381 protein-coding genes, 3 tRNA genes, 4 pseudogenes and 1 riboswitch (2 of these 389 only partly in view) are annotated in these 457,875 nt (G+C 67.5%); of the genes and pseudogenes, 182 read left to right on the plus strand and 206 right to left on the minus strand.

Translation table 11 applies throughout. The features are described from left to right. The 3 genes in view from AM586_RS01295 to pyk are tightly spaced (at most 8 nt apart) and all read left to right on the plus strand, a layout consistent with a single transcriptional unit that may run on beyond the window. On the plus strand, window positions 1-56 hold the end of the coding sequence (locus AM586_RS01295) for a 2-hydroxy-3-oxopropionate reductase (RefSeq protein ID WP_047825024.1). Its footprint begins 835 nt before the window's first position; 56 of the gene's 891 nt are visible here — the last part of the coding sequence; the start codon falls outside the window, past its left edge; its stop codon occupies window positions 54-56. Next, on the plus strand, window positions 56-1,321 hold the full coding sequence (locus AM586_RS01300; RefSeq protein WP_047825025.1) for a glycerate kinase: 1,266 nt from the start codon (window positions 56-58) through the stop codon (window positions 1,319-1,321). Before AM586_RS01295 ends, AM586_RS01300 begins: the two co-directional genes overlap by 1 nt. Before the next feature lie 8 nt (window positions 1,322-1,329). Continuing rightward, window positions 1,330-2,769, plus strand: a complete 1,440-nt coding sequence (gene pyk, locus AM586_RS01305; protein ID WP_047825026.1) for a pyruvate kinase — start codon at window positions 1,330-1,332, stop codon at window positions 2,767-2,769. On the opposite strand, the gene AM586_RS01310 is transcribed toward pyk, so the two are convergent. The 5 genes from AM586_RS01310 to AM586_RS01330 all read right to left on the minus strand — a co-directional run bounded on the left by AM586_RS01310 (window position 2,738) and on the right by AM586_RS01330 (window position 9,335). Further along, complete coding sequence (locus AM586_RS01310; RefSeq protein ID WP_052233942.1) at window positions 2,738-4,354, minus strand: methyl-accepting chemotaxis protein; 1,617 nt, start codon at window positions 4,352-4,354, stop codon at window positions 2,738-2,740. The two genes, pyk and AM586_RS01310, sit on opposite strands and share 32 nt — an antisense overlap. A 260-nt stretch (window positions 4,355-4,614) precedes the next feature. Beyond that, window positions 4,615-5,865 carry an ArgE/DapE family deacylase gene (locus tag AM586_RS01315; protein WP_047825027.1) on the minus strand — a complete coding sequence of 417 codons (1,251 nt, stop codon included), beginning with the start codon at window positions 5,863-5,865 and terminating at the stop codon, window positions 4,615-4,617. Next, window positions 5,862-7,637 carry an allantoate amidohydrolase gene (locus AM586_RS01320; protein ID WP_047825028.1) on the minus strand — a complete coding sequence of 592 codons (1,776 nt, stop codon included), beginning with the start codon at window positions 7,635-7,637 and terminating at the stop codon, window positions 5,862-5,864. Before AM586_RS01320 ends, AM586_RS01315 begins: the two co-directional genes overlap by 4 nt. Window positions 7,638-7,639: 2 nt before the next feature. Next, the gene (gene puuE, locus AM586_RS01325) at window positions 7,640-8,584 is read right to left on the minus strand and encodes an allantoinase PuuE (protein WP_047825029.1); all 945 of its coding nucleotides are present in this window, start codon (window positions 8,582-8,584) and stop codon (window positions 7,640-7,642) included. Between the two features lie 31 nt (window positions 8,585-8,615). Beyond that, a complete protein-coding gene (locus AM586_RS01330) occupies window positions 8,616-9,335 on the minus strand; it encodes a GntR family transcriptional regulator (RefSeq protein WP_082439585.1) in 720 nt (239 codons plus the stop codon). A 138-nt stretch (window positions 9,336-9,473) separates the two neighbouring features. Between AM586_RS01330 and uraH the strand changes: the two genes are divergently transcribed. The 4 genes from uraH to AM586_RS01350 all read left to right on the plus strand — a co-directional run bounded on the left by uraH (window position 9,474) and on the right by AM586_RS01350 (window position 13,715). After that, window positions 9,474-9,830, plus strand: coding sequence for a hydroxyisourate hydrolase (gene uraH, locus AM586_RS01335; RefSeq protein ID WP_047825030.1), 357 nt, complete (start codon window positions 9,474-9,476; stop codon window positions 9,828-9,830). Between the two features lie 196 nt (window positions 9,831-10,026). Then, a complete protein-coding gene (locus AM586_RS01340) occupies window positions 10,027-11,262 on the plus strand; it encodes a urate hydroxylase PuuD (protein WP_047825031.1) in 1,236 nt (411 codons plus the stop codon). Window positions 11,263-11,361: 99 nt separating this feature from the next. Next, window positions 11,362-12,864 (plus strand): nucleobase:cation symporter-2 family protein, encoded by a 1,503-nt coding sequence (locus AM586_RS01345; RefSeq protein WP_047825032.1) that lies wholly within the window; start codon window positions 11,362-11,364, stop codon window positions 12,862-12,864. After that, window positions 12,861-13,715, plus strand: a complete 855-nt coding sequence (locus AM586_RS01350) for an outer envelope protein (RefSeq protein WP_047825033.1) — start codon at window positions 12,861-12,863, stop codon at window positions 13,713-13,715. Before AM586_RS01345 ends, AM586_RS01350 begins: the two co-directional genes overlap by 4 nt. A gap of 6 nt (window positions 13,716-13,721) precedes the next feature. Here AM586_RS01350 and AM586_RS01355 read toward each other — a convergent pair whose 3' ends face one another. Next, window positions 13,722-15,332: an MFS transporter gene (locus tag AM586_RS01355; protein WP_047825034.1), complete on the minus strand. Its 1,611-nt coding sequence runs from the start codon at window positions 15,330-15,332 to the stop codon at window positions 13,722-13,724. Window positions 15,333-15,469: 137 nt separating this feature from the next. Here AM586_RS01355 and AM586_RS01360 point away from each other — a divergent pair, with 137 nt between their 5' ends. Then, window positions 15,470-16,984, plus strand: a complete 1,515-nt coding sequence (locus tag AM586_RS01360) for a DUF3943 domain-containing protein (protein ID WP_052233943.1) — start codon at window positions 15,470-15,472, stop codon at window positions 16,982-16,984. Between the two features lie 19 nt (window positions 16,985-17,003). On the opposite strand, the gene AM586_RS01365 is transcribed toward AM586_RS01360, so the two are convergent. From AM586_RS01365 to AM586_RS01400, 8 genes are all read right to left on the minus strand, one after another. Next, the gene (locus tag AM586_RS01365; RefSeq protein WP_052233944.1) at window positions 17,004-18,197 is read right to left on the minus strand and encodes a YbdK family carboxylate-amine ligase; all 1,194 of its coding nucleotides are present in this window, start codon (window positions 18,195-18,197) and stop codon (window positions 17,004-17,006) included. Then, a complete protein-coding gene (locus AM586_RS01370; RefSeq protein WP_047825035.1) occupies window positions 18,194-19,402 on the minus strand; it encodes a cation:proton antiporter in 1,209 nt (402 codons plus the stop codon). The genes AM586_RS01365 and AM586_RS01370 overlap by 4 nt, the downstream gene beginning before the upstream one ends. Further along, entirely contained in the window at window positions 19,395-20,429 is a 1,035-nt protein-coding gene (locus tag AM586_RS01375) for a hypothetical protein (RefSeq protein ID WP_047825036.1), read from the minus strand. Before AM586_RS01375 ends, AM586_RS01370 begins: the two co-directional genes overlap by 8 nt. A gap of 199 nt (window positions 20,430-20,628) precedes the next feature. Continuing rightward, window positions 20,629-22,824: a hypothetical protein gene (locus tag AM586_RS01380; protein WP_156328204.1), complete on the minus strand. Its 2,196-nt coding sequence runs from the start codon at window positions 22,822-22,824 to the stop codon at window positions 20,629-20,631. A gap of 105 nt (window positions 22,825-22,929) precedes the next feature. Next, the gene (locus AM586_RS01385; RefSeq protein ID WP_047825038.1) at window positions 22,930-24,801 is read right to left on the minus strand and encodes an AI-2E family transporter; all 1,872 of its coding nucleotides are present in this window, start codon (window positions 24,799-24,801) and stop codon (window positions 22,930-22,932) included. Between the two features lie 116 nt (window positions 24,802-24,917). After that, window positions 24,918-26,429: an FAD-dependent oxidoreductase gene (locus AM586_RS01390; protein ID WP_047825039.1), complete on the minus strand. Its 1,512-nt coding sequence runs from the start codon at window positions 26,427-26,429 to the stop codon at window positions 24,918-24,920. Between the two features lie 146 nt (window positions 26,430-26,575). Continuing rightward, window positions 26,576-27,250 (minus strand): haloacid dehalogenase type II, encoded by a 675-nt coding sequence (locus AM586_RS01395; protein ID WP_047825040.1) that lies wholly within the window; start codon window positions 27,248-27,250, stop codon window positions 26,576-26,578. Between the two features lie 74 nt (window positions 27,251-27,324). Then, window positions 27,325-27,951, minus strand: a complete 627-nt coding sequence (locus tag AM586_RS01400) for a LysE family translocator (RefSeq protein WP_047825363.1) — start codon at window positions 27,949-27,951, stop codon at window positions 27,325-27,327. A gap of 130 nt (window positions 27,952-28,081) precedes the next feature. On the opposite strand from AM586_RS01400, the gene AM586_RS01405 reads away from it, so the two are divergent. From AM586_RS01405 to cphA (AM586_RS01420), 4 genes are all read left to right on the plus strand, one after another. After that, a complete protein-coding gene (locus AM586_RS01405; RefSeq protein ID WP_082439587.1) occupies window positions 28,082-28,927 on the plus strand; it encodes a metallophosphoesterase in 846 nt (281 codons plus the stop codon). Between the two features lie 168 nt (window positions 28,928-29,095). Continuing rightward, window positions 29,096-30,499 (plus strand): amino acid permease, encoded by a 1,404-nt coding sequence (locus AM586_RS01410; protein WP_082439588.1) that lies wholly within the window; start codon window positions 29,096-29,098, stop codon window positions 30,497-30,499. Between the two features lie 202 nt (window positions 30,500-30,701). Next, on the plus strand, window positions 30,702-32,165 hold the full coding sequence (locus AM586_RS01415; protein WP_082439589.1) for an iron-containing redox enzyme family protein: 1,464 nt from the start codon (window positions 30,702-30,704) through the stop codon (window positions 32,163-32,165). A gap of 99 nt (window positions 32,166-32,264) precedes the next feature. Continuing rightward, a complete protein-coding gene (gene cphA, locus AM586_RS01420; RefSeq protein WP_047825042.1) occupies window positions 32,265-34,901 on the plus strand; it encodes a cyanophycin synthetase in 2,637 nt (878 codons plus the stop codon). A 93-nt stretch (window positions 34,902-34,994) separates the two neighbouring features. On the opposite strand, the gene cphA (AM586_RS01425) is transcribed toward cphA (AM586_RS01420), so the two are convergent. From cphA (AM586_RS01425) to AM586_RS01435, 3 genes are read right to left on the minus strand one after another with little or no spacing between them, the layout of a single operon-like run. Then, a complete protein-coding gene (cphA, locus tag AM586_RS01425) occupies window positions 34,995-37,592 on the minus strand; it encodes a cyanophycin synthetase (RefSeq protein WP_047825043.1) in 2,598 nt (865 codons plus the stop codon). Next, the gene (locus tag AM586_RS01430; RefSeq protein WP_082439590.1) at window positions 37,589-38,518 is read right to left on the minus strand and encodes a cyanophycinase; all 930 of its coding nucleotides are present in this window, start codon (window positions 38,516-38,518) and stop codon (window positions 37,589-37,591) included. Before AM586_RS01430 ends, cphA (AM586_RS01425) begins: the two co-directional genes overlap by 4 nt. After that, a complete protein-coding gene (locus AM586_RS01435) occupies window positions 38,515-39,435 on the minus strand; it encodes an isoaspartyl peptidase/L-asparaginase (protein ID WP_047825366.1) in 921 nt (306 codons plus the stop codon). The genes AM586_RS01430 and AM586_RS01435 overlap by 4 nt, the downstream gene beginning before the upstream one ends. A gap of 277 nt (window positions 39,436-39,712) precedes the next feature. Between AM586_RS01435 and AM586_RS01440 the strand changes: the two genes are divergently transcribed. Both AM586_RS01440 and AM586_RS27940 read left to right on the plus strand, forming a co-directional pair. Beyond that, window positions 39,713-40,132: an OmpA family protein gene (locus tag AM586_RS01440; protein WP_052233945.1), complete on the plus strand. Its 420-nt coding sequence runs from the start codon at window positions 39,713-39,715 to the stop codon at window positions 40,130-40,132. 3 nt (window positions 40,133-40,135) lie between these two features. After that, the gene (locus tag AM586_RS27940; protein ID WP_156328205.1) at window positions 40,136-40,303 is read left to right on the plus strand and encodes an OmpA family protein; all 168 of its coding nucleotides are present in this window, start codon (window positions 40,136-40,138) and stop codon (window positions 40,301-40,303) included. Here AM586_RS27940 and AM586_RS01445 read toward each other — a convergent pair. Together AM586_RS01445 and ctaD are read right to left on the minus strand one after the other, a co-directional pair. Next, window positions 40,300-40,773 carry a DUF2244 domain-containing protein gene (locus tag AM586_RS01445; protein ID WP_047825045.1) on the minus strand — a complete coding sequence of 158 codons (474 nt, stop codon included), beginning with the start codon at window positions 40,771-40,773 and terminating at the stop codon, window positions 40,300-40,302. The genes AM586_RS27940 and AM586_RS01445 overlap by 4 nt on opposite strands. After that, window positions 40,770-42,365, minus strand: coding sequence for a cytochrome c oxidase subunit I (ctaD, locus tag AM586_RS01450; RefSeq protein ID WP_047825367.1), 1,596 nt, complete (start codon window positions 42,363-42,365; stop codon window positions 40,770-40,772). The genes AM586_RS01445 and ctaD overlap by 4 nt, the downstream gene beginning before the upstream one ends. A 221-nt stretch (window positions 42,366-42,586) precedes the next feature. On the opposite strand from ctaD, the gene AM586_RS01455 reads away from it, so the two are divergent. The 4 genes from AM586_RS01455 (at window position 42,587) to AM586_RS01470 (ending at window position 48,476) form a co-directional block, all read left to right on the plus strand. Next, window positions 42,587-43,837 (plus strand): Hsp70 family protein, encoded by a 1,251-nt coding sequence (locus AM586_RS01455; RefSeq protein ID WP_047825046.1) that lies wholly within the window; start codon window positions 42,587-42,589, stop codon window positions 43,835-43,837. 28 nt (window positions 43,838-43,865) lie between these two features. After that, on the plus strand, window positions 43,866-44,501 hold the full coding sequence (locus tag AM586_RS01460; protein WP_047825047.1) for a PolC-type DNA polymerase III: 636 nt from the start codon (window positions 43,866-43,868) through the stop codon (window positions 44,499-44,501). Window positions 44,502-44,785: 284 nt separating this feature from the next. Next, window positions 44,786-46,174, plus strand: coding sequence for a tetratricopeptide repeat protein (locus AM586_RS29155; protein WP_047825048.1), 1,389 nt, complete (start codon window positions 44,786-44,788; stop codon window positions 46,172-46,174). Window positions 46,175-46,277: 103 nt separating this feature from the next. Further along, the gene (locus AM586_RS01470) at window positions 46,278-48,476 is read left to right on the plus strand and encodes a prolyl oligopeptidase family protein (protein WP_082439591.1); all 2,199 of its coding nucleotides are present in this window, start codon (window positions 46,278-46,280) and stop codon (window positions 48,474-48,476) included. Window positions 48,477-48,492: 16 nt separating this feature from the next. Here AM586_RS01470 and AM586_RS01475 read toward each other — a convergent pair whose 3' ends face one another. Together AM586_RS01475 and AM586_RS01480 are read right to left on the minus strand one after the other, a co-directional pair. Then, a complete protein-coding gene (locus AM586_RS01475; RefSeq protein WP_047825049.1) occupies window positions 48,493-50,793 on the minus strand; it encodes a bifunctional diguanylate cyclase/phosphodiesterase in 2,301 nt (766 codons plus the stop codon). 128 nt (window positions 50,794-50,921) lie between these two features. After that, window positions 50,922-51,518 (minus strand): helix-turn-helix domain-containing protein, encoded by a 597-nt coding sequence (locus tag AM586_RS01480; protein ID WP_047825050.1) that lies wholly within the window; start codon window positions 51,516-51,518, stop codon window positions 50,922-50,924. 136 nt (window positions 51,519-51,654) lie between these two features. Between AM586_RS01480 and kbl the strand changes: the two genes are divergently transcribed. The 6 genes from kbl to moaD all read left to right on the plus strand — a co-directional run bounded on the left by kbl (window position 51,655) and on the right by moaD (window position 58,493). Then, window positions 51,655-52,857 (plus strand): glycine C-acetyltransferase, encoded by a 1,203-nt coding sequence (gene kbl / locus AM586_RS01485; protein ID WP_109370406.1) that lies wholly within the window; start codon window positions 51,655-51,657, stop codon window positions 52,855-52,857. Window positions 52,858-52,885: 28 nt separating this feature from the next. Further along, window positions 52,886-53,842, plus strand: coding sequence for an NAD-dependent epimerase/dehydratase family protein (locus AM586_RS01490; RefSeq protein ID WP_197416442.1), 957 nt, complete (start codon window positions 52,886-52,888; stop codon window positions 53,840-53,842). 108 nt (window positions 53,843-53,950) lie between these two features. Next, window positions 53,951-55,357 (plus strand): L-serine ammonia-lyase, encoded by a 1,407-nt coding sequence (locus AM586_RS01495; RefSeq protein ID WP_047825053.1) that lies wholly within the window; start codon window positions 53,951-53,953, stop codon window positions 55,355-55,357. A gap of 101 nt (window positions 55,358-55,458) precedes the next feature. Beyond that, a complete protein-coding gene (gene thrC, locus AM586_RS01500; RefSeq protein ID WP_047825054.1) occupies window positions 55,459-56,940 on the plus strand; it encodes a threonine synthase in 1,482 nt (493 codons plus the stop codon). Next, a complete protein-coding gene (gene glp, locus AM586_RS01505; RefSeq protein WP_047825055.1) occupies window positions 56,937-58,220 on the plus strand; it encodes a gephyrin-like molybdotransferase Glp in 1,284 nt (427 codons plus the stop codon). Before thrC ends, glp begins: the two co-directional genes overlap by 4 nt. A gap of 15 nt (window positions 58,221-58,235) precedes the next feature. Further along, window positions 58,236-58,493, plus strand: coding sequence for a molybdopterin converting factor subunit 1 (gene moaD, locus AM586_RS01510; RefSeq protein ID WP_047825056.1), 258 nt, complete (start codon window positions 58,236-58,238; stop codon window positions 58,491-58,493). Window positions 58,494-58,525: 32 nt separating this feature from the next. On the opposite strand, the gene dctP is transcribed toward moaD, so the two are convergent. From dctP to AM586_RS01525, 3 genes are all read right to left on the minus strand, one after another. Then, window positions 58,526-59,545: a TRAP transporter substrate-binding protein DctP gene (gene dctP, locus AM586_RS01515; RefSeq protein WP_047825057.1), complete on the minus strand. Its 1,020-nt coding sequence runs from the start codon at window positions 59,543-59,545 to the stop codon at window positions 58,526-58,528. A 286-nt stretch (window positions 59,546-59,831) separates the two neighbouring features. Further along, entirely contained in the window at window positions 59,832-61,214 is a 1,383-nt protein-coding gene (locus tag AM586_RS01520) for a M28 family peptidase (RefSeq protein WP_047825058.1), read from the minus strand. Window positions 61,215-61,275: 61 nt separating this feature from the next. Further along, window positions 61,276-64,074: a TonB-dependent receptor gene (locus AM586_RS01525; protein ID WP_047825059.1), complete on the minus strand. Its 2,799-nt coding sequence runs from the start codon at window positions 64,072-64,074 to the stop codon at window positions 61,276-61,278. 153 nt (window positions 64,075-64,227) lie between these two features. Between AM586_RS01525 and AM586_RS01530 the strand changes: the two genes are divergently transcribed. Continuing rightward, entirely contained in the window at window positions 64,228-64,701 is a 474-nt protein-coding gene (locus AM586_RS01530; protein WP_197416443.1) for an Lrp/AsnC family transcriptional regulator, read from the plus strand. A 14-nt stretch (window positions 64,702-64,715) separates the two neighbouring features. On the opposite strand, the gene AM586_RS01535 is transcribed toward AM586_RS01530, so the two are convergent. Genes AM586_RS01535 through AM586_RS01545 form a run of 3 tightly spaced genes read right to left on the minus strand, consistent with a single transcriptional unit; the run spans window position 64,716 to window position 66,273 of the window. Continuing rightward, window positions 64,716-65,690, minus strand: a complete 975-nt coding sequence (locus tag AM586_RS01535; RefSeq protein ID WP_052233946.1) for an alpha/beta fold hydrolase — start codon at window positions 65,688-65,690, stop codon at window positions 64,716-64,718. After that, window positions 65,687-65,890: a helix-turn-helix transcriptional regulator gene (locus AM586_RS01540; RefSeq protein ID WP_047825060.1), complete on the minus strand. Its 204-nt coding sequence runs from the start codon at window positions 65,888-65,890 to the stop codon at window positions 65,687-65,689. The genes AM586_RS01535 and AM586_RS01540 overlap by 4 nt, the downstream gene beginning before the upstream one ends. Continuing rightward, window positions 65,887-66,273, minus strand: a complete 387-nt coding sequence (locus tag AM586_RS01545; RefSeq protein WP_047825061.1) for a hypothetical protein — start codon at window positions 66,271-66,273, stop codon at window positions 65,887-65,889. The genes AM586_RS01540 and AM586_RS01545 overlap by 4 nt, the downstream gene beginning before the upstream one ends. A 132-nt stretch (window positions 66,274-66,405) precedes the next feature. On the opposite strand from AM586_RS01545, the gene AM586_RS01550 reads away from it, so the two are divergent. Beyond that, window positions 66,406-67,653, plus strand: coding sequence for a TIGR03862 family flavoprotein (locus AM586_RS01550; RefSeq protein ID WP_047825062.1), 1,248 nt, complete (start codon window positions 66,406-66,408; stop codon window positions 67,651-67,653). Between the two features lie 12 nt (window positions 67,654-67,665). On the opposite strand, the gene AM586_RS01555 is transcribed toward AM586_RS01550, so the two are convergent. The 6 genes from AM586_RS01555 to hpnC all read right to left on the minus strand — a co-directional run bounded on the left by AM586_RS01555 (window position 67,666) and on the right by hpnC (window position 72,697). Next, window positions 67,666-68,475, minus strand: coding sequence for a head GIN domain-containing protein (locus tag AM586_RS01555; RefSeq protein ID WP_047825063.1), 810 nt, complete (start codon window positions 68,473-68,475; stop codon window positions 67,666-67,668). A 7-nt stretch (window positions 68,476-68,482) separates the two neighbouring features. Beyond that, a complete protein-coding gene (locus tag AM586_RS01560) occupies window positions 68,483-69,325 on the minus strand; it encodes a DUF1700 domain-containing protein (protein WP_047825064.1) in 843 nt (280 codons plus the stop codon). A gap of 13 nt (window positions 69,326-69,338) precedes the next feature. Beyond that, a complete protein-coding gene (locus AM586_RS27945) occupies window positions 69,339-69,476 on the minus strand; it encodes a hypothetical protein (RefSeq protein ID WP_156328206.1) in 138 nt (45 codons plus the stop codon). A gap of 124 nt (window positions 69,477-69,600) precedes the next feature. Continuing rightward, complete coding sequence (gene hpnE, locus AM586_RS01565) at window positions 69,601-70,980, minus strand: hydroxysqualene dehydroxylase HpnE (protein WP_047825065.1); 1,380 nt, start codon at window positions 70,978-70,980, stop codon at window positions 69,601-69,603. Continuing rightward, window positions 70,967-71,800, minus strand: coding sequence for a presqualene diphosphate synthase HpnD (hpnD, locus tag AM586_RS01570; protein ID WP_047825066.1), 834 nt, complete (start codon window positions 71,798-71,800; stop codon window positions 70,967-70,969). The genes hpnE and hpnD overlap by 14 nt, the downstream gene beginning before the upstream one ends. A gap of 87 nt (window positions 71,801-71,887) precedes the next feature. After that, the gene (gene hpnC, locus AM586_RS01575; RefSeq protein WP_047825067.1) at window positions 71,888-72,697 is read right to left on the minus strand and encodes a squalene synthase HpnC; all 810 of its coding nucleotides are present in this window, start codon (window positions 72,695-72,697) and stop codon (window positions 71,888-71,890) included. A 114-nt stretch (window positions 72,698-72,811) separates the two neighbouring features. Here hpnC and AM586_RS01580 point away from each other — a divergent pair, with 114 nt between their 5' ends. The 11 genes from AM586_RS01580 (at window position 72,812) to AM586_RS01630 (ending at window position 86,189) form a co-directional block, all read left to right on the plus strand. Beyond that, complete coding sequence (locus AM586_RS01580; protein WP_229411167.1) at window positions 72,812-73,981, plus strand: efflux RND transporter periplasmic adaptor subunit; 1,170 nt, start codon at window positions 72,812-72,814, stop codon at window positions 73,979-73,981. Continuing rightward, a complete protein-coding gene (locus AM586_RS01585) occupies window positions 73,978-77,124 on the plus strand; it encodes an efflux RND transporter permease subunit (RefSeq protein WP_082439594.1) in 3,147 nt (1,048 codons plus the stop codon). Before AM586_RS01580 ends, AM586_RS01585 begins: the two co-directional genes overlap by 4 nt. A 94-nt stretch (window positions 77,125-77,218) precedes the next feature. Continuing rightward, a tRNA-Leu gene (locus tag AM586_RS01590) sits at window positions 77,219-77,305 on the plus strand. Window positions 77,306-77,336: 31 nt separating this feature from the next. Next, the gene (gene tig, locus AM586_RS01595) at window positions 77,337-78,677 is read left to right on the plus strand and encodes a trigger factor (RefSeq protein WP_047825068.1); all 1,341 of its coding nucleotides are present in this window, start codon (window positions 77,337-77,339) and stop codon (window positions 78,675-78,677) included. A 95-nt stretch (window positions 78,678-78,772) separates the two neighbouring features. Further along, window positions 78,773-79,390: an ATP-dependent Clp endopeptidase proteolytic subunit ClpP gene (gene clpP / locus AM586_RS01600; protein WP_197416444.1), complete on the plus strand. Its 618-nt coding sequence runs from the start codon at window positions 78,773-78,775 to the stop codon at window positions 79,388-79,390. A gap of 161 nt (window positions 79,391-79,551) precedes the next feature. Further along, the gene (gene clpX, locus AM586_RS01605; RefSeq protein WP_060566881.1) at window positions 79,552-80,820 is read left to right on the plus strand and encodes an ATP-dependent Clp protease ATP-binding subunit ClpX; all 1,269 of its coding nucleotides are present in this window, start codon (window positions 79,552-79,554) and stop codon (window positions 80,818-80,820) included. A gap of 259 nt (window positions 80,821-81,079) precedes the next feature. Further along, a complete protein-coding gene (gene lon / locus AM586_RS01610) occupies window positions 81,080-83,491 on the plus strand; it encodes an endopeptidase La (RefSeq protein WP_060566883.1) in 2,412 nt (803 codons plus the stop codon). 184 nt (window positions 83,492-83,675) lie between these two features. Further along, window positions 83,676-83,948, plus strand: a complete 273-nt coding sequence (locus AM586_RS01615; protein ID WP_047825070.1) for an HU family DNA-binding protein — start codon at window positions 83,676-83,678, stop codon at window positions 83,946-83,948. A 45-nt stretch (window positions 83,949-83,993) separates the two neighbouring features. After that, window positions 83,994-84,070 (plus strand) — tRNA-Asp (locus AM586_RS01620). Between the two features lie 35 nt (window positions 84,071-84,105). Continuing rightward, window positions 84,106-84,182 (plus strand) — tRNA-Asp (locus tag AM586_RS01625). Between the two features lie 87 nt (window positions 84,183-84,269). After that, a complete protein-coding gene (locus AM586_RS01630) occupies window positions 84,270-86,189 on the plus strand; it encodes a SurA N-terminal domain-containing protein (protein WP_047825071.1) in 1,920 nt (639 codons plus the stop codon). Window positions 86,190-86,285: 96 nt separating this feature from the next. On the opposite strand, the gene mnmH is transcribed toward AM586_RS01630, so the two are convergent. Together mnmH and AM586_RS01640 are read right to left on the minus strand one after the other, a co-directional pair. Further along, entirely contained in the window at window positions 86,286-87,341 is a 1,056-nt protein-coding gene (gene mnmH, locus AM586_RS01635) for a tRNA 2-selenouridine(34) synthase MnmH (RefSeq protein WP_047825072.1), read from the minus strand. A gap of 4 nt (window positions 87,342-87,345) precedes the next feature. Then, complete coding sequence (locus AM586_RS01640) at window positions 87,346-87,984, minus strand: arylesterase (RefSeq protein ID WP_047825073.1); 639 nt, start codon at window positions 87,982-87,984, stop codon at window positions 87,346-87,348. On the opposite strand from AM586_RS01640, the gene AM586_RS01645 reads away from it, so the two are divergent. After that, a complete protein-coding gene (locus AM586_RS01645) occupies window positions 87,983-88,693 on the plus strand; it encodes an ABC transporter ATP-binding protein (RefSeq protein ID WP_047825074.1) in 711 nt (236 codons plus the stop codon). The two genes, AM586_RS01640 and AM586_RS01645, sit on opposite strands and share 2 nt — an antisense overlap. A gap of 36 nt (window positions 88,694-88,729) precedes the next feature. Here the strand turns inward: AM586_RS01645 and AM586_RS01650 are convergent, their stop codons facing one another. Beyond that, window positions 88,730-90,220 carry a bifunctional ADP-dependent NAD(P)H-hydrate dehydratase/NAD(P)H-hydrate epimerase gene (locus tag AM586_RS01650; protein WP_047825075.1) on the minus strand — a complete coding sequence of 497 codons (1,491 nt, stop codon included), beginning with the start codon at window positions 90,218-90,220 and terminating at the stop codon, window positions 88,730-88,732. A 108-nt stretch (window positions 90,221-90,328) separates the two neighbouring features. Here AM586_RS01650 and AM586_RS01655 point away from each other — a divergent pair, with 108 nt between their 5' ends. Then, a complete protein-coding gene (locus AM586_RS01655) occupies window positions 90,329-93,940 on the plus strand; it encodes a hydantoinase B/oxoprolinase family protein (protein ID WP_047825076.1) in 3,612 nt (1,203 codons plus the stop codon). A 21-nt stretch (window positions 93,941-93,961) separates the two neighbouring features. Here the strand turns inward: AM586_RS01655 and AM586_RS01660 are convergent, their stop codons facing one another. Next, window positions 93,962-95,590 (minus strand): response regulator, encoded by a 1,629-nt coding sequence (locus AM586_RS01660; protein ID WP_047825077.1) that lies wholly within the window; start codon window positions 95,588-95,590, stop codon window positions 93,962-93,964. 165 nt (window positions 95,591-95,755) lie between these two features. Here AM586_RS01660 and purL point away from each other — a divergent pair, with 165 nt between their 5' ends. Then, entirely contained in the window at window positions 95,756-99,763 is a 4,008-nt protein-coding gene (purL, locus tag AM586_RS01665; protein WP_047825078.1) for a phosphoribosylformylglycinamidine synthase, read from the plus strand. A 112-nt stretch (window positions 99,764-99,875) separates the two neighbouring features. Here purL and AM586_RS27950 read toward each other — a convergent pair whose 3' ends face one another. After that, window positions 99,876-100,040, minus strand: a complete 165-nt coding sequence (locus AM586_RS27950) for a hypothetical protein (protein ID WP_156328207.1) — start codon at window positions 100,038-100,040, stop codon at window positions 99,876-99,878. A gap of 248 nt (window positions 100,041-100,288) precedes the next feature. Between AM586_RS27950 and lpxD the strand changes: the two genes are divergently transcribed. After that, window positions 100,289-101,341 (plus strand): UDP-3-O-(3-hydroxymyristoyl)glucosamine N-acyltransferase, encoded by a 1,053-nt coding sequence (lpxD, locus tag AM586_RS01670; protein ID WP_047825079.1) that lies wholly within the window; start codon window positions 100,289-100,291, stop codon window positions 101,339-101,341. On the opposite strand, the gene AM586_RS01675 is transcribed toward lpxD, so the two are convergent. The 7 genes from AM586_RS01675 to AM586_RS01705 all read right to left on the minus strand — a co-directional run bounded on the left by AM586_RS01675 (window position 101,319) and on the right by AM586_RS01705 (window position 108,242). Beyond that, entirely contained in the window at window positions 101,319-103,529 is a 2,211-nt protein-coding gene (locus tag AM586_RS01675; RefSeq protein ID WP_047825080.1) for an ATP-binding protein, read from the minus strand. The two genes, lpxD and AM586_RS01675, sit on opposite strands and share 23 nt — an antisense overlap. A 76-nt stretch (window positions 103,530-103,605) precedes the next feature. Next, window positions 103,606-104,385: a peptidylprolyl isomerase gene (locus AM586_RS01680; protein ID WP_047825081.1), complete on the minus strand. Its 780-nt coding sequence runs from the start codon at window positions 104,383-104,385 to the stop codon at window positions 103,606-103,608. Window positions 104,386-104,461: 76 nt separating this feature from the next. Beyond that, complete coding sequence (locus AM586_RS01685; protein WP_047825082.1) at window positions 104,462-105,253, minus strand: peptidyl-prolyl cis-trans isomerase; 792 nt, start codon at window positions 105,251-105,253, stop codon at window positions 104,462-104,464. Window positions 105,254-105,353: 100 nt separating this feature from the next. Then, complete coding sequence (locus AM586_RS01690) at window positions 105,354-105,644, minus strand: BolA family transcriptional regulator (protein WP_047825083.1); 291 nt, start codon at window positions 105,642-105,644, stop codon at window positions 105,354-105,356. After that, complete coding sequence (locus tag AM586_RS01695) at window positions 105,641-106,276, minus strand: septation protein A (protein ID WP_047825084.1); 636 nt, start codon at window positions 106,274-106,276, stop codon at window positions 105,641-105,643. The genes AM586_RS01690 and AM586_RS01695 overlap by 4 nt, the downstream gene beginning before the upstream one ends. A gap of 40 nt (window positions 106,277-106,316) precedes the next feature. Then, complete coding sequence (gene msrB / locus AM586_RS01700; RefSeq protein WP_047825085.1) at window positions 106,317-106,712, minus strand: peptide-methionine (R)-S-oxide reductase MsrB; 396 nt, start codon at window positions 106,710-106,712, stop codon at window positions 106,317-106,319. 21 nt (window positions 106,713-106,733) lie between these two features. After that, window positions 106,734-108,242 carry a YdiU family protein gene (locus tag AM586_RS01705; protein ID WP_047825086.1) on the minus strand — a complete coding sequence of 503 codons (1,509 nt, stop codon included), beginning with the start codon at window positions 108,240-108,242 and terminating at the stop codon, window positions 106,734-106,736. Between the two features lie 145 nt (window positions 108,243-108,387). Between AM586_RS01705 and AM586_RS01710 the strand changes: the two genes are divergently transcribed. Continuing rightward, complete coding sequence (locus AM586_RS01710; RefSeq protein WP_047825087.1) at window positions 108,388-110,061, plus strand: 3-(methylthio)propionyl-CoA ligase; 1,674 nt, start codon at window positions 108,388-108,390, stop codon at window positions 110,059-110,061. A gap of 47 nt (window positions 110,062-110,108) precedes the next feature. Here the strand turns inward: AM586_RS01710 and AM586_RS01715 are convergent, their stop codons facing one another. Further along, window positions 110,109-111,185, minus strand: a complete 1,077-nt coding sequence (locus AM586_RS01715) for a DUF4272 domain-containing protein (RefSeq protein WP_047825088.1) — start codon at window positions 111,183-111,185, stop codon at window positions 110,109-110,111. Window positions 111,186-111,283: 98 nt separating this feature from the next. Next, window positions 111,284-111,922 carry a glutathione S-transferase family protein gene (locus AM586_RS01720; protein ID WP_047825089.1) on the minus strand — a complete coding sequence of 213 codons (639 nt, stop codon included), beginning with the start codon at window positions 111,920-111,922 and terminating at the stop codon, window positions 111,284-111,286. Window positions 111,923-112,046: 124 nt separating this feature from the next. Here AM586_RS01720 and AM586_RS01725 point away from each other — a divergent pair, with 124 nt between their 5' ends. From AM586_RS01725 to AM586_RS01745, 5 genes are all read left to right on the plus strand, one after another. Further along, entirely contained in the window at window positions 112,047-112,868 is an 822-nt protein-coding gene (locus tag AM586_RS01725; protein ID WP_047825090.1) for a helix-turn-helix domain-containing protein, read from the plus strand. Between the two features lie 23 nt (window positions 112,869-112,891). After that, on the plus strand, window positions 112,892-113,734 hold the full coding sequence (locus AM586_RS01730; RefSeq protein WP_047825091.1) for a DUF817 domain-containing protein: 843 nt from the start codon (window positions 112,892-112,894) through the stop codon (window positions 113,732-113,734). A gap of 9 nt (window positions 113,735-113,743) precedes the next feature. Further along, window positions 113,744-114,250 carry a GNAT family N-acetyltransferase gene (locus AM586_RS01735; RefSeq protein WP_047825092.1) on the plus strand — a complete coding sequence of 169 codons (507 nt, stop codon included), beginning with the start codon at window positions 113,744-113,746 and terminating at the stop codon, window positions 114,248-114,250. Window positions 114,251-114,323: 73 nt separating this feature from the next. Further along, window positions 114,324-116,408 (plus strand): 3-hydroxyacyl-CoA dehydrogenase NAD-binding domain-containing protein, encoded by a 2,085-nt coding sequence (locus tag AM586_RS01740; RefSeq protein ID WP_047825093.1) that lies wholly within the window; start codon window positions 114,324-114,326, stop codon window positions 116,406-116,408. 45 nt (window positions 116,409-116,453) lie between these two features. Further along, the gene (locus AM586_RS01745; protein WP_047825094.1) at window positions 116,454-117,662 is read left to right on the plus strand and encodes an MFS transporter; all 1,209 of its coding nucleotides are present in this window, start codon (window positions 116,454-116,456) and stop codon (window positions 117,660-117,662) included. 48 nt (window positions 117,663-117,710) lie between these two features. On the opposite strand, the gene AM586_RS01750 is transcribed toward AM586_RS01745, so the two are convergent. Together AM586_RS01750 and AM586_RS01755 are read right to left on the minus strand one after the other, a co-directional pair. Continuing rightward, the gene (locus AM586_RS01750) at window positions 117,711-119,411 is read right to left on the minus strand and encodes an MFS transporter (RefSeq protein ID WP_047825095.1); all 1,701 of its coding nucleotides are present in this window, start codon (window positions 119,409-119,411) and stop codon (window positions 117,711-117,713) included. A gap of 160 nt (window positions 119,412-119,571) precedes the next feature. Further along, entirely contained in the window at window positions 119,572-120,606 is a 1,035-nt protein-coding gene (locus AM586_RS01755) for a site-specific integrase (RefSeq protein ID WP_047825096.1), read from the minus strand. Window positions 120,607-120,838: 232 nt separating this feature from the next. Here AM586_RS01755 and AM586_RS01760 point away from each other — a divergent pair, with 232 nt between their 5' ends. The 7 genes from AM586_RS01760 (at window position 120,839) to AM586_RS01790 (ending at window position 125,014) form a co-directional block, all read left to right on the plus strand. After that, on the plus strand, window positions 120,839-121,141 hold the full coding sequence (locus tag AM586_RS01760; RefSeq protein WP_047825097.1) for a Dabb family protein: 303 nt from the start codon (window positions 120,839-120,841) through the stop codon (window positions 121,139-121,141). Window positions 121,142-121,155: 14 nt separating this feature from the next. Further along, on the plus strand, window positions 121,156-121,938 hold the full coding sequence (locus tag AM586_RS01765) for an SDR family oxidoreductase (protein WP_047825098.1): 783 nt from the start codon (window positions 121,156-121,158) through the stop codon (window positions 121,936-121,938). Between the two features lie 35 nt (window positions 121,939-121,973). Further along, window positions 121,974-122,879, plus strand: coding sequence for an SDR family oxidoreductase (locus tag AM586_RS01770; RefSeq protein WP_047825099.1), 906 nt, complete (start codon window positions 121,974-121,976; stop codon window positions 122,877-122,879). Between the two features lie 92 nt (window positions 122,880-122,971). After that, complete coding sequence (locus AM586_RS01775; protein WP_156328208.1) at window positions 122,972-123,295, plus strand: hypothetical protein; 324 nt, start codon at window positions 122,972-122,974, stop codon at window positions 123,293-123,295. 109 nt (window positions 123,296-123,404) lie between these two features. After that, window positions 123,405-123,998 (plus strand): TetR/AcrR family transcriptional regulator, encoded by a 594-nt coding sequence (locus tag AM586_RS01780; RefSeq protein ID WP_047825373.1) that lies wholly within the window; start codon window positions 123,405-123,407, stop codon window positions 123,996-123,998. 78 nt (window positions 123,999-124,076) lie between these two features. Continuing rightward, entirely contained in the window at window positions 124,077-124,790 is a 714-nt protein-coding gene (locus tag AM586_RS01785; RefSeq protein WP_047825374.1) for an SDR family oxidoreductase, read from the plus strand. 23 nt (window positions 124,791-124,813) lie between these two features. Further along, window positions 124,814-125,014 (plus strand): hypothetical protein, encoded by a 201-nt coding sequence (locus AM586_RS01790; RefSeq protein WP_047825101.1) that lies wholly within the window; start codon window positions 124,814-124,816, stop codon window positions 125,012-125,014. Between the two features lies 1 nt (window position 125,015). Here AM586_RS01790 and AM586_RS01795 read toward each other — a convergent pair whose 3' ends face one another. From AM586_RS01795 to AM586_RS01805, 3 genes are read right to left on the minus strand one after another with little or no spacing between them, the layout of a single operon-like run. Further along, complete coding sequence (locus AM586_RS01795; protein ID WP_047825102.1) at window positions 125,016-125,768, minus strand: NRDE family protein; 753 nt, start codon at window positions 125,766-125,768, stop codon at window positions 125,016-125,018. Beyond that, window positions 125,759-126,061, minus strand: coding sequence for a DUF4936 family protein (locus tag AM586_RS01800; protein WP_052233947.1), 303 nt, complete (start codon window positions 126,059-126,061; stop codon window positions 125,759-125,761). Before AM586_RS01800 ends, AM586_RS01795 begins: the two co-directional genes overlap by 10 nt. A gap of 13 nt (window positions 126,062-126,074) precedes the next feature. Next, entirely contained in the window at window positions 126,075-127,142 is a 1,068-nt protein-coding gene (locus tag AM586_RS01805; protein ID WP_047825103.1) for a folate-binding protein YgfZ, read from the minus strand. 112 nt (window positions 127,143-127,254) lie between these two features. On the opposite strand from AM586_RS01805, the gene mltG reads away from it, so the two are divergent. Genes mltG through AM586_RS01830 form a run of 5 tightly spaced genes read left to right on the plus strand, consistent with a single transcriptional unit; the run spans window position 127,255 to window position 130,864 of the window. Next, window positions 127,255-128,262 (plus strand): endolytic transglycosylase MltG, encoded by a 1,008-nt coding sequence (mltG, locus tag AM586_RS01810; protein ID WP_197416445.1) that lies wholly within the window; start codon window positions 127,255-127,257, stop codon window positions 128,260-128,262. Then, window positions 128,259-128,867, plus strand: a complete 609-nt coding sequence (tmk, locus tag AM586_RS01815) for a dTMP kinase (protein WP_047825104.1) — start codon at window positions 128,259-128,261, stop codon at window positions 128,865-128,867. Before mltG ends, tmk begins: the two co-directional genes overlap by 4 nt. Further along, the gene (locus AM586_RS01820; RefSeq protein WP_082439595.1) at window positions 128,864-129,907 is read left to right on the plus strand and encodes a DNA polymerase III subunit delta'; all 1,044 of its coding nucleotides are present in this window, start codon (window positions 128,864-128,866) and stop codon (window positions 129,905-129,907) included. Before tmk ends, AM586_RS01820 begins: the two co-directional genes overlap by 4 nt. A gap of 21 nt (window positions 129,908-129,928) precedes the next feature. Beyond that, window positions 129,929-130,327 (plus strand): PilZ domain-containing protein, encoded by a 399-nt coding sequence (locus tag AM586_RS01825; protein WP_047825105.1) that lies wholly within the window; start codon window positions 129,929-129,931, stop codon window positions 130,325-130,327. 15 nt (window positions 130,328-130,342) lie between these two features. Further along, the gene (locus AM586_RS01830) at window positions 130,343-130,864 is read left to right on the plus strand and encodes a GNAT family N-acetyltransferase (protein ID WP_047825106.1); all 522 of its coding nucleotides are present in this window, start codon (window positions 130,343-130,345) and stop codon (window positions 130,862-130,864) included. Window positions 130,865-130,867: 3 nt separating this feature from the next. On the opposite strand, the gene AM586_RS01835 is transcribed toward AM586_RS01830, so the two are convergent. Then, window positions 130,868-131,110 carry a hypothetical protein gene (locus AM586_RS01835; RefSeq protein ID WP_047825107.1) on the minus strand — a complete coding sequence of 81 codons (243 nt, stop codon included), beginning with the start codon at window positions 131,108-131,110 and terminating at the stop codon, window positions 130,868-130,870. An 84-nt stretch (window positions 131,111-131,194) separates the two neighbouring features. Here AM586_RS01835 and AM586_RS01840 point away from each other — a divergent pair, with 84 nt between their 5' ends. From AM586_RS01840 to lpxO, 7 genes are all read left to right on the plus strand, one after another. Continuing rightward, entirely contained in the window at window positions 131,195-131,896 is a 702-nt protein-coding gene (locus AM586_RS01840; RefSeq protein ID WP_047825108.1) for a YceI family protein, read from the plus strand. 4 nt (window positions 131,897-131,900) lie between these two features. Beyond that, a complete protein-coding gene (locus AM586_RS01845) occupies window positions 131,901-132,683 on the plus strand; it encodes a TatD family hydrolase (RefSeq protein WP_047825109.1) in 783 nt (260 codons plus the stop codon). Between the two features lie 14 nt (window positions 132,684-132,697). Then, entirely contained in the window at window positions 132,698-133,351 is a 654-nt protein-coding gene (locus tag AM586_RS01850) for an ankyrin repeat domain-containing protein (RefSeq protein ID WP_229412946.1), read from the plus strand. Window positions 133,352-133,495: 144 nt separating this feature from the next. Then, window positions 133,496-134,431, plus strand: a complete 936-nt coding sequence (locus AM586_RS01855; RefSeq protein ID WP_047825110.1) for a methyltransferase domain-containing protein — start codon at window positions 133,496-133,498, stop codon at window positions 134,429-134,431. A 176-nt stretch (window positions 134,432-134,607) separates the two neighbouring features. Further along, the gene (locus tag AM586_RS01860; protein WP_047825111.1) at window positions 134,608-134,808 is read left to right on the plus strand and encodes a hypothetical protein; all 201 of its coding nucleotides are present in this window, start codon (window positions 134,608-134,610) and stop codon (window positions 134,806-134,808) included. 119 nt (window positions 134,809-134,927) lie between these two features. Beyond that, on the plus strand, window positions 134,928-135,155 hold the full coding sequence (locus AM586_RS01865; RefSeq protein ID WP_047825112.1) for a DUF6139 family protein: 228 nt from the start codon (window positions 134,928-134,930) through the stop codon (window positions 135,153-135,155). Between the two features lie 133 nt (window positions 135,156-135,288). After that, window positions 135,289-136,185, plus strand: coding sequence for a lipid A hydroxylase LpxO (gene lpxO, locus AM586_RS01870; RefSeq protein ID WP_047825113.1), 897 nt, complete (start codon window positions 135,289-135,291; stop codon window positions 136,183-136,185). A 66-nt stretch (window positions 136,186-136,251) separates the two neighbouring features. Here lpxO and AM586_RS01875 read toward each other — a convergent pair whose 3' ends face one another. The 6 genes from AM586_RS01875 to AM586_RS01900 form a co-directional block, all read right to left on the minus strand. Continuing rightward, entirely contained in the window at window positions 136,252-137,568 is a 1,317-nt protein-coding gene (locus AM586_RS01875; RefSeq protein WP_373887938.1) for an acetate kinase, read from the minus strand. Between the two features lie 132 nt (window positions 137,569-137,700). Beyond that, a complete protein-coding gene (locus tag AM586_RS01880; protein ID WP_047825114.1) occupies window positions 137,701-138,204 on the minus strand; it encodes a hypothetical protein in 504 nt (167 codons plus the stop codon). Between the two features lie 11 nt (window positions 138,205-138,215). Beyond that, window positions 138,216-138,857 (minus strand): C39 family peptidase, encoded by a 642-nt coding sequence (locus tag AM586_RS01885; RefSeq protein WP_229411183.1) that lies wholly within the window; start codon window positions 138,855-138,857, stop codon window positions 138,216-138,218. Window positions 138,858-138,901: 44 nt separating this feature from the next. After that, the gene (locus tag AM586_RS01890; RefSeq protein ID WP_047825115.1) at window positions 138,902-139,333 is read right to left on the minus strand and encodes a hypothetical protein; all 432 of its coding nucleotides are present in this window, start codon (window positions 139,331-139,333) and stop codon (window positions 138,902-138,904) included. An 82-nt stretch (window positions 139,334-139,415) separates the two neighbouring features. Further along, on the minus strand, window positions 139,416-141,134 hold the full coding sequence (locus tag AM586_RS01895) for a hypothetical protein (protein WP_060566886.1): 1,719 nt from the start codon (window positions 141,132-141,134) through the stop codon (window positions 139,416-139,418). A 296-nt stretch (window positions 141,135-141,430) separates the two neighbouring features. Beyond that, the gene (locus AM586_RS01900; RefSeq protein ID WP_229411169.1) at window positions 141,431-142,765 is read right to left on the minus strand and encodes a sigma-54 dependent transcriptional regulator; all 1,335 of its coding nucleotides are present in this window, start codon (window positions 142,763-142,765) and stop codon (window positions 141,431-141,433) included. A gap of 329 nt (window positions 142,766-143,094) precedes the next feature. Here AM586_RS01900 and AM586_RS01905 point away from each other — a divergent pair, with 329 nt between their 5' ends. Then, window positions 143,095-143,544 carry a pyridoxamine 5'-phosphate oxidase family protein gene (locus AM586_RS01905; protein ID WP_047825118.1) on the plus strand — a complete coding sequence of 150 codons (450 nt, stop codon included), beginning with the start codon at window positions 143,095-143,097 and terminating at the stop codon, window positions 143,542-143,544. Between the two features lie 11 nt (window positions 143,545-143,555). On the opposite strand, the gene AM586_RS01910 is transcribed toward AM586_RS01905, so the two are convergent. From AM586_RS01910 to AM586_RS01945, 8 genes are all read right to left on the minus strand, one after another. Continuing rightward, window positions 143,556-144,020 carry a hypothetical protein gene (locus AM586_RS01910; RefSeq protein ID WP_047825119.1) on the minus strand — a complete coding sequence of 155 codons (465 nt, stop codon included), beginning with the start codon at window positions 144,018-144,020 and terminating at the stop codon, window positions 143,556-143,558. Between the two features lie 59 nt (window positions 144,021-144,079). Continuing rightward, window positions 144,080-146,050: a U32 family peptidase gene (locus AM586_RS01915; protein WP_047825120.1), complete on the minus strand. Its 1,971-nt coding sequence runs from the start codon at window positions 146,048-146,050 to the stop codon at window positions 144,080-144,082. 49 nt (window positions 146,051-146,099) lie between these two features. Then, window positions 146,100-146,723 carry a hypothetical protein gene (locus tag AM586_RS01920; protein WP_047825121.1) on the minus strand — a complete coding sequence of 208 codons (624 nt, stop codon included), beginning with the start codon at window positions 146,721-146,723 and terminating at the stop codon, window positions 146,100-146,102. A 72-nt stretch (window positions 146,724-146,795) separates the two neighbouring features. Next, window positions 146,796-147,053, minus strand: a complete 258-nt coding sequence (locus AM586_RS01925) for a DUF6582 domain-containing protein (protein WP_047825122.1) — start codon at window positions 147,051-147,053, stop codon at window positions 146,796-146,798. After that, window positions 147,050-149,344 carry an FdhF/YdeP family oxidoreductase gene (locus tag AM586_RS01930; RefSeq protein WP_047825123.1) on the minus strand — a complete coding sequence of 765 codons (2,295 nt, stop codon included), beginning with the start codon at window positions 149,342-149,344 and terminating at the stop codon, window positions 147,050-147,052. The genes AM586_RS01925 and AM586_RS01930 overlap by 4 nt, the downstream gene beginning before the upstream one ends. Window positions 149,345-149,417: 73 nt before the next feature. Then, a complete protein-coding gene (locus AM586_RS01935) occupies window positions 149,418-149,768 on the minus strand; it encodes a hypothetical protein (protein ID WP_047825124.1) in 351 nt (116 codons plus the stop codon). Between the two features lie 94 nt (window positions 149,769-149,862). Continuing rightward, window positions 149,863-150,777 carry a DUF2145 domain-containing protein gene (locus tag AM586_RS01940; protein ID WP_047825125.1) on the minus strand — a complete coding sequence of 305 codons (915 nt, stop codon included), beginning with the start codon at window positions 150,775-150,777 and terminating at the stop codon, window positions 149,863-149,865. Further along, window positions 150,777-151,238: a hypothetical protein gene (locus tag AM586_RS01945; RefSeq protein ID WP_047825126.1), complete on the minus strand. Its 462-nt coding sequence runs from the start codon at window positions 151,236-151,238 to the stop codon at window positions 150,777-150,779. The genes AM586_RS01940 and AM586_RS01945 overlap by 1 nt, the downstream gene beginning before the upstream one ends. Window positions 151,239-151,512: 274 nt before the next feature. Between AM586_RS01945 and AM586_RS01950 the strand changes: the two genes are divergently transcribed. Both AM586_RS01950 and AM586_RS01955 read left to right on the plus strand, forming a co-directional pair. Further along, complete coding sequence (locus AM586_RS01950) at window positions 151,513-153,021, plus strand: vanadium-dependent haloperoxidase (RefSeq protein ID WP_052233951.1); 1,509 nt, start codon at window positions 151,513-151,515, stop codon at window positions 153,019-153,021. Window positions 153,022-153,046: 25 nt separating this feature from the next. Continuing rightward, window positions 153,047-153,910: an aspartyl/asparaginyl beta-hydroxylase domain-containing protein gene (locus AM586_RS01955; protein WP_047825127.1), complete on the plus strand. Its 864-nt coding sequence runs from the start codon at window positions 153,047-153,049 to the stop codon at window positions 153,908-153,910. Between the two features lie 26 nt (window positions 153,911-153,936). Here the strand turns inward: AM586_RS01955 and AM586_RS01960 are convergent, their stop codons facing one another. The 8 genes from AM586_RS01960 to AM586_RS01995 all read right to left on the minus strand — a co-directional run bounded on the left by AM586_RS01960 (window position 153,937) and on the right by AM586_RS01995 (window position 160,756). Then, window positions 153,937-155,043, minus strand: coding sequence for a TIGR03118 family protein (locus AM586_RS01960; protein ID WP_047825128.1), 1,107 nt, complete (start codon window positions 155,041-155,043; stop codon window positions 153,937-153,939). 182 nt (window positions 155,044-155,225) lie between these two features. Continuing rightward, complete coding sequence (locus AM586_RS01965) at window positions 155,226-156,029, minus strand: transporter substrate-binding domain-containing protein (protein WP_047825129.1); 804 nt, start codon at window positions 156,027-156,029, stop codon at window positions 155,226-155,228. Window positions 156,030-156,040: 11 nt separating this feature from the next. Continuing rightward, window positions 156,041-156,967, minus strand: a complete 927-nt coding sequence (locus AM586_RS01970) for an isoaspartyl peptidase/L-asparaginase (RefSeq protein WP_082439597.1) — start codon at window positions 156,965-156,967, stop codon at window positions 156,041-156,043. After that, on the minus strand, window positions 156,964-157,698 hold the full coding sequence (locus AM586_RS01975) for an amino acid ABC transporter ATP-binding protein (RefSeq protein ID WP_047825131.1): 735 nt from the start codon (window positions 157,696-157,698) through the stop codon (window positions 156,964-156,966). Before AM586_RS01975 ends, AM586_RS01970 begins: the two co-directional genes overlap by 4 nt. After that, window positions 157,699-158,370, minus strand: a complete 672-nt coding sequence (locus AM586_RS01980; RefSeq protein ID WP_047825132.1) for an ABC transporter permease subunit — start codon at window positions 158,368-158,370, stop codon at window positions 157,699-157,701. After that, window positions 158,370-159,056 (minus strand): amino acid ABC transporter permease, encoded by a 687-nt coding sequence (locus AM586_RS01985; RefSeq protein WP_197416446.1) that lies wholly within the window; start codon window positions 159,054-159,056, stop codon window positions 158,370-158,372. The genes AM586_RS01980 and AM586_RS01985 overlap by 1 nt, the downstream gene beginning before the upstream one ends. Window positions 159,057-159,107: 51 nt before the next feature. Beyond that, the gene (locus AM586_RS01990) at window positions 159,108-159,839 is read right to left on the minus strand and encodes a copper homeostasis protein CutC (RefSeq protein WP_109370408.1); all 732 of its coding nucleotides are present in this window, start codon (window positions 159,837-159,839) and stop codon (window positions 159,108-159,110) included. After that, a complete protein-coding gene (locus AM586_RS01995) occupies window positions 159,836-160,756 on the minus strand; it encodes an ROK family protein (protein ID WP_197416447.1) in 921 nt (306 codons plus the stop codon). The genes AM586_RS01990 and AM586_RS01995 overlap by 4 nt, the downstream gene beginning before the upstream one ends. 1,321 nt (window positions 160,757-162,077) lie before the next feature. Between AM586_RS01995 and AM586_RS02000 the strand changes: the two genes are divergently transcribed. The 4 genes from AM586_RS02000 to AM586_RS02015 all read left to right on the plus strand — a co-directional run bounded on the left by AM586_RS02000 (window position 162,078) and on the right by AM586_RS02015 (window position 166,356). Next, complete coding sequence (locus AM586_RS02000) at window positions 162,078-163,226, plus strand: glutathione-independent formaldehyde dehydrogenase (protein WP_047825385.1); 1,149 nt, start codon at window positions 162,078-162,080, stop codon at window positions 163,224-163,226. A gap of 104 nt (window positions 163,227-163,330) precedes the next feature. After that, a complete protein-coding gene (locus AM586_RS02005) occupies window positions 163,331-164,515 on the plus strand; it encodes a zinc-dependent alcohol dehydrogenase (protein ID WP_047825134.1) in 1,185 nt (394 codons plus the stop codon). 10 nt (window positions 164,516-164,525) lie between these two features. After that, complete coding sequence (locus AM586_RS02010) at window positions 164,526-165,116, plus strand: hypothetical protein (protein ID WP_082439598.1); 591 nt, start codon at window positions 164,526-164,528, stop codon at window positions 165,114-165,116. 58 nt (window positions 165,117-165,174) lie between these two features. Beyond that, a complete protein-coding gene (locus tag AM586_RS02015; protein WP_047825135.1) occupies window positions 165,175-166,356 on the plus strand; it encodes an NADH:flavin oxidoreductase/NADH oxidase in 1,182 nt (393 codons plus the stop codon). A gap of 122 nt (window positions 166,357-166,478) precedes the next feature. On the opposite strand, the gene AM586_RS02020 is transcribed toward AM586_RS02015, so the two are convergent. Beyond that, on the minus strand, window positions 166,479-167,576 hold the full coding sequence (locus AM586_RS02020; RefSeq protein WP_047825136.1) for a hypothetical protein: 1,098 nt from the start codon (window positions 167,574-167,576) through the stop codon (window positions 166,479-166,481). 120 nt (window positions 167,577-167,696) lie between these two features. Between AM586_RS02020 and AM586_RS02025 the strand changes: the two genes are divergently transcribed. Further along, window positions 167,697-168,137, plus strand: coding sequence for a DUF2501 domain-containing protein (locus AM586_RS02025; protein WP_047825137.1), 441 nt, complete (start codon window positions 167,697-167,699; stop codon window positions 168,135-168,137). Window positions 168,138-168,145: 8 nt separating this feature from the next. On the opposite strand, the gene AM586_RS02030 is transcribed toward AM586_RS02025, so the two are convergent. Further along, window positions 168,146-169,225: a site-specific integrase gene (locus AM586_RS02030; protein WP_229411184.1), complete on the minus strand. Its 1,080-nt coding sequence runs from the start codon at window positions 169,223-169,225 to the stop codon at window positions 168,146-168,148. Between the two features lie 344 nt (window positions 169,226-169,569). Between AM586_RS02030 and AM586_RS02035 the strand changes: the two genes are divergently transcribed. Genes AM586_RS02035 through AM586_RS02045 form a run of 3 tightly spaced genes read left to right on the plus strand, consistent with a single transcriptional unit; the run spans window position 169,570 to window position 173,292 of the window. Continuing rightward, window positions 169,570-169,854: a hypothetical protein gene (locus AM586_RS02035; RefSeq protein WP_156328210.1), complete on the plus strand. Its 285-nt coding sequence runs from the start codon at window positions 169,570-169,572 to the stop codon at window positions 169,852-169,854. Between the two features lie 5 nt (window positions 169,855-169,859). After that, entirely contained in the window at window positions 169,860-171,845 is a 1,986-nt protein-coding gene (locus tag AM586_RS02040; protein ID WP_047825140.1) for an SDR family oxidoreductase, read from the plus strand. A gap of 1 nt (window position 171,846) precedes the next feature. Next, a complete protein-coding gene (locus AM586_RS02045) occupies window positions 171,847-173,292 on the plus strand; it encodes a wax ester/triacylglycerol synthase family O-acyltransferase (RefSeq protein ID WP_047825141.1) in 1,446 nt (481 codons plus the stop codon). A 10-nt stretch (window positions 173,293-173,302) separates the two neighbouring features. On the opposite strand, the gene AM586_RS02050 is transcribed toward AM586_RS02045, so the two are convergent. Continuing rightward, complete coding sequence (locus tag AM586_RS02050; protein ID WP_052233952.1) at window positions 173,303-173,977, minus strand: hypothetical protein; 675 nt, start codon at window positions 173,975-173,977, stop codon at window positions 173,303-173,305. A gap of 200 nt (window positions 173,978-174,177) precedes the next feature. Here AM586_RS02050 and AM586_RS02055 point away from each other — a divergent pair, with 200 nt between their 5' ends. Genes AM586_RS02055 through AM586_RS02075 form a run of 5 tightly spaced genes read left to right on the plus strand, consistent with a single transcriptional unit; the run spans window position 174,178 to window position 178,817 of the window. Next, window positions 174,178-175,878 (plus strand): AMP-binding protein, encoded by a 1,701-nt coding sequence (locus AM586_RS02055; protein ID WP_047825142.1) that lies wholly within the window; start codon window positions 174,178-174,180, stop codon window positions 175,876-175,878. 43 nt (window positions 175,879-175,921) lie between these two features. After that, window positions 175,922-176,404, plus strand: a complete 483-nt coding sequence (locus AM586_RS02060; protein WP_047825143.1) for a phasin family protein — start codon at window positions 175,922-175,924, stop codon at window positions 176,402-176,404. A gap of 6 nt (window positions 176,405-176,410) precedes the next feature. After that, on the plus strand, window positions 176,411-177,190 hold the full coding sequence (locus AM586_RS02065; RefSeq protein ID WP_047825144.1) for a hypothetical protein: 780 nt from the start codon (window positions 176,411-176,413) through the stop codon (window positions 177,188-177,190). Window positions 177,191-177,217: 27 nt separating this feature from the next. Continuing rightward, on the plus strand, window positions 177,218-178,234 hold the full coding sequence (locus AM586_RS02070; protein WP_052233954.1) for a triacylglycerol lipase: 1,017 nt from the start codon (window positions 177,218-177,220) through the stop codon (window positions 178,232-178,234). A 28-nt stretch (window positions 178,235-178,262) separates the two neighbouring features. Further along, entirely contained in the window at window positions 178,263-178,817 is a 555-nt protein-coding gene (locus AM586_RS02075) for a rhomboid family intramembrane serine protease (RefSeq protein ID WP_047825389.1), read from the plus strand. Between the two features lie 7 nt (window positions 178,818-178,824). Here the strand turns inward: AM586_RS02075 and AM586_RS02080 are convergent, their stop codons facing one another. The 5 genes from AM586_RS02080 to AM586_RS02100 form a co-directional block, all read right to left on the minus strand. Beyond that, the gene (locus AM586_RS02080; protein ID WP_047825390.1) at window positions 178,825-179,265 is read right to left on the minus strand and encodes an Hsp20/alpha crystallin family protein; all 441 of its coding nucleotides are present in this window, start codon (window positions 179,263-179,265) and stop codon (window positions 178,825-178,827) included. Between the two features lie 81 nt (window positions 179,266-179,346). After that, window positions 179,347-180,114, minus strand: a complete 768-nt coding sequence (locus AM586_RS02085; protein ID WP_197416448.1) for a helix-turn-helix domain-containing protein — start codon at window positions 180,112-180,114, stop codon at window positions 179,347-179,349. Between the two features lie 126 nt (window positions 180,115-180,240). Then, a complete protein-coding gene (locus tag AM586_RS02090; protein WP_229411170.1) occupies window positions 180,241-180,885 on the minus strand; it encodes a response regulator transcription factor in 645 nt (214 codons plus the stop codon). Beyond that, window positions 180,872-182,356, minus strand: a complete 1,485-nt coding sequence (locus AM586_RS02095) for a response regulator (protein ID WP_047825146.1) — start codon at window positions 182,354-182,356, stop codon at window positions 180,872-180,874. The genes AM586_RS02090 and AM586_RS02095 overlap by 14 nt, the downstream gene beginning before the upstream one ends. A 15-nt stretch (window positions 182,357-182,371) precedes the next feature. Then, window positions 182,372-183,856: a PAS domain S-box protein gene (locus tag AM586_RS02100; protein ID WP_047825147.1), complete on the minus strand. Its 1,485-nt coding sequence runs from the start codon at window positions 183,854-183,856 to the stop codon at window positions 182,372-182,374. A 272-nt stretch (window positions 183,857-184,128) separates the two neighbouring features. On the opposite strand from AM586_RS02100, the gene AM586_RS02105 reads away from it, so the two are divergent. After that, complete coding sequence (locus AM586_RS02105) at window positions 184,129-184,854, plus strand: lipid-binding SYLF domain-containing protein (RefSeq protein ID WP_047825148.1); 726 nt, start codon at window positions 184,129-184,131, stop codon at window positions 184,852-184,854. Window positions 184,855-184,856: 2 nt separating this feature from the next. Here AM586_RS02105 and AM586_RS02110 read toward each other — a convergent pair whose 3' ends face one another. Beyond that, the gene (locus tag AM586_RS02110) at window positions 184,857-186,191 is read right to left on the minus strand and encodes a nicotinate phosphoribosyltransferase (RefSeq protein ID WP_047825149.1); all 1,335 of its coding nucleotides are present in this window, start codon (window positions 186,189-186,191) and stop codon (window positions 184,857-184,859) included. A gap of 238 nt (window positions 186,192-186,429) precedes the next feature. On the opposite strand from AM586_RS02110, the gene AM586_RS02115 reads away from it, so the two are divergent. Then, complete coding sequence (locus AM586_RS02115; protein WP_047825150.1) at window positions 186,430-186,708, plus strand: hypothetical protein; 279 nt, start codon at window positions 186,430-186,432, stop codon at window positions 186,706-186,708. A gap of 183 nt (window positions 186,709-186,891) precedes the next feature. Continuing rightward, entirely contained in the window at window positions 186,892-187,260 is a 369-nt protein-coding gene (locus AM586_RS02120) for a hypothetical protein (RefSeq protein ID WP_156328211.1), read from the plus strand. Window positions 187,261-187,270: 10 nt separating this feature from the next. Here the strand turns inward: AM586_RS02120 and AM586_RS02125 are convergent, their stop codons facing one another. The 4 genes from AM586_RS02125 to AM586_RS02140 all read right to left on the minus strand — a co-directional run bounded on the left by AM586_RS02125 (window position 187,271) and on the right by AM586_RS02140 (window position 190,239). Further along, window positions 187,271-187,615 (minus strand): four-helix bundle copper-binding protein, encoded by a 345-nt coding sequence (locus tag AM586_RS02125; protein ID WP_047825392.1) that lies wholly within the window; start codon window positions 187,613-187,615, stop codon window positions 187,271-187,273. Window positions 187,616-187,692: 77 nt separating this feature from the next. Beyond that, window positions 187,693-189,003, minus strand: coding sequence for an amidohydrolase family protein (locus tag AM586_RS02130; protein WP_047825152.1), 1,311 nt, complete (start codon window positions 189,001-189,003; stop codon window positions 187,693-187,695). Further along, window positions 189,000-189,629: a nicotinamide riboside transporter PnuC gene (gene pnuC, locus AM586_RS02135; RefSeq protein WP_047825153.1), complete on the minus strand. Its 630-nt coding sequence runs from the start codon at window positions 189,627-189,629 to the stop codon at window positions 189,000-189,002. Before pnuC ends, AM586_RS02130 begins: the two co-directional genes overlap by 4 nt. 109 nt (window positions 189,630-189,738) lie before the next feature. Further along, on the minus strand, window positions 189,739-190,239 hold the full coding sequence (locus AM586_RS02140) for a pyridoxamine 5'-phosphate oxidase family protein (RefSeq protein ID WP_047825154.1): 501 nt from the start codon (window positions 190,237-190,239) through the stop codon (window positions 189,739-189,741). A 211-nt stretch (window positions 190,240-190,450) separates the two neighbouring features. On the opposite strand from AM586_RS02140, the gene AM586_RS02145 reads away from it, so the two are divergent. The 6 genes from AM586_RS02145 to AM586_RS02170 all read left to right on the plus strand — a co-directional run bounded on the left by AM586_RS02145 (window position 190,451) and on the right by AM586_RS02170 (window position 197,667). Beyond that, window positions 190,451-191,755 carry a glycosyltransferase gene (locus AM586_RS02145; RefSeq protein ID WP_082439600.1) on the plus strand — a complete coding sequence of 435 codons (1,305 nt, stop codon included), beginning with the start codon at window positions 190,451-190,453 and terminating at the stop codon, window positions 191,753-191,755. Further along, window positions 191,755-192,933: a glycosyltransferase family 4 protein gene (locus tag AM586_RS02150; protein WP_052233956.1), complete on the plus strand. Its 1,179-nt coding sequence runs from the start codon at window positions 191,755-191,757 to the stop codon at window positions 192,931-192,933. Before AM586_RS02145 ends, AM586_RS02150 begins: the two co-directional genes overlap by 1 nt. A 105-nt stretch (window positions 192,934-193,038) precedes the next feature. After that, complete coding sequence (gene nadB / locus AM586_RS02155) at window positions 193,039-194,667, plus strand: L-aspartate oxidase (protein ID WP_047825155.1); 1,629 nt, start codon at window positions 193,039-193,041, stop codon at window positions 194,665-194,667. Window positions 194,668-194,709: 42 nt separating this feature from the next. Continuing rightward, window positions 194,710-195,609 carry a DMT family transporter gene (locus AM586_RS02160; protein WP_047825156.1) on the plus strand — a complete coding sequence of 300 codons (900 nt, stop codon included), beginning with the start codon at window positions 194,710-194,712 and terminating at the stop codon, window positions 195,607-195,609. A 133-nt stretch (window positions 195,610-195,742) separates the two neighbouring features. Continuing rightward, on the plus strand, window positions 195,743-196,657 hold the full coding sequence (locus AM586_RS02165) for an NAD-dependent protein deacetylase (protein ID WP_047825157.1): 915 nt from the start codon (window positions 195,743-195,745) through the stop codon (window positions 196,655-196,657). Beyond that, window positions 196,654-197,667, plus strand: a complete 1,014-nt coding sequence (locus AM586_RS02170) for an alpha/beta fold hydrolase (protein ID WP_047825158.1) — start codon at window positions 196,654-196,656, stop codon at window positions 197,665-197,667. Before AM586_RS02165 ends, AM586_RS02170 begins: the two co-directional genes overlap by 4 nt. Before the next feature lie 12 nt (window positions 197,668-197,679). Here AM586_RS02170 and AM586_RS02175 read toward each other — a convergent pair whose 3' ends face one another. The 10 genes from AM586_RS02175 to queE form a co-directional block, all read right to left on the minus strand. Next, a complete protein-coding gene (locus AM586_RS02175; RefSeq protein ID WP_047825159.1) occupies window positions 197,680-198,309 on the minus strand; it encodes an NUDIX hydrolase in 630 nt (209 codons plus the stop codon). An 8-nt stretch (window positions 198,310-198,317) separates the two neighbouring features. Beyond that, a complete protein-coding gene (gene nadC / locus AM586_RS02180; protein WP_047825160.1) occupies window positions 198,318-199,193 on the minus strand; it encodes a carboxylating nicotinate-nucleotide diphosphorylase in 876 nt (291 codons plus the stop codon). Further along, window positions 199,190-200,332: a quinolinate synthase NadA gene (gene nadA / locus AM586_RS02185; protein WP_047825161.1), complete on the minus strand. Its 1,143-nt coding sequence runs from the start codon at window positions 200,330-200,332 to the stop codon at window positions 199,190-199,192. Before nadA ends, nadC begins: the two co-directional genes overlap by 4 nt. A gap of 104 nt (window positions 200,333-200,436) precedes the next feature. After that, on the minus strand, window positions 200,437-202,038 hold the full coding sequence (locus AM586_RS02190) for an ABC-F family ATPase (RefSeq protein ID WP_082439601.1): 1,602 nt from the start codon (window positions 202,036-202,038) through the stop codon (window positions 200,437-200,439). Window positions 202,039-202,170: 132 nt separating this feature from the next. Further along, window positions 202,171-202,746 carry a hypothetical protein gene (locus AM586_RS02195; protein ID WP_156328212.1) on the minus strand — a complete coding sequence of 192 codons (576 nt, stop codon included), beginning with the start codon at window positions 202,744-202,746 and terminating at the stop codon, window positions 202,171-202,173. Window positions 202,747-202,810: 64 nt separating this feature from the next. Then, entirely contained in the window at window positions 202,811-203,737 is a 927-nt protein-coding gene (gene ldcA / locus AM586_RS02200) for a muramoyltetrapeptide carboxypeptidase (protein WP_373887939.1), read from the minus strand. After that, window positions 203,737-204,657, minus strand: coding sequence for an alpha/beta fold hydrolase (locus AM586_RS02205; protein ID WP_047825165.1), 921 nt, complete (start codon window positions 204,655-204,657; stop codon window positions 203,737-203,739). Before AM586_RS02205 ends, ldcA begins: the two co-directional genes overlap by 1 nt. A gap of 142 nt (window positions 204,658-204,799) precedes the next feature. Beyond that, on the minus strand, window positions 204,800-205,309 hold the full coding sequence (gene tadA, locus AM586_RS02210) for a tRNA adenosine(34) deaminase TadA (protein ID WP_047825166.1): 510 nt from the start codon (window positions 205,307-205,309) through the stop codon (window positions 204,800-204,802). Beyond that, window positions 205,302-205,748 (minus strand): 6-carboxytetrahydropterin synthase QueD, encoded by a 447-nt coding sequence (gene queD / locus AM586_RS02215; RefSeq protein WP_047825167.1) that lies wholly within the window; start codon window positions 205,746-205,748, stop codon window positions 205,302-205,304. The genes tadA and queD overlap by 8 nt, the downstream gene beginning before the upstream one ends. 17 nt (window positions 205,749-205,765) lie before the next feature. Continuing rightward, window positions 205,766-206,401, minus strand: a complete 636-nt coding sequence (gene queE / locus AM586_RS02220) for a 7-carboxy-7-deazaguanine synthase (protein ID WP_047825168.1) — start codon at window positions 206,399-206,401, stop codon at window positions 205,766-205,768. 159 nt (window positions 206,402-206,560) lie between these two features. On the opposite strand from queE, the gene AM586_RS02225 reads away from it, so the two are divergent. Together AM586_RS02225 and AM586_RS02230 are read left to right on the plus strand one after the other, a co-directional pair. Then, window positions 206,561-207,040 carry a hypothetical protein gene (locus AM586_RS02225; RefSeq protein ID WP_047825169.1) on the plus strand — a complete coding sequence of 160 codons (480 nt, stop codon included), beginning with the start codon at window positions 206,561-206,563 and terminating at the stop codon, window positions 207,038-207,040. A 160-nt stretch (window positions 207,041-207,200) separates the two neighbouring features. Continuing rightward, the gene (locus AM586_RS02230; protein WP_229411171.1) at window positions 207,201-208,181 is read left to right on the plus strand and encodes a GGDEF domain-containing protein; all 981 of its coding nucleotides are present in this window, start codon (window positions 207,201-207,203) and stop codon (window positions 208,179-208,181) included. Window position 208,182: 1 nt separating this feature from the next. Here AM586_RS02230 and prpR read toward each other — a convergent pair whose 3' ends face one another. Beyond that, the gene (gene prpR / locus AM586_RS02235; RefSeq protein WP_047825171.1) at window positions 208,183-210,105 is read right to left on the minus strand and encodes a propionate catabolism operon regulatory protein PrpR; all 1,923 of its coding nucleotides are present in this window, start codon (window positions 210,103-210,105) and stop codon (window positions 208,183-208,185) included. 182 nt (window positions 210,106-210,287) lie between these two features. Between prpR and AM586_RS02240 the strand changes: the two genes are divergently transcribed. The 8 genes from AM586_RS02240 (at window position 210,288) to leuD (ending at window position 217,998) form a co-directional block, all read left to right on the plus strand. After that, window positions 210,288-211,484, plus strand: coding sequence for a CaiB/BaiF CoA-transferase family protein (locus tag AM586_RS02240; RefSeq protein ID WP_047825172.1), 1,197 nt, complete (start codon window positions 210,288-210,290; stop codon window positions 211,482-211,484). 13 nt (window positions 211,485-211,497) lie between these two features. After that, entirely contained in the window at window positions 211,498-212,430 is a 933-nt protein-coding gene (locus AM586_RS02245) for a hydroxymethylglutaryl-CoA lyase (RefSeq protein WP_047825173.1), read from the plus strand. A gap of 97 nt (window positions 212,431-212,527) precedes the next feature. Then, window positions 212,528-213,508, plus strand: a complete 981-nt coding sequence (locus AM586_RS02250) for an ABC transporter substrate-binding protein (protein WP_047825174.1) — start codon at window positions 212,528-212,530, stop codon at window positions 213,506-213,508. Window positions 213,509-213,519: 11 nt separating this feature from the next. Then, entirely contained in the window at window positions 213,520-214,356 is an 837-nt protein-coding gene (locus tag AM586_RS02255; RefSeq protein ID WP_047825175.1) for an ABC transporter ATP-binding protein, read from the plus strand. Then, on the plus strand, window positions 214,353-215,180 hold the full coding sequence (locus AM586_RS02260) for an ABC transporter permease (RefSeq protein ID WP_082439602.1): 828 nt from the start codon (window positions 214,353-214,355) through the stop codon (window positions 215,178-215,180). Before AM586_RS02255 ends, AM586_RS02260 begins: the two co-directional genes overlap by 4 nt. Beyond that, window positions 215,177-215,959 carry an ABC transporter permease gene (locus AM586_RS02265; protein ID WP_229411172.1) on the plus strand — a complete coding sequence of 261 codons (783 nt, stop codon included), beginning with the start codon at window positions 215,177-215,179 and terminating at the stop codon, window positions 215,957-215,959. Before AM586_RS02260 ends, AM586_RS02265 begins: the two co-directional genes overlap by 4 nt. A 15-nt stretch (window positions 215,960-215,974) precedes the next feature. Further along, a complete protein-coding gene (gene leuC / locus AM586_RS02270; protein ID WP_082439603.1) occupies window positions 215,975-217,384 on the plus strand; it encodes a 3-isopropylmalate dehydratase large subunit in 1,410 nt (469 codons plus the stop codon). Further along, window positions 217,381-217,998, plus strand: coding sequence for a 3-isopropylmalate dehydratase small subunit (leuD, locus tag AM586_RS02275; protein WP_047825177.1), 618 nt, complete (start codon window positions 217,381-217,383; stop codon window positions 217,996-217,998). The genes leuC and leuD overlap by 4 nt, the downstream gene beginning before the upstream one ends. Window positions 217,999-218,225: 227 nt before the next feature. On the opposite strand, the gene AM586_RS28710 is transcribed toward leuD, so the two are convergent. The 4 genes from AM586_RS28710 to AM586_RS02295 form a co-directional block, all read right to left on the minus strand. Then, window positions 218,226-220,169, minus strand: coding sequence for a YsnF/AvaK domain-containing protein (locus tag AM586_RS28710; protein WP_229412947.1), 1,944 nt, complete (start codon window positions 220,167-220,169; stop codon window positions 218,226-218,228). A gap of 22 nt (window positions 220,170-220,191) precedes the next feature. Continuing rightward, a complete protein-coding gene (locus AM586_RS02285; protein WP_047825178.1) occupies window positions 220,192-220,617 on the minus strand; it encodes a DUF2382 domain-containing protein in 426 nt (141 codons plus the stop codon). 97 nt (window positions 220,618-220,714) lie between these two features. Continuing rightward, window positions 220,715-220,981, minus strand: coding sequence for a hypothetical protein (locus AM586_RS02290; protein ID WP_047825179.1), 267 nt, complete (start codon window positions 220,979-220,981; stop codon window positions 220,715-220,717). Continuing rightward, window positions 220,978-221,829 carry a DNA/RNA non-specific endonuclease gene (locus AM586_RS02295; protein WP_082439604.1) on the minus strand — a complete coding sequence of 284 codons (852 nt, stop codon included), beginning with the start codon at window positions 221,827-221,829 and terminating at the stop codon, window positions 220,978-220,980. The genes AM586_RS02290 and AM586_RS02295 overlap by 4 nt, the downstream gene beginning before the upstream one ends. Window positions 221,830-221,998: 169 nt before the next feature. Between AM586_RS02295 and AM586_RS02300 the strand changes: the two genes are divergently transcribed. The 4 genes from AM586_RS02300 to AM586_RS02315 all read left to right on the plus strand — a co-directional run bounded on the left by AM586_RS02300 (window position 221,999) and on the right by AM586_RS02315 (window position 223,274). After that, entirely contained in the window at window positions 221,999-222,391 is a 393-nt protein-coding gene (locus AM586_RS02300) for a hypothetical protein (RefSeq protein WP_047825180.1), read from the plus strand. Then, on the plus strand, window positions 222,392-222,652 hold the full coding sequence (locus AM586_RS02305) for a DUF5985 family protein (protein WP_047825181.1): 261 nt from the start codon (window positions 222,392-222,394) through the stop codon (window positions 222,650-222,652). A gap of 11 nt (window positions 222,653-222,663) precedes the next feature. Further along, the gene (locus AM586_RS02310) at window positions 222,664-222,927 is read left to right on the plus strand and encodes a DUF5985 family protein (protein ID WP_229411186.1); all 264 of its coding nucleotides are present in this window, start codon (window positions 222,664-222,666) and stop codon (window positions 222,925-222,927) included. Window positions 222,928-223,007: 80 nt separating this feature from the next. Beyond that, window positions 223,008-223,274 carry a hypothetical protein gene (locus AM586_RS02315; RefSeq protein ID WP_047825183.1) on the plus strand — a complete coding sequence of 89 codons (267 nt, stop codon included), beginning with the start codon at window positions 223,008-223,010 and terminating at the stop codon, window positions 223,272-223,274. Window positions 223,275-223,293: 19 nt separating this feature from the next. On the opposite strand, the gene AM586_RS02320 is transcribed toward AM586_RS02315, so the two are convergent. Next, entirely contained in the window at window positions 223,294-224,124 is an 831-nt protein-coding gene (locus tag AM586_RS02320) for a phytanoyl-CoA dioxygenase family protein (protein WP_047825184.1), read from the minus strand. A 121-nt stretch (window positions 224,125-224,245) separates the two neighbouring features. Between AM586_RS02320 and AM586_RS02325 the strand changes: the two genes are divergently transcribed. Next, a complete protein-coding gene (locus AM586_RS02325; protein ID WP_229411174.1) occupies window positions 224,246-226,579 on the plus strand; it encodes an ATP-binding protein in 2,334 nt (777 codons plus the stop codon). 1 nt (window position 226,580) lies between these two features. On the opposite strand, the gene AM586_RS02330 is transcribed toward AM586_RS02325, so the two are convergent. Both AM586_RS02330 and AM586_RS02335 read right to left on the minus strand, forming a co-directional pair. After that, window positions 226,581-227,006, minus strand: a complete 426-nt coding sequence (locus AM586_RS02330; RefSeq protein WP_047825185.1) for an NUDIX hydrolase — start codon at window positions 227,004-227,006, stop codon at window positions 226,581-226,583. Then, the gene (locus AM586_RS02335; protein WP_052233960.1) at window positions 227,003-230,323 is read right to left on the minus strand and encodes a response regulator; all 3,321 of its coding nucleotides are present in this window, start codon (window positions 230,321-230,323) and stop codon (window positions 227,003-227,005) included. The genes AM586_RS02330 and AM586_RS02335 overlap by 4 nt, the downstream gene beginning before the upstream one ends. Window positions 230,324-230,449: 126 nt before the next feature. Between AM586_RS02335 and AM586_RS02340 the strand changes: the two genes are divergently transcribed. The 4 genes from AM586_RS02340 (at window position 230,450) to AM586_RS02355 (ending at window position 234,591) form a co-directional block, all read left to right on the plus strand. Next, window positions 230,450-231,562, plus strand: a complete 1,113-nt coding sequence (locus tag AM586_RS02340; protein WP_047825186.1) for a mechanosensitive ion channel family protein — start codon at window positions 230,450-230,452, stop codon at window positions 231,560-231,562. 141 nt (window positions 231,563-231,703) lie between these two features. Next, window positions 231,704-232,105 (plus strand): KGG domain-containing protein, encoded by a 402-nt coding sequence (locus tag AM586_RS02345; RefSeq protein ID WP_047825402.1) that lies wholly within the window; start codon window positions 231,704-231,706, stop codon window positions 232,103-232,105. A 387-nt stretch (window positions 232,106-232,492) separates the two neighbouring features. Continuing rightward, complete coding sequence (glf, locus tag AM586_RS02350; protein WP_047825187.1) at window positions 232,493-233,647, plus strand: UDP-galactopyranose mutase; 1,155 nt, start codon at window positions 232,493-232,495, stop codon at window positions 233,645-233,647. Window positions 233,648-233,751: 104 nt separating this feature from the next. Then, window positions 233,752-234,591, plus strand: a complete 840-nt coding sequence (locus tag AM586_RS02355; protein ID WP_047825188.1) for a metallophosphoesterase — start codon at window positions 233,752-233,754, stop codon at window positions 234,589-234,591. A 12-nt stretch (window positions 234,592-234,603) separates the two neighbouring features. Here the strand turns inward: AM586_RS02355 and AM586_RS02360 are convergent, their stop codons facing one another. Beyond that, on the minus strand, window positions 234,604-234,822 hold the full coding sequence (locus AM586_RS02360; protein ID WP_047825189.1) for a hypothetical protein: 219 nt from the start codon (window positions 234,820-234,822) through the stop codon (window positions 234,604-234,606). A gap of 121 nt (window positions 234,823-234,943) precedes the next feature. Here AM586_RS02360 and AM586_RS02365 point away from each other — a divergent pair, with 121 nt between their 5' ends. Further along, window positions 234,944-236,341 carry a PLP-dependent aminotransferase family protein gene (locus tag AM586_RS02365; protein WP_197416450.1) on the plus strand — a complete coding sequence of 466 codons (1,398 nt, stop codon included), beginning with the start codon at window positions 234,944-234,946 and terminating at the stop codon, window positions 236,339-236,341. Here AM586_RS02365 and AM586_RS02370 read toward each other — a convergent pair. The 3 genes from AM586_RS02370 to AM586_RS02380 all read right to left on the minus strand — a co-directional run bounded on the left by AM586_RS02370 (window position 236,332) and on the right by AM586_RS02380 (window position 240,600). Further along, on the minus strand, window positions 236,332-237,603 hold the full coding sequence (locus tag AM586_RS02370) for a lipoprotein-releasing ABC transporter permease subunit (protein ID WP_047825190.1): 1,272 nt from the start codon (window positions 237,601-237,603) through the stop codon (window positions 236,332-236,334). The two genes, AM586_RS02365 and AM586_RS02370, sit on opposite strands and share 10 nt — an antisense overlap. A gap of 75 nt (window positions 237,604-237,678) precedes the next feature. Beyond that, window positions 237,679-238,935: a glycosyltransferase family 1 protein gene (locus AM586_RS02375; RefSeq protein WP_047825191.1), complete on the minus strand. Its 1,257-nt coding sequence runs from the start codon at window positions 238,933-238,935 to the stop codon at window positions 237,679-237,681. 441 nt (window positions 238,936-239,376) lie between these two features. Continuing rightward, window positions 239,377-240,600: a DUF2863 family protein gene (locus tag AM586_RS02380; RefSeq protein ID WP_047825192.1), complete on the minus strand. Its 1,224-nt coding sequence runs from the start codon at window positions 240,598-240,600 to the stop codon at window positions 239,377-239,379. 124 nt (window positions 240,601-240,724) lie between these two features. Here AM586_RS02380 and AM586_RS02385 point away from each other — a divergent pair, with 124 nt between their 5' ends. Next, window positions 240,725-242,017: an NCS2 family permease gene (locus AM586_RS02385; RefSeq protein ID WP_047825193.1), complete on the plus strand. Its 1,293-nt coding sequence runs from the start codon at window positions 240,725-240,727 to the stop codon at window positions 242,015-242,017. Here AM586_RS02385 and AM586_RS02390 read toward each other — a convergent pair. Beyond that, window positions 242,002-244,674 carry an EAL domain-containing protein gene (locus tag AM586_RS02390; protein ID WP_052233961.1) on the minus strand — a complete coding sequence of 891 codons (2,673 nt, stop codon included), beginning with the start codon at window positions 244,672-244,674 and terminating at the stop codon, window positions 242,002-242,004. The two genes, AM586_RS02385 and AM586_RS02390, sit on opposite strands and share 16 nt — an antisense overlap. 306 nt (window positions 244,675-244,980) lie before the next feature. Further along, window positions 244,981-245,619 carry a response regulator transcription factor gene (locus AM586_RS02395; RefSeq protein WP_047825194.1) on the minus strand — a complete coding sequence of 213 codons (639 nt, stop codon included), beginning with the start codon at window positions 245,617-245,619 and terminating at the stop codon, window positions 244,981-244,983. A gap of 206 nt (window positions 245,620-245,825) precedes the next feature. Between AM586_RS02395 and AM586_RS02400 the strand changes: the two genes are divergently transcribed. Further along, window positions 245,826-246,632: a YdiY family protein gene (locus tag AM586_RS02400; protein ID WP_307164402.1), complete on the plus strand. Its 807-nt coding sequence runs from the start codon at window positions 245,826-245,828 to the stop codon at window positions 246,630-246,632. A 9-nt stretch (window positions 246,633-246,641) separates the two neighbouring features. Here AM586_RS02400 and AM586_RS02405 read toward each other — a convergent pair whose 3' ends face one another. From AM586_RS02405 to AM586_RS02415, 3 genes are all read right to left on the minus strand, one after another. Continuing rightward, window positions 246,642-247,931 carry an MFS transporter gene (locus AM586_RS02405; RefSeq protein WP_047825196.1) on the minus strand — a complete coding sequence of 430 codons (1,290 nt, stop codon included), beginning with the start codon at window positions 247,929-247,931 and terminating at the stop codon, window positions 246,642-246,644. Further along, entirely contained in the window at window positions 247,928-248,263 is a 336-nt protein-coding gene (locus tag AM586_RS02410; protein WP_047825197.1) for a thioredoxin family protein, read from the minus strand. Before AM586_RS02410 ends, AM586_RS02405 begins: the two co-directional genes overlap by 4 nt. Window positions 248,264-248,480: 217 nt before the next feature. After that, window positions 248,481-251,447 (minus strand): amidohydrolase family protein, encoded by a 2,967-nt coding sequence (locus AM586_RS02415; protein WP_082439605.1) that lies wholly within the window; start codon window positions 251,445-251,447, stop codon window positions 248,481-248,483. 242 nt (window positions 251,448-251,689) lie between these two features. On the opposite strand from AM586_RS02415, the gene AM586_RS02420 reads away from it, so the two are divergent. The 3 genes from AM586_RS02420 to AM586_RS02430 all read left to right on the plus strand — a co-directional run bounded on the left by AM586_RS02420 (window position 251,690) and on the right by AM586_RS02430 (window position 254,164). After that, window positions 251,690-251,872, plus strand: a complete 183-nt coding sequence (locus AM586_RS02420; RefSeq protein ID WP_047825198.1) for a DUF3606 domain-containing protein — start codon at window positions 251,690-251,692, stop codon at window positions 251,870-251,872. 163 nt (window positions 251,873-252,035) lie between these two features. Further along, window positions 252,036-253,181 carry a mechanosensitive ion channel family protein gene (locus tag AM586_RS02425; protein ID WP_052233964.1) on the plus strand — a complete coding sequence of 382 codons (1,146 nt, stop codon included), beginning with the start codon at window positions 252,036-252,038 and terminating at the stop codon, window positions 253,179-253,181. A gap of 92 nt (window positions 253,182-253,273) precedes the next feature. After that, window positions 253,274-254,164, plus strand: a complete 891-nt coding sequence (locus AM586_RS02430; RefSeq protein ID WP_109370411.1) for an SDR family oxidoreductase — start codon at window positions 253,274-253,276, stop codon at window positions 254,162-254,164. A 45-nt stretch (window positions 254,165-254,209) separates the two neighbouring features. Here the strand turns inward: AM586_RS02430 and AM586_RS02435 are convergent, their stop codons facing one another. The 3 genes from AM586_RS02435 to AM586_RS02445 form a co-directional block, all read right to left on the minus strand. Continuing rightward, window positions 254,210-256,630, minus strand: coding sequence for a penicillin-binding protein 1A (locus AM586_RS02435; RefSeq protein ID WP_052233965.1), 2,421 nt, complete (start codon window positions 256,628-256,630; stop codon window positions 254,210-254,212). Between the two features lie 91 nt (window positions 256,631-256,721). Next, window positions 256,722-259,541, minus strand: coding sequence for an EAL domain-containing protein (locus AM586_RS02440; protein ID WP_060566892.1), 2,820 nt, complete (start codon window positions 259,539-259,541; stop codon window positions 256,722-256,724). 34 nt (window positions 259,542-259,575) lie between these two features. Next, window positions 259,576-260,901 (minus strand): chloride channel protein, encoded by a 1,326-nt coding sequence (locus AM586_RS02445; protein WP_047825200.1) that lies wholly within the window; start codon window positions 260,899-260,901, stop codon window positions 259,576-259,578. A gap of 62 nt (window positions 260,902-260,963) precedes the next feature. On the opposite strand from AM586_RS02445, the gene AM586_RS02450 reads away from it, so the two are divergent. After that, window positions 260,964-261,470: a MarR family winged helix-turn-helix transcriptional regulator gene (locus AM586_RS02450; protein ID WP_082439606.1), complete on the plus strand. Its 507-nt coding sequence runs from the start codon at window positions 260,964-260,966 to the stop codon at window positions 261,468-261,470. A 202-nt stretch (window positions 261,471-261,672) separates the two neighbouring features. Here AM586_RS02450 and AM586_RS02455 read toward each other — a convergent pair whose 3' ends face one another. Next, a complete protein-coding gene (locus AM586_RS02455; protein WP_047825202.1) occupies window positions 261,673-263,097 on the minus strand; it encodes a metallophosphoesterase in 1,425 nt (474 codons plus the stop codon). A gap of 188 nt (window positions 263,098-263,285) precedes the next feature. Here AM586_RS02455 and AM586_RS02460 point away from each other — a divergent pair, with 188 nt between their 5' ends. Next, window positions 263,286-265,718: a TonB-dependent siderophore receptor gene (locus AM586_RS02460; RefSeq protein ID WP_047825203.1), complete on the plus strand. Its 2,433-nt coding sequence runs from the start codon at window positions 263,286-263,288 to the stop codon at window positions 265,716-265,718. Window positions 265,719-265,765: 47 nt separating this feature from the next. Here the strand turns inward: AM586_RS02460 and AM586_RS02465 are convergent, their stop codons facing one another. The 7 genes from AM586_RS02465 to cyoA are packed head-to-tail and all read right to left on the minus strand — an operon-like array spanning window position 265,766 to window position 272,555. Beyond that, window positions 265,766-266,329, minus strand: coding sequence for a response regulator transcription factor (locus tag AM586_RS02465; RefSeq protein WP_047825204.1), 564 nt, complete (start codon window positions 266,327-266,329; stop codon window positions 265,766-265,768). A gap of 13 nt (window positions 266,330-266,342) precedes the next feature. Continuing rightward, window positions 266,343-267,650, minus strand: a complete 1,308-nt coding sequence (locus tag AM586_RS02470) for an ATP-binding protein (protein WP_047825205.1) — start codon at window positions 267,648-267,650, stop codon at window positions 266,343-266,345. Then, window positions 267,634-268,470: an SURF1 family protein gene (locus AM586_RS02475; protein ID WP_047825206.1), complete on the minus strand. Its 837-nt coding sequence runs from the start codon at window positions 268,468-268,470 to the stop codon at window positions 267,634-267,636. Before AM586_RS02475 ends, AM586_RS02470 begins: the two co-directional genes overlap by 17 nt. Further along, window positions 268,471-268,902, minus strand: coding sequence for a cytochrome o ubiquinol oxidase subunit IV (gene cyoD, locus AM586_RS02480; protein ID WP_047825207.1), 432 nt, complete (start codon window positions 268,900-268,902; stop codon window positions 268,471-268,473). After that, window positions 268,899-269,534 carry a cytochrome o ubiquinol oxidase subunit III gene (cyoC, locus tag AM586_RS02485; protein ID WP_047825208.1) on the minus strand — a complete coding sequence of 212 codons (636 nt, stop codon included), beginning with the start codon at window positions 269,532-269,534 and terminating at the stop codon, window positions 268,899-268,901. Before cyoC ends, cyoD begins: the two co-directional genes overlap by 4 nt. Next, the gene (gene cyoB, locus AM586_RS02490; RefSeq protein WP_047825209.1) at window positions 269,527-271,530 is read right to left on the minus strand and encodes a cytochrome o ubiquinol oxidase subunit I; all 2,004 of its coding nucleotides are present in this window, start codon (window positions 271,528-271,530) and stop codon (window positions 269,527-269,529) included. The genes cyoC and cyoB overlap by 8 nt, the downstream gene beginning before the upstream one ends. Before the next feature lie 2 nt (window positions 271,531-271,532). After that, window positions 271,533-272,555, minus strand: a complete 1,023-nt coding sequence (cyoA, locus tag AM586_RS02495; RefSeq protein ID WP_047825210.1) for a ubiquinol oxidase subunit II — start codon at window positions 272,553-272,555, stop codon at window positions 271,533-271,535. Window positions 272,556-272,715: 160 nt separating this feature from the next. Between cyoA and AM586_RS02500 the strand changes: the two genes are divergently transcribed. Then, on the plus strand, window positions 272,716-274,062 hold the full coding sequence (locus AM586_RS02500) for an MFS transporter (protein WP_082439607.1): 1,347 nt from the start codon (window positions 272,716-272,718) through the stop codon (window positions 274,060-274,062). 120 nt (window positions 274,063-274,182) lie between these two features. After that, window positions 274,183-275,778 carry an EAL domain-containing protein gene (locus AM586_RS02505; protein ID WP_162600513.1) on the plus strand — a complete coding sequence of 532 codons (1,596 nt, stop codon included), beginning with the start codon at window positions 274,183-274,185 and terminating at the stop codon, window positions 275,776-275,778. Here the strand turns inward: AM586_RS02505 and AM586_RS02510 are convergent. Together AM586_RS02510 and AM586_RS02515 are read right to left on the minus strand one after the other, a co-directional pair. Beyond that, window positions 275,775-276,677 carry a ZIP family metal transporter gene (locus tag AM586_RS02510; protein WP_047825212.1) on the minus strand — a complete coding sequence of 301 codons (903 nt, stop codon included), beginning with the start codon at window positions 276,675-276,677 and terminating at the stop codon, window positions 275,775-275,777. The genes AM586_RS02505 and AM586_RS02510 overlap by 4 nt on opposite strands. Window positions 276,678-276,764: 87 nt before the next feature. Next, entirely contained in the window at window positions 276,765-277,679 is a 915-nt protein-coding gene (locus tag AM586_RS02515; RefSeq protein ID WP_047825213.1) for a manganese catalase family protein, read from the minus strand. A 308-nt stretch (window positions 277,680-277,987) separates the two neighbouring features. On the opposite strand from AM586_RS02515, the gene AM586_RS02520 reads away from it, so the two are divergent. Together AM586_RS02520 and AM586_RS02525 are read left to right on the plus strand one after the other, a co-directional pair. Next, entirely contained in the window at window positions 277,988-278,497 is a 510-nt protein-coding gene (locus tag AM586_RS02520) for an arsinothricin resistance N-acetyltransferase ArsN1 family B (RefSeq protein ID WP_047825214.1), read from the plus strand. Between the two features lie 169 nt (window positions 278,498-278,666). Beyond that, window positions 278,667-279,245, plus strand: a complete 579-nt coding sequence (locus tag AM586_RS02525) for a hemerythrin domain-containing protein (RefSeq protein ID WP_109370412.1) — start codon at window positions 278,667-278,669, stop codon at window positions 279,243-279,245. Window positions 279,246-279,368: 123 nt separating this feature from the next. Here the strand turns inward: AM586_RS02525 and AM586_RS02530 are convergent, their stop codons facing one another. From AM586_RS02530 to AM586_RS02560, 7 genes are all read right to left on the minus strand, one after another. Next, window positions 279,369-281,750: a bifunctional diguanylate cyclase/phosphodiesterase gene (locus tag AM586_RS02530; RefSeq protein WP_052233966.1), complete on the minus strand. Its 2,382-nt coding sequence runs from the start codon at window positions 281,748-281,750 to the stop codon at window positions 279,369-279,371. A gap of 75 nt (window positions 281,751-281,825) precedes the next feature. Further along, entirely contained in the window at window positions 281,826-282,566 is a 741-nt protein-coding gene (locus AM586_RS02535) for an LrgB family protein (protein WP_047825216.1), read from the minus strand. Further along, entirely contained in the window at window positions 282,559-282,927 is a 369-nt protein-coding gene (locus tag AM586_RS02540) for a CidA/LrgA family protein (protein WP_047825217.1), read from the minus strand. The genes AM586_RS02535 and AM586_RS02540 overlap by 8 nt, the downstream gene beginning before the upstream one ends. Before the next feature lie 65 nt (window positions 282,928-282,992). After that, window positions 282,993-284,954, minus strand: a complete 1,962-nt coding sequence (locus AM586_RS02545) for a methyl-accepting chemotaxis protein (protein ID WP_060566894.1) — start codon at window positions 284,952-284,954, stop codon at window positions 282,993-282,995. A gap of 10 nt (window positions 284,955-284,964) precedes the next feature. After that, window positions 284,965-285,771 (minus strand): TorF family putative porin, encoded by an 807-nt coding sequence (locus AM586_RS02550; protein WP_052233967.1) that lies wholly within the window; start codon window positions 285,769-285,771, stop codon window positions 284,965-284,967. 255 nt (window positions 285,772-286,026) lie between these two features. Then, window positions 286,027-287,118, minus strand: coding sequence for a 4-hydroxyphenylpyruvate dioxygenase (gene hppD, locus AM586_RS02555; RefSeq protein ID WP_047825219.1), 1,092 nt, complete (start codon window positions 287,116-287,118; stop codon window positions 286,027-286,029). 30 nt (window positions 287,119-287,148) lie between these two features. Next, window positions 287,149-288,054 carry a LysR family transcriptional regulator gene (locus AM586_RS02560; protein WP_047825220.1) on the minus strand — a complete coding sequence of 302 codons (906 nt, stop codon included), beginning with the start codon at window positions 288,052-288,054 and terminating at the stop codon, window positions 287,149-287,151. A gap of 144 nt (window positions 288,055-288,198) precedes the next feature. Here AM586_RS02560 and hmgA point away from each other — a divergent pair, with 144 nt between their 5' ends. The 9 genes from hmgA to AM586_RS02605 all read left to right on the plus strand — a co-directional run bounded on the left by hmgA (window position 288,199) and on the right by AM586_RS02605 (window position 295,996). Continuing rightward, window positions 288,199-289,485 (plus strand): homogentisate 1,2-dioxygenase, encoded by a 1,287-nt coding sequence (gene hmgA / locus AM586_RS02565; RefSeq protein WP_047825221.1) that lies wholly within the window; start codon window positions 288,199-288,201, stop codon window positions 289,483-289,485. A 57-nt stretch (window positions 289,486-289,542) separates the two neighbouring features. Beyond that, window positions 289,543-290,178 carry an SAM-dependent methyltransferase gene (locus tag AM586_RS02570; RefSeq protein WP_047825222.1) on the plus strand — a complete coding sequence of 212 codons (636 nt, stop codon included), beginning with the start codon at window positions 289,543-289,545 and terminating at the stop codon, window positions 290,176-290,178. A 74-nt stretch (window positions 290,179-290,252) separates the two neighbouring features. Continuing rightward, a complete protein-coding gene (locus AM586_RS02575) occupies window positions 290,253-291,569 on the plus strand; it encodes a hemolysin family protein (protein WP_047825223.1) in 1,317 nt (438 codons plus the stop codon). A 53-nt stretch (window positions 291,570-291,622) separates the two neighbouring features. Continuing rightward, complete coding sequence (locus AM586_RS02580; RefSeq protein WP_047825224.1) at window positions 291,623-292,405, plus strand: OBAP family protein; 783 nt, start codon at window positions 291,623-291,625, stop codon at window positions 292,403-292,405. Window positions 292,406-292,458: 53 nt separating this feature from the next. Beyond that, window positions 292,459-292,797, plus strand: coding sequence for a helix-turn-helix transcriptional regulator (locus AM586_RS02585; protein ID WP_047825225.1), 339 nt, complete (start codon window positions 292,459-292,461; stop codon window positions 292,795-292,797). Further along, window positions 292,794-293,225 carry a YeeE/YedE family protein gene (locus AM586_RS02590; RefSeq protein WP_047825226.1) on the plus strand — a complete coding sequence of 144 codons (432 nt, stop codon included), beginning with the start codon at window positions 292,794-292,796 and terminating at the stop codon, window positions 293,223-293,225. Before AM586_RS02585 ends, AM586_RS02590 begins: the two co-directional genes overlap by 4 nt. 14 nt (window positions 293,226-293,239) lie before the next feature. Continuing rightward, a complete protein-coding gene (locus AM586_RS02595; protein ID WP_047825227.1) occupies window positions 293,240-293,695 on the plus strand; it encodes a YeeE/YedE family protein in 456 nt (151 codons plus the stop codon). Continuing rightward, the gene (locus AM586_RS02600; protein WP_047825228.1) at window positions 293,692-295,245 is read left to right on the plus strand and encodes an FAD-dependent monooxygenase; all 1,554 of its coding nucleotides are present in this window, start codon (window positions 293,692-293,694) and stop codon (window positions 295,243-295,245) included. The genes AM586_RS02595 and AM586_RS02600 overlap by 4 nt, the downstream gene beginning before the upstream one ends. Window positions 295,246-295,300: 55 nt before the next feature. After that, a complete protein-coding gene (locus tag AM586_RS02605) occupies window positions 295,301-295,996 on the plus strand; it encodes an MBL fold metallo-hydrolase (RefSeq protein WP_047825229.1) in 696 nt (231 codons plus the stop codon). 1 nt (window position 295,997) lies between these two features. Here the strand turns inward: AM586_RS02605 and AM586_RS02610 are convergent, their stop codons facing one another. Further along, on the minus strand, window positions 295,998-298,334 hold the full coding sequence (locus tag AM586_RS02610; RefSeq protein WP_052233968.1) for an outer membrane beta-barrel family protein: 2,337 nt from the start codon (window positions 298,332-298,334) through the stop codon (window positions 295,998-296,000). A 193-nt stretch (window positions 298,335-298,527) separates the two neighbouring features. Between AM586_RS02610 and AM586_RS02615 the strand changes: the two genes are divergently transcribed. Beyond that, the gene (locus tag AM586_RS02615) at window positions 298,528-299,895 is read left to right on the plus strand and encodes an amino acid permease (protein WP_047825230.1); all 1,368 of its coding nucleotides are present in this window, start codon (window positions 298,528-298,530) and stop codon (window positions 299,893-299,895) included. A gap of 371 nt (window positions 299,896-300,266) precedes the next feature. After that, complete coding sequence (locus AM586_RS02620) at window positions 300,267-300,542, plus strand: hypothetical protein (RefSeq protein ID WP_060566896.1); 276 nt, start codon at window positions 300,267-300,269, stop codon at window positions 300,540-300,542. A gap of 5 nt (window positions 300,543-300,547) precedes the next feature. Here AM586_RS02620 and AM586_RS02625 read toward each other — a convergent pair whose 3' ends face one another. The 5 genes from AM586_RS02625 to AM586_RS02645 form a co-directional block, all read right to left on the minus strand. Then, window positions 300,548-305,545, minus strand: coding sequence for a diguanylate cyclase domain-containing protein (locus tag AM586_RS02625; protein ID WP_047825232.1), 4,998 nt, complete (start codon window positions 305,543-305,545; stop codon window positions 300,548-300,550). Between the two features lie 91 nt (window positions 305,546-305,636). Further along, window positions 305,637-306,947, minus strand: a complete 1,311-nt coding sequence (locus AM586_RS02630; RefSeq protein ID WP_047825233.1) for an MFS transporter — start codon at window positions 306,945-306,947, stop codon at window positions 305,637-305,639. 145 nt (window positions 306,948-307,092) lie between these two features. After that, entirely contained in the window at window positions 307,093-307,956 is an 864-nt protein-coding gene (locus AM586_RS02635) for a class II aldolase/adducin family protein (RefSeq protein ID WP_082439609.1), read from the minus strand. 81 nt (window positions 307,957-308,037) lie between these two features. Beyond that, entirely contained in the window at window positions 308,038-309,033 is a 996-nt protein-coding gene (locus tag AM586_RS02640) for a PDR/VanB family oxidoreductase (RefSeq protein ID WP_229411175.1), read from the minus strand. 18 nt (window positions 309,034-309,051) lie between these two features. Further along, window positions 309,052-310,587 carry a Rieske 2Fe-2S domain-containing protein gene (locus tag AM586_RS02645; RefSeq protein ID WP_047825234.1) on the minus strand — a complete coding sequence of 512 codons (1,536 nt, stop codon included), beginning with the start codon at window positions 310,585-310,587 and terminating at the stop codon, window positions 309,052-309,054. A 278-nt stretch (window positions 310,588-310,865) separates the two neighbouring features. Between AM586_RS02645 and AM586_RS02650 the strand changes: the two genes are divergently transcribed. Both AM586_RS02650 and AM586_RS02655 read left to right on the plus strand, forming a co-directional pair. After that, entirely contained in the window at window positions 310,866-311,540 is a 675-nt protein-coding gene (locus tag AM586_RS02650) for a GntR family transcriptional regulator (RefSeq protein WP_047825235.1), read from the plus strand. Between the two features lie 30 nt (window positions 311,541-311,570). Further along, window positions 311,571-312,617: a lysozyme inhibitor LprI family protein gene (locus AM586_RS02655; RefSeq protein WP_047825236.1), complete on the plus strand. Its 1,047-nt coding sequence runs from the start codon at window positions 311,571-311,573 to the stop codon at window positions 312,615-312,617. A gap of 2 nt (window positions 312,618-312,619) precedes the next feature. Here the strand turns inward: AM586_RS02655 and AM586_RS02660 are convergent. The 3 genes and pseudogenes from AM586_RS02660 to AM586_RS02670 all read right to left on the minus strand — a co-directional run bounded on the left by AM586_RS02660 (window position 312,620) and on the right by AM586_RS02670 (window position 316,196). Next, window positions 312,620-313,201: pseudogene (locus AM586_RS02660) on the minus strand (flavin reductase family protein). A gap of 36 nt (window positions 313,202-313,237) precedes the next feature. Continuing rightward, entirely contained in the window at window positions 313,238-315,217 is a 1,980-nt protein-coding gene (locus tag AM586_RS02665) for a CocE/NonD family hydrolase (protein ID WP_047825237.1), read from the minus strand. Between the two features lie 82 nt (window positions 315,218-315,299). Continuing rightward, window positions 315,300-316,196, minus strand: a complete 897-nt coding sequence (locus tag AM586_RS02670; RefSeq protein ID WP_229411176.1) for a PLP-dependent cysteine synthase family protein — start codon at window positions 316,194-316,196, stop codon at window positions 315,300-315,302. A 211-nt stretch (window positions 316,197-316,407) separates the two neighbouring features. Between AM586_RS02670 and AM586_RS02675 the strand changes: the two genes are divergently transcribed. After that, on the plus strand, window positions 316,408-316,797 hold the full coding sequence (locus AM586_RS02675) for a cupin domain-containing protein (RefSeq protein ID WP_047825239.1): 390 nt from the start codon (window positions 316,408-316,410) through the stop codon (window positions 316,795-316,797). A 9-nt stretch (window positions 316,798-316,806) separates the two neighbouring features. Here the strand turns inward: AM586_RS02675 and AM586_RS02680 are convergent, their stop codons facing one another. Together AM586_RS02680 and AM586_RS02685 are read right to left on the minus strand one after the other, a co-directional pair. Then, entirely contained in the window at window positions 316,807-317,847 is a 1,041-nt protein-coding gene (locus tag AM586_RS02680) for a hypothetical protein (protein ID WP_047825240.1), read from the minus strand. Between the two features lie 90 nt (window positions 317,848-317,937). Next, the gene (locus tag AM586_RS02685; protein WP_047825241.1) at window positions 317,938-320,349 is read right to left on the minus strand and encodes a TIM-barrel domain-containing protein; all 2,412 of its coding nucleotides are present in this window, start codon (window positions 320,347-320,349) and stop codon (window positions 317,938-317,940) included. A 251-nt stretch (window positions 320,350-320,600) separates the two neighbouring features. On the opposite strand from AM586_RS02685, the gene xth reads away from it, so the two are divergent. The 3 genes from xth to AM586_RS27955 are packed head-to-tail and all read left to right on the plus strand — an operon-like array spanning window position 320,601 to window position 321,994. Further along, window positions 320,601-321,377, plus strand: coding sequence for an exodeoxyribonuclease III (xth, locus tag AM586_RS02690; RefSeq protein WP_047825242.1), 777 nt, complete (start codon window positions 320,601-320,603; stop codon window positions 321,375-321,377). After that, on the plus strand, window positions 321,374-321,841 hold the full coding sequence (locus AM586_RS02695) for an Imm26 family immunity protein (protein ID WP_052233969.1): 468 nt from the start codon (window positions 321,374-321,376) through the stop codon (window positions 321,839-321,841). Before xth ends, AM586_RS02695 begins: the two co-directional genes overlap by 4 nt. A 15-nt stretch (window positions 321,842-321,856) precedes the next feature. Continuing rightward, a complete protein-coding gene (locus AM586_RS27955; RefSeq protein ID WP_156328214.1) occupies window positions 321,857-321,994 on the plus strand; it encodes a hypothetical protein in 138 nt (45 codons plus the stop codon). 64 nt (window positions 321,995-322,058) lie between these two features. On the opposite strand, the gene AM586_RS02700 is transcribed toward AM586_RS27955, so the two are convergent. Further along, window positions 322,059-322,688 (minus strand): TetR/AcrR family transcriptional regulator, encoded by a 630-nt coding sequence (locus tag AM586_RS02700; RefSeq protein ID WP_047825243.1) that lies wholly within the window; start codon window positions 322,686-322,688, stop codon window positions 322,059-322,061. An 83-nt stretch (window positions 322,689-322,771) separates the two neighbouring features. Here AM586_RS02700 and AM586_RS02705 point away from each other — a divergent pair, with 83 nt between their 5' ends. From AM586_RS02705 to AM586_RS02715, 3 genes are read left to right on the plus strand one after another with little or no spacing between them, the layout of a single operon-like run. Further along, window positions 322,772-324,256 (plus strand): NAD(P)/FAD-dependent oxidoreductase, encoded by a 1,485-nt coding sequence (locus AM586_RS02705; protein ID WP_047825244.1) that lies wholly within the window; start codon window positions 322,772-322,774, stop codon window positions 324,254-324,256. Further along, complete coding sequence (locus tag AM586_RS02710; RefSeq protein ID WP_047825245.1) at window positions 324,253-325,062, plus strand: SDR family oxidoreductase; 810 nt, start codon at window positions 324,253-324,255, stop codon at window positions 325,060-325,062. Before AM586_RS02705 ends, AM586_RS02710 begins: the two co-directional genes overlap by 4 nt. Beyond that, the gene (locus AM586_RS02715; RefSeq protein ID WP_047825246.1) at window positions 325,059-326,054 is read left to right on the plus strand and encodes an alpha/beta fold hydrolase; all 996 of its coding nucleotides are present in this window, start codon (window positions 325,059-325,061) and stop codon (window positions 326,052-326,054) included. Before AM586_RS02710 ends, AM586_RS02715 begins: the two co-directional genes overlap by 4 nt. Before the next feature lie 30 nt (window positions 326,055-326,084). Here the strand turns inward: AM586_RS02715 and AM586_RS02720 are convergent, their stop codons facing one another. After that, complete coding sequence (locus AM586_RS02720) at window positions 326,085-329,228, minus strand: PAS domain S-box protein (protein WP_229411177.1); 3,144 nt, start codon at window positions 329,226-329,228, stop codon at window positions 326,085-326,087. 211 nt (window positions 329,229-329,439) lie between these two features. Here AM586_RS02720 and AM586_RS02725 point away from each other — a divergent pair, with 211 nt between their 5' ends. The 5 genes from AM586_RS02725 (at window position 329,440) to lpdA (ending at window position 335,927) form a co-directional block, all read left to right on the plus strand. Then, entirely contained in the window at window positions 329,440-330,576 is a 1,137-nt protein-coding gene (locus AM586_RS02725) for an SMP-30/gluconolactonase/LRE family protein (protein ID WP_047825248.1), read from the plus strand. A gap of 212 nt (window positions 330,577-330,788) precedes the next feature. Continuing rightward, window positions 330,789-332,021, plus strand: coding sequence for a 3-methyl-2-oxobutanoate dehydrogenase (2-methylpropanoyl-transferring) subunit alpha (locus AM586_RS02730; RefSeq protein WP_047825249.1), 1,233 nt, complete (start codon window positions 330,789-330,791; stop codon window positions 332,019-332,021). Window positions 332,022-332,088: 67 nt separating this feature from the next. Beyond that, a complete protein-coding gene (locus AM586_RS02735) occupies window positions 332,089-333,093 on the plus strand; it encodes an alpha-ketoacid dehydrogenase subunit beta (RefSeq protein WP_047825416.1) in 1,005 nt (334 codons plus the stop codon). A 2-nt stretch (window positions 333,094-333,095) separates the two neighbouring features. Further along, complete coding sequence (locus AM586_RS02740; protein WP_047825250.1) at window positions 333,096-334,472, plus strand: dihydrolipoamide acetyltransferase family protein; 1,377 nt, start codon at window positions 333,096-333,098, stop codon at window positions 334,470-334,472. Window positions 334,473-334,481: 9 nt separating this feature from the next. Then, on the plus strand, window positions 334,482-335,927 hold the full coding sequence (lpdA, locus tag AM586_RS02745; RefSeq protein WP_109370413.1) for a dihydrolipoyl dehydrogenase: 1,446 nt from the start codon (window positions 334,482-334,484) through the stop codon (window positions 335,925-335,927). Here lpdA and AM586_RS02750 read toward each other — a convergent pair whose 3' ends face one another. Continuing rightward, window positions 335,928-336,221, minus strand: a complete 294-nt coding sequence (locus AM586_RS02750) for a hypothetical protein (protein WP_047825252.1) — start codon at window positions 336,219-336,221, stop codon at window positions 335,928-335,930. It abuts the gene before it with no gap. A 13-nt stretch (window positions 336,222-336,234) separates the two neighbouring features. Next, complete coding sequence (locus AM586_RS02755) at window positions 336,235-336,552, minus strand: hypothetical protein (protein WP_047825253.1); 318 nt, start codon at window positions 336,550-336,552, stop codon at window positions 336,235-336,237. Window positions 336,553-336,681: 129 nt separating this feature from the next. On the opposite strand from AM586_RS02755, the gene AM586_RS02760 reads away from it, so the two are divergent. Together AM586_RS02760 and kefC are read left to right on the plus strand one after the other, a co-directional pair. Further along, window positions 336,682-337,239, plus strand: a complete 558-nt coding sequence (locus tag AM586_RS02760; protein ID WP_047825254.1) for an NAD(P)H-dependent oxidoreductase — start codon at window positions 336,682-336,684, stop codon at window positions 337,237-337,239. Window positions 337,240-337,242: 3 nt separating this feature from the next. Further along, on the plus strand, window positions 337,243-339,051 hold the full coding sequence (kefC, locus tag AM586_RS02765; protein ID WP_047825255.1) for a glutathione-regulated potassium-efflux system protein KefC: 1,809 nt from the start codon (window positions 337,243-337,245) through the stop codon (window positions 339,049-339,051). A 37-nt stretch (window positions 339,052-339,088) separates the two neighbouring features. On the opposite strand, the gene AM586_RS02770 is transcribed toward kefC, so the two are convergent. After that, window positions 339,089-341,125 carry a bifunctional diguanylate cyclase/phosphodiesterase gene (locus AM586_RS02770; protein WP_047825256.1) on the minus strand — a complete coding sequence of 679 codons (2,037 nt, stop codon included), beginning with the start codon at window positions 341,123-341,125 and terminating at the stop codon, window positions 339,089-339,091. Next, window positions 341,122-341,664, minus strand: a complete 543-nt coding sequence (locus tag AM586_RS02775; protein WP_060566897.1) for a heme NO-binding domain-containing protein — start codon at window positions 341,662-341,664, stop codon at window positions 341,122-341,124. The genes AM586_RS02770 and AM586_RS02775 overlap by 4 nt, the downstream gene beginning before the upstream one ends. A 290-nt stretch (window positions 341,665-341,954) precedes the next feature. Between AM586_RS02775 and AM586_RS02780 the strand changes: the two genes are divergently transcribed. Continuing rightward, window positions 341,955-351,515: an Ig-like domain-containing protein gene (locus AM586_RS02780; protein WP_060566899.1), complete on the plus strand. Its 9,561-nt coding sequence runs from the start codon at window positions 341,955-341,957 to the stop codon at window positions 351,513-351,515. A 25-nt stretch (window positions 351,516-351,540) separates the two neighbouring features. Here AM586_RS02780 and AM586_RS02785 read toward each other — a convergent pair whose 3' ends face one another. From AM586_RS02785 to AM586_RS02825, 9 genes are all read right to left on the minus strand, one after another. After that, a complete protein-coding gene (locus tag AM586_RS02785; protein ID WP_047825261.1) occupies window positions 351,541-352,533 on the minus strand; it encodes a glycoside hydrolase family 43 protein in 993 nt (330 codons plus the stop codon). Then, the gene (locus AM586_RS02790) at window positions 352,530-355,355 is read right to left on the minus strand and encodes a TonB-dependent receptor (protein WP_082439610.1); all 2,826 of its coding nucleotides are present in this window, start codon (window positions 355,353-355,355) and stop codon (window positions 352,530-352,532) included. The genes AM586_RS02785 and AM586_RS02790 overlap by 4 nt, the downstream gene beginning before the upstream one ends. A gap of 85 nt (window positions 355,356-355,440) precedes the next feature. Then, window positions 355,441-356,499 (minus strand): LacI family DNA-binding transcriptional regulator, encoded by a 1,059-nt coding sequence (locus AM586_RS02795; protein WP_229412948.1) that lies wholly within the window; start codon window positions 356,497-356,499, stop codon window positions 355,441-355,443. Window positions 356,500-356,515: 16 nt separating this feature from the next. Further along, the gene (locus tag AM586_RS02800; RefSeq protein WP_047825264.1) at window positions 356,516-357,664 is read right to left on the minus strand and encodes an ABC transporter ATP-binding protein; all 1,149 of its coding nucleotides are present in this window, start codon (window positions 357,662-357,664) and stop codon (window positions 356,516-356,518) included. Between the two features lie 6 nt (window positions 357,665-357,670). After that, the gene (locus AM586_RS02805) at window positions 357,671-358,504 is read right to left on the minus strand and encodes a carbohydrate ABC transporter permease (protein WP_047825265.1); all 834 of its coding nucleotides are present in this window, start codon (window positions 358,502-358,504) and stop codon (window positions 357,671-357,673) included. Further along, window positions 358,501-359,391 carry a carbohydrate ABC transporter permease gene (locus AM586_RS02810; RefSeq protein ID WP_052233970.1) on the minus strand — a complete coding sequence of 297 codons (891 nt, stop codon included), beginning with the start codon at window positions 359,389-359,391 and terminating at the stop codon, window positions 358,501-358,503. Before AM586_RS02810 ends, AM586_RS02805 begins: the two co-directional genes overlap by 4 nt. Before the next feature lie 27 nt (window positions 359,392-359,418). Then, window positions 359,419-360,720, minus strand: coding sequence for an extracellular solute-binding protein (locus tag AM586_RS02815; protein WP_052233971.1), 1,302 nt, complete (start codon window positions 360,718-360,720; stop codon window positions 359,419-359,421). Window positions 360,721-360,848: 128 nt separating this feature from the next. Beyond that, on the minus strand, window positions 360,849-362,867 hold the full coding sequence (locus AM586_RS02820; RefSeq protein ID WP_229411178.1) for a glycoside hydrolase family 2 TIM barrel-domain containing protein: 2,019 nt from the start codon (window positions 362,865-362,867) through the stop codon (window positions 360,849-360,851). 101 nt (window positions 362,868-362,968) lie between these two features. Continuing rightward, window positions 362,969-364,795 (minus strand): family 43 glycosylhydrolase, encoded by a 1,827-nt coding sequence (locus tag AM586_RS02825; RefSeq protein WP_082439612.1) that lies wholly within the window; start codon window positions 364,793-364,795, stop codon window positions 362,969-362,971. Window positions 364,796-365,076: 281 nt separating this feature from the next. Between AM586_RS02825 and AM586_RS02830 the strand changes: the two genes are divergently transcribed. Beyond that, complete coding sequence (locus AM586_RS02830; RefSeq protein WP_047825267.1) at window positions 365,077-365,607, plus strand: GNAT family N-acetyltransferase; 531 nt, start codon at window positions 365,077-365,079, stop codon at window positions 365,605-365,607. A 130-nt stretch (window positions 365,608-365,737) separates the two neighbouring features. On the opposite strand, the gene AM586_RS02835 is transcribed toward AM586_RS02830, so the two are convergent. Beyond that, entirely contained in the window at window positions 365,738-366,364 is a 627-nt protein-coding gene (locus tag AM586_RS02835; protein ID WP_047825268.1) for a PEP-CTERM sorting domain-containing protein, read from the minus strand. Window positions 366,365-366,666: 302 nt separating this feature from the next. Here AM586_RS02835 and AM586_RS02840 point away from each other — a divergent pair, with 302 nt between their 5' ends. From AM586_RS02840 to AM586_RS02865, 6 genes are all read left to right on the plus strand, one after another. Further along, window positions 366,667-367,245 (plus strand): TlpA disulfide reductase family protein, encoded by a 579-nt coding sequence (locus AM586_RS02840; protein WP_162600514.1) that lies wholly within the window; start codon window positions 366,667-366,669, stop codon window positions 367,243-367,245. 44 nt (window positions 367,246-367,289) lie between these two features. Next, complete coding sequence (locus tag AM586_RS02845) at window positions 367,290-368,414, plus strand: transglutaminase-like domain-containing protein (RefSeq protein ID WP_047825269.1); 1,125 nt, start codon at window positions 367,290-367,292, stop codon at window positions 368,412-368,414. A 5-nt stretch (window positions 368,415-368,419) separates the two neighbouring features. Next, window positions 368,420-368,782, plus strand: a complete 363-nt coding sequence (locus AM586_RS02850; protein WP_047825270.1) for a mercuric transporter MerT family protein — start codon at window positions 368,420-368,422, stop codon at window positions 368,780-368,782. A gap of 12 nt (window positions 368,783-368,794) precedes the next feature. Then, a complete protein-coding gene (gene merP, locus AM586_RS02855; RefSeq protein WP_047825421.1) occupies window positions 368,795-369,082 on the plus strand; it encodes a mercury resistance system periplasmic binding protein MerP in 288 nt (95 codons plus the stop codon). A gap of 96 nt (window positions 369,083-369,178) precedes the next feature. Continuing rightward, a complete protein-coding gene (locus tag AM586_RS02860) occupies window positions 369,179-369,580 on the plus strand; it encodes a hypothetical protein (RefSeq protein WP_156328216.1) in 402 nt (133 codons plus the stop codon). A 49-nt stretch (window positions 369,581-369,629) separates the two neighbouring features. Beyond that, on the plus strand, window positions 369,630-369,962 hold the full coding sequence (locus tag AM586_RS02865) for a hypothetical protein (protein WP_047825272.1): 333 nt from the start codon (window positions 369,630-369,632) through the stop codon (window positions 369,960-369,962). On the opposite strand, the gene AM586_RS02870 is transcribed toward AM586_RS02865, so the two are convergent. Next, entirely contained in the window at window positions 369,908-370,744 is an 837-nt protein-coding gene (locus tag AM586_RS02870; protein WP_052233973.1) for a family 16 glycosylhydrolase, read from the minus strand. The genes AM586_RS02865 and AM586_RS02870 overlap by 55 nt on opposite strands. 318 nt (window positions 370,745-371,062) lie before the next feature. Between AM586_RS02870 and AM586_RS02875 the strand changes: the two genes are divergently transcribed. The 5 genes from AM586_RS02875 to AM586_RS02895 all read left to right on the plus strand — a co-directional run bounded on the left by AM586_RS02875 (window position 371,063) and on the right by AM586_RS02895 (window position 378,935). Further along, window positions 371,063-374,023 carry a TonB-dependent receptor gene (locus tag AM586_RS02875; protein WP_060566901.1) on the plus strand — a complete coding sequence of 987 codons (2,961 nt, stop codon included), beginning with the start codon at window positions 371,063-371,065 and terminating at the stop codon, window positions 374,021-374,023. A gap of 100 nt (window positions 374,024-374,123) precedes the next feature. After that, on the plus strand, window positions 374,124-375,665 hold the full coding sequence (locus AM586_RS02880) for a tryptophan halogenase family protein (protein ID WP_047825273.1): 1,542 nt from the start codon (window positions 374,124-374,126) through the stop codon (window positions 375,663-375,665). A 21-nt stretch (window positions 375,666-375,686) separates the two neighbouring features. Then, window positions 375,687-376,427, plus strand: a complete 741-nt coding sequence (locus tag AM586_RS02885; RefSeq protein WP_047825274.1) for a SapC family protein — start codon at window positions 375,687-375,689, stop codon at window positions 376,425-376,427. Next, on the plus strand, window positions 376,411-377,421 hold the full coding sequence (locus AM586_RS02890; protein WP_052233974.1) for a cupin-like domain-containing protein: 1,011 nt from the start codon (window positions 376,411-376,413) through the stop codon (window positions 377,419-377,421). Before AM586_RS02885 ends, AM586_RS02890 begins: the two co-directional genes overlap by 17 nt. A gap of 20 nt (window positions 377,422-377,441) precedes the next feature. Continuing rightward, window positions 377,442-378,935, plus strand: a complete 1,494-nt coding sequence (locus AM586_RS02895) for a tryptophan halogenase family protein (protein WP_047825275.1) — start codon at window positions 377,442-377,444, stop codon at window positions 378,933-378,935. A 39-nt stretch (window positions 378,936-378,974) separates the two neighbouring features. Here AM586_RS02895 and mntP read toward each other — a convergent pair whose 3' ends face one another. From mntP to wrbA, 11 genes and pseudogenes are all read right to left on the minus strand, one after another. Further along, window positions 378,975-379,541, minus strand: coding sequence for a manganese efflux pump MntP (gene mntP / locus AM586_RS02900; RefSeq protein WP_047825276.1), 567 nt, complete (start codon window positions 379,539-379,541; stop codon window positions 378,975-378,977). 10 nt (window positions 379,542-379,551) lie between these two features. Next, a riboswitch (yybP-ykoY riboswitch) is annotated at window positions 379,552-379,725 on the minus strand. 80 nt (window positions 379,726-379,805) lie between these two features. Then, complete coding sequence (gene fucP, locus AM586_RS02905; RefSeq protein ID WP_047825277.1) at window positions 379,806-381,122, minus strand: L-fucose:H+ symporter permease; 1,317 nt, start codon at window positions 381,120-381,122, stop codon at window positions 379,806-379,808. Window positions 381,123-381,157: 35 nt separating this feature from the next. Continuing rightward, window positions 381,158-382,129, minus strand: coding sequence for a glucokinase (locus AM586_RS02910; protein WP_047825278.1), 972 nt, complete (start codon window positions 382,127-382,129; stop codon window positions 381,158-381,160). Beyond that, a complete protein-coding gene (locus AM586_RS02915; RefSeq protein ID WP_047825279.1) occupies window positions 382,126-384,639 on the minus strand; it encodes a glycoside hydrolase family 3 protein in 2,514 nt (837 codons plus the stop codon). The genes AM586_RS02910 and AM586_RS02915 overlap by 4 nt, the downstream gene beginning before the upstream one ends. A 114-nt stretch (window positions 384,640-384,753) precedes the next feature. Further along, window positions 384,754-386,112, minus strand: coding sequence for a GH1 family beta-glucosidase (locus tag AM586_RS02920; protein ID WP_047825280.1), 1,359 nt, complete (start codon window positions 386,110-386,112; stop codon window positions 384,754-384,756). A gap of 85 nt (window positions 386,113-386,197) precedes the next feature. After that, on the minus strand, window positions 386,198-387,226 hold the full coding sequence (locus AM586_RS02925; RefSeq protein ID WP_047825281.1) for a LacI family DNA-binding transcriptional regulator: 1,029 nt from the start codon (window positions 387,224-387,226) through the stop codon (window positions 386,198-386,200). A 69-nt stretch (window positions 387,227-387,295) separates the two neighbouring features. Then, a complete protein-coding gene (locus AM586_RS02930; protein WP_047825282.1) occupies window positions 387,296-388,357 on the minus strand; it encodes an ABC transporter ATP-binding protein in 1,062 nt (353 codons plus the stop codon). A 22-nt stretch (window positions 388,358-388,379) separates the two neighbouring features. After that, window positions 388,380-389,306 (minus strand): carbohydrate ABC transporter permease, encoded by a 927-nt coding sequence (locus tag AM586_RS02935; protein ID WP_082439614.1) that lies wholly within the window; start codon window positions 389,304-389,306, stop codon window positions 388,380-388,382. Next, a pseudogene (locus tag AM586_RS02940) lies at window positions 389,303-390,171 on the minus strand (carbohydrate ABC transporter permease). Before AM586_RS02940 ends, AM586_RS02935 begins: the two are co-directional and overlap by 4 nt. Before the next feature lie 14 nt (window positions 390,172-390,185). Further along, window positions 390,186-391,415, minus strand: a complete 1,230-nt coding sequence (locus AM586_RS02945) for an ABC transporter substrate-binding protein (RefSeq protein ID WP_047825283.1) — start codon at window positions 391,413-391,415, stop codon at window positions 390,186-390,188. Window positions 391,416-391,581: 166 nt separating this feature from the next. Next, window positions 391,582-392,181: an NAD(P)H:quinone oxidoreductase gene (gene wrbA / locus AM586_RS02950; RefSeq protein ID WP_047825284.1), complete on the minus strand. Its 600-nt coding sequence runs from the start codon at window positions 392,179-392,181 to the stop codon at window positions 391,582-391,584. A 266-nt stretch (window positions 392,182-392,447) separates the two neighbouring features. On the opposite strand from wrbA, the gene AM586_RS02955 reads away from it, so the two are divergent. Together AM586_RS02955 and AM586_RS02960 are read left to right on the plus strand one after the other, a co-directional pair. Then, window positions 392,448-392,918: a hypothetical protein gene (locus AM586_RS02955; protein WP_047825285.1), complete on the plus strand. Its 471-nt coding sequence runs from the start codon at window positions 392,448-392,450 to the stop codon at window positions 392,916-392,918. A 217-nt stretch (window positions 392,919-393,135) separates the two neighbouring features. Further along, window positions 393,136-395,910, plus strand: coding sequence for an EAL domain-containing protein (locus AM586_RS02960; RefSeq protein ID WP_052233975.1), 2,775 nt, complete (start codon window positions 393,136-393,138; stop codon window positions 395,908-395,910). A gap of 86 nt (window positions 395,911-395,996) precedes the next feature. Here the strand turns inward: AM586_RS02960 and AM586_RS02965 are convergent, their stop codons facing one another. After that, window positions 395,997-396,935 carry a diacylglycerol kinase family protein gene (locus AM586_RS02965; protein ID WP_047825286.1) on the minus strand — a complete coding sequence of 313 codons (939 nt, stop codon included), beginning with the start codon at window positions 396,933-396,935 and terminating at the stop codon, window positions 395,997-395,999. Between the two features lie 83 nt (window positions 396,936-397,018). Continuing rightward, a complete protein-coding gene (locus AM586_RS02970; protein ID WP_047825287.1) occupies window positions 397,019-398,146 on the minus strand; it encodes a branched-chain amino acid ABC transporter substrate-binding protein in 1,128 nt (375 codons plus the stop codon). 114 nt (window positions 398,147-398,260) lie between these two features. Between AM586_RS02970 and AM586_RS02975 the strand changes: the two genes are divergently transcribed. The 5 genes from AM586_RS02975 (at window position 398,261) to AM586_RS02995 (ending at window position 401,475) form a co-directional block, all read left to right on the plus strand. Continuing rightward, window positions 398,261-399,148: a MaoC/PaaZ C-terminal domain-containing protein gene (locus tag AM586_RS02975; protein ID WP_109370415.1), complete on the plus strand. Its 888-nt coding sequence runs from the start codon at window positions 398,261-398,263 to the stop codon at window positions 399,146-399,148. 38 nt (window positions 399,149-399,186) lie between these two features. Continuing rightward, window positions 399,187-399,624 (plus strand): universal stress protein, encoded by a 438-nt coding sequence (locus AM586_RS02980; protein ID WP_047825288.1) that lies wholly within the window; start codon window positions 399,187-399,189, stop codon window positions 399,622-399,624. Window positions 399,625-399,638: 14 nt separating this feature from the next. Then, on the plus strand, window positions 399,639-400,082 hold the full coding sequence (locus AM586_RS02985) for a universal stress protein (protein ID WP_047825289.1): 444 nt from the start codon (window positions 399,639-399,641) through the stop codon (window positions 400,080-400,082). 110 nt (window positions 400,083-400,192) lie between these two features. Further along, window positions 400,193-400,774: a sigma-70 family RNA polymerase sigma factor gene (locus AM586_RS02990; protein ID WP_373887940.1), complete on the plus strand. Its 582-nt coding sequence runs from the start codon at window positions 400,193-400,195 to the stop codon at window positions 400,772-400,774. Beyond that, on the plus strand, window positions 400,771-401,475 hold the full coding sequence (locus tag AM586_RS02995) for an anti-sigma factor domain-containing protein (protein WP_047825290.1): 705 nt from the start codon (window positions 400,771-400,773) through the stop codon (window positions 401,473-401,475). The genes AM586_RS02990 and AM586_RS02995 overlap by 4 nt, the downstream gene beginning before the upstream one ends. A gap of 15 nt (window positions 401,476-401,490) precedes the next feature. On the opposite strand, the gene AM586_RS03000 is transcribed toward AM586_RS02995, so the two are convergent. From AM586_RS03000 to AM586_RS03015, 4 genes are read right to left on the minus strand one after another with little or no spacing between them, the layout of a single operon-like run. Beyond that, window positions 401,491-402,615, minus strand: a complete 1,125-nt coding sequence (locus AM586_RS03000; protein ID WP_047825291.1) for a HupE/UreJ family protein — start codon at window positions 402,613-402,615, stop codon at window positions 401,491-401,493. After that, window positions 402,612-403,811: a lipopolysaccharide assembly protein LapB gene (locus AM586_RS03005; protein WP_052233977.1), complete on the minus strand. Its 1,200-nt coding sequence runs from the start codon at window positions 403,809-403,811 to the stop codon at window positions 402,612-402,614. The genes AM586_RS03000 and AM586_RS03005 overlap by 4 nt, the downstream gene beginning before the upstream one ends. Then, entirely contained in the window at window positions 403,808-404,059 is a 252-nt protein-coding gene (locus AM586_RS03010) for a hypothetical protein (protein ID WP_047825292.1), read from the minus strand. Before AM586_RS03010 ends, AM586_RS03005 begins: the two co-directional genes overlap by 4 nt. 10 nt (window positions 404,060-404,069) lie before the next feature. After that, the gene (locus AM586_RS03015; RefSeq protein ID WP_047825293.1) at window positions 404,070-405,563 is read right to left on the minus strand and encodes a DUF4331 domain-containing protein; all 1,494 of its coding nucleotides are present in this window, start codon (window positions 405,561-405,563) and stop codon (window positions 404,070-404,072) included. 319 nt (window positions 405,564-405,882) lie between these two features. On the opposite strand from AM586_RS03015, the gene AM586_RS03020 reads away from it, so the two are divergent. Then, window positions 405,883-407,031 (plus strand): hypothetical protein, encoded by a 1,149-nt coding sequence (locus tag AM586_RS03020; protein ID WP_047825294.1) that lies wholly within the window; start codon window positions 405,883-405,885, stop codon window positions 407,029-407,031. 87 nt (window positions 407,032-407,118) lie between these two features. Then, a pseudogene (locus AM586_RS28715) lies at window positions 407,119-407,292 on the plus strand (SDR family oxidoreductase); the annotation flags it as partial. 298 nt (window positions 407,293-407,590) lie between these two features. Here the strand turns inward: AM586_RS28715 and AM586_RS03030 are convergent. From AM586_RS03030 to AM586_RS03040, 3 genes are read right to left on the minus strand one after another with little or no spacing between them, the layout of a single operon-like run. After that, on the minus strand, window positions 407,591-408,523 hold the full coding sequence (locus AM586_RS03030; RefSeq protein WP_047825295.1) for a hypothetical protein: 933 nt from the start codon (window positions 408,521-408,523) through the stop codon (window positions 407,591-407,593). Then, complete coding sequence (locus AM586_RS03035) at window positions 408,520-410,919, minus strand: LTA synthase family protein (protein ID WP_052233978.1); 2,400 nt, start codon at window positions 410,917-410,919, stop codon at window positions 408,520-408,522. The genes AM586_RS03030 and AM586_RS03035 overlap by 4 nt, the downstream gene beginning before the upstream one ends. Continuing rightward, a complete protein-coding gene (locus AM586_RS03040) occupies window positions 410,913-412,160 on the minus strand; it encodes a YaiO family outer membrane beta-barrel protein (protein ID WP_052233979.1) in 1,248 nt (415 codons plus the stop codon). Before AM586_RS03040 ends, AM586_RS03035 begins: the two co-directional genes overlap by 7 nt. Window positions 412,161-412,506: 346 nt before the next feature. Here AM586_RS03040 and AM586_RS03045 point away from each other — a divergent pair, with 346 nt between their 5' ends. Continuing rightward, entirely contained in the window at window positions 412,507-413,532 is a 1,026-nt protein-coding gene (locus tag AM586_RS03045) for a DUF3108 domain-containing protein (RefSeq protein WP_060566903.1), read from the plus strand. 30 nt (window positions 413,533-413,562) lie between these two features. Here the strand turns inward: AM586_RS03045 and AM586_RS03050 are convergent, their stop codons facing one another. From AM586_RS03050 to AM586_RS03080, 7 genes are all read right to left on the minus strand, one after another. Further along, window positions 413,563-418,200 (minus strand): pilus assembly protein, encoded by a 4,638-nt coding sequence (locus tag AM586_RS03050; protein WP_047825297.1) that lies wholly within the window; start codon window positions 418,198-418,200, stop codon window positions 413,563-413,565. A gap of 12 nt (window positions 418,201-418,212) precedes the next feature. Then, window positions 418,213-418,818 carry a hypothetical protein gene (locus tag AM586_RS03055; protein WP_047825298.1) on the minus strand — a complete coding sequence of 202 codons (606 nt, stop codon included), beginning with the start codon at window positions 418,816-418,818 and terminating at the stop codon, window positions 418,213-418,215. After that, window positions 418,815-419,987 carry a PilW family protein gene (locus AM586_RS03060; RefSeq protein ID WP_047825299.1) on the minus strand — a complete coding sequence of 391 codons (1,173 nt, stop codon included), beginning with the start codon at window positions 419,985-419,987 and terminating at the stop codon, window positions 418,815-418,817. The genes AM586_RS03055 and AM586_RS03060 overlap by 4 nt, the downstream gene beginning before the upstream one ends. Further along, window positions 419,984-420,415 (minus strand): prepilin-type N-terminal cleavage/methylation domain-containing protein, encoded by a 432-nt coding sequence (locus tag AM586_RS03065; RefSeq protein WP_052233992.1) that lies wholly within the window; start codon window positions 420,413-420,415, stop codon window positions 419,984-419,986. Before AM586_RS03065 ends, AM586_RS03060 begins: the two co-directional genes overlap by 4 nt. Continuing rightward, the gene (locus AM586_RS03070; protein ID WP_052233980.1) at window positions 420,412-421,008 is read right to left on the minus strand and encodes a GspH/FimT family pseudopilin; all 597 of its coding nucleotides are present in this window, start codon (window positions 421,006-421,008) and stop codon (window positions 420,412-420,414) included. Before AM586_RS03070 ends, AM586_RS03065 begins: the two co-directional genes overlap by 4 nt. A 32-nt stretch (window positions 421,009-421,040) precedes the next feature. Then, window positions 421,041-421,457: a type IV pilin protein gene (locus AM586_RS03075; protein WP_047825301.1), complete on the minus strand. Its 417-nt coding sequence runs from the start codon at window positions 421,455-421,457 to the stop codon at window positions 421,041-421,043. Between the two features lie 179 nt (window positions 421,458-421,636). Continuing rightward, the gene (locus tag AM586_RS03080) at window positions 421,637-422,128 is read right to left on the minus strand and encodes a GNAT family N-acetyltransferase (protein ID WP_052233981.1); all 492 of its coding nucleotides are present in this window, start codon (window positions 422,126-422,128) and stop codon (window positions 421,637-421,639) included. A 173-nt stretch (window positions 422,129-422,301) separates the two neighbouring features. Between AM586_RS03080 and AM586_RS03085 the strand changes: the two genes are divergently transcribed. Then, window positions 422,302-424,647 (plus strand): GH92 family glycosyl hydrolase, encoded by a 2,346-nt coding sequence (locus AM586_RS03085; RefSeq protein ID WP_047825302.1) that lies wholly within the window; start codon window positions 422,302-422,304, stop codon window positions 424,645-424,647. Between the two features lie 26 nt (window positions 424,648-424,673). Beyond that, a complete protein-coding gene (locus AM586_RS03090) occupies window positions 424,674-426,953 on the plus strand; it encodes a GH92 family glycosyl hydrolase (protein WP_047825303.1) in 2,280 nt (759 codons plus the stop codon). Here AM586_RS03090 and sigJ read toward each other — a convergent pair. Then, entirely contained in the window at window positions 426,914-427,849 is a 936-nt protein-coding gene (sigJ, locus tag AM586_RS03095; protein ID WP_082439618.1) for an RNA polymerase sigma factor SigJ, read from the minus strand. The two genes, AM586_RS03090 and sigJ, sit on opposite strands and share 40 nt — an antisense overlap. A 107-nt stretch (window positions 427,850-427,956) precedes the next feature. On the opposite strand from sigJ, the pseudogene AM586_RS03100 reads away from it, so the two are divergent. Then, window positions 427,957-428,399 (plus strand): annotated as a pseudogene (locus AM586_RS03100) (carboxymuconolactone decarboxylase family protein). 12 nt (window positions 428,400-428,411) lie between these two features. Here the strand turns inward: AM586_RS03100 and AM586_RS03105 are convergent. Together AM586_RS03105 and AM586_RS27960 are read right to left on the minus strand one after the other, a co-directional pair. Beyond that, entirely contained in the window at window positions 428,412-428,729 is a 318-nt protein-coding gene (locus AM586_RS03105) for a hypothetical protein (RefSeq protein WP_197416451.1), read from the minus strand. A gap of 4 nt (window positions 428,730-428,733) precedes the next feature. Further along, window positions 428,734-428,892 carry a hypothetical protein gene (locus AM586_RS27960; protein ID WP_156328217.1) on the minus strand — a complete coding sequence of 53 codons (159 nt, stop codon included), beginning with the start codon at window positions 428,890-428,892 and terminating at the stop codon, window positions 428,734-428,736. Window positions 428,893-429,126: 234 nt separating this feature from the next. Here AM586_RS27960 and AM586_RS03110 point away from each other — a divergent pair, with 234 nt between their 5' ends. After that, window positions 429,127-431,577, plus strand: coding sequence for a PAS domain S-box protein (locus tag AM586_RS03110; RefSeq protein ID WP_162600515.1), 2,451 nt, complete (start codon window positions 429,127-429,129; stop codon window positions 431,575-431,577). Between the two features lie 23 nt (window positions 431,578-431,600). Here the strand turns inward: AM586_RS03110 and AM586_RS03115 are convergent, their stop codons facing one another. The 7 genes from AM586_RS03115 to paoA all read right to left on the minus strand — a co-directional run bounded on the left by AM586_RS03115 (window position 431,601) and on the right by paoA (window position 437,768). Beyond that, window positions 431,601-431,984, minus strand: a complete 384-nt coding sequence (locus tag AM586_RS03115) for a nuclear transport factor 2 family protein (protein WP_047825305.1) — start codon at window positions 431,982-431,984, stop codon at window positions 431,601-431,603. A 27-nt stretch (window positions 431,985-432,011) separates the two neighbouring features. Next, on the minus strand, window positions 432,012-432,878 hold the full coding sequence (locus AM586_RS03120; RefSeq protein ID WP_047825306.1) for a protein phosphatase 2C domain-containing protein: 867 nt from the start codon (window positions 432,876-432,878) through the stop codon (window positions 432,012-432,014). A gap of 74 nt (window positions 432,879-432,952) precedes the next feature. Continuing rightward, window positions 432,953-433,369 carry a secondary thiamine-phosphate synthase enzyme YjbQ gene (locus AM586_RS03125; RefSeq protein WP_047825307.1) on the minus strand — a complete coding sequence of 139 codons (417 nt, stop codon included), beginning with the start codon at window positions 433,367-433,369 and terminating at the stop codon, window positions 432,953-432,955. A 20-nt stretch (window positions 433,370-433,389) separates the two neighbouring features. After that, complete coding sequence (locus AM586_RS03130; RefSeq protein WP_047825308.1) at window positions 433,390-433,836, minus strand: hypothetical protein; 447 nt, start codon at window positions 433,834-433,836, stop codon at window positions 433,390-433,392. A 104-nt stretch (window positions 433,837-433,940) separates the two neighbouring features. Then, window positions 433,941-436,142 carry an aldehyde oxidoreductase molybdenum-binding subunit PaoC gene (gene paoC, locus AM586_RS03135; protein ID WP_047825309.1) on the minus strand — a complete coding sequence of 734 codons (2,202 nt, stop codon included), beginning with the start codon at window positions 436,140-436,142 and terminating at the stop codon, window positions 433,941-433,943. Window position 436,143: 1 nt separating this feature from the next. Further along, entirely contained in the window at window positions 436,144-437,097 is a 954-nt protein-coding gene (locus AM586_RS03140; RefSeq protein WP_047825310.1) for a xanthine dehydrogenase family protein subunit M, read from the minus strand. Further along, window positions 437,094-437,768: an aldehyde dehydrogenase iron-sulfur subunit PaoA gene (gene paoA, locus AM586_RS03145; RefSeq protein WP_047825311.1), complete on the minus strand. Its 675-nt coding sequence runs from the start codon at window positions 437,766-437,768 to the stop codon at window positions 437,094-437,096. The genes AM586_RS03140 and paoA overlap by 4 nt, the downstream gene beginning before the upstream one ends. A gap of 141 nt (window positions 437,769-437,909) precedes the next feature. Here paoA and AM586_RS03150 point away from each other — a divergent pair, with 141 nt between their 5' ends. The 6 genes from AM586_RS03150 (at window position 437,910) to AM586_RS03175 (ending at window position 451,499) form a co-directional block, all read left to right on the plus strand. After that, complete coding sequence (locus AM586_RS03150) at window positions 437,910-441,704, plus strand: DUF4132 domain-containing protein (RefSeq protein ID WP_229411180.1); 3,795 nt, start codon at window positions 437,910-437,912, stop codon at window positions 441,702-441,704. Window positions 441,705-441,728: 24 nt separating this feature from the next. Next, window positions 441,729-442,841: an AAA family ATPase gene (locus tag AM586_RS03155; RefSeq protein WP_047825312.1), complete on the plus strand. Its 1,113-nt coding sequence runs from the start codon at window positions 441,729-441,731 to the stop codon at window positions 442,839-442,841. Continuing rightward, window positions 442,838-445,357, plus strand: a complete 2,520-nt coding sequence (locus AM586_RS03160; protein ID WP_047825313.1) for a DUF5682 family protein — start codon at window positions 442,838-442,840, stop codon at window positions 445,355-445,357. The genes AM586_RS03155 and AM586_RS03160 overlap by 4 nt, the downstream gene beginning before the upstream one ends. Further along, window positions 445,354-446,493 carry a VWA domain-containing protein gene (locus AM586_RS03165; protein WP_047825314.1) on the plus strand — a complete coding sequence of 380 codons (1,140 nt, stop codon included), beginning with the start codon at window positions 445,354-445,356 and terminating at the stop codon, window positions 446,491-446,493. The genes AM586_RS03160 and AM586_RS03165 overlap by 4 nt, the downstream gene beginning before the upstream one ends. 18 nt (window positions 446,494-446,511) lie before the next feature. Continuing rightward, window positions 446,512-448,557 (plus strand): SWIM zinc finger family protein, encoded by a 2,046-nt coding sequence (locus AM586_RS03170; protein ID WP_060566905.1) that lies wholly within the window; start codon window positions 446,512-446,514, stop codon window positions 448,555-448,557. 89 nt (window positions 448,558-448,646) lie between these two features. Continuing rightward, window positions 448,647-451,499, plus strand: coding sequence for a PAS domain S-box protein (locus AM586_RS03175; protein WP_052233984.1), 2,853 nt, complete (start codon window positions 448,647-448,649; stop codon window positions 451,497-451,499). On the opposite strand, the gene AM586_RS03180 is transcribed toward AM586_RS03175, so the two are convergent. The 6 genes in view from AM586_RS03180 to AM586_RS03205 are tightly spaced (at most 58 nt apart) and all read right to left on the minus strand, a layout consistent with a single transcriptional unit that may run on beyond the window. Then, the gene (locus AM586_RS03180) at window positions 451,496-451,819 is read right to left on the minus strand and encodes a DUF5710 domain-containing protein (RefSeq protein WP_047825317.1); all 324 of its coding nucleotides are present in this window, start codon (window positions 451,817-451,819) and stop codon (window positions 451,496-451,498) included. The two genes, AM586_RS03175 and AM586_RS03180, sit on opposite strands and share 4 nt — an antisense overlap. Beyond that, the gene (locus tag AM586_RS03185; protein WP_052233985.1) at window positions 451,816-454,347 is read right to left on the minus strand and encodes a response regulator; all 2,532 of its coding nucleotides are present in this window, start codon (window positions 454,345-454,347) and stop codon (window positions 451,816-451,818) included. The genes AM586_RS03180 and AM586_RS03185 overlap by 4 nt, the downstream gene beginning before the upstream one ends. A 58-nt stretch (window positions 454,348-454,405) precedes the next feature. Next, a complete protein-coding gene (locus tag AM586_RS03190; protein WP_047825318.1) occupies window positions 454,406-455,287 on the minus strand; it encodes an ABC transporter permease in 882 nt (293 codons plus the stop codon). Further along, the gene (locus tag AM586_RS03195; RefSeq protein WP_047825319.1) at window positions 455,284-456,150 is read right to left on the minus strand and encodes an ABC transporter ATP-binding protein; all 867 of its coding nucleotides are present in this window, start codon (window positions 456,148-456,150) and stop codon (window positions 455,284-455,286) included. Before AM586_RS03195 ends, AM586_RS03190 begins: the two co-directional genes overlap by 4 nt. 11 nt (window positions 456,151-456,161) lie before the next feature. Beyond that, entirely contained in the window at window positions 456,162-457,181 is a 1,020-nt protein-coding gene (locus tag AM586_RS03200; protein WP_047825320.1) for an ABC transporter substrate-binding protein, read from the minus strand. 20 nt (window positions 457,182-457,201) lie between these two features. Next, window positions 457,202-457,875 carry the 3' portion of a TauD/TfdA family dioxygenase gene (locus AM586_RS03205; RefSeq protein ID WP_047825321.1) on the minus strand. 214 nt of this gene lie beyond the right edge of the window, so 674 of the gene's 888 nt are visible here — the last part of the coding sequence; its start codon lies off the right edge, out of view; it ends in the stop codon at window positions 457,202-457,204.

Here is a 457,875-nt window from a genome sequence, read left to right on the forward strand (position 1 = left end):
CCATGGTGCGCGCGCTCGAGGTGATGGCCAACTTCGCGATCGGCCAGGAAGCGTAATGGACATGCGCCCGCGCGACCTGCTCGCAAGCATGTTCGCCGCCGCGGTCGAGGCGGCCCAGCCGGCGCAGCGCATCCAGGCCTCCCTGCCGGCGCCGCCGAAGGGACGCACGGTGGTGATCGGCGCCGGCAAGGCCTCGGCCGCGATGGCCCAGGCGCTCGAGCGTCACTGGGCCGGGCCGCTCACCGGCCTGGTCGTCACGCGCTACGGCTACGCCGTGCCCTGTGAACGCATCCGCATCGTCGAGGCGGCGCATCCGGTGCCGGATGCCGCCGGCCTGGAAGCGGCGCGCCAGGTGCTGCTGGCGGTGCAGGGCCTCGGGCCGGACGACCTGGTGATCTGCCTGATCTCGGGCGGCGGCTCGGCGCTGCTGCCCTTGCCGGCGGATGGCGTGAGCCTCGAAGACAAGCAGGCCGTCAACCGCGCCCTGCTGGCGTCCGGCGCCAGTATCACGGAAATGAACTGCGTGCGCCGGCACCTGTCCGCCATCAAGGGCGGACGGCTGGCGGCGGCCTGCCATCCGGCGCGGGTCGTCAACCTCCTGATTTCCGACGTGCCGGGCGACGATCCGGCCGATATCGCCTCCGGGCCGACCGTGGCGGACGCCACGACCTGTGCCGAGGCCCTGGACATCGTGCGCCGCTACGGCATCGAACTCCCGCCCGGCGCGCGGCGCCTGCTGGAGAGCGGGGCCGGCGAGACCGTCAAGCCGGGCGACGCGCGCCTGGCCAGGGTCGGCACCCACATCATCGCCTCGCCGCAGATGGCGTTGGAAGCGGCGGCCGAGGTCGCGCGCGCGGCCGGGGTCACCCCGCTGATCCTCGGCGACAGCATCGAGGGCGAGGCGCGCGAGGTAGCCAAGGTCATGGCCGGCATCGCGCTGCAGGCGCGCCGCCATGCCCAACCCCTGGGTCCGCCCTGCGTGCTGCTGTCGGGCGGCGAGACCACGGTGACGGTGCGCGGACAGGGCCGCGGCGGACGCAATGTCGAGTTCCTGCTGGCGCTCGGCCTGGCCCTGGACGGCGCACCCGGCATCCATGCGCTGGCGGCCGACACCGACGGCGTCGACGGCGCCGAAGAGGTGGCCGGCGCTTTCCTCGCGCCCGACACGCTCGCGCGCGCCTGGGCGCGGGGCATGCGCCCGCGCGACAGCCTGACTGAGAACGACGGCCACGGCTTCTTCGGCGCGCTGGGCGATGCGCTCGTCACCGGACCGACGCTCACCAACGTCAACGATTTCCGCGCCATCCTCATCCTTCCATAGGAGTTCCGATGCTACGCCAACGCCGTTCCCGTATCCTCGCCACGCTGGGTCCGTCCAGCGCCACCATCGAACGCATCCGCGCGCTGGCCGATGCCGGCGCCGACGTGTTCCGCCTGAACTTCAGCCATGGCAGCCATGCCGACCATGCCGCGCGCTTCGAGGCGATCCGCGCGGTGGAGCGCGAGCTGGGCCGGCCGATCGGCATCCTGATGGACCTGCAGGGTCCGAAGCTCCGGATCGGCCGGATGCTCGGGGGCCGCACGCTGCTGGAGGCGGGGGCCTCGTTCCGGCTGGACCTCGATCCGGCCGAGGGCGACGTGCGCCGCGCCCAGCTGCCGCATCCCGAGATCTTCGCGGCGCTGCGCCCCGGCGCCGAGCTGCTGCTGGACGACGGCAAGCTGCGCCTGCGCGTGGAATCCTGCGGTCCGGAGCACGCCGGGACCCGCGTGCTGGTCGGCGGCCCGCTGTCGGACCGCAAGGGCGTGAATGTGCCGGGCGTGCTGTTGCCGATCTCGCCGCTGACCGCGAAGGACCGTGCCGACCTGGCCTTCGGCCTGGAACTCGGCGTCGACTGGGTCGCGCTGTCCTTCGTGCAGCGTCCGGAAGACATCCGCGAGGCGCGCGCCCTCATCGGCGACAAGGCCTGGATCATGGCCAAGCTGGAAAAGCCGGCCGCGATCGATGCGCTGGACGAGATCGTGGCCCTGTCGGACGGCGTGATGGTGGCGCGCGGCGACCTCGGCGTCGAGCTGCCGCCGCAGCAGGTGCCGGTCCTGCAGCGCCGCATCGTGCACGCGGCGCGCGCCGCCGGCCGCCCGGTGGTGGTGGCGACCCAGATGCTGGAGTCGATGACCGCGGCGCCGGTGCCGACCCGCGCCGAGGTGTCCGACGTCGCCGGCGCGATCTATGACGGCGCGGACGCGGTGATGCTGTCGGCGGAATCGGCCTCGGGCCAGTACCCGGTCGAGGCGGTGGCGGTGATGGACGAGGTGATCCGTGAAGTCGAACGCGACCCGCGCTGGCGGGTGGACCTGGATGCCTCGCATACCCCGGCCGAAGCGACTACCGCGGATGCGATCTGCTGCGCGCTGCGGCGGGTGGCCAGCCTGCTCGCGCCGGCGGCCATCGTGGCCTACACGGCCAGCGGCGCCAGCTGCCTGCGCGCCAGCCGCGAACGCCCGGCGACGCCGATCCTGGCGCTCACCCCGCACGCCGCCATCGCCCGCAGGCTTGCGCTGGCCTGGGGCGTGCATCCGCTGCCCTTCGAGGAAGCGACCACGCTGGGCGGGATGGTCGAGGATGGGGCCGCGGCGGCGCTGCGGCTCGGGCTGGCCGGGGAGGGCGACGACGTGGTGGTGGTGGCGGGTTTCCCGTCGGGGCAGGCGGGGAGCACCAATCTGCTGCACGTGGTGCGCGTCAGCCAGCACCCTCCAAGGCATCGTAGCTGAGCTGCGCGGCGCGGGTGCGAGGCGGTTCTTTCGCTTCATTTTTTAGCTTGAAGACGCCGACCACCTGCGACAGGTGAAGCGTCTGCTCTTCCAGGCGGCTTGCGGCCGCCGCCGCTTCTTCCACCATCGCCGCGTTTTGCTGGGTGGTGTTGTCCATCTCCAGGATGGCGAGGTTGATCTGTTCGATACCGACGCTCTGCTCGCCGCTGGCGCCGGCCAGTTCGTTCATCAATTCGGACACTTTACGGACGGATTCCACCAGCCCGATCATGGCGCTGCCGGCCTTGTCCACCAGGATGCTGCCGGTCGTGACCTTGGTCACCGAGTCGTCGATCAGGGCCTTGATTTCCTTGGCGGCGCCGGCGGAGCGATGGGCCAGGTTGCGCACCTCGGAGGCGACCACCGCAAAGCCGCGCCCCTGCTCGCCCGCGCGCGCCGCCTCGACCGCGGCATTCAACGCCAGGATATTGGTCTGGAAAGCGATGCTTTCGATGACACCGATGATGGCGACAACCTTGCGGGAGCTTTCGTTGATCGCTCTCATCGTGGCGACCACTTCCGCAACCATTTCCCCACCCTGGCCGGCCTGGCCGGCAGCCGATAGGGCAAATTCCCTGGCCTGGTGCGCGCTGTCGGCGTTGCTCTGGACGAGCGAGGTCAGCTCCTCCATCGAAGACGCGGTTTCTTCCAGGTTTGCGGCCTGGTTTTCGGTGCGCGACGACAGATCGAGGTTGCCTGCTGCAATTTCTGCGGACGCAATTGCAATGGTATCGGCACCGGAGCGCACTGCGCTTACCGTATCGATCAGGCTGTCGACCATGGCTTTCAGCGCGGACAGCAAACGCCCGGTTTCGTCATGGCGCGTGACCTCGATCTGTGCGGTCAGGTCGCCGCGCGAAACGGTTTCGGCCAGCCTGACCGCTTCCTTGATCGGGATCGTGACGGACCTGGTGATCAGGTAGGCAGCGAGGGCCGAGGCCAGTGTTGCGAGAACCAGTAATCCGCTCAGCAGCACGGTCGTTGAACGCGAGCTTGCGGCGGCTTCCGCGCCGGCCTGGTTCACGCGCTCGGCTTCGTATTTGAGCAGGGCGTCGAGCCGTCCAAAATACGCGTTCTGGACCGGCACCACGGTCGCGAACAGATAGGCCGTCGCCGCCGCCTTGTCGCCGCCCCTGAATTGCGCGATGGCCTCCGCGCGCTTCGATGCAAACAGCGAGAAAGCATCTTTTTCGCCGGCGAGCAGCTGCTTCTCGATATCGGATGTCAGCAAACCATTCAGCCGCGCTTCGGCTTCCCCGCTGACGCGGTCGGCATCGCCGACCATGTCGAAAAATTTTGCGGCCTGTGCGGGATCGGGTGCCAGCATGGCGTTACGCAAGGCCTGGGCGCCGCGGTTCGCATAACTGCGCATGACATTGATTTGTTCGACTGCCACATAGCGTTGAGTCACGATCTGATCGGTCAAGGCGCTGGTGCTGCGAATACGGTCGATGCCGATAATCGACATCAAAAGCATGATGACGATGACGATGCCAAATCCGATCGCCAGCCGGATCCCGATACGAAAATTAGAAAAGTTCACCATTGTTCCATCTACTCAATCGAATTGCCCGGTCGCGGCTTGCGGAATTGATATGACGTCGGCACATGCAATGTCCGCACCGGAGCGGAGTGCCGTCGCAATTTTTCTTGGGGGGTAAAACAGGGTATCAGTGCGATTCAGGAGAGGCTATTGCTTTCCGCTTCCAGCTTGGTTGGCGTTGCTCTCGTCCAACGGCTATTGTGTGTTCATTACGTCGTCCCCGCCTTCGCGGGGACGACGGCTTTTCAGTCTGCGTCTATTACTCAGTCCAGCAAATCGAACAGCGTCCGCGCAATCACCTTGGTCGCGCGGCGCAGGTCTTTCAGGTCGATATGCTCGTCCGCGCGCTTGGCATTGCTCTCGCCGACCGTGCGCGGGCCGGCGCCGTACAGGACCGCCGGAATCCCGTGCTCGCCGAACAGGCGCGCATCGGTGTACAGCGGGGTGCCGGCGGCGCCGATCGGCTCGTCGAACACGGCGCTGGCGTGGCGCGACAGGGCGTCGACCATCGGACGGTTGCCGTCCAGCGGTTTCAGGGCATTGGCCAGCAGCAGGCGCTTGATCTCGATGCTGATGCCCGGGCAGTCGGCCACCGCCTCCTGGATCAGGCGGCGCAGGCCGGCTTCGACCTCGGCCGGGTTCTCTTCCGGGATCATGCGGCGGTCCAGCTTCAGCACGACCTTGCCCGGCACCACATTGGTGTTGGTGCCGCCCTCGATCAGGCCGACATTCAGGTAAGGGTGGTTGATGCCCTTGACCTGGCTGCGGGTCTGCTTGTACAGGGTATTCTGCCCGTACAGCGCGACCAGGATGCGGGTCGCGGCCTGCAGGGCGTCGACGCCGGTTTCCGGTACGGCCGCGTGGCCCATCTTGCCGTTGACCGTCACTTCCATCTGCAGGCAGCCGTTGTGCGCGGTGATGACCTGGTAGCTGAAGCCGGCCGCGATCAGCAGGTCGGGCTTGACCAGGCCTTTTTCCAGCAGCCAGCCCGGACCGAGCTCGCCGCCGAATTCCTCGTCGTAGGTGAAGTAGAGTTCGACGCCGCCCTTCAGCGGTGCGCCCAGCGCCTCGAGGGCGCGGGTGGCGAAGGTGAAGGTCGCGAAGTCGCACTTGCTGACCGCCGCGGCGCGGCCGTACAGCTTGCCGTCGGCGATCTCGGCGCCGTAGGGCGGATGGGTCCAGCCTTCGCCCGGCGGCACCACGTCGCCGTGGGCGTTCAGGGCCACGATGCGCCCTTGACCGTCGCCGTTGCCATAGCGGCGGCGCACGACGAGGTTGGTGATCGTCTCGAGTCCGGCGGCGCGGACGGTATCAAGCGGCACCGCATGCTGCTCGGCCTCGAAGCCGAAGTCCTTCAGCAGCTGGGCGGTGCGCTCGGCGTGCGGCGCGTTATTGCCCGGCGGGGTGTCGGTGGGAACGCGCACCAGCTCCTGCAGGAAGCGCACCTCCTCGTCGAAGTGGGCGTCGATCCAGGCGTCGAGGGTCTCGTAGGGGGCGTTAGTGATCGTAGTCATGTCGGGTCCGTGGCAAGTTGGTCGAGGAGGGTTTGGAAAGCACGCACGCACAGTTCGGCGTCGTCATTGGTGATGGATTCGAGCGGGTTGTGACTGATGCCGGCGTTCTGACCGCGCAGGAACAGCATCGCCTGCGGCATCACCTGGTGCAGCATCATGGCGTCGTGGCCGGCGCCGCTGGGCAGGTGGAACACCGGCAGGCCGAGGGCGGCGACCGCGCGTTCCCACTGGCGGCGCAAGCCTTCGTCGCAGGGCGCGGCGGCGGCGCGCATGGTTTCCTCGAGCGTGAACGCGAGGCCGCGGCGCTCGCAGATCGCGCGCAGCTCGGCCTGGATATCCTGCGCGCAGGCGTCGCGCACGGCGTTGGTGGTGGCGCGCACGTCGAGGCTGAAGCGACAGCGGCCCGGCACCACGTTGATCGAGCCGCTAGGCACCTCCAGCATGCCGACCGTGGCGACCAGGTCGGGTACGGCGGCGGCGCGCTTCTCGGCAAACAGGACCAGTTCGGCCGCGCCGGCGGCGGCATCGCGCCGCATCGTCATCGGCGTGGTGCCGGCGTGGCTCGCCATGCCGGCGATCTCGCCCAGGAAACGCACGCTGCCGTTGATCGAGGTGACCACGCCCAGCGGCAGGTCGGCGTCGTCCAGCACCGGGCCCTGTTCGATATGGGCCTCGACGAAGCCGAGGTAGCGGGCGGGATCGCGCTGCAGGGCGGCGATTCCCTCGGCGTCCAGGCCGGCGTTCTGCATCGCGTCGCGCATGGTGATGCCCTCGAGGTCCCGCTGGTCCAGCCAGGCCCGGTCGAACTGGCCGGTGAGGGCGCCCGAACCGAGGAACACGGCCTTGTAGCGCTGGCCTTCTTCTTCCGCGAAGGCGACCACCTCGATCCCGAAGGGCAGGCGGCGGTCCTGGCGGCGCAGCTCGCGTACGCAGGCCATCGGCACCAGGATGCCCAGGCGGCCGTCGTACTTGCCGCCGTTGCGCACGGTGTCGTAGTGCGAGCCGGTCAGCAGGCGTTTGGCCTGCGGGTCGGCGCCGTGGTAAATGCCCACGACATTGCCGACCGCGTCGACCCGGGCTTCGTCGAAGCCGCAGTCGTCGATCATCCAGCGCGCCAGCTGGCTGGCGCAGGCGCGGTGCGCGTCGGTCAGGTAGGTGACGCACAGCTCGCCGCGTTCAAGGTAGCCGGGGTCGCTGTGGACGGCCAGCTGCTCGGCCCAGTCCCACACGTGGTTGCCGAGCACGGGTTCGTGGCCGAACTTGTCGTTCAGGCGGATCTCGGCGATGCGGTGGATGTTGCGCAGGGCTTCGGCGAATTCGAAGCCGGGCTGGTTGCCCAGGCGGCGCGCGAAGCTCGCGATGATCTCGTGCTTGCCCAGGCCCAGGCCGCGCGGACCGCGCACCGCCAGGATGAAGGGGAAGCCGAATTTCGCGTTGTAGTCGGCGTTCAGGCGCTGGATGGCGGCAAATTCCTCCGGCGTGCAGTTGGTCAGGCCGGCCTTGTTCTGTTCGTTCGTCGATTCCGCCGTCAGGGTCTTCGACACCATCGCCTTGCCGGCCAGTTCCGGGTGGGCGCGGATCAGGCCCAGCTGGGCCTCGTGCGGCGCGCCGCGCACCGCCTCGGCCAGTGCGCGCTTGAGATGGGCCAGGCTGGCGAAGGGGCGCTGCCGCCAGGCCCGCGCCGCGATCCAGGGCGAGTGTTCGTAGACGCCGTCCAGCAGCGCGGTGAAGCCCGCCTCGTCGGCGGCGTTGAGACTTTCCAGGGTGAGCATGCTTACTCCCATGCGAAGGCAGTGTCGGGGTTGAAGGGATGCACGCGCTTCCAGTGGCGCGCGATGTCGATGCGGCGCGCGACCCAGACCCGGTCGTGCTGCTCGATGTAGTCGAGGAAGCGCTGCAGCGCGCGGAAGCGTCCCGGGCGTCCGAGCAGGCGGCAGTGCAGGCCGATGCTCATCATCGACGGACGGTCCGCGCCTTCGGCGTAGTGCACGTCGAAGGCGTCGCGCAGGTAGGACAGGAAGGGATCGCCGTGCGAGAAGCCCTGGGGCAGGGCGAAGCGCATGTCGTTGCAGTCCATCGTATAGGGCACGACCAGTTGCGGCGCCTGGCTGCCGTGGGTCTTGCGGACCTTCAGCCAGAAGGGCAGGTCGTCGCCATAATAGTCGCTGTCGTATTCGAAGCCGCCGTAGTCGGCCACCAGGCGGCGCGTGTTCGGGCTGTCGCGGCCGGTATACCAGCCGAGCGGACGTTCGCCGGTCAGGCGCTCGATGGCTTCCATGCCGCGCGCCATGTGTTCGCGCTCGGTGGCTTCGTCGACGTTCTGGTAGCTGATCCAGCGCCAGCCGTGGCAGGCGATCTCGTGGCCCAGTTCCTTGAAGGCGGCGCCGATGTCCGGGGAGCGTTCGAGCGCCATGCCGACCCCGAACACCGTCAGCGGCAGGCCGCGCTTCTCGAATTCGCGCAGGATGCGCCAGACCCCGACCCGCGAGCCGTATTCGTAGATGCTTTCCATGCTCAGGTGGCGGTCGGGGAAGGCGGCCGGGTTGAACATCTCGGACAGGAACTGTTCGCTGCCGGGGTCGCCGTGCAGCACGCTGTTCTCGCCGCCTTCCTCGAAATTCAGGACGAACTGCACGGCGACGCGGGCCTGGTCCGGCCATTCGGCATGCGGCGGCCGCCGGCCGTAGCCGTGCAGGTCGCGTGGATAGCTTTGGGTCATGGAGCGCCTCTTGTTCAGGTTGAAGATGGATTCAGTGATTCAGGATGTCGGCCAGGTCGATGCGCTGCTGGTCCATGTGCAGGTTGCGCTGCACGTTGCCGAGGTGCTTGTCGACCAGGCGCACGGCGGCCTTCACGTCGCGCTTCTCGAAGGCGTCGACGATGGCGACGTGCTCCTCGTGCGATTCCTCCGCGGACTGGGTGGACTGGCGCATCAGCGCGATCAGGGACGAGCGGGTCAGCAGTTCGCTCAGCATCTGGACCAGCACCTGGTTGCCCAGCATGCGCGCCAGCACCAGGTGGAAGTCGCCCAGCAGGCGGGTGCGGCCCGGGATCTCGTCGTTCTGCAAGGCTGCCTCTTCCTGCGCCAGGTGTTCGCGCAGCTGGCGGATCTGGGCGTCGGTGATGGACGCGCACAGCTGTTTGGTAACGGCGGTCTCGAGGATGCTGCGCACTTCGAACACGTCCTGCGCTTCCTCGGCCGTCGGCTTGGCGACGAAGGCGCCGCGCGCCGGTTCCAGCACTACCAGCCGGTCGCGGCTGAGCTGGTTGAAGGCCTGGCGCACGACGGTGCGCGAGACGTCGAAGATGTCGCCGATCTTCTGCTCGGACAGCTTGGTGCCCGGCATCAGGCGGCGGTCCGCGATGGCGTTGGTGATGGAGTCGACGATGCGCTGGGTCGCGCTGCCGGCCGGCGCCGGGGCGTCGATTTGCGACGGGACGACTTTGAGCGACGGGCGGGAGCGGGTCATGGTGTGCTTTTCAAGTAATCGGTTGACATCGTGTAGTTGACTTCCTGAATAAAGTGTATACACTTTTTTTGGAAATGAAAACATAAAGTGTATGCAATCCGATCAAATTTCCTACCACGCTCACCACCAAGGAGAATCATGGGACACCTCAGCACCCACGTGCTCGACACGATGAACGGCTGCCCGGCCGCCGGCATGAAAGTCACCCTGCAGTCGCTCGACGGCGCCGAACCCCGGACCGTCAAGAGCCTGATCCTGAACGCCGACGGCCGCAACGACGGCGGTCCGCTGCTCGACGCCGGCGCCATGGCGGCCGGACGCTACCGGCTGGTGTTCTCGGTCGCGGCCTACTTCCGCGGCCGCGGCGTCGAGCTGCCGGAGCCGCCCTTCATCGACGAGGTGCCGATCGATTTCGGCATCGCCGATGCGGCCGGCCACTACCATGTGCCGCTGCTGGTCAGCCCTTGGGCTTACTCGACCTACCGGGGTTCCTAGGCCGGCAACACATGCGATAAAATTTTTATATCCAACGATAAAAAAATCGTATACAGTTATTTTCGTCGCCGCGGAGCACATCGGAGAGCCGGCCCGGCCGGTCCACCATGGTTGCGATGTTTTGCCCCTCACAGAGCCCGCTGTGGTGAAGGGAACGCAGGTCATGACGGCCTGCCTTCTTTTCGCTTGAGGCTCTATGGAAACCTATCTGCTCGACTGGGCCAACCTGTTGCTGCGTTGGACCCACGTGATCACCGCGGTCGCCTGGATCGGCGCATCCTTCTACTTCGTCTTCCTCGATAACTCGCTGCACAAGCCGACCGCGCCCGACCTGGTCGACAAGGGCGTGGACGGCGAACTCTGGGCCGTGCACGGCGGCGGCTTCTACCACCCGCAAAAATACCTGGTCGCCCCCAAGGCCATGCCCGAGAACCTGCACTGGTTCTATTGGGAGAGTTACGCCACCTGGCTGTCCGGATTCGGCCTGTTCACGGTGCTCTACCTGTTCAATGCCGGCACCTTCATGGTCGACAAGAGCGTCCACGACTGGTCGTCCGGCGCCGCCGTCGGCACCGCGCTCGGCTTCCTGGCCGCCTTCTGGTTCGTCTACGACATCATCTGCCGCACCTTCGGCCGCAGGAAGAACGGCGACCTGATCGTCGGCGCCTGCGTGTTCGTGTTCGTGATCTTCGCGGCCTGGCTGGCCTGCCAGCTGTACGCCGGCCGCGCCGCCTTCCTGCTGGTCGGCGCGATGCTCGCAACCTCGATGAGCGCCAACGTGTTCTTCTGGATTATCCCGGGCCAGCGCACGGTCGTGGCCCAGTTGAAGGCCGGCCAGCCGGTCGACCCGATCTACGGCTGGCGGGCCAAGCAGCGCAGCGTGCACAACACCTACTTCACGCTGCCGGTGCTGGTCGCGATGCTGTCGAACCACTACGGTTGGCTGTATTCCGGCGCGAACAACTGGGCCGTGCTGGTGCTGCTGATGCTGGCCGGCGCCCTGATCCGCCACAGCTTCGTCGCCCGCCACAAGGCCCTCGTGCTCGGCAAGCGCGTGCCCTGGGAGCATGCCGTGGCGGGCGTCGCCGCCCTGATGGCGCTGGCGGTCTGGCTGGTGCCGCAACCGGAAGCCGAGTCGGCCGCGCCGGTGATGGCAGCCGCTCCGGCCGCGGGCGGCGCCACCGCCCACAACGTCAGTTTCCAGGAAGTGAAAGGCGTGATCGACCAGCGCTGCGTGATGTGCCACTCGGCGCAGATCCAGAGCAAGGGCCTGGCCTTCGACAACCCGGCCTCGATCAAGCGCCATGCGCAACAGATGTACCAGCAGGCGGTCGTCCTCAAGCTGATGCCGCTGAATAACGCCACCCAGATCACCGCCGCAGAGCGGGACTTGCTGAAGCGTTGGTACGAAGAGGGCGCGCCGGTCGAATAAAGCTCCCCGAGCGGCCGGGTCCAAGCGCGGCCGTCGCCCGACAAGCAGCATGCATTCTTTGGTTTCACGACAGTAGTCAACAATAATCAGGAGACAAGCATGAACCAACACAGCCGCCATCCGGTGGATGAAAGACTGCCCCTCGGGCGCCTGACCGCACTGGGCCTGCAACACGTCCTCGTGATGTACGCGGGCGCCATCGCCGTGCCCCTGATCGTGGGCAGGGCCCTTCACCTGTCGCCGGAGCAGGTCACGCTGCTGATCTCGGCCGACCTGTTCTGCTGCGGACTGGTGACCCTCATCCAGTCCTTCGGCCTGTCCTCGTGGTTCGGCATCAAGCTGCCGGTCATGATGGGCGTGACCTTCGCCGCGGTCGGGCCGATGGTGGCGATCGCGAACGCCGTGCCCGGCGCCGACGGCGCCCGCGCCATCTTCGGGGCCGGCATCGGCGCCGGCGCGCTCGCCATCCTGATCGCGCCGCTGATGAGCCGCATGCTGCGCTTCTTCCCGCCGGTCGTCACCGGCACCATCATCCTGATCATCGGCGTCAGCCTGATGCGGGTCGGCGTGAGCTGGGCCATGGGCGGCCCGGATTCGGCGGCCCAGAGCGTCGACGTGGCGCGCCTGGCCACCATGGTCGACAGCGCGCGCGCCAGCCTGCCCGCGGGCGCGGACCCGGCGACGATGAAGCTGACCGGCCCGGTCCCGATGACGCCGAACGCGTCCTACGGCGCGCTCGACAACATGGCGATCGCCGGCTTCGTGCTGCTGGTCGTGCTGGCGCTGGTGAAGTATGCCCGCGGCTTCATCTGCAATATCTCGGTCCTGCTCGGCATCGTCGCGGGCTGCACCGTGGCCTACGCGGCCGGCAAGATGCACTTCGATAAAGTCGGCAAGGCGCCCTGGTTCGAGCTCGTGACCCCGTTCGCCTTCGGCATGCCGACCTTCGACATCGTGATGATCCTGACCCTCACGGTGGTGATGGTGGTGGTGATGATCGAGTCGGCCGGCATGTTCCTGGCCCTGTCGGACATGACCGGCAAGGAGATCGGCCGCAAGGACCTGGCCGCCGGCCTGCGCACCGACGCCCTGGGCACCCTGCTGGGCGGCGTCCTGAATACCTTCCCGCACACCAGCTTCTCGCAGAACGTCGGCCTGGTGGCCGTCACCGGCGTGAAAAGCCGCTGGGTCTGCGTGGCCGGCGGCATCATCATGATCGTGCTGGGCATGCTGCCGAAGATGGCCGCGCTGGTCGAATCGATCCCGCAGTTCGTGCTGGGCGGCGCCGGCCTGGTGATGTTCGGCATGGTGGCCGCGGCCGGCATCCGCATCCTGACCCGCGTCGATTTCCGGACCAACCGCTTCAATCTCTACATCGTCGCGCTGTCGATCGGCTTCGGCATGATCCCGCTGGTCGCCCCGCGCTGGGCCCAGCAGATGGCGCACAGCCTGCACCCGCTGCTGGAATCCGGCATCCTGCTGACCGCCCTGGCGGCGGTCACCCTCAACATTTTCTTCAACGGTACGCGCGACATTCCGGCCGAGAGCCATGCGGACGCGGACCATATCGACCATCCGATCGCACAGGGGAGCAAGGCATGAAGCGTAGCCGCAGTTGGAATATCGTTCTGTCCACCATGATCGCCACGCTGGCCCTGCCGGCCATGGCAGCCGACTGGAGCGATACGTCGATCGCCTGGCGCGCCGGCGGCCGTTTCGCCGAGCCTTTCAACGCGAACGACATCCACAAGGATATCGTGCAGGTCAGCCATGCGAGCGGCTACAAGTACGGCAGCAACTTCTTCAACCTGGACATGCTGCTGTCGAACAAGACCGACCCCTCGGCCAAGGGCGCGAGCTCGGGCGCGCAAGAGTTCTACGTGGTCTACCGCCACACGCTGGAGTGGGGCAAGGTGACGGGAACGCCGATGCGCTTCGGCCCGATCAAGGACGCCGGCCTCACCTTCGGCTTCGACGCCAACACCAAGAACGATGCGGGCTACAACTCCAAGAAGCGCATGCTGGTGGCCGGCCCGACCTTCATGGTGGACGCCAAGGGCCTGCTGAACGTCGGCATCTACGAGCTATGGGAAAGCAACGCGCCCTACAGCAGCTTCACCGGGGTGAGCACGCCGCGCTACCACTACGACGCCCACCCGATGCTGGGCGCCGTCTGGGCCTTCCCGCTGGGCGGCACCGGCCTGTCCTTCGAGGGCTACGCCAACTTCATCGCCGCCAAGGGCAAGAACGAGTTCGGCCGCGACACCAGGCCCGAGACCAACATCGACATGCAGCTGATGCTGGACGTGGGCGGCCTGTTCGATGTCAAGCCGAAGCGCTTCCGCGCGGGCCTCGCCTATCAGTACTGGCGCAACAAGTTCGGCAACGACGCCCGCACCATCCCTGGCGCCACCGCCAGCACGCCGATGGTGAAGGCGCAGTACCACTTCTAGCCCTCACTAAGCGAGCAGCGCCTGGATCTCCTCGAGCCGGCGCCCGCGCGTGTCGATGCCTTTCCTCGCCAGCAGCAGGGCGGCGGCAAGCATCGGCACCGCGATCACCAGTGCGGACAGCGACAGGTCCGCGAACAGTCCCGCGACGCCGAGGCCGGCGCCGAGGATGCCGCCCAGCTTCGAACTCGCGGCGATCAGGCCGGAACCGGTGGCGCGCAGGTGCACCGGATAGATCTCGGCGGCGTAGGGAATCAGGGTCGCGATCACGCCGCTGGCCGAGACCAGCAGCGCGCAGGTGGCGACCGCCAGCGCGGTGGTCGAGGCCATCCCCGTCCAGCCGAGCAGGAAGAAGCCCAGCAGGCTGGCGGCGCTGAGGGCGATGAAGCTCACCAGCGTCATCACCGAACTCCAGCGGTGATAGAGCCAGATCACCAGCAGCGTACCGGGCAGGGCCAGGAAGGCCGCGCGCGCCAGCAGGGAGGTCGCGGTGGCCGCATCCATGCCCATCGCACGCAGGTTCATCGGCAGCCACAGCAGGAAGCCGAAATTCGCCAGGCCCCAGGCCACGCCGGCCACGCCCATGCCGATCGTCAGCGGCGCATAGCCGCCGCGCAGCAGTTCGCGCAGGCCCGCGGATGGCGCCGCCGGCGCGGCGAGGGAAGCCGGCGGCAGGGCCGCCTCGCGCACGCCGCCGCGCATGTTGCCGCCAAAGCGCGCCAGCACCGCGCGCGCCTCCTCGTGCAGGCCGCTGCTGGCCAGGAAGCGCGGCGACTCGGGTAGCAGTCGGCTGAGCAGGATGATCACCGCGCCGGTGGGTAGGCCCAGCAGCCACAGGACGCGCCAGCTGAAGGACGGTTCCAGCAGGCTGGCGGCGCCGGCAGCGACCAGGTAGCCGGCCGAGTTGCCGATGCCGCCCAGCGCCACCAGCAGCCAGCCGCGGTGCGCCGCCGGAATCATCTCGGCCATCATGGTGAAGGTGATCGGCAGCAGGCCGCCGGCCGAGGCGCCCATCAGGAAGCACATCGCCAGGTTCCAGGCGAACGAGGGCATCGCGCCGCAGATCGCGGTGCCGATGAACATCAGGGCCGACAGCAGGATCGTGGCGCGCCGGCCGAAGCGGTCGGCCACCAGGCCCCACAGCACCGAGCCGACCGTGGTCCCGGTCAGGGCGACCAGGGCCAGGAAGCCCGCGTTCTGCTTCGAGAGGCCGTATTCGCTGGTCATGCCCGGCATCACGAAGCCGAGGGTGGCCGGCTTCATCACGTCGATGGTCAGCGCGACCACCAGCACCAGCACCAGGCTCCAGTGGCGGGCATTCAGGGGGATGCCGTCGGCAGCCTCGAACAGCAGCGCGCCATCGCCGGCCTCAGTGTCCTTGCCGGTCGCGCGCATGCGCTTGAAGCGCGGCATCAGGCCATAGGCGGCCAGCAGCAGGCCGAGAGGAATCAGCGCCATCCCGGCCATCATCGGCGCATCCATCGGCATGCCGACCATGCGGTAACCCATGTGGGAAGCGCACACGAACATCGGGATGTGGGCAAGGACCCCGGCGACCAGGGCCAGGGTGCCGGTCCAGAATGCGATGGGGTGGTGGAAGTGCAGGCCGTTCGATTTCATGGGAGATCCGGAAAGCGGGTATTGACAGGCGAAACGGCCGATTATACCGATGGGTTACTTCCTTTCGGCAATCCGTGCGACAGGATTTTCATGCATTAGTTATATTTATGCCAACAATGTCCCACTGCAGGAAGCCCATGAAATCCCCGAACAAGTACTTCGCGCCCCGCAAGCGCGCCCATCTCCTCATGCTGGCGCTGGCCGCCGGCGCCGTCCATGCCGCGCCGGACGAGGCAATCACCACGGTGCAGGAAGGCTGGGAAGCCCCGCAACATCCGCTGGCCGTGCCGCGCGCCGCATCCGCGCCGGCGGATCAAGCTACCGCGCTCTCGAAGCCTGCGCTCGAGGCCTTCGACGCCGCCGCGCGCCCCTACAAGAGCTATGGCGCCACCGCCCTCGAAATCGCGGGCTTCCAGTTCGCGCTGAACCGCGTCGACCATGCTTTCGTGAAGCCGGACGACTACGCCGTCAGCGTCGGTTCGTGGCGCCGCAACCTGCGCAGCAGCTGGGTGGAGGACCGCGATCCCTTCGAGATCAACCAGCTCGGCCACCCTTACCAGGGCTCGGTGTATTACAACATCGCGCGCAGCAATGGCCTGGATTTCTGGGAATCGATGGGCGCCGCGTTTGCCGGCAGCGCCGTGTGGGAAGTCGCCGGCGAAACCACGACGCCCTCGCGCAACGACCAGATCACGACCAGCTTCGGCGGCACCTTCCTGGGCGAGTCGCTGTACCGGATGGCGAACCTGGTGCTGGAGCGCGGCTACGGCCTGTCGCCGGGATGGAAGGAAGCCGCGGCGGCCGGCATCTCGCCGGCGCTCGGCTTCAACCGTTATGTGCGCCCGGGCCGCCACGCGCCGGTCTGGGACAGCCACGACCCGGCCGTGTTCGCGCGCCTGCAACTGGGCGCCACGGTCAGGTCGCGCGGCAATGCGGGGCCGTCCCTGGCCGACCGGCGCAGCGAGTTGGCGGCCGACTTCGCGCTGGAGTACGGCTTGCCGGGCAAGGGCGGCTACACCTACCGCCGGCCCTTCGATTACTTCCTGTTCCGCCTGCGCGGCTCGACCGCCCAGGGCGTCGAGAGCCTGAGCTCGCGCGGCCTGCTGTTCGGCGCGCCCTACGAGGGCGGCGAGAAGCTGCGCGGCATCGCCGGCCTGTACGGCAGCTACGACTACCTGTCGCCGCAGCTGTTCCGCGTCGCCAGCACGGGGCTGTCGCTGGGCAGCAACCTGCAGTGGAATATCGCGCCGGCGCTGACGCTGCAGGGGCATGCATCGGGCGGTGTCGGCTACACCTCGACCGGCACCGTGCGGGCCAGCGCCGCCGGCCAGTACACTTACGGCTTCGCGCCCCAGGCCGGACTGACGCTGCGCCTGATCGGCGGCGACCGGCTGGCGGTCGACCTGGGCCAGCGCGCCTTCTTCAACGGCAAGCTGACCACGCCCCAGGGCGACGGCAACGACCGGGTGCTACGCGCCGAAGCGGCGCTGACCTACCGGATCCGCGGCCACCACGGCCTCACGCTCAAGTACCTGAGCTCGCGCCGCCGCTTCAACTTCCCCAACACCGCCGAACGCGAGCAGCGCCACGACACGGTCGGCCTGTACTACACCTGGCTGCCGGCCCACGGCCTCGGCGCCGTGAGCTGGTAAGCCGGGCGTGCCGCCGGCCTCAGGCGGCGCCGTTCTCGAACAGTTCGCTGGCCATGCGCGCCAGGTCGTTCATCCCGCCGCCGGCCTCGAGGTGGGCGCGCAGCCAGCGCGCCTGGCCGCCATCCTTCATCAGCTGCTCGATGACGGCGCAGGCCTTGCCGAAGCCAGGATCCTGCGAGCGGCGCTTGAGCCGTTCCAGGTCGCTGCGGACCGCCTCGGCGATCGGGATGGCGACCCCGGTTTCCGGATCGATCCAGTTGCCCTCGACGCCGTCGCGCGCGGCATTGAAGCGGTTCCAGGTGTACAGCTCGCGGCTGGCGCTGGACGGCCAACGGCCGGCCTGCTCGGCGAATTCCAGGCACAGTTCGCGCGCATAGCAGGCCAGCGCCGCCGCGTAGACGGGCTTGAGCGGCGTGTCCAGCACCCGCAGCTCGATCGTGCCGTACTCGGGCTTGGGCCGCACGTCCCAGTAGAAATCCTTGATGCTGTTGACGATGCCGTATTGCGCCAGCTGGTCGAAGTGGACGCGGAAGTCGTTCCAGGTGCGGATCTCGTAGGGCAGGATGCCGCTCATCGGGAAGGCCCCGACCACATTGCTGCGCGAGCTGCAGAAGCCCGACACCTCGCCCTGCCAGCACGGCGAGTTGGCGGACAGCGCGATGAACAGCGGCGCGCGCTGGGTCAGCCAGGCGGTCAGGCGCATCGCTTCGTCGGGCGAACCGGCGCCGATGTGCACATGCATGCCGAACACGGTGAACAGCTTGGCCAGGTAGCCGAACTTGCGCTCCGAGGCGAAGTAGCGCTCCTTCGGATAGATGCGCTGCTCGGCCCACTTCTGGAAGGGATGCGCGCCGCCGCCGGAGATCGAGGCGCCGACCTCGAAGGCGGCGCGCTGCACCGTCGAGCGGATGTGCTCGAGCTGGTCGGCGGCTTCGTCGTAGGAGGTCAGGATCGAGGTCGCCACCTCCAGCATCGAGGTGGTGATCTCGGGCGTGTGCACCCAGGGCTTGTCGTGGCGGTCGAGCAGGTCGAGGATGTCCGGCGCGGCCGGGAACAGGTCGAAGGTGAGACGGTCGAGCACCATCAGTTCGAGCTCGATGCCCATGGTGCCCAGGGTCGATTCACGGAAGTCGGGCAGGAAGGCGGCGCCTTCTCCGGAGACGGCCAGCGCCTGCTGGTCGGGTATTGCCTGGTCGCTGGTTCGATCGCTCATTGCGCACCTCCACGGTAAGTCTCTCCGGCCAGGCGCAGGCCCAGCCAGGTCAGGCCCGGCGCCAGCAGGACGTTCAGCGCCAGCAGGGCGCTCATCAGCATGGTCGAATGCTGGTCCAGGCCGGTGTAGGCGTTCAGGGTATTGTCGACGACCAGGCCGCCGAAGCTCACCAGCGAGCACATCGACAGCGCCATCGCATGCTTCTTGCGCCGGTTCCAGGCGATGGCAGGCCACAGGGCCAGGCGGGTGGCGGCGATACGCGCCGCGAACACGACCATCGCGACCACCACGATCCAGCCCTGCATCAGTTCATGGATGTCGACCATCGCGGCCGACATCAGGAACAGCAGCACGTAGCCGATGTCCTGGGCGGTCGCCAGCTGGGCCTGGAACACGTTGTCGCGCTTCTCGGCATTGCGCAGCAGGACGCCCATCAGCAGCAGCGACAGCAGCGCGCTGGAGGCGGTGACGGAGCACAGGCCAAGGTCGATCAGCAGGGCCGCCAGCAAGACGCCCGGACGCATGGTCGCCGGCACCTTGCACAGGCGCGTGGCGAGCGCGTAGGCGCCATAGGATAACAGGGCGAACAGGGCGCCCAGCAGCAGCTTGCCGCCCTGGCGCATCAGCTCCGCGCCGAAGGTGCCGACGGCGTCGGCGCCGTGGCTGCGGGTCCAGGCCAGGGTCAGGCCCAGGGCCAGCAGGGCGACCAGGTTGCTCAGGCCAACCATGTTCGCGGTGGCGAAGGTGCCGGGTCCGCTCGCGTTCTCGTCGGCGACCATCGAGGCCAGGATCACGGGATTCACCGCGATCAGGATCGAGCCGATGAAGATGGCGCCGCCCCAGGGCAGGCCGAAGGCGGCCAGCACCAGGGTCGCGGCGGCGAAGCGCGTGAGCGTGGCCAGCAGCAGGCTCTTGCCCTGGCGACCGCTGCGCAGCAGCCAGGCCAGGTCCATCTTGCGCCCGACCTCGAACAGCACCAGCGCGGCGGCGCCATTCAGCAGTTCCTGGAACTGGGTCAGGAGCGGACGGTCGATCATGCCGGCCCCGCTGGCGCCCAGCAGCAGGCCGGCGATCACCGCGCCGTACAGCTTCGGCACCTGGAAGCGCTGCAGGGTAAAGCCCAGCACCAGCGCCAGCATCAGGCCGGCGCCCAACACGGCGAGCGGCGACAGCAGCAGCAGGGGCGTCGTCAGTTCCTCATTCATGGCGCGCCTCCCAGGCCTGGGCGAGCGTCTTCAGCTCGCGTTCGACGAGGGCGGCGCGCTGCGCGGCGACGTCGTCCGCATGCGGTCCCTGGCGCGGCGCATCGGTGCCGATCCGGGCGCGCACGATGCCGGCGTTGTCGCGCAGCGGAATCCAGAGCTGGCCCTGGATGGCCGCGCCTTCGCGCCACACGGCGATGAACTTGGCGCCGCTGCGGGTGCCCGCGGTGGCCGGGTCCAGCAGGGTGAAGGGCTGCAGCCATTCGGCCGCGGGGAAGCGGCGCGCCAGCTGCACCTGCATGGCGGTGCGCTGTTCGAGGCGCGAGTCGTCGCGCGAGTAAGGCAGGTGCAGCTGGCCCTGGCCAATGCCGGCGGTGCGCAGCACCATGCAGGTCTTGTCCGAGGCCCAGCGCCAGGTATCCCCTTCGAGGATGCGCGGCTTGCCGTTGGTGCCGGCCAGCCAGGCGTCCAGCAGCGGCGAGGAAGCCGGCGCCGGATTGCCGGCATTGACCGCCTGGGCGGCCTTGGCGACCGGGTCCCAGTGGGCCTGCTGCCAGGCGCGCGTATCGGGCCTGTCCGACGGACGCCAGCGCCAGGCGACGGCGGACCAGCTGCCGTCGGCCGCTTGCCAGACCGCGACGGCCTGCTGCAGCTCCCCGCTGCCGGCCACGCGGGCCTGGCCGGTCCAGTCCTTGCTCCAGGGCGGGGCGCCGCCGGGCGTCCGCGACGACAGGCGGTGCCAGGCGATCGCCGCCGGCGGCAGGCAGGTGGCTTCGGGCGCGGGAATGCTCTTCCAGTACTGCATCTCGAGGCGCTGGCTCCAGGCGCACTGGCGCAAGGTCGGCTCGCCCATGCGGGCATAGGCGGGATCGGGTGCGGCCTCGCACTTGCCGGGCCGGGTGCCGGTCAGCTTGTCGAAATCCGCCAGCGCGGGCGGCGTGTCCTTGCGTGCGGCCATGGCGCCGGTCGCGCCGAGCGCGAGCAGCGCCAGGGTGGCGAGCGAGTGTGGAAGGTAGCGTAGTGGGATCATATTGACGAGCGGGCAAGTGGGCCGGGCTGGCGTGTCCGGCGCGGAGCGGCGGAGGCGGCCAGCCGCCGGGAACCGCGGCTTGGGCGGTCATGAACTGGAGCGGGCGTAGCACTTGGCGCACCTCAAGGAGGGGCATCCGTGCTCAAGTGTACGCTAAAAACGTCAATTTGGACAAATGTAGTTGCAACTTGTAAATACTTTACGGCGCCGGCTTGCCCAGGACCGTGCTGCGGATCCGCTCCCAGTTTGCCAGGAAAGCGTCGACTTCGGCGGCTTCGCTGTGCCGGCGCTGCAGCATGCCGGCCATTGCCCGCGTGGTGCCGCCGTTCAGGAACCAGCTCAGCGGCGGCTGGCGTCCCTCGGCGGTCCAGGGATAGCGCAGTTCGATCACGCGGCCGGCGCCGCAGCCGCCCAGCAGGCGCGTGGTTTCCTCCTCGGCGGCCTGGGCCCGTGCATTGCGGGTCTGGTAGAGCGAGAAGAAGGGCAGCGACAGTTCCGGCACCGGCGGCACGCGCTTGTCGCCGGGGCGCAGGCGCGCTTGCCATGGCATGCGCAGGCCGACCGCCAGCGGGCGCCGCGCCGGCCCGGCCGCGGCGTCGGCCAGCTGGGCGCGGCTCGGGCAGATCCATTCCGACTGCGAGGCCGGCTCGTTCTCGATCACCAGCACCACCAGCTGCTCCGGCCGGACCAGGCCGAGTTTCAGGATCTCGGCGATCATCGCGTTGAGGGTGGCGGCGCCGGAGTTCTCGAAGTAGCCGCCGTCGACCAGGTAGTCCCAGGGCTCGCCCTGGCTGGTGGCGACCAGCGCGGCCGGGCTGACGTAGGGGAAGCGGGCGCTGTTGTGGACCGCCTGGGCCAGCGTGAGGCGGCTGGTGTCGAGTGAGGGCTGGCCCGGCGCGCGGCCGAACAGGTCCTCGGCCTGGGGCGGCGCGAAGGCCAGCCGCGACTGCACCACGCGCCGGCCTTCGCTGGCCGAGGTGGCGTTGAAGATCAGGCGCGGCAGGCGGGCGGTTTCCAGCCCGGGCGCCAGCAGCGGCCGCCGGAACCAGTCGGCGGCCGGCGACAGCGGAAAGCGCTCGGCCCAGCCGCGCTCCCAGGCGCCTTCCAGCGCCAGCGAGCGGTCGCAGGTTGGGCAGGGAAGCGGCCAGAAGCGCGCCAGCAGGTCCGGATAGAGCAGGGCGCCGACCAGCGGCGCCAGGTAGTCCTGGCCGAGGAAGGCGCCGACCTGGGCCGCGGTGCGGGCGTAGTCCGGATCGCCGACGGCCAGCGAGCCGGCGAAGGCGGCCAGGCCCAGGCTGCCGCCCGAGACCCCGCTCATCGCGTAGATGTTGGGCGCGAAGCGCCGGCCCTGGCTGCGCGCCTGGCGTTCCAGCTCCAGCAGCAAGGTGCCGGACCAGAACGCGGCGCGCGAAGCGCCGCCGGCGGCCGCCACCAGGTAGACCGGCTCGGTGCCGTGGGCGCCGCGCGCGGCCTGCCAGGCGCGGAAATCCTCGGCCAGCGCGGGGCGCGCCGCCCGCACGGGCGGGCCACCGTTGCGGGCCACGAAATGGTTCTCGTTCCAGCACGAGGCCAGCAGGGCGGTGAACAGGGGCAGCAGGGCCAGCGAGGGCCAGCCGGCGCTCTTCGGCAGGTAGACCAGCACGATGCTGCCGAACACGGTCCAGGAGCCGAAGGCGAACAGCAGCAGCGCCGGGGCGCCCAGCAGGCGCGCGGCCGCCTCCCGGCCGAGGCAGACCGCCGCCAGCACCAGCGCCGACACCGCGAACATCAGCAGCACCGCGGCCACGCTCGGGCCCGGGGTGCGGAGTGAGCGCGCCCAGGGCCGGGCCGGCAGCGCCTGGCGTCCCAGCCAGCGATTCAGCAGATGGCGGCGCCGCACCACCAGCACCAGGAAGACGCCGCTGTAGAGGGCGGGCGCCAGCCAGGCCCCGGACGGCGCGCCGGGCAGGGCGAACCAGAGCGTGATCGGCACGCAGGCCAGCAGGCCCAGCGCGCGCGGCAGCCAGGCATTGACGGCGGCGGCGAAACGGTGGCTGGCGCAGGGACCGACGTTATCGAGCGGGAAGCGCCTGGCCAGCAGCAGGCGCGCGCAATACCAGGCGGTCAGCGACCAGTAGGCCAGGGCCGCGATGAAGATCCAGTAGCCCGGGTTGGCCCACAGGCTTTCCGTGGTCTCCCCGACATTGCGGAAGGCGCCGAGCGCCTCGCGCGCCTGCGGTACGGCAAGCAGGATCAGGTTGCCGGCGGCGACCGTCAGCACCGGATAGAAATTCAGCAGCAGGGTACGGCGCAGGAAGGTGAAGCGGGTGACCCGGACGGAGGGACGCCAGGCGGCCGGCGCGATCCGCTGCCCGCCGTCGATTCCGTGTTCGTCGACATCCATGCCTTGTGGCATCGTCCGCTCTCCCCGTCACCGCCTCCCATCTGATCATAAGGGCAAGTCCGCCCCAGGCCGCCCTCCGCATGCAGCGTCCTGGCTGCCGATCAAAGCCGGGGCCGTTCAGGCGCGCTGCGCGCGCTCCGGGGCGACGAAGGCAAGCGCCTCCTCGAAGGAGCGCAGCACCATGTCGACCTGGTCTTCCACCTCGGCAGGCTTCGGCAGCGGATCGATCAGCGGCAGGCGGATCGTCACCAGCATCGCTTCCGGCAGGCCGGCGCGCAGCCTGGCGACGGTGCCGCGCCACTGGTCGAGCATGGCTTCGACCGGATAGTTGATGAACACGGTCGATACCAGGTCGGCCTTGTCCGGACCCGGATTCTCGCTGTCGCTGTCGCCGATGATCGAGAAGCTGCGCGCGTCGATGCCGGCCTCGCGCAGCGCGCGCACCAGCAGTTCGCTGAGCAGGTCGTCGCGCATCGAGGCCAGGCCGACGCACAGCACCACCGAATGGGCCGGCACGTCGAGCGCGCCCTGCCAGCGGCCCAGGCGCGCCTCGCGCATCTGGCGCAGGTGGGTGCCGACGTTGGCGTCGAGCAGGGAGACGTCGCGCCGGCGCCAGTGCTTCGGCGCGCCGCCCGACTCCGGCGTCAGTGTCATGGCGACGTCGGCGATGGCGGCGCGCACCCGCTCTTCCTGGCTCTTGGGCATCACGCCGGAGCGGGTCTCGCTGGCGGCCAGCACGATCCCCGGCAGCAGGATGTGGTCGCAGTAGCGTGCGAAGCTGGAGCGCTCCAGGAAGGCGTGGGCGTCGTGGATGATGGCGGCGATGTCGCCGGCCAGGATGCGCTGGTAGAAGCGCTGGGCGCCGCTGACGGCCGGGGCGTCGCCGAGCAGGATGGCGACCGGCTCCAGGGTGCGGACGTGGCGCCCGGCCACCACCAGGCACAGGGTCAGCGGGGTCGACAGCAGCAGCCCGACCGGGCCCCACATCGCGCCCCAGAACAGGGCCGAGATGATCACCGCCAGCGGCGACAGGCCCGAGCTCTGGCCGTACACCTTGGGTTCGACGATGTTCGCGACCAGCAGTTCGAGGGCGACGAACAGCACCATGCAGGACAGGGCCAGGCTCCAGCCGGGGTCGATGGCGGCCACGAACACGGCGATGACGGCGCCGGCCGCCATGATGCCGAGGTAGGGCACGAAGCGCAGCAGGCCGCTCAGCGCCCCCCACAGGATGGCGTGCGGCACGCTGGCCGCCCACAGCACCAGGCCGATCAGGGTGCCGAAGGTGATGTTGACGACGAACTGCGAGAAGAAGAAGCGCGACACGCCCTGGGCCGCATCGGCCAGCGCCTGCACCGTGCGGCTCATTTCGGTCTGGCCGCCCAGGCGGATCAGGCGGTCGCGCAGGGACTCGTGTTCGAGCGACATGAAGACCAGCAGCACCATCACCAGGCCGGCCTCGCCGATCGGTCCCCAGGCCAGCGAGAACAGGCGGGTCAGCGCGCCGGTGGTGGTCAGGCGCGGCGCGCGGATCTCGACCGGGATCGGCTGGGTCGGGCTGATGGTGATGGTGGTCATGCCGCGCTTGCCGGTGACCGGCACGCCGCCCGACGGCGCCACCGCGCTCAGCTCGGCTTCGATGCGGGCGAAGGGCCGCTCGGCGATGTCGCGCACCGCGGCCACCTTGGTGCGCATCGCGGCGCGGTATTTCGGCAGGTCGCCGGTGACCGCCACCAGCTGGAAGGCCAGCACGGTGCCGACCCCGATCAGGCAGGTGGCGGCCAGCAGCACCGACAGCATGGTGGCGGGCATTTGCGGCAGCCCGGCGCGGCGCATGGCGCGGATCAGCGGCGCGATCACGAGGCTGAGGATGCCCGCCAGGGCGATCGGCTCGAGGACGTCGCGGCCGACGTATAGCAGGCCGAGGCCGCAGGTGACGGTGACCAGCGTGCCGGCATTCAGGTGCTTGAACAGGGGAAGATCGCGCATTCGCGTGTTGCTGGCGGGACGGCGCACCGCCCCGTGAGAACGTAAAACCAGCAATGTAGCGCAAAAACGTGAGTACGATCAATTTTATGATCGCCCTGCCAGGCCCGGATGCCGGTTCAGGCGCCTTTTTCGAGCTTGGCGGCCGTCAGCGGGACCAGCGCCGGCCCCTCCAGCACCCGGCCGTCCGGGGCGAAGCGGCTGCCGTGGCAGTCGCAGTCCCAGCTGGTTTCCGCGCCGTTCCATTTGATCTCGCAGCCCATGTGCGAGCACCGGCCGGCCACCGCCTGCAACTGGCCGTCCTGGCCGCGGTAGACCGCCACCGGCGTGCCGTCGATCTCGATCTTGCGGCCCTGGCAGGGCGGCAGGTCGTCGAGCCGGCCGATCTGCCCGGCGTCCAGGACCGGGGCCTGCTCCGGCCGCGCCGCGCCGGTGTTCTCCTGCTCGAAGCCCTTCGGCCGCTTGTCCCGCGCCAGGCGCTCGACCGCGTAGAGGTCGCGCCAGGGCGTGCCGCGCCCGAGGATCTCGTCGGCCAGCATCATCCCGGCCAGGGTGCCGTAGGTCAGGCCGTCGCCCGAGAAGCCGGTCGCGATGAAGGTGTTCTGCGCATCGACGTTGCGGCCGATGTAGGGCAGCTTGTCCTTCGAGCGGTAGCGCTGGGCCGACCAGCGGTACTCCACCGGGCCGATCGGCCAGTGGTCGCGCGCGAAGGCTTCGAGCTGCTGGAAGCGTTCCTGCCCGACTTCCTTCTCGCCCAGCTTGTGGGCGCTGCCGACCACCACCAGGTAGGTGCGGCCATGTTCGGTCCAGGTGCGCACCGAATGGCGCTCCTTGCCGATGCACCAGTACACGCCCGGTTCGGGGACCGAATCGTGCAGCGGCGCGGCGATGCCGTACTCGCGCACCACCTCGAGCTGCGACTGCACCAGGTGGATGCCGATCGGGGTATGGGTGGCGATCACGATCTGCTGGCACTGGACCTTGCCGTGGGTGGTGTGGAGCACGGCCGGATCGTCCTCGATCGCGGTGACGCGGGTGTTTTCGAAGATCAGGCAGTCCTCGCTGCCGATCTTCCGGGCCAGCTGGCGCACGTAGGCCAGCGGCTGGAACTGGGCCTGTTCCTCGACCACCAGGGTCTTGCGGGCGCTGTCGAGCGGCAGCGGGGCATCGTCGCGCAGGTCGGTGCGCAGGCGCGCGCGCATCGCGGCCAGGGCTTCCTTCTCGACGTCGGCGACCTGCGCCGGGTCGGTGGCGATCAGGTGCCAGGGCAGGCGCTGGAAGCCGCATTCCAGGTTCATGCCTTCGACGGTGGCCTGGATCAGGTCGATCGCGGCGGCGCGCGACTCCACCACCCGGCGCATGGTTTCCAGGCCATGCAGCTCTTCCAGCGTGTGCAGGCCGAGGTCGACGGTGGCGTACAGGTTGCCGGTCGAGTTGCCGGTGCTGGCGTCGCCGACCTTGCAGGCGTCGAGCACGGCGACGCGCTTGCCGGCCTGGACCAGGAGCATGGCCGCGGTCAGGCCGGTGATGCCGGCGCCGACGATGGCGACGTCCACCTGCAGGTCGGTTTGCAGGGTCGGCAGGCAGGCGGTCTTGGCCGCCGTGCCTTGCCAGAGCGATGAGGTATCCATGGTGCGGCCTTTCAGTCGTTGTACCGTTCGGCTCGATGATCCCAAGATCCGGTCCGCGGCGGCGCAGCGTTGACCGGAGAAAAGAATGCCTGCGGACCGGCTTCGGCAAGGACCGGCAAGCGCCTGCCCGGCCCCGGGGATCCGCCTCAGGCGCCCAGCCGGCCGGCCAGCTCGGACAGGTCCTGCACGATCATCTCCGGTTCATCGGCCAGCGGGAACGGCCGCTGCTTGCCGCGGCAGACGAAGGCGGTGCGCACCCCGGCCAGGCTGGCGCCGGCCAGGTCCCAGCCGTGCGCCGCGACCAGCATCGCCTGCCCGGGCGCGACCCGCATGCGCGACGCCGCGCCCCGGTAGACCTGCGGGTTCGGCTTGTAGACCCCGAAATCCTGTACGCTGAACTGGGCGTCGAACAGCGGCGCCAGGCCGGCGAAGGCCAGCTGGGCGCGCAGGCCGGCGCTGGTCGAATTCGACAGCGCCGCCAGGCCGAATCCGGCGCGACGCAGGCGCGCCAGCGCAGGGGCCGCGTCCGGGTGCGCGGGCAGGCGCGTGATCGGCGCGATCGCCGCCTGCGCCTGCTGCGGGCTCAGGTTCAGGCCGCGGCCTTCGGCCAGCATGCGCAGCGCCGCCGCCCCGACCTCGGGCAGCGGCTCGAAGCGCCCGGCCAGGTTCAGCGCGGTTGCGTAGTGCAGCATGGTGGTGAACCAGAGCTCGGCGCCGCCTGGAAGGAGGCGCTCGATGCTGGCCCGCAGCGGGGCCAGGTCGAGCAGGGTTTCGTTGATGTCGAACAGCAGGAGGACGGGACGGTCCGTGCTTTGGGGCATGTGGTCGGCTCCTTAATAAAGCGGAGCCCCATCATCGCCCGATCCCGTCCCGGCCGGCGCGCGGGACCGGTGGATCAGCGCGCCACGATCAGGCGCAGGCCGAGCGCGATGAAGATCGCGCCGGCGATCCGGTCCATCCACATGCCGGCGCGCGGGCGGCGCGCCAGCCAGGCGCCGACCGCGCCGGAAAAGAAGCCCAGCAGGCCGAACAGGACTGCGGCCTGGGCCGTGAAGGCGAGGCCGAGCAGGGCGGTCTGCAGGTTGGCGTCGCCGCGCTGTGCTGCCACGAACTGCGGCAGGAAGGACAGGAAGAACAGCGCCACCTTCGGATTGATCGCGTTCGCGAACACGCCGCGGAAGAACAGGGTGCGGGCCGATTCCGTCACGCCTTCGGCGCGGCTTGCGGCCGCGCCGCCGCGGCTCCTGATGGCATTGAAACCCATCCAGGCCAGATACAGGCCGCCGCATACTTTCAGGGTCGTGAAGGCCAGCGGCGAGGCCGCGATCAGGGCGCTGACGCCGATCGCCGCCAGCAGTGTATGGCTGAGGCAGCCGAGCGCGCAGCCGAGGCCGAAGGCCATGCCGCGCATCCGGCCCTTGGCCATGCCGATGCCCAGCACCATCATATTGTCGGGGCCGGGAGACAGGGTCAGCAGGATGGCCGCAGCCAGGAAAGCGAATAATTGTTCTGGTGTCAGCATGCGCGTCATCTTACACTTCGTTGATTTAGAGCACTAGTGCCGTCGCCAAACCTGCGCCAGACCTTCGCACCGCTGGTGTAAAGTGGCAATTTTGCAACATTTCTTCCATTTGCTGTATAGTCCGCGCTGTATGAGACCAAGCAAGCGCCACCGGCCTTTTCGCCACGCCACCGAGCGGGTACTGAACACCCTGCTGATGAAGGGCTGGGCGGCAGCGCTGAGCTACCGCCTGGGCGGCCACGGCGTGCTGGGCGTGACCCGCTACGAGATCGAGCTGGGCCCGGAGCAGCGACTGCCGCGCCCGCTCAGGATCGCCTTCGCCTCGGATTTCCATGCCGGCCCGACCACCCATCCCGCCATCTTCGACGCCCTGCTGGCCCAACTGGCGCACGAGCGCCCCGACGTCCTGCTGCTGGGCGGCGACTATGTCTCCTTCGACGCCGGCCACGTGCGCGCATTGTCCGGTTTCCTGCGCGCGGCCCGGGCGCCGCTCGGGACCTATGCGGTGATGGGCAACCACGACGTCTGGAACGGCGGCGAGGAGATCGCCGCGGTGCTGGCGGCCGGCGGTGCCGAGGTGCTGGTCAACCGCAACACCGCGCTGCCGGCGCCCTTCGGCGCGGTCAGCATCTGCGGGATCGACGACCCCTGGACCGGCGCGCCCTCGGCCGAGGCCACCTTCGACGGCGCCGGGGCGGTGCGGATCTACCTGATGCATTCGCCGGACGGGCTGTGGTGCCTGAAGGGCCAGCGCTTCGATCTCGGCCTGGCCGGCCACACGCACGGCGGGCAGGTGGTGCGCCGCAACGGCGAACCCTTCAAGCGCCCGAGCGGCCCGTATTCGCGCGAATACCGGCACGGACGCTTCGAGATCGAGGGCAACGGGCCGCTGGTCGTCGGCCGCGGCATCGGCTGCGCCGGCATCCCGCTGCGCATGCATGCCGATCCGGAGCTGGTGATCTGCACCGTCCGCTGAAATTCTTCCTGTTTTGCGCTTGGAATTTGAGTAATAATGGCGTGCCGCTTATGCTGCCGCCTGGCATCCCTTTTACTCGAAGGGAAATGCCTGGCTTACCAAGCCCGCAGAGGAGACATCCAACATAACAGGGCCTGGGGATAAATCTACTATCGATTGGAGAACGCAGTGAGTCTTTTTAGAACCAAGAATCTCGACACCATGGTCGCCTCGGCCGGCAAACCCGGCGGGCTGAAAAAGGTGCTCGGGCCCTTCGACCTGATCCTGATGGGAATCGGCGCCATCGTCGGCACCGGTATCTTCGTCCTGACCGGCACCGGCGCGCTGACCGCCGGCCCGGCACTGACCGTGTCCTTCATCATCGCCGCGATCGCCTGCGGCTTCGCCGCCATGTGCTATGCCGAGTTCGCGTCCACCGTGCCGATCGCCGGTTCGATCTACACCTACAGCTATGCCGTGCTGGGCGAGCTGGTGGCATGGATGATCGGCTGGGACTTGCTGCTCGAGTATGGCTTGGCGACCTCGACCGTTGCGGTCGGCTGGTCGGGCTACTTCCAATCGCTGCTGCACGGCGTCGGCGTCGACCTGCCGGCAGCCCTGAGCGCGGCGCCGGGCGCGCGCCCGGGCATCGATACGGTCATGAACCTGCCGGCGCTGCTCATCATGCTGTTCCTGACCTGGATGCTGTCGCTGGGCGTGCGCGAATCGGCCCGCGTCAACAACGTCATGGTGGTCATCAAGATTTCGGTCGTGGTGCTGTTCATCCTGTTCGGCTTCAGCCATGTGAACACCGCCAACTGGCAGCCGTACGCGCCCTTCGGCGCCTCGGGCATCATGAGCGCCGCGGCGCTGGTGTTCTTCGCCTTCATCGGCTTCGACGCCGTGACCTCGGCCGCCGAGGAAGTCAAGAATCCGAAGCGCGACCTGCCGATCGGCATCATCGGCTCGCTGGCGATCTGCACCATCCTGTACGTGATCGTGTCGGCCATCATGACCGGCATCGTGCCGTTCAAGCTGTTCGAAGGCGTTGACCACCCGGTGTCGCTGGCACTGCAGCACGCCGGCGTCAACTGGCTGGCCCGCTGGACCGATCTGGGCGCGATCCTGGGCATGACCACCGTGATGCTGGTGATGGCCTATGGCCAGACCCGCATCCTGTTCGCCATGTCGCGCGACGGCCTGCTGCCGGCCAAGCTGTCGACCGTGCACCCGAAATACGGCACCCCTTACTTCGCCACCTGGCTGGTCGGCATTCTGTTCGGCGTGATCGCCGCCTTCGTGCCGCTGAACGTGCTGGCCGAGCTGGTCAACATCGGCACGCTGGCCGCGTTCTGCCTGGTGTCGGTGGCCGTGGTCGTGCTGCGCAAGAAGCGCCCGGACCTGAAGCGCGCCTTCCGCTGCCCGGGCGTGCCGGTCGTGCCGGCGATCGCCGTGGTGTTCTGCCTGGTCCTGATGAGCTTCCTGAGCGCCGTCACCTGGATCGCCTTCCTGATCTGGCTGGCGATCGGCCTGCTGGTCTACTTCGGCTACGCGCGCAGCCGCTCGCTGCTGCACGGCGCGACCCAGTCGTGATCCGCTGAACCCTTCCTGGCGGCCGCCCGTGCCGCCAGCCCGTAACGGGGCGCCCCGGCATGGCCGGCGCGCCCCGTTTTTTTTTCGGAAAACATTCCATTTTTGTAATCCCTGTCCGACACTAAGGGGAGACGGGAACCGATTACGTGCCTCAGGTCCAGCCTGGATAATCCTGGTAGAACTTTTATCACAAAGATTGTCTATGACTACCACGTTCGCGATGGACACGCCTGAGCTGGAGACCGCGCCGGAAGCGCGCGCAAGCCAGGGCGCTGCAAGCTCGAAAGCACTGTATTTCCAACTGCTCGATACGCCCCAGCAAGCTGCTGCGGCATCGTGCAACTACCTGCTGGCCCAGATCGAAGCGGCGCGCCAGGAACCCTGCGACCTGCCCGAAGCGCTGTGGGAACTCCCCGGCTGGATCCAGGGCCGCGCCGAAGCGGTCGGCATCGCCTACCGCGAATACCTGGCCGCGCGCAAGAACGGCGCCCCGCGCCGCTACTTCGGCAGCAAGTCGCATGCGCTGTACTTCCTGAAGGGCGCGGCGCCGACCAAGCTGGTCGACGGCGCCTGGCTGTACGGCACCCTGCCGCGCTGGGAAAACCCCGATTTCCACCCGCTCATCAAGACCTACCTGGAAGAACTCGGCGACGGCGTGCCGGACAAGAATCACGTGACCCTGTACCGCCGCCTGCTGGCCGCGCACGGTTGCGAACACTGGGAGAGTTTGCCGGAAGACCATTTCGTCCAGGGCGCGATCCAGCTGGCGCTGGCCTACAACGCCGACCGTTTCCTGCCCGAGGCGATCGGCTACAACCTCGGCTACGAGCAATTGCCGCTGCACCTGCTGATCACGTCCTACGAGCTGAACGAACTGGGCATCGACCCCTACTACTTCACCCTGCACGTCACGGTCGACAATGCCGGCAGCGGCCACGCGCACAAGGCGGTGCAGGCGCTGCGCCACCTGATGGCGCAATCGAGCGACCCGGCCAACTTCTTCCGCCGCGTGCTGGACGGCTACCGCCTGAACGAGCTGGGCGCCTGCACCACCTCGATCATCGCCGCCTTCGACCTCGAAGCGGAGCTGGTGGAGATCTTCACGGCCAAGGCCACGGTCGGCCGCAACATGCACTCGGATTACTGCCGGGTCGCCGGCCGCTCGATCAACGACTGGCTGGGCGAGCCGAAGCAGATCCCGGCCTTCCTGGCGGCGATGGAAGGCGCCGGCTGGATCAAGCGCGGCGAAGACGTCGAGAACAGCCGTTTCTGGCGCCTGATCCAGGGCGAGCGCGCCGAAATGTTCGGGGTCTTCTCCAGCTACGAGCAGCAGGTGCTGCGCGACTGGATCACCAGCCCGCGCGATGCGGACGCGAGCTCGCGCACCACGCGCGTGCTGAGCCACCGCGCGCGCCAGCGCACCCTCGACACCCTGAACCAGCATGCCGGCAGGAGTGGCTATCCGGAGCGCGGCCTGATCCGCCGCCATGCGGCAGGCAGCGCCCAGGGCGACAGCGAGCTGCGCGAGCTGGAAGAGAAGGTCGCGTCGAGCGCCGGCAAGCCGGAAGCGATGGCGATGCTGGCGGGCCTGATGTCGCCGTCGGTGCACCACACGGCGATCGGCCTGATGGCGACGCGCATGTATTCGCAACTGCTGGACGCCTGAGGCAGGCGCCACGGCGCCCCCCAAGGCACGCACAAGAACGCAGCAAGTATCAGCGGCGCGGGCAAAGTCCCGCGCCGTTTCAATGTCAAGGAACCATACGTGCAAATTCTCGAACAACGATTCCTGCGTGGCCCGAACATTCACGCGGATACGCCCTGCCTGCTGTCCGTGCTCGACCTGGGCGACCTGTACGGGGTCTCGACCCGCGAGCTCCCGCAGTTCAACGAAGCCCTGCTGACCCTCTTGCCCTCGCTGGCCGACTATCTGGTGCCGACCGGCCAGCCCGGCGGCTTCGCCCAGCGCCTGCGCGAAGGCACCTACCTGGCGCGCGTGGTGGAACACGTGACCCTGGGCCTGCAATGCCTGGCCGGCGCCCCGGCCAGCTTCGGCCGCACCCGTCCCGTGACCGGCACGCCCGGCCAGTACCGCGTCGTGTGCGCCTACCAGATCGAGAAGGTGGCGCAGCCGGCCTTCGAGCTGGCGGTCGAGATCGTCGACGCGCTGGCGCACGGCGGCCGCTTCGATAACATGGCGGCGCGCCTGGAAGAGCTGCGCGAGCTGGCCGAGCACTATGCGATCGGCACCTCCACCGCCGCGGTGCTGGCCGCCGCGCACGAGCGCGGCATCCCGGTCCAGCGCATCACCGAGGACGCCAACCTGTTCCAGCTCGGCTGGGGCGTGAAGCAGAAGCGCATCCAGGCCACCATCACGGGCGAGACCAGCAATATCGCGGTGCGCATCGCCAGCGACAAGCAGCTCACCAAGCAGCTGCTGCTGGAAGCGGGCGTGCCGGTGCCGGAAGGCGAGACCGTCACCTCGATCGACGACGCGCTGCGCGTCGCGCGCAGGCTGGCGGTGCCGGTCACCGTCAAGCCGCTCGACGCCAACCAGGGCAAGGGCGTGACGGTCGATTGCCGCACCCCGGAGGAAGTCGAGCAGGCCTATGCCTTCGCCCGCAAGCACGGGCGCCGCATCATCGTCGAGCGTTACGTCCAGGGTCGCGACTACCGCGTGTTCGTGGCCGCCGGCCGGGTCGCCGCGGCATCCTGCCGGCGTCCGGCCCATGTGCTGGGCGACGGCCGCCACAGCATCCGCGAACTGGTGGCGATCGAAAACCGCAATCCGGCGCGCGGCGAGGGGCATACGAATATCCTGACCCAGATCGCGCTCGACGCCCATGCCGAAGACATGCTGCGCAAGCAGGGCTATGCGCCGGATTCGGTGCCGGCGGAGGGCATCACGGTCGAACTGCGCGGCAACGCGAACCTCTCCACCGGCGGCACCGCCGAGGACGTGACCGACCTGCTGCCGGAATCGACACGCCGCATCTGCGTGCGCGCGGCCAGCAAGATCGGCCTGGACGTGGCCGGCATCGACATCGTCTGCCGCGACATCAGCGTGCCGCTGGCCTCGCAGGGCGGGGCGGTGATCGAGGTGAACGCCGCGCCCGGCATCCGCATGCACCAGTACCCGAGCAGCGGCGCACCGCGCGACGCCGGCGACGCGATCGTCGAAGGTCTGATGGGCGCCTCGGACGGCCGCATCCCGATCATCGCCTGTACCGGCACCAACGGCAAGACCACCACCACGCTGCTGATCGCGCACACCACCCGCCTGGCCGGCCGCGTCACCGGCGTGACGACCACCCACGGCGTCTACATCGACGGCAAGCAGATCACCAAGGGCGACTGCACCGGCTACTGGTCGGCGCGCACGGTGCTTTCCGCGCCGGAGGTCGAGATCGCGGTGCTGGAGACGGCGCGCGGCGGCATCCTGAAGCGCGGCCTGGCCTTCGACCGCTGCGACGTCGGCATCGTGCTGAACGTCTCGCCCGACCACCTGGGCCTGGACGGCATCGACACCATCGAAGACCTGGCCCAGGTCAAGGCCGTGGTGCCGCTCTCAAGCACCCGCGCGGCGGTGCTGAACGCCGAAGACCCGCTGTGCGTCGCGATGGCGCGCCGCGTGCGCCCGGACGTCGAACTGGTCTACTTCTCGATGGAAGCCGACAATCCGGTCCTGCTGCGCCACCTGGAAGAGGGCGGCCGCGCCGCCTACCTGCAGGACAATGCGATCGTGCTCGCCGACGGCAACGTGCACCAGGAACTGCTGCGCGTGGAGAGCATGCCGATCTCGATGGGCGGCCGCGCGCGCTACAACATCGCCAACGGCCTGGCGGCGGCGGCCGGGCTGATGGCGGCGGGTTTCTCCAACCTGCAGATCGCCACCGGCCTGTCCACGTTTGTCAGCGACGGCAAGACGAATCCCCTGCGCACCAACGTGTTCGAGGTGCGCGGCGTGACCGTGATCGTCGATTACGCGCACAACCCGGCGGCCTATGCCGCGCTGGCCGAGATGGCGCGCTCGCTGCTGCCGGGCCAGCTGGTCGGCATCGTCACCGCGCCGGGGGACCGCCGCGACGAAGACCTGCTCGAGGTCGGGCGCATCTGCGCCGCGCGCTTCGACGAGCTGGTGGTGTATGAATCCTCGAGCCGCGGCCGGGCCTACGGCGGCGCGGTCGACCTGATCCTGCAGGGCGCGGAACAGGTGGTCGGCAAGACCGACACCCTGCACCGCGAACCGGAGGTGGGCGAAGCGATCCGCCTGGGCCTGTCGCTGTGCGAACGCGGGGATGTGCTGGTGTTTGCCTGCGGGTCTTCGCTGGACGTGTTCGTGAATGCGATCCGGGAGATGGATCCGGAGAGTGCGGAGCGGATTGCGGCGCAGGTGGGCTGATGGCGCTGCGCTGGAATGAACAACGGGCCGTGTGGCCCGTTTTTTACGTCCGCTTGCTTTGGAACGTCGTTCCCGCCTGCGCGGGGACGACGCTTAGGCGGCTTCCGTCTCGATCCGCTTCGCCACCTCCGGCTTCTGCGGCCTGATCGCCTCCAGCAGTTCGCTGATGTCCGAGCCGCAGCCGAACAGCAGCACGTCGCCTTTCTCGCAGCGCGCCAGGCCGGCGCGGATCGCCTGGTGTACGTCGAGTTCGACCTGCAGGTGGTCTTCCTCGAACTTCGCCAGGCGCACGCCCTCGACCAGCCTGGCCGCCACGGTCCCGGCGGCGCGGCCGCGGTTCTCGGTCTCGTAGATCACCAGTTCGTCGAAGCCCGAGGCGCAGGTGGCGCCGATGTCGACCAGGTCGCTGTCGCGGCGGTCGCCCGGCGCGGCCACCACGCCGACCAGGCGGCCCGGCGACATCGCGCGCGCGGTCTCGGCCAGGGCGGCATAGGCGGCGCTGTTGTGGGCGTAGTCGACGATCACGGTCACGCCGTCGACGTCGAACAGGTTCGAGCGCAGCGGATTGCTCTTCCAGTCGGAGACGAAGGACCGCAGTCCCTCCGCGATTTCCGCGTTGTCGAAACCGCTGGCTGCCAGCGCGGCGGCCGCCGCCAGGCTGTTGGCGATGTTGTAGCGCGCCGCGCCGTTCAGCGTTACCGGCATCTGGCGCACGTCGACGACGGCTTCGTGGCGCGCCCCGTTGGCGAGCACGATCGTATTGTCTTCCAGGTAGACGGCGCGGCCGCCGTGGTCCAGGTGGCGCAGCAGGTGCGGATTGTCGGCGTCCAGCGAGAAGTACAGCAGCTCGACGCTGTCGGCCAGTCCGGAAGCCATCGCCACGCAGTGGTCGTCCTCGGCGTTGAGCACCACGGCGCGCGCGGCGCGCCGCGCGACCACCGCCTTCACCTTCGCCAGTTCCTCGACCGTGTCGACGCCATCCAGGCCGAGATGGTCGGCGGAGACGTTCAGCACCACGGCGACGTCGCAGCGGTCGTAGGCCAGGCCGCGCTTGAGGATGCCGCCCCGCGCGCTCTCCAGCACCGCGAAGTCGACGTCCGGCGAGGTCAGCACGCTGCGCGCCGAACGGTAGCCGGTGCAGTCGCCCTTGGCGATCTGCTGGCCGTCGATGAACACGCCCTCGGTGGTGGTCACGCCGGTGCGCAGGCCGGCCATGCGCGCCGCGTTGGCGATCAGCAGGGTGGTGGTGGTCTTGCCGTTGGTGCCGGTCACGCCGATCACCGGAATCCGGCCGTCGTCCTCGCCGAACAGGGTGTCGACGATGGCGGCGCCGGCGTCGCGCGGGGTGCCGCGGCTCGGGTACTGGTGCATGCGGATGCCGGGCGCCGCGTTCACCTCGATGATGCCGCCGCGCTGTTCGCGCAGGGGCTTCGAAATGTCCTGGCACACGATGTCGATGCCGGCCACGTCCAGTCCGATGGTGCGGGCGGCGCGGATGCAGATATCGCGCGTTTCTTCAGGCAGCAGGTCGGTCACGTCCTCGGCGGTGCCGCCGGTCGAGAGGTTGGCGCTGCCGCGCAGGTCGACCGCGGCGCATTCGGGCGGCACGTCGTCCAGCGTCCAGCCCTGCTGGGCCAGCACCTGCAGCGCCAGCTCGTCCAGCGGGATCCTGGTCAGGATGTTGGTGTGGCCGTCGCCGCGTGCCGGATTCGCATTCTCGGTTTCGACGAGTTGGCGGACGCTGTGCACGCCGTCGCCGACCACATGCGGCGGACGGCGCCAGGAGGCGGCGGCGACCTTGCGGCCGGTGACCAGCACGCGGTAATCGCGCCCGCGCAGGTACTCTTCGACGATCACGTGGCGGCCGTACTTGCGCGCGAACTCGAAGGCGCGTTCGACGTCTTCCGGCGTCGAGCAGGCGACGGTGACGCCCTTGCCCTGGTTGGCGTCGAGCGGTTTGATGGTCACGCAACCGAGGCGACGCGCCACGCGCTGGGCCTGGGCCAGCGACGTGACGGTCTCGCCGGCCGGGACCGGGCAGCCGGCCTGGTCGAGCAGGGTCTTGGTCAGCTGCTTGTCGCTGGCGATGCCGACCGCGATATTGTTGGTGGCGCCGGTAATGGTCGCCTGCAGGCGTTTCTGCTTGCTGCCCCAGCCGAGCTGGAACAGGTTGGCGTCCTCAAGCAGGCGCAGGCTCGGAATGCCGCGCTTGTGGGCGGCGGCGATGACCGCGCCGGTACTGGTGCCGATCGCATGGCGCCGGGCAGTGTCGCGCAGCTCGTCCAGCGCGGCCTCGAGCCCGAAGGGTGCGTGCGCGAGCATGGCCTCGATCAGCTCGCGCGCCGTGCGCAGGGCAGCGCCGGCGACCTGTTCGAGGGTGTAGCCGCACACCACGCGGACCCGTGCCGGGGCGGCCGGATCGACGATGGTCTGGCTGAAGCCGCCCGGCGCGCCGGCGAGGCGCTGCAGCTCCATCGCCACCGGTTCCAACGCCTCGGCCGGCGAGGCGCAGTCGGACAGGCGCGCCGCGGCCTCGGGCGCCATGCCGGGCAGCCGGGCCAGCAGGCGCGCACCGAGGCCGGCCAGGTGCTCGGCGGGGTCGAGCCCGCTGGCGTCGACGACGGCCAGCAGGCAGGGGGTGGCGGCGTACAGATTGGGGCCGCGCAGGAAGCGTTGTTCGGTGATTCTCATGAGATCGGATTCCGTTTCGTTACATTTTCCAGAAACTCGAGCAGCGGTTGCGGGATGCGGCGGTCCGCGCCATCGGTGTCCTCCTTGGGCAGGCGGTACCTGCTGCCGGCCGGCAGCAGGTGCAGGCGCACGTCGATCAGCTCGGGGGTCTCGCGGTCCGAGATCTCGGCGATGTTGGTGTTCATGTTGCGGCCGTCGACGATGGTAACCGCGCCTTCGCCCAGCACTTCGATGCCGACGCCGCGCTCGATCACCAGCGCGGTGTCCTCGTCGATGCCGATGCCCTGCAAATACGGGTTCTGCGCAACCACCGACAACAGGCGCGACAGGCGCTGGCGCTCCGAAAAGTGCTGGTCGACGACGACCTTGTGCAGGAAGCCGAGGCCCGCGCCCAGGCTGACCGAACCCTTCTCGGGGTGCAGCTCGGCGCGGCCCTGGGCCAGCATATGGCCGGACATGGCGGAGGCGCCGGCGCTGGTGCCGCCGATGCAGGCGCCGCGCAGCTTGAGGGCGGTATGCATCGCGGCGTCCAGCGCGGTGCCGCCGATGATGGCCAGCAGCCGTTTCTGGTCGCCGCCGGTCATGAAGATGCCGGTGGCGTCGCGGATGTCGCGGATATGCTCTTCGTCGTTGGCGCACTGGCGGCTCTGCAGGTGCAGGTGCACGCGGTTCTGCACGCCGAGTTCGCCGAAGGCCTTGTCATAGATGCGCCACATCTCGTCGGCGACGGTACTGGCGGCCGAGATCACGACGATCTTCGCGGCCGGCCCGCCGGACAGTTCGACGAAGCGGCTGAGGATTTCCATGTCGCGCTTGCGGTCTTCGTGGCCGCCGATGATCACCAGGTGGCCATGGCTTTCGCGCAGCTGGCGGTCCTGTTCCGGCGGCGTCCGGGTTTGCTCTCGTGTCTGTTCTCGGGGTGTCATTTCTGTGCGCGATCGATGAGTTTTGCCAGCGGCATGCCGCTGTTGCTGAAGGCGCCCGCATCATGCCGGCTGACCGCGATCAGGCCGACCGGGATGTCCTTGTCGAACAGCCCGACACCGCGCTGCAGGGCCTGTTCGAGCGGCATGCCGTCCTCGATCCAGCTGTAGACGCGGTGGGCCAGCAGGTGCCGCACGATGTGTTCGCCGATGCCGGTGGCCGCGACCGCGCCGGCCGGACCGGCGTAGAAGCCGCTGCCGATGATGGGCGTGTCGCCGACCCGGCCCATCAGCGAAGGCGCCGATCCGCCGGTAGAGGAGGCGACGCCGAAGTGGCCGTCCGGCCCGCGCACCACGGCGCCCACGGTGTCGCAGGCGGCATGGGCTGGCAGCTCCAGCGGCCGCTGGTAATTCCAGAAGCGCAGGAAGGCCTGGTTGTCGACGCCGGGCATGGCCGGCTTCGGACCGGCGAGTTCCTTCAGCACCTGGCGATGCTGTTCGCGCTGGTGCTCGGATATCTTGTCCCAGCGCGGATGGCGGATCGCATGGGCGAAGCGGTTCGCGCCGTCGCCGGCCAGGAACCAGTGCGGGGTGTCGGCCACGGCGCGGGCCAGCAGCACCGGGTTCTCGATACCCTGCACGCAGGCGACCGCGCCCAGGCGGCCACGGGTATCCATCACGGACGCGTCCATCTCGACGGTGGCGCCGTCCAGGCCGAGCGCGGCGCCGCGCCCGGCGTTGAAGCGGCCGTCGTCTTCGAGGAAAGTGACGGCTGCGATCGCGGCTTCCAGGGCGTCGCCGCTGATGCCGAGTTCTTCGACGGCGCGGCGCGCGGCGAGCTCGCAGCCGTCATGGTAATTGCCTGGACTGCCGGCGCCGCCGTGGACGACGATGGCATAGTCTCCTTGGGTGAAGCTCATGTTCTTGTTCTCCAAAATGATGCAATGCCGCGCAAAGCATCAGCGCGGCATTGATATGGGGACATTATGCAAATGATGTAGAAAATGAAACATCGGTGCCCTCGCCGTGTGAATGTAAGAAGGCGCTGACACGGCTGGGCGCAATAGCGCCATTTCATGGTCGCAGCGCGGCGTTCGCACCTTGCAGCCGTGCGTCCACAGCTAGGCCTTTGGGCCAGTATCGGGCGCCTGTCGATGTGTCTACACTGTATCTACTTCTCGGCGAGAGGGAACCCCAATGACGAAATTCTCCACACTGTGCGTATTCGGTACGGCGCTGCTGGTGACGGCTTGCGTGTCGCAGCAAAAGTACGAAGCGTCACAACAAAGGAATGCCGAACTCGAGGCGCAGTACAAGCAACTCAACGAGACCATGGGCTCCGAGATTGCTTCCCGCGAGTTGCATATCTCTCGAATGCAGGACGCGATCAGGGTGTCGCTTAACGACGACTTGCTGTTCCCCTCGGGCGGCTCGGACATGTCGTCCGATGCCAAGGCGAGCGTTGCCAAGGTGGCCGCGATCCTGGCGCCTCACCAGAGAAACAAAATCAAGGTGAATGGCTACACGGATAGCACGCCGATTGGTCCGGCACTGGAGAAACAGGGCATCACGACCAATCTCATCCTTTCCCAAAAACGCGCTGACACCGTCATGTAGTTCATGATCTCGCAGGGCGTCAACCCGAATCTCGTCTCGGCCAAAGGCTTTGGCGATGCCGATCCGGTCGCTTCCAACGATACGCCGGAGGGTCGGGCGCAGAATCGCCGGGTGGAACTCACCATAGCCAGCCCCGGCACCGAACAGGGTGTGCCCATCGACACCCGTTAGCGCATCACGGAGACCTGGCGGAGCGCCTGGCGCAGTTCGCGCGCGACCTGGCGCCGTTTTGCTTCGTTCACGAAACGGCCGACCTCGACGCGCACGCCACGCGATTCGAGCGTGATCAGGGCGCGCCGGGCGCCGGCGGGCGGACCGCCCTCGGCGGGCGGCAGCACGCGCGTCCACAGCGGGTCGAGGCGCGCCTGGCTGCGCCGGTCGGCCTGTACGCACTCGACCAGCAGGCAGCTGTCGGTCAGCGCGATGCGTTCGCGGTCGAGCGCGTGCCGCGCATACAGCAGCATGGCCAGGCCCACGCAGGACAGTTCCAGCAGCGAGAAGGCGAGCACGATCCAGACGCCGTGCAGGAAGAAGGCGAGGGCGACCGTGAGCGACACGCTGCACAGCAGGGCATAGGCGCGCGCCACCTGGCGTGGCGTCAGCGAGCAGTTGCGTTGCAGTGTGCACTCGTAGAGCATCATTTCACCATGGGTGGCGTCTCGAAGGTATGGAAGGGCGCCGGGCTGGGGATCGTCCACTCCAGCCCTTCGGCCCCTTCCCAGGGCTTGGCCGGGGCCGGCGGACCGCCGCGGATGTTCGGTATCACGATGAAGAGCAGCCAGTAGACCTGGCTCAGGCCGAACAGCCAGGCGCCGATCGAGGTGATCATGTGGAAATCGGTGAACTGGACGGCATAGTCGGCATAGCGGCGCGGCATCCCGGCCAGGCCGAGGAAGTGCATGGGGAAGAAGGTCACGTTCACCCAGACCAGCGAATTCCAGAAATGGCACTTGGCGCGCCAGTCCTTGACCATGTGCCCGGTCCACTTCGGCACCCAGTAGTAATAGCCGGCGAACAGGCAAAATAGCGATCCCGCCACCAGCACGTAGTGGAAGTGCCCGACCACGTAATAGGTGTCCTGGACCTGGATGTCGATCGGCGCCACCGACAGGATCAGGCCGGTGAAGCCGCCGATCGTGAACACCCAGATGAAGCCGACCGCGAACAGCATCGCCGGCTCGAAGCTCAGCGAGCCCTTCCACATGGTCGCCACCCAGTTGAATACTTTCACGCCGGTCGGGATCGCGACCAGCATGGTGGCGTACATGAAGAAGAGCTGGGCCGTGATCGGCATGCCGGTCGTGAACATGTGGTGGGCCCAGACGATGAAGGAGATGATGGCGATCGCCGCCGTCGCGTACACCATCGAGGCATAGCCGAACAGGGGTTTACGTGCGAAGGCCGGGATGACCTGCGAGACGATCCCGAAACCGGGCAGGATCATGATGTAGACCTCGGGATGGCCGAAGAACCAGAAGATGTGCTGGAACATCACCGGATCGCCGCCGCCGGCCGCATTGAAGAAAGTGGTGCCGAAATGACGGTCCGTGAGCAGCATCGTGACCGCCGTGGCCAGCACCGGCATCACGGCGATCAGCAGGTAGGCGGTGATCAGCCAGGTCCAGCAGAACATCGGCAGCTTCATCAGGGTCATGCCCGGGGCCCGCATATTGAGGATGGTGGTGATGATGTTAATCGAACCCATGATGGACGAGGCGCCCATCAGGTGGACCGCGAAGATCGTCATGTCCATCCCGGTGCCCATCTGCAAGGACAGCGGCGGGTACATGGTCCAGCCGGCGCCGGTGGCGCCGCCCGGCACGAAGAAGGAGGCGGTCAGGAGCAGGGCGGCCGGCGGCAACAGCCAGAACGAGAAGTTGTTCATGCGCGCGAAGGCCATGTCGGAAGCGCCGACCTGCAGCGGCACCATCCAGTTGGCGAAGCCGACGAAGGCCGGCATGATCGCGCCGAACACCATGACCAGCCCGTGCAGGGACACGAATTCGTTGTACAGCTCGGGACGGAAGAATTGCAGGCCGGGCTGGAACAGTTCCAGCCGGATCAGCATGGCGAGCAGGCCGCCCTCCATCAGCATCACGGCCGAGAACCACAGGTAGAGGGTGCCGATGTCCTTGTGGCTGGTGGCGTACAGCCAGCGCCGCCAGCCGTGCGGTTGGGCGTGGACATGGCCTTCGCCATGCGCGAACTCGGGGCTGCCTGCGGTGGTGCTCATGGGATCCTTCGTGGCCTGCGCCTCGGAACCGTACATACAAAGAATATAAGACGGACGGTCGCGCGCACGATTGCGGCGGGCGGCCGGCGCGTTGCCGGCTTGAGACAGGTAGTGCGCAAGTACGGAAAAGGGAACTTCGACGGCTGCGACCGGCTCGCAGGCAAGCCCGAGTTCTGGTAACATCTCGCCCCTTTCCCTGCTTCCTCTCCAGATAGGCTTCCATGGCGAACGCTTGCGGCGTCGATTTCGGCACCTCCAATTCCACCGTCGGCTGGGTCCGTCCCGGCCAACCCAGCCTGCTGGCCCTCGAAGACGGCAAGGCGACCCTGCCGTCGGTCGTGTTCTTCAATGCCGACGACGAACAGGTGCGCTACGGCCGCGCCGCGCTGGCCGATTACCTGGAGGGCTACGAAGGCCGCCTGATGCGCTCCCTGAAGAGCCTGCTCGGCACCAGCCTGATGGATGGCCAGACCGAGGTGGCCGGCCGTGCCTTGCCCTTCCGCCAACTGTTGTCCCACTTCATCGGCGAACTGCGCCGCCGCGCGCAGCAGCAGGCCGGCCGCGAGTTCACCAGCGCCGTGTTCGGCCGCCCCGTGTATTTCATCGACGACGACCCGCAGGCCGACCGCCTGGCCGAGGACACCCTGGCCGAGATTGCCCGTGCGGCCGGGTTCCGCGAGATCGGCTTCCAGTACGAGCCGATTGCCGCCGCCTTCGACTACGAATCGCGCATCGAGAAGGAAGAGCTGGTGCTGATCGCCGACATCGGCGGCGGCACCTCGGACTTTTCGCTGGTGCGCCTCGGTCCGGAGCGCGCCGGGCGCATCGAGCGGCGCGAGGACATCCTGGCCACCGGCGGCGTGCACATCGGCGGCACCGACTTCGATAAATACCTGAGCCTGGCCTCGGTGATGCCGCTGCTGGGCTACGGCAGCGCGCTGGTGTCGGGCGCGCCGATCCCCTCCAGCTATTATTTCAACCTGGCGACCTGGCATACGATCAACCAGGCCTATACTCGCAAGAGCGTGGCCCAGCTAGAAGACCTGGCGCGCGACGCCGCCGAGCCGGCCAAACTGGGGCGCCTGCGCCACCTGATCGACGAGCGCGCCGGCCACTGGCTGGCGATGCAGGTCGAGGAAGCCAAGATCGGCCTGTCCGGCACGCCGCTGGTCGAGCTCGACCTCGACCGCCTGTCGCCGCCCGAACGCCTGCAGGTCGGGCGCGCGCTGTTCGAGACCGCGATCGCGGGCCTGGTCGAGCAGGTCGGTGCGACCGTGCAGCGCCTGCTGGACGAGGCCGGGGTGGCGGCGGAACGCGTCGACACGGTCTTCTTCACCGGCGGATCGAGCGGCGTGGCGGCGCTGCGCGAGCGGATCGCCGCCATCGTCCCGCAGGCCCGCCGCGTCGAGGGCGACCTGTTCGGCAGCATCGGCGCCGGCCTGGCCATCGACGCCGCCCGTAAATTCGGATGAGAGCAGCGTTCTCTCTTGAAAGGTAACCATGTTTGAACGTCCGATCGTCATGCTCGACTTCGAGACCACCGGCCTGTCGCCCGAGTCCGGCGACCGCATCACCGAGGTCGCCGCGCTGCGCATCGCGGGCGGCGAGATCGTCGAGCGCTATGTCTCGCTGGTGAACTGCGGCGTGCGCATTCCGCCCTTCATCACCTCGCTGACCGGCATCACCCAGCAGATGGTGGACGGCGCGCCGCCGGCCGCCGAGGTGATTCCGGAACTGATCGACTTCATCGGCGCCGATACCCTGGCCGCGCACAACGCCAGCTTCGACGAGAAGTTCCTGAAGGCCGAGGGCACGCGCCAGGGCCATGCCTGCCGCCACGCCGGCCTGGTGTGCTCGGTCAAGCTGTCGCGCCGGGTCTTGCCGGGCATGCCCAGCTACAAGCTCGGCGAACTGGCGCGCTCGCTGGGGATCGCCTTCCGCGGCACCGCCCACCGCGCCGAAGCCGACGCCGAGGTCGCCGCCCGCCTGCTGCTGCACATCGGCCGCCATCTCGGCGAATCCTATGGACTGGGAAGCGTGGCGCCGGAACTGTTGGTTGAGATCAATCGCTTGGCCGCAGCCAAGGTGGATGAGTATATCGGCGGCTATGCTGCAGCGCGCAAGCGCGTCGCTTGACGAATAGACCACATTGTTAATCAGACAGCGCGCTAACTGTGCGCGAACCCGACAGTTTGTCTCATCACAATCGCTGTAGCGGCCGGGCAGCGTGATTTTCGCTACAGTTGCGCTTGCTCTACCCGGCTGCGGATTCCGCCTGTTTTTTTTCCGCGCCGAACGGGCAGCCATCTGCCACAGATCAAGCCCGTCAGATTCCTCCTAGTTAAACTTTTGGCAATTCTTGCGGCGCCGCCATGGTGTTTCGCCGCGATTTTCTTGCCTGTTTTACATCTGGAGCGAGCATGCAGCACTCTGATTTGTCGCCGGAGAATACCGTGCTGGCCTGGTTCGCCCGCGCTGCCGAGCGGGGCGATCCCTATGCGCAATTCAACCTCGGCCTGATCTACAAGGACGGCCACGGGGTGGCGCGCGACGACGGCCGCGCCGTCGAGTGGCTGCGCCGCGCCGCCGAGCAAGGCCTGGCCTTCGCCCAGAACCACCTGGGGTCGATGTTCTACCAGGGCCGCGGCGTGGCGCAGTCCGATGCCCAGGCGGTACGCTGGTTCGCGCTGGCGGCCGAGCAGGGCGATCCATCGGCCCAGCAGAACCTCGGCGACATGCTGCGCGGCGGGCGCGGCCTGGCGCGCAGCCCCGAACAGGCGCTGGTGTGGTACCAGCGCGCCGCCGCCCAGAACCTGCCCAGCGCCCAGCACGTGCTCGGCGAATGCTATCTGCACGGCGAAGGCGCGCCGGTCAACTATCCGCTGGCCGCGGCCTGGCTGCGCAAGGCGGCGCTCGGCAAGCATGCGCCGGCCGAGGTGGCGCTCGGGCTGATGCTGCGCCGCGGCCAGGGCATGGCGCCCAACGATACCGAGGCCGTCTACTGGTTCCGGCGCGCAGCCGGTCGCGGCGATCCGGCCGCGCAGCGCCTGCTGGGACTGTGCTACCTCGAAGGCGTGGGCGTCGCACGCGACGCCAGAGCGGCGCTGCCATGGCTGCACTGCGCCGCGCGCCAGGGCGATGCCGAAGCCCAGTTCAGCCTGGGCCTGCTGCTGGCCAGCGGCCGCGGCGGCGTGCGCGACGAGGCCGCCGCATTGACCTGGAGCACGCGCGCCGCCAAGCAGGGCCATATGCTGGCCCAGTACAAGCTCGGGAATATGTACGCGCACGGCCGCGGCGTGGCGGCCGACGTGCGCCAGGCCTTTTACTGGTACCGCCAGGCCGCCGGCCAGGGCGCCGCGAACGCCCAGTTCACGCTGGGCGTGATGTACGCGAACGGGCAGGGCGTGCACCGCGATGAAGCCACCGCCGTCGAGTGGTACCGCCGCGCCGCCGAGCAGGGCGACGCCAGCGCCCAGAACAACCTCGGCGTGATGTACGCGACCGGGCAGGGCGTCGCGCAGGACGATGCCGAGGCCGTGCGCTGGTACGCGCTGGCCGCCGAGCAGGGACATGCGCTGGCCCAGTACAACCTGGGCGGCATGTACAACAGCGGCCGCGGCGTCGCGCGCGACAGTGTGCGCTCGTACATGTGGATGCTGCTGGCGGCCGATGCCGGCGACCCGGCGGCCAGCGCCAACAAGGCCATCGTCGCGCGCCGCCTGTCGGCCCGCGAGATCGAGGATGCGGAGGGCCTCAGCCGCCAGTGGCGCGCCGGCGCCCGGGAGCGCGAGGAGCGGCGCGCCGCCTGAGTCGTGAAGCTGCCGGAAGGATATTTGTCGATTGGACAATTCGCGCTATCATGCCCAACAGCATCAGCCCCTTCCGTCAACGACATCGACAACGATAACAAGCATGCATATGAGACACGCCACCCTTGCCGCCGCCCTCGCCGCCGCCTTTCTCGCGTCCGCGGCCGCGCCGGCCGTCGCCGCGCCACAAGCCTGCGCCGCCGGCACGCCGCTGAACTATCCCGTCGCGAAGAAGGTCGACCAGACCGACGATTACCACGGCACCAGGGTTGCCGACCCCTACCGCTGGCTGGAAGACGCCAACAGCGCCGAGACCAAGGCCTGGGTCGACGCCGAGAACAAGCTCACCCAATCCTATCTGGCGCAGATCCCGCAGCGCGAAGCGATCCGCCAGCGCCTGACCGAGCTGTGGAATTACGAGCGCTACAGCGTGCCCTTCAAGGAGGGCGGCCGCTACTTCTTCAGCCGCAACGACGGCCTGCAGAACCAGTCGGTGCTGTACACCATGAAGTCGCTGACGGACACGCCGCGCCTGCTGCTCGATCCCAACACCCTGGCGGCGGACGGCACCGTGGCCCTGGCCGGCCTAGCGGTCAGCCCGGACGGCAAGCTGCTGGCCTACTCGACCGCGGCTTCGGGTTCGGACTGGAACGAGATCCGCGTGCGCGACGTCGACACCGGCAAGGATCTCGATGACCACATCCAGTGGGTGAAGTTCTCCAGCACCGCCTGGACCCGCGACGGCAAGGGCTTCTTCTACAGCCGCTACGACGAGCCGAAGGAAGCGACCAAGCTGGCCGACGTCAACTATTTCCAGAAGCTCTACTACCACAAGCTGGGCACGCCGCAAGCGGCGGACGTGCTGGTCTACGACCGCCCGGACGAGAAGGAATGGGGCTTCGGCGCCACCACCACCGACGACGGCCGCTACCTGCTGATCCACGCCACCAAGGGCACGGCGCACAAATACCGCATCTTCTACAAGGACTTGAGCAAGCCGGCCAGCCCCGTGGTGCCGCTGATCGACAACTTCGACGCGGCCTATGACTTCATCGACAACGTCGGCCCGGTGTTCTACTTCGTTACCGACCGCAAGGCCTCGCGCCAGCGCATCGTCGCCATCGACATCCGCAAGCCGCAGGAAGCCAACTGGTCCACGATCGTGCCGGAAAGCCGGCAGACCCTGCAGTCGGCGCACCTGATCAACGGACAGCTGGTGGCCGAGTACCTGGCCGATGCCCGCAGCGTGGTCAAGCTGACCGACCTGAAGGGCAAGGCGCTGCGCGAGATCGCGCTGCCGGGCATCGGCTCGGTCGGCGGCTTCGCGGGCAAGCGCGGCGACACCGAGACCTTCTATTCCTTCACCGGCTTCACCACCCCGACCACGATCTACCGCGTCGACATGAAGAGCGGCGCCTCGACGGTATTCCGCAAGCCGGAGGTGAAGTTCAACCCGGCCGACTACGAGACCCGCCAGCAGTTCTACACCAGCCGCGACGGCACCAGGGTCCCGATGTTCATCACGTCGAAGAAGGGCCTGAAGCTGGACGGCAACAACCCGACCTATCTGTACGGCTACGGCGGCTTCAACATCTCGATGACCCCGGGCTTCTCGCCGGCCAACCTGGCCTGGATGGAGATGGGCGGCGTCTACGTGGTCGCCAACCTGCGCGGCGGCGGCGAGTACGGCGAAGCCTGGCACGAGGCCGGCACCAAACTGAAGAAGCAGAACGTGTTCGACGACTTCATCGGCGCCGCCGAATGGCTGGTGAACAACAAGGTGACCTCGCCGGCCAAGCTGGCGATCGGCGGCGGCAGCAACGGCGGCCTGCTGGTGGGCGCGGCGATGACCCAGCGCCCGGAACTGTTCGCTGCGGCGATTCCGATGGTGGGCGTGATGGACATGCTGCGCTTCCACAAGTTCACGATCGGCTGGGCCTGGACCTCGGACTACGGTTCATCGGAAAATCCGGACGAGTTCAAGGCCCTGGCGAAATACTCGCCGCTGCACAACCTGAAACCGGGCACCTGCTATCCGGCCACCATGATCACCACGGCCGACCACGACGACCGCGTGGTGCCGGCGCATAGCTTCAAGTTCGCCGCCACCGCCCAGGCCGACCAGGCCGGCGGCAATCCGATCATCATCCGCATCGACACCAAGGCCGGGCACGGCGCGGGCAAGCCGACCAGCAAGCAGATCGAGGAGGTGGCGGACCGCTGGGGCTTCCTGAGCAGGGCCTTGAAGATGGATGAGGCGCCGGTAGCCTCGGCGTCCGCGCCGATGGGCGCAGCGGACTGAGCGTCGCCGCGCCGGCTCAGGCTGCCAGCTCCACCCGTCCGTTCAGCTCATTCATCAGTCGATCGAGCGGCATCGGGCGGGAGAACAGGAAGCCCTGCATGCAGGGCTGCCCGTTCCCGGCCAGGAATGCGGCCTGCTCGGTGTTCTCGATTCCCTCCGCCACCACGCGCAGCCCCAGGTGGCCGGCCATGGCCATGACCGATTGCACGATCGCCGTGCCGTTGATGTCGTGCGGCATGTCGCGAACCAGGCTCTTGTCGATCTTCAACTCGTACAGGGGCATTTTCTTCAGGTAAGCCAGGTTCGAATAGCCGGTCCCGAAGTCGTCGATCGAGAAACGGATGCCGATAGCGGCCAGTGTGCGCATGCGCTCGATAGTCTGGTCGATATCATCGATCAGCAGCCCCTCCGTTACTTCGAAGATCAGTTGTTCCGGCGGCGCGCCGGTGTCGGCAAGGATGGCGCGAACCCGCTCGACGAAGTCCGGCTGGCGGAATTGCACCGGGCTGACGTTGATCGACAGCGGCATCTGGTGGCCGGCCCGTTCCAGCGCCAGCCACGCCTCGCAGGCCTGGCGCAGGACCCAATGTCCGAGCGGTACGATCAGGCCGCTGGCCTCCGCGACCGGAATGAAGATATCAGGCCGTATCATGCTGCCGTCGGCGCGCTGCCAGCGCATCAGGAGCTCGGCGCCTGCAGGCGCACCGGCATGGTCGACCTGCAGTTGCAGATGCATCGCCAGTTCGCCGTTCTCCAGGGCGAGCGCAAGATCCTGCTCCAGAATGAGTTTTTCCTGGGCGTCGAGCAGCATGGCCTCGGCGAACAGTGCGACGCCATCCCGGCCACCTGCCTTGGCATGGTACATCGCAGTGTCCGCTTCGTGCAGCAGGACGTGCGCCGTCGCCGGGGTGCGTAGCGGCAGCGCGACCCCGATGCTTGCTGCGATGTGGAAGGCCTGGCCGTCGATGTCCAGCGGCGCGGCCAGTGCGACGCGGATTTTTTCGGCGACCGCCAGCGCGTCGCGCGTCGCGGCATCGTCATCGTGCCCGAGTCCGTCGATCAGGACCACGAATTCGTCGCCGCCAATGCGAGCCACGGTATCGCGATTGCGTACTGTGCTGGACAGGCGCGTGGCGGCATGCTTGAGGAGCGCGTCGCCAGTCGCATGGCCACCGGCGTCGTTGACATTCTTGAAATTGTCGAGGTCCAGGTAGAGTACCGCGCTCAGGCCGAGCCCGGCATTGGTCTGCGTGACGATCGCATCAAGGCGCTCCATCAGGAGCCGCCGGTTGGCGAGCCCGGTCAGCACGTCATAGTAGGCAAGGCGGTGGATCGCGTCGGCCGCGACACGCCGCTCCGTGATGTCGCGCCCGACCACGACCCAATGGCTGGCGCGCTGGCCGGCGCGCGCGAACGGCACCATCTCGATCTCGACCCAGAAGGATTCGCCGGACTTCGTGCAACTCATCAATTCGGCGTTGCACGGCTGGCCGTCCAGCATGGCGTCGAAGATGCGGGCGACCACCGCCGGGTCGTTCTCGGGCGCCTGCAATACGCGCAGGCCACGTCCGATGATTTCGCCGGGCACATAGCCTGTGCGGCGCAGGAAGGCGTCGTTGACGAAGGTGATCGGCTGGCTCACATCCTGGCCTTCCACCGCCTGGGCAATCAGCACCATGTCGTTCAGGTGGGATAGTGCCGCTGCCGTGAGTTCCAGTTCGCTGTTCAATTCGTGCAGGGTGACCTGGTTGGCCTCGAGCGAGCCGGCGAAGCTGCGCGCGTCCGCGAGACTGAGCGACAGGCCCTTGATCAATCTGGCGCAGGTGAGGGTCAGCATGACGCCGACACTCGTGTAGTTGAGGGCCGCGACCAGGGATGCTTTGAGCGGCTCGTCCTGCCAACCGGGTACGCTGAGGGCAATATGACCGGTGGCGCCCATGCCGATCAAGGAGGCGGCGCCAAGCGCGACGGCAATCATGGCCGGGCGCAGGCTCAGGAGCAGCGCCGCAATGACGGGCGGCCCAAGCAGGTAGCTCATGCTGGCGGCGCCGATCGACAGCATCAGCGTGACCGAAAGCGCATAGACCACCGCCAGGAAGTGCACCACGCGCACATTGTAAGACAGGCGGTCGAGGCGCCAGACCGCAAAGATCCAGAGTAGGGCAATCGTGTCGGCAAGCGCGACCTGCCACATGCCTTGGTGGATCAGGAAAGGAATGATGGGAACGGTAGCGAGCGTGCCGACCGCGAGCACCATCGAAAGCAGGGACGAAAAAATACGTTCGCGCCAGCCGGCGATATCGTTGACTTTGACCATGGGTGCTCCAGTGGGAAACACTGGGCTGCCCCCTGCGTCTCAGTTAGTTTCTATATGGAATCATATATTGCAACTGGTTAACTGTCACGCGGTTTTACAATTTATTTGACGATATTGACGGCTCTTGCTCAGCGGTGCACCACCACCATCAGCGCCTTCGCTTCGAGCTTGCCGACGTTCCTGATCGTGTGCGCCACATCCGCCGGATAGCGCGCCGTGGCGCCGTGCTTGACGCGTTTCTTTTCCGGCCCGACTTCCAGTTCGAGGGCCCCGGTCAGCACGGTCAGGTGCTCGCTGGTGCCCGGGTCGTGCGGCTGGGAGGCCAGCTCGCCGCCCGGGGCCAGCGTCAGTTCATACCATTCGTACTTGCCGGCCAGGTCCATGGGTCCGAGGATGCGCAGCGAGTAGCCGGCGTGGGAACCCGGCAGGGTGGGGATCTCGTGGGCGTCGACCACGCGGATCACGTCGCTGCTGCGCACTTCCGAGGACAGCAGTTCGCCGATCTGCACGCCCAGCGCATTCGCCAGGCGCCAGGTGATGGCGATGGTCGGATTCGCCTTCTCGCGCTCGATCTGCGACAGCATCGACTTGGAGACGCCGGCGATGCGCGACAGGTCCTCGAGCGTCAGGCCGCGCGCCAGGCGCAGGCGCTGCAGGGTGGCGCCGACTTCGGGCGGGGCGCCGACGGGGGCGGCGGGGGCGAGGGCTGTTACGACTTTATTCATCTGACTTGTCAACTGCGATGGTCGCGGGTAATATCCACTATATTGAATTTTTGTTCGAGATAGCGAACTCGGTTCACTACATCGAACGGACAAACGGTACAACATCCGCCAACAAATGACAAGGACGAGGAAGACAATGAGCGACCAGGCATTCTATAGCGCCCTCCAGGCCAAACTCGACACGCTCCAGACCGAGGGCCTGTTCAAGCCCGAACGCGTGCTCGCGTCGCGCCAGGGAGCCGAAGTGGTCGCCGCGGACGGCCGCACGCTGATCAATATGTGCGCCAACAACTACCTCGGCCTGTCCGGCGATCCGGAAACCCAGAAGGCGGCCGAAGCCGCGCTGGAAAAATACGGCTACGGGCTGTCCTCGGTGCGTTTCATCTGCGGCACCCAGACCGTGCACAAGGAGCTGGAGCAGAAGCTGTCGGAATTCCTCGGCACCGAAGACACCATCCTCTACGCCGCCGCTTTCGACGCCAACGGCGGCGTGTTCGAGCCGCTGTTCGACGAGAACGACGCGATCATCTCGGACGCCCTGAACCACGCCTCGATCATCGACGGCATCCGGCTGTGCAAGGCCGCGCGCTACCGCTACGCCAACAACGACATGGCCGACCTGGAGAAGCAGTTGATCGCGGCGACCGAAGCGGGCAAGCGCCACAAGATCATCGTCACCGACGGCGCCTTCTCGATGGACGGCACCATCGCCCAGCTGGACAGGATCGTCGAGCTGGCGGAGAAGTACGGCGCCCTGACCATGATCGACGAGTCGCACGCCTCCGGCTTCATGGGCAAGACCGGCCGCGGCACCCACGAGCATTTCAACGTCATGGGCAAGATCGACATCATCACCGGCACCCTGGGCAAGGCCCTGGGCGGCGCGATGGGCGGCTTCACCTCGGGCCGCAAGGAAGTCATCGAGACCCTGCGCCAGAAGTCGCGCCCCTACCTGTTCTCGAACAGCCTGGCGCCGATGATCGCCGGCGCTTCGCTGGCCGTGCTGGACCGCATCAGCAAGTCCACCGAGCTGCGCGACCGCCTGCACGAGAACACGGCCTACTTCCGCAAGGAGATCGAGCGCATCGGCTTCACCATCAAGCCGGGCACCCACCCGGTGGTGCCGGTGATGCTGTTCGACGCGCCGGTGGCGCAGAAATTCGCGGCCCGCATGTTCGAACTGGGCGTGCTGCTGTCGGGCTTCTTCTACCCGGTGGTGCCGATGGGCCAGGCGCGCGTGCGGGTCCAGCTGTCGGCGGCGCACACCCGCGAACAGCTCGACACCGTGCTGAAAGCCTTCGAACAAGCCGGCCGCGAGCTGGGCCTGATCAAGAACTGAGCAAGAATAACCAATCGGGATCTCAAGAATGGAACGCATCCTCATCATCGGCGCCAACGGCCAGATCGGCAGTGAACTCGTGAGCGCGCTCGCGCAGAAGCACGGCGCGGCCAACGTCATCGCTTCGGACATCGGCACAGACAACATCTACGGCGCCGAGCGCTACACCCGCCTGGACGTGATGGACCGCGAGGCCGTGGCCCGCATCATCGCCGACGAAGGGGTCACCCAGGTCTACCAGCTGGCCGCGCTGCTGTCGGCGACCGGCGAGAAGGCGCCGCTGAAGGCATGGTCCCTGAACATGGACGGCCTGCTGAACATCCTCGAGATCGCCCGCGAACGCGGCGAAGCGGGCAAGCCGCTAAAGGTGTTCTGGCCTTCCTCGATCGCCGCCTTCGGCCCCAACACCCCTGCCGAGAACACCCCGCAGTACACGGTGATGGACCCGACCTCGATCTACGGCATCAGCAAGCTGGCCGGCGAGCGCCTGTGCGAGTACTACCACGCGAAGTACGGCGTCGACGTGCGCAGCATCCGCTACCCGGGCATCATCAGCTTCAAGTCGCCTCCGGGCGGCGGCACCACCGACTACGCGATCGCCATCTTCCACGCGGCGCTGAAGGGCGAGACCTACGAGTGCTTCCTGGGCCCGGAAACCACGCTGCCGATGATCTACATGCCGGATGCGATCCGCGCCACCATCGAGCTGATGGAAGCGCCGACCGATGCGGTCGCGATCCGCTCCTCGTACAACGTGGCCGGCGTCTCCTTCAACCCGCGCGAACTGGCCGCCGCCATCCAGGCCAGGTTGCCGGGCTTCGAGATCGCCTACAAGCCGGACAGCCGCCAGCAGATCGCCGATTCCTGGCCGAAGAGCCTCGACGATGGGCGTGCGAGCGCCGACTGGGGCTGGAAGGCGCGCATCGGGGTCGAGGAGATGGTCGATTCGATGCTGGAAAACGTCGACGTCGGCCAGACCGCCTGAATTTCCACGGCCATTCCCGCTTCCGCGGGAATGAGGTTTCGATGCCGCGGACTTGGCGCTGTCCCACCAAGCCCATAAATAATAAAGAAGTTCTTCAGGAGACAGCTCATGGACATGAGCGTATTTGACTTATTCAAGATCGGCATCGGTCCCTCCAGTTCGCATACGGTCGGCCCGATGGTCGCCGCGCGGCGCTTCCTGCAGGATTACGTGCAGGAGGCCGGCAGCCTGATGGATGTGGCCGGGGTCGAAGCCCATCTGTATGGCTCGCTGGCCCTGACCGGCGTCGGCCACGCGACCGACAAGGCCGTGATCCTCGGCCTGATGGGCGAGACCCCGCAGGATGTCGATCCGGACAGCGTCGAGGACAAACTGGCCGAGGCGGAACTGGACGGCGTGCTGAAGCTGCTCGGCGCCAGGGAGGTGCCGTTCTCGCAAAAGGCGAACCTCGTCTGGCACAAGCAGTCGACCCTGCCCGAGCACCCGAACGGCATGCGCTTCGTGCTCAAGCTGCGCGACGGCAGCCTCATCGAGCGCGTCTATTATTCGATCGGCGGCGGCTTCATCACCGCGGCCGGAGAGTCACAGGCGAACCTCCAGGCGCCGAAGGAAAGCGCGTCCGCGCCGATCCCGTATCCCTTCGATACCATGCGCGAGCTGCTCGAGCACGGCAAGCGCGACGGCATGAGCATCCCCGCGATGCTGCGCGCGAACGAGCTGGCGCGCATGAGCGAGCAGGAGCTGGACGCGGGCCTGGACCGGATCTGGCAGGTGATGCGCGACTGTATCGCGCATGGCATGGTCACCGAGGGCCAGCTGCCGGGCGGCCTGAACGTCAAGCGCCGCGCGGCCAAGCTGTGGCGCCAGGAGCAGGAGGCGCGCTGCGCCACCAACCACCTGCCGCACGACGCCGTGAACCAGGTCAGCCTGTATGCGATGGCGGTCAACGAAGAGAACGCGGCCGGCGGCCGGGTCGTCACCGCGCCGACGAATGGCGCGGCCGGCATCATTCCCGCGGTGCTGCGCTACTACGCCGAGGACTGCCGCCCGACCAATGCGCAGCGCGGCATCCGCGAATTCCTGTTGACCTCCGCCGCGATCGGCATGCTGTGCAAGAAGAACGCGTCGATCTCGGGCGCCGAGATCGGCTGCCAGGGCGAAGTCGGCGTGGCCTGCGCGATGGCGGCGGCAGGGCTGGTGGCGGCCCTCGGCGGCAGCAACGAGCAGATCGAGAACGCGGCGGAGATCGGCATCGAGCACCACCTGGGCATGACCTGCGACCCGATCGGCGGCCTGGTGCAGATCCCCTGCATCGAGCGCAACGGCATGGGCGCGATCAAGGCCATCACCGCGACCTCGCTGGCGCTGAAGGGCGACGGCACCCACTTCGTCAGCCTCGACGAAGTCATCGAAACCATGCGCCAGACCGGCTACGACATGCAGGCCAAGTACAAGGAAACCTCGCTCGGCGGCCTGGCGATCCACGTGGTGACGGTCAACCACGCGGCCTGCTGACAACGCGGTGGCCATACAAAATTCGGCAAAAGGGGCAAGTTTCCGGCAGGCGCACTATAATAAATAGTCAACGCCTGCCAACTTTCGATCCTGCTCACCGTATGCACTATGTCTCCACCCGCGCGACCAGCGCGTCCGCTTCCCGCAATCCCCAACGATTTTCCGACATCCTGCTGGGCGGCCTCGCGCCGGACGGTGGGCTGTACCTGCCCGAACAGTACCCGCAGGTGACCGGCGCCGAGCTCGACGCCTGGCGCTCGCTCTCCTATGCCGAGCTGGCCTTCGAGATCCTGCGCAAGTTTGCGACGGACATCCCGGAAGCCGACCTGAAGGCCCTGACCGCCAGGACCTACACGGCCGAGGTCTACCGCAACGCCCGCGCCGACGAATCCGCCGCCGAGATCACGCCGCTGCGCGTGCTGGAGCAGGGCGCGGACAAGACCCTGATCCTGCAGGGCCTGTCGAACGGCCCGACCCTGGCCTTCAAGGACATGGCGATGCAGCTGCTCGGGAACCTGTTCGAATACGCGCTGGCGAAGAACAGCGACGAGCTGAACATCTTCGGCGCCACCTCCGGCGACACCGGCAGCGCGGCCGAGTATGCGATGCGCGGCAAGCGTGGCGTCCGCGTCTTCATGCTGTCGCCGCACAAGAAGATGAGCGCCTTCCAGACCGCGCAGATGTTCAGCCTGCAGGACCCGAACATCTTCAACATCGCCATCGAAGGCGTGTTCGACGATGCCCAGGACATGGTCAAGGCGGTGTCGAACGACCTCGAATTCAAGGCCCGCCACAAGATCGGCACGGTCAACTCGATCAACTGGGCGCGCGTCGTCGCGCAGGTGGTCTACTACTTCCGCGGCTACCTGAAGGCGACCAGCTCGAACGGGCAGAAGGTCTCGTTCACGGTCCCGTCCGGGAACTTCGGCAATATCTGCGCCGGCCACATCGCCCGCATGATGGGCCTGCCGATCGCGAAGCTGGTGGTGGCGACCAACGAGAACAATGTGCTGGACGAGTTCTTCCGCACCGGCGTCTACCGCGTGCGCAAGCCGTCCGAGACCTTCCACACCAGCAGCCCGTCGATGGACATCTCGAAGGCCTCGAACTTCGAACGCTTCGTCTACGAACTGGTGGGCCGCGACGCCGAACGCACGCATGCGCTGTTCCGCAAGGTCGACACGCACGGCGGCTTCGACCTGTCCGGCGGCGCGGGCAGCGACGGCGACGAGTTCAAGCTCGTCGGCCAGTACGGCTTCCAGTCCGGCAGCTCGAACCATGAAGACCGCCTGGCGACCATCCGTGAAGTCTTCGACGACTACGGCATCACCATCGACACCCACACCGCCGACGGCATCAAGGTCGCGCGCGAGCACCTCGAGCCGGGCGTGCCGATGATCGTGCTGGAGACGGCGCTGGCGGCCAAGTTCAACGAGACCATCCTGGAAGCCCTCGGCAGCGATGCCGCGCGTCCGGCGGGCTTCGAGAACATCGAGGCGCTGCCGCAGCGCTTCGTCGTCATGAAGCCGGATGTGGCGCAGATGAAGGCCTACATCGCCGAGCACACGGGACTCGGAAAATGAGTGCTCCGAACGCCGCGCCGCTGCGCAAGCCATTGATGCCCGTGCGCGAAGCCCTCGACTTCCTGCTGGCGGCCGCCCGTCCGGTGGCCGAGGTCGAGCTGGTGGACACGCTGGACGCCAACGGCCGCGTGCTGGCCGGGGACCAGGCATCGAAGCTGGACGTGCCGGGCGCCGACAACACCCAGATGGACGGCTACGCGGTGCGCGCGGCCGACTGCGCCGGCGGCGCGGCCAGCCTGAAGGTGACGCAGCGGATCCCGGCCGGCAGCGTCGGCACCTTTCTCGCGCCCGGCACCGCCGCGCGCATCTTCACCGGCGCCCTGATCCCGGAAGGCGCGGATGCGGTGGTGATGCAGGAGCAGTGCGAGCTGGATGGCGACGTCGTCACCGTGAAGCACGCGCCGCAGCCGGGCGAATGGATCCGCCGCGCGGGCGAGGACGTGCGCGCCGGCGCCGTCATCCTGCCGGCCGGCACCCGCCTGCGCAGCCAGGAGCTGGGACTGGCCGCATCCGTCGGCCTGGCGCAGCTGCCGGTGCGCCGACGCCTGCGCGTGGCCGTGTTCTTCACCGGCGACGAACTGGCGATGCCGGGCGAGCCGCTCAAGCCCGGCGCGATCTACAACTCGAACCGCTTCCTGCTGCGCGGGCTGCTGGAGAACCTGGGCTGCGAGTTCACCGACTACGGCATCGTGCCGGATTCGCTGCAGGCCACCCGCGACACCCTGCGCGCGGCGGCGGCGGGGCACGACCTGATCATCACCTCGGGCGGCGTCTCGGTCGGCGAGGAAGACCATATCAAGCCGGCGGTGGAGGCGGAAGGGCGGCTGAACATGTGGCAGATCGCCGTCAAGCCGGGCAAGCCGCTGGCCTTCGGCGAGGTGCGACGGGCTGCAAACGGAGCTAGCGGACAGGATTGCGTAAGCAGCGCCACTGGCGCTGCTTACTTCCTCGGCCTGCCCGGCAATCCGGTGTCGAGCTTCGTGACCTTCCTGCTGTTCGTGCGGCCTTTCCTGCTGCGCCTGCAGGGCGTGAGCGGCGACGTGCATCCGCGCGCCATCCCCATGCGCGCCGATTTCGACTGGCCGAAGGCGGACCGCCGCAACGAATTCCTGCGCGCCCGCATCAACGAGCAGGGCGGCCTCGAACTGTTCCCGAACCAGGGCTCGGGCGTGCTGACCTCGACCGTGTGGGCCGACGGCCTGATCGACTGCCCGCCGGGCCAGGCGATTGCACGCGGCGATACGGTGCGCTTCATTCCGTTCGCATTTTTACAGCATTGAGTTTTACGGATTCACATGAATATCAATCTGCGATTCTTTGCCAGCGTGCGTGAAGCGGTCGGCACGGCCGGCGAGACGGTTTCTCTGCCCGAAGGCGTGACGACGGTCGGCGCGGTGCGCGGCTTCCTGATCGCCCGCGGCGGCGCCTGGGCGGAAGCCCTCGGCCGCGAGCGCGCGCTGCGCATGGCCTTCAATCATGTGATGTGCGAGCCGGAGACGGCGATCCGCGAGGGTGGGGAAGTGGCGTTCTTTCCGCCGGTGACGGGGGGCTGAGGCAGGGTGGGCTTCCTGTGCCCACCCTGCATTCAGGCGAGTGTTTTCTCCGCCAGCGCCAGCAGCTTCGCGCAATTTTCGTTACGCGACCCGTAATCCTTCCACGCCGTGGCGCGCGCCACGTCCTGCCACTTGCGCAGGGAATCGCTGGTGAGGTCGACCGAGCGGCCGCCCTTGCCCTGGAACAGGGCCGCCACCGCCGCGTCGTCCATCTGCGCCGACCTGCGCGCGAAGGCTTCGAGTTCGGCGCCGACCGCCAGCAGGGTCGCCTGCTGGTCGCGCGGCAGGCGGTCGAAGGCGGTCTTCGAGATCAGCAGCGGCTCCAGCATGAACCAGTAGGCGCCGCCGCGTGCAGTGGTCACGTATTTCGAGACTTCATCCAGGCGGAAGGAAATCAGCGAGGAGGAGGAGGTCATGGCCGCATCCAGCGTGCCTTTCTCCAGCGCGCCGCGGATCTCGTTCGAGGGCATGTCGACCACGTTGGCGCCCGCTTCACGCAGGAGCATGTCCATCTCGTGCGAGCCGCCGCGCACCTTCAGGCCGGCCGCGTCCTCCGGATCGACGATCGGCTTGCCGCGCGAGGCGACCCCGCCGGCCTGCCAGATCCAGCTCAGGATCACGATGCCGCGGTCGGCCAGCATGCGCTTGAATTCCTGGCCGATCTCGGCGTCCTTCCAGGAGTAACCCTGCTCGTAAGAGGTGACCAGGCCCGGCAGCAGGCCGATGTTCACTTCCGGCAGGGTGGCGCCGGCATAGGTGAGCGGCACCAGCGACATGTCGAGCTGGCCCTTGGCCAGGGCCGGAATCTGCGCCTCGCTCTTCATGAGCGTGGAATGCGGATAGATCGAGAACTTGACGCGTCCTTTGGTGCGGCGTTCGGTCTCGGAGGCGAACATGCGGCACAGGCGGTCGCGGAAATCGCCTTCTGCAACGCTGCCGCCAGGGAATTGATGGGAGATCTTGAGATTCGTGGGCTGGGCCCATGCTGCCTGAAGCCAGAGCGGGCTGGTCGCGATCGCGCCCAGCAATGTCCTACGCGTCATTGCCGACATTTACATCCTCCAAGAATGTGAAACGGACTACCGGACTACGTCGTTTTATATTGTTGTGCGTATAAGAATATGCTCAGCAGCACGTAAGTCAAGAAAATTGTTGTGTGCCTGGTAAATAAAAAATGCTGCACCGCATAGTAAAAAAGTACGATGCGGCACGAGTATTACCCATGTGTTTGCAGGATTCGTTGAGCTGGCGCTGTAGAGCGCGTAAAGAGGGCGCCGCAAAAAGAAAACGCCGCGGCATGCTGCGCCGCGGCGTAGGTTTTGTCCTGCCAGGAAACGCTCAGCGCATCGGCAGCGGATAAGTCGCCGGACTGACGTTGCCGTCCTTGTCCACCGCCTGCACGCCGTACAGGACGTTATCCTTGGACATGTCGATGCGCGCGCTGGTCACGTTGCCGACGAAGCGCGAACCCTGCCACAGCGGCGAGGTCGTTTCGCGCCAGACGATGCGGTAGCCGGCCAGGTCGGGTTCGGCATTCGCCTTCCACACCAGGTCGGTGCCGTTGTCGAGGGCGGCGGTCCTGACCTTGACCTCCTGCGGCGCGGCCGGGGCCAGCGCCAGCGAGGCCAGCGAGGCGGCGTTCACGCGCGCCACCTGGGCGACATAGGCGGGGTCGACGAACTCCGGATAGTCGCCGATCTTCACGCCGTTCTCGGTGCGCAGGTCCTGGTGCTGGTGCTTGAAGTCCTCGTTCGGTTCGGTGAAGCGCACGGCCGCGTAGCCGGCGTCCAGGAAGGGGCTGTGGTCGCCGCCGCGCAGGTAGCGGTCGCGCCGGTAGATGATGTCGACCTTGAAGCCGGGCACGTAGCGCTCGCCGGTTTCCTTCACGTGGCGGGCCAGCTGGCGGGTGATCGAATCGTTCTCGCCGCCGGTGACCAGCAGGGTGCGCAGCTCGGGCGACGGAGCTTCCTTCAGCGGCGGCACGCCTTCGGCGAACAGGCGCACGTGGGAGTTGTCCAGCTTGCCGTGTTCATCGTGCGAGCTGCCGATGATGTCGTTGTTCAGCATGCCCGCGATATTCAGCTTGTTCGCCTTGGCCTTCCTGGCGAAGTCGCCCGAGCCGTACAGGCCCTGCTCCTCGGCGGCCACGGTCATGAAGACCAGGGTCGCGTCGAACTTGTGCTTCGCCATCACGCAGGCCAGCTCGATCACCGCCGCGGTGCCGGAGGCGTCGTCGTTGGCGCCGGGCGCGTCGGCGGTGGCGTTCATCACGTCGGTGACGCGCGAATCGTAATGGCCGCTGACCACGTACAGGCGGTCCTTCGAGGCCGCCTGCGTGCCCGGCAGGGTCGCGACCACGTTGACGATCTCGGTCGGGCGGTCGATGCGGCCGTCGACCGGGTGCATATGGCCGTCGAAGCGGACCTCGAGGCGGCCGGCGCCGCAGCGCTCCATCTCGGACTTGATCCAGCGCCGCGCGGCGCCGATGCCGCGCGTGTCGGAGCTGGTGTCCGACATCGTGTGGCGGGTGCCGAAGCTCACCAGTTTATTGACGTAGGCCTGGATGCGCTGGGGCGAGATCTCCTTGACGATGGCGTCGATCTCGGCCTGGCGGGACGGCAGCGGACGGTCGGCCACACTGTCGGCGGCTTGCGCCGCAGTTTGTACATATGCGGCGGCTGCGAGCAGCATCGCCACGGAGAGCTTGGTCAGACGAGGCATAAAACTCCTTGAGAAAACAAAAACGGCGCGGCCGCCATCTGGCCGCGCCGGAGAGCATATATCACTTCCAGCTGTAAGTCGCGCTTGCGTAGACGTAGCGGCCGCGCGGGTCGGCGTAGCTGACGTCATACCCGCCCAGGAAGTTCGAGGTCAGGTTGGTGTACGGCGGGTCGCGGTCGAACAGGTTCTTCACGCCCAGCGCCAGGCGGGTCGACTTGAAGCCGTTGTAGCCGAGCTGTAGGTCGTAGGTCTGGTAAGGGACGACCTTGCGCACGGGCGTGCCGGCCGGCGCGCGGTTGGCGGCGGCGTCGGTATAACCCTTCTGGTAGTTCTGCGACAGCGTGGTCTCGAAAGCCCCGGTGAGCCAGGTGGCGCTCGCGTTGTGCTTCCAGCGCAGTACCACGCCGCCGGCCGCGTTCTGGGCCTGGTCCAGCGAGCTGGTGTAGCTCAGGTCTGGTTGCTGCACGTCGTACTTGCCCAGATAGGTGCCGGAGATGCGGAAGTTGACGCGGTTGGCGGCGTCCAGGCGCAATGTGTAGCGGCCGTCGATGTCGACGCCCGCCACCTTGGTGCGGAACAGGTTGGCCGCGGTCTGCAGGATGCCGGTAATCGGGCCGACACCGCTGGCATTGCCGTCCGGGGCGCCGCGCAGGATGTACTGGGCGTATTGCGTGGCGCGCTGGGCATTGGCCAGGAAGTAGGTCGACGGCACGCCGCCGGGCACGATCGCATCCTTCAGCTGCAAGGTGAATGCGTCCAGGCTCAAGGACAGGTCGCGGGTCGGCTCGAACATGATGCCGGCCGTGTAGGAGACCGATTTCTCGGGCTTCAGGTTCGGGTTGCCGCCGGTGACGGTGGTGAACTGGAAATTGCAGTCGTTCGGCGCGCCGGTCTTGATGTCCGGGCAGCGGATCGGGTCGCGGGTGCCGTTGGCGGTGACGCTGGTGGCCTGCGGCGTGTACAGGTCGGTCAGCGAAGGGGCGCGGAAGCCGGTGCCGGCCGCCGCGCGCACCAGCCAGGCGCTGCTCGGCTGCCAGCGCAGCGAGGCCTTCGGATTGACGGTGGAGCCGACGCCCTGGTAGTGGTCGTAGCGCACGGCGACGTCGCCGTCCAGCGTCTTGACGATCGGGATGCTGGCTTCCGCATAGGCCGAGCCGACATTGCGCTGGCCGGCCACCGGGAAGGCGTTGCCGCCCAGGCCCGCGATGTCGCCGGTCTGGATCGCCACCGAGGGGTTGTACTCGAACTTCTCGCGGCGCAGCTCGGCGCCCACCGCCACCGCCAGCATGCCGGCCGGCAGCTGCAACAGTTCGCGCGAGGCCTTGGCGTCGACCGAGGTGGCCGAGGTCTTGGTGGCGTAGCTGGTGCCGCGGAACTCGGCGCCGCGCACCGCGTCGATCGCCGCCGCATCCTGGGTGTCGCCGAAGGGGTTGATCACCCCGCTGTTCAAGATCGGCAGCACTTTCGAGTACTGGGCGTATCCGCTCAGAAGGTTTTCCTTGACCTTGCTCTGGCTGAACAGGAAGGCCGAATCGACATCCCAGCCGGCCACGGTCCCGCGGGCGCCCACCAGGAAGCGCGCGTTCTCGGCGATGTCCTCGGTGTTGCGCACGCCGTTGGCGACGTCGCGGTAGTTCAGCAGGAGAGGCAGGCCGGTGAGGCCGTTGGCGGCCGCGAAGTCCTTCGGATAATACGGGCTGCTTGGCACCAGCACGAAACCGCCGATGCCGTAGTTGTACTTGGCGACCCCGGGGTATTGCGCCATCAGCGCCTTGAACTGCGGAACGTAGGGATTGGTGGCGGTGGTGATCGCGTTGTACGCCATCGGCACGGCCTGGGTCTGCGAGACGAATTCGTTGTGCGTCAGGCTGCCCTCGAAATAGGCTTCGGCATCGTCGGACAGCCGCTTGCGGCCGTTCAGCATCAGGCTGGCGCGGCGCGCATCGGGCTGCAGCGACACCGAGGGGCTGTTGTCGAAGCTGCAGCGGGTCGGCGCATAGGGCGACACCACCGAGACCGGACCGCAGTTCGGCAGCATCGGATTCTTCAGCACGCCGCTGCCGTACAGTGAGACATTGGCCGGGAAGGCGATCGACGACAGGTAGTCGTTGTAGTGGGCCACGTCCAGCCGGCGCGCGAAGGCGCGCTCGTAGCCGTAGATCGCGTCGGTCGTCTGCAGGTTCAGGCCGGCGGTGATGTTGTAGCCGTCGGCGGCGAAGTCGCCGATCCCGCCGAGCAGCGAGGCCTTGGTGTCCTTGCCCGAGCTGCCCTTGGTCGGCTGGCCGAAGGAGCCGGAGATCTCGACGCCCTTGTAGTCGCGGCGCAGGATGAAATTGACCACGCCGGCGATCGCATCGCTGCCGTAGATCGCCGAGGCGCCGTCCTTCAGCACCTCGACGCGCTCGATGGCCGCCAGCGGAATGCTGTTGATGTCCACCGAGGAGCCGGCCGCACCGGCCGAGCCGCCGCCATACACCGCCATGCGGCGGCCGTTCACCAGCACCAGCGTGCGTGCGCCGCCCAGGCCGCGCAGCGAGACGGTGGCGATGTTGCCGCCGCCATAGCCCGAGGCGTTCGCCACCGTGGTCGAGCTGCCGGCGCTGCTCAGGGAACTGAGTTGCTTGACCAGCTCCTCGGTCGAAGAGGCGCCGATGCGCTCGATTTCGGCGCGTTTGAGCACCTGCACCGGCAGCGCGGTCTCGCCTTCGATGCGCTTGATGGAGGAGCCGGTGACGACGACGCGGTTCTTGCTGGCGTCGGCTGCCTGTTCCTGGGCGTGGACGGGGCTCCAGAAGGCGGGCGCGAGGGCGGCGCCGATCAGGAGGACGGAGGGCTTGAGACGCAGGGTGGAACGGATCATACGGGTACGGCTCCTTTGCTTGGGATGCTGCGCGTTGTATTTATGTGGTCGACATAAAATTATATGGGTTACAAATAGGCAAGATTTGCTATAGTTGCCCCGGTTCTTTGCCATTCCGTGCAAGGGACGTTTCGCGGAAGGATGCTTTTTGCAATGAACATGCCCCAACTGGACCGGGTGGACCGTCGGATTCTGGAAGAGCTGCAGGGAAATGCGCGGCTGTCGAGCGCCGAACTGGCCGAGCGCGTGTCGCTGACGACCTCGCCGTGCTGGCGGCGCGTGAAGCGGCTGGAAGAGGAGGGGGTGATCCGGGCCTACCAGGCGCGCCTGGATCCGGCCAAGCTGGGCTACCAGGTGACGGCCTTCGTCCACATTTCGCTGGACAAGAAGGACACCCGCCACCTGCAGCTGTTCGAGCGCGCGGCCCAGGCGATCCCGCAGGTGCTGTCCTGCCACCGGATCTCGGGGCGCTACGATTACCAGCTGATGGCGGTGGCGGAAGACCTGCAGGCCTACGGCATCTTTGCCGAGACCCGCATCAATGCGCTGCCGAGCGTGAAGGAGGTCTACACCTCGTTCGTGATGCGCGAGGTGAAGGCCCCCGGCACGATCCCGATGATCGACTGAGCCACTCGGCTGGTTTACAGCGGCGCCAGGTACTTGCGGATCGCCTCGTTGACCTGCTGCGGCTGGTCGATCATGGCGAAGTGGCGCGCCGGCGCGACCGTCGCCACTTCGAGCTTCGGCGTGCCCTGCATCAGCGCGCGGTAGTAGTCGGCCTTGCCGGCGGCCGTCAGTCCCTGCTGGGCGCCGTCGGCGTCGAAGAAGGGCGAGATCACCAGCACCGGCGCCTGGATGTCCTTCAGGCCGGGACGCAGGTCGAGTTCCAGCGCGTCGGCCGCGTACTGGCCGGTGGATGCCGGGTCGCTGCGCCCGGTCAGCCGGGCGACCTCGTCGGCCTTGCCCATGTCGAGCACGCCGATGGTGCGCATGTAGGCCTGCTGCTGCGCGGCGAACATCTCGGGCCGGAGGCCGGCCAGGCGGGTCTTCATGCCCTGGGCATAGCGGCTGCGCTCGGCGGGCGGCATGGCGTCGAGGCCGGGCATGACCGGCAGGCCGTCGATCGCGACCACGCCGCCGATGCTCTGCGGCTGGTCCTCGGCCACCGCGAGCGCCATGGTCGCGCCCAGGCTGTGGCCGACAAGCACCGGCTTCTCGAGGCGGCGCTGCGCGATCAGTTTCTCGACCGCGGCGCGGGCGGCGGCGAAGGCATTGGCGGGCGCCGGCGGGCGGCCGTCGAAGCCCGGCAGGGTCAGCACATAGACCGCGCGATCGGGGCTGAAGGCGCGCACCGTTTCCTGCCACACCCAGCCGCCGCTGGCCAGGCCGGGGATCAGGATCAGCGGGCGGGCGCGGCTGCCCGTCGTTCCATGCCGCTCGACCAGCACGCCGTCGACCTCGAAGCGCTCGGCCGGCGCGATGCTGGCGGCGAAGCGGTTCGGCTGCGGCGCCGTGGTCTCGGCTGCGTGGCCGTGATGCGCGGAGAGCATCGCGACGAGGATGCCGACGGCGACGGGGAAGAACGCGAACGGTTTCTTGCAGGTGAAGAGTTTCATGCTGGCTCCTGGTCGGGGAAGAAGATGGCTTCGATCGGTTGGGCGAAGAGTTTCGAAATCGTGAAGGCCAAAGGGAGGCTGGGATCGTACTTGCCGGTCTCGATGGCGATCACGGTCTGGCGCGAGACGCTCAGCAGATCGGCCAGGTGGGCCTGGCTCCAGCCGCGGGCGCCGCGCAGGTCGCGGATCAGGTTCTTCATCGCTCGGTCCATTTGCGGACCAGGGAGACGGCGCCCATGCTGGCGCCCATCATGATCCACACCGAGAACATCGACAGCTTTTCGAAGCCGGCGGTTTCCATGAAGCCGTAGGTGAAGGTGGCGGCCAGGGTAATGGCGGCCGAGACCGCGATGTTCTCCAGCAGGCGGATGCGCTGGTACTCGTCGATGCGGGCCAGGTGGCGGGCGATGGTCCGGATCATCAGGCCGAAGCCGATCATCGGCGTGACCAGCACCAGGGTGCGCAGCCAGCCGTCGGCCATCGGACGGCCGTAGCGGATGGCGGCGAACAGTAAGACCGTGTAAACCAGGAGCGCCGTCATCAGTTCGACGAAGTAGGCGCGTGCGACTCGCTTCTCATGCATTTCGGTTTCTCCCTGGATGTAAAGTGTACTTGACATGTAAAGCATGCTTGACATCCTAGGCCTCGGAAAACCCGATGTCAAGCACCCTTTACATGTATTTTTGCGGTCCCGTATCGACTACAATGCCGGCCCATGAGTGCCCACCTTGAATCCCCGCGCCGCGCGATCGTGATCGGCGGCGGCCCCGCCGGCCTGATGGCGGCCGAAGTCCTGTCCGCCGGCGGCGCGCAGGTCGACCTGTACGACGCCATGCCTTCCGTCGGCCGCAAATTCCTCCTGGCCGGCAAGGGCGGCATGAACATCACCCATTCGGAAGACCTGGACGCCTTCGCGGGCCGCTACGGCAAGCGCCGCGCGGCCGTCGCGCGCTGGCTGGACGGCTTCACGCAGCAGCAGGTGCGCGAATGGATCCACGGGCTGGGCATCGACACCTTCGTCGGCAGCTCGGGCCGGGTGTTTCCGACCGACATGAAGGCGGCGCCGCTGCTGCGCGCCTGGCTGCACCGCCTGCGCGAAGCCGGCGTGCGCTTCCACATGCGCCAGCGCTGGCTGGGCTGGCGCGACGGCGCGCTGCTGTTCGCGGGACCGGACGGCGAGCGCCTCGAAACCGCCGATGCGGTGGTGCTGGCGCTGGGCGGCGCGAGCTGGGCGCGCCTCGGTTCGGACGGGGCCTGGGCGCCGCTGCTGGGCCGGCAGGGCGTCGAGGTGGCGCCGCTGGTGCCGATGAACTGCGGCTTCGACGCCGCCTGGAGCGCGCATTTCAGCAGCCGCCACGCCGGCGCGCCGCTCACCACCGTGGCGCTGGCCGTGGAAGACGTGGAGGGCCGGCGCCATTACCGCAAGGGCCAGTTCGTGGTCACCGAAAGCGGCATCGAGGGCAGCCTGGTGTATGCCTTGTCCAGCCAGATCCGCGACCGCATCCTGCGCGACGGCCAGGCCACGGTCTGGATCGACCTGCTGCCGGACCACGACGCGGCGCGCGTGCTGGACGAGGTGGCGCACCCGCGCGGCACCCGTTCGATGTCGAGCCACCTGCAGAGCCGTCTCGGGATCAAGGGGGTGAAATCCGGGCTGCTGCACGAAGCGCTGGGCAAGGAAGACTATGCGGACCCGGAGCGGCTGGCGCGCGCCATCAAGGCCCTGCCGGTGACGCTGCTGCGCCCCCGTCCGATCGACGAGGCGATTTCCAGCGGCGGCGGAGTGCGCTTCGAGGCGCTGGACGGCCCGGCCGGCATGCTGCGCGCGCTCCCGGGCGTGTTCGTGGCCGGCGAGATGGTGGACTGGGAGGCGCCGACCGGCGGCTATCTGCTGACCGCCTGCTTCGGCAGCGGCCGCGCGGCCGGGCAGGGAGCGCTGGACTGGCTGCGCGCCAGGGCCTGAGCCGGCGCCCGTTCAGTCTTCGAAGCGCACGCTGCCGCTGCCGTTGCGGCTGATCTCGCGCTGGTTCGGATTGCCGTACACGGTGACGTCGCCGCTGCCCGTCATCTCGACGTTCACGTGCTTGCTGGCGTAGACCGCGCTGGAGCCCGAGCCGTGGTGGCTCAGCTGCACGTCGCCGGCGCGCAGGTGGCGCGCATCCAGTTCGCCGGCGCCGGCGATCTCGGCGTGCAGTTCGCGCGCGCCGCCGACCAGGGTCATGTGGCCGGTGCCCTTGACGTCGGCCAGCACGCGCTCGGCATTGCCGCCGGTGATGTCGGCCTCGCCGCTGCCGTGCAGGCCGGCTTCGATCTCGCGGTAGCGCCCATTGAAACGCAGGCCGGCGGAGCCGTCCACGGCCAGCACGATGCGCTCGCCCGAAAAGCCGCTGACCGTGTGCTGGCCGGTGCCGCTGATGTTCAACTGCTCCAGGCTGGGGAGCACCAGGGTGACTTCGATGGGCTGGCGGTGCCGCAGCAGGATGCCGCGCGGGCCGATGTGCAGGGTGCCGCCGTCGACGGCGGTGTCGACGTTGGCCAGCAGCCGCTGTTCGCCGCGAACCTCGAGCGCCGCCGAGGTGCCCTGGCGCAGGTTGAGGTTGATCGGGCCGCTCACGTCGACTTCGCGGATGCTGGCGCCGAGCGTGCGTTTTTCGGTCGCGACCAGGCGGCTGCCCGGACTGGCGGCCCCGCTCGTTCCCTGGGCGCGAAGCATGCTCCAGGAGGCGCCGATCAGCAGCAGCGCCAGCGCCAGCAGGCCGAATCCGACTTTCATCAATGCGCGCATGGCTTCCTCAATGACCCTTGAGCAGGGAGAAATTCATCTGGACGTAGCGCCGGATGCCGACCGCCGTGTAGCGCGTCACCACCAGCGACAGCAGGAACAGCGCGATCCCGCCCAGCACGATGCCGAAGCCGAACAGGGTCTGGGTGGTGCGCGAGTCGGCGTCCATGTCGGTGGTGATGCGCAGGCTGTTGCCGGCAACGACTTCGGCGCCGTGGCGCAGGCGCGATTCCCGCGGTCCCGCTTCATCGTCGCCGGTGTCCGGGTTGGCGTCTGCGCGTTCCTCGTGCACGTGGATGCCGGTGTCGTCGATCCGGACCCGCAGCTGGCTCCTGGCGTCGGCGTCGTCATCGATCTGCACGTAGCGGGCCGGCAGGTCCAGCAGCAGGTCGCTGTTGCCGGCCAGGCCGCTCGCCGTGATCGCGATGCCGCCCAGGTAGAAGGCGAGGGCGCAGACGTACAGCGCGAACAGCAGGGCCGAATACACCAGCGCCGGCACGATCATGAAGAGGTTGAAGATCGCCAGCCCGGCGCCGGACACCAGCACCCGCAGCACCCCGGCCGGGTTGGACTTCGCGGGCATGGCGAACTGCGGACCGGCCGCCGCCGCCGGCTGGGCGCCGGTTTGCGCCCCGGTTTGCGCGCCGGCTTGCGCACGATGGCTGCTGGCGCGCAGCGTCATCGCGATCTTCGCCGGATCGTCGAGTTCGCGTGCCACGTCCTGCTCGCTGCGACCGGTATTGACGCCGTCGACGAAGCGCTGCTCGTAATAGCCGAGCGTCCTGGCCTGCAGCTCGGGCGGCAGGCCCAGCATCGCGCGCTTCAGCAGTTCGAGGTATTCCAGTTTGTCCATCGCGTGCTCCGGCTCAGTTCCGCGCCACCATCAGCATCGCGTGGGCGGCCGCATCGCCCGCGCCGCCGAGGCCGGGCTGGACCAGGACGGCCGTCGCCGCGGCGACGAGGGCGAGCAGGAGCAGGGTGCGCAGGCCGAGGTCGATGTTCATGTGCAAATCCGATAACACTTGTTTCGATGCTGCCACTCTACCGATCCGGGCCGCGTGCCGCCATCCGCGTGCGACAGGCTGCAGAATTCGCGGGGCAGGCTGCGCCAGGGCGGGATGGCCGCCCTCACGGCTTCCCTCCCGCTTTGCCGCCGAGCGCCAGGCGGGCCGCTGCCCGGCCGCTGCGCACCGCGGTCTCGAGCGTCGCCGGATAGTCGCTGGCGGTGTAGTCGCCGGCCAGGACCAGGCCCGGCTGGCCGCTGTCGTTGCCCGGGCGCGCCAGGGCCGGCGTGCAGGCGAAGGTGGCGCGTTTTTCCGTGAATACGCGGCTCCAGCGCGGCGCGGCCAGGCCCGGCTGCCGGAAAGCGGCCGCCAGCTGGCCCGCGACGCCCTCCGCCAGCGCATCCTGGCCGAGTTCCGCCGCGCCGGAGGCGGCGCTGACCACCACGGCCAGCAGGCCGTCCTGGCTGTTATTCGCCTGATCGTGATCGAGCTGCCCGCGGTCGAACACGAATTGGCCCCAGGCGCCATGCGCCGGATCGTCGAGCAGGGCGCAGAAGGGCAGCGGCAGGCGCAGGCCGGGCTCGTATTGCAGGTAGACCGTCGAAATCGGCTCGTAGTCGAAACCGTCGAGCTGCCCGGCCAGCGCGGCCATGCCGTCCAGCGGCCGCAGCAGGGCCGCGCTTTGCCAGGCGGGCGTGGCCAGCACCACGGCATCGAACTCGCCGGCTTGCCCGCCCGCGCGCACGCGCCAGCCCGCCTCCAGGCGCTCGAGCGCATCGGCGCGCATGCCGCACAGCACCCGGCCGCCGCGTTCCTCGACGAAGCGCCGGGCGCCCTGCGGGAACAGGGCATCGAGGTCGACGCGCGGCAGCAGCATGTCGGAAGCCTTGCGTTTCGCGCCCAGGCTGTCGCGCAGCACCGCCAGGAAGACCTGGCTCGATGCCCGCTCGACCGGCGTGTTCAGGGCCGCCAGGCACAGCGGGCGCCACATCTGGCGGATCAGGCGCGGGGTCTGGCCGAAGCGTTCCAGCAGCTCGGCCACGCTGCAGTCGGTGTCCAGGCCCCACTGCATCCAGCGCGCGCTGGTCGTGAAGCGGGCCAGGGCCAGCTTGTCGTCGCGATCGAGGCCGCGTGCGCGCAGCAGGGCGAGCAGCATGTGCAGCGGCGCCGGCAGGCGCGGGGCCGCGAAGTCCATCAGGCCGCTGTCCGGCGGATAGCGCATCTGCAGCGGCAGGCGCAGCATGGCGTCCCGTTCGCGCACGCCGACGCGGCGCAGCAGGTCCAGCGTTTCATTGTAGGCGCCGAGCAGGATGTGCTGGCCGTTGTCGAGCATGGCCTCTTTGGCCTGGACCGCGCGGGCGCGGCCGCCGAGGCTGCGCGCCGCTTCGAACAGCGTGACCCGGGCGCCCCGTGCCGCGAGTTCGACCGCCGCCGCGCAGCCGGCCCAGCCGCCGCCGACGACCGCGACCTGCGCAGGGCCGGAGGGCTGCCTAGTTGCGGACATAGGTTTTCCACGCCAGCCACAGCTTGCGCAGCGGCGTGAGGGAAATGCGCTGGTTCAGGACCTTGAAGTCGTCGCGCTCGATCTCGTCGAGCACGGTGCGGTAGATCGCCGCCATCATCAGGCCGGGACGCTGGGCGCGCCGGTCTTCCTTCGGCAGCAGGGCAAAAGCTTCCTCGTAGACGGCATGTGCACGGGCGGTCTGGAACTTCATCAGCGCCTCGAACTTGTCGCTGTGGCGGAAATTCAGGATGTCGGCCGCGGTCACGTTGAACTGCTGGAGCTCGTTGACGGGCAGGTAGATGCGGCCCTTGCGCGCGTCGTCGCCGACGTCGCGGATGATGTTCGTGAGCTGGAACGCCAGGCCCAGCTTCTCCGCATACTGCAGGGTCTGCGGATTGGTGACGCCGAAGATGCTGGCCGACAGGATGCCGACCACGCCGGCCACGTGCCAGCAGTACTTGCGCAGGCCGGCGTAATCGAGATAGCGCGACTGGTCGAGGTCCATCTCCATGCCGTCGATGATGGCCTGCAGGTGCTGTTCCTGCAGGTTATAGGCGGCCAGGTGCGGCTGCAGCGCCTGGGTCACCGGGTGCGTGGGCGCGCCCTGAACCATCTTCGCGACTTCGGTGCGCCACCAGGCCAGCTTGATGCGCGCCACCGACTGGTCGCTGGTCTCGTCGACGGTGTCGTCGACCTCCCGGCAGAAGGCGTACAGCGCCGTGATCGCGCGGCGCCTTTCGGGCGGCAGGAACAGGAAGCTGTAGTAGAAGCTGGAGCCGCTTTGGACGGTCTTTTGTTGGCAGTATTCGTCGGGAGACATATAAAAAAGGCTGGTGCGTCAGCGAGGTTCGCGAATTTCAGGTCCGCTATCTTATCCGATCCGGCGCCTGCCCAGATACCTCCTCGTTCACATCCTGGCCGCGCGCCACAGCAGCACCGGCCAGTCGAGCCGCCTGAGCTGCGGCCGGCGCCGGAATACATCGTAGTCGGCGCGCTCGATCGCCTCCAGGATCCGCAGGCCTCCCTGCACCACCAGGCGCAGCTCCCAGCCGATCCGCCCCGGCAGGCGGGCGGCCAGCGGCGCGCCTTCCTGCATCAGGGCGCGCGCCCGCTCGACCTCGAAGCGCATCAGGGCGCGCCAGGCCGGCCCGCCGCGCGCCTGCACGATGTCGTCTTCGCTGACCTGGAAGCGCGCCAGGTCTTCGAGCGGCAGATAGATGCGGCCCTTGCCGATGTCGATGCCGACGTCCTGCCAGAAGTTGATCAGCTGGAGGCTTGAACAGACCGCGTCCGATTCGCGCAGGCTGGCTTCGTCGGCGGCGCCGTACAGGCCCAGCATCAGGCGTCCGACCGGGTTGGCGGAGCGGCGGCAGTAATCCAGCAGGGACGGGAAGTCGGCATAACGGGTAGTGAGCACGTCCTGGCGGAAGGCGCTCAGCAGGTCGCGCAGCGGCTGCAGGGGAAGGGCGTGGCGTTCGAGCGCCTCGGCCAGGCGCGCGAACATCGGCGCGGACGGCGCGTCGCCGCGCGCGATGGCGTCCAGCGCGGCGTCATAGGCGTCCAGCGCGGCCAGGCGCGCGGGCGGCAGGGCGTCGCCCTCGTCGGCGATGTCGTCGGCGCTGCGCGCGAAGGCGTAGATCGCTTCGACCGCCGGCACCAGGCGGCGCGGCAGCAGGATCGAGGCGACGGGAAAGTTTTCGTAGTGGTCGACCGACATTGAGAACTGACTCTAACGTCATTTACTGTGTGTATTTGCATGATTATAATTGCTAAGCTTTCTATAGAGAATAATGCCGCCGACCCCGCGGCTCCGCCCCAAGAGGACACCACCGTGCCATCCCCCCGCATTCCGTTCCCGCGCGCCGCCGTATCCGCCGCCCTTGTCCTGGCCCTGGCCGTGCTGGCCGCCTGCTCGAAGGACGCGCCGCCGCCCGAGGATGTGCGCCCGGTGCGCGCGCTGACCCTGGCGGCCGGCGGCGTCGACGCCAGCGCGGAATTCTCCGGCGACGTGCGCCCGCGCTACGAATCGCGGCTCGGCTTCCGGGTCGGCGGCAAGATCAGCGCGCGCAAGGTGGACGTCGGCACCAGCGTCCAGCGCGGCACGCTGCTGATGCAGCTCGATCCGCAGGACCTGCGCCTCGGCCAGGCCCAGGCCCAGGCCAGCCTGCGCGCGGCCCAGACGAATGCCGACCTGGCGCGTGCGGAACTGAAGCGCTACCAGGACCTGCGCAGCCAGAACTTCGTCAGCCAGGCCGTGCTCGACCAGAAGATCGCGGCCGCCCGTTCCAGCCAGTCCAGCGTCGAGGCGGCGCGCGCCCAGCTGCGCGAACAGGCCAACCAGACCGGCTATGCCAGCCTGGTGTCGGATACCGACGGCGTGGTGACCGGCATCGACGCCGAGGTCGGCCAGGTGGTGCAGCCCGGCACGCCGGTGGTGCGGGTCGCACGGACCGACGAGAAGGAAGTCGTGATCGGGGTGCCGGAAGACCAGGTCGACGAACTGCGCCAGCTCAGCGAGGTGAAGGTGCGCCTGTGGGCCGATCCGAACCGCAGCATCCCCGGCAAGATCCGCGAAGTTTCGCCGGTCGCCGATCCGGCCACCCGCACCTATACCGTGAAGGTGTCGATCCCGCCCAGCGAGGATGTGCGGCTGGGGATGACGGCCGTGGTCGACCTGGTGCGCCAGTCCGGCCCCGCCGCTGGCGGCCAGCTGCGCGCGCCGCTGTCGAGCCTGGTGCAGAACAAGGGCAGCAGCGCGGTCTGGGTGATCGACAGCGTGAATGGCGCCCAGCAGGTGCGCCTGCAGCCGGTCCAGGTGGGCGGCGTGTCCGGCAACGACGTGCTGCTGAGCGGCGGCGTGCGTCCCGGCCAGTCCATCGTCACCGCCGGCGTGAATCTGCTGAAGAACGGCCAGAAAGTGAAGATCCTGACCGCCGACGTGGCGCGCCGCGGCGATGCCGAGGCCGAAGCGTCCGGCGCCGCCCACGGAGCCGGCCAATGAAGGGATTCAACCTGTCGCGCTGGGCGCTGGAAAACATCCCGCTGACCCGCTACCTGATCGCGGTCCTGTTGCTGGCCGGCATCTTCAGCTACAACAAGCTGGGCCAGGACGAGGATCCGCCCTTCACCTTCCGCGCGATGGTGATCCAGGCCCGCTGGCCGGGCGCCACCGCGGTGCAGATGGCCCAGCAGGTCACCGACCCGCTCGAGCGCAAGCTGCAGGAGACGCCCTACGTCGACAAGATCCGCAGCTTCTCCAAGCCCGGCGAGACCACCATCATCCTCGAGCTGCGCGAATCGACGCCGCCGAAGGACGTGCCGCCGACCTGGTACCAGGTGCGCAAGAAGATCGGCGACATCGCCGGCACGCTGCCCGGCGGCGTGATCGGCCCCTTCTTCAACGATGAATTCGGCGACACCTACGGCTCGATCTTCGCCCTGGCCGGCGACGGTTTCACCTATGCCGAGATGCGCGACTACGCCGACTTCGTGCGGCAGCAGCTGCTGAATGTGCCGCTGGTGGCGAAGGTCGAGCAGTTCGGGGTGCAGCAGGAAAAGGTCAACATCCTGTTCTCGCAGCAGAAGTTCGCCCAGCTGGGCCTGCCCTTCGACGCCATCGTCAACCAGATCGCGACCCAGAACGGGGTCGAATCGGCGGGCGTGCTGGTGACGCCGGGCGAGAACCTGCAGGTGCGGGTGAGCGGCGCCCTGAAGTCGGTGCAGCAGATCGAAAACCTCAGCCTGCGCGCCGGGAACACCACCTTCCGCCTGGGTGACTTCGCCACCGTGAAGCGCGCCTACGAGGATCCGCCGCGCGACAAGATGCGCTTCAACGGCAAGGAAGTGATCGGCCTGGGCGTGTCGATGGAAAAGGGCGGCAACATCATCCAGCTCGGCAAGGGCCTGGAGCAGACCGTGGCGCGCATCCGTTCCCAGCTCCCGGTCGGCATCGAGCTGGAGCGCGTGTCGAACCAGCCGGCCGCGGTCACGGCGTCGGTGAGCGAATTCATGCACACCCTGGTCGAGGCCGTGGTGATCGTGCTGGCGGTGTCCTTCCTGTCGCTCGGCCTGCACAGCAAGCCGCGCTGGCGCATCGACGTGCGCCCGGGCCTGGTGGTGGCGCTGACGATCCCGCTGGTGCTGGCGATCACCTTCCTGTGCATGCGGATCCTGGATATTTCCCTGCACAAGGTCTCGCTGGGCGCGCTGATCATCGCGCTCGGCCTGCTGGTCGACGACGCCATCATCGCCGTCGAGATGATGGTGCGGAAGATGGAGGAGGGCATGTCACGCTTCGAGGCCGCCACCTTCGCCTACACCTCGACCGCCTTCCCGATGCTGACCGGGACCCTGATCACGGCGGCCGGCTTCCTGCCGATCGGCCTGGCGAAATCGGCGGCCGGGGAATACACCTTCTCGATGTTCTCGGTGAATGCGCTGGCGCTGGTGATTTCCTGGGTGGTGGCGGTGAGCTTCACGCCCTATATCGGTTTCATCCTGCTGCGCGTGCAGCCGCACCCGGGCGGGGAGCACGGCGGGCACGACGTGTTCGACACGCCGGCCTACCGCCGCTTCCGCCACCTCGTCAGCTGGTGCGTCGAATGGCGCAAGACCACCATCGCCGTGACGCTGGGCGTGTTCGCGCTGGGCCTGTTCGGCTTCAAGTTCATCGAGAAACAGTTCTTCCCGGATTCCAGCCGCCCCGAGCTGATGGTCGAGATGTGGCTGCCCGAAGGGACCAGCTTCGCCGCCAACGAGGCGCTGGTGAAGAAGTTCGAGACCTGGGTGCGGCGCCAGCCGGAGCTGGACAGCGTCACCAGCTATGTCGGCACCGGCAGCCCGCGCTTCTACCTGCCGCTGGACCAGATCTTCCCGCAGTCGAACGTCTCGCAGCTGGTGGTGCTGCCGAAGGACACCCGCCTGCGTGAAGCGCTGATGCACAAGATCGAGTCCGTGCTGAAGACCGATTTTCCGGAAGTGCGCGGGCGGGTGAAGCTGCTGCCGAACGGTCCGCCGGTGCCGTATCCGGTGCAGTTTCAGGTGGCCGGTCCGGACATCGCCGTGGTGCGCGGCGTGGCCGACCAGGTCAAGGAGATCATGCGCGCGAATCCGAATGCGGTGGGGGTGAACGACAACTGGAACGAATCGGTGAAGGTGCTGCGCCTCGATCTCGACCAGGACAAGCTGCGCGCGCTGGGCGTGACCAGCCAGGCGGTGCGGCGCACCATTGCCACCGTGCTGTCCGGGACCACGGTCGGCCAGTTCCGCGAAAGTAACCGCCTGATCGACATCGTGGTCCGCCAGCCGGTCGAGGAGCGTTCGACCATGTCGGTGCTGGCGAATACGAATATCGCCACGCCCTCGGGCAAGCCGGTGCCGCTGTCGCAGCTGGCGCGCATCGGCTTCGTCTGGGAGCCCGGCGTGGTCTGGCGCGAAGGGCGCGAGTGGGCGATCATGGTCCAGTCGGACGTGGTCGCCGGCATCCAGGGGCCGACCGTGTCGGGCCAGGTGGGCGGGAAGCTGGCCGCGCTGCGGGCGAAACTGCCGGCCGGCTACCGCATCACGCTGGAAGGCGCGGCGGCCAACAGTTCGGAGGCGGAAGCCTCGATCATGGCCAACGTGCCGCTCGTGCTGTTCATCGTGTTCACCCTGCTGATGCTGCAGCTGCACAGCTTTTCCCGCGCCGTGCTGGTGTTCCTGACCGGGCCGCTGGGCGTGGCCGGGGCGGCGATGGCGCTGCTGCTGCTGGGCCGCCCGATCGGCTTCGTCGCCAACCTCGGCGTGATCGCCCTGTTCGGCATGATCATCCGGAATTCCGTGATCCTGGTCGACCAGATCGAGAAGGAGATCGCGGAGGGCAGGGAAGCCTGGGATGCGATCGTCGAAAGCGCGGTGCGGCGCTGCCGGCCGATCCTGCTGACGGCGGCCGCGGCGGCGCTGGCGATGATCCCGCTGTCGCGTTCGGTATTCTGGGGGCCGATGGCGGTGGCCATCATGGGAGGGCTGCTGGTGGCGACCGCTTTGACCCTGTTATTCCTGCCGGCTTTGTATGCGGCCTGGTTCAGGGTGACAAAGCCGGATGGAGCTCATCCGGTGCGCACCGCTCAAAATTCCCCAATGGTGTCAGAAAATCCAGTAAAATAACTGGTTGAAGTTGTAGCCCCTAAACAACGGAGTGCAGGGCGACCGGATCTACCGACGGGCGCCCTTTGTTTTTGCGGCAAGAATGCAATCCTGCGCGAGGATGGCGAAATTGGTAGACGCACCAGGTTTAGGTCCTGACGCCAGCAATGGTGTGGGGGTTCGAGTCCCCCTCCTCGCACCACGAATAATTATTTTTTTGGACGATTTTTACAATGGCAACTGCAGTCGAAAACCTGGGTAAACTCGAGCGTCGCTTGACTCTCTCTTTTCCGCTGAGCGACGTTCGTACGGAAGTTGAAAAGCGCCTCAAGAAGCAGGCCAAGACCGCTCGCGCACCGGGCTTCCGTCCCGGCAAGGTTCCGCTGAAGATGGTTGCCGCTCAGTACGGCTATCAGATCGAATCCGACGTGCTGAACGATAAGGTTGGCCAGGCATTCAGCCAGGCTGCCGAAGAAAACCAGCTGCGCGTTGCCGGCATGCCGAAAATCGAGCCGAAGGAAGAAGCCGCGGAAGGCATGCTGGCCTTCGACGCGACCTTCGAAGTCTATCCGGAAGTGAGCCTGCCGGACCTGTCGGGCGTGGAAGTCGAGACCGTCAAGGCCGACGTCTCGGACGCCGAGATCGACAAGACCATCGACATCCTGCGCAAGCAGCGCGTGCACTACCACACCAAGGGCGAAGCCGGTGAGCATGGCGACGGCGGCGAGCCGGTCGCAGCCAACGGCGACCGCGTGACCGTCGACTTCGTCGGCGTCATCGACGGCGTCGAGTTCGCCGGCGGCAAGGCCGACAACTATGCATTCGTGCTGGGCGAAGGCCGCATGCTGCCGGAATTCGAAGCCGCCACCGTCGGCCTGAAAGTAGGCGAGTCGAAGACCTTCCCGCTGGCCTTCCCGGAAGACTACCATGGCAAGGACGTGGCCGGTAAAACCGCCGAGTTCACCATCACCCTGAAGAACCTGGAGTGGGCGCACCTGCCGGAAATCGACGGCGAGTTCGCCAAGTCGCTGGGCATCGAAGACGGCAGCGTCGAGAAGATGCGCGAAGACATCAAGGTCAACCTGGAGCGTGAAGTCAACGCCCGCATCAAGGCCCGCAACAAGGAAGCCGTGATGGACGCCCTGGTGAAGAGCACCGAGATGGACGTGCCGAAGGTCATGATCGAGCAGGATTCGCAGCGCCTGGCCGAGCAGACCCGCCAGGACATGGCCCAGCGCGGCATGGACGTGAAGAGCCTGCCGTTCCCGGCCGACCTGTTCGCCACCAAGGCCGAGCGCCGCGTGCGCCTGGGCCTGATCCTGTCGCAGCTGGTGCAGGACAACAACCTGCAGGCAACCCAGGAGCAGGTGAAGTCGCAGATCGAAGACTTCGCACAAAGCTACGAAGACCCGAAAGAAGTCCTGAAGTACTACTATAGCGATCGTCGTCGCCTGGGCGAGATCGAAGCTCTTGTATTGGAAGAAAACGTCGTCAACTATGTGCTTGGCAAGGCGAAAGTGACGACCAAGGACGTCGCCTTCGACGAACTGATGGGCAGCGCGCCGCAAGCCTGAGCTTCGGTGTAAGCTTGAGGCGACGAGCCTTGCCAACCGGCGCCGCGTGCGCCGGTTGGCGTCTCTGAACATCTTTTTTAAGGAAAGTGACAGGTATGAATCGTAATCCTGCGTTGGATACCCAAGCCCTCGGCCTGGTGCCGATGGTGATCGAGCAGAGTGGCCGCGGCGAGCGCGCCTACGACATCTACTCGCGCCTGCTGAAAGAGCGCGTGATCTTCCTGGTCGGTCCTGTCAACGACCAGATGGCCAACCTCATCGTGGCCCAGCTGCTGTTCCTGGAAAGCGAAAATCCGGACAAGGATATTTCGCTCTACATCAACTCGCCGGGTGGTTCGGTGTCGGCCGGCCTGGCCATCTTCGACACGATGAACTTCATCAAGCCTGACGTGTCGACCCTGTGCACGGGCCTGGCTGCCTCGATGGGCGCCTTCCTGCTGGCGGCCGGCGCCAAGGGCAAGCGCTTCTCGCTGCCGAACTCGCGCGTCATGATCCACCAGCCGTCCGGCGGTTCGCAGGGCATGGCGTCGGACATCGAGATCCAGGCCAAGGAAATCCTGTACCTGCGCGAACGCCTGGCGCGCATCATGGCCGACAACACCGGCCAGACGATCGAACAGATCCACAAGGACACCGACCGCGACCGTTTCATGTCGAGCGAGGAAGCCGTGGAATATGGTCTGATTGACAGGGTCCTGACCAACCGCGCCTAATCGGCACACTGAGCACTATATAGGCAGTGTTGCTGAAAGACGCCCGAGCGCAACAGCGGATCGGGCGTTCTTTTTTTATTTCGGGTAGCATGGAGACGTACGCACTTGTTGCGCCCCCGTATTAGCGTTATATTCGTAGCAATTCAACAGAAACTTGCCCCATGTCTGACAAAAAATCCTCTAGCGGCGAAAAACTCCTGTACTGCTCCTTCTGCGGCAAGAGCCAGCACGAGGTGAAGAAGCTCATCGCAGGGCCTTCGGTCTTCATCTGCGACGAGTGCATCGACCTGTGCAACGACATCATCCGCGACGAGACCTCGAACGTGGAGTCGGTAGCGGGCGCCAAGTCCGACCTGCCGACGCCGCACGAGATCGCCGAACTGCTCGATCAATACGTGATCGGCCAGCAGACGGCCAAGCGCATCCTGTCGGTTGCGGTCTACAACCACTACAAGCGCCTCAAGCACCTGGGCAAGAAGGACGATATCGAGCTGTCCAAGAGCAATATCCTGCTCGTGGGCCCGACCGGTTCCGGTAAAACCCTGCTGGCGCAAACCCTGGCGCGCATGCTGAACGTGCCTTTCGTCATCGCCGACGCCACCACGCTGACCGAAGCGGGCTATGTGGGCGAAGACGTCGAGAACATCATCCAGAAGCTGCTGCAGAGCTGCAATTACGAAGTCGAGAAGGCCCAGCGCGGCATCGTCTACATCGACGAGATCGACAAGATTTCGCGCAAGTCCGACAATCCGTCGATCACCCGCGACGTTTCCGGCGAGGGCGTGCAGCAAGCCCTGCTGAAACTGATCGAAGGCACGATGGCATCGGTGCCGCCGCAGGGCGGGCGCAAGCATCCGAACCAGGACTTCGTCCAGATCGACACGACCAACATCCTGTTCATCTGCGGCGGCGCGTTCGACGGCCTCGACAAGATCATTTCGAACCGTTCGGAAAAGAGCGGCATCGGTTTTGGCGCCAGCGTCAAGAGCCAGACCCAGCGTTCGCTGTCCGACGTGCTGATGGAAGCCGAGCCGGAAGACCTGATCAAGTTCGGCCTGATCCCGGAATTGGTCGGCCGCCTGCCGGTCGTCGCCACCCTGGCCGAATTGACCGAAGACGCCCTGATCCAGATCCTGGTCGAGCCGAAGAACGCACTGATCAAGCAATACTCGAAACTGCTGGACATGGAAGGCGCCGAACTCGAAATCCGCCCGGCGGCCCTGCACGCGATTGCCAAGAAGGCACTGGCGCGCAAGACCGGCGCCCGCGGCCTGCGTTCGATCCTGGAACATGCCCTGCTGGATGTGATGTATGAACTGCCAAGCCAGCAAAATGTCGTGAAAGTCGTGATCGATGAAAATACGATTACGAACGGCGCGAAACCTTTGCTGATTTATAGCGAATCGCCGAAAGCGGCCGGGGAAAATTAAAATTTCCTCGCGCACACACAACAAAAGGTCTTGAAACGCTGATTCTTGGCGGTACAATCAATCTCAACAAAAGACCTGGGCTTCAATCGAAAAGCCACTCGTGACCCTCGTCGCGCAGTGGCTTTTTTATTTGAAAACGGGCTTTTGTCAGAACGGCTAAGTTGGAATAACTGTTGCGATAGAAAATTATTTTTCGGCCGCTCTTGTGATTCGACGGTGGACTCCCAACATCGTCAACACGCTTTTTATAAGGTATGCCATGACGACTACTAAATTTACTGAACAAATGACCTTGCCGCTGCTGCCTCTGCGCGACGTGGTCGTGTTTCCGCATATGGTGATACCTCTGTTCGTCGGCCGCCCGAAATCGATCAAGGCGCTCGAAGCCGCGATGGAACAGGGTAAGAGCATCATGCTCGCTGCTCAGAAAGCAGCTGCCAAGGACGAGCCTTCGGCCGCAGACATCTATGAGATCGGCTGCGTGGCCAATATTCTGCAAATGCTGAAGCTGCCCGACGGTACCGTGAAGGTGCTGGTCGAAGGCGCGCAGCGTGCCCGTATCAATCACATCACCGACGCGCCGAGCCATTTCGTCGCCGACCTTATTCCGATCAATTCCGAAGTCGGCGACGATTCGGAAGTCGAGGCGATGCGCCGCGCAATCGTCCAGCAGTTCGACCAGTACGTCAAACTCAACAAGAAAATCCCGCCCGAGATCCTGGCTTCGCTGGCCGGCATCGACGACGCCGGCCGCCTGGCCGACACCGTTGCCGCCCACCTGCCGCTCAAGCTCGAGCAGAAGCAGGTGATCCTCGAGATCTTCAACGTCGCCAAGCGCCTGGAGCATCTGCTCGGCCAGCTGGAAGGCGAGCTCGACATCCTGCAGGTGGAAAAGCGCATCCGCGGCCGCGTCAAGCGCCAGATGGAGAAATCGCAGCGCGAGTACTACCTGAACGAGCAGGTCAAGGCGATCCAGAAGGAACTGGGCGAGGGCGAAGACGGCGCCGACATCGAAGAGCTCGAGAAGAAGGTGATCGCAGCCAAGATGCCGAAGGAAGCCATGGAAAAGGCCCAGGCCGAGATCAAGAAGCTGAAGATGATGTCGCCGATGTCGGCCGAGGCCACCGTCGTGCGCAACTACATCGACACCCTGGTCGGCCTGCCGTGGAAAAAGAAATCCAAGGTCACCATCGACCTGGAAAAGGCCCAGCAGGTGCTGGAATCCGACCACTACGGCCTCGACAAGATCAAGGAACGCATCCTCGAGTACCTCGCGGTGCAACAGCGCGTCGACAAGCTGAAAGCCCCGATCCTGTGCTTCGTCGGTCCTCCGGGCGTGGGTAAAACCTCGCTGGGCGAGTCGATCGCGCGCGCGACCGGCCGCAAGTACGTGCGCATGGCGCTCGGCGGCGTGCGCGACGAGGCCGAGATCCGCGGCCACCGCCGTACCTACATCGGCTCGATGCCGGGCAAGGTGCTGCAGTCGCTGTCCAAGGTCGGCGTGCGCAACCCGCTGTTCCTGCTCGACGAGATCGACAAGATGGGCGCGGACTTCCGCGGCGACCCGTCCTCGGCGCTGCTGGAAGTGCTGGACCCGGCGCAGAACCATACCTTCAGCGACCACTACGTCGAGGTCGACTTCGACCTGTCGGACGTGATGTTCGTGGCGACCTCGAACTCCTTCAACATCCCGCCGGCGCTGCTGGACCGGATGGAAGTCATCCGCCTGTCGGGTTACACCGAGGACGAGAAGACCAGCATCGCGCAGCGCTACCTGATGCCAAAGCAGGTCAAGAACAACGGCCTGAAGGAAGAAGAGATCAAGGTCGAGGAATCGGCGATCCGCGACATCATCCGCTACTACACCCGTGAGGCGGGCGTGCGTTCGCTCGAGCGCGAAATCTCGAAGATCTGCCGCAAGGTCGTCAAGATGCTGCTGCTGAAGAAGGACAACAAGCGCGTCATCGTGAACGGCAAGAACCTGGACAAGTTCCTGGGCGTGCGCCGCTTCGACTTCGGCGTGGCCGAGAAGGAAAACCAGGTTGGCCAGGTGGCCGGCCTGGCATGGACCGAAGTGGGCGGCGACCTGCTGACCATCGAGGCCGTGCAGGTGCCGGGCAAGGGCGCCGTGATCCGCACCGGTACGCTGGGCGACGTGATGAAGGAATCGATCGAGGCGGCCCGCACGGTGGTGCGCTCGCGCGCTGCGCGCCTGGGCATCAAGAACGAGGTGTTCGAGAAGACCGACATCCACATCCACTTGCCTGAAGGGGCGACGCCGAAGGACGGTCCGTCCGCGGGTATCGGGCTGACGACCGCGCTGGTGTCGGTGTTCACCGGCATCCCGGTCCGCGCCGACGTGGCGATGACGGGCGAGATCACGCTGCGCGGCGAAGTGCTGCCGATCGGCGGCCTGAAGGAAAAGCTGCTGGCAGCCCAGCGCGGCGGCATCAAGACGGTGCTGATCCCCGAGCAGAACGTGAAGGACCTGGCCGAGATCCCGGACAACGTCAAGAACAAGCTCGAGATCGTGCCGGTGCGCTGGATCGAGAAGGTGCTGGAAGTCGCCCTGGAGCGCCAGCCGGAGCCGATCGTCGAGGTGCCGGCGGTCGCTGCCGCCTCGCCGGTGACGACCACGACGGACGGGCAGGGCGGCGTGGTCAAGCACTGATCGCCGCTCACTCCTGACGAAGGCTGAAACGGGCGCTCTGCGGAGCGCCCGTTTTTACGTCCACGCATCCGAGTGAAGGCTCTAATGTTGCCGCTCGGCAGCAGCGTTGCTTGACACAAAGCATTCCACCCTTGTTTAATACGCGCTTGCGGTTTTTTGCCGAATGTCTAACGAGGGAAAAGAAGTGAACAAAACTGAACTGATCGAAGAAATCGCGAAGTCCGCGGACCTGACCAAAGCCTCTGCGGCACGCGCCCTCGACGCCATGATCACCGCTGTGACCGACACCCTGAAGAAGAACGATAGCGTGACCCTGGTCGGCTTCGGCACCTTCACCGTCGGCGAACGCGCTGCCCGTACCGGCCGCGATCCGCGCACCAAGGAAGCCATCAAGATCAAGGCCGCCAAGGTCCCGAAATTTAAGGCTGGTAAAGCCCTGAAAGATGCAGTAAACTAATGCCTTCTTTGCGCTAGCGCAGAGAAAAGTGTCGCCTTATTGCGTGGAGCGGTAGTTCAGTTGGTTAGAATACCGGCCTGTCACGCCGGGGGTCGCGGGTTCGAGCCCCGTCCGCTCCGCCACTCGATAAGGCAACGCGACATGCAGCACAGATTCTGGAGCGGTAGTTCAGTTGGTTAGAATACCGGCCTGTCACGCCGGGGGTCGCGGGTTCGAGCCCCGTCCGCTCCGCCAGAAAATAGGTGTGAAAGAAAGGCGAACCGCGGTTCGCCTTTTTTTTCGGCTTTTTGTAATCGCATTTTCAACCTTGATTGGCTGACCATGTTTGAATTTATTCGTACCCACCAGCGGCTGATGCAGTTCCTCCTGCTCTTGCTGATCCTGCCGTCCTTCGTGCTCGTCGGCGTCAGCCAGTACGAACGCCGCGGCGGCGGCGATGGCGTGGCTACCGTCGACGGCCGCTCGATCACGCAGCAGGAATGGGAAGCGGCGCAGCGCCGCCAGATCGACCAGGCGCGCGCCATGATGGGCCCGCAGTTCGACCAGAAGCTGTTCGATACGCCGGAAGCGAAGCAGGAAGTCCTGGACGGCCTGGTCGCCGAGCGCGCGGTCGGCGCCGAAGTCGCGCGCAGCCACCTGACGGTCGGTAACGACTCGCTGTACAAGGGCATCATCGAACAGACCGGCCTGCGCAAGCCGGACGGCAGCTTCGACCTCGACGCCTACAAGGCCTTCCTGACCTCGCAGGGGATGACGGCCGAAGGCTTCCAGGAGCGCGTGCGTTACCAGATGGCGGTGCAGCAGCTGGCCGCCGCGGTGCAGGGTACGGCCTTCGCGCCGCGCTCGGTCGCCAGCCGCCTGTCGGACCTGAACGACCAGCAGCGCGAAGTCCAGGAACTGCTGTTCCCGATCGCGAACTTCGCCTCGCAGGTGAAGGTCACCGACGACATGGTCAAGGCCTACTACGACAAGAATGCCGCCCTGTTCCAGGTGCCGGAGCGGATCAAGGCCGAGTACGTGGTGCTGGACCAGGATGCCGTCGAAAAGCAGGTCAGCGTCAGCGAGGCCGAGATTGCCGACTTCTACAACAAGAACAAGGCCCGCTTCACCACGCCGGAAAAGCGCAGCGCCAGCCACATCCTGATCGCCGTGCCGAAGGACGCCAAGCCGGCCGATGACGCCGCCGCCAAGGCCAAGGCGCAAGCCATCCTGGCCGAGCTGCAGAAGGCCCCGAACGATTTCGCGAAGATCGCCAAGGCGCAATCGCAGGATCCGGGTTCGGCCGAGATCGGCGGCGACCTGGGCGTGGTCCAGAAGGGCCTGTTCGACAAGCCGGTCGAAGATGCGATCTACCAGCTCAAGGAAGGCGAAGTCAGCGGCCTGGTGCGCTCCAGCTTCGGCTACCACATCGTCAAGGTGACCAAGCTCGTGCCGGCAGTCCAGAAGACCCTGGAAGAAGCCAGGCCGGAGATCACGGCCGAGCTGAAGAAGGCCAAGATGTCGAACAAGTATTCGGAACTGGCCGAGACCTTCACCAACACCGTCTACGAGCAGTCGGACAGCCTGAAGCCGGTGGCCGACAAGCTGGGCCTGGCCATCCAGACCGCCGACGGCCTGACCCGTACGCCGAACCCGGCGCTGGGCAAGTCGCCGGTGAATAACGAGAAGTTCCTGAAAGCGATCTTCTCGCAGGACGCCATCGCCAACAAGCGCAACACCGAAGCGGTGGAAGTCGCGCCGAGCACCCTGGTGGCGGGCCGCGTGGTCGAGTTCAAGCCGGCCACCAAGCGTCCGCTGGCCGAAGTCGCCGACCAGATCCGCCAGCGCGTGACCCAGGAAGAAGCGATGCGCCTGGCGCGCCAGGCCGGCGAAGCGAAGATCGCCGCGCTGAAGGCATCGGATGATGCCAGCGGCTTCGGCGCCACCAAGGTCCTGTCGCGCACCATGCAGACGGATCCGGGCATCAACCCGGCCGCAGCGATCGCCGTGCTGAAGGCCGACGCCAGCAAGCTGCCGGCCTATGTCGGCGTCGAGCTGCCGGGCCAGGGCTTTGGCGTCTACCGCATCGGCAAGGTGTCGCAGCCGGCCCAGGTGGACCAGGCGCGCCGCAAGGAAGAGTCGGCGGCGATCGCACGCGCCGTCGGCGGTGCCGAGCTGTACGGCTACATCGAAGCCCTGAAGAAGAAGGCCAAGGCCAAGGTGAACGTCAAGGCGGCTGAGCTGGGCAACAAGGCCGAGTAATCGGCAGGCCACAGGCAAAAAGCCCGGTCCGCGAAAGCGGCCGGGCTTTTTGTTTGGGTCGGTTGGGACGGTGGGCGCCCTCTGCCCACGCAGGGATCAGCCGGCGTGCAGCTTCCGCGCCGCCGCCAGGAAGTCTTCCTTGCCGATGTCCGCCAGCTCCAGCACCTCCGCCTGCGGATACTGCGCGAAGTTGCGGTCGATCGAGCGCAGGTAGGCCGGGTCGTAGTGCTGCACCAGCAGTTCGTCGACCAGCTCCGGCAGCCGGCCGCCGGTCGCCATCGCGTGCCAGGCGTCGATCTTGGCGCGGCCGTGCAGCTGCACCAGGTGGTCGAGCTGCGCATTCAGGGCCGAGGGGTCGGCGCAGAAATGCTGGTAATCCTCCATCAGCAGGCGCACGCGGTTCGGGCGCGACAGCATCACGGAGATGCAGGGCGAGGCGCGCATGCGCTCCATCACCACTTCCGGCACGCGCAGGTTGCCGACCTTCTTGCTCTCCGATTCGACGAACACGGGCTTGGCCGGATCGAAGCGGCGCAGCTTGTCCCAGATGCGGGTCTCGAACATCTTCTGGCTCGGCTGGGGCTCGTCCGGCAGGTGGCCCAGCACCGAGCCGCGGTGGGCCGCCAGGCGCTCGAGGTCGAGCACCTGGGCGCCGACGCTCTCCAGCGTCTCCAGCAGGCGGCTCTTGCCGCTGCCGGTAGTACCGCAGACCACCCGGAACTGCAGCTGGGGCGGATTCTCCAGTGCGCTGTTGACGAAGCCGCGGAAGGCCTTGTAGCCGCCATCGAGCTGCACCGCCGGCCAGCCGATCTTGGCCAGGATATGCGCCATCGAGCCGCTGCGGTTGCCGCCGCGCCAGCAGTAGACCAGTGGCTTCCAGTCGCGCGGCTTGTCGGCGAACAGCTTCTCGAGATGGTTGGCGATATTGCGCGACACCAGCGCCGCCCCGATCTTCTTCGCCTCGAAGGCGCCGACCTGCTTGTAGGTGGTGCCGACCAGGATGCGCTCCTGGTCGTTCAGCACCGGGCAGTTGATGGCGCCGGGAATGTGGTCGAGCGCGAACTCCGATTCGCTGCGCGCGTCGATGATGGTGTCGAATTCGTCGAGCTGCGCGAAGACGTCGGTGAAGCTGAGGACTGCGGGGTATTTCATTATTTTATTGTTTGATCAGGGGAGCCAGTTGCGGCCAGATGTTATTGAGGATGACGGGATGGGCGCTGGCCAGCGGGTGCATGCGGTCGGCCTGGAAGTTGGCGGGCACCAGTTCCACGCCCTGCAGCATGTAAGGCACCAGCGGCACCTTGAGCGTCGAGGACAGCTCCTTGTACATGCCGGTGAAGCGTTCCGTATAGGCGCGGCCGTAGTTCGGCGGCATGTGGATGCCGACCAGCAGGACCCTGGCGCTGGTCTTTTTGGACATGTCGATCATGGCGCGCAGATTGTCCTCCGCGGACGTGACCGGCAAACCGCGCAGGCCGTCGTTGGCGCCCAGTTCCAGCACCACCACGCTCGGCTTGTGCCGGGCCAGCAGGGCCGGGAGGCGCGAGCGGCCGCCGCTGGTGGTGTCGCCGCTGATGCTGGCGTTGACGATGCGGGCGTCCAGCTTCTCCGCCTTCAGGCGCTGTTCCAGCAGGGCGACCCAGCCGCTCCCGCGCGCCAGCCCGTACTCGGCGGAGAGGCTGTCGCCCACCACCAGCACGGTTTTTGGTGCAGAATAGGCGCTCCCCGACGCCGCCAGCGCGAAGGCCGCGAGGGCGCCGATGGCCCATTTTTTCAGATTGAGACGAGCAAGCATGCGTGATATTCCCGAGGCTACCAAAGGTGAAGCATTAGTGCGGCACCCGGCGATCGAAGTCGCCGGCCTGTCGAAGCGGGTGGCGGACGCCAGCGGCGAACTCACCATCCTGCACAGTGTCGATTTTACCGTGCAACCGGCCGAGACGCTTGCCCTGGTCGGCGCCTCCGGCTCCGGCAAGTCGACGCTGCTGGGCCTCCTCGCCGGCCTCGACACGCCGTCCAGCGGCACGGTCCGGCTCGACGGCACCGATATCTTCGCCCTCGACGAGGACGGCCGCGCCGCGTTCCGCAAGGCCAAGCTGGGCTTCGTGTTCCAGTCCTTCCAGCTGCTGCCGCACCTGAGCGCGCTGGAAAACGTGATGCTGCCGCTCGAGCTGCGCGGTGATCCGGCGGCGCGCGAGAAGGCCGCCGCCATGCTGGGCCGGGTCGGGCTGGAAAGCCGGCTGCGCCACTATCCGAAATACCTGTCCGGCGGCGAGCAGCAGCGCGTGGCGCTGGCGCGCGCCTTCGTCACCGAGCCGCCGCTGCTGTTTGCCGACGAGCCTACCGGCAGCCTCGACGCCGCCACCGGCGAGGCCGTGATTCGCCTGATGTTCGAACTCAACCGCGAACGCGGCTCGACCCTGGTGCTCGTCACCCACGATCCGGCGATGGCGGCGCGCTGCGGGCGGACGCTGACCATCGCGGCAGGACGCCTCGTGACGTGACGGTACGCCGCGGTTGGTGGACATACCTTCCCACCATCACGTTGACGACACCAACGCGTTGAGCACGGCCCGGATCGCCCGCGGCAGCTCGCCCGCCGTCAGGCCGATCGGCCCGTTGCCGTCCTCCACCAGCCAGTCGGCCGCGGCGCCGTGCAGCCATACCGCGCCCAATGCCGCTTCCCAGGCAGGCCAGCCCTGGGCCAGCAGGGCGCCGCAAAAGCCCGCCAGCACGTCGCCGCTGCCGCCGGTCGCCAGGCCGGGATTGCCGCTCGTGTTGACCGCCACGAAGCCGTCCGGCCGCCCGATCACGCTGCCGGCGCCCTTCAGCACCACCACGCAATTGAAACGCATCGCCAGCTCGCGGGCGTGCTCCAGGCGGTCCGCCTGCACGATGGAGGCGGTCACGCCGAGCAGGCGCGCCGCCTCAAGCGGGTGCGGGGTCAGGATCAGCTGGCCGCCGTGCGCCGCCAGGCCTTCCTGAAGCTCCCGGCGCGCCGCGCCCAGGTTCAGGGCGTCCGCATCCACCACCAGCGGCGCGCGCAGCGCCAGCACCTGGCCTAGCAGGTGAACGGCGGCATCCGCGCTGCCCATGCCGGGACCGGCGACCACGGTGCGGCCTTCGAAGTCCATCCCGGCGGCCTCGCGGAACATGATCTCGGGCTGCAGCGGATCGATGGCCATGCCGCCGTCCAGCAGGGCGGCGAACACCCGGCCGGCGCCGCCGTACAGCGCCGCGCGCGCCGCCAGCACCGCGGCCCCGGCCATGCCGCGCGCGCCGCCCAGTACCGCGACGTCGCCGAAGCTGCCCTTGTGCGAATTGCGGCGGCGCGGCGCCAGCCGTTCGGCAAACAGGGCAGGGCCGTTCAGCACCGCCTGCGCGGTTTCCTGGTGCAGGCCGTCCGCGCCCAGCATGTCGACGCGCACCTCGCCGGCGCGGTCGCAGCCGTCGCCGGTGTGCAGGCCGGGCTTGTTGCCGAGGAAGGTGATGGTGTGGGTGGCCGTCACTGCGGCGCCGTCGGCCCCGACGATGGCACCGCTGTCGGCCTCCAGCCCGCTCGGCACGTCGAGCGCCAGCACCGGGCAGTCGCAGCCGGCCGTCCACAGCGCCAGCTCGCGTGCGCGTCCCGCCAGCGGGCGTGCGAGGCCGATGCCGAACAGGGCGTCGACCACCAGGCGCCAGGGCCGGCCCGCCGGGATTTCATCGACGAAGCGCGCGCCGGCGTCGCGCGCCCGCTGCAGCGCGCGCCCGGCCTCGAAGGAGGGCGCGCGTTCGCCCGCCAGGTGCAGCACCTCGACGTCGGCGCCCCGGCGCGCCAGGCTCGCCGCCAGTTCGAGTCCATCGCCGCCGTTGTTGCCGGGACCGGCCAGCACCAGCACGGCGCCGGCGGCATCGCCGTCCAGCAGCTCGAGCGCGAAGGCGGTGGCGGCCTGGCCCGCGCGCTCCATCAGGTCGCCGGGCGTGAGCCGCGCCTGGGCGGCCCGTTCGATGGCGCGGATCTGGTCGCAGCTGTAGAGCAGGGTGTCCATGTTGGCTCCGGTTCGGTATCGATTCCCTCCATTGTCGCCAAATTCGCAACACTGTGCGAGACGCGACTACAATAGACCCGGATTTTCTGGCAACGGAGTGGAGAACGTATGGACTGGCAGTTCTGGATCGATCGCGGCGGCACCTTCACCGACATCGTGGCGCGCAGCCCTGATGGCACCCTCGTTACCCACAAGCTGCTGTCCGAGAATCCCGAACAGTACCGCGACGCCGCCGTGGCCGGCATCCGCCACCTGCTGGGCCTGAAGCCAGGCGAAGCGGCGCCGGACGGCGCCATCGAAGCGGTCAAGATGGGCACCACGGTCGCGACCAACGCACTGCTCGAACGGAAGGGCGAGCCCACCGCGCTGGCCATCACCCGCGGCTTCCGCGATGCCCTGCGCATCGCCTACCAGAATCGGCCGCGCCTGTTCGACCGCCACATCGTGCTGCCCGAATTGCTGTACCGGCGCGTGATCGAGATCGACGAGCGCATCGGCGCCCACGGCGACGTGGTGCAGGCGCTCGACGAAGAGGGCGCGCGGCGTGAACTGCAGGCGGCCTTCGACGCCGGCCTGCGCAGCCTGGCGATCGTCTTCATGCACGGCTACCGGCACACCCGGCACGAGGCGGCGGTGGCGCGCATCGCGGGCGAGATCGGCTTCACCCAGGTCTCGGTATCGCACCGGGTCAGCCCGCTGATGAAGCTGGTCGCGCGCGGGGACACCACCGTGGTCGACGCCTACCTGTCGCCGATCCTGCGGCGCTACGTCGACCAGGTCGCCGGCGACCTGCCCGGCGTGAACCTGCAGTTCATGCAGTCCAGCGGCGGCCTGACCGACGCGCGCGCCTTCCAGGGCAAGGACAGCATCCTGTCCGGCCCCGCCGGCGGCATAGTCGGCATGGTGCGCGCCAGCCGCCTGGCCGGCTTCGAGCGCGTGATCGGCTTCGACATGGGCGGCACCTCGACCGACGTCTCGCACTATGCGGGCGAGTTCGAACGCGTGTTCGAGACCCAGGTGGCCGGGGTGCGCATGCGCGCCCCGATGATGAGCATCCATACCGTGGCGGCCGGCGGCGGCTCGGTGCTGCACTTCGACGGCAGCCGCTACCGTGTGGGGCCGGACAGCGCCGGCGCGAATCCGGGCCCGACCAGCTACCGCCGCGGCGGCCCGCTGACGGTCACCGACTGCAACGTCATGCTGGGCAAGATCCAGCCCAGCCATTTCCCGAACCTGTTCGGGCCGGCGGCCGACCAGGCGCTCGACCTCGACGCCGTGCGCGCCGGATTCGCCGCGCTGGCGAAGGAGATCGGCGCGGCAGCGGGAAGCGGCGCGGGCGCCACGCCGAGCCCGGAATCGGTGGCCGAAGGCTTCATCCGGATCGCGGTCGGGAACATGGCCAACGCGATCAAGCAGATCTCGGTGCAGCGCGGCCACGACGTGACCAACTACACCCTGACCAGCTTCGGCGGCGCCGGCGGCCAGCACGCCTGCCTGGTGGCCGACGCGCTGGGCATGAAGACGGTGTTCATCCATTCGCTGGCCGGCGTGCTGTCGGCCTACGGCATGGGCCTGGCCGACCAGAGCGCGATGCGCGAACGCGCGGTCGAGCGCCGCCTGGCCGAGCTGGGCGAGCCGGCGCTGGCGGCCGAGCTTGACGAACTCGGCGCCAGCGCCCTTGAAGAGCTGCGCGCGCAGGGCGTGCCGCCCGAGCGCATCGAGCTGCTGCGCCGCGTGCACCTGCGCTACGAGGGCACCGACTCCGCCATCGTGCTTGGACTCGACACCCACGCGGCCATGCAGCAGGCCTTCGAGGACGCCTACCGCCGCCGCTTCTCCTTCCTGATGCCGGGCAAGTCGCTGGTGGTGGAGGCCGTGTCGGTCGAGGCGCTGGGCCGCTCCGACGCGCCGCCCGAGGTGGCGCGCCCGGTGGCGGCTGCCGGCAGGTCCCCGGCCGCGCACGAGCAGGCGCGCATGTTCGCCGGCGGCGCATGGCGCGACACCGCGCTCTACCTGCGCGCTCGGCTTTCGCCGGGCGACATCGTCAAGGGTCCGGCCATCATCGCCGAAGCGAATGCGACCACCGTCGTCGAAGCCGGCTGGCAGGCCGAGGTCACGAACTACGGACACCTGGTGCTGCGGCGCGTCGAGGCGCTGCCGGAGCGGCATGCGATCGGCACCAGCGCCGACCCGGTGATGCTGGAAGTCTTCAACAACCTGTTCATGTCGATCGCCGAGCAGATGGGACTGCGCCTGCAGAACACGGCGTATTCGGTCAACATCAAGGAGCGGCTCGACTTCAGCTGCGCGATCTTCGACCACGAGGGCAACCTGGTCGCCAACGCGCCGCACATGCCGGTCCACCTGGGCTCGATGGGCGAGAGCATCAAGGCCGTCATGCGCAAGAACGCCGGCCGGATGAAGTCCGGCGACGTCTACGTGCTGAACGATCCCTACAACGGCGGCACGCACCTGCCGGACGTGACGGTGATCTCGCCGGTGTTCGACGAGGCCGGCAAGGCGATCCTGTTCTACGTCGGCTCGCGCGGCCACCACGCCGACATCGGCGGCACCACGCCCGGTTCGATGCCGCCGGACTCCTGCCATATCGAGGAAGAGGGCGTCCTGATCGACAACTTCAAGCTGGTCGACGGCGTCGACGGCGTGCTGCGCGAAGAGGAAGCGCGCGCGATGCTGCTGGCCGCGCGCTGGCCGGCCCGCAATCCGGACCAGAACCTGGCCGACCTGCGCGCCCAGGTCGCGGCCAACCAGAAGGGCGTCGAGGAACTGCGCAAGATGGTCGCCTACTATGGCCTCGATGTGGTGCGCGCCTACATGGGCCATGTGCAGGACAATGCCGAGGAAGCGGTGCGGCGCGTGATCGCCGTGCTGAAGGATGGACAGTTCCGCTATGAGCTGGACAACGGCGCCCGGATCGAGGTCGCGATCCGCGTCGACGCCGCCGGCCGCAGCGCCGAGATCGACTTCACGGGCACCTCCGGCCAGTTGCCGAACAATTTCAATGCCCCGTCGGCGGTATGCATGGCGGCCGTGCTCTACGTGTTCCGCACCCTGGTGGACGACGAGATCCCGCTGAACGCCGGCTGCCTGAAGCCGCTGAAGGTCATCATCCCGCCCGGCTCGATGCTGAACCCGCGTTATCCGGCCTCGGTCGTGTCGGGCAATGTCGAGACCTCGACCTGCATCACCAATGCCCTGTACGGCGCGCTGGGCATCATGGCGGCGGCGCAGGGCACGATGAACAACTTCACCTTCGGGAATGCGCGCTACCAGTACTACGAGACCATCTCCGGCGGCTCGGGCGCGGGGGAGGGCTTCGACGGCACCGACGTGGTCCAGACGAACATGACCAACTCGCGCCTGACCGACCCGGAAATCCTGGAATTCCGCTTCCCGGTGCGCCTGGAGAGCTATGAGATCCGGCCCGGCTCAGGCGGCGCGGGACGCTGGCGCGGCGGGAACGGCGGCGTGCGCAGGCTGCGCTTCCTGGAGCCGATGACGGCGGCGATCCTGTCGAACAACCGGATCCATGCGCCCTTCGGGATGGCGGGCGGCGAGCCGGGAGCGAAGGGACGCAACCTGGTGCTGCGCGCGGATGGCAGCGTGGAGGAGCTGGGGCATATCGGCAAGGTGGGCATGGAGCCCGGCGATGTGTTCGTGATCGAGACGCCGGGCGGCGGGGGCTACGGCAAGCCGTAGGGTGGGCACGGGGTGCCCACCCTACGAGGAAATGCCGTACTTCCGCTTCGCCCCCAGCAGCTCCTCGTCCAGCGCCTTCAAACGCGGATGGTCCGGATCCAGCGCCCGGATATGTTCGAGCTGTTCGGCGCACAGGGCCGCCAGCGGGTGATCCCAGCCCATCTCCATGATCTGGCGGAGGATGCCGCCGGCCACCGCGATCATCACCTGCAGGTTGCCCGGCGCCAGGTGCAGGGCTTCCAGCAGGGTCTGCACGGCGCCGCGCACGTCGCCCATGTTGCGCTTCTCGTCGGCCACGCCGAGCAGGACCTGGGCCTGGGCGCGCAGCTGCTTGCCCATGCCGTCGGCCAGGTCGGGGCGCCCGGCCTTCACGAACACGTTCATCGCCTGCTGCGCCGTGACCCCGGCGTCCTGTCCGCCCATGGCCGTCATCATGACCTCCGATGCTTCCTCGTCCATGCGATGCTCGAGCAGGGAACGGGTAAGTCCGACCTTCATGCCGGGCGACAGGGCGCTGCCGGCGCGCACCGCCGTCACCGCGCTGCGCAGGCCGGCCACCGCGCCGGCCTGGTTGCCGCTCGCCTCCTGCAGCAGGGCGTTCGAGATCGCCATGCAGGCATCGAGCTCGGGCGTGCCGCGCAGCGAGCGTCCGAGATCGCGGATCACGCCCGCCGCCGACAGCGGGTCGCCCTTGCGCACCAGGGCCCTGACCAGGTTGACGTGGTCTTCGGGGTTGCGGAATTCGGAGTAGCGCGAACGCGTCACCACCTGCTTGAAGGATTTCTCGGCCGCCGCCACGTCGCCGCTTTCCAGCGCGACTTCGCCCAGCTTGCGCAGGCGCCGCACCATGTGGGGCGAGATGCCGACCGCGTCCTCCAGCGTCTTCTGGGCCAGGGCGTGCTGGCCGCGCTCCTCGTGGCAGCGCGCCAGCAGGTCGTAGGCCGCCATCAGGCGCGGATTGTCGCGCACCAGCTGTTCGAGCAGTTCGGCGGCGTCGTCGATGCGGTCCTGGAAGGCCAGCATGCGCGCCAGCCCGAGCCTGGCCCAGCCCAGCGGGCGCGCCGCGATCAGCTGGCGGTAAACGCCTTCGGCCTGTTCGTATTCCCTGAGCGAAGCATGCAGCTCGGCGCGCAGGCGGGCGAAGTCGACGGCGTAGCGCGGCTGCGTGGCGGGGGCGTCGATGCAGGTCCGGATGGCCGCGTGCGGATTGCCGCGCGCGATCTGCTGGTAGGCCGGCAGCATGGCGGCGCGGCGCTGCAGGGCGCGCTGGATGCGCTGGTTCAGGATCTCGGACGTGAAAGGCTTGAGGATGTATTCGGTGGGCTGCAGCTCGGCCGCGCTGACCACCTTGTCGTGGGCCGCCTCGGAGGTCAGCATGATGAAGATCGCCCAGGGCGGGATCAGCTTGTGGTGGCGCAGGTCTTCCAGCAGCTGCTGGCCGTCCTGGCCTTCGTTGCCGCTGCCGCTCAGGTCGTATTCGCACAGGATCACGTCGTAGCCGCGGCGCGCCAGCTGCTTGACCGCCGTGCCGGCGTTGACGGCATATTCGACGCGCGAGATGCCCGACTGGTTGAGCATGTTCTGCAGGTTGGTCCGGACGCCCGGATTCGGGTCGACGACCAGTACGCTCGGTTGGCTGTTCTCTTGCATTCTTTTTTTCTCGTCCATGCCCCTTGGGTCTCCAGCGCTACGATACCGATTCCTTGAAGGTCCGGCAACCATTCAAAGATGGCCAGAGCCAGCGCATGGGCGACGCTGTATAATAGCGGGCTATCTTCCACCCGCAGCCACGCTGCATCAACCGACTTTCCAGCCATGTTGATTCTGCCGGGTTCCAATGCCCTCTCCGCCTTCCGTAGCCAACGTCTCCTCACGCAACTGCAAGCCGTCGCTCCGACGATTGCGGCCGTACAGGCGCGTTTCTACCACTTCATCGATGCAAGCAGCCCCCTGTCCGCCGAGGACACCGAGCGCCTGACCGCCATGCTGACCTACGGCGAGCCGGTGCCGGAAACGCAGTACGATGGCGTGACCGAGGAGTACTTCGTGATTCCGCGCCTGGGCACGATCTCGCCGTGGGCCTCGAAAGCGACCGATATCGCCCACAACTGCGGCATGGCCCACATCCACCGCATCGAGCGCGGCGTGGCCTATACCGTGGTGCTGAAGAGCGGCATCCTCGGGACCGGCTTTGGCGCGCCGAAGAAGCTGGGCGCGGAAGAGGTCCAGGCCGTCGCAGCCCTGCTGCACGACCGCATGACCGAAACCGTGCTGCGCAGCGCCGACGAGGCCCAGGCCCTGTTCACCGAACTGGAAGGCCGTCCGCTCGAAGCCGTCGACATCCTCGGTGCCGGCCGCAAGGCGCTCGAGCAGGCCAATGCAGAGATGGGCCTGGCGCTGGCGGAAGACGAGATCGACTACCTGCTGGCGGCGTTCACCCGGGTGCAGCGCAATCCGACCGACGTCGAGCTGATGATGTTCGCCCAGGCCAACAGCGAACACTGCCGCCACAAGATCTTCAACGCCGAGTGGACCATCGACGGCGTCAAGCAGGACAAGTCGCTGTTCCAGATGATCAAGAACACCCACCAGCTGCAGCCCAAGGGCACGGTGGTGGCCTACAGCGACAACTCCGCGATCATGGTCGGCGCCGAGGCGATGCGTTTCTACCCGCAGGGTGAAAACGGCGGCCAGGAATACCGGGGCGTGACCCAGCTGACCCATACGCTGATGAAGGTCGAGACCCACAACCACCCGACCGCGATCTCGCCGTTCCCGGGCGCCTCGACCGGCGCCGGCGGCGAGATCCGCGACGAGGGCGCGACCGGCCGCGGCGCCAAGCCGAAGGCGGGCCTGACCGGCTTCACCGTCTCCAACCTGGCGATCCCGGGCGCCGAGCAGCCGTGGGAAGTCCCGGCCTACGGCAAGCCCGAGCGCATCGCTTCGCCGCTGCAGATCATGGTCGACGGCCCGCTCGGCGGCGCCGCCTTCTCGAACGAGTTCGGCCGGCCGGTGCTGGGCGGTTACTTCCGCACCTACGAGCAGAACGTCGGCCAGACCGCGTTGGGTGAGAATACCGTGTTCGGCTACCACAAGCCGATCATGATCGCCGGCGGCATCGGCAACATCTCCGACGCGCACACCCACAAGAACGACATCCCGGTCGGCAGCCTGCTGTTGCAGCTGGGCGGTCCCGGCATGCGCATCGGCATGGCCGGCGCGGCGGCGTCGTCGATGGCGACCGGCACCAACACCGCCGACCTCGACTTCGACTCGGTCCAGCGCGGCAACCCGGAAATGGAACGCCGCGCCCAGGAAGTCATCAACGCCTGCTGGCAGCTGGGCGACGCCAATCCGATCATCTCGATCCACGACGTCGGCGCGGGCGGCATCTCGAACGCCTTCCCGGAAATCACGAACGACGCCAAGCGCGGCGCGATCTTCGACCTGCGCAAGGTGCCGCTGGAAGAGAGCGGCATGTCGCCGAAGGAAATCTGGAGCAACGAGTCGCAGGAGCGCTACGTGCTGGCGATCGCCCCGGACGACCTGCCGCGCTTCGCCGCCTTGTGCGAACGCGAGCGCTGCCCGTTCGCGGCGGTCGGCGTCGCCACCGAAGAGCGCCAGCTGCGCCTGATCGATCCGATCACGAACACCACGCCGGTCGACATGCCGATGGACGTCCTGCTCGGCAAACCGCCGAAGATGCAGCGCGACGTGGTCCACGTGCAGAACAGCTTCCAGCCGGTCGACCTGACCGGCCTCGAGCTGGAAGAGGTGGCGCGCCGCGTGCTGCTGCTGCCGACCGTGGCCGACAAGTCCTTCCTGATCACCATCGGCGACCGCAGCGTCGGCGGCATGAGCGTGCGCGACCAGATGGTCGGCCCGTGGCAGGTGCCGGTGGCCGATTGCGCCGTCACCACCATGAGCTTCGAAGGCTACAAGGGCGAAGCGATGGCGATGGGCGAGCGCACCCCGGTGGCCGTGATCGACGCCGCCGCCTCGGGCCGCATGGCCGTCGGCGAGGCGATCACCAACATCGCGGCGGCGCCGATCGCCGGCATCGAAGACATCAAGCTGTCGGCCAACTGGATGGCGGCCTGCGGCCAGCCGGGCCAGGACGCCGCGCTGTTCGACACCGTGAAGGCGGTCGGCATGGAGCTGTGCCCGGCGCTGGGCATCTCGATCCCGGTCGGCAAGGACTCGCTGTCGATGCGCACCACCTGGAACGATAAGGGTGAGGCCAAGGCCGTCGTTTCGCCGGTGTCGCTGATCGTGTCTTCGTTCGCCCCGGTCCACGATGTGCGCAAGACCCTGACTCCGCAGCTGCGCACCGACCTCGGCGAAACCTCGCTGATCCTGATCGACCTGGGCCGCGGCAAGAACCGCCTGGGCGCGTCCGCGCTGGCGCAGGTGACCAGCCAGGTCGGCAACGACACCCCGGACCTCGACAACCCGCAGGACCTGAAAGCCTTCTTCGCCGCGATCCAGCAGCTGAACGCGGACGGCAAGCTGCTGGCCTACCACGACCGTTCGGACGGCGGCCTGTACGCGGCGCTGTGCGAGATGGCCTTCGCCGGCCGCGCCGGCGTCTCGGTCAACCTCGACATCCTGGCCATGGAAGGCGAGCACGCTTCGGACCACGGCGACGCCAAGAACTGGGCGGCCCAGGTGGCCGAGCGCCGCAACGAGATGACGCTGCGCGCCCTGTTCAGCGAAGAGCTGGGCGCCGTCGTCCAGGTGCGCCATGCCGAGCGCAGCGAGGTGATGAACGTGCTGCGCGCCCACGACCTCGGCGCCTGCAGCCACATCATCGGCAAGGTCAACGACCGCGGCGTGATCGAATTCACGCGCGACACCAAGGTCATCTACAACAAGCGCCGCAGCGAACTGCATCGCCTGTGGAGCGAGACCAGCTGGCGCATCGCGCGCCTGCGCGACAATCCGGAATGCGTGGACCAGGAATACGAGCGCCTGCTGGACGAGCAGGACCCGGGCTTCACGCCGAAGCTGGTGCACGATACGAACGAGAACATCGCCGCGCCCTTCATCGCGCTAGGGGCCCGTCCGAGCGTGGCGATCCTGCGCGAGCAGGGCGTCAACTCGCACATCGAGACCGCATGGGCGGTGCACCAGGCCGGCTTCAAGGCGGTCGACGTGCACATGAGCGACCTGATCGCCGGCCGCGCGAAGCTGGACGACTTCAAGGGCCTGATCGCGGTCGGCGGCTTCTCCTACGGCGACGTGCTGGGCGCCGGCGAAGGCTGGGCCAAGACCATCCTGTTCAACGCCGCGCTGAAGGAGCAGTTCGCCGAATTCTTCGGCCGCCTCGATACCTTCGGCATGGGCGTCTGCAACGGCTGCCAGATGATGAGCAACCTGAAGTCCATCATCCCGGGCGCCGAAGCGTGGCCGAAGTTCACCCGCAACAAGTCGGAACAGTTCGAGGCCCGCTTCGGCATGGTCGAGGTGCTGGATTCGCCGTCGATCTTCTTCGCCGACCTGGCCGGCACCCACGCGCCGCTGGCGATCGCGCACGGCGAAGGCTTTGCCGACTTCTCGCAGACCGGCGACCTGTCGAAGGTGGTTCAGGCGCTGCGCTACATCGACAATCGCGGCCAGGCGACCGAGCAGTATCCGTTCAACCCGAACGGCTCGCCGGGCGGCCTGACCGCCGTCACCACGCCGGACGGCCGCTTCACGGTCATGATGCCGCACGCCGAACGCGTCGCCCGCACCATCACCATGTCCTGGCATCCGGACGGCTGGGGCGAGAATTCGCCGTGGGCGCGGATGTTCCAGAACGCGCGCAAGTGGGTGGCTTGATGGCTGCGTGATGCGTCACGAAAAAAAGCGCTCCTGGTGGAGCGCTTTTTTCTTATTGAAGGGATAAACGAGAACGAGCGGGTTCGGCTGCCGCTATTTCGTGTCCAGCATCTTATTCAGCGGGAGTGATCATGCGTTGGACTTCCCAAAAAGCTTCTTCCGGATCGTTCGACACTTCAGGCAGCACGACCGTCTCTTTCGGTTGCCGGGCCGGCTTGTCGGCGACGATGAACGAAAAGAACGTCGGGAACCATTGCATCGCCATCTTGTGAAGCATGATAAGCACTCCGGAAAGGATGATTAGGGAAGATACGCCAGCCAATGTCTTAGTGGTAGCAGACAAGTAGCTTATCTTTAAGAAACGTTGTGATTATGAAATATGTCCGTGACAACCACAATACCCTGTTACGCTTTTACGACAACCGTTGGTTTCCGTATGGCGGTCCGCTCGCGCCGATGAGATGAATGGAACTGCGGGCACGGCTGCGTTGTCCAAGCTCGACATGGACTATCGCGGAGGACGGCATGGGCATACGGATCAGCGCGAAAGTAGGCGATCTTGTCGAGCGCTTCGGCGGACAGCTGGCGGGCGACCCGGACGTCGAGGTAAAGGCCATCGCCCCGCTCGAGCGCGCGGGGCCGGCCGACATCAGCTTCCTCGCCAACAGCAGGATGCGTCCGCTGGCCGCGCACAGCCGCGCCGCGGCACTGATCCTGTCGCCGCTGGACGAGGAAGCGGTGGCCGCCAGCTATGAGGGGGCACGCATCGTCACGGGCAATCCCTACGCCTACTTCGCGCGCACCGCGCAATACCTGTTGCCGCGCGCCGCGCCCGAGCCGGGCATCCACCCGTCGGCGGTCGTGCATGCGAGCGCGCGCGTGGACCCCTCGGCCCATATCGGCCCGCAGGTGACGGTCGAGGCGGGCGCGGTCGTCGAGGCCGGCGCCGTCATCGATCCCGGCTGCTATATCGGGCGCGAGGCGGTGGTCGGCGAGGACACGCATTTCTTCGCCAACGTCAGCTTCCATGCGCGCTGCCGGATCGGGGCGCGCGGCATCGTCCATTCCGGCGCCGTGATCGGCGGCGACGGTTTCGGCTTCGCGGTGGACGGCGGCGTCTATATCAAGATCCCGCAGACCGGCGGCGTCACGATCGGCGACGACGTCGACATCGGGTGCAACACGACGATCGACCGCGGCGCGCTCGACGACACCGTGATCGAGGACGGCGTCAAGCTGGACAACCAGATCCAGATCGGCCACAACTGCCACATCGGCGCGCATACGGCGATGGCCGGCTGCGTCGGCGTGGCCGGCAGCGCCCGGATCGGCAGGCACTGCACCTTCGGCGGCGCGGCCATGGTCAACGGGCATATCGAGATCGCCGACAACGTCAATATCACGGCCGGCACCCTGGTCGCCAACTCGATCGCGACGCCGGGGCGTTATACCGGCTTCTACCCGATCGCCACCAATGCGGAGTGGGAGCGCAGCGCCGCGCTGGTGCGCAAGCTGGGCGCGATGCGCGAGAAGATCCGCGCGCTGGAGCGGGCGCTCAAGGCGCTGGGGAATGGATAGCCGGACTGGAGGATGCAGGCGCCACGGCCCGCATCAGTGCGTCGAGCGTGGCCGGCTTGGTCAGGTGCAGGTCGAAGCCGGCCTGCATGGCGCGATCGACGTCGGCCTGCTGGCCATAACCGGACAGGGCGACCAGGCGCAGCGCCTTGCCGTGTGCGCGGCGGAGCAGCACGGCGAGGGCATAGCCGTCCATGTCGGGCAGGCCGATATCGAGGATGGCGACCTCGGGCGGGGCGGCGCGCGCCGCGGCCAGGGCCTGCGCCGCATTGTGCGCCACCTCGACCGTATGCCCGAGCTGGCGCAGCAGGCTGGCGGTGCCGGCGGCGGCGTCCTCGTTGTCGTCGACCAGCAGCAGCCGGCGCGGCGCCTGCAGCGGGGCTGGCGCAGGCGCCGCCGCCTGGGCGGGTGCGGCCGACAAGGGCAGCACGACCTCGAAGCGGCTGCCCTGGCCGGGTCCGGCGCTGTGGGCGCTGACGCTGCCGCCGTGCAGTTCGACGATCTTGCGCACGATCGCCAGGCCCAGGCCGAGGCCGCCAGTGCGCCTTGCCAGTTGCTGCGGCGCCTGGAAGAACGGCTCGAACACGCGCGACAGCAGGGAGGCGTCCATGCCGATCCCGTTGTCCTGCACGCTCAAGCTTGCCAGGCCTGCCGCCGCGTCGACGGACAGCGCGATGCGGGTGGCGGTGCTGCCGAAGCGCGCGGCGTTCGACAGCAGGTTGTTCAGCACCTGCGCCAGGCGGCTGTCGTCGCCGTCGATCCAGGCCGCCTCCGGCGCGTCGAGCTCGATGGCTTGGCCGGGCAGGGCGGCCACGACGTGGCGCACGGTGTCGGCCAGGTTCAGCGGGCGCAGTTCCAGGCGCAGCTTGCCGGAAGCGATGCGCGAGACGTCGAGCAGGTCGTCGACCAGGCGCTTCAGGTGGGTCACCTGGCGCCGCATGATGGTGCGTTCGCGGCGCGCGCCCGGCTCGTCGCGCAGGTCCATGAGGTCGAGCGAGGCGACGATCGGACTGAGCGGGTTGCGCAGCTCGTGGCCGAGCACGGCGAGGAACTCGTCCTTGGCCAGGCCGGCCCGGCGCGCCTGCTCGAGCGCATCTTCGAGCGAGGCCAGCAGGCGCGAGCGCTCCAGTTCGTGGCGCGCGCGCTGGCGTCCGGCCGCCTCGAGCGCGCGGCCCATGCGGCCCAGTTCGCGGATCCGCGAATGGGGCACGGTGAACGGCCGGCCGGCGCCGACCGCCGCCGCGGCCCGCCGGAGGTGATTGAAGGCGGCGATGATGCGCCTGGACAGCCACCAGGCCAGGCCGATGCAGGCCGCGAGCGTCAGGGCAAAGCCGGCCGCGTAGGTGGAGATGCCTTCGAAAAAGGCGGCGCGCAGGGTGGTCGCCGGGGTGTTCGCCACGACCGTCCAGCCGTAGCGCGACATGCTGCTGTAGGCGGTGGCGACGAGGTCGCCTTCCTTGGTGTAGGTGGGGCCGGCGCCCTCGCGGCCGTACTTGTGCATCAGCTCGCGCAGGGCCGGCGTGATCGGCTGGGTCACGAAGCGCTCCTGGTTCTTGGAGCGGGCGACGATATGGCCGGTAGCGTCGATCACCGCGATCAGCGAATCTCCCGGCGCCTGCTGGCGCTCGATCACGCGCAGGATGCGGCCGGGCTTGACCACGGCGCTCAGCACGTAGGCATGGCCGTGGCTGTCGGTGACGGGAATGCGCACTGGAATGGCGGCGCGTCCGCCCGGGCCGCGGGCGATGCGCCCGACCACGGCGCGGTGCAGGCTCAGCGCCTGGCGCAGGCTGTCCGGGTCCGCCGGTGCGGGCGGCGCGGCGCCGAAAGGCGCGTTGGTGCGGAACAGCGTCGCCCCGTCCTGGTCAGCCAGGAACACGCCCAGCCACTCGGGCTGGACCTGGGCCTGGAGGCGCGCCACATCGTAGAAGGCGCGCACGTCGCCGGCCATCATCGCCGGGCCCTGGGCCATGCTCGACAGCGCGATCACCGAGGAATCGAGCTCGGCGTCGACCGCGCTGGACAGGGCGCGTGCCAGGTCCAGCAGCGTGCGCTCCTGCTCGCGCTGGCGGTATTCGCTGGCGACGTGGATGCTCCAGATGCCCAGCAGGGCAAGCGGCAGCAGGCCGATCGCCGTCAGCAGGATCAGCAGGTGGCGTAGCGGCAGGCTGCGGCCGCGGCGAACGCGCATGGGGTGACCGTATAGTACAGGATGATAAAAAAAAGCGCCCCGGGGATGGAGCGCTTCTTTCGCCGGGAAGTCCGTCTTACTGGATCTTCGCTTTCTTCATCAGCTCTTCGCGGAAGGCTGCCAGCTTACGCTGTTGCAGTTGCTCGGCAATTTGCTGCTTGACTTCTTCCAGCGGCGGGATCTTGGCCGCGCGGGTGTCGTCCAGCTTGATCACATGGTAGCCGAACTGGGTCTTGACCGGGGTCTCGGTGATTTGACCTTTTTGCAGCGAGGTCATGGCCTTCGAGAACTCAGGCACGAAGTTGGCCGGGCTCGCCCAGTCCAGGTCGCCGCCGTTCTGCGCCGAACCCGGATCCTTCGACTGCTTGGCCAGGTCTTCGAACTTGGCGCCGCCCTTCAGCTTGGCGATGATGGCCTTGGCTTCGTCTTCGGTGCCGACCAGAATGTGGCGAGCGTGGTATTCCTTGTCGCCGACCTGGGACTTGTACTTGTTGTACTCGGCGGTGATGTCCGCATCCTTGACCGGGTTCTTCTTGATGTAGTCGGCCAGCATCGCGTTGATGATGATGCTCTGGCGTGCGTTGTCGATCGCGTTCTTGACTTCCGGACGGGTGCCGACGCCTTGCTTGTCGGCTTCCTGGATCAGGACTTCGCGGCCGATCAGGTCCTTCTTGATCGCTTCGCGCAGTTGCGGCGAATCGGTGGCCTTGCCCTGGGCGACGACTTGCTTGACGACCTGGTCGACCTTGGCCGCGGGGATGGGCTTGCCATTGACGGTCGCGACGTTTTGTGCGAACGACGGCAGGGCTACCATCGCGGTCATGGCTAACAACAGGCGGGCTGGCTTCACAATCATGTATTCGATCCTATCTAATCACAAAAGTCGCAACGCGACGAAAACCGGCGGCGCGGGCCGCCGGTGATGCAACATCTTACTGCACCTTTGCCTTCTTGACCATTTCCTGTTGGTACGAGGCGAGTTTCTGCTGAGCCAGTGCATCGGCGATCTGCGGCTTCACTTCTTCCAGCGACGGCAGCTTGGCCGGACGGACGTCGTCCAGCTTGATCACGTGGTAGCCGACCTGGGTGTGGACCGGCTTCTCGGTGACCTGGCCTTTTTGCAGGCCGGTGAAGCCGGCTGCGAATTCCGGCGGGAAGGACGACGGGCTGGCCCAATCCAGGTCGCCGCCGTTGTTGGCGGTGCCGGTGTCTTTCGACTGCTTGGCCAGGTCTTCGAACTTGGCGCCGCCCTTCAGCTTGGCGATGATGGCGTTGGCGTCGGCTTCGTTGTCCACCAGGATGTGGCGCACGTGGTATTCCTTGTCGCCCGTCTGCTTGGTGAAGCGGTCGTATTCGGCCTTGATCTCGGCGTCGGTGACAGGATGCTTGGTGACGTAGTCACGCGCCAGGGCATTGATCACGATGGTCTGGCGGGCGTTCTCCAGCGCCTGCTTGACTTCCGGATTCTTGTCGTAGCCCTGCTTGATCGCTTCCTGCATCATCACTTCGCGGGCGATCAGGTCTTTCTTGATCGCATCGCGCAGCTGCGGCGAGTCGGTCGCCTGGCCCTGGGCCACGACCGCCTTGACCATCTGGTCGGCGCGCGAGGACGGGATCGCCTTGCCGTTGACGACGGCGAGGTTCTGGGCGAATGCGGACGCGTTTGCGAAAGTTGCGGCGATAGCGATCAGGGCTAACAGCAGCCGCGCTGGCTTAAAAGTCATGGTGGTTCCTGTGAGGGGGTTGCTTGGACGAGATTGGATTAGTTTTTGTAGTACGTAGCAGATTTTCGAACAGATTACTTAAGACTTCCTGAAGGCTGCGCTATCGCGACAATTCCGACGGGGCAATGGCGTTGATCGCCAGTGCGTGGATGTCGGTATGCATCATGCCTTGCACGGCATCATACACCAGCCGATGACGCATGACGAGCCTCAGGCCTTCGAAGCGATCCGACACGATTTTCACACTGTAATGCCCACCGCCGGAGGCCGCGCCGGCATGTCCGGCGTGCAGGTGGGAATCGTCGCCGACCTCGAGCTGCGAGGGCGCCAGCGCGGCCTGCAGCAGGGAGCGGATGCGTTCGACGCGGGTGTTCGTATCAACGGTGCTCATGCGTCCTCCTGTTCCTGGATGTGTTTCGACAGCATCAGGGTCTGGATGACGATGAAGGCAAAGAAGATGCCCGTCACGCCGAACAGCTTGAAGCTGACCCAGGCGCCGGTATTCCCCTTGAAGACGATGAAGGCCATGACCAGGTTCAGCACGCCGACCAGGGCGAAGAAGCTCATCCACGCGTAGCCGACCTTGGCCCAGACCGGCTCGGGCAGCCTGATCTGCGCTTCCATGGCCTTGCGCACCAGGTTCTTCCGGAAACCGAACTGGGCGACGAACAGGGCCAGCGCGAAGGCCCAGTACAGGATGGTCGGCTTCCACTTGATGAAGTTCTCGTCGTGGAAGTAGATGGTTGCGCCGCCGGTCACGGCGATCACGCCCAGGGACAGCCACAGCATGCCGTCGACCTTGCGCCCGCGCGCCAGCAGGTAGAGGATCTGCAGCACGGTGGCGACGATGCCGACCGCGGTGGCGAGCATGATCGGCGACTGGGCCGGGGTGACGTTGCCGCCGGCGATCAGGCCGCCCATGTACTGGACGGCGAAGGCGTGGGCGGCCTCCTGGTGGCCGTCCGCGAACTTGTAGACGGCGAAGAAAAGAATGACCGGAAAGAAGTCGAACAGGAATTTCATGTGTGCTTGTCTGGAGAACTCGGGAGCGTGAAAGCCGTGATTATGCCGGTTCGAAGCGCAGTGCGGCGGAATTGATGCAATAGCGCAAGCCGGTCGGCGGCGGGCCGTCTTCGAAGACGTGGCCCAGGTGCGCATCGCAGACGGCGCAGATGATCTCGGTGCGCACCATGCCATGGGTGCGGTCGACCTTCTCGATCACATTGTCCGGGTCGATGGCGCGGAAGTAGCTGGGCCAGCCGCAGCCGGACTCGAACTTGGCGTCGGACTCGAACAGCGGCGTGTCGCAGCACACGCAGTGGTAGATGCCGTGCTCGTGATGGTCCCAGAACTTGCCGGTGAAGGCGCGTTCGGTGGCCGCGTGGCGGGTCACCTGGTATTCCATCGGGTCGAGCTGGGCGCGCCATTCGGCGTCGGTCTTGGTCACTTTTTCGGTCATGATGTTTATCGTTCAGTTGAATCAGGAGGAACAGCTCACTTCGAGATGCGAGGCCCAGTCCGGGGGCAGGGCCGCGTAGGCCTCGTTTTCCGGCTGTTCGTCGAAGGGATGCTCGAGCACGGCAAGGAGCTTGCGCACTTCGCCGAAATCGCCATTCTGCGCCTTTTCGATTGCGGTCTGGGCCAGATAGTTGCGCAGGACGTACTTTGGATTGACCCGCGCCATGGCGTCGCGGCGGACGGCATCGACGCTGCCTTCGCGGCGCAGGCGGGCGCGGTAGTCCACCGCCCAGGCGTCGAAGGCAGGCCGGTCGAGGAAGAGATCGCGCAGCGGCGCATCGGCTTCCTCACGGTCGGCATCGAGCACCTCGACCCGCAGCCCGCCCAGCCTGCGGAAGAACTGCGTGAAGTCGACATGGTTCTCATGCATCAGCTTGAACATGGTGTCGAACAGTTCGCGGTCGGCCACCCGCATGGCCTCCTCCTGCGTAGTGGCCAGGCCCAGCTTGGCGTGCACGAGTTCGTCGAACTTGTCGCCGTAGGCATCGACATAGCCGTCCAGCGCGGCCTCGGCCGCTTCCTTGTCCCCGATGAGGGGCAGGAGGGCGTTCGCCAGCGCATAGCAGTTCCAGTGGCCGACCGGCACCTGGTTCGAATACGAATAGCGGCCGCCCTGGTCGGTGTGGTTGCAGATGTGGTCGACGTCGAAGGCTTCCATGAAGCCGAAGGGACCGTAGTCGAGGGTGAGGCCGAGGATGGACATGTTGTCCGTGTTCATCACGCCGTGCATGAAGCCGACCGCCTGCCAGTGCGCGATCATGCGCGCGGTGCGGCGCGTGACCTCGGCCAGCAGTTCCAGGTAGGGATTGGCGGCGCCCTGCAGTTCCGGATAGAACTCGCGGATCACGTAGTCGGCCAGGGTGCGCAGCTCTTCCTGCTTGCCGCGGTAATGCCAGTGTTCGAAGGAGCCGAAGCGGACGAAGGAAGGCGCCATCCGGGTCACCACGGCGGCGGTCTCGAGCGTTTCGCGCACCACCTGCTGGTGTGAGCCGGTGAGCATCAGGGCGCGCGTGGTCGGGATGCCGAGCGCGGCCATCGCCTCGGAGCACAGGAATTCGCGGATCGACGAGCGCAGCACGGCGCGGCCGTCGCCCATGCGCGAGTAGGGCGTCATGCCGGCGCCCTTCAGTTGCAGCTCCATCGGTCCCTCGGGGCCGCGCAACTCGCCCAGCAGGATGGCGCGGCCGTCGCCGAGCTGTCCGGCCCAGTGGCCGAACTGGTGGCCCGAATACACGGCGGACAGCGGTTTCGCGCGCGGCGGGACCTGGTTGCCGCTGAAGACGGCGACGATATCTTCCTGGCTCAGCGCCGCAGCGTCGAGTCCAGCCAATGCGGCCGCCTTGCCGCTGGCCGCAACAAAATACGGCGCAGGCAGCGGCGTCGGCATCAGGCGCGTGTAGAACGCGGGGGGCAATTCCGCGAAGGAATTGTCGAAGGGCAGATCGTCAGCGGTAATGGCGGTTCCTTTCAAGTTGCCGGGATTTTAACCCAGTCCGCGCTATTGTATGGGCACGCTTGTGCGCGGCCATGCGCCTGGTGCGTCGCAGCATCGAAAGTCGTTGACGCTTTCCGCACGACCGTTCCAAACTCAGCCGCAAAGGCCACCAGGAGACCCGATGACTTCGTTCCAGCAAAGCCCGCTTCAAAGCCCGCTGACAGGACAGATGATGAGCCAGCCGCTCTCGATCTCGAGCATCATCCAGTTTGCCGCCCGCCATTATGGCAGTACCGAAATCGTGTCGCGGCGCGTCGAGCCCGACCTGCCGGAGCTGCACCGCTACACCTACCGCGACTGCGAACTGCGCGCGCGCCGGCTCGCGCGCGCGCTCGAAGGGCGCGGCGTGGCGATGGGCGAGCGGGTCGGCACCCTGGCCTGGAACGGCTACCGCCACCTGGAGCTGTATTACGCGGTGTCGGGTTCGGGCGCGGTCCTGCATACCATCAATCCGCGCCTGCATCCCGAGCAGATCGCCTGGATCGTCAACCACGCCGAAGACCAGCTGCTGTTCTTCGACCTGAGCTTCCTGCCGCTGGTGGAGGCGATCGCGCCGCATTGCCCGACCGTCAAGGCCTTCGTGCTGATGAGCGACCGCGCGTACATGCCGGCCGGATCGCCGGTCGCGAACCTGCTGTGCTACGAAGAGCTGATCGAGGCGGCCGACGCCGATTACGCCTGGCCGCTGTTCGACGAGAACGCCGCCGCTTCGCTGTGCTACACCTCGGGCACCACCGGCAATCCGAAGGGCGCGCTGTACTCGCACCGCTCGACCGTGCTGCATGCCTATGCCTCGGCGCTGCCGAACGTCCTGAACGTGTCCGCCGGCGACACCGTGCTGCCGGTGGTGCCGATGTTCCATGTGAACGCCTGGGGCCTGCCTTATTCGGTGCTGCTGTCGGGCGCGAAGATGGTGTTCCCGGGCGCCCGGCTCGATGGCAAGTCGCTGTACGAGCTGTTCGAGCAGGAAGGCGTGAGCTTCTCGGCCGGGGTGCCGACGGTCTGGCTGGGCCTGATCAATTACGCGCTGCAGAACGGGCTCGGGTTCTCGACCTTCCGCCGCACCGTGATCGGCGGCTCGGCGTGCCCGCCGGCGATGATGGACACCCTGATCGACCGCTTCGGCGTGCAGGTCATCCACGGCTGGGGCATGACGGAGATGTCGCCGCTCGGCACCACCGGCGGCCTGCTGGCCAAGCACCGCGACCTGCCGAAGGAGGAACAGCGCAAGATCCTGCAAAAACAGGGCCACGCGATCTACGGCGTCGACATGAAGATCGTCGACGACGAGGGGCGCGAACTGCCCTGGGACGGCCACAGCTCCGGCCACCTGCTCGTGAAGGGGCCCTGGATCATCGCCAGTTACTTCCGACAGGAGGGTGGCGAGGTCCTGCAGGACGGCTGGTTCCCGACCGGCGACGTGGCCACCATCGATCCGGACGGCTTCATGCAGATCACCGACCGCAGCAAGGACGTGATCAAGTCCGGCGGCGAGTGGATCGGCTCGATCGACCTGGAGAACATCGCGATGGGCCACCCGGCCGTCATGCAGGCGGCCTGCATCGGCGTGCGGCACCCGAAATGGGACGAGCGGCCCTTGCTGCTGGTCGTGCGCAAGCCGGGGGCGGAACTCACGCGCGAAGAACTGCTCGCCTTCTTCGAAGGGAAGATCGCGAAGTTCTGGATGCCGGACGATGTCGTGTTCGTGGACGCGCTGCCGATCGGCGGCACCGGCAAGATCCAGAAGAACAAGCTGCGCGAGCAGTACGGCGACTACCGCCTGCCCGGCGCATGAGGCCGGGAATGAAGCCGCGCTTATGAGGCCTCTTATGAGGCCGCAATTCAGGTCGGCGTGTCGGTGTCGTCCCAGTCGGCGTTCTCGAAGCGGGTGAGCCAGTTGAGGGCATGGTGGCGCTCCGCGACGACGCCGGCGTCGAGGCCCGCCGGCAGCGCCTGGCCGTCGATGCGCGACTGCCGCACCAGCCAGTGCAGGCGGTAGTGCAGGTCGAGGGCGTCCAGGATCTCGGCGCCGGGGCGCAGGAGCGCCTTGGCGCCGACCGCTTCCTCGGCGCGTTCCAGCAGGGTTCGCGAAGTCGTCGCCGCATCGCAGGGCCCGTCCGGCCAGGGCAGGTCGGCCAGGCCCAGCGCCCACTCCAGGGTCAGCAGGCTCTCGTAGCGCCATGAAAATTGGGTGAGCTCGGCCTCGGAGGGCTGCTCGTTCTGCAGGAAGGCGGTTTCCTGCGGACTGAGGGCCTGCCGCACGCCGGGCAGTTTCTGCTCGAGTTCCGCCACCGGCACCGGCTTGCTGGCCGCCAGCGATTCGGCCCGGAGCGCCACGGCCAGCAGGGCCACGGCCCGGCTTCCGACCTCGGCCGCCGAGCGCAGGCGCAGTTCCGCCATGGCCAGCAGCGGCGGCAGCGTGGCCGCCGGATGCAGACCGCGGGCCGCCAGCGTGGCCTCGGTCGCGGCCTTGCGCTGCCGGGCCTCGGCGGGGAAGGGTACGGCGGCCTCGCTGTCCGCGCCGCCGTCCGTGCTCGAGACCAGCACCTTCCAATGCGGATCGCGCAACTGGCCATCCGGCAGGAGCAGCAGGGCATTCGCCTGCAGCGCCCATTCCGTGAGGGCGGCCGTGTGCTGGCGCGAGATGGCGAAACTGAACTGGTGCCGGGTGCGCTGGATATGGCGCATGGCGTGGTAGCGGATACTGGTCATCTGTCCGTCGCCCAGCGACTGCAGGTAATGCAGCAGGCCGTCGAGCTGGCGGCGCATCTCGGGATCGGACTCGTCGCAGCGTCCCTCCATGCGATGCGCGAAGGACGGGGCCGCGACCGTCGTCAGGGTCGAATAAGCGTTGACGAGCAGCTCGTCCTTGTCCGCGCCGGTGCGCGGGGTGAATAGTTTTTTCAGCTGTTTGAACATCGGTCGGAATTGGTGGGCGGTTCGGTGCGGGCCCTTGCCCGCGCCGCGTATTGTGCGCCATTCCCGCCGGATTGACCAAGCGCCCGGATGTGGGCCTCTCAGGCCGCCTGCGCCGCCGCCAGTTCCGCATCCAGGGCGGTCACGCGCCGCCAGGCCGGCCGGGCGCGCAGGCGCGCGATATAGTCCGTCAGCTCGGGCAGCTCGGGCACCAGCTTGAATGCGGTGGTCCAGGCCAGGGCGTAGCCCCACAGGATGTCGGCGGCGGAGAAGCGCTCGCCCAGCAGCCAGGGGCCGGCGCGCAGCTGGCGCGCGAGGGTGGCCAGCATGGTGTCGTAGTCGCCGTAGGGGCTCATCGACGGCGGTGCGGGCTCGCGCTTCATCGCCAGGTCGATCACGGCCGGCTCGAAACAGGCGCCGTGGAAGACCATCCAGCGCAGCCAGGGGCCGCGCAGCGGGTCGTCGATGGCCGGGGCAAGGCCTTGTTGCGGAAACAGGTCGGCCAGCCAGATCATGATCGCGGCCTGCTCGGCCACCAGGGTGTCGCCCGCCTCCTGGCGGAACAGTACCGCGGGCACCTTGCCCATCGGGTTGAGCGCCAGGAAGCGCGGCGTGCGCGTTTCTCCGGCTTTCAGGTTCACCGCCTCCAGTTCGTAGGGCGCGCCCAGCTCCTCGAGCAGGATGCGGACGGCGCCGGAACGGGAGTGCGGGGCGTGGAAGAGGGTGATGGTGGGGTGCATGAGGACCTCGTGCGTGGTGGGGATGGTCAGGATAGGGCCGCAAAAAGTTGGCGTCTTGTAAAAACACGAATGCTAGAATCGTGGTCAACGATCCCAGCCATGATGCCGACGTCCATCCAACCCGATGAGCCAACCCGCCACCGTCCAGGAACGCCCGAAAGGCGTGGTCGCGCCAGCCCAGGCGCGCAGCATGTTCCGCATGGAACGCTACCTGCCGGCGCCCGGACTCGCCGCTTTTCTCGATCATGTGTGGGTCGTCGAATGGGACCTGGCCGAGCGGCCGCCCTACGTGCAGCGCACCCTGCCTTACCCCTGCGTGCATCTCGTGTTCGACCGCGCGCGCAGCGGCATCTGGGGCGTGCCCACCGGCGCCTTCGACTATGAACTGAAAGGCGCGGGCAAGGTCTGCGGCCTGCGCTTCCGGCCCGGGGCCTTCCGCGCCATCCTCGGGCGGCCGGTGCATTCGATTGCCGACCGGGTGCTGGCGCTGTCCGACGTCTTCCCCTGGGACGAGGCGGCGGCCATGTGCGCGGTGCTCGACAGCGCCGACGATGCGGCCATGGTCGCCGCGGCCGGCGCCCTGCTGGCGCCGCGGCTGCCGGCGCCCGATCCGCAGGTGGAACGCATCGCCGCCATCCTGCGCACGGTGGAGAACACGCCCGGCCTGACCCAGGTCGAGCGGCTCGCGGCCGAAGCGGGGATGAGCGTGCGCAGCCTCCAGCTGCTGTTCAGCGACTACGTCGGGGTCAGCCCCAAGTGGGCGATCCGGCGCTTTCGCCTGCACGAAGCCGCCGACCGCCTGGCGAACGGCGAACAGCCCGACCTGGCGGCGCTGGCCCAGGATCTCGGCTACTTCGACCAGGCCCATTTCAGCGCCGACTTCCGCAAGCTGGTCGGCGAGTCGCCGGCGCATTACCGGGATCGCGCCCGCCGGGCCGCGGCCTGAACTTCCACCCAGCCACCCGCCCCATGTTCTCAGTCATCGACAGCTTCCTGATGGACGACCGCCCGCGGCGCCTGGCCGGCCTGCGGCGCGGCGTCGCCGAGTTCATCTGGTTCGGCATCAAGGAAGCGCGCGCCTGCCTGTTCGTGGGCCTGTTCTTCGCCGCCATCTTCCTGATGCCGCGCGCCGGCCTGTTCGGGGTCCCGCGCTACGACCTGCTGCTGGCGGCGGCGGTCGCGATCCAGCTGTGGATGGTGCGGATGAAGCTGGAGACCTGGGACGAGCTGAAGGCGGTCTGCCTGTTCCACGCGGTCGGTTTCGCGCTGGAAGCCTTCAAGGTCTCCGGCGGCATCCAGTCCTGGAGCTACCCGGATTTCGGCTACACCAAGGTATTCGGCGTGCCGCTGTTCTCCGGCTTCATGTACGCGGCGATCGGCAGCTACATCGTGCAGGCCTGGCGCCTGCTCGACCTGCGCGTGCGCCACCATCCGCCGTACTGGATGGCGACCGCGATCGCGGTCCTGATCTACCTGAACTTCTTCACCCACCACTACATCGGCGACTACCGCTGGTACCTGGCCGCCTGCGCCCTCGGGCTGTACTCGCGCACCACGGTGGTGTTCCGCCCCCTGGACCGCGACCGCCGCATGCCGCTGATGCTGGGTTTCGTCCTGACCGGCTTCTTCATCTGGATGGCCGAGAACATCGGCACCTTCTGGGGCGTGTGGCGCTACCCGAACCAGCTGGGCGCCTGGTCGGCGGTCCACATCAGCAAGTGGAGTTCGTGGTCGCTGCTGGTCATCATGACCTTTACCATCGTGGCGAGCCTGAAGCATGTGAAGGCGAAGATCCACATTGCCGAACCCTGAGACCGAATCATGGAAACCCAACGACTCATCCTGCGCCCCTTCACCCTCGACGACGCCGAAGCCTGGCTGCCCCTGATCACGCTGCCGGAGATCGTCCGCTACACCGGCGACACGCCGGTCGCCTCCGTCGACGAGGCGCGCGAGGTCCTGCGCACCCGGCCCCTGCGCGACTACGCCGTGCACGGCTACGGACGCATGGCCGTCATCGAAAAGGCCAGCGGACGGCTGATCGGCTTCAGCGGTCTGAAATACCTGGAGGACCTGCACGAGGTCGACATCGGCTACCGCTTCCTGCCGGACTGCTGGGGCAAGGGCTATGCGTCCGAATCCGCCGGGGTGCTGATGGAACATGGCCGGCGCGTGCACGGCTTCAGGCGCATCGTCGGCATGGCGCATCCGGACAATGCCGGGTCCATCCGCGTGCTCGACAAGCTCGGCCTGCGCTTCGAGCGGCTGCTGGACCCGGAGCCGGACGGCGTGCGGCTCAGGCTGTATGCGGACGCCCCGGCAAAATAACACGACCGTACTTTTATCGCTTATAGTATGGGTTGACGTTTCAACATACCGATACCTATACAAAGGGAGACCCATGAGCGCCGATTACCAGGTCCAGAACCATGTCGCCGTCATCACGCTGAACAACCCGCCGGTCAACGGCCTCGGCCTGGCCACGCGCAGCGCCGCCGTCGAGGCGCTGCAGCGCGCCGAAGCCGACCCCGGGGTCAAGGCGGTCGTCATCACCGGCGCCGGCAAGGCCTTCTCGGGCGGCGCCGACATTCGCGAGTTCAATTCGCCGAAAGCCCTGACCGAACCGACCCTGCACACCCTGATCCGCACCGCGGAGGGACTGGCCAAGCCGGTGGTCGCCGCGGTCCACAGCGTCTGCATGGGCGGCGGCCTGGAGCTGGCGCTGGGCTGCCACTACCGCGTGGCCGTGCCGGGCGCCCAGATCGCGCTGCCCGAAGTGAAGCTCGGCCTGCTGCCGGGCGCCGGCGGCACGCAGCGCCTGCCGCGCGTGCTGGGCCTGGAAGCCGCGCTGGACATGATCGTATCGGGCAATCCGGTGCCGTCCGAGAAGCTGGCGGGCAGCCTGTTCGACGAAGTGTTCCCGGCCGGGACCGAGCTGGTCGCCGCCGCCGTCGCCTTCGCCGACAAGGTCGCCGACGCGCGGCCGCTGCCCCGGGTCCGCGACCGCACAGTGGAACACGCGGACGCACAGGGCTTCCTGGACGCCGCACGCGCCAGGGTGAAAGCCGCCGCCGGCGCCTTCCCGGCGCCGCTCGAATGCGTCGAGACCATCGCCGCCGCCGTCAAGCTGCCGTTCGAGGAGGGCTGCAAGTTCGAGCGCGAGCGCTTCATCCACTTGACCCAGACCGTGGAATCGAAGGCCCTGCGCCACGCCTTCTTCGCCGAACGGGCCGCCGGCAAGATCCCCGATGTGCCGGCCGACACGCCGGTCCGCGAGATCCGCTCGGCGGCCGTGGTCGGCGCCGGCACCATGGGCGGCGGCATTGCGATGAACTTCGCGAACGCCGGCATCCCGGTCACCATCCTCGAGATGCAGCAGGAGGCGCTGGACAAGGGTTTGGCGACGATCCGCAGGAACTACGAGAACACCGTCAGGAAGGGCAAGCTGACGCCTGACAAGTGCGAGCAGCGCATGGCGCTGGTGAAGGGCACGCTGGCCTACGAGGACATCGCCCAGGCCGACATCGTGATCGAAGCGGTATTCGAAGACTTGAAGGTGAAGGAGAGCGTGTTCCGCCAGCTCGACGCGGTCATGAAGCCGGGCGCGATCCTGGCTTCGAACACCTCGACCCTGGACCTGGACCGGATCGCCGGCTTCACGCAGCGTCCGCAGGACGTGATCGGCCTGCACTTCTTCAGCCCGGCCAACGTAATGAAGCTGCTCGAGATCGTGCGCGGCGCCCGGACCGGCAAGGACGTGCTGGCGACCGCGCTGGCGCTGTCGAAGAAGCTCAAGAAGACCGGGGTGGTGAGCGGCGTGTGCGACGGCTTCATCGGCAACCGCATGGTCGAGCAGTACATCTGCCAGGCCGGCTTCCTGCTGGACGAAGGCGCGCTGCCCCGGCAGGTCGACCGGGCCATCGAAGACTTCGGCTTCGCCATGGGACCGTTCCGGATGGGCGACCTGGCCGGGAACGACATCGGCTGGTATATCCGCAAGCGCCGCGCGGTCGAGATGCCCGGGGTGGCCTACTCGAAGACCGCCGACCTGCTGTGCGAGCAGGGCCGCTTCGGCCAGAAGACCGGGGCCGGCTGGTACGACTACCAGGCCGGCGACCGCAGCCCGCATCCGTCCCAGCCGGTGGACGACATGATCGTCCGGCATTCGAAAGAGCTGGGCATCGAGCGCAGGGAAATTTCCGACCGGGAGATCGTCGAACGCCTTGTCTACGCCCTGGTGAACGAGGGCGCGAAGATCCTGGAAGAGGGCATCGCGCTGCGCGCTTCCGACATCGACATGGTCTACCTGAGCGGCTACGGCTTCCCGCTCTACCGCGGCGGCCCGATGTTCTACGCCGATACGGTGGGCCTGCCGACGGTGCTGGCGGCGATCGAGCAGTATGCGCGCGGCTACCACGGCGAGGCGTGGCAGCCGGCGCCCCTGCTGCAGCGCCTGGCGGCGGAAGGACGCGGGTTCAATAGCTAGGCCCGATATGTTAGGCTCGGTATCCCTGAGAATACCGAGCCCGACGTGAAAAATGCCCTCCTGATCGCGACCGCCTGCCTGCTCGGCCTGCTGTCGACGACCGGCGCTTCGCTGCCTTACCCGATACTGCCGCCGCTGTTCGTGAACGGGGCCGCGGACGGCTTCACCAACTTCCTCGGCCTGCCGCCCAAGCTGCTGTTCGCTTGCGCCCTGATGGTCAACCCGGTCGGCCTGCTGATCGGCACCTCGGTGCTCGGATCGCTGTCGGACCGCTACGGCCGCCGGCCGCTGCTGCTGTTCACCACCGTCGGCGCCGCCCTCGGCCACTTTCTTAGCGCCTGGGCGCTGGCGGTGCGCTCCTATCCGCTGTTCCTGCTGGCGCGCTTCGGCACCGGCCTGCTCGAGGGACAGAGCGCGATCGTGCGTGCGATGCTGGCCGAGCGCCTGCAGGGGCCGATCCGCAACCACGCGCTGTCCTGGCTGAACGGTGCGCTGCACCTGGGCTGGCTGGTCGGGCCGCTGCTGGCCGGCTTCACGGTGGGCTGGGGCCTGACGGTGCCCTTCCACATCGCCGCCGTGGCGCTGCTGCTGGGCGCGGCGCTGGTCGCGATCGCACTGGAACGCCAGCCGCGCGTGGACGGTCCGGGCTGGTCGGCGATGTGGAGCGTGGCGCGCGAACGGCATGCCTTCAACCTGCTGCGCCACGAGGGCCTGCGCAGCCTGTTCGGCGTGCAGCTGGCGTATACTTGCGGCGTCACCGCCTTCTACGAGTTCTATCCGCTGTGGCTGGTCGAGGTCGGCCACTACGATACCCGCGCGATCTCGCTGGTCAACGTCGGCATGTGCGGGCTGATGACCTTCACGGCCCTGTTCGCGGGGCGCCAGAGCCGGGTCGAGCCGATGCGCCGCGCGGCCTTCCTGGCAGCCGCGGTGGCGCTGGCGATCGCCTCGCTGGGCACCGGCCAGCTGTGGATCGGCCTGGCCGGCATCATGCTGTTCGGCCTGCCGCACGCCTTCTACAATGCGCTGATCCAGGTCTGGGCGGCGGACCGCTTCGGCGGCCACGGCCAGGGCGCGGTGATGGGCCTGCTGTCGACGACTTTCTGCCTGGCCAACATCCTGATGGCGGCGGCCGGCGCCGTGTTGACCCTGGTCGATACGCGGCTGGTGCTGGTGGTGGGAGCGCTGCTGACGGCGTGGGCGGCGACGCGCATGCGGGCGTGGAGCAGGGCGGCGCAGGTGGTCGGGCAATAAAAAAGGCGGGCACCGCAGTGCCCGCCCTCCTGCAACGCTGCTACGCCATCAGTCGGCCGCGTAGATATCGTTGTTCTTGGTCTCGCGCACGAACAGCATGCCGATCACGAAGGTGATGGCGGCGATGACGATCGGGTACCACAGGCCATAGTAGATGTCGCCCTTGGCCGCCACCAGCGCGAACGAGAAGGTCGGCAGGAAGCCGCCGAACCAGCCGTTGCCGATGTGGTAGGGCAGGGACATCGAGGTGTAGCGGATGCGGGTCGGGAACATCTCGACCAGCATCGCCGCCACCGGGCCGTAGACCATGGTCACGTACAGCACCAGCACGAACAGCAGCAGCACCACCATCGGCTTGTTGATGGCGGCAGGGTCGGCCTTGGCCGGGTAGCCGGCGGCCTTCACGGCGGCGCCCAGGTCTTTCTTCAGTGCCGCGTCCTTGGCCTTGCTGGCGGCGTCGAAGTCGCGGCCGTCCGCGGTCATGGTGGCGTTGAAGGACGGGTAGACCTTGTCGCCGATGTGGACGCTGGCGACGGTGCCGGCCGGCGCATTCTGGCGCGTGTAGCTGACCGAGGCGGCGGTCAGCTGGGCGGTCGCGATGTCGCAGGACGAGGGGAACTTCTCGGTGCCGGTCGCCTTGAACTGGAAGTGGCAGTCGGCCGGGTCGGCCACCACCACCACCGGCGCGCTTTGCAGCGCGGCGGCCAGGGCCGGGTTGCCGTAGCTGGTCAGGCCCTTGAAGATCGGGAAGTAGGTCAGGGCCGCGATCAGGCAGCCGGCCATGATGATGCCCTTGCGGCCGATGCGGTCGGACAGGGAACCGAAGAACACGAAGAAGGGCGTGGCGAGAGCCAGCGCGATCGCGATCAGGATATTCGCGGTGGCGGGCTCGATCTTGAGGGTCTGGGTCAGGAAGAACAGGGCGTAGAACTGCCCGGTGTACCAGACCACGGCCTGGCCCATCACCACGCCGAACAGGGCCAGCAGGGCGATCTTGGCGTTACCCCAGGTCAGGAAGGCTTCCGACAGCGGGGCTTTCGAGGTCTTGCCCTCGGCCTTCATCTTGGCGAAAGCCGGCGATTCCGCCATCGACATCCGGATCCACACCGAGACGCCGAGCAGCAGGACCGACACCAGGAACGGAATGCGCCAGCCCCAGTCGTCGAAGGCCTTGGTGTCCATCGAGGTGCGCACGCCCAGGATCACCAGCAGCGACAGGAACAGGCCCAGCGTGGCGGTGGTCTGGATCCACGAGGTGAAGAAGCCGCGGCGGCCTTCCGGCGCGTGCTCGGCCACGTAGGTGGCGGCGCCGCCGTATTCGCCGCCCAGGGCCAGGCCCTGCAGGATGCGCAGCGAGACCAGGATGATCGGCGCGGCGATGCCGATCGAGGCGTAGCCGGGCAGGAGGCCGACGATGAAGGTCGAGCCGCCCATGATCAGGATGGTGACCAGGAAGGTGTACTTCCGGCCGATCATGTCGCCCAGGCGGCCGAACACCAGTGCGCCGAAGGGACGCACGAGGAAGCCGGCGGCGAAGGCCATCAGGGCGAAGATGAAGGTGGTGGTCGGGTCGCCGACGAAGAACTGCTTGGCGATGACGGCGGCGAGGGAGCCGTAGAGGTAGAAGTCGTACCATTCAAAGACGGTGCCGAGGGAGGATGCAAAGATGACCTTGCGTTCTTCCCTGGTGAGTCCGCCGGCGGTGGGCGCTGCCTTCCCGCCGGCTGTCATGCCGGGTGTGATAGCCATTGTAGTCTCCGTAGTGAGTTGTTATGTCAATGGATAGCCGATGTTTACGCCAGCTACGGCTGCGACTCTGCGCCGCGAAGCTTACGCGATTCTTGCTTCAAACTTACACGAAACTTACGGCGGGACCTTCCTGTCGCTCCCTATGCGCTAGGCATGGAAATCAGGCGTCCTTGGCTATTGGACCGGCTTCAGGGCCCGCGGTTTCCTCGTTTTCCGGGTTCACGCGGGCATATTTGTAGGCCTCCGCCGAGCGCTCGAGGGCCAGGCCCAGCGCGGTGGTCAGCTCGCTCTGCGGGGTGCCCTGGCGCAGTTGCTGGGAAGCGAAGGTATTGCGCAGGGTGCGTCCGCCGGCGCGCGAGACCGCCAGCCCGGCGCGCTCGAACGTCGCCTTCACCTGGCGGTAGACGGTGGCCTTGTGCAGGGGCTCGCCCTCCATGTTCGCGGGGAACACCAGCTCGCCGGGAATGTTCAGCGCTTCCCGTTCCTTCAGCCAGGCCAGCAGCTCGGCCACGCCTTCCTTAGGCAGCGTGGTCGTGTGCTCGTGGCTGGTGCGATGCTTGTGCGCGGGCGTGATCTCGATCGGCAGCCCGCCCTCGACGTCCGGCTGGCGGCCGATCTCGTCCACCAGCAGGCCGATCGCCTCCGCCACGCGCAGGCCGGCCATCGCCATCACGACCTGCATGGCGCGGTCGCGGCGGCGTTTCCAGGCGCCGCCTTTCGACTCGTCGCTGCTGTCGTCACTGCGGCGCTGGCCGGGCAGGGCGGCCAGGAAGCGCTCCAGCTCGTCCGCGTTCAGGGCCGTCATCGGCGCGTCGCGGGTGATCTGGGCGCGGTCGATGCCGACGATGGCATCGCGGGCCGGGTTCGGCATCCGCTCGAGATGGTCGTAGCAGCGTTCCAGCAGGCGCAGGTAGCGGTAGGCGATCTTGCTGTTCAGGTCGCGGTGGCCGTCGTGCGCCAGCTGGACGAAGCGGTGCAGGTCGCGCGCCGTGACGGTCGACATCTTCAGGCGCTCTTCCAGCATCCAGGCGGCGAATTTCCCGAACATGAACTTGTAGATGGCGGCGGACTCGGGCGAGACCGGCACGGGGGCAAGCTCGCGCTGGCGGGTCGAGGTCAGCACGAAGTCGGGCCGGGCGACGAAGTCGGCGAAGCGTTTGACGGGATCGAGGTCCCAGGCGGCAAGTTGGCTCATGCCGACATTCTGCAACTAACCGAGTAGTCATGCAAACGGCAGCGGTGCGTGCCCAGGGATGGGTCGCCGGCAGGAGACGTCACCATTTATTTGCAACTAACCGACAAGGTGCGCAAACCGAATCGAACCCCGCCGCCAGGCAAAAGGGGCAGGCAAAGCTGCGATACTCGCCATCCGGCCACCGACGCGTTATGCTCTTTGTTATCTTGTCTAATCACACCAGGAAGAAACCATGCTGAAGCACATCGTCATGTGGAAATTGAAGGAACACGCCGAGGGCGCCGAGCGCGCCGCCAACGCCCGCGAAATGAAGCGCCGCCTGGACGAGTGCGCGAACATCGTGCCCGGCATTCTCAAATTCGAGGTCACCCTGGCCCAGCCGGGCCTGGAAGCGACCTACGACGTGGTGCTGTACTCGGAGTTCGAGAACAGGGAAGCGCTCGAAGCCTATGCCAGGCATCCGACGCACCAGGCCCTGATTCCCTTCATCGGCGCGATCCGCGAGGGGCGCCAGTGCATGGATTACGAGATCTGATCGGGAACGGCCGCATGCGTACGGTACAGCAGCTGTTTTCACTCGAAGGGAAGACCGCCGTCGTTACCGGCGGTTCGCGCGGCCTGGGCCTGCAGATGGCCGAGGCGCTGGGCGAGCAGGGCGCGCGCGTGCTGGTCTCGGCGCGCAAGCAGGCCGAGCTCGACGAAGCCTGCGCGCACCTGTCGGCGCGCGGAATCGCGGCGTCCAGCATCGCCGCCGACCTGTCCGACGACGCGGCGGTGGCCGGCTTCGCCGAGGAAGCCTTGAAACGCCTGGGCCAGGTCGACATCCTGGTCAACAACGCGGGCGCGACCTGGGGCGCGCCGGCCGAGGACTTCCCGCTCGAGGCCTGGGACAAGGTCATGAACCTGAACGTGCGCAGCATCTTCCTGCTGTGCCAGGCCTTCGGCAAGCGCTCCATGATCCCGCGCGGCCAGGGCCGCATCGTCAACATCGCCTCGATCGCCGGCCTGGCGGGCAATCCGCCGGGCACCATGCAGACCATCGCGTACAACACCTCCAAGGCCGCGCTGATCAACTTCACGCGCACCCTGGCGGGCGAATGGGGCCGGCACGGGATCACCGTGAACGCGATCGCCCCGGGCTTCTTCCCGTCGAAGATGACGAAGGGTGTACTGGCCGCGATCGGCGCCGATACGCTTGCGCAGCAGGCGCCGCTCGGTCGGCTCGGCGACGACGAAGACCTGAAGGGCGCAGTCGTACTGTTCGCGTCCGATGCGGGCAAACACATCACGGGACAGGTACTGGCGGTCGACGGCGGCGTCTCCGCTGTCTGATCCGCGATCTGATCCGATTCAGCGCGGAGGAAAGCATGAAGGAGTTCGCAGGACGGGTAGCCGTCATCACCGGCGCCGCGAGCGGCCTGGGCCGCGAGTTCGCGAACAGCGCGGCCGGACTGGGCATGAAACTGGTGCTTGCCGACATCGACGCCAAGGCGCTTGAACAGGTGACCGAAACCTTGATCGCCGGCGGCGCCGAGGTGCTGTCGATGGTCGTCGACGTCAGCAAGCGCGAACACGTCGAGGAACTGGCCGACGCGGCCATGATCCGCTTCCATGGCGTGCACCTGCTGTTCAACAATGCCGGCGTCGCCGCGGGCGGCTTGATCTGGGAAAACAGCGAAGCCGACTGGGAGTGGGTGCTGGGCGTCAACCTGTGGGGCGTGATCCATGGGGTGCGCGTGTTCGTCCCGATCATGCTCGAGTGCGCGCGCCGCGATTCGGCCTACGAGGGGCACATCGTCAACAGCGCCTCGATGGCCGGCCTGCTGAATCCGCCGGGGATGGGCATCTACAACGTCTCCAAGCATGCGGTGGTGTCGCTCTCCGAAACCCTGTACTACGACCTGGGCCTGACCGGCGCGCCGGTCCGGACGTCGGTTCTGTGCCCATACTTCGTGCCGACCGGTATTGGCCACGCCGAGGCGCACCGCCCGCACGAGCTCGCGAACCACGCGCCGCCGACGGCCAGCCAGCAGACCGTGCAGAGCATGGTCAACCAGGCGGTCGACAGCGGCAAGGTGTCGGCGGCGGAGGTCGCACGCCTCAGCTTCGAGGCCATCCGCGAAGAGCGCTTCTATATCTACTCGCACCCGCAGGCCCTGGCCAGCGTGGCCCGGCGCATGGAAGCCATCCTGAAGGGCGACCAGCCGGCCGATGCCGATTCGGCAGCGGCGCAGATCAACCAGGCCTTGAAGGCGCGATTAAACAGCCCGTGATCGTCCTACAGCCATAAGGGATGTCTTCCTATTCGATCGGCGCGCGAGCGCGCTAGCATTGTCCTATCGTCAAGCACTAGAAGGAGGACATGATGGCTGACAACAAAGACAAGGCGCAGCAAGACAGGCAGGACCTCGCCGACCAGGCCGGCGGCAATCGCCAGGCCTCCAGCGGCGCCGCCCAGAACAGCGACTTCATCCACAGCACGCCGGAAGCGAACGTGTTCCCGAAAGGCTCCTCGCAGAGCGACAACAGCGGACGGAGCGCGGGCGGCAACAGCGGACGGAGCGCGGGCGGCAACAGCGGACGGAGCGCGGGCGGCAACTCGGCGGCCGGTACGCCCGACGAGGGCAGACTGGGCGGCACCGGCGGGACTTCCGCGGCAGGCACGACGGGCAACGATCCCGACCGTTAACGCCAGCCGGGCAGCAAAGGAACGGGCGCCCGGTGCGCCCGTTTTGCCATGCTTGACCTTCCGGCGCATCCGGCCTAATATGATGAGCATCATATTCAAATCGAACGCCATGTCACCGAGCCGCTCCATCCGTCACCAGCAGTCGCACGAGCGCATTCTCGACGCCGCGGCGCGCGCGGTGCGCCGCGCCGGCGTCGCCGGAGTCGGCGTGGCCGAGGTCATGAAGGAAGCCGGGCTCACCCATGGCGGCTTTTATGCCCATTTCGCATCCCGCGACACGCTGCTGGCCGAAGCGCTGGAACATGCCGGCAGCCAGAGCAACGCGCGGGTGCGCGAACGCATGCGCGTCCGCACGGACGCCGGCGAGAGCGCCCTGCGCGCGCTGGTGTGCGAGTACCTGTCCGAGCCGCATATGCAAGCGCTGGAGTTCGGCTGTCCGGTCGCCGCCGTGGGTTCGGAGATGCAGCGCGCCCAGGAAGCCTTGCGCGAGGTCGCGAAGAGCCGCGTGCGCGGCCTGGCCGCGCTGGTCGACGACGCTTTGCCGTCCGGATCGCCGTCCGGCAGCGCCTGGGCCATCGCCGCCGCCCTGGTCGGGGCGCTGCAGATGGCCAGGGTGCTGGGCCCGGATGGCGGCGGCGAGGTGTTGAAGGCATGCCGGGACAGCCTGCTTGCCCAGTACGACCGTCCGGGCGCAAGCGCCTGAGACGGAACACGCCGTGCCTGTGAGGCCGGCTTTTTTTTGCGGCAGAACTATGACGCTCATCATATGAAAGGGATGGCCATGAAACTCGATAACGCAATCGTCCTCGTCACCGGCGCCAACCGCGGCCTCGGCGCGGAGTTCGCCCGCCAGGCGCTGGCCCGCGGCGCGCGCAAGGTCTACGCCGGCGCCCGCGATCCGGATTCCGTCAAGCTGCCCGGCGTGACGCCGGTCCGGCTGGACGTCAACGATCCGGTCCAGGTGCGGGATGCTGCCGCGCGCTGCGCCGACATCACGCTGGTGGTCAACAATGCCGGCATCGCCACGCCCGGCAGCCTGCTGGATGAGGACGGCATCGAAGCGCTGCGGCGCATGATGGACACCAACGTCTACGGTATGTTGCGCGTCAGCCAGGCCTTTGCGCCGGTGCTGGCGGCGCAGGGCGGCGGCGCCTTCCTGAACGTGCTGTCGGTGGCGAGCTGGATCAGTACGCCGGGCCTGGCGGCCTATGCGGCGACCAAGTCGGCGGCCTGGAGCGTGAACAATGGCTTGCGCATCGCGCTGAAGGAGCAGGGCACCCAGGTGCTGGGGCTGCACGTCGGCTTCGTCGACACCGACCTGGCGCGCGGCATCGACCTGCCCAAGCTGGCGCCGGCGGAAGTCGTCGCGCGCGCCTATGCCGCGCTGGAGGAAGACCGCAGCGAAGTCCTGATCGACGAACTGTCGCGGAACGTCAAGCGCGGCCTGTCGGAAGAACCCGGGATCTACCTGGACGTGGTGCAGCGCCCCGCCTGAGCGCGGCGTGGTAGCATCGCCGGATGGAAAAACGCACCGACTACAAGACCGCCCTCCTGATCGAGGCGGTGATCCATGAAACCCCTGCCACCGGCATGCCGGCGGCGGCGCGCCGGCTGGCCGAGATCGGCGTGCCGGTCGACGTCGCGCTGCGCGTGCTGACCAGGCCGGTCGAGCGGCGGCAGCAGTTCGAATCGCCGTTCATGAAGCGGGAAGCCTCGTAGTTCAGGCCGCCGGGCAAGGCTGCAGGATCCTTTCGTGCAGCGCCGGCTCGCCTTCCTCGTAAAGCTGGACCACGGTCGAGGTCCGGGTACCATAGCCCTCGATCTCGATGCAGACCGCCGACAATTGTCGCTCCACCTCGATCGGCACGCCGGTGTCCGGCAGGCGCAGGTCGGGGGCGCGGGTGGTGTCGGCCAGCATCTCGAAATAGGCTTCCTCCGGCGCGCCCTGCAGCAGCAGGCTGGCGAAGGTCGCCTTGGTGCGCAGCACCTTCGGCCAGGGCGCGTCCAGCAGGCCGTTCGAGACCCCGTAGATGCCCGGGGTCAAAGCCTGGCCGTTGCGCGGGTCGTCGCCGGCGCGGTTCGAGAACCAGTACAGGCCTTCGCGGTCGCCCAGCACGAGGTTGAAGCCGTTGTACTCGGCGGCGCCGGCGGCGATGTGCGCCAGGTAGGCCGGTGCGTCGAGCTCGCCCTTGAGGAAGTCGGCCACCAGGGCGCCGCGGGTCGGGGCGTCGCTGCGCCGCTCGCCGGGCGCGCGGATATTCGTGAGCGCGGCGAACTTCGGGCCGTTCGGCCCATTCTTCGTCACGCCCATCCAGCTGCCGCCGCCCTGCAGGTCGCGGCCGGCGATGATGTTCGGATCCTCCGGCCAGGGGCCGGCCGGGGTGGCGGGACGGTCATAGAATTCGTCGCGGTTGGCGCACGCGATCACGGGCACGCCGGGAATCACGCGCCAGGCAAAAACGATCAGGCACATGGGTTCGGCTCCGGAATCAGGTCGACGAAGACTTCGGCGCGGCGCGGGCCGGCGAGCAGTTCGTCCAGGCCGGCCCGGGCGGCGGCCCGGGCAAGCTCGTCGGCGAAGCTGTCGGGCACGCCCGGATAGACCTCCATCCAGGTCTGCATGCCGTCCTTGCTCTCGGGACGGCGCTTGAGCTGATTGGGGGCGCGGTGGCTGGCCGCCAGCGCCGCCTGCATGGCGCGCACGCGCGGCGCGAGCGCGGCGCTGTCCTGCTCGCGCACCTTGTAATAGACGTACAGGTCCATCATCGTCCGCGGACCATTACGCTTCCGGCGCGTCGAGGGCGTAGGGCAGCGGCAGGAAGGCCAGCTGGGTGCCGCCGGCGGAACCATGGCGCACCTCATGCTCGAGCGCGGCCAGCTTGATCTCGACCAGGGCATCGGCGCCGCCCTGGCCGTTCGGCGCGGCGTTGACGATCATGCCCGACGGCTGGTCGGGGTCCGCGCTGGAGAACACTTCGTCGCCGGCGCGCACCGCGGCATTGGGCAGCGTGGCCAGCGTCATGCGGCGCTTCAGCTTGCCGAGATACTGGCTGCGGGCCACGATTTCCTGGCCCGGATAGCAGCCTTTCTTGAAGTTCACGCCACCGATCAGCTCGAAGTTCACCATCTGCGGCACGAACTGTTCCTGGGTCGGCTGGGTCACCTGCGGCACGCCGGCGTGGATCTCGGCCAGGCGCCAGGCGGCATTGCCGCCCAACGCCAGGGTCTCGCGCAGCTGCGGCAGGGCCGCGACGGCGCTGTCGCCCGAGGTGATCCACAGGTAGCGCGGCGCGCCCAAGGCGTCGCCCAGGCGGATCACGGTGCCGAATGCGCCATCGAGCTTGGCGTAGGGCGCGGCCGGCAGGGCGCCGACGTGGCGCGCCAGCGCTTCGCCGGCCTTCGCGCCGCCCAGGCCGAGCACGGCGGCGGTGGCCGCTTCCTCGGTGGCGTCGCGCAGCTTCGCCTTGGCGCGCAGCACGAACATGCTGAGACGCTTCTGCAGCGGGGCCTGGATGGCGCGCGGCAGGGCCAGGTAGATATCCTTGTTCTCCTGGCCGCCGCGCCACATCAGGAAGGTGGCCTGCAGGCGGCCCTTCGGCGTGCAGTAGCCGGCCAGCCGGGCTTCATTGGCGCCGAGGTGTTCGACGTCATTGGTCAGCTGGCTGTGCAGGAAACTGGCCGCATCGTCGCCGGCGGCGGCGATGAGTCCGAGGTCGGTGACCGGCGCCACCATGCCGGCGGCGAGATCGGCGGCCGAGAGGGTCTTGCCGAAGTCTTCGACTTGCGTGGCTTCGTCTTGGTGAAAGCGTGCGCCGAGCGAGGCGAGGTGTTCGATCCAGTTATTCATACGATCCGCGTGTCAAATTCTGATCTATTTCTTGATTAGGCTTTATCATTACGGCCTCATTATAGAGTTGTCGACAAATTCGCGTCGGGCACGGCGCAAAACCAGACTTCACATGGCACTAATAAGAAAACTCATCGTCACGGGCGTGATCGTGTCAGTCGCGGCCGTCGGGGGCTTCCAGTGGTGGGCGAAGCAGCCCATCACCACGGCAGACAGCCCCATCATTCCATTCGCCATTGCCCAGGGCAGCGGCGTCTCCGGCGCCGCCCAGCAGATGGCGAGCTCCGGGGTGCCGATCAACGGCTTCCTGTTCGGGGTGCTCGCGCGCGTGACCGGCAAGGCGAGCCAGATCAAGGCCGGCAGCTACGAGCTCAAGCCGGATACGAACCCGCGGCGCCTCTTGACCCAGCTGGTGCGCGGCGAATTCGCGCAGGAATCGCTGACCATCATCGAAGGCTGGACCTTTCGCCAGATGCGCCAGGCGGTCGACGCCGCGCCCAACCTGAAGCACGAGACGGCCAAGCTGTCCGACAAGGAATTGCTGGCCAAGGTGGCGCCGGACGCGAAATACGCGACGCCCGAAGGCCTGTTCTTCCCGGACACCTACCTGTTCGCGAAGAATTCCAGCGACCTGCAGATCTACAGGCAGGCGCACGAGATGATGATGAAGCGCCTCAAGACGGCCTGGGAAAAGCGCGAGCCGAACCTGCCGTACACCGACCCTTACCAGGCCCTGATCATGGCCTCGCTGGTCGAAAAGGAGACCGGCCAGAAAAGCGAACGCTCGATGATCGCGGGCGTGTTCGTGAACCGCCTCAAGACCGGCATGCTGCTGCAGACCGATCCGACCGTCATCTACGGCATGGGCGACAAGTACGACGGCAAGATCCACAAGAAGGATCTCGAGACCGACACCCCGTACAACACCTACACCCGCGCCGGCCTGCCGCCGACCCCGATCGCGCTGCCGGGCGTGGAGTCGCTGGCGGCGGCGCTGACGCCGGCCAAGACCGAGGCCCTGTATTTCGTTTCGCGCGGCGACGGCACCAGCCATTTCTCGGCCAACCTGAACGAGCATAACAAGGCGGTCAACCAGTATCAGCGCCAGGGGGCGAAATGACGGGCCGTTTCATCACCTTCGAAGGCATCGACGGGGCCGGCAAGTCGACCCACATCGGCTTCGTGACGGACCTGCTGAAGGACGCCGGAAAGACCGTGGTGTCGACCCGCGAACCGGGCGGCACGCCGCTCGGCGAAAAGCTGCGCGAGCTGCTGCTGCACGAAAGGATGGACCTGGAAACCGAGGCGCTGCTGATGTTCGCCAGCCGCCGCGAGCACATTGCGCAAGTCATCGAGCCGGCGCTCGCGCGCGGCGACTGGGTGCTGTCCGACCGGTTCACGGACGCCAGCTTCGCCTACCAGGGCGGCGGACGCGGCCTGCCGCTCGAAAAGCTCGACCGGCTGGAACAGTGGGTGCATCCGCACCTGCAGCCCGACCTGACCCTGCTGTTCGACGTGCCGCTGGAAGTCGCGCGCGAGCGCCTGGACGCCACCCGCACCCTCGACAAGTTCGAGTCCGAGGAGGCCGCCTTCTTCCAGCGCTGCCGCAACGAATACCTGCGCCGCGCCAAGGAGCACCCCGAACGGATCGTGGTCATCGACTCGACCCGCACCATCGACGATGTCCGCACCGCCCTGCGTGCGGCACTGGAGAAGTTGTTGTGAAGCTCAGTGGCATCACTTACCCCTGGCAGGAAGAGGCCTGGACGCAATTGCAGCAGATGCGCGTCCGCCTGCCCCATGCGATCCTGTTTTACGGCCCGGCCGGCATCGGCAAGGCCGACTTCATCGAGGCCTTCGCCCAGGCCTTGTTGTGCGAAAACGTGCGTCCCGACGGCCATGCCTGCGGCGCGTGCGCGTCCTGCGGCTGGTTCGCCCAGGGCAACCATCCCGACTACCGCCGCGTGCGGCCGGAAGCGATGGAAGACGAAGCCCCGCCGGCCGAGGGCGAGGACGCCGCCGACACCGATAAAAAGTCGAAATCCTCGAAGACGGCCTCGAAAGACATCAAGATCGAGCAGGTGCGCGCGCTGGCCGACTTCATGAACATCTCGACCCACCGCCAGGGCTTGCGCGTGGTGGTGCTGTATCCGGCCGAGGCGCTGAACATGCCGGCCTCGAACGCGCTGCTGAAGACGCTGGAAGAGCCGCCGCCGGGCACCGTGTTCCTGCTGGCGTCGAACGGCCTGGACCGGCTGCTGCCGACGATCCTGTCGCGCTGCCGCAAGTTCGCGCTCCCCATGCCCGAGCACGCCCAGGCCCTGGCCTGGCTCGAGGCCCAGGGCGTGCAGGATGCCGACGGCTGGCTGCGCGAGCAGGGCGGGGCGCCGCTGGCGGCCCTCGTCCAGGCCGAGACCGGCAGCCGCGAAGAACTGGACGCCCTGCTGCACATCCTGGCCCAGCCGAGCGTCGAGGCCGCGTTGCGTGCCGCTGACAAATTGAGCAAAGCGCCGCTGGCATCCCTCGTCGCATGGCAGCAACGGTGGCTGTATGACGTGTTTTCGTACAAGCTGTCCGGCACGATCCGCTATTATCCGCGGTATCGCCAGCAGCTGGCCAAGCTGGCCGAGCGCGTCCATACGGCCAAGCTGATGCAGGCGATCAAGTCGACCAACGAACGGCGCGCGGTGGCGGATCACCCGCTGTCGCCGAAATTGTTTGTCGAAGATATGTTGCTTGATTACACTGCCTGCTGCAGCGCTTGATCTAGCCACGAAAGGATTCCGATGAACGGCTTGCCCACCGACCCGAACGCACCACCGGGTTTGCCGACGACGCCCCAGGCGCCGCGGCCGTCCGTGCTCTCGCTCGCCATCAAGGAGAAGGCGGCGCTGTACGCGGCCTACATGCCTTTCCTGAAGAATGGCGGGATGTTCGTGCCGACCAACAAGCCGTACAAGATCGGCGACGAGATCTACCTGATCCTGTCGCTGATGGATGACCCGAACAAATACCCGATCGCCGGCAAGGTCGCCTGGATCACGCCGGCCGGCGCCAACAATAACAAGGCGCAAGGCATCGGCGTGCATTTCCCGGCCGACGAAACCGGCCAGCGCGCCAAGCTGCGCATCGAAGAAATCCTGGGCGCCGCGCTGCGTTCCTCACGCGCCACCCATACCCTGTAAATCGATCAAATTTTTATGCCGTCGTACGTACACCGCCTTGCCCGCATCGACGACCTGCCCGTCATCGTCGATATCTACAACTCCACGATCGCCTCGCGCGAAGTCACCGCCGACACCGAACCGATCACGGTCCAGTCGCGCGAGCAATGGTTCGCTGACCACACCCCGGAACGCCGTCCATTGTGGGTCATCCATGACGCCGCGGACAAATCCGACGATCCGGAAGTGATCGGCTGGTGCTCCTACTCGAACTTCTATGGCCGTCCGGCCTACTCCGGCACCGCCGAGGTGTCGATCTACATCGCCGAAAGCTGGCGCGGCAAGGGCATCGGCCGCTACTGCCTGGAACAGGCGATGGCCTTCGCGCCGAATATCAAGGTGCACACCCTGCTGGGCTTCATCTTCGGCCACAACGCGCCCAGCCTGGCCCTGTTCCGCAAGTACGGCTTCGAGACCTGGGCGAATTTCCCGCGGGTGGCCAACCTGGATGGGATCGAGCGCGACCTGATCATCCTCGGCAAGCGCGTCGCAGACTAAAATTCAGTCGCCCGGTCCCTCGCCGGGCATCGTGTCCGCCATCAGCCGGAGTTCTTCCGGCGTCAGTTCTTCCGGCTTCTTGTTCGCCAGCGCGTCAAAGTCCGGATGAGGGTCGGGCTGGGCGCTCTGCTGCGCTTGGCCGGCCTGGTCGGCGCCTGGCTGGCTGCCGGCCGGCGCCGGCTGTCCGCTCCGCTGAGTCTGCTCCGCCTGCTGCTTCTGCTGCTGATCCTTCTGCTCGTTGCTCATAGAAAATCTCCATGCTGAGTGGTCCTTGTGACCGAGTTTGGCATAGCGGCGCTTGCGGCGGCGTCCTGTTAAGCTTCACGGACCATGAAGCGCGTCCTTCCATTGCTGATGCTTCTCGCTGCCTGCGCGCCGCCGGCGCCGCCACAGCCCGGCGCGGCGTCCGGCGCGGCAGCCGACCGGGACGCGTATCGGGAAGCGTATCGCGCGGCCGCCGCCGCAGGCAGCGCCGTGTACCAGGTCGATCCGGACGCTTCGCTGGTGGCGGTCGTGGTGCGCCGGGCGGGCCTGGCGGCGCGGCTCGGCCACAACCATGTGGTGGCGAGCCGCAGCCTGGAGGGCTATGCGGCGCCCGGCCTGGGTCGGGCCGACATCGCCTTCCGTGTCGACCGGATGAGCATCGACGAGGCCGGACTTCTGCGCGAGGCGGGCATCGACACCCAGCCATCGGCGGAAGCGGTCGAGGGCACGCGCAGGAATATGCTGGGTCCGGTGCTCGAGGCGGCGCGCTATCCGACGGTGACGTTGCATGCGGAGCTGACGCCGGGGCGGCAACTGCGCGCCGCCGTCACGCTGCACGGCTTCACGCGCTGGATGACGCTGCCGGGCACGCTGGAGGTGGAGGCCGCGCGCCTGGATACGAGCGGAACGGTGCGGCTGAAGCAGACCGATTTCGGCATCACGCCGTTTTCGGTCGGGGGCGGCCTGCTCGCGGTGCAGGACGAGCTGGAGGTGCGCTACCACATCGTCGCGCGGCGCTGGGCGCCGTCCGGGCATCGCGTACAATAAGCGGATGTACATCGATTCACATTGCCATATCAATTTCCCGGAGTTGGCAGCCCGCATGCCCGAGATCCTCGCCAGGATGGCCGAGAACAAGGTCGACAAGGCGCTGTGCGTGTCGGTCAACCTGCCGGAATTTCCCAGCGTGCTCGCCCTGGCCGAGCAGTATCCGCATATTTACGCGTCGGTCGGCGTGCACCCCGACTACGAAGACACGCCCGAACCCACCGTCGAGGAACTGGTGCGCCTGGCCGGCCATCCGAAGATCGTCGCGATCGGCGAGACCGGCCTCGATTACTACCGCCTCGAAGGCGACCTGGAGTGGCAGCGCGCGCGCTTTCGCACCCACATCCGCGCCTCGCGCGCGACCCGCAAGCCGCTGATCATCCATACCCGCTCGGCCAGCGCCGACACGATCCGCATCCTGCAGGAAGAGGGCGCGGCGGTCGACAAGGGCGGCGTTGCCGGCGTGATGCACTGCTTTACGGAGACGCTGGAGGTCGCGCAGGCGGCGATCGAGATGGGTTTTTACATCTCCTTTTCCGGCATCGTCACCTTCAAGAGCGCGAAAGACCTGCAGGCTGTGGCGCGGGCGCTGCCGCTCGACCGCATCCTGATCGAGACCGACTCGCCTTATCTCGCGCCCGTGCCCTACCGTGGGAAAATGAACGAGCCGGGTTTCGTGCCGCACGTGGCCGAGTTCATCGCCACGCTCAAGGACGTGCCGCTGCGCGAGGTGGCGGAGCGCACTACCGACAACTTTTACAAGCTGTTCAACATAGCGAAAAACTGAGGAGGGCCTGAACCATGATGCAGCGTCGCGGATTTCTTCGTTTGACCGGCCGGTCGATTCTTGCAGCGCTGGTCGTGGCGGCCTTTCCAAACGCCATGGCGTTCGCTGCGACGCCGGGCCAGGTCTCGGATTTTTACCGCGCGGTCCAGATGGACGACGCAAGCACCGTCAAGTCCCTGCTGGCGGCGGGCGTGGACCCGAACGGGCCGAATCCGGTCGGCGGCGAGCCGGCGCTGGTGGCGGCGCTGCGCGAAGGCTCGATGCGGGTCTTCCGGGTGCTGGTCGACCACCCCGGCATCCAGCTCGACGCCCCGGCCCTGAATGGCAACACCGCCCTCATGATGGCGGCCTTCAAGCATAACCAGGCGGCGGCGGAGGTGCTGGTCCAGCGCGGCGCGGCCGTCAACCGCCCGGGCTGGACCCCGCTGCACTACGCGGCCGCCAGTGGCGACGAGCCCATCGCCAGGCTCCTGATCAAGCACGGCGCCAAGGTCGATGCCGTTTCGCCGCCGGCCAGCGGCGCCATGACGCCCCTGATGATGGCCGAGCGCGAGGGGCATCCGGACATGGTCGCGTTCCTGAAGGAGAAGGGCGCGAATCCTCAGCTCAGGAACACCGAGGGGCTGACGGCGGCGCAGATCGGGGAGCGCAGCAAAGGCGCACGCTGAAGTCACTTCAACAAGCCCAATCGACAAACTGGCGCGGAAATCCCCATCAGCTCCGCGCATCAAAATCTTTCCTCGTTGCAGATAATGCTCTGACGCAATCAACCACGGCGCCGGCGGGACGCGGAGCTGACAACGAGGAACAACATGCTGAACGAACGCGAAATCGAGAGCTGCTATCTGGGGCAGTTCATCCCGGTCCATTACCACCACAACATGCTGATGGACCAGAATCGCATGCACAGCTTCAAGTCGGCGATCTTCCACGCTGTCAAGCCGGGCGCCAAGGTGCTGGAACTGGGCGGCGGCACCGGCGTGCTGTCCTTTTTCGCGGCCCAGGCCGCCGAGAAGGTCTATTGCGTCGAGTTCAATCCCGACATGGTGCGTGAAGCCCGCAAGTTCCTGGCCATGAACCAGAACGGCCACAAGGTCGAGGTGATCCACGCCGACGCCTTCGAGTACCTGCCGCCGGAGCCGGTCGATATCGTGATCTGCGAGATGATCCATGTCGGCATGCTGCGCGAGAAGCAGGTCGAGGTGATCGAATCCTTCAAGCGCCGCTACCTGGCGCGCTTCGGCGGCCCGCTGCCGGTCTTCATGCCGGAAGCCGTCATCATGGCGGTCCAGCCGCTGCAGCAGGAATACGATTTCGAAGGTTTCAACGCGCCGATCGTGCAGTTCCAGCCGACCAACGTCATCTACCCGGGCACGGTCGAACTGGCCCAGCCGGCCGTGTACAGCATCCTCGACTTCAACCAGCCGGTGGACCCGCTGGTCGCCTGGGAAGGCCGGGTCCAGGTCGAGAAGGCCGGCACCCTGAATGCACTGCGCTTCATCACCAAGAACGTGCTGTCGATCATCGAGGAACTGGGCACGACGGTCGATTGGCTGAACCACTACATGATGCTGCCGCTGGCACAGCCGCTCGAGGTCCGTGCCGGCGACATCGTCCAGATCAGCTTCGCCTACCGCTGCGGCGGCTCGCTGCCCTCGCTGGAGGCGTCGATCCGCACCGAACTGGTGGCGCGCTTCGAGCAGGAAGCGGTCGCCGAGCCGGCTGTCGAGTCGACGGTGTACGCCTGAACGGCTGAACACAGCTTCCCTGCGCAACGGCCCCGCCTCGGGGCCGTTTTTCATTCAGCCCCCGTTTTCATCCGTCCATCCCCATCTGCTGCCATTCGTCGCAAGATCGTTGCCCCGCCAGGCACTTGTCAGTACAGTCACAGCATCGAATCCCCCCATGCCTGAAGGAGCGAACAATGCTTGGATTCCTCGCCTGGTTGCTGCTGCTGTTCCTGTGCTGGCCTCTCGCCCTGCTGGCACTGTTCCTGTACCCGCTGGTGTGGCTGGTCCTGCTGCCGTTCCGCCTGCTCGGGATCGGTGTGGAAGCCGTGTTCGAACTGCTGAAGGCCGTCGTGCTGCTGCCGGCACGGATCCTCGGCGCTTCGCCAGGACGCTAGGTTCAGTTTCTTTACCTTAAGCCAGTGTGCGTCGATTAACAGACCGTGCTCCATCCTTCGCCTATCGTGGGCATACTGATGGCTTTCATTCGTCAGCCATGCTTAGAAAGGAAACGACTATGCGCCTGGATATTTACCGCAGAGCCGAACAGGACGGCAAATTTTCGTACCTGGCGGTGCCCGAAACCCGCAACATTCCCGAGGAAGCCACGAATACGGACTGGGAAGTCGAAGCCCGCGCCGTCGAGGTGGACGACGATGCCCAGCAGATCGAGGATTACGACATCCGGAATCTGAACGGCCAGCTGGCCGAAAAAGGTTACGCGGTCACATCCACGATGCACTGACCCTGTAGCACACCCACGACAAGTCGCAGCCGGAAACCGGTTCCTCCGCCGAATGGCGGGAGGGCCGGCGTACGGCTGCCCGCCGCATATGGTATCCTTGCGCTCCGTTCAGACAGGTGCAAGTGGAGGCGTAATGAAGTGGGCAGTCGTCGGTTTTCTCATCCTTTCCGTCCTGCACATCCATTTCCGCGGTAAGGTGCGCCTGCCGTTCGGCCGGCAGCTGTTCGACCATTCGTCGTTCATGGCGCCGATCAATATCTTCATGCACCTGTTCTCCCGGGTGCCGAGCACGCCCTATATCCCGGTCCGCGAATTTCCGGAACTCGATGTGTTGCAGCAGAATTGGGAAGTCATCCGTGACGAGGCGCTGAACCTGGTCGCGCTGCAGAAGATCAAAGCGTCCGAAGAGAACAACGACGCCGGCTTCAATTCCTTCTTCAAGACCGGCTGGAAGCGCTTCTACCTGAAGTGGTACGACGCCAGCCACCCGTCGGCCGAACGCCTGTGCCCGAAAACCTATGCGCTGCTGCAGGGGATTCCCTCGGTGAAGGCGGCGATGTTCGCCGAACTGCCGCACGGCGCCAAGCTGAATCCGCACCGCGATCCCTTCGCAGGCTCGATGCGCTACCACCTGGGCCTGGCCACGCCGAACGACGACCGCTGCTTCATCGAAGTCGACGGCCAGCGCTACAGCTGGCGCGACGGCCAGGGCGTGATCTTCGATGAAACCTTCATCCACTGGGCCGAGAACACCAGCGGCCAGGATCGCGTGATCCTGTTCTGCGACGTCGAGCGCCCACTGCGCTACGGCATGGGCGGCATCAACCGCTGGCTGGGCCGCACCATGATGACGGCCGCCGCCTCACCCAACGAGACCGGCGACCAGACCGGCCTGGTGAGCAAGCTGTTCCGGATCTCGCACGTGATGGGCCAGTACCGCCGCCGCTACAAGGCCTGGAACAAGACCGCGTACAAGGCGACCAAGGTCGGCCTGATCGTCGGCCTGGCCGCGCTGATCTACTACATTTAAAAGCACGCGTCACATAAAAACGGCGCGCCGGCCCGGGAGGGCGGCGCGCCGTTTCGTTTTACGCGCTCAGAACGAGAACGGCATCCTCAGCATCAGGGTGACGTCCGGGGTGTCGCGGGTCAGGCCGGCGCCCACCGAGACGTTCAGCGTGCGCTTGTCGCTCAGGCGGTAGGAATAGCCCAGCAGCAGGGTGCCCAGCTGGATGCGCACCGAGCCCGGCACCACCTGGCCGCCCTGGCGGGTGCGGGCTACCGAGTTGTGGTCGTAGCCGATGCTGAACGAGGCCTTTTCGTTCAGCGCCAGGCCCATGCCGAAGTTAAAGCCGAACACGTCGCCTGGTTTCACGTCGCCCAGGAACTCGCGCTCGCCGTTCAGCACGGTGCGGTAGACGTTGCCGCGCTTGAAGTTGTGGGTATAGCTGAAGCTGCCGAAGAAGATCGCCGGGTCGGACGGCATCAGCCAGGTGACGCTCGGCTGCAGGGAATAGAAGCCGGAGCCGGTCGGCAGGTCGAGCGGCAGGCCGGTGCCGGTGACGTTCTCGCCCAGGCAGCGGGTCTGGCAGTCGGTCACGACTTCGAAGGGATCGCGGCCGGTGCGCGACTTGAAGCGCAGGCCGGCAATGTAATACGGCTTGTCGATGCCGCCGTCGTTCAGCTGGTAGCGCCCGCTGAGCTCGACGTCGCCGACCGCCTTGCCGCTGGTGTCGAAGGCGCGTTCGGTGGCGGTGCCGGTGAACAGCTCGCGGCTGACCGTGGAGTCGCTGCGGTAGACGTAGGGGACCTTGGCCTCGAGTTCCAGGCGGTTATTGAAACCGTAGCGGAAGGTCGCCGCGGCGGTCGTCGTGTTGCGCTTGACCTCGCGCACGTCCAGCAGGCCGATCAGCAGGGCGGGAATCACCGTATAGCCGACCAGCGCCACCCGGTTGCTCGACGAGTAGCCGTACTGGACCGAGGGTTCGAACACCAGCTTGCCGCGCGGCGTCAGCACACCCGGCGTTTCGAAGATCGGCGCCACCTGCGGCGCGCGGCTGGCTTCGCTGGGCGGACGGCCGACCGTGTCGCCGCTGGCGATCGGCTGCGGCGACGGCGCCGGCGCGGCGCCGTTGTCCATCTGCTGGCCGTTGGCGGCCGCCGCGGCCGGGCCGGCGCCGCGCAGGCGGTCGAGCGAGTTGCCCGGCGCAGCGGACGGATAAGGCGCGGCCGGCTGTCCCGCCACCGGCGCGCTGATGGGCGACGGCAACAGCGCAGTCGCCGTGGCCGGCGGCTGCGGATTGCCGGTGCCGCGCACCGTGTCGAGCTGGCTGCCCGCCGTCACAGCGCCCGCGCGCAGCTGACGTTCCAGTTCGTCCACACGGGCTCGCTGTTCTTCCAGCTGTTGTCGCATGATCTTCAGCTGTTCCAATAGATCAGGGCCGGATTGGGCGCCGGCCGGGAAGGCCGCGAGGACAAGGCTGACGCCAATCACGCTCGACAGCGCTGGAAATTTTTGCATATTGCTTTTCTCCGGTAGAACCCGTCACCTTCCTGTGACGGCTGAGTTTAAGGCGTTCGCGAGCGTGGACTGGAAATTCATGTTTTGCAACATTCCGCGCGCGCTGACGTTGGCATTGATGATGGTCTGGTTACGGATCAACTGGTCGTTCAGGCTGTTCTGGATCATGGTGGCGCCCAGTGCGCTGCTGCCGAGCTGGACGTTGAGGTCGCCGACCCCGTTCTGGATCAGGTGGGCTTGGCCGGCGGCGTCGCCCGAGAGTTTCGAGATGCCGCCGGCCAGGCTGCCCAGGTCGCCCAGGTCCAGCTGGCTGCGTTCGACGACGTTGCCGTTGATGGTGACGATCCGTTCAATGCCGAGCGAGACGACGAGTCCGGTGTCGGTCTCGAAGCCGCCGCGCAGGGCGTCGAGGGCAGCCGGTTCGACCGCCTGCGCCGGGTCGAAGGGGTTGTCCGGCGCTTCCGCGAGCCCCTGGCCGGCGACCGCGGCGCAGGCCAGGAGCAGGCAGATCTTGACGGGGAGGCGCATGGTATCTCCTCTTAAAAGTCGGTTGGGCCGAATTTCGGCAGGCCCATGTAATCGATGCCGGTCCGGTCCACCGCGTCGCTCAGCGGCGCGCGCGGTGCGGCGCGCCAGTCGGCGGTGAGGTTGAACTGGGGCCGGGTCGGCGCTTCGTGGATCACGAACAGCAGCCGGGTCGGCCAGATGGATTCGAAATGTTCGCGCGTGATCGCGCGCGTGCCGCTGGACGGATCGCCGAGCAGGATGCGCCCGTCCTGGGCGCCCTTGATGACGACGAAGTGGTTGTAGCCTTTTTCGGAAATCAGCACGATGGCCGGCACCTTGGCCTCGACCAGCTTGTCGATCGGCTGGCGGAATCCGTCGGCCTTGAAGCCGATCGTCGCCAGGTAGCGCTGCATGTCGAGCAGCGAAAAGCCTTCGCGGCGGATCTTCTGCTGGTCGCCGTGCTCCCACATCGCCTGGAAGGCGGTGGTTTCGCTGATCGGGTAGCCGTAATGGTGGGTCAGCAGGGTGGCCAGCGCGGCCGAGCCGCAGCTGAAGTCGTACTGCTGGCGGGTGGTGGAAATGAACTTCAGTTCTTTCAGGCTGTGCACGGGAACATTGAAACGGGCGCCGCCCGCGATCGGCAGCTCGGCCGCATTCACGCAGGTGGCGCCCATCAGTGCGCACAGCAGCGCATTCAGCAGAAGCGGGGCGCTATGCTTCATTTGAATTGCACGTTGATGACGGTGGAACTCTGGATCAGTACGTTGGCGCCGCTGTTCTGGATCACGACCGGGATGCCGGACATGTTCGAGAACGCACCCGAATCGATCACGTTGCCTCCGGTGGAGACGTTGGTGGCGCTGTTGCCAGTCACGACGCCGTCGAGCTTGACGTCGGTCTTGGCGTCGGTGCCGCCGCGTGCCTGCTCGAGCTTGCCAAGGTCGGCCGCTGGCCCGAAGTCGAGGCCGAGACCGGACCGGGAGGGCGCGACCGCTGCCGGCTTCGCGTCCTGCTGCGCCGCCGGCGGGACGGTCCCGTCCTGGCCGGCTTCCGGCTCGCCCGGTCCGGCCCAGGCCGGAAACGCCAGAAGCGCGAGCACAGCGAAGCTGCACGCGCGCCTGACGACTCCCTGGTTGAATGATTGCTGCATTCTGTACCCCCGTTTGCTGGACTACCGGGTTACGCGACAACTGCGCCCGAGGGCGCAGCTGTCGTTTCACCCTCCGCGCCGCTTAGTGGCCGCCGACGTTCATGTTGCTCTGGACGTTGACGCTTTGCTGGACCAGAGACGAGATGCCGGTGTTCTGGCTGATGATCATCACGCCGGCCGCGCCCTGAGCGGTGCCGCTCATGTTGTTCGACATGTCGAAGTTGCCGGTGGTGACGCTGTTGGTACCGCCGGCGCCGCCCGCCGCTGCGCCGCCCATGCCGCCCTGGCCGTAGCCGGTGGTGATCGCTGCCAGGTCGCCGCCGCGGCCGCCGGTGCTGGTGCCGCCGGTGCCGCCGTTGCCGCCGTTGCCGGCGGTGGTGTTACCGACGGTGGCCGCGCCGGCCGTCGCAGTGCCCGAGGCCGACGAGCCGCTCGCGCCGCCGGCGCCTGCGGTGTTCGAGGCCGAGCCGCTGGTTCCGCCAGCCGCGCCTGCTGCGCCGGCGCCGCCGGCGCCGCCGGTCGAGGTAGCCGCTGCACCTGCACCGCCGGCGCCGGATGCGGCGGCGGTGTTGCCTGCGCCGTTACCGGCAGTGCTGGTGTGGCCGGCGCCTGCGCCGCCGGTGCCTGCGGTGGCGGTGCCGCCCGCTGCACCCGCGCCGCCGGCTGCGCCCGAACCGCCTGCGCCGCCTGCCGCGCCTGCGCCGCCGGCTGCGCCAGCGCCGCCGCTGGTGGTGCCAGCGGTAGCGGAGTTGGCGCCCGCGGTCACGGCGCCGCCGGTGGCCGACGGTGCGCCCGAGGTCGAGGCGCCGCTGGCGCCGCCGGTGCCCGGGGTGGCGTCGGAGCCGCCGCCGGCGCCGCCGGCGCCGGTGGTTGCCCAGCTGCCGCCGGCACGGGTCGTGCCGCTGGTTGCACTGCTGTTGCCGGTGGTGGCGCCGGCATTGCCTGCCGCGCCGCCCATGCCGCCAGCCGCGCCTGCGCCGCCCGCGCCACCGGCAGCGCCACGGCCGCCTGCTGCACCTGCGCCGCCCGCGCCGCCGGTTGCGCCGCCGGCGTAGCCGCCGTTGCCGCCCATGTTGCCGCCGGCATCGCCGCCGTTGGCGCCCGAAGCCGAGCCGCCGGCGCCGGTGGCGCCGCCGTAGCCGCCGTTGGCGGTCGAGCCGCCGCCTGCCGCGCCTGCGCCGCCCGCGCCGCCTGCGCCGCCGGCGCCAGTGGTGGCCGCAGCCGTACGGCCGCCGTCACCGGCTGCGCCGCTCGTCGAGGAGCCCGAGGTCGCGCCGCCTGCGGTGGCCGAGCCGTTGCTGGCCATGCCGCCGGCCGCGCCGCTTGCGCCGTTCGCGCCTGCTCCTGCAGCGCCTGCGCCCGAGGAGGCAGTCACGCCGCCGCTGGTGCCGGTCGCGCCGCGGCCGCCGTCACCGCCGGCGCCGTTGGCGTTGCCCGAATTGCTGGCGACGTTGCCGATGTTGCTGACGTTGTTGCCGGAGACCGAGCCGCTCAGGTTGCTCGTGGCCGTCGCGGTCGAGGTGTTGTAGGCATTCGAGAGGTTCGAGGTCGCGTTGCCATTGTTCGCCGCGGCGGCGCCGACGGCGTCGGCGCGTGCGGTGCCATTCTTGCCGGCGCTGCTGTCACTGTTGTCCGTGGTGCTGCGGTTGCTGCGGTCGCTGCTATCGGTGTTCGTGCTGGTGTTCGTCGCCGTACGGGTCGTGGTGACGGTGCTGCCGCCGCGGGCCACAACGGAATCATCGGCCTGCGCGCTCAGCGAGAAAGCGAGCGTGATGGCGGTTACGAGCAAAGTCTTGTTCATTCGTTTTCCCCTCTGGGTCTGATTGGTTGGTGACAGGTCGGCTGTATCGCCGACACTTTTGTCTATTGCACAACCAATGCCAGCTACACGGATGAGTTCGCTAAGTATTTGTTTTTGTTGACTTTGTGCGCATGGTCCTACGGCGCGGGTAGTACTTTTCCTGCATAATTTGCCGAATTTGCCGGCATACTGTTTCAAATCCGGTACAGAGGTGTCAACTTGGGTACTGCAACGTACACACCCGCGTTCACACCTTTGACACACCCTGTTACAGATGTGAAGAATGTGTGAACCCCTCAGGACCGCATGCCATGCTTGCTCAGAAGGCGGTACATCGTGGTGCGCGACACGCCCAGGTCGCGCGCCGCGCGGCTGACGTTCTGGCCGCTGCGGTCGAGGCAGTCGCGCAGGGCGGTTCGCTCCGAGCGCATCCGGGCGTCGTCCAGCGCCGCGGAGGTCGGGGCGGGAATCCCGGATGACAGTCCGAGGTCGTCGGGCGTGATCAGGCGCCCGTCGGACATCACCATCGCACGGCGCACGCGGTTGATCAGCTCGCGTACATTGCCAGGCCAGTCGTGGTCGAGGATGGCGGCGATCGCGCGGTCCGAAAAGCCTTTCAGGCGCGGCGCCTTCTCGCTCGTATAGACGTGGAAGAAGTGTTCGGCCAGGGCGACGATGTCCTCGCGCCGTTCGCGCAGGGGCGGAACCGTCACCGGCACCACGGCCAGGCGGTAGTACAGGTCTTCGCGGAAGTCGCCCTTCGCCACGGCCTGCTGCAGCTGCACGTGGGAGGCGGCGATCACGCGCACGTCGACCGGGATGTTGCGTGTGCTGCCCAGGCGGCAGATTGTCTTCTCCTGCAGGAAGCGCAGCAGGTTGGCCTGCAGATCCTTCGGCAGGTCGCCGATCTCGTCGAGGAACAGGGTGCCGCCATCGGCCGATTCGATCAGGCCGGCCTTGCTGCGGGTGGCGCCGGTGAATGCGCCGCGCTCGTAGCCGAACAGCTCGGAGTGGATCAGGGAGGGCGAGATCGCGCCGCAGTTGATCGGCACGAAGGGGCCGGCCGCGCGGTCGGATCCCGAATGGATGGCCTGGGCGGTCAGCTCCTTGCCGCTGCCGCTCTCGCCCCAGATCAGCACCGGCGCCCCGACCTTGGCGACCCGGTCGACCTGCGCGCGCAGACGCACGATCGCGTCGCACTGGCCGATCAGCGGCGAATCGGCATGCGCATGATCGATCAGCTGCTGGCGGCGGCGCTTCAGCATCGCCCAGCCGTGCGCATGCCCGAGGGTGTGCGACAGGCGCAGCGGATCGACCGGCGCGGTATGGTAGTCGCACAGGTGTTCGATGACCAGGTCGCGGCAGGGTGTCGATTCGAGGTCGCGCGGATTGAACACGCCGACCCATTGCATATTGCTGTGGCGGCGCAGGAATGCGTCGATTTCGCCCGGGCGCTGCTGTTCGCGGTCGTGCACCAGCAGTCCGACAAGGTAGTGGTTAGCGCGTAATTCTCGCCCGGCGTCGCCGAGGCTCGTGACGCTGCAGATCTCCCAGTCCGGCATGACACCGCGCAACAGGGTGTCCGTATCCGCGTGAGCCGGGGCGATGCACAGCAGGCGTTTATGGGCCAATCCATCCTCCATGTAAAACGGTCGGCCGGTCCTCGAATCGCGGCAGACATTGCATGAAGACCAGCGATAGTGACCTGCAGAGTGTAACCAAGTGTAAAAATGCAGGCCGCTCAATAGCCAGCGGGAAATAAACATTTATCAATTATCGTTTAGGCAATATTATGCCTTGCGTTCCGGAACGGTGGCGGACGATACAAATGCGCTCACCGTGGCGGAACAGGGATTCGGCGAGCCGGACCGGCCACCGCACGGCCATGCGGTGCGCTATAGTGGATTGAGGGACGCACGCGGAATCCCGCGGCGGACGGCAGGGACCGACAGGAGGTGTGATGGAAAGGGGACAGCAGGAATTCGTCCTGCAGGTGCTGGACACCGCGCAGGACCTGACGCTTGCGACCATCCGCCCGGATGGCTATCCGCAGGCGACCACGGTCAGCTTCGCCCACGAGGAAATGCTGATCTACGTCGGGATCGGCAGGAACAGCCAGAAGGCGAGGAACATCCGCGGCAACGGCAGGGTGTCGCTGACGATCAACCTGCCTTACCACGACTGGCGCGAGATCCGCGGCCTGTCGATGAGCGGCATGGCCGAGCTGCTCGACGATCCGCACGAGGCGGCGCTGGCGGCCGCCTGCCTGGAGCGGCGCTTCCCGGCAGTGTCGGAATGGGGCGGGCCGAACATGGCGCGCGAGGTCGCGTTCGTGCGGATCCGGCCGCAGATGGTGTCCATCCTCGATTACTCCAAGGGCTTCGGCCACACCGAGCTGGTGAGCGCGTAGCCGGGTCGTCGTCAGCGGATGCGGCGCACCTTGGGGGAGTTGTTGGTGCCTTCGATCTCGAGGAACAGGGTGCCGAAGGTATTGCGCGTCACCTTGACCTGCGGATTCTTCATCGGCGACAGCACGGCGCTGCTGCCGTCGATCACACGCCAGACCTGGCCGTTGGCGAGGTGGATCTGCGCGCCCGGTTCCCAGCCGGAAAACTCGCCCGGGATCGTGCTCTCGATCGACTGCGGTGTGGCTTCCTTCGTCTTGACCTGCTCGAGGCCGAAGCGCTGTTCGGCGTTCGCGGCAGCCGGCGCAGCGGCTGCGCCGGGCACTCCAGCGCCGAGCGGCATCCCGTCGTAGCAGGCGAGACGGGCCTGCTGATCGCCGAGGCTGCGGCATTTCAGGATGGCGGCATCGTCGGCCAGCGCGGCGCCGGTGACCGACAACAGGGACAGGGCCAGCAGCGGCGGCAGGCAGGAAACTTTCATCGAGCGCTTTCGAAAAATATGGCTGAGCCCGATTATAGTGGCTGCCTGCACCAGCTGTCTCAGGCGCGTGGCCGCTGGCGGTGGAAGACCAGCGGGCTGTACGGGATCGCGGAGGGCGGCGGCGAGTTCAGGATGTGCGGCTTCATCGCGCCGATGATGTGCATCTCGCAGGGCTTGCAATCGAACTTCAGGGTGTAGCGCTCGTCGCCGCTGACCAGGGTCATCGGTTCGGCCCGGACCTGGCCCTGCACGCCTTGCACGCCCTTGGCCTGCTTCGGACACAGGTTGAAGGAGAAGCGCAGGCAGTGCTTGGTGATCATCAGCGAGACCTCGCCCGGCTCTTCGTGCGCTTCGTAGGCCGCGGCGATCAGCTGCACGCCGTGCTTGTGGTAGAAGGCACGCGCCTTTTCATTGTAGACGTTGGCCAGGTAGCTGAGCTGTGCTTCCGGATACACGGCCGGCGGCTCGGCCGCCGGTGCACGTTCCGGACGCTCCCAGCTTGCCAGTCGCGCGGCCTCGTGGGCGGCGATGGCGTCGCGGCGCAGCGCGTTGATGCTGCTGGATGGCACGAACCAGGGCTGCGACAGCTGCAGCGCGACGGAACGGGCCTCGAACATGGTGTTGCCGAGCTTGCCCAGGCTGGTGCGCAGGCCGGCTTCGGCGGCCGCCGCCTGCTGGGCGGGCTGCAGCGCCAGCGCGGCATCGGCGTGGCTGGCGATGCCGTCTTCGTCGGTCACGCTCAGGCGCAGGCCGCCGTCGACCTCGGACAGCAGCAGGTCGACCGCCACCTTGCGCTCGGAGGATTTCTTGCTCAACGCCGATTCCCACTGGTGGTCGCGGTTGCGGCTGACCGCCGTGCCGACCTTCAGGCCCGGCAGGCTGGACACCGGTTCATTCGGGAACACGCGCCAGCGCTGGCCCTCGGCATCTTCGCCGAGCTTCTGCACGGTGTTGGCCTGGATGCCGACCGTCTCGCGCTTGTGCATGTAGTTCAGGCCGTCGCCGTTGGCCATCGGCGCATTCGTGACGAGGTCGAAGTTGTCGCCACCGATGCGCGCCACGGTGCCCAGTTCCACGCCGACGTACTTGGGCGAATCGAAGGCGCCGATGGTCTCCTTGCGGCCGGTAGCGAAATAATCGGTGTGGCCGCGGTGGAAGTTCTTGTCCACGTCCGGGGTAAACATGATGTTCGTGCGGCCGCTGGAGGCCGGCGCCAGTTCCGGACGGCGCTCCAGGATCTCGTCCAGCAGCAGCCGGTAGTGGGCAGTGATGTTCTTCACATAGCCCATGTCCTTGTAGCGGCCCTCGATCTTGAAGGAACGGATGCCGGCGTCGACCAGCGCTTCCAGGTTGCGGCTCTGGTCGTTGTCCTTCATCGACAGCAGGTGTTTTTCGAAGGCCACCACGCGGCCCTGGCCGTCCGACAGCGTATAGGGCAGGCGGCAGGCCTGCGAGCAGTCGCCGCGGTTGGCGCTGCGGCCATTATCGGCGTGCGAGATATAGCACTGGCCGGAGAAGGCCACGCACAGGGCGCCGTGGATGAAGTACTCGAGCGGCGTCTCGACCTGGGCGCGGATCGCCTTGATCTGCTCGATGGTCAGCTCGCGCGCCAGCACCAGCTGGCTGAAGCCGACCTGGCTGAGGAATTTCGCCTTTTCGACCGTGCGGATGTCGCACTGGGTCGAGGCGTGCATCTGGATCGGCGGCAGGTCCAGTTCCAGCAGGCCCATGTCCTGGATGATCAGGGCGTCGACGCCGGCCTTGTACAGGTCCCAGATCTGCTTCCGCGCCGTTTCCAGCTCGGCATCGTGCATGATCGTGTTCATGGTCACAAAGATGCGCGACCGGTAGCGGTGCGCGAACTCGACCAGCGCGGCGATGTCTTCCAGCGGATTGCTGGCGTTGTGGCGGGCGCCGAAGGCCGGGCCGCCGATGTACACCGCATCCGCGCCGTGCAGGATGGCTTCGCGTCCGATCTCGGCGGTTTTGGCGGGGGACAGCAGTTCGAGCTGGTGGGCGAGCAGTGACATGGGGTTTCCTGGCAAATCGGCGAACCGAAAGCCGGAAATTATAGTCGGATCAACGGCTTATGTCACCGTTCGCACCCTTCCACCCGAGCCGGGACATGCAGCGCCGCAGGCGATCACCAGCCGGATCGCGACGTCCGGCAAGCGCCACCAGCCCCTTCACGATCGTCAGCACGATCAGGATGCCGACGATATCGCCGACAATCATTGCGAGCAGCGCGGTCCAGTCCATCAGCCCCGTCAGGACCCACATCAGAGCATGGTGAAAGATCGGACTCATCATGCCGCACAAGACGCCGGTGAACAGAAGCCGCGGGACGGTCAAGCCTTCCAGCCGCGGCTTCAGGAAGAACCAGTGCCGGGCAAACAGCGATGCCACATAAGGGCCCGCCGCTCCCGCAAAAGCGCCGCTCCACGCACGGAAGTCGCTGTGGAATTCGAAATGATGAAAGTTCAGGTAAATGCCGGCCAGCAGCAAGCCTTCGAAGCCGGCGAGCCCGAAGAGCAAGGTCGCGAGCAGGCGGATGCCTGCCGGCAAGAAGATCCAGTTGACGCCATTGCTCTGCTCGAAGCGCAGGAATGCCAGCTCGTTGAGCCCATTCAGGCAAAGAAAGACGACCGTTGTGAGAAGGACACAGGCAAGGTGCCGTCCAATTTTGTGCGTCAGATTCTTCATATTACTCAACAAGCAAGATACGTTGCACTATGACAAGTGTATTCTAGCCTGTCGAGTAATCCAGTGCCCGTTTCAGCGCCTGTTTTTTCCGCCCGAGCCCAGTTCGCGCCAATCGCTCTCGTTCAGCTCCACGTCGAACTTCTTCGCTGCGGCGCGGATACGCTTCCAGGCCTCGTCCCGCTCGGCGTCGGTGACATCCTTGACCTGGTCGAAGCGGGCGATGGCATTGCGCACGTGGCTGGCGTCTTCCAATGGTTCTTTTTTCTGCTTGGGAAAGGCGAATTCGCGGCCCGGCATGTCGTTCCGGCCTTCCTGGTCGAGCTTGCTCATGATGTTCTCCTCGTCGCTTCGATTCGCACCGCAATCGACTTTGCGGCCGGCACATAGGCCTCCTTCGCATGGTGCCACAGCGGCAGCAGCGGATTGCATTCCGGGTAGTAGCCGGCGATGCAGCCGGGCGGCACCGGATACTCCATCACCTTCAGGCCGTCCACGCGGCGCTCGACGCCGTCGTTCGTGGCGGTCACGGCCGACACCCGCTGGCCGTCCTCCAGGCCGCGCGCGTCCATGTCGGCGCGCGACATCAGGAGCACCTTGCGGTCGCCCGTCACACCGCGGAAACGGTCGTCCAGGCTGTAGATGGTGGTGTTGAACTGGCCGTCGCTGCGCACCGTGAACAGGCGCAGCGTGTCCGGATGGTCGGGCAGGTCCGGATCGACGACCAGGCTGTCGGGCAGCGTGAAATTGGCCTTGCCGGTCGGGGTGTTCCATTGGCGCTTGGCGGCCGCGACCGGCTTGCGGAAGCCGCCCGGCGTCCACATCCGCTCGTTGAAGTCGTGGAAGATCTCCGGATAGGTCCGGGCGATGGCCTCGCGGATCCTGCCGTAGTCGGCCACCCAGGCGTCCCAGTCGACCTTCGGGTTCGGAGGAAGCAGGGCCTTGGCGATGCCGGCGACGATGGCCGGCTCCGACAGCAGCGTGTCCGCCGCCGGTTCGGCCATCCCGCGCGAGCCGTGCATGCAGCCGGTCGAGTCCTCGACCGACACCGCCTGTTCCACGCCGCCCTGGCGGTCGATCTCGATCCGGCCCAGGCACGGGAGGATGTAGGCGGCCTGGCCATGCACCAGGTGGCTGCGGTTCAGCTTGGTTGAAATCTGCACCGTCAACGGCAGCGAACGCCAGGCGGGGTCCATCGCTCCGTGGTCGGGCACGGCCCGCACCAGGTTGCCGCCCAGGCTGACCAGGGCCTTGACCTTGCCGTCCTGGATGCCCTTGCAGGCCTCGACCGTGTTCAAACCCTTGTCGCGCGGCGGCTCGAAGCCGTACAGTTCCTTCAGCTTGTCGAGCGGCGCCAGCTCCGGCTTTTCGGTGATGCCGACCGTGCGCTGACCCTGCACATTGGAGTGGCCCCGCACCGGGCAGATGCCGGCGCCCGGCTTGCCGATATTCCCGCGCAGCAGGAGCAGGTTGACCAGCATCTGCACGTTCTGCACGCCGTTGCGGTGCTGGGTCAGGCCCATGCCGTAGATGCCGATGACGGCCTGCGCGCCCATGTAGACGCGGGCCGCGTCGCGCAGGTCGGCGCGGTCGAGGCCGGATTCCTGCTCGATCTCGCTCCAGGAAATGGCGCGCACCTTGTCGGCGTATTCCTCGAAACCGTGGGTGTGCCTGGCGATGAAATCCTTGTCGAGGGCCGGTTCGATTCCCTGCTTGGCGGCCGCGTCGTCGGCTTCGATCACCGCCTTGCACAGGCCCACCAGCGCGGCCGTGTCGCCGCCCGCCCTGACCTGGTGGTACTGGGTGCTGATCGGGGTTTCGGAACCGGTCAGCATTTCGGTCGGCGATTGCGGATTGGTGAAGCTGACCAGGCCGCGTTCGCGCAGCGGATTGAAGGTGATGATGGGCACGCCGCGCTTGCGCGCTTCCTGCAGCTGGTGCAGCATGCGCGGGCTGTTGACGCCCACGTTCTGGCCGAAGAACAGGATGCAGTCGGTGCGCGCGAAGTCGTCGAGGACGACGGTGCCGATCGGCACGCCGATGCTCTTCGGCAGCGCCACCGAGGTGCTTTCGTGGCACATGTTCGAGCTGTCCGGCAGATTATTGTTGCCGTACATGCGCGCCAGCAACTGATACATATAGGACGTTTCCAGCGAAGCACGGCCGGAGCTGTAGAACACCACGCTCTTCGGCTCGAGCTGGCGCAACCTGGCGCCGATCTCGCTGAAGGCCTGGTCCCAGGAAATCTGGACATAGTGGTCGGACGCGGCGTCCCAGCGCAGCGGCACCGTCAGGCGGCCGAGGTCTTCGAGGTCATGGTCGTGCCAGCGCTCCAGGGATTGCACCGTGTGCTGGGCGAAGAAATCGGGATCGATATGCTTGCTGGTGACTTCCCAGGCGGTGGCCTTGGCGCCGCTTTCGCAGAACTCCGCCGGGTGCGGATGGGCCGGCTTGGCCCAGGCGCAGCTGACGCAGGCATAGCCGTCCGGCTTGTTCTGCTTGAGCAGGATGGCCGCACGCTGCGGCGGGATCCGCTCCTGCATCAGGATGCCGCCGACTTCCTTCAGGGAACCCCAGCCGCCCGCTGGGGTCGTGGGTTCGTGACCGCTGCCTTCCTTCTCCATGCTGTCGCCCTCCTTGGAGTGCCAGCATGCACGGCGGGCTGCTTTCAGTCTGTTCGGAAGCTAACGTACCTGGTCAGGCGCTGACCAGCGCCAGCAGTTCCTTGCGATCGTCCGCGCGCTGGCACTGGGCCGTGGTGCGGTCCCACAGCAGGAACATGCCATACGCCCAGTTGGCGACCAGCTCGCTTTCCGAAGCCGGCTTGGCGGCCGCGCCGCTGGTCAGGCGCAGGATCTCGGTGCGGGTGAGGGCGGTCAGATGCTCGTAGTTCCAGTCGTCCTTCGGCATCATCTTCTGGCGCGCCCGGTAGCGGCGGGCCCGTTCGGCGTCGCTGAGCTTGTCCGCTTTCGGCGGGCGCCCGCGCTTGCGCGCCGCGGCGGTGTCGAGCTTGAGTTCGATGGTGCGTTGGTCTTCCGGCTGTTTCATGGGCTCAGTGCTTGCTTGGATGCTTGACAGGAACGCCACATTATTCGTGATGCGTTACATTAAGGCAAGCGCCAAATCCTTGCGCTATCGACGATCAGGGAGCAAGCGCGATCACCTGGTCGCCGGCCATCGGTTCGCAGCCGGCGCCGAGGGCTTCCCAGCCGCGATGCACGACGATGTGGCGGCGGTCGTGGCACAGCTCCACGCGCTGCGCCTGCGGCGTGCGTGCGTGCACGAACGCCTCGATCGAGGCCGGTACGCTCACGCGCAGGGCCAGCGCGTAGATGTCGTCGACCGGGTGGTCGTTCACGTGCACCAGCGGCACGAACTGGCCGGCGAACATCAGCCAGTGCGAGGGCACCCTGAGCGGTCCCGCCGCGTAGCCCTGCGCGCGCAGCCAGGCCTGGGCGCGCTCGCGCGCGGGAGCGTCGCCGTTGCCGTCGAGATGTCCCCAGGCGCTGGCCAGCATCTCGGCCACCCATTGGTTGCAGTTCTGGTAACGGGTGCCGAAGGCGTAGGCGTTGGCGCTGTAGCGGCCGGCCAGCAGGGCCAGCGCCAGCCGCTTGTCGCGCGCGGCCTGTTCCAGCTGCGCGCCCTGGTCCGGGTCGAGGAAGACCAGCGACACATGCCCCTGGCCGGGCGCGTCGGCGCCGAGCGCGAAACCGGCCACGCCCTGGTCGAACAGGCGCGGACGCGATTCGTCGCAGGCGTAATACAGCTGGCGCACGGTCCAGGATGCGCCCGGCTGGTCCTTCAGGGCCACGCCGGCGTGCGAATACAGCAGGCCGAAGCGGCTCAGGTCGAGGCCGGCGCGCGAGATCAGCGCCACGCGCGCGCCCGAGGCATCGAGTTCGCGCTTGACCGCGCCGGCAAAGCGCAGCACGCGATCCTGGTCGGCGGCGCCGACGTCCTTGCCGCGCTCGCAGAGGACCGGCATGCCGGCCCAGGCGCCCGCGCTCGCGCCAAGGCACAAGACGGCGAGCGCGGCGGCCGCGAGGCGCGGCAGCATCAGATCGTGACCTGGCGCGAGCCGAGTTCGCGGTACCAGTCGTCCTGCAGGGCCAGGAAGAAAGCTTGCCTGGTGTCGGCGTAGGCGAATTCGTAGCCGTACTCACGTTCGCTGACATGGACGACCGCGCCGGCATCGACGCCGCGGGCGGCCAGCGCGCGCTCCGGCACGTCGAGGGTGAATTCCTGCTTGCCATCGGCAACGGCGCGCAGGGTCAGGCGCCGGATGCCCGCTTTCGCCGGGGCGTGGGCGACGTCGATTACGCGGTAGTCGCCGGCGGTGACGCGGCGGTCATGGTTCGAGCTGTTGCTGGAGCCGCCGATCGAGTCGGAAATGCTGCCCGACGAGGCCGAACCGGCGCTGGAGGCCGAGGAAGCGACGCTGTCGGCGTGGGCGGGGGCGGCAAAGGCGCCGGCAAGCGCGGCGAGGAAGAAGGTGCGGCGGAGAGCGGAGGAAATCATGGTTGTTTTTCGAAATCAGGTGGAACGGCCCTCATGTTACATGGCCTCAGCCGCACTGCACAGGTTGCGGGAATCTTTCGTTCGCCCGACAGTAGCGAGCGGCAGGCACTGTTGCGCAAATCGCACCGTCATCCGGCGCGCCCTCGGAACTCGACGAAATGTGGCATTCACGATAAGCGCAGCCACGCCTTGACGAATCGCCGCGACGATCTTCGCGCGAGCTCCCCTTGGCGGTCGCACACTGGCTTCGAGCGAGCAGCGAACGGAGGGAGTGATGAAACGGCGCAGTTTCCTGAAGTTGGGTGCGGGGGCCGTCCTGGGTGGGAGCCTCGGCGCGTGCGGCGGCAATGGCGACGGTCCGTCCGCCGATCCTCCGCCCAGTCCGCCGCCTGATCCGCCGGCCGCGGCCAAGACAGTGGCCGGCTGGACCAATGTGGCCTTGCAGGCGCTGCGTGACGTCCAGCCCGGGCCGCCGATGGCGGCGCGCTCGCTGTCCATCCTCTACACCTGCATGTACAACGCCTGGTGCGCCTTCGACCCGGTGGCGCTGCCGACCCGCAAGCCCTGGCCCGGGCGGCGCCCGCCCGCCGAGCGGACCCCGGCGAACAGGGCCGCGGCGATGAGTCATGCGGCCTACGCGGCCCTGGTCGACCAGTTCCCGACCACCAAGGCGGCCTTCGATGCGTACATGGCGAGCCTCGGCTACGACACCGGCGCCACGGACGCCGCCGGCGCATCCGCCCTCGGCAGCGCAGTGGCGCGGATCGAGATCGAATACTGCCATGCCGACGGCGCCAACCAGCTCGGCGACATGACGCCCAGCGGCGTGCCCTACGCGGACTATACCGTCTACACGCCGAAGAATCCGCCGATGGTGGTCGGCGAAGCCACGCCGCCCGCTGCGATCCCGGCGCCCGGCAACTGGCAGCCGCTGACCTATGCCGACGCCGCCGGCGTGGTCCGGACGCCGAACTTCCTGGCGGCGATGTGGGACAAGGTGCGGCCCTTCGCGCTGAAGTCGAGCGACCAGTTCCGGCCCGCGCCGCCGCCCGCCTACGGCTCGCCCGGGTACATCGAGGAGGTGCGCCGCATCGTCGAGGTGCAAGGCGCGCTGAACGACACCCGGAAGGCGATCGCCGACTACTGGGCCGACATCGCGCGCACCGTGCTCCCGCCCGGACACTGGCTTTCCTTCGGCCTGTACGTGTCCGAACGCGACCACCACACGGACGACCAGGACATCAGGATGTTCATGGCGCTGTCGAACGCGCTCGCCGACGCCGCCATCGCCGCCTGGGACGCCAAGCGCACCTACGATTCGGAGCGGCCGATCACTGCGGTGCGTTTCCTGATGGCCGGCCAGACGATCAGGGCCTACGGCCTGCCGGGGCCGCAGGCCGGGCTGCGCGACATCCCGGGCGAGATCTGGGTTCCTTACCAGCCGATGACGTTCCCGACGCCGCCGTTTCCGGAATACGTCTCGGGCCACAGCAGCTTCAGCGCGGCGGCGGCGGAGGTGCTGCGCAGCTTCAGCGGCAGCGATGCCTTCGGCGCCAGCCACACCGTCCCGGCCGGCAGCCTGGGACTCGAGCCGGGCGTGCCGGCGAACGCCGTGACCCTGAGCTGGCCCACCTTCAGCGCGGCCGCCGAGGAGGCCGGTCTGTCCCGCATCTACGGCGGCATCCATTTCGACAGCGGGAACACGGCCGGCCAGGCGCTGGGACGCAAAGTCGGCGCCCGGGCGTTCGCCAAGGCCAGCGCCCTGTGGCAGGGCGCCGCCTGAATCCACCAGAAGAGAGGCTCACCAGATGAAATGGCAAATCCTCGGCATCTACCTGCTCTCGGTCATGTGCATCCATTGGCGCGGCAGGCTGCGGCTGCCGCTCAGGCAGCAGCTGGTCGACCAGTCGACCTTCCTGGCGCCGGTCAACCTGTTCATGGTCATGTTTTCGCGGGCGCCGACCACGCCCTTCGTCGCCGCCGGCGACCTGCCGGAGCTGGAGCCGCTGCGCGAGCACTGGCGCATGATCCTGGCCGAGGCCGAGGACCTGAAGGCGCTCCGGAAGGAAGGGATGGTGCGGGGCGGCTGGAAAGACCTCTACCTGAAATGGTATGACACCGCCCAGCCGGCCGCGCGCGAGCTGTGTCCGCGCACCTGCGCCCTGCTGCAGGCCATCCCCGCGGTCAAGCTCGCGACCTTCGTCGAGCTGCCGGCCGGCACCGGCCTGCGCCCGCACCGCGATCCCTACGCCGGCTGGCTGCGCTATCACCTGGGCCTGGCGACGCCGAACGACGACGCCTGCTTCATGGAAGTCGACGGCCAGCGCTACACCTGGCGCGACGGCCAGGCGATGCTGTTCGACGAAACCTACGTGCACTGGGCGAACAATGGCTGCGGCCGCAGCCGGCTGGTGCTGCTGTGCGACGTCGAGCGGCCGATGCGCTTCCGCTGGGCCCAGGCGGTGAATCACTGGTTCGGCCGAATGCTGACGGCGGGCATGAACGCGCCGCCTTCGGGCGCCGAACGGCCGGAGCCGGAAGGCCTGCCGTTCCGGCTGCTGCGCGCGCTGGGACAGGGCCGCCGTCGCCTCAGGGCGCGCAGCATGGCCGCCTACCGGGTACTGATGGCCGCGTCGGTGGCCGGGTTCGCGGTGCTGCTTTACCTGGCGTGAAGCCGGCGCCGGCGCTGGCCCGCCCCTTACTCGGCTTCGTTGCTGTCGTCGTACTGGTCGCCCGGCGCGACGTCGAGGCGTCCGTACAGGCCGTTCTTCTCGTCGTTCGGACCGGCCGCAAAGAACAGCGTATCGACAGGCTGCTGGCTCAGGCCATTGCCGAAGGCGATACCCCACAGGCCGGGAATCCGGACCGGCTTGTGGTCAGGTCCCTTGAGCCTGCCGACGAAGCGCCCGTTGTCCAGGTCATAGGCGTTGATCATGCCGTCGCCGAAGTTCCCGACCAGCAGGCGGTTGCTGAACTTGCCGAAGCTGGCCGGCGCCAGCGCCATCCCCCAGGGCGCGTTGAGCGCGCCGTTCGAGGCGAAGCGCCGCACCAGCTGACCGTCGGTATCGTAGACGTCGACGTAGCCGAGGCCGCGGCCAGCCACGTCGTCTTCGCGGTCCGCATCCTGCTTCGCATAGCTGACATAGAGGTCGCCGTTGATGGCCTGGATCCCGAAGGGGCCGTAGCCGGCAGGCATGGCCGGATCGTAGAAGGGCTTGCCGGGTAGTGAGACCGGATGAAAATTGCTGTCGTAGACGTCGACTTTGCCGTTGTGGAAGTCGGTCGCGTACAGCAGCTGGCCGCGGCCGTTGCCGCTGATCGCCACACCTTTATAGATGGCATGGCTGGCGCTGTTGTCGACCACGCGGATCGCATGCGTCATGTCGACCGTCGGCGCCCAGCCGGCGATGCCGCCGTCCTCGCTCACGAACAGGAAGCGGCTCGGGCCGGAGCTCGACCCCTTGGTGACCGTGAACGCGGGGCCGCCGTAGAAGGCGACGCCGGTCGGGTTGCCGGCCGCCTTGCCGGCGCCGGGAATCTGGACCACCAGGCTCTGGGGCACGCCGGCGCCGTTGTACAGCGTCGAATAGCCGGTGCCGTTGTCGGCCACCCAGGACACGCCATACGGGTTCATGGCCACGCCCCAGGGATTGACCAGGTGCGGGTCGTGGTGTTCGGCGCGGATGGCGGCGCTGTCCGACACCAGGTTGCGCTGCCTGTAGAAGTCGCTGGCGGCGGCATCGAAGCTGCCGGCCAGGGCGAGTGCGCCGGCCGTCAGGGCCAGCGCTTTGGACATCGGTCTCATCTCTCTATCCTCCAGTTTCCATGATCAATGTGCTGGACGCCATGCCGTCACGCAGGCGTCCGCCGGTCCGCCACGTTTCGGCGGTGACGTGGATACCGCGCCGGCGGCGAAAGGTTTTCGTTGCCGGAGGATAAAGGAGGTGTGAGCGCCATATTGACTTGTGACGCGTCACGTTTAATCGATCAACTCTGGGGCGGCAGCGTCGGCGGCACCGCTTTGCTTCCCCACCATTTCTTGTAGTTGGCTGCGTAGGCGCCGGACTTGATGTAGTCGGCCACGAAGGCGTTGACGAATTTCAGCAAGGCCGGATCGCCCTTGGCCATCGCAATGCCGATCGGCGTATTCGCGTACATCGCCGGGAGCGTCTCGAGCTGGTCGTTCCCGCCTGCCAGGTAGTCGAGCAGCGAGGCATCCTCGATGCCGGCGTCGACGCGCTTCTGCTGCAGCAGGAGGACGCCGTCCGGTGCGAAGTTGTCGGTGTAGACGAACACCGCCTGCGGCGCCGACTGTTTCAGGAAGGCGTCCGCGGTGGTGCCGCGGCCGACCACGACGCGCTTGCCGTTCAGGTCCGCCAGCGTCCTGATGTGGGCGCTCTTTTGCGCGATCACCCGCAGGCCGGCCAGGTTGTAGGGGATGGAAAAATCCACCACCCGCGCCCGTTTCGGCGTGATCGAGACGTTCGCCACCACCAGGTCGAGCTGCTTCGACATCAGCATCGAGATGCGCGCATCGCTGGAGACATCCGAAAAGCGCACCGGGACGCCGAGCTTCGCGGCCAGCGCCTTCGCGACGTCGACGTCATAGCCGACCGGCTCGTTGCCGGCGTTGCGAAAACCCACCGGTTCGCCGCCCAGCGAGACGCCGATGCGTACATAGCCGCGCGCCTTGATGTCCTCGATGCGGCCGGCCAGCGCCGGGTCTGCCGCCAGCACCGCCGCCAGCATCCATGCCGCGGCCGCCGCCGAGCGTTTTACAGCTTGCTGCATATCCTGTCCTTTCAGGGTTCGATGGCGCTGGCGACGCGCAGTTCCGGTGCGGCCATGCGCTCATCCCAGTACCAGTAACGTATCTCTTCCTCGCAGCGGAAGTTGACGACCTGGTGATTGCCTTTGGCGTCGATGCCGTGGATGACCACCCCGGCCAGGAAGCCGGACTTCAGCTCGGCCAGTTCTTCCACCGCCAGCCCGATGGCCTGTTCCAGCGTGTGGCCCAGGCGCAGCGCCAGCACGATGCTGCGCGCGGTCCCGCAGCGCATCGTCATCTCGCCGGTGTGGGTGCAGGCCGCGGCGCCGTAGCGGCTGTCCGCATAGAAGCCGGCGCCGGGTATCGGCGAATCGCCCAGCCGTCCTGGGTACTTCCAGGCCCAGCCCGAGGTCGAGGTCACCACGCCGATATGCTCGCCGGCGTCGCGGCCCAGGAAGACCGTGGTGTCGCGCACCCGCTCGGGATCGGTGATGGCCTTGCCGAGTGGCGCCAGGGCGATATCGGGGAAGGCCGCCAGCTGTGCCGGCGACATCTCTCCCTGCAGACGCTCCCACCAGACGCGCTTGCTGTCCGGGTGCAGCACCTCGTCGACGGCGAAACCGCGCTCGGTGGCGAAGCGGCGCGCACCGAGGCCGGTCAGCATCACGTGCGGCAGGTGCTTCATGACTTCGTGCGCCAGCGCGGACACCGGCAGCGTGGCCGGCACCGCGCCGACCGCGCCGACCTCGCGCGTGCTGCCGTCCATGACGCCGGCGTCGAATTCCATCTCGCCCAGCATGTTCGGCCAGCCGCCGTAGCCGACGCTGCGCACCCTGGCTTCGCGTTCGACCCTGCCGATGCCGGCGACCATGGCGTCGATGGCGGCGCCGCCCTGTTTCAGCAGTTCGACCGTGGTATCGAAGCCGGGCCAGGCTTCGGCGTTCGCCAACAGCATTCTCATGATTTGCTCATTTTTGACAAAAATTGGGCGATGCGCGGCTGCGCCAGGCCGCCGTCCGCCGCAAAGAAGCGCGCGGTCGGCAGGTCGGCCAGCAGCCGGCCCTGGTCGAGGAACACGATGCGGCTGGAGATCTGGCGGGCGAATTCGATTTCGTGCGTCACGAACAGCATCGTGGTGCCGCCTGCGGCCAGCTTCGCGAGGATGGACAGGACCTCGGCCGTCATCTCGGGATCGAGCGCGCTCGTGACTTCGTCCAGCAGCAGGTAGCGCGGCTTCATCGCCAGCGCGCGGCAGATGCCGACCCGCTGGCGCTGGCCGCCGGAGAGCTGCGCCGGCCAGGCGTCCGCCCGGTCAAGCAGGCCCACGGCGGCCAGCAGCTCGCGCGCTTCTTCCTCGGCCTGGCGGCGCGGCGTCTTGAGCACCTCGACCGGCGCCAGCGTGACGTTCTGCAGCGCCGTCATGTGCGGATACAGGTTAAACAGCTGGAACACGGTGCCGCAGCAGCGCCGCGCAAGCTGCAGGGACCGGGGGTCGTCGACCCGGTGCCCATCGACGGAAATGGCGCCGCCATCGAGTCTTTCGAGGCCGTTGATGCAGCGGATCAGGGTCGACTTGCCGGAGCCGCTGGCGCCGAGGATGGACACCACCTCGCCCGGCGCGATGCGCAGGTCTATGCCGTCGAGCACCGTGTTGCTGCCGAAGCGCTTGGCCACGCCTTCGATGTGGATCACTTATAAACCCTTCCATTCGCTATGCGCGCGCAGCCGCGTTTCCGCACGCGCGCAGGCCCCGGCGACCAGCCGGGCCATCAGGTAGTACAGCAGGCCGATCACGGTCCAGACGATAAAGGGCTTGAGCGTTCGCAGGTTCAGGATCGCGCCGACCTTGGTCAGGTCGACCACGCCGATCACCGAGATCAGCGAAGTCACCTGCAACTGGTTGACCAGCAGCCCGGCCAGGGGCCCGAGCCCGAAGGCCGCCGCCTGGGGCGCGACGACCCGGCGCAGCGTCTGCCGGCGGCTCAGGCCGAACACGCGCGCCGTCTCCAGTTGCTCGCGGCCGACCGATTCGATCGCCGATACCGCGATTACATAAACAAAGGCCGCCGTGTTGGCGGACAGGGTGACGAGCGCGGCCTGCACCGGCGTCAGGTCGGTTTCCAGCAGCACCGGCAAGCCGAAGAACACCAGGAACAGCTGCACCAGCACGGGCGAATTCTTCAGCAGCTCGGCAAGCAGGGCGGCCAAGGGCGCCAGCAGCGGAATGCGGTAATAGCGCAGCAGCGCCCAAGCCAGGCCGGCGCCCAGGCCGATGGCGGTGGTCGCCGCGAACAGGGCGAGCGAGGCGCCCAGTCCCTGCAGCAGGAGCAGCAGATCGTGCGGCGTGAACGCGGCGTAGCGCATCAACTCTGGCTCCGGCTCAGGGGCCGATTCAGGCGCCGGTGCAGGGCGCCCGCCGACAGCGACACCAGCCAGGTCATCGCCGCATACAGCAGCAGGAGCAAGGCGTAGACTTCGAAGGGCTGGAAGGTGTCGGAAGCGACGATCCTGGCGCTGCCGGTCAGCTCGTTCAGCGTGATCGCCGACAGGATGGACGAAGTCAGCACCAGGTTGACGAACACCGACCCGAGCGGGCGCACTGCGCTGCGCAGTGCGATCGGCAGCACGATGCGGCGGACAATCGCGAAGCGCGACAGGCCGCTGACCAGCGCCGCCTCGAGCACGCCCGGTTCGATCGCCAGGATGCCGGAGCGGATCACATCGGAGACGAAAGCCCCGCCGGCCAGCGACAAGGCCAGCACGCCGGTGCCGAAGGCGCTCAGCTCGACGCCGATCTCAGGCAGGCCGTAGAACAGGAAGAACAGCTGGACGATGAAGGGAACGTTGCGGAAGACGTCGACATAGACCCCGGCTGCGCGCCGGGCCAGCGGCATGGCCGCGGTGCGCATCAGGGCCACTGCGATACCCAGGGACAGGCCGCCGGCGAGCGCCAGCGCGCAGGCAAGGGCGGTCAGCCGTGCGCCCGCTGCGAGGTCGCCAAGGTAGGGGGCTAGCGTGGTCGGATCGAAGCGCATCGGGTAGAAGCTCATGAGCGGTCGAGTGTCACACACCCTGCCTCGCCTTTCAAGCGAAAGACCCGTTCAGCCCCTCAGTTTAGCTTTCAGTGTAGCGACTTTAGCGCTGCTGGTCTGGCGGCGGCTGCCGGAATCGAAGCCGAACGCCAGCACCCGCGGCGCGGCCGGCGGCAGCGGCGCCGAGCAGGATGCGTGAACGTCGGTCAGCGGCAGGCGCGCGCACAGCAGGTCGACGTTGTCGGCGCTGATGCCGGCGCCGGGCATGATGGCGATGCGGCCGGCGGCCGCATCGAAGCACTGCTGCAGGCCGTCCAGGCCTTCGGGCGCGCTGCTCGCCCCGCCGGAGGTAAGGATGCGCTCGAAGCCAAGGTCGATGGCCATTCTCGTCGCCTGCGACAGGTCCGGACACAGGTCGATGACGCGGTGCAGCGCGCAGCGCAGGCCATGGCCGTCGGCCCGGCACACCAGCCGATCGAGCGTGCGCGCGTCCAGCTGGCCATCCGGCCTGGACGCGCCCAATACCACGCCTTGCAGTCCGGCGGCGGCGACCGCGTCGAGATCGGCCAGCATCAGCGCCGTGTCAAGTTCGTCGAAGCAGAAGTCACCGCCGCGCGGGCGGATCATGGCCACCACCGGCACCGGGCTGTTCGCGGCCGCGCGCAACAGGCCGGCGGACGGCGTCAGGCCGCCGATGTCCAGCGCGCTGCACAATTCGATGCGGTCGGCGCCTCCGGCAAGCGCCGCTTCGAGGCCGTGGACGTTATCCACGCAGACTTCCAGCCTGATCGGGGCATTCATGCGCCGCCCAACTTTTCCACGCCCAGCCAGGCCGCACCGATCAGGCCCGGTTCCGCCCCGGACCGGCCGGGTACGACGATGGGCGCGTCGGTCTTGCGCAGGATACCGGCACGCACCGCCAGGTCGAGCCGCGCGATCAAGGGCGCGCTGTTGGCCAGGCCGCCACCGACCGGCAGGATCGATGCGCCCACTGTATTGACCAGCATGGCCAGCGGTCCGGCCAGCAGCTCGGTCCAGCAGGCGATGGTGCGCCCGGCGTCGGCATCGCCGGCCTGCCAGGCATCGACGATCGCGCGGCTGTCCAGGGACTGTCGGTGCAGGGCGAAGTGCAGGCGTTCCAGCCCGCGCGCGCCGCCGACCGTGTCCAGGCAGCCGGTCTGGCCGCAGCCGCAGGCGAAGCGGGGAACGCCGGCAAGCGGCGCCGCCGCAGGTCCGTGCCCCCATTCGCCGGCAAAGCCGCCCGGGCCGCCGATCAGGCGACCGCCGAGCACCAGGCCGCCGCCGACGCCGGTGCCCAGGATCAGGCCGAATACATTGGCATGGCCACGACCGGCGCCGGCCTGGGCTTCGGCGAGAGCGAAGCTGTCGGCGTCGTTGACGATCCAGACCGGCAGCCCGAAGGCGGTGGACAGGTCGGCGGCCAGCGTGCGGCCGTCGATGCAGGGAATGTTGGCGCACTTGATGCGGCCATCGAGCGGATCGATCACGCCGGCGATCGAGATGGCGACGCCGCGCGACGGCCCGCCGGCATCGATCAGCGCCTGCATGGCGGCGGTGAAGGCTGCGAAGTCGTGGGCGGGCGTGGGCACGCGTGTCAGTGCGCCGATCTGGCCATCGGCGCTGGCGACGGCGGATTTGATGGCGCTGCCGCCGATGTCGAAACAGCTGAGCATAGGATAAAGGCTTTCGGAAGTCATGCATTGTATTCCATGCGTATGGCTCGCCACCATCGTTTATGACACCGTCGCTGCAGCCGCCCGTCGCGAATGCCCAATGTCCGGCGGATCGTCCGAAGGCTGGTCTGGCAGCACGGCAGGCAAGAACACGTCGTTTCAATAGCAACAGCTTGCACGGCTTTGTTCAAGACAAGCCGCGGATCACTGCGAAATGAAAGGCCGGACAAAAACGCCCCGCCCGGATATTGTCCTGGACAATGCACCTCGCCTGGCGATGTGCTCAAACGTAATCAGAATAATGTCCTTCGTTCGTAATGAAAAAGACGCGACGTAGAAATCCAGATTCGCGAAATGGTGCTGGCAACAGTCCTTTGTACGAATCCCGAATGCTCGAATATAAGAAATACCAGGATTTTCAAATCTCCATAGCCGGGCCAATGCCCGATCCGAAATGGCTTCCGTTGGCTCGTTCAATTTGCCCTCACACAAGTTGCCCGATGAAGATGCCGTCGAGAGGATGCCAGCTAACGTCGATGCGCTTATCGCGAAAGTAGGCGCCAGGACATCGATCCTTAAAGCTCCAGGGCCTGGGCGATCCCCGGTTCCGCAGGGTTGCTGACGGAAGATCTGCGAGAGAGTTGCTCGGAAGATCTTGTGCGCACGAATTTTAATCGCCGTAAATATTATCGGTAACGTTGTCGTTTATTAGTCGAATAAAGTATCCGAATAATGCGATTGTTTTAAGCGATGAGCATATCTGGTGGATTTGATGGCAGGCCCGCGATCATATTTCATCAGTAAAGGCCTGGTGCGCTCAAAATCGATAATTTTGCTTGCAAATGATTTCCGTGTCGGTATTTCGCGAGATTCGCGCAGGGTCTTTTAGGAAATTTCCTAAATGATTGGATTATGCTTGCACTGTGAAAGATGCCATTTAAGGGCGGGATTTATCCTACTTGGCCTGCCTCCTTATTCCTATTCCTGTTTAATTCGTCTTCGGACTAGGATCAAATTCTCTTTGCAATCGACGTCAAATGACGAGACCACGCGAGAGTAGGCAGGTTATCTCAAGGAGAATAATTATGGTTTCGAACAATCAAGGCAATAAAGGCAGGAAACGGACCGGAGATGCGGGCAAGCCGTGTTTGCATCGATGGGCCCGTAAAACAAGCTGACATTCCTGAACGATACCCAGCCGGCTGCCGGCCTGGCCAGATGGCTCGGCGGTGGCAGCGGTCCCGCAGGCATTGCCGCGGGCTTCAATGAACCATAGCCAGGTCGCCGTGCCGCGTGCCGTCACGTGGAGGATGGCGCATTGCCTGGCGAGTTACAGGAGATGATGATGAAGGCTGTTGTCTATCGCGGTCCCAACCAGGTTGCCGTCGAAGAGGTGCCCGATCCCAAGATCGAACGTCCGACCGATGCCATCGTCAAGATTACAAGCACCAATATCTGCGGCTCCGACCTGCACATGTACGAGGGACGGACCGATTTCGAGCAGGGACGCGTCTTCGGCCACGAGAACCTCGGCGTGGTCATGGAAGTCGGTCCGGCGGTCGAACGGCTCAAGCCCGGCGACTGGGTCTGCATGCCTTTCAATATCAGCTGCGGCCACTGCAGGAACTGTGAACGCGGGCTGACCAACTACTGCCTGAATGCGAACCAGCCGGGCGTGGCCGGCGGCGCCTTCGGCTTTGCCGACATGGGCCCATGGCAGGGCGGCCAGGCCGAGTACCTGCGCGTGCCCTGGGCCGACTTCATGTGCCTGAAGCTGCCCGATGACGCAGAAGAAAAGCAGTCCGATTACGTGATGTGCGCGGACATCTTCCCGACCGGCTGGCACGCGACCGAACTGGCCGGCATGAAGCCCGGGGACGCCGTGGTCATCTACGGCGCCGGGCCGGTCGGCCTGATGGCCGCGCACTCGGCGATGATCAAGGGGGCCTGCAGCGTGATGGTGGTCGACTGCCATTCCGACCGGCTCAAGCTGGCCGAGTCGATCGGCGCGATCGCGATCGATTATTCGAAAGAGGATCCGGTGCAGCGGGTCATGGACCTGACCCACGGGATGGGTGCGGACGTGGGCTGCGAATGCGTCGGCTACCAGTGCCACGACCATCACCATCACCGCGAGGAGCGTCCCGACCTCACGATGAACAACCTGGTCAACTCCGTCAAGTTCACCGGCGGGATCGGGGTGGTCGGGGTCTTCGTCCCGAAGGATCCGAACGGCCCGGACGAACTCGAGAAACAAGGGAAGATCGCGCTCGACTGGGGCATGCTCTGGTTCAAGGGGCAGCGCGTCGCCACCGGCCAGTGCCCCGTCAAGGCCTACAACCGGCAACTGCGCGACCTGATCCACGCCGGCCGCGCCAAGCCCTCGTTCATCGTTTCCCATCAACTGAGCCTGGCCGAGGCCCCCAACGCCTACAAGCACTTCGACAAGCGCGACCACGGATGGACCAAGGTGATCCTGCACCCGGGTTCCTAGCGGAGCAGGGCGCTCGTCAAGCACGAAAGGCCCGCGCTTCGATGGGGAGCTTCGCCCATGACGGCGGGCGCGGGACTGCCAGGACAATTTTGACAGGAGGTTTTATGCTAGCGACTAACTATCGTGGACCATACCGGATCCGGGCTTCGCAAAAACCGGATCCCGTGATCGAGCACCCGGGCGACGCCATCGTCCGCGTGACACGCGCCTGCATCTGCGGCTCGGACCTGCACCTGTACCACGGCCTGGTGCCCGACACGCGCATCGGGCACACCTTCGGCCATGAATTCGTCGGCATCGTCGAGGAGGTCGGTTCGGCGGTCGAAACGCTCAAGCCGGGCGACCGCGTGCTGGTGCCGTTCAACCTGTTCTGCGGTTCATGCTTCTTCTGCCAGCGCGAGCTGTACAGCAACTGCCACAACACCAATCCCGAGGCGACGGCGGTCGGCGGCATCTACGGTTACTCCCACACCACCGGCGGCTATGACGGCGGCCAGGCCGAGTACGTGCGCGTCCCGATGGCCGACGTGGGGCCATACAAGATCCCCGAAGATATCGTCGACGACGACGCGGTGCTGCTGACGGACGCGCTGCCGACCGGCTACCAGGCTGCGGAGATGGGCGACATCAAGCAGGGCGACACGGTGGTGGTGTTCGGCGCCGGTCCGGTCGGCATCTTTGCCGCCAAGTCGGCCTGGCTGTTCGGCGCCGGCCGCGTCATCGTGGTCGACCATGTCGAGTACCGGCTCGACTTCGTGCGGCGCTACGCCCGCTGCGAGATCATCAATTTCCGCGAAGTGGGCGACGTGGCCCTGCATATCAAGAAGATGACGGACTGGCTGGGCGCGGACGTGTGCATCGATGCCGTCGGCTGCGAGGCCTCGGGCAGCCTGGCCCAGACGATCACCGGGCGCTGGACCATGCTGCAGGCGGGCGCGGCGACCGCGCTGTTCTGGGCCATCAACTCGGTGCGCAAGGCAGGCAACGTGTCGATCGTCGGCGTCTACGGGCCGACCTTCAACGCCGTCCCGATCGGCAACGCGCTGAACAAGGGCATCACGATGCGCATGAACCAGGCCGCCGTGAAGCGCCACGTTCCGCACCTGATCGAGCACATCCGCCAGGGCCACCTGAACCCGAAGGAAATCATCACCCACCGGGTGCCGCTGGAGGAGGTGTCGGACGCATATCACATCTTCTCCAGCAAGTACGACAACTGCATCAAAACCGTTCTGATTCCTCCACGCGCAGGCTCGGCGCGCGCGACGGCGACCAGCGTCATTCACTGAAGGAGCAGCCATGGATACCGTAACCGCCCAGCGCGATCTCGCCGAGCAGCGGCGCCACCCGCATCACCACGGGCACGTCGACTACGAGCGCCAGATCGACTACGACCTGAACCGGCATAGTCCGTCACTTGAAGAATTGCAGCGCATTCCTGGCTGGGGCTCGGATCTCGACAAGAAGAACCGGCCCGCGGTGCCGATGGAGCGCACGCCGCCGCGCTTCATCCACGTGACGGCGGGGCAGCCGGTACAGCAGGCGCAGACTGTCGAAGTGTTCTGCTCGCCGGAGCGGCCGGGCATCACGCCGCTCTTCGGCACGGCCCAGCCGCCCAAGTGGCTCTCGGGCTCGATGCGGCGCCTCGCCTACAAGCTGCCCGAGAACGACCTTCGCCACTGGCTGATGCTGCTTGCCGCCGACCGCGTCAACATGGTCGAAGGCATCGTCGACGACCTGGCGCACGGCCACGTGCCCAATGTGCTCGGGGAGATGGGTATCCGCGCCGAGCTGCGCCACAACCCGGCCGGCCTGGTGCGCAAGGCGCTCATCGCCACTGCGGTGGTGGGTGGAATCCTGGCCCTGCGGAACCGCCGCAGGCATTATTGATCCTGCAACGCCCGGGCTGACCGGGCGCGCCGCTTTTGTTTTCACCCGGAGGCAAACGATGAACTCTCATAGTGGCCAGGCCACTGGGTCGGCCGCCCAGGCATCCCAGGCAGGCATACACGGCGCGACGGCCGGCGCCGCCCACGACCAGGAAGTGCCGGAAGTTGACCTGCTCAGCCCGCTAACTCTGCGCGGCCTCACCATGCGCAATCGCATCGCCATGGCGCCGATGTGCCAGTATTCGGCCGAGGAAGGCATGGCCAACGACTGGCATCTGGTGCACCTGGGCAGCCGTGCGGTGGGCGGTGCCGGGCTGGTCATCGTCGAGGCCACGGGGGTTACCCGGGACGGCCGCATCACGCCGGGCGACCTGGGCATCTGGAGCGACGATCACGTCGAACCCCTGGCGCGCATCGCCCGTTTCGTGAACAGCCAGGGCGCTTGTGCGGGCATCCAGCTTGCGCACGCGGGGCGCAAGGCAAGCACCGCCGCACCCTGGGTGGGCGGCGCGACCCTGAGAACGGCCGAGGAGGGCGGTTGGCCGGTGGTCGCGCCCAGTCCGATTCCGTTCCACCCCAGCGACCCGGCGCCCGTCGCGCTCGACGAAGCCGGCATCGACGGCATCGTCGACGCCTTCGAGGCGGCTGCGCGACGCGCGCTGTCAGCCGGGTTCAAGGTACTCGAGATCCACGCCGCGCATGGCTATCTGCTGCACCAGTTCCTGTCGCCGCACAGTAACCAGCGGGAAGACCGCTACGGCGGCAGCCTGGAGAACCGGATGCGCTTCGCGCTGCGCGTGACCGAACGCGTGCGCGCCGCCGTTCCGGCCGAGCTGCCGCTGTTCGTGCGCATTTCCGCCACCGATTGGGCGGCGGGCGGCTGGGACATCGAGCAGTCGGTCGAACTGTCGCGGCGCCTCAAGGACCTGGGCGCCGATCTGATCGACGTGTCGACCGGCGGCAATCTGCCGACCGCGCGCATTCCCGTCGCCAAGCGCTACCAGGTGCCATGCAGCCGCCGTATCCGCGACGACGCCGGCATCCCGACCGGCACGGTGGGGCTGATCACGGATCCGAAGGAAGCCGACGACATCGTCACCGGCGGCGACGCCGACCTGGTCCTGATCGGGCGCGAACTGCTGCGCGAACCATATTGGGCTCTGAAAGCCCAGCATGCGTTCGAGGAGGAGCCCGATTGGCCGGTGCAATATGGCTATGCGGTGAAGCGGCGGGCAAAATGACGGGGCGCGGATCGCGGCAAGGAAATCAGGGAAACGCCGCCAGGATGCCTGCTGGCCAAAGTGCGCATAATCTATATTATGTCAAATGCGATCCCCATAAACCATCCACCACCGCTCTTTCGCTAAGGCGCGTCACGGTGGTGGGCCAAGGGCGCCGATTCGGCCGGCAAGCCCGCCAGCAGCGCCCGCATGCTTTGCAGCCGTTTTTCGTCGAGCAGGAAGGCGTTCGCAGCGGCGCCCCGCGCCACCAGCTTTTCGTGCAGGCTCAGCCCCGCCCGCGGATCCATGCCGAGCCTGCGCATGTTCTCGAAGGCCCAGCGGTCGGCGCGGTCGAACACGCCCGCCGCCACGTGGCTGACGCCGGTCAGCGAAGCCTTGTCCGCGGCCGAGCGCGCCATCAGGGATGCTGCCTGTCCCGCAAGCTGGGTTGCGGCGACCTGGCTGGTGGCCGAGCTGCCGGCGGATGCGGCGCCGGCGCGCGCCGAGGCGGCGGCGCTGGTGGCGAAGCCGAGCCCGACGACGGAGAGCCACTTCAGGCTGCCGGTGATGAAAGCGTAGGTTTTCATGCGCGCGCCGCCGCGTTCGGACAGGCCCTGCGTCCACAGCACGATCCATTCGGCTTCGTCCGGCGTCAGCGACATCCTGAATACCTCGAGGGGATGCACGGATGCGGTCCAGTGGTAGCGCTCGAGCGCCGGGTCGAGCGGCGGCGCGACCAGCACGTGGCCGCGGCAGAGACGGATCGGTGTAATGACGAGCCGCTCGCCGTTGTCGAGCTTCAGGGCGAATGCCTGGCCACGATCCCGCGCCTGCACCAGCCGCTCCGCCATTTTGATCTTGTTTCGACTGCTGTAACCATCCACTTCGGCGATGACCTCGCCGCCGTGCAGGCCCGACGAGCGGTCCGCCGCGATCACGGTCAGGTTTTCGTCCACGCCCAGCGCCCGCACCCAGGCGACTTTCGTGTCCTCATCGAGGCCATAGCTGGTCATGGCGTCGAATGGCAATTCATACTGATTGTCGCAGCCGCTGTCGGCCATCGCCGCGGAGCGCACGATCGCCGGCCGCATCGCTGCGGCGGCATCGGCGAAATTCTGCATGTCGGCCACCAGCTGGGCGCGCAATGGGCGGCCATCGTCCACGGTCAGCCTTGTCGCGCAGCCGGCCAGGAGCGCAAGGCAAAGGCTGCCCGCCAAGGCCGAAATCGATCCCTTCAGCACATCTCTTCTCCTCCTGCGCCAAGGTAAGCAGTTCGCCAACTTCGGGCAATGGGACCAAAGGCCAATTGCGCAACCCACGGCGCCGTCCCAGCATGGCGGCGAGAACCTGCGGAGGCGGAAATGAAACGTCGGAATTGGCAGATGGCGGGACTGCTGCTGGCGGCCGCGCTGCCGGCGGCGAATGCGGCCGCCCAGCTCGACGAACTGCTGCACAAGGGCGAACATGGCCTCGACATGAAGGGCATGGCCGGCATGGCAGGTTCGCCGCTGAGCTCAGGCAGCATGGGCAATGTGGCCGGTCTGCTGCAGTACTGCATCGGCAATAAGTACCTGAGCGGCGGGGGTGCGGAGTCGGTCAAGGACCAGCTGATGGCGAAGCTGCCCGGCGGCGCCGACACCGAGGACCGCGGCTACAGTGACGGCCAGAAGGGACTGCTGCACGGGAGCAAGGGCAAGCTCCTGGACCTGGGCAGCGGCGGCGGTTTGACGGCCGAGGTCACCAAAAAGGCCTGCGACACGGTCCTGGCCCAGGCCAAGTCCTTCCTGCAGGCAGGCCCGTAGCGCCAGGGCTAGAGGATGCCGTTCCCGTTCGCCGAGCGGATGATCTCGTCGTGCCGCTCGTTGTCGGTCTTGTGCAGATAGGCCGCCGTGGTGGCGATATTCGCGTGTCCGGCCGTGTCCTGCAGGGTCTTCAGTTGCACGCCGTTGTTCGCATGGTTGGTCAGCATGCTGTGGCGCAGCCAGTGCGCCGAGGCCTGGCGCAGGGTCGCGGCGGTGTCCTGGTCGCCCTGGGCATCGGCGGCGCGCGCAGCGTCCGCGAACACCGCCTTGATGGCTTCCGCTGCGGCTTCGTCGGTAATGCGCGCCAGTTCGCGCGAACGGCTCGACAGCACCAGCGGGGTGCGGTCCGTGCGGCTGGATTGCGGCAGCAGTTCGAAGGCCTGGCGGTAGGATTGAAAGGCTTCCAGCATGTCCGGCGGCACCGGCAGGCGGCGCGGTTTATTGCCCTTGCCGAGGACGTCCAGCCACCAGCGGCCATTGCCTTCGGTGTAGATCGAGCCCATCGAGGCGCTGACGATCTCGTTCAGGCGGGCGCCCGTGTGCGCGAAGGCGATCAGCAGGAAACGGTCGCGGGCGCGGCGTCGGAACGCCGCCGGGGTGTCGGCCGGGCGTGCGGAAACGGTCTGCAGCGCGAGCGCAATGGCATTCTGGGTCAGGTAGCGTGTGATCCGGCTCGCGGACGGCGCCCGGACATTGCGCACCAGCGCGCCCGGATTGCGGCGCAGGTAGCCGGTCTGTTCGGCGAAGCCCATCAGGCCCTTCACGGCGATCATGGCCTGGCGCCGGCTCGGGTCGGACAGCGGCCCGGTGAACGGCCGGTAGCGCGGGTCGCTGCGCGGCCATTTGGTCCTGGAGATCCATTCCGGCGGCGGATTCTTGAGGAAGTCCTTGTAGGCGTTGAGATCGGCGACGTTCAGCTGGACCAGTGTTTTCCTTGCCTCTTCACGGCACCAGGTCAGGAAACGGTAGAGTTCCTTCTGCGAGTTCTGGATCGATTTGGCGCTCAGCTCGCCGTGTGCAATGAATTCGCGGGCGAGTTCGATGTCGGTAGTGGCTTCGGTGATCGCATCGTCGGCAAGGCGGTACATCTTCACGTGCGCGCGACCGCTCGGGCTGCTTGTGATCTCCTCCGGTGCTGACGGACCCAGGTCGATTGGCGTAAAGTTTGGCATTGCTCGGGCTGGAACGAGTGAAAAGGGCTGTATCTATGTACAGTATAGCATTTTGCCTGTCCGGATATTGAACTCGACAATATATTTGGTAATGTCGAGTTAAGGATAGCGGTGTTTCGCGCGGGCGGCCGATCGCCCACTCGTGGCGAATCGACGACACAGCCGTCCGAAATCCTGTGCAGTACGAACGCATGCCGGCGACGAGGCGTAGGATGAAGGACATTGCCGCATCCTCTACCCCGACCGTGGTCGAGACCAACATGACCGCAATACGTCTGCTCATGCCAGGCCTGGCGTTCGCCGCCAGCCCTCCCCTGGCCGCGCCGGACTACACGATCCGGAATGCGCTTACCGGTACCGACATCCGCCCGGTCGCGTTCGGCAACGGCGGCGACTTCGTCTTCCAGGACATCGATCCCGCTGCGGGCCGTGTGCTGGCGAATGCCGGCGACATCCCGGTGCTGGCACCCCTACCCGCGCCCCGGGCCAGGCTCATGCCGGCGCGCGGGATCGCCCTGCTCCTGCTGCGCGCTCGCCGAGGATAGTCGCCATGTATTACTTCGTCACCGGGGCCACCGGGTTCATCGGCAAGCGACTGGTCAGGAAACTCCTGGCCTCGCCCGACAATGTGGTCTGCTTCCTCCTGCGGGACAGCAGTCGTTCGAAGCTGCCGGGATTACTCGACTACTGGAGCAGCGATGCCGCGCATGCCATCCCCGTGAGCGGCGACATGCTGCAGGATGGACTCGGCGTGGCCGCCGACCTGCGGGCCGAACTGCTGGGCAAGATCGACCATTTCTTCCACCTGGCGGCCATCTACGACCTGCGGGCCGACCCTGCCGAACTCGCCGCCGCGAACATCGACGGCACCCGCCGCGCACTCGCGCTGGCCGAAGCCCTGCAGGTGCGCCGCTTCCACCACATGAGCTCGATAGCCGTGGCCGGCATGGTCCAGGGCGTCTTTCGCGAGGACATGTTCGACGAAGCGGCATGTCTCGACCACCCCTATTTCGCCACCAAGCATGCGGCCGAAGCGATCGTACGCGGCTGCCGCGCCCTGCCCTGGCGAATCTACCGGCCAGGGCTGGTCGTGGGAGACTCGCACACCGGCGAGACCGACAAGGCGGACGGCCCCTACTATTTTTTCAAGGCGATCCAGCGCATCCGGGGACTCCTGCCGCCCTGGTGTCCGGCGATCGGCATCGAGGGCGGGCGCATCAACATCGTGCCGGTGGACTACGTGGTCGCCGCCGCTCACCATATTGCGCATCTGGAGGGGCTCGATGGCCAGTGCTTCCACCTGACCGACCCGGACACCAGGCGCGTCGGTGAAATCCTGAGCATCTTCGCCCGCGCCGCCCATGCGCCGCCGATGAGCCTGCGTGTCAACGTTGCGATGCTCAAGCTCCTGCCCGACTGGCTGCGCAGGGGCATCGCCGTGCTGCAGCCGGCGCAACGCCTGTACCACACCTTGATGCGCGATCTCGGCCTGCCGGAAGGTATTTTGCATCTGCTTAACTGGCCTACCCGCTTCGACAACAGACAGGCGGCGGCCGCACTGAGTGGGAGCGGGATCGCCTGCCCGCCGCTGGAACAATATGCCAACGCGATATGGGATTACTGGGAGCGCCACCTCGACCCCGCGCTGCTGGCCGGCCGCAGCCTGCCGGACAAGATCGCCGGCAAGGTGGTGCTGGTGACGGGAGGCTCTTCCGGCATCGGCCTGGCAAGCGCGCGCCGTCTGGCCCAGGCCGGCGCCGTGACGCTGATCTGCGGGCGCGATCCGGCGAAGCTTGCCGCCGCACGCGCGCAGGTCCAGGCTTGCGGCGCCGACCTGTCCGTCTACCAGGCCGATCTCGCCGACATGGACCAGTGTGACGAGCTGGTACGGAAGGTGCTCGAGGACCACGGCCATGTCGACGTCCTGATCAACAATGCCGGGCGCTCGATCCGGCGCGCGGTCGATGCAAGCTATGACCGGTTCCACGATTTCCAGCGCCTGATGCAGCTGAACTATTTTGGCGCGCTCCGGGTTTCGCTGGGCCTGCTGCCGACGATGGCGGCGCGCGGCGCCGGTCACGTCATCAACATCTCCTCGATCGGGGTGTTGACCAATGCGCCGCGCTTCTCGGCCTATGTCGCTTCGAAAGCGGCCCTCGAAGCCTGGAGCTATTGTGCTGCGGCGGAGTTCGCCGACACCGGTGTCCGGTTCACGACGATTAACATGCCCCTGGTGCGGACACCCATGATCGCGCCGACTGCGGTGTACCGCGACGCACCCGCGCTGACGCCCGACGAGGCGGCGCAGTTCGTGGTGCGCGCCCTGGTCGAGCAGCCCGCGCGTATCGCCACCGACATCGGCATGCTCGGCCTGGGCGTCCAGGCCGTGGCGCCCCACCTGTCGCAGGTGCTCATGAACACGGCTTACCGCTTGTCTGCCGATATGGACGGCGGCGCCGGCGCCACGCCGTCCGCGGAGCAAGCCTCGGCGCAGCTGCAAGCCCTGCAGCATTTGTTGCGCGGCGTGCATTTGTGACATGAATGCCGGCGCCGACCAGAAGGAAATGCTGGCCGCGGTCGACGCCGCGTGGCTGAGGATGGACCGGCCCTGCAATCTGATGATGATCTGCGGGATGCTGCTGCTGGACGCGGCGGTCGACCTTCCGGCGCTCCGGGCGCTGGTCCGGGACCACATGCTGTGCTTCCATCGCTTTCGCCAGCGCGTGGTCGACACCGGCGCCGGGCCGTACTGGGAAACCGACCCCGACTTCGACCTCGACTGGCACGTGCGGCGCGTACCCCTGGCGCCCGGCGGTCCGACGCTGGAAGAACTCACGAGCGAGCTGATCAGCACGGCGCTGGACGCGCGCCGGCCGATGTGGCAATTCCACCTGATCGAGACGGCCGACGCCGGCGCGCTGGTCATGCGTATCCATCACTGCTATGGCGATGGCTTTGCGATGCTGCACCTGCTGGATGCGCTCACCGAGATCGTGCCCGGGCAACGGAAGATGGCCGGCGTCGACCTGGCGCCGGCGCAGCCTGCGCGCAGCGCATGGGAACGCGTGCTGGGCAGCGTGGGCGAAAGCGTCGGCGACGCACTGCGCGAGCTGCGCTCGGTAGCGGGCACGGGCGCCGCACTGCTGGCCGATCGCGGCGCCGCGATCGATGCCGCGCGCAGCGGCGCCGACCTCGTCCGCCAGGCCGCGGTGATCGCCAACATGGCGCCGGACGCGCCGAGCCGGCTCAAGGGCGAGCTGGGCGTGATGAAGCGCGCCGCCTGGACGGACACCATACCGCTGGAAGAATTCAAGGCGGTTGCCGCGATCCTCGGATGTTCGGTCAACGACATCCTCATGGCCTGCACGGCCGGGGCACTGCGGGCCTACCTTGACGAGGCGGGCGACCCGATCGGCAGTCTCGACCTGCGCGCACTGGTGCCGGTCAACCTGCGCCCGCCGGGCCCGCTGACCGAATTGGGCAACCACTTCGGCCTCGTCTTTCTCGACCTGCCCGTCGGGATCGACGATCCCGTGCAGCGCGCGCTCGAGGCACACCTCCGCATGGAGTCGCTGAAGCAATCCAGGCAGCCCCTGGTCGCGTTCGGCATCCTCGCTGCGATGGGGGTGTCGCCGGCATTCCTGCGCGAGCGGATCCTGGAGGCGCTGGCGGCCAATGCCAGCGTGGTCGTCACCAACGTGCGCGGCGCCGCCGAGCCGCGTTACCTGGCCGGCCGGCGCATCATGCAGGAGATGTTCTGGGTGCCGCAGTCGGGCGGCATCGGCATCGGCATCAGCCTGCTCAGCTATGCCGGCCAGGTCAGCATCGGCGTGGTCGCGGACGCGCGCCGGGTGCCCGATCCGGCAGCCATCCCGCGACTGTTCGCAGCGCAGTTCGAAGCCTTGCTGTTATCGGCATTGATGCTGCCCTGGCCGGGCCAGCCGGGCGCCCTGGCGTCCCGCCGGCCGCGCAACCATCGGTAGCGCTTCCCGGCTAATGGCGCGCGGTGCCGCCCTGGCCGTGGCGCCCGGGCTGCGGCAAGCCCGCCCCGCCCGCGTGGCTGGCGCCGGTAATGCCGACCAGCACCTCGCGAACCGTTCCCACCGCCATATTGCTGATATCGCCGGCTGCCGAGATCGCGCCCTCGGCGGCGCGCGCGCCAATCCTGCCGGCGTCGCCGCCCGTCTCGCCGACCGCATCGAGGATGCCGGCGATGGCCTGGCGGGCGATCGTGCCCAGGTCCGCGCCGAGTGCGGCGCCGGCCATGATCAAGGCGCGCATCGTGTCGAACGAGGCCAGGACGATGTCGCCGCCGACGTCGTGCACGCCGGCGACTATGCCTTTCGAGACGCCGCGCACGCTCATCGTGAGTCCCGTGCCGACATGCTCGCTTGCGGCGAGGGCGCCGCGGACCACTTGCTCGATGACGGCCGTCAGCCCGGCCGCCGCGCCGCCCCCGATCCCGAGCGTGTCGGCGACGGTCTTGCGCGCGAGCGCGGCAATCTGCGCCTCGACGGTCTCGAGCGCCGTCAGGCTGGCGGCGACGCCCTGCTGGACCGCATGTCCTGCGTGTTCGGCCGCCGCCTGGCCATTGCCGCTTTGTGCCTCGCCGGATTTGGCGGCGACCTCATCCCGTGCGCCCGGTTTCGTGGTATGCCTGGTCATCATGTCAGCTCCTCATCGAATGGTGGTGGAAATCCTGAGGGTCGACCATCAATGTAGTGTACCGGCGGCGCGCCCCCTAAGGTTTGCTTGACGCGAATTTGACTTAGATCAGAAACCGTAAGACGATTATTCAGTCTTTCTTAATGTGTGCCGTACGATAAGGTGATGCAAGGTAGCGAGCGCCTTTTCCAGCGAGGCCGGCAATGGAACAGATCTGGCTCACCAGTTATCCCGAGGGCGTCGCGGCGCAGGCGGACGTCGATGCCTTTCCTTCACTGAACGGCTTGTTCGACTGGATCTGCCGCCGTTTCGCCGGCCGGCCGGCGTTCGTCAACCAGGGCGCCTCCCTGAGCTGGGACCGGCTGGATGCCTTGACGCGCGATTTCGCCGCCTACCTGCAGGGCGTGGCCGGACTGGGCAAGGGTGACAGGATCGCCATCATGCTGCCGAACCTGTTGCAGTACCCCGTCGTGCTGTTCGGCGCCCTGCGCGCCGGCTGTACCGTGGTCAACGTCAATCCGCAGTACACGGCGCGCGAGCTGCAGCACCAACTGGCGGACAGCGGTAGCGCCGCGATCGTCGTGCTGGACAATTTTGCGCATGTCCTCGAGCAGGTCCTGCCCTCCACGACAGTGCGGCACGTGATCGTCACCCGGGTAGGTGAAATGCTGCATTTCCCCAAAGGGCAAATCGTCGACCTGGTGGTGAAGCACGTGCGGCACATGGTGCCGGCGTGGCACATCGGCACGGCGCAAGGGCTTTCCGACGTGCTCGCGCGGGGTGCGGCGCTGGCGCTGGCCCCGGTCGAGGTGACGCCGGCCGACATCGCCTTCCTGCAATATACGGGCGGCACGACCGGGGTTCCGAAAGGAGCCATACTGACCCATGCGAACATGGTCGCGAACATCCAGCAGACCGCCACCTGGGTCGTCGGCACGCTGGAGGAAGGCGGCGAGACGGCGATCGTTCCGCTGCCGCTGTACCACGTGTTCGCACTGACCGCCACCCTCACCTTCTGCCGCCTCGGCGCCGCGATCGTGCTGATCACCGACCCGCGCGACATGCCCGCATTCATGCGCGAGCTGAAGCATCAGCGCTTCACGGTCATCATCGGCGTCAACACCTTGTTCAATGCCCTGCTCGACCGGCCTGAGCTGAAGAAGGTCCACATGGACGGCGTGAAGCTGGTCGTTGCCGGCGGCATGGCGGTCCAGCGCGCCGTGGCCGAGCGCTGGCAGCAGCAATGCGGCGCCCCTATCCTGGAAGGCTACGGACTGACCGAGGCGTCGCCGATCGTCTGCGCGAATCCCCCGGACATGCGCAGTTTCAGCGGGTCGATCGGCTTGCCCCTGCCTTCCACCGAGGTCGCGATCATGGACGAGCGCGGAGCGGCGCTGGCGCCCGGCGAGCCGGGCGAGATTTGCGTGCGGGGCCCCCAGGTGATGCGCGGCTACTGGAACATGCCCGACGAAACCGCTGCGGTATTCCATCCGGGCGGGTGGTTACGGACCGGCGACGTCGGCGTCATGGACGAGCGAGGCTTCATCAAGCTGATCGACCGCAAGAAGGACGTCATCGTGGTTTCCGGATTCAAGGTGTATCCGAATGAGGTCGAAGACGTGCTCGCCATGCATCCCGGGGTGGCCGAAGCCGCCGCCATCAGGGCGCCCGACCCGCATTCGCAGGAAGTCGTGAAGGCTGTCGTGTACCGGCGCGAACCCGGGCTCGAGGCGGACGAGCTGCTCGCCTATTGCAGGCTGCACCTGACGGCCTACAAAGTACCCAAGTACATCGTGTTCTGGGATCATCCGCTGCCGAAATCTCCGATCGGCAAGATCCTGCGACGCGTCGTACAGGCGGAAGAACACGCGCGGGAAGCTGTTGTCGCCGAAGTCGGCCGATAGCGCTTCCGGGCACATCGAGCGTCACTGGACGTGGGAGAACGGGATGGCAATGAAGTCGAGTGGGAAGGCGAGCGGGCCGGACGGCATCGCCGAGGCGGTGGCCGCGTCGGCCCAGCAGATCTGGCAGGCCGGGCTGGGCGCCTACGCCAAGGCGCAACAGGACGGCGGTGCGCTGTTCGACAGCCTGGTGCGCGAGGGCGCGGAACTGCACAGGCTGACCCAACAGTTTGTCGGCGATCCGGCACCTGGCCTGGGAGGCAAGGTCGGCCGACTGGCGGAAAGCGTCGGCCGGCAAGCCAGCGGGTCATGGAAGACGATCGAAAAGATCTTCGAGGAGCGGGTGGCGCGTTCCCTGCGCGGCCTGGGGGTGCCGTCGCGCGACGAGGTGGAAGCCCTGCGGCGCGACATCGCTGCGCTCAGGGCCGCCATCGAAACCGACGGCCAGGCGGTACCAAAGCCCCCGAAGCGCCCGGCCACGAAGCGCGCGACCAGGTCCGCCGGCGCAAAACCGCAGGATATCGGATGAATCGACATGGCCTGGGCACGATTTCCCTATCCGGACCAGCGTTTCCATTATTCCGCCGCCGGCCTGAAGGAAGCCTGGCGCGGATTGCATGCGGGCGACGCCGAACCATGGCCGCGCGGCGCCGCGCTGGTGGAGGCCTGGATCGCCTTCCATGCGGGCGACTTCGAACAGGCGGCGAAAAAGGGATTGGCGCTCGGCCTGCCCGGCCACGCCGTCGCCAACAAGGCGAGCTGCATGCAGGCGGTGTATCTGGACCGCTCGGCCGATACCAAATGCGAACGCTTGCAGGAAGTGATCCGGCGCTGCGAGCTGCAACAGGCCCAGCAGCCGGAGAAGGCTGCCGCGTTCTACTGGCACGCATATGCGCTGGGCCGCTATGCGCAGGAAATCTCGGTCGTGCAAGCCCTGGCGCAGGGTATTGGCGGCAAAGTCAGGGCCAGTCTCGATGCGACCCTGGCACTGGCGCCGCGCCATGCCGACGCCCATATCGCGCTAGGGGTGTATCACGCCGAGATCATCGACAAGATCGGCGCCGTGATCGCTCGCCTCAGCTACGGCGCGAGCCGGGCGGACGCGATCGCGCATTTCAAGAAGGCATTGAGCCTGAATCCGGCCTCGGCCATCGCCAGGGTCGAGTACGCAAGGGCCCTGTCGATGCTCGACGGGCGTGGCGCCGACGCGGAAGCGGCGGCCCTGCGCCGCGAAGCCGCGGACGCCGAGCCGCACGATGCCATGGAAAGGCTCGATATCGAACGCGCACGGCAGGAGCTTGCAGCACAGGCCTGAGCGCCAGACACCCATACGGAGACCGGTATGATCGCGGACCGCTTTTTCGACGCGGGGCGGCAACGCGCCGGGCTGGTCGCGACCATGTTCGAGTCGACCCGCCAGCGCGATGCCGTGCTGGCGGCACTCAACGGATTGATCGGCGATCAGCTGGCGAATACCGGCAACGTACTGGCGATCCCGATGTGCCTGCGCCAGCGCGGCCAGCCCTTGCCTCTCGAGCGCGTGGCATTGGCGGCGGCGATGCCGGCGCCCGGCGCCAGGCTGGTGGTACTGGTACACGGGCTCTGCTGCAATGATCTGCAATGGCTGCGCCGTAACCACGACCATGGCGTCGCGCTGGCCCGCGATCTCGGCTACGTGCCGCTGTACCTGTACTACAACAGCGGACGCCATGTTTCCACCAATGGCCAGGAGCTCTCGATGCTGCTCGATACCTTGCTCGACGCCTGGCCGGTTTCGGTCGATGAGCTTGCCATACTGGCGCACAGCATGGGCGGGCTGGTGGCGCGCAGCGCCTGCCACTACGCCCGCATGGGAGGGCGTCGCTGGCTGGGACGCCTGAGGCAGATGGTTTTCCTCGGCGTGCCGCACCATGGCGCGCCGCTGGCGCGGCACGGCAACTGGCTTGGCAGCCTCCTGGGAAGCAATCCCCTCACCGCCCCGCTTGCCCGCCTTGGCGAGCTGCGCAGTGCCGGCATCACCGACCTTCGATACGGCAATCTGCTCGACGAGGATTGGCGCGGCCGCAACCGGTTCGCCCACGAAGCCGACACCCGGCGCCACGTGCCCTTGCCGAGGGGGATCAGGTGCTACACGATTGCCGGATCGACCGGAAAACGCCCGACCGACCTGCGTCACCGGCTGCTGGGGGACGGACTGATACCCGTTGACGCTGCGCTGGGCCGGCATGCGGAACGCGCGCGCCAGCTGAACTTTCCGGCTTCTCGCCAGTGGGTGGCGTTCGACACCCACCATCTCGATCTGCTTTGCCGGGTCGAGGTGTACGAAAAAATCCGCGCATGGCTGGGCGAAGCGCACTGAGCGCTTCGATCATCGCAGCATGCCGACGATGTCGACTGTCACCTTTCTCATTCTGGCCAACAGCGCGGCGTATTTGCTGGAGCTGGGCATGGCACCGGAGTTGATGGCCAGTCTGGTCTTGTGGCCGCTGCGCGAGGGCTTCATGCCGTGGCAACTGGTGAGCTATGCCTTCCTGCACGCAGGCCCGGCTCACCTGGCCGTCAACATGTTCGGCCTGTGGATGTTCGGGCGGGATGTGGAAGCCTTGCTGGGCAGGGCAGCGATGTTCAGGCTTTATTTTGCGAGCGTGCTTGGGGCGGCGCTGACGCAACTGCTGGTGGCGGCCGCCAGCGATGTCCCATCCGCGACGCTGGGCGCCTCCGGCGGCGTGTTCGGTGTCCTGCTGGCCTACGCGGTCAGTTTTCCGCGGCGCATTATCGTCCTCTTGTTCCCCCCGATCCCAATGCCGGCCTGGTTGTTCGTCAGCCTGTACGCGGGCCTGGAGCTCACGCTCGGCGTCATGGGATCGGACGCCGGGGTGGCGCATTTTGCGCATCTGGGCGGCATGGCGGGCGCCTTTGTCGTGCTGCGCCGCCAGCGCTGACGAGCCTTCAATGGATTTCGAGACGGTGCGTGCCGGCCTCCGCCTTTTTCGGCAAAGTCAGCTTGAGAACGCCGTTTTCGTAGCGGGCCTCGGCCTTCGGGTCATCGACCGGACATTGCAGTGTGAACGCCCGGTATTGCTGGCCCCAATGACGTTCGCTGCGCACAGTGTTTCCCTTTTTCACCTCGGTGTCCTGTTTGCGCTCAGCCGAAATCACGACCTGGTTGCCGTCGACCTCGACCTTGATGTCCTCCTTGTTCATGCCGGGGATGTCGGCGGTAATGGCATACGCCTGCTCGGTCTCCTCGACGTCGATCCGGATTGCGGGCATGTCCTGGTCCCAATGGGCGGGATGACGGAATTCCCGAAGCAGCTCACCGAAGCCGCGGCGCGGATCAAACGGCATCAGGTCGGCGAAGGGCTCGAAGGGCGTAAGATGATTGGCCATGATCATTTCTCCTCGGATTGGTGCCGATGCGATGGAGTGTGCGGCGGGCGCGGGATCGGCAGACCGCGCCTGCGCGGTATCTCATGCGCCAAGGCTTTCCGGGGCTGCGGCCAGCGCCTCCAGGCGGCGCATGTCGAGGATCTCGAGTTCGCGCCGGTCCAGCCGGATCAGGCCCTTGTCGCGAAAGCGCGCCAGCTGCCGGCTCACGGTTTCCAGCGTCAGGCCGAGGTAACGCGCAATATCGTCGCGCGACATCCGCATCTGGAACCGGCGCGACGAGAATCCGCGCATGGCATAGCGGGCGGACAGGTTCAGAATCAGGCTGGCCAGGCGCTCTTCCGCGCTCAGGATGCCGAGGAACCGGATTGCCGACTGGTCGCGCAGGATTTCCTGGCTCATCGTTCTATGAAAGTGATCCATTACTTTCGGTATCTCGGCCATCACCTGCCGCAGCCGCTCGTAGGGGATCTCGCAGACTTCGCTGTCCTCCAGGGCAAGGGCGGTGCTGGCGTGCTCGCCGTTACCGATGGCGTCCATGCCCAGGAGATCGCCCGCCATCTGGAAGCCGGTGATGTAGCGCTTGCCGCGGTGATCGCTGCGGCAAGTCATGAAATGGCCGAAGCGCACGGCGAACAGGTTGCCGAAAGCTTGTCCGGCACGGAACAGCGGCGCGCCGCGAGCCACGCGGCGCCGGCAGCCGATCGCACTTTCCAGCCGGGTCATCTCATTCTCGGTCAGTCCCAGCGGAAGGCAAAGCGTGCGGTAGGCACATTGTCCGCACTTTCCACCGAAGGACTGGCTATCGACCCGTTCACGTGCCGGCTTGATCTGCAGTATCTGTTCAGTCATCGATTGTTCCTCGCTTTTTATTGGCAATGATTTAAGGAGTATCGGACTGGATCGGGTAGGCGGGCAGCGTGTATTCCGTCAAAGCGGGGTCAGGGCTGCTTGACAGGCGACGTAGGGTATCCCCTACTAGATCAAGCCTTGCTCCAGCGCATAGCGGGTCAGCTCGGCATTGCTCGACATTCCCATCTTCTCGAGGATGCGGGAGCGATAGGTGGTCACCGTATTCGGGCTCAGGTGCAAGCGCTCACCGATCTGCACCAGCGGCTCCCCCTTCGCGATCAGCTTGAACACCTCGAGTTCGCGGTTCGACAAGGCATCGTGTCCGGAGGCGGCGCTGTCGCCACTGACCAGCGAGGCCAGCTTGTCCACCAGCGAGGGACTGACATATTTGCGCCCGGCCACCGCGCGCCGCACCGCTTCGATCAGCACGGCCGTCGGCGCGTCCTTGGTAAGGTAGCCCGCCGCGCCCTGTTTCAGCGCCCGAACGGCGTAAATTTCCTCTGAATAGGTGCTCAGCACGAGCACCGACATCGCGGGGTGCAGGCTGCGCAAATGGCGCAGCAGATCCAGTCCGTTCATCCCGGGCATCGTGATGTCGACCAGCGCCACATCGAATGCCTGGTGCCGCAGCAGCTCGAGCGCCTGGCTGGCATCCGCCGCTTCGCCGGCGACGTCGATATCGCCGGCCGTGTCCAGCATCAGCCGGACACCGTTGCGCGCGATCGCGTGATCGTCCACCAGGAGTACGCGGACCCGTTCAGACCTCATCATGCATCTCCAGCAGCATCTGGAGCATCACGACGGTGCCGCCGCCAGCGCGCGGCAGGACGCTCAGTTCCCCGCCAAGGCTGCGCGATCGCTCCTGCATGCCGCGGATGCCCCAGGACGTGTCCGAAGACAGCGCGGCCGCCCCCGCGATGCCGCAGCCATCATCTTCGATCAGGAGCGTCAGCTGTCCATCCTCGCACCAGGCCTGTAGCCTGACCTTGTTCGCCGCCGCATGGCGCTGGATATTCGTCATCGCTTCCTGCGCGATCCGGAACAGCATGGTGCTGCGATCCGCATCGATGGCCAGCGAGGCTGCGGAGGACATGATCTCGCAATGGCATTCGAGCCCGGAACGCTGGGCAACCTGGCTTGCGTACCAGTCGAGCGCAGCCCAGATACCCAACTGGTCCAGCACGCTCGGCCGGAGGTCGGTGATCACGCGGCGTACCGTGTCGATGGCTTCCTGCGCCAGCGCGGCCGTATCCCCCAGCAAGGGATCGGCCGGCCGGCCCGCCTGCATGCAGCGGGCGTCGATCACCGACAGGTAAGCCTTGATGCCAGTCAGCAGCCCACCCAATTCGTCGTGAATTTCCCGCGCAATACGCTGTCGCTCGCCTTCCCTGATCCTTTCCTGGTGCGCGGCCAGGCTCCGGAGTTCGTCGCGCGTTTCGATGAGCTTCTGTTCCGCCAACTTGTTCGCCGTGATATCGATCAGCGTGCCTTGCATGAACAGCGCCTGTCCGGTGTCGTCATGCACCACGTCGGCCTGGTCGCGAAACCACAGCACCTCGCCGGAGCGGTCGCGCAGACGGTACTCCAGGCGCAGCGGAAGGCCATCCCTGCGGCAGCGCAGCACCTCGGCGAGGACCTCGTTTCTGTCTTCCGGCAACATGCTGGCCGCGTAGAGCCCGGGATTGTTCAGCCATTCCTCGGGAACGGCGCCCAGTATTCCGATCTGGGGACTGATGTAGTGGAAGCGGTCGGGACGCCCGGTAGCCACGACATAGCTGATCGCCTGCGTTTGCTCGACCAGCGTCCGGAACCTGGCTTCCGCCTGGCGCTTCTCCTTCATCAGCCGGCGCTCGCGCTGGATGCGCTCGAGGGCCGACGGCAGCAGTTCCAGATAGCGTCCAATCGCATCCTTGACCAGGTAGTCGCTGGCGCCATGCCGCATTGCTTCGGTGGCGACGGCGGCGCTGTCGGCGCCCGTCAGCATCAGTACCGGGATCGAGCGAACCGCATCGTCGGGATCGGCCTTCAGGCGGTCGAGGAACTCGATCCCGCTCAGGTCGGGCAGCCGATAGTCGAGCAGGATGCAATCCGGGCACAGGCGGCTGGCAAGCGACAGTCCACGCTCGCCATCGTCCGCCTCCACCAGACGGAAGCGGCCGCCGGGCGTTGCGCTCAGCCGCCGCCGGCACGCCATGCGATCGACCACATCGTCCTCGACCAGCAGCACAAGTATGGTATTCATGTCAGGGCAGCTCGCTCATGGTCCAATCTTCACTGCACACGCGCCGGGCGGCGAGCGCTTCTCCTCTTGCACCTGGCGGTGCGACTTCGGCATCGTGAAATAAAAGGTGCTGCCCTCCCCTGGAACCGATTCGAGCCACACCCGTCCTCCCAGGCTCTCGACGAGCCGCCTCACCAGGGCCAGGCCGACCCCCGAACTCTCGATACGGTCGCGTGGGGCCAGGGTCTGGAACAGCTGGAAAATGCGTTCGAAATGGCGCTGTTCGATGCCCGGCCCGTTATCCGAGACCGCGAAGCGCCAGTGATCGCCCTCGTCGCTGCAGTCGACGGCCACCCGCCCCTCGGGCTTGTCCAGGTATTTGATGGCGTTCGAGATCAGATTGTGGAAGACCTGGCGGACACGCGTCGGCTCCGTCCAGATCACCGGCAGCCCGGGTGCGACGGCCAGCTTGATGGTCGCCGGCGGTGACAGGAGGTCCACGATATCCACCAGGGTCGCGTTCAGGTCGACCATCCGCAGCGCGCCGCCCTCGCGGCCCACGCGCGAATACTCGAGGATGCCGTCGATCAGACTTCCCATCCGATGCACGCGGCTGATGAGCAGGCGCATGTGTTCCCGGCCTTCGTCGTCGAAACAATCAGCATAATCCGTCGCCAGCCAGTCCGCCAGCGCGCCGATCGCGCGCAGCGGCGCTTTCAGATCGTGTGACACGGCATAGGCAAAATTGCTGAGCTCTTCGTTGGCGCCGCGCAGCTCCCGCAGCAACAGCCCGGCCTGCTCCTCGCTCTGCTTGCGCGCAGTGATATCACGCACCAGTCCGGTGAACATGCGTGCGCCGCCGATTTGCATCTCGGTTACCGCTATCTCCATCGGAAACAGGGTGCCATCCTTGCGCAGACCATGCACCTCGCGCCCGATGCCGATGATGCGCCGTTCGCCGGTCCGCAGGTAATGGCGCAGGTAGCCACCGTGGCGCTCACGGTCCGGCGAGGGCATCAGGACCGAGACATTGCGTCCGGCAAGCTCCCGCTCCGTAAAGCCGAACATGCGCTCGGCGGCCGGGTTGACGCGCTCGACCAGGCCATGCTCGTCGATCGTGATGATGCCGTCCGCGGCGGTCTCGAACACCGCGCGCATGCGTGCCTCGCTGTCGCGCAGCGCCTGTTCGGCGCCGCCGATGGCGCGCGCGTCATGGATGGTGGCCAGCGTCAGCGGGCTGCCTTCGGCGTCGAGCCTCGTCAGGCTGAGCCCGACGCTGAACGCCGCGCCCGCCCGGTCGAGCGCCATGACGGGGCCGCTGCCCGCATGGGCGCGGCGCGGCCCCTCAGGCAGCAGCACGTCGAAGCGTTTCCCGATCAATTCCTCGAGAGGCCACGCGAACAGCGAAGACAGCGGCGGATTGGCGCGCATGATGACGCCGCCGGCGTCGTATACCAGCATCGGGTCGCGGGCCGCCGACAGAAGCCAGTCGAGGCTGGCAGCGATATTGTTGGAATCCATGTTCACGCTGTAAATACATGAATTCGGCCATCATAGAGATTATTTTGCTCAATATCAAAGCTAATGCGCCAGTTTTCGCAACTTCTAGCAGAGATTTAGCTCTTCTTGATCTGCATCAAGTAAAGCCCCTCCGGCGGCAGGACAGCGCCTTGGCTTGTGCCCTATGCATGACAGAGATATTGAATAGGCTTCTTGATCGGAGTCATACCAGAGAGGCCATTTCAAGGACTAGCATTGAGCTGTTCCAATTCTCAAGAGTGAAGGAGTATGTCATGGATGCCCTCAGCGAAAACGCCCTGCAACTTGCGATCGCCTTGTTGCTGGCAGGTCCCGGGATCCTTCATGCCCAGGAGAGCCGTCGCCCGGTCGCCGACACGACGGCGGCACCCGACCGCCAGGCGGCCGCGGCCGAGCGGCATGTGCTGCAGGCCACGAACATCGTGCACACGCTCGACGCGGATACCCGCATGCGCTCCCTGCTGGATACGGCGAAAGGCATTTTCATTGTCCCGGCCAACAAGCGCGCGGCGGTCGGCATCGGCGCGGAAGGCGGCGCGGGCTTATTGCTGGTCAAGCACGAGGATGGGAGCTGGTCGCAACCGGTCTTCTACAACACCGGCGGCCTGAGCCTTGGGCTGCAGGCGGGCGCCGAGGGCGGCGCGCTGGTTTTCTTGCTGAACAACCAGAAGGCGGTCGATGCCTTCCTCAAGAAGACCAGCGTGTCGCTGGGCGCAAAGGCTGGCTTGACCGTCATTAACTGGAACAGGATGGTCCAGGGCACTGCGGGCAGGGGCGATGTCATCGCATGGTCGGACAACAAGGGTTTGTTCGGCGACGCAGCCAGCGTCGAACTGAGCGGTGTGCGGATCAATCAGGGCGTGAACAAGGCCTACTATCGCAGCACCCTGTCCGCCAGCGACATCATCGGCGGCAAGGCCAGCAATCCGCAGGCGGAATCGCTGGTGCAGGCACTGTCCGCGAAGCGGCCCGGATCCTGAGCTCAGGCGAACTGGAAATCGACCAAGGCGACCAGCTGCGTGATGCCCGGCGAAAGCACGGCCGGCGGCGGTGCGGCCGCTTCCAGTGAGGTCAGCCGTGGAGGCAGGCTGGCGAGTTCGCTGCGCAAGGTCTGGCGCATGTGGCCCAGGGTCCAGTGCGGCGAATGGCGTTTCCCTTCCTGCATCACCGGCTGCAACAAGGGTCTTCCACGAACGTATTCGGTCTCCAGCCCGATCGTGTCCTGGACCAGTATGCCGTCGTCGTCAAAGCGGCGGAAGACCTGCTTGCGTCCGGGGTAGGTCTGCTTGCCGGCCGAACGCTTGCGCCGGGCGCGGCCTTCGTATTCGGCCAGCTTGTATGCGCAGTCGAGGAAGGGCGCGTCGGCCGAGGTCGCCATTCGCGTCCCGATGCCGAAGCTGTCGATCGGCGCGCCTGTCTCCATCAAGGCAGCGACACGATACTCGTCGAGATCGCCGCTCACTGCGATCCGCACGTCCGTGCAGCCGGCCGCGTCCAGCAGCCGGCGCGCGAGGCCGGCCTGTTCGGCAAGGTCGCCACTGTCGATGCGCACCGCCCGGACCTGGGCGCCCCCGGTGGCGCGCAGGCGCCGGATGAGGGTGACAACGCGCTCCAGCGCGCGCGGCACGTCATAGGTATCGACCAGCAGGGTGCAGCCGTCCCGGCAACCGTGGGCAAAGGCGGCGAATGCCTGGTCTTCGCTGGCATGCGCCTGGACGTAGGAGTGCGCCATCGTCCCGGACAAGGGGATGCCGTAGCGCTGGCCGGCGAGTACGGTTGCCGTAGCGTCGAACCCGGCAATGAAGCTGCAGCGCGCCGCCAGCAGGGCTGCCTCGGCGCCATGCGCGCGGCGCATGCCGAAGTCCACCAGTTCGCGGCCCCGGGCCGCCAACACGCAGCGCACGGCCTTGGAGGCGATCAGGATCGAAAGCTGCAGCAGATTGATGACCCGGCTCTCGATCAGCTGGGCCTCGGCGATGGGCGCGCTCACACGCAGTACCGGCTCGCCGGGGAAGAACACGGTTCCCTCGGGCATGGCGTCGACCTTCCCGGTGAAACGCATGGCGCCGAGATAGCGGAGGAATTTTTCCGTGAACCACCCGCTCGCGCGCAGCCAGCCGATCTCCTCCTGGCCGAAGGACAGGCGCTCGAGATAGTCGAGCACTTGCTCCAGCCCGGCGGCGACGAGAAAATTGCGACCCGGCGGCAAGCTTCGGACGATGAAATCGAAGACGGCCATTTCTTCCATGCCCTCCGCATGGTAGGCCTGCGCCATGTGCAGCTCGTACAGGTCGGTCAGCAGCGGCGAATCATCCATGCGAGCGCTCCCCTGAACCGTTCCGCAAACCCTTCGGCCGCGGATCCGAACTCAGGCTACGCGCAAGTATCGAAATTTTGTTTGAGGTGAGTCAAATCGCCGCAGAATGCAGCGGCCTGACATCACAAGGAGATGCGTCGTCATTCCGCCCAGAGCACAGGCGTCGCGCGTACCGTGTTGGCGCTTGCCCTTGACGTACGGGACAATGATGCATGCGAACGACAACCAAGGAGCGTGCATGAACATCCTAGTAAAGAACACCACTGCGGACAAGACCCGCATCACCCTGGTCGGCGAACTGCAGGATGGCACATTCAAGGCCAAGGTGATGCCCGAGACCGACGTTCCTTATACCCCCTACTGGGAACACCAGGTCGAACAGCGGATGATCTACATCCAGCCCGATCCCGAGCAGCTCCAGGCGATCGTCACCGCCCTCAACGAGCGCCGCCTGAGCCTCGACCAGCTGCAGAGCTTCGGCAGCGCCGCCGGCGGCGAGTCGGAGATCCCGGTCTAGCGCTCCTTCAGGACGGGGCGAGCGCGGGCGTTTCCGTGCCCTGCATGGCACGAGGATACTTGCGCGCCTCGCAGGAGGGCCAGCGCGGCCTGCGTCGCGCTCCTACAGCGCCATGCAGCGTGCGCCGACAGCCTGCTCTCGGGAAACCGGCGACAATCGCTCATCATGCAAAAGGGAGGCAACATGAGCACAGGACAGAGCAAAGGCGGCGATGCGGCCATCGGCCATCGCACCAGCGGAGAAGCGGGATCCACCCCAACGCACGAGACCATGGCCGAAACGGGCGGCAGCGGCGGCGACGCGCTGACCAAGCCGCGCGACGAGGAAGTCCGCGGCGCCGGCCGGTCGGACAAGGACCAGGGCGACGCCCTGCAGCATGCGGTGGATGTTGCGGCGGAGCCGGAAGGCGCCGGCAGCGCGGCCACCGCGACCACCCGCGGCGCGCAGGACACGCGCAGCCACCAGGCCGGTATCGGCGAGACCGGCCTCGGAACGCCCGAGACGGGCGGGAACCAATCGGAGGGCGACCTGGCGCCGCCCTACCAAAAGTAAACGTGGCCGCTCAGTGGTCGCCGGCCATGGCCAGGCAGGCTTCCGCGCAGCGGCGGCAGGCCTCGGCGCAGGCCTGGCAATGGTCTGCCTGGTGCCTGCCGCACTCGTCGGCGCAGGCCGTGCAGACTTCCGCGCACAGGCGGCACAACTGCACGGCGTAGTCGCTGCCGCGCGCCATATAGGCAGCCGCCAGCCGGCAGATGCCGGCGCAATCCATGTCGAGCGCTATGCAGCGCGCCATCATCTTGACGTCGTCTTCCTTCAGGCAGGCGCTCGAGCAGTTGTCGCAGGCCGCCGCGCAGGCATTGCAGGCGTCGATACAGGCCTGGTATTGGGCTTGCTGGAATACGGGCATCGCTTCCTCCATCGCTGTGTGTGAAATCCTAGCTTAGCACGCGACGGAGAATGGATTCGTACAAATGGATCCGGGTCTCAGCGCGCCGCCGCAGCGCCCTTCACCACCGCCCCGCCCTTCATCACGAATTTCACGCGGGTCAGCTCGGCCGTGTCCTTCAGCGGGTCGCCGGAGACCGCGATCAGGTCCGCATACTTGCCCGGCGAGACCGAACCGACGCGGTCCTTCCAGCCCAGCAGGTCGGCGGCATTGATGGTGGCGGCCTGGATCGCCTGCATCGGGCTCATGCCGTACTGGACCATGTAGCGGAACTGGCGCGCATTGTCGCCGTGCGGGTAGACGCCGGCGTCGGTGCCGAAGGCCATCTTGACGCCCGCCTGGAAGGCCTTGCGGAAGTTGTCGCGCTGGAGCTGGCCGAGCGCGCGCTCCTTGTCCAGCGACTCCTTCAGCATGCCGGCCTTGGCGCCTTCCTGCAGGATGTAGTCGTCGTTATAGATGTCCATCACGAAGTAGGTGCCGTGCTCGCGCGCCAGGCGGATGCCCTCGTCGTCGACCAGGCTGGCATGCTCGACCGAATCGACCCCGGCCAGGATCGCATCGCGGATGCTGCTCGCGCCGTGCGCGTGCGCGGCCACGCGGCGGCCCAGCTTGTGCGCCTCATCGACGATGGCCTTCATTTCTTCCAGCGTCAGCTGCTGGGCGCCCGGCTCGTCGCCCTTGGACAGCACCCCGCCCGAGGCGCAGATCTTGATCACGTCGGCGCCGTACTTGGCCATCTCGCGGACCTTGGTCCGTCCCGCCCACGGGCCGTCGGCGACGCCGTTCTCGACATAGTGAAAATCATGCGGCAGCAGGTTGTTGTCGCAGTGGCCGCCCTGGATGCCGATGGCGTAGCCGGCGGTGCGCATGCGCGGGCCAGGCAGCTCGCCGTCGTTGATGGCGTCACGCAGCGCCACGTCGCCGAAACCGCTGGCGCCGACGTTGCGCACGGTGGTGAAGCCGGCATTCAACGTCACCTGGGCCGAGTGCGCGCCATACATCGCGGCGCGGATATCGGACACCCCGAGCGAGGCGTAGCCGTGCTGGTGCGGATCGCCGGTCAGGTGGGTATGCGCGTCGATCAGGCCCGGCAGCACGGTGGCCTGCGACAGGTCGACCACTTCGGCGCCGGCCGGCACGGCGATGCTGCCGCTCGGGCCCACCGCGGTGATGCGCTCGCCGCTGATCAGGATGGTCTGGTTGTCGAGCACCTTGCCGGCGACCACGTCGACCAGCTTGCCGGCGCGGACGGCGACGACGTGGCCGGCCGGGTTGGCGGCGGTTTCGGCATGGACGGCGGCGGCAAGGCCGAGGGCGGCCAGCATGGCCGCGACTGCTTTCAGTTTCATGGACGGATGCTTTCGAGGGATGAGGGCGCGGCCAGCTTGTGCCAGTTGCGCCAGGAAATGAGTGCGTTGATCCAGAAGCCGGCGTACAGCACGGCGGTCAGGTGCAGGCCGCGGCTGAAATACAGCGGCGTGGCGATCGTATTGACGAGCAGCCAGAAGCTCCAGTTCTCGACGCGGCGCTGCATCATCAGGACCTGGCCGATGATGCTGAATACGAGCACGGCGGAATCGGGAAAAGGCGCGTAGGCGTTGGTGAAATGGTGCAGCAACGCGCCGTAGGCCGCGGTTGCGGTCGCGCCGAGGGGCAGGATCCAGAGCATGCTGTGCATGCCGGCATGGGTGACCGGGAGCGGCTCGCCTTCGCGGCCATGCAGCCACTTCCACCAGCCGACCAGGCTGGTGACGACGAAGAAAACCTGCAGGGCGACGTCGGCGTACAGCCGGTTCTGCGCGAACAGCAGGCCGAACAGCGCGGTGCCGACCACGCCCGTCCACCAGGTATGGACATTGTTGCGGCCGGCCAGGACAATCGCCGCGGCCGTGAAGACATTCGCCGCCAGCTCGAGCGGCGGCGTGCCGGTCAGCGCTGCACGGACCTCCGCCGCCAATTCCAGCGGACCGCTCATCGCCTCCGCCCCTGCCCGTGCTGCCGCATCGCCACTCCTTCGTCGAGAAGAGTGTACTGTACGTCAGCCGGCAGGATTATTGCAAGAGAGGAAGGTTTTTCAGGCGCTCTCAGTCGAGGCGGATCGTCTGGTGCTCGGCGTCGAGATCCGGCTTGTCGCCCGTGATCGCGGCCTTGGCCATCGCAAAGATGCGGACCATCTTGCTGTCGTTCGAATCCCAGTACTCGGCCGAGTGCGGGTCGACACGGATCAACACCACGTGCTCGTCCTCGGGACCGGCCGGGAACCAGGCCTGCACGCCGGTGTTCCACATGGCGCGGATGCGCTCGCGGTCGACCACGCGTTCGGCGATCCCGCTGACCGACACATACAGGCTGTCGTCCTGGTCGGCAAAGCCGAGGTTCACCTGCGGGCGGTGGGCGATGCAATCCCACAGCGAGCTCAGGGTCGAGATATAGAACCAGATGCCGCCCTGGTCGTCGACCTGCTGCTGGGTCATCGGCTGGCTCAGCAGGTGGCCGTGCTGGTCCTGCCAGGTAAACATCGGGAAGCGTACATGCTTGATCTTGTCGGCCAGTTTTGCGACTTCGGCGGCGTGGTGGGTGCTCATGGGGTTCCTCATGGATGGCTTGATGTCGGCCCATGCTAGTGCGCCGCGAGCGCCAAGTCGGTGCGGCGCCGAACATCGGAACAAGGCTTTTTTGAGACGAGTCAACCATGCCGGAAAGCGCGAAAAACCGGCCGTGGGCGGCAATATAATCACGTCTCGGCGCCGGATTCCGCCAGTCGCCGCGCCGCCAACGAGGATGGAGCCGCCGCGAATGAATCCCAGCCACCGCCATGCGCAGTCGTTTCCGGATGGTGCCGGCACAGGCGCGTCGCATCCGGCCGCCGCCGAGTTCGCCATCCCCGGCGCCGCGGCGAGCGGCGCGGCCGGTGCTGCCGCAGCCGTGCGGCCGCCCCTGGTGGCGCACCTGGTGGACTCGCTCGACAGCGCCGACGCCGAAAACGGCTTGCTGAACCTGATCCGCCACCTGCCCCCCGAACGCTATCGTCACACCATCCTGTGCCTGCGCGACCAGGGCGAGTACGAAGCCGGCCTGCGCGAACAGGGCGTCGAGATCCTCAAGCTGCACCAGCGCAGCGAAGGCGCGCTGCACGGTCTGGCCAACGCGCTGCGCCTGTACCGCGTCCTGCGCCGCCTGCAGCCCGACCTGATCCACACCCGCAACCGTTCCGGCCTGCCGGCCCAGCTGGTGGCGGCGCTGGCCGGGGTGCGCCTGCGCGTGCATGCCGAGCACGGGCGCGACCTGTCGACGCCGGCGCGCGCCAGCCGGCGCGGCAGGCTCTTGCGGCGCCTGCTGCGCCCGCTCGTCGACCATTACATCGCCGTCAGCGGCGAGCTCGAGGAATGGCTGGTCGAGGCGATCGGCGCCGAGCCGGCGCGCGTCTCGCAAATCCCGAACGCCGTCGACAGCGTGCAGTTCCACCCGCGCCTCGGTCCCGCGGCCGCGGTCGGGCCGCCCGGCTTCATGCATGACGGCGTGTTCGTGATCGGCAGCGTCGGCCGCATGGAAGACAGCGCCGGCCACCTGACCCTGGTCGACGCCTTCCTGCGGCTGATCGCGTCGCCGCATCAAGCCCACCAGCGCCTGCGCTTGATGATCGTCGGCGACGGTCCCGCACGGTCCGAATGCCAGGCGATGCTGAACCGGGCCGGGGCCGGCGCGCGCGCATGGCTGCCCGGGGCGCGCGCCGACACCGCCCAGCTGCTGCGGGCAATGGACCTGTTCGTCTCGCCTTCGCTCCGGGAAGACCGGGCCAATCCGATCCTGGAAGCGATGGCCAGCGGCCTGCCGGTAGTGGCGACCGCGGTCGGCTGCAATGCCGAACTGGTGCACGCGGGCTTCACCGGCATCCTGGTGCCGCCGCTGTCCGCCGAACTGCTGGCGGCGGCGGTCTCGGACTATTGCCGCATCCCCGAGATGGCGGCGCGCCACGGCGCGCGGGCCAGGAGCCAGGTCATCGCGCGGCACAGCATGCCGGCGATGGCGCGCGACTATCTTGCGGTCTACGATGCGCTTACCGGCGCCGACACTGCGGACGCGGCGCGGCGGGAACCGTAATGCGCGTGCTGCACCTGCTCGACCATTCCGCGCCGCGGCGCAGCGACTATAGCCGGCGGACGCAGGCCCTGCTGGAAGGCTTGCGCAGCCAGGGCGTGCAGGCCATCCAGCTGACCGGACCGGCGCACGCAGCCACGCATGCGCCCGGCGACACGCATGGCGAAGGCCGGCATGTCTACCGCACCGCCGTCCGCAGGCTTCCCCTGGTCGGCATGCCCCCGCCCGATTCCCGGCTGGGCGCGGCGCTCGCCACGACCACGCTGGCGCTGCGCCTGCGCCAGGTCGCCAGGCTGACGCGGCCGGACCTGATCCACGTCCACCTGCCGAGTGCGAATGCGGTGGCGGCATGGCCGGTGGCCCGGCTGGCGAAGATTCCGCTGGTGGTCGAGGCCGAACGGCGCGGCCAGGCAGCGCCGGGATATCCCTTTCCGCGCCTCGAACGCTGGGCGCTGGGCGCGGCCCAGGCAATCGCGGCCGGGACTGCCCAGGTGCGCGCCGCCCTGCGCGCCGAAGGGCTCGTGGGCAAGACCATCGCCGTGATTCCGCCGGCGCCGGACCTGGCGCCCGGACGGCGGACCGGCGCCGGACCGGCCAACCTGACAGGAGCGCCGCTGCTGGCCTATGCGGGAGGACTGGAACCGGACGATGGTCTCGAACTGCTGCTGGCGGCACTGGCCCAGCTGCGCCGGCGGCATCCGGCGCTGCGCCTGGTGGTTGCCGGCGGCGGGATCCAGGAGGCGCGGTTCGAAGCGAAGCTGGCCCAGCCGCATCTGCGCGGCCATGTCGTGTTCGCGGGCCCGCTGTCCTACCGGCGCGCGGCGGACGTGCTGCCGCGCGCCGATATCGTCGTCTTTCCCGGGCTCGGCCGCACGCCGGGGCTGCAGCCCTCGCGCCATCTGCTCAACGCACTGGCCCAGGGCTGCGCGATCGTCGCCTCGGACCTGGCCTGCCAGCGCGAACTGCTGGTGCACGGCCACAGCGGCATGCTGTTCGAGGCCGGCAATCGCGCGGCGCTGGTGAAGACGATCCTGGGACTGCTTGCCGAGCCCTGGCGCATCGCGGCCCTGGGCGCGGCCGCCCGCGAGTTCGTGAGCACGCGCCGCAGCTGGGAGCTGACGGCGGCGCGCTACCGGCGGGTGTACGAGATGGCGCTGACTAATCGTGATGCGTCACGATAAAGTGGCACAACAAGCTCAAATCAAATCGTCTATAGTGATGCCTTTCTACAAAACTCAAAGGGGCCTGAGAAACCGTCGCGAGCGGATCATCAAGCCCCCACCACTATGAAATACGATGTCGTTATCGTGGGCAGCGGCCTGGCCGGCCTCTCCGTCGCCCTCCACCTGGCGCAGACCCGCAAGGTCGCGATCATCTCCAAACGTGAACTCCTCGACGGCGCCAGCAACTGGGCGCAGGGCGGCATCGCCGCGGTGCTCGATTCCGGCGACAGCCATGACCAGCACATCGCCGACACCCTGGTGGCCGGCGCCGGCCTGTGCGACGAGGCCGCCACCCGCTTCATCGTCGAGCACGGCCGCGAAGCCATCGAGTGGCTGATCGAGCAAGGCGTTCCCTTCACCCGCGACGAGAGCGCGGAACTCGGCTTCCACCTGACCCGCGAAGGCGGCCACAGCCAGCGCCGCATCATCCACGCCGCCGACGCCACCGGCCACGCGGTCCAGGTCACGCTGGAACAGAAGGTGCGCGCGCATCCGAACATCGCGCTGTTCGAGCATCACTGCGCGATCGACGTCATCACCTCCGACAAGCTGAGCGCCAACGGCGTCCACAGCGGCGCTCCGACCCTGGTCGGGCAGCCGCGCTGCTACGGCCTATACGTGCAGGACGAACAGAGCGGCACCGTGCTGACCTTCGAAGCCGAGCATACCGTGCTGGCCACCGGCGGCGCCGGCAAGGTCTACCTGTACACGACCAATCCGGACACCGCCACCGGCGACGGCATCGCGATGGCCTGGCGCGCCGGCTGCCGCGTGTCGAACATGGAATTCATCCAGTTCCACCCGACCTGCCTGTACCACCCCTATGCGAAATCCTTCCTGATCAGCGAAGCGGTGCGCGGCGAAGGCGGCCTGCTGAAGCTGCCGCCGGAAGCCGGGAGCGCTGCCGGCACCCGCTTCATGCCGGCCCACGACGAGCGCGGCGAACTCGCCCCGCGCGACGTGGTGGCGCGCGCGATCGACTTCGAGATGAAGAAGCGCGGCCTGGATTACGTCCACCTGGACATCTCCCACCAGAGCCCCGAATTCATCCAGGAACACTTCCCGACCATCTACGCGCGCTGCCTGGAGCTGGGCATCGACATCACGAAGCAGCCGATCCCGGTGGTGCCGGCCGTGCACTTCACCTGCGGCGGCGTGGTGACCGACCTGGCCGGCCGCACCGACATCCCGGGCCTGTACGCGGTCGGCGAGACGGCCTACACCGGCCTGCACGGCGCGAACCGCCTGGCCAGCAACTCGCTGCTGGAATGCCTGGTGGTGGGCCGCGCCTGCGCCCACCAGATCGCGGCGGCGCCGCCCGCCGACTTGCCCGCGCTGCCGGCTTGGGACGAGAGCCGCGTCACGAATGCCGACGAAGAAGTCGTCATCGCCCACAACTGGGACGAACTGCGCCGCTTCATGTGGAACTACGTCGGCATCGTGCGCACCACCAAGCGCCTCGAGCGGGCGCATCACCGGATCCGCCTGCTGAAGGAAGAGATCGACGAGTATTACCGCAACTTCCGCGTCACCAACGACCTGCTGGAACTGCGCAACCTGGTCGAGGTCGCGGACCTGATCGTGCGCAGCGCGCTGTCGCGGCGCGAGAGCCGGGGGCTGCATTATTCGCGCGATTATCCGGATACCTTGCCGAAAGCCCTGCCCAGCGTCTTGACGCCGAGGCGCCGTTAAGGTCGCCCCCGCCTTCGCGGGGACGTCGCGCATGGTTTTCAAATGAACCAAAAACTTTCCCCCTCCACCATCCTGCTGCTCACCGTCCCGCCCTTCCTGTGGGCGGGCAACGCCATCGTCGGTCGCCTGGTGCGCGAGGCGGTGCCGCCGATGACGCTGAACCTGCTGCGCTGGGCGATCGCCCTGCTGATCCTGTTGCCCCTGGGCCGGGCGGCGTTCAGGAACGGCAGCGGCATGCTGAGCCACTGGCGCCGCTATGCGCTGCTGGGCCTGGCCGGGATCGGCATGTACAACTCGCTGCAATACCTTGCCCTGCAGAGCTCGACGCCAATCAACGTGACCCTGGTCGCGTCCGGGATGCCGGTCTGGATGATGCTGGTCGGCCGGCTGTTCTTCGGCGCGGCGCTGCGGCCCTGGCAGGTGGCCGGTGCGCTGCTGTCCATCCTCGGCGTGCTGGTGGTGCTGTGCCGCGGCGATGCCGGCCAGCTGCTGGCCCTGCGCCTGGTGGCCGGCGACCTGTACATGATCCTGGCGACCATCGCCTGGTCCTTCTACAGCTGGATGCTGCTGCAGCCGGGGGATGCGCCCCGGCTGCGCGCCGACTGGGCGGCTTTCCTCGCGACCCAGGTCGCCTATGGACTGCTGTGGTCGGCGCTGTTCACGGGCGTCGAGTGGTCCGTCGGCGCGCCGCCGATCGCCTGGAGCGGCAAGCTGGCCGCAGCCCTGCTGTTCGTCGCCGCCGGGCCGGCCGTGCTGGCCTATGCGCTGTGGGGCGCCGGCATCCGCCGCGCCGGGCCGGGCATCGGCGCCTTCTTCGTCAACCTGACGCCCTTGTTCGCCGCGCTGCTGTCCTCGGCGTTCCTGGGGGAGTTGCCGCACGCCTACCACGCGCTGGCTTTTGCCCTGATCGTGGGCGGGATCGTGGTGTCCAGCCGTCGCTGAGCCCTCCCAAGCGGCGCACGAACGGCGCGTCGCGGCGATGCTGCGCTGCAGCGTCCCGGCCGGTATCGTGTGTCCGTCCCGTCAGTAAGGGTGTTACGATCCCATGGGAAGAACACCACGAGGAATCGCCACGATGGCTGAAGGTTTTACCGCTCACGACGCCGCGCACGATCATGCTCAAAAGCTGGCGGAGTTCCTGGATCGCCACCCGCGCGCGCTGGTCCTGACCGGCGCCGGGCTCTCCACGGCCTCAGGGATTCCCGATTACCGCGACCGCGACGGCACGCGCCGCGGCCGTCCGCCCATCCACGGGCCGGACTTCCGCAAGTACGAGCACGTGCGAAAGCGCTACTGGGCGCGCAGCATGATCGGCTGGCCGGTCCTGTCGCGGGCGCGCCCGAACGCCGGGCATTTTGCGATCGCAGCATTGGAGAAGATCGGCCACGTCGGCTCGGTGCTGACCCAGAATGTCGACGGCCTGCACGGCCAGGCCGGCAGCCACAGCGTGCTCGAGCTGCACGGCAATATCCATTCGGTCATCTGCCTGGAATGCTCGGCGCTGTTCCCGCGCGCCTTCGTGCAGGCACAGCTGGCCGACGCCAATCCGCACATGCTGCATGCGGACGCGACCCCGCTGCCGGACGGCGACGCCTCGGTCGAGCCGGCCGAACTCGCCGCTTTTCGCCTGCCCTGGTGCACCTGCTGCGGCGGCACGCTGATGCCGAACGTCGTCTTTTTCGGCGACAACGTCCCGCCCGCGCGCACCGCCATCGCCCTCGACCAGATGGAGCGCGCCGACGCGCTGCTGGTGGTCGGCTCCTCGCTGATGGTCTATTCGGGCTTTCGCTTCTGCCGCCTGGCCCAGGCCAGCAGCAAGCCGATCGCCGCCATCAATCTCGGCCGCACACGCGCCGATGACTTGCTCGACATAAAAATCGAAGAATCCAGCGAGCGCGTACTACCGCTCGTGGTCGAGCTGCTCGAACGGGCACGGGCTGGATCTGAAAGAGTCGCGCCATCCATTCAACTCGACGGGGGAACATTGTGACGAATAACATCAAAGGCTGGCAGATCGGCGCCGCCGCGGCCGGACTCGGACTTGCCGCATCCTTTTTCTACGTGCGTGCGAAAACGAAACAGGCCGAGGCCGAGAATCCGCCGCAGGGGCGCTTCATCGAGGTCGACGGCGTGCGCCTGCACTACATCGAGCGCGGCGAAGGTCCGGTGCTGGTGCTCCTGCACGGCAATGGCGTACTGGCCGAGGACTTCGAGCACAGCGGCCTGCTGGACAAGGCGGCCGAACATTATCGCGTGATCGCCTTCGACCGGCCGGGCTTCGGCTACAGCGAGCGTCCGCGCAAGACGGTCTGGACGCCGCAGGCCCAAGCCCGCCTGCTGCACCATGCGCTGCAGCAGCTGCATGTGGATTCGGCCATCGTGCTGGGCCACTCCTGGGGCACGCTGGTTGCGCTGTCGATGGCGCTGGAAGCGCCGGACTTCGTGCGCGGCCTGGTGCTGCTGTCCGGCTATTACTATCCGAGCCTGCGCGCCGACGTGCTGAGCTCCGGGCCGGCCATTCCGGTGATCGGCGACCTGATGCGCTATACGGTATCGCCGCTGGTCGGACGGATGTTGTGGCGGCCGATTTCGAAGCGGGCTTTCGCGCCACAGGATGTCGATATCCGCTTCCGCGCGCTGCCGGTGTGGATGATGCTCCGCCCGTCGCAACTGCGCGCCAGCGCCGCCGAAACCGCCATGATGATCCCGTCCGCGATGTCGCTGGCCAAGCGCTATCCGGAATTGAAGGTCCCGGTCGTCGTCATGGCCGGCACCCGCGACCTGATTGCCGACTTCAGCCACAATTCCGAACGCCTGAGCGAGCGCATTCCGGACAGCGAGCTGCAGCTGCAACCCGGCGTCGGCCACATGACGCATTACGTGCATCCGGACCAGGTGATCACCGCCATCGATTCGATCGCGTCGAAGGTCGGCGAGCACCTGCACCTGCGCAGCCCGCAGGCCGAGGCGATGGCAGCAGCGAGCAATAGCGGGGTCTAGCGACCGACCGGGTCAGCCGGCCTGGCGGCGCAGCAGCCAGTCGTCGAGGGCGCGGATGATCGCGGCGTCGTTCGGATGCGTGGCGAGCTCCGCGAGCCGCGCGGCCGGCACCAGGTGCACCGCCTGGGTTTCCCAGCCCATCGCCGACGGACAGCCGGCGATCCGCTTCGCGACGTAGTAGCGGGTGTAGGTCTGGGTGCGGCGCACGTCGACCAGGTGCGCCTCCAGGCGCACGACCAGGCCGGACTCTTCGAACACTTCGCGCACGGCCGTCTGCTGCAGCGGGCTGCCGGGGTCGACCCGGCCTTTCGGGAAAGTGGCCGTATAGCCGCCGAAGCCGTTGGTCGGCGAAACCAGCCAGACGCGGCCGTCATCCTCGACCACGACCGCGCCGGCGGCCGCTTTCAATCCCCGTGGCAGGGCGAATTCCGGCTCGGGGATCAGCTCGCCGACTGCCGGCAGGACCAGTGCGCACGGTGACGGCGCGAGCCCGTTCAGCGTGGCCGGCATGGCCCCGCCGGGCACCACGCTGGCGACCACCGCCGGATCGCTCCAGCTGCCCGCGTGGGTCGGGCGGCTCGGACGGTGGATCGTGACGATCTCGCCGGCGTCGTCCGGACAGGGATGCGGATGCGCCGCCATCGTACCCGTCAGCCGACGATCCGCAGCGAGTAGTCGGTCGCCTTCACATCCTTGGTCAGGCTGCCGACCGAGATGCGGTCCACGCCGGTCTCGGCGATCGCGCGGACGGTCTGCATGTTGATGCCGCCGGATGCTTCGAGCAGCGCGCGGCCGTCGTTGATCCGCACGGCTTCGCGCATCATCTCGAGGTCGAAGTTATCGAGCAGGATCGACACGGCGCCGGCCGCCAGCGCTTCTTCCAGCTCGGCGATCGATTCCACCTCGACCTGGATCGTCACGCCGGCGTTCAGCGCCGTCGCCGCGTTCAGGGCAGCCGTGATGCCGCCCGCCGCGGCGATGTGGTTTTCCTTGATCAGGATGCCGTCGTACAAGGCCATGCGCTGGTTGGCGCCGCCGCCCACGCGCACCGCGTACTTCTGGGCCTGGCGCAGGCCCGGCAGGGTCTTGCGGGTGTCCAGGATCTTCGCGCGCGTGCCGGCGATCACGTCCACGTAGGTGCGCGTGGCGCTGGCGACCCCGGACAGCAGCTGCAGGAAGTTCAGCGCCGCGCGCTCGGCCGTCAGCAGGGAGCGCGGCGACCCTTCGATCGTGCAGACCACGCTGTCGGCGCTCATCAGGTCGCCCTCGGCATATTGCCAGTCGATCTCGATGTCCTGGTCGACGGCCAGCATGATGCCCTCGAACCAGGGCGCGCCGCACAGCACGGCCGGTTCACGGACGATCACGCGCGCCTTCGCGCGCGGCTCTTCCGGCACCAGCTTGCCGGTCAGGTCGCCGGTGCCGACGTCTTCCAGCAGCGCGGCCAGCAGGTTCTGCTCGAAGGCTGCCTGCAGCTTGTCGTCGAATGCGCCTTCTGCGGCGAATGGATTACGAAGATTGCTCATGCCGGACCGATTCCCGAAAACAGTTTACTTTCCTGCTCCAGCGAACCGGTCGGCAGGGCCTTGGCCTTCTTGGCGGCGGCGAAATCGAGCATGCGGTCGATGGCGCGCTTGGCCTGGCTGCCGGTGTCCGGATCGACGTGGATCTCGTTGCGGCCGTCCGTCGCTTCCAGCACGGCGGCCAGGTTGACCAGTCCGTTCATCGCCATCCATGGGCAGTGGGCGCAGCTCTTGCAGGTTGCGCTGTTGCCGGCGGTCGGCGCGTCGATGAAATGCTTGCCCGGCGCGGCGGCGCGCATCTTGTGCAGGATGCCGTTGTCGGTGGCGACGATGAAGGTGCTCGCATCCATGCTGCGGGCCGCGTCGATCAGCTGGGTGGTGGAGCCGACCGCATCGGCCTGTTCGACCACGCTGGCCGGCGACTCGGGGTGCACCAGGACTTTCGCGTCCGGATACTGGGCGCGCAGCAGGTCGAGCTCGACGCCCTTGAATTCGTCGTGGACCAGGCAGGAACCCTGCCACAGCAGCATGTCGGCGCCGGTCTTCTTCTGGATGTAGGCGCCGAGGTGGCGGTCGGGCGCCCACAGGATCTTCTTGCCCTGCTTGTGCAGGTGGTCGACGATGTCCAGGCCGATCGACGAGGTCACCATCCAGTCGGCGCGCGCCTTCACGGCGGCGCTGGTGTTGGCGTAGACGACCACGGTGCGGTCGGGATGCTGGTCGCAGAAGGCCGCGAACTCGTCGGCCGGGCAACCCAGGTCCAGCGAGCAGGTCGCGTCCAGGTCCGGCATCAGGATCGTCTTTTCCGGGCTCAGGATCTTCGCGGTCTCGCCCATGAAGCGCACGCCGGCGACGACCAGGGTCCTGGCCGGGTGGTCGCGGCCGAAGCGCGCCATCTCGAGGGAGTCGGAGACGCAGCCGCCGGTCTCCTCGGCCAGGTCCTGCAGGTCGCCGTCCACGTAGTAGTGGGCCACCAGCACGGCCTCTTTTTCCTTCAGCAGGCGCCGGATGCGCTCTTTCAGGGCTTCCTTGTCGGCCGCCTCGACGGGCGACGGCACGCGCGCCCAGGCTTCCGAGGTCGAACAGACGCCGCCGACGGGGCGGTCGTATTCAAACGTTTTGATGGGAGTTATGGCATTCATTATTGATTCACCATGTTGCGTGGGCACGTGGCACCCACCCTGGCGCGATCCGCAGGGTGGGCACCACGTGCCCACGTGATTTTCCGGACGCGTCACGAAATATATTATTCGAGACCCTGGCTCTTCAGGTAGTCTTCGTAATTGCCCTGGAAGTCGATGACACGGTCTTCCTTGACTTCGAGGATGCGGGTCGCCAGCGAGGAGACGAATTCGCGGTCGTGCGACACGAAGATCAGGGTGCCTGCATATTTGTCGAGCGCGATGTTGAGCGACTCGATCGATTCCATGTCCATGTGGTTGGTCGGCTCGTCGAGCATCAGCACGTTGTGACGGCCCAGCATCAGCTTGCCGTACATCATGCGACCCTTCTCACCGCCGGACAGCACACGCACCGATTTCTTGACTTCGTCGCCGCCGAACAGCAGGCGACCCAGGATCGAGCGCACGGCCTGGTCGTCGTCACCTTCCTTGGTCCAGTTCCCCATCCAGTCGGTCAGGTTCAGGTCGGTCGCGAATTCCTCGGTCGGATCCTGCGGCATATAGCCCGGATTGGCGTTCTCGGCCCACTTGATGCGGCCGGTGTCGCCATCCAGGCCGGTGACTTCGTGACCGCCGATGCAACGCAGCAGCGTGGTCTTGCCGGCGCCGTTGGCGCCGATGATGGCGACGCGCTCGCCGGCTTCGATCGCGATCGAGAAGTTCTTGAACAGCGTGCGGTCGTAGGACTTGCTCAGACCTTCGGTCTCGACGGCAAGACGGTGCAGCTTCTTCTCGCCTTCGAAGCGCACGAAGGGATAGGCGCGCGAAGACGGCTTGAATTCTTCGATCTTGATCTTGTCGATCATCTTCAGGCGCGAGGTCGCCTGGCGGGCCTTGGACTTGTTGGCCGAGAAGCGGCGCACGAAGTCCTGCAGCTCGGCCACTTTTTCCTTGGCCTTGGCATTGTTGGCCAGCTGCTGGTTGCGGGCCTGGGTCGACGCTTCCATGTAGTCGTCGTAGTTACCCGGATAGACCTTCAGCGTGCCGTAGTCCATGTCGGCGACGTGGGTACAGACCGAGTTCAGGAAGTGACGATCGTGCGAGATGATGATCATCGTCGAGTTACGCTGGTTCAGCATGTCCGCCAGCCAGCTGATCGTGTGGATGTCCAGGTTGTTGGTCGGTTCGTCCAGCAGCAGGATGTCCGGATCCGAGAACAGGGCCTGGGCCAGCAGCACGCGCAGCTTCCAGCCCGGCGCCACGGCGCTCATCGGGCCATGGTGCAGGTCGGTGGCGATGCCCAGGCCGAGCAGCAGCTCGCCGGCACGCGCTTCGGCCGAGTAGCCGTCGTATTCGGCGACCTTGCCTTCGAGCTCGGCGGCTTTCATGTAATCGTCATCGGTCGCATCCGGGTTCGCGTAGATCGCGTCGCGCTCGGCGATCGCGTTCCACAGCTCGGTGTGGCCCATCATGACCACGTCGAGCACGCGCACGTCTTCGTAGGCGAACTGGTCCTGGCGCAGCTTGCCGAGGCGCTCGCCCGGGTCGAGCGAGACGTTGCCGCCGGACGGCTCGAGGTCGCCGCCCAGGATCTTCATGAAAGTCGACTTGCCGCAACCGTTCGCGCCGATCAGGCCGTAACGGTTGCCGTCGCCGAATTTGACGGAAATGTTTTCGAAGAGCGGCTTGGCGCCGAACTGCATCGTAATGTTGGCTGTACTGAGCACTGGGCTTACCTTCCTGCGGGAGTTTTCGATTAACCGCGCATTTTACCATCGCCCAAGCGGCAAAGCGTAGTGCGCCGGCATCCGCCCGCCTCCGGCGTCTGCACGGCGCAAGAAACGCGGAAAAAGGACGGCTTAGCGAGGACTTTGATGCAGGGAGGAATGCTCGGCGCCGAGCAGTTTGTCGACGCAATGCATCCATTCCGCCGCCAGGCCGGCCGGCAGGCCGGCGCCGGTTTCGTGCCGCACCTGCCGACCGTCGATGAGCCACAGATTCCAGGCGATATCGGTAGCGCTGCGCGATGGGATCGGCTGGGGATAGGCCCATATCCGGTTGGCAAGCGCCACCAGCGGCGGGAGCGCCGACCTGGGCAGCGTGACCGTACTGCGCTTGCCCTTCGGCTGCTGCCGGCCGGGCACGGCGGGAGCCGGAACGAAGGCATGCACGAGCGTGCCGGTGTCGAGATCGAGCACCTGGAAATCGGTACCCTGGTTGAAGAAGCCCCACGTGCCGACCACGACGGCATGACGCGGCAGTGCGATGCCGGGCCTGGGCATCGGGCAGTCGCTGCAGACGCGCTCCTTGAGCGGCGCATACGCGGGAACCTCAGCGGGAACCTGCGCGGAAGCTGGCGCTTGAGGCGGTGCGGCCGCCTCGACTGGCGCGCAGGCGAGGAGACAGGCCGCGAAGGCGGCAAAGCGGATCGGCATGGGCAGTCCTTTTACTACCCAGTCTACGGCACGGCGTGAGATGAATTCTCACGCATTGTCACTTCTAGCCTAGTTGAACTGTTGGGTAGCCGGACATCGTCAGTCGCCAGCCGGCCTCGCTCGAGACCAGCTGTCCCTGGGCGCCGAAGGGAATCGTCACCCGGCGCGGGATGTGGCCGAACGCCAGTCCGGTCAGCACCGGGCACGGCAGGGTCGCGCGCAGGTAGGCCAGCATTTCGTCAAAGTTGTAGCCATTGTCGGCAGGCGACAGGCGATAGCCCGAAAAATCGCCCAGCACGATGGCCCGCTGGCGCGCCAGCACGCCCGATTGCATCAACTGCAGCAGCATGCGTTCGACGCGGTAGGGATGCTCCGCAATGTCTTCGAGGAACAGGATGCCGCCGTCGATGACCGGGAAGTACGGGGTGCCGGCCAGCGACATCATCATCGCCAGGTTGCCGCCCCAGACCGTGCCGCTCACGTCCAGCGCCGGATTGCCGGCGCCCTGCCCTGTCACGGCATGCGTCGGACCGGCCAGGCAGCGCCAGAAATCGTCGAGGGTGAAATCGACGGGCTCGGGTGCGCCGAAATCACCGGCGAACATCGGGCCGGCATAGCTGATGGCGCGGCGCCTGGCGTACAGGGCCATGTGGAAGGCGGTGATGTCCGAAAAGCCGACGAAGATCTTGCCGCTGTCCGCCATGCGGTCGAAGTCGATGTGCGGCAGCAGCCTGGTCATGCCGTACTGGCCGCGCAGCGCGACCACGACCTGGACCTCCGGGTCGGCGGCGGCGGCGTTCAGCTGGGCCAGGCGCGCCTCGTCGGTGCCGCCGAAGCGCAGGTGGCGCTGCTCGTGTTCGTAGTAGTTGCGGACCAGGATGCCCTGGGATTCGAGGCGGGCGATGCCGCGCGGTACGGCTTCGGCGTCGGGCGCATAGCCGCCCGGTGCGACCACGGCGATGCCGAGCCGCTGGACTGGTTGGGGAGTGATCACTGTTTGACGAAGAGCCGTGGTGTCGAGTCTGGCGTCATCTTACCGTGCGCATGCGCGTCGATCAAGGCAAGCAATCTCTCCAGCAACTGGGCCGGCAGATCGTGCCCCATCCCTTCGATCATCTCAAGGCGGGCATTGGGGATCGCCTCGGCCGTATCCACGCCGCAGGCCGGCGGCACCATCGGGTCGGCGGCGCCGTGGATCACCAGGGTCGGCACGGCGATGGTGTGCAGTTGCGGGCTGCGGTCGCCGCTGGCGGCCACGGCCAGGATCTGGCGCGCCACGCCGCCGGGACAGCAGTTGCGGCGCAGCGCGCGCGCAACCCGGCGGCGCAGCTGCTTTTCCGGGGTCGGATAGGTCGGGCTGGCGATCGCCTGCAGCAGGCGCACGCCGTGCTCGATCATCGCATCGATATCGGTACCGGGGCGGCGCATCATGGCGCGCTTGACGGCGGGCGTGGGCCCGGGCAGGCCGCGCCGTCCGCTGCTCGACATGATGGACGTCAGGCTCAGTACCCGCGACGGATATTTGGCCGCCATCAGCTGCGCGATCATGCCGCCCATCGAGACGCCCACCACGTGGGCGCGCGCAACCCCGAGCGCCGACAGCACGCCGACCGCATCGTCGGCCATGTCTTCGAGGGTATAGGGCGGGCGGATCGGCCAGCCTATCCGCGACTTCAGCCAGGCCAGGCCGAGGCTCGGCGTGCCGGCATGCTCGAACTTGGTGGACAGGCCAGTGTCACGATTATCGTAACGGATCACGTAAAAGCCGAGCTCGACCAGGCCTTCGACGAACTCGTCCGGCCATGCCGTCAATTGCAGGCCGAGGCCGGAAATCAGCAGCAAGGGGACGGCTTTCGGATCGCCCGCGGTGTCGAAGGCGATGCGGATGCCGTTGGCGTTCAGGCTAGGCATGGCGGCAACACCGTCGGCATCGGCCGTGAGCCGAACCTGAGCGGAAGCAGTGCTGGAAGGTATCCGATAGTTTCACGCGAGTCTCCGTACCGCCATGCAGGCGGCGTGAAACCAGCATACCATTTTCGGCAAATCGGGGGCGTTACGGGAGGGCTTTGCGTGCTGCGCGGCGTTCGGCGAAGAAGCCCTTCAGCATGGCGCCGGCTTCGTCGGCCAGTACGCCGCCGACGACCTCGGTGTGATGGTTCAATTCTTCGCGCGCAAACAGGTCGAGCACCGAGCCGCAGACCCCGGTCTTGGGGTCAGTGGCGGCGTACACCACCCGCGCCAGGCGCGCATGCATCATCGCGCCCGAGCACATGGCGCAGGGTTCGAGCGTCACGTAGAGTTCGCAGCCCGGCAGGCGGTAGTTGCCGAGCTTTTCGGCGGCTGCGCGCAGCGCGACGATCTCCGCATGCGCGGTCGGGTCGTGGCGCCCGATCGGCTGGTTGAAGCCGACGGCGATCACTTCCCCATCCTTGACGACTACCGCGCCCACCGGCACCTCGCCGGCGGCCCAGGCCTTGCGCGCCTCGAGCAGGGCGAGCGCCATCCAGGCGCCATCGCCTTCACGCTCGCAGGACGCCGGCTCGGGCAAGGTCGAATCAGGCATCGGTGATCTCGGCCCAGCAGTTCGGGGTCTCGTGCAGCACCAGCTTCTGCAGGCGCAGGCCGGTGCCGTAGCGGTCGGTGTAGGCGGCCTTCAGGATGCCCCAGGCGACCTGGGCCAGGTTCTCGACGGTCGGGATGCGGTCGATGACGACGGTCTTGTGACCCGGCAGGCTGGACAGGAAGTCGCGCACCGCCTCATCCTTCTCGTACACCAGGAAGGCGTGGTCCCAGACGTCGACCAGGTGTTCCTTGGCGAGCGCCTTGATGTCCGAGAAATCCATGATCATGCCATTGTCGGAATTGCCTTCCGAATCGATAACGGCGCCGGTCAGGGTGATTTCGAGCGTGTAGCGGTGGCCGTGCAGGTTGCGGCACTGGCTCTTGTGGTCGGGGATGCGATGGCCGGCATCGAATTCCAGCTTGCGGGTAATGGTCAGCATAAATACGCCAATGAGGCTCAGGGAATTTGCAGGAGTTTGTGGGTCTGGATGCTCAGCTTCCACTTCGGATTGCGGCGGCAGGTCTCGATCGCCAGGCGGGTGTTCTGGGCCGCCAGCGGACCGTCCATCGGCTGGACGTAGAAGTTGTCGAAATCGAGGCGCTCGTAGGCGGCCAGGTCCTGGCCAAGCTGCGGGATCACCACCTTGATCTCGTTGCCCTTGCCGACGACCAGCTTCGAGCCCATCTTCGGGCTGACGCAGATCCAGTCGACGCCTTCCGGCACCGGCAGGGTGCCGTTGGTCTCGATCGCGATGGTGAAGCCGCGCGCGTGCATGGCCTCGATCAGCGGCTTGTCGAGCTGCAGCAGCGGCTCGCCGCCGGTGAAGACGACGTACTTGCTGGCCGCATGGGTGTCCGGCCACAGGCCGTCGATCTCGGCTGCGAGGGCGGCCGGATCCTTGAACTTGCCGCCGCGCTCGCCGTCGGTGCCGACGAAATCGGTATCGCAGAACTGGCACACGGCGCTGGCGCGGTCGCTCTCGCGCCCGGTCCACAGGTTACAGCCGGAAAAGCGGCAGAACACCGCGGGCCGGCCGGCATGCGCGCCCTCGCCCTGCAGTGTGTAGAAAATTTCTTTGATGCTGTAAGTCACGGTAAAAGTCCGGTTAAGCCTTTCGTCAACCTTCCATTATACCTCGCCCCGGCGGGGCTGCAGTAGACCTCCATTTTCTTGACCTCTGGCAAAAACTGTCCACTCGGAAAGACGTACCTTTTCTTGGCGGAAAGTTCCTACGACTTTAGGAGGGCAAGCATGAAGATAGTCTCGCACCAGGCCTGGGGTGTGCTGATCGCAACTCTGCTGCTGATCGGCCTGTGCTGCGCCGGCGCGGATGCCGGCATGCCCGCCCTGCCCGCACGCCTGGGCCCGGCCGCCCTGCTGCTGCTGGGCCCGGGCATCCTGTTCGCGGCGCTGTTCCGGCGGGTACGCACCGAAGACCAGATCGCCGGGCTCGAAGCCGCGCTGTGCCGCGAGCAGTCGGCACGCAGCCAGGCCGACCTTGCCTTGGCCGAAGCCGACCTGCTCCTGGCCCGCATGGCGGCGCGCGCCACCGGCGATTGCGCCGGCGACCCGGCCGGCCAGCTGGTGATCATCCAGGCCGAACTGACCCAGATCCAGCAGCGCTGCGGCGCCGACCAGGCCGTCCGCACGCGCTTCGAACTGCTGCGCTCGCGCCTCGACCGCCTGAGTCACAGCCTGCGCAAGGAAGTCCGCGCCGCCGAGCCCGGGTGAGCTCCAGGGCGGGGTGAACGGCCCGCGCTCGGAAAATTCCTGTGCCAAAACGTTCTTGCCTTAAATCAATAAGGCGTCATGTGCCGTGCAGCAAAATCGGACCTTGTCGGCAATCAACTGATTGCCCAACGGACAGGTCAAAGGACGGCATATGACAGGCATGACAACCATTCAGCGGCTGATGGATTCCTCCGGCACGAACGGAGACCGGGCCTTCGCGCACCAGCTCATGGAGATGCTGGCGATTCCCATTTTCGTGCTCGACACCAATTGCCGCGTCATGATCTGGAACCGCGCCTGCGAACGCCTCACCGGCGTTCCGGCCGCCGAGGTGATCGGCACGCGCGAGCACTGGCGCAGCTTCTTCGACGAGCAGCGCCCGACGCTTGCGGACATGCTGATCCAGGACCGTGCCGGCGATATTCCCAGCATTCATCCGCGCAGCGCCACCAGCCAGCCTGGCCACGTGTCGGCCGAGAGCTGGTTCGACATGCCGCGCGTGGGGCGCCGCCGCTACCTCGCCGCCGACGCCAGCCCCATCTACGACGAACGCGGCCGGCTCACCGCCGTGGTCGAGACCCTGCGCGACCTGACCGACGAAAAGCTGGCCCAGATCGCCCTCGAGCAGCTGGCCACGCGCGACGGCCTGACCGGCCTGGCGAACCGCCGCTGCTTCGACGACACCCTGCAGGCCGAATGGGCGCGCGCCCAGCGCCAGGGCCAGCCGCTGTCGCTGCTGATGGTCGACGTCGACAACTTCAAGGCCTTCAACGATGCCAATGGCCACCTCGGCGGCGACGAATGCCTGAAACGCATCGCCACCGCCGTCGCCAGCGAGATGCGCGCGAACGACCTCGTCGCCCGCTATGGCGGCGAGGAATTCGCCGTGATCCTGCCGAACCAGTCGCTGAAGGGCGCCGCCAGCGTCGCCGAGCGCATCCGCACCCGCGTCGAGCAGCTGCAGGTGCCGAACCGCCTGGCCGCCGGCCTGCACGTGACCGTCTCGATCGGCGCCGCGACTGCGCTGGCCTCGCCGGACAACGGTCCCAGCGACCTGGTGGCCACCGCCGATGCCGCCCTGTATCGTGCCAAGCACATGGGCCGCAACCGGATCAGCCTGCCGCTGACCGAAGCTTCCTGACTTACTGTGCCTGCGCCTGCTTCATCCAGCGCCACAGCGTCGAACGGCTGATGCCGAGGCGGTGCGCCGCCAGCGCACGGTTGCCGTTGCACCTCTCCAACTCCCGTGCCAGGCGCGCGCCCATGTCGCCGTCCGCGCCTTCCGCGGCGCCCTGCGCCGCCAGGAACAGTTCCGGGCAGTCGTCACCCAAGCCCTCGTAATCAATGCCATCGCCCTCGTCGAACTGGATCAGGTACACCGCGATCCGGTCGGCGATGTTTTCGAGTTCGCGTACATTACCCGGCCATTCGTAGGCCGCCAGCGCCGGCAGCAGCGGCTCGAGCGACGCCGCGGCGTCGCGCTTGCTGCCGAGACGAGCCAGCGAGCGCGCGATCAGGGCGCCGGCCAGCGGCGCGATATCGCCACTGCGCTCGCGCAGCGCGGGCAAGGCCAGGCGCAGCGTATTGATCCGATAGTACAGGTCCTGCCGAAAGCGGCGCTCGGCGATCATTTCCTCGAGTGGCTGGTGGGTGGCGGCGATCACCCGCACATCGACCGGAATCGCCGCCACCCCGCCGACACGCACGATTTCACGCTCCTGCAGCACGCGCAGGAGCCGCGTCTGCAGCGTCAACGGCATGTCGCCGATTTCATCGAGGAACAGGGTGCCGGTGTGGGCTGTCTCGAACAGGCCGCGCTTGCCGCCGCGCCGCGAGCCGGTGAAGGCGCCCTCTTCATGGCCGAACAGTTCGCTTTCCAGCAAGGTCTCGGGAAAGGCCGCGCAATTGAGCGCAACGAAAGGCTGTCCCGCCCGCGGGCTGGCGTTGTGGATCGCCTGCGCAAATAGCTCCTTGCCGGTCCCGCTTTCCCCGGCGATCAGTACCGTCAGGTCGGTGCGGGCAAAGCGGCGCGCGCTGTTAATGGCGCGCAGGAAGGGTGGGCTGTCTCCGATCAGGTCGTCGAAGTTCCATCTGGCAGCCGCCTGGCGCTTGCGCTGCTGGATACGCAGGCTGGTATCGGCCTCGGCAATCACCTGCGCGTCATACAGGGTCAGGGCAGCGCCGACCAGCTCGCCGTATTCGCGGATCGGGGTGCGGTTGGCAATCCAGTCGCGCCGCGCAAAGCGCAGCACCACGGCGCGCTCCTCGGCGCCGTGTTCCATCGTGTGCTCGAGCGAAAGTTCCGGCTCGATTTCGTCGAGACGCTTGCCCAGCAGCGGCATGCCGGGCTTGTTCAATAACTGCTGCATGCGCGGATTGATGGCGATGACGCGGTGGCGACGGTCGACCGCCAGCACGGCATCCTGCAGGTTGCCGAGCACGCCGTTGAGCTGCTGGTAGCGACCCGACTCGAGCCGGGTCACCCGCGCCAGTTCGATGGCATCCTCCAGCGCGCGCCGCACACTGGCGAGCGAATAGGCCAACAGGCCATGCATGCCCTGCCCTTCGGCAATCTCGACCACGACGCTGGAGCCGACGATCACCTCGAAACCGTCGGCCTTCAGTCGCGCGCAACAGCGCCGCGCCTCGTCGGTGGTTTCGTAGGCGTACTGCACCACCTCGAGCTTGAGCAGGGTCTTGATGTCGTCGAGTTCAGGAATCGTGCGACCGTACATGACCACGCCGACGCGGGCCGAGATGGCCCGAGCCCTGAGCAGCACCTGCAGCAGCGAAAACCCGTCGAGCTGGATGATCGCCACCGGTGCGGCCACGTTCTTGCGCAAAATCGCGCCGTTCGCGCCGGCGCTCAGGAATACGTCGACCGCGCCGCTCTTGATGCGCTCCCGCGCAATCGACAATGCCGGATCGAACGCGGCCTCGACCACTTCGATATCGGCCCGATGGGCGTACTCGCCGAAAACCGGCGCGGCCAGCTGGGCGACATGGCGGTAGCCCAGAAAACAGATGCGCGGGCGGACGGCGGAGACGGCGGCGTGATCGGGCATGCAGGACTCGTGTCAATGCGTCGTGTCAATGCGACACCAAGGATGTGTCACCATTGTTTCATGAAACGCCCGTCCGCCGCCATAAAAATTATATTTTCATAAAAAACAAGCACTTGGCGTCGACGACATCAGGTGGCACAGTCCATGCAAGGGTGAAGACAACAACAACGACAGAGACGACCATGGCACTCGAACACATCACTGTTTTAGATCTCACCCACATGCTGTCCGGTCCTTATGGCACGATGCTGCTGGCCGACCTGGGCGCCCGCACCATCAAGGTCGAGCCGCCGGTGAGCGGCGAAGCAACCCGCCGCCTGCTCGAGAAAGACCCTGATTACTCGACCGACGGCATGGGCGCCTACTACCTGACCCTGAACCGCAACAAGGAAAGCGTCTGTGTCGACCTGAAGTCGGACGCCGGCAAGGCCGTGTTCTTCGACCTGGTGCGCAAGGCGGACGTGGTGTACGACAACTTCAGCGTCGGCGTCACCGGACGGCTCGGCATCGACCATGCGGCGCTGTCGCAGATCAATCCGCGCATCATCACCTGCTCGGTCACCGGATTTGGCCAGACCGGTCCCGAAATCCACCGCCCGGCCTTCGACCAGGTGGTGCAGGCGATGGGCGGCGGCATGTCGATCACCGGCACCACCGACGGCGGCCCGGTGCGCAGCGGCATCCCGATCGGCGACCTGGGCGGCGGCATCTTCGGCACCATGGGCGTGCTGGCCGCGCTCGCCGAACGCGAACAGAGCGGACGTGGCCAGCACGTCGACGTGTCGATGCTCGATGCCCAGATCTCGATGCTCAACTATATGGCAACGATGCACCTGATGTCCGGCATCGTCCCGGGTGCGATCGGCAACGGCCATTTCGTGCACGTGCCTTACAACAGCTTTGCCACCAGCGACGGCCATGTGATCGTCGCCTGCATCGGCGACGCGTTTTACGGGCGCTTCGCCGAGACGATGGACCTGCCGGAGCTGCGCAAGCCCGAATACATGCAGCAACCGGTGCGCTTCGCGGCCAAGGCGCAGATCGAGGCCGTGATCGGCGCGGCCATGAAGACCGAATCGACCGCGTTCTGGCTCGACAAGCTGCGCGCTGCGCGAATTCCCTGCGGTCCGGTCAACAATTTCGAACATGCGCTGAACGACGTCCAGGTGCAGGCACGCGACATGGTGGTCGAAGTCACGCTCGCGTCCGGGAAAAAAGTCCGCATGCCCGGCAATCCGGTCAAGCTGTCGGCCGCCGCCCCGGCCGCCTTCACGCGCCCACCGGAACTGGGCGAACACACGCAGTCGGTGCTGAGCAGCCTGCTCGGCTATTCTGCCGCCGCCATCGGCGAACTGCAGCGCAGCGGCGCGATCGCCTGAACGGAGCCCGGCCATGGAACCGATCTTCATCACCGACGTCGCCCCGCGCGACGGGTTGCAGAACCAGCCGGTACACCTGTCGACGGCGGACAAGCTCCAGCTGATCGGCCTGCTCGCCGATGCCGGCGTGTCCAGCGTCGAGGCCACCAGCTTCGTGTCGCCCAGGGCGGTGCCGCAAATGGCGGATGCGGCCGACCTGCTGGCGCAGCTCATCCCCGCCCAGCCCACGCTGCGTACCTCGGTGCTGGTGCCGAACCTGAAGGGACTGGAACGCGCGGCGGCAGCCGGCGCCCGCGAAATCGCGGTCGTGCTGTCGGTCACCGACACCATGAACTTAAAGAACATCAATATGAGCCTGGAGCAGGCGACGGCGGCCAGCGCCGACACGCTGCGCCAGGCGCGCGCACTCGGCCTGGCCACGCGCGCTTACCTGGCGGTAGCCTTCGAATGCCCGTTCGAGGGCCTTACCCCGCTACCGCGGCTGCGTGAACTGGCGACGGTGATGCTGGCTGCGGGCGCCCAGGAAATCGTGATCGCCGACACCATCGGCGCCGCGGCGCCGGACGCGGTCCGGGAGCACATCGATGCGCTCGCCGATGTCGTTCCTATTGCGCATCTGGCAATCCACCTGCACGATACCCGCGGCATGGCCGTTGCCAACGCCTGGGCCGCGCTCGAGGCGGGCGTGCGCCGCTTCGATGCGAGCGCCGGCGGCATCGGCGGCTGCCCGTTCGCGCCCGGCGCGGCCGGCAACCTGGCCACCGAAGACCTGGTGCTGATGGCCGAAGCCTGCGGCTATTCCACCGGGATCGACCTTGAGGGACTTCTGGCCGCCGTCGAATTTGCCGAAACCAGGCTGCAACGCTCGCTCGGCGGCGGTGCCAGCCCCTGGCTGCGCCGTCAGCGCGAGCGGCGCCAGGCCGCCGCGTCCGTGAAAGGAGGCTGATCCACGAGCTACAGGGCAAGCTTTGTCACAACAACAATGGCCGGCACTCGCAAGCGCACAAGGCCAGTAGCTAATTCTTTTAACAGGAGACAAAATAATGAAACTCTTCCGCACATTTAAGCCTGCCGCCGCCGGCCTGCTGCTGGCCCTCGCTGTCGCCAGCGCCTCCACCTGCGCGGTCAACCTGACCGTTACCCACTGGGCCGACGGCATGTACGGGGCGCCGTTCGCAGTGGCCCTGGAAAAAGGTTACTTCAAGGAGGCCGGGATCGACGTCACCGGCTTCATCACCTCCCAGGGCGGCGGCACGACGGTGCGCAACGCCATGGCTTCCGAGATTCCTTACGGCGAAGTGGCGCTGCCGGCCGCGATCGCCGCGGTCAAGCAAGGGGTCGATCTGACCATCGTCCACGGCGGCGTGCTCAGCCTGGCGGACATCTACTTCGTGGCCAAGGCCGGCTCGCCGCTGGCGTCGATCAACGACCTGAAAGGCAAGAAGCTCGGCTTCAGCAGCCCGAAGTCGGTAACCGACATGGTCTCGACCATGGCGCTCAGCAAGGCCGGGATCCTGAACGACGTGCAGCGCAAGGCGGCCGGCAGTTCGGCGGCGGCCCTGACCGCGCTGCGCGAAGGCGCCCTCGACGTCATTTACGCGACCGAGCCCATGTACAGCCGCGAAAAAGCCGGCCTGAAAATGGTGATCCGCTCCACCGACATGCTGCCCGGCGCCACCCAGACCGTGGGCGTGGTCCGCACCGACTACCTGAAGAAGAATCCGGGGATCATCAAGGCGATCATCGCCGCGCGCCGCAAGGGCGTCGAATTCATCCTGAAGAACCCTGCGGAAGCCGGCGACATCCTGGCCAGGCAGTACAAGATGCCGCCCGAGGTCGCCAAGGCCGCGATCAACGACATCCTCGCCGCCAAAGGTACGTATTGGAGCACCGGCAAGCTGGACTACGAAGGCATGAACACCATGCTGGCCGGCCTGACGCTGGTGAAGGCCGTCGAGCCTGGCCCCTTCGACTGGGGCAAGATCGTCGATGAAAGCCAGCTCCCGGCCGACCAGCGCAAATGAGGACCGCACAGATGATTCCTTTTCCAGCCGAGCGCACCCAGGCGGGCGCAGCCGCAAGGGTCCACGTCGCCGTCAAGGACGCCACGCGGGTATTCGCGGCGCGCGACAGCGGGCGCCCTTTCCACGCACTAGGACCGGTGTCGTTCGAGCTGCGCGAAGGCGAATTCTTCTCCGTGGTCGGTCCGTCGGGCTGCGGCAAATCCACCCTGCTCGACCTGATCGCCGGGCTGTGCGCGCCTTCGGGCGGCAGCGTCCACTTCGAAGGCAATCCGGTGGACGGCGAAGTGCCCGAGGGCGTCGCCGTGGTGTTCCAGGAGGACGCCAGTTTCCCCTGGCTGTCGGTCCACGACAATGCCGCCTTCGGTGCGCGCCGCGCCGGCCTGGCGGAAAACGAGATCATGGAGCGGGTCGACCACGCGCTCGCCTTCATGGGCCTGGCGAGCTTCGCGAAATCCTATCCTTCGCAACTCTCGGGCGGCATGCGCCAGCGGGTGTGCATCGCGCGCGCCATGGTGATGCGGCCGCGCCTGATGCTGCTCGACGAGCCGTTCGGCGCACTCGACCAGCAGACGCGCCTGCTGATGGGCGAGGAAATGCTCAAGTTGTGGCGCGACACCGGCTCCACCGTCATGCTGATCACGCACTCGATCGACGAAGCGGTGCTGCTGTCCGACCGCATCGGCGTGATGTCTTCGCGACCGGGCACCTTCCTCGAGATCGTGGACACCGGCTGGAGCCGCGAGCGCGACGCCCAGACCGCGCTCGACCCGCGCTACGGCGCCCTGCAGGCGAAGATCTGGAGCATGCTGCGCGTCGAGTCGCTCAAGGCGCTGGAAGGAAAGCCATGAGCGCGGCCACGCTTGCCCGGCCGGCGCCCGCGCAGCGCGGCGGCATCGCGCCGGTCGTGTACCGCTACCGGGTGCCGCTGCTGCGCTGCGTCGTCGTCGCCTGCGCCGTGCTGCTGCTGGAAGCGGCCAGCCGGCTCGGATGGATCGACCCGGTCTCCTTTATCGCGCCGTCAAGCATGGCGGCCAGCGCCTGGAACATCCTGCTGTCCGGTACGTACAAGGCCGACATCCTGCTGACCCTGTACGCGGCCGGCAGCGCGGTACTGCTGGCGGTGGTGTTCGGCTTCCTGTTCGGCGTGCTGCTGTTCAAGCTGCCGCGGCTGCGGCGCGTGCTCGACCCGCTGCTCTTGTCGTACTACGCGGTGCCGATCTTCGTGCTCTACCCGATGCTGATCGTGCTGTTCGGACTGAACCGCTGGCCGCTGGTGGCTCTGGGCTTCCTGTTTGCGGTGGTGGCAATGGCGGTGAATACGCTCAACGGGCTGGAACGGGTGCCGCAAGTGATGCTGCGTACTGCGCGCATGCTGCGCATGGGGCGCGTCGACGAAGTGCGGCTGATCACGCTGCCGGCCAGCCTGCCCTTCGTGTTCACCGGCGTCAAGCTGGCCATCGTATATTCCTTCATCGCGGTGATCGGCGGCGAGTTCGTGCTCTCCGGCGCCGGGTTCGGCTACCAGATCGCCTACGCCTACAACAATTTCGATAACCCGACCATGTACGGGCTGATGCTCTTGCTGCTGCTGTTCGTGGGCGCCATCAACCTGCTGCTGTACAGCGCCGAACAACGCCTGTACCAGCGCCGCGTGCTGAAGGAGCTGCCATGACCTCGCAAACCCGGCTGCAAACCAGGATGCACATGGCGGCGGGCACACCGCGCTGGTCCGACAGCCTGCTGCTGGTGGCCGTCATCCTGGCGTGCTGGCAGGGGGCGAGCTGGGCCTTCGGCGCGGCCGTGCTGGCCGATCCGCTCCGTACGCTGCAGCAGATCGTGGCGCAGGCGAGCGATCCGGAATTCGGCGGGCACCTGCTCGAGACCGCGAAGGCCTTCGGCACCGCCCTGTGCATTTCGCTGGTCGGCGGCACCGTGCTCGGCGTGCTGCTCGGCGCGCGCCGGCTGGCCGGCGACGTGTTCGAGCCGCTCCTGATCGCGCTGTATTCGATCCCGAAAATCGCGCTCTACCCGATCGTGCTGCTGGTGTTTGGCCTGGGCATCTCGGCCAAGACGGCCTTCGGTGCGCTGCACGGCATCATCCCGATGACGATCTTTACCATGACCGCGGTGCGCAATATCCGTCCGGTGTACATGCGTTCGATCCGGACCCATCGCCTGAGCGCGGTGCAGGGCGCGCTGCATGTACTGATCCCGGCCGCGGTGCCGGAAATCGTGGCCGGCCTGCGCATCGGCTTTTCGCTGACCCTGCTCGGCACCCTGCTGGGCGAAATGTTCGCGTCGCAGCGCGGCATCGGCCACCTGCTGATGCGCGCCATCGAGCGTAACGACGCGCCCACCATCATGGCGCTGGCGGTGATGCTGTTCCTGTTCGCCACCGGCGTGAGCCTGTGCCTGCTGCGCTGGGACCGCCACCTGCGCCGCGGCGCCTGAACCGGAGAAACAGGAGTGCCGGATACTTTATTCGACAAGCTGTGGGACATGCACCAGGTTGCGGTGCTGCCCGGCGGCGTGAGCCTGCTGCACGTGGACCGCCATCTGATGCACGAGCTGACCGGATCGGCGGCGATCACGCAGCTCGGGCAGCGCGGCCTCGTCCCGCGCAACCCGGAGCTGGCCTTCGCTACGCTCGACCACGTGATCTCGACCCGTCCGGGACGCAGCGGCGGCGACGAAGCGTGGAGCCGCGCCATGGTCGATACGCTGCGCGAGCAGACCTCGCGCCTGGGTATCGCCCGCTTCGACATCGAGGATGGGCGCCAGGGCATCGTTCACGTGATCGGTCCCGAGCTGGGCCTGACCTTGCCCGGCCTGAGCATCGTGTGCGGCGACAGCCACACCTGCACCCACGGCGCATTCGGCGCCATCGCCTGGGGCATCGGCTCGTCGGAGCTGGTGCATGTGCTGGCCACCCAGACCATCCGCCAGCGCCGCCCGAAGACCATGCGCATCCATTTCAAGGGCACCGCCGGTGCCGGGGTCACGGCCAAGGACATGATCCTGCACTCGATCGGCGCGCTCGGCGCGTCGGCCGGCACTGGCTACGCGGTCGAATTCGCCGGTCCCGCGATCCGCGCGCTGGACATGGAGGCGCGCATGACGATCTGTAACCTGGCGATCGAACTGGGCGCCAAGTTCGGTATCGTCGCCCCCGACCGGGTGACCTACGACTACCTGCGCGGCCGCGAATACGCGCCGCAGGGCCAGCAATTCGAGGCGGCCGTCGCCGGCTGGGAGCGGCTGCGCTCGGGCCCGGAGGCGGCGTTCGAGCGGGAGGTCGAGATCGATGCGGGTGCGATCCGGCCCCAGGTGACCTGGGGCACGAGCCCCGAGCAGGTGGCGGCGATCGATGGACTGGTGCCCGATCCCACGCACGAGCACGATCCGGTTCGCCGCGTTCAGCTGCAGGGCGCGCTCGACTACATGCGCCTGCAGCCGGGCCAGCGCATCGACCGGATCCCGATCGACCGCGTCTTCATCGGTTCCTGCGCCAACAGCCGCCTGTCCGACCTGCAGGCCGCGGCCGCCATCGTCAAGGGACGCCGCATCGCCGCCGGCGTCACCGGCTGGGTGGTGCCGGGGTCGCTGGCGGTCAAGCGCGCCGCCGAGGACCAGGGTCTCCACCGCGTGTTCCTGGATGCCGGCTTCGAGTGGCGCGAGCCGGGCTGCTCCATGTGCGTGGGCGCCAACGGCGACCTCGTTGCGCCGGGACAGCGCTGCGTCTCGACCTCGAACCGCAACTTCGTCGGACGCCAGGGGCCGGGTGCGATGACCCACCTGGCCAGCCCGGCCATCGCCGCCGCCAGCGCCATCGCGGGCACCATCGCCCACCCTGGCACCATCGGAGCCGAGGCATGAAACCGTTCAGCACGATCGAGGCCCACGCCGCGCCCCTGATGGAGAACAGTATCGATACCGACGTGATCGTCCGCATCGAGCGCATCGCCAAACTGAAGCGTGGGGAGTTCGCTCCCTGGGCGTTCGAGGCGCTGCGCTACCGGCCGGACGGTAGCGAGGAGCCCGGTTTCATCCTGAACCGGGAACCGTACCGCGCGGCGCAGGTGTTGCTTACCGGATCGAATTTCGGCTGCGGCAGCTCGCGCGAGATGGCGGTCTGGGCGCTTCAGGAGTTCGGCATCGGCTGCATCATCGCACCCAGCTTTGGGGATATTTTCTATGGAAATTGCCTACAGAACGGCATCCTGCCGATCCGGCTGGACCGCGCGCAGGTCGATCTCCTTGCCGGCGGGGCGGCGCGCGGCGAGACCATGACCGTGGACCTGCGGGCCTGTACCGTGTCGATGGCGTCGACGGGGACGATCGCCTTCCGGATACCGGCAGACCAGCGTGAAGCCCTGCTGAGCGGCCTGGATGAAGTCGACCAGACGCTGGGCATGACTACCGCTGTCGACCGCTTCCAGCAGCGTGACCGGCAGCTCCGGCCGTGGGCGTATGACGTGCATGCGCAGTAGTGCTTCGCTCGCCGCTCAGCAGTCCCAACCTGGTGCCGGTGACGATTCCGGTCCAGACCGGTTCGCGCAATGAAGTCGAGCACATGATATTCCGCGGGACCAGGGCCTATCCACCGGGCAGCGGTCATCGATTTTCGTGACGAACCCGGCTTTGGCGGCGTCAAGCGGCGCGTACAAAATAAAAACGCCGGCCTCGGCCGGCGTTCTGCATGGCGCTACCAGCAGAATCAGTGCGCCACCTTGTCCCAGCCGTGCCGCACCGCGGCCTTCATCTTTTCCCAGGTCGACACGCCATTGTTGCTGTAGCGGGTATCCCAGTCGCTGTGCAGGTCGGACTCGACCTCGTCCCAGCTGCGGCCCTGGTAGCGGGCGTCGCTTCGCATCTGGGTACCGTAGCGGTAGGCAGGATCGTAGTCGTTGTAGGTATCGCCCGAGGTGCCGTAGCTGTTCGACCAGTGGCTGCGGTAGTAGGAATCGTCGTTGCCGTCCGGGGTCACCTTGTCCCAGCCGTGGCGGACCGCGGCCTTCATCTTTTCCCAGGTCGAGGGCTGGCCGACGTTCTTGCGGTCCCAGTTGGTGCGCAGGTCGGATTCGACGTCGTTCCAGTCGCGGTCACGGTACTGGGCGTCCCTGCGCATCTCCGAACCGTACTGGTAGGCCGGCGCGTAGTCGTCGTAGCTGCTGCCGGTGCCGGCGTAGTTGCTGTCGTAGTGGCTGCGATAGCGGCTGTCGTCATCCGTGTCCGGGGTGATCTTGTCCCAGCCGCGGCGGACGGCGGCCTTCATCTTCTCCCAGGTCGAGGCGCCGCTCTTGCCATAGCGGGTGTCCCAGTCGCTGCGCAGGTCGGACTCGATGTCGTCCCAGTTGCGGCCCTGGTAGCGCGCATCGCGGCGCATCTCCGAACCGTACTGGTAGGCCGGCGCGTAGTCGTCGTAAGTGCCGCCCAGGCTGGCGTAGTTGGTCTTCCAGTCGTTGCGGAAATAGGTGTCGTCGTCGCGGGCGCCCAGCGATTCGACCTGCACCTCGGTGTGGCGCACGCTCTCGCTGATGCTCTCCTGGCGCTGGCTGACTTCCTTGTTCACCAGGACTTCCTCGACCACGCGCGCCGTTTTCTGCACCACGGCTTCCTCGGCCTTTTCGCGCATTTCGATCGACTGTTCCTTGAACGCGGCGGAGTCGGCGCTGGAAATCGGCTTGTCGACCGGGCGGCGTTCCACGTTCACGTGTTCTTCGCGCAGGTTGACGCTCTCATTGACCGGGGTCTCGACCACGCGCGAGAACACGCGCACGCCGCCGCGCTGGACTTCACGCTTGCCGATCTTCAGGTCTTCCTGCACCACGGGGATCGCGGTGCTGCGCTGCTCGTTGAGCTGCTCGCCCATGTCGCGCTGCATCGAGCCGGTCTGGATGGTGCCGCCCAGCGAAGCGTCGCTCGAACCCTGCAGCGACGAGGTGCCCTGCAGCGAACCGCCCTGCAGCGTCGAGCCGCGCGAGGTATCCAGGGTATTGCCGGCGATGTTGGTGTCCGAAGAGCCGCCCGCCTGCAGCGAATCGCCGGCGCGCATCGAGCCGCCCATCGGTTCCTGGTAGGTCTGGCCTTTCGGCACCGGATCGTTCAGGTCCTGGGTGGCGAAGGAGTTGCGCTCGCCCACTTCGCCGCTCAGCGAGCCCGCACCGTAGGACGGCTCGCGGTACTCGCCCGACTGCTGCGACATCGAGGACGACTTCTGCAGGCCGCTGCCCGAGCTGGCGCCGGCCGCCAGCATGGCCGGATCGAGCGAGCTGGCCGAACCGGTGAGGTCGTGGCGTTCGTCCAGGTCGACCGGGCCGAAGCGCTCGATGACGTCGGCGGCGCGTTCGACTTCCGGTTCGGACTCGGTGACCACGGTCAGGACGTGGTGGCCGCGGGTGACGGCGTCGGAATAGCGCGAGACGTGATCGTCGTTGTCCGAACCGAACAGGCCGGTGAAGAAATGCTTGATCTGGGCGCCGATGCCTTCGTGGACTTCGCTGGTATGCGGGGTATCGCCGGTCAGGCTGCTGGTCTGGCCGGTCGGGTCGGCACTGGAGACGTTGACGTCGGCAGTGGTGAAACCTGAAGCCAGCAGTTCGTCCATCGCATTCTGGGCGTCGCTACGGTTGTCGAAAACCGCTACTAGGGTATGTTGCATGGTAGATCCTCCGGTTGAGAGTTCACTCTGATGGACGGCCGCCGGCCTCGTCGAAGTGCTCCACGCTGACCTGCTCGGACTTGAGCATGACGGTTTCCGCGTGGCGCTCCTCGCGCCGGGTACGGGTGATGCGGACTTCCTCCTTGATGCGCACGCGGCGTTCGACCACGAGCACTTCTTCGAGGATGGGCACCACCAGGGTATCGCCTTCATAGCGCGTGGCGGGCGCAGCGTCGAGAGGGACGATGCGGTCCACCGGGACATGGCTGACCTCGACCTCGTCGCGCAGGAGGCGTTCGTCGATATGGCAGGGATGCTCGGCGACAGTCTTGTGGATACGCACGCCGCGCCCCGTATCGATGACCCGCTTTTCGACCTGCACTTCCTCGTGGACCACCGGTATTTTCAGCGACTCCTGTCCGTCCGGTTGCACATGGTCAATTGGCACAGTTCATCTCCCGAGATCGCGACACTAGAGCAATCGAGGTTACTCCAAAAGTCGACTGAGCCCGCGCACCATTGACTCTCTACAAACGGAACACCCGTCAGGCAAAGGGATTGTCGACTGTCTCCACCTTCGGCGGCGGCAACGCGTCCGGCAGCTCGCGGCTCTCGAGGCTGGCGACGACCTGGCCCAACAGTGCGTGCAGGCGGCGCGCCGCCTCCAGTCCGTGCTTGTCGGCGGTCAGGTCGACATCGCCCGAGATCGTGATGCGGTCGAGGCGGTTCTCCAGCATCAGGCGGCCGATCTCGACCACGTCGGCTTCGTTTGCGTAGGGGATGAATGTCGGCGCGTCTTCTTTCTTGCTCATGAATTCCTCCTGTCGCCATTGTTCTGGCGGATGTTCGGCAGCTTCAGCATGCGTCCCTTTTCTTCCTCGCTGAGGGCGGGCAGCAGGTTGATGCCGATGATGCGTTCGAGTTCGGGGATCGGAATCACGTTCGCCTTGGCATCGGCCGTGTTCTCGACGAACCAGGCGGCGCCGGCTTTCTGGCGCGGACTGTACACCAGTTTATACAGGTGGGTCGGCACCAGGACATTGCCCACCTTGCGCAGGTTGCTGCCGAGGAAGGCCGGGCCGGTCACCACGTACAGGTCCCCCTCCTTTTTCGCCATCTTGCGCACCACGCCCTCGATGCCGGCCCACAGGTGGCGGTTGTTCTCGCCATCCTGTGGCACGATGTTGGCGAGGCTGAAGCTGTCGCGCTGGCTCTCGCGGTCGGGCATGTCGCCGTTCGGCGCCATGTGGCCGCGGTCGAAGCCGCTGCGCGCATAGTCGGCCAGTTCGGCGCGCTGGTCGGCCGGCAGGCGCTGCTCGGCATGGAAGGAATTCTCGCGCGTCAGCTGCTGCGCGTCGGCTACCTCCTGCGCCTCCAGGTGCTCGGCCGACCACAGCGGCGTGCGGGTCAGGCCCGAATGCATCACGCTGAAGACGCTGAAGCACAATTCCCTGGTGGCCGGGGCCAGCTTGGGATTCTGGATCTCCGGCGCGCGCCCATCCAGGTAATGGTCGGCGCAGGATTCGCGCGCCGGCCGGCCGTCGGCCTGGATGCTGGCGGTGGCCCTGGGGCGCGGTGGCTCCGTGGGGCGGTGGTCGCAGCCCTCCAGAAGCAGCAGGCTGGACAATAAAACGAGCGGAGTGAGGAACTTGCGAAGCATGGCGATATAGGAAAATCAAATGTCTGGCCATTGTAGCGGAGCGAGGTTTGCGCGCCCTCATGACATGAAACCGACACCGCGCACGTTTGAAAAGCGCATTTCCAATCGGAATGTTATAGAATTCCAGCCTTTCCAAAAGCTAAAGTGCATTTGAGCAAATATAGTGGCAATGGATAACATCTCCATTCCCGAGGATATCCGCCGCTTCGTGCTGAGCAGTATCCCATCGGTGCCTTTCCTGGAAGCCCTGCTGCTGATGCGGGCGGATCCGGCGCAGCCATGGACCCGGGACAGCCTGGCGCGCCGCCTCTACGTGCGCGACAAGGTCGCGGAAGGGCTATTGGCCGAGCTGTGCCGCTCAGGCATGGCCGCGCCCTGGCCGGACGCCGATGCCGATGCCTACTATTATCGGCCGCGCGAAGACATCCTGCGGGAGCGCATCGACCGCCTCGCCGACCTGTATGCTACCCACCTGGTCGAAGTTACCCACCTCATCCATTCATCCCTGGACCGCAAGGCGCAGCAGTTCGCTGACGCCTTCAAATGGCGGAAGGATTCCTAAGTGGCGCTTACCATTTATTCGCTTTGTACCCTGACCTCGCTGGCCTGCGCCTGGCTGCTGCTGGCCAGCTACCGGCGCACCAGCTACCGCCTGCTGTTCTGGAGCGGCTGGTCCTTCGTCGCGATGACGGTGAACAACCTGCTCCTCGTGCTCGACAAGATCGTCTTCCCTGACAGCATCAACCTGCTGCCGGTGCGCCTGGTCTCGGCGCTGGTGTCGACGCTGCTCCTGCTGTACGGGCTGATCTACGAAAAGGAATAACCGTGACCGATATGCTTACCGGCGCCATTGCCATGGCCTCGACCGTGATCGCGCTGTTCTTCCTGCGCTTCTGGCGCAATACGCGCGACCGCTTCTTCATGTATTTCGCCCTGTCCTTCGGGATCGAGGGCGCGCACCGCGTGTATTCGGCCATTACCTACCAGGATGCCGAGGATTCGCCCCTGCATTACCTGATCCGCCTGCTGGCCTATGGATTGATCATCTGGGCGATCCTGGAAAAGAACCTGCCCTCGCGTAAAAAGAGCGAGGGCTGACCGACCGCTGGCGTGCGCCCGCGCCCTTCCCCGTACGCCATAATCGGACCACGATCCGATACGAGCAAAAGGAGGAAGCGATGGCGAACCAGCAAAACCAGCAGCACGCACCAGACGGGAACCAGCAGCGCGCCGACCGGAACGGCGAAGTCAGCCGCTCCGAAGACCTGCTGCCGGCCGGCGCGGCCGACAACGCCGATGGCCGTTTCGAAGTGGCCGAGGAAGTCAGCCTCGACCAGCAGTCCGACGCCACCCGCCAGGTCGGCAAGGCGCCGAAAGGGATCGCCGCCGACGCCCTGGCGGAGTCCCTCAAGCCGGACGCCAGCAAGGACGACAGCGGCGGCTGAGTCCCCTCAACCAGTCTCTTCAGACGGTCACCCCCATGCGCAGGCCCTCGATGGTGTGGGCCTGATAGATGTCTTCCAGCGATTTCACCACGCGGCAGGTCAGGTGCGCCCGGACCTCTTCCGGCAGCGCATCCCAATAGGCCTGGGTGACCTGCAGGTCGTGCTTCTCGGCATTGCGCGCATCCGGCGCATCCACGCCCAGCACGAATACCGGGCGCGACTGCTGCGAGCGGTTGGCGGTGCCGCGGTGGATGGTCAGCGCCGAGCGCGCTGAAATATCCCCGACTTTCGGCAGCTTGCGCTGGGCCCGCGCCTCGTAGCGCGGGTACAGTTCCTTGGCCGGAAACATCAGGTCGCCGCCGGCGAGGTCGTCCCACTGGGTGCCGGGCGCGATCTCGAAGGGGCCGATCTCTTCGGTCACGTCGACGGTGGTGATGTTGAAGGCCAGCGAATTCAGCCGCCGGCCGACCAGGGTGGCTTCCGGCGACGGAAAATCGCGGTGCCAGGGCTGGTGCATCGCCCCCGGGAAGGGAATGTCGAAACCCGCCTCCACCACCTTGTAGTCCGGCCCCAGCACGGCGCGGCACACGGCCTTCACCCACGGATGCGTGACCAGCTCCACGAAGCCGCGCACGCGCTCCGGGTGCACCTCGACGTAATAGCGGTTCGGGCCGCGTTCGAGGGCGCCGCCGGGCCGGGCCCGCGCTTCCGCGAACAGGGCCTCGATGTCTTCCTTCAGCGCGGCCACCCATTCCTTCGTGAACGCGCCCTTGCAGGCGATGATGCCGTCCCCGTACAGGCCGCCCATGATGGCGGCCATATCGAATGTGTCGTCGATTGCATTCGTCATGTAATGATTCCTCCTGGACGGCCATCCTAACGCCAAGCCGGCAAGCGCAGCGCACGGCCGCCAGTTGACATTTCGTGGGACTAATCCTACATTGCGAGGATCACCATTCCTCGGACACCGCATGGACCACGCGCCCGCCGCCATGAACTTCGCGATTCCCGCCCGGGGCCGCGTCCTGTTCGTCTGCGAGCGTCCGGACGACGATCCGGCCGTGGCCGGCGTCGCCGCCGAACTCGGCTACGAAGTGCTGCGCGTGCGCAGCGCCGACGAAGCGCTCGCCCACACCGCCGGGCCCGGGTTCGCCCTGATCCTGGCCGGCTACGGGGCCGATGCGACAGGCTTTGCCGACGCGCTGCGGCGCCTGCGGGCGGCCTTCCCGCCGACGCCGCTGGTGGCGATCGGGCCGCCGCCTCGGGATTTCCCGGTCGAGGACCTGTACGAGGCCGGGGCGCTGTCGGTGCTGCACGAACCGCTCTCGCCGACCATCCTGCGCAGCAAGGCCCGCTTCTACCTCGACGCCTACGCCACCGCGGCCGAACGCACCCGCACCCAGGCCGCGCTGGAGGAAACCCGGGCGCGCCTGGAATCGACCATCGCCGCCGCCGAGGTCGGGGTCTGGACCTGGGATGTCGTCGCCGACCGCGTGGCCGCCGACCGCCGCATGGCCGCCCTGTTCGGCCTGCGCCCGGAAGACGCCGAGGGGGCGCCGCTGTCCGCCTACTTCGCCGCGATCCACCCGGACGACCGCCCGGCCAGCGAAGCCCGCCTGGAAGCGACGCTGGCCAGCGGCCTGCCCTACGTCAGCACCTACCGGGTGCGCGGCCCGGATGGCGACTGGCGCTGGCTGCTGGCGCGCGGCCGGGTCCAGCGCAGCGGCGCCGGCCAGCGCATGCGCGGCGTGGTGATCGACGTCACCCTGCAAAAGCAGGCCGAGGAACGCCTGCAGGCCAGCGAGGAGCGCTACCGGACCCTGTTCGATTCGGTCGACGACGGCATCTGCGTGATCGAGATGCTGTACGACGGCGACGGCAATCCCTGCGATTACCGCTACCTCGAAACGAATCCCGCCTTCGCGATCCATACCGGGCTGTCCGATGTCCTCGGCAAGACCGTGCGCAGCCTGCTCCCCGACCACGAAAACCGCTGGTTCGAGATCTACGGCCGGGTCGCCGCGACCGGCGAAGCGGTGCGCTTCGTGGAGGAAGCCGCCGGCCTCGGACGCTGGTACGAGGTGTATGCCGCGCGGGTCGGCCCGGCCGGGAGCCGCAAGGTGGTGGTGCTGTTCAGCGACATCACCGAACGACGCCGCACCGAAGTCGAGCTGCGCCGCCTGGCCGACGACCTGGCCGAGCAGGACCGCCGCAAGACCGAGTTCCTGGCGACCCTGGCGCACGAACTGCGCAATCCGCTGGCGCCGATCCGCAGCGGCCTGCAGCTGATGCGCCGCTCCACCGGCGATCCGGCGGCGCTGGCGCGGGTGCAGGACATCATGGACCGCCAGCTCGACCACCTGGTGCACCTGGTCGACGACCTGCTCGACGTCGCCCGCATCACGCGCGGCCAGGTCGAACTCAAGCCCGAGTGGATCTCGCTCGACGAGGTGATCCAGGCCGCGGTCGACAGCAGCCTGCCGCTGATCGAGTCCTCGCGCCACCGCCTCGACCTGCGCCTGCCGGCCGAGCCGCTGCAGTTGCTCGCCGACCCGACCCGCCTGACCCAGGTGGTCAGCAACCTGCTCAACAACGCCGCCAAGTACACCCCACGCGGCGGCGCGATCGTGGTGGCGGCCGAACGCGACGGCGACAATGCCGTGATCGTGGTGTCGGACAACGGCATCGGGATTCCGCCCGAACAGCTCGAATCGGTGTTCCAGATGTTCACCCAGGTCCCGCATCCGACCCAGCGCAGCCACGGCGGCCTGGGGATCGGCCTGTCGCTGGTGCGCAGCCTGGTCGAACTGCACGGCGGGACCATCACGGCCGCCAGCGCCGGGATCGACGCCGGCAGCGTGTTCACGGTGCGGTTGCCGCTGGCGGGCAAGGACAGTCCGGCGCCGCCGCCAGCGGCGCGCGCGACCGCGCCCGTGCGGCAGGCCGACCTGCGCCTGCTGGTGGTGGACGACAACCGCGACGCCGCCGAGACCCTGGCGGCCCTGCTCGGCGCGCTCGGCCACACGGCGCCGGTCGCGGCCGACGGTCACCAGGCCCTGCGCATGATCGCCAGCCTGCGTCCGCAGCTGGTGTTCCTCGACATCGGCATGCCCGGCATGTCCGGCTACGAAGTGGCGCAAGCGGTGCGCGCCGATCCGCGCCTGGACGGGGTGCGGCTGGTGGCCCTGACCGGCTGGGGCGGCGAGGCCGACCGGGCGCGCAGCGCCGAAGCGGGCTTCGACGCCCACCTCACCAAGCCGGCCACGGTGGCGGCGATCGAGGAAACGCTGGCGCGCCTGACCTGAACTACCAGTCCAGGGACAGCAGGCGCTGCGCCATCCGCGGCCAGCACAGCACCGCCAGCTCGTCGCGCGTGGCCCAGCGGAAGCCGTCCATCTCGGGCGTGTCCTTGCCGGTGATATGGTGCGGGAAGAAACTGCGGCATACCAGGTCGCCGAGCTCGCACAGCTCCTCGCCCACCTCGACCTTGTACAGGTGCAGGCATTTGTCGCGCCGGTAGTCGAAGCGTCCAAGCTCGACGAAGCGCGCAGCGTCGAAGACAAGGCCCGTTTCCTCGTCCAGCTCGCGCATCGCCGCCGCCAGGGTGTCCTCGCCCGGGTCCAGCAGGCCTTTCGGGATGTCCCATTTCGCGGTGCCGGTCACGTGCCCCAGCAGCAGGCGGCCGGCGCCGTCGACGACCAGGGTGCCGCAGGAGACGTCGATCCGCTTCATCGCAGGCTCCGCGGCGCCGCGGCGAGGGCCTGTTCCAGCGCTTCCAGGCTGACCGGCTTGGTAAGGTGCTGGTCGAAGCCGGCTTCCTGCGACTGCTCCTGGTCGCTCTGGGCGCCCCAGCCGGTCAGGGCGATCAGCACCGGCTGCGGCAGCGCCCGGGTGCGCCGGATCTCGCGCGCGACCTCGTAGCCGCTCATGCCGGGCAGGCCGATGTCGAGGAAGACCAGGTCGGGCAGGAATTCGCGCACCGCCTGCAGGCCGTCGACGCCGTCGTGCGCCACCCTGGCGGCGTGGCCCAGCGCTTCCAGCAGCGCGACCAGGCTGTCGGCGGCATCGGCATTGTCGTCCACCACCAGCACCCGCAGCGGACCGACGGCGCCCGGCGCCGACGCCACCGCAGCCTGGCCGGCGGGCGCCAGCGCATGCGGGGTGCCGGGGCGCAGCGGCAGGCGCACCGTGAAGGTGCTGCCCTGGCCGCGGCCGGCGCTGAAGGCGCTGACGCGCCCGCCGTGCAGCTCCACCAGCCGGCGCACCAGCGACAGGCCGATCCCGAGTCCGCCCTGGGCGCGGTCGAGGCTGCCGCGCACCTGGGTGAACATCTCGAACACCGAGCCGATGCTCTCCGGCGCGATGCCGATGCCGCTGTCCGCCACCGCGATCACCGCGTGGCCGTCCTCGCGCCAGACCGACAGGGTGATCCTGCCGCCCGAGGGCGTGTACTTGGCCGCGTTGTTGAGCAGGTTGGACAGCACCTGGACCATGCGCGTGACATCGGCCTCCAGTTCCAGCGGCTCGGCCGGCAGCTCCACGCCCAGGGTATGGCGATGCGCCTCGATCAGCGCAATGCTGGTCTCGACGGCGGTGGCGACGATGGTCCGCAGCAGCACCGGTTCCTTCTTCAGCTCGATCTTGCCGCGCGTGATGCGGGCGATGTCGAGCAGGTCGTCGACCAGGTGGATCAAGTGGCCGAGCTGGCGGTCCATCATGCCGTGGATACGCTGGGGGGAGATCTCGTCGCGCTGTGCGCCATGGGGCGTCATGCGCAGCAGGTCGAGGCCGGTGCGGATCGGCGCCAGCGGATTGCGCAGCTCGTGCGCCAGGGTCGCCAGGAATTCGCTCTTGCGGTGGTCGGCTTCCGAAAGGTCGGCGGCGACGCGGCGCAGCTCATCCTCGGCGCGCTTCTGCGCCGTGATGTCGCGCGTGATGGTGGCCAGGCCGATGTTCTGGCCGTTCGCGTCGCGCACCGCGAAGCCCTTGAAATAGACCGGTATCGGCGGGCGTCCCTGGGGCTGGGCCAGGCGCAGTTCGCCCTCCCATTCGGCCTGGGCGCCGGTCAGGGCCGCCATCATGTGCTCGCGCACGAAGGCGCAGTCCTCGCGCGGGAAGAAATCCAGCATGCGCCAGGCTGCGATGTCGGCGTCCGCGGCGATGCCCGCCATGCGCCGCCCGGCCGGGTTCAGGTAGATGCCGCCGGCGTCGGGCGTGAAGATGCCGATGAAGTCGGAGGACTGCTCGGCCACCGCGGCCAGGCGGCGCACGCCTTCCTCGGCGCGGCGGCGGTCGGTCTCGTCGCGGAAATAAAGCGCCAGCCCTTCTGTGTCGCCCGTGGCGGGCGACTCCATCGGAAAGGAATTGATCTCGAACCAGCGGCCCTCGGTCTCGTCGAACAGCTCCATGCGGGTGCGGGTGCGCTCCAGCACGCTGCGCCGCAGGTCCTGTTCCCTGGCGCCGCCGCGCAGCGCCGGGAACAGGTCCCAGAACTGGTCGCCGACCAGGTCCTCGCGGCGGCGCCGGGTGACGGCTTCGAAGGCGCCGTTGGCATAGGTGATGCGCCATTCGCCGTCGAGGGCGACAAAGCCTTCGCTCATGCTCTCCAGGATCGCGCGCGAGCGGTGTTCGGCGGCCTGGCGCTCGGCGGCCTCGTGGCGCTGGCCGATCACCAGCGAGGCGGTATTCGCCAGCAGGGCCAGCGCGGACTCTTCCTGCGGCGCCAGGTGGCCGGCGTCGCGGTAGTACAGCGTGAACGCGCCCAGCACGGCGCCGGACGGGGCCAGGATCGGCAGCGCGCGGCAGCTGCGCAGGCCATGCGCCAGGGCCAGGTCGCGCCAGCCGTCCCACAGCGGATCGGTGGCGATGTCGGCGCTGGCCACCGCTTCGCCGCGCCAGGCGGCGCTGCCGGCGGCGCCGGCCAGCGGCCCGATGCGCACCGCGTCCGCCTCCAGCTGGAATTCGAGCGGCAGCGAGGGCGCCGCGGCATGCCGCAGATACTGGCCGTCGGCGGAGACCAGCTGCACCGAGGCCAGCGCCGCGCCGCCGCTGTAGTCTTCGGCAGTGCGGGCCAGCACGTCCAGCACGTCGCCCAGCGGCGCGTCGGTGACGGCCAGTTCGAGCGCGCCCCGCTGTCCCACCGCGAGCGCGTTCGCGCGGGTGCGCTCGGTGACGTCGACGCCGTGCAGCAGCACGCCGGAAACCTGCCCGTCCGGCTCGCGCAAGGCCATGCAGACGAAATCGAGAAAATGCTCGTCCAGGCTCGCACGCGGCGCGTTCGCGCGCAGCAGCATCAGGCGCGCGTTGCTGCCCTCGGACGCTTCGCCGCTGCGGTAGACCTTGTCGATCAGCTCGACGAAATCCTGTCCTTCCAGCTCCGGCATGGCGGCGCGCAGCGGCAGCCCGGCCAGCGGACGCCCGCCGGCCAGCTCCAGGAAGCGCTGGTTGGCCATGTCGACCACGTGCTCGGGGCCGGTCATCACGCACATCAGGGCGGGGGCGCGGTGGAAGATGTCGCGCATCCGTTCGCTGGCCGCCTCGACTTCGCGGTACAGGCGCTCGCGGTCGGCCTGGGCCCGGCGTTCGCTGCGCGCCAGCTGCTCGTCGCGGCTCTGGATGTCGGCGCGGTGGCGCTCCTCCTCGATGCCCGCGAGCTCGGCGCGCTTGCGGTGCAGTTCGATGAAGACGCCGGTCTTGGCCCGCAACACGGTGGTGTTGAAGGGCTTGGTCATGTAGTCGACCGCGCCCAGCGCATACGCGCGCTCGATCGGAAACTCCTCGGCGTCGCCGGCGGTCAGGAAGATGATCGGGAGCGCCTGCGTGCGTGGATGTTGCCGGATCAGCTCCGCCAGCTCGAAACCGTTCATGGTCGGCATGCGCACGTCCAGCAGCACCACCGCGAAATCGCGCGCCAGCACCTCGCGCAGCGCCGCTTCGCCCGAAGTCACGGACACGAGTTCCTCGGCCAGCCCTGCAAGGGTGGCCTCGAGCACCGCCAGGTTGGCTGGCTGGTCGTCGACGAGAAGGATGCAGGTGTGGTGGTTGGGCATGCAGGAAATGGACGATGCAATTAAAGCAATGTATGCCTGACGCTTCCGAAAGTCAATTGTGCGCACCGTCGCGCCGCGCGCCCGCAAACTACGGCGGGTGATGTTGCACCCAACTGGAGCGTGTTGATGAGTTTTCCCTACCTGGCGCCCCTGCGCCGGTTTTCCTTCCTCGGCAATTCCCTCGAAGACTGGACCGTCGCCCTGATCGTGGCCGTACTGGCGACCGCCGCGATGGCCTTCGTGCGCTCGCTGGTGCTGCGCCGCCTGGCGGCGACCTCGGCCCGCACCGACACCCGGATCGACGACCTGGTCGTCAAGATGCTGTCGAAGACCTACATGCTGTTCATCGTCGCCTTCGGCGTGTATTTCGGCAGCACCTTCCTCGCACTCGACCGCGCGCGCGACCTGCTGGTGTCGCGGATCGCGGTGACGGCCCTGCTGTTCCAGCTGGCCGTATGGGGCGACGTCGGCCTGCGCGCCTGGCGCGACCAGCTGCACATGGCCCAGGACGGCGCGCGGCGCAATTCCAGCGCCATCCTGGGTTTCATCCTGCGGCTCACCTTGTGGACCATCGTGGTGCTGATGGTGCTGGATAACTTTGGCGTGAATATCACCGCCCTGGTGGCCAGCCTGGGCGTGGGCGGCATCGCGGTGGCGCTGGCGGTCCAGAACATCCTCGGCGACCTGTTCGCCTCCCTCTCGATCACCCTCGACAAACCGTTCGAGATCGGCGACTTCATCATCGTCGGCGAGGTCCTCGGCTCGGTCGAGCACATCGGCCTGAAGACGACCCGGGTGCGCGGCCTGGGTGGCGAGCAGGTGGTGTTCTCGAACGGCGACCTGCTGAAAAGCCGGATCCACAACCACAAGCGGATGGAGACCCGCCGCGTGGCCTTCGTGCTGCGCATCGCCTACGGCACCAGCGAGGAGCTGCTGTGCCGGGTGCCGCGCATCATCCGCGAGATCATCGCGGCGAAGCCGAACATCGACTTCGAACGCGCCCATTTCATGCAGTGGGGCGAATGGTCGCTGAATTTCGAGGTCGTCTACCACTTCCGCAGCCCGGACTACGTCCTGCACATGGACGCCCAGCAGGACATCTTCCTGGAGATCTACCGCCGCTTCGAGCAGGAAGGCATCCGCTTCGCCCACCCGCTATCGATCGTCAAGCTGGCCGACCCGCCGGGCGCCTTGCAGGCCGCCTCGGGCGGGCCGCCGGGGCCGGCCTGGCGGCACTGAAGTGTTGCAGGCTGAGCCGGACTCATCCTACAGAGCGCCCAAAGGATGTCCTATACCCGGGCTTATGCGTGACGCATAAGATGGATCCAGCTCCTCGACACGGAGGAACGCATGGCAACCATTCATTAAAGGAGAATGATCATGGCACAAAACAACCAACAGAACGGCAACAACGGCAACCGCGGTTTCGCAGGCATGGACCCGCAAAAGCAGCGTGAAATCGCCTCCGAAGGCGGCAAGGCCGCACACGCTTCGGGCAATGCCCACGAGTTCAACTCGGAAGAAGCGCGCCGCGCCGGCTCGATGAGCCACAAGAACGACGGCAACCAGCAGTCGGGCGGGAATAATGCCGGTAACAGCGGCAACACCCGCGGCGGCTCGCCGGAGCAGCACGCCCGCGCCGGCGCGCAAAGCCACAAGAACGACGGCAACCAGCAGTCGGGCGGGAATAATGCCGGTAACAGCGGCAACACCCGCGGCGGCTCGCCGGAGCAGCATGCCCGCGCAGGCTCGCAGAGCCACAAGAACGACAACAAGCGCTGACCGGCGCCTGGTTTAGTTCTTTCATCGGCTGCCGGCATCGTCCGGCAGTTTTCGTTTTATTTGGCAGACATTGTTGTGACGCATCACAGCAATCCGCCGAGTCCGCCACGCCTCCCGCCCGATCCCGGACGCATCCAATTGTGCGATGCCGAATGGGTGATCAATGATATATTTTTGGCACGATATTGAACGCCGCACCACGCGAAGCATGGCATGCCCTGCATGTCGACGCCGTCGCGCCCAGCCGGCCACGCACGCAACCGGTGCTCACAGGTTGCCGTCGTAGTCAGCCCTTCGCCGCACCCATGTTCTTATCCGGCACTAAAGCTTCAGGTCTTGCGGCCGCCGCAAGCGTACAGATACAACTCAACAGTTAGGATAAAACAGATGAAAAAGAATATCGCCATCGTCGGCGCTGGATTCTCGGGAGCCGTGATCGCCAACCAGCTCGCACAGGCGGGCTACAAGGTGGACGTCTTCGAATCCCGTCCTCACGTCGCGGGCAACTGCCATTCGGAACGCGATCCCGAAACCGGCGTCATGGTCCACGTCTACGGCCCCCACATCTTCCACACGGACATCGAGCGCTCCTGGGAATTCGTGAACCGCTACATGGAATTCATGCCCTACGTGAACCGCGTCAAGGCGATCACCAACAATGCGGTCTACACCCTGCCGATCAACCTGCTGACCATCAACCAGTTCTTCGGCAAGACCTTCCGCCCGGCCGAAGCCCAGGAATTCCTGGCGAACCTCGGCGACAAGTCGATCGAGAACCCCACCACCTTCGAGGAACAGGCGCTGCGTTTCGTCGGCCGCGAGCTGTACGAAGCCTTCTTCAAGACCTACACGATCAAGCAGTGGGGCCTGCAGCCGAGCGAACTGCCGGCCAGCATCCTGAAACGCCTGCCGGTGCGCTTCAACTACGACGACAATTATTTCAACCACAAGTACCAGGGCATGCCGAAGGACGGCTACACGGTGCTGGTGGAGCGCATCCTCGACGTGCCGGGCGTCACCGTGCACCTGAACACGAAGTTCGACCCGGACTCGAAGGTCGACTACGAGCACGTGTTCTACAGCGGTCCGATCGACTCCTGGTTCAAGCACGCCGAAGGCCGCCTGCCGTACCGCACGCTGGACTTCGAAGTCTTCCGCGCAAAGGGCGATTACCAGGGCAACGCCGTCATCAACTACTGCGATAACGCCCAGCCCTACACCCGCATCACCGAGCACAAGCACTTCTCGCCATGGGAGCAGCACGAAGGCTCGGTCATGTACAAGGAGTACAGCCGCCAGTGCGAGGAAAAGGATGTGCCCTACTACCCGATCCGGCAGGCGCGCGAAAAGGCGCAGCTGGAGCGCTACGTGAACCTGGCCAACGACGAAAGCAACGTGACCTTCGTCGGCCGCCTGGGCACCTACCGCTACCTCGACATGGACGTCACCATCAACGAGGCGCTGACCACGGCCGACAAGTTCCTCGAAGCCGCGCAGAAGAACGCGCGCATGCCGGCCTTCGCGATCGACCCGCTGGCCTGAGCGCCGGCGTAGCCGAGCGATCGACGTGCGCGCCTGCCGGCGACCGCGCGTCGATCCGCCGGGCGGCGATCCGCCGGGCGGCGATCCGCTATACTGGCCGGATCATGCGTATTCAGCTATTTTCTGACCTGCACCTCGAGCGCGATCCCGCTTTCCAGCCCCTCATCCATCCTGGCACCGACGTCATCGTGCTGGCCGGGGACATCGGCTCCTACCAGGCGCGCTCGCGCCTGCAGGACGACGATTTCGGCCTGGCGCGCTTCGCGCCTCGCCATACCGGCGCACCGGCCAAGGTACTGTACGTCCCCGGCAACCACGAATTCGACGGCCTCGAATACGACGACGCCTACGAGCGCCTGCGCCGCGTCTGCGACTATCTCGGCATCGCCTGGCTCGACCGCGAAAGCATCGTCCTCGACGGCGTGCGCTTCATCGGCAGCACGCTGTGGAGCGACTTCGACGCCGTCGCCGGCCAGGAACGGGATTTGACGAAGCAGCTGCAGGCGCGCGGCAAGGCCTTCCGGGCCGCCAACTACTACCTGAGCAAGAACACCACCTTCCGCGGCGGCGAGCCGGTGCTGGCCGAGCAGCAGCGCGCCATGTCGCTGGCCTGCCAGGACTGGCTGCGCAGCGCCCTCGCCATTCCCTTCGACGGACCGACCGTGGTCGTGACCCATTACGCGCCCAGCCTGCGCAGCGCCGACCCGCGCTACGGCGTCACACCCGGCACCGCCGGCTTCTGCAATTCCATGGACGAGCTGATTCCCTGGGCCGACCTGTGGATGCACGGCCACCTGCACTGCACCAACGACTATGTGGTCGAGGGCGAGCTCGGCGGCCGGCCGCGCAGCTGCCGCGTGGTCGCCAATCCGCTCGGGTATGCGAACAAGGGGGAGCAGGAAGCTTTCCGGCCCGAGCTCGTTATCGAGATCGGGACTGCCTGACGCAGCGCCTGCTTACATGCCGAGCACCCTGACGAGGGTGAAGGCGAGGAGCCCGACGCCCAGCAGCGACAGCACGAAGACCGCGGCCAGCTTGCCGGCCGCGCGCAGCACTGCTTGCTTCTCCTTCCCCTTCTTCATCTCCTGGTCGTAATGCCACTTGACGGCGTAGAACATGCCCGTGCCTAACACAAGAAACTTGAAGGTCACGAAGACGATTGGGATCCAGTCCATTATTTGATTTGCCGAGTGCAGATGTGAGAAGAGAAACGCCAGCGAACGCCATGCAAGGATGGTGCCGCTGCACGTCCTGAAGCATACTACGCGAAAAGCAATATCCATACATCGAGACAAAATGTCCCAGTTGAAAACCATACAAGCCGAGCACCCGCCAGTCTGGCCGCCGCGACTGGCCGTGAACGGCGGGCCACGTTTCTTGCAGATTGCGGACGCCTTGCAGGCGGCGGTGACGGACGGCTCGCTGAAACCGGGCGACCGCCTGCCGCCGCAGCGCCAGTTGGCGGCACAGCTGGGCGTCGACCTGACGACGATCACGCGCGGCTACGACGAAGCCAGGCGCCGCAAGCTGCTGGAGGGCCGCGGCGCCCGCGGCACTTATGTCGCGGCGCCGAAAGTCGAACTGAGCGCGATCCTCGACCTGAGCATGAATACGCCGCCGCCGCCGGATGGCGTCGACTTCGACGACATGCTGAAACAGGGTCTGTCCCAGGTCCTGATGCGGGCGGACAATGAATTACTGATGACTTACCATCTTGGCGGAGGAAGCGACGCCGACCGCAAGGCCGGCGCCAGATGGCTGGAACCGATGTTCGGACAGCTGGATGCACGGCAGCTGGTCGTCTGTCCGGGTGCGCAGGCGGCGATTGCCGCCCTGATCCTTGCGCTGACGGCGCCCGGCGACGTGATCCTGGCGGAGCCAACGACCTATCCCGGCTTGCGTGACGCAGCGACCCAACTCGGCCGGCGCATCATTGCGGTAGAAACGGACAGGCACGGGATGGCGCCCGAGATGCTCGAGGAAGCCTGCCGCCGGCACAAGCCCGCGCTGGTCTACCTGAATCCGACATTACAGAACCCGACCGCCGCCACCATGCCGGAACGCCGGCGCAAGGAGCTGGCCGGCATCGCGAAGCGCCGCAATGTACGCATCGTCGAGGACGATCCCTACTGGCTACTTGCCGACGCTCCGCCCCCGCCGGTCGCCACCTTCGCCCCGCAGCAGGTGGTCTACGTCTCGACCCTGTCGAAATGCCTGACGCCCGGCTTGCGAGTCGCCTTCGTGCTCCTGCGCGACCCGCAGGAACGCGAACGTTTCCTGATCGCGCTGAGGTCGTTCGCACTGATGGCCGCCCCGCTGACGGCCGCACTGGCCACGCAGTGGATCCTCGACGGATCGGCCGGCGGATTGATGGAAGGCGTACGCAAGGAGGCGCGCCTGCGCCACCGGATGGCCCGCGATATCTTGGCGGGGCGCTACCGCGGCGCCGGAGACAGCCTGCATGTGTGGCTCGAGCTGCCGGCCTATTGGCGCTCTTCGCAGCTCGCGCGTGCAGCCGAGGCCGAAGGCATCGCAGTCACGCCGGCCGAGGCCTTCGCAACCGGCAGCGCATCCGTGAATGCGATCCGGATCTCCCTGGGCAGCATCCAGGACCGCGGACGCTTGCAGGCGGGCCTGCAGCGCCTGTCGCAACTGCTTGCGCGGCGGCCCGAGTCGCCCGAGTCTTATTCGTAACGCAGCGCGGCTGCCGGCTGCAGGCGGGCCGCCGACCAGCTCGGATACAGCGTGGCCAGGAAGGCCAGCACCACCGCCACGCCGCCGATGCGGCCGACGTCGGTCCATTGCAGGTCGCTCGGCACTTCGCTGATCAGGTAGATGTCCTTGGCCAGGAACTGCACGCCGAACAGGTGTTCGATGGCCGGCACGATGACGCCGACGTTCAGCGCCACCAGCACGCCGAGGGCGACACCCAGCAGCGCGCCCATCACCCCGACCAGGGTCCCCTGGATCACGAAGATCTGCATGACCGATCGCGGCGAAGCGCCCAGGGTACGGAGGATCGCGATGTCGGCCTGCTTGTCGCGCACCGTCATCACCAGGGTCGAGACCAGGTTGAATGCGGCCACCGCGATGATCATGGTGAGGATCACGAACATCATGCGCTTCTGCGACTGCACGGCGGCGAACCAGGTCGAGTTCACGCGGGTCCAGTCGCGCAGCAGGAAGCGTTCGTCCATGCCGCGCGCCAGCTCCACGGCCACGCGCGGCGCCGCATACATGTCGGCCAGGCGCAGGCGCACGCCGGACGGTCCCGCCAGGCCCTGCAGGGAGATCGCATCGTCGATGTGGACGAAGGCCAGGGCCGAGTCGAACTGGTAATTCCCGGAGTCGAAGACGTCGGCCACGGTGAAGACCCGCTGGCGGGTCGAGATCTGTCCCGGCTGGCCGGGCTGGCCGGATGCGGCCACCAGCAGGCGCACCTTGTCGCCGGCCTTGACGTCGAGCGCGCGCGCCAGCTCGCTGCCCAGCACCACGTTCTGCGAGCCCGGGCGCAGCGCCGCAAGGTTATGCGCATGGGTCTGGCCCGCGATGTCCGACACCTTGAGTTCGGCCTCGGGCAGCACGCCGCGGATCACGACCGGCTTCATGCTGTCTTCGCGCAGTACCATGCCCTGCAGTTCGGCGAAGGGCGCGGCGGCCTTGACTTCGGGATTCTGCAGCGCCTGCCGTTCGACCGTGCGCCACTCGGGCATGGCGCCGTCGGCGGCCAGTACCTCGACGTGGGCCAGCACCGAGAGCATGCGCGCGGTGACCTCCTTCTCGAAGCCGTTCATCACGGACAGGACGACGATCAGGGCAGCGACCCCGAGGGCGATACCGGCCACGGAGATCAGGGAAATGAAGGACAGGAAGCGGTTGCGGCTGGCGCGCTTGGCGGCGCGGGTGTAGCGCAGGCCGATCAGCCACTCGTAAGGCAGACGGTGCAGGATACTCATCCCGTAATTTTGCCATAAAAACAAAAATCCGCCCACGCATTGCTGCGGGGCGGATTTTTCCGGGTACCGGCGCGCTTATTCGGCGGCCTGGGCCTTGACCGGCTGCGCGTCGATGGCGACGTTCTGCGCGGCCTGCTTGTGCGCAGCGCTGAGCGGCAGCGGGCTGACCTTGCCGGCGCCGGCTTCGGCGATATCGGCGATGTTGGAGGCATCGGCGCTCAGGCGCTGGGCGCGGTTGCCCGGCTCGGTCGTCTGGATCAGCTGGTGCATCGCATTGGCGGTCTTGTCCCACGAGGTGTTGGCCACGACCGCGCGCATGCGCTCGGCCAGCGCGAGCTTCTGTTCCGGGCTCGCGTCCAGCATGCGCTCGCAGGCGGCGATGAACTCGGCCGGCGTCTCGGCGATCGCGACCACGTCGCCGTAGGGCACCTTGACGTCGGTGATCGGGGTGCTGACCGACGGCAGTTCCGCGGCCATGTACTCCAGCACCTTGGTCGGGCTGATGAACTTGGTCGACTCGTTCAGTGCGAACGGCAGCAGGCAGACGTCCCAGCCGGCCAGGAACTGCGGCAGCTCTTCATAGGTGCGCTGGCCCATGTAGTGGATGTTGGCGGCCTTCGGCAGGTGCGCCGGATCGATCTTCACGACCGGGCCGACCAGCACGATCTGCCATTCCGGACGGGCGGCGGCGACTTCACGGATCAGGTCGATGTCGAAGCGCTCGTCGATCACGCCGTAGAAGCCCAGGCGCGGACCCGGGATGCCGGCCTGGTCCGGGTGGCTGTGCGACGGGTCGCGCGCCTGCTGGAAGTGCTGCGCGTCGACGCTGCTCGAGAAGCAGTGGGCGTTGGCGTGGCGATCCTTCTTCGAGTTGTACAGGCTCGGACCGCCGGTGAAGCACAGGTCGGCGATGTTCAGCAGTGCGCTTTCACGCTGCACCAGTTGCTTCGGCGGGTTCTTGAACGCGGCCAGCTCGTCCATGCAGTCGTAGACGACCAGCGAGGGTTCGAAGCTTTGCAGCAGCGGCAGGGCCATCGGGGTGTAGAACCAGACGACCGGCTTCTCGCCTTCGGGCACGAGGTCGGCCAGCAGGGTCTGCAGGGTCGGGATCTGGTCGTCATGGAAGCCCGGCGCATGGATCGGGGTATGCGGCTGGCACACGGTGATGTTCGGCGCCACGGCCGTCTTCTTCAGGTGCGCCTGCCCTTCTTGGTACACCGGTTCCTCGACGATCAGGATTCGGTAGTGTTTGGCCATGCGGGTCATCAGGTGCTGGGGACGCTGAAAGACAAAGTCCCAACGCAGGTGGCAAAACACGATAAGGGTTGGCATTTTTCAAGTTCCTTTCGCCTTGGGGCGTTCTAGTTGATCTGGGATTCAACCGGGCGGATTCACTGGGGATGCGGTCGCATGCACCAGGAATCAACGTGCCGGACCCGAGAATCGTAACATGCAAAATTCTCAAGATTTTCATTTACCACTTGCAATATTAACAACGGGTAATGAAATTGGACGCGGAACACATTTGCGCCCTAGGGAAAATGTGACTCTTGGTTAAAAATGTAGGTTTAGTCCTACGATTATTCAAGAAAAAACACTACGAAAATGCATCGTGCGCTCAAGCGTGCGCGGGGTGTTAAGTGGAGAACGGAAGCGGGAAGAAAGTGTGTTTACGTGGGAGGAATTGACGCCTGAACGCGTTGGCTGCGTAAACACGGTCGTTCCCACGCGGGCGGGAACGACCTTCCGGCAGCTGGTCCGGGCGAGGCACCATCAGTCGCTCAGGTAAGCCTCCGCGCCCTCCGGCTGTCCGCCCTCGTCGAAGCCGCGCGCGAGCAGGATGCCGTCCAGTCCGATCGTGCTCAGCCCGTCGCACAGGTCTTCCACCTCGGATTCGAGGTCGGCGGCCAGGTCGAGCGGTTTGTCGATCGTTGCCAGCGGGGCGCCGCCGGCCAGCGGGTAGAGGTTGGTGCGCAGCGCCGCGTGGGTGCCGAGGTCGACCGGCGCCACCACCGCCTTGAGGCGTTCCGGCTCGAGATCCAGGTCGTCGATACGGCCGTTGACCTCGGCCAGCGTGGCCAGCATCGCCAGTTCGGACACACCCTGCTCCTTGGCGCCGTAGAACAGGTCCTGGTACAGGAAATTCAGTTCGATTTTGGCCGGGTTCGGCGACAGGCAGCGCGCCAGCAGCGGCGCGATGCTGCCGGCCCACATGCGGTAGCGCGCCATGCGGCCTTCGAAATAGGCGTCGGCCGCCGCCTCGTCCTTTGGCACCTTGTAGAAAGGATCGTCGGCATGCTTGAGCGAAAAGCCGAGCAGGAAGCGCAGCTCCATCGCCTCGTCGTCCGGGCCGTAGCCGCTGGCATGCCAGCCGCGCATGCTGGCTTCGATGGCGGGCGCCGCCACCAGCTTCTTGCTGCGCATCGACGCCGCAGCTTCCTTCAGCATCTGCTGCAGGCCGCTGTAGCCGACGTGGTCGACCTCGTCGAGGTCGTACAGGTAGCGCACCAGCACCACGCGGCTGTCGGCGCTGGCCAGGCCGGTGTGGCGGAAGCTGTCGCTCAGCTCCTCGAAGGCGGCATCGTCCTGGAACACCTCGGCGGGATTCAGGCCCCCGGTGCTGCTCACGAACATCGGGATCATGAAGGCATCGATCTCGAGTTCGGCGCCATCCCCATCCTGGTCGCGCAGGCGCAGGGTCGCGGCTTCTTCCTCGACCTGTTCCTGCAGGTAGCGGCAGCATTCGGGGTCGGTGTAGCGCGCGGCCTCGATGGCGCCGTACAGGATTTCGTCATGCTGGCGGCGCAGCGCGCGGCGGATCAGGGTCAGCAGATCCTGTTCAAGCTGGGGCTTCCTGGCGGCGGCCTGCAAGTCCTCGGGGTCGGTCTCCACGATGTCGAGGGCGAGATCGACCAGGTTCTGGGCCAGCGCCTCGTGGTCGGGCTCCGCCGCAGGTTTTGCGGGTTTGCGGGGAGCTGGGCGCTTGTTTTTTGGCATGGCGGCAATCGTAAAGAGTGAACAAGGCCCCATGTTATCAAATCGGCCGCGCCACAAAGAAGTAGCTCATTTCCCGACAGATTGTTATGCTTCGACCATCCCAACCCTGACTTACAAAAACAACATGCTCGAACGCCTTTTCCACCTCCGGCAAAGCGGCAGCGATGCCCGCACCGAAATACTGGCCGGTCTGACCACCTTCCTGACGATGGCCTACATCATTTTCGTGAATCCCTCGATCCTCGGCGACGCCGGGATGCCGAAGGAGGCCGTGTTCGTCGCCACCTGCCTGGTCGCGGCGCTCGGCAGCGCGGTGATGGGCCTGTATGCCAACTATCCGATCGCCATGGCCCCTGGGATGGGCCTGAACGCCTATTTCGCCTACGCCGTGGTAATCGGCATGAAGGTGCCCTGGCAGGCCGCGCTGGGCGCGGTGTTCGTGTCCGGCTGCCTGTTCATCCTGGTCTCGGTGTTCGGCCTGCGCGCGATGATCGTGAACGGCATTCCGCGCTCGCTGCGGGTGGCGATCACGGTCGGCCTGGGCATGTTCCTGGCCCTGATCGCGCTGAAGAACGCCGGCATCGTGGTGGCCAGCGAACCGACCCTGGTCAAGGTCGGCGACCTGCACCAGGGCGGCGCCATCATGGCCATGATCGGTTTCCTGCTGATCGTGACCCTGGACCGCCTGCGCGTGCGCGGCGCGATCCTGATCGGCATCATCGCGGTGACGGTGCTGAGCTTCTTCTTCGGCGGGAATGAATTCCACCACGTGGTCTCCGCCCCGCCCTCGCTGGCCCCGACCTTCCTGAAACTGGACGTCCCCGGCGCGCTGGCGGTCGGCATCCTGAACGTGATTCTGGTGTTCTTCCTGGTCGAACTGTTCGACGCCACCGGCACCCTGATGGGCGTGGCCAGCCGCGCCGGCCTGCTGGTCGAAGGCAAGATGGAACGCCTGAACAAGGCCCTGCTGGCCGACAGCGCCGCGATCGTCGCCGGCGCCGCCCTCGGCACCTCCAGCACCACGGCCTATATCGAATCGGCTTCCGGCGTCCAGGCCGGCGGCCGCACCGGCCTGACCGCCCTCACCGTGGCCGTGCTGTTCCTGGCCTGCCTGTTCATCGCGCCGCTGGCCGGCGTGGTGCCGCCCTACGCTACCGCACCGGCGCTGCTGTTCGTCGCCTGCCTGATGCTGCGCGACCTCGGCGACATCGAATGGGGCGACACCACCGAGGCGATTCCCGCCGCGATCACGGCGCTGACGATCCCGTTCACGTACTCGATCGCCGAGGGCATCGCCTTCGGCTTTATCACCTACGCGGTGCTGAAGCTGACCACCGGCCGCGCACGCCAGGTCGCGCCGATCGTGTGGGTGATCGCCGCGCTGTTCGCGTTCAAGATCGTCTACATCGGCACGTGATGCGTTTCGATTGACGCTTCGGCCTGGCGCTGCCGCAGCGGCGCCAGGTCGAGCGTGACGCCGTCGCGCAGCATGCGCCCGAAGTCCTCGGCCGCCAGCGGCCGGCTGAAGTAATACCCCTGCATCATGTCGCAGCCATGCTCGGCCAGCACGGCCAGCTGGCCCGCCGTCTCCACTCCCTCCGCCACCACCGTCAGGCGCAAGCCGTGCGCCATCGCGATCACCGCCTGCGAGATGGCGACGTCGTCGCCGCCGTTCAGGATATCCGCGACGAAGGACTGGTCCAGCTTCAGCTTGTCGACCGGGAAGCGCTTCAGGTAATTCAGGTTCGAGAAACCGGTGCCGAAATCGTCGATCGACAGGCGGATGCCCATGTTCTTCAGCTGGGCCAGCAGCGCGCAGCTCTTGTTCGCATCCGCCATCGACGCGCTTTCGGTCAGCTCGAGTTCCAGCAGCTGCGGCTCGATCCCGCACTCGTCCAGCACGCGCGCGACGGTGGCGACGATGCGGTCGTTGAACTGGTGGGCCGACAGGTTGACCGACACCGGCACCAGCGGCAGCCCCTCGTCGCGCCATTGCCGCTGTTGGCAGCAGGCCTCGCTCAGCACCCAGTCGCCGATCGGCAGGATCAGGCCGGTCTCTTCGGCCAGCGGAATGAACACGCCCGGCGACACCATGCCCAGCTGCGGATGGCGCCAGCGCAGCAGCGCTTCGGCGCCGACGATCCGGCCGCTGGCGAGATCGACCTGGGGCTGGTAGTGCAGCGCCAGTTCCTTGCGCTCCAGCGCCCGGCGCAGCGCGCTCTCGAGCTTGAAGCGGTCGTTCGCGCCCTGGTTCAGTTCCGGCCGGTAGAAGGCGTAGCGCTGGCCGACCCCGTCCGCGCCCTGGCGCAGCGCCGCTTCCGCGCCGCTCACCAGCACTTCGTATTGCAGGCCGTCGTTCGGGAAAACCGCGATGCCGATCGACGGATCCAGGTGCAGCTCCTGATCGCCCCACGTATAGGGCTTCCCGACCGCGGCCAGCAGGCGGCGCGCGGCCAGGGACAGGTCTTCGGCCACCGCGCGCAGGGCCAGCACCGCGAAGGTGCTGTCGGAGAAGCGGCCGACGGCATCGGCGCCGGCCGCGCCGCGCAGCCGCGCAGCCGCCTCCTGCAGCAGGGCCTGTTCGGCGCCCGGCCCGAGCGCCTCGCGGATCAGCGGCATGCGGCCCAGGCTCAGCAGCATGAAGCCGAGCACCTGCCCGGCGCCCTGCGCCTGCGCCTTCATCTGGCGCAGGCGGTCGCGCAGGAGCAGGCGGTTCGGCAGGCCGGTCAGGGTATCGAAGTTGCTGACGTAGCGCAGGCGCTCCTCGGCGCCGCGCAGTTCGGTGGCGTCGATGCCGGTGCCGAGCACGTATTCGATGCTGCCGTCGTCGCGCCGCAGCAGGGTCTTGGTCCAGATGATCGAGCGCGGCTTGCCGGTGCGGGTATGCCACTCGCCCTGGATCCGTGAGCGCGACGAGGTGTGGTCCAGTTCCTGGAACACGCGCCGCACCGCCAGCTCGTCGTCGACGCGCCGCACCACTTCCCAGCACGGGCGGCCGATCGCATCAAGAGCCTTCCAGCCCAGCGCCTCTTCGCAGGCGCGGTTGAACATCACGATATGGCCGCTGGGCGCGGCCAGCAGCACCAGCGCGCCCGCAGTGTCGACCACCGCCGACAAGCGGTTGCGCTCCGAGCGCAGGGCTTCGGTGCGCTCGACCACCAGCGCTTCCATGCAGGCATACAGGCGCGCGCGCTCGAGCGCGGAGCCGAGCTGGGTGGCGGCGCTGTCGATCAGCGAGCGTTCGGCCTCGCCCAGCGCCGGTCCGACCGGCATCAGTTCCAGGACGCCGACCTCGCGGCCCTGGGCATGCAGCGCCAGCCGCACCAGGGGCAGTCCGACCGGCCCGTCCGGCATGTTGCGCGCCGCCAGCCGGCGCAGCCCGCCGTCCAGGCCGAGCGCCTCGACCGCGGCCCCGGCCAGGCCGGGCAGCGCCAGCAGATGGGCCAGCGCGGCTTCGGCCACGGCCTGTTCGCCGACCGCCTCGTTGAGGGCGGCCGCCATGCCGTGCAGGATCGCCAGCGAGCGGCACGAGCGCTCCAGCACGCCGCGCTGGTCCGCCAGTTCGGCGTTCATGCGCAGGGCCTGCGCATGGGTGGCGACCAGCAGCTCGTAGATCTGGCGCCGTTCGGCGGCCATGAATTCGAGCGGACGGTCGGGCGCACCCAGCGCGCAATCCTGCAGGATGCGGCGCAGGCGCTCGCGCAGCCGGACGCCGTCGTAGGGCTTGCGCACGAAACTGTCGGCGCCCGATTCGAGCGCCTGGACGATGTCGTTCAGGCTGGCCAGCCGGGTCAGCAGGACTACCGGCAGGTTCGCGTACACCGGATCGTCCTTCAGGGTCTTGCACAAGGTAAAACCGTCCATGCCGGGCATGGCGATGTCGCTGATGATCAGGTGCGGGCGCCGCCGCGCCACTTCCGCCAGGCCGGCCGAGCCGTCGCCGGCAATCCGCACCCGCCAGCCGGGTTCGCTTGCCAGCAGGCGCGCCAGATGTTGCGCCTGGGTCGGGCTGTCCTCCACGATCAGGATGTCCACCGTACCCGCGGTGTTGCCGCTTTCTCGCTTGCTTGTCATGTTGTCTTGAAATCCGGACTACTGCCGATAGCCGCCGCGCTGGCAAGCGGCCAACATACTTGCATCGGTGCCATGCAAGATAGATAAGTTATAACATTGTGACGTGGGGAGGAAGGAGCCCCTGCCGGGGCCGCCTCGTATTGACGACCGATCTGCGGGCCGCGGAAAAAACCCGGGGACAGCCCTGCTCTCATAGGGAAAAACCGGGCGCGGAGAGCACCTGGTGCGTCATGGTCACGGCTTTTCTGTCGCAGATTTAATGACAAGCTCCTGTTCACAGTGTTGCCATACAGCAACGACAAGGTGTCATCCTGCGAGCCCGTTGCGCAGTGCGTACCGGATCAGGGCAGCGTTCGAGGACAGCCCCAGCTTGCGGAAGATGCGGATCCGGTAGGTGTTGACGGAGCTGACCGTGATGCCGAGTTCGGCCGCGACCTGCTTGACCTGCAGGCCGGCCCCGATCAGCGCCACGATCTCGGCCTCGCGCGGCGTCAGCAGCCGGTGCGGGGCCGCCGCCGGCGGATTGCTGGCTTCCCGCGCCAGCAGTTCGGCGACCCGCGGACCGATCCAGGGCGCGCCGGTGGCCGCCTGGCGCAGGGCCTGCACCAGTTCCGCCGTGGCGGTATTCTTCGACACATAACCGAAAGCGCCAGCGCGCAGGGCCGCGAGTGCGTATCGTTCTTCGGGGTGCATGCTCAGCATGACCACGCGCAGCGCGGGAAAGTGGCGGCGCAGTTCCACCAGGCCGTCGAGGCCGTCGTAGTCGGGCAGGCTCACGTCCAGCACCACCACGTCCGGCCGAACCTGGGCCACCAGCGCGATCGCCTGCTGCAGGTCGCCCGCCTCGCCCACCACTTTCAGGTCGGCGCAGTGGCGCACGATCTTCTTGACGCCCTCGCGGATGAGTTCATGGTCGTCGGCGATGACTAGCCTGATCAATGCCATTCCTTAGCTCATACATACATGCCGGTATGTCGGCAAACCGGGCTATTTTAGGCGCTCGGAAGCATGAATTGCAAATACAATGCATCAAGAATTAACAGTTACCTCATCTTTTCTTCGCAATTTCGTGGGAAAAATGTTGCGGCAGGTAGGTTGAAGCCTGCCTTTGCTTTACAATGTCGGGCCATCCAATGAACCATGGGATGCTCATGAAATCTCTGATGCTCTGGGCGCTGGCACTGGCCGGCGCAAGCGGCGCCGCCATCGCCGCGCCCGACGACTTCGCCGATGCGGCGCCGTCGTCCACTTACTTCACGCAAGCGCCGACCACCGCCATTCCGGAAGGCAGCAACTGGTTTACCTCCGCCGAACTGGGCGCGATCTCGACCTCCGGCAACACCACCGGCACCTCGATCACCGGCAAGATCGACGCGCGCCACGAAATGAGCAACTGGAGCAACGAATACGTCTTCAGCGGCTTCTTCAAGGAGGACGAAATCGCCAACGCCGACGGCACGCGCACCCGTACCCGCTCGGCCGAGCGCTGGCAGGTGGCGGCCAAGGCGGCCTTCAAGCTGCTCGAAGACGGCAACCGCGCCTTCGTGCTGGGCTCGCACGTAAACGATAAATTCGGCGCCTACACCCGCTACTCGACCCTGGCTGTCGGTTACGGCACCCAGTTGCTGAAGCGCGAGGACAAATCCGTCGACGTCGAGATCGGCCCCGGCTATTTCCACGGCGAGAGCGCGACCGGCGAGCAGGATTCCGGCATGACGGTGCACGGCGCCGCCCAGCTGCGCTGGAAAGTCAGCCCGTCGGCCGCGTTCAGCCAGACCGTCAGCGTCGAACGCGGCACCACCAACGTGCACACGGTGGCGGAAACCGCGCTGAGCACCAAGATCAACGGGACCATGCAGATGAAGGCTGCCTTCAGTGCACGCAGCGACAGCAAGGTGCCGGAAGACAAGAAGAACACCGACACCCAGACCTCGCTGACCCTGGTTTATTCCTTCTGATCAGCGCACTCAGTCGGCGCGTGCGCTACGCACCGGCAGCAGCGCCACCAGGCTGATCAACGCCGCGGCGCTGAGGTACCAGCCCACGGTCGACAGGCCGTGGTTGGTCGCCAGCCAGGTGGCCGCATACGGCGCCAGCGAGGCGCCCAGGATGCCGGCCAGGTTGAAGGTCAGCGACGCGCCCGTGTAGCGCACCTCCGGCGGGAACATCTCCGACAGCAGCGTGCCCAGCGGCCCGTAGGTCATGCCGATCAGGCACTGGCCCAGCACCATGAACAAGGTCACCATGGCGAGCGAACCGGAGCCGAACATCGGCCCGAAGGCCAGCCCGAACACCGCGATCGCCGCCGATACCCCGATCATCACCCGGCGCCGGTCGATGCGGTCGGCCAGCACCGCCGCCACCGGGATCGTCAGCCCGAAGAACAGGATCGCGAACAGCTGCAGCAGCAGGAATTGCTGGCGCGAGTAATGCAGGGCCGTGGTGCCCCAGCTCAGGGCGAACACCGACATCAGGTAGAAGATCACGAAGGTCGACAGCGCGGCAAGGGTGCCCAGCACCAGCGGCCCCGTATGCGACTTGAACACGGTGGCGACCGGCAGGCGCACGCGTTCGTTGCGTTCCAGGACCTTCTGGAAATCGGGCGTTTCGGTGATCTTCAGGCGCACGTAGAGGCCGATCAGGACCAGCAGCGCGCTGGCCAGGAAGGGAATGCGCCAGCCGTAGCTGAAGAAATCGGCGTCCGACAGGGTCTGCGACAACACCAGGAAAGTGGAGCCGGACAGGAAGAAGCCGATCGGCGCGCCCAGCTGCGGGAACATGCCGTACCAGGCGCGCTTGCCCGGCGGCGCATTCTCGGTGGCGAGCAGCACCGCCCCGCCCCACTCGCCGCCCAGGCCCAGGCCCTGGCCGAAACGGCACAGCGCCAGCAGCAGCGGCGCCGCGGTGCCGATCGTGGCATAGGTCGGCAGCAGGCCGATCACCACGGTCGACAGGCCCATGGTCAGCAGCGCCGCGACCAGCGTCGCCTTGCGGCCGATGCGGTCGCCGAAGTGCCCGAACACGGCCGACCCCACCGGCCGTGCGAAGAAGGCGATCGCGAAGGTCGCCAGCGACTGCAGGGTTGCCGCCGCGGCGTCGCCGGCCGGAAAGAACAGCTTCGGGAACACCAGCACGGCGGCAGTGGCGTAGATGTAGAAGTCGTAGAATTCGATGGTGGTGCCGATCAGGCTGGCGAACAGTACGGTCGCCGGACGGTTCATGGCGGTGCGCGTGGCTTGCGGTTCGACTGCGCTCATGCGGCGCCTGCCTGCCCGGTTGCCGCATTCAGCGCGTCCTTCAGTTCCTGCGCGTCGGCCGGGCGCACCACCCGCGCGACTTCCTGGCCATCCTTCATCACGACCACGGTCGGCCACAGCTTGACGCGGAAGGAACGGCCCAGCGGACGCCCCGGGCCATCCTCGGCTTTCAGGTGGCGCACGGCGGGAAAGTCCTTCAGCGCTTCCTCGATATGGTGTTCCGCCGCCTTGCAGTAACCGCACCAGTTGGTGCCGAAGTCGACGGCCACCACGCCGGGCATCGCGTCGACCGCGCTGCGCTCCGGCTGCGCGGTTTCATAGGGCTGGGTCATGTGTTTCTCCTAATTGAACGAATGACAGTAGCGTACCTCAAATGCCTGCCGACGGCGAGGTCTGCGGCGGGCGTCTGCCCTGCTGGCCGGGTTTTGGTTCGGTTTCGGGCCCGCGTCGGTTAGTTGCAAAGTACTTTGGTAAAAAAACCCGCGACCGCATGGCCGCGGGCATCAACCAGGTCCGGCGCCTCACACCGGGCCCGGCTACCAACGCTCTTCAATCGGCATGCTGGCCGTCTTCCGCGCACTCGGCCGGGTGGCTGCGGCAGCGCGCCTGGTAGGCGGCCACCGCATCGCGGCGGGCCGCCGGCGCCGCCGGGGTGCTGAACGGCGCCAGGATCTCGGCCAGCGTGTACGCCCGGCCGTTCTTCATGACCACTTCCACGTTGGCGGCGGCGCGCAGGTCGGACAGTGGATTGCCGCGCACCACGATCAGGTCGGCCAGCTTGCCCGGCTCCACCGAACCGAGGTCGCGGTCGACCAGCGCCATCTTCGCCGCGTTGATGGTCACCGTCTGCAACGCCGTGTAATTGCCGAGGACAAGTCCGGCGGCGCGCAGGTTCAGGTGCAGCTGGATGCCGGGCACCACCAGCGGCGAGTCGGTGCCGTTCGCCACCAGCCCCCCTGCCGCCACCACTTTCGCCTGCTGGGTGGCGTCATTGATGATGGTGCCGAGCTGCGCGGGCGTCGGCGGCGTGGCGTTCTGCAGGCCGGCCACGAAGTTCGGCGGCACCAGGATGAAGCGCGGATCGGTGACGATGCCCGGGTCCAGCCCCGCCAGCGCGGCCGCCGAGAACAGCGTGTCGATCAGGCGGAAGCTGCCCTTGCCGTAGGTGTCGTAGGCGTCCTGGTAGGTGATCGCCTTGACCGCCGATTTCGACCAGCTGTAGCCCATGCGCTGGGTTGCGCTCAGGTGGGTCGTGCCGGCGATGCCGGTGGCGGCGCCCGGCTCGATCGGGTGGGTCCCGCTCGGCACGCCGAGGTCGAGGGCGCCCTGCGCGATGCGGCTCATGACCGGGATCGGCGCGCGCACATAGGCCTTCAGGAAGTCGGCATCCATGGCCTTGGCCTTGGCGATCTCGACATCGGCCACGGCCGGGGTGCGCAAGCTGCGCGCGAAGTGGTAGAACAGGCGGTTGCCCTCCCACAGCGGCGGCGAGACGAACAGGCGCGGCCCGCCCTGGTACAGGGTCAGCGGATGGATGTGGGTCTCGATCAGGCCCGGCATCACGGTCAGGCCGCTGGCGTCGATGAAGCGCTCGGCCTGCGACGCCGAACCGGCCGTGTGCGGGCGGATCCAGGCGATCCGGTTCTTCTGCACCAGGATATCGACGTCATAGCGCAGGGTCGGGGCGAGGCCGTCCCAGAGGGCGCCGGCGCGGATCAGGGTCGAGCCCTCCGGCGCCGCCTGCCGCCACTGGAGCTTGACGTCGACGTCGCGCGCATGGCTGCCGTCGGCGTCGATCACGCGGATCCGGTTGGCGGACTTGACCATCAGCATGTCGTTGCCGCCCCAGGAAGGCAGGTCGGCCGGTTCGCTGCCCAGCAGCCGCGCAGGGCCGGCCGGCGAACCGTCCGGGTTCAGCGGCATCAGGTGCAGCAGGGAGTCCATGATGAAGGCGACCCTGGTGCCGTCCGGCGACAGCACCGCCGCGCCTTCGTCGCGTTCCGAGATCTGGCGCGGCGCCGGCGCCACCGCATGGAAGCTCCCCTGCCCGGTCGCCAGGTCGATCACACGCAGCTTGTTGTAGCCCTCGCGGAAGCGGTTGTTGATGCGCTCGTTGTCCACCAGCAGGATGTGGCGCCCGTCCGCCAGCCATTGCGGGGTGCTGACCTGGCTGCCGACTGCCGGCGCGACGACGCGGAAGGTGCTGGTGGCGCGGTTCCAGATCTCGAGCTGGCCGGACAGGGTGATGTAGGCGATGCTGCGGCCGTCCGGCGACAGCTTCGGCAGCGCCATCGAACGGCCCGGGATCGCGGCCAGGCGGGTGCGCGCGCCGGTGGCGACGTCGACCTGGTCGACCGCGAGCTGGCCGGCATTCCCGCGCTCGGTCGAGAAATAGACGGCCTTGCCGTCGGCCGTCCATTGCGGGCTGATGTCGCGGTCCTGGTCGTCGGTGAGGCGGCGCGGCGCATCGCCGATCCGCATCACCCAGACGTCGTTCAGGGCCACGAAGGCGATGCTGCGGCCGTCCGGCGACAGTACCGGCGCGCTGATGCCGGCCACCCGCCGCTGGCCGAAATTGTCGAACTGGCGGTCCTTCGGATGCGAAAACACCGGACGCCGCAGCAGCAGCTCGGCGCGGAAAGGGATGTCGCCTTGCGCGCCGCCGGCGGCGTCGCGCACGCGGATGTGGCCATCGGCGGTGTACAGGAAGCGTCCGTCCGGGAGGAAGCGCACCGGGAAGGGGAAGATATCTTCGCCGCTGGTGAGCTGGGCGCCGCGCAGGACCAGCTGGCGGTCGGCGTTCTGGTAGACCAGGCCGCTGCCGTCCGGCACCCAGGCCGGCGCCGTGCCCGGGGCGACGATGGTGGGCGTGCGGCTGTCGAAAGGTTTGGTCACCACGTTCGGGCCGTCCACGTAAGCCAGGGTGCGGCCGTCCGGCGACACCACCGGATTGCTCTCGGCGCCGGGGCCGGCGGTGAGCCGGGTCGGCGGGCCGCCGTCGGCCGGCACGCTCCAGATCTTGTACTGGCCGTCGTTGCTGCGGTCGGACGAGAACACCAGGGCGCTACCGTCCGGGGTCCAGGCCGGCTCGCGGTCGTCGTTCGGGCCGGTGGTCAGCTCTTCGGGACGGCGGCCGTCGGGATCGATGGTCCAGATGTGGTAGTTGGCTTCCGGGGCATAGTTCTGGAAGGCGATGCGCTTGCCGTCCGGCGACCACACCGGCGCGGTCGGCTCCAGGTGCCAGTCGGTGATCCGGGTGGCAGCGCCGCCGGCGGCCGGCATCACCCACAGCGCGCCCTGGTTCGAGAACACGATGCGCTTGCCGTCCGGCGAGGGGAAGGCCGCCATATTCGTGCCTTCGCGCAGCTCGACGCGAAGGTCCTGGGTCGGCCCGCGCAAGTCGTTCAATTGGTCGACCCGGCCGCCGCCATGCATCTGGCAGGCGGACACCAGGAAGGCCGTGACTGCAAGGGCCAGCGCGGTCCTGCGGGTGGGAAGAAGATGACGATGCTTCATGGCGCCTCCGGAAGTGGGAAAGTTGCCGATTTGCACCAACTTGGTGCAGATTCTGCTTCGATCCTACTGCCGGGCTCGCCGATCAGGACGGGTATTGCCGGGTTTCCTGATCGTGCTCAAAGCCTATTGCTGACGCATGGGAACTTTTTTCATGAGAAAACTAGTTACATAAAGTGAGGCAGCGAACGGAATACGGCCGTGGCCGGTGGCATCCTGAAAACTCGTTGAGAAAGGAGCCCATCATGTCCGACAACCTGCAAGACCGCGGCGCACAGGACCGCGCCCGCATCAACCTGCACGAAAAACATGAAATCCAGTACTGGACCAAGGCGCTCGGCGTGTCCGAGGAAGAACTGGCGCAGGCCGTGAAACAGGCCGGCAACAGCGCCGAAGCCGTCCGCCAGCACCTGCGTACGAAGCACTGATCCGGCACTGATCCCGTATTGACGGCAGCGCCGCCGCAGGCGCATCTGCTTCAAGCGGCGTGTGCAAGCGGATGGGCGCCCCTGCGTCCACCCGCTTGCGCAGGCCCGCCGTCCCCGGCGCCCGGCGCCGTTCCGCTGCACCCCCGACATCGACAGGAGCCCGATGAACATCCGCGGCTATTTCACATCCCTCGACATCAGCTGGACCAACGCCGCCTTCGCGCTCGGCGCGGCGGTGATCAGCTTCTTCCTCATCCACGGCGCGGTGATGATGTTCCGCCGCCGCCTCGGCAAGCTGACCGGCGAAGCGGCCCAGCGGCCGATCGTCGACGTGCTGCTGCACACGCTGGCGCGCACCAGCAACCTGGCGGTGCTGGCGACCTCGCTGCTGATCGGCGCCTCGGTCCTCGAGCTCGCGCCTCCCTGGAACCAGCGCATCGGCCACCTGTGGTTCATCACCCTCGGGGCCCAGCTCGCGGTCTGGCTGCACCGCGCGATCGGCGTGACGGCGCGGCGCTATTTCCGCATCCACGGCAAGAACAAGGAGAACGAGCAGGTCACGGTGGCGCACACGCTGATGATCTGGGCCCTGCAATGGAGCGTCTGGACCGTGTTCCTGCTGGCGATGCTGGCGAATCTCGGCATCAACGTCACAACCTTCGTGGCCAGCCTGGGCATCGGCGGCGTGGCGGTGGCGCTCGCGGTGCAGAACATCCTCGGCGACCTGTTCGCCTCGCTGTCGATCGCGATCGACAAGCCCTTCGAGGTCGGCGACTCGGTGTCGGTGCCGGAATTCTCCGGCACCATCGAGCACGTGGGCCTGAAGACGACGCGCATCCGCGCCCTGTCCGGCGAACAGATCGTGATCGCCAACGCCGAGCTGCTGCGCAAGGTCGTGCACAACTTCAAGCGCATGAACACGCGGCGCGTGCAGTTCAACCTGCGCATCAACCCGGCCACGCCGCCGGAACTCGCGGCGCAGATTCCGCCCCGGCTGTCGAAGATCATCGAGGGCAAGGAAAAAGTGACGCTGGACCACGTCAACCTGACCGCCCTCGACCAGAACTTCATCGAGTACGACATCGTCTACAAGCTTGCCGACGCCGACTACGGCCTGTTCCTGAAGACCCAGCAGCAGGTCCTGCTGGAGGCGATGGCGATGTGCCGCGAGCTCGGTGTCTCGACCGCGCCGCGCGCCCAGCAGCTGGTCCTGAGCGAGGCGCCGGCGGCCGAACAGGCAGCCAACGACTCACCCGACGCCAAGCGTCCGGACGGCCGCGGCAAGGCGCAGGCAAGGTTCACGCCCTGAGCTGCCATCGCGGCTTTGCCGGGCGGCATACCGGCGACGCCCCGGCCTGGGCCGGCATAGAATCGCAGGCCCACGCTTTAGATGGAGGTCCCATGTCGCAACAGAAATCGCAGCAGCAGTCGCAGCAACTGAGTCAACAAAAAGCCCAGGAGCAGACCCCGCGCCAGACGCCGCCCGGCACCGAGGCCCTGCTGACGCCCAAGGCCGACCACGGCGAATCCAGCTACGTCGGTCACGGCAGGCTGGCCGACAAGAAGGCCCTGATCACCGGCGCCGACAGCGGCATCGGCCGCGCCGTCGCCCTCGCCTTCGCGCGCGAAGGCGCCGACGTGCTGATCTCCTACCTGAACGAACACGAGGACGCGAAGGAAACCGAGCGCCTGGTGAAGGAAGCCGGCCGCAATGCGGTGCTGGTGCCGGGCGACCTGGCCGACCCGGCCCACTGCCGCGCCCTGGTCGAACGCGCGGTGCAGGAATTCGGCCGCATCGACGTGCTGGTGAATAATGCCGCCTACCAGATGAGCCACGAGTCGATCGACGAGATCGCCGACGAGGAATGGCGGCACACCTTCGCGGTCAACATCGACGCCATGTTCTATATCTGCAAGGCGGCGGTAAAGCACATGCAGCCGGGCGCCTCGATCATCAACACCACCTCGATCAATTCCGACAAGCCCTCGCCGAACCTGCTGGCCTATGCCACCACCAAGGGCGCGATCGCCAATTTCACGGCCGGGCTGGCGCAGCTGCTGGCCGACAAGGGCATTCGCGTGAACTCGGTGGCGCCGGGCCCGATCTGGACCCCGCTGATCCCGTCGACCATGCCGCGGGAGGCGGTGGCCAGCTTCGGCCAGCAGACGCCGATGAAACGGCCCGGCCAGCCGGCCGAGCTGGCGCCGGTGTATGTGATGCTGGCGTCGAACGAGGCGAGTTATGTGTCGGGGGCGCGGATCGCGGTGACGGGCGGGACGCCGATCCTGTAGGCCGTCGTTCCCGCGCAGGCGGGAAACAGGTGCCGGGACGACGGACTAGGCGTCGTTCGGGAACCGGTTCCCCGTATCCTGCGGCCTCGGCTCCGGCTGCTCCCGCTCATCGTTCGGCGGCGGCTGCGGCAGGTCGGCCGGCGGGCCGCCTTCCTGCTGCATGTCGTTGCCCTCATCCATGTCTTCCTCCGGCTCCACATGGCGCACCGGTTCCGGCTTGCGGTAGCCCGGGAATTGCGCGTCGGCCGGGACCTTGCCGCTGTCGAGCGCGGTCTTGAAGAAGTCGCCCACCAGCAGGATCGCGCTGTGGCCGCCCTGGCCCCAGTAGTTCGAACGCATCGTCACACGATTGTCGTTGAAGCCCACCCAGGCGCCGGCCACCAGGTTCGGGTGGATCATGATGAACCAGCCGTCGGCGTTGTTCTGGGTGGTGCCGGTCTTGCCGGCGACGTCGCCGCTGATGCCGAAGCGGCTGCGCACGGCGGTGCCGGTGCCGCGGTTGACCACCCCGCGCATCATGTCGATCAGGGTGTCGGCCGAGCCTTGCGAGAGCACCCGCTGCGGGGTCTGGCTTGAAAAGTCGGCGACCACCTTGCCGTCGCGGTCGGTGATCCGGCGCACGAACACCGGAGGCCGGTATTCGCCCTGGGCCGCGATGGTCGAGTAGGCGCTGACCATTTCCAGCAGGGTCACCGGGCTGGTGCCGAGCGCGATCGAGGGCACGGCCGCCAGCTTGCTGGAACGGATGCCCATGTCCTGGGCCAGCTTGACGATCGGCTTCACGCCCACGTCCTGCATCACCTGGGCCGTGATCGTGTTCTTCGAAAACACCAGGCCGTCGCGCATGGTCAGGCGGCGGCCGGTGGTGCCGCTGTTGTCGGTCGGGCGCCAGGTCGTGCCGTTCGGGTCGCGGATCGTCGTCACCGCATCCAGGTAGGGGTGGTCCGGCGTCAGCCCGCTCTCCAGCGCGGCCGCGTAGACGATCGGCTTGAAGGTGGAGCCCGGCTGGCGCGAGGCCTGGGCCACGTGATCGAACTGTTCGCGCTGGAAGTTGCGACTGCCGACCCAGGCCTTGACCTCGCCGGTGCTCGGGTCCATAGCCACGAAGCCGGCCTGCAGGCGCGCCTTGGCATTCTTCAGCTGGCGCATGAAGTCGCGGTCGCCGCGCAGGCGCTTCAGCGCCGCCGCCGGGGCCTCGCCGCCGTCCACGGCGTGCTTGTACTCGCCGGACTCGCGCACGAAGGCATCGAGGAGTTCGCCGTGCGACTGCCAGAAGTACTCGAAGGGATTGACGCCCTCGCGCATGTCGGCGTAGGTCTGGGTCGAGGTCGAGTTGACCGGCCAGGAATGGGCCCAGTCGACGTCGGCGATGGCCTGCAGGGCGTCGGCCTGGCGCTCGACGGCGCGCAGGGCCGCCTGCTGCAGGTCGTAGTCGAGCGTGGTCTGCACCACCAGCCCGTCCTGCTCCAGGTTGACGTCGTTCTTCTCGGCCCAGTCGACCAGCCACTTGCGCACATAGGCCGTGAAGTGGTCGTCCTTGCCGGTGCGCTCGGCCTGGCGCGTGAAACGCACCTTCAGCGGGCGCTTGACCAGCTGTTCGTAGCGCTTTTCGTCGAAGGCGCCGGCCTTCAGCATCTGCGCCAGCACCACGTTGCGGCGCGCCTTCGACCGCTCGGGGTTCGTGACCGGGTTGTAATAGGCGGTGCCCTTCAGCATGCCGACCAGGGTGGCGGCCTCGGTTTCGCTGAGCTGCGACGCCGACTTGTCGAAATAGGTGCGCGCCGCCATCTCGATGCCGTAGGTGTTGTACAGGAAGGGCACCGTGTTCAGGTAGGCTTCCAGGATTTCCGTCTTGCTGTAGGTGTTCTCGATCTTGAAGGCGGTGATCAGCTCCTTCAGCTTGCGGTTGATGTTGCGCGCGTTGCCGATCTCGTCGCGGAACATGTTGCGCGCGAGCTGCTGGGTGATGGTCGAGCCTCCCTGGGCGTCGCCCTTCAGGTTGGCGAGCATGGCGCCGGCGATGCGGGTGAAGTCGACCCCGTGGTGCTCGTAGAAGCGGCGGTCTTCGGTGGCGATCAGGGCGGTGATCACGTGCGGCGAGATCTGCGACAGCGGCACCTTCTCCTGCAGGCCCTGCTCGAAGCTGGCCAGCTCGCGGCCGTCGCCCGACAGCACCACGGTCGGACGCGCGACGCGCGCCTGCTTCACGTCCTCGATGCCCGGCGTCAGCGGGAACAGCATGGCCACGTAGATGCCGAACGCCACCGTCAGGATTCCCAGTGCGCCCCCACCTATCAGCAGCCAGCGCTGCAGCGGCGGACGCTTCATCAGCCCGGCCTTTACCTGCGCGTAGCGTGCACGCGCGCGCTCGGCGGCCGCGCCCGGCCGGCGCCGGTCCGGTCCCGGATACCCCATCGGCTTGTCGGTTTCCTGCCCCTGCTCTTCGTTCTTGTTATGGTCGTCCACGTGGTGTTCCCGTCTGCTCCTGATCCTTGCCCGCCGCAAGTATAGCCGAGGGCGCGGCAACACTCGGTACGCCACCGCGCATTACGAATGCTTACGCGGTCGCATCCTGGGGCTCGACGCGGCGTCCGGCGCGCAGCATCGCCTCGACGTCCGCCCCGGAAGCGGCGCGTGCATACACATGCCCCTGCACTTCGTCGCAGCCGCGCTGCTTCAGGTAGTCGAGCTGGGCCTCGGTCTCGACGCCTTCGGCGATCACCCGCATGCGCAGCCCGCGCGCCAGTTCGATGATGCCCGCCACCATCGCCGCATCGTCCTCGCAGCTGGCGATGTCGCGCACGAAGGAGCGGTCGATCTTCAGCACGTCGACCGGGAAACGGCGCAGGTAGGACAGGCTCGAATAGCCGGTGCCGAAGTCGTCGATCGAGAGTTTTACCCCCATGCGCTTGAGCTCGCCCATGGTCCGGATCGCACCCTCGACGTCTTCCATCACCAGGCTTTCCGTCAGCTCGATCTCGAGGCAGGTGGGCGCCAGGCCGGTGTCCTCCAGCACGCTGGCGATCTCGCGCACCAGGCCGGGCTCGGCGAACTGGCGCGCCGACAGGTTGACCGCCATCCGCAGCGGCCCATAGCCGGCGTGCTGCCAGGCGCAGTTCTGGCGGCAGGCGGTGCGCAGCACCCAGGCGCCGATCGGCACGATCAGGCCGGTCTCCTCGGCCAGGTTGATGAAGCGGTCCGGGCGCACCATGCCCATGCTGGGGTGGCGCCAGCGGATCAGCGCCTCCAGCCCGACCACCGAACCGCTTTCCAGGTCGACCTGCGGCTGGTAGTAGAGCTCGAACTCGCCGTGCTGCAGGGCGCTGCGCAGGGCGCCCTCCAGCGCCATCCGCTCGCGGGCCCGGGCATTCATCGCCGGGGTATAGAACTGCACCGTGTTGCGGCCGAGGTCCTTGGCGCGGTACATCGCCACCTCGGCGTGCTGGATCAGGGCGGCGGCGTCGGCGCCGTCCGAAGGCCAGCCCGCGAGCCCGGCGCTGCCGGTCATCACCAGCTCCTGGCCACGCAGGGGCAGCGGCTCGGCCAGGGCCAGCAGCACCCCCTGCACGGTGGCCTCGGCCTCGCTCTCGGCGGCGCGCCCGGGCAGCACCAGCACGAATTCGTCGCCGCCGGTGCGCGCCACCGTGTCGGCGCGCCCGACGGCCCGCTGCATCCGCGCCGCCGCCGCCTTCAGCATCTCGTCGCCGGCGCTATGCCCGAGGGTGTCGTTGACGTACTTGAAGTGGTCGAGGTCGAGCGCCGCCACCCAGACCATCGCAGTGCTGCCGGCCAGTGCGATCGCGGCCTCGATGCGGTCCTGCAGCAGCACGCGGTTGGCCAGCCCGGTCAGGGTATCGTAGCGCGCCCGCACTTCCAGCTCGGCCTCGTAGCGCTTGGCCATGGTGACGTCGTACTGGGTGATCACGTAATGTCCGGCCTCGCCGTTCTCGTCGAGCACGGGGGCGATGTAGACCTCGGCGTACAGTTCGCGTCCGTCCTTGCAGCGCAGGCGCATGCTGGCGTGGCCGTCGCGCCGGTCGCGGATCGACTGGCGCAGCTCGGCGATCGCGGCTTGGTCCGGCTCCTGCTCGGCCAGCTCGCTCAGGTGCTCGCCGACCACCTCGGCGGCGCTGAAGCCGCGCATGCGCTCGAAGGCCGGGTTGACGTATTCGATCGGGAAGCCCGGCTTGCGCGCATCGACCAGGATCACCGCGTTGGCGCTGGCGTCGATCGCGCGCAGGTAGAGCCGCATCTGGCCGAGCGCCCGCTCGAGGTCGGCGGTGCGGCGCTCGACCAGGGCTTCGATGCGCCCCGCACGCTGGAAGCGGCCGCGCACCCAGGCCGCCAGGACTGCGCTCAGCAGGCAACCCATGGCCAGCACCGCCAGCGGCGCGGCGCCGCCCACCATGTCGGTCGACAGGCCGGACAGGCGCAATACCCATTGCTGGCCCGCCAGCTCGAACGGATACTTGGCTGTAAAGACTTCCTCGCCCAGCCAGCCATGCCAGGCCGGCATCGCGCGCCGGTCCAGGCGGTCCCAGCGAAAGACGGTATGCAGGCCGTCCGCACCCATCCCGGCGAGCTCGATCGCCACGCCGGCGCGCTCGAGCAGATTGGCCGCGGCCAGATTGAGGCCCACCTGTCGGCGCACGTCGACCGCCACCGAGGTTGCGCCAATCACGCTCGCGCGCCGCACTTCGGTGGTGGACGGTATCGCCGCGCCGCGGTAGACCGGCATCATCAGGACCATGCCCAGGTGCCCCCGCTCTCCGTGCTTGCTCAGCAGCGGCATCAGCGCGCTGGCCGCCGCCCGGCCTCTGTCGACAGCGTGCTCGAAGACGCGCGCCTGCGGGGCGAACGACAGCGCGTCGTAGCCGAACACGTCCTGGTAAATGGCGCGCGGCTCGATGTACTCGGCCACCAGGTAGCGCCTCCGCGCGCCGGCCGTGACCAGGCCGGCGGCGCCGCGCTCGAGGATGCGGAAGCCCGGATGCAAGCGTTCCTGCTCGGCTTCATAGGCCGGGCGCCGGCCCGCCTCCACCAGGCGATGGAACACGATATCCTCGAGATAGGGATGGCTGCGCATCAGGGGACGCACGAAGGCGCCGAACTGCTCCGGCCCGACCGTGCCGACCGCCTCGAACAACGCGTTGCTGGACTGCAGCACCACCAGGGCATCCCGGAAACTGCCCACGACCGCGGCGTAATGGGTTTCGGCGCGCTGCAGGAACTCCGCATGCGCGTGCTCGCGTTCCGCCCGGTGGAGGCCGCCGGCGAGCGCAATGGCGATCGCAACGCCGCCCGACAGAGTCAGGACGGCGGCGATGTCGGGTGGCCGCGGACGGATGCGGCCCAGGCGCGCGATCCAGTTTGGCATCCCCCATGGTAGCAGGATGCGCCCCCGCGCGCGCTTATTCGTCGGTACGCTTGGGCAGGCGTTCGAGCTGGAAGCCGGCCAGGGTCGGGTACAGGGGTGGGCTGATCGCGCGCGCCACCAGGTAGGCCACCAGCGCGCAGGCCATCAGGCTGAGCACCATGGCGTGGCCGTCGACCATCTCCATCACGATGATGAAGGAGGTCAGCGGGGCCTGGGTCGCGGCCGACAGGAAGCCGACCATGCCGAGCGCGATCAGGGCCGGCGCCTGCACCCCGTACAGCAGCAGCGCGATGTCGTTGCCGATCGCGGCGCCGATCGCCAGCGAGGGCGCGAAGATTCCGGCCGGTACGCCGGACCAGGTGGTCAGCCAGGTGGCCAGGAACTTGAACAGCGCATACATCGGCGGCATCGCCGCGGCGCCTTCGATCATGACCTTGGTCGAGCCGTAGCCGGAACCGAAGGGCGCGCCGTTCGTGAGGACCCCGATCACCGCCACCGCCAGGCCGCAGGCGCCGGCGAACAGCACCGGCTTGCGCGCGCGGAAACGGCTGAACGGGTCCAGCGACTGGCCCGACAGCGAGGCGATCAGCAAGCGCGAGAACACGCCGCCGGCGAGGCCCGCCAGCACCGCCAGCATCAGGCCCGGCAGCAACAGTTCGAGGCCGGGCGCCGGCGCATGGATCACGCCGAAGTAGGCGCCGTTGCCGTGCGCCGACACCGCCACCAGGCCGGCCAGTACGATCGCCGCGATGATCAGGCCGCTGCTGCGCCGCTCGGGGGAGCGCGCCAGTTCCTCGATCGCGAACATCACCCCGCCCAGCGGCGTGTTGAAGGCGGCCGCGATACCGGCCGCGCCGCCCGCCACCAGCAGGCCATGGACCCCGACCGGCGCGCCGGCGGGCATGAAGCGGCGCACCTGCAGCATGATGCCGGCGGCGATCTGCACCGACGGCCCTTCGCGGCCCAGCGACAGGCCGCCCAGCAGGCCGGCGGAGGTCAGCAGGATCTTGGCGACGCTCAGGCGCAGCGAGACGAACAGGCCGCGCTCGCCCTCGCCGACTTCCTTTTCCAGCGTGGCCATCACCTGCGGAATGCCGGAGCCGGCGGCGCCCGGCGCGAAGCGCCGCGTGCACCAGACCACCGCCGCCGCGCAGGCCGGCGCGCACAGCAGCGGCGCCCACCAGATATGCGTGCGCAACAGGGTGAAGTAGCCGCTGGCGGTTTCCGCCAGCCAGGTGAAGCCGACCACCGTCAGGCCCGCGATCACCGCCGCGGCCACCACCAGCGCGCGCGCCAGCCACAAACGCCAATCGGCCAGCTCCTGGCTGACCGCTTGCTTGAGTGTGCGTGGTTCTCTCATCTGGCAACACCCCCGCATCGCCGCACTGGGCTAGTTCGCGTGTTATCCGTTATCATCCGCATATGTCCTCTTCTTCACTTCCGCCCCAGCCCGCCGACATGGCGCCGGCCGCCGCCCCCGCGAACCGCGTACTGCGCCAGTTCCGCGTGGTTTTCAATTCCGTCAAGAGCCACTTCCGCCAGGTCGAGCGCGAAGCCGGCGTCGGCGGCGCCCAGTTGTGGGCACTGTCCGTGATCGAACGCCGGCCCGGCATCGGCGTGACCGAGCTGTCGCGCGAGCTTGATATCCACCAGTCTACCGCCAGCAACCTGATCAAGAGTCTTACGGAGCGCGGCCTGGTCACGGCGGCGCGCGAAGGCATGGACCGGCGCAGCGTGGCCTTGCGCATTGCCGCGCCGGGCGAAGCGGTGTTGCGCAGCGCCCCGCTGCCTTTCGCCGGCGTCCTGCCGGATGCCCTGTCGAGTCTCGACCCCGCCACCCTGGAGCGCCTGGAGCAGGACCTCGCCAAGCTGATCGCCGTGCTGGAAGCCGACGAAACCAGCGCGGGCGTGATGCTGTCGCAAATGTAAATTTCGAAAAGCCAAGAAAAAAAGCTCCCGGACGGACCGGGAGCCGAATAGATACAAAGTATCCTCATCGCTGATCACGAAGACGGACTAAATCAGCTCCAGCCGCCCCGCTCACAAGATAAATTGTAACAGAGGTTGTGTATTGAAGGCAACCACATTTGGTCAAATATATTTGGCTGAGTCGCTTTTTTTACCGCTCTTTTCATTTTTCCGCGGCGCGCGGCACCTGCGGCAGTGCGCAGCGCGAATGCCGTCCTTCCACCGTGCAAGTATTCCGCTCACGGCCGTCGCGGTCGTGGACCACCACGTCCCAGCGGTCCGCGCCGCGCCTTTCCATCGTCATGAAGCCAAAGCCGTCGATCCATGAACTCATGGCCTCGACCATGGCGCCGGGCGCCGGCGAGGTGCCGGGCGCGACCTTCGCCGGCAGCGGTACGATGTCTTCCGCCGTGCCCGCGAAGCCGCTGACGAACTGCGTCGGATGATCCGAGGAGAAACTGACCTGCTCCCACAGGTGCACGTGGCCGGACAGCAGCATGTCGACGTTCGGGGGCAGCAGGCGCGGATCGATCGCACCGAAGGCCTGGACCAGGCCGGCGTCGCCGCCGAACAGCGAGATGGCGCCGGTCTTCCTGTCCTGCAGGGCGCCGAAGCCGTACAGCGGGTGGTGGTCGACGGCGATGGTGTGGCGTGCGCGGCCGGCCAGGGCCGCGATCCTGCGGTAGGTATCGCCGTATTTTTCCAGGCGCACATCGCCGGGCTTGAAGCCCTTGTAGCTGGTGTTGGCGCTGTCGAACACCAGCAGCTGCGCGTCGCCCCCGAGCGGCACGGCATAGGGATCGGTGTAGTCGGCCTGCCCGTCGCGCGCCGGATCGTCGCAGCCGCCGCCGGCCGGCAGCGGGCGCGGATCGAGGTAGCGCCACCAGCCCTGCCCGCCCCGCGCGCAGTTTTCGTGGTTGCCGCGCGCCACCACCCAGGGCGCCGCGCCCAGCAGCGTCCGCGCCGGCGCAAAGAAATCGGCATTCCAGGCGTCCCAGCCGTAACCGAAGGGGCTGCCGGCGCAGCCGGGGTGGTCGGCCGGGCAGGCGTCTTCGCGGTAGTGGTAGTCGCCCACGTGGATGACCAGGTCGGGCTTCCAGGCCGCCGCGCTGGCGGCGACGCGGGCGAAGGGGAAGGCCTCGGGGTCGTTACAGTCCTGGAATTCATGGCCCTTCAGGCGGCAGCCGGTATCGCCGATCACGACGATGCGCTTCGGCTCGGCCACCGGCAGCGGCAGCGCGCGGCCGGCCAGCAGCACGCTCCTGGTCCCGGCCGGCAATACTGCCTCGCAGCTCTGCACCTTCGATGACGGCGGCGCAGGCTGCCCTTTGGCGCCCGGCGCTTGCGGACGCAGGGGAATCGCCGACAGCGGCGAGCGCACCGCCATCGCCGTGGCGTGGCCGTCGATCTCGATCGCCGGGCAGCCTGGCGCGGTGGTGATGGCGCGCGCAATCGCGGCGCCGTCGTCGCCGAGGACGACGAAGGCGGCCTGCAGCGGCTCGTGCACGGCGGACCGCGGCGGCATGCTGGCGCAGCCGGCGAGCGCCGCCGAGGCCAGGAGGGTCAAGGAAAAACGCGTCGAAAACATGGGCCCTCCCGGAGAAAAGTGTGGAATTTACCACATCTCAGCACGCGCATTCCCGAGAAGCAAACTAACGCTTATCCATTCTGGGTATAAGCATAATCCTAATCGTTATTGGTCAGGCAATTGCCCGACTGCTATCCTCGCACCCCTTCGCGGCCAGGGAGCCGCGCCAAACACAGAGAATCAAGAACATGAGCGTCAAATTCAACCGTCCCAATCCGTCCCGCGCCCTGCTCGCGCTGGGCCTGATCGCTTCCGCCCTGCCTGCCGCCCAGGCACAGGAGAATGCCGGCGCCCAGCCGGCCGCCAACCCCGAGATGCAGGCCGTGGTCGTCACCGGCACCCGTTCGCTGAACCGCCGCACGCTCGAGACCGAATCGCCGGTCGACGTCATCTCCAGCAAGGAGCTGCTGGGCACCGGCTCGAGCGAACTCGCGACTGTGCTGTCGCGCCTGCTGCCCTCGATGAACTTCCCGCGCCCGGTCGGCGCCGACGCCAGCGACGCCGTGCGTCCGGCGCAGCTGCGCGGCCTGTCGCCCGACCAGACCCTGGTGCTGGTGAACGGCAAGCGCCGCCATGCCTCGGCGGTGGTCAACGTCAACGGCAGCCTGGGCCGCGGCTCGGCCCCGGTCGACCTGAACGCGATTCCGCTGGCCGCGATCGACCACATCGAAGTGCTGCGCGACGGCGCCGCCGCCCAGTACGGCTCGGATGCGATCGCCGGCGTGGTCAACATCATCCTCAAGAAGGGCGCCGACGGCGGCGAGCTCGAGGCCCAGTACGGCGAATACGACAAGGGCGACGGCGAACAGACCACCGTGCGCGGCTCGACCGGCTTCAGGCTCGGCGACAAGGGCTGGGTGCGCGTGGCCGTCGAAGCCGCCAACCGCAACCCGACCAACCGCGCCTTCGCCGACCCGCGTCCGGAAGCGGGCCCGCGCCAGGGCACCGTCACCCAGCGCTACGGCGATCCGGACAGCCGTCCGCGCAGCCTGTTCGTCAACAGCCAGGTCAGCCTCAACGACAACATCGACTGGTACGCCTTCGCCAACTACGGCGAGCGCAAGACCTCGTCCGCCGCCACCTGGCGCACCGCCTTCACCACGCCCTTCGATCCGAAGAATCCGCACCAGCGCTCGGCGCTGTATCCGGAAGGCTTCCTGCCGCTGGAAGACAGCAAGTCGACGGACAGCGCCGTGGTCACCGGCCTGCGCGGCGAGCTGGCCGGCTGGCGCTGGGACGCGAGCCTGAATTACGGCCGCAACCGTTTCAGCCTGGACGTCGACAACAGCACCAACCTGAGCGCCGGCTTCCCCGCCCCGGGCCAGACCAGCTTCTACGCCGGCAAGCTGAGCTCCACCCAGGAACTGGCCAACCTGGACGTGGCGCGCGACATCCCGGTGTCCTGGATGAGCGGCCCGCTGACCGTGGCGCTGGGCGCCGAGGCGCGTTACGAGTCCTACGAGATCGGCGCCGGCGAGCCGAACTCCTGGTTCGGCGGCGGCGCCCAGGGCTTCTCCGGCTTTCGTCCCGAAAACGCAGGCAAGAACAGCCGCAACAACCAGTCGCTGTACCTGAACCTGGAAGGCGACATCACGAAGCAGCTGTCCGGCTCCCTGGCCGTGCGCCACGAGCGCTACAGCGACTTCGGCAACACCACCTCGGGCAAGGCTTCGGCGCGCTTTGCCGTCACCCCGCAATTCGCGCTGCGCGGCACCGTCTCGAACGGCTTCCGCGCACCGTCGCTGGCCCAGGAAAGCTACACGATCACCACGACCAACTTCCTGGTCATCAACGGCCAGAATACGCCGATCGAAACCGGCACCTTCGCGGTCGCCAGCGATGCCGCCCGCGCCCTCGGCGCACAGCCGCTGAAACCCGAGCGCGCCCGCAACCTGAGCTTCGGCGCCCAATGGCAGCCGATCCGCAACTGGACCACCACCCTCGACCTGTACCGCATCGACATCGACGACCGCATCATCTTCTCGTCGAACCTGCAGCTGTCCGGCGCCAGTGCGGCCGCCCTCAACACGGCGCTGCAGCAGCAGGGCATCTACGTCGGCGCGGCGCGCTACTTCACCAACGCCGTCGACACCCGCACCAAGGGCGTCGACCTGGTCAGCACCTACCGCATGAACCTCGCGCAGGGCGCGCGCGCCGACTTCACGCTGGCCTACAACCACAACGACAATGAAGTGCGCCACGTGGCCGCCACCCCGGCGCTGCTGGCCGGCGCCAAGCTCGTGCTGGCCGACCGCCAGACCGTCAACCGCCTGACCGTCGGCTCGCCGAAGGACAAGCTGACCCTGGCCGGCGACTACACCCGCGGCACCTGGAGCGGGCACGCGAACGTGACGCGTTACGGAAAATTCACCGTCCCGCAGAACAACGTCGCGCTGGACCAGACCTACGATCCGCAATGGGTGCTGGACGTCTCCACTTCCGTGCGCGTGGCCGGCAACTGGCGCGTGACCCTCGGCATCGACAACCTGACCAACCGCTACCCGGCCCAGGTGACGTCCGCCGGCAACCTGAACGTCAACGGCACCCAGCCTTACAGCATCTGGGCGCCGAACGGCTTCAATGGGCGCTTCTTCTACGGCAAGGTCGGCTACACCTGGTAAGGGCACCCGTGGGGGCGCCAGCCGGCGCCTTCACTTCGCCAGGCCCGCTACTTGACCCGCTGCTTCTCCAGTTTCCGCGCCAGCGTGCGACGGTGCATGCCCAACCGCCGCGCCGCTTCGGAGATGTTGAAGTCGGTCTCGGCCAGCACCGCGTGGATGTGCTCCCACTCGAGGGTCTTGATCGAGCTCGATCGGTTGGTCAGTTCGATTTCCGTATTTCCGGCGACGTGGCCGAAGGCGGCCTCGATGTCGTCGGTGTTCGAGGGCTTGGCCAGGTACTGGCAGGCGCCCAGCTTGATCGCCTCGACCGCGGTGCCGATGCTGGCGAAGCCGGTCAGCACCACGATCTGCATGTCCGGGTCGTGCGCATGCAGCATCTGCACGCAGGCCAGGCCCGAGCTGTTGCCCTTCAGCTTGAGGTCGACCACCGCGTAGCCGGGGTCGTGCTCCTTCAGCAGTTCCTGGGCTTCGTCCAGGCCGGGCGCCAGCAGCACCCGGTAGCCGCGCCTTTCGAAGGAGCGGCCGAGGGTGCGCGCGAAGGCGTCGTCGTCTTCGATGATCAGGAGCAGCGGTTCGCCCAGCTCGTCATTCAGTACTTCATTCTCGGACATCGTGTGTTTTCCGTCATTCCTTGTCCAGCGCAATCGCCTGCAGCGGCAGGGTCAGGCGCACCTCGGCCCCACCCTGCGGCCGGTTCGCCGCCGATACCGTGCCGCCCAGGGTGCGCGCCACATTCACCACCAGGAACAGGCCCAGGCCGCCGCCCGGACGGCCCTTGCTGGAATTGTAGGGCTTGCCGAACTGCGCCAGCATGGCCGGCGCGAAGCCGGGGCCGCGGTCCGTCACCGACAGCAGCAGCGTGCCGTCCTCGACGCTCGCTTCCAGCCCGACCCAGTCGGGCGAGGCTTCCAGTGCATTATCCAGCACATTGTCGATCATCTGCTTGAGGGCGGAGTCGAAGGCCACCGGCATGTCCTCGCCGATCCGGTTCCGGTAGACGAATTCGCGTACCGGACGGCTCGCCTGCCATTCCTCGACCAGTTCGTCGAGGAAGCTGCGGATCGTGGTGCGCACCGCGGATTCGCCGCGGGCCTCGCCGGCCGACAGCAGGATGCCGCTGACGATGGACTTGCAGCGCTTGAGCTGGGCCTGCATCTCCGTGATCTCTTCGATCAGGTCGGGATTCTGCTTGAATTCGCGCATCCGCTTCCAGTCGCCCAGGATCACCGACAGGGTCGCCAGCGGCGTGCCCAGCTCGTGGGCGGCGCCCGAAGCCAGCAGGCCCATGCGCACGATGTGCTCTTCCTCGGCGGCGCGCTGGCGCAGGTCGGCCAGCTGGGCCGCCTTGCCGCGCAGCGTGGTCGAGATGCGCGAGATGAACACCACCAGCAGCGCGGCGTTAAGCGCGAAGCAGATCAGCATGCCCTGCACGTACAGGCTGGAAATGCCGCGCGCGTGGTCGAAGGGCAGCGGCAGCGGTTTCGCGAAGATCGACAGCCCGGCCAGGCACACCAGCGTGATGCCGACGATGGTCCAGGTCGACCAGGCCTCCAGCAGCACCGCCGACAGGATCACCTGCAGCAGGTAGAGGAAGGCGAAGGGGTTGGTGGTGCCGCCCGACAGGTAGAGCTGCATGGTGAGGCTGGCGACGTCGACCAGCAGCGCCAGGAACAGTTCATTGTTGGTGACCGGACGGTGTTCGTGCCAGCGCAGGTGGCTGGCGACGTTGAAGGCGATCAGGCAGGCCAGCACCTCGAGCATCTGCACCAGCGGCAGGCGGACGTCGAACACCAGGATGGCGCCGGCGATGGTGGTGATCTGGCCGATGACGGCGATCCAGCGCAGCTCGATCAGCTGCAGCATGTTCTTGTGGCCGGCGACGTATTCGACATCGGCGGCGCTGGTCTTCAACACCTCAGTCGTCGTTGTCATCGTTCCCTGCAATGCCGCTGCGCGCGCCGGCGCCGCGCACGGCCCACCACCATGCGCCCGCCACCATCAGGGCGAGCGCGTACCAGGTCACGGCGTAGACCAGGTGGCTGTTGTGGAAGCTGACCACCGTCAGGCCGCCCTGCGGCTTGTCGGGCGAACCGGGCGGGTTCTGGTTGGCGGCGGCGTCGATGAAGAACGGCGCCGTGAGGGAGCCCGGGAGGCCGCGCGCGGCCGCGATGGCGGGAACGTCGCGCGCATACCAGCGGTTCGCGGCCGGATCGTTGGTGCGCAGGAAGAAGCCCCTGGGCTCGCTGATCCGCAGCAGGCCGACCAGCTGCACCGTGCCGCCCGAGTTCGCGGCGCAGGGATAGCCCCTGGACCTGCGCGGCGTGTAGCGCGTGCGCGCGCCCGGATCGGCGGGAATGAAGCCGCGGTTGACCAGGATGACGTGGCCGTCGGTCGTGCACAGGGGCGTCAGCAGCCAATAGCCGCTGCCCTGTTCGGTGAGGGCCTGGACCGGGGTCGTGTATTCGTAGAGATAGGTGCCGGCGACTTGCACCCGGCGGTATTCGTCGGATTCGGCGGTGATGCCGGCCCAGTGCGCCATCGAGGGAGGCGCCACCGGGGCGGCGTGCACGCGTGCATCCACGCGTGCGATCAGGTCCAGTTTCCATTGCAGGCGAATCACCTGCCAGGTGCCCAGACCTGCGAAGAGCACGATCAGCAGCAGCGCCAGGGCCGCCACGACGAGGCGGGAACCTCGACCTTGCACGGCTTCGGTGCCGGCGCCCTGCCCTGCTGCTTGATCGTTTACTGCCATTTACTGCATATCGTGCATGCCATGCACGGACGAACCATCGTTGCTCATGTTCGGCATCATGTTGATGTTCATGTGGTACATGACCCAGATCGAACCGGTCAGGACGATGAACAGCAGGATGACCGTCAGCAGCATCGCCATCATGTTCCAGCCGCCCTCGGACTTCGAGTTCATGTGCAGGAAGTAGATCATGTGCACGACCACCTGGACGGCCGCGAAGCCGAGGATCACGAACTTGGTGGTGCCCGGCGCCAGCTGGTGGGTCATCACCAGCCAGAACGGGATCGCCGTCAGGATCACCGACAGGATGAAGCCGATCGTGTAATCCTTGAAGCTGCCGTGCGCTTCCATGTGGTCGCCGTGGTCGACGCCGTGGCCGTGGCCGTGCCCATGGTCGTGGCCGTGAGCGTGTGCGGTGTGGTGATCGCTCATGGCAGAACTCCCATCAGATAGACATAGGTGAACACGCCGATCCAGACGACGTCCAGGAAGTGCCAGAACATCGACAGGCAGGCGAGGCGGCGGTAGTTGGCGGCATTGATGCCGTGCTTACCGAGCTGGAACATCAGCGTGACCAGCCACACGATACCGAAGGTGACGTGCAGGCCGTGGGTGCCGACCAGCGAGAAGAACGCGGTCAGGAAGCCCGAACGCCACGGGCCGAAGCCTTCGTGGATCAGGTGCGTGAACTCGTCCAGTTCCAGGTACAGGAAGCAGGCGCCCAGCACGCCGGTGATCGCCAGCCAGACCAGGGTCGACCTGGTGTTCTTCTTCTGCGCCGCCAGCATGGCGAAGCCATAGGTGATCGACGAGAACAGCAGGAAGGCCGTGTTCAGCGCGACCGTCGGCAGATCGAAGATCTCGGCGCCCGACGGGCCGCCCGCGTAGTTGCGGCCCAGGACAGCGTAGGTCGCGAACAGGCAGGCGAAGATGAGGCAGTCGCTCATCAGGTAGATCCAGAAACCCAGCAGCGTGCCGTTTTCCGGGTGGTGCTCGACCGCGTAGTAGCGCGAGCTGATGTCGGCGCCGGTGGCGCTGACGGTGTTGGCGTTAATGTCAGACATGGGCTTCCAGCAGTCGGGTATGGGCTTCTTCCGTACGCGCCACTTCTTCCGCAGGGATGTAGTAGTCGCGCTTGTAGTTGAACGTGTGGTAGATGGTCACGGCGATCGTTGCGACGAACGCGGCGGCCACCAGCAGCCACATGTGCCAGATGATGCCGAAACCGAGCACGAAGGTGATCATCGGGATCACCGGACCTGCCCAGGTGTTCGCCGGCATGTGGATCGGCACGAAACCGCTCAGCGGGCGCTTGTAGCCGGCCTTCTTCATGTCGGCCCAGGTGTCGTTGTCGAACACGACCGGGGTGAACGCGAAGTTGTAGTCAGGCGGCGGCGACGAGGTAGCCCACTCCAGGGTGCGGCCATCCCACGGGTCGCCGGTCACATCGACCAGCTTCTTGCGGTCGCGGATCGAGACGAACACCTGCATCAGCAGGCAGCCGATACCGGCGGCGATCATCAGGGTGCCCAGCAGCGACACCTGGAACAGCCAGTGGATCGACGGATCGTCGAAGTGGCTCAGGCGGCGGGTGACGCCCATGAAGCCCAGGATGTACGGCGGGGTGAAGGCGACCCAGAAGCCGATCGACCACAGCCAGAAGGAGCGCACGCCCCAGGTACGGTCCAGCTTGAAGCCGAACATCTTCGGCCACCAGTAGTTCACGCCCGCGAACAGGCCGAACAGCACGCCGCCGATGATCACGTTGTGGAAGTGGGCGATCAGGAACAGCGAGTTGTGCAGCACGAAGTCGGCCGGCGGGACCGCCAGCATCACGCCGGTCATGCCGCCGATGATGAAGGTGATCATGAAGGACACGGTCCACATCATCGGCAGTTCATAGCGGATGCGGCCCTTGTACATGGTGAACAGCCAGTTGAAGATCTTGGCGCCGGTCGGGATCGAGATGATCATCGTGGTGATGCCGAAGAACGAGTTCACGCTCGCGCCCGAACCCATCGTGAAGAAGTGGTGCAGCCACACGAGGTAGGACAGGACCATGATCACGACGGTGGCGTACACCATCGACGAGTAGCCGAACAGGCGCTTGCTGCAGAAGGTCGCGACGACTTCCGAATAGATGCCGAAGGCCGGCAGGATCAGGATGTACACCTCCGGGTGGCCCCAGATCCAGATCAGGTTCACGTACATCATGGCGTTGCCGCCCAGTTCGTTCGTGAAGAAGTGGGTGTCGAACAGGCGGTCCAGGCCCAGCATCGCCAGGGTGGCGGTCAGGATCGGGAAGGCCATCACGATCAGGATGTTGGTGCACAGTGCGGTCCAGGTGAAGACCGGCATCTTCATCAGGTCCATGCCCGGGGCGCGCATCTTGATGATGGTGACCACCAGGTTGATACCCGACAGCAGCGTGCCGACACCGGCAATCTGCAACGACCAGATGTAGTAGTCCACCCCGACGTCAGGGCTGGCCAGGATGCCGGACAGCGGCGGGAAGGCCAGCCAGCCGGTGCGGGCGAATTCGCCGACGAACAGCGACGCCATCACCAGCAGCGCGCCCATGGTGGTCATCCAGAACGAGAAGTTGTTCAGGAACGGGAAGGCGACGTCGCGCGCGCCGATCTGCAGCGGCACCACGTAGTTCATCAGGCCCGTCACCAGCGGCATCGCCACGAAGAAGATCATGATCACGCCGTGGGCGGTGAAGACCTGGTCGTAGTGGTGCGGCGGCAGGAAGCCGTGCGAATCGCCGAACGAGAACGCCTGCTGGGCGCGCATCATCAGGGCGTCGGCAAAGCCGCGCAGGAACATGATCAGACCGAGGATCATGTACATGATGCCGATCTTCTTGTGGTCGATGCTGGTGAACCACTGGGTCCACAGGTAGCCCCACAGCTTGAATTTGGTGATGGCGCCGAGGACGACCAGGCCGCCCAGGATCACCATGGCAAAGGTACCGATCAGGATCGGCTCGTGGTAGGGAATCGCTTCCCAGCTGAGCCGACCGAAGATCAACTTCATTAAGTCTAGTTGCTCGTGCATGATTACTTCTTCTTCACAGTTTCATCGGGCGTGGTGCAGACTTCGCCGTTGGCCTGGGCCAGGCGGGTCGCTGCCGCGTGTTGGGGCATCTTGTTCATCGCCATTTCGCGCGCCTTGCGGGCGTCTTCCATCATCATCTTGTCCTGGCAGACGACACCTTCGGTGACGCAGCGGTTCAGGATGCGATAGTAGAGGTCGTCATCGACGGCGGCCCAGCGGCGTACCGGATCCTTGATGCTCGGCTTTTCCAGGACCAGGTAGTTGGCCTTGTCCAGCTTGCCGCCATTGCCGGCCTTGACCGAAGCGACCCAGGCGTCGAAATCGCCCTGCGGCACGCCGCGGTAGGCGAACTTCATGTCCGAATAGCCGGCGCCGCTGTAGTTCGACGAGATGCCGAAGGACTGCACCGGACGGTTCTGGACCGCGTTCAGGGTGATCTCCATGCCCGGCATGCCGTACACCATGCCCGCCAGTTCCGGCACGTAAAACGCATTCATGACCGAGGTCGCGCTGACCTTGAAGCGCAGCGGCTGGTCGACCGGGACCACCAGTTCATTCACGGTGGCGATGCCCTGCTCCGGATAGATGAACAGCCATTTCCAGTCCATCGCGACGGCCTGCACCACCAGCGGCTTGGCCGTGGCGGCGATCGGACGGTTTTCGTCGATGCGGTCGAGCGGGCGGTAGGGGTCGAGCTTGTGCGTGTAGATCCAGGTCACCAGACCCAGCACGATCACGATCAGCAGCGGAGCGCCCCAGATCACGAGTTCGAGCTTGGTGGAGTGGTCCCAGTCCGGCTCGTAGGGAGCGTCCGTGTTGCTGGCGCGGTACTTACGAGCGAACAGGATGATGAGGAACATCACCGGAACGATAATCAACAGCATCAGGACCACCGAAACGATGATCAGATGCGCCTGCTGCTTGGCTATGTCTCCGGAAGGATTCATGACCACCGTGTTACAGCCGGCAAGGGCCGCCAACAGGGGGGTGAGAAGCAATCCGCGACTTACGGTCTTGGGAATCATGCTTGTGTTTTACGTTACATGGGAATGAGAACATGCTAATGTAACGCCAACGGTGCACGTTTGGCGATTGGACGTTTTGTCCCACCCTTCCGCGCTTTGTTGTTGACGTTTCATCCCGAAGGGTTTTTGCCCGGTTGTCAAGAGACTACAGGAGACGAATATGCAGCAGAACACCACCACCTACGGCGACGCAGCCGCAGCACCCATCACCGCCCCCCACAGCGGCGCCCGTAACATCAACTCCCGCGATACCGCCATTGCACCCGGCGACATCGCCGTCGGCGTGGTCATCGGCCGCGCCTCGGAGTACTTCGACTTCTTCGTCTACGCGATCGCATCGGCGCTGGTGTTCCCGGCAGTCTTCTTCCCGTTCGCGGACCGGCTGGAAGGCACCCTGTACTCGTTTGCCATCTTCGCCCTTGCCTATATTGCACGCCCGGTCGGCACCCTGATCTTCATGTCGATCCAGCGCCACTTCAGCCGCGAGATCAAGCTGACCATCGCCCTGTTCCTGCTCGGGTCCGCCACTGTCGCCATTTCCGCCCTGCCCACCTATTCACGCTGGGGCGAGTGGGCCATCATCTCGCTCGCCATCCTGCGCCTGGGCCAGGGTTTCGCGCTGGGCGGGACCTGGGACGGCCTGCCTTCGCTGCTGGCGCTGAACGCCCCTGAACACAAACGCGGATGGTACGCGATGTTGGGACAACTTGGCGCACCGGTCGGATTCATCATCGCCGCCGGGGTATTTTCCTACCTGATGACCGAGCTGTCGCAGGACGATTTCCTGGTCTGGGGCTGGCGCTATCCCTTCTATGTGGCCTTCGCGATCAACGTGGTCGCGCTGTTCGCCCGCCTGCGCCTGGTCTCGACCCCGGACTACACCCACCTGCTGGACGAACACCAGCTCGACCCGGTGCCGGCGCGCGAGGTGGTAGGCAAGCAGGGCAGCACCATCGTGCTGGGCGCGCTCGCCGCCCTGGCCAGCTATGCCCTGTTCCACCTGGTGACCGTGTTCCCGCTGTCCTGGCTCCAGCTCTACGACACCCGCTCGATGGCCGACGTCCTGCAGATGCAGATGTGGGGCGGCGGCGTGGCGATCGTCGGCGTGCTGGTCTCCGGCCTGGTCGCCGACAAGTTCGGGCGCCGCAACACCCTGGGCACCCTGGCCGCGCTGATCGCCCTGTTCGCGGGCTTCGTGCCGACCCTGATGGACGGCGGCGTCGCCGGCCAGAACGCCTTCATCCTGATCGGCTTCCTGCTGCTCGGCATGTCCTACGGCCAGGCCGCCGGCGCGGTGACCTCGAACTTCCTGGCCGAGTACCGCTACACCGGCGCGGCCCTGACCTCCGACCTGGCCTGGCTGGTCGGCGCGGCCTTCGCCCCGCTGGTCGCACTGGGCCTGGCCGCCAACTACGGCCTCGGTTTCGTCAGCCTCTACCTGTTGTCGGGCTCGGTCGGCTCGCTGGCGGCGCTGAGCCTGAACCGCGCGCTGGAGATTCGCAACTGAGGCTACATTCATAGATAGCAGAGCTTGGGCCCCGGTCGATACCGGGGCTTTTTTTTTGCGCGCTGCGCCTTTGCCCGCTTCGCTATAATGGGCTGCTTCGGCGTGCCGAACGGCGGTCCCATGCGCAGACGCTTCACTTACGGGCTCACTCTCATGCTGGCGCTGGCGGCGCTTTGCCTGCCTCCCTGGCTCGCCTTGCGCGAGGCGCAGCGCCAGGCCTTCGATGCCGACGCCGCCCTGACGCTCAGCTATGCGCGCGACGTGCTGCACCGCAGCGACGAAACCGCCCGCCAGGCGCGCGCCGGGGTGATCGCGCTGACCCGTTCCGGGCTGCCGCCCTGCTCCGCCGGCGCTCGCGCCCTGATGCGCGAGATCGACCTGACCTCGACCTACCTGCAGGCGATCGGCTACGTGCAGAACGGCGCGCTGACCTGCTCCTCGATGACGGGGCAAGCGGTGCCGCTCGGCGCCCTCAGCTTCCGCACCGCGGACGGCCTCAGCTACTATCTCGACGTGCCGGTCCGCACCACCTACGGCCATCCCCTGCTGGCGATCGAACAGGACGGCTACGCGGTGCTGATCCACCGTGACCTGCCGCTCGACATCTGGACCAGCGTGCGCGGCGTCTCGCTCGCCATCGTGCGCCTGGAGCAGGGCCGCGCCGTGGTCCAGCGCGGCCAGGTCGATCCGGCCTGGCTCGGCCGCCTCGGCAAGCAGGCGACGGTCACCTTCGCGGACGACGGCTACCTGGTCACGATGGCGCGCTCGCAGAACTTCCGGACCGCCACCGTCGCCGCCATCCCGCTCGCCCACCTTGCGGCGCGCAGCCGCGAGATCATGGAGCGCCTGGTGCCGGCCGGCGTGTTCGCCGGGCTGACCGCCGCGGCCGCGGTGCTGCTGCTGGCGCGCCAGCAGATGTCGCTGGTGACGGCCCTGCGCACCGGGCTGCGGCGCGACCAGTTCTTCCTCGAGTACCAGCCGCTGATCGAACTGCGCAGCGGCGGCTGCGTGGGCGTCGAGGCGCTGCTGCGGTGGCGCGACGGCGCCGGCGAGCTGGTGCCGCCGGAAGTCTTCGTCCCGGTCGCCGAGCAGGCCGGCATGATCGGCAAGCTCACCGAACGCGTGCTCGACCTCGTGTGCAGGGACGCCGGCCACTTCCTGGCCAGCCATCCCGGCTTCCACGTCGCGCTCAACCTGTCGCCGGCCGACCTGCAGTCGACCGCCATCGTCGGCCAGCTGGACCGGCTGATGGCGCGCACCGGCGCCCTGCCCTCGAATCTCATCGTCGAGATCACCGAACGCGGCTTCCTGCACAAGGATTCGGCGCGCGAAGTGATCGCCGCCCTGCACGCGCGCGGCATCGAGGTGGCCATCGACGATTTCGGCACCGGCTATTCGAGCCTGTCCTACCTGGAATCGCTGGACCTGGACTTCCTGAAGATCGACCGCAGCTTCATCGAGTCGATCGGCACCGGCGCGCCGACCAGCCAGGTCGTCAGCCACATCATCGGCATGGCCCAGACCCTGGAACTGCGCATGATCGCCGAAGGCGTCGAGAACCACGAACAGGCGGCTTTCCTGCGCGTGCGCGGCGTGGATTTCGCCCAGGGCTGGCTGTTCGGCCGGCCGGGCAGCTTCGAGCATGCGGCGAACCTGCACCGGGCGACCCTGGAAATGCGGATGCGGTGCCTGAGCCTGCCCTCGCCGGAAAGCTAGCCGAGCGCCGTGTCCAGCACCGTCATCAGGACGAAGCCGAAGATGAGGGAAACGCTGGCCCAGGTCCCGTTTCCATGCTGGTGCGACTCCGGCACCACCTCGTTGGCGATCACGAACAGCATCGCGCCCGCCGCGGCAGCCAGCGCGAAGGGCAGCAGGCCGGCCGCGACGCCGATCAGGGCCACGCCCAGCGCCGCCGCCACCGGCTCGATCAGGCCGGAAGCCACGCCCAGCGCGGTGGACAGGCCGCGCCCGTAGCCGACGGTGCGCAGCGCCAGCGCCACCACCAGGCCTTCGGGCACGTCCTGGATCGCGATCCCGGTGGCGAGGGAATGCGCCTTGCCCGGGTCGACCCCACCATAGGCGACACCGATCGCCAGGCCTTCCGGCAGGTTGTGCAGGGCCACGGCCCAGACGAACAGCCAGGCCCGCCTGATCGAAGCTGAACCGGGGGAGCGGCCATCACGCGGGTCGGCCGGCTGCAGGATGCCGTCGGTGCTGATCAGGCGGTCGAGCGCCAGCAGCAGGCCGGTTCCCAGCATGACGCCGCCGCCCACGCCCAGGCTGGCGCCCCAGTTGCCGGCGCCGCCGGCCCGGGCGGCGGCGAGCGCCGGGATAACCAGGGAAAAGGCGGTGGCGCCGAGCATCACGCCGGCGCCGAAGCCGAGGAAGCAGTCGTAGGTGCGCTTCGAAAACTTCTGCGACAGGAGCACGGGCAGGGTGCCGAGCGCGGTCGCCGCCGCGGCCGTTCCGCCGCCGACCAGCGCGGCGCCCAGCTTGGGCGTGGCCTCGATCAGCTGCCGCAACAGGTTCGAGAACAGCAGCACGGCGCCGACGCCGCAGATCAGGAAACCGAGCGCCTTCCGCGGCCGCAGGGCGCGCGCGACTTGGGTATGCATGGATGTCCTCGATGCCGGCAGGCGCCGCACAGCATCCGGCTGGTCGGCGCCCGTATTGAATCAGCTGGCGCTGGCGCTTGCTGGCACTTACTTGCCCTTGCCCTGCACCGTCTTGCCGTCGGCCATGGTCTGATTACCCATGCCCAGCTCGGCGCCGGTTGGCGGATCGATGGACGGATCCGACCTGGTGCGCTCGGCCATCGCCTTCAGGATGTCGATGTCCTTGGCCGGCAGCTTGACCTCGGCCTCGCCGCTGCCGCCGTCGACCGCCGCCTGCTTTTCGCGGTCGGTGACGAAATCCCAGTTCTCGCCCTGGTTCCAGGCGCCGCGCATCTCGCCCGGACCTTGCGACATATTGAAGTAGGTGTCGGCAAAGCGCGGGTCGCCCGGCAGTTTCCCCGGCGGGAAGTTCGGATTCATCGAATACAGCGCCTTCTCGAAGGATTTCTGGTGCGCGATCTCGCGCGTCATCAGGAAGCCCAGCGCCTCCTTCACGCCCGGGTCGTCGGTGAGCGCGATCAGGCGTTCATAGACGATCTTGGCGCGCGCCTCGGCCGCGATGTTCGAGCGCAGGTCGGCGCTCGGCTCGCCGATCGTGTCGATGTAGGCCGCGGTCCAGGGCACGCCGGCGGAGTTGATCAGCGGCGTGCCGGCGCCATACAGGACCTGGGTCACGTGGCTGTCGTTGCCGGCGCCGTTGATCTTGCGGTACATCTCGGCGGCGCTGTCCGCCGCTTCGGCGAGCTGGCCCTTGGCGCCCTTGTTCAGCATCGCCACGATGTGGCCGATGATCTCGAGGTGGCTGAGCTCTTCGGTGGCGATGTCGAACAGCATGTCCTTGCGGCCCGCATCGTCTTCGCTCACGGCCTGGGTGAAGTAGCGCATGGCCGCCGCCAGTTCGCCCTGCGGACCGCCGAACTGTTCGAGCATGAGATTGGCCAGGCCCGGATTCGGTCCGCTGACGCGCACCGTGTACTGCAGACGCTTGTTGTGTGCAAACATTCCGTTTCCTCCGTAAGTGTGCTTATCTGCCCCGGAACGCGTTCTACCCTGCCGGCGCAGTCCGGCAGCCGCCTGTTGTGCGACTGCCCATGACTTATGATCGCAGGCTGGCGATGACCAGTAATCAGCGTCGCCGCCGTGTCTGTGTAGGACGCAGAGCGACAACCTGTTGATGTAAACCAATAGCAATGTAATAATTCAATTTACTCGAATAATAGTGTGAGCCTATCGCCTCGATAGGGTTTTACCGGGGTGCTGTCTGGCGCCTCTTCGTTGACTTGACACGTTTTTACAGGCTTACCTATCCGATGAAACCCGAACACAGCCTGCGCGACGCCACCCCGCTCGACGCCGCCGCCGTCGCAGCGATCTATAACCTCTATGTCGCGACCACGCCGATCTCGATGGAGTCCGATCCGGTCTCCGCGGACGAGATGGCGCGCCGCATCGCCGACGTCCAGCAGGCCGCCCTGCCCTGGCTGGTGCTGGTCGAGGATGGACGGGTACGCGGCTACGCCTACGCGAGCAAGTGGCGGGCGCGCCCCGGCTATCGGCATGCGGTCGAGTCCAGCGTGTATGTCGAAGACGGCCAGCGGGGCCGCGGGTTCGGCGCGATCTTGTACCGCGCCCTGCTGGCGCGGCTGGAGGACCGCTTCCATACCGTGATCGGCGGCATTGCCCTGCCGAACGCGGCCAGTATCGCCCTGCACGAAAAGCTGGGTTTCCGCCAGGTCGCCTGCTTCCACGAGGTCGGCCACAAGTTCGGCGAATGGGTCGACGTCGGCTATTGGCAGCTGAGCTTGGCACAGCGCGGCTAGCGAAGACGCGCGCCGCCCGGGCCGGCCTCCCGAGTGCCGGCCTGGACGGGCCGGACTGTGGGAACTACGCTGACAAATGCATGCGCCGCGCTCCTACGCGGCCGCCATGGCGCGCACTCTAACATGCATGCATCCGCGACAATTTGAACAGCCAACCGAGGAGAAGATGATGTTTTCTCTGAAAAAACTCAGTCCGTCCATCACCGACATGATCCGTTTCGATCATTCGCACGTGATGGTAACTTTCCATCAGTACACGAAGGACAAGCGCCCCAGCGTCAAGAAAGCCCTGGCCGAAACCATTTGCGACGCTCTCGAGATCCACGCCACGCTGGAAGAAGAGATTTTCTATCCTGTGATGCGCCCGCGCGCCGCCGACCAGAAAGTCATGGAAAAAAGCGAACCCGAGCACATGGAAATGCGCCGCCTCATCCAGGAGCTGCGTGCCACCGATCCCCGCGACAGCCGCCACGACGAGCTGATGTTCGAGCTGATGCGCGACGTCCAGCACCACGTTGCCGACGAGGAAACCGTGCTGCTGCCGGAAGCCGAACAGACCCTGAGCAAGGACCGCCTGTCCGAGCTCGGCACCGAAATGACCAAGCGCCGCCTGCAGCTGGTGACGCCGAAGGCCGGCAAGATCGCCAGGAACACCGCAGTCGGTTTCTCCGGCAGCACCGCCGCCGTCGTGATGGGCGTGGCCGGCGCGCTGTTCGCGGCCCGCGCCTTCACCAAGAAACCGGCCTGAGCGGGCCGGCGCACCGCGTTTTTCCGCAGCGGCCAGGCCGTTTGCGCTCCCCCGGCACGCGGCTCCCCGGCCCGTGCCACCGCCCGCCGCCATGCGAGACCGGCGGCGGGCACCTTCGGAACCCTACCCGTCCAGCCGCACACCGCGGCTCAACAGGTCTTCCAGTCCCCGCTGCGGCAGCGCCGCGCTGAAATAATAGCCCTGCATCTGGTCGCAGTCGTGGTCGCGCAGGAAGACCAGCTGTTCGCGCGTCTCGACGCCTTCCGCGATCACCTTCAGCTTCAGGCTGTGGCCGAGGGCGATGATGGCGCGCGTGATCACGCCGTGGCCATTGAAGCAGTCGCCGAGGAAGGAGCGGTCGATCTTGATGTGGTCGACCGGGAAGGCCTGCAGCTGGCTGAGGCTCGAGTAGCCGGTGCCGAAATCGTCGATCGACAGGCGCACGCCGAGCAGCTTCAGGCGCGCCATCACTTCCTTCGCTTCTTCGGGGCGGTCCATCAGCAGGCTTTCGGTCACCTCCAGCTCCAGGCAGCCCGGCGCCACCTTGTGCCGGCGCAGGCTCTCGCCCAGGCGGTCGACGAACTGGCGCTGGCGCAGCTGGCGCAGCGACAGGTTGACGGAAATGACGAAATCGAGGATCCCGAGCGCCTGCAGCGACGCCAGGACGCCGCAGGCCTCGTCGATCACCCACTCGCCCAGCGGCACGATCAGGCCGGTCTGCTCGGCCACCGGGATGAAGCTGTCCGGGCCCATCAGGCCGTGTTCGGGGTGGTTCCAGCGCACCAGCGCCTCGGCCCCGACCATCCTGCCGCTGCGCAGGTCGACCTTGGGCTGGTAGACGAGGACCATCTCGCGATTGCCGATCGCGCGGCCGAGGCTGGCCTCGAGCAGCAGGTGCTGGTGCACCAGGCCGTTCAGCTCGTTCGAATAGAACTGGCAGTTGTTCTTGCCGAGGCTCTTGGCGTGGTACATGGCGGCATCGGCGGCCCGCATCACCTTGTCGACCGTGGTGCCGTCGCGCGGGAACAGGGCCACCCCGATGCTGGTGCCGGGCACCACCTCCGTGCCGCCGGTGACCACCGGCGCGCCGACGCTGCGGCGGATCCGCTCCACCAGGTCGGCCACCTGCTCCGGCGAGCCCTGGTCGTTGATCACCAGGACGAACTCGTCGCCGCCGACCCGGGCCACGGTGTCTTCCTCGCGCATGTTGGCGCGCAGGCGCGCGGCGGTTTCGCGCAGCACGATGTCGCCCACGTCGTGGCCGAGGTTGTCGTTGATGTGCTTGAAGTTGTCGAGGTCGAGGAAGGCCAGCGCGCCGATCATGCGGTTGCGCCCCGCGAACTGGATCGCCTGCTTGAGCCTTTCCTGCAGCAGGGTGCGGTTGGCCAGCCCGGTCAGCGGATCGTGGTGGGCCAGGTGGTGCAGGCGCCGTTCATAGTGCCGGGCCTCGGTGATGTCGTTGATGACGGCGACGAAGTGGGTGACCTCGCCGTCGGCATTCCGGACCGGGTCGATGCGCAGGTCGTTCCAGAACAGCTGGCCGTTCTTGCGTGCGTTGCGCAGCACCGCGCGCACGCTTTCGCGGCGCTGCAGGGCTTCGTGGATGCGCTTCTGCTCCTCGACGTCGCAGCCCTCGATGCGCATGAAGCGCGGATCGAGGCCCTTGATTTCCGCCAGCGTGTAGCCGGTGATCCGTTCGAAGGCCGGGTTGACGTACTCGATCCGGTTTTCCGTACCCTCGCAGCAGGTGATGACGATCGCGTTGACGCTGGCGTAGATGGCGCGTTCGCGGACCTTCAGCACGTGCTCGGCCTGCTTGCGCGCCGAGATGTCGAGGCCGGTGCCGAAGATGCAGGGCAGGCTGCCCAGGTTCGTGCGCGCGCAATGGAACAGGAAGCTGGTGCGCTTGCCGTGCTTGCCGATCAGTTCCGCTTCATGGAAGGAGGTGCCCTGCTCGAAGGCGTCCAGGATCTTCTGGACGATGTAGCTGCGTTCCGATTTCTCGAAGAAGTACTTGACCTCGACGGTCGGCAGCTCCTCGCTGGCCATTTCCAGCGCATCCTCGAGCTGGTGGTTCCACAGCAGCAGGCGGCCGCTCTGGTCGATCACATAGAACACGCAGGGCAGCCCCTCGATGATGTCGTTCACCGGCAGGTCCTGGATCAGCGAGTAGCGCGACGGCGCGGTGCCGCCGCGCGGCACGATGATGACGCTGAAGCTGCCTGGCTGTTCGGTGTCGAAGGATTGCGGCGCCACCGTGACCCGCACCGGCAGGCGCCGGCCGTCCGCGCAAATCAGGCTGCCGACGCTTTCGATGTCGACCCGCGCCCGGACCGAGACATCGTCCCCGGCGGCGGCGTCGAATTCGACCAGGTCGAAAAGGGTTCGGCCATGCATCTCGGCGGCGGTATGGCCGGCGAGCTTTTCGCAGGCGCGGTTCCAGCTCATGATCGCGCCGCGAGCATCGACGACGAAGACGGCAAGCGGCAGTGGCGAGAGGTTCAAGAGGTCCTCCTGGTCCAGGCAAGGCTGGGAGAACCATCATACGCCCGCATTGCGGCGCTGGCGCGCGATACGCGGCTATCGCCCCATCCAGCCCAGCATCAGCGGCACCAGCCAGGGCGCGAAGATCGCCGTCAGCACCCCGTTGAGCCCCATCCCGAGGCCGGCGTAGGCGCCCATCTCGGCGCTGACCTGGAAGGCGCGCGCGGTGCCGATGCCGTGCGCGGCGACGCCCAGCGCCAGTCCGCGCGCCGCATGCGACTCGATCCGCAGGGCGTTCAGCAGGAAGCGGCCGCTGATCGCGCCGAACACGCCGGTGCCGATCACCAGCACCGCGGTCAGCGCCGGGATCCCGCCCAGGTGTTCCGAGACCGCCATCGCGATCGGCGAGGTGGCCGACTTCGGCGCGACGGTGCGCGCCAGCTCGGGCGACGCGCCCAGCAGCAGCGCCACCCCGACCGCGCTGACGATCGCCGTCACGCACCCGCACAGCAGCGCGCAGGCCAGCGGCAGCAGGCTGCGGCGCAGGCGCGGCACCTGGCGCGCGAGCGGCAGCGCCAGCGCGACCGTGGCGGGGCCGAGCAGGAAGTGGACGAACTGGGCGCCGGCGAAATAGCGCTCGTAGGACATGCCGCTGGCCACCAGCACCAGGCTGATGATGGCGACCGAGATCGCCACCGGATTCGCCAGCGGCGAGTAGCCGCAGCGCTCGAACAGCCAGCTCGCGAACACGTAGGCGCACAGGGTAATCGTCAGGCCCAGCAGCGGCGATGCCGACAGATAGACCCAGAAATGGCTGATCTCTGCGAAGTTAAACACTGCCGGCCTCCTCGTCCTGCTTCGGCTGGCGCGGCATCAGCGCCTTCAGCACCAGCGCCGTCACCGCCATCGTGGCCAGGGTGCTGACCACCACCGAGGCGACGATCGCCACCCACTGGCCGGCGCCGCTGGAGGCGGCGACCACGATGCCGACACCGGCGGGCACGAACAGCAGGGACAGGTGGCGGAGCAACTGGGTGGCGCCGACCTCCACCACCTCCTGCAGGCGCGGCACGGCCAGCAGGGCGGCCAGCAGCAGGAGCATGCCGGTCACGGGGCCCGGCACGGGCCAGCCGAACAGGAACACCAGGCCTTCGCCCAGGCATTGGAAAACGAGCAGGACAGCGAACGCTTGCAGCAAGACGGCACCTCATCAGAATGAGGCGAAAGCATAGCAGTTGCGCCGCTTTCTTGCCGGGGCCGGGTTCAGGCCTCCTGTTCGCCGGCGATCCTGAACTCGCCCACCAGCGACACCAGCAGCGCGGCCTGCTCCTGCAGGCTGGCCGCCGCGGCCGCGGCCTCCTCGACCAGGGCTGCGTTCTGCTGGGTCGCACCGTCCATCTGCAGGATTGCCGCATTGACCTGGGCGATGCCGTTGCTCTGCTCGGCGCTGGCGGCGCTGATCTCGGCCACGATGTCGCTTACACGGCGCACGCTGTCCACCACCTGCGCCATGGTGCTGCCCGCTTCGCTGACCAGGGCGCTGCCGGCGTCGACCTTCGCGGCCGAGTCGCCGATCAGGACCTTGATTTCCTTCGCCGCGGCGGCGCTGCGCTGGGCCAGGTTGCGCACTTCGCTGGCCACCACGGCAAAGCCGCGGCCCTGTTCGCCGGCGCGGGCCGCCTCGACCGCCGCGTTGAGCGCCAGGATATTGGTCTGGAACGCGATGCCGTCGATCACCGAAATGATCTCGACGATCTTGCCCGATGCATGGCTGATCTCGCCCATGGTCGCCACCACGCGCGCCACCACCGCGCCGCCGCGGGCGGCCGTCTCGGAGGCGCCCTCGGCCAGCTGGCGGGCCTGATGGGCATTGTCGGCATTCTGCTTGACGGTCGAGGTCAGCTCCTCCATCGAGGCCGCCGTCTCTTCCAGCGCGCCGGCCTGGCTTTCGGTGCGGCTCGATAAGTCGGCGTTGCCGTGGCTGATCTCATGGCTGGCCGAGGCCACGCTGTCCGAGCTGTGGCGCACCCGCGCCAGCACCTGCTGGATGCGCGACACGAAGCCGTTGAAACCGGCAGCGATCGCCGCCAGTTCGTCGTCGCCCTTCACCGCCAGGCGCACGGTCAGGTCGGCGTTGCCGCTGGCCAGCCCGCCCATGGTGTCGCCCAGCACGCGCAGCGGCCGGGTCAGGCGGTTCAGCACCACCACCATCGCCACCGCGGCCAGCGCGGCGCACAGCAGCGCGGTCATCAGGGTGGTCTGCAGCAGCCTGCGGGCGTCAAGGGTCGCCACGCTCTGCGGGAACACCAGCTGGACCGCCCACGGCGCGATGTCGGCGTGCAGTTGCAGCGGCTGCAACAGGTGCACCATGCCGGCCGCGTCGACGTATTCGTAGGCCTGGCCCTGGCGCACGGCCGCCAGGCCGGCGGCGGGGATATCGGCCGCCGGCTTGCCGTTGCGCGCGGCGTCCGGATGGCTGGCGTACAGCCCGCCGTTCGACACCAGCGACAGGCGGCCGCCGTCGATCGCCTTCATGCCGGCCAGGATGTCGCCCAGTCGGACCAGCATGAAGTCGGCGCTGGCCGTGCCCTTGAATGCGCCGTCGATCACGATTGGCGCCACCAGCGAGGCCATCTGCACCTCCTTGCCGTTCACCGGATAGGCATAGGGCTCGGTGAAGAACAGGCGCTTGTTGCGCTTGGGGATGTCGTACCAGTCGTTGGCGCCGGGCGCGTTCGAGAACACGATCGGCTCGATGTGCACGCTGCCGTCCGCGGCGCGGGTGTAGTAAGGCATGTAGCGGCCGGTGGCGTCGTACTCGGGCAGCTTGCCGGCATAGTCGGCGTCCTTGCCGTCCAGCGCATCCGGCTCCCAGGTCACCGCGACCCCGATCAGGTCGGCGGAACCCAGCAGGGTCGCCCTCGACATGGCGCCGATCTGGGGCCGCGCGAGGGTCATGCCGGCGCCGCGGGTCGAGCGCATCGCGCCGGCCAGGTTCACCACCGCGCTCAGGTTGGCGCCCAGGCGGGCCTGGACCGCGGCCGCCGCTTCGCGCGCGGCGGTGCGGGCCAGCTGCATGCTGGCCTCCTCGGCGCTGCGGCTGGCGCGCACACCGATCACGGCCGCGGTGGCGGCCAGGCTGAGGATCACCAGCGCGGTCGCCGTCAGGCAGATCCGGGCGTTCAGGGAAAGGGACGCGTTGCGCGACAGGATTGCTTTGCTCATGCTGCTTTCCTCAGAAGTTACGGGTCAGGGTCAGGACGACGGCGCGACGGGCGACGTTGGCCACGGCCGGGCGGCCATCCGCGCGCGCGACGCCGGTGGTATACCGGTCGTAGGCGCCGCTGCCGCCGAATGCGCGGGTGTAGGCGAGCGCGCCGACCCAGCCGCCGTCGAACTTCCTGCCGAGCCCTGCGCGCACGTCGCGCCAGTCCCACATGCCGTTGCCGGCGCCGGCCACGCGGCCATCGCCGGCGTGCAGCTGCAGCGTGAACGCATTACCGAGCTCGTGATTCGCGCCGATGTCGAGGTAGCCGGTGCCGCGCGCGTCGGTGATGCCGAAGAAGTCGCGGCTGAAGGTGTAGTTGTATTTGGCGTACAACGATTTCCAGCTCAGGCCGGCCTGCAGTTCGCCGTAGTCGTAGCTGGTATTCGTGCTGGACACGCGTGCGCCGGGGTAGCTGTACCAGGTCAGGGTGGCGTTGTAGCCGATCGGGCCGGCGGCGCCGGCGTAGCCCGCGTAGAGGTCGAGTTCGGCGCTGCCGTTCTCGACGAAGCGCTCGTCGATGCCGGAGCCCCAGGCGCCGACACTCCAGCCCTGCGGCGAGCTGTAGTCGACGCCGGCCTGCACGGCCGGGCGCCCCCAGCTCTGGCGGATCCCGCGCGACACATATTGCGAGGCGACGGTGACGGAGCCGCTCCAGGGCGAGGCGGCGGCGGACTCCGCGATGGGGGGTTCGGCGGCGTGGAGCGGCCCGGCGGCGAGCAGGCCTGCGGCCAGTGGCAAGGCGGCGAACGCCAGGTTCCGTTGAGCGGAGCGCATGGTATATCCTGAGATCGAGAGTGCAAAGAAATTCCTGGCGGAAATTTTATGCGATCGACATAAGTCAAACGTATTTCCATGTGGAAAAACCAATGCTTTTTTGCAGGCGTGCGACCCGGATACAACAGTTCGGCGTCTTGTCGTAGCAGCCTGTAAATTCCAGGCTTAACTGTCTGCAAACTCAGGAGTTTTTGTGACGGCGGCGCTCGGCGGCCGCGCGCCGCGCATGGGGCGCGGGCGCGGCCGCAGGAGGGATCAGGCGGCGGTTTTGAGCGCGCCGCGCTTGAGCTGGTCGCGCTCCATCGATTCGAACAGGGCCTTGAAGTTACCCTCGCCGAAGCCCTCGTCGCCCTTGCGCTGGATGAACTCGAAGAACACCGGGCCGAGCTGGTTTTCCGAGAAGATCTGCAGCAGCAGGCGCTTCGAATCGCCTTCGACCTTGCCGTCCACCAGCAGGCCGCGCGCCTTCAGGGCGCCGACGTCTTCGCCGTGGCCAGGCAGGCGGCCTTCCAGCATCTCGTAATAGGTTTCCGGCGGCGCCGCCATCAGCGGGATGCCGGCGGCGCGCAGGCCGTCGACGGTGGCGAAGATGTCTTCGCTCAGCAGGGCGATGTGCTGGATGCCTTCGCCATTGAAGCGCAGCAGGAATTCCTCGATCTGGCCGCCGCCGCTCTTCGATTCCTCGTTCAGCGGGATCCGGATCTTGCCGTCCGGCGCCGTCATCGCCTTCGAGGTCAGGCCGGTGTACTCGCCCTGGATGTCGAAGTAGCGGATCTCGCGGAAGTTGAACAGCTTCTCGTAGAAACCGGCCCAGTAGGCCATGCGGCCGCGGTAGACGTTGTGGGTCAGGTGGTCGATGATCTTCAGGCCATGCCCCTTCGGATTGCGCTCGACGCCGGCGATGAATTCGAAGTCGATGTCATAGATCGACTTGCCGGTGCTGTCGCCTTCGTCGAAGCGGTCGATCAGGTACAGCGGCGCGCCGCCGATGCCCTTGATGGCCGGCAGGCGCAGTTCCATCGGGCCGGTCGGGATCTCCATCGGGATCGCGCCCAGTTCCAGCGCACGGGCATAGGCCTTGTGCGAATCCTTGACGCGGAAGGCCATGCCGCAGGCCGACGGGCCGTGTTCAAAGGCGAAATACGCGGCGGCGCTCTTCGGCTCGTTGTTGACGATGAAGTTGATGTCGCCCTGGCGGTACAGCACCACATCCTTCGAACGGTGCACGGCGACCTTGGTGAAGCCCAGCTTCTCGAAGATGGGTTCGAGCAGGCCCGGTGTCGGCGAAGCGAATTCCACGAACTCGAAGCCCATCAGGCCCATCGGATTCTCAAACAGGTCAGCCATTGTCTTATCCTCTATTCATTTGGTTATGTGCTACTCGGCGAACACGTCCGCAATCAGCCCCCGCAGCCACTGGATGCCAGGGTCGTGGTTGAAGCGCCGGTGCCAGAAGACATTCGTCTGCAAGGTCGGCAATTGCAGCGGCGGTTCGATCCACTTCAGTCCGAAGGGCGCCGCGGCGCTTTCTGCAAGCTTTTGCGGCACCGTCACCACCAGGTCGGACGTGGCGACGATATACGGCACCGCGGTGAAATGCGGTACCCGGAACCGGGCCTGGCCGGTCACTCCGGCCTTGTCGAGCAGCACGTTGATCCGGTCGTAAGGGCTCTGGGCCGCGTCCACGATCAGGTGCATCGCCTGCACGAAGCGCGCCAGGTCCACCGTGCCCGATGCCAGCGGATGCCCCTTGCGGAACATGCTGACGAAAGGTTGCCGGAACAACTGGCGCTGGTACAGGGCTTCCGACACCTCCTCGAAGGCGCCGATCGCCAGGTCCACCCTGCCCGTCTCCATGTCGTCCTTCAGGCTCAGCGGGTTCGCACGTTTCGACGCGATCTCCACGTTCGGCGCCAGCGTCCGGCAGCGCTCGATCAGCACCGGCATGAAATACACCTCGCCGACGTCGGTCATGGCCAGCGTGAAGCGGCGCGTACTCGTGGCCGGCTCGAAGCGGCTGCGCTGGCTCAACGCCAGCGCCACCTGGGCCATCGCGGCGCCGATCGGCTCGGCCATCTGCTGCGCCAGCGGGGTCGGCTGCATGCCGTGCGCGGTACGCACGAACAATTCGTCGCCGAAGGTGCGGCGCAGGCGCGCCAGCGCATTGCTGACGGCGGACTGGGTCAGGCCGAGGCGGCGCGCCGCGCCGGAAATCTGGCGCTCGCGGTACACCTCCTGGAACACGGACAACAGGTTCAGGTCGATGCTAGACGGTTCGATCATGCGCTCGATAGTGTTATTGATGACCTGAATAGTCTACATTTTTATATTCACCTCGTAAAATCCGCAAGTCTCCTCTACAGTGATAGAAATGCCACGTATTGATTGGAGATCGTCTTGACAGCAACGTCCGCACCGACCGGCTACATGAGCGGTTTCGGCAACGAATTCGCCACCGAAGCCCTGCCCGGCGCCCTGCCCGCGCATCGCAATTCGCCGCAGCGGGTGGCCTACGGCCTGTACGCCGAGCAGATCTCCGGCACCGCTTTCACCGCCCCGCGCGCCCACAACCGCCGCTCCTGGCTGTACCGGATCCGTCCGGCGGCCATGCACGGTCCCTTCCTTCCTGTCGAACAGCCCGCCATCGCGGCCAGCTTCGAGGGCCTGGCGGCCTCGCCCAACCAGATGCGCTGGAGCCCGCTGCCGATTCCCGCGATCGACGCGCCCACCGACTTCGTCGACGGCCTGGTGACCATGGCCGGGAACGGCGCGCCGGGCGCGATGGCCGGCTGCGCGATCCACCTGTACGCGGCCAACCGGCCGATGACGGGCCGCTATTTCTACAGCGCCGACGGCGAGCTGCTGGTGGTGCCGCAGCAGGGCCGGCTGCGCATCGCCACCGAGCTCGGACTGCTCGAGCTCGAGCCGCAGCAGATCGCCGTGATCCCGCGCGGCGTGCGCTTTGCCGTCGACCTGCCCGACGGCGCGGCGCGCGGCTACGTGTGCGAGAACTTCGGGGCCCTGCTGCGCCTGCCCGACCTGGGGCCGATCGGCTCCAACGGCCTGGCGAATCCGCGCGATTTCCTGAGCCCGGTGGCGCGCTACGAGGATGTCGAAGGCGACTTCGAACTGGTGGCGAAATTCGGCGGCCGCCTGTGGAAGGCGCCGATCGCCCACTCGCCGCTCGACGTGGTCGCCTGGCACGGCAACTATGCGCCCTACAAGTACGACCTGCGCCACTTCAACACCATCGGCTCGATCAGCTACGACCACCCGGACCCCTCGATCTTCCTGGTGCTGCACGCGCCCACCAGCGTGCCGGGCGTCGACGACCTCGACTTCGTGATCTTCCCGCCGCGCTGGCTGGCCGGCGAGGACACCTTCCGTCCGCCCTGGTTCCACCGCAATGTCGCCAGCGAGTTCATGGGCCTGATCCACGGCGCCTACGACGCCAAGGCCGAAGGCTTCGTCCCGGGCGGCGCCAGCCTGCACAACTGCATGAGCGGCCACGGCCCGGACGCCGCCACCTTCGACAAGGCCAGCAACGCGGACACCAGCAAGCCGGTCAAGGTGCTCGATACCATGGCCTTCATGTTCGAGACGCGCACCCCGATCGCCGCCACGCCGTATGCGCTGGACTCGCCGCAGCTGCAGCGCAACTACCAGGATTGCTGGGCCGGGATCGGCAAGCGCTTCGATCCGCATCGCCCCTGATGCCCGGGGCGGCAAGGGCTTGCTGTATGATGCGGCCCCGGATCACGAAACCTGCATATGCTCATCATCACCATCAAACAAGGCAAGGAAAAAGACATCCTGTCCGGCAATCCCTGGATCTACCTCTCGGCCATCGACAAGGTCGAGGGGCGGCCCCAGGAGCGCGGCAAGCCCGGCGCCACCGCCGTCGTGCAGTCCTCGTCGCGCCAGTTCCTGGCGCGCGCCGCGTATAACGCCCGGTCGCAGATCGCAGCCCGCGTCTGGACCCTGCGCGAGGACGAGCCGGTCGACCACGCGATGATCAAGCGCCGGGTGCAGGCGGCGGTCGCGCGCCGCGCCGGCGCCTTGCAGGGCGCCGATCCGCAAGCCCTGGTGCAGGTGGTCGATGGCGAGAAAGACGGCTTGCCGGGCCTCGTCGTCCACAGCTATGGCGGCACCGGCGGCTACCTGGTATGCCAGTTCAATGCTGCCGGGGTCGATTTGTGGAAAGTGACCATCGTCCAGGCCTTGCTGGCGGCGACGGGCTGCCGCAACGTGTTCGAACGCAGCGACGAGCTGGTGCGCAAGGGCGAAGGCCTGCCCGTGATCTGGCGCGCACTGGCCGGCGACGAACCGCCCCAGCGCCTGATGGTGCGCGATGGCGCGCGCCTGCTGCCGACCGATATCCGCACGGGTTTCGTCTATCCGCGCTGAAGCTTGAATCGTGCGCCCGTTGGCGCACGCTCCCCAGCATGCGATGATCAGGCTGACAACTGACGGGACCGCGCATGGCAGACATCATCATCATCCTCGCCCTCATATTACTTAACGGCATCTTCGCGATGTCGGAACTGGCCGTGGTCTCGGCCAAGCGCCTGCGGCTCGAAAAGATGGCGCTCGACGGCAGCGCCGGCGCCCCCGCCGCGATCGCCCTGTCCGAAGACCCGAGCCGCTTCCTCTCCACGGTCCAGGTCGGCATTACCCTGATCGGCATCTTCAATGGCGCGTTCGGCGAAGCTTCGCTGGTGGCGCGCATGACGCCCGGCCTGGCGGCGGCCGGCATCCCCGAAGAGTACGCGCGGCCGACGGCGCTGACGGTGGTCGTGGTCGGCATCACCTTCGCGTCCATCGTGCTGGGCGAACTGGTGCCCAAGCGCATCGCCATCCTCTACCCGGAAATCCTGGCCAGCCGTATCGCGCGGCCGATGAAGGGCCTGTCGCGCCTGATGCACCCGTTCGTGCAATTGCTGTCCCTGACCACCGACTTCATCATGCGCCTGCTCGGCATGCGCCACCACAAGGACGAGACGCCGACCGAGGAAGAAGTCACCGGCATGATCCGCGAGAGCACCGACGCTGGCGTGTTCGAGCGCGCCGAATACGACATCGCCGCGCGCGCCCTGCGCCTGGACGACTGGCACCTGCGCGCGCTGATGACGCCGCGGGTCGACCTCGAATTCCTCGACCTCGGCGAGCCGCTCGACAGGAACCTGGCGCGCATCGCCGAGATTCCCTACGCCCGCTTCCCCGTCTACCGCGGCGACCGCTCTCAGGTGCTGGGCATCGTCAACGCGCGCGACCTGTTCCGCCAGGCGATCCGCAAGGGCTCGCTGCAGCAGATCGACATCGAGGCCGAACTCGACGCGCCCCTGTACGTGCCCGATTCGGTGAGCGCGATCGACCTGCTCGAACTGCTCAAGAAGAACCACGCCGAGCTGGCGATGGTGGTCGACGAGTACGGCGAGATCCAGGGCATGATCACCCTCACCGACGTGATGACGGCGCTGGTCGGCGAAGTGCCGGCGATGGACGACGAGGAAGCGCCGGACGCGGTGCAGCGCGAAGACGGCAGCTGGCTGATGGACGGCAGCACGGTGCTGGACCGCTTCCGCTACCTCACCGGCGCCGAGCTCGAATTCCCGGACGAAGGCTCGGATTCCTACCATACGCTGGCCGGCTTCATCCTCTACCAGTTCGGCTACATCCCGAAGGCCGGCGAGTACCTGGACTGGCAGGGCTGGCGCTTCGAAGTGGTCGACATGGACGGCAACCGCATCGACCGCCTGCTGGTCCTGCCCGCGGCGCCCGGCGCGGCGCCCGCCTGAACGGAACCGCCGGGCAGGCTCCCGGTCTACTGCTGAACCCACGAGGAGATCGTATGGACTGCAAGAAGCGCACCGCCATCGCCTTCGCCATCATCGGCGCCGTCGCCGCCGCGGCCACCGCGAACGCCCAGGACTCGAAGTCCCAGGTCGCGCCCGCCGGCGAGGCCAAGTCCCCCGGGACCCGCGCCCTGGAAGCCGGCGCCAGGGTCTTGCAGCGCAACGCACCGCTGGCGAAGTTCGACGTCTACCTGAACGGCTTCCATCCGATGAAGGACAATCCGGACCAGCAGGTCGAAGCCCATCACTACTGCCACCAGGTCAACGAAGACCTGGCCCAGTGCGCGCTGTTCGACGGCAACACCAGCAACGCCAACCTGAACGGCATCGAGTACATCATCTCCGAAAAGCTGTTCAATACCCTGCCCGAGGAAGAGCGCCGCTTCTGGCACCCGCACAACGGCGAGATCCTCAGCGGGCAGCTGGTTGCGCCCGGCATCCCGGACGCCGCCGAGCACGCGCTCATGAAAAAGAAGATCAACAGTTACGGCAAGACCTGGCATGTGTGGAACACCGGCGCCAACGGCAAGCGCGGCGACAGCCTGCCCCTCGGCCCCGCCATGCTGGCCTGGTCCTTCAACCGCGACGGCGAGATGCTGCCCAACCTGCAGGAAGAGCGCGACACCCGCATGAAGATCGACACCGCGAAAAAGCGCAGGGAGCGCGCCGACCTGCGCCGGCTGGCAAGGCCGCAGTCGGGCGTGGACGACCTGAAGGGCAAGTTCGGACGTCCGGCCCAGGACATACCCGGCGTCAGCGATAGTCGGACTCGACAATAGTATATTGAAATATATACTATCGTTTGATAGACTGAAGTCACGGACCACAAGTCATGGAAGACAATATCCGCGTTCCAGCCGGCCTCGACCCTGCCGCCATGCGTGTGGCCGCCACCCGGGCCGGCGGCATGCTGAAAGCCCTCGCCAATCCGGACCGCCTGCTCCTGCTCTGCCAGCTCACGCTGGGCGAGCAACGGGTCGGCGAACTCGAGAGCGTGCTCGACCTGCGCCAGCCCTCGCTGTCCCAGCAACTGGGCGTGCTGCGCCAGGAAGGGCTGGTCGCCACGCGCCGCGACGGCAAGCAGATCTATTACCGCATTGCCAGCGAACAGGCACTGGCCGTGCTGAAGCTGCTGTACCAGCTGTATTGCAGGCAGGAGGAGGCCGCATGAACATCGACTGGATCCACTTTACCCCGCTGAGCTCGTTCGCCGGCGGCCTGCTGATCGGGCTCGGCGCCGCCGTGCTGCTGCTCGCGAATGGCCGCATCGCCGGCATCAGCGGCATCGCCGGCGGCCTGCTGCGCCCGGCGCGCGGCGACATCGGCTGGCGCCTGGCATTCGTGCTCGGCCTGCTCGCCGCGCCGCTGGTCTGGCTGGCGATGCGCGCCATGCCGCCGGCCCAGATCGACCACGCGCCGGGGCTGCTGGCGCTCGGCGGCCTGCTGGTCGGCCTCGGCACGCGCTTCGGCAACGGCTGCACCAGCGGCCACGGCGTGTGCGGCATCGCCCGCCTCTCGCCCCGCTCGCTGGTCGCGACCGCGTGCTTCATGCTGGCGGGTTTCCTTACGGTCTACGTGGTGCGCCACGTCCTTGCCTGAGCCGGGAGAACGCCATGCCAATGATGACCGCCTTCCTCGCCGGACTGCTGTTCGGCTCCGGCCTGATCCTGTCGGGGATGAGCAACCCGGCCAAGGTGCTGGCCTTCCTCGATCTCGCCGGCCGCTGGGACCCCTCGCTGATGTTCGTGATGCTGGGCGCGATCCTGGTGGCCGCGATCGCCTTCCGTGTCGGCGGGGAGCGCGCCCGCACCGTGTTCGGCGGCCACATCCACATGCCGGGCGCAAGCGGCATCGACGCCCGCCTGGTGCTCGGCAGCGTGACCTTCGGGGTCGGCTGGGGGCTGGTCGGCTACTGCCCCGGTCCGGCCCTTACCAGCCTGAGCGTCGGCGGATGGCCGACGCTGCTGTTCGTGGCGGCGATGATCGCCGGCATGGTCGTGTTCGAAGCCGTCGAGCGCATCCTCGCCTGGCGCGCAGAGCGGCCGCATGCCGCGACGGAGCTTCCATGAACCGTGTGGACGTCCTGATTGCCGGCGCCGGCCCGACCGGCCTGGTGTTGGCGCTGTGGCTGACGCGCCAGGGCGTGGGCGTGCGCATCGTCGACAAGACGGCAGGCCCCGGCACGACCTCGCGCGCGGTGGTCGTGCATGCGCGCACGCTGGAGCTGTACCGCCAGCTCGGCCTGGCCGCGGACGTCGTCCACGCCGGCGTGGTGAACCCCGGCATCAACCTCTGGGTGCGCGGAAAGCGGCGCGCCCACATCAGCTTCGGCGACGCCGGCGCCGACCTGACGCCCTATCCCTTCGTGCTGGTGTTTCCCCAGGATCGGCACGAACGCATGCTGGTCGAGCGCCTCGAGCAGATGGGCGTGGAAGTCGAGCGCGATACCGAGCTGGCCGGCTTCGAGCAGCACCAGGACCACGTGCAGGTCGAGCTGCGCGGGCCGCACGGCACCGAAACCTGCGAGGCGCGCTGGCTGGCCGGCTGCGACGGCGCGCACTCCCCGGTGCGGCACCTGCTCGGCGCCGGCTTCGAGGGCGGCACCTATGACCAGCTGTTCTACGTGGCCGACGTGGCCGCCGCCGGACCGGCCGCCGACGGCCAGATCCACCTGTCGCTCGACGACGCCGACTTCCTGGCCCTGTTCGCCTACGCCAACGACGGCCAGGCACGGCTGATCGGCAGCATCCGCGAGGACCGCGTGGCGCCGGACCGCGAACTCACGTTCGACGACGTCGGCGAGCGCGCCATCCACGGCCTCGGGGTCGAGGTCAAGCAGGTCAACTGGTTCTCGACCTACAAGGTGCACCACCGGCTGACCGACCACTTCCGCCACGGCCGCGTGTTCGTGCTCGGCGACGCCGCCCATATCCACAGCCCGGCCGGCGGCCAGGGCATGAACACCGGCATCGGCGACGCCATCAACCTGGCCTGGAAGCTGAAGGCGGTGCTGCGCGGCCACGCCGACCAGCGCCTGCTCGACAGCTTCGAGCACGAGCGCATGGCCTTCGCCCGCACCCTGGTCGAGACCACCGACCGCGTGTTCACGTTTGTGTCCGCCGAAGGCTCGTTCGCGAATTTCGTGCGCACCCGGATCGCCCCGTTGTTCGTCAGCGCGGCGTACACCGTCGATGCGGTCAAGGAGTTCATGTTCCGGCTGGTGTCGCAGTGCATGCTGAACTACCACGGCAGCCCGCTGAGCAGCGGCAGCGCCGGCAAGGTCAAGGGCGGCGACCGCCTGCCCTGGGCGGCCGGCGCCATCATGGACAACTACGCGCCCACCGGCACCGTCGACTGGCAGCTGCATGTGTACGGCGTCGCCAGCGACGCGCTCGAAAACTGGTGCCACCGCGCCGGGCTGGCCCTGCACGTGTTCGACTGGGAGCGCGCGCACGAGCGGGCCGGGCTGGCGCGCGACGCCGCCTACCTGGTGCGGCCCGACGGCTATGTGGCGCTGGCCGATCCGGGCGCGCGGCCGGAGGCGCTGCAGCATTACTTCCAGCAGATCGGCTACACGCGTTTCAACCAAGCCGTCGTTCCCGCGCGGGGACGACGTTGATAAAGGCCCGCCGCCGTGGCACCATGCCAGCTCATATCGCCTGTATAGACATCCCATGAACCCGATCCAGCTGTTTGACCCCGTCTCCTCGACCTTCACCTACATCCTCAGCGGCCCGGAAGACAGGGAGGCCGTGATCGTCGATCCAGTCGACCAGCACTGGGAGCGCGACCTGGCCCACCTGGAGCGCCTCGGCCTGCGCCTGGCCTACATCCTCGAGACCCACGCCCATGCCGACCACGTGACCTCGGCCGGGCGCCTGCGTGCGCTGACCGGGGCCAAGGCGGCGGTGCCGAGCGCATGCGGGATTCCGCCCGCCGAGCTGCAGCTGCGCGACGGCGACACGATCCGCTTCGGCCAGCAGGAAACCATCGCGGTCATCCACACGCCCGGCCACACGGCCGGCAGCATGTGCTATCTCTGGCGGGGGAATGTGTTCACCGGCGACACCCTGCTGATCGGCGGCTGCGGGCGCACCGACTTCCAAGGCGGCAGCGCCGAGGCGCTGTACGACAGCGTCACCGGCAAGCTGTTCGCGCTGCCCGACCCGACCCGGGTCTGGCCCGGCCATGACTACAAGGGCCAGTCGGTGTCGACCATCGGCTGGGAGAAAGGACACAACGCGCGCCTGGCAAACCGGTCGCGCGCCGAATTCGTCGACCTGATGGGCAAGCTGGACCTGCCCAAGCCGAAGCTGATCGATATCGCCGTGCCGGCCAACCGCAACCTCGGCCTGCCGCACGGCGTCTGATTCAGCCCCCCCGGCCGCCGCCGAAGCCGCCGGGACCGCCGGGGCCGGCGCCCGGCGGCGGAGCGCCGCGCCAGCCCTCGCCGCTCCCGCCGCGTTCGCGACGCTGGCCGCCGCCCTGCACGCCGCCGAAGCGGTAGGACAGGCCGATGTAGGCGATGCGGCCGGCGCTGGTGCGCAGCGTGTGCTCCTTCAGCGAGGCGGTATCGGTGATCGTTTCGACCTTCTGCGAACGGAACACGTCGGTCACGTTGAACACCAGGTTCAGCGCCGGCGTGATGGCGCGGCGGTAGCTCAGGTTCAGCGTCGACGAGGGCTCGCGGTAGCCGGCCCCCGCCAGGGTCTTGCCCTGCGCGTTGATCATCAGCTGCAGGTGGTCCTGCGCCGTCAGCTCGTAGTTGAAGCGGCCGCGCACGCTCAGCGAGGACGCGGTGCGCTTGTACTCGCCGCCGAGGAGGTCGATCTGCTGCTGCTCGGTGAAGGCCAGGTTGCCGCTGGTATTGATCGAGAACTTCGGCGTGACTTTGCCGCTGAGCGTGAATTCCAGGCCGCCAGCGCGGTTGCTGCCGCCGTTTTCGAGCGTCGTCAGCAGCACCGTGTCGTTCACCACCGTCTGGCGGCTGCGGATCATGTCGCGGTCGGCGCGGTAGTAGGCACGCAGGTTGGCGTCCAGCTTGCCGGCCTTGGTCTCGTAGCCGATCTCGAAGGAGTCGGTCTGCACCGGCTTCAGGTTCGGGTTGCCGCTCGATTCGTTGAACTCGTTCTGGTAGATGACGAAGGGATTCAGCTGCTGGCCGGTGGCGCGGCGGATCCGGTGCGCATAGGCGAAGCGCAGGTTGGTCGTCGGAGTCAGCTTGTAGGTCGCAAAGGCGCTCGGAATCCAGTTGAGGTAGCGGTTGGCGGCGCTGATGTCGCTGTCCGCCAGGTCGAGGTCCATGTGCGTGTACTCGGTGCGCATGCCGACCAGCGCGCCCCAGCGCTCGCTCAGCTTCCACTGGTAGGAGCCGTACAGCGCGGCGTCGCGTTCGTCGACCTCGAAGCCGTTGGTGCGGCGCCCGTTCGCGACCGCCGCGCCGCTTGCCGGGTCGAAGTCGAAGTAGCGGGTATCGATCCGGCTGTCGGTGTCGATCAGCTTGTAGCCGAGCTTCAGGATGGCGCCGCTGTCGAGCGGCCGCTCGTAGTCGCCGGTGTAGTCGACGATGCGGACCTTGCTCGCATTGTCCTGCAGGCTGTCGGCGTCGACGTTCGAGAACGGCTGGCTGGGGTCGAGTCGGGACGGCGCGATCAGGTAGTCGTTGGCATAGCGGGCCTCGGACGCGTTGTCGCTGCTCGAGACGCGCAGGTCCATCCGGAACAGTTCGCCGATCTTCGCGCCCTTGTGGTCCCAGCGCGCGCCCCAGGTCGAGTTGGTGTTCTCGCCGCCGGTCCGGCGGGTGCGCAGGTAGTCGCTGAAGGGCACGCCGTCGTTGGCGACGACGTAGTGGTCCACGCCCTGGCTGTCGTTGGTGCGCTTCATGTAGCCGACGTTCGCTTCCACGGTGTCGTCGTCGCCCAGGTTGTAGGTCAGCTGGCCGCGCAGGCCGGCGCTGTCGTTCAGGCCGGTGCTGGTGCCCGAGGTGCTCGAATGCTGGACCACGCTGCTGCGCGGGTCGACGCGGTCGCGTTCGGTCTCGGTGCGTGAATCGCGGCCGTCGTGGCGCACGTTGACGCCGCCCTGCACGCCCCAGCGCCCGGTGTTGTACTGGCCGTTCAGGGCCGAGTTGTAGCGCCCCGCGCTGCCGACATTGGTGTTGACGACGCCGAAGCCGCCCGGACGGCGCGAACGCTTCATCACCAGGTTCAGGATCGGACCGCCGCCGCCCTCGTTGCCGAACTCCGCGCCGGGATTGTTGATGACCTCGATCGAATCGATATCCTCGGACGGCATGGCCTGCAGGGCCGGGCCGCGGTTATCGCCCTGCAGCATGGCCGAGGGCTTGCCGTCGACCAGGATCTGGACGTTGGTGCTGCCGCGCAGCGAGACCGTGCCGTCCGGATCGACCGACACCGAGGGCACGTTGTTCAGCGCATCGGCGGCGGTGCCGTTGGTGCTGCTGACGTCGCTCTTGACGTCGTAGACCTGGCGGTCGATGCGGTTGGTCTGGCGTTCGCCGACCACGTTCACGGACTGGACCTTGCCCCCTGGCGCCGCCTGGCCGGAGGTGGAAGCGCCGGTATTCGCCGGGGCTGCGGCCTGCGTGCCCTCGGCCGTCTGCGCCAGCGCGGGCCGCAGGATGGCGATATCGCAGAGGGCCAGGCCGAGAGCCAGGTAATGGGCGCGCTTACGCTGGGAATGCTTCATCGTGGTGTTCTGTATGCCGGAAAACGGAAGCGTGAAGAATACCTGAACGGCTGAGAAAGTTGCCGAACCTTACAACTCTTTGCACATGTACATACAGGCCTTCATGCCGGCGCCGCCGGATAAGCTCGCCCCCGTCGCCCGCATCGATTATCATTCCTGTCTTTCAAGCAAGATCAAGATAGGCAGGATTCCGATGGCCCTCCACGAAAACCACCTGAAGCGCGGCCTCAAGAGCCGCCACATCCAGCTGATCGCCCTCGGCGGCGCGATCGGCACCGGCCTGTTCCTCGGGGTGGCCGAAACGGTCAGGATGGCGGGCCCCTCGATCCTGCTCGGCTATGCGGTGGCCGGCCTGGTCGCCTTCCTGATCATGCGCCAGCTCAGCGAGATGATGGTCGATGAACCGGTGGCCGGCTCCTTCAGCCATTTCGCCGACAAGTACTGCGGCCGCTTCGCCGGCTTCCTGACCGGCTGGAACTACTGGGTGCTGTATGTACTGGTCAGCATGGCCGAGCTGTCGGCGGTCGGCATCTATGTGCAGTACTGGTTCCCGGAGATCCCGACCTGGGTCTCGGCCCTCGGCTGCTTCGTGTTCGCCAACGCGATCAGCATGTTCAATGTGCGGGCCTTCGGCGAGACCGAATTCTGGTTCGCGGTCATCAAGGTAGTCGCCATCGTCGCGATGATCCTGTACGGCGTGTTCCTGCTGTTTTCCGGCGGCGCCGGCCCGCAGGCGGGCGTGGCCAACCTGTGGCGGCACGGCGGCTTCTTCGCCCACGGCATCGAAGGCCTGGTGATGTCGATGGCGGTGCTGATGTTCTCCTTCGGCGGCCTGGAAGTGATCGGCATCACGGCGGCCGAAGCCGACAACCCGTCGAAGTCGATCCCGAAGGCGACCAACCAGGCCCTGTGGCGCATCCTGGTGTTCTACGTCGGCTCGCTGGCGGTGCTGCTCTCGCTCTTCCCCTGGGACCAGATCAAGCCCGGCGCCAGCCCGTTCGTCCTGATTTTCAAGGCGCTCGACGCCGGCGCGGTGGCCCACGTGCTGAACCTGGTGGTGCTGACCGCCGCCGTCTCGGTCTACAACAGCTGCGTCTACTCGAACAGCCGGATGCTGTACGGCCTCGCCACCCAGGGCCACGCGCCGCGCGCGCTGCTGAAGGTGAACGAGCGCGGCGTGCCGCTGGTGTCGCTGGGCGTATCGGCGGTGGCCACCATCACCTGCGTCGCCGTGAACTACGCGCTGCCGGGCAAGGCGCTGGGCATGCTGATGGGCCTGGCGGTGGCCGGGATGATGATCAACTGGGCGATGATCAGCTGGAGCCACCTGCGCTTCCGGGCCGCAAAGGCGGCGCAGGGCGTGAAGCCGGTGTTCGGCAGCCCCCTGTATCCGCTGACGAACTGGCTGTGCCTGGCGTTTTTGGCGGGCATCCTGGTGATCATGTACCTGACGCCGGAGATGCGGGTGTCGGTGTGGCTGATTCCGGTGTGGCTGGGCCTGTTGGGCCTCGGATATTGGATGAGCCAGCGCCGCAAGCTGGCGCTCGCCGAAAACGCCTGAGCGGCGCATCCGTCGCTTGGCTGCCCCGATACCGGGAGATCAGGGCGGCGATTTGCGCCCTGGCCCTGCGAACCGCCGTCTCCAGCTTCGAGGCGGGCGTTGGCGGCAGCGTATCCAGGGTGAGCAGCAGGATGCGGGTTCTCGCGTCCACCAGCGTGTCGAGCTCCACGCCGTGCCGGTTCAGCAACTGCAGGCCGAGTTCGCGCGTCCTTGATGTGTTTCTGCCCGAAAGCTTACTCAGTCTTGGCGCCGGCAATTCGAAAAATCTCAGAACAAGATCTCCTACATCCCCTCAGCCCGTAGTCCTATTCGCGTTTCCGCACGACGGACTACCATCGGTCCTATCGATCACGCCTCAGAAGGAGTTCATCATGGCCGACAACAACAAGGAATCCGACGTTTCCGGCGGCGTACCAAGCAACACCGCCACGCCGATGCCCGGCGCCGGCGTGAACCCGACGGACGGCGCCACCGGCGGCTCGGCGGGCAGCGGCGACGAGCTGCGCAAGTCCGACCGCGCGCGGGTGCCGCCAGGCTCGAAGACCGGCAGCGACACCCGGCCGGGTGTCGGCGGCGCCTCGACCGGCGGCCCCGGCGGCCCCGACACCGGCAGCGACGCGATGCCGGGCCGGAGCAACGCCTTGTAGCGCGATCACAGCATCACGCAGTTCCGCCCCGCGTCCTTGGCGCGGTACAGCGCGGCGTCGGCCAGCCGCATCAGCGCATCCGGATCGCCGGCCTGCGAGCCCGGCCGGACCGCAATGCCGACGCTGATCGTCACCTGTCCCACGGCCGCGCCGGCGTGGGCGATGCGCTGCTCTTCGATCGCGCGCCGCAGCGCTTCGCCGACCTGCCGCGCCTCGCTCTCGCCGCTGTTGGGCAGCACGATCGAGAACTCTTCGCCGCCGTAGCGCGCAGTCAGGTCGCCGGCGCGCCGCATGCCGGCAGCCAGCGCCTGCGCGACCCTGATCAGGCAGGCGTCGCCGGCCTGGTGGCCGTAGTGGTCGTTGTACTTCTTGAAGTGGTCGACGTCGAGCATGATGACGGCCAGCGGCTGCCCGAGGCGCACGGCGCGCGCGCATTCGGTGCGCAGCACCTCGTCGAAATGGCGCCGGTTGGCCAGGCCGGTCAGCCCGTCGGTCATCGACAGGGCCGCCAGCCTGCGGTTGGCGTCCTCCAGCTGCGCAGTGCGCTCGGCAACGCGCCGCTCCAGGCTGTCGTGCAGGCGCGCGCTGGCGATCGAGATCATCGCCTGGGCGCCCAGCATGCGCAGGAACTCGACGCGCTCCGCGGTGAACGAAGCTTCGGCCAGGCGGTTCTCGAAGTACAGCACGCCGTCGATGCGGCCGCCGTGCCGGATCGGCAGGCACATGACGGCCCGCGGCTGCTGCTGCCTTACGTAGGGATCGGCGGCAAAGCGCGAGGCGCCCGCGATATTGTCTTCGATGACCTCGGCGCCGGTACGGATCACGTAGCGCAGCACCGACAGCGGGAACTGCGGATCGGCGGGCGCATCGAGATCGAGCTGGCGCGCTTGCAGCACGCTGACGGCGTCGCCATCGCTCTCGGCCTCCAGCCGGTAGACGCCATCCGACAAGAGCAGCAGGCGCGCCACCTGGCCACCGGCGTTTTCGCGCACGATGGCGATCAGGCGCTGCAATACATTGCGCAGGCCGACTTCGTTCGACAGGATCTGCGTCGCCTTCAGCAGCGAGACCAGGTCGAGCGCTGAATTGCCGCGTGCCTGCACGGTGGACTGCGACTGCGTGGTGCGCCCCTCGGTGCGCGCCAGCAGGCCGGCGTGCCGTGCGCGCAGCCGCGCCACCTTGCCCTCAGCGCCCCACTGGCCGTAGCGCGCCACCGCATCCTTGATGAACACCGCGGCCACGCGCGGCTGTTCCTGCTCGAGCCAGCATTCGCCGCACAGCTCGTTGGCGAGCGCCTGCAGGTTGACGAAGCCGGCCATGCCGGCGGCGTCGATCGCCTGCTGGTAGCGACGCGTGGCCAGCGGCAGGTCCCGGCGCCCGCGCGCCATCTCGGCCTGCACCAGCAAATGCCTGGCGCGGATCTCGTCCGGACCGATGGCGGCCCAGCCGGACAGCTTCGCCTCCAGCGCCTCGATCCGTTCCTGCAGCGCATCCGCATCGGACCGCGCGGGATCGCGCCGCAGCCCCCGGATCCAGACCAGCGCGGCATAGAAGCTCGTTTCCGCCACCTTGGCCTGGCCGCGCATGATTTGCGTGACGATGTCGAGCTGGTGGGCCAGCGCTTCGGCGTCGCCGGTGTCGAACAGACAGGCGTTGCGGATCTTCGCTTGCAGGAAGTAGGCGTGGTACAGGCACGAGCCGCCGTACTGCTCGAGGAAGCGCGCCTCGTTGAAGGCCGCATCGTCGAAGCTGTCGCTGCGCGGCGTCAGGCCCATCAGGGACTTGATCGGCTGGATCGCGGCGGCCACGCAGCAGTCCGCCATCGACTGCTGCCCGTTGGCGCGCATCAGCGCCAGGTCGCGTTCGGTGGCGTGCATCAGCTCCGGCAGGTAGTCGCCGAGGATCAACCGTTCGGTCGCGCGCACCGCCGCCACCACCCCCACCTGGACGAAATCGCCGATTTCGAGCGCCCAGCCGAACGCCTCCTCGTACAGCGCGTCGGAGTTGCGCAGCGGCCGTGTCCAGTGGCTCGTCATCGCGGCGAACATCACCGCCGTCTGGATGCGGGCCGGCACGCTGGCGCGGCGCCTGGCCAGCGCCAGCGCCATCGCGCCGAAGCGGTAGCCGCGCCCGGCGTCGCCGCTTTGCAGCGTCAGCAGGAAGGCATAGGCGACGTAGGCGACCGCGCTGAAATCGCTGGTCCCCTGCCGCATCGACAGGCGGGTCATCGACAGCACCATCAGCGCGCTCAGGTCCTGCTGGCCGGCGTAGTAGGCGGCCATCCACAGGCCATGCATCATCTGCAGCGCCGCCACCGCGGCGGGATCGACCATCTCGCCGGCCGCCAGCAGCTCGTCCGGCGCACGCGCCTCGAGCAGGCGCCCGATCTCGAGCAGGTGTTCGTCGAAGCGCGCCTTCAGTTGCGCCGCATCGTGCGGAATCCCGATACCCAGCTGCGCCAGGCCCTCGCGCAGGACCGCGATGGCGTCAGGCAGGCGGCCCTGCAGTTGATACTGGTGCGCCTGCACCGTGATGCAGCGCGCCTGCAGCAGCGGCGTCGGGCTGTGGGCGCGCACCAGCGGATAGATGGCCTCGGCCGCGTCGAACTGGCCGCACAGGTAGGCCGCCTCCGCCGCGCCGAGCTGCAGGTCGAGCCACAGGGCCGCGTGGCCCTGCCAGGCGTCCGCCGGCAGCAGTTCGAGACCGGTGCGCATGTGCTCCAGCGTGGCCTGGAAGGCGGCGGCGCGGCGCGCCTTGGCGCCGGCGCGCAGGTTCAGCCCGGCCAGCTGCGCGCGCTCGCCGGCATCGAGGACCAGGGCGCGGCCGGCGTTCAGCTGCTCGACGATCTCGAACAGCCGCGCTTCCAGCCGCTCGCCTTCGGCATCCGCCAGCAGCAGGCGGCCGATGCGCAGGTGATTGGCGGCGCGCGCCGCTGGATCGAGCAGCAGGTAGGCCGCCTGCTGCACGCGGTCGTGCAGGAAGCGGTAACCGACGCCGGTCTCGCCGGCGTCGATGTCGACGTATTTGTAGCGTTCGTCGAGCGGCTGGACCAGACCCGCATCGAGCGCCGGCCACAGCGCCTGCTGGGTGTGCCAGGCGCCCTGCCCCAGCACCAGCGCCAGCGTGTCGAGCGTGAAGCGGTTGCCGATCGAGGCGGCCAGCTGCAGCAGGGCTTGCGTGGCGGCAGGCAGGCGGCGAATGTTCCCGAGCAGCAGCTCGACCACGTTGTCGGTATACGCCGCCTGTTCGATCGCCGCCAGGTCCCAGTCCCAGCAATCGCCGGTACCGCGGTAGCGCAGGTGGCCGGCGTCGTGGATCGAGGCCAGGAACTGGTTGAGGAAAAAGGGATTGCCGGCGGTCTTGCGGAAGCACAGCCGGGCCAGCGGCGCGCAGTCCGCCGCCGGCACGCGCACGGCGGCCGCCACCATCTGCGCCACCTGCGGCTCGGTCAGCGGCCCCAGCACCAGCGTGGACAGCCGCACGCCTTCGGCGAGCAGCTTGTCGTGCAACGCCGCGAGCGGATGCGCGGCGCCGACTTCGTTGTCGCGGTAGGCGCCGATGAACAGCAGGTGCCCGGTCCTGCGCGGGCGCATGAACAGCTCGATCATGCGCAGCGTGGCGGCGTCCGCCCATTGCAGGTCGTCGAGGAACAGCACCAGCGGGTGGCCGGCCGCTGCGAACACATCGACGAAGCGCGGGAACACCCGGCCCAGCCTGTGCCGGGCCTGGTCCGGCGGCAAGACAGGCGCGGCCTCGGTGGGGCCGACGACCAGCGCCAGCTGGGGGATCAGTTCGACCATCACGCCAAGGCCGCTGCCCAGTGCGGCGCGCAGCTTGCCGGCCCACTGGCGCAGCGTTTCCTCGGGCTCGCCGAGCAGCTGGCGTACCAGTCCCTGGAAGGCCTGGACCAGCGAGGCGTAGGGCACGTCGCGCTGGTACTGGTCGAATTTACCGGCCAGGAAGCAGCCGCGCCGCGCCACGATCGGCTTCTGCACCTCGTTCACGACCGCCGACTTGCCGATGCCGGAGTAGCCCGCCAGCAGCAGCATCTCGCGGCTGCCTTCGGCGCTGCGCTCGAAGGCGGCCAGCAGCGCGGCGATCGCCTGTTCGCGTCCGTGCAGGGTCTGCGGCACCAGGAAGCGGCCGTCGTGGCCGGACAGCCGCAGCGGCTGCGCCGCGCCGGACAGCGCCGCGCGGCAGGCCTCGAGATCGCCGCGCAAGCCTTGCACGCCCTGGTAGCGCTGCTCGGCATTCTTTTCCATCAGGCGCTGGACGATCGCCAGCAGCGCGCCAGGGAGCCGGGCGAGCGCCGGAAGCCCCCAGTCCGGGCTGCGCGCGATGTGGCAATGCACCAGCTCCATTTCGTCGCGCGCTTCGAACGGCGCCTGCCCGGCCAGCAGTTCGTAGAAGGTCGCGCCGAGCGCATAGAAATCGGCGCGGTAATCGACGCGCCGGTTCATGCGCCCGGTCTGCTCCGGCGCCATGTAGCGCAGCGTGCCCTCCAGCGCATGCGGATTCACGACGCCCTGCTGTTCCTGCGGCAGTTCGCTGGCGATGCCGAAATCGATCAGCTGCAGGAGACGCCGCTCGCCGCTCCACACCAGGTTGGAGGGATTGATGTCCTTGTGGATCACGCCCTGCCGGTGGACCTCCTCGAGCGCCGCGCACAGCTGCAGGGCGATGTCGAAGAACTCGTCCAGCGCCAGCATCGGACGCTCACGCAGCAGGCGGTCCAGCGCCAGGCCGCCGATGTCCTCCTGGATCATGGTCCAGCGTCCGCGGTGCAGCTGCAGCGCAAGTGGACGCACCACGTTCGGATGGCGGCAGCGCTGCGCGATCGCGTACTCGCGCTTGAACTGTGCGAGCTGCTGGAAGGACGGGAAAGCCTGGTTCGGCAGTTTGACGATCAGCGCGGCGCCGTTGGCGGCGCGCGCACGATAGACCAGCGAACGTGAACTGTCGTGCAGCTGTTCGGTGATCTCGTGATCGAAAAGGGCGCTCATGGACTGTGTTGGTGGTGTGCAATTATTATATCAGCACGAGCGCCACCGGGACCGAAAACCGCGGAACCGCCAGGCCCCGCGGCCGGGTCCCCTATTTCGGATTGACCGCCTTCGCCGGCAGCGCGAACGTCAACACACATCCCACCAGCAGGCACACCGCAATCGCGATCACGCCCGCGTTCGTACTGTTGGTCATGGTCTTGACCACGCCCAGCATGTAGGGCGCCACCATGCCCGACACGCTGCCGACCGAGTTCGCGAGCGCGATGCCGGCAGCCGCCGCGGCGCCGCTGAGGACCGCCGGCGGCAGCAGCCAGAACTGCGAGATCGTGGTGATGATGCCCATCGTCGCCAGGGTCAGCGCCAGCATCGCGATCGCGGTGTTGTCGGCGTAGGCCGCGCTCCACGTCAATCCCACGGCGCCGGCCACGCCCGCCAGCGCCAGGTGCCAGCGCCGCTCGCGGCGCAGGTCCGAGCTGCGCCCGACCAGGATCATGGTCACGGTCGCCGCCGCGTACGGAATGCAGGTCAGCATGCCGATGTCGAAGGCCGCCTTGACCCCGCTGGCCTTGATGATGGTCGGCAGCCAGAAGCTGATGCCGTACAGGCCCATCGTGTAGAACAGGTAGATGCCGCTCAGCAGCCAGACGCGCGGGTTCACCAGGCCGTCGCGCAGATTGTGCAGGTGGGCGCCCTGCCTGTCCTGGTTGAGCTCATGCTCGATCAGCGACTTCTCGCTCTCGTCCAGCCACTTGGCGTCGACCACCTTGTCGTCCAGGTAGAACCAGGCCATGCAGCCGAGGATGATGGTCGGGACGGCTTCCAGCACGAACACCCATTGCCAGGCGTGGTAGCCGGACACGCCATCCATGGTGCCCATGATCAGGCCGGAGAGCGGGCCGCCGATCACGCCGGACATCGGGATGCCGGTCATGAACAGGGCCGTCACCTTGCCGCGGCGGGCGGCTGGGAACCAGTAGGTGAGATACAGCAGGATCGCCGGGAAGAAGCCCGCTTCGGCCACGCCCAGCAGGAAGCGCAGGGCGTAGAAACTGGCCGGCGTCGACACGGTCATCATCGCGGCCGAGATCAGGCCCCAGGTCACCATGATGCGGGTGATCCACTTGCGGGCGCCCACCTTGAGCATGACGATGTTGCTCGGGACTTCGAACATCAGGTAGCCGGCGAAGAATACGCCGGCGCCCATGCCGTAGACGGCCTCGGATAGGCCGAGGTCGGACATCATTTGGAGCTTCGCGAAGCCGACGTTGACGCGGTCGAGATAGGCGAAGACGTAGCACAGGAACAGAAAAGGCAAGAGGCGCCACGCGACCTTGGAATAGGCTTTCGAAGCCTCGTCGATCGTCGTGCTGCCTACGGCCACCTTGGTTGAGCTCAGCATTGTTTGTCTCCAGATAGTGTGATGGAACGCGCCTGGTCAGGTCGGCATCTCGTGGATGCCGCTTGCCGTGGTCTTTCGTCCCTTGATATGGCCGCCGGTGGGCGGCGGCATGGAACAATGGAGCAGCGGGATAGTCAGTCGAACCTCACTCGAACATATCGGGCTGCGTCTTCTGCAACTGGTTGAAAATGGGCTGGAAGTGCAGCCAGCCGATGTATTCGCTGCCGACGTGCTCGCGGCTGTAGCGCGAGCGGTCCGGCGGCACCAGCAGCGGCTTGATGCCGGTCGCTTCGATCATCAGCTGCTGCTGGCAGCAGCGTTCGAGGGCGATGAACCAGAACGCGGCCGACTCGATGCTGTGGCGGCTGGCGGTCAGCAGGCCATGGTTCTGGTGGATCGCCGCCTTGACGCCCTTGAACCAGTCGCATACCGACAGGCCCGCCTTTTCTTCCACCGCCACCTGGCCCGCCTCGTCCCTGATCACCACATGGTCTTCGAAGAAGGCGGCGGCGTCCTGGCTGATCGGCTCGAGCGGACGGCCCAGCGCGGCGAAGGCGGTGCCGTAGACGGTATGCGCGTGGCACATCGCGACGATGTCCGGGTGCGCCTCGTGCACCGCGGCGTGCAGCACGAAGCCGGCGCGGTTGATCGCATAGTCGCCCTCGACCACGCGGCCCTGGTGGTCGGCCAGGATCAGGTTCGACAGCTTTACCTGCGAGAAGTGGACGCACATCGGATTGGTCCAGTACAGCTCCGGATGCTCGGGATCGCGCACCGTCAGGTGGCCGGCGAAGCCGTAGTCGAAGCCGTGCTGGGCGAAGGCGCGGCAGGCGGCGACCAGGCGCTCCTTCCGGTGCCGGCGTTCCTCGGCCGGGTCCTCGAACGACGGGATCTCGGGATAGATCACGCCCTCCTGGCGCGGATGGTAGATCGAACGCTGCGCGTCCTGCTGCGCCCTGGCGATCCGCGCCGCTTCGACGGGGGCGATCTGCTTTACTTTGTCCAGCATGATGTCTCCTTCAGTCATGGATAATTTTGAGCGTCTAACAGATCCCCCATGCAACGCCGCCATGGGGGTTCTGTTAGGCGCTCACAGGTCGAGCACCAGCAGGCCGCTGGCAGCGCGCGAGACGCAGGCCGTCAGGAACTGGCCGTGTTCGTCGTCGCCGAGGATGTAGTCGCGGTGCTCGACTTCGCCCTCGAGGTAGCGGATCTTGCAGGTTGCGCAGAGGCCGGCCTGGCAGGAGGTCTCGATCCGGATGTTGTTCTGCTCGAGGACGTCGGCGATGCTGCGGTCCGCCGGGACTTCGAGCATGGCGCCGCTGCTGGCGATCTTCACCATGAAGGCGCCGGGCGCCAGGGCCTTCGCGCCGGCCGCCGGTTCGGGCGCCTTGAAGTGCTCGAAGTGGACGGCGCCCGCCGGCCAGTGGCTGGCGGCTTCCGCGCAGGCCTTCATGAAGCCGGCCGGGCCGCAATAGAACAGATGCGTCCCCTCTTCCGGCTCGCGCAGCAGGCCGGCGATGTCGAGGCCCTGCTCCGGCTTGCCGTGGTCGAAGTGATGCACCAGCTTCCCGTGGGTCCAGGCGACGCCGAGTTCTTCGCGAAACGCGGCGCAGCCGGGATTGCGGGCGCAGTAGTGGAGCTCGAAGGGAATGCCGGCCGCGTCGAGCGCATGCGCCATCGACTTCAGCGGCGTCACGCCGATCCCGCCGGCCAGCAGGATCGCTTTCTTCGCACCGGGGACGAGTTCGAAGTTGTTGCGCGGACCGCTGACGGTGGCCAGGTCCTGGACCCGCAAGGCCTCGTGCAGCGCCCTCGAGCCGCCGCGCCCCTTCTCGTCGCGCAGCACGGCGATCACGTAGCGGTGCCGCTCGGCCGGCGAGTTGCACAACGAGTACTGGCGCGTCATTCCGTTCGGCAGGTGAATGTCGATGTGGGCGCCGGCGCTGAAGGGCGGCAGCGCTTCGCCCTGCGGGTGCACCAGCTCGTAGGAGTTGATGCCGCTCGCTTCGAAGCGGATCTGGCGCACCAGCAGCGAGAGCGTCGTCTGCCCGTGGCTTTTGAACTGGGTCTGGGTCATTTCCATGGCTGTCTCCCGCCTCGCTTACTGCCTGGTCGACTGTTCGAGTTCGTCGAACTTCTCGCGCACGAAGACCGCGCGCTCTTCGCCCTTCATGCTTTCGCTCTGGGTCAGGATGGCGACGATCTGACGCGTCACGTGACGGCGACGCGCCACTTCTTCCTCGACGGTCTCGCCTTCCGGCACCTCCAGCACATTGCCCGAGCAGTAACTGTTCGGCGCGGCGGCGTTCTCGCGCAGCCAGGCCGCGAACTCCTGTGGGCCGGCCGCCGGATTGCTGCCGCGGACCGCGTCGCGCAGCAGCTTCCGGAACAGGAACACGCCGGCGTCGAACCGGGTCGGGTTTTCCAGCGCGTGCACGGCGATCGGGCGCTGGCTGATGATGGCTTCGTAGTCGCCCGGCGCGTACTGGCACTCCTTGTAGTTCTCGCGGGCGCGGTGGTCGGACGGAATCGGCGGCATGTCCTCGAGCTTGTACTTGCCGAAGCGTTCCGGACGGCGCATCGCCACCTGGCCTTCGAGGAAGTCGATGGTCTCGTAGCCGACCATGTCCTTGCGGCCGATGCCGCGGGTGTCGATCCCCGGCCCCATCACGCGCCAGCCGATCATCTTCGAGTTGACGTCGTCGACCGGCACGGTCCAGCGGATGATGTGGAAACGGCTGAACAGCTTCTTGTTCGAGCCGTCCTCCGAGGTATAGGCGTGCAGGCTCAGGTTCGGGAGCACCTGGTGCTGGACCCGCACGAACAGCTTGTCCTTGTTCACGCGGCGGGCACCGGCGCAGGCCAGGCCGCGGCCACCGTGGACCGGGATGAACTGCATGTCCGGCGCCACCTCCATCGAGGCCGCGCCGACTTCGTCGAAGGTCGTGCCCTGGAACTGCTTGTTGACGACGTTCTTGGCGGCGTGCAGCGCGGTCGGATGGAAGTTGTCGGCGGCGTTGTCCTGCACCTGCAGCCAGTTACAGTGCTGGAAGTTACTGTAGGGGACCAGCTCGTCGCCCTCGGCCACCGTGAAGTTGCCCTCCCACTCGGGGAAGGGCGGCTCGTCTTCCGGCGGCCCCATGTAGGCGAACACCAGGCCATGGCGCTCGAAGGCTTTATAGGCGCCCTGCTTGATCGAGCAGGCGTACTTTTCGGCTTCCTTCTCCTCGCCCTTCGGGAAGGGCACGTGCAGGCAGGTCCCGTCGACGTCGAACACCATGCCGTGGTAGCAGCACATGATGCCCTTCTCCTGGATCGCACCGTACTCCAGCGACGCGCCGCGGTGCACGCAGTGGGCGTGCAGCAGGCCGATGCGGCCGGAACCGTCGCGGAAGGCCACCAGTTCCTCGCCGAGGATCTTCAGGAAATGCGGCGTGTCGGTCAACTCCATCGACATGCAGACCGGATGCCAGAAGCGGCGCATGTATTCACCCATCGGCGTGCCGGGGCCGACTTCGGTCAGCTCCGGATCGTGGCCGGGAATCCTGTTGGCGTAATAGCCGCCGAAGGGGATCAGCTTCTTGACGGCTGGCTGTGCCTGGGCTGCGGCTTCTGCGGTCTTGTCGCGGGTGTTCATCCTGTTTGTCTCCTCTGGAAAAGTGGCTTTTTCCGCACTCCGTATTCTGTATACAGAGTGCTTTGGCAAAATTTTTTGCGCTTGCCGGGAACGGCCTCGCCATCGCGACCGGACCTGCTCCCTCATGCGCTCCGTATTCTGTATACAGAGTTCATACTCCGCCTGTCCGCCGTGGATGTCAACGATTTTTTTTCTGGCGTGTGCAGGCGATTCGTCCGGCCGGCTTGCCAAATTGACTTTAGGGAGCTGTCACGTATACTGAATACAAAGGTGAACACATGCTCAAACAATTATCCAAGATCCAGGTACGCCCCGACCTCGTCGACCAGGTCTATCAATCCCTGCTGGACGCCATCAGCGACGGTTCGCTGCCGCCGGGGGCCCGCATCACGCAGGAAGAAATCGCCGAACAGATGGACGTGTCGCGCTCGCCCGTGCTGCAGGCGCTGCGGCTGCTGAAAAAGGATGGACTGGTGAAGGATGCCCCCGGGCGCGGCCTGCTGGTCGCCGAGCTGGATCCGCAATGGATCGGCAACCTCTACCAGGTGCGCGCCGCCCTCGACACGCTGGCGGCGCGCCTGGCCGCCGGGCGCAAGGCCGCGATCGACCCCGGCATCATCGCCGCCGGCCGCAAGGCTGCCCGCGGCAAGGACGTGAAGGCGATGATCGACGCCGACATCGCCTTCCACACGGCGATCTACCAGGCCTCGGGCAATCCGCTGATCTTCGAAACGACGCAGTTCCACTGGGTGCACCTGCGGCGTGTGATGGGCGCGGTCCTGCAGTCGGCGATGCAGCGCGAATCGATCTGGGACGAACACGAGGCGATGGCGAAGGCGATCGCCGACGGCGACGTCGCGCGCGCGGCCGAGATGTCCGAGCATCACGCGACGGAGGCGCGCGAGAACCTGGTGGCGCGGCTGAATGAAGTGTTGAACCATCAGGTGGCGTGAAACGCCCGGCTTTCCGCTAAAGTACGCGACATGCACGCACTCGTCCGCAAGATTCCGGCCTGCCTTCTCGCCGCCGGCGCCGCCCTCGCCGTCTGCCAGCCCGCGCCGGCCGCGGGCCCCTATCCGAACACGAGCAATTTCGGCGTCCCGTTTTCGCAGGACGAAGACTGGTACCGGCAGTGCATGCGGGTCGAACGGCTTCAGCCGCCGCCTTCCGCCATGAAGGCGCCCGCCGGCTGCAAGGCAAGGGAGCTGTACTACCGCAAGCGCGGCCAGGCGCAGACCTCGCCGGCCGAGTGGGAGCTGGTGCGCGCCTGCGCGCTGGAGAACCACGACGACGCCGTACTGATGATGATGTACGCGAACGGCGACGGCGTCGCCCAGGACAGCGACCGGGCCATCCACCACGCCTGCACCCTCGACTTCGTCGCCAAGGCCGAGATGGAGGGGCGCATCGCCCACCTCGCCAAGGGGCCCCAGCCGGGCAAGCGCTTCGACCTGTGCGACGACGTCACGAGCGGTTCGATGGGCGCCGTCTGCGCGGATCTCCACGAGACCCAGGACCGGCGCGTGCGCGAGGCGCGCCTGGATCGCGCCGTGCGCGCCCTGCCCGCCGCCAGCCGGGAGGCCTTCGCCATCCTGTGCCGGGCGGCCGCGCGCTATGCCGAGGCAGGCGCCGAAGAAGTCGATGCGCACGGGACCGCCGCCGCCGGCTTCGCGATCCAGCGCCAGGCCAGGCTGCGCGAGGAATTCATGCAGGCCGCGCTCGACGCCATCGGCGGCAAGCTGCCGTCCGCGTCCGCCGCCGACGCCACCGCGCGCGACGGTGAGCTGAACCAGGTCTACCGGGAAGTGATGGCCATCCCGTCGACGCAGCCGGACTGGCCGGACCGGATCGGCGACTCGACCATCGGACACGCCGACGTGCGCAAGACCGAGCGCCTGTGGCTGGCCTACCGCGACGCCTTCGCCGCCTTCGCCGCGAGCCTGCCGTCGGGCGACGAGCGCACCGCGGTCACGACGCTGCTGACCGTCCAGCGCGTCGACCTGCTGCAGAAGATCGCGCGCTGGCGCTGAGCTTACTGGCCGTTGCCGCCGTCCTCGTCGACGTCGAAGGCTGCCCCGATCTCGAAGAAGTGCCCGCCCGCGACATAGTGGATGCTGCGCTTGCCGCCCTCCTCCAGCGTCCAGTGTGCGCCGTCGAACACGCTCGGGTCGGCCCAGGCGGCGACCACTTCGCCGAGGAACAGGTCGTAGGCCTGCTGGATGTGCGGCTCCGGAATCAGGCGGCACTCCAACCAGCCCAGGCATCATTCGACCAGCGGGGCCTTTGCGACGGAACCCGCAAAGCTCGCGATGTCATAGGCCGCGAACTTGTCGATCTCGCTGCCCGATGAATTGCCGACGTCCACCGTCAGGCGCGCCATTTCGCGCGAGGGGATGTTCAGCACGAACTCGCCCGAGGCCTCGATCAGCCCCCGCGTAAAGCTGCTCTTGTCGATGACCACCGCCACCTTGGGCGGCGAGAAGTCGAGCGGCATCGACCACGCCGCCGACATGATGTTGGAGCGCCCGCCATGCTGGCTGGTGACGATCACGGTCGGGCCGTGGTTCATCAGGCGGTAGGCTTTGCTTAACTCGACTGCGACGCGGTCGCTCATGCTGCTGCTCCTTGCAAAAACGGGCGCATACGAATATCAGTGCGCCGGCATCACCAGCAGCTGCAGCCCGGACGGGGTCTGCGCCGCGTGGTAGACGCGCTGGGTCGCGGCCTTGAAGTCTTCCGGCCTGGCCCTCGGGATCGAGGTGAAGGTCTGCGGGTTCAGGTCGATGAGGGGGAACCAGGAACTCTGCACCTGCACCATGATGCGGTGGCCGCGGCGGAAGGTGTGGTTGACGTCCCCCAGGTGGTAGCTGATCGCCTCGATCTTGCCCGGCACGAAAGGCTCCGGCTTCTCGAAGCTGTTGCGGAACTTGCCGCGCAGCGGATTGCCGCGCACCAGTTGCTGGTAGCCCGCCATGCTGCGGTGCGGGGCGCCGACATCCTTGCCGCGCGCCGGGTGCTCGCCGTCCGGGTACTCGGCCGGATAGACGTCGATCAGCTTGACGACCCAGTCGGCGTCCGTACCCGTGGTCGAGACGAACAGCTTCGGCGTGACCGGGCCGGCGACGGTGACGTCGCCTTCCAGCACGTCCGACTGGTAGACCAGCACGTCCGGGCGGGTCGCGGCGAAGCGCTGGTCGGACACCATGTATTCCTGCGGGACGCCGGTGGACGCGTAGCCGATATAGGGCACCGGCTTCTTCGGGTCCGACACGTATTCGTCGAACTCGACACCCGAGGAAGGCGGGGCCCAGCTCAGCTTTCCGCCCGGCGCGAAGTACAGGGTGCGCGGCTTGACCGGCGCCGGCGGCCAGGACGCGTACTGGCGCCAGACATTCGAGCCGGTCTCGAACACGGTCACCTCGGCGATCGGCCTGGCCGGCTTCACGCCCTTCAGTTGCTGCTCGAAGAAGGGGAACTGGATCTGGCTGCGGAAGTACTCGCCGGTCTTGCTGTCGAAGCGGACCTGGCCGAGCTGCTGGCCGTCGTAGCGCGCCCAGCCGCCGTGCACCCAGGGACCGATCACCAGGCCGCTGAAGGTGCCGGGGTTGTACTTCTTGACCGCGTGGTAGGTCGTGAACGGGCCTTGCGGGTCTTCCGCGTCGAACCAGCCACCCACGCTCAGGACGGCCGCCTTGACACCCTTCAGGTGGCGCGAGATGTCGCGCGTCTGCCAGAACTGGTCGTAGGTATCGTGCTCGATGGTCGGCGCCAGGTAGGCGCGCTGGCCGTCGGTGAGCGTCGACAGGATGTTCGGCATGGTCTGGTGCCGCAGGAAGAAGTCGTAGGCGTCGGCCGCGCCGTAGTCGAAGCTCTCGCGGCTCTTCGGCCCCGTGGTCGGGTTCTTCTGCTCGACGAAGTTGGCGTAGAAGCCGAAGTTCGACGCCAGCATGAACGCGCCGCCGTGGTAGGAGTCGTCACCCATGTACAGGTCGGTCACCGGCGCCTGCGGCGAGGCCGCCTTGATGGACGGGTGCGAATCGATGATGCTGGCCGAGGTGTAGAAGCCCGGGTAGCTGATGCCGTAGATGCCGGCCTTGCCGTTGTTGTTGGGGACATGCTTGAGCAGCCATTCCATGGTGTCGTACATGTCCTGGCTTTCCTGGCCCTCGCCCGCCGCGCGCTGCGCCTTCAGGTGCGGCGTCATCTCCTGCCACTTACCCTCCGACATGTAGCGGCCGCGCACGTCCTGCTTGACGAAGATGTAGCCGGCGTCCTCGAACTCCTTCGACGGGCCGATCTGCGACGGGTACCAGTCTTCGCCGTAGTGCAGTTCGCCGTCGGCATACACGCCCGCGCTGTAGGGCGTGCGGTTGACCAGGAAGGGATAGCTCTTCGAACCATCCTTCGGCACGTAGACCACCGTGAACAGGCGGGTGCCGTCGCGCATCGGGATGCGGTACTCGTACTTGGTATAGCTGGCGCGCAGGTCGCGCTGGGGGGCAGGCGCATCGGCCGCCGCCGCATTGTCGACTGCGGCTGCGGCTGCGACTGCAGCCGAGGCCTTGGCGGCGGCGCCGGCAAATGCGAGGGACAGCGACAGCGCGATGATCGAGAGAGGACGGCGGGACATGAGGCTCACTGGGCTTCCTTGTCGGAAAGATAAACCGCCAGTATAAGCACGCCGTCCCGTGTTTGTCAGTAATGACTGGCCGTCAGAAATACTTCGACAGGTAAAACGCGCCCGAATCCGGGAACACGGTGGCGACCCGCAGGCCCTGCAGGCGCGGCAGCAGGCTGGCGATGCCGGCCGTGACGCAGCCGCTGGAACCGCCGGCCAGGATGCCCTCCTCGCAGGCCAGGCGCCGGCACCAGGCCAGCGCATCCTCGTCCGCCACCTGCACCACGTCGTCCACCACCGCCGGATCGAAGCTGCGCGAAGGCTCGCGCTTGCCGACGCCCTCGATCCTGGTAGCGTAGGGACCGTCCGCGGGACGATCGGTCACCAGCTTGCGGTAGGCCGAGTTCGGCGGCTCGACACCGATCACGCGCACCCGCGCATCCCGCTCCTTCAGGTAGCGGCCGATGCCGGAGATGGTGCCGCCCGAGCCCACGCCGCAGACGAACACGTCGATCTCGCCGACGAGCTGGCGCCACAGCTCGGGGCCGGTGTCGCGGTAGTGGGCTTCGCGGTTCAGCGCGCTGCAGTACTGGTCGAGATAGTGGGCGCCATGCTCGTCGACCAGGCTTTCGGCGGCGGCGTGGTAGTCCTCGGGCGCGCACAGGTGCACGGCGGCGCCGTAGGCACCGATGCGCTTGATCTTCTCGCTGCTGGTCGTGTCCGGCACGGTGACGTCGCAGCGCAGCCCCAGCACCGCGCTGGCCATCGCGAGCGCGGCGCCGGTATTCCCGGACGAGCTTTCGACCACGTGGGTCGTCCCCGGCGGCAGCTGGCGCAGCATGTGGCGCACCATGCGGTCCTTGATGCTGCCGCCGGGGTTCATGTACTCCAGCTTGGCGACCACGTTCGCGCCAGGAAAAACCCGGCCGAGCCTGACCAGCGGCGTTTCGCCGATCGCATCCATCACGGAATTCTTGACTTGGGATTGCACGCCTGTCCTTTCTCTGAAGTTTCTATAAAGAAAGGCTAGCATGGAAAAATTTTGCCCGGCGCAAGATTGCAAACAGCCGCCTTCGGGCCAAGTCACAGTTGTCGCGCCGTGCGCCGCTTGGCCGCCTGCGCCAAAACGCCGCCTCTTATACAATCGATATCGGGCGGGACGGCCAGGCCGTTCCGGGTTCGAACCAATCTGGAGAACAAGCATGTCGGGTTACAGCATCAATATTGAAGAAAAAACTTTAGCGGGCAACAATTTCCGCGAGGTCCTCTACACGACCCAGCGCAGCCAGCTCGTCATCATGACCCTGCAGCCCGGCGAAGAGATCGGCATGGAGCACCACACCGGCCATGACCAGTTCATCCGCGTCGAGGCCGGCACCGGCGTCGCCATCCTCGACGGCGAGGAGCACCAGCTCGAAGACGGCGTGGCGGTGGTGATCCCGGCCGGTACCGAGCACAACGTGATCAACAAGTCGCAGACCGAGCCGATGCGCCTGTACACCCTGTATACGCCACCGGAGCACCCGGACGGCATCGTGCACGCCACCAAGGCCGAGGCCGACGAGTACGAGAAGCACCACCACGAAGAGTAAGCCGCGGCTTCAGCCCTTGCAGGCGAAACCGTAGCGGGTCATCTCGCAGCCGCGCGCCAGGCACTCGCGTTCGTCGTAGCCGTGCGCGCGGCACTGCATCAGGGTTTCTTCGCGGCGCTGGCGGGCCGAAGGAGCGCTGTCGGTGGCCGCAGCCTGCGTACGCTTGCGGCTGTGGCTGTGACTGCGCGTGCGCTTTGGCGGCGCGGTGGCGGGCGCCTCGGCCAGGGGGACGGATTTCACTGTCCTGTCCGCGTCCACGCCACCCGCCTTCTGCGCCGCTTCGGGCGCTACGGGAGCGGGCGCCTCTGCCGGCGCCGGCGCCGGTACGGGCAATGTCGCCGGCGCTGAGGTCGACGGCAGCGCGCCAATCGGCGCCGTCGTGCCGCTCGCAGCAGTCGCGGCGCTGCCGGCCGTCGGCCGCGCCGCGGGCAGTTCCGATGCCGGATTCGTGTTCGCCACCACCACCAGCGCGCCCTCCACCTGGCTCTGCTCGTACAGCCACAGGCCACCGCCGGCGACCAGCGCCAGCAGCACAGCGGCGGCGCCCGAGGCCGCGAGCCGGCGGCCCCAGCGTCCGCTCCAGTCGGCGCTGCTGTGCGTCGCCGCGTCGCGCGCGAGGCGCTCGGTAAGCCAGTCGGGATCGCCGCCACCGGCGCCGGTCCCGGGCAGCGGGATCGTCGTCTCGGACGGGAGGCTCACGCGCGCCCCCGGCGGCGGCGTGATATGGATCGGCGCCGGACGCGCGAAGGCCGGCGCTGTGGGCTGCACCGCATCCGGCGGGGCCGGCGCGCCACTTGCCGCCGGTGTTGCGGGCGGCACGGCGGCGCCCGCTACCGCATCCGGCGCGGCGGCGCCCGACGCGACGGCGCCCGGCGTTTCCGGCGGCGCCTGCCGGGGCTGGCGCCACACGGCCGGTCGCGGCGCGGCCGCTTCCTCGGGGCGTACGTCGGGCTGGACAGTGGCGGACGGGGGTGGCGGGCCGGCCTGGGCCGAGCCGTTATCGTTGAGGTCCTGCAGCAGTTGGGTCTTCATGGTACGGTCGAATCGCATCAGCGTTCCGGCCCAGTTTACCGAATCCCCCATCGAACCGGAGCGCGCCTGAATGCCGGCGCGCCCCGTGCTCAGCCGTACAACCCGGGCTTACAGCGTGATCGCCACCTGCATCGGCGCCTCGCGCAGCGCTGGGAGCGACACTTCCAGCAGCCGGTTCCTGGCGTTCCAGCGGAAGCCCAGGGCCTTGCCGCCTGCCTGGACGGCACGTGGTTTGCGCACGACGTTGTGGACCTTCAGCGTGAAGCTGTGCGACGACGGAGCGAAGCCGGCGCCGCGCTCCGGCTGCAGGCCGATGTCCAGCCTGCCGGCGCCGAAGCGGCTGCTGAAGCGCACCAGCTCGTACTTGCCGGCCTCGAAAGCGTTCGGGGTCCGGCCATCGTCGTCGTACAGCTCGCCGCTCGAGGATGCGACCGTCGCGTCGTGGTAGTAGTGCAGCTCGAGCGCGCGGGTCGAGTAGTCGCGCGTGCTCTGCACGACCTTCGACAGCGGCACGAAGGCCCCGGCCCGCACATAGGTCGGGATATGTTCCGGCACGGTGGCGACCACTTCGGTGATGCCGCCGCGGTGCGGCTGCTCGTTGTAGAAGTCGAACCAGACGCTGCCCTTGTCGGGGAAATGCACCTCTTTCCGCGCCGCGCCCGCCTCGACCACCGGCGCCACCAGGAAGCTCGGGCCCCACAGGTAGGTCGACGAGATCGCCGGCGCCGCGTCGTCGCTTGGCTCTTCGAACAGCATTGGGCGCATCATCGGCATGCCGGTGCGGCTGTTTTCGAAGGCGATCGTGTAGTTATACGGCAGCATGGCGTAGCGCAGGCGCACCGCCTCGCGCGCCAGCGCCCTGGTCTTCGGAGCGCGGAACACCGGCTCCGCCGCCACGTCTTCCTGGGCATGCGGACGGAACACCGGCTGGAACACGCCGTACTGCAGCCAACGCACGTACAGCTCGTCGTCCAGCACCGCGCCGGCAAAGCCGCCGAGGTCCGAGTGCATGTAGGCCTGTCCCTGCATGCCCATCTGCAGCGAGATCTCCATCTGCGACTGCAGTCCGCCCCAGCCGCGGCTGACGTCGCCCGACCACGGGATCATGCCGAAACGCTGCGAGCCCGAATAACCCGAACGCATCAGGATGAAGGGACGCTCGCCCGGATAGTCGCGCGCATAGCCGTCGTGGATCATGCGCGCCCATTCGTGGCCGTAGATGTTGTGGACCTGGTCGGCGCTGCCGGTCGCGTGTTGCGCCTCGGCCGGATGGACCTCCGGCTCGCCCAGGTCGCCCCACCAGCCGGCCACGCCGCCCGCCTTCAGGCCCTTGTAGATCTTCCAGAACCAGTCGCGGGCCTCCGGCTTGAAGACGTCGACCAGGCCGGTGTTCCCGAAGTAGAAATCGTAGGTGAAGGGCTTGCCGTCCTTGCCCTTGGCCAGCACGTCCTGCTGCACCGCTTCGTTCCAGCGGCTCGAACTGGTCAGGATGAAGGGCTCGGTGATCACGACCGTCTGCACGCCCTTCTGCTTGAAGTCCGCCATCATCTTTTCGGGATGCGGGAAGCTGTCGCGGTCCCAGGCCAGGTTGCCCATGGTGCCCTTGACGGTCTTGCCGAACCAGTAGAGGTCGAGCACGATGGCGTCCAGCGGGATGCCGTCGGCGATGAACTTGTCGACCACCGCGCGTGTTTCGGCCTCGTCGTGATACCCGAAGCGGCTGGCGAAATTGCCGAAGGCCCAGCGCGGCGGCAGCGGCTGCCGACCGGTCAGGCGGGTGTAGCCATCCATGATCTGGGCCCAGTCGTCGCCCGCCACCACCTGGTAGGTCTTCGGACCGCCAATGGCCTCGAAGCGCATGGTGCCATCCTTGTGGCTGTCCAGGTCGAGATAGCCGGCCTGCGGATTGTCGAAATGGATCGCATAGCGCTTCGAGGACAGCGCCATCGGGATGCCGTAGCCCATCTGCTCGGCGTGGGCGCCAAAGCCATAGGACGCCTTGTTATACAGCGGGAAGCGGTAGCCGCGCCGGTTCATGCCGACTGCGCGCGAGCCGGCGCCGTACAGCGCTTCGCCGTCGCCGACCGCGAATTCGATGGATTCCAGCTTGTCGCCATGCGCATAGCCACGCTTCTCGGCCACCAGCGGCTTCCCCTTGTAGCTGTACTGGACGCGGAACGGCGACTTCTCGACCGTCACCGTGATGCCCTCGGTGGCCAGCACGATGCGCGCTGCGTCTTCCTGCACCTGCACCGGGACCTGGGCGGGCGCCAGCACCACCGCATGCGAGGCGGCCACCGGCTTGCCCTCGTCCGCGCTGGGCACGAAGCTGGTCTCGACGATGTTCGGCGCGTAGGGCTTGATCAGGTAGCGGCCGTCGCTGGTGGCGATCTCGAAGCCCTGGCCGGCCTGCTTGAAGCCGAGGAAGTGGCGCTCGAGGTTCTGGGCCTGGGCCAGCGGGGTGGCGGAAAGAAGCGCGAAGGCCGCAGCCAGCGCCGCCGCGAAGGGGGTCAATTTCATGGTCTCGTCGTCGTTGTCGTGGTGTGGAGCCGTCCTGCGCGGCCGCAGGCAAGAGCATGCCAGAATTTATACGGACGAGGTAGTTAATTTACACCGCGGCGAGGATCGTCGGGCGGGCGCAGCCGAATCTGGCGGTCACCATCCGTAGTTTGACTACTACCGCACGGGAAATTGCCAGGCCGACCACGCCTGTGCGGCGGCGCCCGCCCTCCTCTGTCACAATATGTCCAACTCATGCATCCGGAGACGCCATGCGCATCGCCACCTTCAACGTCAACGGCATCAACAGCCGCCTGCCCGCCCTGCTGCAATGGCTGGAAGAGACCCGGCCCGACGTCGCCTGCCTGCAGGAGCTGAAGGCGCCGCAAGAGAAATTCCCGGAGATGGAGATCCGCGCCGCCGGCTACCATCCGATCTGGCACGGCCAGAAAAGTTGGAACGGGGTCGCCATCCTCGCCAGGGACGCGGAACCGCAGGAAATCGGGCGCGGCCTGCCGGGCGATCCCGAGGACGAGCAGAGCCGCTACATCGAAGCGGCGGTCAACGGCATCCTGGTCGGCTGCCTCTACCTCCCGAACGGCAACCCCGCGCCGGGCCCGAAGTTCGACTACAAGCTGCGCTGGTTCGAGCGCCTGCACAAGCGCGCCCAGGAGCTGATCGACACCGGGGCGCCCGTGATCCTGTGCGGGGACTACAACGTCATGCCGACCGAACTCGACGTCTACAAGCCCGAACGCTGGCTCGACGACGCCCTGTTCCGCCCCGAGACCCGCGCCGCCTACCGCAAACTGCTCGACCAGGGCTGGACGGACGCGCTGCGCGAGACCCATCCGGACGAGGTCATCTACACCTTCTGGGATTACTTCCGCGACGCCTACGGCCGCAACGCCGGCCTGCGCATCGACCACCTGCTCCTGAGCCCCGCGCTCGCGCCGAAGCTGAAGACGGCCGGCGTCGACCGCGAGGTACGCGGGCGCGAGAAGCCGAGCGACCATGCGCCGACCTGGGTGGAGCTGGACTGGCCTTGAGCCTGGACCCCGGCCTGCAGGTCCTCAGGCGCAGCCGGCCGATGCTGGCGCCGGGGGACATCTTCGCCTGGCAGCATGCGCGTCGGCCCGGGCGCTTCCATTTCGGCCGGGTCGTCTCCACCGAGGCAAATTTGACGGGCATCCCCGAGGTCCACTGCATTCTGATCTACCTGTACCGCGCCTGGTCGCTGGACAAGCACGCCATTCCCGACCTGCGCCATGACCTGCTCCTGCTACCGCCGATCGGCACCAACCGACTGGGATGGACACGCGGCTATTTCGAGACCGTCGCAAGGCAGCCGCTTACGAAAGCCGACGTTTTGCCTCAGCACTGCTTCACTGACGGCGCCAGCTTCCTCGACGAGCATGGACGTTACCTGCCGGGGCCCGTGGAACCGGTCGGCCGCTACGGCCTGGCCGGCATCGGCCTCATCGATGAACTGATCGGCATCGCTTTCGACTGACCGAGGCGGCGCCCCATGAAGGACACCCAGCAGCCAGCGAAGGATGAAGAGCGGCAGGCCCCGGTGCCGAGCTCATGGCGCCCGACGCTGGTGCCATCGTCGATGCCTTTCGCGAAGGCGATCTGGAACTGGCGCGCGGCATCCAGGACGTGAACCCGGTTTCGCCCGTGCGCGTGCGCGAGCACGGTGCGCGATACCTGTTCGAGGTCGATCCTGTCTACGTGCCCAGACCGGGCGCCGGCTTCGCTTCCACCATCACCAGCTGCAGCGCGCTACCGGTGACGCTGTCGATATCCGGGCTGTAGCCGTCCTCGATCCAGCGCAGCGCGATGTGGATCACGCCGCCCACCACGCCGGCCTGCAGCAGCGGGTCGGCGGTCCCGCCCTCCGGACCGGCGATGCGCGCGACTTCCTCGCCGATGGCGCGCAGCGAGGTATCGAAGGCCTTGTCGACGGCGCGGCTGACGCCCCGGATCTCCACCAGGAACACGCGCGCCGAGCGCGGGTCGCGCTGCAGCGCCGAGAAGTAGGCCCGCAGCATGGCGCGCGCGCGTTCGGTGCGCGTGGCGCCGGCGGCGGCGCCGGATTCCCTGATTTCGCGGAACACCGACCAGGTGACCGCATTATAGGAAGCGATCAGCAGGTCTTCGCTGTTGGCGAAGGATTCGTAAAAGTAGCGTTCCGTAAGGCCGGCCGCTTCGCGGACCGCCTTCACGGTGGCCTGGCGGTAGCCGCGCTCACCATAAACTTCGATGGCGGCCGCAATCAACTGGCTGCGGCGCTGGGCGCGGCGATCGTCTTGCGACACGCCCCGGTAGGGACGCGCTGGTGGAGTTTCTCGAGACATCCCTCTATTTTGGCACATAAAGTTGTCATCCCTAAAGTGACAATGTACAGTGTCAATAATTAAAACAGAACAAAGAGACGCGAATGTCTGACTCCTCCAGCCCGCAGGCGCCGGAAGGGATGCTGGACGTGCTGATCGTCGGCGCCGGCCTGTCCGGCATCGGCGCGGCCTGGCACCTGCAACGCCACTGTCCCGGCAAGCGCTACGCGATCCTCGAAGCGCGCGACGCCATCGGCGGCACCTGGGACCTGTTCCGCTATCCCGGCGTGCGCTCCGACTCCGACATGTACACCCTCGGCTACGCCTTCCAGCCGTGGACCGCCGGCAAGGCGATCGCCGACGGCCCCTCGATCCGCGACTACATCCGCGACACCGCGCGCGACAACGGCATCGACCGCCACATCCGTTTCCGGCACAAGGCAAGGGCAGCATCCTGGTCGAGCCTTGATGCATGCTGGACCGTGGAGGCCGAGCATGAGGGCGCACCGGTGACGATCCGCGCCCGCTTCCTCTACATGTGCAGCGGCTACTACAGCTACGAGGAAGCCTACCGCCCGGTCTTCGAGGGCGAGGACGCCTACCTGGGCCGCATCGTGCAGCCGCAGTTCTGGCCGCAGGACCTCGACTACCGGGGCAAGCAGGTGGTGGTGGTCGGCAGCGGCGCGACCGCCGTGACCCTGGTGCCGGCGATGGCCGATCGGGCGGCGCACGTGACGATGCTGCAGCGCTCGCCCACCTACGTCGTTACCCGGCCGTCCGAATATGGCTTCGCGCGCAGCTTCCGGCGCTGGCTGCCGGAAAAGGCCGCTTACTGGGCGACGCGCTGGCGCGTGATCGTCGAGAGCATGCTGCTGTACCGCGTGGCGCGCAGCAAGCCGGAGCTGGCCAAGCAGAAGATCGTGGCGATGGCGCGCCACCAGCTGGGCAAGGATTTCGACGTCGGCACCCACTTCACGCCCGACTACAAGCCCTGGGACCAGCGCGTCTGCGTGGTGCCGGACGGCGACCTGTTCAAGGCGATCCGCCAGAAGCGGGCCTCGGTGGCGACCGACCACATCGAGCGCTTCACCGAGACCGGCATCCTGCTCAAGTCCGGCAGGGAGCTGGCGGCGGACGTGGTGGTGCTGGCGACCGGCCTGAAGATCAAGGTGCTCGGCGGCGTGGCCGTCACGGTCGACGGCCAGCCCTTCCGCGCCAGCGAGGCGATGTCGTACAAGGGCATGATGCTGAGCGGCCTGCCGAACTGCGTAATGACCTTCGGTTACACCAACGCGTCCTGGACCCTGAAGGCCGACCTCACCGCCGCGTACGTCTGCCGGCTGCTGCGCTACATGGACCGCAAGGGCATCGCGATCGCGGTGCCGCGCCGCGAAGCCGGGGTCGAGCCCGAGCCCTTCCTGAACTTCACCTCGGGCTACGTGCAGCGCGCCAGGGGAGAACTGCCGCAGCAGGGCTCGCGCCGCCCGTGGCAGGTCTACCAGAACTATCTGCAGGACATGCTCACCATCCGCCACGGCCGCATCGCCGACGGCGTCATGCACTTTGGACCTTCAGGAGTCTTGCCATGAAGCTCAACAACCGCGTCGCCGTGATCACCGGCGCCGGCAGCGGCATCGGCCGCGCTACCGCACTGTCCATGGCCCGCCGCGGCTGCCACCTGGCGCTGGCCGACATCAACGAGGACGCCGTGCAGGACAGCGCCCGCGCGGCCCAGGCGCTTGGCGTACGCGCCAGCGCGCACCGCCTGGACGTGGCCGACCGCGCCGCCGTCGCCGCCTTCCCGGAACAGGTCAGGAGGGTCCACCAGCGGGTCGACATCGTCATGAACAACGCCGGCGTGGCGCTGGGCGGCAGCTTCGAGCAGGTCAGCGAGGCGGATTTCGACTGGCTGCTGGAGATTAACTTCAACGGCGTGGTGCGGATGACGCGCGCCTTCCTGCCGCTGCTGCACCAGTCGGACGACGCCCGCATCGTCAACGTTTCCAGCATCTACGGTATCATCGCCCCGCCCGGCCAGGCCGCCTACGCAGCCAGCAAGTTCGCGGTGCGCGGCTTCTCGAACGTGCTGCGCCATGAGCTGGAAGGCAGCACGGTCGGGATCTCGGTCGTGCATCCGGGCGGCGTCGCCACCTCGATTGCGAAGAACGCCCGCATCCCGCAGGGCGCACCGGCCGACGAGGTCGAACGCGGCCGCAAGACCATGGAAAAGCTGCTGCGCATGGCGCCCGAACAGGCCGGCGAGATCATCGTGCGCGGCATCGAAAAGCGCCAGGCCCGCATCCTGGTCGGCAGCGACGCGAAAGCCGCAGCCTTCCTCGAACGCCTGGCGCCGGTCGGCTACTGGAAGCTCCTGAAGAAAGCGATCAAGCGATGACATCCTTCCTGACCCTGCTCGGCATCCTGGCCGGGACACTGGCGCTGTGCGCCGCCATCCTGGCCCTGTTCACCTGGTACACCGCGCGCAAGGTGGAAAGCGTGCTGCCCGCGAAGGGACGGTACGTCGAGGTGCCCGGCGCGCGCCTGCACGTGCGCGAGTTCGGCGAGCAGCGCGCCGACGCGCCGCCGATCCTGATGATCCACGGCCTGGCCGGCCAGCTCTCGCACTACACCTACGGCGTGGCCGGGCGGCTGGCGGAGCGCCACCGCGTGATCGTGGTCGACCGTCCGGGCTCGGGCTACTCGACCCGCGCGCCGGAAACCGCCGCCGACCTGTCCACCCAGGCCGCCGCGCTGGCGGCCCTGATCCGCACCCTGGGACTCGGCAAGACCTTCGTGGTCGGCCACTCGCTGGGCGGCGCGGTCGCGCTGACGCTGGCGCAGGAGCATCCGGAACAGGTGCTCGGGCTGGCCCTGCTGGCGCCGCTGACCCATATGCGCGACGATGTGCCGGCGGTGTTCAAGGGCCTGACCATCCAGTCGCCGCTGATGCGCAAGCTGCTGGCGTGGACGCTGGCGGTGCCGGCGTCGATCAGGAACAGTACCAGGACGCTCGAAGTCGTGTTCGGCCCGGAGCCGGTGCCGAAGGATTTCGCGCTCAAGGGCGGCGGCCTGCTCAGCCTGCGGCCGTCGGCCTTCCTGTCGGCCTCGAGCGACCTGCAGGCCCTGCCGGCGTACCTGCCGCAGGTGCAGGCGCGCTATCCGGAACTGCGCCTGCCGGTGCACGTCCTGTACGGGAAGGACGACCGCATCCTCGACTGGAAGGCCAACGGCCAGGCGCTGGTCGACAAGGTGCCGGGTGCGCGGCTGGAACTGATCGAGGGCGGGCACATGCTGCCGGTCACGCAGCCGGGGGTGACCGCGAAATTCATCGAGGGCGCGCTGCGGGAGCTGGCGGCGAGCCAGGCGCGGAACGCCGCTGCCGGCTGATTTGGGTCCCCGCCTGCGCGGGGACGACGGCTATGTCACCAGCACCGCCGCCAGCGCCGTCAAGTCATACGGCTTCCTCAGCACCACCGCATCCGGCCAGTTGTTGACCTCACCCTTGCCGGTCGCGAACACGATGCGGATGCCGGGCGCCAGCACGCGCGCCTCGGCGGCCAGCATGTCGCCGGACATGCCGGGCAGCAGGACGTCGGTGATCAGCAGATCGGATTCGTTCGAGATCAGCGCCAGGGCATCCTCGGCGGTGCCGGCCGAGCGCACCTCGTGGCCCAGATGGATCAGCAGGGCTTCGGTACTGTCGCGGATTTCCTCCTCGTCTTCCACCAGCACGATGCACAAAGGCGCCGGGGTCCCGTCCTGGTCGGCGCGCGGGCGCAGGACCGTCGGTTCGTCCAGCGCGCGGCCGCGCTGGTTGGCCAGCACCTGGCGGATGCGGCGCGCCAGGCTTTCGCGCGTGTAGGGCTTGCCGAGCAGTTCGACGCCCGGGTCGAGCCGGCCGCCGTGCACGATCGCATTTTCCGTGTAGCCGGAGGTGAACAGCACCGCCAGGTTGGGCAGGCGCTCGCGCGCCATGCGCGCCAGCTCCGGGCTGCGCAAGGTGCCGGGCATGACGACGTCGGTGAACAGGACGTCGATCGGCACGCCGGACTCCACCACCGCCAGCGCGCTGGCGGCGTCGGCCGCCTTCAGCACGCGGTAGCCGAGCTCGGTCAACATCTCGACGACCGTGGTGCGCACCGCCTCGTCGTCCTCGGCCACCAGGATGGTCTCGGTACCGCCAACGGCCGGCTGCGACTCGACCGGCGCGGCCAGCGCATCCTCGGCCGCCAGGGTGCGCGGCAGGTAGATCTTGACCGTCGTCCCCTGCCCCGGCTCGCTGTAGATCTTCACGTGGCCGCCCGACTGCTTGACGAAGCCGTACACCATCGACAGGCCCAGGCCGGTGCCCTTGCCCTCTTCCTTGGTCGAGAAGAAGGGTTCGAAGGCCTGGCGCAGCACCTCGGGCGTCATGCCGGCGCCGGTGTCGGTCACGCCGATCATCACGTACTGGCCGGGCGCGACGTCGGCGTGGGTGCGGCAGTACAGGTCGTCCAGCACCGCGTTATGGGCTTCGATGGTAAGCCGGCCGGCGCCGTTCATCGCGTCGCGCGCATTGATCGCCAGGTTCAGCACCGCGTTCTCGACCTGGGCGACGTCGACGGCGGTGTTCCACAACCCGCCCGAAATCACCAGCTCGACTTCGATTTCCTCGCCGAGCGAACGGCGCAGCATGTCCTCCATGCCCATCACCACGCGGCTGATCTTGACCACGCGCGGCTCGAGCGGCTGGCGGCGGCCGAACGCCAACAGGTAGCTGGCCAGCTTGGCGCCGCGCTCGACCGCCGAGCGGGCATTGCCGATCCAGCGCTGGCCCTCGCTGCCCTCGCACTGCATTTCGAGCAGCTGCAGGTTGCCGGAAATGATCTGCAACAGGTTGTTGAAGTCGTGCGCCACGCCGCCGGTCAGCTTGCCGACCGTCTCCATCTTCTGCGACTGCTGCAGCGCCAGCTCGGTGCGGCGGATCTGCTCCGCCTGCTCGCGGTCGCCCGTGATGTCGCGCCCGATCGCGTGGATGAAGACGGCGTCGGGCGCGGCCGACCACGACAGCAGGCACCAGCTGCCATCTTTCCGCCGGAAGCGGTTCTCGAACTTGTACACGTAATGGCCGTCGCCGAGCGATGCCATCTGGGCCGAGGTGGCGGCCTGGTCGTCCGGGTGCACCAGATCGAGGAAATTGCGACCGACGATGTCCGACTCGAGCCAACCCAGCAGCGAGCCGAAGGCCGGGCTGACCGCTTCGACCCGGCCGTCGAAGCCGGCGACCAGCATGATGTCCTTCGACAGGCGCCACATGCGGTCGCGTTCCGCGGTGCGCTGCGTGACCTTTTCTTCCAGGCTGGCGTTCAGCTGCTCCAGGCGCTGCTCGCCCTGCTTGCGGTCCTCGATGTCGGTATTCGTGCCGACCCAGCCGGACAGTTCGCCGTCCGGCCCGCGCTGCGCCACCGCGCGCGCCAGGTGCCAGCGGTAGCTGCCGTCGTGGGCGCGCAGGCGCATCTCGGCTTCATAGGTGGAACCGGAGGCGACTGCGATGGCCCAGCGCGTCGTCACCTGGGCCAGGTCGTCCGGATGCACGATGGCGGTCCAGCCGGTGCCGCCCAGCGCCTCGAATCCCAGGCCGCTGTAGGCATAGGCGTGATCGTTGAACCAGTCGCTCTTGCCGTCCGCGGTGGCGCTCCAGACCTGGTGCGGGATCGCATGGGCGAAGCTGTGGAAGCGGGCCTCGCTGCCGCGCAGCGCCTGCTCCGCCAGCACCCGTTCGGTGACGTCATGGCCATGCACGAACACCCCGGTGACGTCGCCGTCCACGTTGCGCTGCGCCTGGTAGACGAAGTCGACGTAATACAGGCGGCGCTGGTGGCCGGCGCCGGCCAGCCACAATGGCGCGGCGTTGGCGGTATGCGGCTCGCCGCTGCGGTAGACCTGGTCGAGCAGGTCGACGAAGCCCTGCGGCACGGTTTCCGGCAGCGCCTGGCGGATCGGACGGCCCAGCACCGGGCGCTGGCCGATCAGCGTGCTGCAGGCCGCGTTCACGAGGGCGAACACATGGTCCGGCCCGGTCAACTGGGCGATGAAGCCGGGCGCCTGCTGGAAGATGGCGCGCAGGCGGCTGTGCTCGGCATCCAGGCCGGCCACGGCCCGCACCTTGGCGGTGGACTCGATCACCAGCGCCAGCGCGCCGAGAATGGCGCCGTCCTCGCCGGTGACCGGCGAGTAGTCGAGATCGAACCAGCACGCCGCCGGCAGGCCGTCGCGCTCCAGCGTCAGCGGGTGGTCGCGGTAGGACAGCGTGCCGCCGCCCAGCACCGTATCCAGCACCTTGGTATTCAGGGCGGCCGCCTCGGGCCAGGCATCGACGGCGCGGCTGCCGAAGATGGCCGGATGGCGCGCGCCGGACAGCGCCGCATAGCCTTCGTTGTAGATCAGGATACCGTCGCGCCCCCAGAGGGTGGCGATCGGCACCGGCGAGCGCAGGATCAGGTCGAGCGTGGTGCGCATCGCCGCCGGCCAGCGGGAAACCGGGCCGACGCTGGTGCCGCTCCAGTCGAAGCTATCGATCATTTTCCCGAGGTTTCCGCCTACATCGCCAAAGTTCCTGGCCGGAGCCGCGTCGCGCATCGCCATCTTGTCAATCTGCCTAGAGTCTTATGAGGACAGCAATTGTAAAGCGTTTGAAGTTTCTACGAAACACGATTTACGGTAGCGTGCCGCCCGGAAATTTTTCGTATAGACTCATGCAATATTTACAATAAGAACCCCAGGGAGAAAACCCATGCGACGCCCTCCGCTCGGCGCTGCCGCGCTGCTGCTGCTCGTCCTCGGCGCCAGCCTGAGCCTCAGGCCGGCGCCAGCCGATCCGGTGGCCTGGCGCGCGCCGCCGAACCCGGGCTACAGCGGCCCGTATGCCGCCAACACCCGGCTGGCGGCGCTCTCGCGCATCTCCCTGGACGGCGCCTCCGGGCCGGAACACGTGGGGCTGGGTCCGGACGGCAATCTGTATGCGGCGGTCGACGGCGGCAGCGTGCTGCGCATGCGACCCGACGGCAGCGGCCAGGAAGTGTGGGCGCAGACCGGCGGCCGGGTGCTGGGTTTCGCGTTCGACGAGCGCGGCCGCATGATCGCCGCCGACGCCTTCCGCGGCCTGCTGGCGATCGCCGCCGAGGCGCCGCACCATGTGACGGTGCTGGCCGACCACATGCCGGACGGCGAGCCGATCCGCTTTCCGGATGCGGTGACGATCGGGCGCGACGGCAGCATCTATTTCACCGATGCGTCGCGGCGCTATGCCCCGGCCGATTACGGCAGCCCCTTCGAGGCCAGCCTGCTCGACTACCTCGACCACCGCCCGACCGGGCGCGTGCTGGTCTACCGGCCTGACCGCAAGATCGAGGTGGTGGCCGACGGCCTGTCCTTCGCCAACGGCATCGTGCTGTCGGAGGACGGCCGCTCGCTGTTCGTGGCCGAAAGCGGCGCCTACCGGGTCTGGCGCATCGATGCCGATGCGCGCGGCCTCGACCTGGCCCACGGCCCGGCGGCGCAGGCCCGCGTGGTCCTCGACGACCTGCCGGGCTTCCCGGACAACCTGACGCGCGGCCTGGACGGCCGCATCTGGCTGGGCCTCGCCAAGCCGCGCACCGCCGCGGCCGATGCGATGGCCGCGCATCCTTTCCTGCGCAAGCTGGCGCTGCGCCTGCCGCGCTTCCTGTGGCCGGTGCCGCCCGCCTACGGCCACGTGCTCGCGTTCACCGAGGACGGCCAGGTCGTCGCCGACCTGCAGGATCCGCAGGGCGCCTATCCGGACACCACCGGCGTGCTGGAGACGGCCGACCGCCTGTACATCCAGAGCGTGCATGCCGATTCTCTCGGCTGGCTGCCGTCAGCGCGCGCCGGATTGCCGCCGAAGCGCTGAGCAGCGCCGCGCACGCTTGCCCGAACCGGCATGGCTTCGCTGCGCTGCGTGCTAGTGTCTTGTCCTGATCCTGCGGGACGGGCGCGTCCCCGAGGCAGCCAGTTCGTGCTGCAAAGCAGCAGAAATATATTCTCGCAAAACGTGCGTGCGCGGTCTTGCCGCAATTAATATTATTTCTGCCGCACACACCTTTACCGAGGGGAAAGTGAACTATGAGCCAGAGTCAACCTCTGTCGCTGCATGTCCCGGAGCCTACCGGCCGTCCGGGTTGCAAGACTGATTTTTCGTACCTGAACCTGAATCCGGCCGGCGCCGTCCCGCGTCCACCCGTGGACGTGCGCTACCAGGACACCCTGGAGCTGGCGTCCAGCCTGATCCGCGTGCTCGACGAGAACGACGACGCCGTCGGTCCGTGGGCGCCGGAGCTCGACAAGGAGACCCTCCTGTCCGGCCTGCGCACCATGATGAAGACCCGGATCTTCGACGCCCGCATGGTCATCGGCCAGCGCCAGAAGAAGATGTCGTTCTACATGACCTCGCTCGGCGAGGAAGCGATCGGCAGCGCGCACGCGCTCGCGCTGATGGACGGCGACATGTGCTTCCCCACCTACCGCCAGCAAAGCCTGCTGATGGCGCGCCGCTATCCGCTGGTCGAGATGATCTGCCAGCTGCTGTCGAACGAACGCGATCCGCTCAAGGGCCGCCAGCTGCCGGTGATGTATTCATCCAAGAAGGACGGCTTCTTCACGATTTCCGGCAACCTCGCCACCCAGATCCCGCAGGCGGTCGGCTGGGCCATGGCTTCCGCGATCAAGGGCGACACGAAAATCGCCTCCGGCTGGATCGGCGACGGCGCCACCGCCGAAAGCGACTTCCACACCGGCCTGACCTTCGCCCACGTCTACCAGGCGCCCGTGATCTTCAACGTCGTCAACAACCAGTGGGCGATCTCGACCTTCCAGGCCATCGCCGGCGGCGAGAGCGTCACCTTCGCCGCGCGCGGGGTCGGCGCCGGCATCGCCTCGCTGCGCGTGGACGGCAACGACTTCCTGGCCGTGTACGCGGCTTCCTGCTGGGCCGCCCAGCGCGCCCGCCGCAACCTCGGCCCGACCCTGATCGAATGGGTCACCTACCGCGCCGGCCCGCACTCGACCTCCGACGATCCCTCGCGCTACCGTCCCGCCGACGAATGGACCTACTTCCCGCTGGGCGACCCGATCGGCCGCCTGCGCCGCCACCTGGTCAGGAAGGGCTGGTGGTCGGACGCCGAGCACGAAGCGCTGCAGGCCGAGCTGGAAGCCGAGATCCTGGCCGCGCAGAAGGAAGCCGAACAATACGGCACGCTGATCGACGGTCGCGTGCCGAGCGCCGCATCGATGTTCGAGGACGTCTACAAGGACATGCCCGAACACCTGCGCCGCCAACGTCAACAACTGGGGGTGTGAGGTGATGCGAGACATCGACAAGGATCAGGCGGCCGAGCAGGCCGCCGAACAGGCGGCGGGCACGCCGATGACCATGATCCAGGCCCTGCGCTCGGCCATGGACGTGATGATGGGACGCGACGACAACGTTGTGGTGTACGGCCAGGACGTCGGCTACTTCGGCGGCGTGTTCCGGGTCACCGACGGCCTGCAGGCCAAGTACGGCAGGCAGCGCGTGTTCGACGCCCCGATCTCGGAAGGCGGCATCGTCGGCACCGCGGTCGGCATGGCGGCCTACGGTCTGCGCCCGGTGGTCGAGATCCAGTTCGCCGACTATTTCTATCCGGCGACCGACCAGATCGTGTCCGAGGCGGCGCGCCTGCGCTACCGCTCGGCCGGCGACTTCACCTCGCCGCTGACGATCCGCATGCCTTGCGGCGGCGGCATCTACGGCGGCCAGACCCACAGCCAGAGCCCGGAAGCCTTCTTCACCCACGTCTGCGGCCTGCGCACCGTGATGCCCTCGAATCCCTACGATGCGAAGGGCCTGCTGATCGCCTCGATCGAGAACGACGATCCGGTGATCTTCCTGGAGCCCAAGCGCCTCTACAACGGTCCCTTCGACGGCCACCACGACCGTCCGGTGGTGTCCTGGTCCAAGCATGCGCTGGGCAAGGTCCCGGAAGGCTACTACACGGTCCCGCTGGACAAGGCCGCGGTGTTCCGCCCCGGTTCCGACCTGACCGTGCTGACCTACGGGACCATGGTCTGGGTATCGGAAGCCGCCGCCGCCGAGACCGGCATCGACGCCGAGATCATCGACCTGCGCACCCTGTGGCCGCTCGACCTCGAGACCATCGTCGAATCGGTGAAGAAGACCGGGCGCTGCGTCGTGGTCCACGAGGCGACCAGGACCAGCGGCTTCGGCGCCGAACTGGCCGCGCTGGTGCAGGAACACTGCTTCTACCACCTGGAAGCGCCGATCGAGCGCGTGACCGGCTGGGACACCCCGTACCCGCATGCGCAGGAATGGGCGTACTTCCCGGGACCGGACCGCGTCGGCGCGGCATTCAAACGAGCGATGGAGGCATAAAGGTGGGTATTCACGTCATCAAGATGCCCGACCTGGGCGAAGGCATTGCGGAATGCGAAGTGGTGGCCTGGCGCGTCCAGCCCGGCGACAGCGTCAAGGAAGACCAGGTCGTGGCCGACGTCATGACCGACAAGGCGACGGTCGAGATCCCGTCGCCCGTGCATGGGACCGTCACGGCCCTGGGCGGCAAGGTCGGCGAATCGCTGGCCGTGGGCGCCGAACTGATCCGCCTCGACGTCGAGGGCGCGGGCAACTTCAAGGGCGAGGCCGTGAAACCGGCAGCCGCCGCCGGCAGCGGCGCCGCACCGGCCGCGGACGAGCCGGCGGATGTCCCGCACGGCTTCGTACCGGAGCCGCAGCGGGTCGCGGCGGGCGCCGCCAGCGTGGCTGCACCGCCCGCCCCACCTGCCCAGCCCGCCCGTCCGGCGGCCCCGGCCGCCCCGGCACCCCAGGGCAAGGGGGCGGGTTCGCCCGCGGCTTTCCGTGATGCGAACGAAAAACCGTTGGCCGCGCCGGCCGTGCGCAAGCGCGCCTGGGACATGGGCATCGAGCTGCAGTACGTGGCCGGCAGCGGCCAGGCCGGCCGCATTACGCACGCCGACCTCGACGCCTATGTGGCCGGCCGCCGGGGCGGTCGCGCCGCGCACGGCGCCGGCCAGGATGGGCGCTACGCCGAGCTGCATGGCGAGGAAGCGGTGCCCCTGATCGGTCTGCGCCGCAAGATCGCCGAGAAGATGCAGCTGTCGAAGCGCCAGATCCCGCACTTCACCTATGTCGAGGAAGTCGACGTCACCGAGCTCGAAGCCCTGCGCGGCCAGCTGAACGCGCGCTACGGCGACGAGCGCGGCAAGCTGACCCTGCTGCCGCTGCTGATGCGCGCCGTGGTGCTGGCGATCCGCAAGTTCCCCGAGGTCAATGCCCGCTTCGACGACCAGGCCGGCATCGTGACCCGCTACCAGCCGGTCCACCTCGGCATCGCCACCCAGACCGACGCCGGCCTGATGGTACCCGTGATCCGCAATGCCGAAGCGCGCGATCCGTGGTCGAGCGCCAAGGAGATCCTGCGCCTGGCGGACGCCGCCCGCACCGGCAAGGCCGCGCGCGACGAGCTGTCCGGCTCGACCATCACCATCACCAGCCTCGGCCCGCTCGGCGGCATCGTCAGCACGCCGGTGATCAACCATCCGGAAGTGGCGATCGTGGGCGTCAACCGCATCCTCGAGCGCCCGGTCGTGAAAAACGGCGGCCTGGTGCCGCGCAAGCTGATGAACCTGTCGTCCTCCTTCGACCACCGGGTCATCGACGGCATGGTCGCGGCGGAGTTCATCCAGACCGTGCGCGGCTACCTCGAATCCCCGGCAACGCTGTTCGTCGAGTAAAGGACATAGATCAAGATGACGATGGAAACGACTTTACTCATCATCGGCGGCGGCCCCGGCGGCTACGTGGCCGCCATCCGCGCCGGGCAGCTCGGCATCAGGACCGTGCTGGTCGAAGGCGAGCAGCTGGGTGGCACCTGCCTGAACGTGGGCTGCATCCCGTCCAAGGCGCTGATCCACGCGGCCGAGGAATTCCACAAGGCCTGCCATTACGCGGCTCAGGGGCCTGATGCGTCGCCGCTGGGCATCCGCGCGTCGGCGCCCAGCATCGACTTGAACCGGACCGTGGCCTGGAAGGACGGCATCGTCAAGCGCCTGACCGGCGGCGTCGGCGCCCTGCTGAAGAAGAACGGCGTGCAGGTCGTGCGCGGCTGGGCCAGGATCCTGGACGGCAAGACGGTCGAGGTCACCGGCCTTGATGCCGGCAAGACTGGCGCGGCCAACGACGCCGGCGGCCAGACCACCCGCATCCGCTGCGAGCACCTGCTGCTGGCGACCGGCTCCGAAGCGGTCGAACTGCCCTTCCTGCCCTTCGGCGGCAATGTGGTCTCCGCCACCGAAGCGCTCTCCCCCGACACCCTGCCGGCACACCTGGTGGTGGTCGGCGCCGGCTACATCGGCCTGGAGCTGGGCACCGCCTACCGCAAGCTGGGCGCGCGCGTCACGGTGGTGGAAGCCGCCGGCCGCGTGCTCCCGGCCTACGACGACGAGCTGGCGCGTCCGGTGGCGGCGCGCCTGAAGGCGCTGGGCGTGGAGCTGCACCTGGAATCGAGCGTGCTGGGCCTGAGCGAGGACGGCAAGGCCGTGCGCATGAAGAACGGCGGCGGCGAAGAGGTGTCGATCGCCGCCGACCGGGTGCTGGTGGCGGTCGGCCGCCGCCCGCGGACCGGCGGCTTCAACCTCGAGAGCCTGATGCTGGACATGAACGGCCGCGCGGTCCGCATCGACAACCAGTGCCGCACCTCGATGCGCAACGTCTGGGCGATCGGCGACCTGGCCGGCGAACCGATGCTGGCCCACCGCGCGATGGCGCAGGGCGAGATGGTGGCCGAGATCATCGCCGGCAAGCGCCGTCACTTCATGCCGGCGGCGATTCCGGCGGTCTGCTTCACCGATCCGGAAGTGGTGGTGGTCGGCCTGAGCCCGCAGGAGGCCGCGAAACAGGGCCTGGACTGCATCAGCGCCAGCTTCCCCTTCGCTGCCAATGGGCGCGCCATGACGCTCGAAGCCACGGAAGGCTTCGTGCGCGTGGTCGCACGGAAGGACAATCACCTGATCGTCGGCTGGCAGGCCGTCGGTGGCGCGGTGTCCGAGCTCGGCACGGCCTTCGTGCAGTCAATCGAGATGGGGGCGCAACTGGAGGACGTGGGTGGGACGATTCACGCCCACCCGACGCTGGGCGAGGCGGTGCAGGAGGCGGCGCTGAGGGCGCTGGGGCACGCCCTGCATATTTGATTACTTCTTCGGCTCCTCATCCTCCGACTGCCTGCTCCCCGCATTCCCGGTGCTCAGGCTCTCGGTCCCGCCCAGGCCGGTCTGCAGTTCGCCCGCTTCCTCCCCGGGGATGACGCCCTGCTGCGACCGGCCGACGTCGCTGTGCCCCCAGTCGCGGTGCCGGTGACCGACGCCGCCGGTACCGGGGGCGCCGCCGGACTGGGCGTTGCCTTCGGCCCCGGCCTGGCTGCGACCCCAGTCGTTATGCTGGTTGCCCGGGCCTTGCGGGTCCTTGCCGTCTTTCTGCGTTGCCATATCTGCCTCCCGTTCAGGGTTTCTGGCTGTCATCTTTGCCCGTCTGGCGGTTGCCGGGGTCGCCGCCGATCTTGTTGCCGATTCCGTCCAGGCCGGTCTCGACCGCGCCCGGCATGCTTGGACGGAAGCCCTGCTTGCGCTCCTGCTCGGAGTCGGAGGTCATCAAATCGTCCGTCCGCGCATCGGACTGGCTGTTGCCGCCGTCACCCGACATCCGGCCGATGTCGCCGGTGCCGCCCGCGCCCACGCTGCCGGCCGAGCTGCTGCCGTCCTTCGTGACCTGGTCGTAGTTGCGGCCTTTCGCGTCCTTGCCTTCGCTTTGCATCGACATGCGAATCTCCTCTGCGGTGAAGTATCGGGGCATCATAGTCCGATAAACCGCCACGGAACATAGGCAGGCGCCGGTCTGGCTTGTAGGACATGTCGGGCGAGGCCTTGTGGTTGTGGAATAATCAAGTCCATGAGCGAACAACACATCCTCGTCCTGTATGCCCACCCTGCCCCGCACCGCTCGCCGGTCAACCGCCGGCTGGCGGATGCCGCGCGCGCCACGCCCGGGGTCGTGGTCCAGGACCTGTACGACACCTATCCCGACTTCGATATCGACGCCGAGCACGAACGCGCGCTGGTCCGCGGCGCCCGTCTGCTGGTCTTCCTGCACCCGATCCGCTGGTACGGCATGCCCTCGCTGCTGAAGGAGTGGATGGACGTGGTGATGGTGCCCGGCTGGGCCTACGGCAAGCCCGATTCCGCCCTGCGCGGCAAGGGCTACTGGCTGGTGGCGACCACCGGCAGCGGCCCAGAGGCCTACCAGCCGGGCGGCCTGCATGGACGGCCTTTCGCCGACTTCCTCGCGCCCTTCGAACAGACGGCCGCCCTGTGCGGCATGGACTGGATCGAACCGCTGCTGATGCATGGCGCGGCCCAGGCCGGCGAGGCGGCGGTCGAGGCCCACGTGGCAGAATTCCAGCGCCGCCTGCAGGCCTATGCGGCGCCGCTGCTGACTACCGGGGAGTAGACCATGGAACACAGCCTGCTGACCAACGCCCTGGTCTACCTCGCCGCCGCCGTGGTCGCGGTGCCGCTCTCGAAGCGCCTCGGCATGGGCACCGTGCTCGGCTACCTGGCCGCCGGGATCCTGATCGGGCCCTACGGCCTGAAACTGATCGGCAACGTCGAGGACGCGCTGCACTTCGCCGAATTCGGGGTGGTGCTGCTGCTGTTCCTGATCGGCCTGGAGCTGGAGCCGGACCGCCTGTGGGCGCTGCGCCGGCCCATCTTCGGCTGGGGCGGCGCCCAGGTGGCCCTCGTCGCCGCAAGCCTGTTCGGCGCGGCGCTGCTGGCCGGGGTCGGCTGGAAACTGGCGCTGATCGCCGGTCTCGGGCTGTCGCTGTCCTCGACCGCGATCGCCCTCGCGTCGCTGGAAGAGCGCAACCTGATGCCCACCCCGGCGGGCCAGGCCGGCTTCGCGATCCTGCTGTTCCAGGACATCGCCGCGATCCCGATGATCGCCATCGTGCCCCTGCTCGGCATCCCCGACGACGCCGGCTCGAGCGGCAACTTCTGGCTGGCGACCTTCAAGGTGGTCGGGGTACTGGCCGGGATCATCGTCGGCGGCCGCTACCTGGTGCGCCCGCTGCTGCAGGTCATTGCCCGCACCGACACCCGCGAGATCTTCACCGCCTTCGCCCTGCTGCTGGTGATCGCCATTGCGCTGCTGATGCAGTGGATCGAGATGTCGATGGCGCTGGGGTCCTTCATGGCCGGCGTGCTGCTGGCCGATTCCGAGTACCGCCATGCGCTGGAGACCGACCTCGAACCCTTCAAGGGCCTGCTGCTCGGCTTGTTCTTCATCGCGGTCGGCATGTCGGTCGATTTCGCCGTCTTCCTTGCCCACCCCGCACTGATCCTGGGGCTGGTGAGCGGCTTCCTGCTCATCAAGATCGCCGTGCTGTACAGCCTGTCGCGCGTGTTCGGCATCGCCCGCGGCCAGCACCTGCAGTTCGCGCTGCTGCTGTCGCAGGGCGGCGAATTCGCCTTCGTGGTATTCGGCGCGGCCGCCACTGCGCGCGTCTTCACCGAGGAGACGGCCTCGATGCTGGTGGTCGTGGTGGCGCTGTCGATGGTGGTCACGCCGCTGGTGCTGATGGCCCATGACAAGCTGTCGGCGCGCCGTGAAGGCGCCGACGCGAAGCCGGAAGCGGACGAGATCGAGCCGAACGAAGACCACGTCATCATCGCCGGCTTCGGCCGCTTCGGCCAGATCGTCGGCCGCTTCCTGAACGCGAACGGCGTCAAGCTGACGGTGCTCGACCACGACCCCGACCAGATCGAGGTGCTGCGCCGCTTCGGCTTCAAGGTCTTTTATGGCGATGCCACCCGTGCGGACCTGCTGCGCGCCGCTGGCGCCGCCCGCGCCCGCGCCCTGGTGGTGGCGATCGACGACATCGAGGACAGCCTCGACCTGGTCGAGACCGTGCGGCGCGACTGGCCGGAACTCCAGATCTTCGCCCGCGCACGCAACGTCACCCACTGGTATCAATTGATGGACCGCGGCGTGACCATGATCGAGCGCGAAACCTTCGAATCGGCCCTGCAGCTGGGCCGCACCGTGCTCACCGCGGGCCTCGGCCACAACGCCTACCGCATCCGCCAGGCCGCGTTCAAATTCAGGAAACACAATGTCGCCAACGTGCTTGCGGTCTACCCGTACTACAAGGACCGCGAGCAGTACGTATCGATGGCCAAGCAGGCGCGCGAGGAGCTGGAGGAGATGATCGCGCGCGACAGGCGGGCGCAGGAGGGGGAAACGCGGCACGACTGGGATTGAGTGCCTGTTCGCCCCCGCCGCACGTGCGCCGTGAAATCTAGGCGATCAAGCCCGCATTCCGGCGTTCGTCCTCGCCCTGCGCCGCCAGCGCCGCTTCCGCAGCCTCGGGCGCCAGCGGCCGGTAATAAAAGTAACCCTGCACGAAATCGCTGCCCATCTCGCGCAGCAAATCGAGTTCGGCGTCGGTCTCGACGCCTTCCGCCACCACGTCCAGTTTCAGGGCGCGCGCCAGCATCAGCACGACCTCGACGATCTGGCGCTTGTCGTCGAAGCGGTCGAGCTGGCTGACGAAGGAGCGGTCGATCTTCAGGGTGTCGATCGGCAGGCGGCGCAGGTAGCTGAGCGAGGAGTAACCGGTACCGAAATCGTCCAGGCTGACCCGTACCCCGAGCGCTTTCAACTCGGCGAACACGGTGAGCGCGTGCTCGGCATCGGCCATGACGGCGCTCTCGGTCAGCTCCAGCTTCAGGCTGGCCGGCCGGATGCCGGTCTCGCGCAGCACCCGCCGCACGACCTCGACCAGTTCGCCGCCCGTGAACTGCACCGCCGACACGTTCACGCTCATGTCGAGCTGCATGTCGTAGCTCTGCTGCCAGACGCTGAGCTGGCGGCAAGCCTGTTCCAGCACCCACCCGCCGATCGCCTCGATCAGGCCGATTTCCTCGGCGACCGGGATGAATTCATTTGGCGGCACCAGCCCATGCGTCGGATGCTGCCAGCGCAGGAGGGCTTCGAAGCCGCCGACCCGGCCGTCGCGCGGCGACACGATCGGCTGGTATTGCAAAAACAGTTCGCGCTGCGGCAAGGCGTCGCGCAGGTCCGCTTCCAGTTGCAGGCGCCGGACGGCGGCCAGCTGCATGGTCTGGTCGAACATCACCCAGCGTGCGCGCCCGGTCTGCTTGGCGTGGTACATCGCGATGTCGGCGTCGCGCAGGATGTCCTCGACGTCGGCATAGCCGCTGGCGCTGAGGGCGATGCCGACGCTGGCGGTGACGAACACGCGCTGGTCCGCCACCTCGAAGGGCTCGGCCAGCACCGCCATGATGCGCTCCGCGACCACGATCGCGCGCTCGGCGCTGCCGATCCGGTCGAGCAGGATCACGAATTCGTCGCCGCCCAGTCGCGCGACCACGTTCTCGTCGCCCAGCGCGACGTCGCGCGCCACCAGGTCGGTCTGGCGCAGGCAGGCCGCCAGGCGGCGTGCGGTGCCGATGATCAGCTGGTCGCCGGACTGGTGTCCCAGGCCGTCGTTGATCGACTTGAAGCGGTCGAGGTCGACGAAGAGCACGGCGAAATGGCTGTCCGGCGCGCGCTGCGACCGCAGCAAGAGATGCTGGAGGCGGTCCAGGAACAGCTTGCGGTTGCCCAGCTGGGTGAGCGGGTCGTGCAAGGCGTCATGGACCAGCTGGTCCTGGGCGCGGCGGCGTTCGATCACACGTCCGAGCTGGGTGCCGATCTGCGCCATCAGGCGCAGCATCGATTCGCCCGGCGCCTGCCGTTCGAGGCTGAAGAACTCGAGCACGGCGACCACCTCGGCGCCGATCATGACCGGGAAGGCGAACAGCGAGGCGAAGCCGGCGCCGACGATCTCCGTCAGGCGCGGGAGCTCGGCCAGGGTGACCGCCGCGACGTCGATCCACACCGGCGCGCCGCTTGCCACGACCTGCCCCGGCAGCCCGGCGCCGAGCGCAAATTCGCTCGCTTCGGTAAGGGCGCGCAGGGTCTGGAGCGGAACGCAGTCTGCGCGCGCGCCGCTGTCGTGCCAGACCGTGGTGGAATCGAAACGTCGCTCGCCGTCCTGCCCGGCGATCAGCCACAAATGGCCGAGCGGCCAGTTCGCGTAGCGGCACACCGCTTCCAGCGCGCGCTGCATCGCGTCGTTGACGCCATCGGCCTCGTTCGCGGCCACGGCGATCTTCTCCAGCAGGCCGATTTCCTGCTGGCGCTGGAACAGGTCGCGCAGCCCGCGTTCCGCAATGGCTTCGGCTTCATGGCGCGCGGCTACCTCGCGCCTGAGGCGCCGCTCCAGCCGCGCGATGTCGGCATCGGGCGATGGACTGCCGGCGCTGTTCATTGCGGCAGGCTGCGGACGTGGAACAGGCAGCGCTCGGCGCCGTGGTGCATGCACTGGCTCTGCTCGACATCCAGCCGCTCGCCGTAATGGTCGGCGGCGCCGTGCATGAAGCCCTCCGCGAGCGCGCACAGGCGGCGCGGCGAGTTGTAGCCGATCGACAGGACGTCGGCAAGGCTGGTGTCGAAATCGAACACCGGCGTCTGCGCGCCCGGATACAGCTTGCGTACCTCGGGATGAATGATGTTATTCAGCGTCAGCAGGTAACTGCGCACATTGTCATGGTTGCCGAAAAATGCGGGATAGCGCCTGGCCAGCAGCGGCATCGCCTGACGGCCGAACCAGCGCAGGACGTCTTCCTGCGGCAGCGCGAGCGTCTCGGAAGCGACCTTCACCAGCGCGAAAATTTCATCGTCGCTGTAGCTGCCCAGCGAGGTGTAGGCGCCGTCCAGTCCGGCCGCGTCGAGCAGTTGGTCCCATGCGGCGTCGCCATAGGCCTTGCTGACGACCTCTTCCAGCAGATTGAAAACGATGCCCTTCATTGTGTTGCCCTCTAATAAAAGATTCAGTAATGCTATCGGGCTCCACTGAACGACAGGTCAGCCTCATTGCGCCACCGCGAATATTGCCTGAAATCAACAAATAGATCAAATTTTATCGGCTCGCTTTTCACTCCCGTCCGCAAAATGCAGCTTTTTTGCCGAATCACATAGACAAATGTACTAGTGAAATAGTCGGTTCGTCTCATGACCACGTTCAAGATCGTCCTTACACTTGTTTTGCAGTATTGCGTATTTACAAAATCACACCAAAACACCAAGGGATCCTCATCATGGCCGCCTCGCGCACCGTCTTCATCGATACCGCAGTTTCGGACTACCAGACCCTCGCCGCGCAATATGACGCCAGCGTGTTCAATGTCGTCCTGCTGAACGCTGCCTCGTCCCATGCCGACCAGATCCAGAGCTGGCTGACGGCCCACAACGCCAGCGCCACCGGCATCAACATCGTCTCGGCCAGCGACAGCATCAACGGCGCCTTTACGCCCCGCGTCGTCTTCGTCGACGCCGGCGTCGCCGATATCGGCCAGGTGATCGCCGGGGTGCCCGCCAACGCCACCGTGGTCGTGCTCGACGCCGGCCGGGATGGCGTGCAGCAGATCCACGATTACCTGGCCGCCAACGCCGGCAAGGTGGGCGCCATCGACATCGTCACCGACCTCGCCAGCGTGGACGTGGTGTCCCACGGCGCGCCGGGCGAAGTCACCCTTGGTTCGACCGTCCTGAACGCCGACACCCTGGCGACTTACAGCAAGCAGCTGGCCGAGATCGGCAGCCACCTGAGCGCCGGCGCCGACCTCCTGTTGTACGGCTGCGACGTCGCCAGCGGCACGACCGGCCAACAATTCATCTCCGCACTCGCCGCCGCCACCGGCGCGGACGTCGCCGCGTCGACCGACCTGACCGGCAGCGCCGCCGCGGGCGGTGACTGGGTGCTCGAGGCGAATACGGGGACGATCGAGACGGCGGCGTTGGATATTGCTGGGTATGATGGGGTGTTGGACTCGATCAACGTCACCTCCGTCAGCGCCGTCAAATTTGCGCCCGACAGCGGCACCTCCTCCTCCGACTTCATTACTAATGTCGCTACCCAGACCATTACTGGCACCTTCGCGTACACGGTGAGCACGAATGGCCAAACGCCAGCCCTGAAAATTTGGGTGTCCACGACGACCGGTAACAACCCGACGAGATACGAGGGTGTACTTGACACCTCCACTAAAATTTTTACGATCAACAATGTGCCACTGGCGACTGGGGCCGACCTGCCACTTCGTTTCTGGGGCTCCTCCTCAGGCAATTCCCAGATCAATATTGTCGATAACGGCATTACCAAGGCTTTTCAGCCATATACGCTGGACCAAATAGCGCCGAACGCAAAAGTCGCCTCGCTTTCCCTGAGCAGCGATACCGGGAGCAGCCAGAGCGACTTCATCACCAGTGTCGCCGCTCAAACCCTGTCCGGCAAACTGAACGCTGTTACGGTTGCGAACGAGGTCGTGAAGATTTCGCTCGACGGTGGACTTTCCTGGCAAACCGCCAGTAATACTGTCGGAACTATCGGCTTCAGTCTGTCCGGCGTAACGCTTCCGGGCAGCGGCACCATCCAGGCAAGGGTCGAGGACGTTGCCGGCAACGCCAGTGATACTTTCTCCCAGACTTTCAAGGTGTACACCACAGCCCCTACCACGAGTATCAGCACACTTCGCCTGAGCACCGATACTGGCCCGAGCTCGACTGACTTCACCACCAGTGTCTCGGCTCAAACACTGTCCGGAACGCTTAGCGCCCCTACGTCGCCGGATGAACTAGTGATGATCTCGTTGGACAATGGCGGCACGTGGCAGACCGCCAGCAATACAGCCGGAACGAACAGTTTCAGCCTTGCCGGCCTTAACCTCTCCGGTAGCGGCACCATCAAGGTTCGTGTCGATGACAAAGCTGGCAATTCCGGGGCGATCTACTCCCAGGCTTTCCTCGTAGACGCCACCCCGCCGAGCGCACCGGGCATCTCGACCGCCGCCGCGCTGACGAACAACAAGGCTCCGGTCCTCACCATCACCGCCGAGGCCGATTCCACGGTCCAGGTCTACGAAGGCACTACCCTGCTCGGCACCGCCACCCAGACAGCGACCAAGGGCACTTACACCTTCGCCACCGCGAACCTGGCAGAGGGCAACCACGCCTTCACCGCCAAGGCAACCGACGCGGCTGGCAATACCAGCGTCGCCTCTGCGCCGCAAAGCATCCTGGTCGACACGACCGCGCCGAGCGCACCGGGCATTTCGACCGCCGCCGCGCTGACGAACAACAAGGCGCCTGTCCTGACCATCACCGCCGAGGCCGATTCCACAGTCCAGGTCTACGAAGGCATTACCCTGCTCGGCACCGCCACCCAGACCGCGACCAAGGGCACTTACACCTTCGCCACCACGAGTCTGGCCGACGGCAGCCACGCGTTCACCGCCAAGGCGACGGACGCGGCCGGCAACGTCAGCGCCGCATCGACCGCGCAGACCATCACCGTCGATACGGTCGCACCGGCGCCCACGATCACCATGGCCAAGGACAGTGGCAGCGGCAACAACCACCTGAGCAATGACGCACACCTGAGCTTCAGCGCCCTCGAGCAGAACGCGACCCGCGCCATCCAGGTCGATGGCAACACCGTCAGTGCATATGACGCCACCGCGCTGCACGACGGTCAGCACAGCGTCACCGTGACCGACACCGACGCAGCAGGGAACGCCGGCAGCACATCGCTCGTCTTCACACTGGACACCACGGCGCCGGCGCCGGGAAAACTCGGCTTCGGCGACCTGGGCCGTTCGGGCGGCGAAAGTGGCCCTACCAACGATCGCGACTTCTCGCTGGCCCTGACCGGCAATGAGGCCGGCTCGACGGTCGCGTATGAAGTCTCGTTCAACGGCGGCGCATTCAAGAGCACGACCGCCGCGCAGTCGGCCCTTGCCGATGGCAACTACCAGTTCCGTGCCATCGTCACTGATGCGGCCGGCAACTCGGCCACGACCGACGTGGCCAGCATCACGATCGACGCCACTGCGCCGGGAGTCCCGGTCATCTCGACCGCCGCCGCGCTGACAAACAACAAAGCGCCTGTCCTGACCATCACCGCCGAAGCCGATTCGACGGTCCAGGTCTACGAAGGCACTACCCTGCTGGGCACCGCCACGCAGACCGCGACCAAGGGCACTTACAGCTTCGCCACCGCGAATCTGGCCGACGGTAGCCACGCCTTCACCGCCAAGGCGACGGACGCCGCCGGCAACGTCAGCGCAGCAGCAAGCGCGCAGACCGTCACCATCGACACGGTCGCACCGACGCCCACGATCACCATGGCCAAGGACAGCGGCAGCGGCGGCAATCACCTGAGCAATGATGCGCACCTGAGCTTTGGCGCCCTCGAGCAGAATGCCACTCGTGTCATCCAGCTCGATGGCAACACCGTCGTTGCATACGACGCCAGCGCCCTGCATGACGGCCAGCACACCGTCATCGTGACCGACACCGACGCTGCGGGCAACGCCGGCAGCACATCGCTCACGTTCACGCTCGACACCACGGCTCCGACGCCAACGGCGGCGCTGGCGAACGACAGCGGCAGCAACGACAAGGACGGCGTCACCAACGACGCCAGCCTGACCCTCAGCACGCTCGAGGACGGCGCCACCCGCGTCATCAAGGTCGACGGCACGGCGGTCGCCAGCTACGATCCGAAGTCGCTGAAGGATGGGACGCACACTATCGAAGTGACAGACACTGACGTTGCAGGCAACGCCGGCAGCAAATCGTACAGCTTCACCCTTGATACCACGGCCCCGGCGCCGACGGCAGCCCTGGCGAAAGACACCGGCAGCAGTGATAAGGACGGCGTCACCAACGACGCCAGCCTGACCCTCAACACGCTCGAGGACGGCGCCACCCGCGTCATCAAGGTCGACGGCACTATGGTTGCCAGCTACGATCCGAAGTCCCTGAAGGATGGCGCCCACACCGTCGAAGTGACGGACACGGATACGGCAGGCAACGCCGGCAGCAAATCGTACAGCTTCACCCTTGATACCACGGCACCAGCGCCAACGGCAGCCCTGGCCCAGGACAGCGGCAGCAACGACAAGGACGGCATCACCAACGATGCGAGCCTGACCCTCAGCATGCTCGAAGATGGCGCCACTCGTGTCATCAAGGTCGACGGCACTGTGGTCGCTGGCTACGATCCGAAGTCCCTGAAGGATGGGACGCACACTGTCGAAGTGACTGACACGGACGTCGCAGGCAACGCCGGCAGCAAATCGTACAGCTTCACCCTTGATACCACGGCACCAGCGCCAACGGCAGCCCTGGCCCAGGACAGCGGCAGCAACGACAGGGACGGCATCACCAACGATGCGAGCCTGACCCTCAGCATGCTCGAAGATGGCGCCACTCGTGTCATCAAGGTCGACGGCACTGCGGTCGCCAGCTACGATCCGAAGTCCCTGAAGGATGGCGCCCACACCGTCGAAGTGACGGACACGGACACGGCAGGCAACGCCGGCAGCAAATCTTATAGCTTCACCCTTGATACCACGGCGCCAGCGCCGACGGCAGCCCTGTCCCAGGACAGCGGCAGCAGTGACAAGGACGGCGTCACCAACGACGCCAGCCTGAGCCTCAGCACGCTCGAAGATGGCGCGACCCGCGTCATCAAGGTCGACGGCACTGCGGTCGCCAACTACGATCCGAAGTCGCTGAAAGATGGCGCTCACACGGTCGAGGTCACTGACACCGACGTCGCTGCCAACGCCGGCAGCAAATCTTACAGCTTCACCCTTGATACCGCGGCCCCGGCGCCGACCGCAGCCCTGGCGAAAGACACCGGCAGCAGTGATAAGGACGACGTCACCAACGACGCCAGCCTGACTCTCAGCACACTCGAGGAAGGTGCGACCCGCGTCATCAAGGTCGATGGCGCGGCGGTCGCCAGCTACGATCCTAAAGCGCTGAAGGATGGCGCCCACACCGTCGAAGTGACGGACACGGACACGGCAGGCAACGCCGGCAGTAAATCGTTCAGTTTCACGCTCGATACCGCGGCCCCGGCGCCGACGGCAGCCCTCGCCCAGGACAGCGGCAGCGATGGCAAGGACGGGATCACCAACGATGCCAGCCTGAGCCTCAGTACGCTCGAAGATGGCGCGACCCGCGTCATCAAGGTCGACGGCACTGCGGTCGCCAACTACGATCCAAAGTCGCTGAAAGATGGCGCTCACACGGTCGAGGTCACTGACACCGACGTCGCTGGCAACGCCGGCAGCAAATCTTACAGGTTCACGCTCGATACTACGGCCCCGGCGCCGACGGCAGCCCTGTCCCAGGACAGCGGCAGCGATGGTAAGGACGGCATCACCAACGACGCCAGCCTGACTCTCAGTACGCTCGAGGACGGTGCGACCCGCGTCATCAAGGTCGATGGCACTGTGGTCGCCAACTACGATCCGAAGTCCCTGACGGATGGCACGCACACCGTCGAGGTGACGGACACCGACACGGCAGGCAACGCCGGCAGCAAATCGTACAGTTTCACCCTTGATACCACGGCGCCAGCGCCGACGGCAGCCCTGGCCCAGGACAGCGGCAGCGATGGCAAGGACGGGATCACCAACGATGCCAGCCTGAGCCTCAGTACGCTCGAGGATGGCGCGACCCGCGTCATCAAGGTCGACGGCACTGCGGTCACCAGCTACGATCCTAAAGCGCTGAAGGATGGGACGCACACTATCGAAGTGACTGACACGGACGTCGCAGGCAACGCCGGCAGCAAATCGTACAGTTTCACCCTTGATACCACGGCGCCAGCGCCGACGGCAGCCCTGGCCCAGGACAGCGGCAGCGATGGCAAGGACGGGATCACCAACGACGCCAGCCTCACCTTCAGCACGCTCGAAGATGGCGCCACCCGCGTCATCAAGGTCGACGGCACTGTGGTCGCCAACTACGATCCGAAGTCCCTGAAGGATGGCACGCACAGTGTCGAGGTCACTGACACCGACGTCGCTGGCAACGCCGGCAGCAAATCTTACAGCTTCACCCTTGATACCACAGCCCCGGCGCCGACCGCCGCCCTGGCGAAAGACACCGGCAGCAGTGATAAGGACGCCGTCACCAACGACGCCAGCCTGACCCTCAACACGCTCGAGGACGGCGCGACCCGCGTCATCAAGGTCGACGGCACTACGGTCGCCAGCTACGATCCGAAGTCGCTGAAGGATGGCGCCCACAGCGTCGAAGTGACGGACACCGACGTCGCAGGCAACGCCGGAAGCAAATTGTTTAGCTTCACCCTTGATACCACAGCCCCGGCGCCGACGGCAGCGCTGTCCCAGGACAGCGGCAGCGACGGCAAAGACGGCGTCACCAATGACGCCAGCCTGACCCTCAGCACGCTCGAAGATGGCGCGACCCGCGTCATCAAGGTCGATGGCGCGGCGGTCGCCAGCTACGATCCGAAGTCCCTCAAGGATGGCGCCCACACCGTCGAGGTGACGGACACCGACCTTGCAGGCAACGCCGGAAGCAAGTCGATCAGCTTCACGCTCGACACCACGGCCCCGGCCCCGACTGCCGCGCTGGCGAAAGACAGCGGCAGCAGTGATAAGGACGGCATCACCAACGACGCCAGCCTGGCCCTCAGCACACTCGAGGACGGCGCCACCCGCGTCATCAAGGTGGACGGTGCAGCAGTCGGCAGCTACGATCCGAAGTCGCTGAAGGATGGCACGCACACTGTCGAAGTGACGGACACGGACGTCGCAGGCAACGCCGGCAGCAAATCGTTCAGCTTCACGCTCGACACCACGGCCCCGGCCCCGACGGCAGCCCTGGCGAAAGACACCGGCAGCAACGGCAATGACGGCGTTACCAGCGACGGCAGCCTGACCCTCAGCACGCTCGAAAACGGCGCGACCCGCGTCATCAAGGTCGACGGCACTGCGGTCGCCAGCTACGATCCGAAGTCCCTCAAGGATGGCGCCCACACCGTCGAGGTGACGGACACCGACGTGGCAGGCAACGCCGGCAGCAAATCGTTCAGCTTCACCCTCGACACCGCCGCCCCGGCGCCGACGGCAGCGCTGGCGAAAGACACCGGCAGCAACGGCAATGACGGCGTTACTAGCGACGCCAGCCTGACCCTCGGTACGCTCGAAGATGGCGCGACCCGCGTCATCAAGGTCGACGGCACTGCGGTCGCCAGCTACGATTCGAAGTCCCTCAAGGATGGCGCCCACACCGTCGAGGTGACGGACACCGACGTCGCAGGCAACGCCGGCAGCAAATCGTTCAGCTTCACGCTCGACACCACGGCCCCGGCCCCGACGGCAGCCCTGGCGAAAGACAGCGGCAGCAACGGCAGTGATGGCGTCACCAACGACGGCAGCCTGACCCTCAGCACGCTCGAAGACGGCGCGACCCGCGTCATCAAGGTCGACGGCACTGCGGTCGCCAGCTACGATCCGAAGTCCCTCAAGGACGGCGCCCACACCGTCGAAGTCACTGACACCGACGCAGCAGGCAACGCCGGCAGCAAATCGTTCAGCTTCACGCTCGACACCACGGCCCCGGCCCCGACGGCAGCCCTGGCGAAAGACAGCGGCAGCAACGGCAGTGATGGCGTCACCAACGACGGCAGCCTGACCCTCAGCACGCTCGAGGACGGCGCCACCCGCGTCATCAAGGTCGACGGCACTGCGGTCGCCAGCTACGACCCGAAGTCGCTGAAGGATGGCGCGCACACCGTCGAAGTGACCGACATGGACGTGGCAGGCAACGCCGGCAGCAAATCGTTCAGCTTCACGCTTGATACCACAGCCCCGGTCCCAACGGCAGCCCTGGCCCAGGACAGCGGCAGCGACGGCAAGGACGGCGTCACCAACGATGCGAGCCTCACCTTCAGCACGCTCGAGGATGGCGCCACCCGCGTCATCAAGGTCGATGGCGCCGCAGTCGGCAGCTACGATCCGAAGTCCCTGAAGGATGGCGCCCACACCGTCGAGGTGACGGACACCGACGTGGCAGGCAACGCCGGCAGCAAATCGTTCAGCTTCACCCTCGACACCGCCGCCCCGGCGCCGACGGCAGCGCTGGCGAAAGACACCGGCAGCAACGGCAAGGACGGCGTTACCAGCGACGCCAGCCTGAGCCTCGGTACGCTCGAAGATGGCGCGACCCGCGTCATCAAGGTCGATGGCGCGGCGGTCGCCAGCTACGATCCGAAGTCCCTCAAGGATGGCGCCCACACCGTCGAGGTGACGGACACCGACCTTGCAGGCAACGCCGGAAGCAAGTCGATCAACTTCACGCTCGACACCACGGCCCCGGCCCCGACTGCCGCGCTGGCGAAAGACAGCGGCAGCAACGGCAATGATGGCATCACCAACGACGCCAGCCTGACCCTCAGCACGCTCGAGAACGGTGCAATCCGCGTCATCAAGGTCGACGGCAATGTCGTAGGCAGCTACGATCCCAAGGCGCTGACCGATGGCGCCCACACCGTCGAGCTCACCGATACCGACGCCGCAGGCAACGCCGGCAGCAAATCGTTCAGCTTCTCGCTCGACAGCAAGGGCCCGGCATTCACCTCTGCCGCCAGCGCCAGTGTGGCCGAAAACATCGGCGCAAACCAGCTCGTGTACAAGGCTGTCGCCTCCGACGACCATCCCTTCAGCTACAGCCTCGGCGGCGCGGACGGCGCCAAGTTCGACATCGGCGCCGACGGCAGCGTCACGCTGAAGGACAACCCGAACTACGAAGGCACCCCTTCCTATAACTTCGCCGTCCTGGCAACCGACGTCGCCGGTAACCAGTCCACCCAGGCGGTCACGCTGAACATCACCAACGTCAACGAAGCGCCGACCGCCCCGAAGATCAGCGGTTCGACCATCGAGAACGTGCCGGTCGACATCCACGTTGCCGACAGCATCTCGGATCCGGATGCCGGCGACAAGCTGACTGTGTCGCTGAATACGACGACCGCCAAGCTAAGCTGGGCCAACACCGATCCGAAAGCGCCGACCACCCTGACCAACCCGGTCACGCATGTCACGGTCGACCTCTCGACCTTGAGCGTGAAGGCCAGCGTTGCGGCGGACGGCACCGTCACGCTGACGCCGCCCGCGGAGCTGGACTGGATGACGACCGGGCAGGCGCTGAAGGCCACGTTCGGCTACACGGTCACGGATGCCGGCGGCCTGTCGAGCACCGAGTCGATCGAACTCGTGATGAACGGCTCGACCACCGACAAGGGCGTGAACCTGGCCGGCGGGAATGGCGACGATGTCCTGTCGGGCAACACGACCAACAATGCCGAAGACGTCCTCCAGGGTAACAACGGCAACGATACCCTCAACGGCTACGGCGGTACCGACGTGCTGTACGGCGGCAATGGCAACGACAAGCTGAATGGCGGTGCGGGCATCGACTACCTGTACGGCGACAACGGCGACGATAGCCTCGACGGCGGCGCGGATGGCGACTACCTCACCGGCGGCAAGGGCAACGACATCCTGACCGGTGGCACCGGCGCCGACAAGTTCGTGTTCGCGCCGCAGAGCGGCAACGACCGGATCACGGACTTCAAGGCCAGCGACGGCGACATGCTGTTCCTGACGGACTTCTTCGCGACGGCACCCGACTGGAACACCTTCGTGTCGAAGTATGTCACCGACACCGGCAACGACCTGCTCGTCAGCCTGCCCGGCGCAACCATCGTCCTGACCGGGGTGCCGAACATCAGCGACCTGGCCGGCCACGTCGTCTTCGGCGCGCCGGTCTAGCCCAGCGAGACGGCGCCATCGCTTCTCAGGATGGCGCCGACTGCTCGGTCCAGCTCGGCCCTTTGGTCACCGGCTTGCCGTCTTCCCAGTCCATCCGGTCGATGCAGATGCGCCGGCCCGTGCGCCCGGGATCCCAGGCGTGGTAGACGATCCAGGTCTCGCCGCCGTTTGGCGAAACCGTGAAAGAGTTGTGCCCCGGCCCCACCAGCTCGCCCGAGGCCGGGGTGCGCATCAGCAGCGCCTCATGCCCGCCTTCGGGCCGGCGGTAGGGTCCTTGGGCGTGCTGCGCCACCACATAGCTGACGCCGTAGTTCTCCTTCTCCCATGCGCCGCCGCTGTAGAAGCAGTAATAGTGGCCCCCATGGTAGAGCACCGCCGCGCCCTCCACGGTGTGCCAGTCGTAGACCTTGCCGTACATCGGCCGGTCCTTGCGGAACACGTGCCAGTCGTGGTGCGGGCGCACCACCACCCGCGCTTCGCCGGCCAGGGTACACATGTCGAGCAGGCGATCGACCACGATGCCGGTGCCGATCCGGTGGTCGTGCGATGGTTCGAGAAAGTCGACGCAATAGAACAGCCACCACTGGCCGTCCTGGTCGCGGAAGGGATGGGCGTCGATCGAGAACGGCTGGTCCGGCACCAGGACCTTGCCGCAATCGAGGAAGGGGCCGGCCGGGTGCTCGGCCACCGCCACCCGCAGCTTCTGGTCGGTGCCCTCGGGCGCATTGCCGCAGGAGTAGTACATGTAGAAGCGGCCGCCGTGGCTGGCCACTTCCGGCGCCCAGAAGTGGTAGCCCAGGTCGGATTCACTGCGCGCTTCCATGCCCGCAGCCGGCACCAGGGCATGGCCGAGCGGCTCCCAGCTGACCAGGTCGTGCGAGCGGAGAACCGGGACCTGGCGGCCGTCGGCGCCGCCGGGCGCGGTGCCGTAGGCATAGTAGACCCCGTCGTGGCGCAGCACGAAGGGGTCGGCGAAGATCTCCGGATACACCGGATTGCGGTAAGTCCTGTCTGTCATAGCGAGAACCTGAGCCCCAGGCCGTAGGTGGTCGGGTTGTAGCGGATGTCGCGCGGACGGATCGGATCGTTCAGATAGCTCTCGTACTTCTCTTTGGTGATGTTGATCGCATCGAACTGCAGCGACACGTTGCGCGTGATCTCATAGGACAAGCTAAGGTCGACGAAAGTTGCGGCCTTGACGTAGCGGTCCTGGCCGAAGCGCGGTTCGGCGATCTGTTCGACGTAGTCGCCGCGGTGGGTCGCGGACAGGCGGCCGGTGATGCCGTTACCCTCGTACAGCAGCGCGAAGTTGTAGTTCTTCTTCGCCACGCCGATCAGGGGGGTGGTGGCATAGGTCGTGCCGGTCGGCGACACCAGGGTCTGGTTCTCGCCGCTGATCCAGGTGTAGTTGGCCTGGGCGCCGAAATTGCTCCACGGGCCGGGCAGGAAGTCGAAGAACTTCTGGAGGCCCAGCTCCGCGCCCTTCAGCTTGCCGGAACCCGAGTTCTGCGGCCGCGTCACGCGGTAGTTCAGGCCGCCGATGGTCTCGTCCGACTCCATGTTCTGCAGGTAGCCGTCGATGTCGCGGTGGAACAGCGCGATCTGGGCGTAACCGTTTTTCGGGAAATAGTATTCCAGCGTGGCGTCGATATTCTTCGACTTGGTCGGCCGCAGGTTCGGGTTGCCGGCCGAGCCCGTGCCCGGCGCGTTGACGGTCGGCGGAATCAGGGACAGCGCCGGGTTCAGCGAGGCGAAGTCCGGATAGGTCAGGGTCCTGCCGAAGGACAGGTGCGACTGCAGGTTGTCGCGCCAGGCGATGACCGCCGAGGCGCTCGGCAGGAAGTTGTTCTCGTTCGAGGACTGGTCGATCGGGCTGATCACGTCGCCGATGCGGCTGTTGCCCTTCAGCGTGCGCTGGATGTGCGTGTAGCGCCCGCCGACGGTGCCGCTGACGCCGATGTCGGCCAGCTTCGTCTCCCAGCGGCCCTGCAGGTAGAGGGTGCTGTTGGTCTCGTTCTGGCTGAACGCGCGGGTCGGGTCTTCCGCCACGCGGCCGGGCGCGGCGCCGTAGAAGGCGCGCACGGTATCGGCCTGGTCGATCAGGAAGTCGCGCGACGGCGTCATCCACGGCCCGCCGAGGCGGTCCAGGCCCGGCACCAGCGCCTCGAAGGACGGGCCGAAGGCGCCGATCGGCGTGGCGCGGTTGTCGCCGTTGATATCGCTGTGGCCTTCGGCGCCCTTGAAGCCGGCGCGCCGCTCCGACAGGCGGATGCCGGCATCGATGCTGCGCACGAAGCCGTCGCCGAGGCGGTAGCTGCTGTCGAGCCGCCACTGCGACTGTTCGCCGGTCGAGATGCCCCAGTTCTGCACCATCCCGCGCAGCACGAACTGGCTGGGGTCGCGCAGCGCCTGGCTGCTGCCCGGCGTCGTCACGGTGTTGTAGCCGCCGTGGCCGTCGCGTCCATAGGTATAGACGTCGATGCTGGCGCCCGGGATCTGCTGGTCGACGATCACGGTGTCGTTCACATAGGTCGACTTGGTCCAGGCGAAACTCGACGCCACCTTCCACGGGCCGTCCTTGTACTGCACGCCCAGGTTCAGGAAGTGGGTCGCCGTGTGTTCCTTCACGCCCCAGGTCGAGGTTGCGGTGTACGGGTCCCAGTCGTAGGGGCCGCCGAACTGGGCGGCGCCGGCATAGGCCGACTGGATCGGGCAGATCGAGCCGTTCGGCGTGTTGCAGTAGGCGCCCTGCGGTGCCAGCACCACATTGCGCAGGCGCGGGGTCCAGGTGACGATGCCGAGGATGTAGTCGACCGCGTTGCGGGCGCGGTAGCCGGTGCCGAGGTACTGGGCGCTGGCTTCCAGCTGCGGGCTGATCTTCCACTGCAGGGCGCCGTGCACGCTGCCGCGGTCGCGGTCGCCGGCGTTGTAGATGCCGCCCACGTTCGGCAGCTCGCCCAGGCGGTCGCCGGGCTGAAGCGGGGCGATCGGCTGGTCGTCGTTCAGGCGCACGGCGGTGCCGTCCGGGCTGACCGAGAAGATGCGGTCGGGACGGTCGACCCACTGCACCGGATAGCCCCAGTGCTCGCGGTTGAACTGGACGTCGAGCAGCGCGCCGAACTCGCCGTAGCCGGTCTTCCAGCGGTTGCTGACCGCGAAGCCGCCGGCCGGGTTGTTCTTCTTGTCGGTGGCGCTGGAGCCGTTCACGGTCTGGCGCCGATCCTCGATGAAGCCGGTGGCGTTGAAGCCCTTGACGTCGAAGGGCGAACGGAGACGCACGTTGACGGCGCCGGCGATGCCGCCCTCGAGCTGGTTGGCGGTCGCGGATTTGTACACGTCGAGGCCGCCGATCGACTGCACCGGCAGGTCCTGGTAGGACAGGCGACGGCCGTTGCCGGTGAAGATCTCGTTGCCGTCCAGGGTCGTGACCACGTCCGGCAGGCCGCGGATGATCACGGTGCTGGTCTCGCCGCGGTCGCGCCCGACCTGGACCCCGGCGATGCGCTGCAGGGCGTCGCCGGTGGCGCGATCCGGGAACTTGCCGATGTCCTCGGCATTGATGGAGTCGACCACCTGGTCTGCGTTGCGCTTGATCGCCTCGGCGCTGCGGATGCTGCTGCGCAGGCCGGTCACCTGCACCTGCTGCACCTGCGCGGGCTGGGTCGGCGCAGTCGGGCCGGGCTCCTGCAGCGCGGCGGCGTTCGGATCACCGGCCTGCACGGTGGCCTGCTCGGGCTGGGATGGCGGAGTGCCGGCGCCGCTCTGGGCAAAGGCGGCGCCGGACTGGACGATCAGGACGAGGACGGCCGCGCACACGGGCCGAAGCTGGAATGTGGTCATTGCGAGTCTCCTGAAATATTAGTAATAATTCTTAACAGGAAGCTAATGCAAAACCTGGTGTGGCGGCGCGCGCTTGAGGCCGGTTCTAGGGGGTCGGCGGGGCCACGGAATCGCGGCTCACCAGCGGGCATTCACTATGAAAAACCACGTTGGAAACGCTGCCGCCGCGCGCCTGGGCGATCAGGGTTTCGGCGGCCCAGCGGCCCATTTCGTAGTTTGGCAACAACACTGTTGACAGCGGTGGATGGGTGTAGCGGGCCAGGTCCTGGTCGTCGTAGCCGACCACGGACAATTCGCGCGGCACCGCCAGCTTGAGCTCGCGGGCGGCGTCCAGCGCGCCCAGCGCCATCAGGTCGTTGGCGCAGAACAGCGCGGTCGGGCGGTCCGCCGCGCCCAGCAGCGCCAGCGCGTGGGCGTAGCCGCTGTCGACCTGCCAGTCGCCCTCGCGCACCAGCCCCGGGTCGAAGGGGATGCCGGCGTCGGCCAGCGCGTGGCGGTAGCCCTTCAGGCGGTCGCCGGCGGCTTCGATCCAGACCTCGCCGTTGATGAAGCCGATGCGCCGGTGCCCGCTGGCGATCAGGTGCATGGTGGCGCTGTAGCCGCCCTGCTGCTCGGCCGGCACCACCGTCGGGCGGGCACGTTCGCCGCTCTGGCCTTTCTCGTGGCAGTTCAGCAGCACGGCCGGCACCTCGGCCAGGGCCGCCGGCAAGCTCACCGCGCGCGTAAAAATGGTCGAGTAGATCACGCCCAGGAGTGCCGGATGGTCCAGCATGCGGGCCAGCACGGCCTGTTCCTGCCCGGGGTCGCCGCGGGTCGCGAACACCGCCACCAGGCAGTCCTGGTCCCAGGCGCCGTCCCGCGCGCCGTCCATGGTCTGCATCGCATGCGGGCTGGTGGCCAGTTCGTCGGTCAGGTAGACGATCAGGTTGCGGGCCTGCCCGGGGCGATTGTCGTGCCGGCCCTGGTGGCGCTCCAGCGGGTAGCCGAGTTCGCGCGCGATGCGCAGCACGGCTTCGCGCGTCGCGCGCGAGACCTTGGCGCCGCTCAGGTGGTTGATCACCAGCGAGACCGTCGACTGCGAGACGCCGGCCAGCTTGGCGATATCGGTCATGGTCGGGCGCCGCCCGCGCGCCGGCCTGCTCATTGCTGCCTGCCCATGGTCAGAAGGCCGGCGCCGGCGCCCGGGCGCTGCGCTCGCGCGCAGGCATGGCCGCGCCGTCGGCGCCGAACAGATAGGCGTGCAGCGGGTCGAAGGCCAGCAGTACGCGCGCGCCCACGGCGGGCACGGCCTGGCCGCCGCCGCACTTGACCGCGACCATCTCCGGCGCGCCCTCGACCTGCACATAGGCCAGGATGACGTCGCCGAGGTACTCGACCAGGCTCACCGTAGCCGGGATGCCAGGGCCGCCGCCGCCTCCGGCGCTGTCGTCCGCGCGCAGCAGGCGCAGGTGTTCGGGGCGCACGCCCAGGGTGACCTTCGCCCCGACCGCCGCATCCGCCACATCCGCCGCGACTTCGGCCTGGGCCCCGCCGGCCAGGCGCACGGTGGCGATCGCGCCCTGCTCGCCCACCAGGCTGGCTTCCAGGAAGTTCATGCGCGGCGAGCCGAGGAAGCCGGCGACGAACAGGTTGGCGGGCCGCTCGTACAGTTCGAAGGGCGTCCCCACCTGCTCGATGCGGCCGCCGTTGAAGACCACGATCTTCTGGCCCAGGGTCATGGCCTCGACCTGGTCGTGGGTCACATAGATCATGGTGGTGGCGAGTTCGCGGTGCAGGCGCGCCAGCTCGACGCGGGTCTGGGCGCGCAGGGCCGCGTCGAGGTTCGACAGCGGCTCGTCGAACAGGAAGACCTCGGGCTTGCGCACGATGGCGCGGCCGATCGCGACGCGCTGGCGCTGGCCGCCGGACAGGGCCTTCGGCTTGCGCTCCAGCAGGTGCCCGATCTGCAGGATCTCGGCGGCGCGCCGGACCCGCTCCGCGATCTCGCTTTTCGGGACCTTGGCCAGCTTCAGCGCGAAGCCCATGTTCTCGGCCACCGTCATGTGCGGATACAGCGCATAGCTCTGGAACACCATGGCGATGCCGCGCCGGGACGGGTCCACACCCTTGCTGGGCACCCCGCCGATCTCCAGCTCGCCCTCGGTGACGTCCTCCAGGCCGGCGATGATGCGCAGCAGGGTCGACTTGCCGCAGCCGGACGGGCCGACGAAGACCACGAACTGGCCATCGCCGATGTCCAGGTCGATGCCCTTGATGACGGGATTGTCCCCGTAGTCCTTCCTGATGCCGCGCAGGCGTACCGATGCCATGTTTTTTTATCCTTTCAATCCGCTTGCCGCCAGGAAGCCCTGCGTGACCCGGCGCTGGAAAGCGATGTAGGCCAGCGCCACCGGCATCGCACCCAGCAGCGCCGCCGCCATCAGCTGGGCGTAGCGCACCCCGAAAGCGTCGTAGGTCTGGGTCAGGCCCAGCGGGATGGTCATCATGTCGTTCGAGGTGACGATGATGAAGGGCCACAGGAAGTTGTTCCAGGCGGCGATGAAGCTCACGATCGCCATCGCCCACACGATATTCCCCGAGATCGGCAGGTACACGCTCCACAATACCCGCAGCGGGCCGGCGCCGTCCATCGTCGCGGCTTCGCGGAAGTCGGCCGGGATCTCGTCGAAGAACTGCTTGAACACGTAGATCACGACCGGCGACACCACCTGCGGCAGCACGATGCCGGCATAGCTGTTGATCAGGCCCAGCTGGTTCATGATGCGGAACAGCGGCACCAGCAGCGCCTCGAACGGCAGCAGGAAGGCCAGCATGGCCACCCCGAACAGGATGGTCCGGCCGCGGAAGCGCAGCTGGGAAAAGGCATAGGCCGCCATCAGGCTGACCGCCATCGTCACCACGGTCACCAGCAGCGCCACCAGGAAGCTGTTGAACAGCCAGCGCAGCACATTGCCGGCGCCAAGGGTCCTGGCGAAGGCGTCCAGGGTCCAGTGCCGGGGCAGCCAGTGGAATTCGGCGGACACCGTCTCGAGTTCCGGACGCAGCGCCGTGGAGAATGCCCACAGCAGCGGGGCGGCCCACAATGCGGCCAGCAGCACGGCCGACACGACGCCGACGATGGTCCAGGCCATGCTCGATCTGTTGTTCATGCGTCCCTCCTCGCCAGCCAGCGCACGACCCCGGCCTGCAGCACGGACAGCAGGATCACGATGGTGACGAAAGCCATCGCGATTGCCGCCGCATAGCCGGCGTCGCTCTGCGTGAAGGCGGTCTCGTACATGTAGTGCAGGGTGACCCGGGTCGTGTTGAAGGGCCCGCCCGAGGTCAGGATATAGGTCTGGCCGAACACCTTCAGCGAGGCGATGACCTGCAGGATCAGGGCGGTGGTCGCCACCGGGCGCAGGGCCGGCCAGGTAATCGACCGGAACAGCGTGAGGCCGCGCGCGCCGTCCAGCGCCGCGGCCTCGTAGAGGTCGGCCGGAATGTTGCGCAGGCCGGCCAGGAACAGCAGCATATTGAAGCCGACCGTCCACCAGACGGTGCCGATGGCGACCGCCGGCAGCGCCCAGTAGGGATCCGCCAGCCAGGGGCGGTGGATGCCGAGGATATGGTTGATGACGCCCGAGGATGGCTGCAGCATCCAGTCGGCGATCAGGGTCATCACCGAGATCGGCAGCACGAAGGGCAGGAAGAACACGCCCTGCAGCCAGGCCTGGGCCTTGACAAAGCGGTTCACCAGCAGTGCCATCACCAGCCCCAGCGCGGTCAGCGGGATCACGGTCAGCAGCGCAAAGTAGAAGGTGTTCAGTACCGAGTCCCAGAACGAGGGGTCGTTCAGCAGGGTGTGGTAGTTGGCCAGGCCGACGAAGGCATTGGTGCGGGTCAGGCTGCTCTCCGTGAGGCTCATCCAGAAGGTGACGCCGGCCGGCACCAGGAAGAACAGCAGGAACACGATCACGAAGGGCGCCAGCAGCAGCGTCGCCGGCAGGCCTTCGCGGCGGCTGCTTGCCGGCAGGGCCAGGTCGCTTGGTTTCATCTGGGTCCTTTCATCGCTCTCCTCGTCTCAATAGCGCGGCGGCTGCTTGCGGATCAGGCGCGCGCCTTCCTGCTCGAAGCGCTTGATCGCCTGCGCCGGCGTCATGTAGCCGTACAGCGCCGCCGGCAGGAACTTCGAGGCGATCGCCTCCAGCGGCCCGGCCGCGCCCATGTACCAGCCATCCGGGTCGTAGACCACGTTGTGCGCCGCCGCGGCGTACTGGGCGTTCGGCTGCAGCGCCAGCGCCTCAGGGGATTCCGCCACCGCACGGTAGGCCGGGATATGGCCACCCTCGGCCCAGCCCATCGAATGCCTGCTGACGTAGGCGACGAAGCGCAGGACCGCGTTCACTTTTTGCGGCGATGGCGGACGACCGGCGTTGGCGGGAATCGCAAAGGCGTGCGAATCGGCCCAGGCGCTGGCGTTCGCGTACATCGTCGGCAGCGGCACGATGCCGTATTCGAAGCCGAGGGTGCCGGCCTTCGAGGCCCGCACCAGCTCGGGGACTTCCCAGACGCCGTTCAGCATGAAGGCCGCGCCGCCGCCCATGAACTGGCTGGTCGAGGCCGGGTAGTCGAGGCCGGCCTGGGCATAACCCTTGCGGAACCAGTCGCTGATGCGTGCCAGCGTGGCCTCGCCGGCCGCGCCATAGCTGTACTGGCCGTTGCGGACGATGGCGACGTTCTGCTGCGCCAGCATCGACAGCCACAGGCGCCAGATCGCGAACGAGCTCTGGCTGCTTTCCATGGTCAGGCCGCGCCGGTGGCTGGCTTCGGTGGCGATGCGGAAGGCGTCGGTGAGCGCGTCGACACCCTCGATCGGCTTCAGCCTGCCCTCGGCGTCCAGCAGGCCGGTCGGGCGCAGCAGGGTCTTGTTGTAGTAGAGGACCAAGGGGTGCGTGTCGAGCGGGACCGCCCATGTTTTCCCCTGCCAGCGGGATTTCTCCCACTGGCGCGGCAGGTAGTCGCTGCCCTTCAGGCCGACGGCCGCCAGCTCGGCATCGGAGATCGGGCGCAGCACGCCGCCGCCGGCCAGGTTCACCAGGCGCGACAGGTGCACGGTCGCCACGTCCGGTCCGGCCCCGACCACCGAGGACGTGATCAGCTTCGTATAAAACGGTTCGCCCCATTTCAGGGTAGTGCTCACCACGCGCACCTCGCGCTGGCTGGCGTTGAAGTCATCGACCAGGGCCCGCATGCGCGCGCCGTCGCCGCCGCTGAGCAGCGTCCACATCCTGACTTCCACCTGCGCCCACGCCGGCGCCGGCCCCCAGGCCAGCGACACCAGCAGCGCGACGGCGGCGCCGAGCTTCCACTCTCGTCGCGCCACGTCGTCTCCAATCTCGTTTGCTTGTTATTCTTGTGTCGGAGCGCCGCCCTGGAGCACCTGTCAAAACCCCCTTGGCTGCGTTGCACCGTCTCGCCATGAGGCTTTTGTCAGGCACTCCAGGCTGCCGGTCAGGCCGCCTTGCGCCGCGGACGCAGTCCCGCCGCGCCGCGGCTCCGCCGTTCGAACCGTCCCGGCCCGGCCGGCGGATTCACCGGCGGATCGTCCGGGGCCGGCCTGTCCGGCGTGCTGCCGTTCAAGGCAAGACGCTCACCGGGATAGGCTAACACTTCCGCAACTTCTCCGACGCGCGTCCATTCTATCGGGAAATCCGGTCCGCGCCGAGCCAGCCAGCGTTTCGCGTGCCCGAGCGGGTCCAGGTGCCAGTCGTGCAGGTGGGCGTCCGGGCCGCGGGTGGCCATGGCCAGGGCCTCGACCGGCGCCTTCGGCACCCGGTCTTCGGTCAGCAGGCCGTTCTTTTCGAGGAAGGTGTCGGTGAGCTGGGTATAGCAGAAGCCGGACAGCGGACGGCAGGCGTGGACGGCCGCCATCAGCTGCTGGTAGCGCGCCAGCAGTTCCTTGCCGTCCTTCGCCACCGAATAGCCCCAGCCCTGCTCCTCGCCCGGCTTCATCACGGCGATGCCGCCGAACTCGGACAGGAACAGCGGCTTGCCGATCCCGCTGAAGCCGTCGATGAGGAGGCGGCGCCGGTCGGGCTGCACGTGCTGCAGGGTGTAGGCGACGGCATCGCGGCTGCCGTAGCGCTCGACCAGGATCCGCGGGTCCTGCTCGTAGTCGTGCACGCAGACCAGGTCGCCGCACGGCATCTCCCAACCGTCGTTGCCGACCACCGGCCGGGTGCCGTCCAGCGCCCGGGTCATGTGGTACAGGGCGCGCACGAAGTCGACCTGGCGGCGGTCGTTCATCAGCTCGGGCACGCCCCAGGATTCGTTGGTCGGCACCCAGGCCACGATGCAGGGATGCGAGATGTCGCGCTCGACCAGTTCCTTCCACTCCTCCATCACGCCGTGCACCGTGGCGCTCGAGAAGCCGTAGGCGGAGGGCATCTCGCCCCACACGCACAGGCCCAGCACGTCGCACCAGTAGAGCCAGCGCGGGTCTTCGGACTTCTGGTGCTTGCGCACGCCGTTGAAGCCGAGCCGCTTGATCAGCAGGACGTCGTGGCGAAGCTGGTCGCTGGACGCCACCATCAGGCTGTCCGGCCAGTAGCCCTGGTCGAGCACCATGCGCAGGTAGTAGGGCCGGCTGTTGAGCACGAAGCGGTCGCCCTCCACGCTCACCGTGCGCAGCGCCGTGTAGCTCTGCACGCTGTCGACCAGGTTGCCGTCCGCGCTGCGGATCTCGATCTCGGCGTCGATCAGCTGCGGGCTTTCCGGGCTCCACATCCACAAGGCGCGCGCATCGTCGATGCCGGGATCGGGCAGCTGGAAGATGCGCGACAGGCGCGGCCCGGTCAGCAGGCAGCGGTCGGCCACCAGCAGCTTGTCGCCGAGGCGCAGCGTGACGTTGGCGATGCCGCCGTCCGGCACGTGGGCGACGTCGGCGTCGAGGCGGATCTGCCAGGCGGCGACGTCGGCGGTCCAGCGCAGCTGGCTCACGTGGGCGCGCGGCACCTTCTCGATCCAGACCGTGCGCCAGATGCCGCTGCTGCGCGGGTACCAGATCTTGTGCGGCTCCGGCTCCCAGTCCATCTTGCCGCGCGCCTTGTGCATGTCCTGCGGATCGTCCTCGGCCTGCACCACGATCTCGAGCAGCGAACCGTCGAGGTGCCGGCTGACGTCGATCGAGAACGGGCTGTGGCCGCCGCGGTGCTCGACCGCGAAGCGGCCGTTGACCCAGACGCGGGCGCGGTGGTTGACGGCGCCGAAGTGCAGCATCAGGCGCTCCTCGCGCGAAGGCGCCATCGAGGGATCGAGCTGGATCACGCGCTTGTACCAGACGCGCCGCCGGTAGCCGCGGTCATTCACGCCGCTGGCGCGCGCTTCGGGCGGATACGGGACGACGATGGTGCGGTCCCAGCTGACTTCCGACGGGTCGGCGCATGCCGCCTGGTCGTCGAGCATGGCTTGCCATGGACCGTCGAGGCTGCGCCAGGTGGTGCGCCTGAGTTGGGGGCGGGGGTATTCCACGATGGACTCCTGGTGTTCTTATGAGACCTATTTAATGACCCGCCGTCCATGAAAGCAAGCGCTTTCGCGCTCCGTTACAAACGGTTTCACGCCCTGTATTTTTATGGCGACAGCGCGCTCACGGCGACCCGGATGAAGGTGGCGCGCCGCCCCGCGCCGCCCATCGCGACGAGCCCCAGGCGGGCATCCGGGCCGAGGCGGTGCGTCCAGGTTCCGCCGCCGACCCAGGCGCGTCCGTCCTGGCTCGAATAAGCTCTATAACGTTCCTGCCCCCCCTCCCGGTGGACATCCAGGCGCAGCCAGGTCGTGCGTCCGGGCGTGCCGACCACGGTATTGCCGTAGCGCGGATAATCCTGCTCGACCGGCGAGACCTCCTTCGCGAACTCGACCTGGCGCAGCCCCCCGCGCGCCATCTCGACCAGCTTGACGTAGTTGTCGTCGCCGTTCATCACCACCAGGCCGGCCTGCACCGCGGTGGCGCAGCAGTCTTCGGGCGCATCGAGCCTGAGCTCGGCCTCGATCCGGTAGTCCCCGGCCGGCAGGGCCGCCTGCAGCACGCTGGCGGTGTTGCGGTCGACGTAGAGGTCGGCGTCCTGGGTCGCCAGCACCAGGCCTTGCCTGCCGATCGACCAGTCGCCTTGCGCGCGCGGCCGCAGCCAATGCCAGCGCTTGTTCAAGCCCTTGCCGCGGAAGTCGTCGCGCCACAACGCGCGCACGTGCGGCGCCGCCCGCACCGCCAGCGGATGCGCCTCCGGCTGCGCGCCTTCGACCACCGCCGGCGCCGCCATCGCCTGGTCGCTGGGCGCCAGTCCGCCGCCCGCCACCGGCCAGCCGTCGACCCAGTCGATACGGTCGAGCAGCGCCAGGCGCCGGGTCAGCTTGTCCTTCGCACTGAAGAATGGCTCGTTCACGTCGATGCCGTGGTAGATGGTCCACCACTGCCCCGCGGCGTCGGTGAACACGGTGTTGTGGCCGACCCCGACCCAGCGGTTGCCGTTCTGGCTGAGCAGCGGCGTGCCGCCGGCGCGGCCTTTCGCCATGTCGTTGCCGAAGCGGTCGAGGAACGGGCCTTCGGGCGTGCGCGCGCGGCCGACGTAGACGGCATAGCCGGTCAGCGGACCGTTGCAGCAGTCGGTGGCGGAAGCGAACAGGTACCACCAGCCCTCGTGATGCTTGACCTCGGCCCCCTCGTAGCGGCCGGCGGCGCCGACCAGGGTGGCCCGGCCGACGGCGCGCAGGCCGTCGTCGCCGAGGCGCTGCACGAAAATGCCGCCGCCATAGCTGCCGTAGTACAGGTATTTGCGGCCGCCATCCTCGATCACCTTCGGATCGAAGCTCCAGTGAAAATTGCAGCCGGGCCCGGCACGGCGCGGCATGACGACCGGCGTCGTGCTGGCGCGCCAGGGGCCGACCGGGGATTCCGAGGTCGCGACCCCGATCGCGCTGTCGTTCGCGCAGCCGGGTTCCGGACTATGGGCGTCGACCACGTCGGTGACGGTGAAATACAGGTAGTAGCGGCCGTTCAGGTATTCCGGCTCCGGGGCCCACAGGCCGGAGGTCGGCGCGGCCAGCCCGGCCGGCCGGTCGGAAAAGGCGTCCCGCACGAAGTCCCAGTGCACCAGGTCGGTCGATCGGTAGATCGGGATCATCCGGAAATGCCAGCCGCCGTCCTTGCCGCTGCGTTCGCGCTCCTGCTTGCTGACCGGGTCGCTGGTGCAGTACAGGTACCAGGTCGGGGTATCGGCGCGCGGGTCGCGCAGCACCGCCGGGTCGGCGCAGTTCTGGGCCGGTTCGCCGCTGGCCAGGCGGACGGTCAGGGGGTTGTGGTAGGCGTGGGTGGCAGGGGCCGGGTCGGCGGCCAGCGCCAGCAAGGGAAGGAAGAGCAGCGCTGTGAGCAAGTGCTTTGCCGGGAATCGGAGGTATGGCATGGGGCGTCTCCTCGTGTTTTTGAGGAGGATAGCGAAGTGCCCGGCTGTCTGTTGCACGTTTGAAAACTAGAGCGGACTTTAAAGGCAGGCGCCAGAGTGCGATTCAAAGCCCACACAATCATATTTGGAAAACAGGTTGGTGACGCCTTCATTGCTCTATAGGCAATAAGGTCATACACTGAGCCGTTCCAAGCGTTTACTATCGGCCAGAAATCGGACCTTCGCGAAGACGCGCCCGCAAAGTGAGGTCCTGTCCGGCACCAGTACGAGGACTCCAGTTCATGAATAGCGAATTCATCACCTCTGTTCCCTACCTTCACACGGAACGCCTCACGCTTCGTGAATATCGACGGGAGGACTTTGGCGAATTCGCAGCGCATTGCGCCGACCCGGTAAGCTCGGCGCACCTGGTCCCGGCCGACCGCCATGCCGCATGGCGCATCTTCTGTTCACAAGCAGGACTATGGCTCATACATGGCGCTGGTTGGTGGGCTGTCCAGGAAAAGGAAACCGGTCAGCTCGTCGGGAATGTCGGCGCATTCTTCCGCGAGGGATCCACTGTGATGGAGCTCGGCTGGAATACCTATCGTGCCTTCTGGGGCCAGGGATTCGCGAACGAAGCGGCGGCAGCAGCCTTGCACCATGCGCTCGAGATCCGGCGCGAAGCAAAAGTTCGGGCTCTCATCGCTTCGGCCAATGAATCATCGCTGCGCGTTGCCAGGCGTCTTGGCCTGGCATATGAGGCAGAAACTGAGATCTACGGCAACGCGGTCGGCATTTATACGCGTGCGCGCGAAAGCTCGCTTGTTTAGGCCCGCAAGACAGCACGGGAAGCTCTTTGCCAGACCGCCATGGGGCCGATACCAGCGTTTCATGGTGTAGGCAGGCACCAAGTAAAAAAGCCACCTCATGGGTGGCTTGTGTCGATTGCGGCCGTCAGGCTCATGCGGCTGAGGCGGCGGATTTGCGACGTCGGGCGAGTGCCGCGCCGAGCACGCCAATTCCCATCAGTCCCAGCACCGACGGTTCAGGGACGTCTGCCGAGGCAGATTGGCCGGCGGTGACGTTATCGATCAGCATGTATATCTGGTTTTGGCTCAACGTGAACGAGTTACGCGCATCGCTGTACACCAGGCCGAAGAACCCGCTGGTGGTGGGCGACTCCACGCCGTCGATACTGGCATTAACCGGATCGTAATAGCGCGGGCTGGAGAAATCGAAACCGAAACCATTGACCGCGCTGGCAAAGGTGAAGGTTACCGGGCTTTCACGATAGGTCAACAAATAAGAATTGTCGAAGCCAAGCGAGCTGTTATCGCCGCAGCTGGGGTCGCTATTCGTGCAGCCATAGGCGCCAGTGGTCGTGTACTGGTACCCTGGACGTTGGAAGCTACCGTAATGGTATTGCAGAGGTACGTTATCAAGATTATCGACCGTGACGCCACTCAGCGCCGCTTCAAAACTTGTGCGATCGGTAAATACCTGAACGGAAGCGGCATGGGCCATCGGTGCAGACAAGAGGATACCAAGTGACACGGTACTGATCAAAGCAGCGTTACGGAGATTCATTTAAAAACTCCTTTCGGTGATGGTCCTCAACACTAAGCAAGCCCCATGCCAGAATTCCAACTAGAAATAATATTTTTAAAAATCAATAAGTTATCATTTGGCAATCTATTATTTCAGTTTAACACCATTGCAGCATGTAAAGTTTCTCGACAGATGCAGCAGGTATTGCTCAGCAATTCCAATCGGACAAAACCATTTGCGTTTGGCCTGGATCGCCGGGCAGGCCCAATGGTTCACGCTGTCCACTGCAGAGCCAAGGTGGGATGGTCGCAGCGACACGCAGCAACGACCACTCTGGTATCATGACGGCCTTTACCCCAGCCGGGCCGACGACGACGACGACGATGCAGACCAGGATTTCACGCAGCTTCCTCCCGGTTATCTTCAGCCTGCTGGCCTGCATGACGGCAGGGATGGCGGCGGCTGCCGATGCGGCACTGAAGCCCTGGCCGGCGAAACAGGCGACGCCGGCATTGCGCCTCGCCGGCCTGGACGGCAGGGACTGGGACCTGTCCCGCCTGCGCGGCAAGGTGGTGGTGGTGAATTTCTGGGCCAGCTGGTGCGCGCCCTGCGTCGAGGAGCTGCCGGTGCTGAACGCGCTGGCCCGCCAGGCGCCGTCGATGGTGGCCGTGGTCGGCGTGAACTACAAGGAGCCGCTCGACACCATCGAGCGCTTTTCGGCCGCCCACCCATTCGCCTACCCCGTGCTGCGCGACCGTTCCGGCGAGATGTTCAAGGCCTGGACCGCCGGCGTGATGCCGACCACGATCCTGGTCGACCGCCAGGGCCGCGCGCGCTGGCGCAGCGTGGGTGAGCTCGGCGCGGACGATACGCGGCTGAAGGCCGCGATCGACGCCCTGCTGGCCGAGCAGGCCGAATAAGCAAGAATACGAACAAACAAGACCACCTGACTAGGAAGACGATCATGGAAGACACCAAACCGACGAACCGCCGCGCCCTCCTGAAAGCCGCCACCGGCGCCCTGCTGGCCGGCGCCCTGCCGCGCACCCTGCTGGCCCAGGACAAGACCGCGCAAGCCGAGCACCACTTCGACCCGCGTCCGGGCGACTGGAAGAGCTACGAGGTGGTGACGCGCGTGAACCTGCAGCGCGCGTCCGGCCCGTCGACGGTCTGGGTGCCGCTGCCGGTCGTCGACACAGACTGGCAGCGTACGCTGTCGAACAACTGGTCGGGCAATGCGAAATCGATGCGCGTCGGCGCCGATCCGCGCTATGGCGCGCGCTTCCTGGTCGCCGAATTCGACGGCAGCGCGCCGCCCGTGCTGGAAGTGGTCTCGCGCGTGCAGACCCGCGACCGCGCCGAGAACTGGAAGACCCGTACGCTGGGCGGCGAGTCCGCCGAAGACCTGAAGCTGTGGATGCAGCCGACCGACCTGATGCCGCTCGACGGCATCGTCAAGAAGACGGCGCTGCAGATCACCTCGGGCGCGCGCACCGACGAAGAGAAGGTCCAGCGCATCTACGACTGGATCGTGCTGAACACCTTCCGCGAGCCGAAGGTGCGCGGCTGCGGCACCGGCGACATCAAGACCATGCTGGAGACCGGCAACTTCGGCGGCAAGTGCGCCGACCTGAACGGCCTGCTGGTCGGCCTGTCCCGCGCCGCCGGCGTGCCGGCCCGCGATGTCTACGGCATCCGCCTGGCGCCGAGCGCCTTCGGCTACCGCGTCCTCGGCGGCAAGCCCGCCGCCTTGCAGGGCGCCCAGCACTGCCGCGCCGAGGTCTACCTGAAGCAGCACGGCTGGGTCGCCATGGACCCGGCCGACGTCACCAAGGTGATGCGCGAGGAAACGCCGAACTGGATCAAGGACCCGGACGCGCCGCTGGTCGCGCCGGTCAAGCAGGCCCTGTTCGGCGGCTGGGAAGGCAACTGGATGGGCTATAACTTCGCCCACGACGTGCGCCTGCCCGGCTCCCACGCGGGCAAGGTCGGCTTCCTGATGTATCCGCAGGCCGAAAGCCGCGGCGAGGCCTACGATTCGCTGGCGCCGGACAGCTTCGCCTACACCATCACCGCACGCGCGATCTGAGCCCCATGCAGGACACCGGCGCACCCTCCGCGCGCAAGGCAGGCGGCCTGATCGCGTTTGCCTTGCTGGCCTCGATCCTCGCCTCCACCTGCTGCGTGCTGCCGCTGGTGCTGGTGCTGGTCGGGATCACCGGCGCATGGATGGTGCACCTGACCGCACTGAAGCCCTTGACGCCCTACGCCATCGCGCTGACCGCCGGCGCGCTCGGCTGGGCCGGCTGGCTGCTGTTCCGGCCGGCGGCGGTGTGCGCGATCGACGACCCCGCGTGCGCCACCACCCGCCCCGCCATGCGCAAGCTGTTCGTCGGCTGCGCCGTGTTCATCGCCCTGCTGCTCGGCTTCCCGCTGATCGCACCGTTGTTTTATTGAGAGTCCATGACCATGAAAACGCTGAACGCCATTTCCCTGATCGCCCTCGCCTGCGCCGCGCCCCTCGCGCTGGCCAAGCAGCAGACCGTCAAGCTGAACGTGCCGACCATGGACTGCGCCACCTGCCCGATCACGATCAAGGCCGCCCTGGTCAAGGTGCCGGGCGTCGCCAAGGTCCAGGTCAGCTATGAAAAGCGCGAAGCCGTGATCGTCTACGACGACGCCCAGGCCAGCGTGGCCGACCTCAAGAAGGCGACCGAGGACGTCGGCTACCCGTCCATGCTGAAGACTGCGCGCTAGAGCAAAAAGCTGATTGCGGGAAAGGAATGTTCCCGCCGTAATAGTTTGGAACAATTTCGTTCCGTGCGCGACCATATGCAGGATTACGATTCCTGCATGAACTTTACTTTTTCATCACCCGACGTCGGTAGCTGCGCAGTCAAGCTGTGGGCCAGTGGACGCTATGGCTTCTCGCTGCCGAAGAAAGTCGACATCGCCGCCGCCAACGGCGACACCGTTACCTTCCTGTACTTCAATACCAAGGTCCGGCTCAGCGCCGAACTCAGTAACCGCGCCATCGTGAAGATCGCCATCGCCCAGTTCCTGGCGGGCGCCGGACGCGATGGCGAGCCGGTCGAGATCGACCACGCTACCCCGCCCTACGAAGGCGAACTCACCCCGGTGCGCTCGACGACGCCGCGTGCACCGCTGCGGGTGCGCCCGGGAAAGCTGCATGCCCGCGCGCGGCCCGAACTTGCGGCCGTGCTGCAGGGCGAGCCAGCCAGGGCCGACCAATAACGAGGACGAGACCGCCATGCGCCATCAGTTCACTCCCGGACAGCTTCGCATGCTCATCCAGCGCGCGGAAACCCAGTTCGAACATACCATCAGCCAGTCGCTGGCCCTGGATCCCGCCGGCAAGCACATCGCGCGCGCCTCGCACGCGGCCGTACACGAGACCGTGGTCAGCCTGATCAAGCTGTTCCGCGACCAGATCCCCGGCGGAGCCGAGGCCGCGACCCAGCTCGCCCGCATGTACGCCAAGGGCGCGGACGCCAACGCCGGCGTGCCGACCCTGGAATGCCTGCGCGCCATCGCCCGGCTCACGCGCGAGGCGCGCGAGCGTTACTTGCCTGCGCCCGTGCCCGCGCCTTGCGGGGAGGAGCTTGCGCGGCGGTAGACCCGCACGTAGTCGACCAGCATGCGCTGCGGGAAGGTGGTGCCGGCGTCCGGATTGCCGGGCCAGTCGCCGCCCACGGCCAGGTTCAGGATCACGAAGAAGGGGTGCTCGAACACCCAGTCGCCCTTGACCAGGTCGGGGCGCGCAGTGTGATACAGGATGCCGTCGCGGTACCAGCGGATCTCGCGCGGCTCCCACTCCACGGCGTAGACGTGGAAATCGTCGGCGAAGGCGCCTGACGCCAGCGACGACGGCTCGCCGAAGCCCCGGTCGCCCGAGTAGCCCGGCCCGTGGATGGTGCCGTGCACGGTGGCCGGTTCCTTGCCGATATTCTCCATGATGTCGATCTCGCCGCAGCGTGGCCAGCCGGTGCTCTCGCAGTCGGCGCCCAGCAGCCAGAAAGCCGGCCAGATCCCCTGCCCGCGCGGAATCCGGATGCGCGCCTCGTAACGTCCGTGAGTGCGTTCCTTCAGGCCGGCCGTCTTGATCCGGGCCGAAGTGTATTTCTTCCCTTCCCAATCTTCGCGCCGCGCCTCGATCACCAGATTGCCGCCGCTGACGCGCACGTTCTCGGGTCGCGCCGTGTAGAACTGGAGCTCATGGTTGCCGAAGCCGTGGCCGCCGAGCTCCTCGACCCACTTGCCATGGTCGAGTGCCGGGCCGTCGAATTCGTCACTCCAGTCGAGCACCCAGCCCGGCGGCTGGGTCGATGCGGTCTGCGCCAACGCGCCGCCGCATGCCAGCGCCAGCGCCGCGGCGCCGATCAGGGTGCGGATCTTCATATGTCGTCTCCCATTCCTTGCGTATTTGCGGGTGTATCTGGAAACGTTCCCAGAACGACGGCGACTTTAACATTTTGCAAAAAACCATGTCAAACACGGCCGCGCTTCCTCACCGAGCCCGGGGGGCCCGCAGGCAGTGTTGCGTCCGCCCCGCGCTTCTTGCGAAAAGCAGAATAACCCGTTGACAATTTTTTTTGGTGAACATAAGATTCAGACAACTGATATGGAAACGTTTCCAAACGGTTCCAGATGAGTTAAAACCGGGTGCAAAAGCGGTGACGTGCCAAACGATTACACAAAGAACAACAGAGGAGACCTATGCATTACCCCAAGGCAAACCAAAAACTGATCTGCCTGGCCGTCGCCGGCGCCTGCGCGGCGTTTGTCGCACCGGGCTACGCCCAGGATCAGACCAGCAACCCGACCGCCGATGCCCCGGCGCAGGACGGCGCCGTACAGACCGTCGTCGTGAGCGGCATCCGCCAGTCGATGGCCTCGTCGCTCAACCTGAAGCGCAACTCGGATGGTATCGTCGACGGCATCGTTGCCGAAGACATGGGCAAGTTCCCGGATACCAACCTGGCCGAGTCGCTGCAGCGCATCTCGGGCGTGTCGATCGACCGCAGCAACGGTGAAGGCCAGAAGGTCACCGTGCGCGGCATCGGCCCCGACTTCAACATGGTGCTGCTGAACGGCCGCCAGATGCCGACCTCGAACCTCGGCGACCTGAACGGCCGCGCCTTCGACTTCTCGAACCTGGCTTCGGAAGCGATCTCGCAACTGCAGGTCTACAAGACCAGCCGCGCCGAAACCCCGACCGGCGGCATCGGCGCCACCATCAACGTCATCACCGCGCGTCCGCTGGACCGCCTGGGCACCTACTCGAGCATCGGCGTCAAGGCCGTGCACGACCGCTCGAACGAGAACCTGCCGGGGGATGACAAGGCCAGCAATTCCACCACGCCGGAATTCTCGGGCATCTACACCACCACCAGCAAGGACGGCAAATGGGGCCTGGGCATCAGCGCCAGCTACCAGGAGCGCAACTCGGGCTACAACCAGGCGTCCGTCTCGAGCGGCTGGAAAGGCCCGTTCCGCGGCGATGAGCAGACCTGGGGCGCGATCCCGGCCACCGGCGCCACCAACCATCCGAAGCCGACCGATGTCTACCTGGTGCCGCAGAACCTGAACTACAGCTTCACCGGCGTCAAGCGCCAGCGCACCAACGGCCAGCTGACCCTGCAGTTTGCCCCGGTCAAGGAACTGGTCACCACCCTGGACTACACCTACTCCGAGAACAAGCTGCAGACCAAGCGCAACGATGTCTCGGCCTGGTTCAACTTCGGTCCGTCGACCTCGAGCTGGACCAACGGCCCGATCGCCGCGCCGCTGGTATATACCGAGCAAATCCCGGCCGGTAACAGCGACGTCGCCATGGGCGGCGGCAACTTCGCCACCAAGACCGACAACAAGTCGCTCGGCTTCAACGCCCAGTACCGCGCCACCAACGACCTGAAGCTGGAATTCGACGCCCACCACTCGACCGCCGAGTCGATGGCCGACAGCCCCTACGGCTCCTTCAACGTCCTCGGCACCGCGAGCTTCTCGCGCGGCGACACCTCGGCCGACTTCTCGAAGGACTTCCCGGTACTGAGCATCGCCGGCGCCGACTACAATAAAGCGCCGCAGCAGGTGACCGGCTCGAACTTCCAGAACGGCTACATGAAGGGCAAGATCGACCAGGTCCAGCTCAAGGGCCGCCTGCGCATGCTGGAAACGTCGAACCTGAACTTCGGCCTCGGCTCGATCAAGGTCGACAACCGCTCGGCCCTGTCGAACAACCAGCGCGACACCTGGGGCGGCGCCACCAAGGCGTCCGACTATCCGGCCAGCCTGTGGCACGCGGCCGACCTGCGCGGCTACTTCGACCAGATCGACGGCAGCGGCAACCCGAACCTGTTCACGAACTTCCGGACCTTCAATTTCAACGAGGTGCGCGAGGCGGCCGCCAAGGCCTCCGGCCTGCCGGACCTGTACCGCGCGAAGACCGCGTTCGACACCGACCAGCGCACCAAGGAAGAGACCAAGAACCTCTACCTGCAGCTGAACACGGACTGGGATACCGCGATGCCGATGCACACCGCGATCGGCGTGCGCTACGAGAAGACCGACGTCACCTCGACCGCGCTGGTGCCTGCCGCGACGACGATCAGCTGGGTGTCCGCCAACGAGTTCCCGGTGAACTTCGGCGCGCCGACCTTCACCACGCTGACCGGCAAATACCACAACCTGCTGCCGAGCGTCGACTGGGACATGGACGTCACGCCCGACATGAAGGTGCGCGCGAGCTACGGCGAGACCATCGGCCGTCCGCGCTACGACCAGATCGCCGGCGGCCAGATCCTGAATACCCTGGCCCGCATCGAAGGCGGCACCGGCTCCCAGGGCAACCCGGGCCTGAAGCCGGTCAAGTCGAAGAACCTCGACCTGTCCTTCGAGTGGTACTACGCCAAGCAGAGCTTCGCCTCGGTGAACGCGTTCTACAAGGACCTGGACAACTACGCCGGCCAGTCGCAGGTCATCGCCCAGCCCTTCAACCTGCACACCCCGGTCGGCGGCGCGCTGTGGAACGAGGCGCTGGCAAATGGCTGCACCACCGGCGACACGGTCTGCATCCGCAACTACATCTTCCGCAATCACCCGACCGCACCGGGCGTGACGCGCGGCCCGGATGACGGCACCGGCAACGCCACCGGCACCATCGTCGGCCAGGCCAACGACCCGGTCGCCAACTTCCGGATCACCTCCTTCTCGAACCAGAAGAAGGCAAGCCTGAACGGCCTGGAATTCAACGTCCAGCACATGTTCGCGAACAGCGGCTTCGGCGTGTCCGCCAACTACACCTACGTCCACTCGGGCCTGCGCTACGACAACAAGTCGGTCGGCGAACAGTTCGCGCTGGTCGGCCTGTCGAACTCGTACAACGTGGTCGGCATCTTCGAGAACGACAAGTGGAGCAGCCGCCTCGCCTACAACTGGCGCGGCGAATTCCTGGCCTCGACCTTCGACTCGGCCGGTCCGAACCCGATCTACGTCGAGCCTTACGGCCAGCTGGACCTGAGCGTGGGCTACAACGTCACGCCGAAGCTGAGCGTGCAGTTCGAGGCGATCAACCTGACCAACGAGACGTCCCGCAGCCACGGCCGCGCCAAGGAAATGGCCGAGTACGTGACGCAGACCGGCGCGCGCTACATGCTGGGCGCACGCTACAAGTTCTGATCGGTTCGCAACGGTCTTGAACAGGCACGGCCGGGGTTGACTCGGCCGTGCTTTTTTCGGGTAGACTCAGGCAGCCAGGATTTGTCGTATGGAAAATAATATGAGTGAGGCGATCAAGCACATCGTGATCGTTGGCGGCGGCTCCGCCGGCTGGCTGGTGGCTGGCGTACTGGCTGCCGAACATCCGCTGCGCGTGACCCTGGTCGAGTCCCCGGCGGTGCCCGCCATCGGCGTCGGCGAAGGCACCTGGCCGTCGATGCGCGATACCCTGCACCGCATCGGCGTGTCCGAATCCGATTTCTTCCGCGAGTGCGACGCCTCGTTCAAGCAGGGCTCGCGCTTCGACGGCTGGCGTACCGGCAAGCTCGACGGCGCCGCCGGCGACTACTATTTCCACCCCTTCGTCCTGCCCCAGGGCCATGGCGAGGCCAACCTGGCCGGCGCCTGGCGGCAGTCGCACCCTGACGTTCCCTTCGCCGACCTGGTCAGCTTCCAGCCGCACCTGTGCGTGCACGGACGCGCCCCCAAGCAGGCCGCCACGCCGGAATTCGCGGCGGTCGCCAACTACGGCTACCACCTCGACGCCGGCAAGTTCGGCGTCTTCCTGCGCGACCACTGCGTGACCAAGCTGGGCGTGCGGCATGTGGTCGACCACGTCGAGGCCATCCGCCCGCACCCGGACGGCGATATCGGGGCGCTGGTCCTGCACGGCGGCGGCGTGGTCGAGGGAGACCTGTTCGTCGACTGCACCGGCATGCAGTCCCTCCTGCTCGGCAAGCACTACGGCGTGCCCCTGCTGCACCAGCGCCACGTGCTGTTCAACGACAGCGCGCTGGCCGTGCAGGTCCCGTATGCGAGCGGGGATGCGCCGATCGCCTCGCAGACCACCTCCACGGCGCAGCCGAACGGCTGGATCTGGGACATCGGCCTGCCCGGCCGGCGCGGCATCGGCCACGTGTATTCCAGCGCGCATTCCAGCGACGACGAGGCCGAGCGCCAGCTGCGCGCCTATGTGGCGGCGACCGGCGGCCCGGCGGACATGCCTTCGCCGCGCAAACTGAGCTTCGAACCCGGCTACCGCGAGCGCTTCTGGCACCGTAACGTGGTCGCGATCGGCTTATCAAGCGGCTTCATCGAACCGCTGGAAGCGTCGGCCCTGGCCCTGGTCGAGCTGTCGGCCGCCTGGCTGGCCGACGACATGCCGGCCACGCGCGCCCAGATGGATACCGTTGCAAGCCGCTTCAACGAAGCCTTCACCTACCGCTGGCAGCGGGTGATCGACTTCCTCAAGCTGCACTACGTGCTGTCGAAGCGCAGCGATACCGCTTACTGGATCGAGCACCGCGCGGCGGCCTCGATTCCCGACCGGCTGCAGGCACTGCTGCAGCTATGGCGCACGCGCCCGCCCTCGCGCCGCGATTTTTCGCGCATCGAGGAAGTGTTCCCGTCCGCGAGCTGGCAGTACATCCTGTACGGGATGGGCTTCGCGACGGAGACGGCGCCGCGAGCCTCGGACCGTCCCGACCTGGCCGACGGCTTTTTCCGCGAGGCCGCCCGCCTGACCGCACGCATGCTGCCGGCCCTGCCTTCGAACCGCGAACTGCTCGACCATATCCGCCAGCATGGCCTGCAGCGCATTTAAAACCGATAAACAAGAGACACCATGCCCAATCACGCCCTCCTGAACAACATCGAACACAAGCAGCTGCGCATCGTCACCGCGCGCGGCGCGGCCTATGGCGACGCAGTCATGTCGGCCCTCACCTTCCCGGCCGAGTTCCGCGAGCTGCAGGCTCACTATCCGATCGTGTTCGCGAAGAACCACGACGGGACCGGCTTCGACCCGATCGCGCTGTTCGGCTTCCAGCAGGGCGAGAACCTGTTCCTGGACGGCGGCCGCAGCGGCAATGGAAGCGCCTGGGACGCCCCCTACATTCCGCTGACCGTCGAGCGCCAGCCCTTCCTCATCGGACGCCCGGCGGACGGTGCGGAAGACGAACTGATGATCCACGTCGACCTCGACAGCCCGCGCGTCAGCACCAGTGAAGGCGAGCCGCTGTTCCTGTCCTACGGCGGCAGCAGCGAATACCTGGAGCGCATCAGCCGCGTGCTGCGTTCGATCCACGACGGCCTGGAGACCTCGAAAGGCTTCATTGAAGCCCTGCTGCGCCTCGAGCTGCTGGAATCCTTCGTGCTCGACATCGAACTCGACGACGGCTCGCAGAACCGCCTTGCCGGTTTCTACACGATCCACGAAGAGCGCCTGGCCGCGCTGAAGCCCGAGCAGCTCGGATGGCTGCACGAAGTCGGCTACCTGCAGGCGATCTACATGGCGGTGGCCTCGCTGTCGCAGTTCCGCGGGCTGATCGAACGGAAGAATCGCGCCAATGCTGCGCATCGATAAGCGGATCCGGGAGCTGGACGTCCGCGGGCCAGGCCTGCCGGACGAGCTCCTGCGCGCCACCGAACCCTACATCGTTCGCGGCCTGGCCGCGCACTGGCCGCTGGTCGAGGCCGCGCGCAGCTCCATCGACGCCGCCGACGCCTACCTGCGCCGCTTCTACCGCGACGCCACCGTCGGCGCCATGCTCGGCAAGCCGGAGATCGAAGGACGCTTCTTCTACAACCAGGACCTGACCGGTTTCAACTACTACTCGGCGCGTGCGCGGCTGGACGCCGTGCTCGACGAGATGAAAGGCTACCGGAACAAGCCGCGTCCGGCCGCGATCTACGTCGGCTCGACCACCATCGACACCGCCCTGCCCGGCCTGCGCGCGGAAAACGACATCGACCTCGGTGGGCGCGACGCCCTGGCCAGCATCTGGATCGGCAACCAGACCCGGATCGCCGCCCACTACGACCTGCCGGACAACCTGGCGGTGGTGGCGGCCGGACGCCGGCGCTTCACGCTGTTCCCGCCCGACCAGCTGGCGAACCTCTACGTCGGCCCGCTCGACTTCAACCCGGCCGGCCAGGCCATCAGCCTGGTCGACTTCGCCGCGCCGGACTACCAGCGCTTCCCGCGCTTTCGCGACGCCTTGCAGCACGCCCAGGTGGGCGAACTGGAACCGGGGGACGCCATCTTCATCCCGTCGATGTGGTGGCACCACGTGGAGGCCCTGAGCGCCTTCAACGTGCTGGTGAACTACTGGTGGCGCCAGTCGCCGGACTACATGGATACGCCGACGAATGCGCTGATGCTGGCCCTGCTGACCATGCGCGAGCTGCCGCCGGAGCAGCGGCGCGCCTGGCAGGAGGTGTTCCGCCACTACATCTTCGAGCCCGGCGAGGAAAGCGTGGCGCACCTGCCGCCGCACGCGCGCCATGCGCTGGCGCCGCTCGACGAAGACCGCGCGCGGGCCTTGCGCGGCACGCTGCTCAAGCGGATCAACCGATAAGAACCAGGGAGGAGACACCCATGCAACAACAGCACAAGCCCATTCGCCGCATCGTCATCGCGGGCGGCGGCACCGCCGGCTGGATGACGGCGGCGGCGCTTTCGCGCACGCTCGGCAAGGTCATCGACATCAAGCTGGTCGAGTCCGACGAGATCGGCACCGTCGGCGTCGGCGAAGCGACCATCCCGACCCTGGTCCACTTCCACCGGCTGCTCGACATCGACGAGCGCGAATTCATGGCGGCGACCCAGGCGACCTTCAAGCTGGGCATCAGTTTCGAGAGCTGGCGCGATCGCGGCAAGGATTACATCCACTCCTTCGGCAGCACCGGCACCGACCACTTCACCGCCGGCTTCCAGCATTTCTGGATGAAGGGCCGCAGCAAGGGCCTGGCGCGCGACTATGGCGACTACTGCCTCGAGCTGAAGGCCTCGCTGGAAGGGAAATTCGCCCACTTGCCGAACGATGGCCTGAACTATGCGTACCACCTGGACGCCGGCCGCTACGCGCGCTTCCTGCGCCGCTTCAGCGAGCACTTCGGCGTCGAGCGCATCGAGGCGAAGATCGCGAAGGTCGATACCGATCCGGCGAGCGGCGACATCAGCGCCCTGGTGCTCGACTCCGGCACCCGCATCGAGGGCGACCTGTTCATCGACTGCACGGGTTTTCGCTCGCTGCTGCTCGGCCAGACCCTGGGCGTCGGCTACGAGGACTGGTCGCAGTGGCTGTTCAACGACAGCGCCATCGCGGTCCAGACCGAACGCATGGGTCCCGCCCTGCCGCTGACCCGCTCGATGGCCCACGACTGGGGCTGGCAGTGGCGCATCCCGCTGCAGCACCGGGTCGGCAACGGCATCGTCTACGCCAGCCGCTACATCGACGATGCCAGGGCGCAGGCGACCCTGCTCGGGAATATCGAAGGCAAGGCGCTGACCGAGCCGCGCGTGATCCGCTTCAAGCCGGGCCAGCGCAAGCAGACCTGGTCGCACAACTGCGTGGCGATCGGCCTGTCGAGCGGCTTTCTGGAGCCGATCGAGTCGACCAGCATCCACCTGATCCAGCGCTCGATCGTGCGCCTGTTGCAGAACTTCCCGTCACAAGGCATCCGGAAAAGCGAAGTCGACGAATTCAACGCCCAGGCCTGGTCCGAGATCGAATCCATCCGCGACTTCATCATCCTGCACTACAAGGTCACCGAGCGCCGCGACACGCCCTACTGGAAGGACGCCGCCGAGATGGCGGTGCCGGCGCCGCTGCAGCACCGCATCGACATGTTCCGGGAAACGGGACGATCCTTCCGCGTGCTGAACGAACTGTTCGCCGAGAATTCGTGGATCCAGGTGATGCTGGGCCAGGGCATCATGCCCGAGCAGCACCACCCCAGCGCGGACCTGATGGGCGACGAGGAGCTGAACGGCTTCCTGGAGGGGATCCGCAAGCATGTGGAGCGGACCGCGGCGCAGCTGCCGTCGCACCAGGAGTATGTGGAGCGCTACTGCGGGGCGACGCTCTAAGGCGCGCGCGCCGCGCCTGCTCCGGGACGCGGGCGATCCTCAACCGGCACCCAGGTGCTCGTACAGGATCGCCCCTCCGATCGCAATCAGCACCAGTCCGCCGACCAGCTCCGCGCGCTTGCCGACCAGGTGGCCCAGGCCGCGGCCCAGCATCACGCCGATGGTGACCATCGTGAAGGTCGCGAGGCCGATCGCCCCGGCGGTGGTGAAGATGTTGGCGTCGATGAAGGCCAGGCTGGCCCCGACCACCATGGCGTCGATGCTGGTGGCGACGCCGGTGATCGCCAGCAGCCAGAAGGAATGGCTGCTCGGCTTTTCCTCTTCCTCGTCGTCGGCGGTCAGGCTGGCGTAGATCATGCGCAGGCCCAGCACGCCCAGCAGGGTGAAGGCGATCCAGTGATCCCAGGCCTCGACATAGGGCGCCGCGACCCTGCCGAAGGCCCAGCCGACGAGCGGGGTCAGGCCTTCGATCACGCCGAAGATCAACCCGGTGCGCAGGGCTTCCTTGAGATGGGGGCGGTGCAGGGCTGCGCCCTTGCCGATGGCGACGGCAAAGGCGTCGGTGGACATCGCAAGCGCAATGGCGAGCGTGGCGGCTACATTCATGAATTTCTCGCTGGCCGGGCAATGACGAAGGCACGCCGCACGGCCCGGTCAAAAGCGCGCGGTATGCCAAAGGTCTTGCCAACCGAGACGGCTGCCCGTACCACGTCGCCAGGGAGGCGACGAGTATGTTGATACGGGAACTCGCGAAGGATCCGCGAGCAGGCTACTCCCCAATGGGTGCGCTATCTTACCGCAAAACAAATAAAAAACCCAGCGGCATGCAGGCACGCCGCTGGGAAATGCTGCGCAGGAACCGTGAAGAAGTCAGGCCGGCGCGTCCGCCTCGCGGTGCAGCCTGGCGTACCTGAGTCCGAAATACAGGATGAAGCCATAGCAGGCCGCCGGCACGAAGAAGGAGGTCTGCAGGCCGATCGAGTCCGCCAGCGCGCCCTGCACGAAGGGCACGATGGCGCCGCCGACGATGGCCATGCACAGGATGCCCGAACCCTGGCCGGTGTGGCGGCCGAGGCCATGCAGGGCCATGCTGAAGATGGTCGGGAACATGATCGAATTGAACAGGCCCACCGACAGGATCGCCCACATCGCCACCTTGCCCTGGCCGAAGATCCCGGTCAGCACCAGGGCGATGGCGAGCAGCGCGTTGAAGGCCAGGCTCTTGCCCGGGCTGACGTAACGCATCACGGCAAAGCCGATGAAGCGGCCGACCAGGGCGCCGCCCCAGTACAGGCTGACGTAGCCGGCGGCCACCGAAGGCACCAGGCCGGCGATCTGGCGCTCGCCCAGGAAGTTGACCAGGAAGCTGCCGATGCTGACCTCGCCGCCCACGTACAGGAAGATGGCGACCGCGCCCAGCACCAGGTGGCGGTAGGCCAGCGCCGACGCCTTGCCGCTGGCCGCGGCGGTACTTTCCTCGCCATGCGCGATCTGCGGCAGGCGCGCCAGCGCGAACAGCATCGCCAGGATGGCCAGCGCCGCCGCCAGCGCAAGATACGGGCCTTGCACGCTGGCCGCCTCATGCGCGCGGTAGGCCGCCAGCTCGGCGGCGTTCATGGCCGCCAGCCGGTCGGCGCCGACCGTGGCGGCGGACAGGATCAGCATCCCGCCGACCGCCGGCGCCACCGTGGTGCCGAGCGAGTTGAAGGCCTGGGTCAGGGTGAGCCGGCTCGACGCCGTGCTGGCCGGGCCGAGCACGGTCACGTAGGGATTCGCCGCCACCTGCAACACGGTGATGCCGCTGGCCAGCACGAAGAAGGCGAACAGGAACAGTCCATAGCCGCTCTTCGAGGCGGGGTAGAACAGCGCGCAGCCGACCGCCGCGATCAGCAGGCCCGTGACGGCGCCCTTCTGGTAGCCCAGCCTGCGGATCAGGGCGCCGGCCGGCACCGAGACGATGAAGTAGGCGCCGAAGAAGCAGAACTGCACCAGCATCGCCTGGACGTAGCTGAGCGTGTAGATCGCCTTCAGGTGCGGGATCAGGACGTCGTTCAGCGAGGTCAGGAGGCCCCACATGAAGAACAGGATGGTGACGATCACCAGCGGACCGGTGTTGTTCGCGGCGCCGGCCGGCGCCGTCGGCGCGAGCGCCGGCTTGTGTGCTGCGTTAGGTGCGGATTGAGCCATGGTGTCTCCGTGATACTTGTTGTCGTTATCGATCGTTATGCATGCAGCGACTGGTCGAGCATCGCCGCCACGCCGCGCAGGGCCGGATACTCCTCGACGATCAGCCAGGTCGGGATCCGCGCCAGGTAAGGCGACAAACGTCCCTTGCCCTCGAAGCGCTCGCGGAAGCGGGAGGCGTGGAACAGGCTGCCCAGGCGCGGCACGATGCCGCCGCCGATATACATGCCGCCGGTCGCGCCCAGGGTCAGGGCGACGTTGCCGGCCACGCTGCCCAGTACCGCGCAGAAGGCCTCGACGGTCTCGCGGCAGGCAATGCTGCTGCCGTCCAGCGCGCGCCGGGTGATCTCGGGCGCGTCCAGGCGCTGCCCGGCCAGGGCGCGGTGGATCAGTTCCAGGCCCAGCCCGGACAGCAGGCGTTCGGCGGACACATGGCCGTACTCGTCCCACAGCGCTTCCAGGATCTTCACTTCCTGCCGGTTCACGGGCGCGAAGCTGACGTGGCCGCCCTCGCCCGCCAGCGCGATCCAGCGCTCGCCGCAAGGGATCACGCCGGAGACCCCGAGGCCCGTGCCCGGCCCGATCAGGCCGATCGGCTTGTTTGCCTGTCCGGCGTTCCCGCCGCCGCCGATGCGTTCGCGCTGCTCCGCCTTCAGGTGCGGCAGCGACATCGCCAGCGCCGCGAAATCGTTCACCACCAGCAGCGTGTCCAGCTTCAGTTCGGCCTGCAGCGCCCCGATCGAAAAGCGCCAGCAGTGATTCGTCATGCTGACATCGTCCCCTTCGACCGGGTTGGCGATGGCGAGCGCGGCATGCCGGATGCCGTCGGCCGCCAGTCCACGCGCCCCGGCGCGCGCAAGATAGTCGCGCACCGCGTTGCCGATCGCCGGGTAGTCGGCGCAGGCCAGCACTTCGACGTCGGCGAAGCCTTCCGCCCCCGCCCGCTGGAGCGCGAAGCGGGCATTGGTACCGCCGATGTCGGCAAGCAGCCGATAGCCGTCGACGCTCATCGCAGCTCCTCGCAGCGCACCGCGTCCTGGTCGCCGGCCGCGCCGCCGACCGCATCGATATTCCCGAAGGCGGCCGCGAAGGCGCCGGTACTGCTGACGCTGAACGGCGTATCCACCTTGTCCAGGTCCAGTCCCTTGGCCGTGAAGCAGGCCAGCGGAATCTTGACCGCCTGCTTGCCCTTGCCGGCCAGGCGCCCGAACAGCGCGGTAGCGTCGAGCGCCGTGCCGCCCATCGCAACCGTCACCCTGCCGGCGGGCGCCGCCTGCACGATGGTGTCGAAGCGCAGCGCCGCATCCTTGGCCGCGGCGGCCGGCAGCGCCAGCGGCTTCGCGCCGTGCGCTTCGAAGCTGGCGGGGCCGCTCCAGGTGACCATCTTGGCGTCCTGCTGGGTGTTGATCTGGCTGGTCGCGACCGTGATGCCCGGCAGGCTGACGGTGGCGTTCAGGTCGGCGCCGAGCGGCTGGACCGCGGCCCCGCTGCGCAACTGCAGCGGGAAGCTGGCGCGGTCGGCTTGGCCGTACAGCGGATAGATTTGCGAGGAGCCGCAGCCGCCCGCCGGGTAGGTCGTGTCCAGCTGGCCGAGGTGCGAGCGCATGCCCTTGCGCAGGCCATAGCCGTAGGCGAACAGCGGCGCATAGCCGGGGTCGCCGACGTTCAGCGGGGTCTGGCAGACGGTCTTCGGCCAGGAGAAGGACAGCGTGCCGCGGAAGTCCAGGGCCTTGCCGCCCTTCGACGCGACCAGCAGGTCGGCCACGCCCTTGCCTTCGGTGCCCGGCAGCCACGCCGCGACGAAGGTGTCCGAGAGGTTCAGCAGGTCGTTCACCCACAGCGGCCGCCCGGACAGGAATACCGTCACCACCGGCCGGCCCTTCCCTGCCACCTGCTGCAGCACCGCCAGGTCTTCGGGATAGCGGCTGCTGTGGCGCAGGGTGCCGGACGGGCCGATGTCGCCGTCGCCTTCCGCGTAGGGGCCTTCGCCGATCACGGCGATCACGGCGTCGTAGTCGGCCGGGTTCACGCCCTTGCCGTCGGGGCTGAAGCTGACCTCGGCCGCGCCGGCGGCGGCGCGGATGCCGGCCAGGATGGTGTCGGCGTTCGGGAAGTCGGCGTTGGTATTGGTGGTGCCCTGCCAGGTCAGCGCCCAGCCGCCGGTCTGGTGGGCCATGCTGTCGGCGGCCTTGCCGACCACCAGCAGCTTCTTGCCGGCGGCCAGCGGAAGCGCCGGGCCCTCGTTCTTCAGCAGCACCAGCGATTCGCGCACGGCGCGGCGCGCCAGCCCGCGCGCCTGCAGGGCCTCATCCTTGCCGGCATAGGCGTTCTGCGATGGCCGCTTGCCGAACAGGCCGGCGCGCAGCTTGACGCGCAGGATGCGGGTGACGGCGTCGTCGATGCGCGCCATCGGAATGCGCCCCGCCTCGACGTCGGCCATGGTGTTCTTGATGAAGTCTTTCCATTCGTCCGTGACCATCACCATGTCGACCCCGGCGTTGATCGCCTGGACGCAGCTGGCGGCCGAGCAGCCCGGCACCTCGCCGTGGCCGTTCCAGTCGGTGACGACGAAGCCGTCGAAGCCCATCTTCTCCTTCAGGATCCCGGTGAGCATGTCGCGACTGCCGTGGATCTTGCCGTAGTTCTTCCCGGCCGCTACATCGTCCCAGCTGTTGAAGGACGCCATCACGGCCTGGGCGCCGGCCGCCAGCGCCGTGTAATAGCCCTGGGCATGGATGTTCATCATGTCGAGCGCCGTGGACTTGTTGACGCCGCGGTCCTTGCCCTGGTCGGTGCCGCCGTCGCCCATGAAGTGCTTGGCGGTGGCGATGGTGTTGTAGTCTTTCCTGAAGTGGTCCTGCATGCCCTTCACGTACACGCCGGCATAGCGCTTCACCAGCAAGGGGTCCTCGGAATAGCTCTCGTAAGTGCGGCCCCAGCGGTCGTCGCGCACCACCGCCAGGGTCGGGCCGAATACCCAGGCGATGCCGGTGGCGCGCACCGCCTTCGCCGTCGCCGCGCCGATCTCGCCGATCAGCGCCGGATCGCGCGCCGCGCCCAGGCCGATATTGTGGGGGAACATGGTGGCGCCATACACGTTGTTGTGGCCGTGGACGGCGTCGGTGCCCCACACCACGGGTACCTTGATGGGCATGTCGGTCGCCATCGAAGCGTCGTAGAAGGCGTTCGCCATCGCCAGCCAGTCCGCGGCCCTGGCGTGCTTGTCGTTGTTCGGCCAGCTGCCGCCGCCGTTCAGTACCGAGCCGAGGTAGTACTTGCGCACCTCGTCGGGCGTGACCGACTTGATCTCGGGCTGGGTCATCTGGCCGATCTTCTGCGCCAGCGTCATCCTGGCGAGAATCTCGGCCACGCGCGCCTCGAGCGCCGGGTCTTTCCTGAATTCGCTGGCGATGTGCGGCCAGTCGGTGAGCTTCTGCTCGGCGACCGGCTCGGCGCCGATGGCCGGCAGGGTCAGCGCGACGGCGATTGCCAGTGCGCCGAAACGGAGGGGCTTGTGCATGCGGGAGGTCTCCACTCTATTCTGTTTTTCGAGCTGCCGGAACCGTGATTGGAAACGATTCCAACGCAACGCGACAATAGTGAAGGGAATTACTCCCCATGTCAACAAGAAGGCCTACTCCAGGAAGGACCGGTACCAGTGCGCGCTGTCCTTCAGGCGCCGCTGCTGCGTGGCATAGTCGATGTGGACCAGGCCGAAACGCTTCCGGTAGCCTTCGGCCCATTCGAAGTTGTCGACCAGGCTCCAGGCAAAATACCCCTGCACCGGAACGCCGTCCCTGACCGCATCGCGCAGCGCACCCAGGTGGCGCACCAGGTAGTCGCGGCGCTCGGTGTCGTGCACGCTGCCGTCCGGACCGACCGTGTCGTCGTAGCAGGAGCCGTTTTCGGTAACATAGAGCGGCCCGGGATGGTAGTCCCGGTCGACCCGCGCCAGCAGCTCGGCCAGTCCCTGCGGCTCGACCGGCCAGCCCATGCCCGTGATGTCGGTACCGCTCGGCGGCAGGACCCGCGCATCCAGCGGCGCGTGGCCCGGCTCGTCGGCGATGGTTTCGGGGAAGTAGTAATTCACGCCCAGGAAATCGGTCCTGGCGGCGATCGCGTCGAGGTCGCCCGGCAGCACCACCGGCGCCTGGTCGCCGACCAGTTCCAGGATCTTGCGCGGGTAGCCGCGGCCGTACAGCGGATCGAGGAACCAGCGGTAGCGCAGGCCGTCGTGGCGCTCCATCGCCGCGATGTCGCGCGGGTTCGGACTGGCCGGGCGCAAGGGGTGCAGGCTGAGCGAGATGCCGACCCTGGCGTCCGGGACGTTGGCGCGGATCACCGGCACCGACTTGCCGTGCGAGAGCAGCACGTGGTGGCTGACCTGCAGCGCGGTCTTGAAGTCGGTCAGGCCCGGCGCATGCCAGCCCTCGAAGTTGCCGATGATGGCCGTGCACCAGGGTTCGTTATGCGTGATCCAGTGCTTGACGCGGTCGCCGAGGGTGCGCGTCATGGCGTCCGCCAGTTCGACGAAGGCGTCGACGGTGGCGCGCTCGTTCCAGCCGCCGCGGTCCTGCAGGTACTGCGGCAGGTCCCAGTGGTACAGCGTGGCCCAGGGCTGCAGGCCGCGCTCCAGCATGCCGTCGACCAGGCGCGAATAGAAGTCCAGGCCCTTCTGGTTCGGCTTGCCGCCGACCTCGGAAAAGATCCGCGGCCAGGCGATCGAGAAACGGTAGGCGTTCAGGCCCAGCGCGCGTGCGATATCGAGGTCTTCCGGCCAGCGGTGGTAGTGGTCGCAGGCGACCTCCCCGCTCGAACCGTCCTTGATCCGGCCGGGGGTGGCGGCGAAGCGGTCCCAGATCGATTCGACACGTCCGTCTTCGCGCGCGGCGCCCTCGATCTGGTAGGACGAGGTGGCGCAGCCCCACAGGAAGTCGGCGGCAAAATCGGCGCGCTGCGGCGCCTGCGGGTCGGGTCGGGTCGGTGTGCTCATGGTCTCGTTTCAGTCGGTGGTATTCTCGATTCGTTTGGAAAGCTTTCCAGCATCCCGTCAAAAAAAAGCGCCTCTGGCGGCGCTTTCAGGCTGCCTTTCGCCTGCCGCCCGCGGCCTTGGCCAGGGACGCGCGCAGGGTCACGCTGACCGGAAAATCCCGGGTGACCGGGCGCTGCATGTCGTAGCACAGGTTGAGCAGCGCATTGATGCCGTTCTGGGTCATCTCGCGCCATGGCATGTGCACGGAGGTCAGGCGCGGCGCCGAGAACGCCGCGCTGGGCGTGTCGTCGTAGCCGATCACCGACAGGTCGTGCGGCACACGCAGGCCGGCCTCCTGGAAGTAGGACAGCGCGCCCACCGCCATCTCGTCGTTGGCGCAGAACAGCGCGCTGCACTCGTAGGACGATTCGAGCAGTTCCTTCGCCGCGGCCCAGCCGCCGGCCGGCGAAAAGTCGCTCTCGACGCGCCAGATCCTGCCGGGATCGATGCCGTTCTCGCGCAGCTCGGCCGTGAAGCCCTCGATACGGGCGATATTGTCGGCGAGGCGGCGCGGGCCTTCGACCACGGCGATGCGGGTGTGCTTGTGGTCCAGCAGCGCGCGCGCCGCCAGGCGTCCGCCCAGCATGTGGTCGACCGTGAAGCACTGATCGGCGATGCTCTCGAAGCTGTGGTTCAGCGCCACCAGCTGCCCGGCCTTCAGGCCCAGCGAAGCGATATCCTCTTCCTGCAGTGCGCCGGTCATCACCATCAGGCCGTCGCAACCGCGTTCGATCAGGAACTCGATGCCTTCGATCGCCTGGCGCCGCTCGTCGCCGAGTCCGACGCCGAAGGCCAGCACCATGTGCAGGCCGGCCGCGCGCAGCTCGGTGTCGATGATCTGCAGGATCGGCGTGTAGAAGGTCCCGCTCAGCACCGGGATGTAGACCCCGATCATGCGGCTGGAACCGGACAGCAGCGCGCGCGCGGCGTGCGAGGGCCGGAAGCCCAGTTCGTCGATGGCCTTCCTGACCTTGGCCAGCGTGGCCGGCGACACCGAGCCCTTGCCGCTGACCACGCGCGAGGCCGTGCCCAGACCGACGCCGGCGAGCTTCGCTACATCCTTGATAGTGGCCACAGGCAGATCCTCACTTCCGATTCACGTTCAAATTCTGTCAAAACAGCAAGCATAGCGCAAGCCCGCCCTTTACAGGCGGTTTCCCGAGGCCGGATCGAACAGCGACACCCGGTTCGCATCCACCGCGAAGCGCAGCGCCTGGCCCGGCGCGTAGCTGGAGTCGTCGTGCACCAGCGAGGCCAGCAGGTGCGCGCCGCAGCGGATCCACACCACCTGGTGGTTCCCCATCGGCTCGACCAGCGACACCGTGCCCGCCATGTCGCCATCCGCGCGGATCGCCACATGCTCGGGACGCACGCCCAGCACCGCGCTGCGCTCCGTCACGCCGCCCGCGCAACAGCCCGGGCCCGGCGCCACAAGCAGCGCGCCCGCGCCGAAGCGTCCCGCGCCGTCCAGCCGGCCCTCGACGAAGGCCATCGGCGGCGCGCCGAGGAAGCCCGCCACGAAGCGGTTCGCCGGGCGCTCGTACACGTCGAGCGGCGTACCGATCTGCTGCACCTGGCCCTTCTCCATCACGACGATGCGCGAGGCCAGGGTCATCGCCTCGACCTGGTCGTGGGTCACGTAGATCATGGTCGAGCCGAGCTTCTGGTGCAGCAGCTTCAGCTCGCGGCGCAGTTCGGCGCGCAGCTTGGCGTCCAGGTTCGACAGCGGCTCGTCGAACAGGAAGACCCGGGCCTGGCGCACCAGCGCGCGGCCGATCGCCACCCGCTGGCGCTGGCCGCCGGAGAGCTGGGACGGCCTGCGGTCCAGCAGCGCGCCGAGCTGCAGCATTTCGGCCGCATGCGCGACGCGGCGCCGTATCTCGGCCTTCGGCGTGCCGGCGATGCGCAGCCCGAAGGACATATTGTCTTCCACGCTCATGGTCGGGTACAGGGCGTAGGACTGGAACACCATGCCGATCCCGCGCTCGCTGGGGTCGGCGTCCGTCATGTCGCGCCCGGCGATCTCGATCGCGCCGGCGTCGAGGTCGACCAGGCCGGCGATGCTGTGCAGCAGGGTCGACTTGCCGCAGCCCGAGGGTCCCAGCAGCACGAGGAATTCGCCCGGCTCGACCTGCAGGTCGAGGTCGCGGATGATGCACTTCCCACCCAGCTTGATGTTCAGTTTGCGCAGGTTCACGTTCGCCATGTCGTTCTCTCGGCCCTCGCCCTCAGCCCTTGATCGCGCCGGCGGCGATGCCGCGCACGAACCAGCGTCCGGATGCGAAATACAGGGTCAGCGGCACCAGCGCGGTGAGGATGGTCGCCGCCATGTTCACGTTGTACAGGCGGGTGCCGGTGGTGGTGTTGATCACGTTGTTCAGCTGGACGGTCATCGGCAGGTTCTCGCGGCCGGCGAACACCAGGCCCAGGATGTAGTCGTTCCACACGCCGGTCACCTGGATGATGGCGGCCACCACGACGATCGGCAGCGACATCGGCAGCATGATGCGCAAGAAAATACGCCAGAAGCCGGCGCCGTCGACCCGCGCGGCCTGGAACAGCTCCCGCGGGACCGAGCAGTAGTAATTCCGGAACAGCAGGGTCATCATCGGCATGCCGAACACCAGGTGCACCAGCACGATCGCCGGCAGCGAGCCGAACACGCCGGCCAGGGCCAGCACCCGCACCAGCGGGTAGATCATGACCTGCACCGGCACGAAGGCGCCGGCCATCAGCACGCCAAAGAACAGGTTCGCGTGGCGCGGCCGCCAGAACGACAGCGCATAGCCGTTGACCGCGCCGACCAGGATCGGCAGCACGGTCGAGGGCACGGCGATCGCCACCGAATTCCAGAAGCCGGTGCGCAAGCCCTCGCAGGCGGCGCCGGTGCAGACCGTGCTCCAGGCCTGGCGCCAGGGCTCGAGCGTCGCGCCGAGGGGCAACGCGAAGATGCCGCCGTGGCGGATCTCGTCCATGCTCTTGAGCGAGGTGACGATCATGACGTACAGCGGCAGCAGGAAGAACAGTGCGGCGCCGACCAGAAAGGCGTAGATGCCGATGCGCGCCGGCGTCAGGCGGCGCCGGCGCGCGCGGCTCGGCGCGCGCTTGTCGGCGGCCGCCGCCGGCAGCGAATGGGCCACGGTGTGCGGATTCATGCGGCCTCCTGGCGGCTGCGAGCATAGGCATAGGGCGCGAGCAGCGCCAGCACCGGGACCAGCAGCACGACCGCGCCGGCGGATGCCAGCCCGACGTTCGAACGCAGGAACAGGTGGTCCATGATGAACTTGGCCGGCACTTCGCTGGCGATGCCGGGACCGCCCTGGGTCATCGCGACCACGGCGTCGTACAGCTTCACGACCGCCGTCGCGAGCAGCAGCAGCACCGTCGCGATGGTGGGCCACAGCATCGGCAGGACGATCTGCAGGTAGACGCGCCAGGCCGGGATGCCGTCCAGGCGCGCGGCTTTCCAGATCTCGGGGTCGACGCCGCGCAGGCCGGCCAGCATCAGCGCCATCACCAGCCCGGACGCCTGCCATACGGTGGCGATCACCACCGTGTAGATCGCCAGGTCCTGGTCGACGATCCAGTCGAGACGAAAGCCGTGCCAGCCGAGCGCACGCACGGCGGAATCGATCCCGTCCCCCGGCTGCAGCAGCCACTGCCAGACAAGGCCGGTGGCGACGAAGGACATCGCATAGGATAGAGGAAGACGGTCCGCAGCACGCCCTCCCCGCTCACGTTCTGGTCGATGAAGACCGCCAGCAGGAAGCCGATCACCAGGCAGGCGAACACGAACAGCAAGCCGTACACCGCCAGGTTGTGCAGCGAGAGCATCCAGCGCTCGTTGTCGAACAGGCGCTGGTACTGGGCCAGGCCGATGAAGTGCCGCGACGGGAAGGTGCGCGACGCGGTCATCGACATACCGAGTGTCCAGACCGCCGCGCCGATATAGCCGACCAGCACGGTGACGAACATGGGCAGCAGCGCCGCGTAGGGTGTGAGGGTGCGCCTGGTCTTCATCTCAGCGGCGCATCCTAGTAGCGCAGCGCCGAAGCGATGCTTTTTTGCGCCTTCTCGACCGGCATGCTGGTATTCCAGTAGGCGGTCAGCACGTCCTGCAGGGCGCCGTTCTGGTCCGGGGTCAGGTAGACCTCGGCCACGCCGAGCGGGCGCGCGCGGTCGCGCAGGATCGCCATGCCCTTCTGCGCGCAGACGTCGAGCCCGCTGGCGTCGAGGTCCGGGCGCACCGGCAGCGAACCCTTCAGCTTGCTGAAGCGGAGCTGCACGGCGGGCTGCTCGACCACTCTCGCCATCAGCTTCTGGGCGCGCACGGCGTCCGGGTCGTCGGTCTTCGGGAACACGAACACGTCGCCCTGGATCAGGTAGGGACTGTCGGCGGCGAGTCCCGGGAGGCAGCCGTACTGCCGGCCCGCGGTCTGGCCCGCGTTGGTGAATTCGCCCTTGGCCCAGTCGCCCATGATCTGGATGCCGGCGCGGCCGGCAATCACCAGCGCCGTGGCGTCGTTCCAGTTGCGGCCCGGCGAGCCGGGATCGACATAGGACTGCAGGCGCTTGTACGCCAGAAGCACCTTGCGGAAGGCGGCGGAATGGATCGCGGCCTGGTCGCGGTCGCGGATCACCTTCAGGTACAGATCGCGTCCGCCCAGGTTCGACAGCATGCTGGAGAACAGGATCACTTCCTGCCAGGACTGGCCGCCGTGCGCCAGGGGGATCAGGCCGGCGGCCTTCAGCTTGTCGAGCGCGGCGAACAGTTCGTCGACGCTGGCGGGCTCCCTGGCGATGCCGGCCTTCTCGAACGCCGACTTCGAGTACCACAGCCAGGTCTGCATATGGATGTTCATCGGCGCCGCGTACCAGTGGCCATTGACCTTGATGACGCCGACGATGGGTTCGGGAAGCACCTGGTCCCAGTTCTGCCGGCGCGCGAGCTCGTCGACGTTGTTCAGCATGTCTTCCTCGATGATGTCGAGGAACTGCTTGGAGGTGTTGAACTGGGCGGCGGTCGGCGGATTGCCGCCGATGATACGGTTGATGGTGACGGCGCGCGACTGGTCGCCGCCGGCGATGGCGCTGTCGATCCAGCTGCCGCCGGCGTCGCGGTAGGCCTGGGCGACCTCGCGCACCGCGGCCGACTCGCCTCCCGAGGTCCACCAGTGGATTACCTCGGCGCGCGGACCGGCATGCGCCGCCGCAGCGGATGCGCACAGCCAGGCGACAAGCGCCAGCCTGCGGACTGCAACCATCTCGTCTCGTCTCCATGATCGGCTGCCATTTCGAGGGCACGTGTGTGGAAACGTTCCCATGGCTTTTGCCGGACTATAGCACCGGGCCGAAATTAGTGTCAAACAGAAAAACCCAAGCGGATTTTCCTATAAAACACAGACGAGATGGCGGAAATTTTTTCCCGCGTCAGCCAAACAGCTTGACCGCCGTCTTCGCCACCAGTTCTCCCTGATAGCGCGCGCCGTCCAGTTCCCGCTGGCTCGGCTGCCGTTGTCCCTGCCCGCCGGCGATGGTACTGGCGCCGTAGGGGCTGCCGCCGGTGATCTCGTCGAGGGTCATCTGGCCGGCAAAACCGTAAGGCAGGCCGACCACCACCATCCCGAAGTGCAACAGGTTCGTGAGGATCGAGAACTGCGTGGTCTCCTGGCCGCCGTGCTGGGTCGCGGTCGAGGTGAAGGCGGCGCCGACCTTGCCCTGCAGCGCGCCGCGCGCCCACAGGCCGCCGGTCTGGTCGAGGAAGGCCGCCATCTGCGAAGGCATGCGGCCGTAGCGGGTCGGCGCGCCGATGATGATCGCGTCGTAGTCCGGCAACTCGTCGACGGTGGCGATCGGCGCCGGCTGGTCGAGCTTGAAGTGCGCCGGACGCGCGATCTGCTCGGGCACCGTCTCCGGCACGCGCTTGACCACGGCCTCGGCGCCGCCGGCGCGGACGCCTTCCGCGACCGCGTTCGCCATCTGTTCGATGTGGCCATAAGTGGAGTAATACAGAACCAGGACCTTCGCCATGCCGTCCTCCTCGCGTCGATGCCGCTTGTGGTTTGTGGGGACGCCCATGCTAGCGCAAACGCAGCGGGCGGGACGCGCGGCAGAAAGGCGGAGAGGCTGCTGGACGGCCTGCGTCATCCCAGCGCGGAGCGGGCGCAGGCGCCGTCCCACCCTGCGATTCAGCAATATCCTGTCCGAGATATCCTACGTCGCCCTCGCCTGTTTTCCGATTGTTCGTCTCAGTGAGGGGCCTACCATAGGGTCTTCGGCACAGACAAGGAGCGCGTATGCCAAGCAACCAAGAGTACAAGGGTAAAGGCATGAAAGGCCGCAACTATGACGAAATGAGCGGCGTCGGCACCAGCAGCGCCGGCAAGAACGGCGCTACCGGGAACCTCAACGACGGTGGCCGCGACGGCGGTGTCGGCGCCCCCGACCTGTCCGACTCCGGCAACCTGCAATCGGCCAAGGCCGGCCAGCCTGGCGGCACGCCCGCCCAGGGGGATTCATGGCGCGGCCAGGCCAACCAGCAAGGAGGTGGGATGAACCAGCAATCCGGAAACCAGCAAAACCAGCAAAACCAGCAAAGCGGCAATCTCGGCAACCAGCAACAGGGAGGCAAGCAGCAACCTGGGCAGAAGCAAAGCGGCAACCTGGGCAACAAGCAGAGCGGCCAGCAGGGCAGCCAGCAGCAAGGGCAGCGCCAATCGGGCCAGGGCAGGCTGAGCCAGGACGATTCCTCGGACGATCAGCTGTAATCATTACCCAAACCAATGCGGCGGGCGCTTGCCCGCCGTGCTCCACCTTTTTTCATCCAGACAATCTTCCGTTGCGCAAATGCCGCAAAGATTTTGGACGGCGTAAATATTGCTATACGGAATGATATACTCGCCGGCAAACCGTATCCATCCCGCATAGCTTCCCGCAATCAGGCACGCGCTGCCCACGCCGGGCCACTCCGACCACGAGCACACCATGAACGCGCCGGCCCCGATTTCCCTCGCAGACGATTCCCGCGCCCACATCGACAACGCTTTCGAGCTGATGATCCTGCTCGACCGGGACGGCCGGCTGCTGTGCGCCAACGCCGCCGCCGCGGAAATCCTCGGCTACCACCCGGCCGAGCTGCTGGCCCGGCCCTGCCGCGAGCTGGTGCTGGATGAAGACCGCGCCGCCTTCGACGCCCTGTGGGAGGCGGCCTGCACCGGCATGCCCTGCCGCGACCGCGAGCTGCGCTGGCGCCGGCGCGACGGCCGCACCGTGTACCTGGCGCTGTCGGTGCGCTGGTCCGCCACCAGGCAGGTCGGCTATGCCAGCGCCCGCGACGTCACCGAATTCCGGGCCGCCCAGGAAGAGCTGCAGCGCTCGCGCGAGCGCATGAACGCCATGCTGGAGAGCATCGGCGACGCTTTCTTCGCCGTCGACCGCGACTGGCGCATCATCTACGCCAACGGCAAGGCCACCACCTTCGTCAACGTCGAGCTCAAGTACGCCATCGGCCGGCCGCTGCTCGAGGTGGCGCCGGCCCTCGACGGCACTCTCTTCCTCGAGCAGTACCGCGAGGCGATGGCGAGCGGCCAGCCGACCCTTACCGAAGCCTTGTGGACGCCGAACGGCGCCTGGATCGAGGCGCGCGCGTATCCGACCCCGGACGGCCTCTCGGTCTACTTCCACGACATCACCGAGAAGCGCCTTGCCGAAGAAGCGGTCCGCAAGAGCGAACAGCGTTTCCGCAGCCTGTTCCAGCAGGCCGGCGACAGCATCGTCATCTCCGACCGCGAGCTGCGCATCGTCGCCGCCAACGGCCGCGCCTGCGCGCACTTCGGCTATACCGAGGACGAGATGCTGGGCCTGTCGGCAGGCGACATCGACAGCAGCTTCCACTATGGCAGGTCGCTGCTGGAAAGCCTGCGCCAGGGCCAGACCCACCTGCTGCGCATCACCAAGCGCCGCAAGGACGGCAGCACCTTCCCGGCCGAGGTCCACGTCTCGCGCTTCGAGGACGGCGGCCAGGAATTCTTCCAGGCGATCATCCGCGACCTGACCGAGCGCGAGCAGGCCGAGCGCCAGCTGCGCGAGAGCGAACAGCGCTTCCGCGAAGTGATCGAGATGACGCCGGCCGGCTACGTGCTGGCCAGCGCCGACGGTCGCATCCTCGACGTCAACCCGGCCCTGTGCGCGCTCTCGGGCCACACCCGCGAGACGCTGCTTGGTACCGGCCTAGCGCACCTGTTCACGGTGTTCCCGTGGGACGGGCTGGAGTCCGACCGGTCCGGCCATGCCGCCGTGAAGGGCGCCGAGGCGGTGCTGCGGCATGCCGAAGGCCATCTGCTGCACGTGCTGCTGAACGGCAGCGCGCACTGCGATGCCGACGGCAGGCTCGAATCCGTCACCGGCCTGCTGACCGACATCACCGACCGCAAGCAGGCCGAGCACCGCCTGCAGGAACTGGCGACCCACGACACCCTCACCGGCCTGCCGAACCGCGCCCTGCTGCACGAGCGGCTTCAGCGCATGCTCGAGGCCTGTGCGCCGGGTAACGGCGTGGCCGTGATGTTCCTGGACCTGGACCGCTTCAAGGAGATCAACGACTCCTTCGGCCACGAGCACGGCGACGTGCTGCTGTGCGAGGTGGCGGCGCGCCTGCGCAAGGTGCTGCGTCCGGCCGACGTGGTGGCGCGCCTGGGCGGCGACGAGTTCGTGGTGGCGGCCGAATGCCGGGCCGGCGCCGATGGCGGCGCCTGCGCGGCGGCCGCAATCGCCGCCAAGCTGCTCGAGGTGCTGACCCTGCCGGTGACGGTCGGGGCCCAGGACGTGGTGGTCGGCGCCTCGATCGGGATCAGCATGTACCCGCGCGACGCGGGCACGCGCGAGCTGCTGTTCCAGACCGCGGACACGGCGATGTATCGCGCCAAGGCCGAGGGCCGCAACCGCTACCGCTTCTTCGAGGCCGAGATGACGGTGGCGGCGCGGGCCCGCATGGCGCTGGAACAGTCGCTGCGGCCGGCGCTGGCGCGCGAGGAATTCGAGCTGCACTACCAGCCGCGCGTGGACCTGCGCAGCATGGAGGTGGTCGGCATGGAGGCCCTGATCCGCTGGCGCCATCCGCAACAGGGAATGGTGCCGCCCCAGCAGTTCATCGGCATCGCCGAAGAAACGGGCCTGATCGTGCCGATCGGGCGCTGGGTGCTGCGCGAGGCCTGCCGCCAGACCCGCCGCCTGGTCGACGAATGCGGGCGGGCGGTGCGGGTCTCGGTCAACGTCTCCGCGCGCCAGCTGGCCCAGCAGGGCTTCGTGGCCGAAGTGCGCGAGGCGCTCGACAGCGCCGGGCTGGCGCCGTCCGCGCTGGAGCTGGAGCTGACCGAGAGCGCCCTGATCGAGGACCTCGAACGCACCGCCGCCATGCTCGGCGAGCTGCAGGCGCTGGGCGTGAAACTGGCCGTCGACGACTTCGGCACCGGCTACTCGGGCCTGGCCTACCTGCGCCGCCTGCCGATCGACGTGCTGAAGCTGGACCGCTCCTTCGTGCTGCAGGACGACGGCCGCATCAGCGCCTTCGATTTCGTGAAAGCCTTCGTCGACATGGCGCACGCACTGCAGATGTCGGTGGTGGCGGAAGGCGTGGAGACCGCCGAGGTGCTGGACTTCCTGCGCGCCGCCTCCTGCGACGAAGCGCAGGGTTATCTGCTGGGCCGGCCGCTGCCGCTGGCCGAACTGCGCGCCCTGTTCGGGGCTCAAATTAAAGCGTAAAAAACTTGCAGGGCAAGGCGCACCGTCGAAGACAGTACGCTAGTACGGCGAGACGGCGCAACGCCGCCATGCGAGTTTTTTACGCTTTAATCGGCTACCAGCAGCGCCAGCTGGCCGTCCAGCGCCTCGAAGCGCAGCGGCAGCTCCAGCTTGCGGACTTCGCCGTCGGCCGCGACCTTGATCCGGCGCCGGCCGGACAGCAGGGGCGCGTGCACCGTCATGCTGCGGAAGGCGAAGGCGACCACGTCCTCGGCTTCGCCGAGCCGCCCCAGCGCGCCGCGCAGCAGCAGGCCCAGCATGCGCCAGCGGCTGACCGGGCGCGGGGCGATCGCCGCCAGCCGCCCTTCCTCGACCGCGTGGTCGAGCGGCTGCATGCCGACCTGTTCCATCTGCAGGCGGTTGTTCCCGACGAACAGGGTCGGCGTGCGCAGGCGGTGCGCCTTCCCATCCAGCTCGATCGTGATCCGCAGGTTGCGATGCCGCCCGAGCGCGGTCTTCAGCCCCGACAGGATCGCCACCACGCGGCTGCGTCCGAACTGCTGCTTGTCGTGCTCGCGTTCCTCGAGCAGGCGCGGGTACAGGCCGACGCTGGCGTTCACCAGGAAGCTGCGCTGGTTGACCATGCCGACCTGGACGCGGCGCACCCGTGCGCGCAGCAGCGCGCGCACGGCCTCGGCCAGGTCTTCGGGAATGCCGTGGCTACGGCCGAAATAGTTGAAGGTACCCTGCGGCAGTACGCCGAACACGCAGCCGTGGCGCAGCGCCTCGTGCGCGACCGCGTTGAGGGTGCCGTCGCCGCCGGCCGCCACCAGGATCGCGCCGTCGCGCGCCGCGCGCGCCGCCACCTCGGCGGCGACCTCGGGCGTTTTCGCGCCTTCGCGCACGATGTCCAGCTCGCAGGCGCGGCCCGCGGACGCCAGGACATCGCGGATGGTGGCGCAGCGCAGCGCGGTATCGGTGCGGCCCGAGCCGGCGTTCAGTACGACGTAGAACGGCGCATCGGGCCGGGGATCCTGCTTCGCCATCGCTTCTTCTTCCTCCTGCTGTATCCGTCATGCGAGGATAGCAGTTCCGGAGGATGGCCCGCGCTGTCTTGCCCGGCGTTTACTTACTTGGTGACGGCGATCTCGGTGCGGTGGCCGCCCTTGAAGGTGTACAGGGTGATGGTGCCGTCGCGGATGTCACCGTGCTGGTCGAAGGCGATATTCCCGGTCACGCCCTTGTAGCGGATCTTCGCCAGTTCGGGCAGGTATTTCGCGGGCGCCGGGGAACCGGCCTTGTTCATCGCTTCCGCCAGGATCAGCGTCGCATCGTAGGAATACGGCGCGATGATCTGGACGTCGATCCCGAAGCGCTTGCGGTAGGCGGCGCGGAAATTGTCCATGCCGGCCTTGCCGGACGCTTCGACGCCGCCCGCTTCGGCGCACACCACCTGGCCGTCGGCCATGGTGCCGCCGGACAGCTTCTGCATCTCGTCCGAGCAGATGCCGTCGCCGCCCATCATCTTGACGTTCAGGCCGAGCTGCTTCATCTGGCGCAGCATCGGTCCGGCCACGGCGTTCATGCCGCCGAAGAACACCAGGTCCGGATTGCTGGCGCGGATGCGGGTCAGGATCGCCGAGAAGTCGGTCGCCTTGTCATTCGTGAATTCCTTCGCCACCACGTTCATGCCCTGCTGGCGCAGTCCGTTGACGAATTCCTTCACCAGACCCTGCCCGTAGGCAGTGCGGTCGTCGATCACGGCGACCCGCTTGACCGCCATGGTCTTGACCGCGTAGCGGCCCAGCGCGCGGCCGAGCTGGATGTCGTTCGCCACCACGCGGAAGGTGGTGTTGAAGCCCTGCAGCGTGTACTGCGGATTGGTCGACGAGGCCGTGATCTGCGGAATGCCGGCGTCGTAATAGATCTTCGAGGCCGGGATCGTGGTGCCCGAGGTCTCGTGGCCGATCACGCCGTTGACATGGGCGTCGGCCAGCTTCTGGGCCGCGGCGGTCGCCTGCTTCGGGTCGCCGCCATCGTCTTCCGGCGCCAGCACCCATTTGACCTTGCGGCCGGCAATGGTCGCGCCGCGCGCATTCAGGGCCTCGATCGCCATGCGAACACCGTTTTCGCTGTCCTTGCCGAAGTGGGCCACCGGGCCGGTCATGGCGGCGACGTGGCCGATCCGGACGACTTCCTGGGCCGGCGCCAGGCCGGCGGCGCTCAATGCAGCAAGGGCAAACGCGTACTTCTTCATTCCATCCTCATCTAGATAAGTGATTCTATATAACCAACACATAAGGGTACAGCGGATAAGGCTAACAAACAAGGTTCGTATGGCAACATTTGGCTTTCAGGCAGAATAGCCGTCATGCCAGATCCTTCGAATCCCCTGCCCTTGCCGCCGATGTCCGCCGCGACCCTGCTGCGCGCCCTGTTCAAGCGGCCCGGCGCCGCCCCTGCCGGCCCGGCGTCGGCGACGACCGTCCACCGGCTGGAGCGCCTCGACCCCGGCCACGTGGCGCGCTATCGCGCGGCGCTCGGCTTCACGGGTACGCATGTTCCGCTCACCTACTGCTACCTGCTGGCCCAGCGCGCCCATCTGGCGACCATGCTGGGCCGGTCATTTCCCTTCCGCCTGGCCGGCGCGATCCATGTCGACAATGCGCTGAACGGCGGCATCCAGCCCGACGCCGGCCGGCCGCTCGAGCTGGTGACCGGCGTCCGGATCGCGCCGCCGGGCCACGGCCACTCTGCCGGCGCCGTCCACGCGGTGCTGGAGACCCGCGCGACCCAGAAGGGTGTTCTCGTCTTCGCGTGCGCCAGCACCTACCTGGTGGCGCGCGGCGAGCGCGGCGGTCCGCGAGCCGCGCCGCCGCCGGCGCCGGCCTTGACCGCCCTGGCCAGCTGGCAGCTCGACGCCGCCAGCGGACGCGCCTACGCGGCCCTGTCCGGCGACTGGAATCCTATCCACCTGTGGCCCTGGTCGGCACGCATGATGGGATTGACGACGCCGATCATCCACGGCATGCACACCCTGGGCCGCGCCTGCGCCGAGCTGGAGCGCGCCGGCGGGCGTCCCCTGCGCCATCTGGACGGGCGCTTCCGCGCGCCGATCGGGCTTGGCAGCCGGGCCACGCTGGCGGCCGAGCTGGCGGGTGGCCGCTACACCGTCGAGGCAAACGGACGGATTACCGTGTCCGGCGGTTTCAGCTTTGATCTAGGTCAAACTACACGGGGTGCATATCGACCATCCTGAATGCGCCCGCAAAGGGCACATCCAACGGGGGAACGACCATGTACAAGCGCATCCTTATCCCCACCGACGGCACCGACGCCTCGCGGCGCGCGATCCTGGCGGGCGTCGATTTCGCCCGCGAGGTCGGCGCCGAGGTCGTGGGCCTGACCACCACGCCGCCCTTCCGCGTGCTGAGCACCGACAGCGAGATGCTCGAAGACACGCCCGAACAGTACACCGTCTCCAGCGAGGCCCGGGCCCGCCGCATCCTGGCCGACGTCGACGCTGCCGCGCGCGAGGCCGGCGTGAGCTGCCGCACCGAGCATGCGGTCGACGACGATCCCTATGCCGCCATCATCGCGACCGCCCAGCGCCTGGGCTGCGACCTGATCGTGATGGCTTCGCACGGACGCCGCGGCATCAAGGGCCTGCTGCTCGGCAGCGAAACCCAGAAGGTGCTGGTGCACAGCACGATCCCGGTGCTGGTCCATCGCTGATCCGCATTGCGACCATGTACCGGCGCATCCTCGTGCCTACCGACGGCACCGAACTGTGCAGCCCCGCCCTCGCGACCGCGCTCGAACTGGCGCAGCTGGGCGGCGGGACCATCGTCGGCCTGCATGCCGCCCCGCCCGACCGCCTGGCGCCGCTCGCCAGCGACGACCCGGTGCGCGCCGCCTGGCTGGCCCAGCGCGAGCAGACCGGGGCCGACGCCCTTGCCTGGATCGCCCGCCGGGCCGGAGAGGCCGGCGTCCCGTGCGAGACCCTGATGGTTCACCACGAAGAACCAGCCGCGTCCATCATCGAGACGGCGCGCGACCGAGCATGCGACCTGATCGTGATGGCGTCGCGCGGACGCACGGGCCTGGGGGCGAGCCTGCGTGCACGCCTGCTCGGCAGCGAGACCTGGAAAGTGCTGACCCATTGCACGATCCCGGTGCTGGTGGTGCGTTAAGAAGCTGTCCAGGGTCCGGGCCGCGCCCGGAAGTTTCTTCCGCGCGAGCGTCGCGGCAGTGACTTGCCGGGGTACAATCTTCACAGCCCAACAACCACGAGCCGGCTGTGATCAAGGATTCAGACCAACACGCACACCTGCGCCGGCTGCTGGGCGCCGTCGCCCTCGGCGACCGCGGCGCGTTCCGCACGCTCTACGACGCCACGTCGGCGAAACTGTTCGGCTTCGCGCTGCGTATATTAAGGAAGGACGAGCTCGCCGAAGATGCCGTCCAGGATGCCTTCGTCTCGATCTGGCACGCGGCGGCGACCTACCAGTCCCACCTGGCCGGTCCGCTGACCTGGATGGCCGCGATCGTGCGCAACAAGGCCCTCGACATTCGCCGCCGCCAGGACGACCTGCTCGACATCGACGGCGACGAATTCGACGCCGACATGCAGTCGGCGCTGCAGGACCCCGGCCGCGGCCCGCAGGACCGCGCCGAGCTGTCCGACGAGGCGCGCGCGCTGGCGCATTGCATGGCGGTCCTGGAAGGGAAACAGCGGCAGGCGATCGGGATGGCGTATTTCCACGACCTGTCGCACAGCGAAGTCGCGCAGCAGCTGGAACTGCCGATCGGCACGGTGAAGACCTGGATCCGCCGCGGCCTCGACAAACTGAAGCACTGCCTCACGAAGCGGGCAACGATATGAACATCGCCGACAAACCCGACCTGCGCGACAAACTGGCCGCCGGTTATGCCCTGGGCACCCTGAAAGGCGGCGCGCGCCGCCGCTTCGAAAACTGGATCCGCGCCGACGCCCGGGTCCGCGGCGCCGCCGCCGAATGGCAGGAACGGATCGCGCCGCTGGCCGAACTCGGCCCGGCCGTCGCACCGCCGGCGCGGGTATGGAGCGCGATCGAGCGCCGGCTGCAGGCGCCGGCCCAGGCCCAGGCCCCTTGGTGGCAGTTCTGGCGCAATCCGGACGCGCGCCCCTGGGGCGGCATCGCCATCGCCGCCGGTGCGGCGGCGGTCGTGCTGGCCGTGCTGCTGGCGGGACGGCCGGGCGCGCCGGTGCTGCAGCAGGTCGCAACGCTGACCGACGAACAGGCCCGCACGGCGCTGGTGGTGGCGGCCGACAGCGCCAGCGGCCGGCTCGAAGTGCGCGTGGCGCGCGACCTGCGCGTGCCCGACGACCGCACCCTGCAGCTGTGGGCCATCGACAAGGCCGGCAAGCCGCGCTCGCTGGGCATCCTGCCCGACAACCGCAGCGCCAGCCTGGCGCTCGACGAACGCGCCGTCGGCGGCGACGTGATGCTGCTGGCGGTCAGCCTGGAGCCGCGCGGCGGCTCGCCGAACCCGGCGGCGCCCACCGGGCCGGTGCTGTACAAGGGCGCCTGGGTCCGGCTGTAGCGCTGCCCGCCGAGCTCAGGCCGGCAGCAGGCGCAGGTCGAACAGGCGCTCTCCCAGCCAGATCGCGGCCACCAGCATGACCAGCCCGGAGCCGCCGGCCAGGATCCCGCGCTGGTACAACCTGGTCCCGCGCAGCGCGTAGGCCAGCGGCAGGAAGACGGCGACGATGGCCAGCTGGCCGATCTCGACGCCCAGGTTGAAGCCCACCAGCGGCACCGCCAGCGCGCCGGCGCGCAGCCCGAGGTCGGCCAGCACGTTGGCGAAGCCGAAGCCGTGCACCAGCCCGAAGCCGAAGGCGGCTACCCAGCGCCGCCCATGCGTCACCGGACTGAGATTGTTCAACGCCGCCAGCAGCACCGACAGCGCGATCGCCGATTCCACCCAGCGCGACGGCAGCTGCACGATGCCCAGCGCGGCGATGCTGAGCGTGATCGAGTGCGCCACCGTAAAGGCGGTCACGATCCGCAGCACGTCGCCCAGGGCGGGACGCAAGCCGCTCACCGCCTGCCAGCGCTGTCCGTGCCAGACCAGCACCGCCGGCAGGAGCAGCGACAGCAGGAACAGGATGTGGTCGTAGCCGATCCAGATATGCCATATGCCCTCGCGCACGAAACTGGCGAAGCCGCCGGCGGCGCCCTGTTCCAGCACCGCACCCGGACGGTCGCTGCCGAGCACCAGGGTATGCGTGCCGTCCGGCCTGCTGACGTTCAGCAGGCCCTTGTGCTGCGGATCGATGTCGGCGAACAGGCGGTAGTCGAGCGCCAGCGGGCCGGCGCCCGGACAGGCCGCGGAAAACCGCAGTACGGTGTAGGCGCCGTCGGTATGGCTGTCGATCAGCTGCGGGCCTGCCGTCAGGCTGCACGGCACACCGCCGCGCGCGATGTGCAGGCGCGCCAGCGCATAGGCGGCGATCGCGGCATGACGCCCCCTGACCTCGTCCCAGGTCAGGCGTCCGTCGCCGTCGCCGTCGAGGCCGATCGCGTAGTCGAGGTCGCGCAGTGCGATATCCCACCGGCCCTGGAGCGGCGCGCCGGTGCGCGCCGACTCATCCAGGCTCAGATAACTGTCGCTCGGTTTGTGCGCCCACGCCGGGGCTGCCAGCGCCAGCAGCGCCAGGAACAGGATGGCCAGGCGTTTCATGATCGTCCTCCGCTGTGCGCCGCGGCGGGCGCCAGGCGCGCCAGCACCGCGTCTTCCACGCCGCCGGCGTGCATCCACTCCAGTACAGGACGCGCCGCCCGCGCCTGCCCCGCGGCGACCGCCGCTTCGAGCAGGATGCGGGCGTCGGCCAGCTCTTTTTGCGCTTCCCAGTTGCGCTGCGCCAGCGCCAGGGCGCGCGACGCGTCATGGCGCAGCCGCAGTTCGTAGAGCGCCTGCTCGCGCAGGTGCACGCCGTCGCCGCGCCGCTCTCCCGCCTCGAAGCGCGCCGCCAGTTCGGCCAGCACCGGCGCCAGCAGGGCCGCGCGGCCGAGCGCCTGCAGCGCCAGGGCGTGGCGCAGCAGCAGGCCGTCGACCCGCAGGTGGGGCGCCAGCAGCGCGATGGCCTGCTCCGGCTGGCCCTCCGCGATCAGGAAGTCGGCATAGGCGCCGAGCAGGTAGGTGTCGCCCGGCGCCAGGCGCAGCGCTTCGCGGAAGCGCTCGCCCGCGGCGGCATGCTCGCCGCGCCGCGCCGCCATCTCGGCCAGGCTGCCCTCAACCCAGGCTGCGACCGCCGGGTCCGCCCCGCCCGCGCGCGCATAGGTGGCGGCCAGCAGGGCTTCGCTGGCGCGCAGGCGTCCGGTCATGGCGCCGACGTTGGCGATGCAGGCCGCCGTGACCAGTTCATCGGCCAGGCTGGACAGGCGCGCGCAACTGCGCGTGGCGCCCGCGTAGTCGGCGCGCACCGTCTCGACCGTGGCGCGGGTCAGCCAGGCCTGGGCATTGCCGGGGTCCTGGGCCGTCACCGCCTCCAGGTCGGCAAGCGCCTCCGGAAAGCGGTGCACGGTCTGCAGCAGGCTCGCGCGCAGCAGGCGCACGCCGGGCGGCGGCCCGGCCAGCGACCACCATGGCGCCAGCGCCGCCTGCGCGTAGCCGAAATAGCGCGGGTCGGCGTCGCGCCGGCCCAGTTCGATGTAGCGCCGCGCGACCTCGAGCGCGCGCCCGAGGTCGCGCGGGTCCTGCGCCAGCCGCTCGCGCAGGGTCCGCAGCGCGCGCTGCTGGGGATCGCTGCGCCACGGCAGCGTCTCCAGCACCTCGGCGCCGCTGGCGGGAATGCGCGGCGCGGCAGTCGCCGCACCGGCGCCGCCCGCCAGCGCCGCCAGCGCCAGCAGCGCCGGCAGAAACGCGCCCGTCCTCATGGCCCGACCGGTTGCGGTTCGGTGTTGTCGGGCATGGTGGGGGCGGCGCCATCGAGCGCGACGGGCTCGGTGTCGTCCGGCGCACTCGCGCTCAGGCTCGCGACCTGGGCGGTGAACGGGTCCGGCGCACCTTCGGCCACCGGCGGCGGCGAGGCTGGCGGCGGCTGGCCGTGGTCGTCGTGGTCGCTGCCGCCGCAGGCCGTCAGGCCGGCCAGCAGGAGGAAGCCAAGCAGGGCTGCATTCTTCATGATGGTCTCCTTACTGCTGCGGCGAACCCGGCAGCGGGGTCTTCAGGTAGGGGAAGGCGTTCGTGAAGAAGCTGGAGTCCAGGTAGGCGCCGTCCGTGAAGTGCAGCCCGCCCGCCGGCGCATCCGACGGCGCGCAGCCCAGGTTGAGGGTGCACAGCTTGCCCATCACCACCCGCAGGGCGATATCGACCACGTCGTCGCCCGGCCGCCGGCCGTTCGGGAAGCCGGCATTGTCGCCGTCGATCACGCCAAGCCGCTTCTGCGCGCCCTGCGCCACCGCCGGCACCGAGGTGTTCAGGCGCAGCATCTCGGACGCCGTCACCTTGGCCGGCTGGTTCAGGCCCTTGACCCCGGTGAGGAAGGCGGCCACCAGGTCGTTGCGCGGGAAGTTGGTGGGCGCCTTGGCGCCGGCACTGCCGTACAGCACCTCGATCAATGCCGGCAGGGTCGGGTTGGTGACGTAGTCGGCAAACTGGGCGTCGGCGGCCGGCTTGCTGTGATTGAAGCGGTCCTTGTCCTTCAGGCCGATCACGACTTCGTTCACCAGCGGCATGCCGAGGCGCGAGACCTGGGTCCAGGCCCCACCCTCCTTCGACGCACCGGCGCCGTTGCCGGGCGTCGGGTTGAGCAGCCGTCCCTGGCGCATGCTGGCCGTGGTCCAGCCGCCGATCACCGGATCCGCGCCGGCGGTGAGGCAGGAGGCCGCCACTTCGAGTTCGATGCTGGTCACGTTCTTGCCGGCCAGGTCATCCTTGGCCGCGCGTTCGGCGCCGGCCGAGAATTCGGTCGCCGGCGCCTTGATGTTGACGAGGTCGAAGGTCTCGCCGAGGTTCACCACGAAGGGATCCTTGCGCTGGCCGACGAACATGCGCGCCGGCGTGCCGCAGCCCGGGATGTTCACCGTGTACACATGCTTGGCCGCATAGGATGCATAGTCGGGAATCGACTTGTTGCCGATGTTGTCGATCGGCTTGTCGAAAGTCGTCCCGCCTCCGGTATTCGTCACCGCCGAGCGGCTGCCGCCGCGCCGGTCGCCCCGCACCACGTTGACGGTATAGGTCTCGCGCACGTTCAGGCCGGCCGCGTTGGGGCCGTCGATGGCGCCGCCGTTGATCACCAGCGGGATCGCCACCTGCTTGCCCCCGACCGTCAGCTTGGTGTCCTTGTTGGTGTTCTGGAAGCGGAACTGGAAGGTAATGTCCTCTTTCGCATCGCCATTGTTGTCGATGTGGATTTCATACAGCGCTTCCGGGTCCATCTCGAAATAATTCGGTCCGGCCTGCGGATCCTGAAGCGGGACGTAGTTGGCGATCAGGGTCACGAAGCCTTCGCGTCCCGCCTCGTAGCTGCGGAACATGTAGAAGTCGGTGGCGTCGACCTTCGGATGCTTGGTGATGAAGGGCGCTTCGCGGTGGCTGGACGCCTGGGCTGCCGGATGCAGGCCAATGGCCGCGCAGGCGGCTGCTGCCAGGGCGGCGGCCCTGGCGAATTTCTTGTGTGACATGTCTTCTCCCCTCTCGAAATGTGAACAAACGAGTGCTTGAAAGACATGTACGCGGCGCAGAGCCCGCCGGATTCAAAAAAGGCAAAAATATTTTTCCGGCAAGGTGCGCTGTAGTGCGCTTAAGAAAACCTTCTACTTGCTCTTCAGGCAACAGGCGGGCACACTGAGACGTGCTGACCATCCGTCATCGGCCACAAGCTAGCATCAATTACATGGAGAGGTAACGAAAGATCTAGAAGCACGCATCCAAGCCTGTGACCGAAACATTCCGTAAATCGAATTCCCATTTCGGGGGCGACACCTTTTCTCTGGATCCACGATGAAAATCCTTCTGACTTTTTTGCTCGCACTGGCGGCACCAGCATTTGCCGCCGAACCCAGCCCGCTCACGGCCACCGTGAAGCTGACTCACATTGCCAAAGACAACTGGCGCGCCGATTTCGAATTCTCCGAGCCGGTCGAAAAGCTGGAGCTTAGCTATACGGGCACGTCTTACCGCCAGCAAGCCTGGCATATCCGTACGCCCGGCGTGGCGCTACAGCGTCACGGCGATGATGAGCTCCTGGTTGCATCCGAGCCAGTGCGAAGGCTTAGTGTCGATGTAGACCTGTTCCTCCCTTATGGTGAAAAGAGCTATACGCCCATGGACCGCTACAGCGATGGCGGCACTGATGTCTACTTGGGATTTTTCGATGGCCGCGCCATCGTTGGAGGCAAGCCACGCCCTCTATTGATTCGCTTCGCGCTCCAGCCTCTGCCCGGTGAGCACGCCGTGGCCCCGCCGGACAATCCACAATTGCCGGATATGTATGCCTACTTCGGCCCACGTCAACCAATTGAGGGCGCTGCGTCGAAGCTCATTGTCGATCCCGCCACGCCGGCGTGGGCACAGGAAGTCCTGCGCACCACTACAGACCGCGTTAGTGCCTTCTACACGCAGTCGCTGGGTCGCCCCTTGGTATTTTCGCCGCTCGTGATGGTCGCGATGGGTGACCTGACCCGTCCGGGTTACTCGGTGAAGGGTGGAGCGATCGGCTACCAGGTGGTGTATCGGATGGAAGGCGCGCAGATCACCGCAGACACACCGGACGGACGCGCACGCCTGGCGCACGTGGTAGCGCATGAACTCGCGCATATCTGGCAGAGCAGCGTAAAGCAGGGTGGTATTGGCGAGGGCCCCGCCTGGGTGCACGAAGGTGGCGCTGAAGCGCTGGCCACGGCCGCGCTGCGCGACAGCGGCATAGTTAGCGCGGAACAATCGTCCGCCATGGTGCGCAAACTGGTTGAAGAATGTATCGCCCTGAAAGAATCTACCGACGGCTACCGGGGCACGTATTCTTGCGGCTTCAAGCGCCACGTCGACAGCGGCATCGCGCCTGTGGTCCTGTGGACGCGCATGATGAACTTGTCCGAGCAGTCCGGTCGAAGCTATTCGCCGACTATGTTCGAGCAGGCTGCTCGACAGTAATCGGCGAACAACTTCAGACGGTGCTCCGGAGCCTCATAAATCACCGAAGCCCGGGTTTAAATTTCCGCAACTGCCTGCAGAGCATGGGCGAAGGATGAATTCGCTGGGCCACGCGGTCCGGGCTATCGCCGCAAGGTCGAACTTTCGGCCGCCGGTCTCGTGGGTACACCAGACGAGGTCGCGAACGTTGCGGCCCTGTTGATGGGACCCGAGGGCGGGTTCATCACCGGCAGCGATTTTCCAGTGGACGGCGGCGTGACTTTAATCGAACTTGAATACGCACGAAAGCTATTGACTACGCCGCCTACGTCCCCGCCAAGCCGCTCGCACCTTATTAATTCGATCGCTGCGATCTGCGCGTTAAGGACGTCGCATTGAAAATCTCCATTGTGGCGTGTGCGAGCCCAATTTGCACACTGTAGGGAAGGATTGGGGCTGGAGGTATCGCCCGATTAATCAGGAAATCGACCTACATCGAACAGATATCCATCAGGCGTTCCCTTCGCTCGCTTGCACGCTCATCTGTTGGCGGTATGTCGAGCGGTTTTGACAGGCGTTCTCAGTCCAGGCCCAGCCAGCGGCGGTAGGCTGCGTAGTGATGCACCACATACCCGCCGAAGGAGCGCATCCGGCCGACGCTGCGCGAAGTCGCCGCCAGTTCGCGTTCGAGCTCGGCCTCGCCCAGGTGGTTGAACGAGACCTTTTTCAGCGCGTTCGGCGAGGTCTCGATGCCGATCAGTACCGGGCGGCCGATCGCCTCGCCGTAGGCCAGTTCGTCCATCGCGTGGCTGACCAGGCCGTCGCCGCCGTCCGCATGGTCGCGGTAATCCATCAGCGCCACGTAGTCGCAGATGTCCTGCAGGTGCTGGCTGACCGGCTTGCGTTGCCCCTTCCACTCGAGCTGGATGCCGTCCAGCCAGAACGGGATCGCCGGGCCCACTGGCAGGCTCTGGCCGGACTGCGCCTTTGCCCGCATTAGCGCGTCCGACAGCTCGACGAAGCCGGCCAGCAGCTCCATCTTGCGGGTCGACCACTCGGCCAGGATGTGCGGCTCGATGTCGAGGTTGACGCCGTCGAAGCGTTCTTCCGGGCTGGATGCCGCGTTGTAGTCGAGCACGCGTCCGAGCATGGCGACGGCTTTCTCGCGGTGGCGCGGCAGCACGTAGCGCTCCGTATGCAGGTAGCCGGAGCCCAGCAGCGCGTAGACCTTCAGGCCGGACGCGTGCATGCGGCGCAGCAGGCGGCGGTAGCGCTGCGGGTCGCCGGCGATCAGGTTGCGGCCGCGCCAGGCGTCGGCGTACAGGTAGATCGTGCCGATCGATTTCGCCTTCAGGAAGGCGATGCCCTGGGCCGCCGCGCCTTCGCTGTCGAGCATGGCATAGGATTCGCCTTCCCAGGTCCAGATGGCGCGCGGGCCGGCCGGCTCGGCCGCCTGCGCCTGCCCGCCCACCAGCAGCGCCGCCAGCGCGACGGCGGCCAGGCGGCGCCTCACAGCTTCATCTCCACATGGTACTGGCCGATGCCGATCGAACGGCCGGTCTCCGGATGCGAAGGCACCACCGACACGTAATAGGTCCCGTGCGGCAGCTTGCCGAGCTTCGCCGGCAGCGTCACCTTCAGCGTCGCGCCCGGATCCAGGGTCTGCAGCTCGCCGGCGCTCTCGCCGACTTCCAGCCCGCCGGCGTCGCTGATCACCAGCAGCGGCACGAAGGGCCGCGACGGCGCGGTCGAGGGGTTGTTCACGAAGGCTTCGACCACGGCCTGGCCCTGCGCATCCGGTGAGGCCAGGCGGCGCACGCCCGAAACGCCGACCGCGCCACCTTCGACCGCCAGCGCCACGCTGCGCAGCTTGCGCATCTCGGGACGATACGGCGCGAGTCCGTCGACGGCGTCCGAGGGCGCCAGCGCGGACGTGCGCGCGGCCACGCCGTTCGCCTGCAGGAAGCTCTGGAACTGGGCGCGCGCCGTGGCCAGCGCCTTGTCGTCGGTCGCGCGGTCGGTACGCATGCCGTCGGCCAGCGCATACAGGCGGCCCTGGGCCAGGTAGACCGAGCCGGAGACGAAATCGCTCAGTTCGGTCTTGGTCTGCTTCAGCGGAATCACGTGCAGGTTACGGAAACTGGCTTCGGTGTCGAGGCCGGTGCCGAGCCAGGTGACCTCGGTGGGCGAACGCAGGCCGTAGTTGTTCGACAGGTAGGCCAGCAGCGAAGGCGCGATGTCGAACTGCGACGACACCGACTTGATCGCCAGCGGCTTCTTCAGCATCGGCGAGTAGACGATCAGCGGCACGTGGTAGCGTTCGATGCGGGTGTCCATCGGCAGCTCGGGCAGGCGGTGGTCGCCGGTAATGATGAAGATCGTGTTCTCGTAGCCCGGCAGCCGCGCCGCGCCCTCGAAGAAGCGGCGCAGCGCATCGTCGGTGTACAGGATGCTGGCGAAGATCTCGCGCTGGGCCGCATAGCCAGGGTTCGCGTTCGCGGGAATGCCCAGCTGGGCCAGGCGCTGCCCGACTTTCTCCATGTAGCGCGCCTTGTCCGGGAAGGTGAAGGGATCGTGCATGCTGGTGGTCTGGACGATGGAAACCGAGGGTGCGCTGCCCCGGCCTTCGTTACGCTCCCGGCGCAGGACCATGTCGACCAGGTCGCCGTCCGCATAGCCCCAGTCGTTGCTGCGCTGGGCCGGCGGCCCGTAATCGCGCTCGCTGGTGAAATGGTCGACGCCTTCGCGGCGCAGGAACTGGCCTTCGTTGTCGAACTCGAGGTTCGAGCCGCTGTAGAACTTCAGGCGGTAGCCCTGCTTCTTCAGGACGCTGAGCAGCGAGGCGTGGGCCGGCATCCGGTCGCCGAGCGCGGCCAGGCCGTTCTCGCCGTAGGGCAGCGAACCGAAGACCGTGGTCAGCACGCCGAAGGTGCGGCCCTGGCCGGCCAGAAAGTTATCGAAATACAGGCTGCGGCCGGCCAGCTCGTCGAGGAAAGGCGTGAAGCTGCCCAGGCGCGCGCCGGGGCCGGAAAAGGTGCGCCCCAGGCCCTCGACGATGACGAACACCAGGTTCGGCGGCGTGGCGGAACGGCGCTCGAACAGCGGCCCCAGGGTGTCCGGCGTGCGCTCCGGATGCAGGAAGGGATAGCGCGGATCCTTGCCGGTCCAGGGCAGTTCGCCGGTGCCGCGTTCGGCCGTTGCCGGGCCCGGCGCGCCGATCAGGTGGGCCAGGTTGCGGTCGGCAAAATAGGCGGTCTTGTTCAGCAGGTAATCGATGCCGGCTTCGTTCTGGACTGCCGCCGGCGCGAAGTGGTCGGGCAGGAAGGCAAAGGCCAGCAGGCTGGCCGCGCCCGCCACCAGCGTCCGGCGCGCGCTGGGGCGCGGCCACCATGGCCGGCCGCAGGCGGCCAGAAGCGCCCACAGCACGCCCAGCGCGAACACCAGGGCCACGATGAGCGGCGGATCGGCGCGCCAGCCGCCGCCGACCGTGGTCGCGACTTCGGCGCGCGTGTAGCCGAACAGGTCGGCGCCCAAGGGCACCCCGGCCACCCAGTGGTATTGCAGCAGGCCGGTCTGGAGCCCCAGCAGCAGCGACCACGACACGCCCAGCAGCGCCATGCGCCAGCGCCGCTTCGGCAGCAGGGCCAGCAGCGGCGCACCCAGCACGAACAGGAAGCCATAGCGCAGCAGCGACAGCAGGTCGTTCGCCAGCGCCGGCCCGAACAGGACCGACACCTTGATCTCGCCGCCGGCCACGTGCCAGGTCTCGGCTACGCGCAGGCACAGCCAGGCCAGCATCAGGGCCGGCAGGCAGCCCAGCACCTCGCCCAGGGCGCCGCCGAGCGCGCGGCGCAGCGGTCCGGTCTGCACCGCGGGGGCGGCGGCCGGCTTCTCGGCGACCGCTACCATCGGCGGTACAGCGCGAAGTTCAGGCCACGCTCGTTGCCGCCGTTCCCGGAGGCTGTGCGCGAGAAGCTGGCGCCGATCTTGCCGCCCCACTGCGGCGAGAAGTAACGCACCCAGGCGAAGCCGCCGCCACCCGAGCGGGCGCGCCCGCCCACCAGGCTGAGCGGATCGTCGCTGCGGCCGCTGTTGGCGCTCAGCTCGAGGTAGTTGTCGGCGTCGCCGGCGTAGTACCAGCGTCCCAGCAGGCGCTCGCCCGTGCTGTGCGAATCCTGCGAGACGATGTTCTGGTGGCGCAGCTGCACATAGAAGTTGCCGCTGTATTTGGCAAGGCTGATGCCGTAGATGTTGACGCGCGAGTCGAAGCCCAGCACGTCGTCGCTGAGCGAAGCTTCCCAACCCTGGCCGAGCGCCTGCCAGACTTCGACGCGGCCGGAATTCGCCGGGAACAGGCGGCCGGTGGCGGAATGCTGGTAGCGCAGGTTGGCATAGGCGCCGCGCCACAGCCCCGTATAGGCGTCCAGCGCCCAGGCGTAGTCGTGTTCGCCGAAGCGGTGCGCGCGCAGGGTCTCGAAGCCCAGCGACGCGGTCGGCAGGTAACGGCGCACGCTGGCGGTCTGGTCGTTCCAACGCGGGCCGTTGCCGACGTCGGTCCAGCTCGAGGACAGGCTGGCGGCCCAGGTATAGCCGGCGGCGTTCACCACATCCGGCGTGCCGGCCGACGGAACCGGGGGACGCGGCTGCAGATCGGCCAGCAGGCCGTCGATCTCGCCGGCATCGCCGCCCAATGCGCGGGCGTGTTCCAGGTCGGCGCGCGCATCGGATGCGCGGCCGAGGGCGCGCTGCGTGCGGGCCCGCGCGATCAGCGCATTCGGGTCGTTCGGGCGCAGCGCCACCAGGTGTTCGTAGGCGTCCAGCGCCTTGGCCGGCTGCTCGGCCCAGCGGTAGCTGTTGCCGAGCGCTTCCCATACATCGGCGTAGCCCGGCGATGCCTTGGCGGCGGCGCCGAGGTCCGCTTCCGCTTCGCTCCAGCGTCCAAGGCGCGAATAGACGATGCCGCGGCCCAGCAGGACGTCGGTATTGCCGGGCGAGCGCGTCAGCAGCGCCGAATACGCCGCCAGCGCCAGTTCCGGCTGGCCGCCGTTGGCGAGCGCGCGCGCTTTGGCGTACTGGTCGTCGAAGGATGGCGCGCTGGCGGACTGGACCTGTGCGGGCGGATCGGAGGGAAGCTGGAAATCGATGGGCATGAAGGCGGAATACGGTCAAAGGCGATAAAGAGGCAGCCGAAACTGTGCCGGACTCCCCCTATTGCGTCAAGGAAACCACCCTTTTGCGCCCCCGTCTGTCGCGCAAAACCCTCAATTCGGGACTTATTTCATGCCGGGCCGACTCAAGTCAACAACACGGCCGGACAACGAAGCGACCGTCGCCGTGGTCATGCAGGGTTTCCTGATCGGCCGGCGAGGGGGAGGCGCGCCGCCGCCACTTCCCAGATGAAGAAATGCTGTTCGTCGACCACGCTGCCGTCGGCCAGGCAGCGTAAGCGCCGGCGCATGGCTGGGCGGGACGCGTGCCAGGCGCTACACTGTCGGGATGAAGATTGTCGTTCTCCTGTCCCGGCACCGGCGCCTGCTGGCGCTGTGCGGACTGTCCGCCGCTGCCCACCTGCTGGTGCTGGAACTGGTCGCCCAGCGCGCCACCGCGCCGGCGCCCGCACCGCGCAGCGGCGAAGCCCTGCGGCTGCGGCTGATGCCGGCCCGCGCGCCGCAAGCCGCGCCGATCGAGACGGCGCGTCCGGCCGACACGGCGGCCCACCCTGCGACCGCACCGGCGCCCGCACGCGCGCCAAGGCCTGCGCGGGCCGCGGCGGCGCTCCCGCCACCGCCCGTGGCCACGCCCTCTTCCGCGCCGGCGCAGGCCGACGCCGCGGCCGACGCCGGTACGCCGCTTCTCCAGATGCCGAGCCGCTACCGGGTTCGCATGCCGGACAGCGTGCGCCTGTCCTATGCCCTCACCCGCGAGGCGCCCGGCGCGCAGCCGGCGCCGGCGGGCGCCGCCGCGATCGACTGGCGCAGCGATGGCGCTCGCTACACGCTGACGGTGGACGGGGCGCCGGGACGCCTGCGCAGCGAGGGCGGCAGCAGCGACGCCGGGATCGCGCCGCGCAGCGCCGCAGAGGAACGCGACGGCGCCAGCCTGGTCACCGACTTCGACACGGATGCGGGACGGATCCTGTTCCGCGCCGGCGGCGCCGGCGTGCCGGATGCGGTCGGCGCCCAGGACCGCGCCTCGGTGCTGATGCAGCTGGCCGGGATCGGTCTGGCCGAACCGGAGCAGATCAGCGGCCAGGTCGGGAACGAGATCCGGATCGTGGTGGCGGGCGCGGACAGTGCGGAGATCGCGCGCTACCAGGTGATGGGACAGGAAGACGTGTCCACCGCGCTTGGCACGCTCGCGGCCTGGCGCCTGGCGCAGGTCGTGCCGGCCGGCCAGGAACGCCTCGAGCTATGGCTGGCGCCCGGCCAGGGCTGGCTGCCGGTCCGGCTGCGCATGGTGCGTCCGGACGGCGGCAGCCTCACCCAGACGCTGACCCGGATCGAGCCGGGCGCGCCCAGGTAAGCCGCGCGGGCCCAGGTAAGCCGCGCGGGCCTACTCGCGCACGCGGCGCCAGCCGGCCTTGCGCGCATCCAGGCTCTCGGACGGCGGCAGCTTGAGCGACACGGTGCCGCCGTCGGCGGTGGTGGCGACCAGCTTCAGCGTGCCGTTCGGCAGGCGCACGATGATGAAGCCGACCGCCGCCGCATTGTTCGACAGGGTCCGTCCGGCCATCTCGCCGAGATCGTTGTCGATCACGACCTGGCTGCCGGTGCAGACGTCCAGCTGATACAGGTTGCTGGTGCCGCCCACCGAACATGCCGAGGACGAGGTCGGGAGGTTGGTGACCACGTTCAGCGTGCCGAACACCACCTTCGGATCCAGGTTGACGCGCTCGCCCGTGTTCTGGTTGAGGTCGAAGTACCAGCCGGCCTGGCTGCCCAGGTCGATCGCCGGACCGCTGATCGTGTAGATGTCGCTGTTGTTGCCCGGGACCTTGGTCAGCACCTGGCGCGACATGTTCTGCGCGTTGCGCCACTGGGTCGCCGCGATGCCGGCGCCGCTGTCCTTCAACACGTAGACGCTCTGCACGTCGGTGTTGCCGATGTCGCTCACGTCCAGCAGGCGGCCGGTGCCGAAGATCACGACGCTGGCGCCGCCGTTCGTGGCGGTGCCGTCGGTGCTGGTGCTGGACACCCGGCACAGCGTGACTTCGGGACGCGAGGTGACCGGCTGGCCGGTGCCGGCGTCGGCCATCTTCAGCACCTGCGGGCTGCCGCCGGCCGTGTAGTCGAAGCGCCACATCTTGCCGTTGTTGTCGCCACCGTACACATAGGTCACTTTCGGGTCGGTGAGCGGATTCGCGGTGACGGCGGTGATCTTGGCGAAGCCGGAAGGCGTCGTCGCATCCCCTTCGCCGGTGCTGCTCTTGTCCAGCACGACGCCGGTGCCGACGTCGACCACGTACAGGTAGCCCTTGCCGGTGCCGCTGGCGACGCCGTCGGTGCCGGACACGTTGTTGTAGCCCGAGGTCAGGAACACCACCCAGTGCTCGACGCCGGCGGCATCCTTCCAGGTGCCGAACTGTGGATTGCCGAACGAGAGGCCGATATCGCCGTCGTAGCTGGTGCCGCTGCAAACGGCCGGATCGGCGCACAGCTCCCACAAGGCCTTCGGATTGGCGGGATCGGTGACGTCCAGCGCGTAGTAGCCGCGCCCGCCCGCGTTCAGGCCGGCCACCAGCACGGTGCGCCAGTCGGTCCCGATCTTCACGTCGGCCACCTCGGGCGAACCGTCGGTGCTGAACTGGTGGTTGGTGCCGTAGGTCGTGCTGGCCTGCAGGTAGAGCTTCTTCATCGTGATGCGCGGCGCGTAGGCCCACATTTCCTCGCCGGTGCCGGCGACGAAGGCGTGCAGCATGCCGTCGTTGGCCGCCACAAAGACGGTCGCGGCGCGTTTCGCCTGCGCCGTCTTGTAGTCGCTGTAGCCGGCCGCCGAGTAGCCCTTGCGCGGCTCGCGCAGGTAAGCCGGCTTGGACGACGCGATATCGCCCAGCACGATCGGGATCGGCGCATCGAGGCCGGTCGGGTTGTGGTCGGTGCGGGCATAGGCGCGCATCACGGTGCCGTCGGCGTACTGCTGCTGGCCGCGCAGCCAGTTGATGATATTCGCGCCGCTGTTCACGATGGCGCGGTCGCTGGACGACAGGCTGGCGCACTGGGACAGCGCGGAACACTTGTTGTCGAACCAGGCTTTCTCGACCGCCGACATGGCCGCGTAGGTGAAGTTCTTCAGCCCGCGAGTCGTGCTGGTATCGAGCATCCAGATCGTGCGCGTGTCCGCCCCGGCTGCCACCTTGCGGCCGACCGTGTCCGAGGAGTTCCAGACCACCGAGGTGCTGACGTTACCGGTGACCGGATCCAGCTTCTTGTCGGTCAGTTCGCCGTACCACTTCACGGTGGTGAAGGTGTCGGAGAAGATGTCGTTGTCCTGCTGCGAGATGTTCGGGGTCGAGGTCGCCGCCGCGGCGGCCGCGCCGATCCGCACCTGGATGTTCGACAGCGCCGAGCTCAGGCCCGCGACCACCTGCTTGGGATCGGATGCGCTGAAGTATTTGCCATGGCCGTTGATGGCCGCGTGCCAGAGGTCGTCCACGCGCGACTGGTAGGCTGCCGAACCGCTCGAATCGCCGGTCTGCGGGTCCGGCCAGACATAGGCGCCGTTATTGTTCCACGGGCAGCCGGTGGCGGTGCCGGTGATCAGGTTGTAGAAGTCGCCGCCGACCACCGGCGCGGTGTCGTACTTCGGCTCGTAGTTCATGATGCCGTCCACCCCCAGGCCGAGGGTATAGGTGTTCATGTGCAGGCGCGTGTTCTCGCCGGTCGGCGCCGGCACCAGGCCGGGCTTGGTCCAGTCTTCGAGCGATGGGCGCAGCGAGGACAGCGCATCGTTCGAGCCGCCGTTGTACCAGTACAGGGCGACGTCGGCCAGCGAGTTGTAGCTCTGGGTCCTGGGGTCGTAGCAACCGCTGCCGCGGGTACAGAAGCGCGCCGTGTTCACCGTGTTGTCGTTGTTGACCACCGTGTCGGCGGCGCCGCCGTTCCAGTACCCATCGGTGGTGACGAAGGTGAAGTTCTGCTGGCAGGGATACTGCACCACTTCCTTGCCGCTGGCAGTCGTGTAAGGACTCTGGTTCGCGTACATCTTGCCGATCGCGTTCAGGGCCTGGCGGAGCGGGGTCGACTGGCTGCCGTTCATGGCGTACAGGCTGTCGTACCAGTTGCTGCGGTCGGTGCCGGTGAACTGGCGCGGCGCGGTCATCGCCCCCAGGGCCGCGGCGGTGGACAGCGACACGATGCCGACGTTGTAGTTCGAGTTCAGCGGCTGGAAGGCCTGGCCGACCGCGGTCTTCATCATCTGGTTGCGCGTCTTGTAGTAGGCGTACCAGTTGGCGAAGTTGGTCATCTCCTCGTCGTAGGTGCAGGTGGCGCCGGCGCAGTCGGTGCGGCCGGCCGCCTTCGGATAGCTGGTCACGGTCGGCACGATGTCGGTGCGCACGAACACGGCGGCGCCTGCGCCCAGCGGGGTGGTGGTGGTCGGGACATTATCGTAGACGGCGGTCGCCGGCGCGCTGGTCGCCGTGGTCGAGAAGGAGATGCCGGTACCCTTGATCAGCGCGCCCATGGTGACGGCCTTGCCGCCGCTGGTGGCGGTGGTGTCGACCAGGCAGACCACGTTGGCGGTCTGGCCGGCGCAGACCGGGTTCACGCTGTCGCCGCCGATATAGGCCTTGACCGTGCCGTTGGTGCCGATCGTGCTCGCGATGTCGGCGGCGATGGCCGTGCCGTCGTCGTTCTTCGAAAACGAGATGCTGGTCGAGATCAGCGTGGTCGAGCCCAGCTTGGTGCCCGACGCCAGCGACTCGTTCCTGCCCGCCTTGCCCGACACCGTGATCAGCGCGGTCGGCTGGGTCGCCGGAATCGCCACCGCCGACGGCGAACTCACGCTCAGGCCCCAGCCGGAGCGGCTGCCGTCCGCCACCACCGCGCAGGCGCCGATCGACTTGCTGACGCCGGCCGCGCAGTCGACCGGCACCACCGCGACGACGTTGTCGGCGCCCAGGTTGATGCCGTAGTTGCCGCACGCCGGCGCCGCGCCCGAGGGCGACGACGTGCGCACGCAGGCCACGTACTGGTAGCTCAGGCCGGTCTTGGCGTTGATCGAGGCGGCCAGCGCGGTCGCCATGGCCTGCTGCTTGGCGGCGCTGTTGGTGCCGGTAGATACGCTGACCGGGCCGTTCGTGATCACCACGCTGCCGCCCGGCTGCGCTACCGACACGCTGGCGATGCTCACCGTGCCCGAGGTGGCCGAGGCGTTGATGGTGATGGTGCCGTAGGCCGCCACGCCGCCCCCGTTCGGGCTCGAGAAGCGCGGATATTTGAAGCTGCCGACGTACTTTGCCTGGCAGTTGGTCAGCGAGGTGCTGTCGCACCAGCGCACCTTGGCCGCATTCGGATAGCCGGCCGGGGCCGACGCGCCCACCGCCGTGGTCTGGCAGGTGGTCAGGGTGGCGTCGGTGCAGTACTCGGCGACGTTGATGGTGTAGTAGTAGGGATTCGAGTTGACCACCTGCGCGTTGTAGCGCGCGTCGTTCGGGTAGGTGTAGGTGGCGGTGTTGTAGACGCAGTTGGCGTTGTTCGAATCGCACCAGCGCAGGTCGGGGAAGGCGGTCGCCAGGTTCGTGCTTGAAACGCTGTTGTTCAGCAGGTCCCTGGTGTTGACGCCGAAGCCGTCGGTGGTGACCGAGGTCCAGCCGGTGGTCGCGGCGCGCGTCATCGACGGGTAAGAGCTGCCGTCGGCCTTTACCGGGGGCGTGTAGCTGACCTTCGGGTCGTAGTACTGGCGGTTGAAGTCGGCGCTGGCGAACGGCGGCTGGCCGATCGAGCAGCCGCGGGTCCCGCTCGACATCAGGGCACGCGAACGGCAGGTGGAGCTGTCGTCGATGTAGTCCGGCGTGAAGGCGCTCGCCATCGAGCCGGAGTTATCGTACAGGAGCATCAGGTTCGGCTTGACGTTGCCGGTGCCGCTGATGTTCAGCAGCGGCAGCTGTGCGATGCTGGTCACGCCCGCGAAGGCGGCGCCGGCGGTGAGCGCCAGCACCAGGAGGACCAGGGGGCCTAGGATCTTTTTCATGGCATGTGGGCGCTAGGCGCCGATCTGGACAATCATCTGGTTCGTCACGCTGGTCCCGCGTGCGCCGCTGATGCGCGCCGTGATCACGTAGTGCAGCATGGGCGAACCCGCATAACTGGGGGCGTCGCTGGCGCCGCTTTCGCCGAACGGCAGGCGGTTGCCGGCAGCGCCGGTGTTGGCGGCGGTCTGCACGCAGTGGTTCTTCTCGTCGTCGTAGGCGCCTTCCAACGCGCACAGGCGGTGGATCACGTACTCGATGTGGGTGCCGGCGTCGACGTCGATGGTCTTGCTGCCGGCCCAGAAGCCGCTCTGCTCGCCATCGCGCGGGGTCTGGCTCGTATCCAAGCGCGCCACGTAGCCGTGGTCGGCATTCGAGCTGTTCAGCGCGGCCTTGCTGGATGCCGAGGTGCTGCGCAGCCAGGCAAAGGCTTCGTGCAGGCCCTGGTCGGCCTGGCGGCTGAGGGTCGCATCGTAGGCCAGGTTGCCGGTGGTAAGCGTGGTCGAATGCGTCGCACGCAGCAGGTAGATGCTGCCGACCAGCATGACCGCCAGGATGATCAGCATCACCGGCAGGGCGACGCCCTGCTCGCGGCGCGGGAAATTCGGGTGGCGGATCATGCGCTCGGCCTCCAGCTCGCATTGCGCAGCGGGACGATGGTTTCGAAAACGCGGTAGCGGTAGCAGCGCCAGTCGACCGGGTCGCCGGCGACCGCGACCTCGATCGTGACCGGCACCGCGGCGACGCCGGCCGGCGCCTTCATCGCAAAGGCCACCGGCTTGGCGCTGGTGGCGCTGCAGGCCGCGCCGGCGCTCGCGCGCTCCGGATTCTTGCTGCGCGCGACCACCGCCAGGCGCACCGCGGCGATGCGCTGCCAGTCGCCGGCGCTGCCGGCCACGCCGTCGCCGTCGGCGTCGATCATGGTGTTCGACCACTGGCTGGCCTGCATGCCGGCGTCGGGGTTGAAGGCGGTGCCGGTCCGGGTGTCGAAGCCGTATTGCGCCTTCAGCGAGACGATGTTGTCTGCCACGGCGGAACCGGCCCCGCCGCCGCCGATGTCGGTCGCGCCGAGGCGCAGGAAGCCGTCCGCAACCGACCAGGTGTGGAAGGACAGCGAGGGACCCGGACCCAGGTTGAACACGCGCGCCGCGTTGGCGCCGAAGCTGGCGCCCAGGTCGCCCCCGTTGTAGCGGTAGGCCGCGCTCTTCGAGACCACCAGGTAGTGCTGGTCCGGCGGCAGGGCGTTCGGGTCGTCGGACAGCTGCGCCAGAGAGCAGTCGCCGCCCGCCTGCAGCGGCGCCACCACGATCACGTCGCGCTGCGCGAAACCGTAGGTGTTGCGGTCGATGTAGATGCGGGCGCCGCTGGCGTAGTCCTGCGTCAGGCTCAAGGTCGCGGTGCCGGACACCGCGGTGCCGGAATAGAAGCTGACACGGTCCGGACCGCTGTCATTGTGTTCGATGACGACCGGCGCCAGCGGCGTGATGTCGGCGCCGCCGCGCTTGGCCGGGGCCAGCGTGTAGCCGCCGGTGTCGCTGAAGTGCGTATTGCAGCCGGCCAGGATCGGGTCGTTCAAACCGAAGCCGGCCTGGTTGGCGTCGCCGCTGATCGAGAACAGCGCAAGCATCCCGTTCTGCATCGAGTCCGAGCCGCCCATCGCCGACTGGCGGTTCTGTTCCGAGCCGCTGAGCAGGCGCATGGCGAACAGCAGCGCCAGCATGCCGATCACGACGCTGATCATGAGTTCGACGAGCGAAAAGCCGCCGCTGGCGTGAAGTCTGGCTTTCATGTGGCGGGTGCGATATAGGAAGTGACCGTATGCTGGTTGGCGGTGGCGCCGGCCTGGCGCGTCCACTGGATCGTCACCGTCACCTGCCCCAGCGTGGTTCCGCTCGCGGGCACGACGGCGACCGTGATACCGGCGTTCGGGATGTGGCTGCGGGTTTCGTCGTACCAGGGCTTCAGGGTGGCGCTCGGCGTGCCTTTGGCGGCCAGCGCGTAGGCCGCCATGTTGGCCTGGTCGGTGGTCATCACGCCGATCAGCTTTTCGGCGGCGATGGTGGCCTCGGCGCGCATGCCGGTATCGGCCAGCGCCGCGTAGGACCGCCCCTGCAGGCCGATGGTGCCGAGCAGGCCGATCCCCAGCAGCACGATGGCGACCAGGACCTCGATCAAGGCGATGCCGGATTCCCGGCGCGGACGGCGTGCGATCATCATGGCGGCGGGCACCCGCGCGAATCGTGGGCGGCCACACCCGGATCGCAGATGCTGGCGGTGCCGGCCAGGGTCAGCACCACGGCCAGCGGCTTGAACGTGCCGCTGCGGCCCGGCGCCGGCGTCAGGTCGATGCGGGTAACGCGGGACGCGACGCTGCCGTCGACCCAGCCGAGCGGCGTGAAGTACACGGACTGGGCGCCGGACGGGCTGAGCGCGAGCATCATGGCGCTCGCGGCCGGCAAGCTGTCGCTGCTCCGCGCCACCGAGCGGAAACCGTGTGTCTGGTCCGGATCGCCTTCGGCCGCCGCAGCGGCGGTCGACCAGCTGCCGCTGTCCGCGTTGCAGGGCGTGGACAGGGTCGGGAAGCAGATGTCGACCTGCCAGTCCTGCTGGCCGCTGACGCTGTTGTCGCTGAGGACCAGGCGGCTGGCGCTGTTGTGGGCGACGGCCTGGGCGCGCGCGAGCTGGAAGCCTTCCTTGTAAAACGCGGCCGCGGCGGCGGCCTTGCGCGCTTGCAGCCAGCCCGACAGGTTCGGGATGCCGACCGCCAGCAGCACCGCCATCGCGGCCAGCGCAACCACCGCTTCGATCAATGTGAAACCGCCTGCCGCGCGGCTGATGGGCCTTATTGCACGCACTTTCCGCCCTTGCGGTCAACCCAGCAGCTGCTGCTGCCGGTCCAGCCGGACGGGACGCCGGTGGTGGCGCGGCTGCCGTTCTGGTCGATGGTAAACACGAACTGGCCGGCCATGCCCTTGCCGGTCGCGGTGAGCTTGAAGCTGGAGTCCGAAGTATCGGCGCTCAGCGCATAGTCGAAATAGTCGCTCGACGCCGGCACCGGCAGGCCCACATAGGTGCGGTTGTTGGACCAGTATTCCTCGGCTTTCGGCTGGATCGCGCTCAGGGTCGTGAACGCTTCGGTGAGGCGTCCGCGCAGCACGTAGCTGCCGTAGGCCGGAATTGCGACGGCGCTCAGAATGCCGATCAGTGCGAGCGCAATCAGGATCTCGATCAATGTAAAACCTGCCTCACGACGTCCCATCACACTGTTTCCTCGCATGTATCCAGCTTCCAGCAAAAAGATTTCCGTACGTCAATAATAATGCAAAACATGGAAATTTGGTCGCTGGAAGTGCTGCATCTGCGAAGTTTGTTGCGCAAAGACGCCGTCATGACATGGTTTATTTGCCAACTCAGTGAGCAAACCAGCAATCTAATTGCTCACGCGTCAAGACATCGCCGCATATAGACGGCGCCGGCAGGGTAAGTCGCCAGGGCGGCGGCGCCCTGCCCCGCCGCGGCCACGCCGAAGCCGAGGTTTTCCCAGAAGCGGCGCGCATCGAGCACCGCGACCAGCGCACCGTGAACCAGTCCGTGCGCGCGGGCAGCCCCGAACAGGGCATCGGCCAGGCGCCGTCCGAGTCCCTGTCCATGCGCACGCGGATGCACGGCCAGGTCGTGGACGTACAGGGTGTCGCCATCCGGCGCGGGCGCGAAGCCGGCGTTCAGCGGCGTGACCCGGCCCAGCCTGGAAGGATAGGCGAACACATAGGCGCAGACGCCTTCTCCGTCGCAGGCGACGAGGGTGGTGGCGGACGCGCTGCGCAGGCGGGCCAGCACGACCTCGGCCGGCTCCTGCATGGATGGCGGATAGCAGGCCGCCTGCACGGCCAGCACGGCGTCCAGGTCCTGCTCCTGCATCGGGCGCGGCATGAGGTGATGTCCTTGGTTCGGCATGGGGCGGCATTATGCCCGATCCGGACGAGCCTTTCCCATGCTCCTGCCCTTGTTTAGTAAACCTTGGAAACTTCAGCGCGCATGCATCGTGCCTATTGCTGCGGAATAATTTTCACGCTATGTTTCCTAAATTGCACTGAGGAGACACTATGGGCAAGCGCATCTCACTTACCGCCATGTCGCTGGCGGCCGGCCTGCTGTGCGCCGGCCTGGCCGGGGCCGCCCCCGGGCCGGCCGGCAGCCGCGTGGCCGAGGTCAACGTCTTCGTCGGCACCGGCGGCGACGGCCACACCTTCCCGGGGGCGACGCGTCCCTTCGGCATGATCCAGCTCAGCCCGGACACCCAGGTCCGCCATTTCCGCCAGAGCTATCCCTGGGCCGCCGGCTACCGCTACGAAGACGATTCCATCCTCGGCTTCTCGCACACGCACTTCTCCGGCGCCGGCCACTCGGACCTGGGCGATGTCCTCCTCATGCCCACCAGCGGCGAACTGAAACTGGAGCCGGGCTACCCCGAGCGCCCCTTCAGCGGCTACCGTTCGCGCTTCTCGCACAAGGACGAACATGCGGAACCCGGCTACTACGCCGTCAAGCTGCTCGACAACGAGGTCGAGGTCGAACTGACCGCCAGCGAACGCGTGGGCCTGCACCGCTACCGCTTCAAGCCGGGTGCCGAAGCGCGCGTGGTGCTCGACCTGCGCAGCAGCATCTACGACTGGGCCGGCAAGAACCTGTGGTCGCGCCTGCGCCTGCGCCTGCGCGGCCACGACACCCTCACCGGCATGCGCGAGACGCGCGGCTGGGCGCCCGGCCGCCAGCTCTATTTCGCCATCCGCTTTTCCCGTCCGCTGCAGGCGCACCAGTTGCTGAACCGCGAGGAAGGCGTCGAATACAAGGGCTTCGCCTCGCCCGGCAAGAACCCGTCCGAGAAGGTGCTGGTGGAGGGCAAGGCGCTCGAAGCGGCGCTCGACTTCGGCAAGCTCGGCGACACTCCGCTGCTGGTGAAGGTCGCCGTATCGGCGGTCAGCGAAGACGGCGCCCTGGCCAACCTCGACGAGATGCCGGGCTGGGACTTCGACCAGGAGCGCAGCAAGGCCAGCGCCGCCTGGGAGCAGGCGCTGGGCGCGGTCGACATCGAGGCGCCGCAGCCGATGAAGCGCATGGTCTACACCAGCCTGTACCACAGCCTGCTGGCGCCCAGCCTGTTCATGGACCGCGACGGCCGATACCGCGGCCCCGACAATCAGGTGCACCAGGCCGACGGCTTCCGCTTCCACTCGACCTTCTCGCTGTGGGACACCTACCGCGCCCTGCATCCGCTGCTGACCCTGATCCAGCCGGAGCAGCGCAACGCCGACTTCGTGCGCTCGCTGATCGCCTCGCAGCAGGCCAGCCCCTACGGCATCCTGCCGGTCTGGCAGTTTGCCGGCCTGGAGACCTGGTGCATGATCGGCTACCACGCGGTGCCGGTGATCGCCGACGCCTACATGAAGGGCATCCGCGGCTTCGACCCCGAGCAGGCGCTGCGCGCCATGACCGCCAGCGCCGAGTACGGCCCCTACGGCGGCCTGCAATACTATATGCAGTACGGTTACGTGCCGATCGACCTGGAGCCGGAAGCCGCCTCCAAGACCGTGGAGTACGCCTTCGACGACTGGACCATCGCGCGCATGGCCGAGAAGATGGGCAAGCAGGACGTCGCCGCGCGCTACTACAAGCGGGCGCAGAACTGGCGCCATGTATTCGACCCGAAGACCGGCTTCGTCCGCGCACGCAAGTCGACCGGCGAATTCCGCACGCCCTTCGATCCGGTGCAGTCGAACTTCGGCAGCGACTATACCGAGGGCAGCGCCTGGCAGTATTCCTGGTATATGCCGCACGATAACGCCGGCCTGGTGAAGTTCCTGGGCGGCGACGCCGGCCTGCAGGCGAAGATCGACCAGGTGTTCGACGCCAGGATCGACGCCAACGTCTACGCCCACATGGAAGACATCTCCGGCCTGATCGGCCACTACGCACACGGCAACGAGCCCTCGCACCACGTGGCCTACCTGTACAACTACGCCGGCGCGCCATGGAAGACCCAGGGCCGGCTGGCCCAGATCGTCGCCAGCCAGTACAAGGATGCGCCGGACGGCCTGGCCGGCAACGACGACCTCGGCCAGACCTCGGCCTGGCTGGCGTTCACCGCGATGGGCTTCTATCCGGTGGCGCCGGCCAGCAACGAGTATGTGATCGGCCGGCCCTTCGTCGAGCGCGCCACGCTGAACCTGCCGAACGGCAAGCGCTTCACGGTCCTGGCCAGGAACCTGTCGGCGGCCAATCCTTACGTCGGCAGCGTGAGCCTGAACGGCCAGGCGCTGGCGCGCAGCTACCTGCGCCACGAAGAGATCCTGGCCGGCGGTGAACTGGTGTTCACCATGCAGGCGACCCCGAACACGGCCTGGGGCAAGGACAAGCGCGCCCGCCCCTACACCCAGACCGCCTACCAATGACAAGTACAAGAAAACAAGGAGAACGCATGCGCCATCTGCTGCCGATCGCCGTCCTGCTCGCCGCCAGTATGGCGCAGGCCGCGCCGCTGGATTACGTGAACCCCTTGATGGGCACGGCCAGCAAGCCCGAACTCTCGAACGGGAACACCTATCCGTCCGTCGCCCTGCCCTGGGGGATGAATTACTGGACGCCGCAGACCGGTGCGATGGGCAACGGCTGGGCCTATACCTATGACGCCGACAAGATCCGCGGCTTCAAGCAGACCCACCAGCCCTCGCCGTGGATGAACGACTACGGCCAGTTCGCCGTCATGCCGGTCACCGGCAGGAAGCGCTTCACCCAGGACGAACGCGCGAGCTGGTTCTCGCACAAGGCCGAACTCTCCAAGCCCGATTACTACCGGGTCTACCTGGCCGACAGCGACGTCACCGCGGAGCTCACGCCGACCGAACGCGCGGCCCAGTTCCGCTTCACCTTCCCGAAGACCGACCAGGCCTGGGTCGTGATCGACGCCTTCGACAAGGGCTCGTACGTGAAGATCCTGCCGGAGCAGCGCCGGATCGTCGGCTATTCGACCCGGCACGCCGGCAAGCCGCTGCAGAACTTCCGCAACTGGTTCGTGATCCAGTTCGACAAGCCCTTCAAGAGCAGCGAAGTGTGGGACGGCGACCGGCTGATCGAAGGCAGCACCGAGGCGAAGGTGCAGCATGCCGGCGCCATCGTCGGCTTTGCTACCTCCGACGGCGAAAAGGTCGGCATGCGGGTCGCTTCTTCCTTCATCAGCCTGGAACAGGCCGAGCGCAACCTGGCGCGCGAGATCGGCAACGACGATTTCGACGCCACCCGCGCCAAGGCGGCGAAACGCTGGAACGAGGTGCTGGGCCGCGTCGAGGTCAAGGGCGGCAGCATCGACCAGCAGCGCACCTTCTATTCCAGCCTGTACCGCATGGTGCAGTTCCCGAACAAGCTCTACGAACTGGATGCCGCCGGCAAGCCGGTCCACTGGAGCCCCTACAACGGCCAGGTGCTGCCCGGTACGATGTTCGCCGGCACCGGCTTCTGGGACACCTTCCGCGCCCTGTACCCCTTCCTGAACCTGATGTACCCCTCGATCAACCGCGAGATGCAGGAAGGCCTGGCGAACGATTTCAAGGAAGGCGGCTGGCTGCCCGAATGGTCGAGTCCCGGCTACGCCAACGTCATGGTCGGGAATAATTCGGCCTCGGTGGTGGCCGAAGCCTGGCTGAAAGGCCTGCGCGGCTACGACGTCGAGACCCTGTGGCAGGCTGTCGTCCATGGCGCGAACAATGCCGGACCGATGGAAGCGGTCGGCCGCGCCGGGGTCGAGGACTACCAGCGCCTCGGCTACGTGCCCTACGACTCGGGGCTCAAGGAGAATGCCGCGCGCACCCTGGAATACGCCTACGACGACTTCGCCATCTACCAGCTCGGCAAGGCGCTCGGCAAGCCGCAGTCCGAGATCGCGATCTACGCCGAACGCGCCCGCAACTACCGCAAGCTGTTCGACCGCGAGACCGGCCTGATGCGCGGGAAGAACCGCGACGGCAGCTTCCAGTCCCCGTTCAACCCCTTCAAGTGGGGCGACGCCTTTACCGAGGGGAACAGCTGGCATTACACCTGGTCGGTGTTCCACGATGTGGCCGGCCTGGTCGACCTGATGGGCGGGCGCAAGGCCTTCGTCGACAAGCTGGACCAGGTCTGGAGCCTGCCGCCGGTGTTCGACGACAGCTACTACGGCCAGGTAATCCACGAGATCCGCGAGATGCAGATCGCCGGCATGGGCCAGTACGCCCACGGCAACCAGCCGATCCAGCACATGATCTACCTGTACGACTATGCCGGCGCGCCGTGGAAGACCCAGTACTGGGCGCGCGAAGTGATGAACCGCCTGTACCGCGCTACCCCGGACGGCTATTGCGGCGACGAGGACAATGGCCAGACCTCGGCCTGGTACGTGTTCTCGAGCCTGGGCTTCTACCCGGTCACGCCGAGCGTGCCGCAGTATGCGCTGGGTGCGCCGCTGTTCCCCGAAGCCGTGCTGCACCTCGAGAACGGCCGCAGCGTGACCATCCGCGCGCCCGGCAACAGCGATGCGCGGCGCTACGTGAACGCCCTGCGCATCGACGGCAAGCCGGTGAGCCGCAACTGGATCGGGCACGACGAACTGATGCACGGCGCACGGCTCGACTTCGACATGGCCGACAAGCCGAACCGGGACCGCGGCACGGCGGCGGCCGACGCGCCCTATTCCTTCTCGACCGACAAGGCGGCGCCGCACCGCTGAGGCTCAGGGGACGCGGCCGGGCGCAGGCTGGACAGGCAGCCCAGCTTGTCCGGGTTGCGCACTACGTAGATGGCGGCGATGCGGCCGTCGCGCACATCCAGCGAGGTGACCGAATCCGGCTGGCCGTCGCGCCAGGTCAGCAGCCCGGGCGCGCCGTTCACCGAGATCAGCTGGTGGCGGCCCTGCCCGGTCCATTTGCGCTCGATGCCGACCACCAGGCGCGCGACGCGTTCCGCGCCCAGCACCGTCCGCACGGTGGTCTTGACCTTGCCGCCGCCGTCGCCCATGTAGCTGGCGTCGGCGGTCAGCAGTTCCTGCACCCGCTCCGGCACGCCCGAGCGCGCAGCCTCGATGAACCTGCCCAACAGCGCCAGATGCTGCTCGCGCCCGACCTCGAAGCGCGGCCGCGCCGCGCGCACGCGTTCGCGCGCACGCTGCAGGATCTTGCGGCAGGCCGCCTCGGTCTTGCCGAGCATCGCCGCGAGTTCGCCGTAGTCGAACTCGAACACCTGGTGCAGCAGGAACACCGCGCGCTCTTCCGGCCCGAGGCGCTCCAGCATCAATAGAAAGGCGGTCGAGATGTCGCCGGCCGCTTCCAGCGCGGCCTCGGGCGGGTCGGCGGTTTCTCCGATCAGCGGTTCCGGGAGCCAGGGGCCGACGTAGCGTTCGCGCTCGGCGATGGCGCCGCGCAGCCGGTCGATGCTCAGGCGCGTGACCACGGTGACCAGCCAGGCTTCGGGACTGCGGGCCTCGACGGCGCCGCCGTGCTGCCAGCGCAGCCAGGCTTCCTGGAGGATGTCCTCGGCGTCCGCGCGCACGCCCAGCATGCGGTAGGCGATGCCGAACAGGCGCGGGCGCAGGCGCTGGAAGATGTCGATGCTTGTGTCCATATCCATTAGACGCGGCAGCTCAGTGGATTGTGACAGTTAATCGGCCCTGTCACAAACCGGGCGTCCCGTTCGACTAATGGAGGCAAGCCAAGCACACACCTGAAGGAGAAAACATCATGCAACGCCTCGATTTTGCTAAAGCCTCGCCCGCCGCCTACAAAGCCCTGCTCGGCGTCGAAAAAATCATGTCCGCGAATCCGGTCTCGAGCACAGCTTGCTCGAACTGGTGAAACTGCGCGCTTCCCAGATCAATGGCTGCGGCTATTGCGTCGACATGCATTCACGGGATGCGCGCCAGGCCGGCGAGTCGGAACGGCGCCTGTACGCGGTGGCCGTGTGGCGCGAAACACCCTTCTTCAGTCCACGCGAGCGCGCGGCCCTGGCCTGGACCGAAGCCCTGACCCGGCTGGCCCGGCAGCAGGAACTGGACACTGACTTTGCGGCGCTGCGGGAACAGTTCAGCGAGCGGGAAATGGTCGACCTGAGCCTGGCCATCTCGGCGATCAACAGCTGGAATCGCCTGGCGGTCGGCTTCGGCGCGCAACCGGCGGGGTAAGGGAAGGACGGCTCAGCTGCCGGCGATCGGGCTGCCGAAGATGCCGACCGCCAGCTCCGCCCACAGCAGCAGCAGGGCCAGCAGCAGGCCGCCGCCGATGGCGCGCCGCTGCGGCGCGGAGCGGAGTTTGCGGGTGAGCAGGACATGGAGGCTGCCGATACCGGCCAGCAGCATCGCGGCGACGGCGAAATCGAGCGGTCCCCAGTCGACTTCGCGCGTGAAGCGCATCGCCACCAGCGGCACCAGCAGGATCGCGCCGGCGCCAAGCAGGGCACGGCCCAGTTCCCTGGCGAGGCTGCCCTGGTCCTGAACGTGTGGGGAAGCCTTCATGGCGTCAGAGCGGCGCGGTCTGGACGATGCCCAGGGTGGATTTTGCCAGGGCCATCGCCACAGGCAACGCACACAGCACGAGCACGACGCCGATGCGGACGCGGCGGGCGCGCTGCTTGTGTTCCGAAAGACGTGAGAGGCGGAAGCCTTTATCCTTGTTCATGGTAGCCCTTTCTTGTGCGATGAGTATCCTTAATGATAATACGCAGTCCGGAAAACCCGCGACACGAATGGTGCGCTGAATCCATATGCATTGTTCCAGCGCATACAGCCACGTCGTTCACCCGCAACAGGTCTTGGCAAACTATGCGCAAAATATAAGGTTTTGCCCGTCTGCAGCTGCGCTAGAATCGTTTCCTTCGAATAATTGCCAGGCGGTGGGAAGATGCAGGAACGCTTGAACCTCGAAAGCATGAAGGACGTCCTGGCCCTCGCCGTGCGCGATGCGCCTTTCGGGACCCTGACCGCAAGCCTGCTGCAGGCCGCCTGCCGCCTGACCGGCGACGCGACGATGGCGGCCATCTACGTGACCGGGCCGGGCAAGGACGAATTGCTGCTGGCCGCGTCGATCGGGATGGACGACAGCCTCGCCGCCGCGCTCGCACGGGTGCCGGTGGGCGAAGGCGAGGCCGCCTGTGGCCGCGCCGCCCACCTGCGCCAGGCCGTGATCGTCGACGACATCGCTGCCGAGCCGCGCATGGGGGCCTGGCTGCCCCTGGCCCGCGCCCACGGCATCCATGCCTGCTGGTCCTTCCCCTTGCATGCGCCGGGCGGCGGCGTGATCGGCACGCTCGCCTTCTACCACCGCGCGGCCTGCGTCCCCGACCCACGCCTCGGCGACGACATCGCGTATTTTTCCGACCTCGCCGCGCTGGTGGTGCTGCGCCACCTGCGCGAACGCGACAGCGAGCGGCGCGATGCGCTGGCCCAGCAGCGCCTGGCCGCGGTGGCCGCCGAGTCCGAGCGCCGGCGTCGCCTTTACGAAGCGATCCTGTCGGCCACGCCCGACCTGGTCTACGTGTTCGACCTGAACCACCGCTTCATCTACGCCAACGCGGTCCTGCTGCAGATGTGGGGCAAGAGCTGGGACGAGTCGATCGGCAAGAACTGCCTGGAGCTGGGCTATCCCGACTGGCACGCCGACATGCATGGCCGCGAAATCGAGCAGGTCAAGGCCACCAAACGGCCGATCCGCGGCGAAGTGCCCTTCAACGGCACCTTCGGGCGCCGCTTCTACGACTACATCTTCGTACCGGTGCTGGGGCCGGATGGCGAAGTCGAAGCGGTCGCCGGCACCACCCGCGACGTCACCGAGCGCAAGCAGTTCGAGGACGAGCTGCTGGCCAGCGAGCAGCGCTTCCGCACCATCACCAACGCGATGCCGCAGATGGTCTGGACCGCCCTGCCCGACGGCAGCATCGACTATCACAACGACCAGTTCGACCAGTTCGTCGGCCTGCGCCCGGGCGAGGTCGAGGGGGACCGCTGGGCCGAGGCGGTGCTGCATCCGGACGACCGCCAGGCCGGACGCGAGATCTGGCAGCGCAGCGTGGCGCGCGGCGAACCCTACGAGATGACGTACCGGCTGCGCCACCACAGCGGCGAGTACCGCTGGATCCTGGCGCGCGCCCTGCCGCTGCGCGACGCCGGCGGCCGCATCGTCAAGTGGCTGGGCACGGACACCGATATTCACGAAAAGAAGCTGGCCGAGGACGCGCTGCAGGACGCCAACCGCCGCAAGGACGAGTTCCTGGCGATGCTGGCCCACGAGCTGCGCAATCCGCTGGCGCCGATCAGTGCCGCCGCCCAGGTGCTGCGCATCGCGTCGGCCGATCCCGCCAAGGTGCGCAGTTTCGCCGACGTGATCGGACGCCAGGTCGACCACATGACCTCGCTGGTCAACGACCTGCTGGACGTCTCACGGGTAACGCGCGGCATGGTGCAGTACGAGAAAATCGACGTCGACCTGCGCAGCGTGATCCTCAGCGCTGCCGAGCAGGTGCAGCCGCTGATCACGGCGCGCCGCCATGCGCTCTCGCTGGCGCTCGGACCGGACGGCGAATCCGCCGTCCTGCTGGGCGACCGCGCCCGCCTGATCCAGGTGTTCGCGAACCTGCTGGCCAACGCCGCCAAATACACGGCCGCCGGCGGACGGATCGCGGTCACGCTGGAACACCGCGGCGCGCACGCCAGTATCGCGGTGACCGACAACGGCAGCGGCATCGAGGCCAGCCTGCTGCCGCATGTGTTCGACCTGTTCACCCAGGGCGCACGCACGCCGGACCGCGCCCAGGGCGGCCTCGGGCTGGGCCTGGCGCTGGCGCGCACCATCGTGCTGGCCCACGGCGGCCAGATCCAGGCGCACAGCGACGGCCCCGGACATGGCAGCCGCTTCGCCGTCGAACTGCCGCTGGCTGTGTGCGGCGACGGCGCCGGCGGCGGCGCAGCGGATGGCGGTGCGGCCAGCGCCGGCGCCCCGCTGTCGCTGATGCTGGTCGACGACAATATCGATGCCGTGACCATGCTGGCCGCCCTGCTGGCCGCGGCCGGTCACAAGGTCGAGAGCTTCAGCGATCCGCGCAGCGCCCTGGCGGCGGCGCCGGCGGCCGCGCCGGACGCCTTCATCCTCGACATCGGCATGCCCGGCATGGACGGCTACGAGCTGGCGCGCCGCCTGCGCGCGCAGCCGGCCTGCCGCGGCGCCCTCTACATCGCCCTGACCGGCTACGGCCAGCAAGGCGACCGCGAACTGACGCGCCAGGCGGGCTTCGACCATCATTTCGTCAAGCCGGCGGACGCCGGCCTGCTGCTGGCCGCCCTGCGCCAGCACGGACCGCGCACGCGCTAGCCGCAGCCGGGGCCCGGCGCGGATCAGCTGCGGTCGACGATCCTGACGATGCCGCCCGCGCCGAAACCGAATTCGGAGCGGCCTCGCATCTCGAGCAGGGTGCCGGCCGCCGGACCGTCCGGGACACCGGCAGCCAGCCGGCCGCGCCAGGCAATGTCGGCAACCACCGCGCCGTCCTCGCGCACCAGGCCGACGATGCGCTGCTCGCGCTCCGAAAACAGGAGTTTCGACTGCTCGGCCAGGCGCCGGAAGGCGTCGATGCCGCTGGCCTCGGCGGTCAGCTGGCCGCCCGAATAATTCTCGAAGCGGACCGCCGGATCGAGCTGGGCCAGCATGGTCTCGATGTCGAAGGCGTTATAGGCCGCCAGGTAGCGGTCGATCAGGTCCTGCTGGCTTTGCTCGTCCATCGCCGTGCTCCTTCCGTGATTTGCGGGTCAATCGAAACGCCAGGCCACGGCCGAGGCGTCGTCGGCCTGCTTGACCGCCATGCCGGTGCCGGCGCCGGCCGCCCGTTCGTGGGCGCGCAGCGCGGCCAGCATGCCGTCCAGGCCGAAGCGCACGCAATCCTGGGCCAGGCTGGCGTCGCTGCGCAGGCCGTAGGGATCGACCAGCCGGTAGAAGCCGTCCGTCATCGCCAGCAACAGCGAGCCGGTTTCGGCCCGCAGCGAATAGCGGCGCGCCGCGAAGGGACCGGCCGGCGCCAGGCACAGCGACTGCGGCATCGGCGCCGTGTTCTGTTCCTCGCGGCGGCGCCTGAGCATGGGCAGCAGGCGCTCGCGCCGCGCGGCAGGATCGACCACGCCGTCCCGCGCCAGCGCGGCGATGGCGTCCTGCAGCACCGCCTCCTGCGGATTCACCCAGGGGTCGAGGTCCTGCACGCTGCCGTCCGGGCGCAGCAGCAGGGTCTTGCAGTCGCCGAGGCAGTAGACGATCAGTTCTGGCGCGGCCTGCCCCGGCATGCGCAGAATGCGGATCCAGGTCATGGCCGCGATCGGCCAGGCATACATCGGTACGGCCAGTCCAGCCGTGCGTTCGTGGAAATCGGCACGGACCTCGTCCAGCGCCGCGCGCACCGCCTGTTCCTGGGGGCTGTGGGCGGCCAGGGTCCGGCCGAAGGCGGCGCCGAAGCGCTGCACGAACCAGGCCACGTCGCCCTGGTCCTGGTCGATGTAGTGCCGGCCCGCGACCGAAGTGGCGCCGTCCAGCACCACGATGTCGTCCAGCTGCCCGCGCTCGAAAACCAACACATGGTCCTCGTTGGCGTGGCCGCCGCCAGCCGAGGACACCGAAGTCCAGCTCATACCATTTGCTCCCGAATAGTTGCCTTAACTATAGAACAATTTCCGCGGGGATGCAGAACAAGCCGGCTTGCACCTCAGTCACCAAGGACGGTGATGACGATCCGGCGCCGGTGCGGCGCCGTGCGGTGTTCCCACAGGTAGATGCCCTGCCAGGTGCCGAGCAGCAGGCGGCCGCCGCCGACCGGTACGCTCAGGCCGGTGGCGCTCAGCATGCTGCGGGCATGGGCCGCCATGTCGTCGGGGCCCTCGGCATCGTGGCGGTAGGCCGGGTCGCCGTCGGGCGCCAGGCGCGCCATCACGGTCTCGAGGTCGCGCCGCACGTCGGGATCGGCGTTCTCGGTGATGGTCAGCGAGCAGCTGGTGTGCTGCACGAAGATGTGGGCCAGCCCGCAGCGCAGGCCGGATGCGCTCACTGCCTCGGCGACGGCGGCGGTGATGTCGCGCGTGCCGCGCCCGGCGGTGGCGATCTCGATGGTGGTTTGCCAGCTCATCGCATGCTCGCCGGGCAGCCTTATTGGAGCAGGCGCGGTCCGGCCGACTTGCGGAACGCCGCCAGGTGGGACGAAGGAATCAGGTTGATCTCGGCCGAATGGAAGTGCTCGCACAGCGGCCGCAAGGCGCCGTGTTCCGGTTTCCAGCAGGCGGCCTGTTCGCCGTCTTCATAGATGTCGACGGTCCAGCCGGAGCCGCCGATGCTCTGCACGATCCCGCTCACGCCCGCCGCATAGGAGGCCGGCAGGTCGAAGGCGATGCGCAGCACCGTCGCTTCCGGCAGGCGCGGATAGGGCGTGGCGTAGAAGTCGTACAGTTCGGCGCTCGGCCAGAACAGGGCCAGCACCTGCTGCAGCACGGCCTGGCTGTTGGCGCCGTCGCGCCCGCTGACGACGATGCGCACGCCCAGGCGCAGCCATTCATCGGTTGCCGCCTCGGGGCGGTCCAGGGTTTCGACGGTGAGCATGACATTCGACTCCGTTGGGTTGACGCTCGTCATACTACTATCCCTGCCCGCCCAGATGCTCTCCAAAAGTCACATGGCGGCGATTCTCTCGCCGCCGGTTGCGCCTACGCCACGGTCGGCAGTTTCGACAACAGCTTGTCGAGCGTGATCGGGTAGTCTCGCACCCGCACGCCGGTGGCGTTATGGATCGCGTTGGCGACCGCCGCCCCGACCCCGCAGATACCGAGTTCGCCCACGCCCTTGGCCTTCATCGGCGAGGAGAGCGGGTCGGTTTCGTCGAGGAAGACCACCTCCTGGTGCGGGATGTCGGCATGCACCGGCACCTCGTACATGGCCAGGTCGTGGTTGATGAAGCAACCGATGCGCTGGTCGACCACCAGTTCTTCCATCAGGGCCGCGCCGACACCCATGGTCATCGCCCCGATCACCTGGCTGCGCGCCGATTTCGGATTCAGGATGCGGCCGGCGGCGCACACGGCCAGCATGCGCCGCACGCGGACTTCGCCGGTGACGGCATCGACCCCGACCTCGACGAAGTGGGCGCCGAAGGTCGACTGCTGGAATTTCTTGTCGAGGTCACCATATTCCATCTTGTCCTCGGCATTCAGCTCGCCGCCCTCGGCCGCCTGGCGCAGCGGTATGCTGTTACCGCCTGCCGACACCTGCCCATCCGTGAATTCGGCGGTCGCCGGGTCGAGCCCGAGCTTTTGCGCCACCATCTCGCGCAGCCTGGCGCAGGCCGCATACACGCCGGCGGTCGAACTGTTGGCGCCCCACTGCCCGCCCGAGCCGGCCGACACCGGATAGTTCGAGTCGCCCAGCCGCACCACGACCTGGTCGAGCGGCAGGCCCATCATCTCGGCCGCGGTCTGGGCGATGATGGTGTAGCTGCCGGTGCCGATGTCGGTCATGTCGGTCTCCACCGTCACCTTGCCGTCGCGCTCCAGGCGCACCCGCGCCGCCGAGGTCATGACCATGTTGTTGCGGAAGGCCGAGGCCATGCCGTAGCCGACCAGCCAGCGCCCGTCGCGCACCTGCCCTGGCACGGGATTGCGCTTGTTCCAGCCGAAGCGTTCGGCGCCCTGGCGCAGGCAGTCGACCAGGCGCCGCTGCGAGAACTTGCGCTCGCGCTTTTCGGGGTCGACGCTGGTGTCGTTGATGATGCGGAACATGACCGGATCCATCTTCAGCTTTTCCGCCATCTCGTCCATTGCGATCTCCAGCGCCATCATGCCCGGGGCCTCGCCCGGCGCGCGCATCGCATTGCCCTCCGGCAGGTCGAGCACCGCCAGGCGCAGCGCCGTGTAGCGGTTCGGTCCCGCGTACAGGAGTCGGGTCTGGTTGACGGCCGTTTCGGGCTGGCCGCCCGGCAGGTCGCCCGACCAGCTCTCGTGCGCGATCGCCGTGATCCGTCCCTCCCGCGTGCAGCCGATGCGGATGCGCTGGATGGTGGCCGGGCGGTGGGTGGTATTGTTGAACATCAGGGCGCGCTGCAAGGTGACCTTGACGGGCCGCCTGGCCGCCTTCGCGCCGAGCGCCGCCAGCAGCGCTTCCGAACGCAGGAACAGCTTGCCGCCGAAGCCGCCGCCGATATAGGGCGAGACCAGCTGCACCTTTTCCTCGGGGATGCCGAGCGTCTTCGCCAGGTCCTTCATGCCCCAGTTGATCATCTGGTTCGATGTGAACAGCGTCAGCTTGTCGCCTTCCCACTTCGCGATCGAAGCATGCGGCTCCATCATCGCATGCGACTGGTCGGGCGTGGTATAGGTGCCGTCGAGCTTGACCTGCGCGCCGGCCCAGGCGCCATTGAAATCGCCGGTACGGGTTTCAGGCTTGTCTTCCTTTTTCGCCAGCTTCGCCCCACCCTTGGCCTTGGCCAGGTCATATTCACCCTTGCCCTTCGCATACTCGATCTTCAGCAGCGCGGCCGCGGCACGCGCCTGTTCGAAGGTCTCGGCCACCACCAGCGCCACGGCCTGGTGGTAGTGCTCGATCTCCGGCCCGCCGAGCAGCCTGGCGGTGTTGAACTTGCCCTTGCCCAGCTTGCCCGCGCTGTCGGCCGTCACGATGGCGAGCACGCCCGGCGCGCGTTTCGCGGCACCGATGTCCATCGAGACGATGCGGCCCTTGGCGATGGCGGCGCCGACCACGTAGCCGTAGGCGGCGTCGGGAATGGCCCTGTTCTGCTCGTAGGCATAGGGCGCGGTGCCGGTCGTCTTGAATGGCCCGTCGATGCGGTCCGTGGGCCGGCCGACGACCTTCAGGCGGTCGATCGGATTGGTGCCGGCGGCAGTCGTGAATTTCATCTCAGGTCCTCCTTGCCTCGAGCAGCAAGCCGTCGATCGTGCGCTGCACGAGGGGTAGCTTGAATGCGTTGTCCTGGCTGACGCGGGCGCCGGCCAGCAGTTGTTCCGTCACCGCCCGGCCGCCGCGCGGCAGCAGCTGTTCGGCCGCGGGCAGGCGCCAGGGCTTGTGCGCGACGCCGCCCAGGGCCAGCCTGCCGCTGCCGTCCGGCTGGACGATGGCCGCGACCGACACCAGTGCGAACGCATACGAGGAGCGGTCGCGCACCTTCTGGTAGAAGTGCCGGCCGCCGACCGGTTTCGGCAGCGTCACCGCGGTGATCAGTTCCCCCGGCATGAGCACATGCTCGATGTGCGGGGTGTCTCCCGGCAGGCGGTGGAAATCGGCGATCGGGATCGTGCGCCGGCTGCCGTCCGCGCGCACGGTCTCGACACCGGCGTCCAGAACCCGCATCGCCACCGCCATGTCGCTCGGGTGGGTGGCGATGCAGGCCTCGCTGGTGCCGACGATGGCATGGTGGCGGTTGAAACCGCCGATCGCCGAGCAGCCGCTGCCCGGCCGGCGCTTGTTGCAGGGCTGGTTGGTATCGTAGAAGTAGGGACAGCGCGTACGCTGCAGCAGGTTGCCGGCGGTGGTCGCCTTGTTGCGCAGCTGCGGCGAGGCCCCGGCCAGCAGCGCCCGCGACAGCACGGCGTAGTCGCGCCGCACACGTGGATCGGCCGCGAGGTCGGTGTTGCGCACCAGGGCGCCGACGCGCAGGCCGCCGTCGCCGGTCGGCTCGATGCGGTCCATGCCGATGCCGTTGACATCGACAAGGTGGGCCGGCGTTTCGATCTCCAGCTTCATCAGGTCGAGCAGATTGGTGCCGCCGGCGATGAAGCGCGCATTCGTGCTGCCGGCCGCCGCGGACGCCGCTTCCGCCGGCGTGTGCACGCGCTGATAGGTGAACGCTCTCATGCCTCGCCTCCCGCGCTCTTGGCACCGGCGACTTCGCCGATGGCGTCCATGATGTTCGAATAGGCGCCGCAGCGGCAGATGTTGCCGCTCATGCGCTCGCGCATCTCCATCGGCGACAGCAGCGGGCGCGCATTCAGGTCGCCTGTGACGTGGCTCGGAATACCCTGCTTCACTTCTTCGAGCATCGCCGCGGCGGAGCAGATCTGGCCCGGCGTGCAGTAGCCGCACTGGTAACCGTCGTGCTTCACGAAGGCCGCCTGCAGCGGATGCAGCCGGTCCGGCGTGCCGAGGCCCTCGATGGTGGTGACGTCCGACCCCTCGTGCATCAGCGCCAGGCTGAGGCAGGAATTGATGCGGCGGCCGTCCGCGATCACGGTGCAGGCGCCGCACTGTCCCTGGTCGCAGCCCTTCTTGGTGCCGGTCAGCTGCAGGTGTTCGCGCAGCAGGTCGAGCAAAGTGGTGCGGGTATCGACGTCCTTCTCGTAGCGCTGGCCGTTCACGCGCAGCGCGACCCTGGCCGTGACCGGGGCCGGGGTCGACGCCGCCTGCGACGCGCTTGCGCCCGGGGTCTGGGCGTGCGCGCCGGCCGGCAGCGCCGCCGCGGTCGCGCCGACGGCGCCGGCGATCAGGAGTCCGCGCCGTGTGCCATTGATTTCCTGGGGTTCGTCCATATGCTCTGAATCCTTTCGCCGGTTCGGCGGCTGAGGTGGTGTGCCAGCCCCCATGGTAGAACGATTTGATGAAAATGATGAACACGGTTCGGCGCCGAAAGACGCGTGCAGGCTGAACAATATTGTTTTTCTTGCCATTCCATGGCAGCATGGGCAGTCCCTTCGTCCGCCAACGCCATGTTCAAGACCCTGCTCGGCGCCCTCGATAGCGCCATCAATTTCCTGTCTTCCGACGCCGGCCTGATCGGCCGCGGCCTTGCCGGCCTGGCCGAGATCGATCCGGCGCTGGCCACGCGCGCCGCGGCCTTTGTCGCCAAGGGCGCCGACGAGGCGGTGCTGCTCGACCTGCAGGCGCATGCGCCCGGCGCCGGCATCCTGCTCGGTTCGCCCGGGCGCCTGTACTGGGGCTGGCATGGCCATGGCCATGGCGCCGAGGTGCAGTCGAAGATCAAGTCCGGACTGGCGGCGCGCAACGAACTGTACGAGCGGCTCACGCTGGAGCCGGGTGTCGTGGCGCTGCTGGCGCGCCTGGGCAAGGTGCTGGAGGCGGCCGACCGCGGCCAGCACCTGGACCGCACGGGATCGAGCGCGCCGGACTGGCTGCAATACCTGCTGAACGATGCGCTGGCGGCCTCGATCGACACGCATGCCGGCCAGCGGGCGAAACCCGAGCGTCCGGCCTGGGACGTGCGCCTCCTGCGCGCCCTGCTCGATGACGCCGGCCTGCCGGCCGCGATGGCGCTGCCAGTCGTGTTCGAGCGGCGCGAAGTCTCTTCCTACCACCTCGACGAGGTCTACAAGCGCCTGCTGGCGCCCGGCGCGCTGGACGACTACATGCTGGCGCATCCGGACGACGTGGCTTCCACGGCAAAGGCGCTGTCGGCATCCGGCAAGGTGCTGCTCGCCAATCGCATCGGCGGCAGCGTCTCCCTGCGCGAGCGCTACGCGGCGCTGCTGGTGCGCCTGGCCGTGGGCGACAGCAAGACCGTGCGCGCGGCCGCGGCCCGGCATCTGGACGCCATCGACCGCGACCAGGCCGCTGGCCTGCTCGACGCCGTGCTGCGCAGCGGCTCGGGGGAAGAGCGGGCGAATGCCGCCGACGCCCTGGCGCGCCTGCAGGGTCCCGCCGCTGCGGCCATCCTCGAAGCCGCGCTGGAGCAGGAAGCGAGCAAGCCGGCGCAACAGGCGATCCGCGCCGCCCTGTCGCGCATCCACGCCGCCAGCGATGCCGCCGAAGTCGAGCTGCCCGAACCGCCGCCGCTCCCGCCCTTCGAGGAAACCCGCTTGGGAGAGGATGCCTTCGATCTCCTGCTGGAGAACCGGGTCCAGCTGACCGAGCAGCTCAAGCGCGCCGCCGAGGCCGAGGCGGCCGCCGCCAAGACCTCGAAACACGAGCTCCGCTGGCAGCGCAGGCATTACGCCACCTACCTCACGCTCGGCGAGCATCACCTGCGCGCCGCGCTGCAGGCCCTGAACGGCGAGGCCAAGGGCGCCGAGGTCTTGCTCAACCCCAGCGTCGATGAGACCCTGGCCTTCGGCGGACGGCTCGAGGGCCGCGCCGATTATGGCCTGCTCCAGGCCCTGCGCTGGCAGCGCCACGGCCGCCACGGCCACAATGCCTGGGCCCATCCGCACTTCCAGGCCTGGCTGCGGCGCCAGGACCCTGCCCAGGTCGACCTGCGCCGGATCGAGGAAGCGGCGGTGCGCTGCGGCTTCGAGCCGGGCACCTTCGCCGCGCGCTGCCTGCAGCAGAGCTGGGACCCGCAGATGCTGCCGCAGGCGGTGCTCCCGCCCGACCGGATCTGGCCCTGCCTGGCCCAGTATCCGGCGCTGATCGACGAAGGACTGGGCATGACGGCGCAGGCCGCACGCGAACGCTACGCCGGGCTTGACCTCGGCCACACGCTGTCGGTGCTGGCCACCTTCCCGGTGCTGCCGGCGCGCTGGCTGCCGCGCGTGATGGAACTCGCGCTCGGCGAGGGCAAGACCCACCGCCTGGCCGCCCAGCGCGTGCTGGACAGGCTGCCGGATATCGGCCGGCGCGTGATCGATGCGCTGGCGTCGAACCGCCAGGAGGTGCGCATCGAGGCGGCGCGCTGGCTGGCGCGGCTCGGCGACAGCAATGGCCTGCTGCGCGCTTCCATTCCGGCCCTGAACGCGGCGCTCGACAAGGAGACGCGCGAGACCGTCAGCGCCGAGCTGATGACGGCGCTGGAAAAACTCGGCCAGGACCTGTCGCCGCGGCTGGCGCCCGAGGTCCTCCTCAAGCAGGCGCGCAAGGGCCTGAAGGCGAAACCGCCGGCCGGCCTGGCGTGGTTCCCCTTCGAACAGCTGCCCGCCTGCGCCTGGCGGGACGGCAGCCCGGTCGATCCCGAGATCGTGCGCTGGTGGGTGATCCTGGCCGCCAAGCTGAAGGAGCCGGCCGCGAACGCCCTGCTCGAGCGCTATCTCGGCCTGTTCGACCCGGCCAGCCGCGCCGCCCTCGGCCGCTTCATGCTGCTGCAGTTCATCGCGCGCGACACCCGTCATCCGCCGCTCGACGAAGCGATGGACCACGCCGCCCGCGAAGCGCCGGCGCGACACAAGTACTACCAGCAGTGCGCGAAACAGTACCCGCAGTTCTACGAGGCCCAGGGCAAGTTGACGCCGGAGCAGGTGTTCGAGGAGCTCAAGCGCGAGAAGCTGGCCGAATACCTGGGCAGCGCGATCGGCGAGAAAGGCATCCTGGCGCTCAGTTTCGGCGCCCCGGGCCACGAGATCGTCGCCGCCATCCAGCAATACATGCGCGACCATTATCCGCGCCGCGCCCAGATCGAGGCGATGCTCGAAGCGGCCGCGGTATCGCGCGAGCCGGCGGTGATCCAGCTGATGCTCGCGGTGGCGCGGCGCTACCGCACGGCCTCGGTGCAGCAGAAGGCGCGCGACCTGGTGGTCCGCATCGCCGAACGGAATGGCTGGACCCAGGACGAACTGGCCGACCGCACGGTGCCCACCGCCGGCCTGGACGAGTCCGGCCGGATGACGCTCCGCTACGGCGCGCGCGATTACACGGTGGTGCTGGACGCCGGTCTCAGGCTGGCGCTGCGCAACAGCGAGGGCAAGTCCGTCGCCGCGCTGCCGGCCGCGCGCCAGGACGATCCGCCCGAGGCGATCAAGGAAGGCAAGCAGCAGCTCTCGGCCAGCAAGAAGGAGCTCAAGCAGGTGCTCGACCTGCAGCAGGCGCGCCTGTACGAAGCCATGTGCGCGGGCCGCGCCTGGCCGGCCGCCGAGTGGGAAGAATTCATCCGCCGCCACCCGATCGTCGGCCGCCTGGCGCAGCGCCTGCTGTGGGCGCGGCTCGGCGACGATGGCCGGGCCGCCGTGCTGTTCCGTCCCAGCGAGGACGGCAGCCTGATCGACGCCGCCGACGACGAGGTCGCGCTGCCCGCGGACGCACGGGTGGCGCTGGCGCACGCGAGCATGCTGGACGAAGAAAGCGTGCATGCCTGGCAGGCCCACTTCAAGGACTACAAAGTGGCGCCGCTGTTCGACCAGCTCGCACGCCGCCTGCCGTCGTTCGACGCCGGCAGCACGCAGATCGGCGACCGCCTGGGCTGGACCAGCGACACCTTCACGCTGCGCAATGCCTTCGGCAAGCTGGGCTACCAGCGCGGCTCGGCCGAGGACGGCGGCGTGTTCTTCGAGTACACCAAGGACTTCGCCGCGATCGGCATTCGCGTGGCGATCGAATTCTCCGGCAGCCAGCTTCCCGAGGAAAACATGCCGGCCGCCCTGAAATCCCTGAGCTTCCTGCCGCTGTCCGCGCGTTCGGGCCACGGTCCGCTGCAGCTCGACAAGGTTCCACCCATCCTGCTGGCCGAGGCCTGGGGCGACTACCACACGGTGGCCGCTTCCTGCGCCTTCGATCCGGAGTGGGAACGCAAGATGCCCTGGTAGAGAACACTGAGGACACTGAGCAAGATGATCCAGACCACCCCCGCCCCGGGCGAAGCGGACGCCCTGCGCAGCAGCGCCGAAGTCCGCTACCGCGACGAACTCGAACGGCTGCGCGCCCACGACCAGGATCCGCGTCCGGAAGGCTGGCGCCTGTCGCCGCGCGCGGTGCGCCGCTTCATCCTCGGCGATCCGGCGCTCCAGGTCGGCCGCAAGTTCTACGGCGACGACCCGCTGGTCGACCGCGCCATCGTCACCCTGATGGGCCACCAGGGCCTGATGCTGGTCGGCGAGCCGGGAACCGCCAAGTCCCTGCTGTCGGAGCTGCTGTCCACCGCCATCAGCGGCGACTCGGCCCTGACCATCCAGGGCACCGCCGGCACCACCGAAGACCACATCCGCTACGCCTGGAACTACGCCCTGCTGCTGGCCGAGGGGCCGAGCATGCGTGCGCTGGTGCCCTCGCCGATGTACACCGCCATGCGCGAAGGGAAGCTGGTGCGCTTCGAGGAGATCACCCGCTGCCCGCCCGAGATCCAGGACGTGATGATCTCGCTGCTGTCGGAAAAGCAGCTGATGGTGCCGGAGCTGGGCGAGGCCGGCCGCGTGCACGCGCGGCGCGGTTTCAACGTGATCGCCACCGCCAACCTGCGCGACCGCGGCGTGCACGAGATGTCCTCGGCACTCAAGCGCCGCTTCAATTTCGAGACCGTACGCCCGATCCGCGACCACGCCTTCGAGGTCGAGCTGATCATGGCCCAGGTCCAGCGCGACCTCGACGGCGCCGGGGTTGCCACCCGCCTGGAACGCGACGTGGTCGGCCTGCTGGTCACCGTGTTCCAGGAACTGCGCTCGGGCAGCACGCGCGAAGGCACGCCGATCCGCACGCCGGACACCGTGATGTCGACCGCCGAAGCCGTCAACGTCGCCTACGCCGCCGCCCTCGAGGCGCGCTACCTCGGCGGCGGGCGGCTCACGCCGCGCGAACTGGCCAACCAGCTTCAGGGCGTGCTGACCAAGGACGGCGCCGACGACATCAAGCGTGTGCAGCACTACTTCGACACGGTGGTGCGCGAACGGGCGCGCCGCGACGACACCTGGAAAGCCTTCCACGAGGCGGCCGCCGGCCTGTGGGGATGAGCGGCTTCGCGGCGCATGCGGCACTGCCGGAGCCCGTCAGGGAAGGCCTGGCGCGGCTGCGCATGGACGAGCTGTATTTCGTCCCGGTGCGCCACCACAGCCCGGCCTGCGCGCTGGCCCTGCAGGCAATGCTGCGCGAGCTGCGCCCGTCCGCCATCCTGATCGAAGGCCCGGACAGCTTCGACGCCCTGCTGCCGCTGCTGCAGGATGCACGCACGCGGCCGCCGGTGGCGATCCTCAGCCAGGCCCAGGCCACGCCGCGCGACGCCGAGGCCGGCGAGGACGGCGGCGAGCTGCCGCCCGCGCACAGCGCCTTCTTCCCCTTCTGCGACTACAGCCCGGAATGGATCGCGCTGCGCCTGGCGCCGGAGCTGGGCGCCGCCACCGCCTTCATCGACCTGCCCTGGGACGCACCCGGCCGCCGCCATGGCGCGGAAGACGGCGCCCAGGACGGCGCGGCCAGCCTGATGGCGGAACGCTACCTGGCGCACAGCGCCTACCTGAAGGCGCTGGCGGCGGCCAGCGGCTGCCGCGACCAGGACGAATTGTGGGACCACCTGTTCGAACTGCGCCCGGCCGCCGGCCTGCGCGACTGGCGCGGCCTGTTCGCCGACGTGTTCGCCTACTGCGCGATGGCGCGCGCCGACTACGAGCCGGAAGTGCTGGAAGCGGAAGGCAGCCTGCCGCGCGAGCGCCACATGGCCGCCCGCATCCGCGAGCACCGCGCACGCCGCCACGCCCTGCCGGACAGCGCCGCGGCCGGCCCGATCGTCGTGGTGAGCGGCGGCTTTCATACGATCGCCCTGCAGCAGATGCTGGCCGAAGCCGATCCCGCTTCAACGCCCGCCAAGGCAGCGCGCGCGAAAAAGGCAGGGGTCCCGCCGGCGCGCGACTGGTTGATACGCTACAGCTTCGACCGGCTCGACGCCCTGAACGGCTACGCGGCCGGCATGCCCTCGCCGGCCTGGCACCAGTGGGTCTGGGACAGCGCCCGGTCCGCCGGCGGCGCACCCGACCTGCACGCGGTCGCGGCAGAGGCCCTCACCCGGCTGGCGCGCCGCACCCGCGAGCAGGGCCTGGCCGAACAACTCTCGACCGCCGACGCGCAGGCCGCGCTGCTCCAGGCCACGCGCCTGGCGGCGCTGCGCGGGCATGCCGGGCCGGGGCGCGAGGACGTGCTGGATGCGGTCCGCTCCTGTTTCGTGAAGGGCGCCGCCGACGAGGGCACGGCCGGTTTCGCCGCCGACCTGCGCCGCTTCTTCGGCGGCAGCGCGCTGGGCGACATCCCGCCCTCGAGCGGCTCGCCGCCGCTGCTGGAGGACGCCCGCCGCCAGGCGGGCCTGCATGGGCTGCGCCTGGACGACAGCAGCCCGCGTACCGTGCGCCTCGACCTCTACCGCAAGGCGCGGCACCGCCAGCGCAGCCGCTTCCTGCACCTGATGGACTACCTCGGCTGCGCCCCGGGCCGCTGGCGATCCGGCCCCGACTTCGCTGCCGGCAGCGGGCTCGAACTCCTGATCGAGGAATGGGAAGTGGCCTGGACCCCGCTGGTCGAAGCGCGCCTGATCGAGCTGGCCGCGCTGGGTCCGACCCTGGCGGCGGCCGCCCTCGCCAGGCTGCGGCGCGAACAGGCGGCGCTGGCGGACCAGGGCCAGGCGCGCTCGGCCAGCGCCGCCGTGCGCCTGCTCACCCGCGCCTGCGTGATCGGCCTGCACCCGCAGGTGCCGGCCCTGCTGTCCCTGCTCGCCAGGCACCTGGACGAGGATCCGGATCCGGCCTCGGTCATCGAGTGCGCGCACCAGCTCCTGAGCCTGCGCCGTGCGCGCGCCCCGCTGGGCATGCAGGACAGCCCGGAACTGGGCGCGCTGCTGCTGCGCGCCTGGACGGCCGCCCTCTACCTGCTGCCACGCCTGGCCGAGGCCGGGGAAGGCCAGGACCTCGATGCCGTGCGCAGCCTGGTCTCGCTGCGCGCCTTCGTTCGCGCCCTGCCGGAGCTGCTGGCGCCGGAACCGTGGATCGCCGCGCTGGAGCGCCTCGCGCAGGTGGACGGCGCGCCGGCGGTGGCGAGCGCCGCCGGCGCCCTCCTGTTCCTCGACGGCGCCTGGGATGAAGAGACGCTGGGCGCCGCCCTGCTGCCGCACTTCGGCCCCGGGGCCAGCGCCGGGCAGGCGGTGCGGGCGCTGTCCGGCATGATGGCGGCCGCGCCCGAGCTGCTGCTGACCCTGTCACGCCTGCGCCAGGAATTCGACCGCATCCTCGATGCCTGGGACGAGCAGACCTTCATCGCCCACCTGCCCGACCTGCGCCTGGCCTTCGCCCAGCTCAAGCCGCAGGAAACGGCGCGCCTGGCCGGGGTGCTGGCGCAGACCCATGCCGGGCTCGACGCCTCGCTGGCCGAGGCGCATTACGCGATCTCGGAAGCGGACCTGGCGGCCGGCAGCGCACTGCAGCTGGCGCTGGCCGAATGCCTGGCGCGCGATGGCTTGACCGACTGGGCAACGGGAGGGGCGCCATGAGCGGCAAGGACGCGGCGCGCCGCTGGCGCCTGGTGCTCGGACGCTACGCCGGCGAGCAGCTGGACGACGCCCTGCAGGACCAGCGCGACCGCGAGCTCGATCTTTCGCTCGACTACCTGTACGGGCGCGAGTACGAAGGCAGGGGCTTGCGTTTGGGTCCCGGGCGGCAACGCGGCCAGGGCGGCTCCCTCGATCCCAGCCAGGTCCGCGCTCTCGACTGGCTGGAGCGCACCCGCAAGCTGTTCCCGCGCGAGGTGTACGAACGGATCCAGGGCCACGCCCTCGACCGTTACCAGTTGTCGGAGCTGCTGAACGATCCGGCCACCCTGCTGTCGCTGGAACCGAACCAGGCACTGGCGCGCACCCTGCTGCAGATGCGCGGCCGGCTGAGCGGCGCCATGCTGGATGCCGTACGCAGCGTGATCCGCAAGGTGGTCGAGGACATCACGCGCACGCTGCGCAGCGAATTCGTGAACGCGCTGCAGGGGCGGCGCGACCGCTTCCGCCAGTCGCAGCTCAGGAGCAGCCAGAACTTCGACTGGCGCGCCACCATCCGCGCCAACCTGCGCCACTACGACCCGTCCAGCGGCAGGCTGCTGATCGAGCGGCCGCGCTTCAATGCCCGCATCAAGCGCCACCTGCCCTGGGACGTGATTTTATGCGTCGACCAGAGCGGCTCGATGCTGGACTCGGTGATGTACAGCGCGATCGTGGCCGGCATCCTCTCGAGCCTGCCCGCGGTGCGCGTGCGACTGGTGCTGTTCGACACCAATGTGGTCGACCTGAGCCACATGGCGCACGATCCGGTGCAGGTGCTGCTGACCGTGCAGCTGGGCGGCGGCACCGACATCGGCCGCGCGCTGCGCTATTGCGAGCAGCTGGTGCAGTCGCCCCAGCGCACCGTGCTGGCACTGGTCAGCGATTTCGAGGATGGGGCGCCGCCGGGCGCCATGCTGGCCAGCGTGCGCCGCCTGGCCGAGTCGCGCGTGAAGCTGCTCGGGCTGGCGGCCCTGGACCAGGCCGCCCTGCCGGTCTACGACCGCGCGATGGCGCAGCGGCTGGCGGACCGCGGCATGCAGGTGGCGGCGTTGACGCCCACCCGCTTTGCCGAATGGCTGGCCGAGGTGATGGGCTGACATGGGGCGCGCACGATCATGAACTGGCAGGCGGTGTACCGGAATTTCGGTGACGAGGCCCTGGCCGCACTGGGCAGCGGCGGTCTGCTGCGGCGCGCCGTGAAGGACGTCGAGGCCGGCAAGGTGGCCTGGGACGAGCCCCCTGGCGAGACCGGCGGCGCGGTGCGCGCCGACGGCCAGCGCGTCGCGGTGGACGGGCGCGGGCCGGCCTTCGCGCGCTGCGACTGTCCCGCTCCGGAGGTCTGCAAGCATATCCTGGCGGCGGCGCTGTGGCTGCGCGCCGGGCCGGCAGCCGGACAGGACGACGCCACCCCTGCTGCCCCGGCCGAACCGGCAGCCGCAGCGCCCGACGTTCTGGCCGAGGTGCTGGCGCTCGATCCGGATGCGCTGTGCAAGGCGGCCGGACGCGCCGCCGTGCGCAAGGCCGCCGGACTGCTGCCCCAGGCCGGCGACGCCGAGCTCACGGTCCAGGGCGCCGCGCTGCTGGTCCGGCTGCCCGGCCTCGGGCTCGACGCCCGCTACATCGCCGGCGCCGGTTTCGCCGGCATGCTGTCCGAGGCAGCGGCGTCGAGCCGCGCCGCCCTGCACCTGCTGGCCATTGCCGCCGTACGGCGCGCGCACGGCCGCAGCTTGCCCTGGCCCGGCGACGCGGCCGACGCGGCGGCAGCGGCGGCGCCCGCCGCCGGCCTCTCGCCCGATGAGCGCCGCCTGCTGGCGCAGGCGCGGGCGCTGGTCGTCGAGCTGTCCGAGAGCGGCTGGTCGCACGTCAGCGACATGGCGGCGCCCCAGCTGCGCGCGCTGGCGACCTCGGCGCGGGTCGAGTCCCTGCCGCAGCTCGCCGGCCTGCTGCGCAGCCTGGCCGGCACCGCGGAACTGCTGGCGCGACGCGACTACGGCGCCGACGAAGTCCAGGCCCTGCGCCTGGCCGCGCGCATCGCCGCGCTGGCGCACGCGCTCGACCACGCATCCCCGTCCGCCCCGGCGCTCGCGCGCCTGCGCGGAGCCCGCCAGCGCAGCTTCGGCGAAGGCGCCACACTGTCGCTGCTGCCGCTGGGCGCCCACTGGTGGGAACAGCGTGGCGGCGCGCGCGGCCTGAGCGCCGCGTTCTGGGATCTGGACGGCGGCCGGATCGTGCAGGCCGTCAGCGCCCGCCGCGACGGCGCCGACCCTGGCTTTTCGCGCGCCGGCGCCTGGGAACTGACGCCCCTGTGGCCGGGCGCCGCGTCGCCGTCCGGACTGGGCGGGACGGTGCTGCGGCTCGACGCGCCGCGCCTGTCCGACGATGGGCGCCTGGCGCTGGGCGGCGCCACCCGCGCCCACGCCGAAGGCCCGCTCTCGCGCGACGACGTGCGCTGGCGCGCGGCCGGCTACCGCAACTGGGCCGTGCTGGGGGAGGCGGTGCGCGGCGGCGCCGGCCTGCTGGGCGAACCCATCGAAACGGTGCTGCTGCGGCCGGCCGCCTGGGATGCGCCGCGCCTCGACGAGATCCGCCAGCAGCTGTGCTGGACCCTGCTCGACGAAGGCGGCGCGCGCCTGCTGCTGCGCCTGCCCTACGAGCCCTGGAAGGCCGAGCGCCTGGCCAACCTGGAGACCTGGGCCGCGTCCGGCCAGCCGATCGAAGCGGTGCTGGCGCGCCTCGACCGCAGCGGCGGCGCCAGCCTGCTGGAACCGTTCGCGCTGGCGGTCGCGCACGGGGGCACGGTGCGGGCCGTGTCGCTCGACTTCGAGCGGGGCCCGGCGCGGCCGACCCTGGCGGCGCGGCTCGGACGCCTGTTCGGCGGCCGCAGCGCCCCGGCCCCGCGCGAGCCGCAGCCGGTCCACCTGAAGGCGCTCGCCGCCCTGCTCGACTTGCTCGAACGCAAGGGCATGACCGGCCACCTCCAGCATCGCGATGGCGCGGCCGCCCTGGCCGAGCTGCGTCGCACCCTGCTCGCGGTGGGCCTGGACGACATCGCCGCCGCCATCCAGCGCTACCTGGACGCGCCCGGCGCCGCCGCCGCGCTCGCCCTGTTCCACCTGGCCCAGACCGCCGCCGACCTCGACACCGCTTTCCTGCAGGGCTGAGCGCCCGGCGGGCGTGCCGAAGCGTGCGGGCGCGCCTCGCGCATGTTGGGTAGAATGACAAGTTTGATCGCTAACCGACCGACCCGACGATGAACCACCGCGACGTTTTCCTGGCCAACGGCGGCGACGCCGGTGCGCGCACCCTGGCGCAGGACTGGAACGCGCACCCGCTCGGCCCCATCGCCGGCTGGCCGCCCCTGCTGCGCATGTCGCTCGGCATGATGCTCGGTTCGTCCTTCCCGACCTTCCTGGGCTGGGGCGAAGAGCTGTTCGTGTTCCATAACGACGCCTATGCGCCGGTGCTCGGCAACCGTGTCCCCGTCGCGCTCGGCGCGCCGCTGTTCGAGCTGTGGCCCGAGGTCCGCGAGACCATGGCGCCGCTGGCGCGCCGCGTGCTGGACGGCGAATCCCTGTTCTTCGAGAACTTCCAGCTCACGGTGGAGCGCAAGGGCTATCCCGAGCAGGCCTGGTTCACCTTCTCCTACAGTCCCCTGCGCGAGGAGTCCGGCGTGGTGCGCGGCATGATGTGCACCGTTGTCGAAGTGACCGACAAGATGCTGGCCCTGGCCCGCCACAAGGATGCCGAGGAACGCTACGCCCTGTGCCTGACGGCGTCCGGGAATATCGGCACCTGGGCCTACGAACTCGACACCGGCGCCACCTTCGTCGACGAGCGCTTCGCGCGCCTGTTCCAGGTCGACGCCGCGCTGGCCCGCGCCGGCACCGAGCTCGAGCGCTTCACCGACATGATCCACCCGGACGACCGCCCGCGCGTGGTCGCCGCGATCGCACACGCGATCGCCACCGACACCGTCTACGACATCGAATACCGCATCCCCCAGCTGTCGCGCGCCGACGTCTGGGTGAACGCGCGCGGCAAGGTGTTCCAGGACCTGACCACCGGCAGGCGCCGCTTCGCCGGTGTCGCGATCGACATCACCGAACGCAAGAATGCCGAGCTGGCGCGCGACGAGAGCGAGCGCATCGCCTCGCGCGCGCTGCTGCGCGAGCTCGAGAACCGGCGCCGCCTTGACGTCCTGCTGGGCGCCGCGCCGGTCGGCATCGTCTACGTCGACGCCGCCGGCAGGCTGCTGGTCGCGAATCCCGCCAACCGCGACATCTGGGGCGAGCATCCCGGCCCGGGCGAGCGCGACGAGCTGGTGCGCTGGAAGGGCTGGTGGCCCGCCGGCCATCCGCGCGCCGGCGAGCCGATCGGGGCGGACGAGTGGCCGATCTCGCACGTCCTGCGCGGCGAGGAGAGCAGCAGCGCCATCGCCGAGATCGAACCCTTCGGCATGGCCGGCACGCGGCGCACGATCCTGATCCGCACCGCGGCGATCCGCAACGAACAGAACGAGATCGTCGGCGCGGTCGGCGCCAACATGGACATCAGCGCCCAGGTCGCGGCCGAGCGCGCGATGAAGGACAGCGAGGCCAGGTTCCGTTCGATCGCCAACGTGATCCCGCAGATGGTGTGGTCGGCCGGCGCCGGCGGCACCAACGACTACCTGAACACACGCTGGCGCGAGTTCACCGGCCTGCCCGAGGAAGAGCTGCTCGGCGACGGCTGGGTCAAGGTGATCCACCCCGAGGACATGCCGGCGCTGGACGCCGCCTGGGCGCGCAGCCTCGCCGACGGCTCACCCTACGAGGTCGAGCACCGCCTGCTGCACCACACGGGCCAGTACCGCTGGGTCCTGAACCGCGCCCTGCCCGTCACGGACGAGCGCGGCGAGATCGTGCGCTGGATGGGCAGCCTGACCGACATCCATGACAAGAAGCGCGGCGAAGAAGAGCTGAAGGCGGCCGCCCGGCGCAAGGACGAGTTCCTGGCGATGCTGGCGCACGAGCTCAGGAATCCGCTGGCGCCGATCACCAGCGCGGCCCAGCTGCTGGTTCACGTGGCGGCCGACGAGAAACGGGTGCGCCAGTCGAGCGAGATCATCGTGCGCCAGGTGCGCCACCTGACCGGCCTGGTCGACGACCTGCTGGACGTCTCGCGCGTGACCCGCGGCCTGGTCGAGCTGCAGCGCGAGCGGGTCGACCTGAAGGCGGTCGTGGCCAGTGCGCTGGAACAGGCGCGCCCGCTGGTGGAGGCGCGCAAGCACCACCTCGACCTGGCCATCGACGCCGGTCCGGCCTGGGTCGACGGCGACCGCATCCGCCTGGTGCAGGTCGTCGCCAACCTGCTCAACAACGCCGCCAAATACACGCCGCAGGGCGGCGCGATCTCCCTGGCGCTCGACGTGCATGAAGGCCGCGCGGCGCTCTCGGTGCGCGACAACGGCATCGGCATCGGGCCGGACCTGCTGCCCCTGATTTTCGAACTGTTCACCCAGGCCGAACGCACGCCGGACCGCGCCCAGGGCGGCCTCGGACTCGGCCTGGCGCTGGTAAAAAGCCTGGTCGGGCTGCACGGCGGCAGCGTCCAGGCCGAGAGTCCGGGACCGGGGCTGGGCAGCACCTTCCGCGTGCTGCTGCCGCTGGCGCAGCCGGTGCGCGGCGCGGCGCCGGCCGGCCCCGCTGCGCAAGGCGTCCTGCCCGGCATGCCGGACGCGCTGCCGCACGTCCTGATCGTCGACGACAACGCCGACGCCGCGCAGTCGCTGGCCGAGATCCTGCGCACCCTCGGCCACCGGGCCGACGTGGCGCACACGCCGCAGCACGCGCTGGCGCTGGCCGAACAGGACTGGCCCCAAGTCTTCATCCTCGACATCGGCCTGCCCGACATCGACGGCTATGCATTGGCGCGGCGCCTGCACGCGCTCGCGGAACAGCAGCCGGCGCGACGCGACGCCCTCTACCTGGCCCTGACCGGCTACGGCCAGGCGCACGACAAGGTACTCTCCAGGGCAGCAGGCTTCGACCGCCACTTCGTCAAGCCGGTCGACCTCGACACCCTGCTGGCCGCGCTCGCCGAGGCGCCGCCGGCGCGCAGCTAGCGCAAGGCCCGCAAGGCCTTCAGCACGTCCTCGTGGGCGGCGCTCCAGCCGCTCTGCGCCAGCACCGGCGCGCAGCGTTCGCAGGGAGAGAAGGGATCGCAGGCGTGGTCGAGCTCCAGGTAGCGTGCGCCGGTCACGAGCTTGGCGGCGCGGGCGTCCTCGCGGCCTGCCGCCGACGCGCCGTCCTTCGCGATCCAGCGCGCGAAGGGCTCGGTGGCGACGCCGTCCGGCACATACCAGCGCTTGCGGGTCGGATTCCAGCGTGCGCCGAGCTGCTTGGCCTCGTCCTTTTCGGCATAGGGAACGGTCAGGAAGATCATGCCAGTTTCTCCAGTACGCCCTCGAGGTCTTCCAGCCGGTAGGGCTTGGCGACGATCCAGAACGGGAAGCCGAGCGCATCCCGGTCCGGCGCGCCGTAGCCGGAAGCGAAGGCGACGCGCAGCGCCGGTTGTTCCTGCACCGCCATGCGCGCCAGCTCGACGCCGGACTTGCCGGCCAGGTCGATGTCGGTGAACAGGAGGTCGAAGGCGGTTTCGCGCAGCAGCCCGGCGGCGGCGTCCAGCGTGGTCGCGCCGCGCACCTCGTGGCCGAGGGTCTCGAACAGGCTGCAGGTCATCTGCATCAGGTCCGGATTGTCTTCCGCCACCAGGATGCGGCGGCGCACGGCGGCCGGCGTCACGCTGCCCGGCGCCGGCGCGGCGGGGATGGCACGGTTGGCCAGCAGGTGGCGCACCTTGCGCGCCAGCTGGTCGCGTCCGTACGGCTTGGACAGCAGCTCGACGCCCGGATCCAGGCGGCCGCCATGCACGATCGCGTTCTGGGTGTAGCCCGAGGTGAACAGCACGGCCAGTCCCGGCAGCAGGGCCTTGGCCTGGCGCGCCAGCTCGGGACTGCGCAACGGGCCCGGCATTACGACGTCGGTGAACAGCAGGTCGATCAGGATGCCGCTCTTGACGATCCCCAGCGCTTCGAGGGCGTTGTCCGCCTTCAGCACCCGGTAGCCCAGGCTGCCCAGCATCTCGACCACGGTGCCCTGCACCGCGGGATCGTCCTCGACCACCAGGATGGTCTCGCTGCCGCCCTGGACCGGGCCGCCGGTCAGGCGCGTGATCCCGGTCTCGCTCTCGAAACTGCGCGGGAAGTACATGCGCACCGTGCTGCCCTCGCCGACTTCGCTGTAGATCTTGAAGTGGCCGCCGGTCTGCTTGACGAAGCCGTAGGCCATCGACAGGCCAAGGCCGGTGCCGACGCCTTCCGGCTTGGTCGTGAAGAAGGGTTCGCAGGCGCGTTCCAGCACCTCGCGGCTCATGCCGCTGCCGGTGTCGGACACCGCGATCATGACGTACTGGCCGGCCACGATGTCCGGCTCGGCCGCGATATAGGTATCGTCGAGCATCGCATTGCCGATCTCGATGGTCAGGCGGCCGCCGTTCGGCATGGCGTCGCGCGCATTGATCGCCAGGTTCAGGATCACGTTCTCGAGCTGGTGCGGATCGACCACGGTATTCCACAGGCCGCCGCCCTTGACGGTCTCGATCTGGATGGTCTCGCCCAGCGCGCGCCGCAGCAGGTCGTCCATGTCGCTGACGATGCGGCCCGGATTGACGACCACCGGCTGCAGCGGCTGGCGGCGCGCGAAGGCCAGTAGCTGCGAAGAGAGCTTGCCGCCGCGCTCGACGGCCTTCTGGGCGACGCCGAGCAGGCGCTGGCCCTCGCCCTCGGGCAGGCGGCGCTGCAGCAGTTCGAGGTTGCCGCCGACGACCTGCAGGATGTTGTTGAAGTCGTGTGCCACGCCGCCGGTCAGCTTGCCGATCGCTTCCAGCTTCTGCGAGCGCTGCAGCGCATGCTGGGCCGCCGACAGTTCTTCCGTGCGCGCGCTCACCAGCGATTCGAGCTCGCTCTGGTGGCGCGCGAGTTCGTCCTGCGCCTGCTTCTGCTCGCTGACGTCGCTGCCCTGCACGAAGATGCCGATCACCTCGCCCATCGGATCGAGCACCGGCTGGTAGATGAAGTCGAGGTAACGCAAGGTCGTGGCGCCGGCCGGGCCACTTTGCAGTGCGACCGGCACCGCGCGGCCGATGAAGGGCTTGCCGCTGCGGTAGACCTCGTCGAGCAGGTCCGCAAAGCCCTGCGCCACGACCTCGGGCAAGGCGGTGCGGATCGGCTTGCCGATCAGTTCGCGCCCATCGGTCAGCTGGCGGTAGGCCGCATTCGCCAGTTCGAAGACGTGCTCGGGCCCGCGCATCACGCAGATGAAACCGGGCGCCTGCTCGAACAGGCGCTGCAGGTGCATCTTGTCGCCCTGCAGTTCATTCGCGAGCTTCAGGGCCGCGTGGGCTTCGGACAGGGCGGCGGTGCGCTGTTCGACCATGCGCTCGAGCTCTTCCTGCTTGCGGCGCAGGTTTTCTTCGGCGTGCACGCGCTCGGTGACGTCGTTCCCCTGCGAGAAGATGCCGACCACCGCGCCGCTCTCGTCGACGATCGGCTGGTAGACGAAGTCGATGTAGCGCAGCACCGCCGCACCGCCGCTCGCCGGGATCACGCCCAGCGGCAGCGCGGTGCCGACGAAGGCCTGGCCGCTGGCGAACACCTGGTCGAGCAGCTCGAAGAACTGCTGGCCTTCCAGCTCCGGCAGCGCTTCGCGCACCGGCTTGCCGATGATGTCCTTGAAACCGGCCAGGCGGTGGTGCGCATGGTTCTGCAGTTCATACACATGCTGCGGGCCGCGGAAGAAGCAGACGAAACCGGGCGCCTGTTCGAACAGCCGCAGCAGCTCGCGGTAGGGACGGCTGATCTTGGCCTGCTCCAGCGCGGATTCGGTGGCGAGGGTGGGAGTATGCGGAAACATCTCCAATGTTACCTTTTTGCAGGCAGCACGACAAGAAATTGTCGTGCCGCCATCACGGTCAGCGCTGCATGCCCCACCGTCGTACGGTCAGCCGTTCGACCGTATCGAACACCAAGTGCTCGAACAACAATCCGATCACGATCACCGTTGCCAGCCCGGCAAAGACCTTGTCGGTGAACAGCTCGTTCCGGCTCTGGAAGATGTACCAGCCGAGACCGCCCTTGCCCGAGGTGGTGCCGAACACCAGCTCCGCCGCGATCAGGGTGCGCCAGGCGAAGGCCCAGCCGATCTTCAGCCCAGACAGGATCGCCGGCAGCGCCGCCGGCACCAGGATCTGCGTGACCATGCGCAGGCCCTTGAAGCCGTAGTTGCGGCCGGCCATCCGCAGCGTCTCCGGCACCGCGCGGAAGCCCGCATGGGCGTTCAGCGCCACCGGCCACAGCACGGAGTGCACCAGCACGAAGACCAGGCTGCCCTTGCCCAGCCCGAACCACAGCAGGGCCAGCGGCAAGAGCGCGATCGCCGGCAGCGGATTGAACATCGCGGTCAGGGTCTCCAGAAGGTCACGTCCGATACGGCTGGACATCGCCAGCGAGGTCAGGATGAAAGCACCCAGCACCCCGGCCAGGTAGCCCTGCAGCAGTACCCCGAGCGACACTCCCACATAGCGCGGCAGCTCGCCCGAGACCACGCCATCGGCGAAGGCATGGAAGGTCTGCAGGAAGCCGGGCAGCAGCAGCTCGTTGCCGGCCGTGCGCGCCGCCCATTCCCACCCCCCGGCCAGCATCGCCAGCAGCAGGCCCTTGCGCAGCCAGCCGGCCTGCTGCAGTCCGCGGCGCAGGCGTTCGGACCGGGTCAGCGGGCGCGCCGCCTCCGGCGCGGTTGGCGGCAGCGGCAGCTCGTACTCGGGACGCGCGACCGGTTCGTAGGGCGCGCTCATGACCGCCCCGCCATCACGGCCTCGGTAGCGCGGTCCGGCGCCGCCTGCTGCGCATCCTCGCCGAACAGCAGGCGGTGGATGCGCTGCGCTGTCGCCTGGAAGTCCGGGCTGCCGCTGCTGGCCAGGCCGAAGCGCTGGCTGTCGAGCTCGGCCCGCACCCGGCCCGGATGCGGCGACAGCAGCAGGATGCGGTTGCCCACCACCAGCGCCTCCTCGATCGAATGGGTCACGAACAGCATCGTGAAACGGACCTCTTCCCACAGCGCCTGCAGCTCTTCCTGCATCCGCCGGCGGGTCAGCGCGTCGAGCGCCGCGAAGGGTTCGTCCATCAGCAGGATGTCCGGCTGCATGGCCAGCGCGCGGGCGATCGCCACCCTGGCCTTCATGCCGCCGGACAGGGTGTGCGGATAGGCCTGAGCAAAGCGGGCCAGCCCGACCTTGCCCAGCCAGTGCGCGGCGCGCTCGCGGGCCTCGCCGCGCTTCACGCCGTTTGCGATCAGCGGGAACATCACGTTCTGCAGCACCGTCTTCCACGGCGGCAGCTGGTCGAATTCCTGGAACACGACGATGCGGTCCGGGCCCGGGCCGACGATGCGCCGGCCGCGCAGCAGCATGCCGCCGACGGCCGGCCGCACGAAGCCGCCGATGGCTTTCAGCAGGGTCGACTTGCCGCAGCCCGAAGGCCCCAGCAGGACGAAGCGGTCGCCCGGGTAGACGTCGAAGCTGACGGCGTGGGTCGCGCGCACACTGCCGCTGGCCGTGGCGTAGTCGATGCCGACGTCCTGGGCCCGCAGCAGCGGCGCCGGCAGGCGCGGCGGTTCCTGCTGGCTGGCGTGGAGGCTCTGGAAAGGCAGTACGTTCATCTCGCCTCCCCTCAGCTGCCCGAGGCCAGCGCCGGATGCGGGAAGAAGTAGTCGCGCCAGGAGCTCGGCTGTTTCCTGATCGCGCCTGTCTGGTGCAGGAATTGCGCCAGCGCCAGGGTATTCTGCGGCGCCACCTTGAACTGGATCTGCGGATTCCTGATCACCTTCAGCAGGAAGGCGCGGTCGGTCTTCGCCTTGGTCACGCGCAGGTAGGCGTCGGCCGCCAGTTCCGGATTGGACGACACCAGTTGCGCCGCCTCGCCCAGCGCATCGATGAAGGCGCCGTAGGTTTTCGGATTCTCCCTGACCCACTTCTCGGTGGCGTACAGCACCGTTGCCGAGCTCGGACCGCCCAGCACCTCGTAGGAATCGAGCACGACGTGGGCCTTCGGATTGCCGGCCAGCTCCTGATCCTGGAACGGCGGGTTGCCGAAGTGGCTGTTCAGTTCCGTCCGGCCGGCGATCACGGCGGCGGCGGCGTCCGGGTGCGGCACCGATTGCGTCAGGCGGTCGAGGCGGTCATACCGGGCCACGCCCCATTGCTTCGCGGCCGCCATCTGCAGGATGCGGGCCTGCACCGAGACCGTCACCGCGGGCAGCGCGATGCGGTCCTTGTCGCTGAAGTCGGCGATCGTCTTCACGGCCGGGTTGGTGCTGACCAGGTAGTAGGGGAAGTTGCCGAGCGAGGCGATGCCCCTGACGTTCTGGCGGCCGGCGGTGCGGTCCCAGATCGTCAGCAGCGGGCCGAGCCCGGCGCCGGCCACGTCGATCGAGCCGGACAGCAGCGCATCGTTGACGGCGTTCCCGCCGGAAAGTTGGACGTAGTCGACCTTGATGGGCACGCCGTGCTTGCGCCCATGCTTTTCGATGAGCTTCTGGTCTTCCGCCACGTTGAGCAGCAGGTAGACGACGCCGAACTGCTGGGCGATGCGCAACTGCCCCTCGGCGCGGGCCGGCGTGGCGAAGGTGGCGGACAAGGCCAGCGCGGACAGGCTCAGTCCGGCGGCGAATCTGGAAAACTGGATGGGCATGGTGGTCTTTTCAAAAGGGTTCAGAACGGGGCGTCGCCTTCGATGGTCGTGCGGTACAGCTTGCGGCGCTGGTGGTCGGGGCAACCGGCCGCCAGGTGCATCAGCGAGCGGTTATCCCAGAACACCATGTCCTGCGGCTGCCAGCGGTGGCGGTAGATGTGCTCGGGACGGGTGCTCAGCTCGAACAGGGCGTCGAGCAGCGCGCGCGATTCGTCGTCGGGCAGGCCGACGATGCGGGTGGTGAAGTGCTCGCTGACGAACAGCGCCTTGCGGCCGGTCTCGGGATGGGTGCGCACCACCGGATGCACGACCGGTTTCACCTCGTCGATCTGGGCCCGGGTCAGGTTCGGACGCCAGGGATTCCGCTTCTGCAGATCAGCGTAGCGGTTCAGGTAACTGTGCTCGGCCCTCGCATGTTCGACCGCACGCTGCAGGTGAGCCGGCAGCGTTTCCCAGGCCGTGTGCTGGTTCGCGAACAGGGTGTCGCCGCCCTCCTCCGGCAACTCCTGCGCATGCAGCATCGAGCCCAGGCTCGGCGTTTCCTTGTACGAAAGGTCGGAATGCCAGAAGTGGCCGGCGTCGCCCAGGCCGATCGGCTGGCCGTTCTCGCGGATGTTCGAGATGACCAGCACTTCGGGATCCGAGCGCAGCTGGAACTGGCGCAGCACGTGGACCTGCAGGCGGCCGAAGCGGC

This window comes from Massilia sp. WG5 (assembly GCF_001412595.2).
Taxonomy (GTDB): domain Bacteria; phylum Pseudomonadota; class Gammaproteobacteria; order Burkholderiales; family Burkholderiaceae_D; genus Telluria.

Excerpts from the sequence above, each read along its gene's own strand:
- AM586_RS01300 (WP_047825025.1), top strand. The coding sequence starts at position 56 with ATGGACATGCGCCCGCGCGACCTGCTCGCAAGCATGTTCGCCGCCGCG.
- pyk (WP_047825026.1), top strand. The coding sequence starts at position 1,330 with ATGCTACGCCAACGCCGTTCCCGTATCCTCGCCACGCTGGGTCCGTCC.
- AM586_RS01310 (WP_052233942.1), bottom strand. The coding sequence starts at position 4,354 with ATGGTGAACTTTTCTAATTTTCGTATCGGGATCCGGCTGGCGATCGGA.
- AM586_RS01315 (WP_047825027.1), bottom strand. The coding sequence starts at position 5,865 with ATGACTACGATCACTAACGCCCCCTACGAGACCCTCGACGCCTGGATC.
- AM586_RS01320 (WP_047825028.1), bottom strand. The coding sequence starts at position 7,637 with ATGCTCACCCTGGAAAGTCTCAACGCCGCCGACGAGGCGGGCTTCACC.
- puuE (WP_047825029.1), bottom strand. The coding sequence starts at position 8,584 with ATGACCCAAAGCTATCCACGCGACCTGCACGGCTACGGCCGGCGGCCG.
- AM586_RS01330 (WP_082439585.1), bottom strand. The coding sequence starts at position 9,335 with ATGACCCGCTCCCGCCCGTCGCTCAAAGTCGTCCCGTCGCAAATCGAC.
- uraH (WP_047825030.1), top strand. The coding sequence starts at position 9,474 with ATGGGACACCTCAGCACCCACGTGCTCGACACGATGAACGGCTGCCCG.
- AM586_RS01340 (WP_047825031.1), top strand. The coding sequence starts at position 10,027 with ATGGAAACCTATCTGCTCGACTGGGCCAACCTGTTGCTGCGTTGGACC.
- AM586_RS01345 (WP_047825032.1), top strand. The coding sequence starts at position 11,362 with ATGAACCAACACAGCCGCCATCCGGTGGATGAAAGACTGCCCCTCGGG.
- AM586_RS01350 (WP_047825033.1), top strand. The coding sequence starts at position 12,861 with ATGAAGCGTAGCCGCAGTTGGAATATCGTTCTGTCCACCATGATCGCC.
- AM586_RS01355 (WP_047825034.1), bottom strand. The coding sequence starts at position 15,332 with ATGAAATCGAACGGCCTGCACTTCCACCACCCCATCGCATTCTGGACC.
- AM586_RS01360 (WP_052233943.1), top strand. The coding sequence starts at position 15,470 with ATGAAATCCCCGAACAAGTACTTCGCGCCCCGCAAGCGCGCCCATCTC.
- AM586_RS01365 (WP_052233944.1), bottom strand. The coding sequence starts at position 18,197 with ATGAGCGATCGAACCAGCGACCAGGCAATACCCGACCAGCAGGCGCTG.
- AM586_RS01370 (WP_047825035.1), bottom strand. The coding sequence starts at position 19,402 with ATGAATGAGGAACTGACGACGCCCCTGCTGCTGCTGTCGCCGCTCGCC.
- AM586_RS01375 (WP_047825036.1), bottom strand. The coding sequence starts at position 20,429 with ATGATCCCACTACGCTACCTTCCACACTCGCTCGCCACCCTGGCGCTG.
- AM586_RS01380 (WP_156328204.1), bottom strand. The coding sequence starts at position 22,824 with ATGCCACAAGGCATGGATGTCGACGAACACGGAATCGACGGCGGGCAG.
- AM586_RS01385 (WP_047825038.1), bottom strand. The coding sequence starts at position 24,801 with ATGCGCGATCTTCCCCTGTTCAAGCACCTGAATGCCGGCACGCTGGTC.
- AM586_RS01390 (WP_047825039.1), bottom strand. The coding sequence starts at position 26,429 with ATGGATACCTCATCGCTCTGGCAAGGCACGGCGGCCAAGACCGCCTGC.
- AM586_RS01395 (WP_047825040.1), bottom strand. The coding sequence starts at position 27,250 with ATGCCCCAAAGCACGGACCGTCCCGTCCTCCTGCTGTTCGACATCAAC.
- AM586_RS01400 (WP_047825363.1), bottom strand. The coding sequence starts at position 27,951 with ATGCTGACACCAGAACAATTATTCGCTTTCCTGGCTGCGGCCATCCTG.
- AM586_RS01405 (WP_082439587.1), top strand. The coding sequence starts at position 28,082 with ATGAGACCAAGCAAGCGCCACCGGCCTTTTCGCCACGCCACCGAGCGG.
- AM586_RS01415 (WP_082439589.1), top strand. The coding sequence starts at position 30,702 with ATGACTACCACGTTCGCGATGGACACGCCTGAGCTGGAGACCGCGCCG.
- cphA (WP_047825043.1), bottom strand. The coding sequence starts at position 37,592 with ATGAGAATCACCGAACAACGCTTCCTGCGCGGCCCCAATCTGTACGCC.
- AM586_RS01430 (WP_082439590.1), bottom strand. The coding sequence starts at position 38,518 with ATGACACCCCGAGAACAGACACGAGAGCAAACCCGGACGCCGCCGGAA.
- AM586_RS01435 (WP_047825366.1), bottom strand. The coding sequence starts at position 39,435 with ATGAGCTTCACCCAAGGAGACTATGCCATCGTCGTCCACGGCGGCGCC.
- AM586_RS01440 (WP_052233945.1), top strand. The coding sequence starts at position 39,713 with ATGACGAAATTCTCCACACTGTGCGTATTCGGTACGGCGCTGCTGGTG.
- AM586_RS27940 (WP_156328205.1), top strand. The coding sequence starts at position 40,136 with ATGATCTCGCAGGGCGTCAACCCGAATCTCGTCTCGGCCAAAGGCTTT.
- AM586_RS01445 (WP_047825045.1), bottom strand. The coding sequence starts at position 40,773 with ATGATGCTCTACGAGTGCACACTGCAACGCAACTGCTCGCTGACGCCA.
- ctaD (WP_047825367.1), bottom strand. The coding sequence starts at position 42,365 with ATGAGCACCACCGCAGGCAGCCCCGAGTTCGCGCATGGCGAAGGCCAT.
- AM586_RS01455 (WP_047825046.1), top strand. The coding sequence starts at position 42,587 with ATGGCGAACGCTTGCGGCGTCGATTTCGGCACCTCCAATTCCACCGTC.
- AM586_RS01460 (WP_047825047.1), top strand. The coding sequence starts at position 43,866 with ATGTTTGAACGTCCGATCGTCATGCTCGACTTCGAGACCACCGGCCTG.
- AM586_RS29155 (WP_047825048.1), top strand. The coding sequence starts at position 44,786 with ATGCAGCACTCTGATTTGTCGCCGGAGAATACCGTGCTGGCCTGGTTC.
- AM586_RS01470 (WP_082439591.1), top strand. The coding sequence starts at position 46,278 with ATGCATATGAGACACGCCACCCTTGCCGCCGCCCTCGCCGCCGCCTTT.
- AM586_RS01475 (WP_047825049.1), bottom strand. The coding sequence starts at position 50,793 with ATGGTCAAAGTCAACGATATCGCCGGCTGGCGCGAACGTATTTTTTCG.
- AM586_RS01480 (WP_047825050.1), bottom strand. The coding sequence starts at position 51,518 with ATGAATAAAGTCGTAACAGCCCTCGCCCCCGCCGCCCCCGTCGGCGCC.
- kbl (WP_109370406.1), top strand. The coding sequence starts at position 51,655 with ATGAGCGACCAGGCATTCTATAGCGCCCTCCAGGCCAAACTCGACACG.
- AM586_RS01490 (WP_197416442.1), top strand. The coding sequence starts at position 52,886 with ATGGAACGCATCCTCATCATCGGCGCCAACGGCCAGATCGGCAGTGAA.
- AM586_RS01495 (WP_047825053.1), top strand. The coding sequence starts at position 53,951 with ATGGACATGAGCGTATTTGACTTATTCAAGATCGGCATCGGTCCCTCC.
- thrC (WP_047825054.1), top strand. The coding sequence starts at position 55,459 with ATGCACTATGTCTCCACCCGCGCGACCAGCGCGTCCGCTTCCCGCAAT.
- glp (WP_047825055.1), top strand. The coding sequence starts at position 56,937 with ATGAGTGCTCCGAACGCCGCGCCGCTGCGCAAGCCATTGATGCCCGTG.
- moaD (WP_047825056.1), top strand. The coding sequence starts at position 58,236 with ATGAATATCAATCTGCGATTCTTTGCCAGCGTGCGTGAAGCGGTCGGC.
- dctP (WP_047825057.1), bottom strand. The coding sequence starts at position 59,545 with ATGTCGGCAATGACGCGTAGGACATTGCTGGGCGCGATCGCGACCAGC.
- AM586_RS01520 (WP_047825058.1), bottom strand. The coding sequence starts at position 61,214 with ATGCCTCGTCTGACCAAGCTCTCCGTGGCGATGCTGCTCGCAGCCGCC.
- AM586_RS01525 (WP_047825059.1), bottom strand. The coding sequence starts at position 64,074 with ATGATCCGTTCCACCCTGCGTCTCAAGCCCTCCGTCCTCCTGATCGGC.
- AM586_RS01530 (WP_197416443.1), top strand. The coding sequence starts at position 64,228 with ATGAACATGCCCCAACTGGACCGGGTGGACCGTCGGATTCTGGAAGAG.
- AM586_RS01535 (WP_052233946.1), bottom strand. The coding sequence starts at position 65,690 with ATGAAACTCTTCACCTGCAAGAAACCGTTCGCGTTCTTCCCCGTCGCC.
- AM586_RS01540 (WP_047825060.1), bottom strand. The coding sequence starts at position 65,890 with ATGAAGAACCTGATCCGCGACCTGCGCGGCGCCCGCGGCTGGAGCCAG.
- AM586_RS01545 (WP_047825061.1), bottom strand. The coding sequence starts at position 66,273 with ATGCATGAGAAGCGAGTCGCACGCGCCTACTTCGTCGAACTGATGACG.
- AM586_RS01550 (WP_047825062.1), top strand. The coding sequence starts at position 66,406 with ATGAGTGCCCACCTTGAATCCCCGCGCCGCGCGATCGTGATCGGCGGC.
- AM586_RS01555 (WP_047825063.1), bottom strand. The coding sequence starts at position 68,475 with ATGCGCGCATTGATGAAAGTCGGATTCGGCCTGCTGGCGCTGGCGCTG.
- AM586_RS01560 (WP_047825064.1), bottom strand. The coding sequence starts at position 69,325 with ATGGACAAACTGGAATACCTCGAACTGCTGAAGCGCGCGATGCTGGGC.
- AM586_RS27945 (WP_156328206.1), bottom strand. The coding sequence starts at position 69,476 with ATGAACATCGACCTCGGCCTGCGCACCCTGCTCCTGCTCGCCCTCGTC.
- hpnE (WP_047825065.1), bottom strand. The coding sequence starts at position 70,980 with ATGTCCGCAACTAGGCAGCCCTCCGGCCCTGCGCAGGTCGCGGTCGTC.
- hpnD (WP_047825066.1), bottom strand. The coding sequence starts at position 71,800 with ATGTCTCCCGACGAATACTGCCAACAAAAGACCGTCCAAAGCGGCTCC.
- hpnC (WP_047825067.1), bottom strand. The coding sequence starts at position 72,697 with ATGTCGGTCGACCACTACGAAAACTTTCCCGTCGCCTCGATCCTGCTG.
- AM586_RS01585 (WP_082439594.1), top strand. The coding sequence starts at position 73,978 with ATGAAGGGATTCAACCTGTCGCGCTGGGCGCTGGAAAACATCCCGCTG.
- tig (WP_047825068.1), top strand. The coding sequence starts at position 77,337 with ATGGCAACTGCAGTCGAAAACCTGGGTAAACTCGAGCGTCGCTTGACT.
- clpP (WP_197416444.1), top strand. The coding sequence starts at position 78,773 with ATGAATCGTAATCCTGCGTTGGATACCCAAGCCCTCGGCCTGGTGCCG.
- clpX (WP_060566881.1), top strand. The coding sequence starts at position 79,552 with ATGTCTGACAAAAAATCCTCTAGCGGCGAAAAACTCCTGTACTGCTCC.
- lon (WP_060566883.1), top strand. The coding sequence starts at position 81,080 with ATGACGACTACTAAATTTACTGAACAAATGACCTTGCCGCTGCTGCCT.
- AM586_RS01630 (WP_047825071.1), top strand. The coding sequence starts at position 84,270 with ATGTTTGAATTTATTCGTACCCACCAGCGGCTGATGCAGTTCCTCCTG.
- mnmH (WP_047825072.1), bottom strand. The coding sequence starts at position 87,341 with ATGAAATACCCCGCAGTCCTCAGCTTCACCGACGTCTTCGCGCAGCTC.
- AM586_RS01645 (WP_047825074.1), top strand. The coding sequence starts at position 87,983 with ATGCGTGATATTCCCGAGGCTACCAAAGGTGAAGCATTAGTGCGGCAC.
- AM586_RS01640 (WP_047825073.1), bottom strand. The coding sequence starts at position 87,984 with ATGCTTGCTCGTCTCAATCTGAAAAAATGGGCCATCGGCGCCCTCGCG.
- AM586_RS01650 (WP_047825075.1), bottom strand. The coding sequence starts at position 90,220 with ATGGACACCCTGCTCTACAGCTGCGACCAGATCCGCGCCATCGAACGG.
- AM586_RS01655 (WP_047825076.1), top strand. The coding sequence starts at position 90,329 with ATGGACTGGCAGTTCTGGATCGATCGCGGCGGCACCTTCACCGACATC.
- AM586_RS01660 (WP_047825077.1), bottom strand. The coding sequence starts at position 95,590 with ATGCAAGAGAACAGCCAACCGAGCGTACTGGTCGTCGACCCGAATCCG.
- purL (WP_047825078.1), top strand. The coding sequence starts at position 95,756 with ATGTTGATTCTGCCGGGTTCCAATGCCCTCTCCGCCTTCCGTAGCCAA.
- AM586_RS27950 (WP_156328207.1), bottom strand. The coding sequence starts at position 100,040 with ATGCTTCACAAGATGGCGATGCAATGGTTCCCGACGTTCTTTTCGTTC.
- lpxD (WP_047825079.1), top strand. The coding sequence starts at position 100,289 with ATGGGCATACGGATCAGCGCGAAAGTAGGCGATCTTGTCGAGCGCTTC.
- AM586_RS01675 (WP_047825080.1), bottom strand. The coding sequence starts at position 103,529 with ATGCGCGTTCGCCGCGGCCGCAGCCTGCCGCTACGCCACCTGCTGATC.
- AM586_RS01680 (WP_047825081.1), bottom strand. The coding sequence starts at position 104,385 with ATGATTGTGAAGCCAGCCCGCCTGTTGTTAGCCATGACCGCGATGGTA.
- AM586_RS01685 (WP_047825082.1), bottom strand. The coding sequence starts at position 105,253 with ATGACTTTTAAGCCAGCGCGGCTGCTGTTAGCCCTGATCGCTATCGCC.
- AM586_RS01690 (WP_047825083.1), bottom strand. The coding sequence starts at position 105,644 with ATGAGCACCGTTGATACGAACACCCGCGTCGAACGCATCCGCTCCCTG.
- AM586_RS01695 (WP_047825084.1), bottom strand. The coding sequence starts at position 106,276 with ATGAAATTCCTGTTCGACTTCTTTCCGGTCATTCTTTTCTTCGCCGTC.
- msrB (WP_047825085.1), bottom strand. The coding sequence starts at position 106,712 with ATGACCGAAAAAGTGACCAAGACCGACGCCGAATGGCGCGCCCAGCTC.
- AM586_RS01710 (WP_047825087.1), top strand. The coding sequence starts at position 108,388 with ATGACTTCGTTCCAGCAAAGCCCGCTTCAAAGCCCGCTGACAGGACAG.
- AM586_RS01715 (WP_047825088.1), bottom strand. The coding sequence starts at position 111,185 with ATGTTCAAACAGCTGAAAAAACTATTCACCCCGCGCACCGGCGCGGAC.
- AM586_RS01720 (WP_047825089.1), bottom strand. The coding sequence starts at position 111,922 with ATGCACCCCACCATCACCCTCTTCCACGCCCCGCACTCCCGTTCCGGC.
- AM586_RS01725 (WP_047825090.1), top strand. The coding sequence starts at position 112,047 with ATGAGCCAACCCGCCACCGTCCAGGAACGCCCGAAAGGCGTGGTCGCG.
- AM586_RS01730 (WP_047825091.1), top strand. The coding sequence starts at position 112,892 with ATGTTCTCAGTCATCGACAGCTTCCTGATGGACGACCGCCCGCGGCGC.
- AM586_RS01735 (WP_047825092.1), top strand. The coding sequence starts at position 113,744 with ATGGAAACCCAACGACTCATCCTGCGCCCCTTCACCCTCGACGACGCC.
- AM586_RS01740 (WP_047825093.1), top strand. The coding sequence starts at position 114,324 with ATGAGCGCCGATTACCAGGTCCAGAACCATGTCGCCGTCATCACGCTG.
- AM586_RS01750 (WP_047825095.1), bottom strand. The coding sequence starts at position 119,411 with ATGGCTATCACACCCGGCATGACAGCCGGCGGGAAGGCAGCGCCCACC.
- AM586_RS01755 (WP_047825096.1), bottom strand. The coding sequence starts at position 120,606 with ATGAGCCAACTTGCCGCCTGGGACCTCGATCCCGTCAAACGCTTCGCC.
- AM586_RS01760 (WP_047825097.1), top strand. The coding sequence starts at position 120,839 with ATGCTGAAGCACATCGTCATGTGGAAATTGAAGGAACACGCCGAGGGC.
- AM586_RS01765 (WP_047825098.1), top strand. The coding sequence starts at position 121,156 with ATGCGTACGGTACAGCAGCTGTTTTCACTCGAAGGGAAGACCGCCGTC.
- AM586_RS01770 (WP_047825099.1), top strand. The coding sequence starts at position 121,974 with ATGAAGGAGTTCGCAGGACGGGTAGCCGTCATCACCGGCGCCGCGAGC.
- AM586_RS01775 (WP_156328208.1), top strand. The coding sequence starts at position 122,972 with ATGGCTGACAACAAAGACAAGGCGCAGCAAGACAGGCAGGACCTCGCC.
- AM586_RS01780 (WP_047825373.1), top strand. The coding sequence starts at position 123,405 with ATGTCACCGAGCCGCTCCATCCGTCACCAGCAGTCGCACGAGCGCATT.
- AM586_RS01785 (WP_047825374.1), top strand. The coding sequence starts at position 124,077 with ATGAAACTCGATAACGCAATCGTCCTCGTCACCGGCGCCAACCGCGGC.
- AM586_RS01790 (WP_047825101.1), top strand. The coding sequence starts at position 124,814 with ATGGAAAAACGCACCGACTACAAGACCGCCCTCCTGATCGAGGCGGTG.
- AM586_RS01795 (WP_047825102.1), bottom strand. The coding sequence starts at position 125,768 with ATGTGCCTGATCGTTTTTGCCTGGCGCGTGATTCCCGGCGTGCCCGTG.
- AM586_RS01800 (WP_052233947.1), bottom strand. The coding sequence starts at position 126,061 with ATGATGGACCTGTACGTCTATTACAAGGTGCGCGAGCAGGACAGCGCC.
- AM586_RS01805 (WP_047825103.1), bottom strand. The coding sequence starts at position 127,142 with ATGAATAACTGGATCGAACACCTCGCCTCGCTCGGCGCACGCTTTCAC.
- mltG (WP_197416445.1), top strand. The coding sequence starts at position 127,255 with ATGGCACTAATAAGAAAACTCATCGTCACGGGCGTGATCGTGTCAGTC.
- tmk (WP_047825104.1), top strand. The coding sequence starts at position 128,259 with ATGACGGGCCGTTTCATCACCTTCGAAGGCATCGACGGGGCCGGCAAG.
- AM586_RS01825 (WP_047825105.1), top strand. The coding sequence starts at position 129,929 with ATGAACGGCTTGCCCACCGACCCGAACGCACCACCGGGTTTGCCGACG.
- AM586_RS01830 (WP_047825106.1), top strand. The coding sequence starts at position 130,343 with ATGCCGTCGTACGTACACCGCCTTGCCCGCATCGACGACCTGCCCGTC.
- AM586_RS01835 (WP_047825107.1), bottom strand. The coding sequence starts at position 131,110 with ATGAGCAACGAGCAGAAGGATCAGCAGCAGAAGCAGCAGGCGGAGCAG.
- AM586_RS01840 (WP_047825108.1), top strand. The coding sequence starts at position 131,195 with ATGAAGCGCGTCCTTCCATTGCTGATGCTTCTCGCTGCCTGCGCGCCG.
- AM586_RS01845 (WP_047825109.1), top strand. The coding sequence starts at position 131,901 with ATGTACATCGATTCACATTGCCATATCAATTTCCCGGAGTTGGCAGCC.
- AM586_RS01850 (WP_229412946.1), top strand. The coding sequence starts at position 132,698 with ATGATGCAGCGTCGCGGATTTCTTCGTTTGACCGGCCGGTCGATTCTT.
- AM586_RS01855 (WP_047825110.1), top strand. The coding sequence starts at position 133,496 with ATGCTGAACGAACGCGAAATCGAGAGCTGCTATCTGGGGCAGTTCATC.
- AM586_RS01860 (WP_047825111.1), top strand. The coding sequence starts at position 134,608 with ATGCTTGGATTCCTCGCCTGGTTGCTGCTGCTGTTCCTGTGCTGGCCT.
- AM586_RS01865 (WP_047825112.1), top strand. The coding sequence starts at position 134,928 with ATGCGCCTGGATATTTACCGCAGAGCCGAACAGGACGGCAAATTTTCG.
- lpxO (WP_047825113.1), top strand. The coding sequence starts at position 135,289 with ATGAAGTGGGCAGTCGTCGGTTTTCTCATCCTTTCCGTCCTGCACATC.
- AM586_RS01875 (WP_373887938.1), bottom strand. The coding sequence starts at position 137,568 with ATGCGACAACAGCTGGAAGAACAGCGAGCCCGTGTGGACGAACTGGAA.
- AM586_RS01880 (WP_047825114.1), bottom strand. The coding sequence starts at position 138,204 with ATGCGCCTCCCCGTCAAGATCTGCCTGCTCCTGGCCTGCGCCGCGGTC.
- AM586_RS01885 (WP_229411183.1), bottom strand. The coding sequence starts at position 138,857 with ATGGGCGCCACCTGCGTGAATGCGGCCGAGCTGCCGATCGCGGGCGGC.
- AM586_RS01890 (WP_047825115.1), bottom strand. The coding sequence starts at position 139,333 with ATGCAGCAATCATTCAACCAGGGAGTCGTCAGGCGCGCGTGCAGCTTC.
- AM586_RS01895 (WP_060566886.1), bottom strand. The coding sequence starts at position 141,134 with ATGAACAAGACTTTGCTCGTAACCGCCATCACGCTCGCTTTCTCGCTG.
- AM586_RS01905 (WP_047825118.1), top strand. The coding sequence starts at position 143,095 with ATGGAAAGGGGACAGCAGGAATTCGTCCTGCAGGTGCTGGACACCGCG.
- AM586_RS01910 (WP_047825119.1), bottom strand. The coding sequence starts at position 144,020 with ATGAAAGTTTCCTGCCTGCCGCCGCTGCTGGCCCTGTCCCTGTTGTCG.
- AM586_RS01915 (WP_047825120.1), bottom strand. The coding sequence starts at position 146,050 with ATGTCACTGCTCGCCCACCAGCTCGAACTGCTGTCCCCCGCCAAAACC.
- AM586_RS01920 (WP_047825121.1), bottom strand. The coding sequence starts at position 146,723 with ATGAAGAATCTGACGCACAAAATTGGACGGCACCTTGCCTGTGTCCTT.
- AM586_RS01925 (WP_047825122.1), bottom strand. The coding sequence starts at position 147,053 with ATGAGCAAGCTCGACCAGGAAGGCCGGAACGACATGCCGGGCCGCGAA.
- AM586_RS01930 (WP_047825123.1), bottom strand. The coding sequence starts at position 149,344 with ATGGAGAAGGAAGGCAGCGGTCACGAACCCACGACCCCAGCGGGCGGC.
- AM586_RS01935 (WP_047825124.1), bottom strand. The coding sequence starts at position 149,768 with ATGAAACAGCCGGAAGACCAACGCACCATCGAACTCAAGCTCGACACC.
- AM586_RS01940 (WP_047825125.1), bottom strand. The coding sequence starts at position 150,777 with ATGCTGCCGCGCCTCGCGGCCGCCGCGCTCGCCGTCTTGTGCCTTGGC.
- AM586_RS01945 (WP_047825126.1), bottom strand. The coding sequence starts at position 151,238 with ATGATTTCCTCCGCTCTCCGCCGCACCTTCTTCCTCGCCGCGCTTGCC.
- AM586_RS01950 (WP_052233951.1), top strand. The coding sequence starts at position 151,513 with ATGAAACGGCGCAGTTTCCTGAAGTTGGGTGCGGGGGCCGTCCTGGGT.
- AM586_RS01955 (WP_047825127.1), top strand. The coding sequence starts at position 153,047 with ATGAAATGGCAAATCCTCGGCATCTACCTGCTCTCGGTCATGTGCATC.
- AM586_RS01960 (WP_047825128.1), bottom strand. The coding sequence starts at position 155,043 with ATGAGACCGATGTCCAAAGCGCTGGCCCTGACGGCCGGCGCACTCGCC.
- AM586_RS01965 (WP_047825129.1), bottom strand. The coding sequence starts at position 156,029 with ATGCAGCAAGCTGTAAAACGCTCGGCGGCGGCCGCGGCATGGATGCTG.
- AM586_RS01970 (WP_082439597.1), bottom strand. The coding sequence starts at position 156,967 with ATGAGAATGCTGTTGGCGAACGCCGAAGCCTGGCCCGGCTTCGATACC.
- AM586_RS01980 (WP_047825132.1), bottom strand. The coding sequence starts at position 158,370 with ATGCGCTACGCCGCGTTCACGCCGCACGATCTGCTGCTCCTGCTGCAG.
- AM586_RS01985 (WP_197416446.1), bottom strand. The coding sequence starts at position 159,056 with ATGAGCTTCTACCCGATGCGCTTCGATCCGACCACGCTAGCCCCCTAC.
- AM586_RS01990 (WP_109370408.1), bottom strand. The coding sequence starts at position 159,839 with ATGAATGCCCCGATCAGGCTGGAAGTCTGCGTGGATAACGTCCACGGC.
- AM586_RS01995 (WP_197416447.1), bottom strand. The coding sequence starts at position 160,756 with ATGACTTCCGAAAGCCTTTATCCTATGCTCAGCTGTTTCGACATCGGC.
- AM586_RS02000 (WP_047825385.1), top strand. The coding sequence starts at position 162,078 with ATGAAGGCTGTTGTCTATCGCGGTCCCAACCAGGTTGCCGTCGAAGAG.
- AM586_RS02005 (WP_047825134.1), top strand. The coding sequence starts at position 163,331 with ATGCTAGCGACTAACTATCGTGGACCATACCGGATCCGGGCTTCGCAA.
- AM586_RS02010 (WP_082439598.1), top strand. The coding sequence starts at position 164,526 with ATGGATACCGTAACCGCCCAGCGCGATCTCGCCGAGCAGCGGCGCCAC.
- AM586_RS02015 (WP_047825135.1), top strand. The coding sequence starts at position 165,175 with ATGAACTCTCATAGTGGCCAGGCCACTGGGTCGGCCGCCCAGGCATCC.
- AM586_RS02025 (WP_047825137.1), top strand. The coding sequence starts at position 167,697 with ATGAAACGTCGGAATTGGCAGATGGCGGGACTGCTGCTGGCGGCCGCG.
- AM586_RS02030 (WP_229411184.1), bottom strand. The coding sequence starts at position 169,225 with ATGTACCGCCTTGCCGACGATGCGATCACCGAAGCCACTACCGACATC.
- AM586_RS02035 (WP_156328210.1), top strand. The coding sequence starts at position 169,570 with ATGACCGCAATACGTCTGCTCATGCCAGGCCTGGCGTTCGCCGCCAGC.
- AM586_RS02040 (WP_047825140.1), top strand. The coding sequence starts at position 169,860 with ATGTATTACTTCGTCACCGGGGCCACCGGGTTCATCGGCAAGCGACTG.
- AM586_RS02045 (WP_047825141.1), top strand. The coding sequence starts at position 171,847 with ATGAATGCCGGCGCCGACCAGAAGGAAATGCTGGCCGCGGTCGACGCC.
- AM586_RS02050 (WP_052233952.1), bottom strand. The coding sequence starts at position 173,977 with ATGATGACCAGGCATACCACGAAACCGGGCGCACGGGATGAGGTCGCC.
- AM586_RS02055 (WP_047825142.1), top strand. The coding sequence starts at position 174,178 with ATGGAACAGATCTGGCTCACCAGTTATCCCGAGGGCGTCGCGGCGCAG.
- AM586_RS02060 (WP_047825143.1), top strand. The coding sequence starts at position 175,922 with ATGGCAATGAAGTCGAGTGGGAAGGCGAGCGGGCCGGACGGCATCGCC.
- AM586_RS02065 (WP_047825144.1), top strand. The coding sequence starts at position 176,411 with ATGGCCTGGGCACGATTTCCCTATCCGGACCAGCGTTTCCATTATTCC.
- AM586_RS02070 (WP_052233954.1), top strand. The coding sequence starts at position 177,218 with ATGATCGCGGACCGCTTTTTCGACGCGGGGCGGCAACGCGCCGGGCTG.
- AM586_RS02075 (WP_047825389.1), top strand. The coding sequence starts at position 178,263 with ATGTCGACTGTCACCTTTCTCATTCTGGCCAACAGCGCGGCGTATTTG.
- AM586_RS02080 (WP_047825390.1), bottom strand. The coding sequence starts at position 179,265 with ATGGCCAATCATCTTACGCCCTTCGAGCCCTTCGCCGACCTGATGCCG.
- AM586_RS02085 (WP_197416448.1), bottom strand. The coding sequence starts at position 180,114 with ATGACTGAACAGATACTGCAGATCAAGCCGGCACGTGAACGGGTCGAT.
- AM586_RS02090 (WP_229411170.1), bottom strand. The coding sequence starts at position 180,885 with ATGATGAGGTCTGAACGGGTCCGCGTACTCCTGGTGGACGATCACGCG.
- AM586_RS02095 (WP_047825146.1), bottom strand. The coding sequence starts at position 182,356 with ATGAATACCATACTTGTGCTGCTGGTCGAGGACGATGTGGTCGATCGC.
- AM586_RS02100 (WP_047825147.1), bottom strand. The coding sequence starts at position 183,856 with ATGGATTCCAACAATATCGCTGCCAGCCTCGACTGGCTTCTGTCGGCG.
- AM586_RS02105 (WP_047825148.1), top strand. The coding sequence starts at position 184,129 with ATGGATGCCCTCAGCGAAAACGCCCTGCAACTTGCGATCGCCTTGTTG.
- AM586_RS02110 (WP_047825149.1), bottom strand. The coding sequence starts at position 186,191 with ATGGATGATTCGCCGCTGCTGACCGACCTGTACGAGCTGCACATGGCG.
- AM586_RS02115 (WP_047825150.1), top strand. The coding sequence starts at position 186,430 with ATGAACATCCTAGTAAAGAACACCACTGCGGACAAGACCCGCATCACC.
- AM586_RS02120 (WP_156328211.1), top strand. The coding sequence starts at position 186,892 with ATGAGCACAGGACAGAGCAAAGGCGGCGATGCGGCCATCGGCCATCGC.
- AM586_RS02125 (WP_047825392.1), bottom strand. The coding sequence starts at position 187,615 with ATGCCCGTATTCCAGCAAGCCCAATACCAGGCCTGTATCGACGCCTGC.
- AM586_RS02130 (WP_047825152.1), bottom strand. The coding sequence starts at position 189,003 with ATGAAACTGAAAGCAGTCGCGGCCATGCTGGCCGCCCTCGGCCTTGCC.
- pnuC (WP_047825153.1), bottom strand. The coding sequence starts at position 189,629 with ATGAGCGGTCCGCTGGAATTGGCGGCGGAGGTCCGTGCAGCGCTGACC.
- AM586_RS02140 (WP_047825154.1), bottom strand. The coding sequence starts at position 190,239 with ATGAGCACCCACCACGCCGCCGAAGTCGCAAAACTGGCCGACAAGATC.
- AM586_RS02145 (WP_082439600.1), top strand. The coding sequence starts at position 190,451 with ATGAATCCCAGCCACCGCCATGCGCAGTCGTTTCCGGATGGTGCCGGC.
- AM586_RS02150 (WP_052233956.1), top strand. The coding sequence starts at position 191,755 with ATGCGCGTGCTGCACCTGCTCGACCATTCCGCGCCGCGGCGCAGCGAC.
- nadB (WP_047825155.1), top strand. The coding sequence starts at position 193,039 with ATGAAATACGATGTCGTTATCGTGGGCAGCGGCCTGGCCGGCCTCTCC.
- AM586_RS02160 (WP_047825156.1), top strand. The coding sequence starts at position 194,710 with ATGAACCAAAAACTTTCCCCCTCCACCATCCTGCTGCTCACCGTCCCG.
- AM586_RS02165 (WP_047825157.1), top strand. The coding sequence starts at position 195,743 with ATGGCTGAAGGTTTTACCGCTCACGACGCCGCGCACGATCATGCTCAA.
- AM586_RS02175 (WP_047825159.1), bottom strand. The coding sequence starts at position 198,309 with ATGGCGGCGCATCCGCATCCCTGTCCGGACGACGCCGGCGAGATCGTC.
- nadC (WP_047825160.1), bottom strand. The coding sequence starts at position 199,193 with ATGAGCAATCTTCGTAATCCATTCGCCGCAGAAGGCGCATTCGACGAC.
- nadA (WP_047825161.1), bottom strand. The coding sequence starts at position 200,332 with ATGAATGCCATAACTCCCATCAAAACGTTTGAATACGACCGCCCCGTC.
- AM586_RS02195 (WP_156328212.1), bottom strand. The coding sequence starts at position 202,746 with ATGCCGATCCGCTTTGCCGCCTTCGCGGCCTGTCTCCTCGCCTGCGCG.
- AM586_RS02205 (WP_047825165.1), bottom strand. The coding sequence starts at position 204,657 with ATGCCTAGCCTGAACGCCAACGGCATCCGCATCGCCTTCGACACCGCG.
- tadA (WP_047825166.1), bottom strand. The coding sequence starts at position 205,309 with ATGCCTGATTCGACCTTGCCCGAGCCGGCGTCCTGCGAGCGTGAAGGC.
- queD (WP_047825167.1), bottom strand. The coding sequence starts at position 205,748 with ATGCTGACCATTACCCGCAAGCTGGAATTCGATGCCGGCCATCGCATC.
- AM586_RS02225 (WP_047825169.1), top strand. The coding sequence starts at position 206,561 with ATGAAGATAGTCTCGCACCAGGCCTGGGGTGTGCTGATCGCAACTCTG.
- AM586_RS02230 (WP_229411171.1), top strand. The coding sequence starts at position 207,201 with ATGACAACCATTCAGCGGCTGATGGATTCCTCCGGCACGAACGGAGAC.
- prpR (WP_047825171.1), bottom strand. The coding sequence starts at position 210,105 with ATGCCCGATCACGCCGCCGTCTCCGCCGTCCGCCCGCGCATCTGTTTT.
- AM586_RS02240 (WP_047825172.1), top strand. The coding sequence starts at position 210,288 with ATGGCACTCGAACACATCACTGTTTTAGATCTCACCCACATGCTGTCC.
- AM586_RS02245 (WP_047825173.1), top strand. The coding sequence starts at position 211,498 with ATGGAACCGATCTTCATCACCGACGTCGCCCCGCGCGACGGGTTGCAG.
- AM586_RS02250 (WP_047825174.1), top strand. The coding sequence starts at position 212,528 with ATGAAACTCTTCCGCACATTTAAGCCTGCCGCCGCCGGCCTGCTGCTG.
- AM586_RS02255 (WP_047825175.1), top strand. The coding sequence starts at position 213,520 with ATGATTCCTTTTCCAGCCGAGCGCACCCAGGCGGGCGCAGCCGCAAGG.
- AM586_RS02260 (WP_082439602.1), top strand. The coding sequence starts at position 214,353 with ATGAGCGCGGCCACGCTTGCCCGGCCGGCGCCCGCGCAGCGCGGCGGC.
- AM586_RS02265 (WP_229411172.1), top strand. The coding sequence starts at position 215,177 with ATGACCTCGCAAACCCGGCTGCAAACCAGGATGCACATGGCGGCGGGC.
- leuD (WP_047825177.1), top strand. The coding sequence starts at position 217,381 with ATGAAACCGTTCAGCACGATCGAGGCCCACGCCGCGCCCCTGATGGAG.
- AM586_RS28710 (WP_229412947.1), bottom strand. The coding sequence starts at position 220,169 with ATGCAACATACCCTAGTAGCGGTTTTCGACAACCGTAGCGACGCCCAG.
- AM586_RS02290 (WP_047825179.1), bottom strand. The coding sequence starts at position 220,981 with ATGAGCAAGAAAGAAGACGCGCCGACATTCATCCCCTACGCAAACGAA.
- AM586_RS02295 (WP_082439604.1), bottom strand. The coding sequence starts at position 221,829 with ATGCTTCGCAAGTTCCTCACTCCGCTCGTTTTATTGTCCAGCCTGCTG.
- AM586_RS02300 (WP_047825180.1), top strand. The coding sequence starts at position 221,999 with ATGGATAACATCTCCATTCCCGAGGATATCCGCCGCTTCGTGCTGAGC.
- AM586_RS02310 (WP_229411186.1), top strand. The coding sequence starts at position 222,664 with ATGCTTACCGGCGCCATTGCCATGGCCTCGACCGTGATCGCGCTGTTC.
- AM586_RS02315 (WP_047825183.1), top strand. The coding sequence starts at position 223,008 with ATGGCGAACCAGCAAAACCAGCAGCACGCACCAGACGGGAACCAGCAG.
- AM586_RS02320 (WP_047825184.1), bottom strand. The coding sequence starts at position 224,124 with ATGACGAATGCAATCGACGACACATTCGATATGGCCGCCATCATGGGC.
- AM586_RS02325 (WP_229411174.1), top strand. The coding sequence starts at position 224,246 with ATGGACCACGCGCCCGCCGCCATGAACTTCGCGATTCCCGCCCGGGGC.
- AM586_RS02330 (WP_047825185.1), bottom strand. The coding sequence starts at position 227,006 with ATGAAGCGGATCGACGTCTCCTGCGGCACCCTGGTCGTCGACGGCGCC.
- AM586_RS02335 (WP_052233960.1), bottom strand. The coding sequence starts at position 230,323 with ATGCCCAACCACCACACCTGCATCCTTCTCGTCGACGACCAGCCAGCC.
- AM586_RS02340 (WP_047825186.1), top strand. The coding sequence starts at position 230,450 with ATGAGTTTTCCCTACCTGGCGCCCCTGCGCCGGTTTTCCTTCCTCGGC.
- AM586_RS02345 (WP_047825402.1), top strand. The coding sequence starts at position 231,704 with ATGGCACAAAACAACCAACAGAACGGCAACAACGGCAACCGCGGTTTC.
- glf (WP_047825187.1), top strand. The coding sequence starts at position 232,493 with ATGAAAAAGAATATCGCCATCGTCGGCGCTGGATTCTCGGGAGCCGTG.
- AM586_RS02355 (WP_047825188.1), top strand. The coding sequence starts at position 233,752 with ATGCGTATTCAGCTATTTTCTGACCTGCACCTCGAGCGCGATCCCGCT.
- AM586_RS02360 (WP_047825189.1), bottom strand. The coding sequence starts at position 234,822 with ATGGACTGGATCCCAATCGTCTTCGTGACCTTCAAGTTTCTTGTGTTA.
- AM586_RS02365 (WP_197416450.1), top strand. The coding sequence starts at position 234,944 with ATGTCCCAGTTGAAAACCATACAAGCCGAGCACCCGCCAGTCTGGCCG.
- AM586_RS02370 (WP_047825190.1), bottom strand. The coding sequence starts at position 237,603 with ATGAGTATCCTGCACCGTCTGCCTTACGAGTGGCTGATCGGCCTGCGC.
- AM586_RS02375 (WP_047825191.1), bottom strand. The coding sequence starts at position 238,935 with ATGCCAACCCTTATCGTGTTTTGCCACCTGCGTTGGGACTTTGTCTTT.
- AM586_RS02380 (WP_047825192.1), bottom strand. The coding sequence starts at position 240,600 with ATGCCAAAAAACAAGCGCCCAGCTCCCCGCAAACCCGCAAAACCTGCG.
- AM586_RS02385 (WP_047825193.1), top strand. The coding sequence starts at position 240,725 with ATGCTCGAACGCCTTTTCCACCTCCGGCAAAGCGGCAGCGATGCCCGC.
- AM586_RS02390 (WP_052233961.1), bottom strand. The coding sequence starts at position 244,674 with ATGACAAGCAAGCGAGAAAGCGGCAACACCGCGGGTACGGTGGACATC.
- AM586_RS02395 (WP_047825194.1), bottom strand. The coding sequence starts at position 245,619 with ATGGCATTGATCAGGCTAGTCATCGCCGACGACCATGAACTCATCCGC.
- AM586_RS02400 (WP_307164402.1), top strand. The coding sequence starts at position 245,826 with ATGAAATCTCTGATGCTCTGGGCGCTGGCACTGGCCGGCGCAAGCGGC.
- AM586_RS02405 (WP_047825196.1), bottom strand. The coding sequence starts at position 247,931 with ATGAGCGCAGTCGAACCGCAAGCCACGCGCACCGCCATGAACCGTCCG.
- AM586_RS02410 (WP_047825197.1), bottom strand. The coding sequence starts at position 248,263 with ATGACCCAGCCCTATGAAACCGCGCAGCCGGAGCGCAGCGCGGTCGAC.
- AM586_RS02415 (WP_082439605.1), bottom strand. The coding sequence starts at position 251,447 with ATGAAGCATCGTCATCTTCTTCCCACCCGCAGGACCGCGCTGGCCCTT.
- AM586_RS02420 (WP_047825198.1), top strand. The coding sequence starts at position 251,690 with ATGTCCGACAACCTGCAAGACCGCGGCGCACAGGACCGCGCCCGCATC.
- AM586_RS02425 (WP_052233964.1), top strand. The coding sequence starts at position 252,036 with ATGAACATCCGCGGCTATTTCACATCCCTCGACATCAGCTGGACCAAC.
- AM586_RS02430 (WP_109370411.1), top strand. The coding sequence starts at position 253,274 with ATGTCGCAACAGAAATCGCAGCAGCAGTCGCAGCAACTGAGTCAACAA.
- AM586_RS02440 (WP_060566892.1), bottom strand. The coding sequence starts at position 259,541 with ATGCCAAACTGGATCGCGCGCCTGGGCCGCATCCGTCCGCGGCCACCC.
- AM586_RS02445 (WP_047825200.1), bottom strand. The coding sequence starts at position 260,901 with ATGAGAGAACCACGCACACTCAAGCAAGCGGTCAGCCAGGAGCTGGCC.
- AM586_RS02450 (WP_082439606.1), top strand. The coding sequence starts at position 260,964 with ATGTCCTCTTCTTCACTTCCGCCCCAGCCCGCCGACATGGCGCCGGCC.
- AM586_RS02455 (WP_047825202.1), bottom strand. The coding sequence starts at position 263,097 with ATGTTTTCGACGCGTTTTTCCTTGACCCTCCTGGCCTCGGCGGCGCTC.
- AM586_RS02460 (WP_047825203.1), top strand. The coding sequence starts at position 263,286 with ATGAGCGTCAAATTCAACCGTCCCAATCCGTCCCGCGCCCTGCTCGCG.
- AM586_RS02465 (WP_047825204.1), bottom strand. The coding sequence starts at position 266,329 with ATGTCCGAGAATGAAGTACTGAATGACGAGCTGGGCGAACCGCTGCTC.
- AM586_RS02470 (WP_047825205.1), bottom strand. The coding sequence starts at position 267,650 with ATGACAACGACGACTGAGGTGTTGAAGACCAGCGCCGCCGATGTCGAA.
- AM586_RS02475 (WP_047825206.1), bottom strand. The coding sequence starts at position 268,470 with ATGGCAGTAAACGATCAAGCAGCAGGGCAGGGCGCCGGCACCGAAGCC.
- cyoD (WP_047825207.1), bottom strand. The coding sequence starts at position 268,902 with ATGAGCGATCACCACACCGCACACGCTCACGGCCACGACCATGGGCAC.
- cyoC (WP_047825208.1), bottom strand. The coding sequence starts at position 269,534 with ATGTCTGACATTAACGCCAACACCGTCAGCGCCACCGGCGCCGACATC.
- cyoB (WP_047825209.1), bottom strand. The coding sequence starts at position 271,530 with ATGCACGAGCAACTAGACTTAATGAAGTTGATCTTCGGTCGGCTCAGC.
- cyoA (WP_047825210.1), bottom strand. The coding sequence starts at position 272,555 with ATGATTCCCAAGACCGTAAGTCGCGGATTGCTTCTCACCCCCCTGTTG.
- AM586_RS02500 (WP_082439607.1), top strand. The coding sequence starts at position 272,716 with ATGCAGCAGAACACCACCACCTACGGCGACGCAGCCGCAGCACCCATC.
- AM586_RS02505 (WP_162600513.1), top strand. The coding sequence starts at position 274,183 with ATGCGCAGACGCTTCACTTACGGGCTCACTCTCATGCTGGCGCTGGCG.
- AM586_RS02510 (WP_047825212.1), bottom strand. The coding sequence starts at position 276,677 with ATGCATACCCAAGTCGCGCGCGCCCTGCGGCCGCGGAAGGCGCTCGGT.
- AM586_RS02515 (WP_047825213.1), bottom strand. The coding sequence starts at position 277,679 with ATGTTTGCACACAACAAGCGTCTGCAGTACACGGTGCGCGTCAGCGGA.
- AM586_RS02520 (WP_047825214.1), top strand. The coding sequence starts at position 277,988 with ATGAAACCCGAACACAGCCTGCGCGACGCCACCCCGCTCGACGCCGCC.
- AM586_RS02525 (WP_109370412.1), top strand. The coding sequence starts at position 278,667 with ATGTTTTCTCTGAAAAAACTCAGTCCGTCCATCACCGACATGATCCGT.
- AM586_RS02545 (WP_060566894.1), bottom strand. The coding sequence starts at position 284,954 with ATGAGCAAAGCAATCCTGTCGCGCAACGCGTCCCTTTCCCTGAACGCC.
- AM586_RS02550 (WP_052233967.1), bottom strand. The coding sequence starts at position 285,771 with ATGCGCTCCGCTCAACGGAACCTGGCGTTCGCCGCCTTGCCACTGGCC.
- hppD (WP_047825219.1), bottom strand. The coding sequence starts at position 287,118 with ATGGCTGACCTGTTTGAGAATCCGATGGGCCTGATGGGCTTCGAGTTC.
- AM586_RS02560 (WP_047825220.1), bottom strand. The coding sequence starts at position 288,054 with ATGATCGAACCGTCTAGCATCGACCTGAACCTGTTGTCCGTGTTCCAG.
- hmgA (WP_047825221.1), top strand. The coding sequence starts at position 288,199 with ATGAGCGGTTTCGGCAACGAATTCGCCACCGAAGCCCTGCCCGGCGCC.
- AM586_RS02570 (WP_047825222.1), top strand. The coding sequence starts at position 289,543 with ATGCTCATCATCACCATCAAACAAGGCAAGGAAAAAGACATCCTGTCC.
- AM586_RS02575 (WP_047825223.1), top strand. The coding sequence starts at position 290,253 with ATGGCAGACATCATCATCATCCTCGCCCTCATATTACTTAACGGCATC.
- AM586_RS02580 (WP_047825224.1), top strand. The coding sequence starts at position 291,623 with ATGGACTGCAAGAAGCGCACCGCCATCGCCTTCGCCATCATCGGCGCC.
- AM586_RS02585 (WP_047825225.1), top strand. The coding sequence starts at position 292,459 with ATGGAAGACAATATCCGCGTTCCAGCCGGCCTCGACCCTGCCGCCATG.
- AM586_RS02590 (WP_047825226.1), top strand. The coding sequence starts at position 292,794 with ATGAACATCGACTGGATCCACTTTACCCCGCTGAGCTCGTTCGCCGGC.
- AM586_RS02595 (WP_047825227.1), top strand. The coding sequence starts at position 293,240 with ATGCCAATGATGACCGCCTTCCTCGCCGGACTGCTGTTCGGCTCCGGC.
- AM586_RS02600 (WP_047825228.1), top strand. The coding sequence starts at position 293,692 with ATGAACCGTGTGGACGTCCTGATTGCCGGCGCCGGCCCGACCGGCCTG.
- AM586_RS02605 (WP_047825229.1), top strand. The coding sequence starts at position 295,301 with ATGAACCCGATCCAGCTGTTTGACCCCGTCTCCTCGACCTTCACCTAC.
- AM586_RS02610 (WP_052233968.1), bottom strand. The coding sequence starts at position 298,334 with ATGAAGCATTCCCAGCGTAAGCGCGCCCATTACCTGGCTCTCGGCCTG.
- AM586_RS02615 (WP_047825230.1), top strand. The coding sequence starts at position 298,528 with ATGGCCCTCCACGAAAACCACCTGAAGCGCGGCCTCAAGAGCCGCCAC.
- AM586_RS02620 (WP_060566896.1), top strand. The coding sequence starts at position 300,267 with ATGGCCGACAACAACAAGGAATCCGACGTTTCCGGCGGCGTACCAAGC.
- AM586_RS02625 (WP_047825232.1), bottom strand. The coding sequence starts at position 305,545 with ATGAGCGCCCTTTTCGATCACGAGATCACCGAACAGCTGCACGACAGT.
- AM586_RS02630 (WP_047825233.1), bottom strand. The coding sequence starts at position 306,947 with ATGCTGAGCTCAACCAAGGTGGCCGTAGGCAGCACGACGATCGACGAG.
- AM586_RS02635 (WP_082439609.1), bottom strand. The coding sequence starts at position 307,956 with ATGCTGGACAAAGTAAAGCAGATCGCCCCCGTCGAAGCGGCGCGGATC.
- AM586_RS02640 (WP_229411175.1), bottom strand. The coding sequence starts at position 309,033 with ATGGAAATGACCCAGACCCAGTTCAAAAGCCACGGGCAGACGACGCTC.
- AM586_RS02645 (WP_047825234.1), bottom strand. The coding sequence starts at position 310,587 with ATGAACACCCGCGACAAGACCGCAGAAGCCGCAGCCCAGGCACAGCCA.
- AM586_RS02650 (WP_047825235.1), top strand. The coding sequence starts at position 310,866 with ATGCTCAAACAATTATCCAAGATCCAGGTACGCCCCGACCTCGTCGAC.
- AM586_RS02655 (WP_047825236.1), top strand. The coding sequence starts at position 311,571 with ATGCACGCACTCGTCCGCAAGATTCCGGCCTGCCTTCTCGCCGCCGGC.
- AM586_RS02665 (WP_047825237.1), bottom strand. The coding sequence starts at position 315,217 with ATGTCCCGCCGTCCTCTCTCGATCATCGCGCTGTCGCTGTCCCTCGCA.
- AM586_RS02675 (WP_047825239.1), top strand. The coding sequence starts at position 316,408 with ATGTCGGGTTACAGCATCAATATTGAAGAAAAAACTTTAGCGGGCAAC.
- AM586_RS02680 (WP_047825240.1), bottom strand. The coding sequence starts at position 317,847 with ATGCGATTCGACCGTACCATGAAGACCCAACTGCTGCAGGACCTCAAC.
- AM586_RS02685 (WP_047825241.1), bottom strand. The coding sequence starts at position 320,349 with ATGAAATTGACCCCCTTCGCGGCGGCGCTGGCTGCGGCCTTCGCGCTT.
- xth (WP_047825242.1), top strand. The coding sequence starts at position 320,601 with ATGCGCATCGCCACCTTCAACGTCAACGGCATCAACAGCCGCCTGCCC.
- AM586_RS27955 (WP_156328214.1), top strand. The coding sequence starts at position 321,857 with ATGAAGGACACCCAGCAGCCAGCGAAGGATGAAGAGCGGCAGGCCCCG.
- AM586_RS02700 (WP_047825243.1), bottom strand. The coding sequence starts at position 322,688 with ATGTCTCGAGAAACTCCACCAGCGCGTCCCTACCGGGGCGTGTCGCAA.
- AM586_RS02705 (WP_047825244.1), top strand. The coding sequence starts at position 322,772 with ATGTCTGACTCCTCCAGCCCGCAGGCGCCGGAAGGGATGCTGGACGTG.
- AM586_RS02710 (WP_047825245.1), top strand. The coding sequence starts at position 324,253 with ATGAAGCTCAACAACCGCGTCGCCGTGATCACCGGCGCCGGCAGCGGC.
- AM586_RS02715 (WP_047825246.1), top strand. The coding sequence starts at position 325,059 with ATGACATCCTTCCTGACCCTGCTCGGCATCCTGGCCGGGACACTGGCG.
- AM586_RS02720 (WP_229411177.1), bottom strand. The coding sequence starts at position 329,228 with ATGATCGATAGCTTCGACTGGAGCGGCACCAGCGTCGGCCCGGTTTCC.
- AM586_RS02725 (WP_047825248.1), top strand. The coding sequence starts at position 329,440 with ATGCGACGCCCTCCGCTCGGCGCTGCCGCGCTGCTGCTGCTCGTCCTC.
- AM586_RS02730 (WP_047825249.1), top strand. The coding sequence starts at position 330,789 with ATGAGCCAGAGTCAACCTCTGTCGCTGCATGTCCCGGAGCCTACCGGC.
- AM586_RS02735 (WP_047825416.1), top strand. The coding sequence starts at position 332,089 with ATGACCATGATCCAGGCCCTGCGCTCGGCCATGGACGTGATGATGGGA.
- AM586_RS02750 (WP_047825252.1), bottom strand. The coding sequence starts at position 336,221 with ATGGCAACGCAGAAAGACGGCAAGGACCCGCAAGGCCCGGGCAACCAG.
- AM586_RS02755 (WP_047825253.1), bottom strand. The coding sequence starts at position 336,552 with ATGTCGATGCAAAGCGAAGGCAAGGACGCGAAAGGCCGCAACTACGAC.
- AM586_RS02760 (WP_047825254.1), top strand. The coding sequence starts at position 336,682 with ATGAGCGAACAACACATCCTCGTCCTGTATGCCCACCCTGCCCCGCAC.
- kefC (WP_047825255.1), top strand. The coding sequence starts at position 337,243 with ATGGAACACAGCCTGCTGACCAACGCCCTGGTCTACCTCGCCGCCGCC.
- AM586_RS02770 (WP_047825256.1), bottom strand. The coding sequence starts at position 341,125 with ATGAACAGCGCCGGCAGTCCATCGCCCGATGCCGACATCGCGCGGCTG.
- AM586_RS02775 (WP_060566897.1), bottom strand. The coding sequence starts at position 341,664 with ATGAAGGGCATCGTTTTCAATCTGCTGGAAGAGGTCGTCAGCAAGGCC.
- AM586_RS02780 (WP_060566899.1), top strand. The coding sequence starts at position 341,955 with ATGGCCGCCTCGCGCACCGTCTTCATCGATACCGCAGTTTCGGACTAC.
- AM586_RS02785 (WP_047825261.1), bottom strand. The coding sequence starts at position 352,533 with ATGACAGACAGGACTTACCGCAATCCGGTGTATCCGGAGATCTTCGCC.
- AM586_RS02790 (WP_082439610.1), bottom strand. The coding sequence starts at position 355,355 with ATGACCACATTCCAGCTTCGGCCCGTGTGCGCGGCCGTCCTCGTCCTG.
- AM586_RS02795 (WP_229412948.1), bottom strand. The coding sequence starts at position 356,499 with ATGAGCAGGCCGGCGCGCGGGCGGCGCCCGACCATGACCGATATCGCC.
- AM586_RS02800 (WP_047825264.1), bottom strand. The coding sequence starts at position 357,664 with ATGGCATCGGTACGCCTGCGCGGCATCAGGAAGGACTACGGGGACAAT.
- AM586_RS02805 (WP_047825265.1), bottom strand. The coding sequence starts at position 358,504 with ATGAACAACAGATCGAGCATGGCCTGGACCATCGTCGGCGTCGTGTCG.
- AM586_RS02810 (WP_052233970.1), bottom strand. The coding sequence starts at position 359,391 with ATGAAACCAAGCGACCTGGCCCTGCCGGCAAGCAGCCGCCGCGAAGGC.
- AM586_RS02825 (WP_082439612.1), bottom strand. The coding sequence starts at position 364,795 with ATGCCATACCTCCGATTCCCGGCAAAGCACTTGCTCACAGCGCTGCTC.
- AM586_RS02830 (WP_047825267.1), top strand. The coding sequence starts at position 365,077 with ATGAATAGCGAATTCATCACCTCTGTTCCCTACCTTCACACGGAACGC.
- AM586_RS02835 (WP_047825268.1), bottom strand. The coding sequence starts at position 366,364 with ATGAATCTCCGTAACGCTGCTTTGATCAGTACCGTGTCACTTGGTATC.
- AM586_RS02840 (WP_162600514.1), top strand. The coding sequence starts at position 366,667 with ATGACGGCCTTTACCCCAGCCGGGCCGACGACGACGACGACGATGCAG.
- AM586_RS02845 (WP_047825269.1), top strand. The coding sequence starts at position 367,290 with ATGGAAGACACCAAACCGACGAACCGCCGCGCCCTCCTGAAAGCCGCC.
- AM586_RS02850 (WP_047825270.1), top strand. The coding sequence starts at position 368,420 with ATGCAGGACACCGGCGCACCCTCCGCGCGCAAGGCAGGCGGCCTGATC.
- merP (WP_047825421.1), top strand. The coding sequence starts at position 368,795 with ATGAAAACGCTGAACGCCATTTCCCTGATCGCCCTCGCCTGCGCCGCG.
- AM586_RS02860 (WP_156328216.1), top strand. The coding sequence starts at position 369,179 with ATGAACTTTACTTTTTCATCACCCGACGTCGGTAGCTGCGCAGTCAAG.
- AM586_RS02865 (WP_047825272.1), top strand. The coding sequence starts at position 369,630 with ATGCTCATCCAGCGCGCGGAAACCCAGTTCGAACATACCATCAGCCAG.
- AM586_RS02870 (WP_052233973.1), bottom strand. The coding sequence starts at position 370,744 with ATGAAGATCCGCACCCTGATCGGCGCCGCGGCGCTGGCGCTGGCATGC.
- AM586_RS02875 (WP_060566901.1), top strand. The coding sequence starts at position 371,063 with ATGCATTACCCCAAGGCAAACCAAAAACTGATCTGCCTGGCCGTCGCC.
- AM586_RS02880 (WP_047825273.1), top strand. The coding sequence starts at position 374,124 with ATGAGTGAGGCGATCAAGCACATCGTGATCGTTGGCGGCGGCTCCGCC.
- AM586_RS02885 (WP_047825274.1), top strand. The coding sequence starts at position 375,687 with ATGCCCAATCACGCCCTCCTGAACAACATCGAACACAAGCAGCTGCGC.
- AM586_RS02890 (WP_052233974.1), top strand. The coding sequence starts at position 376,411 with ATGCTGCGCATCGATAAGCGGATCCGGGAGCTGGACGTCCGCGGGCCA.
- AM586_RS02895 (WP_047825275.1), top strand. The coding sequence starts at position 377,442 with ATGCAACAACAGCACAAGCCCATTCGCCGCATCGTCATCGCGGGCGGC.
- mntP (WP_047825276.1), bottom strand. The coding sequence starts at position 379,541 with ATGAATGTAGCCGCCACGCTCGCCATTGCGCTTGCGATGTCCACCGAC.
- fucP (WP_047825277.1), bottom strand. The coding sequence starts at position 381,122 with ATGGCTCAATCCGCACCTAACGCAGCACACAAGCCGGCGCTCGCGCCG.
- AM586_RS02910 (WP_047825278.1), bottom strand. The coding sequence starts at position 382,129 with ATGAGCGTCGACGGCTATCGGCTGCTTGCCGACATCGGCGGTACCAAT.
- AM586_RS02915 (WP_047825279.1), bottom strand. The coding sequence starts at position 384,639 with ATGCACAAGCCCCTCCGTTTCGGCGCACTGGCAATCGCCGTCGCGCTG.
- AM586_RS02920 (WP_047825280.1), bottom strand. The coding sequence starts at position 386,112 with ATGAGCACACCGACCCGACCCGACCCGCAGGCGCCGCAGCGCGCCGAT.
- AM586_RS02930 (WP_047825282.1), bottom strand. The coding sequence starts at position 388,357 with ATGGCGAACGTGAACCTGCGCAAACTGAACATCAAGCTGGGTGGGAAG.
- AM586_RS02935 (WP_082439614.1), bottom strand. The coding sequence starts at position 389,306 with ATGAATCCGCACACCGTGGCCCATTCGCTGCCGGCGGCGGCCGCCGAC.
- AM586_RS02945 (WP_047825283.1), bottom strand. The coding sequence starts at position 391,415 with ATGGTTGCAGTCCGCAGGCTGGCGCTTGTCGCCTGGCTGTGCGCATCC.
- wrbA (WP_047825284.1), bottom strand. The coding sequence starts at position 392,181 with ATGGCGAAGGTCCTGGTTCTGTATTACTCCACTTATGGCCACATCGAA.
- AM586_RS02955 (WP_047825285.1), top strand. The coding sequence starts at position 392,448 with ATGCCAAGCAACCAAGAGTACAAGGGTAAAGGCATGAAAGGCCGCAAC.
- AM586_RS02960 (WP_052233975.1), top strand. The coding sequence starts at position 393,136 with ATGAACGCGCCGGCCCCGATTTCCCTCGCAGACGATTCCCGCGCCCAC.
- AM586_RS02965 (WP_047825286.1), bottom strand. The coding sequence starts at position 396,935 with ATGGCGAAGCAGGATCCCCGGCCCGATGCGCCGTTCTACGTCGTACTG.
- AM586_RS02970 (WP_047825287.1), bottom strand. The coding sequence starts at position 398,146 with ATGAAGAAGTACGCGTTTGCCCTTGCTGCATTGAGCGCCGCCGGCCTG.
- AM586_RS02975 (WP_109370415.1), top strand. The coding sequence starts at position 398,261 with ATGCCAGATCCTTCGAATCCCCTGCCCTTGCCGCCGATGTCCGCCGCG.
- AM586_RS02980 (WP_047825288.1), top strand. The coding sequence starts at position 399,187 with ATGTACAAGCGCATCCTTATCCCCACCGACGGCACCGACGCCTCGCGG.
- AM586_RS02985 (WP_047825289.1), top strand. The coding sequence starts at position 399,639 with ATGTACCGGCGCATCCTCGTGCCTACCGACGGCACCGAACTGTGCAGC.
- AM586_RS02995 (WP_047825290.1), top strand. The coding sequence starts at position 400,771 with ATGAACATCGCCGACAAACCCGACCTGCGCGACAAACTGGCCGCCGGT.
- AM586_RS03000 (WP_047825291.1), bottom strand. The coding sequence starts at position 402,615 with ATGAAACGCCTGGCCATCCTGTTCCTGGCGCTGCTGGCGCTGGCAGCC.
- AM586_RS03005 (WP_052233977.1), bottom strand. The coding sequence starts at position 403,811 with ATGAGGACGGGCGCGTTTCTGCCGGCGCTGCTGGCGCTGGCGGCGCTG.
- AM586_RS03010 (WP_047825292.1), bottom strand. The coding sequence starts at position 404,059 with ATGAAGAATGCAGCCCTGCTTGGCTTCCTCCTGCTGGCCGGCCTGACG.
- AM586_RS03015 (WP_047825293.1), bottom strand. The coding sequence starts at position 405,563 with ATGTCACACAAGAAATTCGCCAGGGCCGCCGCCCTGGCAGCAGCCGCC.
- AM586_RS03020 (WP_047825294.1), top strand. The coding sequence starts at position 405,883 with ATGAAAATCCTTCTGACTTTTTTGCTCGCACTGGCGGCACCAGCATTT.
- AM586_RS03035 (WP_052233978.1), bottom strand. The coding sequence starts at position 410,919 with ATGGTAGCGGTCGCCGAGAAGCCGGCCGCCGCCCCCGCGGTGCAGACC.
- AM586_RS03040 (WP_052233979.1), bottom strand. The coding sequence starts at position 412,160 with ATGCCCATCGATTTCCAGCTTCCCTCCGATCCGCCCGCACAGGTCCAG.
- AM586_RS03045 (WP_060566903.1), top strand. The coding sequence starts at position 412,507 with ATGAAGATTGTCGTTCTCCTGTCCCGGCACCGGCGCCTGCTGGCGCTG.
- AM586_RS03050 (WP_047825297.1), bottom strand. The coding sequence starts at position 418,200 with ATGAAAAAGATCCTAGGCCCCCTGGTCCTCCTGGTGCTGGCGCTCACC.
- AM586_RS03055 (WP_047825298.1), bottom strand. The coding sequence starts at position 418,818 with ATGATCCGCCACCCGAATTTCCCGCGCCGCGAGCAGGGCGTCGCCCTG.
- AM586_RS03060 (WP_047825299.1), bottom strand. The coding sequence starts at position 419,987 with ATGAAAGCCAGACTTCACGCCAGCGGCGGCTTTTCGCTCGTCGAACTC.
- AM586_RS03065 (WP_052233992.1), bottom strand. The coding sequence starts at position 420,415 with ATGATGATCGCACGCCGTCCGCGCCGGGAATCCGGCATCGCCTTGATC.
- AM586_RS03075 (WP_047825301.1), bottom strand. The coding sequence starts at position 421,457 with ATGGGACGTCGTGAGGCAGGTTTTACATTGATCGAGATCCTGATTGCG.
- AM586_RS03080 (WP_052233981.1), bottom strand. The coding sequence starts at position 422,128 with ATGCCGCGCCCGATGCAGGAGCAGGACCTGGACGCCGTGCTGGCCGTG.
- AM586_RS03085 (WP_047825302.1), top strand. The coding sequence starts at position 422,302 with ATGGGCAAGCGCATCTCACTTACCGCCATGTCGCTGGCGGCCGGCCTG.
- AM586_RS03090 (WP_047825303.1), top strand. The coding sequence starts at position 424,674 with ATGCGCCATCTGCTGCCGATCGCCGTCCTGCTCGCCGCCAGTATGGCG.
- sigJ (WP_082439618.1), bottom strand. The coding sequence starts at position 427,849 with ATGGATATGGACACAAGCATCGACATCTTCCAGCGCCTGCGCCCGCGC.
- AM586_RS03105 (WP_197416451.1), bottom strand. The coding sequence starts at position 428,729 with ATGAAGGCTTCCCCACACGTTCAGGACCAGGGCAGCCTCGCCAGGGAA.
- AM586_RS27960 (WP_156328217.1), bottom strand. The coding sequence starts at position 428,892 with ATGAACAAGGATAAAGGCTTCCGCCTCTCACGTCTTTCGGAACACAAG.
- AM586_RS03115 (WP_047825305.1), bottom strand. The coding sequence starts at position 431,984 with ATGGACGAGCAAAGCCAGCAGGACCTGATCGACCGCTACCTGGCGGCC.
- AM586_RS03120 (WP_047825306.1), bottom strand. The coding sequence starts at position 432,878 with ATGAGCTGGACTTCGGTGTCCTCGGCTGGCGGCGGCCACGCCAACGAG.
- AM586_RS03125 (WP_047825307.1), bottom strand. The coding sequence starts at position 433,369 with ATGAGCTGGCAAACCACCATCGAGATCGCCACCGCCGGGCGCGGCACG.
- AM586_RS03130 (WP_047825308.1), bottom strand. The coding sequence starts at position 433,836 with ATGCTCACCGTCGAAACCCTGGACCGCCCCGAGGCGGCAACCGATGAA.
- paoC (WP_047825309.1), bottom strand. The coding sequence starts at position 436,142 with ATGAAATTCACGACTGCCGCCGGCACCAATCCGATCGACCGCCTGAAG.
- AM586_RS03140 (WP_047825310.1), bottom strand. The coding sequence starts at position 437,097 with ATGAGAGCGTTCACCTATCAGCGCGTGCACACGCCGGCGGAAGCGGCG.
- paoA (WP_047825311.1), bottom strand. The coding sequence starts at position 437,768 with ATGGACGAACCCCAGGAAATCAATGGCACACGGCGCGGACTCCTGATC.
- AM586_RS03150 (WP_229411180.1), top strand. The coding sequence starts at position 437,910 with ATGGCAGCATGGGCAGTCCCTTCGTCCGCCAACGCCATGTTCAAGACC.
- AM586_RS03155 (WP_047825312.1), top strand. The coding sequence starts at position 441,729 with ATGATCCAGACCACCCCCGCCCCGGGCGAAGCGGACGCCCTGCGCAGC.
- AM586_RS03160 (WP_047825313.1), top strand. The coding sequence starts at position 442,838 with ATGAGCGGCTTCGCGGCGCATGCGGCACTGCCGGAGCCCGTCAGGGAA.
- AM586_RS03165 (WP_047825314.1), top strand. The coding sequence starts at position 445,354 with ATGAGCGGCAAGGACGCGGCGCGCCGCTGGCGCCTGGTGCTCGGACGC.
- AM586_RS03170 (WP_060566905.1), top strand. The coding sequence starts at position 446,512 with ATGAACTGGCAGGCGGTGTACCGGAATTTCGGTGACGAGGCCCTGGCC.
- AM586_RS03175 (WP_052233984.1), top strand. The coding sequence starts at position 448,647 with ATGAACCACCGCGACGTTTTCCTGGCCAACGGCGGCGACGCCGGTGCG.
- AM586_RS03180 (WP_047825317.1), bottom strand. The coding sequence starts at position 451,819 with ATGATCTTCCTGACCGTTCCCTATGCCGAAAAGGACGAGGCCAAGCAG.
- AM586_RS03185 (WP_052233985.1), bottom strand. The coding sequence starts at position 454,347 with ATGTTTCCGCATACTCCCACCCTCGCCACCGAATCCGCGCTGGAGCAG.
- AM586_RS03190 (WP_047825318.1), bottom strand. The coding sequence starts at position 455,287 with ATGAGCGCGCCCTACGAACCGGTCGCGCGTCCCGAGTACGAGCTGCCG.
- AM586_RS03195 (WP_047825319.1), bottom strand. The coding sequence starts at position 456,150 with ATGAACGTACTGCCTTTCCAGAGCCTCCACGCCAGCCAGCAGGAACCG.
- AM586_RS03200 (WP_047825320.1), bottom strand. The coding sequence starts at position 457,181 with ATGCCCATCCAGTTTTCCAGATTCGCCGCCGGACTGAGCCTGTCCGCG.